Source organism: Halioglobus sp. D3-4 (assembly GCF_055809315.1).
Window position 1 is genome coordinate 1,038,089 of sequence record NZ_CM147907.1, and the last position, 461,373, is coordinate 1,499,461.

General features: G+C 55.3%; 410 protein-coding genes, 9 tRNA genes, 1 other RNA gene and 1 pseudogene (2 of these 421 only partly in view). 159 read left to right on the forward strand and 262 right to left on the reverse strand.

All coding sequences use genetic code 11. The features are described 5' to 3' along the window. The 4 genes from AC0L6S_RS04405 to AC0L6S_RS04420 form a co-directional block, all read right to left on the reverse strand. Positions 1–48, reverse strand: the beginning of a protein-coding gene (locus AC0L6S_RS04405; protein WP_473427209.1) for an MFS transporter. It extends 1,596 nt beyond the left edge of the window; the window shows 48 of its 1,644 coding nt (coding positions 1–48); it begins with the start codon at positions 46–48; its stop codon lies beyond the left edge, outside the window. 215 nt (positions 49–263) lie between these two features. Continuing rightward, positions 264–905, reverse strand: a complete 642-nt coding sequence (locus AC0L6S_RS04410; protein WP_473427210.1) for a TetR/AcrR family transcriptional regulator — start codon at positions 903–905, stop codon at positions 264–266. Further along, positions 902–4,054 (reverse strand): efflux RND transporter permease subunit, encoded by a 3,153-nt coding sequence (locus AC0L6S_RS04415; protein ID WP_473427211.1) that lies wholly within the window; start codon positions 4,052–4,054, stop codon positions 902–904. The genes AC0L6S_RS04410 and AC0L6S_RS04415 overlap by 4 nt, the downstream gene beginning before the upstream one ends. Position 4,055: 1 nt before the next feature. Continuing rightward, positions 4,056–5,141, reverse strand: a complete 1,086-nt coding sequence (locus AC0L6S_RS04420) for an efflux RND transporter periplasmic adaptor subunit (protein WP_473427212.1) — start codon at positions 5,139–5,141, stop codon at positions 4,056–4,058. A 208-nt stretch (positions 5,142–5,349) separates the two neighbouring features. Between AC0L6S_RS04420 and ffs the strand changes: the two genes are divergently transcribed. From ffs to AC0L6S_RS04470, 10 genes are all read left to right on the forward strand, one after another. Next, an RNA gene (ffs, locus tag AC0L6S_RS04425) (signal recognition particle sRNA small type) lies at positions 5,350–5,446 on the forward strand. 97 nt (positions 5,447–5,543) lie between these two features. After that, positions 5,544–7,328, forward strand: coding sequence for a DNA polymerase III subunit gamma/tau (gene dnaX / locus AC0L6S_RS04430; RefSeq protein WP_473427213.1), 1,785 nt, complete (start codon positions 5,544–5,546; stop codon positions 7,326–7,328). A 19-nt stretch (positions 7,329–7,347) separates the two neighbouring features. Beyond that, positions 7,348–7,671, forward strand: a complete 324-nt coding sequence (locus AC0L6S_RS04435) for a YbaB/EbfC family nucleoid-associated protein (protein ID WP_473427214.1) — start codon at positions 7,348–7,350, stop codon at positions 7,669–7,671. A gap of 33 nt (positions 7,672–7,704) precedes the next feature. Further along, positions 7,705–8,304 carry a recombination mediator RecR gene (gene recR / locus AC0L6S_RS04440; RefSeq protein ID WP_473427215.1) on the forward strand — a complete coding sequence of 200 codons (600 nt, stop codon included), beginning with the start codon at positions 7,705–7,707 and terminating at the stop codon, positions 8,302–8,304. Between the two features lie 3 nt (positions 8,305–8,307). Beyond that, positions 8,308–9,441 (forward strand): ribonuclease D, encoded by a 1,134-nt coding sequence (gene rnd / locus AC0L6S_RS04445; RefSeq protein WP_473427216.1) that lies wholly within the window; start codon positions 8,308–8,310, stop codon positions 9,439–9,441. Further along, on the forward strand, positions 9,438–9,710 hold the full coding sequence (locus AC0L6S_RS04450) for a YcgL domain-containing protein (protein WP_473427217.1): 273 nt from the start codon (positions 9,438–9,440) through the stop codon (positions 9,708–9,710). Before rnd ends, AC0L6S_RS04450 begins: the two co-directional genes overlap by 4 nt. Then, complete coding sequence (locus tag AC0L6S_RS04455; RefSeq protein ID WP_473427218.1) at positions 9,703–10,140, forward strand: YcgN family cysteine cluster protein; 438 nt, start codon at positions 9,703–9,705, stop codon at positions 10,138–10,140. Before AC0L6S_RS04450 ends, AC0L6S_RS04455 begins: the two co-directional genes overlap by 8 nt. A 10-nt stretch (positions 10,141–10,150) precedes the next feature. Further along, on the forward strand, positions 10,151–10,525 hold the full coding sequence (locus AC0L6S_RS04460; RefSeq protein ID WP_473427219.1) for a hypothetical protein: 375 nt from the start codon (positions 10,151–10,153) through the stop codon (positions 10,523–10,525). A gap of 114 nt (positions 10,526–10,639) precedes the next feature. Next, positions 10,640–11,485 carry an AAA family ATPase gene (locus AC0L6S_RS04465; RefSeq protein WP_473427220.1) on the forward strand — a complete coding sequence of 282 codons (846 nt, stop codon included), beginning with the start codon at positions 10,640–10,642 and terminating at the stop codon, positions 11,483–11,485. Between the two features lie 31 nt (positions 11,486–11,516). After that, positions 11,517–12,692: a vWA domain-containing protein gene (locus AC0L6S_RS04470; protein ID WP_473427221.1), complete on the forward strand. Its 1,176-nt coding sequence runs from the start codon at positions 11,517–11,519 to the stop codon at positions 12,690–12,692. On the opposite strand, the gene AC0L6S_RS04475 is transcribed toward AC0L6S_RS04470, so the two are convergent. Further along, positions 12,677–13,453, reverse strand: coding sequence for a TrmH family RNA methyltransferase (locus AC0L6S_RS04475; RefSeq protein WP_473427222.1), 777 nt, complete (start codon positions 13,451–13,453; stop codon positions 12,677–12,679). The two genes, AC0L6S_RS04470 and AC0L6S_RS04475, sit on opposite strands and share 16 nt — an antisense overlap. Positions 13,454–13,470: 17 nt before the next feature. Next, positions 13,471–14,376 (reverse strand): IclR family transcriptional regulator, encoded by a 906-nt coding sequence (locus AC0L6S_RS04480; protein WP_473427223.1) that lies wholly within the window; start codon positions 14,374–14,376, stop codon positions 13,471–13,473. 187 nt (positions 14,377–14,563) lie between these two features. On the opposite strand from AC0L6S_RS04480, the gene AC0L6S_RS04485 reads away from it, so the two are divergent. Further along, entirely contained in the window at positions 14,564–14,803 is a 240-nt protein-coding gene (locus AC0L6S_RS04485) for a glutaredoxin family protein (protein ID WP_473427224.1), read from the forward strand. 14 nt (positions 14,804–14,817) lie between these two features. Here the strand turns inward: AC0L6S_RS04485 and AC0L6S_RS04490 are convergent, their stop codons facing one another. Then, a complete protein-coding gene (locus AC0L6S_RS04490; protein WP_473427225.1) occupies positions 14,818–15,252 on the reverse strand; it encodes a universal stress protein in 435 nt (144 codons plus the stop codon). Positions 15,253–15,371: 119 nt separating this feature from the next. Between AC0L6S_RS04490 and AC0L6S_RS04495 the strand changes: the two genes are divergently transcribed. Together AC0L6S_RS04495 and topA are read left to right on the forward strand one after the other, a co-directional pair. Further along, entirely contained in the window at positions 15,372–15,818 is a 447-nt protein-coding gene (locus tag AC0L6S_RS04495; RefSeq protein ID WP_473427226.1) for a hypothetical protein, read from the forward strand. Between the two features lie 108 nt (positions 15,819–15,926). Then, positions 15,927–18,593 (forward strand): type I DNA topoisomerase, encoded by a 2,667-nt coding sequence (topA, locus tag AC0L6S_RS04500; protein ID WP_473428543.1) that lies wholly within the window; start codon positions 15,927–15,929, stop codon positions 18,591–18,593. A 92-nt stretch (positions 18,594–18,685) separates the two neighbouring features. Here the strand turns inward: topA and AC0L6S_RS04505 are convergent, their stop codons facing one another. Together AC0L6S_RS04505 and AC0L6S_RS04510 are read right to left on the reverse strand one after the other, a co-directional pair. Beyond that, complete coding sequence (locus tag AC0L6S_RS04505; RefSeq protein ID WP_473427227.1) at positions 18,686–19,459, reverse strand: SDR family NAD(P)-dependent oxidoreductase; 774 nt, start codon at positions 19,457–19,459, stop codon at positions 18,686–18,688. A gap of 44 nt (positions 19,460–19,503) precedes the next feature. Continuing rightward, on the reverse strand, positions 19,504–20,610 hold the full coding sequence (locus tag AC0L6S_RS04510) for a serine hydrolase domain-containing protein (protein WP_473427228.1): 1,107 nt from the start codon (positions 20,608–20,610) through the stop codon (positions 19,504–19,506). 301 nt (positions 20,611–20,911) lie between these two features. Here AC0L6S_RS04510 and AC0L6S_RS04515 point away from each other — a divergent pair, with 301 nt between their 5' ends. Beyond that, complete coding sequence (locus AC0L6S_RS04515; protein WP_473427229.1) at positions 20,912–21,166, forward strand: hypothetical protein; 255 nt, start codon at positions 20,912–20,914, stop codon at positions 21,164–21,166. 4 nt (positions 21,167–21,170) lie between these two features. Here the strand turns inward: AC0L6S_RS04515 and lexA are convergent, their stop codons facing one another. From lexA to AC0L6S_RS04535, 4 genes are all read right to left on the reverse strand, one after another. Continuing rightward, on the reverse strand, positions 21,171–21,773 hold the full coding sequence (lexA, locus tag AC0L6S_RS04520) for a transcriptional repressor LexA (RefSeq protein WP_473427230.1): 603 nt from the start codon (positions 21,771–21,773) through the stop codon (positions 21,171–21,173). Positions 21,774–21,954: 181 nt separating this feature from the next. Next, a complete protein-coding gene (locus AC0L6S_RS04525) occupies positions 21,955–22,176 on the reverse strand; it encodes a hypothetical protein (protein WP_473427231.1) in 222 nt (73 codons plus the stop codon). A 100-nt stretch (positions 22,177–22,276) separates the two neighbouring features. Continuing rightward, entirely contained in the window at positions 22,277–24,511 is a 2,235-nt protein-coding gene (locus AC0L6S_RS04530; protein WP_473427232.1) for a PQQ-dependent dehydrogenase, methanol/ethanol family, read from the reverse strand. Positions 24,512–24,648: 137 nt separating this feature from the next. Further along, positions 24,649–25,665, reverse strand: a complete 1,017-nt coding sequence (locus AC0L6S_RS04535; RefSeq protein WP_473427233.1) for an LLM class F420-dependent oxidoreductase — start codon at positions 25,663–25,665, stop codon at positions 24,649–24,651. A 164-nt stretch (positions 25,666–25,829) separates the two neighbouring features. Between AC0L6S_RS04535 and moaC the strand changes: the two genes are divergently transcribed. The 10 genes from moaC to AC0L6S_RS04585 all read left to right on the forward strand — a co-directional run bounded on the left by moaC (position 25,830) and on the right by AC0L6S_RS04585 (position 32,125). Continuing rightward, complete coding sequence (moaC, locus tag AC0L6S_RS04540; protein ID WP_473427234.1) at positions 25,830–26,327, forward strand: cyclic pyranopterin monophosphate synthase MoaC; 498 nt, start codon at positions 25,830–25,832, stop codon at positions 26,325–26,327. After that, a complete protein-coding gene (gene moaD / locus AC0L6S_RS04545) occupies positions 26,321–26,575 on the forward strand; it encodes a molybdopterin converting factor subunit 1 (RefSeq protein ID WP_473427235.1) in 255 nt (84 codons plus the stop codon). Before moaC ends, moaD begins: the two co-directional genes overlap by 7 nt. Positions 26,576–26,577: 2 nt before the next feature. Beyond that, the gene (locus AC0L6S_RS04550; protein WP_473427236.1) at positions 26,578–27,072 is read left to right on the forward strand and encodes a molybdenum cofactor biosynthesis protein MoaE; all 495 of its coding nucleotides are present in this window, start codon (positions 26,578–26,580) and stop codon (positions 27,070–27,072) included. Between the two features lie 129 nt (positions 27,073–27,201). Beyond that, positions 27,202–27,678, forward strand: a complete 477-nt coding sequence (locus AC0L6S_RS04555; RefSeq protein WP_473427237.1) for a flavin reductase family protein — start codon at positions 27,202–27,204, stop codon at positions 27,676–27,678. Positions 27,679–27,773: 95 nt separating this feature from the next. Continuing rightward, positions 27,774–28,316: an NUDIX hydrolase gene (locus tag AC0L6S_RS04560; protein ID WP_473427238.1), complete on the forward strand. Its 543-nt coding sequence runs from the start codon at positions 27,774–27,776 to the stop codon at positions 28,314–28,316. 27 nt (positions 28,317–28,343) lie between these two features. Next, positions 28,344–28,820, forward strand: a complete 477-nt coding sequence (gene bcp, locus AC0L6S_RS04565) for a thioredoxin-dependent thiol peroxidase (protein WP_473427239.1) — start codon at positions 28,344–28,346, stop codon at positions 28,818–28,820. 8 nt (positions 28,821–28,828) lie between these two features. Next, positions 28,829–29,920: an MBL fold metallo-hydrolase gene (locus tag AC0L6S_RS04570; RefSeq protein ID WP_473427240.1), complete on the forward strand. Its 1,092-nt coding sequence runs from the start codon at positions 28,829–28,831 to the stop codon at positions 29,918–29,920. Between the two features lie 94 nt (positions 29,921–30,014). Continuing rightward, positions 30,015–30,884, forward strand: coding sequence for an amidohydrolase family protein (locus AC0L6S_RS04575; RefSeq protein WP_473427241.1), 870 nt, complete (start codon positions 30,015–30,017; stop codon positions 30,882–30,884). A 9-nt stretch (positions 30,885–30,893) separates the two neighbouring features. Beyond that, positions 30,894–31,658, forward strand: coding sequence for a glutathione S-transferase family protein (locus tag AC0L6S_RS04580; RefSeq protein WP_473427242.1), 765 nt, complete (start codon positions 30,894–30,896; stop codon positions 31,656–31,658). A gap of 14 nt (positions 31,659–31,672) precedes the next feature. Continuing rightward, positions 31,673–32,125 carry a nuclear transport factor 2 family protein gene (locus AC0L6S_RS04585; RefSeq protein ID WP_473427243.1) on the forward strand — a complete coding sequence of 151 codons (453 nt, stop codon included), beginning with the start codon at positions 31,673–31,675 and terminating at the stop codon, positions 32,123–32,125. Here the strand turns inward: AC0L6S_RS04585 and AC0L6S_RS04590 are convergent. Then, positions 32,112–32,645: a MarR family winged helix-turn-helix transcriptional regulator gene (locus AC0L6S_RS04590; protein WP_473427244.1), complete on the reverse strand. Its 534-nt coding sequence runs from the start codon at positions 32,643–32,645 to the stop codon at positions 32,112–32,114. The genes AC0L6S_RS04585 and AC0L6S_RS04590 overlap by 14 nt on opposite strands. A gap of 158 nt (positions 32,646–32,803) precedes the next feature. Here AC0L6S_RS04590 and AC0L6S_RS04595 point away from each other — a divergent pair, with 158 nt between their 5' ends. The 7 genes from AC0L6S_RS04595 to thrH all read left to right on the forward strand — a co-directional run bounded on the left by AC0L6S_RS04595 (position 32,804) and on the right by thrH (position 39,249). Next, positions 32,804–33,586 carry an exodeoxyribonuclease III gene (locus tag AC0L6S_RS04595; protein ID WP_473427245.1) on the forward strand — a complete coding sequence of 261 codons (783 nt, stop codon included), beginning with the start codon at positions 32,804–32,806 and terminating at the stop codon, positions 33,584–33,586. A 222-nt stretch (positions 33,587–33,808) separates the two neighbouring features. Beyond that, the gene (gene yajC, locus AC0L6S_RS04600) at positions 33,809–34,141 is read left to right on the forward strand and encodes a preprotein translocase subunit YajC (protein ID WP_473427246.1); all 333 of its coding nucleotides are present in this window, start codon (positions 33,809–33,811) and stop codon (positions 34,139–34,141) included. Between the two features lie 2 nt (positions 34,142–34,143). Continuing rightward, positions 34,144–35,160: a 1-aminocyclopropane-1-carboxylate deaminase/D-cysteine desulfhydrase gene (locus AC0L6S_RS04605; RefSeq protein ID WP_473427247.1), complete on the forward strand. Its 1,017-nt coding sequence runs from the start codon at positions 34,144–34,146 to the stop codon at positions 35,158–35,160. A 22-nt stretch (positions 35,161–35,182) separates the two neighbouring features. Further along, on the forward strand, positions 35,183–36,520 hold the full coding sequence (locus tag AC0L6S_RS04610; protein ID WP_473427248.1) for an alanine/glycine:cation symporter family protein: 1,338 nt from the start codon (positions 35,183–35,185) through the stop codon (positions 36,518–36,520). A 13-nt stretch (positions 36,521–36,533) separates the two neighbouring features. After that, entirely contained in the window at positions 36,534–37,433 is a 900-nt protein-coding gene (locus AC0L6S_RS04615; protein WP_473427249.1) for a 5'-nucleotidase, read from the forward strand. A 117-nt stretch (positions 37,434–37,550) separates the two neighbouring features. After that, positions 37,551–38,525, forward strand: coding sequence for an HTH-type transcriptional regulator CysB (cysB, locus tag AC0L6S_RS04620; RefSeq protein WP_473427250.1), 975 nt, complete (start codon positions 37,551–37,553; stop codon positions 38,523–38,525). Positions 38,526–38,631: 106 nt separating this feature from the next. Further along, a complete protein-coding gene (gene thrH / locus AC0L6S_RS04625; protein ID WP_473427251.1) occupies positions 38,632–39,249 on the forward strand; it encodes a bifunctional phosphoserine phosphatase/homoserine phosphotransferase ThrH in 618 nt (205 codons plus the stop codon). A 13-nt stretch (positions 39,250–39,262) separates the two neighbouring features. On the opposite strand, the gene pabB is transcribed toward thrH, so the two are convergent. Further along, complete coding sequence (pabB, locus tag AC0L6S_RS04630) at positions 39,263–40,630, reverse strand: aminodeoxychorismate synthase component I (protein ID WP_473427252.1); 1,368 nt, start codon at positions 40,628–40,630, stop codon at positions 39,263–39,265. A gap of 338 nt (positions 40,631–40,968) precedes the next feature. Between pabB and AC0L6S_RS04635 the strand changes: the two genes are divergently transcribed. From AC0L6S_RS04635 to AC0L6S_RS04660, 6 genes are read left to right on the forward strand one after another with little or no spacing between them, the layout of a single operon-like run. After that, positions 40,969–42,702: an acyl-CoA carboxylase subunit beta gene (locus tag AC0L6S_RS04635; RefSeq protein WP_473427253.1), complete on the forward strand. Its 1,734-nt coding sequence runs from the start codon at positions 40,969–40,971 to the stop codon at positions 42,700–42,702. Positions 42,703–42,744: 42 nt separating this feature from the next. Next, on the forward strand, positions 42,745–45,561 hold the full coding sequence (locus tag AC0L6S_RS04640; protein ID WP_473427254.1) for an ATP-binding protein: 2,817 nt from the start codon (positions 42,745–42,747) through the stop codon (positions 45,559–45,561). A gap of 12 nt (positions 45,562–45,573) precedes the next feature. Beyond that, on the forward strand, positions 45,574–45,984 hold the full coding sequence (gene mce, locus AC0L6S_RS04645) for a methylmalonyl-CoA epimerase (protein ID WP_473427255.1): 411 nt from the start codon (positions 45,574–45,576) through the stop codon (positions 45,982–45,984). Between the two features lie 10 nt (positions 45,985–45,994). Further along, positions 45,995–48,151 carry a methylmalonyl-CoA mutase gene (gene scpA / locus AC0L6S_RS04650; RefSeq protein ID WP_473427256.1) on the forward strand — a complete coding sequence of 719 codons (2,157 nt, stop codon included), beginning with the start codon at positions 45,995–45,997 and terminating at the stop codon, positions 48,149–48,151. 46 nt (positions 48,152–48,197) lie between these two features. Next, positions 48,198–49,157: a methylmalonyl Co-A mutase-associated GTPase MeaB gene (meaB, locus tag AC0L6S_RS04655; protein WP_473427257.1), complete on the forward strand. Its 960-nt coding sequence runs from the start codon at positions 48,198–48,200 to the stop codon at positions 49,155–49,157. A gap of 12 nt (positions 49,158–49,169) precedes the next feature. After that, entirely contained in the window at positions 49,170–49,487 is a 318-nt protein-coding gene (locus AC0L6S_RS04660; RefSeq protein ID WP_473427258.1) for a Rieske (2Fe-2S) protein, read from the forward strand. Positions 49,488–49,657: 170 nt separating this feature from the next. Here AC0L6S_RS04660 and AC0L6S_RS04665 read toward each other — a convergent pair whose 3' ends face one another. Genes AC0L6S_RS04665 through AC0L6S_RS04685 form a run of 5 tightly spaced genes read right to left on the reverse strand, consistent with a single transcriptional unit; the run spans position 49,658 to position 56,616 of the window. After that, the gene (locus AC0L6S_RS04665; protein ID WP_473427259.1) at positions 49,658–50,707 is read right to left on the reverse strand and encodes an HpcH/HpaI aldolase/citrate lyase family protein; all 1,050 of its coding nucleotides are present in this window, start codon (positions 50,705–50,707) and stop codon (positions 49,658–49,660) included. Between the two features lie 2 nt (positions 50,708–50,709). Further along, complete coding sequence (meaB, locus tag AC0L6S_RS04670) at positions 50,710–51,720, reverse strand: methylmalonyl Co-A mutase-associated GTPase MeaB (protein ID WP_473427260.1); 1,011 nt, start codon at positions 51,718–51,720, stop codon at positions 50,710–50,712. Between the two features lie 11 nt (positions 51,721–51,731). After that, a complete protein-coding gene (locus AC0L6S_RS04675) occupies positions 51,732–53,732 on the reverse strand; it encodes a methylmalonyl-CoA mutase family protein (protein ID WP_473427261.1) in 2,001 nt (666 codons plus the stop codon). Between the two features lie 11 nt (positions 53,733–53,743). Further along, positions 53,744–54,916 (reverse strand): MaoC family dehydratase, encoded by a 1,173-nt coding sequence (locus AC0L6S_RS04680; protein ID WP_473427262.1) that lies wholly within the window; start codon positions 54,914–54,916, stop codon positions 53,744–53,746. A gap of 2 nt (positions 54,917–54,918) precedes the next feature. Next, a complete protein-coding gene (locus AC0L6S_RS04685) occupies positions 54,919–56,616 on the reverse strand; it encodes an acyl-CoA dehydrogenase family protein (protein WP_473427263.1) in 1,698 nt (565 codons plus the stop codon). 375 nt (positions 56,617–56,991) lie between these two features. Between AC0L6S_RS04685 and AC0L6S_RS04690 the strand changes: the two genes are divergently transcribed. Next, positions 56,992–57,861 carry an HpcH/HpaI aldolase/citrate lyase family protein gene (locus tag AC0L6S_RS04690; RefSeq protein WP_473427264.1) on the forward strand — a complete coding sequence of 290 codons (870 nt, stop codon included), beginning with the start codon at positions 56,992–56,994 and terminating at the stop codon, positions 57,859–57,861. A 5-nt stretch (positions 57,862–57,866) separates the two neighbouring features. Here AC0L6S_RS04690 and AC0L6S_RS04695 read toward each other — a convergent pair whose 3' ends face one another. Genes AC0L6S_RS04695 through AC0L6S_RS04725 form a run of 7 tightly spaced genes read right to left on the reverse strand, consistent with a single transcriptional unit; the run spans position 57,867 to position 63,691 of the window. Continuing rightward, entirely contained in the window at positions 57,867–58,367 is a 501-nt protein-coding gene (locus AC0L6S_RS04695; protein WP_473427265.1) for a DUF7931 domain-containing protein, read from the reverse strand. Next, positions 58,357–59,490, reverse strand: a complete 1,134-nt coding sequence (locus AC0L6S_RS04700) for a JmjC domain-containing protein (protein WP_473427266.1) — start codon at positions 59,488–59,490, stop codon at positions 58,357–58,359. Before AC0L6S_RS04700 ends, AC0L6S_RS04695 begins: the two co-directional genes overlap by 11 nt. Positions 59,491–59,498: 8 nt before the next feature. Further along, a complete protein-coding gene (gene purB, locus AC0L6S_RS04705; protein WP_473427267.1) occupies positions 59,499–60,869 on the reverse strand; it encodes an adenylosuccinate lyase in 1,371 nt (456 codons plus the stop codon). A 28-nt stretch (positions 60,870–60,897) separates the two neighbouring features. Further along, entirely contained in the window at positions 60,898–61,542 is a 645-nt protein-coding gene (gene hflD, locus AC0L6S_RS04710) for a high frequency lysogenization protein HflD (RefSeq protein ID WP_473427268.1), read from the reverse strand. Then, positions 61,539–62,633 (reverse strand): tRNA 2-thiouridine(34) synthase MnmA, encoded by a 1,095-nt coding sequence (gene mnmA, locus AC0L6S_RS04715; RefSeq protein ID WP_473427269.1) that lies wholly within the window; start codon positions 62,631–62,633, stop codon positions 61,539–61,541. The genes hflD and mnmA overlap by 4 nt, the downstream gene beginning before the upstream one ends. Continuing rightward, on the reverse strand, positions 62,630–63,082 hold the full coding sequence (locus tag AC0L6S_RS04720; protein WP_473427270.1) for an NUDIX hydrolase: 453 nt from the start codon (positions 63,080–63,082) through the stop codon (positions 62,630–62,632). Before AC0L6S_RS04720 ends, mnmA begins: the two co-directional genes overlap by 4 nt. Then, positions 63,083–63,691, reverse strand: coding sequence for a pseudouridine synthase (locus AC0L6S_RS04725; RefSeq protein WP_473427271.1), 609 nt, complete (start codon positions 63,689–63,691; stop codon positions 63,083–63,085). Positions 63,692–63,833: 142 nt separating this feature from the next. On the opposite strand from AC0L6S_RS04725, the gene icd reads away from it, so the two are divergent. From icd to clpA, 3 genes are all read left to right on the forward strand, one after another. Then, the gene (gene icd, locus AC0L6S_RS04730) at positions 63,834–65,087 is read left to right on the forward strand and encodes an NADP-dependent isocitrate dehydrogenase (RefSeq protein ID WP_473427273.1); all 1,254 of its coding nucleotides are present in this window, start codon (positions 63,834–63,836) and stop codon (positions 65,085–65,087) included. 287 nt (positions 65,088–65,374) lie between these two features. Next, positions 65,375–65,698 carry an ATP-dependent Clp protease adapter ClpS gene (clpS, locus tag AC0L6S_RS04735; protein WP_473428544.1) on the forward strand — a complete coding sequence of 108 codons (324 nt, stop codon included), beginning with the start codon at positions 65,375–65,377 and terminating at the stop codon, positions 65,696–65,698. 15 nt (positions 65,699–65,713) lie between these two features. Further along, a complete protein-coding gene (gene clpA, locus AC0L6S_RS04740) occupies positions 65,714–67,999 on the forward strand; it encodes an ATP-dependent Clp protease ATP-binding subunit ClpA (protein ID WP_473427274.1) in 2,286 nt (761 codons plus the stop codon). A gap of 7 nt (positions 68,000–68,006) precedes the next feature. On the opposite strand, the gene infA is transcribed toward clpA, so the two are convergent. The 4 genes from infA to trxB all read right to left on the reverse strand — a co-directional run bounded on the left by infA (position 68,007) and on the right by trxB (position 70,736). Next, positions 68,007–68,225 carry a translation initiation factor IF-1 gene (gene infA / locus AC0L6S_RS04745; RefSeq protein WP_159170739.1) on the reverse strand — a complete coding sequence of 73 codons (219 nt, stop codon included), beginning with the start codon at positions 68,223–68,225 and terminating at the stop codon, positions 68,007–68,009. A gap of 133 nt (positions 68,226–68,358) precedes the next feature. Continuing rightward, positions 68,359–69,069, reverse strand: a complete 711-nt coding sequence (locus AC0L6S_RS04750) for an arginyltransferase (RefSeq protein WP_473427276.1) — start codon at positions 69,067–69,069, stop codon at positions 68,359–68,361. Beyond that, entirely contained in the window at positions 69,066–69,779 is a 714-nt protein-coding gene (aat, locus tag AC0L6S_RS04755; protein ID WP_473427277.1) for a leucyl/phenylalanyl-tRNA--protein transferase, read from the reverse strand. Before aat ends, AC0L6S_RS04750 begins: the two co-directional genes overlap by 4 nt. Positions 69,780–69,788: 9 nt before the next feature. Further along, positions 69,789–70,736, reverse strand: a complete 948-nt coding sequence (gene trxB, locus AC0L6S_RS04760) for a thioredoxin-disulfide reductase (RefSeq protein WP_473427278.1) — start codon at positions 70,734–70,736, stop codon at positions 69,789–69,791. A 251-nt stretch (positions 70,737–70,987) separates the two neighbouring features. On the opposite strand from trxB, the gene AC0L6S_RS04765 reads away from it, so the two are divergent. The 6 genes from AC0L6S_RS04765 to cysG are packed head-to-tail and all read left to right on the forward strand — an operon-like array spanning position 70,988 to position 78,405. After that, positions 70,988–73,303, forward strand: a complete 2,316-nt coding sequence (locus AC0L6S_RS04765; protein WP_473427279.1) for a DNA translocase FtsK — start codon at positions 70,988–70,990, stop codon at positions 73,301–73,303. A gap of 19 nt (positions 73,304–73,322) precedes the next feature. Next, complete coding sequence (gene lolA, locus AC0L6S_RS04770) at positions 73,323–73,943, forward strand: outer membrane lipoprotein periplasmic chaperone LolA (RefSeq protein WP_473427280.1); 621 nt, start codon at positions 73,323–73,325, stop codon at positions 73,941–73,943. Next, on the forward strand, positions 73,933–75,273 hold the full coding sequence (locus AC0L6S_RS04775; protein WP_473427281.1) for a replication-associated recombination protein A: 1,341 nt from the start codon (positions 73,933–73,935) through the stop codon (positions 75,271–75,273). The genes lolA and AC0L6S_RS04775 overlap by 11 nt, the downstream gene beginning before the upstream one ends. A 15-nt stretch (positions 75,274–75,288) precedes the next feature. Then, positions 75,289–75,666, forward strand: a complete 378-nt coding sequence (gene crcB / locus AC0L6S_RS04780) for a fluoride efflux transporter CrcB (RefSeq protein WP_473427282.1) — start codon at positions 75,289–75,291, stop codon at positions 75,664–75,666. A 44-nt stretch (positions 75,667–75,710) separates the two neighbouring features. Continuing rightward, complete coding sequence (gene serS / locus AC0L6S_RS04785; RefSeq protein WP_473427283.1) at positions 75,711–77,009, forward strand: serine--tRNA ligase; 1,299 nt, start codon at positions 75,711–75,713, stop codon at positions 77,007–77,009. Between the two features lie 4 nt (positions 77,010–77,013). Further along, positions 77,014–78,405 carry a siroheme synthase CysG gene (cysG, locus tag AC0L6S_RS04790; RefSeq protein ID WP_473428545.1) on the forward strand — a complete coding sequence of 464 codons (1,392 nt, stop codon included), beginning with the start codon at positions 77,014–77,016 and terminating at the stop codon, positions 78,403–78,405. On the opposite strand, the gene AC0L6S_RS04795 is transcribed toward cysG, so the two are convergent. Beyond that, on the reverse strand, positions 78,406–80,532 hold the full coding sequence (locus AC0L6S_RS04795; protein WP_473427284.1) for a carboxy terminal-processing peptidase: 2,127 nt from the start codon (positions 80,530–80,532) through the stop codon (positions 78,406–78,408). Between the two features lie 349 nt (positions 80,533–80,881). On the opposite strand from AC0L6S_RS04795, the gene AC0L6S_RS04800 reads away from it, so the two are divergent. Further along, positions 80,882–82,000 (forward strand): glutathione S-transferase family protein, encoded by a 1,119-nt coding sequence (locus tag AC0L6S_RS04800; protein WP_473427285.1) that lies wholly within the window; start codon positions 80,882–80,884, stop codon positions 81,998–82,000. Between the two features lie 22 nt (positions 82,001–82,022). Beyond that, entirely contained in the window at positions 82,023–82,883 is an 861-nt protein-coding gene (locus tag AC0L6S_RS04805) for an LLM class F420-dependent oxidoreductase (protein ID WP_473427286.1), read from the forward strand. A gap of 11 nt (positions 82,884–82,894) precedes the next feature. Here the strand turns inward: AC0L6S_RS04805 and AC0L6S_RS04810 are convergent, their stop codons facing one another. Further along, positions 82,895–83,581, reverse strand: coding sequence for a crotonase/enoyl-CoA hydratase family protein (locus AC0L6S_RS04810; protein ID WP_473427287.1), 687 nt, complete (start codon positions 83,579–83,581; stop codon positions 82,895–82,897). Between the two features lie 150 nt (positions 83,582–83,731). Between AC0L6S_RS04810 and AC0L6S_RS04815 the strand changes: the two genes are divergently transcribed. The 4 genes from AC0L6S_RS04815 (at position 83,732) to AC0L6S_RS04830 (ending at position 87,373) form a co-directional block, all read left to right on the forward strand. Beyond that, positions 83,732–84,322 carry a TetR/AcrR family transcriptional regulator gene (locus AC0L6S_RS04815; protein ID WP_473427288.1) on the forward strand — a complete coding sequence of 197 codons (591 nt, stop codon included), beginning with the start codon at positions 83,732–83,734 and terminating at the stop codon, positions 84,320–84,322. A 27-nt stretch (positions 84,323–84,349) separates the two neighbouring features. Next, positions 84,350–85,033: a glutathione S-transferase family protein gene (locus AC0L6S_RS04820; protein ID WP_473427289.1), complete on the forward strand. Its 684-nt coding sequence runs from the start codon at positions 84,350–84,352 to the stop codon at positions 85,031–85,033. Between the two features lie 3 nt (positions 85,034–85,036). Beyond that, positions 85,037–86,419 carry a DsbA family protein gene (locus tag AC0L6S_RS04825; RefSeq protein ID WP_473427290.1) on the forward strand — a complete coding sequence of 461 codons (1,383 nt, stop codon included), beginning with the start codon at positions 85,037–85,039 and terminating at the stop codon, positions 86,417–86,419. 69 nt (positions 86,420–86,488) lie between these two features. Then, positions 86,489–87,373, forward strand: coding sequence for an alpha/beta fold hydrolase (locus tag AC0L6S_RS04830; protein ID WP_473427291.1), 885 nt, complete (start codon positions 86,489–86,491; stop codon positions 87,371–87,373). A gap of 67 nt (positions 87,374–87,440) precedes the next feature. Here the strand turns inward: AC0L6S_RS04830 and AC0L6S_RS04835 are convergent, their stop codons facing one another. The 3 genes from AC0L6S_RS04835 to fadB all read right to left on the reverse strand — a co-directional run bounded on the left by AC0L6S_RS04835 (position 87,441) and on the right by fadB (position 91,779). Next, positions 87,441–88,298 (reverse strand): hypothetical protein, encoded by an 858-nt coding sequence (locus AC0L6S_RS04835; RefSeq protein WP_473427292.1) that lies wholly within the window; start codon positions 88,296–88,298, stop codon positions 87,441–87,443. Positions 88,299–88,421: 123 nt separating this feature from the next. Next, positions 88,422–89,603: an acetyl-CoA C-acyltransferase FadA gene (fadA, locus tag AC0L6S_RS04840; protein WP_473427293.1), complete on the reverse strand. Its 1,182-nt coding sequence runs from the start codon at positions 89,601–89,603 to the stop codon at positions 88,422–88,424. 28 nt (positions 89,604–89,631) lie between these two features. Continuing rightward, positions 89,632–91,779 carry a fatty acid oxidation complex subunit alpha FadB gene (fadB, locus tag AC0L6S_RS04845; protein ID WP_473427294.1) on the reverse strand — a complete coding sequence of 716 codons (2,148 nt, stop codon included), beginning with the start codon at positions 91,777–91,779 and terminating at the stop codon, positions 89,632–89,634. A gap of 603 nt (positions 91,780–92,382) precedes the next feature. Here fadB and AC0L6S_RS04850 point away from each other — a divergent pair. From AC0L6S_RS04850 to AC0L6S_RS04880, 7 genes are all read left to right on the forward strand, one after another. Beyond that, complete coding sequence (locus AC0L6S_RS04850; protein ID WP_473427295.1) at positions 92,383–93,198, forward strand: hypothetical protein; 816 nt, start codon at positions 92,383–92,385, stop codon at positions 93,196–93,198. Then, positions 93,195–94,121 (forward strand): hypothetical protein, encoded by a 927-nt coding sequence (locus AC0L6S_RS04855; protein ID WP_473427296.1) that lies wholly within the window; start codon positions 93,195–93,197, stop codon positions 94,119–94,121. Before AC0L6S_RS04850 ends, AC0L6S_RS04855 begins: the two co-directional genes overlap by 4 nt. A 24-nt stretch (positions 94,122–94,145) precedes the next feature. Next, positions 94,146–94,988, forward strand: a complete 843-nt coding sequence (locus AC0L6S_RS04860) for a class I SAM-dependent methyltransferase (RefSeq protein WP_473427298.1) — start codon at positions 94,146–94,148, stop codon at positions 94,986–94,988. Continuing rightward, entirely contained in the window at positions 94,981–96,267 is a 1,287-nt protein-coding gene (locus AC0L6S_RS04865; RefSeq protein ID WP_473427299.1) for an aromatic ring-hydroxylating dioxygenase subunit alpha, read from the forward strand. Before AC0L6S_RS04860 ends, AC0L6S_RS04865 begins: the two co-directional genes overlap by 8 nt. 244 nt (positions 96,268–96,511) lie before the next feature. Continuing rightward, positions 96,512–97,690, forward strand: a complete 1,179-nt coding sequence (locus tag AC0L6S_RS04870) for an acyl-CoA dehydrogenase family protein (RefSeq protein ID WP_473427300.1) — start codon at positions 96,512–96,514, stop codon at positions 97,688–97,690. Between the two features lie 10 nt (positions 97,691–97,700). After that, on the forward strand, positions 97,701–98,870 hold the full coding sequence (locus AC0L6S_RS04875) for an acyl-CoA dehydrogenase family protein (RefSeq protein WP_473427301.1): 1,170 nt from the start codon (positions 97,701–97,703) through the stop codon (positions 98,868–98,870). Between the two features lie 108 nt (positions 98,871–98,978). Next, positions 98,979–99,284, forward strand: coding sequence for an antibiotic biosynthesis monooxygenase family protein (locus tag AC0L6S_RS04880; protein WP_473427302.1), 306 nt, complete (start codon positions 98,979–98,981; stop codon positions 99,282–99,284). Between the two features lie 63 nt (positions 99,285–99,347). Here AC0L6S_RS04880 and AC0L6S_RS04885 read toward each other — a convergent pair whose 3' ends face one another. The 3 genes from AC0L6S_RS04885 to AC0L6S_RS04895 form a co-directional block, all read right to left on the reverse strand. Next, positions 99,348–100,418 carry an MBL fold metallo-hydrolase gene (locus AC0L6S_RS04885; RefSeq protein WP_473427303.1) on the reverse strand — a complete coding sequence of 357 codons (1,071 nt, stop codon included), beginning with the start codon at positions 100,416–100,418 and terminating at the stop codon, positions 99,348–99,350. Between the two features lie 50 nt (positions 100,419–100,468). Continuing rightward, positions 100,469–101,248 carry an SDR family oxidoreductase gene (locus AC0L6S_RS04890; protein WP_473427304.1) on the reverse strand — a complete coding sequence of 260 codons (780 nt, stop codon included), beginning with the start codon at positions 101,246–101,248 and terminating at the stop codon, positions 100,469–100,471. A 117-nt stretch (positions 101,249–101,365) separates the two neighbouring features. Then, on the reverse strand, positions 101,366–102,409 hold the full coding sequence (locus tag AC0L6S_RS04895; RefSeq protein WP_473427305.1) for a glutathione S-transferase C-terminal domain-containing protein: 1,044 nt from the start codon (positions 102,407–102,409) through the stop codon (positions 101,366–101,368). 250 nt (positions 102,410–102,659) lie between these two features. On the opposite strand from AC0L6S_RS04895, the gene AC0L6S_RS04900 reads away from it, so the two are divergent. Beyond that, positions 102,660–103,760, forward strand: a complete 1,101-nt coding sequence (locus AC0L6S_RS04900; protein WP_473427306.1) for a DUF2855 family protein — start codon at positions 102,660–102,662, stop codon at positions 103,758–103,760. Between the two features lie 79 nt (positions 103,761–103,839). Here the strand turns inward: AC0L6S_RS04900 and AC0L6S_RS04905 are convergent, their stop codons facing one another. Then, complete coding sequence (locus tag AC0L6S_RS04905; protein ID WP_473427307.1) at positions 103,840–104,856, reverse strand: AraC family transcriptional regulator; 1,017 nt, start codon at positions 104,854–104,856, stop codon at positions 103,840–103,842. Between the two features lie 181 nt (positions 104,857–105,037). Here AC0L6S_RS04905 and AC0L6S_RS04910 point away from each other — a divergent pair, with 181 nt between their 5' ends. From AC0L6S_RS04910 to AC0L6S_RS04920, 3 genes are all read left to right on the forward strand, one after another. Next, entirely contained in the window at positions 105,038–105,922 is an 885-nt protein-coding gene (locus AC0L6S_RS04910) for a metal-dependent hydrolase (protein ID WP_473427308.1), read from the forward strand. Further along, positions 105,919–106,428, forward strand: a complete 510-nt coding sequence (locus AC0L6S_RS04915) for a styrene oxide isomerase (protein ID WP_473427310.1) — start codon at positions 105,919–105,921, stop codon at positions 106,426–106,428. Before AC0L6S_RS04910 ends, AC0L6S_RS04915 begins: the two co-directional genes overlap by 4 nt. 486 nt (positions 106,429–106,914) lie before the next feature. Further along, complete coding sequence (locus AC0L6S_RS04920; protein ID WP_473427311.1) at positions 106,915–109,077, forward strand: TonB-dependent receptor; 2,163 nt, start codon at positions 106,915–106,917, stop codon at positions 109,075–109,077. Positions 109,078–109,117: 40 nt separating this feature from the next. Here the strand turns inward: AC0L6S_RS04920 and AC0L6S_RS04925 are convergent, their stop codons facing one another. Both AC0L6S_RS04925 and AC0L6S_RS04930 read right to left on the reverse strand, forming a co-directional pair. Next, positions 109,118–110,146, reverse strand: a complete 1,029-nt coding sequence (locus AC0L6S_RS04925; protein ID WP_473427312.1) for an aldo/keto reductase — start codon at positions 110,144–110,146, stop codon at positions 109,118–109,120. A gap of 81 nt (positions 110,147–110,227) precedes the next feature. Further along, on the reverse strand, positions 110,228–111,838 hold the full coding sequence (locus AC0L6S_RS04930; protein ID WP_473427314.1) for an APC family permease: 1,611 nt from the start codon (positions 111,836–111,838) through the stop codon (positions 110,228–110,230). A gap of 317 nt (positions 111,839–112,155) precedes the next feature. Between AC0L6S_RS04930 and AC0L6S_RS04935 the strand changes: the two genes are divergently transcribed. The 7 genes from AC0L6S_RS04935 to AC0L6S_RS04965 all read left to right on the forward strand — a co-directional run bounded on the left by AC0L6S_RS04935 (position 112,156) and on the right by AC0L6S_RS04965 (position 120,491). Beyond that, positions 112,156–112,722, forward strand: coding sequence for a gamma carbonic anhydrase family protein (locus tag AC0L6S_RS04935; RefSeq protein ID WP_473427315.1), 567 nt, complete (start codon positions 112,156–112,158; stop codon positions 112,720–112,722). 76 nt (positions 112,723–112,798) lie between these two features. Further along, positions 112,799–114,259, forward strand: a complete 1,461-nt coding sequence (locus tag AC0L6S_RS04940) for an SLC13 family permease (RefSeq protein ID WP_473427316.1) — start codon at positions 112,799–112,801, stop codon at positions 114,257–114,259. 22 nt (positions 114,260–114,281) lie between these two features. Beyond that, the gene (locus tag AC0L6S_RS04945; RefSeq protein ID WP_473427317.1) at positions 114,282–115,058 is read left to right on the forward strand and encodes an SDR family NAD(P)-dependent oxidoreductase; all 777 of its coding nucleotides are present in this window, start codon (positions 114,282–114,284) and stop codon (positions 115,056–115,058) included. Position 115,059: 1 nt separating this feature from the next. Next, positions 115,060–115,962: a beta-keto acid cleavage family enzyme gene (locus tag AC0L6S_RS04950; RefSeq protein ID WP_473427318.1), complete on the forward strand. Its 903-nt coding sequence runs from the start codon at positions 115,060–115,062 to the stop codon at positions 115,960–115,962. Continuing rightward, positions 115,959–118,010 (forward strand): hydantoinase/oxoprolinase family protein, encoded by a 2,052-nt coding sequence (locus AC0L6S_RS04955; protein WP_473427319.1) that lies wholly within the window; start codon positions 115,959–115,961, stop codon positions 118,008–118,010. The genes AC0L6S_RS04950 and AC0L6S_RS04955 overlap by 4 nt, the downstream gene beginning before the upstream one ends. Next, positions 118,007–119,731, forward strand: a complete 1,725-nt coding sequence (locus AC0L6S_RS04960; RefSeq protein WP_473427320.1) for a hydantoinase B/oxoprolinase family protein — start codon at positions 118,007–118,009, stop codon at positions 119,729–119,731. Before AC0L6S_RS04955 ends, AC0L6S_RS04960 begins: the two co-directional genes overlap by 4 nt. Continuing rightward, the gene (locus AC0L6S_RS04965; protein ID WP_473428547.1) at positions 119,724–120,491 is read left to right on the forward strand and encodes an SDR family oxidoreductase; all 768 of its coding nucleotides are present in this window, start codon (positions 119,724–119,726) and stop codon (positions 120,489–120,491) included. The genes AC0L6S_RS04960 and AC0L6S_RS04965 overlap by 8 nt, the downstream gene beginning before the upstream one ends. 41 nt (positions 120,492–120,532) lie before the next feature. Here AC0L6S_RS04965 and AC0L6S_RS04970 read toward each other — a convergent pair whose 3' ends face one another. Genes AC0L6S_RS04970 through AC0L6S_RS04980 form a run of 3 tightly spaced genes read right to left on the reverse strand, consistent with a single transcriptional unit; the run spans position 120,533 to position 123,607 of the window. Continuing rightward, a complete protein-coding gene (locus tag AC0L6S_RS04970; RefSeq protein WP_473427321.1) occupies positions 120,533–122,209 on the reverse strand; it encodes a GMC oxidoreductase in 1,677 nt (558 codons plus the stop codon). Beyond that, entirely contained in the window at positions 122,199–122,744 is a 546-nt protein-coding gene (locus AC0L6S_RS04975) for a gluconate 2-dehydrogenase subunit 3 family protein (RefSeq protein WP_473427322.1), read from the reverse strand. Before AC0L6S_RS04975 ends, AC0L6S_RS04970 begins: the two co-directional genes overlap by 11 nt. Continuing rightward, a complete protein-coding gene (locus AC0L6S_RS04980) occupies positions 122,741–123,607 on the reverse strand; it encodes a sugar phosphate isomerase/epimerase family protein (protein WP_473427323.1) in 867 nt (288 codons plus the stop codon). The genes AC0L6S_RS04975 and AC0L6S_RS04980 overlap by 4 nt, the downstream gene beginning before the upstream one ends. A 194-nt stretch (positions 123,608–123,801) precedes the next feature. On the opposite strand from AC0L6S_RS04980, the gene AC0L6S_RS04985 reads away from it, so the two are divergent. The 3 genes from AC0L6S_RS04985 (at position 123,802) to AC0L6S_RS04995 (ending at position 128,417) form a co-directional block, all read left to right on the forward strand. Beyond that, the gene (locus AC0L6S_RS04985) at positions 123,802–125,037 is read left to right on the forward strand and encodes an alpha/beta hydrolase (protein ID WP_473427324.1); all 1,236 of its coding nucleotides are present in this window, start codon (positions 123,802–123,804) and stop codon (positions 125,035–125,037) included. 68 nt (positions 125,038–125,105) lie between these two features. Then, complete coding sequence (locus tag AC0L6S_RS04990; protein ID WP_473427325.1) at positions 125,106–127,361, forward strand: TonB-dependent receptor; 2,256 nt, start codon at positions 125,106–125,108, stop codon at positions 127,359–127,361. A 15-nt stretch (positions 127,362–127,376) separates the two neighbouring features. Then, positions 127,377–128,417, forward strand: coding sequence for an LLM class F420-dependent oxidoreductase (locus AC0L6S_RS04995; RefSeq protein WP_473427326.1), 1,041 nt, complete (start codon positions 127,377–127,379; stop codon positions 128,415–128,417). 11 nt (positions 128,418–128,428) lie between these two features. Here the strand turns inward: AC0L6S_RS04995 and AC0L6S_RS05000 are convergent, their stop codons facing one another. Then, on the reverse strand, positions 128,429–131,212 hold the full coding sequence (locus tag AC0L6S_RS05000) for a LuxR C-terminal-related transcriptional regulator (RefSeq protein WP_473427327.1): 2,784 nt from the start codon (positions 131,210–131,212) through the stop codon (positions 128,429–128,431). A gap of 124 nt (positions 131,213–131,336) precedes the next feature. Here AC0L6S_RS05000 and AC0L6S_RS05005 point away from each other — a divergent pair, with 124 nt between their 5' ends. Both AC0L6S_RS05005 and AC0L6S_RS05010 read left to right on the forward strand, forming a co-directional pair. Next, entirely contained in the window at positions 131,337–133,568 is a 2,232-nt protein-coding gene (locus AC0L6S_RS05005) for a CehA/McbA family metallohydrolase (protein ID WP_473427328.1), read from the forward strand. Next, positions 133,558–135,156 carry a CehA/McbA family metallohydrolase gene (locus tag AC0L6S_RS05010; protein ID WP_473427329.1) on the forward strand — a complete coding sequence of 533 codons (1,599 nt, stop codon included), beginning with the start codon at positions 133,558–133,560 and terminating at the stop codon, positions 135,154–135,156. The genes AC0L6S_RS05005 and AC0L6S_RS05010 overlap by 11 nt, the downstream gene beginning before the upstream one ends. A 31-nt stretch (positions 135,157–135,187) precedes the next feature. On the opposite strand, the gene AC0L6S_RS05015 is transcribed toward AC0L6S_RS05010, so the two are convergent. Further along, entirely contained in the window at positions 135,188–136,741 is a 1,554-nt protein-coding gene (locus tag AC0L6S_RS05015) for a long-chain-fatty-acid--CoA ligase (RefSeq protein ID WP_473427330.1), read from the reverse strand. A 299-nt stretch (positions 136,742–137,040) separates the two neighbouring features. Here AC0L6S_RS05015 and AC0L6S_RS05020 point away from each other — a divergent pair, with 299 nt between their 5' ends. From AC0L6S_RS05020 to AC0L6S_RS05030, 3 genes are all read left to right on the forward strand, one after another. Then, positions 137,041–138,039, forward strand: a complete 999-nt coding sequence (locus AC0L6S_RS05020; protein WP_473427331.1) for an LLM class flavin-dependent oxidoreductase — start codon at positions 137,041–137,043, stop codon at positions 138,037–138,039. 578 nt (positions 138,040–138,617) lie between these two features. Further along, on the forward strand, positions 138,618–141,389 hold the full coding sequence (locus AC0L6S_RS05025; RefSeq protein ID WP_473427332.1) for a hypothetical protein: 2,772 nt from the start codon (positions 138,618–138,620) through the stop codon (positions 141,387–141,389). A 79-nt stretch (positions 141,390–141,468) separates the two neighbouring features. After that, the gene (locus AC0L6S_RS05030; RefSeq protein WP_473427333.1) at positions 141,469–142,140 is read left to right on the forward strand and encodes a haloacid dehalogenase type II; all 672 of its coding nucleotides are present in this window, start codon (positions 141,469–141,471) and stop codon (positions 142,138–142,140) included. 1,306 nt (positions 142,141–143,446) lie between these two features. Here the strand turns inward: AC0L6S_RS05030 and AC0L6S_RS05035 are convergent. The 10 genes and pseudogenes from AC0L6S_RS05035 to ptsP form a co-directional block, all read right to left on the reverse strand. Next, on the reverse strand, positions 143,447–146,617 hold the full coding sequence (locus tag AC0L6S_RS05035) for an efflux RND transporter permease subunit (RefSeq protein ID WP_473427334.1): 3,171 nt from the start codon (positions 146,615–146,617) through the stop codon (positions 143,447–143,449). Next, positions 146,614–147,873 (reverse strand): efflux RND transporter periplasmic adaptor subunit, encoded by a 1,260-nt coding sequence (locus AC0L6S_RS05040; protein ID WP_473427335.1) that lies wholly within the window; start codon positions 147,871–147,873, stop codon positions 146,614–146,616. Before AC0L6S_RS05040 ends, AC0L6S_RS05035 begins: the two co-directional genes overlap by 4 nt. Beyond that, positions 147,866–149,122 (reverse strand): TolC family protein, encoded by a 1,257-nt coding sequence (locus AC0L6S_RS05045; RefSeq protein WP_473427336.1) that lies wholly within the window; start codon positions 149,120–149,122, stop codon positions 147,866–147,868. The genes AC0L6S_RS05040 and AC0L6S_RS05045 overlap by 8 nt, the downstream gene beginning before the upstream one ends. A gap of 225 nt (positions 149,123–149,347) precedes the next feature. After that, on the reverse strand, positions 149,348–149,749 hold the full coding sequence (locus tag AC0L6S_RS05050) for a hypothetical protein (protein ID WP_473427337.1): 402 nt from the start codon (positions 149,747–149,749) through the stop codon (positions 149,348–149,350). 207 nt (positions 149,750–149,956) lie between these two features. After that, entirely contained in the window at positions 149,957–150,250 is a 294-nt protein-coding gene (locus AC0L6S_RS05055) for a cation:proton antiporter regulatory subunit (protein WP_473428548.1), read from the reverse strand. Continuing rightward, positions 150,227–151,150 (reverse strand): annotated as a pseudogene (locus tag AC0L6S_RS05060) (ATP-grasp domain-containing protein); the annotation flags it as partial. The gene AC0L6S_RS05055 and the pseudogene AC0L6S_RS05060, both read right to left, overlap by 24 nt. A gap of 97 nt (positions 151,151–151,247) precedes the next feature. Then, entirely contained in the window at positions 151,248–152,225 is a 978-nt protein-coding gene (locus tag AC0L6S_RS05065) for a calcium/sodium antiporter (RefSeq protein ID WP_473427338.1), read from the reverse strand. Positions 152,226–152,268: 43 nt separating this feature from the next. Continuing rightward, positions 152,269–153,339, reverse strand: coding sequence for a succinylglutamate desuccinylase/aspartoacylase family protein (locus AC0L6S_RS05070; RefSeq protein ID WP_473427339.1), 1,071 nt, complete (start codon positions 153,337–153,339; stop codon positions 152,269–152,271). A gap of 7 nt (positions 153,340–153,346) precedes the next feature. Beyond that, positions 153,347–153,790 carry an ATP-dependent zinc protease family protein gene (locus AC0L6S_RS05075; protein WP_473427340.1) on the reverse strand — a complete coding sequence of 148 codons (444 nt, stop codon included), beginning with the start codon at positions 153,788–153,790 and terminating at the stop codon, positions 153,347–153,349. A gap of 34 nt (positions 153,791–153,824) precedes the next feature. Beyond that, positions 153,825–156,065 carry a phosphoenolpyruvate--protein phosphotransferase gene (gene ptsP / locus AC0L6S_RS05080; RefSeq protein ID WP_473427341.1) on the reverse strand — a complete coding sequence of 747 codons (2,241 nt, stop codon included), beginning with the start codon at positions 156,063–156,065 and terminating at the stop codon, positions 153,825–153,827. A gap of 234 nt (positions 156,066–156,299) precedes the next feature. On the opposite strand from ptsP, the gene AC0L6S_RS05085 reads away from it, so the two are divergent. Then, positions 156,300–157,268, forward strand: coding sequence for a magnesium transporter CorA family protein (locus AC0L6S_RS05085; protein ID WP_473427343.1), 969 nt, complete (start codon positions 156,300–156,302; stop codon positions 157,266–157,268). Between the two features lie 8 nt (positions 157,269–157,276). Here the strand turns inward: AC0L6S_RS05085 and AC0L6S_RS05090 are convergent, their stop codons facing one another. The 9 genes from AC0L6S_RS05090 to AC0L6S_RS05130 form a co-directional block, all read right to left on the reverse strand. Next, positions 157,277–158,443, reverse strand: a complete 1,167-nt coding sequence (locus AC0L6S_RS05090) for a sulfotransferase family protein (RefSeq protein ID WP_473427344.1) — start codon at positions 158,441–158,443, stop codon at positions 157,277–157,279. Continuing rightward, positions 158,440–159,543: a DUF1214 domain-containing protein gene (locus tag AC0L6S_RS05095; RefSeq protein ID WP_473427345.1), complete on the reverse strand. Its 1,104-nt coding sequence runs from the start codon at positions 159,541–159,543 to the stop codon at positions 158,440–158,442. Before AC0L6S_RS05095 ends, AC0L6S_RS05090 begins: the two co-directional genes overlap by 4 nt. Before the next feature lie 137 nt (positions 159,544–159,680). Next, positions 159,681–161,387: a GMC oxidoreductase gene (locus tag AC0L6S_RS05100; RefSeq protein ID WP_473427347.1), complete on the reverse strand. Its 1,707-nt coding sequence runs from the start codon at positions 161,385–161,387 to the stop codon at positions 159,681–159,683. A gap of 17 nt (positions 161,388–161,404) precedes the next feature. Next, positions 161,405–162,022: a gluconate 2-dehydrogenase subunit 3 family protein gene (locus AC0L6S_RS05105; protein WP_473427348.1), complete on the reverse strand. Its 618-nt coding sequence runs from the start codon at positions 162,020–162,022 to the stop codon at positions 161,405–161,407. A gap of 9 nt (positions 162,023–162,031) precedes the next feature. Further along, a complete protein-coding gene (locus tag AC0L6S_RS05110; protein WP_473427349.1) occupies positions 162,032–162,289 on the reverse strand; it encodes a hypothetical protein in 258 nt (85 codons plus the stop codon). A 52-nt stretch (positions 162,290–162,341) separates the two neighbouring features. After that, positions 162,342–163,184: a sugar phosphate isomerase/epimerase family protein gene (locus AC0L6S_RS05115; protein ID WP_473427350.1), complete on the reverse strand. Its 843-nt coding sequence runs from the start codon at positions 163,182–163,184 to the stop codon at positions 162,342–162,344. Positions 163,185–163,197: 13 nt separating this feature from the next. Next, the gene (locus tag AC0L6S_RS05120) at positions 163,198–164,526 is read right to left on the reverse strand and encodes an MFS transporter (RefSeq protein ID WP_473427352.1); all 1,329 of its coding nucleotides are present in this window, start codon (positions 164,524–164,526) and stop codon (positions 163,198–163,200) included. 54 nt (positions 164,527–164,580) lie between these two features. Beyond that, on the reverse strand, positions 164,581–165,636 hold the full coding sequence (locus tag AC0L6S_RS05125) for a sugar phosphate isomerase/epimerase family protein (RefSeq protein WP_473427353.1): 1,056 nt from the start codon (positions 165,634–165,636) through the stop codon (positions 164,581–164,583). Between the two features lie 39 nt (positions 165,637–165,675). Further along, complete coding sequence (locus AC0L6S_RS05130; protein ID WP_473427354.1) at positions 165,676–166,833, reverse strand: Gfo/Idh/MocA family protein; 1,158 nt, start codon at positions 166,831–166,833, stop codon at positions 165,676–165,678. 136 nt (positions 166,834–166,969) lie between these two features. On the opposite strand from AC0L6S_RS05130, the gene AC0L6S_RS05135 reads away from it, so the two are divergent. Beyond that, positions 166,970–167,707, forward strand: a complete 738-nt coding sequence (locus AC0L6S_RS05135; protein ID WP_473427355.1) for a helix-turn-helix domain-containing protein — start codon at positions 166,970–166,972, stop codon at positions 167,705–167,707. Here the strand turns inward: AC0L6S_RS05135 and AC0L6S_RS05140 are convergent. The 3 genes from AC0L6S_RS05140 to cysC are packed head-to-tail and all read right to left on the reverse strand — an operon-like array spanning position 167,695 to position 170,523. Then, positions 167,695–168,651 carry a DHH family phosphoesterase gene (locus AC0L6S_RS05140; protein ID WP_473427356.1) on the reverse strand — a complete coding sequence of 319 codons (957 nt, stop codon included), beginning with the start codon at positions 168,649–168,651 and terminating at the stop codon, positions 167,695–167,697. The two genes, AC0L6S_RS05135 and AC0L6S_RS05140, sit on opposite strands and share 13 nt — an antisense overlap. A 53-nt stretch (positions 168,652–168,704) precedes the next feature. Continuing rightward, positions 168,705–169,892, reverse strand: coding sequence for a sulfate adenylyltransferase (gene sat, locus AC0L6S_RS05145; protein ID WP_473427357.1), 1,188 nt, complete (start codon positions 169,890–169,892; stop codon positions 168,705–168,707). Between the two features lie 13 nt (positions 169,893–169,905). Beyond that, entirely contained in the window at positions 169,906–170,523 is a 618-nt protein-coding gene (cysC, locus tag AC0L6S_RS05150) for an adenylyl-sulfate kinase (RefSeq protein WP_159170797.1), read from the reverse strand. Positions 170,524–170,729: 206 nt separating this feature from the next. On the opposite strand from cysC, the gene AC0L6S_RS05155 reads away from it, so the two are divergent. Further along, positions 170,730–171,614, forward strand: a complete 885-nt coding sequence (locus tag AC0L6S_RS05155) for a LysR substrate-binding domain-containing protein (RefSeq protein ID WP_473427359.1) — start codon at positions 170,730–170,732, stop codon at positions 171,612–171,614. Between the two features lie 7 nt (positions 171,615–171,621). Here the strand turns inward: AC0L6S_RS05155 and sohB are convergent, their stop codons facing one another. Further along, positions 171,622–172,686 carry a protease SohB gene (gene sohB, locus AC0L6S_RS05160; protein WP_473427361.1) on the reverse strand — a complete coding sequence of 355 codons (1,065 nt, stop codon included), beginning with the start codon at positions 172,684–172,686 and terminating at the stop codon, positions 171,622–171,624. Positions 172,687–172,704: 18 nt separating this feature from the next. Then, positions 172,705–173,517 (reverse strand): NAD(+) diphosphatase, encoded by an 813-nt coding sequence (gene nudC, locus AC0L6S_RS05165; RefSeq protein ID WP_473427362.1) that lies wholly within the window; start codon positions 173,515–173,517, stop codon positions 172,705–172,707. 157 nt (positions 173,518–173,674) lie between these two features. Between nudC and nhaB the strand changes: the two genes are divergently transcribed. Further along, on the forward strand, positions 173,675–175,174 hold the full coding sequence (nhaB, locus tag AC0L6S_RS05170; RefSeq protein WP_473427363.1) for a sodium/proton antiporter NhaB: 1,500 nt from the start codon (positions 173,675–173,677) through the stop codon (positions 175,172–175,174). Here nhaB and dnaQ read toward each other — a convergent pair. The 3 genes from dnaQ to AC0L6S_RS05185 are packed head-to-tail and all read right to left on the reverse strand — an operon-like array spanning position 175,171 to position 177,284. Beyond that, positions 175,171–175,902, reverse strand: a complete 732-nt coding sequence (gene dnaQ / locus AC0L6S_RS05175; protein WP_473427364.1) for a DNA polymerase III subunit epsilon — start codon at positions 175,900–175,902, stop codon at positions 175,171–175,173. The genes nhaB and dnaQ overlap by 4 nt on opposite strands. 21 nt (positions 175,903–175,923) lie before the next feature. Continuing rightward, complete coding sequence (gene rnhA, locus AC0L6S_RS05180) at positions 175,924–176,373, reverse strand: ribonuclease HI (protein ID WP_473427365.1); 450 nt, start codon at positions 176,371–176,373, stop codon at positions 175,924–175,926. Next, positions 176,370–177,284 (reverse strand): class I SAM-dependent methyltransferase, encoded by a 915-nt coding sequence (locus AC0L6S_RS05185; protein ID WP_473427366.1) that lies wholly within the window; start codon positions 177,282–177,284, stop codon positions 176,370–176,372. The genes rnhA and AC0L6S_RS05185 overlap by 4 nt, the downstream gene beginning before the upstream one ends. A gap of 284 nt (positions 177,285–177,568) precedes the next feature. Between AC0L6S_RS05185 and AC0L6S_RS05190 the strand changes: the two genes are divergently transcribed. Next, a complete protein-coding gene (locus tag AC0L6S_RS05190; protein WP_473427367.1) occupies positions 177,569–178,870 on the forward strand; it encodes a LysM peptidoglycan-binding domain-containing protein in 1,302 nt (433 codons plus the stop codon). Positions 178,871–178,949: 79 nt separating this feature from the next. Beyond that, entirely contained in the window at positions 178,950–179,483 is a 534-nt protein-coding gene (locus AC0L6S_RS05195; protein ID WP_473427368.1) for a hypothetical protein, read from the forward strand. A 31-nt stretch (positions 179,484–179,514) separates the two neighbouring features. On the opposite strand, the gene AC0L6S_RS05200 is transcribed toward AC0L6S_RS05195, so the two are convergent. The 3 genes from AC0L6S_RS05200 to AC0L6S_RS05210 are packed head-to-tail and all read right to left on the reverse strand — an operon-like array spanning position 179,515 to position 186,351. Further along, positions 179,515–180,234, reverse strand: a complete 720-nt coding sequence (locus AC0L6S_RS05200) for an NAD-dependent deacylase (protein ID WP_473427369.1) — start codon at positions 180,232–180,234, stop codon at positions 179,515–179,517. Next, positions 180,206–183,628 carry a UvrD-helicase domain-containing protein gene (locus tag AC0L6S_RS05205; protein WP_473427370.1) on the reverse strand — a complete coding sequence of 1,141 codons (3,423 nt, stop codon included), beginning with the start codon at positions 183,626–183,628 and terminating at the stop codon, positions 180,206–180,208. Before AC0L6S_RS05205 ends, AC0L6S_RS05200 begins: the two co-directional genes overlap by 29 nt. After that, positions 183,625–186,351: a PD-(D/E)XK nuclease family protein gene (locus AC0L6S_RS05210; protein ID WP_473427371.1), complete on the reverse strand. Its 2,727-nt coding sequence runs from the start codon at positions 186,349–186,351 to the stop codon at positions 183,625–183,627. The genes AC0L6S_RS05205 and AC0L6S_RS05210 overlap by 4 nt, the downstream gene beginning before the upstream one ends. A gap of 155 nt (positions 186,352–186,506) precedes the next feature. On the opposite strand from AC0L6S_RS05210, the gene AC0L6S_RS05215 reads away from it, so the two are divergent. Continuing rightward, the gene (locus AC0L6S_RS05215) at positions 186,507–187,589 is read left to right on the forward strand and encodes a 3-deoxy-7-phosphoheptulonate synthase (RefSeq protein ID WP_473427372.1); all 1,083 of its coding nucleotides are present in this window, start codon (positions 186,507–186,509) and stop codon (positions 187,587–187,589) included. Between the two features lie 33 nt (positions 187,590–187,622). Here the strand turns inward: AC0L6S_RS05215 and nfuA are convergent, their stop codons facing one another. After that, positions 187,623–188,198, reverse strand: a complete 576-nt coding sequence (gene nfuA, locus AC0L6S_RS05220; protein ID WP_473427373.1) for a Fe-S biogenesis protein NfuA — start codon at positions 188,196–188,198, stop codon at positions 187,623–187,625. A gap of 206 nt (positions 188,199–188,404) precedes the next feature. Here nfuA and metH point away from each other — a divergent pair, with 206 nt between their 5' ends. Together metH and AC0L6S_RS05230 are read left to right on the forward strand one after the other, a co-directional pair. After that, the gene (gene metH, locus AC0L6S_RS05225; protein ID WP_473427374.1) at positions 188,405–192,094 is read left to right on the forward strand and encodes a methionine synthase; all 3,690 of its coding nucleotides are present in this window, start codon (positions 188,405–188,407) and stop codon (positions 192,092–192,094) included. Between the two features lie 13 nt (positions 192,095–192,107). Then, positions 192,108–192,350 carry a DUF2970 domain-containing protein gene (locus AC0L6S_RS05230; RefSeq protein WP_473427375.1) on the forward strand — a complete coding sequence of 81 codons (243 nt, stop codon included), beginning with the start codon at positions 192,108–192,110 and terminating at the stop codon, positions 192,348–192,350. Between the two features lie 29 nt (positions 192,351–192,379). On the opposite strand, the gene AC0L6S_RS05235 is transcribed toward AC0L6S_RS05230, so the two are convergent. Then, complete coding sequence (locus AC0L6S_RS05235; RefSeq protein WP_473427376.1) at positions 192,380–192,502, reverse strand: methionine synthase; 123 nt, start codon at positions 192,500–192,502, stop codon at positions 192,380–192,382. A gap of 218 nt (positions 192,503–192,720) precedes the next feature. On the opposite strand from AC0L6S_RS05235, the gene AC0L6S_RS05240 reads away from it, so the two are divergent. The 3 genes from AC0L6S_RS05240 to AC0L6S_RS05250 all read left to right on the forward strand — a co-directional run bounded on the left by AC0L6S_RS05240 (position 192,721) and on the right by AC0L6S_RS05250 (position 196,083). Beyond that, positions 192,721–194,385 (forward strand): nitrite/sulfite reductase, encoded by a 1,665-nt coding sequence (locus AC0L6S_RS05240; protein WP_473427377.1) that lies wholly within the window; start codon positions 192,721–192,723, stop codon positions 194,383–194,385. Next, the gene (locus AC0L6S_RS05245) at positions 194,369–194,836 is read left to right on the forward strand and encodes a DUF934 domain-containing protein (protein WP_473427378.1); all 468 of its coding nucleotides are present in this window, start codon (positions 194,369–194,371) and stop codon (positions 194,834–194,836) included. Before AC0L6S_RS05240 ends, AC0L6S_RS05245 begins: the two co-directional genes overlap by 17 nt. A gap of 71 nt (positions 194,837–194,907) precedes the next feature. Then, positions 194,908–196,083, forward strand: coding sequence for a cation:proton antiporter domain-containing protein (locus tag AC0L6S_RS05250; protein ID WP_473427379.1), 1,176 nt, complete (start codon positions 194,908–194,910; stop codon positions 196,081–196,083). A gap of 94 nt (positions 196,084–196,177) precedes the next feature. Here the strand turns inward: AC0L6S_RS05250 and AC0L6S_RS05255 are convergent, their stop codons facing one another. Further along, entirely contained in the window at positions 196,178–197,107 is a 930-nt protein-coding gene (locus tag AC0L6S_RS05255) for an electron transfer flavoprotein subunit alpha/FixB family protein (RefSeq protein ID WP_473427380.1), read from the reverse strand. Next, positions 197,104–197,856, reverse strand: a complete 753-nt coding sequence (locus tag AC0L6S_RS05260; RefSeq protein ID WP_473427381.1) for an electron transfer flavoprotein subunit beta/FixA family protein — start codon at positions 197,854–197,856, stop codon at positions 197,104–197,106. The genes AC0L6S_RS05255 and AC0L6S_RS05260 overlap by 4 nt, the downstream gene beginning before the upstream one ends. Positions 197,857–198,125: 269 nt before the next feature. Between AC0L6S_RS05260 and AC0L6S_RS05265 the strand changes: the two genes are divergently transcribed. Beyond that, positions 198,126–199,778: an electron transfer flavoprotein-ubiquinone oxidoreductase gene (locus tag AC0L6S_RS05265; protein ID WP_473427382.1), complete on the forward strand. Its 1,653-nt coding sequence runs from the start codon at positions 198,126–198,128 to the stop codon at positions 199,776–199,778. Between the two features lie 40 nt (positions 199,779–199,818). Here AC0L6S_RS05265 and AC0L6S_RS05270 read toward each other — a convergent pair whose 3' ends face one another. Further along, positions 199,819–200,355, reverse strand: coding sequence for a DUF1285 domain-containing protein (locus tag AC0L6S_RS05270; protein WP_473427383.1), 537 nt, complete (start codon positions 200,353–200,355; stop codon positions 199,819–199,821). 159 nt (positions 200,356–200,514) lie between these two features. Between AC0L6S_RS05270 and AC0L6S_RS05275 the strand changes: the two genes are divergently transcribed. Beyond that, positions 200,515–201,363, forward strand: coding sequence for a YiiX/YebB-like N1pC/P60 family cysteine hydrolase (locus tag AC0L6S_RS05275; RefSeq protein WP_473427384.1), 849 nt, complete (start codon positions 200,515–200,517; stop codon positions 201,361–201,363). A 45-nt stretch (positions 201,364–201,408) separates the two neighbouring features. Here the strand turns inward: AC0L6S_RS05275 and AC0L6S_RS05280 are convergent, their stop codons facing one another. The 20 genes from AC0L6S_RS05280 to AC0L6S_RS05375 form a co-directional block, all read right to left on the reverse strand. After that, complete coding sequence (locus AC0L6S_RS05280; RefSeq protein ID WP_473427385.1) at positions 201,409–202,593, reverse strand: phosphoglycerate dehydrogenase; 1,185 nt, start codon at positions 202,591–202,593, stop codon at positions 201,409–201,411. Between the two features lie 18 nt (positions 202,594–202,611). Further along, positions 202,612–204,483 carry a SurA N-terminal domain-containing protein gene (locus AC0L6S_RS05285; protein WP_473427386.1) on the reverse strand — a complete coding sequence of 624 codons (1,872 nt, stop codon included), beginning with the start codon at positions 204,481–204,483 and terminating at the stop codon, positions 202,612–202,614. Positions 204,484–204,614: 131 nt separating this feature from the next. Then, complete coding sequence (locus AC0L6S_RS05290) at positions 204,615–204,890, reverse strand: HU family DNA-binding protein (protein ID WP_159170824.1); 276 nt, start codon at positions 204,888–204,890, stop codon at positions 204,615–204,617. 207 nt (positions 204,891–205,097) lie between these two features. Further along, entirely contained in the window at positions 205,098–207,509 is a 2,412-nt protein-coding gene (gene lon, locus AC0L6S_RS05295; RefSeq protein ID WP_473427387.1) for an endopeptidase La, read from the reverse strand. Between the two features lie 131 nt (positions 207,510–207,640). Continuing rightward, positions 207,641–208,930 carry an ATP-dependent Clp protease ATP-binding subunit ClpX gene (gene clpX, locus AC0L6S_RS05300; protein ID WP_473427388.1) on the reverse strand — a complete coding sequence of 430 codons (1,290 nt, stop codon included), beginning with the start codon at positions 208,928–208,930 and terminating at the stop codon, positions 207,641–207,643. Positions 208,931–209,033: 103 nt separating this feature from the next. Beyond that, positions 209,034–209,696, reverse strand: coding sequence for an ATP-dependent Clp endopeptidase proteolytic subunit ClpP (gene clpP / locus AC0L6S_RS05305; protein ID WP_473427389.1), 663 nt, complete (start codon positions 209,694–209,696; stop codon positions 209,034–209,036). 33 nt (positions 209,697–209,729) lie between these two features. Then, positions 209,730–211,037, reverse strand: coding sequence for a trigger factor (tig, locus tag AC0L6S_RS05310; RefSeq protein ID WP_473427390.1), 1,308 nt, complete (start codon positions 211,035–211,037; stop codon positions 209,730–209,732). 101 nt (positions 211,038–211,138) lie between these two features. Then, positions 211,139–211,223, reverse strand: a tRNA-Leu gene (locus AC0L6S_RS05315). A 243-nt stretch (positions 211,224–211,466) separates the two neighbouring features. Then, positions 211,467–212,525 carry a beta-N-acetylglucosaminidase domain-containing protein gene (locus AC0L6S_RS05320; RefSeq protein ID WP_473427391.1) on the reverse strand — a complete coding sequence of 353 codons (1,059 nt, stop codon included), beginning with the start codon at positions 212,523–212,525 and terminating at the stop codon, positions 211,467–211,469. 308 nt (positions 212,526–212,833) lie between these two features. Then, entirely contained in the window at positions 212,834–213,187 is a 354-nt protein-coding gene (locus AC0L6S_RS05325) for a PilZ domain-containing protein (RefSeq protein WP_473427392.1), read from the reverse strand. Then, positions 213,184–214,197, reverse strand: a complete 1,014-nt coding sequence (locus AC0L6S_RS05330; RefSeq protein ID WP_473427393.1) for a DNA polymerase III subunit delta' — start codon at positions 214,195–214,197, stop codon at positions 213,184–213,186. The genes AC0L6S_RS05325 and AC0L6S_RS05330 overlap by 4 nt, the downstream gene beginning before the upstream one ends. Next, on the reverse strand, positions 214,194–214,847 hold the full coding sequence (gene tmk, locus AC0L6S_RS05335; protein WP_473427394.1) for a dTMP kinase: 654 nt from the start codon (positions 214,845–214,847) through the stop codon (positions 214,194–214,196). The genes AC0L6S_RS05330 and tmk overlap by 4 nt, the downstream gene beginning before the upstream one ends. A gap of 1 nt (position 214,848) precedes the next feature. Then, entirely contained in the window at positions 214,849–215,880 is a 1,032-nt protein-coding gene (gene mltG / locus AC0L6S_RS05340; protein WP_473427395.1) for an endolytic transglycosylase MltG, read from the reverse strand. After that, positions 215,877–216,713 carry an aminodeoxychorismate lyase gene (gene pabC, locus AC0L6S_RS05345; protein WP_473427396.1) on the reverse strand — a complete coding sequence of 279 codons (837 nt, stop codon included), beginning with the start codon at positions 216,711–216,713 and terminating at the stop codon, positions 215,877–215,879. The genes mltG and pabC overlap by 4 nt, the downstream gene beginning before the upstream one ends. Before the next feature lie 11 nt (positions 216,714–216,724). Continuing rightward, positions 216,725–217,966, reverse strand: coding sequence for a beta-ketoacyl-ACP synthase II (gene fabF, locus AC0L6S_RS05350; RefSeq protein WP_473427397.1), 1,242 nt, complete (start codon positions 217,964–217,966; stop codon positions 216,725–216,727). Positions 217,967–218,062: 96 nt separating this feature from the next. Beyond that, positions 218,063–218,299 carry an acyl carrier protein gene (acpP, locus tag AC0L6S_RS05355; RefSeq protein ID WP_159170836.1) on the reverse strand — a complete coding sequence of 79 codons (237 nt, stop codon included), beginning with the start codon at positions 218,297–218,299 and terminating at the stop codon, positions 218,063–218,065. 146 nt (positions 218,300–218,445) lie between these two features. Further along, on the reverse strand, positions 218,446–219,189 hold the full coding sequence (fabG, locus tag AC0L6S_RS05360) for a 3-oxoacyl-ACP reductase FabG (RefSeq protein ID WP_473427398.1): 744 nt from the start codon (positions 219,187–219,189) through the stop codon (positions 218,446–218,448). A 3-nt stretch (positions 219,190–219,192) separates the two neighbouring features. Beyond that, a complete protein-coding gene (gene fabD, locus AC0L6S_RS05365) occupies positions 219,193–220,155 on the reverse strand; it encodes an ACP S-malonyltransferase (RefSeq protein ID WP_473427399.1) in 963 nt (320 codons plus the stop codon). 285 nt (positions 220,156–220,440) lie between these two features. Further along, complete coding sequence (gene rpmF / locus AC0L6S_RS05370) at positions 220,441–220,623, reverse strand: 50S ribosomal protein L32 (RefSeq protein ID WP_473427400.1); 183 nt, start codon at positions 220,621–220,623, stop codon at positions 220,441–220,443. Between the two features lie 11 nt (positions 220,624–220,634). Next, positions 220,635–221,168 (reverse strand): YceD family protein, encoded by a 534-nt coding sequence (locus AC0L6S_RS05375; protein ID WP_473427401.1) that lies wholly within the window; start codon positions 221,166–221,168, stop codon positions 220,635–220,637. Positions 221,169–221,261: 93 nt separating this feature from the next. On the opposite strand from AC0L6S_RS05375, the gene AC0L6S_RS05380 reads away from it, so the two are divergent. Then, on the forward strand, positions 221,262–221,852 hold the full coding sequence (locus tag AC0L6S_RS05380) for a Maf family protein (protein WP_473427402.1): 591 nt from the start codon (positions 221,262–221,264) through the stop codon (positions 221,850–221,852). Between the two features lie 83 nt (positions 221,853–221,935). On the opposite strand, the gene rluC is transcribed toward AC0L6S_RS05380, so the two are convergent. Further along, the gene (rluC, locus tag AC0L6S_RS05385; protein WP_473427403.1) at positions 221,936–222,892 is read right to left on the reverse strand and encodes a 23S rRNA pseudouridine(955/2504/2580) synthase RluC; all 957 of its coding nucleotides are present in this window, start codon (positions 222,890–222,892) and stop codon (positions 221,936–221,938) included. Between the two features lie 565 nt (positions 222,893–223,457). Between rluC and rne the strand changes: the two genes are divergently transcribed. The 9 genes from rne (at position 223,458) to trmA (ending at position 230,898) form a co-directional block, all read left to right on the forward strand. Continuing rightward, positions 223,458–226,256 (forward strand): ribonuclease E, encoded by a 2,799-nt coding sequence (gene rne / locus AC0L6S_RS05390; RefSeq protein ID WP_473427404.1) that lies wholly within the window; start codon positions 223,458–223,460, stop codon positions 226,254–226,256. Positions 226,257–226,377: 121 nt separating this feature from the next. Then, a tRNA-Ser gene (locus tag AC0L6S_RS05395) sits at positions 226,378–226,467 on the forward strand. 172 nt (positions 226,468–226,639) lie between these two features. Beyond that, positions 226,640–227,314, forward strand: coding sequence for a Bax inhibitor-1/YccA family protein (locus tag AC0L6S_RS05400; RefSeq protein WP_473427405.1), 675 nt, complete (start codon positions 226,640–226,642; stop codon positions 227,312–227,314). A 66-nt stretch (positions 227,315–227,380) separates the two neighbouring features. After that, entirely contained in the window at positions 227,381–227,773 is a 393-nt protein-coding gene (gene tusD, locus AC0L6S_RS05405) for a sulfurtransferase complex subunit TusD (RefSeq protein ID WP_473427406.1), read from the forward strand. A 2-nt stretch (positions 227,774–227,775) separates the two neighbouring features. Further along, complete coding sequence (tusC, locus tag AC0L6S_RS05410; RefSeq protein WP_473427407.1) at positions 227,776–228,147, forward strand: sulfurtransferase complex subunit TusC; 372 nt, start codon at positions 227,776–227,778, stop codon at positions 228,145–228,147. A 2-nt stretch (positions 228,148–228,149) separates the two neighbouring features. Continuing rightward, the gene (tusB, locus tag AC0L6S_RS05415; RefSeq protein WP_473427408.1) at positions 228,150–228,440 is read left to right on the forward strand and encodes a sulfurtransferase complex subunit TusB; all 291 of its coding nucleotides are present in this window, start codon (positions 228,150–228,152) and stop codon (positions 228,438–228,440) included. Further along, a complete protein-coding gene (locus AC0L6S_RS05420; protein WP_473427409.1) occupies positions 228,440–228,763 on the forward strand; it encodes a TusE/DsrC/DsvC family sulfur relay protein in 324 nt (107 codons plus the stop codon). Before tusB ends, AC0L6S_RS05420 begins: the two co-directional genes overlap by 1 nt. A gap of 9 nt (positions 228,764–228,772) precedes the next feature. Continuing rightward, the gene (locus tag AC0L6S_RS05425) at positions 228,773–229,789 is read left to right on the forward strand and encodes a glycosyl transferase family protein (protein ID WP_473427410.1); all 1,017 of its coding nucleotides are present in this window, start codon (positions 228,773–228,775) and stop codon (positions 229,787–229,789) included. Then, the gene (gene trmA, locus AC0L6S_RS05430; RefSeq protein WP_473427411.1) at positions 229,789–230,898 is read left to right on the forward strand and encodes a tRNA (uridine(54)-C5)-methyltransferase TrmA; all 1,110 of its coding nucleotides are present in this window, start codon (positions 229,789–229,791) and stop codon (positions 230,896–230,898) included. The genes AC0L6S_RS05425 and trmA overlap by 1 nt, the downstream gene beginning before the upstream one ends. A gap of 15 nt (positions 230,899–230,913) precedes the next feature. Here trmA and AC0L6S_RS05435 read toward each other — a convergent pair whose 3' ends face one another. The 5 genes from AC0L6S_RS05435 to AC0L6S_RS05455 all read right to left on the reverse strand — a co-directional run bounded on the left by AC0L6S_RS05435 (position 230,914) and on the right by AC0L6S_RS05455 (position 234,109). Beyond that, positions 230,914–231,807 carry a hypothetical protein gene (locus AC0L6S_RS05435; protein ID WP_473427412.1) on the reverse strand — a complete coding sequence of 298 codons (894 nt, stop codon included), beginning with the start codon at positions 231,805–231,807 and terminating at the stop codon, positions 230,914–230,916. Between the two features lie 3 nt (positions 231,808–231,810). Beyond that, positions 231,811–232,440 (reverse strand): dUTP diphosphatase, encoded by a 630-nt coding sequence (locus AC0L6S_RS05440; protein WP_473427413.1) that lies wholly within the window; start codon positions 232,438–232,440, stop codon positions 231,811–231,813. 104 nt (positions 232,441–232,544) lie between these two features. After that, positions 232,545–233,009 carry an inorganic diphosphatase gene (locus tag AC0L6S_RS05445; protein WP_473427414.1) on the reverse strand — a complete coding sequence of 155 codons (465 nt, stop codon included), beginning with the start codon at positions 233,007–233,009 and terminating at the stop codon, positions 232,545–232,547. Between the two features lie 116 nt (positions 233,010–233,125). Continuing rightward, complete coding sequence (locus AC0L6S_RS05450) at positions 233,126–233,611, reverse strand: hypothetical protein (protein ID WP_473427415.1); 486 nt, start codon at positions 233,609–233,611, stop codon at positions 233,126–233,128. Positions 233,612–234,022: 411 nt separating this feature from the next. Beyond that, a tRNA-Leu gene (locus AC0L6S_RS05455) sits at positions 234,023–234,109 on the reverse strand. A 244-nt stretch (positions 234,110–234,353) separates the two neighbouring features. On the opposite strand from AC0L6S_RS05455, the gene AC0L6S_RS05460 reads away from it, so the two are divergent. Beyond that, entirely contained in the window at positions 234,354–235,706 is a 1,353-nt protein-coding gene (locus AC0L6S_RS05460) for a sodium-dependent transporter (protein WP_473427416.1), read from the forward strand. On the opposite strand, the gene AC0L6S_RS05465 is transcribed toward AC0L6S_RS05460, so the two are convergent. From AC0L6S_RS05465 to AC0L6S_RS05475, 3 genes are read right to left on the reverse strand one after another with little or no spacing between them, the layout of a single operon-like run. Continuing rightward, positions 235,703–236,164, reverse strand: coding sequence for an LEA/WHy family protein (locus AC0L6S_RS05465; protein WP_473427417.1), 462 nt, complete (start codon positions 236,162–236,164; stop codon positions 235,703–235,705). The two genes, AC0L6S_RS05460 and AC0L6S_RS05465, sit on opposite strands and share 4 nt — an antisense overlap. Continuing rightward, entirely contained in the window at positions 236,161–236,328 is a 168-nt protein-coding gene (locus AC0L6S_RS05470) for a hypothetical protein (RefSeq protein ID WP_473427418.1), read from the reverse strand. Before AC0L6S_RS05470 ends, AC0L6S_RS05465 begins: the two co-directional genes overlap by 4 nt. A gap of 58 nt (positions 236,329–236,386) precedes the next feature. Next, positions 236,387–237,400, reverse strand: a complete 1,014-nt coding sequence (locus tag AC0L6S_RS05475; RefSeq protein ID WP_473427419.1) for an alpha/beta hydrolase — start codon at positions 237,398–237,400, stop codon at positions 236,387–236,389. Positions 237,401–237,573: 173 nt separating this feature from the next. Here AC0L6S_RS05475 and AC0L6S_RS05480 point away from each other — a divergent pair, with 173 nt between their 5' ends. Continuing rightward, positions 237,574–238,605 (forward strand): SDR family NAD(P)-dependent oxidoreductase, encoded by a 1,032-nt coding sequence (locus AC0L6S_RS05480; protein WP_473427420.1) that lies wholly within the window; start codon positions 237,574–237,576, stop codon positions 238,603–238,605. A gap of 29 nt (positions 238,606–238,634) precedes the next feature. Here the strand turns inward: AC0L6S_RS05480 and AC0L6S_RS05485 are convergent, their stop codons facing one another. After that, on the reverse strand, positions 238,635–239,531 hold the full coding sequence (locus AC0L6S_RS05485; RefSeq protein ID WP_473427421.1) for a TauD/TfdA dioxygenase family protein: 897 nt from the start codon (positions 239,529–239,531) through the stop codon (positions 238,635–238,637). Between the two features lie 103 nt (positions 239,532–239,634). Beyond that, the gene (locus tag AC0L6S_RS05490) at positions 239,635–241,644 is read right to left on the reverse strand and encodes a hypothetical protein (RefSeq protein ID WP_473427422.1); all 2,010 of its coding nucleotides are present in this window, start codon (positions 241,642–241,644) and stop codon (positions 239,635–239,637) included. A 557-nt stretch (positions 241,645–242,201) separates the two neighbouring features. Here AC0L6S_RS05490 and AC0L6S_RS05495 point away from each other — a divergent pair. From AC0L6S_RS05495 to katG, 4 genes are all read left to right on the forward strand, one after another. Then, the gene (locus tag AC0L6S_RS05495) at positions 242,202–243,392 is read left to right on the forward strand and encodes an outer membrane protein assembly factor BamB family protein (protein ID WP_473427423.1); all 1,191 of its coding nucleotides are present in this window, start codon (positions 242,202–242,204) and stop codon (positions 243,390–243,392) included. Between the two features lie 150 nt (positions 243,393–243,542). After that, the gene (locus AC0L6S_RS05500; RefSeq protein ID WP_473427424.1) at positions 243,543–244,451 is read left to right on the forward strand and encodes an alpha/beta hydrolase; all 909 of its coding nucleotides are present in this window, start codon (positions 243,543–243,545) and stop codon (positions 244,449–244,451) included. Positions 244,452–244,511: 60 nt separating this feature from the next. Beyond that, positions 244,512–245,639 carry an endonuclease/exonuclease/phosphatase family protein gene (locus tag AC0L6S_RS05505; RefSeq protein ID WP_473427425.1) on the forward strand — a complete coding sequence of 376 codons (1,128 nt, stop codon included), beginning with the start codon at positions 244,512–244,514 and terminating at the stop codon, positions 245,637–245,639. Between the two features lie 422 nt (positions 245,640–246,061). Continuing rightward, positions 246,062–248,344: a catalase/peroxidase HPI gene (gene katG / locus AC0L6S_RS05510; protein WP_473427426.1), complete on the forward strand. Its 2,283-nt coding sequence runs from the start codon at positions 246,062–246,064 to the stop codon at positions 248,342–248,344. 162 nt (positions 248,345–248,506) lie between these two features. Here the strand turns inward: katG and AC0L6S_RS05515 are convergent, their stop codons facing one another. Next, positions 248,507–249,553 carry a phosphotransferase family protein gene (locus AC0L6S_RS05515; protein WP_473427427.1) on the reverse strand — a complete coding sequence of 349 codons (1,047 nt, stop codon included), beginning with the start codon at positions 249,551–249,553 and terminating at the stop codon, positions 248,507–248,509. Positions 249,554–249,578: 25 nt separating this feature from the next. Beyond that, a complete protein-coding gene (locus tag AC0L6S_RS05520; protein ID WP_473427428.1) occupies positions 249,579–250,736 on the reverse strand; it encodes an Rv3169 family protein in 1,158 nt (385 codons plus the stop codon). A 268-nt stretch (positions 250,737–251,004) separates the two neighbouring features. On the opposite strand from AC0L6S_RS05520, the gene AC0L6S_RS05525 reads away from it, so the two are divergent. The 3 genes from AC0L6S_RS05525 (at position 251,005) to AC0L6S_RS05535 (ending at position 254,626) form a co-directional block, all read left to right on the forward strand. After that, the gene (locus tag AC0L6S_RS05525) at positions 251,005–251,649 is read left to right on the forward strand and encodes a TetR/AcrR family transcriptional regulator (protein ID WP_473427429.1); all 645 of its coding nucleotides are present in this window, start codon (positions 251,005–251,007) and stop codon (positions 251,647–251,649) included. Positions 251,650–251,914: 265 nt separating this feature from the next. Further along, positions 251,915–252,766, forward strand: coding sequence for a hypothetical protein (locus AC0L6S_RS05530; protein WP_473427430.1), 852 nt, complete (start codon positions 251,915–251,917; stop codon positions 252,764–252,766). A 222-nt stretch (positions 252,767–252,988) separates the two neighbouring features. Continuing rightward, entirely contained in the window at positions 252,989–254,626 is a 1,638-nt protein-coding gene (locus tag AC0L6S_RS05535; protein WP_473427431.1) for a serine hydrolase, read from the forward strand. 137 nt (positions 254,627–254,763) lie between these two features. On the opposite strand, the gene AC0L6S_RS05540 is transcribed toward AC0L6S_RS05535, so the two are convergent. The 10 genes from AC0L6S_RS05540 to AC0L6S_RS05585 form a co-directional block, all read right to left on the reverse strand. Continuing rightward, a tRNA-Cys gene (locus AC0L6S_RS05540) sits at positions 254,764–254,837 on the reverse strand. A gap of 12 nt (positions 254,838–254,849) precedes the next feature. Then, a tRNA-Gly gene (locus tag AC0L6S_RS05545) sits at positions 254,850–254,925 on the reverse strand. A gap of 335 nt (positions 254,926–255,260) precedes the next feature. Beyond that, entirely contained in the window at positions 255,261–255,827 is a 567-nt protein-coding gene (pgsA, locus tag AC0L6S_RS05550; protein ID WP_473428549.1) for a CDP-diacylglycerol--glycerol-3-phosphate 3-phosphatidyltransferase, read from the reverse strand. A gap of 224 nt (positions 255,828–256,051) precedes the next feature. Beyond that, positions 256,052–257,875, reverse strand: coding sequence for an excinuclease ABC subunit UvrC (gene uvrC / locus AC0L6S_RS05555; RefSeq protein ID WP_473427432.1), 1,824 nt, complete (start codon positions 257,873–257,875; stop codon positions 256,052–256,054). Beyond that, positions 257,872–258,918, reverse strand: a complete 1,047-nt coding sequence (gene murB, locus AC0L6S_RS05560; RefSeq protein WP_473427433.1) for a UDP-N-acetylmuramate dehydrogenase — start codon at positions 258,916–258,918, stop codon at positions 257,872–257,874. The genes uvrC and murB overlap by 4 nt, the downstream gene beginning before the upstream one ends. Next, entirely contained in the window at positions 258,905–259,384 is a 480-nt protein-coding gene (locus AC0L6S_RS05565; RefSeq protein ID WP_473428551.1) for a low molecular weight protein-tyrosine-phosphatase, read from the reverse strand. Before AC0L6S_RS05565 ends, murB begins: the two co-directional genes overlap by 14 nt. Positions 259,385–259,395: 11 nt before the next feature. After that, positions 259,396–260,160 carry a 3-deoxy-manno-octulosonate cytidylyltransferase gene (gene kdsB / locus AC0L6S_RS05570; protein ID WP_473427434.1) on the reverse strand — a complete coding sequence of 255 codons (765 nt, stop codon included), beginning with the start codon at positions 260,158–260,160 and terminating at the stop codon, positions 259,396–259,398. A gap of 21 nt (positions 260,161–260,181) precedes the next feature. Further along, the gene (locus AC0L6S_RS05575; protein WP_473427435.1) at positions 260,182–260,613 is read right to left on the reverse strand and encodes an ExbD/TolR family protein; all 432 of its coding nucleotides are present in this window, start codon (positions 260,611–260,613) and stop codon (positions 260,182–260,184) included. After that, positions 260,610–261,233 carry a MotA/TolQ/ExbB proton channel family protein gene (locus AC0L6S_RS05580; protein WP_473427436.1) on the reverse strand — a complete coding sequence of 208 codons (624 nt, stop codon included), beginning with the start codon at positions 261,231–261,233 and terminating at the stop codon, positions 260,610–260,612. Before AC0L6S_RS05580 ends, AC0L6S_RS05575 begins: the two co-directional genes overlap by 4 nt. A 76-nt stretch (positions 261,234–261,309) precedes the next feature. Beyond that, entirely contained in the window at positions 261,310–263,625 is a 2,316-nt protein-coding gene (locus tag AC0L6S_RS05585) for a DNA internalization-related competence protein ComEC/Rec2 (protein ID WP_473427437.1), read from the reverse strand. Positions 263,626–263,951: 326 nt separating this feature from the next. Between AC0L6S_RS05585 and AC0L6S_RS05590 the strand changes: the two genes are divergently transcribed. After that, positions 263,952–264,428 (forward strand): DUF2062 domain-containing protein, encoded by a 477-nt coding sequence (locus AC0L6S_RS05590; RefSeq protein WP_473427438.1) that lies wholly within the window; start codon positions 263,952–263,954, stop codon positions 264,426–264,428. Here AC0L6S_RS05590 and AC0L6S_RS05595 read toward each other — a convergent pair. From AC0L6S_RS05595 to AC0L6S_RS05650, 12 genes are all read right to left on the reverse strand, one after another. Then, positions 264,412–265,656: a lipoprotein-releasing ABC transporter permease subunit gene (locus AC0L6S_RS05595; protein ID WP_473427439.1), complete on the reverse strand. Its 1,245-nt coding sequence runs from the start codon at positions 265,654–265,656 to the stop codon at positions 264,412–264,414. The genes AC0L6S_RS05590 and AC0L6S_RS05595 overlap by 17 nt on opposite strands. Beyond that, a complete protein-coding gene (locus AC0L6S_RS05600; protein WP_473427440.1) occupies positions 265,653–266,333 on the reverse strand; it encodes an ABC transporter ATP-binding protein in 681 nt (226 codons plus the stop codon). Before AC0L6S_RS05600 ends, AC0L6S_RS05595 begins: the two co-directional genes overlap by 4 nt. Next, positions 266,326–267,588, reverse strand: a complete 1,263-nt coding sequence (locus AC0L6S_RS05605) for a lipoprotein-releasing ABC transporter permease subunit (protein ID WP_473427441.1) — start codon at positions 267,586–267,588, stop codon at positions 266,326–266,328. Before AC0L6S_RS05605 ends, AC0L6S_RS05600 begins: the two co-directional genes overlap by 8 nt. A gap of 15 nt (positions 267,589–267,603) precedes the next feature. Then, positions 267,604–267,837, reverse strand: coding sequence for a (Na+)-NQR maturation NqrM (gene nqrM, locus AC0L6S_RS05610; protein ID WP_473427442.1), 234 nt, complete (start codon positions 267,835–267,837; stop codon positions 267,604–267,606). A gap of 27 nt (positions 267,838–267,864) precedes the next feature. Further along, on the reverse strand, positions 267,865–268,791 hold the full coding sequence (locus AC0L6S_RS05615) for an FAD:protein FMN transferase (protein WP_473427443.1): 927 nt from the start codon (positions 268,789–268,791) through the stop codon (positions 267,865–267,867). A gap of 118 nt (positions 268,792–268,909) precedes the next feature. Further along, positions 268,910–270,133 carry an NADH:ubiquinone reductase (Na(+)-transporting) subunit F gene (nqrF, locus tag AC0L6S_RS05620; protein WP_473427444.1) on the reverse strand — a complete coding sequence of 408 codons (1,224 nt, stop codon included), beginning with the start codon at positions 270,131–270,133 and terminating at the stop codon, positions 268,910–268,912. Positions 270,134–270,149: 16 nt separating this feature from the next. After that, positions 270,150–270,758 (reverse strand): NADH:ubiquinone reductase (Na(+)-transporting) subunit E, encoded by a 609-nt coding sequence (gene nqrE, locus AC0L6S_RS05625; RefSeq protein WP_473427445.1) that lies wholly within the window; start codon positions 270,756–270,758, stop codon positions 270,150–270,152. Beyond that, positions 270,759–271,421 carry an NADH:ubiquinone reductase (Na(+)-transporting) subunit D gene (locus tag AC0L6S_RS05630; RefSeq protein WP_473427446.1) on the reverse strand — a complete coding sequence of 221 codons (663 nt, stop codon included), beginning with the start codon at positions 271,419–271,421 and terminating at the stop codon, positions 270,759–270,761. It lies immediately after the preceding gene. Positions 271,422–271,423: 2 nt separating this feature from the next. Beyond that, positions 271,424–272,200 (reverse strand): Na(+)-translocating NADH-quinone reductase subunit C, encoded by a 777-nt coding sequence (locus AC0L6S_RS05635; protein WP_473427447.1) that lies wholly within the window; start codon positions 272,198–272,200, stop codon positions 271,424–271,426. Beyond that, the gene (locus AC0L6S_RS05640; protein WP_473427448.1) at positions 272,190–273,386 is read right to left on the reverse strand and encodes an NADH:ubiquinone reductase (Na(+)-transporting) subunit B; all 1,197 of its coding nucleotides are present in this window, start codon (positions 273,384–273,386) and stop codon (positions 272,190–272,192) included. The genes AC0L6S_RS05635 and AC0L6S_RS05640 overlap by 11 nt, the downstream gene beginning before the upstream one ends. A gap of 3 nt (positions 273,387–273,389) precedes the next feature. Beyond that, positions 273,390–274,727, reverse strand: a complete 1,338-nt coding sequence (locus AC0L6S_RS05645) for a Na(+)-translocating NADH-quinone reductase subunit A (RefSeq protein ID WP_473427449.1) — start codon at positions 274,725–274,727, stop codon at positions 273,390–273,392. Positions 274,728–275,009: 282 nt separating this feature from the next. Then, a complete protein-coding gene (locus AC0L6S_RS05650; protein WP_473427450.1) occupies positions 275,010–276,479 on the reverse strand; it encodes a glyceraldehyde-3-phosphate dehydrogenase in 1,470 nt (489 codons plus the stop codon). A gap of 185 nt (positions 276,480–276,664) precedes the next feature. Here AC0L6S_RS05650 and mfd point away from each other — a divergent pair, with 185 nt between their 5' ends. Both mfd and AC0L6S_RS05660 read left to right on the forward strand, forming a co-directional pair. Next, positions 276,665–280,135, forward strand: a complete 3,471-nt coding sequence (gene mfd / locus AC0L6S_RS05655; RefSeq protein WP_473427451.1) for a transcription-repair coupling factor — start codon at positions 276,665–276,667, stop codon at positions 280,133–280,135. Next, positions 280,128–281,015 carry a CsiV family protein gene (locus AC0L6S_RS05660; RefSeq protein ID WP_473427452.1) on the forward strand — a complete coding sequence of 296 codons (888 nt, stop codon included), beginning with the start codon at positions 280,128–280,130 and terminating at the stop codon, positions 281,013–281,015. Before mfd ends, AC0L6S_RS05660 begins: the two co-directional genes overlap by 8 nt. A 41-nt stretch (positions 281,016–281,056) precedes the next feature. On the opposite strand, the gene AC0L6S_RS05665 is transcribed toward AC0L6S_RS05660, so the two are convergent. Then, on the reverse strand, positions 281,057–281,800 hold the full coding sequence (locus AC0L6S_RS05665) for an S-methyl-5'-thioinosine phosphorylase (RefSeq protein WP_473427453.1): 744 nt from the start codon (positions 281,798–281,800) through the stop codon (positions 281,057–281,059). Positions 281,801–282,300: 500 nt separating this feature from the next. Between AC0L6S_RS05665 and AC0L6S_RS05670 the strand changes: the two genes are divergently transcribed. Both AC0L6S_RS05670 and AC0L6S_RS05675 read left to right on the forward strand, forming a co-directional pair. Further along, positions 282,301–282,618 carry a DUF6763 family protein gene (locus tag AC0L6S_RS05670; RefSeq protein ID WP_473427454.1) on the forward strand — a complete coding sequence of 106 codons (318 nt, stop codon included), beginning with the start codon at positions 282,301–282,303 and terminating at the stop codon, positions 282,616–282,618. Between the two features lie 150 nt (positions 282,619–282,768). Then, positions 282,769–283,299, forward strand: coding sequence for a hypothetical protein (locus AC0L6S_RS05675; RefSeq protein ID WP_473427455.1), 531 nt, complete (start codon positions 282,769–282,771; stop codon positions 283,297–283,299). A gap of 60 nt (positions 283,300–283,359) precedes the next feature. Here the strand turns inward: AC0L6S_RS05675 and AC0L6S_RS05680 are convergent, their stop codons facing one another. Continuing rightward, positions 283,360–286,536, reverse strand: a complete 3,177-nt coding sequence (locus AC0L6S_RS05680; RefSeq protein WP_473427456.1) for an efflux RND transporter permease subunit — start codon at positions 286,534–286,536, stop codon at positions 283,360–283,362. Between the two features lie 25 nt (positions 286,537–286,561). Then, the gene (locus tag AC0L6S_RS05685) at positions 286,562–287,650 is read right to left on the reverse strand and encodes an efflux RND transporter periplasmic adaptor subunit (protein WP_473427457.1); all 1,089 of its coding nucleotides are present in this window, start codon (positions 287,648–287,650) and stop codon (positions 286,562–286,564) included. A 403-nt stretch (positions 287,651–288,053) separates the two neighbouring features. Here AC0L6S_RS05685 and AC0L6S_RS05690 point away from each other — a divergent pair, with 403 nt between their 5' ends. Further along, complete coding sequence (locus tag AC0L6S_RS05690) at positions 288,054–288,641, forward strand: TetR/AcrR family transcriptional regulator (RefSeq protein WP_473427458.1); 588 nt, start codon at positions 288,054–288,056, stop codon at positions 288,639–288,641. 43 nt (positions 288,642–288,684) lie between these two features. Here the strand turns inward: AC0L6S_RS05690 and AC0L6S_RS05695 are convergent, their stop codons facing one another. The 4 genes from AC0L6S_RS05695 to AC0L6S_RS05710 all read right to left on the reverse strand — a co-directional run bounded on the left by AC0L6S_RS05695 (position 288,685) and on the right by AC0L6S_RS05710 (position 293,096). Next, positions 288,685–289,368, reverse strand: coding sequence for an SDR family NAD(P)-dependent oxidoreductase (locus AC0L6S_RS05695; RefSeq protein WP_473427459.1), 684 nt, complete (start codon positions 289,366–289,368; stop codon positions 288,685–288,687). A 158-nt stretch (positions 289,369–289,526) separates the two neighbouring features. Further along, positions 289,527–290,027 carry a CreA family protein gene (locus AC0L6S_RS05700; RefSeq protein WP_473427460.1) on the reverse strand — a complete coding sequence of 167 codons (501 nt, stop codon included), beginning with the start codon at positions 290,025–290,027 and terminating at the stop codon, positions 289,527–289,529. 100 nt (positions 290,028–290,127) lie between these two features. Continuing rightward, a complete protein-coding gene (locus AC0L6S_RS05705) occupies positions 290,128–292,185 on the reverse strand; it encodes an oxidoreductase (protein WP_473427461.1) in 2,058 nt (685 codons plus the stop codon). Then, positions 292,185–293,096, reverse strand: coding sequence for a TIGR03619 family F420-dependent LLM class oxidoreductase (locus AC0L6S_RS05710; protein ID WP_473427462.1), 912 nt, complete (start codon positions 293,094–293,096; stop codon positions 292,185–292,187). Before AC0L6S_RS05710 ends, AC0L6S_RS05705 begins: the two co-directional genes overlap by 1 nt. 297 nt (positions 293,097–293,393) lie before the next feature. On the opposite strand from AC0L6S_RS05710, the gene AC0L6S_RS05715 reads away from it, so the two are divergent. Continuing rightward, on the forward strand, positions 293,394–295,082 hold the full coding sequence (locus tag AC0L6S_RS05715) for an amidohydrolase (RefSeq protein ID WP_473427463.1): 1,689 nt from the start codon (positions 293,394–293,396) through the stop codon (positions 295,080–295,082). Between the two features lie 23 nt (positions 295,083–295,105). Here AC0L6S_RS05715 and AC0L6S_RS05720 read toward each other — a convergent pair whose 3' ends face one another. The 3 genes from AC0L6S_RS05720 to AC0L6S_RS05730 are packed head-to-tail and all read right to left on the reverse strand — an operon-like array spanning position 295,106 to position 298,109. Continuing rightward, a complete protein-coding gene (locus tag AC0L6S_RS05720) occupies positions 295,106–295,642 on the reverse strand; it encodes a HugZ family pyridoxamine 5'-phosphate oxidase (RefSeq protein WP_473427464.1) in 537 nt (178 codons plus the stop codon). 10 nt (positions 295,643–295,652) lie between these two features. After that, positions 295,653–296,054: a heme utilization cystosolic carrier protein HutX gene (gene hutX, locus AC0L6S_RS05725; RefSeq protein WP_473427465.1), complete on the reverse strand. Its 402-nt coding sequence runs from the start codon at positions 296,052–296,054 to the stop codon at positions 295,653–295,655. A 12-nt stretch (positions 296,055–296,066) separates the two neighbouring features. Beyond that, entirely contained in the window at positions 296,067–298,109 is a 2,043-nt protein-coding gene (locus tag AC0L6S_RS05730; protein ID WP_473427466.1) for a TonB-dependent hemoglobin/transferrin/lactoferrin family receptor, read from the reverse strand. Between the two features lie 176 nt (positions 298,110–298,285). On the opposite strand from AC0L6S_RS05730, the gene AC0L6S_RS05735 reads away from it, so the two are divergent. From AC0L6S_RS05735 to AC0L6S_RS05745, 3 genes are read left to right on the forward strand one after another with little or no spacing between them, the layout of a single operon-like run. After that, the gene (locus AC0L6S_RS05735) at positions 298,286–299,125 is read left to right on the forward strand and encodes a heme/hemin ABC transporter substrate-binding protein (protein WP_473427467.1); all 840 of its coding nucleotides are present in this window, start codon (positions 298,286–298,288) and stop codon (positions 299,123–299,125) included. Positions 299,126–299,136: 11 nt separating this feature from the next. Continuing rightward, positions 299,137–300,147, forward strand: coding sequence for a FecCD family ABC transporter permease (locus AC0L6S_RS05740; RefSeq protein WP_473427468.1), 1,011 nt, complete (start codon positions 299,137–299,139; stop codon positions 300,145–300,147). 4 nt (positions 300,148–300,151) lie between these two features. After that, the gene (locus AC0L6S_RS05745) at positions 300,152–300,910 is read left to right on the forward strand and encodes a heme ABC transporter ATP-binding protein (protein ID WP_473427469.1); all 759 of its coding nucleotides are present in this window, start codon (positions 300,152–300,154) and stop codon (positions 300,908–300,910) included. A gap of 96 nt (positions 300,911–301,006) precedes the next feature. Here AC0L6S_RS05745 and AC0L6S_RS05750 read toward each other — a convergent pair whose 3' ends face one another. Continuing rightward, positions 301,007–301,540, reverse strand: coding sequence for a VOC family protein (locus tag AC0L6S_RS05750; RefSeq protein ID WP_473427470.1), 534 nt, complete (start codon positions 301,538–301,540; stop codon positions 301,007–301,009). Positions 301,541–301,562: 22 nt separating this feature from the next. After that, positions 301,563–302,201 (reverse strand): carboxymuconolactone decarboxylase family protein, encoded by a 639-nt coding sequence (locus tag AC0L6S_RS05755; protein ID WP_473427471.1) that lies wholly within the window; start codon positions 302,199–302,201, stop codon positions 301,563–301,565. A 292-nt stretch (positions 302,202–302,493) separates the two neighbouring features. Here AC0L6S_RS05755 and AC0L6S_RS05760 point away from each other — a divergent pair, with 292 nt between their 5' ends. Further along, positions 302,494–303,138 carry a hypothetical protein gene (locus AC0L6S_RS05760; RefSeq protein ID WP_473427472.1) on the forward strand — a complete coding sequence of 215 codons (645 nt, stop codon included), beginning with the start codon at positions 302,494–302,496 and terminating at the stop codon, positions 303,136–303,138. Between the two features lie 53 nt (positions 303,139–303,191). Here AC0L6S_RS05760 and AC0L6S_RS05765 read toward each other — a convergent pair. The 5 genes from AC0L6S_RS05765 to AC0L6S_RS05785 form a co-directional block, all read right to left on the reverse strand. Next, positions 303,192–303,279, reverse strand: a tRNA-Ser gene (locus AC0L6S_RS05765). Between the two features lie 68 nt (positions 303,280–303,347). Next, the gene (locus AC0L6S_RS05770) at positions 303,348–304,538 is read right to left on the reverse strand and encodes a pectin acetylesterase-family hydrolase (RefSeq protein ID WP_473427473.1); all 1,191 of its coding nucleotides are present in this window, start codon (positions 304,536–304,538) and stop codon (positions 303,348–303,350) included. Between the two features lie 69 nt (positions 304,539–304,607). After that, positions 304,608–305,429, reverse strand: a complete 822-nt coding sequence (queF, locus tag AC0L6S_RS05775) for an NADPH-dependent 7-cyano-7-deazaguanine reductase QueF (protein ID WP_473427474.1) — start codon at positions 305,427–305,429, stop codon at positions 304,608–304,610. Positions 305,430–305,435: 6 nt separating this feature from the next. After that, positions 305,436–306,209, reverse strand: a complete 774-nt coding sequence (locus AC0L6S_RS05780) for an ABC transporter permease (protein WP_473427475.1) — start codon at positions 306,207–306,209, stop codon at positions 305,436–305,438. Continuing rightward, positions 306,206–307,123 carry an ABC transporter ATP-binding protein gene (locus AC0L6S_RS05785; RefSeq protein WP_473428553.1) on the reverse strand — a complete coding sequence of 306 codons (918 nt, stop codon included), beginning with the start codon at positions 307,121–307,123 and terminating at the stop codon, positions 306,206–306,208. Before AC0L6S_RS05785 ends, AC0L6S_RS05780 begins: the two co-directional genes overlap by 4 nt. 74 nt (positions 307,124–307,197) lie before the next feature. On the opposite strand from AC0L6S_RS05785, the gene AC0L6S_RS05790 reads away from it, so the two are divergent. From AC0L6S_RS05790 to AC0L6S_RS05800, 3 genes are all read left to right on the forward strand, one after another. Further along, positions 307,198–307,581: a PA2817 family protein gene (locus AC0L6S_RS05790; RefSeq protein WP_473427476.1), complete on the forward strand. Its 384-nt coding sequence runs from the start codon at positions 307,198–307,200 to the stop codon at positions 307,579–307,581. Between the two features lie 84 nt (positions 307,582–307,665). Beyond that, positions 307,666–307,741, forward strand: a tRNA-Glu gene (locus AC0L6S_RS05795). 123 nt (positions 307,742–307,864) lie between these two features. Next, positions 307,865–307,940, forward strand: a tRNA-Gly gene (locus AC0L6S_RS05800). Positions 307,941–308,069: 129 nt separating this feature from the next. Here the strand turns inward: AC0L6S_RS05800 and msrB are convergent. The 6 genes from msrB to AC0L6S_RS05830 form a co-directional block, all read right to left on the reverse strand. Further along, on the reverse strand, positions 308,070–308,462 hold the full coding sequence (gene msrB, locus AC0L6S_RS05805; RefSeq protein ID WP_473427477.1) for a peptide-methionine (R)-S-oxide reductase MsrB: 393 nt from the start codon (positions 308,460–308,462) through the stop codon (positions 308,070–308,072). A 130-nt stretch (positions 308,463–308,592) separates the two neighbouring features. Next, positions 308,593–309,741 (reverse strand): ATP-NAD kinase family protein, encoded by a 1,149-nt coding sequence (locus AC0L6S_RS05810; RefSeq protein WP_473427478.1) that lies wholly within the window; start codon positions 309,739–309,741, stop codon positions 308,593–308,595. 2 nt (positions 309,742–309,743) lie between these two features. Continuing rightward, entirely contained in the window at positions 309,744–310,895 is a 1,152-nt protein-coding gene (locus AC0L6S_RS05815) for a 4-phosphoerythronate dehydrogenase (protein WP_473427479.1), read from the reverse strand. Between the two features lie 28 nt (positions 310,896–310,923). Next, complete coding sequence (locus AC0L6S_RS05820; protein WP_473427480.1) at positions 310,924–311,508, reverse strand: elongation factor P hydroxylase; 585 nt, start codon at positions 311,506–311,508, stop codon at positions 310,924–310,926. Further along, positions 311,508–311,750 carry a sulfurtransferase TusA gene (gene tusA, locus AC0L6S_RS05825; RefSeq protein WP_473427481.1) on the reverse strand — a complete coding sequence of 81 codons (243 nt, stop codon included), beginning with the start codon at positions 311,748–311,750 and terminating at the stop codon, positions 311,508–311,510. Before tusA ends, AC0L6S_RS05820 begins: the two co-directional genes overlap by 1 nt. A gap of 12 nt (positions 311,751–311,762) precedes the next feature. Continuing rightward, positions 311,763–312,005, reverse strand: a complete 243-nt coding sequence (locus tag AC0L6S_RS05830) for a YheU family protein (RefSeq protein WP_473427482.1) — start codon at positions 312,003–312,005, stop codon at positions 311,763–311,765. Between the two features lie 78 nt (positions 312,006–312,083). On the opposite strand from AC0L6S_RS05830, the gene AC0L6S_RS05835 reads away from it, so the two are divergent. Then, positions 312,084–312,614 (forward strand): glycine cleavage system transcriptional repressor, encoded by a 531-nt coding sequence (locus AC0L6S_RS05835; protein WP_473427483.1) that lies wholly within the window; start codon positions 312,084–312,086, stop codon positions 312,612–312,614. Positions 312,615–312,626: 12 nt separating this feature from the next. Here AC0L6S_RS05835 and AC0L6S_RS05840 read toward each other — a convergent pair whose 3' ends face one another. From AC0L6S_RS05840 to prmB, 3 genes are read right to left on the reverse strand one after another with little or no spacing between them, the layout of a single operon-like run. Next, positions 312,627–312,860, reverse strand: coding sequence for a hypothetical protein (locus AC0L6S_RS05840; RefSeq protein WP_473427484.1), 234 nt, complete (start codon positions 312,858–312,860; stop codon positions 312,627–312,629). Between the two features lie 15 nt (positions 312,861–312,875). Further along, positions 312,876–313,991, reverse strand: a complete 1,116-nt coding sequence (gene aroC, locus AC0L6S_RS05845; protein ID WP_473427485.1) for a chorismate synthase — start codon at positions 313,989–313,991, stop codon at positions 312,876–312,878. A gap of 50 nt (positions 313,992–314,041) precedes the next feature. Further along, entirely contained in the window at positions 314,042–314,962 is a 921-nt protein-coding gene (gene prmB, locus AC0L6S_RS05850; RefSeq protein ID WP_473427486.1) for a 50S ribosomal protein L3 N(5)-glutamine methyltransferase, read from the reverse strand. A gap of 125 nt (positions 314,963–315,087) precedes the next feature. Here prmB and folE point away from each other — a divergent pair, with 125 nt between their 5' ends. Continuing rightward, complete coding sequence (gene folE / locus AC0L6S_RS05855) at positions 315,088–315,630, forward strand: GTP cyclohydrolase I FolE (RefSeq protein WP_473427487.1); 543 nt, start codon at positions 315,088–315,090, stop codon at positions 315,628–315,630. 33 nt (positions 315,631–315,663) lie between these two features. On the opposite strand, the gene AC0L6S_RS05860 is transcribed toward folE, so the two are convergent. From AC0L6S_RS05860 to sdhC, 13 genes are all read right to left on the reverse strand, one after another. Continuing rightward, positions 315,664–316,224 carry a DUF4892 domain-containing protein gene (locus tag AC0L6S_RS05860; RefSeq protein ID WP_473427488.1) on the reverse strand — a complete coding sequence of 187 codons (561 nt, stop codon included), beginning with the start codon at positions 316,222–316,224 and terminating at the stop codon, positions 315,664–315,666. Beyond that, on the reverse strand, positions 316,221–317,105 hold the full coding sequence (locus AC0L6S_RS05865; protein WP_473427489.1) for an alpha/beta fold hydrolase: 885 nt from the start codon (positions 317,103–317,105) through the stop codon (positions 316,221–316,223). Before AC0L6S_RS05865 ends, AC0L6S_RS05860 begins: the two co-directional genes overlap by 4 nt. Further along, positions 317,105–317,605 carry a SixA phosphatase family protein gene (locus AC0L6S_RS05870; RefSeq protein WP_473427490.1) on the reverse strand — a complete coding sequence of 167 codons (501 nt, stop codon included), beginning with the start codon at positions 317,603–317,605 and terminating at the stop codon, positions 317,105–317,107. Before AC0L6S_RS05870 ends, AC0L6S_RS05865 begins: the two co-directional genes overlap by 1 nt. A gap of 167 nt (positions 317,606–317,772) precedes the next feature. After that, positions 317,773–319,698: a molecular chaperone HtpG gene (htpG, locus tag AC0L6S_RS05875; RefSeq protein ID WP_473427491.1), complete on the reverse strand. Its 1,926-nt coding sequence runs from the start codon at positions 319,696–319,698 to the stop codon at positions 317,773–317,775. A 210-nt stretch (positions 319,699–319,908) separates the two neighbouring features. Next, positions 319,909–320,781 (reverse strand): succinate--CoA ligase subunit alpha, encoded by an 873-nt coding sequence (sucD, locus tag AC0L6S_RS05880; protein ID WP_473427492.1) that lies wholly within the window; start codon positions 320,779–320,781, stop codon positions 319,909–319,911. Beyond that, on the reverse strand, positions 320,781–321,950 hold the full coding sequence (sucC, locus tag AC0L6S_RS05885) for an ADP-forming succinate--CoA ligase subunit beta (RefSeq protein ID WP_473427493.1): 1,170 nt from the start codon (positions 321,948–321,950) through the stop codon (positions 320,781–320,783). The genes sucD and sucC overlap by 1 nt, the downstream gene beginning before the upstream one ends. A 132-nt stretch (positions 321,951–322,082) precedes the next feature. Continuing rightward, positions 322,083–323,519 (reverse strand): dihydrolipoyl dehydrogenase, encoded by a 1,437-nt coding sequence (gene lpdA, locus AC0L6S_RS05890; protein ID WP_473427494.1) that lies wholly within the window; start codon positions 323,517–323,519, stop codon positions 322,083–322,085. Between the two features lie 80 nt (positions 323,520–323,599). Beyond that, positions 323,600–324,853, reverse strand: coding sequence for a 2-oxoglutarate dehydrogenase complex dihydrolipoyllysine-residue succinyltransferase (gene odhB, locus AC0L6S_RS05895; protein WP_473427495.1), 1,254 nt, complete (start codon positions 324,851–324,853; stop codon positions 323,600–323,602). Positions 324,854–324,883: 30 nt separating this feature from the next. After that, positions 324,884–327,742, reverse strand: coding sequence for a 2-oxoglutarate dehydrogenase E1 component (locus AC0L6S_RS05900; RefSeq protein ID WP_473427496.1), 2,859 nt, complete (start codon positions 327,740–327,742; stop codon positions 324,884–324,886). 196 nt (positions 327,743–327,938) lie between these two features. Then, on the reverse strand, positions 327,939–328,643 hold the full coding sequence (locus AC0L6S_RS05905) for a succinate dehydrogenase iron-sulfur subunit (protein ID WP_473427497.1): 705 nt from the start codon (positions 328,641–328,643) through the stop codon (positions 327,939–327,941). A gap of 12 nt (positions 328,644–328,655) precedes the next feature. Continuing rightward, a complete protein-coding gene (gene sdhA, locus AC0L6S_RS05910) occupies positions 328,656–330,428 on the reverse strand; it encodes a succinate dehydrogenase flavoprotein subunit (RefSeq protein ID WP_473427498.1) in 1,773 nt (590 codons plus the stop codon). Between the two features lie 2 nt (positions 330,429–330,430). Beyond that, positions 330,431–330,793, reverse strand: a complete 363-nt coding sequence (gene sdhD, locus AC0L6S_RS05915) for a succinate dehydrogenase, hydrophobic membrane anchor protein (protein ID WP_473427499.1) — start codon at positions 330,791–330,793, stop codon at positions 330,431–330,433. Further along, complete coding sequence (sdhC, locus tag AC0L6S_RS05920) at positions 330,787–331,161, reverse strand: succinate dehydrogenase, cytochrome b556 subunit (RefSeq protein ID WP_473427500.1); 375 nt, start codon at positions 331,159–331,161, stop codon at positions 330,787–330,789. Before sdhC ends, sdhD begins: the two co-directional genes overlap by 7 nt. A 317-nt stretch (positions 331,162–331,478) precedes the next feature. Between sdhC and AC0L6S_RS05925 the strand changes: the two genes are divergently transcribed. Both AC0L6S_RS05925 and AC0L6S_RS05930 read left to right on the forward strand, forming a co-directional pair. Continuing rightward, a complete protein-coding gene (locus AC0L6S_RS05925; RefSeq protein ID WP_473427501.1) occupies positions 331,479–332,765 on the forward strand; it encodes a citrate synthase in 1,287 nt (428 codons plus the stop codon). Positions 332,766–332,854: 89 nt separating this feature from the next. After that, a complete protein-coding gene (locus AC0L6S_RS05930) occupies positions 332,855–333,976 on the forward strand; it encodes a beta-ketoacyl-ACP synthase III (RefSeq protein WP_473427502.1) in 1,122 nt (373 codons plus the stop codon). A 56-nt stretch (positions 333,977–334,032) separates the two neighbouring features. On the opposite strand, the gene hisC is transcribed toward AC0L6S_RS05930, so the two are convergent. The 3 genes from hisC to AC0L6S_RS05945 all read right to left on the reverse strand — a co-directional run bounded on the left by hisC (position 334,033) and on the right by AC0L6S_RS05945 (position 336,671). Then, a complete protein-coding gene (hisC, locus tag AC0L6S_RS05935; protein WP_473427503.1) occupies positions 334,033–335,091 on the reverse strand; it encodes a histidinol-phosphate transaminase in 1,059 nt (352 codons plus the stop codon). Positions 335,092–335,168: 77 nt separating this feature from the next. Continuing rightward, positions 335,169–335,244 (reverse strand) — tRNA-Glu (locus AC0L6S_RS05940). 161 nt (positions 335,245–335,405) lie between these two features. Beyond that, positions 335,406–336,671, reverse strand: a complete 1,266-nt coding sequence (locus AC0L6S_RS05945; RefSeq protein WP_473427504.1) for a putative porin — start codon at positions 336,669–336,671, stop codon at positions 335,406–335,408. Between the two features lie 499 nt (positions 336,672–337,170). Here AC0L6S_RS05945 and AC0L6S_RS05950 point away from each other — a divergent pair, with 499 nt between their 5' ends. Next, complete coding sequence (locus AC0L6S_RS05950) at positions 337,171–337,335, forward strand: YlcI/YnfO family protein (RefSeq protein ID WP_473427505.1); 165 nt, start codon at positions 337,171–337,173, stop codon at positions 337,333–337,335. Positions 337,336–337,358: 23 nt separating this feature from the next. Here AC0L6S_RS05950 and pstB read toward each other — a convergent pair whose 3' ends face one another. The 24 genes from pstB to ttcA all read right to left on the reverse strand — a co-directional run bounded on the left by pstB (position 337,359) and on the right by ttcA (position 365,308). After that, entirely contained in the window at positions 337,359–338,195 is an 837-nt protein-coding gene (gene pstB, locus AC0L6S_RS05955) for a phosphate ABC transporter ATP-binding protein PstB (protein ID WP_473427506.1), read from the reverse strand. Between the two features lie 95 nt (positions 338,196–338,290). Continuing rightward, entirely contained in the window at positions 338,291–339,580 is a 1,290-nt protein-coding gene (gene pstA, locus AC0L6S_RS05960; RefSeq protein ID WP_473427507.1) for a phosphate ABC transporter permease PstA, read from the reverse strand. Then, positions 339,573–340,961, reverse strand: a complete 1,389-nt coding sequence (gene pstC, locus AC0L6S_RS05965) for a phosphate ABC transporter permease subunit PstC (RefSeq protein WP_473427508.1) — start codon at positions 340,959–340,961, stop codon at positions 339,573–339,575. Before pstC ends, pstA begins: the two co-directional genes overlap by 8 nt. 122 nt (positions 340,962–341,083) lie before the next feature. Further along, positions 341,084–342,229 (reverse strand): substrate-binding domain-containing protein, encoded by a 1,146-nt coding sequence (locus tag AC0L6S_RS05970; protein WP_473427509.1) that lies wholly within the window; start codon positions 342,227–342,229, stop codon positions 341,084–341,086. 137 nt (positions 342,230–342,366) lie between these two features. After that, positions 342,367–343,083 carry a phosphate signaling complex protein PhoU gene (gene phoU, locus AC0L6S_RS05975; RefSeq protein WP_473427510.1) on the reverse strand — a complete coding sequence of 239 codons (717 nt, stop codon included), beginning with the start codon at positions 343,081–343,083 and terminating at the stop codon, positions 342,367–342,369. A gap of 12 nt (positions 343,084–343,095) precedes the next feature. Next, positions 343,096–344,379 (reverse strand): phosphate regulon sensor histidine kinase PhoR, encoded by a 1,284-nt coding sequence (gene phoR / locus AC0L6S_RS05980; RefSeq protein WP_473427511.1) that lies wholly within the window; start codon positions 344,377–344,379, stop codon positions 343,096–343,098. A gap of 19 nt (positions 344,380–344,398) precedes the next feature. Beyond that, on the reverse strand, positions 344,399–345,103 hold the full coding sequence (phoB, locus tag AC0L6S_RS05985; protein ID WP_473427512.1) for a phosphate regulon transcriptional regulator PhoB: 705 nt from the start codon (positions 345,101–345,103) through the stop codon (positions 344,399–344,401). A 148-nt stretch (positions 345,104–345,251) separates the two neighbouring features. Continuing rightward, complete coding sequence (locus tag AC0L6S_RS05990; protein WP_473427513.1) at positions 345,252–346,304, reverse strand: 2-oxoacid:ferredoxin oxidoreductase subunit beta; 1,053 nt, start codon at positions 346,302–346,304, stop codon at positions 345,252–345,254. After that, the gene (locus AC0L6S_RS05995; protein WP_473427514.1) at positions 346,301–348,163 is read right to left on the reverse strand and encodes a 2-oxoacid:acceptor oxidoreductase subunit alpha; all 1,863 of its coding nucleotides are present in this window, start codon (positions 348,161–348,163) and stop codon (positions 346,301–346,303) included. Before AC0L6S_RS05995 ends, AC0L6S_RS05990 begins: the two co-directional genes overlap by 4 nt. A 2-nt stretch (positions 348,164–348,165) precedes the next feature. Beyond that, complete coding sequence (locus AC0L6S_RS06000; RefSeq protein ID WP_473427515.1) at positions 348,166–349,938, reverse strand: FAD-dependent oxidoreductase; 1,773 nt, start codon at positions 349,936–349,938, stop codon at positions 348,166–348,168. A gap of 190 nt (positions 349,939–350,128) precedes the next feature. Continuing rightward, positions 350,129–350,746: a transglycosylase SLT domain-containing protein gene (locus AC0L6S_RS06005; RefSeq protein WP_473427516.1), complete on the reverse strand. Its 618-nt coding sequence runs from the start codon at positions 350,744–350,746 to the stop codon at positions 350,129–350,131. Beyond that, positions 350,743–352,776: an NAD-dependent DNA ligase LigA gene (gene ligA / locus AC0L6S_RS06010; RefSeq protein WP_473427517.1), complete on the reverse strand. Its 2,034-nt coding sequence runs from the start codon at positions 352,774–352,776 to the stop codon at positions 350,743–350,745. The genes AC0L6S_RS06005 and ligA overlap by 4 nt, the downstream gene beginning before the upstream one ends. An 8-nt stretch (positions 352,777–352,784) precedes the next feature. Then, positions 352,785–353,699, reverse strand: coding sequence for a cell division protein ZipA (gene zipA / locus AC0L6S_RS06015; protein WP_473427518.1), 915 nt, complete (start codon positions 353,697–353,699; stop codon positions 352,785–352,787). A 30-nt stretch (positions 353,700–353,729) separates the two neighbouring features. Beyond that, positions 353,730–357,227 (reverse strand): chromosome segregation protein SMC, encoded by a 3,498-nt coding sequence (smc, locus tag AC0L6S_RS06020; RefSeq protein ID WP_473427519.1) that lies wholly within the window; start codon positions 357,225–357,227, stop codon positions 353,730–353,732. 272 nt (positions 357,228–357,499) lie between these two features. Beyond that, positions 357,500–358,711: a c-type cytochrome biogenesis protein CcmI gene (gene ccmI, locus AC0L6S_RS06025; RefSeq protein ID WP_473427520.1), complete on the reverse strand. Its 1,212-nt coding sequence runs from the start codon at positions 358,709–358,711 to the stop codon at positions 357,500–357,502. Continuing rightward, positions 358,708–359,187 carry a cytochrome c-type biogenesis protein gene (locus AC0L6S_RS06030; protein ID WP_473427521.1) on the reverse strand — a complete coding sequence of 160 codons (480 nt, stop codon included), beginning with the start codon at positions 359,185–359,187 and terminating at the stop codon, positions 358,708–358,710. The genes ccmI and AC0L6S_RS06030 overlap by 4 nt, the downstream gene beginning before the upstream one ends. Continuing rightward, positions 359,184–359,726, reverse strand: a complete 543-nt coding sequence (locus AC0L6S_RS06035; RefSeq protein ID WP_473427522.1) for a DsbE family thiol:disulfide interchange protein — start codon at positions 359,724–359,726, stop codon at positions 359,184–359,186. Before AC0L6S_RS06035 ends, AC0L6S_RS06030 begins: the two co-directional genes overlap by 4 nt. Then, positions 359,716–361,692 carry a heme lyase CcmF/NrfE family subunit gene (locus AC0L6S_RS06040; protein WP_473427523.1) on the reverse strand — a complete coding sequence of 659 codons (1,977 nt, stop codon included), beginning with the start codon at positions 361,690–361,692 and terminating at the stop codon, positions 359,716–359,718. The genes AC0L6S_RS06035 and AC0L6S_RS06040 overlap by 11 nt, the downstream gene beginning before the upstream one ends. After that, positions 361,689–362,138, reverse strand: a complete 450-nt coding sequence (gene ccmE, locus AC0L6S_RS06045; RefSeq protein ID WP_473427524.1) for a cytochrome c maturation protein CcmE — start codon at positions 362,136–362,138, stop codon at positions 361,689–361,691. Before ccmE ends, AC0L6S_RS06040 begins: the two co-directional genes overlap by 4 nt. Further along, on the reverse strand, positions 362,138–362,341 hold the full coding sequence (ccmD, locus tag AC0L6S_RS06050; protein WP_473427525.1) for a heme exporter protein CcmD: 204 nt from the start codon (positions 362,339–362,341) through the stop codon (positions 362,138–362,140). The genes ccmE and ccmD overlap by 1 nt, the downstream gene beginning before the upstream one ends. Further along, entirely contained in the window at positions 362,341–363,087 is a 747-nt protein-coding gene (locus AC0L6S_RS06055; protein ID WP_473427526.1) for a heme ABC transporter permease, read from the reverse strand. The genes ccmD and AC0L6S_RS06055 overlap by 1 nt, the downstream gene beginning before the upstream one ends. Before the next feature lie 78 nt (positions 363,088–363,165). Further along, the gene (ccmB, locus tag AC0L6S_RS06060; RefSeq protein ID WP_473427527.1) at positions 363,166–363,852 is read right to left on the reverse strand and encodes a heme exporter protein CcmB; all 687 of its coding nucleotides are present in this window, start codon (positions 363,850–363,852) and stop codon (positions 363,166–363,168) included. After that, positions 363,849–364,466, reverse strand: coding sequence for a cytochrome c biogenesis heme-transporting ATPase CcmA (gene ccmA / locus AC0L6S_RS06065; RefSeq protein ID WP_473427528.1), 618 nt, complete (start codon positions 364,464–364,466; stop codon positions 363,849–363,851). Before ccmA ends, ccmB begins: the two co-directional genes overlap by 4 nt. Further along, positions 364,466–365,308, reverse strand: coding sequence for a tRNA 2-thiocytidine(32) synthetase TtcA (ttcA, locus tag AC0L6S_RS06070; RefSeq protein ID WP_473427529.1), 843 nt, complete (start codon positions 365,306–365,308; stop codon positions 364,466–364,468). The genes ccmA and ttcA overlap by 1 nt, the downstream gene beginning before the upstream one ends. A 306-nt stretch (positions 365,309–365,614) precedes the next feature. Between ttcA and AC0L6S_RS06075 the strand changes: the two genes are divergently transcribed. Both AC0L6S_RS06075 and AC0L6S_RS06080 read left to right on the forward strand, forming a co-directional pair. After that, a complete protein-coding gene (locus tag AC0L6S_RS06075; RefSeq protein ID WP_473427530.1) occupies positions 365,615–366,595 on the forward strand; it encodes a malate dehydrogenase in 981 nt (326 codons plus the stop codon). Positions 366,596–366,968: 373 nt separating this feature from the next. Further along, complete coding sequence (locus tag AC0L6S_RS06080; protein WP_473427531.1) at positions 366,969–367,595, forward strand: TetR/AcrR family transcriptional regulator; 627 nt, start codon at positions 366,969–366,971, stop codon at positions 367,593–367,595. Positions 367,596–367,649: 54 nt separating this feature from the next. On the opposite strand, the gene AC0L6S_RS06085 is transcribed toward AC0L6S_RS06080, so the two are convergent. Continuing rightward, a complete protein-coding gene (locus tag AC0L6S_RS06085) occupies positions 367,650–370,118 on the reverse strand; it encodes an ABC transporter permease (protein ID WP_473427532.1) in 2,469 nt (822 codons plus the stop codon). Positions 370,119–370,130: 12 nt separating this feature from the next. Beyond that, positions 370,131–370,793 carry an ABC transporter ATP-binding protein gene (locus AC0L6S_RS06090; RefSeq protein WP_473427533.1) on the reverse strand — a complete coding sequence of 221 codons (663 nt, stop codon included), beginning with the start codon at positions 370,791–370,793 and terminating at the stop codon, positions 370,131–370,133. Here AC0L6S_RS06090 and AC0L6S_RS06095 point away from each other — a divergent pair. Together AC0L6S_RS06095 and bioA are read left to right on the forward strand one after the other, a co-directional pair. Beyond that, complete coding sequence (locus AC0L6S_RS06095) at positions 370,792–371,451, forward strand: arylesterase (RefSeq protein WP_473428554.1); 660 nt, start codon at positions 370,792–370,794, stop codon at positions 371,449–371,451. The genes AC0L6S_RS06090 and AC0L6S_RS06095 overlap by 2 nt on opposite strands. Then, positions 371,448–372,737, forward strand: a complete 1,290-nt coding sequence (gene bioA, locus AC0L6S_RS06100) for an adenosylmethionine--8-amino-7-oxononanoate transaminase (protein WP_473427534.1) — start codon at positions 371,448–371,450, stop codon at positions 372,735–372,737. Before AC0L6S_RS06095 ends, bioA begins: the two co-directional genes overlap by 4 nt. A gap of 204 nt (positions 372,738–372,941) precedes the next feature. Here bioA and AC0L6S_RS06105 read toward each other — a convergent pair whose 3' ends face one another. Further along, positions 372,942–373,736 carry a PhzF family phenazine biosynthesis protein gene (locus tag AC0L6S_RS06105; protein ID WP_473427535.1) on the reverse strand — a complete coding sequence of 265 codons (795 nt, stop codon included), beginning with the start codon at positions 373,734–373,736 and terminating at the stop codon, positions 372,942–372,944. 101 nt (positions 373,737–373,837) lie between these two features. Between AC0L6S_RS06105 and AC0L6S_RS06110 the strand changes: the two genes are divergently transcribed. From AC0L6S_RS06110 to AC0L6S_RS06150, 9 genes are all read left to right on the forward strand, one after another. Beyond that, complete coding sequence (locus AC0L6S_RS06110) at positions 373,838–374,701, forward strand: ion transporter (RefSeq protein WP_473427536.1); 864 nt, start codon at positions 373,838–373,840, stop codon at positions 374,699–374,701. Positions 374,702–374,850: 149 nt separating this feature from the next. Next, positions 374,851–377,217: a TonB-dependent receptor gene (locus AC0L6S_RS06115; protein WP_473427537.1), complete on the forward strand. Its 2,367-nt coding sequence runs from the start codon at positions 374,851–374,853 to the stop codon at positions 377,215–377,217. Positions 377,218–377,295: 78 nt separating this feature from the next. Next, positions 377,296–379,428, forward strand: a complete 2,133-nt coding sequence (locus AC0L6S_RS06120) for a YgiQ family radical SAM protein (protein ID WP_473427538.1) — start codon at positions 377,296–377,298, stop codon at positions 379,426–379,428. 52 nt (positions 379,429–379,480) lie between these two features. Further along, positions 379,481–380,038 carry a YtfJ family protein gene (locus AC0L6S_RS06125; protein WP_473427539.1) on the forward strand — a complete coding sequence of 186 codons (558 nt, stop codon included), beginning with the start codon at positions 379,481–379,483 and terminating at the stop codon, positions 380,036–380,038. A 64-nt stretch (positions 380,039–380,102) separates the two neighbouring features. Then, positions 380,103–381,245: an efflux RND transporter periplasmic adaptor subunit gene (locus tag AC0L6S_RS06130; protein WP_473427540.1), complete on the forward strand. Its 1,143-nt coding sequence runs from the start codon at positions 380,103–380,105 to the stop codon at positions 381,243–381,245. 17 nt (positions 381,246–381,262) lie between these two features. Further along, positions 381,263–384,418: an efflux RND transporter permease subunit gene (locus AC0L6S_RS06135; protein WP_473427541.1), complete on the forward strand. Its 3,156-nt coding sequence runs from the start codon at positions 381,263–381,265 to the stop codon at positions 384,416–384,418. A gap of 157 nt (positions 384,419–384,575) precedes the next feature. After that, positions 384,576–384,995: a rubrerythrin family protein gene (locus AC0L6S_RS06140; protein WP_159168261.1), complete on the forward strand. Its 420-nt coding sequence runs from the start codon at positions 384,576–384,578 to the stop codon at positions 384,993–384,995. An 81-nt stretch (positions 384,996–385,076) separates the two neighbouring features. Beyond that, the gene (locus AC0L6S_RS06145) at positions 385,077–386,399 is read left to right on the forward strand and encodes a heterodisulfide reductase-related iron-sulfur binding cluster (protein ID WP_473427542.1); all 1,323 of its coding nucleotides are present in this window, start codon (positions 385,077–385,079) and stop codon (positions 386,397–386,399) included. Between the two features lie 15 nt (positions 386,400–386,414). Then, the gene (locus AC0L6S_RS06150; protein ID WP_473427543.1) at positions 386,415–387,014 is read left to right on the forward strand and encodes a DUF3501 family protein; all 600 of its coding nucleotides are present in this window, start codon (positions 386,415–386,417) and stop codon (positions 387,012–387,014) included. Here the strand turns inward: AC0L6S_RS06150 and hrpB are convergent. Further along, on the reverse strand, positions 387,011–389,578 hold the full coding sequence (gene hrpB, locus AC0L6S_RS06155; RefSeq protein ID WP_473427544.1) for an ATP-dependent helicase HrpB: 2,568 nt from the start codon (positions 389,576–389,578) through the stop codon (positions 387,011–387,013). The genes AC0L6S_RS06150 and hrpB overlap by 4 nt on opposite strands. A gap of 307 nt (positions 389,579–389,885) precedes the next feature. Between hrpB and AC0L6S_RS06160 the strand changes: the two genes are divergently transcribed. After that, the gene (locus AC0L6S_RS06160) at positions 389,886–390,446 is read left to right on the forward strand and encodes an NnrU family protein (protein WP_473427545.1); all 561 of its coding nucleotides are present in this window, start codon (positions 389,886–389,888) and stop codon (positions 390,444–390,446) included. A gap of 6 nt (positions 390,447–390,452) precedes the next feature. Here the strand turns inward: AC0L6S_RS06160 and AC0L6S_RS06165 are convergent, their stop codons facing one another. Then, complete coding sequence (locus AC0L6S_RS06165) at positions 390,453–391,415, reverse strand: transglutaminase-like domain-containing protein (RefSeq protein ID WP_473427546.1); 963 nt, start codon at positions 391,413–391,415, stop codon at positions 390,453–390,455. A 193-nt stretch (positions 391,416–391,608) separates the two neighbouring features. Between AC0L6S_RS06165 and AC0L6S_RS06170 the strand changes: the two genes are divergently transcribed. Next, a complete protein-coding gene (locus tag AC0L6S_RS06170) occupies positions 391,609–392,259 on the forward strand; it encodes a DUF998 domain-containing protein (RefSeq protein WP_473427547.1) in 651 nt (216 codons plus the stop codon). Between the two features lie 6 nt (positions 392,260–392,265). On the opposite strand, the gene AC0L6S_RS06175 is transcribed toward AC0L6S_RS06170, so the two are convergent. The 5 genes from AC0L6S_RS06175 to AC0L6S_RS06195 form a co-directional block, all read right to left on the reverse strand. After that, a complete protein-coding gene (locus tag AC0L6S_RS06175; RefSeq protein WP_473427548.1) occupies positions 392,266–392,862 on the reverse strand; it encodes a pentapeptide repeat-containing protein in 597 nt (198 codons plus the stop codon). A 71-nt stretch (positions 392,863–392,933) separates the two neighbouring features. After that, positions 392,934–394,343, reverse strand: a complete 1,410-nt coding sequence (locus tag AC0L6S_RS06180; RefSeq protein WP_473427549.1) for a DUF2130 domain-containing protein — start codon at positions 394,341–394,343, stop codon at positions 392,934–392,936. 32 nt (positions 394,344–394,375) lie between these two features. Then, positions 394,376–394,561 carry a hypothetical protein gene (locus tag AC0L6S_RS06185; RefSeq protein ID WP_473427550.1) on the reverse strand — a complete coding sequence of 62 codons (186 nt, stop codon included), beginning with the start codon at positions 394,559–394,561 and terminating at the stop codon, positions 394,376–394,378. Between the two features lie 19 nt (positions 394,562–394,580). Beyond that, entirely contained in the window at positions 394,581–396,071 is a 1,491-nt protein-coding gene (gene glpK / locus AC0L6S_RS06190; RefSeq protein WP_473427551.1) for a glycerol kinase GlpK, read from the reverse strand. 2 nt (positions 396,072–396,073) lie between these two features. Further along, a complete protein-coding gene (locus tag AC0L6S_RS06195) occupies positions 396,074–397,501 on the reverse strand; it encodes an aldehyde dehydrogenase family protein (RefSeq protein WP_473427552.1) in 1,428 nt (475 codons plus the stop codon). A 177-nt stretch (positions 397,502–397,678) separates the two neighbouring features. Here AC0L6S_RS06195 and AC0L6S_RS06200 point away from each other — a divergent pair, with 177 nt between their 5' ends. Next, complete coding sequence (locus tag AC0L6S_RS06200) at positions 397,679–398,815, forward strand: acyl-CoA dehydrogenase family protein (protein ID WP_473427553.1); 1,137 nt, start codon at positions 397,679–397,681, stop codon at positions 398,813–398,815. 7 nt (positions 398,816–398,822) lie between these two features. Here AC0L6S_RS06200 and AC0L6S_RS06205 read toward each other — a convergent pair whose 3' ends face one another. The 4 genes from AC0L6S_RS06205 to AC0L6S_RS06220 form a co-directional block, all read right to left on the reverse strand. Next, positions 398,823–399,605 (reverse strand): SDR family NAD(P)-dependent oxidoreductase, encoded by a 783-nt coding sequence (locus AC0L6S_RS06205; protein WP_473427554.1) that lies wholly within the window; start codon positions 399,603–399,605, stop codon positions 398,823–398,825. Positions 399,606–399,654: 49 nt separating this feature from the next. After that, positions 399,655–401,595 carry a flavin-containing monooxygenase gene (locus AC0L6S_RS06210; protein ID WP_473427555.1) on the reverse strand — a complete coding sequence of 647 codons (1,941 nt, stop codon included), beginning with the start codon at positions 401,593–401,595 and terminating at the stop codon, positions 399,655–399,657. A 34-nt stretch (positions 401,596–401,629) separates the two neighbouring features. Next, complete coding sequence (locus tag AC0L6S_RS06215; protein WP_473427556.1) at positions 401,630–402,484, reverse strand: SDR family NAD(P)-dependent oxidoreductase; 855 nt, start codon at positions 402,482–402,484, stop codon at positions 401,630–401,632. 79 nt (positions 402,485–402,563) lie between these two features. After that, positions 402,564–403,739: an acyl-CoA dehydrogenase family protein gene (locus AC0L6S_RS06220; RefSeq protein ID WP_473427557.1), complete on the reverse strand. Its 1,176-nt coding sequence runs from the start codon at positions 403,737–403,739 to the stop codon at positions 402,564–402,566. Positions 403,740–403,849: 110 nt separating this feature from the next. Between AC0L6S_RS06220 and AC0L6S_RS06225 the strand changes: the two genes are divergently transcribed. The 4 genes from AC0L6S_RS06225 (at position 403,850) to AC0L6S_RS06240 (ending at position 406,687) form a co-directional block, all read left to right on the forward strand. Further along, on the forward strand, positions 403,850–404,416 hold the full coding sequence (locus AC0L6S_RS06225; protein ID WP_473427558.1) for a TetR/AcrR family transcriptional regulator: 567 nt from the start codon (positions 403,850–403,852) through the stop codon (positions 404,414–404,416). Positions 404,417–404,524: 108 nt separating this feature from the next. Continuing rightward, positions 404,525–404,758, forward strand: coding sequence for a hypothetical protein (locus tag AC0L6S_RS06230; protein ID WP_473427559.1), 234 nt, complete (start codon positions 404,525–404,527; stop codon positions 404,756–404,758). A 57-nt stretch (positions 404,759–404,815) separates the two neighbouring features. After that, on the forward strand, positions 404,816–406,228 hold the full coding sequence (locus tag AC0L6S_RS06235) for a hypothetical protein (protein ID WP_473427560.1): 1,413 nt from the start codon (positions 404,816–404,818) through the stop codon (positions 406,226–406,228). A 75-nt stretch (positions 406,229–406,303) separates the two neighbouring features. After that, positions 406,304–406,687: a VOC family protein gene (locus AC0L6S_RS06240; RefSeq protein WP_473427561.1), complete on the forward strand. Its 384-nt coding sequence runs from the start codon at positions 406,304–406,306 to the stop codon at positions 406,685–406,687. A gap of 257 nt (positions 406,688–406,944) precedes the next feature. Here AC0L6S_RS06240 and AC0L6S_RS06245 read toward each other — a convergent pair whose 3' ends face one another. From AC0L6S_RS06245 to AC0L6S_RS06255, 3 genes are all read right to left on the reverse strand, one after another. Continuing rightward, positions 406,945–407,718, reverse strand: a complete 774-nt coding sequence (locus tag AC0L6S_RS06245) for a creatininase (RefSeq protein WP_473427562.1) — start codon at positions 407,716–407,718, stop codon at positions 406,945–406,947. 68 nt (positions 407,719–407,786) lie between these two features. Next, positions 407,787–408,551, reverse strand: a complete 765-nt coding sequence (locus AC0L6S_RS06250) for an SDR family NAD(P)-dependent oxidoreductase (RefSeq protein WP_473427563.1) — start codon at positions 408,549–408,551, stop codon at positions 407,787–407,789. Further along, on the reverse strand, positions 408,548–409,687 hold the full coding sequence (locus AC0L6S_RS06255; protein WP_473427564.1) for an aromatic ring-hydroxylating oxygenase subunit alpha: 1,140 nt from the start codon (positions 409,685–409,687) through the stop codon (positions 408,548–408,550). Before AC0L6S_RS06255 ends, AC0L6S_RS06250 begins: the two co-directional genes overlap by 4 nt. Before the next feature lie 179 nt (positions 409,688–409,866). On the opposite strand from AC0L6S_RS06255, the gene AC0L6S_RS06260 reads away from it, so the two are divergent. After that, on the forward strand, positions 409,867–410,229 hold the full coding sequence (locus AC0L6S_RS06260) for a hypothetical protein (RefSeq protein WP_473427565.1): 363 nt from the start codon (positions 409,867–409,869) through the stop codon (positions 410,227–410,229). On the opposite strand, the gene AC0L6S_RS06265 is transcribed toward AC0L6S_RS06260, so the two are convergent. The 3 genes from AC0L6S_RS06265 to AC0L6S_RS06275 form a co-directional block, all read right to left on the reverse strand. Next, positions 410,226–411,194 (reverse strand): AEC family transporter, encoded by a 969-nt coding sequence (locus AC0L6S_RS06265; protein WP_473427566.1) that lies wholly within the window; start codon positions 411,192–411,194, stop codon positions 410,226–410,228. The two genes, AC0L6S_RS06260 and AC0L6S_RS06265, sit on opposite strands and share 4 nt — an antisense overlap. Positions 411,195–411,251: 57 nt before the next feature. Then, positions 411,252–412,577: an omega-aminotransferase AptA gene (gene aptA / locus AC0L6S_RS06270; protein ID WP_473427567.1), complete on the reverse strand. Its 1,326-nt coding sequence runs from the start codon at positions 412,575–412,577 to the stop codon at positions 411,252–411,254. Between the two features lie 355 nt (positions 412,578–412,932). Further along, positions 412,933–414,645, reverse strand: a complete 1,713-nt coding sequence (locus tag AC0L6S_RS06275; protein ID WP_473427568.1) for an FAD-dependent oxidoreductase — start codon at positions 414,643–414,645, stop codon at positions 412,933–412,935. Positions 414,646–414,868: 223 nt separating this feature from the next. Between AC0L6S_RS06275 and AC0L6S_RS06280 the strand changes: the two genes are divergently transcribed. Further along, positions 414,869–415,351, forward strand: a complete 483-nt coding sequence (locus tag AC0L6S_RS06280; protein WP_473427569.1) for a c-type cytochrome — start codon at positions 414,869–414,871, stop codon at positions 415,349–415,351. Positions 415,352–415,385: 34 nt separating this feature from the next. Here AC0L6S_RS06280 and AC0L6S_RS06285 read toward each other — a convergent pair whose 3' ends face one another. From AC0L6S_RS06285 to AC0L6S_RS06325, 9 genes are all read right to left on the reverse strand, one after another. Further along, complete coding sequence (locus tag AC0L6S_RS06285) at positions 415,386–415,790, reverse strand: GFA family protein (RefSeq protein ID WP_473427570.1); 405 nt, start codon at positions 415,788–415,790, stop codon at positions 415,386–415,388. 29 nt (positions 415,791–415,819) lie between these two features. Beyond that, positions 415,820–416,809, reverse strand: a complete 990-nt coding sequence (locus AC0L6S_RS06290; protein WP_473427571.1) for a hypothetical protein — start codon at positions 416,807–416,809, stop codon at positions 415,820–415,822. Between the two features lie 296 nt (positions 416,810–417,105). Continuing rightward, positions 417,106–419,706 carry a M6 family metalloprotease domain-containing protein gene (locus AC0L6S_RS06295; RefSeq protein ID WP_473427572.1) on the reverse strand — a complete coding sequence of 867 codons (2,601 nt, stop codon included), beginning with the start codon at positions 419,704–419,706 and terminating at the stop codon, positions 417,106–417,108. 304 nt (positions 419,707–420,010) lie between these two features. Beyond that, entirely contained in the window at positions 420,011–420,682 is a 672-nt protein-coding gene (locus AC0L6S_RS06300) for a cytochrome b/b6 domain-containing protein (RefSeq protein WP_473427573.1), read from the reverse strand. Beyond that, positions 420,679–421,395: an NUDIX hydrolase gene (locus AC0L6S_RS06305; RefSeq protein WP_473427574.1), complete on the reverse strand. Its 717-nt coding sequence runs from the start codon at positions 421,393–421,395 to the stop codon at positions 420,679–420,681. Before AC0L6S_RS06305 ends, AC0L6S_RS06300 begins: the two co-directional genes overlap by 4 nt. Before the next feature lie 53 nt (positions 421,396–421,448). Then, a complete protein-coding gene (locus AC0L6S_RS06310) occupies positions 421,449–421,859 on the reverse strand; it encodes a protein tyrosine phosphatase family protein (RefSeq protein ID WP_473427575.1) in 411 nt (136 codons plus the stop codon). Positions 421,860–421,924: 65 nt separating this feature from the next. Continuing rightward, positions 421,925–422,731 (reverse strand): enoyl-CoA hydratase-related protein, encoded by an 807-nt coding sequence (locus AC0L6S_RS06315; protein ID WP_473427576.1) that lies wholly within the window; start codon positions 422,729–422,731, stop codon positions 421,925–421,927. Positions 422,732–422,757: 26 nt separating this feature from the next. Further along, complete coding sequence (locus tag AC0L6S_RS06320) at positions 422,758–423,510, reverse strand: sulfite exporter TauE/SafE family protein (protein ID WP_473427577.1); 753 nt, start codon at positions 423,508–423,510, stop codon at positions 422,758–422,760. Between the two features lie 8 nt (positions 423,511–423,518). Continuing rightward, positions 423,519–424,622 (reverse strand): phosphoribosylaminoimidazolesuccinocarboxamide synthase, encoded by a 1,104-nt coding sequence (locus AC0L6S_RS06325; protein ID WP_473427578.1) that lies wholly within the window; start codon positions 424,620–424,622, stop codon positions 423,519–423,521. Between the two features lie 283 nt (positions 424,623–424,905). Here AC0L6S_RS06325 and AC0L6S_RS06330 point away from each other — a divergent pair, with 283 nt between their 5' ends. Next, complete coding sequence (locus AC0L6S_RS06330) at positions 424,906–425,337, forward strand: group II truncated hemoglobin (RefSeq protein ID WP_473427579.1); 432 nt, start codon at positions 424,906–424,908, stop codon at positions 425,335–425,337. A gap of 104 nt (positions 425,338–425,441) precedes the next feature. Beyond that, a complete protein-coding gene (locus AC0L6S_RS06335; RefSeq protein ID WP_473427580.1) occupies positions 425,442–426,920 on the forward strand; it encodes an amidase in 1,479 nt (492 codons plus the stop codon). A gap of 40 nt (positions 426,921–426,960) precedes the next feature. On the opposite strand, the gene AC0L6S_RS06340 is transcribed toward AC0L6S_RS06335, so the two are convergent. Together AC0L6S_RS06340 and ypfJ are read right to left on the reverse strand one after the other, a co-directional pair. Beyond that, a complete protein-coding gene (locus tag AC0L6S_RS06340; RefSeq protein WP_473427581.1) occupies positions 426,961–427,215 on the reverse strand; it encodes a hypothetical protein in 255 nt (84 codons plus the stop codon). Positions 427,216–427,339: 124 nt separating this feature from the next. Then, positions 427,340–428,245: a KPN_02809 family neutral zinc metallopeptidase gene (ypfJ, locus tag AC0L6S_RS06345; RefSeq protein WP_473427582.1), complete on the reverse strand. Its 906-nt coding sequence runs from the start codon at positions 428,243–428,245 to the stop codon at positions 427,340–427,342. A gap of 96 nt (positions 428,246–428,341) precedes the next feature. Here ypfJ and AC0L6S_RS06350 point away from each other — a divergent pair, with 96 nt between their 5' ends. Beyond that, positions 428,342–429,808: a helicase HerA-like domain-containing protein gene (locus tag AC0L6S_RS06350; protein WP_473427583.1), complete on the forward strand. Its 1,467-nt coding sequence runs from the start codon at positions 428,342–428,344 to the stop codon at positions 429,806–429,808. A 17-nt stretch (positions 429,809–429,825) separates the two neighbouring features. On the opposite strand, the gene AC0L6S_RS06355 is transcribed toward AC0L6S_RS06350, so the two are convergent. The 8 genes from AC0L6S_RS06355 to pspA form a co-directional block, all read right to left on the reverse strand. After that, positions 429,826–430,767 (reverse strand): DUF808 domain-containing protein, encoded by a 942-nt coding sequence (locus AC0L6S_RS06355; RefSeq protein WP_473427584.1) that lies wholly within the window; start codon positions 430,765–430,767, stop codon positions 429,826–429,828. Between the two features lie 110 nt (positions 430,768–430,877). Then, positions 430,878–431,246: a VOC family protein gene (locus AC0L6S_RS06360; protein WP_473427585.1), complete on the reverse strand. Its 369-nt coding sequence runs from the start codon at positions 431,244–431,246 to the stop codon at positions 430,878–430,880. A gap of 104 nt (positions 431,247–431,350) precedes the next feature. Then, positions 431,351–433,495 carry a polyphosphate kinase 1 gene (ppk1, locus tag AC0L6S_RS06365; protein ID WP_473427586.1) on the reverse strand — a complete coding sequence of 715 codons (2,145 nt, stop codon included), beginning with the start codon at positions 433,493–433,495 and terminating at the stop codon, positions 431,351–431,353. A 438-nt stretch (positions 433,496–433,933) separates the two neighbouring features. Continuing rightward, complete coding sequence (locus tag AC0L6S_RS06370) at positions 433,934–434,803, reverse strand: universal stress protein (protein ID WP_473427587.1); 870 nt, start codon at positions 434,801–434,803, stop codon at positions 433,934–433,936. A gap of 183 nt (positions 434,804–434,986) precedes the next feature. After that, positions 434,987–435,781, reverse strand: coding sequence for an alpha/beta hydrolase (locus tag AC0L6S_RS06375; RefSeq protein ID WP_473427588.1), 795 nt, complete (start codon positions 435,779–435,781; stop codon positions 434,987–434,989). Between the two features lie 121 nt (positions 435,782–435,902). Continuing rightward, complete coding sequence (locus AC0L6S_RS06380; protein WP_473427589.1) at positions 435,903–436,463, reverse strand: PspC domain-containing protein; 561 nt, start codon at positions 436,461–436,463, stop codon at positions 435,903–435,905. Between the two features lie 3 nt (positions 436,464–436,466). After that, positions 436,467–436,736 (reverse strand): envelope stress response membrane protein PspB, encoded by a 270-nt coding sequence (gene pspB / locus AC0L6S_RS06385; protein WP_473427590.1) that lies wholly within the window; start codon positions 436,734–436,736, stop codon positions 436,467–436,469. Positions 436,737–436,821: 85 nt separating this feature from the next. Further along, the gene (pspA, locus tag AC0L6S_RS06390) at positions 436,822–437,499 is read right to left on the reverse strand and encodes a phage shock protein PspA (protein ID WP_473427591.1); all 678 of its coding nucleotides are present in this window, start codon (positions 437,497–437,499) and stop codon (positions 436,822–436,824) included. Positions 437,500–437,723: 224 nt separating this feature from the next. Between pspA and pspF the strand changes: the two genes are divergently transcribed. Beyond that, complete coding sequence (gene pspF, locus AC0L6S_RS06395; protein WP_473427592.1) at positions 437,724–438,752, forward strand: phage shock protein operon transcriptional activator; 1,029 nt, start codon at positions 437,724–437,726, stop codon at positions 438,750–438,752. Between the two features lie 63 nt (positions 438,753–438,815). Here the strand turns inward: pspF and AC0L6S_RS06400 are convergent, their stop codons facing one another. The 9 genes from AC0L6S_RS06400 to AC0L6S_RS06440 all read right to left on the reverse strand — a co-directional run bounded on the left by AC0L6S_RS06400 (position 438,816) and on the right by AC0L6S_RS06440 (position 448,654). Further along, the gene (locus tag AC0L6S_RS06400) at positions 438,816–440,306 is read right to left on the reverse strand and encodes a B12-binding domain-containing radical SAM protein (protein WP_473427593.1); all 1,491 of its coding nucleotides are present in this window, start codon (positions 440,304–440,306) and stop codon (positions 438,816–438,818) included. 314 nt (positions 440,307–440,620) lie between these two features. After that, a complete protein-coding gene (locus tag AC0L6S_RS06405; protein ID WP_473427594.1) occupies positions 440,621–441,397 on the reverse strand; it encodes an SDR family NAD(P)-dependent oxidoreductase in 777 nt (258 codons plus the stop codon). After that, positions 441,394–442,692 (reverse strand): FAD-binding oxidoreductase, encoded by a 1,299-nt coding sequence (locus tag AC0L6S_RS06410; RefSeq protein WP_473427595.1) that lies wholly within the window; start codon positions 442,690–442,692, stop codon positions 441,394–441,396. Before AC0L6S_RS06410 ends, AC0L6S_RS06405 begins: the two co-directional genes overlap by 4 nt. Next, a complete protein-coding gene (locus tag AC0L6S_RS06415; RefSeq protein WP_473428555.1) occupies positions 442,692–444,125 on the reverse strand; it encodes a UbiA family prenyltransferase in 1,434 nt (477 codons plus the stop codon). The genes AC0L6S_RS06410 and AC0L6S_RS06415 overlap by 1 nt, the downstream gene beginning before the upstream one ends. Positions 444,126–444,160: 35 nt before the next feature. Beyond that, the gene (locus AC0L6S_RS06420; RefSeq protein WP_473427596.1) at positions 444,161–444,838 is read right to left on the reverse strand and encodes a class I SAM-dependent methyltransferase; all 678 of its coding nucleotides are present in this window, start codon (positions 444,836–444,838) and stop codon (positions 444,161–444,163) included. A 40-nt stretch (positions 444,839–444,878) separates the two neighbouring features. Next, positions 444,879–445,316, reverse strand: coding sequence for a GtrA family protein (locus AC0L6S_RS06425; protein ID WP_473427597.1), 438 nt, complete (start codon positions 445,314–445,316; stop codon positions 444,879–444,881). Next, entirely contained in the window at positions 445,313–446,602 is a 1,290-nt protein-coding gene (locus AC0L6S_RS06430; protein ID WP_473427598.1) for an NAD(P)/FAD-dependent oxidoreductase, read from the reverse strand. Before AC0L6S_RS06430 ends, AC0L6S_RS06425 begins: the two co-directional genes overlap by 4 nt. A 2-nt stretch (positions 446,603–446,604) precedes the next feature. Further along, a complete protein-coding gene (locus AC0L6S_RS06435) occupies positions 446,605–447,561 on the reverse strand; it encodes an NAD-dependent epimerase/dehydratase family protein (RefSeq protein WP_473427599.1) in 957 nt (318 codons plus the stop codon). Between the two features lie 241 nt (positions 447,562–447,802). Next, positions 447,803–448,654: an SDR family NAD(P)-dependent oxidoreductase gene (locus AC0L6S_RS06440; RefSeq protein ID WP_473427600.1), complete on the reverse strand. Its 852-nt coding sequence runs from the start codon at positions 448,652–448,654 to the stop codon at positions 447,803–447,805. A gap of 140 nt (positions 448,655–448,794) precedes the next feature. Here AC0L6S_RS06440 and AC0L6S_RS06445 point away from each other — a divergent pair, with 140 nt between their 5' ends. Next, complete coding sequence (locus AC0L6S_RS06445) at positions 448,795–449,676, forward strand: lysophospholipid acyltransferase family protein (RefSeq protein ID WP_473427601.1); 882 nt, start codon at positions 448,795–448,797, stop codon at positions 449,674–449,676. Between the two features lie 14 nt (positions 449,677–449,690). Here AC0L6S_RS06445 and AC0L6S_RS06450 read toward each other — a convergent pair whose 3' ends face one another. From AC0L6S_RS06450 to tsaB, 10 genes are all read right to left on the reverse strand, one after another. Further along, entirely contained in the window at positions 449,691–451,058 is a 1,368-nt protein-coding gene (locus tag AC0L6S_RS06450) for an MATE family efflux transporter (RefSeq protein ID WP_473427602.1), read from the reverse strand. A 160-nt stretch (positions 451,059–451,218) separates the two neighbouring features. Then, on the reverse strand, positions 451,219–452,268 hold the full coding sequence (locus tag AC0L6S_RS06455; RefSeq protein WP_473427603.1) for a glycosyltransferase family 2 protein: 1,050 nt from the start codon (positions 452,266–452,268) through the stop codon (positions 451,219–451,221). 118 nt (positions 452,269–452,386) lie between these two features. After that, a complete protein-coding gene (locus AC0L6S_RS06460) occupies positions 452,387–453,871 on the reverse strand; it encodes an FAD-dependent oxidoreductase (protein ID WP_473427604.1) in 1,485 nt (494 codons plus the stop codon). A 10-nt stretch (positions 453,872–453,881) separates the two neighbouring features. Beyond that, positions 453,882–454,517: a hypothetical protein gene (locus tag AC0L6S_RS06465; RefSeq protein WP_473427605.1), complete on the reverse strand. Its 636-nt coding sequence runs from the start codon at positions 454,515–454,517 to the stop codon at positions 453,882–453,884. Positions 454,518–454,548: 31 nt separating this feature from the next. Then, a complete protein-coding gene (locus tag AC0L6S_RS06470) occupies positions 454,549–454,899 on the reverse strand; it encodes a hypothetical protein (RefSeq protein ID WP_473427606.1) in 351 nt (116 codons plus the stop codon). Between the two features lie 375 nt (positions 454,900–455,274). Then, positions 455,275–456,282, reverse strand: a complete 1,008-nt coding sequence (trpS, locus tag AC0L6S_RS06475; protein ID WP_473427607.1) for a tryptophan--tRNA ligase — start codon at positions 456,280–456,282, stop codon at positions 455,275–455,277. 48 nt (positions 456,283–456,330) lie between these two features. Further along, complete coding sequence (locus AC0L6S_RS06480) at positions 456,331–457,458, reverse strand: tRNA-queuosine alpha-mannosyltransferase domain-containing protein (RefSeq protein ID WP_473427608.1); 1,128 nt, start codon at positions 457,456–457,458, stop codon at positions 456,331–456,333. 9 nt (positions 457,459–457,467) lie between these two features. After that, entirely contained in the window at positions 457,468–458,775 is a 1,308-nt protein-coding gene (locus AC0L6S_RS06485) for a M18 family aminopeptidase (RefSeq protein ID WP_473427609.1), read from the reverse strand. Positions 458,776–458,814: 39 nt separating this feature from the next. After that, entirely contained in the window at positions 458,815–459,615 is an 801-nt protein-coding gene (locus AC0L6S_RS06490) for an undecaprenyl-diphosphate phosphatase (RefSeq protein WP_473428556.1), read from the reverse strand. Then, positions 459,615–460,322 (reverse strand): tRNA (adenosine(37)-N6)-threonylcarbamoyltransferase complex dimerization subunit type 1 TsaB, encoded by a 708-nt coding sequence (gene tsaB / locus AC0L6S_RS06495; RefSeq protein ID WP_473427610.1) that lies wholly within the window; start codon positions 460,320–460,322, stop codon positions 459,615–459,617. Before tsaB ends, AC0L6S_RS06490 begins: the two co-directional genes overlap by 1 nt. 215 nt (positions 460,323–460,537) lie before the next feature. Between tsaB and mobA the strand changes: the two genes are divergently transcribed. Next, entirely contained in the window at positions 460,538–461,086 is a 549-nt protein-coding gene (gene mobA / locus AC0L6S_RS06500) for a molybdenum cofactor guanylyltransferase MobA (protein ID WP_473428558.1), read from the forward strand. 109 nt (positions 461,087–461,195) lie between these two features. Here the strand turns inward: mobA and AC0L6S_RS06505 are convergent, their stop codons facing one another. Next, a protein-coding gene (locus AC0L6S_RS06505; protein ID WP_473427611.1) for a hypothetical protein crosses the window boundary here: on the reverse strand, positions 461,196–461,373 show its end. The gene runs 356 nt beyond the window's last position; 178 of the gene's 534 nt are visible here — the last part of the coding sequence; its start codon lies beyond the right edge, outside the window — the gene reads right to left on this strand; its stop codon occupies positions 461,196–461,198.

Below are 461,373 nucleotides of genomic sequence, written 5' to 3' on the forward strand. Positions count from 1 at the left end.
GAAGAACGTGGGCTCGCGTAGTGGAGCCAGCGCCGACCCTTCACTCATAGCCGACGCCCGCTACCCGGGCGTCGATGTTAATCCGATGCGCTAATGTGTCAATTATCATTGGTGTGCTTCTATGTTTCGCCGTGCAACACGTGAATCGTAAACATTTTATATCATTGACGCTATTGAGCGCACAGAAATTGCCCAGCTAATCTAGATAAATAGTTGGTGTTGCGAATGCCAGAGCAGGGGCATGCAGGTTGGCCTGTAGATCGCTAACCGTCTGCCGGACGCTTAAGTCCTTCAAGGAAAGTATGTGTACTGCTTTCCAGTAAACTGCAAACATCCACATCGGGCAGGACGTCTTCCAATTGGTGATTCATCGCCAGGCAGGCCAGGCCGTGCGCCATTGCCCACAACTTTACTGCGAGTTCCGGTGCGTCGTATTCGCTTAAGCGATTGTTGTCACACCACTGATGTACGGCGTTTACCAATACATTTAGGCCTGAGGTCTTCAACTCTTTATCAGCAGCCTCAAACGCGCGCAGTCCCATATCGCCCCACATCAGGTCGTAAAATGCTCGATGCTCGATGACAAAGTTGATGTAGGCTTTGCCCAAAGCCGTCATACCGACTTCGGAGCCTGTCGGGTGGAGTTTGCCAACTTCCTGGGTGTTCTCGGTCAAGCCCAGGAAGGCCAATTGACTAACGGCTTCGAGCAGCGCATCTTTGTCCTTGAAATGGCGGTAGGGCGCGGCGCTGCTGACGCCCGCCCGGCGAGAGGCATCTATCATCGCAAAATCGACAGAGGCATTTTTCTCAATCAGTTCCGCTGCCGCAATGATGAGCGCATCGCGCAGGTTGCCGTGGTGGTAGCGCTTCGTCTGTGTGTTTGATTTGTGTTTTTGGCCTGTCATGCCGCCACTTCCTTGATACCGGGATTGGTCTTATTGTTGTTCGTAGTGCTCGTGTCGGTGCGCCTTCTACCGATTCGGGTTGCCACCAGAAACAGCGGAGGGACGAGGTAGAATGAGATTACCGTGGACAGCAATACACCACCGGCGATAGCCATTGCAAACGGTGGCCAGAATTGGCTGCCTTCGAGAATCAGTGGTAGAAAACCTCCAAATGTTGTCACCGTTGTGGAGACGATGTGCCGGCTTGAGTCCATCACTACGTTGCGTATCGCAGGCAGTTCACCCTGCACGGCACCATTATCGCCCTGCAGCGCGGTGATAATGATAATCGCGGCGTTGATCGATACCCCGATTGAGCCAATCACTCCTATCATCGCCTGTATGCCAAAGGGATATTGAAAAATGGCCAGTGCCAGCAACGATAGTCCCAGAGAACACACGCAGACCAGCACCGCAACAGCTGATAATCGCCAGGAGTTGAACGTCATCATGATGGTGACCAGTAGCGCGGCCAACACCAGCCCCATCGGTGCCATTATTTTGTCCACAACCTTGGCGCGCTCGTCAGTATCGCCGCCAAATGCAAATGCGTAACCGTCCGGCAGCACAACCGGATTGCGCTCCAGATCATGTTGCAGTAATTTGAGCGCTTCTTCCGGCAGTACGCCGCGAATCAGGTAGCCCTGAACGGTGTTGGTTCTCTGGCCATCCTTGCGGGAGATCGCACTTTGGCTAGGCACCAGTGCCGGTTTGCCAAGGGCGTTCAACGGAATGCCGGCAATCAGTGCCTGTGTGCTGCCTATCTGCGGTGGCAGAGGAACGAGAATGTCGGCGATCTGCTCCGAAGCACTCCAGTTTTGCTCGTTCAGGCGCACCCGCACCGGTAAACGCTCAGTTCCTTCGAGCACCTCGCCGCCAACCTCGCCCAGCAGGCTGGAGTTGAGCGCTTGAGCAACGTCTGAGAGTTGCAGGTTGGCCAGGCGCAGTTTTTCTTCCTGTAGCTCGTACAGCAGTTTTGGCGCGCCCCCGGCAAGCCCGTTGGTGGTGTGGGTGACATACGCAATGGCGTCCATGCGCGCCCTGAACTTGTCGCCCAGATCGCGCAATACGGCGAGGTTGGGGCCGGTAATCTCGATTTCCAGCGGGGCTATGACTGGCGGACCCTGATCGATCCCCCTGACGATAATCTGTACATTGGGAAATTCCCTGTCGAGTTCAATTTGTAGCTGCCGAATCAGATCGTCGGTGAGGTTTTCATCGTGCGTTAGTACCAGCGCCTCTGCCCAGGAGGGGATACCTTCTTTAAAACGGTACATATTGTAGTAAAAGGCGGGAGCGCTTTCGCCGATGGTCCAGTCGACCCGACGAATCAGTGGGTGACTGCGTAACTTGTCATCAATGCCCCGGGCCGTTGCCGCAGTATCGTAAATAGATCGCCCATCGGCCGCCTTAACCTGAATATACAGCTGATCCCTGTCAGTGCCGGGAAAAAATTGTGCTGTCAGTGTGGGGAATGCCAGGAAGCCAGCTATCGGTAGCGATAGCGCCAGTGCGATTGCGGCACCCGGGTGCAGGAGGCTCCAGTCGAGCGAGCGCACCAGCGCGTCGCCTGCTTTGCCGCTGCTGGCCCCGCCAATCCACCAGTGAGATTCCCTGGCGGGTGTGCGCGGTAACAGCCAACTCGCCAGTACCGGAGTAATGGATAGCGCTAATACAGTGGAGGTGGCGAGCATAATAATCACAGACGTGGCGATGGCACCGACGAAATCGCCTGCAGGGCCGGGCAGAATGGCCATCGGCATGAACGCGAGTACAGTCGTCAGCGCCGAGGAAATGAGTGGGATACGCAGGCGACTCACTGAGCCACTGATTGCATCTATTGGACTCTGCCCCTTTAGCAGGCGCTTGCGCACCTCATCTGTCATCACAATGGATCCATCCACCAGCAGACCCAGCGCGACAATAAGCCCGCTGATCGACATCTGGTGCAGCGCCATACCCATGCGCTCCATCACTGTAATAGAGATCAGACCACACAGCGGCAGGATGCAGGCCACCACTACCGCTGCGCGCCAGCCCAGCGTGAACAGTAGGACGAGAACCACCAGCATGATGCCAATCGCCAGATTGGTGGTGACGTCGAACAGCCTGGTCATCGCATAGCCGTTCTGGTCGTAGGTAATTTCCAGCTTAAGCCCAGCCGGTGCGGTCGCGCGGTATTGCGCGACGAACTCGTTGAAGGCGTCACTCCAGATGTCCACCTGATTGCCCGGTTCCATCACGGCGCCCACGAGAATGGCCTGACGTCCCTGTGCCATCGCCATGGCCGGAGGCGGGCTCACTGCAGACTTGTAGACTCTTGCGATATCAGTAATGCGCGTGGCGCTGCCATTGCTGGAGGTGTTCACAATGACCTGGCGAATACGCTCCATAGAGTCGAAATCTCCCGCCAGTTCTATCAGCATATCTGTACCTGCACTGGAGGCGCGACCGGAGGCAATCTTTGCATCAGCGGCCTGTAATGCAGATGCCACCTGCTGCAAGCTGAGGCCGCGAGAGAGCAGGGCGGACTCGTTGATCTCGACGCGGATCTCTTCCACTGGTTCGCCAAACACTTCTACCAGTTTTGTGTCCGGGAGGTTTCTTGCCCGATCGGCAAAGTCCTGCGCCAGGCGGTTTAGCAGGGACAGTGGCATGTCGTCGTCAGTCGATGAGGACAGCGCCACGATGGTGGTGAAGGAGGTCAGTCTATCGTTGTCAAACACTGGCTCACCAACACCCTGCGGAAAGCGCAGGGCAGCATCAGCAAGCGCATCACGCACCTCGGCCCAGGCGCGCTCCAGCGCCTCGGGCGGGAGCGTGTCTATCAGCATAATGTTTAGGAAGGAGACGTTGCCGCTGGATGTCGACTGTATCTCGTCGATCTCCGATATTTCTCGTAACTCGTCCTCCAGGGGGCGAGTAACCAACGCCTCCACCCGATCCGGGGTGGCGCCCGGGTAGAACGTGGTCACGGTGCCGACAAAGTTCGTTAGCGAGGGGTCTTCCTGTCGTGCGATAGAGTTAAAGCTGGTGATTCCCACCGCTATTACGCAGAGGACAATCAGTGTGAAATAGCGCGCGTGCTTGTAGATATAACGGGCTAGCACCTCAGTTCAACTCCTGTGGGTCGATGAGTGCGCCGGCCCTAACACGGTGCGTGCCGTTCGCGACGACCCTGGTATCAGTTGCCAGGGTGCCGCGCACATAGGCGCGATCCCCGTTGACTTCCAGCACCTCGACCACCTCACTGACAGAGCGCATTTTCTCCCCCTCGGGTTCAAGTCTGAGCACTGTCCACATGCCTCGATTGCCCTCCAGTAGCGCAGCGATCGGCAGCCAGCCACCGGCTTCAGCGACTGTCTCCAGTAACTCGAGAGTCACTGCCTCGCCATCGAGAACCTGAATTTCCGGCGGTATTGCAAACACGGCTGTTGCCGTGCGCGTTACCGGGTCAACATCGGGGCGCACCGAAAGCAGCTTCGCCTGAAAGGTCTTGTCGCGCAATCGAACCGTATAGGTCCGGCCGCTCGTGAGTTCGGCCAGACGCTCAGCACTGACGCCGATATGTGCTTCCTGCACAGCTGTCTCAAGGAGTTTAAGCACCGGGACGCCCGGGTTGACGATGGCGCCCTCCTGTACGTAGCGGTCGGCCACTATGCCGTCATATGGCGCGATCAGTCGTGATTTTTCCAGTTCGATATCAAGCGTGGCCAACCGGGCGGAGTCTGCGTCCACACGCGATTGCAGAGCCTGCGCACGCAATCTGGTCTCATCATAGGCGTCCTTGGAAACCGCCCCTGTCTTTATCAGGTCGGCCTGGCGTCGTGCTCTCAACTGGGCCAACTCGAGTTCTACCTGCACCTGCTGCAGATCGGCCGCTGTCGCCCTGCGCCTTGCTTGCAGTGCCGTATCGTCGAGTTGCACAAGCGTATCCCCGCGTTGCACGGGTGTACCCGGGCGCGGCGGTGGTGTATTGATCTTGCCGGCAATTTCAAAGCCAAGATCTGTTTTTCTCCCAGCCACCACGAGCCCCAGATAGGACACCGTCCGTTCATACTCTGGTTGCACTGTGAACACCGTTGTCGATACGGGAACCGGTGGCCGTGTCTGATCATCAGCAGACAGCGCAAAGCGAAAGTGCAGAAGGCCGGTGAGTATGGCAACAATAGACACGGCTACACATAATCCGATCATGTTTGCCTTGCGAGACTTTGCCGGAGCTGGAGAGGTGTTGCTCATTTGATCGCTACAATGTAAGAGTGGTTAACATCAATGTTATAGGGTGTTACATTTAAGTCAAGCAGTATTCTTCGCCATTACTTGCAGCCACACGTCTATTGATGGAGAATACGCGGCCTCTGCGAAGTGATGTCGAAGCGCAACGCAGACGCTATGGTGATCCAGGCGGTCCCCTCGCAATGATAGGTAGTGAACCCCGCCAGGCCCGGAAGGGAGCAACGGTAGTTACCGACTCGTGTGCCGGGGTGCGGCTGTCTGGGTCGCCTCCAATTTCAAGTTCTGGCCGCCCGCTATTTCTGTGACTCTCGTGCTGGTGTATTCTGTTTTTCGTATCGGGCAAGTTAAGGCAATTCAGGGATGTCATATCAGGTTCTAGCGCGTAAGTGGCGACCCAGCTCCTTCCGGGAGATGGTTGGTCAGGAGCATGTGCTCCAGGCTCTGGTCAATGCACTGGATCGCGATCGGCTGCACCATGCCTATCTTTTTACTGGCACCCGGGGCGTTGGAAAAACCACTATTGCGCGTATCCTGGCGAAGTGTCTCAATTGTGAAGGCGGTGTCAGTTCCGAACCCTGTGGTACCTGCTCTTCCTGTCTGGAAATTGCTGAAGGCCGCAGTGTCGACTTGCTGGAAGTCGATGCCGCATCCCGTACCAAGGTGGAAGACACGCGCGAGCTATTGGACAACGTGCAGTACTCGCCGACCCGCTCGCGTTACAAGATCTATCTGATCGACGAAGTCCATATGTTGTCCTCGCACAGTTTTAACGCGCTGCTGAAAACACTTGAGGAGCCGCCACCACACGTCAAGTTTTTGCTGGCGACCACTGATCCACAGAAGCTGCCGGCCACCGTGCTGTCCCGCTGTCTGCAGTTCAATCTCAAGAATATGCCACCGGAACAGATCGTTGGGCACCTTGCCATGGTATTGGAAAAGGAAATGGTCAGTTTTGAGGAACCCGCGTTATGGCAGTTGGGCAGGGCCGCGTCCGGCAGTATGCGAGATGCGCTCAGCCTGACCGATCAGGCCATTGCGTTCGGTTCTGGGAAAGTCACTGACGCTGAAGTGCGCAGTATGCTCGGTACTGTCGATCTCGGTCATGTCTTCGAACTACTGGAAGCAGTGAGTGAGAGCGATCCAGCCAAAGTACTGGCTATCGTGCAAAAGATGTCAGAGTTCGCACCGGACTTTGAAGGCAGTCTGGATGAGTTGCTCTCGCTGATTCACCGCGTGGCCACCGCTCAGGTGGTGCCGGATGCGATCGACAATAGCTGGGGAGATGCCGAGCGGGTCGCGAAGATTGCCCGATCCCTTTGCGCAGAAGACGCGCAGTTGTTCTATCAGGTCGCTCTCAACGGCAAGCGCGATATCGCACTGTCGCCGGACCCACGCCGCGGCTTTGAAATGATTTTGTTGCGCATGCTCGCCTTTCGCCCGGCCGCCGTTATCGATGAAAGTGTGCGCCCTGAAGATTTACAGAGTGTGGAGTTGGCTCCCGTCGCTGGCGGGGAGGACAGCGCTCCCGTAAAAAAGTCCCCTGAGGCACCCCTTGCCCGTGTCGCTGAGCGCGTTGAGGTAGTCAGCACTCCCGCGCCCGCTGCAAAGACAGAGACGGTGCCCGTCGCCCATCAAGGAATAGACACGGCGTCGGCGAGCGCTGCACAGCGCGCCACATCGCCGATTGAAACTGCCTCGGAGGAGCGTGCAGGAGAGGAAGTAGCAGAGGACGCGGCAACTGATCTGTCGCTCGAGGATCTCGCACGGGAGAACTGGTGGCAGCTCCTCGACTTGCTCGGGCTGCGCGGCTTGATGTTCAACATCGCTTCTCATTGCGAGCTGCGAGCGCGCGAAGGGACTGATCTGGCATTTGTGCTGGACAGCGGTCATGCGGCACTATTCAACGATACGCACAGTGACAAGTTACGGCTTGCGCTGCAAAATTATTTCGGCTTCGAGCTGACGGTCACTGTAGAGCTGGGTGAGCCCCGCGGGGAAACGCCGGCGATGCGAATAAATCGATTGGCCGAAGAAAGGCAGGCGCAGGCGGTTGTCGCGATTGAAACAGATCCGCAGCTGCAGGCACTGATCGCCCGTTTTGATGGAGAACTGGATCATTCATCCATTCGACCCACGGATGTATGAGTAGGAGTGAGGACACGTTATGAAAGGTAGTATTTCAGACCTGATGCAACAGGCGCAGAGCATGCAGGCCGAATTTCAGAAAGCGCAGGAAGAGGCGGCCAAGGCCGAGGTAGTCGGTGAGTCAGGTGCTGGTCTGGTGTCTGTGGTGATGACCGGGCGGCATGATGTCAGGCGGGTGTCGATTGATGACGCGGTTTTTTCTGAGGAGAAGAGCGTGCTGGAAGATTTATTGGCTGCAGCGGTGAATGACGCTGTACGCAAGGTCGAGGCACATAACCGCGAAGCTATGGCAGGCATGGCATCGGGATTGAATCTTCCCGCCGGCTTCAAAATGCCGTTTTGATGCTAGTGCTTCTACGAGATATTGACTGCGCATATGAAGTTTAGCCCCTCTCTTGAGAACCTGATTGATGCGCTGCGCTGCCTGCCGAGTGTCGGCCCGAAATCCGCCCAGCGCATGACGCTGCACCTGCTAGAGCGCGATCGGGATGCGGCATTGCAGCTGGCCGCGGCGCTGCGCGATGCAGTTGAAAAAGTAGGTCATTGTAGTGTGTGTCGCAACTTCACCGAGTTGGAGGTGTGCGAAATCTGTGGCGATGCCCGGCGCGATAAAACCGTTGTCTGTGTGGTAGAGACGCCTGCCGACGTCCTCGCTATCGAGCAGAGTGCGGGCTTTCGTGGCCTGTATTTTGTGCTGATGGGACATTTATCACCGATAGACGGCATCGGCCCTGCGGAGATAGGGCTTGAGGCCTTCCAGCAAAGAGTGATAGATGAGGGTATTGAAGAGGTGATCCTGGCAACGAATCCGACCGTAGAGGGTGAGGCTACGGCCTATTATCTGACAGAGATGCTGTCTCCTGTCGGCGTACGGGTATCGCGCATAGCACACGGCATTCCGCTTGGCGGTGAACTGGAGTATGTCGACGGTTCCACGCTCGCACACGCCCTGTCCGGGCGGCGGCCGGTGGACTGAACGATGCAGTGGCAACTTATAGAATCCGATGACGCGATGCAGCGCATGTTGTCTCAGGCATCTGCCGCTGAAGTGGTAATTGTCGATACCGAATTTATGCGTCGCAATACTTTCTATCCGGAAGTCGCGCTGGTACAGCTGTGTTTCGAATCCGACGATGCCCTGTGTGAAATGGCCTGGCTCATAGATCCGCTGCAGATCAGTGACCCGGCACCGCTGGCCGCTTTGTTTACCGATCCCGCTGTACTCAAGGTCCTGCACTCTGCCAGTGAAGATCTCGAGGTGTTCCAGCGCTGGCTGGGTGTGCTACCCCAACCGCTGTTTGATACACAGCGAGCAGCGGGATTGCTCAATATCGGCTTCGGCATGGGGTATCGCGCTCTGGTGCAGGAGATATGTGATGTCGATCTGCCCAAGGGGGAGACACGCTCCGACTGGTTGCAGCGCCCCCTTACAGAATCGCAATGTGAGTATGCGGCGCTGGATGTGACGTGGTTGCTGCCGGTATGGCGGGAGCTACATACCCGCTGTGAGCAGGAGGGTAAACTGGAGTGGGTGCTGGCCGAAGGGCGGGATGCGACAGCAATACTAGGAACTGAAGGTTACGATTACCAGAAACGTATTAAATCCGCGTGGAAACTCGACAGGCGCCAGTTGGGTATTCTGGCTGCCGTTTGCCGTTGGCGCGAGGAAACAGCGAGAAGCCGCGATAAGCCGCGTGGTTGGATTATCGATGATCCGTGTTGTTTGCGACTCGCGCAGGAAGACCCCATATCGCTGGCCGAGCTTGAAAACATCACGGAAATACCGCAACAGGCGGTGCGCCGTTACGGTAAAGCTTTGCTGGAGCTGCTGGCGGTACAACGGGAGGTTCCAGATATTGAATTGCCAGCCCGGTTGCCGCCGCCGCTCAATGGGTCTCAGCGCGATCAGATCAAGCGCATGAAATCTCAGGTGCAGACTATCGCCGACAAAATGTCCGTTTCACCGCAGATGCTGGTAACTGCCAAGGATTATGAGATGCTGCTGCGAGAGGCCAGTGGCGAAACGTTTGAGCCGCCCGTGCACTGGCAGGGTTGGCGCGCGGAGGCTGTAATATCGCCATTGCGACTAGTACTAGCGGGGCAGGTGAAATGAAAGTGTTGTGTGAGATTTTCAAGAGTTCACGACAGCAGGAAATGTATCTCTATGTGGAAAAATCACGCGGTGTTGAAGATGTGCCGGGTGATTTGTTGCAGCGCTTCGGTGAGCTGGTCCCGGTGATGGTGCTGCCGCTCTCGCCGGAACGCAAACTGGCCAGGGCCGATGTGATGGAGGTGATTGCCAGTATTGAAAAGCAGGGTTTCTACCTGCAGATGCCGCCGACGATGGCCGAATTACAGGCGCGGGACAGCGGCCGTGGCTGATTGGTGGCATGAAAAGTCACTGGCTGAACTCGATGCCAGGGAATGGGAGGCGCTGTGTGACGGGTGCGCCAAGTGTTGCCTGCACAAACTGGAAGATGAGGATAACGGCGAGGTGTACTACACCAAGGTCCGCTGTCGATACCTGAATGAGCAAACCTGCAGTTGTTCCGACTACACAAGGCGTTCGATGTTAATGCCCAATTGTATTGATCTGCGCACCGCGGATTGGAGTAACATTGATTGGCTGCCGTCTACCTGCGCCTATCGTCTGCGATCTCACGGTCAGCCGCTGCCGCAGTGGCACCCGCTGGTCAGCGGCAGCCGGGAAACTGTTCACCTTGACGGCGTATCGATTCGCGGTCGCGCCATTTCGGATGAGTACGTTCACCCAGACGGATTCGAAGAACATATTGTGCATTGGGTAGAATAGGAGAGATGTTGTGTTAGACGAAACGTCCTACCTCACAGCCATTTATGTGTATGTCGCTGCGGCCACAATTATGTTGCTTTATCTGGCCTGGTGGTTGAGTCGCCACTGGCGAGCGGGCTGGGTGACGCTGGTCGTTCTGCTGGGGGCTGCGCTGTTGCTGACACCGGCCTACCCGAAGGCGGGCGTGAGTACTATGGCACCGGCACTCATTGTGGCTTTGTTCCAGATTATGACTCAGGACATTGAGTCCTCCAGGCACGCGTTGCGCCCGCTGATCTTCATGTCGGGTCTGGCGGTGGTGATTACACTACTACTGAATATGACGGTTTTCCGCTGGCGCCGTAACGGTAGAGCACGCCCTGACAAGCACCCTGCGCAGGGTTGATGGGCTGGGCGAGCGCAGTGGCGCACCCCCTGCAAGAACGCCCCCAGTATTGATATGGCCGCCGCCAATCTGTACCCTGTTCGGCTTTGAGAATACAACTGAGTGAAACCCAATATGAAATTTGAAGGTACCGAGCGATACGTCGCCACCGATGATTTACGCATGGCGGTCAATGCCGCAGTAGCGCTGGAGCGGCCGCTGTTGATCAAAGGTGAGCCTGGTACGGGCAAGACCATGCTGGCCGAGGAAGTGGCGAAGGGGCTGGGTAAACGGCTAATTCAGTGGCATATCAAGTCCACCACCAAGGCGCAACAGGGGCTGTACGAATACGATGCCGTGTCGCGTCTGCGCGACTCCCAACTCGGTGACGAGAAGGTTCACGATATCGGTAACTACATCAAGCGCGGTAAATTGTGGGAGGCGTTTGACGCCGACGAGCAGGTTGTACTGCTGATCGACGAGGTCGACAAGGCAGACATCGAGTTCCCTAACGATTTGCTGGTAGAACTGGATCGAATGGAGTTCTTTGTCTACGAGACAGGACAGACGATCAAGGCGAAGCACCGGCCCATTATTATCATTACCAGCAACAACGAGAAAGAACTGCCCGACGCCTTTCTGCGCCGCTGTTTCTTCCACTTCATCAACTTCCCGGACCGCGATACCATGCGCGAGATCGTCGATGTTCACTACCCCGATATCGCGAACAAGTTGGTGCAGGAGGCAATGGAGGTGTTTTTCGATGTGCGCTCCATTCCAGGCCTCAAGAAGAAGCCGTCGACCTCTGAGTTGATTGACTGGTTGAAGTTGTTGATGGCAGACGATATACCCGATGAGATTCTCACCAACCGTGATCCGAGCAAGGCGATTCCACCTTTGTACGGAGCTCTGCTGAAAAACGAGCAGGATGTCCACCTGCTGGAGCGGTTGGCGTTTATGCATCGTCGCGAGACGCGCTAACGGATCACTGCGAAAACGCATTGGAGTCTACATGCTGATCAACTTTTTTCACGGACTCAAGGATGCCGGTGTCCCCGTAACCACACGGGAGTTGCTCGACCTGATGGAAGGTCTGAAGCAGCATGTCGCATTCGCAGATATGGATGATTTTTACTATTTCAGCCGTACCTGTATGGTCAAGGATGAGAAGTACTTTGATCGTTTCGATCGTGCTTTCGGGCTGCATTTTCAGGAGCTTGAGGCGCTTGACGATATTATCGAGGCACTGATACCCGACGACTGGTTGCGCTCTGAGTTCATGAAGAACCTCAGTGAAGAGGAAAAGGCCCAGATTGAGTCACTCGGCGGACTCGAAAAACTGATCGAGGAATTCAAAAAGCGCCTCGAAGAGCAGAAGGAGCGGCACGAGGGCGGCAACAAGTGGGTGGGGACCGGAGGCACATCACCATTCGGCCAGGAGGGATACCATCCTGAGGGTATCCGCGTAGGCCCGAATGGGCGCAACAAAAAAGCGGTGAAGGTATGGGACAAGCGCGAGTTCAAGAATCTGGACGACAGCGTGCAGTTGGGTACCCGCAATATCAAGGTTGCAATGAGGCGCCTGCGCAAGTTCGCGCGAACCGGGGCGGCAGACGAACTCGATCTCGATGACACGATCAGTTCCACTGCCCGCAATGCCGGTCTGCTGGATATTAAAATGGTGCCCGAACGACACAACGCGGTGAAGGTGTTGCTGTTTCTCGATGTCGGTGGCTCGATGGACCCGCATGTAAAAGTGTGCGAAGAACTATTTTCGGCCGCGCGCTCAGAGTTCAAGCATCTGCAGAGCTTTTACTTCCATAACTTCCTGTATGAAAGTGTCTGGACTAACAACATTCGCCGTCACAACCAGCGTACCCAGTTACTGGATATCCTGCACAAATACAGCCACGATTACAAAGTGGTGTTTGTCGGCGATGCCTCAATGTCACCGTACGAAATTGTACAGCCGGGCGGCTCTGTGGAGCACTGGAATGAAGAGGCTGGAGAAGTCTGGATGCGGCGCCTTCAGGAAGTCTACGACAAGGTGATCTGGTTGAATCCGGTGCCGGAGGAAGACTGGCAGTATACCCAGTCAGTGGCCATTACCAATCAGTTGATGGAAGGGCATATGTACCCGCTGACGCTTGCGGGTATGGAAGAGGGTATGGCCTACCTTTCCAAATAAGTGCCGTAGGCGATCAGGCTTGCGGTCACTGCCACATTGAGCGACTCCACGCCGTTGCGCATCGGAATTGACAGCTGCATATCCGCTATATCGCTGACCTGTGCGCTGACACCCTCTGTTTCGTTCCCCAATACGTATATCGTGAACGCCGCCCCCTGGTGCTGGAACAGTGATTTCGTTGCACTGGCGTGCAGTGTGCACACCTGTGCGCCGTGTTGCTGGCACTGACGCAATGCCGCTGGCAGGCTGGCACAAAGCAGCAGGGGGGCGCGGTACAGTGTTCCGGCACTGGCCTTGATCACCAGGGGCCCCAGCGCCGCTGTGCCCTTGCGCGGCAGGATAATACCGTCCACGTCACCCGCGGCAGCTGAGCGGATAATCATACCGAGATTCTGTGGGTTGGTGATGCCGTCCAGCGCAAGTAACCTTTGTGGCTGTGCTGCGCACTCAGCAAGAAAAGTATCCAGATCGCGGAAGTCGGGACAAATCACATCCACCGCGACGCCCTGGTCCTGCCTGCCATTTTTCGATATCCGGGACAGCTCTTCGCGGCTGTGGGTTTTTACCGGCACACCCCGTTGCCTGGCACGTTGTCTGATGTCCGCGATGATCCCCGCCTCTCTGTTGCTGTGAGCAAGGTGGACAGCATGGCAATCCAGCGTGTCGTTCTGCAGGGTTTCCAGTACCGGCTTGCGGCCATAGACGGTGACGACTTTATCGAAAAAAGACTTCTTTTGGGCGTAATCGGTAGGTTCTGACATAGGTAGACTGAGCGGTCTCAGCTCACCTTATTTTTGCCGCTGGCGAGCGCGGTGACCCGGTCTGCAGACTCTTTCATGCGCGCTGCAATTTCCTCAACCTGTGTGCCGCTGATAGCTTTTTCAAATGACCCTGCCACAAAACACATGACCGGAAGTTCCTTGTAGGCGAATACCGGTACAGTAATGGTACTGACTTCATAACGCGCTTTGGGGTCGACCCGGTCCAGGTGGTAGTGTTCATCGCATAAATCGTGTTGGTACCTCCGCGCAGCCTCATCGAGTTCGAGCAGGCTCCAGGAGTTGTGTATTCGTGATAATTCGGCCCACAGGTTCGCTTCCGTCTGGGTTTTCAGACTGACCTCGAAGCCTCTTGCGCGAATCGCAATGAGTGAAACGCGCAGTTTCTGGTCCAGCTTTTCATTGTATCCCCCGCGTGATTCGTGTGCTCTGGTAAGCCATTCTTCCAGGTATTTGGCATCGGAAAACGCGGTGAAACAGGCTGCCACAGGTGCAGTATTCGGGAGCCGTAAACCCAGCTGAAAAGAATCGATCAACGGTGTTGCTCGACCGTACAGTGCAAGCAGCACCTGATGCAGTTTGGAGCGCCCGGTAACGGCGAAGCCGATGCCGAGGTCGTTCTGCAATGCTTCAAGTTCCGGTCGGGCATATTCCAGCACCGGGAATTGTGCAAACGCGGCGTTGCCGGCGGCTATAATGGAGGGGCCCAGGCGGTATGCTTTTGTTTTGGGGTGCTGAACGAGGAATCCGTAGTTTGCCATAGTGGTAAGAATTGCATGGCAAGTGGCCTTATTCAGGTTTAATCTGCGCGTCATCTCGGTCAGGCCGAATGCCTGATGTGGATTCGCCATTAGTAAATCCAGAATAGCCAGCGCTCGCGCGGTCGGTTGGGAAAAAAGTGCCACTTTTATGCTCCGGGTTCTCGTTCAGGGTGCTCTGGCCCGAGGGTGATATTGCGGTATATATTGTTGTACTTGGAGTGGCATGTTACCGCCAGCTGGTGCAGTAGTTCAAGTGTTACTGGCAACGCATGTGAGACTGCGCTGGCGCGATTGCCAGCTGCGGGGAAAAGTGCTGGAGGGAAGTATAAACGTGAAATTATTCAGGCTCTACGGAACGAGCGCATGCCATCTGTGTGAACAGGCACACGCTATGCTGATGGCACAGCTGAACACTCGGACAGACGCCGACTTTGAGCCCGTGGATATCGTTGACTCGGATGGGCTGTTCGAGCGGTACGGCCTGTTAATACCTGTCTTGCAACACCCCGACGGGCGAGAGTTGAACTGGCCGTTCGACCCAGAGCAATTACAGGCCTTTCTGGCGTCCTGAGTGCCGGGCGGATGTTACTTCCCGACACGAACAGCAAGTACGTCACAGCTGGCACCGTGTAATACGCCATTTGCTGTGGAGCCCATCAAAAGTGCAATACCGTGGCGACCATGGCTGCCGATAACAATCAAATCAGTGCCTAATTCCTTTGCCGCGCCGTGTATTTCCACTTCCGGTTTTCCCAATACGATGGTCTGATGCTCTATGTCGATACCGTGCTTTTCAGCAAAACGTCGCATCTGCTGTGTTGCTTGTTGGTGAATCTCTTCCTGTATACCGGAGAAGTCCATGGGTATATCGCCACCGTAGGCAAAGCTCAGCGGCTCGATAACATGGATAAAGTGCAGTGCTGCCCCATTGGCATCCGCCAGCGCACGCGCCCGCTCTGCCACCGGAGTTGACTCATCGCTGAGGTCAATTGCGACCAGTATGTTTGTGTATTGGGACATGTCTTTGCTCCGTCTCGTAAACTCTGCACCATTTATAGCATAGAATGCGCCCGGGGCAACCAGCCTGAGCGTGGGTTGTTGCGAAGATGCCTTTGGCTTGACCTGAATCAGGTATATAAATGCTGACTTTCCTGCTTATTCTTTTGGTGATCGCGGTTGCCCTGGCGCCACTTGTGCAATTTTTGCCCAGCAAGCGGCAGCGCGAAATCGCTGGGTTGCGGGAATATGCCGCGGTACATAACCTGTTTGTTGAGTTTCGCGACGCCCCCGTGCGTGTTGTGGCGACCGGGCAGGCCAGGAATGTCATTTACTATGGTAAGCGCCTACCTACCAGCCGTACCGACACGGTCGTTTCGGGCGTCTGGACCCGGGATGCCCAGGGTTGGCGAAGTGTCGGCCCGCGCCTTCCTGTACCCGCGCCATTGCTGGATTTGTCGGTCGAAGTAATCGCTGCCAGCGTCGATCAATTCAGCTGCGGTGTGTACTGGCGGGAGACGGAAGGGGAGGATGGTGTGGAGCAAATAAAGCAGGTTTTGGAGCGCTGGTGCGAATTGTTAATACAGTGAAGATTAGTATTTTTTCTTGACCCCAGCGACTTGGCGACATATATATGCCCCTTTTTTGCGCAGCTTGCGCGGGGAAATTGACCATTTTTGCAGGTTAGTAAGGAGTTTATGGGTAAATCACTGGTTATTGTCGAATCGCCGGCCAAGGCCAAGACCATCAACAAGTATCTCGGCCCCGACTTCATCGTAAAATCGAGTATCGGACATATCCGGGATCTTCCAACGTCCGGTAGTGGTGCGAATAAGGCGGACCCCAAAGAGCGTGCTGCGCAAGCCGCGCGCACGCGCAAAATGGCTCCCAAGCAGAAAGCCGAGTACAAGAAAAAGAACGCGCGTAAGCAATTGGTGCGACGCATGGGTATTGATCCAGACAGTGGTTGGTCGGCAAATTACCAGGTGCTGCCCGGCAAGGAAAAAGTGGTCAATGAGCTGACCAAGTTGGCGGCAAAATCCGATGCGATCTATCTCGCGACCGACCTGGACCGCGAGGGAGAGGCTATCGCCTGGCACTTGAAAGAGGCTATCGGTGGCGACCCGTCACGCTATCAGCGGGTTGTATTTAATGAGATTACCAAAAAGGCCATTACCGAGGCGTTCCAGGAGCCCTCAAAACTGGACATGGATCGCGTCAACGCCCAGCAGGCGCGTCGTTTTCTGGATCGGGTGGTCGGCTTCATGGTGTCGCCGTTGTTGTGGGCGAAGGTCGCCAGAGGGCTTTCAGCAGGGCGAGTTCAATCGGTCGCTGTGCGCCTGATTGTCGAGCGCGAACGCGAGATACGCGCGTTTGTCCCCGAGGAATACTGGGAAATCCATGCCGACCTCGCAACCCGAGCCGGGGAGGAAGTGCGCTTTCAGGTACGCAAACAGGACGGTAAGGAGTTTCGACCGGGTGAAGAGGCTGCAGCCATGGCGGCTGTGGCAGCGTTGCAGAAACTGCCCTATCTCGTCAGCAAGCGCGAAGACAAGCCGACCCGCTCCAAGGCGCCGGCGCCATTTATCACCTCCACTTTGCAGCAGGCGGCCAGCACCCGGCTCGGTTTCAGTGTCAAGAAAACCATGATGATGGCGCAGCGCCTGTACGAGGCGGGCTATATCACCTACATGCGTACCGATTCCACCAATTTGAGCGCCGATGCGGTGGAGGCCTGTCGCTCTTACATCACAAAGAACTTCCCGAAACAGTATCTGCTCGATCAACCACGATTGTTCGCATCCAAGGAGGGGGCACAGGAAGCACACGAGGCTATTCGACCTTCGGATGTCAACGTGCTGCAGAACTCATTAAAGGGTATGGAGCGTGATGCAGAGCGCCTCTACGAGCTGATCTGGCGCCAGTTTGTCGCCGGGCAGATGCCCGATGCGGAATACACCTCAACCGTGGTAACCGCCGCTGCGGGTGACTTCGAGCTGAGTGCCCGAGGCCGCATTATCCGCTTTGACGGTTACACCCGTGTACTGGCCCCGGCCGCTCGCAAGAAAGAGGATGCAGTGCTGCCCGATGTGAAAGAGGGCGAGCCACTCAACCTGTTGAAACTCGATCCCGCGCAGCACTTTACCAAGCCCGCATCCCGCTACGGTGAGGCGAGCCTGGTGAGAGAATTGGAAAAGCGCGGTATCGGCCGGCCATCGACCTACGCGGCCATTATTTCGACCATTCAGGAACGCGGCTATGTGCGGCTGGAGAACAAGCGTTTTTATGCAGAGAAGATGGGGGATATTGTCACCCAGCGCCTGCAGAACAGCTTTGCTGAGTTACTGGATTATGGTTTTACCGCGTCCATGGAGGAGCACCTCGATGAGGTAGCGCAGGGCAAGTTGGAGTGGCACAAGCTGCTGGATAATTTCTATGCTGAGTTCAGTGAACTTCTGGAAAAAGCGGAGGAACCTGAGCCTGACGGCATGCAGCCGAATCAGCCGACGATGACCGATATCGAATGCGCTACCTGTGGGCGGCCAATGCAGGTTAGAACGGCAAGCACCGGTGTCTTTCTGGGCTGTTCCGGGTACGCCTTGCCCCCCAAGGAGCGCTGCAAGACTACGATCAACCTGACACCGGGTGATGAGGCCATCAGAGAGGATGCCGATGACGAGGCTGAATCTCGCCTGTTGCGCAGCAAACATCGCTGTCCGCTGTGCAACACCGCTATGGACAGCTACCTGATCGATGAAAGCCGCAAGCTTCACGTGTGTGGCAATAACCCCGATTGCCCCGGCTTCGAGGTAGAGGAGGGTAAGTTCAAGATCAAGGGGTATGACGGGCCCACGTTGGAGTGCGATAAATGCGGTGCCGAGATGCAGCTCAAAACGGGGCGTTTTGGCAAGTATTTTGGCTGCACCGCCGAAGGCTGTAAAAACACGCGTAAATTACTGCGCAGCGGTGAGGCTGCACCTCCCAAAATGGATCCGGTGCCCATGCCGGAACTCGAGTGCCAAAAAGTCGAGGATCACTACATATTGCGTGATGGTGCAGCCGGATTGTTTCTGGCCGCCAGTCAGTTCCCGCGCAATCGCGAGACACGCGCGCCGCTGGTGAAGGAGTTATTGCCTCACAAGTCTGAGATCGATCCCAAGTACACGTTTTTGTTCAGTGCACCCACCGAGGATAATGATGGCAATCCGACACAAGTGCGCTTCAGTCGCAAAACCAAAGAGCAGTACGTAATGACAGAGGTGGATGGCAAAGCAACAGGTTGGAAAGCGTTCTATAGTAAGGGTAAATGGCAGGTTGATGCCGCACCGGCCAAGCGTACTGTGAAGAAAAAGTCGGGTAAATAAAGGTGTGTTTATTCCTGTTGCCGGACTAAAAGGTACGCACCACAACGCCGGCGGGCGGAAATCTTTTCTACATTGAAAGTAGCTGAGTACTCTTACCGTCCCGGCGCTCGAAATAACCGTCGCGTCAGCACGGATTGAAATAGAGGGTCTACCCAGCGATAGAGGCGGCCGGAAATACTAATTGGTTTACCTTTCTCAACAGCCTTGAGACCGTCGGTCACTACTGTAGAGGCTGGATACCACATCCATTCAGGCAAACGGTTTTTCATCTCCAGCATACCGGCTGCCTCGTGAAAATCGGTATGGGTAAAGCCTGGGCACAGGGCGCAGGCGTTAACTCCAGTACCCTTCAGTGTGGCATGCAGCGCTTCCGATAGCGCAATGACATACGCCTTGCTCGGTGCGTAGTTGCAGCCGTCTGCGCGCGGAACGCGACCGGCAACTGACGCGACATTGATCACTCGACCGAAGCCACGCTCGCGCATATCCGGGATAAATAGATGGCACAGGTGTGCGACAGAGGTCATCATCAGTTGATGGAAGTCTGCCTGTTCGGCCCAGTTGCGCTCCTCCAGTAGGTTCGGGCCCGCGCTGCCGGCATTGTTTACCAGATAATCGATGTGCAGGCCCATCACCCGGGTCGTTTCATACAATGCCGCCGGGGCCGCAGGATCGGCCAGATCGGCCGTGGCGATAGAACATGTAACGCCGTTATCAGCCTCGATAGCGGCCGCCAGTTGCTCCAGTTTTTCGCGTCTACGCGCCACCAGTAAGAGGTTGCATCCCTGCTCCGCGAGTTGCCTCGCAAATTCCGCGCCCAGTCCTGCTGATGCACCGGTAATCAATGCAGTGTGTCCCTTGCTCATACATTCTTCCTCTCGATGTAACAACGCATCAGCACGGGCGCACCTTATCTTGCCTCTGGCTGGTTATTAATGTGACCAATGATGTTAAGTACAACCGCTTCGGGCATAGCAGCGTGCCAATTGGCCAGGAGGACAACGGCCAGGTCCTTCTCGCGATTTAAACCAATGAGAGACTTGAACCCACCGGTCGCGCCACCCTTGAAGACAATCTGCTCGCCGTTAGGTCCCGTTTCTTTGACTCGCCAGGTCAACGCCTGAAAGTCAGGCTCTCCGGGCTCGATCCTGTATATCGGTTTATGGGTAAGTGTCATCGCAGCTATCAGGCTGCGAGGTGCATCGCCATGACCTAATTGCGCTGTAAGATAGTTCACCAGATCGTAGGTCGTCGAGCGCAGCGCGCCCGCTGCTGCCCAGGCGTACAGTGGCCAGACCGGCGCTGGCTCTCCGCCCCTCCAATAGCCTTGGGCCAGTCGGGCCCGTTGTCCCGGCGAAGGTTCCACAACCGTATCGGTCATTCCCAATGGACCAGTGATCTGTTCGCGGATTTGTTGCTCCCACCCCTCGATACTGCCAGCGAGAATGAGGCCGAGTAAACCCACCCCGGTATTGGAGTAGCGATATGGCGCAGGGAGTGATTCCTTGGGCGACCAGGCGGAGAGAAACTGATAGAAGTCTGCTAGCGTGTAGTGATCAATGCCTCGCAGGCGGATTTCGCGAGGTAGTCCCGGTGGGTCATCGGGCAAACCTGATGTGAAATCGGCGAGCTGTAAGGGAGTGATTTTTTGCGCCGCTGGCTGCAGGGTCAAGCCCTCAGGCAGATGATCGGCAATGCTTGATTCCAGCCCGATGCGGCCAGAGTTTGTTGCTTCACCCAGCAGGGCCGCGGTGAATGTTTTGGTCACTGAGCCGATCTCAAATAGGGTGTGTTCGTCTACGGGTTCACGTCTACCATTGCGCACCCCAAAATTGTAAAAAGAAACGTTTCCACGGTGATAGACACCAACGGCGACACCCGCGTATGCGGGTGCTTTGCCAGGCCTAAGCATCGGAGTAACAAACTGATTAACTGCCTCTGTGACGTTGAGCGCAAAAGCGGAGGTATTCCAGCATATAGCGACCAGCAGCGCGGATAGCGCGACCACACATTTCATTTAGACTCCCCGCCCAGTGGGTGTAATTCTCACAGATACACGGGCCCAAGCTTCAATTGAGCTATATAGGCTTTGCTACCACACAATTCGCTACCGTGGTCGCTACACAGATGCTAGTGCGGTCAATTTACCAGATCAAGTGAATTTGGCTCATTAATACGAGGTAGGGAGCGAGCGGTGGAGACGTTCAAATCGGTCAGCCAGTCGTAGGACGTATATCCCAGTTCGCGGATTGCGAATGGTCGCATCGCGCTGCAACTGGTAGACTGCTCACTGTGTTAAATGAATAGAGGCTAATTGAGTGAGTACATCCTTGCTGGAAATTGTTGATCGCGGCGATGGCGAAATCGTCCTGCAGCGTGCGGATAGTGATTCAGACCCCCTGCTTACTGTCAGTTTCTCTGACGAAGCGCGCATCTACATAATGGACAATAGCCTTGAGGTCGCCAAGGCGATGATACAGGCTGGTATTCAGGCAGCAGCAGCAATTTCTGAACGCGGTGAGGGCGACGGCGAGACTGACGAAGCACAAGAGACCCCACGCGTACTCCACTAGGCGGTTATACTCCTCTGCGCAGTACCCCTACGCTAAGGCCTTCAATCGCGAAGGCCTTCTCACGTAAATCGACAACAATGGGCTGGTAGTCGGGATTTTCCGGCAGTAAATGCAGCAGGTGTTTCTTGTTCGTATGCTGCAGGCGTTTGACGGTGACTTCGTCTTCGATGCGTGCGATCACGATATCGCCATTTTTGGCCACCGGCGTGCTGTGTACTGCCAGCAGGTCGTCATCGAAAATACCCACGTCGATCATGCTGTCGCCCTGAACCCGGAGGAAAAAATCGGCATGCGGCTTGAAGAAGTTCGCCGGGAGATCGCAGTATTCCTCGATGTGCGCTTCGGCCAGGATAGGGTTGCCCGCTGCGACGCGACCGATGATGGGTATGCCTGCACTCTCTGGTAGTCGTATGCCACGCGAGGCTCCGGCTATCATTTCTATCGCGCCCTTGCGCGCTAGCGCCTTGAGGTGTTCCTCTGCGGCATTGGCCGATTTGAAGCCAAGTTTTTGTGCAATATCGGCACGGGTAGGAGGATAGCCCGTCTCGTCGATGTGCTGGCGGACAATGTCGAGTACTTGCTGTTGCCGCTGCGTGAGCTTTTCCATCACGTGCATCCTCTGTGATTTTGTACAGTTACTGTGATTATATACAGCAAAGATGCGATTGCAATGACTGTGTGAGCAAACTCAGCGGCCAGGTTGGCATCTGGCGCGCCAATGCGCAAGGTTATCCGCCAGAGGGTCGCTCTTGGGCCTGAGTGTCTGGGTAACTTGCTAGGGGAAGGGGTTAGTGCTTTACCGGGCCGGTTTTCTGTTTGTAGATAATATAGGCGAGCAGTACTAAAGCGAGTTCAGCTCCGGCCAGCAGGAAAATACTCTGGCTATTGAATGCGGCTGCCAACGCCTGGCCACTGGCTGCGAAAAAATTAAGTACCAGGCCCATATTTAAAGCGGTGATTACCGCCATGATGACGACTACGACGACATTCAGTTGCTTCACACCAGCCATTTTCTGCCTCCGGATGTTTTCACCAAGCAGCTTTTTGTTGGACCCGTCGACCAACCCTACCACCAGAGCCTGAATACAGGCAAGTGATTCAGATCACCGGTCAATCGACTGTGTTCTCCTTTTCGGCCTGTTGCCGCAGAACCTGCCCGCGTTTTGCCTGCTCAATGACATAGGCGCGGATTGCCTCAGATTGCTCAGTGCTAAGGTTGTCAGCGAATGACGCCATGCCCCGGTCTTTTAACTGACCGCCGCGTACCACGGCCTCCCAGCCCTGGGCGTCCCACAGGAAGGCGGATCCGCGCAGATCCGGAACAAGTAGCCCGGAGACGGCGTTGAGGCCGTGGCAGCCCATGCAGACATCCTGATAGGTGGTGTGCCCGAGTTTGACAGTTTCTGCACTGGCCGTGGACTCGGGGGGATTGAACATCACGACCGGTTTCCACGACACCGGCGGCAGTTCCGCTTTTCCTCCCAGTTTGAACGTCAACACGCGGCTCACATTCGGTAGGCTTTCGGCCTGTACGTACTCGCCAAAGACCAGCGCGAAAGCGCCGCCCCAGCCGACATTGACGGAGATGTACTGCTCGCCGTCAACTTCATAGGTCATCGGCGGCGCTACCACCCCAGTCTGCGTGGGGAAGCTCCAGAGCACTTCACCGGTATCGGCGCGGTAGGCGACAAACTTGCCATCGGCTGTACCCTGAAGCACCAGGTTGCCGGCAGTAGCCAGTGTGCCACCGTTCCATGGCCCCCGGTATTCGACGCGCCAGGCCTCCTTCTGCGCAACCGGATCCCAGGCCAGCAAGCGGCCTTTTACCAGGGCGCCAATAGCATCGCGCTCGGCCTGGTCATCCGGTAGGCCAGCGATAACGCCATCCGTGCCGGTGTTGCCCACGCCGGGGTTGTACTCGAAGTTCTCCGGCTGGCCGTAGACGGCCGGAATATCCAGTACCGGAATATACACGAGTCCGGTATCGGGGCTGAAAGACATCGGGTGCCAGTTATGACCACCCAGGTAGGAGGGGAAGATGGTGAATGGGGTATCCTCGTAGCGCGCGCCCGGGACTTCCACAGGCCGTCCCGTTTCCATATCGACATGGGTTGCCCAGGTGATATCGATATAATTTTCCGCTGATATTAACTCGCCGGTCTGGCGATCCAGTACATAGAAAAACCCGTTTTTGGGCGCCTGCATCAGCACCTTTCTCTTCTCGCCATCCAGTTCTATGTCCGCCAGAATGATGCTCTGGGTAGCGGTGTAGTCCCAACTCTCGCCGGGCGTTGTCTGGTAGTGCCAGACATATTCACCGGTATCGGGTCGCACTGCGACGATGGACGATAGAAACAGGTTGTCACCGCCTCCGGGTGAACGAATTTCCCGGTTCCACGGTGTGCCGTTGCCAACGCCAAAATAGAGCAAATCCAGTTTCGGGTCGTAGGCCATGGAATCCCATACGGTGCCTCCGCCGCCACCGAGTTCCCACCACTGGCCATTCCAGGTCTCGGCCGCCATTTTCATGGCGTCATTCTCAAAGCCCAGAGCTGGGTCGCCAGGCACTGTATAGAATCGCCAGGCCAGTGACCCATCCTTGACATTATAGGCACTGAGGAAACCGCGAACTCCGAATTCCGCGCCGCCGTTGCCAATCAGCACCTTGCCTTTGACCACACGCGGTGCCCCTGTGATGGTGTAGGGCAGGGTGGGGTCTAAGGTGGCGATCTGCCAATTTACCTTGCCGCTAGCAGCGTCCAGAGCGAACAACCTGCCATCCAGTGCACCGAAAAATACCTGGCCTTTCCAGACAGCCACTCCGCGGTTCACTGGTCCGCAGCAGGTGTGTTTGATCTTGTCCTTGGCCACCTCGGGGTCAAACGTCCACAGCAGTTTGCCGGTGCGTGCATCGAGTGCGTGGACGATACTCCAGGAGGACGTTGTATACATGACACCGTCCACCACAATGGAGGTCGCCTCGATGCCGCGCTGTGTTTCGAGGTCGTACGACCAGGTCAAACCCAATTCAGCGATGTTCTCTGTGTTGATCTGTGCAAGTGGACTGAAGCGCTGCTCGCTATAGGTCCGCCCATAGGACATCCAGTTACCCGGTTCCTTGTCAGCCTGTAGCAGACGCCTGGTGTCGACCGAGGCAGGCTCAACAACCGGCGGCTCAGGTTCCGGGGCCGCTAGCGGTGCGGGTGGTGGCGCGGTGTCGGTGGGGGTCGATGCGACTGCTGCTTCGTCTGGCGCCGGGTCCTCCTGGTCGTTGCGATCGCACGCTGCCAGAAGCGCTGTGCAGAGCGTTAAAACGGAAAGAGTAAGCAGGTGCCTGGCCATCATAGGAATCGACCCTCAAAGCTGTGATTGTTGATACTTATACTAGTGCCCGCAGCTTATACCGTTGGACAGCGCTGATCCAGTGCCACAGAGCACTGTGGCAGGAGGTCACGTGTGTATGGTTGCAGATATAGCGGATACTAGAGCGCGATTTCAGCCATTTCGCGCAACAGTGTGACATCGCCATTGATCAGCAGTGATGTCACCGGTGAGTTCTCCCAGTCTTTGAGTTTCTCCCGAATTCGGTCTCGTGGACCGACCAGCGATACCTCATCGGCGAATTGGTCGGGTACTGCCGCAATCGCCTCGTCGCGCTTGCCCTCCATGAACAGCTTCTGTACCGCATCCGCTTCATCTGGAAAGCCCATGCGAGCCATCAATTCCTTGTGGAAGTTGCGCTTGGCCGCGCCCATGCCCCCGATATAAAAACCCAGCATGGCTTTGACCGGGTACAGGGCCTGCGCCATATCGTCGTTGATGTTCACCATCACCGTGGGCGCTATTTGGAAGTCGGGTTTGGCGTCTACCAGCTGATCTGCGTAAACGTCCTGCCGGTAGGGGGAGTAATAAAGAGGTAACCAGCCATCGGCGATCTGTGCCGTCTGTGTGACATTTTTGGGACCTTCAGCGCCTATGTAAATAGGCACGTCGGCACGCAGTGGATGGGTGATCGGTTTCAGGGGCTTGCCCATGCCCCATGCACCCGGACCCGTGTACGGGAGCGGGTAAAATTCACCGTCACTACGCACGGGTTCTTCCCGTGCGAGAACTTTGCGGATGATATCTACATATTCACGCGTGCGGGTTACCGGCTTGCTGTAGGGTTGTCCGTACCAGCCCTCCACGACCTGAGGCCCGGATACGCCGAGGCCGAGAATCATGCGCCCGCCGGAGAGGTGATCAAGTGCCAATGTGGCCATCGCACAAGCGGTGGGAGTACGTGCGGACAACTGTGCGACAGCGGTGCCAAGGCGAATGGTCGATGTGTGGGCGCCGACCCAGGCCAGCGGAGTAAAGCAGTCATTGCCCCAGGATTCCGCCATCCACACAGAATCGAAGCCAAGGCGCTCTGCTTCTTGTGCCATTTCGACGTGTGCGTTGCCCGGCGACAGCGCGCCCCAATAGCCCAGTTGCAGGCCCAGTGTCAGTTTTGCCATGATTAATCTCCTATTCTGGACGCGTAACTGTACGTCATCACCCGAGCCGACAGAAAGTGTTTTTCGGCCAATTTCGCTGACATCGGCGCTCACTGGTATTTTCATTCTCCATCCGCATTGGATAGACTCTGCCCTCCGCAATGGCAGTCACTAGAGAGCAAGCTATGAGTCAACTTACCCATCTCGACGAGCACGGCGCTGCCCGTATGGTCGACGTTGGCGACAAAGCCGAGACTGCGCGTACTGCAGTGGCGGAGGGATTTGTATCCATGCAGGGGGTGACTATGGCCCTACTGGAGCAGGGCGCGCACAAAAAGGGCGACGTGTTGGCGGTTGCGAGAATTGCCGGTATCCAGGCAGCTAAGAAAACTGCCGACCTGATACCGCTGTGTCATCCCCTGATGTTGACGTCTGTTGAAGTCAGCTTTGCGCTGGAGCCAGCGCAGCACCGTGTGAGGATCGAGGCGCGCTGCAAGGTTTCCGGTAAAACCGGGGTAGAAATGGAGGCACTGACCGCTGTGTCTGCTGCAGCGCTGACGATTTATGATATGTGCAAAGCCGTGGATCGGGGTATTGAAATCGGCGGCATCTGCCTGCTGCATAAAGAAGGCGGCAAGTCCGGTGAGTGGCGGCGTACGAAGGAGGGGGGGACGCCGTGTTGAAGGTGCTGTTTTTCGCGCGTATCCGCGAACAACTGGGCTGCGGGTCTCTGGATGTCACCTGGCCCGAAAAGGGGCTGGACCTGGATTCGCTGCAAGCGCAATTGTGCCGTGAGCACGGCGAGCAATGGCGCGAAGTGCTGATGCAGGACAATATGGTGAGAGCGGTTAATCACGAAGTCGTCGCGGGGAATCGTGCATTGTCCGATGGCGATGAAGTCGCATTCTTTCCACCGGTTACGGGTGGTTGACCGTGACCACCGCCAATAACAGGCAGCCTGACATCATAGTCCGTGTGCAGGAGGCAGATTTTGACGTGGCGCAGTTACAGCGGTCTCTACTGGCGGGTTCGGCAGCGGAGGGCGCGATCACCACATTCACTGGCTATGTGCGGCGTGACAATGAGAGCAGGCAAGTCGATGAACTGGAACTGGAACATTACCCCGGCATGACCGAGGCCAGCATCACTGCAATTGTCGAACAAGCCGCAGCGCGCTGGCCATTACTTGGAGCCCTCGTGGTACACCGCGTGGGAAAGATGGTTCCGGGCGATCAGATTGTTTGGGTCGGTATAGCCTCAGGGCACCGCGAAGCGGCTTTCAGTGCCTGCGAATTTGTCATGGATTTTCTCAAAACACAGGCGCCTTTCTGGAAAAAAGAGCAGAGTTGTGGCGGTGCGCACTGGGTAGAGCCGCGTGAAACTGATTCAAGCCGGTTAGCTCGCTGGCTTGAAGATGGTGCGCAATAGCCTGAATAGGGGTTGTGCAGGCCCCGTAGAATGGGGTCCAATGCGCATCACGTCAGGATATCGTGATAAACAAAATATCTAGTTCTGTATGTTGAATAACAATTATCTTAATCAAAAAGGGGAAGTTAGATGAGTCTAGAGGGTCGTGAATTAAGGGATGCCCTGGGGCGCTTTGCGACGGGCGTCTGTGTTATTACGGCGGTGTCGGGCGACAACAAAGCGGTTGGTATGACGGCCAACTCGTTTTCATCCGTGTCATTGGATCCGCCGCTGGTATTATGGTCGCTGCAGAAGAACTCGGATGTCTACGATATCTTTGCCTCGCCCCGCCATTTTGCCGTCAACATCCTAAGCAGCGAACAACAGGCTTACTCCAACCAGTATGCGAAGAAGTCCCAGCATGATCTGGATCCTGCGCACTACCGCCTGGGTAAATACGGCGCCCCAATTATTCGTCATGCCCTGGCGACGTTCGAGTGCGAGTTACACGCCACCCACGAGGGTGGGGATCATCTCATTATAGTCGGGAAGGTTACGGATATGCAGCAGCGGCCCACCGGAGAGCCCTTGCTGTTCTATTGCGGCCGCTACCACGAGCTGCATTAGTGCCAGCATCAGAACCCGGCGACAGGCGCAGGGGTAGTCTAAGTCAGGCGCAAGCCTTTATACTGAGCGGTTCGTAGCGCGAGAGTCCGTCCTTCATGAAATTTTGTACCCACTGCGGCAATACCGTCATCCTGCAGATTCCCGCTGGAGACGATCGCGAGCGATTTGTATGCAGCAGCTGTGAGTTTATCCACTATGTCAATCCGCGTGTTATCGTAGGTTGTGTCCCGGTGTACGAGGGCAGGGTGTTGTTGTGTAAACGCGCCATTGAACCCCGCAAGAACTACTGGACACTGCCGGCCGGGTTTATGGAAAACGGCGAAACGTCATTGCAGGGGGCCGCGCGCGAGACCTGGGAAGAGGCCAGGGCGAAGGTCAGTAATATCAATCTTTACCGCGTTTTTGATGTGCCGTATATCAGCCAGATTTACATGTTTTACCGGTGTGACCTGGATGGCGGTGAGCATGCCGCCGGCCCCGAAAGCCTGGAAACAGGACTTTTTGACGAGAGTGCTGTGCCTTGGGATAACATTGCCTTCCCGGTTGTTTCCCAAACGTTGAAAGAGTTTTTTTCAGACGCCGCCGCCGAAGAGTATCCAGTGCGGGTATCGGCGATAGAGCACCGGCCAAAGCGCTAGACATTTACCTTCAGGGAGCAATAACTTATGGCATTTCCGAAAATCGGCTTAATGGCTCCGGCCTTCACACTGCTGGATCAGGATGGCGAGAAAGTCAGTCTGAAGCAGTTCAGAGGCGAAAAAAATGTCGTTCTGTATTTCTACCCCAAGGCCATGACGCCGGGGTGTACCGTGCAGGCCTGCGGTATTCGTGACAGTAAGAATGCATTCGCAAGCCTCGATACGGTGGTGCTTGGTGTAAGTCCAGATCCAGTGGCCCGCCTCGGCCGCTTTATCGATAAACAGGATCTCAACTTCACGCTGTTGTCGGACGAGGATCACGCCATTACAGAAAAGTATGGCTGCTGGGGTTTGAAAAAATTTATGGGACGGGAGTTTATGGGGGTGTTGCGCACTACATTCATCATTGGCAAGGACGGGCGGTTGAAGCATGTCATGGATAAGGTAAAGACGAAAACGCACCACGATGATGTCATTGCTCTCGTCAAAGAACTGGGGCTCTAGCCCTCAGCATGCTGAACTACCTGTTTGATGATGTACCGGAACCCGGGCAGGCCAGGGAGATCGTGCCGGGTGTGCTGTGGCTGCGTATGCCGCTGCCGATGGCGCTGGATCACATCAACCTCTATTTGCTGGAAGACGTCGATGGCTGGTGGATTGTCGATACGGGTATAGCACTGGGCCCTACACAGGATCTGTGGGAGACAGTGTTTGATCAGCATCTCGGTGGCAAGCCGGTGAAAGCGGTGTTGTCAACGCATCACCACCCCGATCACACCGGCATGGCTGGTTGGTTGTGTGAGCGCTGGAAAGTGCCTTTTTACATCACCGAAGCTGAATATTTTACCGGGCTCTCATTCAGTCGCACGCTGCCTGAACATTTTAGTTGGTCAGTGGCGCAGCACATGGCGCGAGCGGGGTATACGCAGCAGCAGATCGAGGCATCGCGGGAGGAATTCAGTGGCTTCGGGAGTATTATTACGCCTATGCCGACTGCCTACCGGCGGCTCGTGGACGGCGCCTACCTGTCGATTAACGGCAACCGCTGGCAGGTGGTTGTGGGCAGGGGACATTGCCCGGAGCACGCCTGTCTTTACTCCAGCGCGTTGAATATTCTGATATCGGGCGATCAGGTGATTCCCAGGATTACGTCCAATATCAGCGTTTCGGCGGTTGAACCCGAGGGAAACCCTCTCAAGGAGTGGCTCAATTCACACGAGCACTTCCTAGAGCGGTTACCAGCGGATGCCCTGGTGCTGCCGGCACATAACACGCCTTTCTACGGTCTGCACGAACGGCTTCGCTACTTGATAGAGCATCACGAGGAGCACTTGTTGGCGCTGGAAGAGGCTTGCCTGAACTCCGCGTGCACCGCGATGGAACTGTTGCCGGTGCTGTTTAACAGACCACTGGACGGGCACAACCTCGGTCTGGCTATGGGGGAATGTATCGCACACCTGAACTACCTGCACCAGCGTGGGCAAATATCGCGCACAGTGGATGACGAGGGGTGTTACCGCTACCAGTCAGTCGACGATACGCTGCCAAAACGATTGCGCCAACAGCGCCATGCGGCCGAAGACTCCTCGCCAATGCAAGTATAAAATTATTTAAAAACAGATAATTAGGATAACATTCTAAAGTTAGAAATAGGGTTGTATTTCGGCCCTTACCAGCAAAAAAGAAGGAATACGCGCTATGTCAATGCCCACCGACCTCGGTGTTATCGACTTAATGTTGGCCATCCCCGGCGATGACAACAGCAGCTTCTATGATTGGATAAAGCCGCTGCTGCTGGACCGTGAAAGCCATGAGATGTTCAGTATGCCCGCGCAGTACATGTTCAAGGATATACCGCAGACGGGGAAGCAGGAGGATTACATCGCCTACACTCTGGAGCAGATGGATAAGCACGGTATAGAACGTGCCATGATCGGTCTGGGTTTCAGTGACCTGCAGGAGAAGGCTCTGCGCGCCCATCCAGATCGTTTTTTTGCATCCTACGAGGCGAATCCCAACAGGGGTATGGAGGAGGTGCGAAAGATAGTCGCCATGCACGAGGAGTTTGATATCAAGGCGGTGACGGCTGCTCCTGCGATGATCAGCCCGCCCGTGCCGGTCAATGATAAAAAGTGGTATCCAATCTACGCCAAGCTGGTGGAGCTGGATATTCCCTTCTGTCCCTGTATGGGGGTGCCCGGACCGCGCGTGCCCAGCGGGCCGCAGAAGGTAGAACTGCTGGATGAGGTGCTGTGGTTTTTCCCGGAACTGCGTGTTGTCACGCGCCACGGCTGTGAGCCGTGGACGGACATGGCGTGGAAACTGATGCTCAAATACCCGAATTTGTACTATATGACCAGTGCCTTCGCACCGAAGCACTATCCGCCGGATATTATCGATTTCGCCAACAAGCGCGGCTCCGACCAGGTGATGTACGCGGGTTATTTTCCGATGGGGCTGTCGTTGGATCGTATCTTCAGGGAGATGCCCGATGTGCCGTTCCGCGATGAGGTATGGCCGAAGTTCCTGCGTGAGAATGCGATAAAGGTCTTTAAACTCGACCAGTAGGGAATCCCAATGAAATATCTATCGGTAGAAGAGGCCGTCGAGGCACCCGGAATGCGTCTGGTATTGACGGCCGGCGTGCCGGGCCCCTGGGGCGAGGCGGCAAAATCCATGTTCGCTTACAAGGGTATTGAGTACACCCCGGTTTTTCAGGAAGGGGCCGGGGAGAATGAGGCGCTGCAGCGGTGGACTGGGCAGACATCCGCACCCGTTGCGGTATACGAAGACCTGCCACCGGCCTGCCATTGGTTCGATTTATTGATGCTGGCAGAGAGGATCGCCCCGGAAAAACCGCTGGTTCCGGTGAACAGCGCTGAGCGGGTTGATGTGCTCGGTCTGTCTGCCCTGGTTGCCGGGATGGATGGATTTGGCTGGCACCGCAGATTGCAACTGCTGGCGCCAATGATGCAAATGGATGAGCCGCCGCAGGCCATCGCCCGTATGGCCGGCAAGTATGGCTGGAGTAAGCAGGCCCACACAGCCGCTATCGGTCGCCTGCAGGCGATATCTGCGGAACTCGATAGCCGCCTGGCGCAGCAGCAAGCCCGCGGCAGTGACTATTTGGTCGGCGATACCGTGTCTGCCGCCGATTTTTACTGGGCCAATATGGCCGGGCTGATCAAGCCGCTTGGGCACGACGATAACCCCATGCCGGACTATATGCGCACGACCTACGAATCGGGTGACGCCGCCACACGAGCCTGTCTCACACCCCGTTTGGAAGCGCATCGCGACAGAATGTACCAGCGCCATATTGCGCTTCCGCTTGTCTTCTAACACGAGGAATTACTATGCTTTCACAACAGGAACTCTCCGACCGTTTCGAGATTCAGGACCTGGTTTTTCACTATGCCCACCTGATCGACAGCAAGGAAATCGAGCGCCTGCGCGATGACGTTTTCACTGTAGATGCGTTCATTGACTACAGCGCCTTCGGCGGCAGCGTGGGTGACCTGGAGGAAACATTGACGTTTCTCAAAGCTTCGTTGACCAGTGACTTGTTTCCCCACAGTCAACACCTCAACGCCAATGTTCAGGTGCAGCTTCAGGGCGACACGGCAACGGGCCGGGTGATGTGCTTCAACCCGATGGAGATGGCCATGCCTGATGGCCCGAACAACACATTTTTTCTCGGTTTGTGGTATCTGGACGAGTACCGCCGCACAGACAAAGGCTGGCGCATCGCGCGTCGCGAGGAAGTGAAGAGCTGGACTTTCAATACGCCGGATTTTATGGATTTCTAGCCGCTGACCAAGCACCCTCGGATACGGGTTCCGCCCAGGTCTTCGGCAGGTACTCCAGCTGGAGTTTCCGTACCGCGTTGCGCAGACTGGCCTCAAGTTCATCCAGTTGTGCGGCGCCGATTTTTAACTCGTAGTAGCTGCGCACCTGGTCAACTACCTCGAGGCTGTCGGCTGCCAGTGCCATACCGCGCTCGGTCAGGCGTATTTCCTTGGCCCGTTTGTCGCCGTCATCGATGTCCCTTACCACATATCCCATGCGCTCTAGTTCTTTGAGCATCTTTCCCATGGCCTGTTGCGTCACCTGCGCGCGTTCTGCTAACTCGGTCACGCGTACTGCGCCCATGCCCAGATTTGACAATACAGCGCTGTGTGACGGGCGGATGTCGGCGTAGCCGCGTGCGTGGATTCCCTGCCAGATACGGCGCTCAAAGTCTCGCGAAAATTCCCGCAGTAGACGCGACAAATTATTGGACAGACGGTAGGCAATGGCCTGGTTATTTTTAGCGGCAGTACTTGTCACGCAGTCACCTCCTGCACTGTTTCCGGATTCATACCTCCTTTAGTGTAGTCGGATAACGGTGTCTGTCACGCCGCGGGCGGTAACTTTCGCTCCACATTGTCCATTGCGAGGTGCATCCGTTACACTGCAGCGCTTTTTCAGGGAACAGGCAAGGGGAAATGGCGAAGATAATAACCTGCAATACCAATGGTATCCGGTCAGCAGCATCCAAGGGTTTTTTTGACTGGCTTGCCGCAGAGCAAGCCGACGTGGTCTGTATCCAGGAGACCAAGGCACAGGTCGAGCAGCTATCTGCTCCGGTATTCACGCCTGACGGGTACCACTGCTTTTACAACGATGCGATCAAAAAAGGTTACAGTGGCACCGCCGTTTACTCCAGAGTCAAACCCCAACGTGTGATCACTCGGCTGGGCTGGGACCCGCTCGACTCCGAGGGGCGTTACACACAGGCCGATTACAAGGGGCTCAGTGTGATCTCGCTGTACATGCCATCCGGCTCTAGCAGTGACGCGGCGCTGGAGAAAAAGCTCAAATTTATGGATGACTTTCTGGATCACCTGAAGACTCTACGCCGCGCGCGTCGCGAGGTGATCATCTGTGCTGACTGGAATATCTGTCACAAGGAAATAGACCTGAAGAACTGGCGGCCCAACCAGAAAAATTCCGGCTTCCTGCCCGAGGAGCGGGCGTGGCTTGATGTGCTGTACGACGAGGTCGGCTACACGGATTCCTTTCGCCTGGTTAACCAGCAGGCGGAGCAATACACGTGGTGGTCAAACCGTGGGCAGGCGAGAGCTAACAATGTAGGATGGCGACTCGACTATCAGGTGATTACGCCGAAGCTGGTCGATAAGGTTAAAGCCGCATCGATTTACACGGACGAACGCTTTTCCGACCATGCCCCACAAATTATGGAATACGATCTCGAGATATTAGTCTGAAGGCGCACAGATCCAGCGTTTGTCACGAGCTAGTGGCGCCGCTGCCATCAAGAAGTCATATGCCCCACGATTTCCAAACACCCGGAGTCCACGCCAACTGCTCCGAATTTGGGGCTGGAAGGCTGCCAACACCGGATGCCAATTGCGGGATAGGTTCAAACCCTGTAAATTAGCCCTCGCTTTCGACGCCAGTTCCCAACCCACGCACAAGAGAATGTATAGATGAGTCTGTTTATTGCCAGCGCCCACGCACAGGAAGCCGGAGCTCCCCCCGGTGGAGATATGTTCCAGATTCTGTTTTTGGTCGGTCTGTTTGTCCTGTTTTACTTCATAGCCATCCGTCCACAGCGAAAGCGCCAGAAGGAACATGCCGAAATGGTGTCCAAGCTGAGTAAGGGCGATGAGGTTGTGACCAGCTCCGGCATTCTGGGCAAAGTCACGAGTCTGGATGATAACTATATGGTATTGAATGTCGCTAATAACGTAGAGATGAAGTTCCAGCGTATTCACCTGCACGCGATACTCCCCAAGGGCACACTCAAGTCCATTGCCTGAGAATGGCGCTGCTCTACCCTCGACGAATTTCGCTGGCGCAAACGCCAACGCCCCTGCAGTACCTTGAACGCGCCTCCGAAAAATGGGGGGGCGGTCATCGCATCTGGGTTAAACGTGATGACCTGACCGGTTGTACCCTCAGCGGTAACAAGGTCCGCAAACTGGAGTTCATCCTGGCTCACGCCATCGATAACGGCTTCGATACCATACTCACCTGTGGCGGTGTTCAAAGTAATCACTGCCGGGCCACGGCACTGGCCGGAGCGCAGTTGGGGCTGGGGGTGCACCTGCTGTTGCGCGGTGATGCGCCGGAAGACATTGAGGGCAACCTGTTACTTGATCACCTCGCCGGTGCCGCAGTGAACTGCTATCCCTCGGCACAATTTGTCAGAGAAATTGATGCGCTTTTTCAGCAGTGGCAGGAACACTACGCGGCACTGGGGCGCAAAGCTATGGTCGTGCCCACGGGCGGCAGTGATGGAATTGGCGCCTGGGGCTATATCGCCGCCTGTGAAGAATTGGCCAGTGACTTTGACAGCCACAATATTGAAAACGCACACATTGTTGTCGCCACCGGCTCAGGCGGCACACAGACAGGCTTGACGCTGGGTGCTGCCCTGCAGCAATTGCCGGCTACCGTCTGGGGGGTAAATGTCTGCGACAATGCCGAGTACTTTCTCAATAAGGTCGCCAGTGATACCGCCGATTGGCAGCAACGTTATCCAGAGGCGCCCGCTGTCGAGATTCAGCCCCGGGTGCTCGACGGTTATGTCGGGCAGGGCTATGCAATGGCCTCGCCTGAAATTTTTGGCCTTATCGCAGAGCTGGGCCGGCTGGAGGGTCTGGTATTGGACCCGGTTTATACCGGTAAGGCTTTTGCCGGTATGTTGGCGGAAATATCCAGCGGACGATTTGAGGGGTGCCGCGACATTGTATTTGTTCACACCGGTGGAGTTTTCGGCGTGTTTCCGCAGCGCGCTGGTTTCGATCACGCGCTGACGCCATCTCCCACACTCTGACTTTCGGGAACCCCGGATGACCATGACAGGACTGATTAGCACCGTAAACAGTTGGGCCTGGGGCCCGCCAATGCTCATCCTCCTGCTGGGCACCGGTGTATTCCTCAGCGTTGGTTTGCGCTTTATGCCACTGCGCAAAATACCGATGGCGATCGGCTTATTGCTGAAGGGAGGCAAGAGCAGGGCTAGGGGAGATATCTCGCCCTTTGGCGCCCTGATGACTGCATTGTCGGCAACCGTAGGTACCGGAAATATCGCCGGTGTCGCCACCGCAATTGCGCTGGGCGGGCCTGGCGCGCTGTTCTGGATGTGGATGACGGCCCTGTTTGGGATGGCAACCAAATATGCCGAGGCCGTGTTGGCTGTACGTTTTCGCGAGCAGGATGAGAAGGGTAATTACAGCGGCGGCCCGATGTATTACATCAAGAATGGCCTGCACAAACGCTGGCACTGGCTCGGTATCGCATTCGCTATCTTCGGCAGCCTTGCCGGGTTTGGCATTGCCAATACCGTGCAATCCAACTCGGTGTCGCAGGTGCTGCAGGACACCTTTTCCGTACCGCCGCTGGCAACCGGCCTGGTGTTGATGGTGCTGGTGGGCGCTGTGGTGCTGGGTGGGGTCAGGCGCATTGCCGTAGTCGCCAGTTGGCTGGTGCCATTCATGGCCATAGGTTACACGCTGGCGGGGTTGTATGTGATTGCCACCAATGTCGCGCAAGTCCCGGATGCGATTGTTACGATTGTCACCTATGCGTTCACGCCTACAGCCGCCACCGGCGGTTTTGCCGGCGCGACGGTTTGGGCGGCGCTGCGTTTTGGAGTGGCCAGAGGCATTTTTTCCAATGAGGCGGGACTGGGCAGCGCCCCGATTGCCCATGCCGCAGCGCGCACCAACCAGCCGGTGCAGCAGGGTATGATTGCGATGCTCGGGACCTTTATCGACACCCTGTTCATCTGCACTGTTACGGGCTTGGTCATCGTGATCACCGATGTGTGGCCCAGCGGCGTCAGCGGAGCGAGCCTCACCTCCAGCGCCTTTGCCAGTGGCATATCCGGCGGAGAATACATAGTCGTGGCGGGCCTGTGCCTGTTCGCCTTTACCACGATGATCGGCTGGTCGTTTTACGGTGAGCGCTGCATAGTCTTTCTGTTTGGCGCTGGGGCCATAGTGCCGTTTCGCGTGGCGTGGGTGCTGGCGGTACCTGTGGGTACGGTGTTCCATCTGGATACCGTCTGGCTGCTTGCCGACACGCTCAACGCCCTGATGGCGTTGCCTAACCTTATTGCATTGCTGCTGCTGGGCCCGCTGGTATTCAGCATAACGCGCGAGTACTTTAATAGCGCAAGCGCTGAGCATTGAGTATGCTGTCAACATGCCAGATCCAGCCAACGACAAGTTAATCATCGCAATTTCATCGAGAGCCCTATTCAATCTCGACGAAAGTCATGAGGTATACGAAAAGGAAGGGCTGCGCGCCTATTCCCAGTACCAGGTTGAACGCGAAGATGAGCCGTTGCACCCCGGTGAGGCCTTTCCTTTGGTGCAGAAGCTGCTCAGGTTGAACGACAGTCTCGAGGAAGATGCCCAGGTTCAGGTTGTGTTGCTGTCGCGCAACAGCGCCGACACTGGTCTGCGCGTTTTCAACTCGATTCAGCACTACGAGCTGGATATTAGTCGGGCGGCATTTTGTGGTGGCGAGAGTCCGTGGCGCTATATCAATGCTTTTGGCTGCAAGCTGTTTCTTTCCAATGAAGCTCAGGATGTGCGGCATGCACTGGAATGCGGAGTCGCCGCCGCTACACTTGTCTCTCGTCGGGGAGGTGCGACGGATTCCGAGCAATTGCGTTTTGCCTTTGATGGTGATGCGGTGCTGTTTTCGGATGAGGCGGAGCAGGTATACAAGCGAGACGGCCTAGAGGCCTTCACCGCCAGTGAGAAAGCCGCTGCGCGTGAGCCGCTGGCCGGTGGCCCGTTCAAACCGTTTTTATCCGCACTGCATCATCTACAGCAGTCCTTCCCGCCAACGGAGGCGCCGATAAGAACCGCGCTGGTGACGGCGCGCTCTGCGCCCGCGCATGAGAGAGTGATTCGAACGCTAAGAGCCTGGAATATCCGCATCGATGAGTCCATTTTCCTTGGCGGTCTGGAGAAGACCGAGTTTCTGCGTGCCTACCAAGCAGACGTTTTTTTTGACGATCAGCAGACCCACTGCGTGTCTGCCAGCCCCCATGTGGCTACAGGGCATGTGCCGCACGGCGTGGCGAACCCCTGACAACCGCAGAGCACGTATATTTCTTATTTGCTTGGCAAACATCAACTTTAATGGCTATTCTGCATAACGAGGGGTGAATACAGTCCACGGATTGCCCCGTATCACTTGGAGGATGGGATGAAGCTTCAGCAGCTGCGTTATATCTGGGAGGTGGCACACCACGAACTCAATGTTTCGGCGACAGCTCAAAGTTTATATACCTCGCAGCCGGGTATTAGTAAGCAAATACGCTTGCTGGAAGATGAACTGGGCGTCGAGATTTTTGCGCGCAGTGGCAAGCACCTCACACATGTGACGCCAGCGGGCGAGGATATTATCAAGGCCGCTGAAGAAGTCCTGTTCAAGGTTAAGAGTATCCGTCAGGTGGCGGAGGAATATGCTGACGAGAAGAAGGGCAGCCTCTCCATCGCCACCACGCATACTCAGGCACGTTACGCACTGCCTCCCACAATCAGCTCATTTATTCAGCACTACCCCGATGTCGCGCTGCATATGCACCAGGGTACGCCGGTGCAGATTTCCGAGATGGCGTCGGACGGTACGGTTGATTTCGCGATTGCCACCGAGGCGCTGGAGCTGTTTTCCAATCTGATTATGATGCCCTGCTACCGTTGGAACCGTTGTATTCTGGTGCCCCGAGATCACCCGTTAGCACAGGTTTCAGAGGTGACGTTGGAGGACGTTGCGGCACAGCCCATCGTCACCTATGTCTTTGGTTTTACCGGGCGCTCCAAACTGGACGACGCCTTTCTGGCGAAGGGCCTAGTACCGCGAGTGGTATTCACTGCAACGGATGCGGATGTCATAAAGACCTATGTGCGCCTCGGGCTGGGCATCGGTATTATTGCAGCGATGGCCTACGATGAAGTTATTGACCACGATCTCGTGGCTCTCGATGCCAGCCACCTGTTTGCCAGCAGCGTTACCCAGATCGGCTGCCGCCGAGATACATTTTTGCGCGGCTACATGTATGAGTTCATCGAGGATTTCGCGCCGCACCTGTCGCGCGACCTGGTCGGCGATGCTTTCGGGTGCCATACCAAGGCGGAGTTGGCCGAGCTGTTTTCTCACATCGAACTACCTGTTTACTAACGTTCGGCGCGATGAATTTACCGGCGGGGCTTGAAACTGTCATAGTGCAGTGATTAGACTGTCGCGCTGAAACGCCATCGCCCCCCATTAATTAGGAGAATGACACGTGGAACTGGCCTGCCTGGACCTGGAAGGGGTGCTTGTACCGGAAATCTGGATAGCGTTCGCCGAACGCACCGGCATTGAGGAACTGCGCGCGACGACACGCGACATCCCCGATTACAACGTGCTGATGAAGCAGCGGCTGGCGATACTTGATCAACACGGTCTGAAGATCGGTGATATCCAGGAGGTGATAGCCACGCTGTCTCCGCTGCCTGGCGCTGTCGAGTTTGTCGACTGGCTGCGCGAGCGTTTCCAGGTGATCATTCTGTCTGATACGTTCTATGAATTCTCCCAGCCGCTGATGCGCCAGATGCATTGGCCGACCCTGTTCTGTCACCGCCTTGTTACTGATGAGGCCGGACGGGTAGTGGACTACAAACTGCGTCAGGAAGACCCCAAGCGGGCATCGGTAAAAGCCTTTCACGGCCTCAACTACCGTGTCCTTGCTGCTGGTGATTCGTACAACGACACTACAATGCTGTCCGAGGCGGATGTCGGGTTCCTGATACACGCACCGCAGAACGTGATCGATGAGTTCCCGCAGTTCAAGTCAGTGGATACGCTGGACGCGTTAAAGCTTGCATTTCTGGAGGCCAGTGAGCGCTCCCTTCAATTGTGACAGGTTGTTATAATCAATCGCTCAGCGACGCTTCCAACGCTGCCAGGAATTTGCTGATTTTGTCGTAGGATTCCTGGTATTCCTGCTGGCAGTTGGAATCTGCGACAATGCCACCGCCACCCCAGCAGCGCACAACGCCCTCATTGCAAAGCAGGCTGCGGATTGCGATATTGCTGTCCATCCGGCCATCGGCGCTGACATAAACAATGGAACCGCAGTAAATATCTCGCTCATGCGTTTCCAGTTCTTCGATAATCTCCATGGCGCGCCGTTTTGGTGCGCCGGTGATGGAACCGCCGGGAAAGCTGTCGCGCAGCAGCTCCCAGGCATCGCGCCCGCTTTGTAGCTCACCACTGATGGTACTCACCAGGTGGTGGACTGTCGGAAAGCTCTGTACATCGAACAGCCGGTCGACATGAATGCTGCCCGGTACGCAGCTGCGGCCGAGATCGTTACGCAACAAATCAACGATCATCAGGTTTTCTGCACGGTCCTTCTGCGAGTCGCGCAGTTCCTGTCGGGCTAACTCATCCTGCTGTGGGTTAGCATGGCGTGGCCTTGTACCCTTGATGGGAGAGGTCTCCACCCGGTGCCCGTGTAATGATATAAACCGCTCCGGGGAGAGGCACAGTAGCGTCGTGCCCTCCGCCAGTGACAGGTAGGCTGAAAAGGGTGCCGCCGCCAGTTTGCGCAGCGCCCGATAAGCGGCCCAGGAGTCGCCGCTGTATTGCGCACTGAAGCATCGGGTCAGGTTGACCTGGTAGCAATCCCCGTCCTGTATATAACCTTGAATGCGCTCAAAAGCCGTGCTGTATTGTTGCGGGCTGACGCTGGAGGTAAACCGGCTGCGCAATTCAAATTGGGCAGAGCTGCTGTGGGCTGGTTGGTCGAGTCTGGCCTTGATATCCCGGCGCTCCTGCGGCGCGACCCGGGGCTGAAATACCAGTGTGGCGCGCTGCAGGAGGTGATCCTGAATAATGCACCAGTCATATGCACATAATTGCACTGATTGAAGCTGCGTTGAATGCGTTGCGCCTGGGATGTCGTGCAGCCCCTTGCCGACGTTATAACCCAGATAACCGAGTATTCCGCCACAGAACGGAATGTCTGATGACACGGGTTGTATACCGCTGTAGTGCTCATTCTGGAACATCTGTAAATCACTGAAAAACTGTCGGGTTTCCTGCTCTCCGGCGCCTGGTCGCAGGCCGGGTACGTCGGTATTCCAAGGCTGCGCCGTCAGTATGTCGTAGCGGCCTGAACCGCCATGCGGGGCACTGCTGTCAAGGAATGCTGCGCGCGGCAGATCCCGAATGCGCTCGAACAGCTCGCAGCTGTCCGAAAAATAGGGAATTTCCTCGACATGTACTGATTTGCTCACACCGGTGCACCATTGATGGGGCAGGGCATCACCCCTGGAAGAATGTCGGCGGTGTCAGGGCAGTGCATAAGCGGTGCAATTCCGTGCGGTGAGCGCTGTGGATCAGGCCGGTGTAAAGTCGTAATTTGCATTGAAACGACTGACATCTACGGTGAAAAACCTTGAAATGTCGCCTCTGCTCAATTGACTTTGAAGGCCCGGCAAATTACTGTATCAGGCCGAATTTCAGGCTGCTCTGCATCCTATGCCTGACTGCCACGACTTGCAACCAGCGCGTCTTTTTGCAGGCGTTATTCGAGTACTCCATCACCCCGTGGGAAACCTTTGGACCAAGGATTATGACGACCAAGAATAGTAATACGCTTACCGCATCGCTGGATAATCCCTTTGCGAACAACTCTGAGCGGGAATTTCTGGTACCAGGCCAGATTGCTTCAGCACCGGGGCTCTACGAAGAATCCCTCAAAGCCGGGTGGGAGTTGCAGCAGCGGCCTTACCAGACCGCTGGCGTCAAGAATATACAGCGTCAACACCAGAAAAAACGCATGACGATCTGGGAACGTATACGCTACCTCAGCGATGAACCGCCAACAGTGCTTTATCAGAACTGGGGCCCGAACCTGGACGGCGCATCTCTGGTCACAGCCATAATCAAGGTCAATGGCAGGGATGTTGCGCTCTACGGTCACGATTTTACCGTGCGCGCCGGCTCTATGGACGCCACCAATGGTGCCAAACTTGCTCGCCTGTTTGAGCTCGCCGCCAAGCAGCGTATTCCCGTTGTTGGTATCAATGACAGTGCCGGTGCATTTATCCCCGCCGGCGTCGGAGGCCTCGACGGCTATGCCGAGGCTTTTGCAGCGCTGCGCCGTATCAGCGGCATCGTGCCCAGCGTAATGTGCATGTTCGGCTTCAACGCTGGCGGTGGTTCCTATTTGCCCCGGCAGGGCAGTTTCCTGATTCAACCCAATGATACCTTCTTCGGCTTGACTGGCCCGGGCGTCGTAAAGTCGGTGCTCGGTGAAGATGTTACACCCGATGAGCTCGGCGGGCCCGGCGTACACAGCCAGTCAGGCGTGACCGATTTTGTGGTCAAGGACGAAGTGGAGGCGCTGCGCAAAGTACGCGCGCTGCTCAACTATCTGCCCGGTCACAACGGTGAGCTGGCACCGTTTCAAGCCAGCTCTGATCCCGTCGACCGCAAGACATGGGATATCGATATCCTGTTGAAGAAAGCGCTGAATTCTCCTACTGGTTTCAATACCCCCATCGATATCAGCATTCTGATTCAACAGTTGTGCGACCACTCCGATTTCATGGAGGTCCAGGCAGACAGGGCCCGCAACACAGTGACAGCACTCGGACGAATGGGCGGTAATGTGGTGGGCTTCGTGGCGAACAACTCGGCCGTCGCTTCCGGACAGATCGATATCGATGCCGCTTACAAGAATGCGCGCTTCATCCGCTTCTGCAACCTTTACAACATCCCGGTCATCTTCCTCGAAGACACCACCGGGTTCCTGCCCGGCAAGGATCAGGAGAGCCGGGGTATCATTCAGGCCGGTCGCGCCATGCTGGATGCGATTGTCGATTTGCGCACACCGCGCTTTCTGGTACTGGTACGCAATGCCTTCGGCGGTGCGTATGCGGCCTTCAACAGCTTTCCGGTCGGTGCTGATTTTGTCGTGGCGTTGCCGACCACGCGTGTAGCCGTTATGGGGCCTGCGGGCGTTGAATACGTCTATAAAGATGAATTGCGCAAGATTCGCGGTTCGGTACCGGCGAAACTGGAAGCCGAGGCGAAAGCCCAGATGGACGCCGGGCTTTCCGAGTCGCAGGCCAGAGACGCCGCGCAGGAGCTGGTTAATGCCTGGGTCAAATCCGAGGAGGCCCTGCTGGCCGAGCGCTATGCGCAGGAGTTGATGAACCCCAATGAAGCGCTCAGCCTGGGCTCGATTTCCCAGATAGTCATGCCTTCGGACCTGCGTCAGGTGCTGACAGAAAACATGGCATTCTATTTGCGACGCTACCAGCCGACCCCGCTGCAGTCTGTGCAGCGTGAATTCCACTAAACCGATTTCTGGCAATCTTACTTACATTAAAGGAAGACAGGCGTGTCCAACGAATACTATTTGAATAATCCGCTTATTCACCGCGACCGTAAACTGGGGCAGAGAGCGAGCGAATGGGAGCGGCAGTTTGACTGCACCCATATTCGCCCGTTGATTATCTGTCGTGGACCGATTCGCAAAGAGGCGATGGACGTATTCACCGAGATGGGCATCACCCACTTTGGCATCCTGTTGTCGGAAAAGGACTCCATTGTCTACCGCAATGCCATCGCGCCTGAACTGCGCTCGCTGACTGACCCGGACCGGGTGCACCGCGTGCCGGATTACAGTGGTGCGGATAAGGAAGAGCGTGAACAGCGCATCGACCAGATTATCAACATTGCACGCGAAAACAATTACAACGCGATCTTCGCTGGCTACGGGTTTATGGCCGAGGATGAGTCCATGGTTGCGGCCATGGAGAATGCCGGGCTGAACTTTATCGGCCCCTGTTCGCGCACCGTACACGATGCCGGTTTGAAAGATGAAGCCAAGCGCACGGCACTGAAATGCGGCGTTTCCGTCACACCTGGCATCGACAACGGCACTGCGCTGACACTATTGAAGAAGCACAAGGATGTTGCCGCATTGCAGGCGCTGGTTGCAGAACACGGCCTGGATGTGGATGACGCCGCGCTCGCAGATGAATCAGTTACCCTGGAGGACAAAGCCGATATCGTGCTCGCTGCGTCCTACAAAAAGGGTATAGATCTGTACACCGTGGATGAACTGTGTGAGACATTGACCGAAGCTGTAACGAAGATGACGGCTGAGTATCCGCAGAACCGTGTGCGTCTGAAAGCGATCAGCGGTGGCGGTGGCAAGGGGCAGCGTATTCTGCCGGTCGGCGAATCTGCCCGCACCGCTGAACTGGTCCGGGAAATTCTCAATGAGGTGAAAACCACCGGCGTTGGTGATAACAAGAACGTGTTGGTTGAACTCAACATCGAAACTACCCGTCACCAGGAAATCCAGGTGATCGGCAACGGCACATGGTCGCTGTCCATGGGAGGGCGCGATTGTTCACTGCAAATGCACGAGCAGAAGCTGTTGGAAGTATCTGTCACCGTGGAGTCGCTGGAGCGGGCGTTGGCACAGGCCGAGGAAAGCGGTCAGGCCGAAGAAGCTAAGGTACTGAAACAAGACATAGCCACGCTTAAGGCGATGGAGCAGGAGGCTGAAAGCTTCGGCGAGGCCGTTGGGCTGGATTCGGTATCAACGTTCGAATGCATTGTGGATCGCGACAAGCATTTCTTTATGGAAATGAATACGCGTATTCAGGTGGAGCACCGGGTTACGGAACTGTGCTACGCGCTGAAGTTCACGAATCCGCAAAACGCCGCTGAGTCTTTTGTGGTGGAATCGCTGGTAGAGGCCATGGTGCTGCTGGCTGCTCACGGCGAGAAACTGCCGCGACCTGCACGTGTTGCGCGCATGAATGACAGCGTGGAGGCACGGTTGAACGCCACCAATCAGGCCCTGCAGCCCAACGCAGGAGGCGTTATCGAAGCCTGGAGTGATGCCATTCAGGGCGAGATACGCGACGACCAGGGCATTAGTTTGCACAACCCCGATACCGACGTGTTCATGAAGTACACACTTGCCGGGGCCTATGACTCCAATATCGCGCTGTTGTTAACGGTGGGTGACTCGCGTCTGGATACCTACCGCAAAATGGCGGAAACGATCCGTATGACCCGTATGCGCGGCCGTGATCTGGCGACCAACCTGGAGTTTCACTACGGGTTGGTAAACTGGTTCATCGGCCAGAATATCAATGCTCGGCCGACAACCCGTTTTATCGTGCCGTATCTGACAGCGGTCGGCGAACTCAAGCAGCAGGCCAATGATCTGGATCTGGCGCATGCCTACTCGGAGTTAGGCAAGACAGCGCTGGCGCAGGTGGAAGGTGATGCGCGCGCTGCACTGGCGGAGACGTTGCATCTGAAGGAAACCCTGTTGCTGCGCCCGTTGATGAATTTGCTGGACGAGCCGCATATTCTCAGCGGCTGGCTCAGTATCAACCGTGATTGCTATACCCTCATCGACGGCAAAATCTGCTGGAATGAGAACCCTATCGAACTGCTCGCTGAGACCTATCACTTCCTCAATATGGATTTCGTTGACGGCGATGCACCGCCGGCGGCATCGATGATCTGGGATCATGATGATGCCATCCTGCAGAACGCGCTGGCATTCTACGGCGAGCTCAGCGAGCGCCTGCCTGCACAAGACTGGATCGAGCTCTGCGCCGCTCTCGATGCGGATGAAGCGCCGGAAGGGTTTGATGTTGAACTCTGGAATAGCGTGCGCAGTGCCCATCAGGGTTATCAGGCCGGAGTGGATATTCTCGCTATCTTGCCCAGTATCGCCGAGGCCACCGGCTTTTATTCACTGACAGTCAATCCCGATCTCAGTATTGATATCCCTGAGAGACTCACCGATGAGTCACTGCAGGCGGCGATGGCAAAAGTACTGGTGCCACCGCCGATTGCGCGCTCTGATGAAATTCTTGCAGAGAGCGGCGGTATGTTCTATTCCCGCGAGACGCCAAATCACGATGTCTATGTGAAAGAGGGCGATCATTTTGAAGCCGGTGATCCGCTGTTTATCGTGGAAGTGATGAAAATGTTCAATAAAGTGTATGCGCCTTTCTCCGGCACCATTGAAAAAGTATTGGTGGAGACGGATGGCAGTATTATCAGCAAGGGACAACCCATCTTCAAAATTGTGCCTGATGAAGTCATTGTGGAAGTGTCTGCCGAAGATATCGCCGCGCGTCGCTCCGCCGCGACCGCCGCGTTTCTGGCGCAGTTGTAAAGAGGACAATATATGATTACCGCCCTGGATCACATCGCTATCGCTGTACCGGATCTTGAAAAAGCCATACAGCGTTTCGTCACCGATTTTGGACTGCCGCTAGGCGGCACTGAAGACGTCGAGGAAGCCAAAACCACGGCAGCGTTTTTACCGCTGCCTCCCACCAGTATCGAGCTGGTGTATCCGCTGCGCGGAGAGGGACCTGTAGCAACCTATCTCGAAAAGAAAGGCGGCGGGCTGCACCATTTGTGTTTCCGCTCTGATGATATCGATGCCGATGTCGCTCGCCTGCGGGAAAAAGGCTATCAGTTTCTGGCCGATGCGCCGACACCCGGTGCCCACGGATCGCGAGTTATTTTTATCCACCCGAAAAGTTGCGATGGCGTTCTGATTGAGATTAATCAGCCAGCAGAGGACCATTGAGGATTTGCCGATGAGTGACAAAATTTACGACAAGTCCAGCGCGACACCCACCAGTTGGAGAGAGTTGGCAGAAAAGCAGTTGAAGGGCAAAAGCCTGGACACGTTGGTCTGGCATACGGCAGAGGATATCGATGTAAAACCGCTGTACACAGCTGATGACATTGCATCGCTGTCTTACACTGACACCATGCCGGGTATGTCGCCTTACCTGCGTGGGCCGCAGGCGACAATGTACGCTGGCCGCCCCTGGACTATCCGGCAGTACGCCGGTTTTTCAACGGCAGAGGAGTCCAACGCATTTTACCGGCAGGCGCTGGCGGCGGGCGGGCAGGGTGTCTCTGTCGCGTTTGACCTCGCCACTCACCGCGGCTACGACTCCGATCACCCCCGCGTATCCGGCGATGTCGGCAAGGCGGGTGTGGCGATCGATTCAGTGGAAGACATGAAGATACTCTTTGACGGCATACCGCTGGAAAAGGTGTCGGTCTCGATGACGATGAACGGGGCGGTTCTGCCGGTTCTGGCCGGCTATATTGTTGCCGCGGAAGAACAGGGCGTGGCGCAGAAAGATCTCGCTGGCACTATCCAGAACGATATTCTCAAAGAGTTCATGGTACGCAATACCTACATTTACCCTCCGATTCCCAGCATGAAAATTATTGGCGATATCATCGCCTATTGCTCTGGCAACATGCCGCGTTTCAACACCATCTCCATTTCCGGATATCACATCCAGGAGGCCGGCGCTAACGCCGCGCTGGAGCTGGCCTATACGCTGGCAGACGGTAAGGAATACATCCGCACGGCCATCGCTGCTGGCCTGGGAATCGACGACTTCGCGCCGCGCCTGTCATTCTTCTGGGGCGTGGGCATGAACTTCTACATGGAGATTGCGAAGATGCGCGCCGCGCGTCTGCTGTGGGCCAAGATTGTCGCCGAGTTCGAACCGAACAATCCCAAGAGTTCCATGCTGCGCACACACAGCCAGACATCGGGCTGGTCGCTGACAGAGCAGGACCCCTACAACAACGTGGTGCGCACAACCATTGAAGCGATGGCCGCTGTATTCGGCGGTACACAATCCCTGCACACCAATGCATTGGATGAAGCCATAGCGCTGCCCACTGAGTTTTCCTCGCGCATAGCCCGTAACACGCAGCTGATCATTCAGGAGGAAACCGGGATTACCAACGTTGTAGATCCCTGGGGCGGCTCCTACATGATGGAGAGCCTGACACAGGACATCGCGGATAAAGCCTGGGAGCTGATTGAGGAAGTCGAGGCTGCGGGCGGGATGGCCAAGGCCATTGAAACCGGTATGCCAAAAATGCGTATCGAAGAAGCTGCCGCGAAGAAGCAGGCGCGTATTGATCGCGGTGAGGATGTCATCGTCGGTGTGAACAAATACCGCGTCAAGGAAGAGGGCAATGTCGATATCCTCGATATCGACAACGCTGCGGTTAGGAAATCCCAGTTAAGTCGCCTCGCCAAGATTCGCGAAAGCCGCGATGAGAGTGCGGTGGAAGCGGCACTTGAAAAGATCTATCAGTGCGCCGTCAGTGGCGAGGGTAATTTGCTGGAGCTGGCGATTGAGGCCACGCGTTGCCGCGCGACAGTGGGCGAGATTTCGTACGCGATGGAGCGTGAGTTTGGCCGCTTTAAAGCACAGGCACAGACGGTTTCCGGTGTCTACGGTGCAGCGTTCGAGGAAGACCAGACCTGGCGGGATATCAGTGTGGATATAGATGCGTTTGTAGAACAGTACGGCCGCAGGCCTCGAATGCTGGTGTGCAAAATGGGACAGGATGGTCACGACAGGGGAGCCAAGGTTGTCGCCACGGCCTTCGCCGATGTCGGTTTTGATATTGACCTGTCACCGATGTTCTCGACACCGGAAGAGGTTGCACGGCAGGCCATTGAGAATGATGTGCATGTCGTCGGCGCATCCTCGCTGGCCGCCGGGCACAAGACGCTGGTTCCGGAGCTGGTGGCGGAACTCAAGAAGCAGGGCGCGGAGGATATCGTAGTAATAGCAGGCGGTGTGATACCACGGCAGGATTACGATTTTCTGTACGATGCCGGTGTGAAGTGCATTTTTGGACCGGGAACGCCGATTCCGCAGTGTGCCCGCGAGGTCTTGGAAGCGGTGAAAGACGCCCAGGGTTGATGGTGTCCTACTTACAACACCACCGCGCCGATTGTCATACCATCCGGTGAGCAACTTTAACCTTGAGACCCTGCTCGACGGAAATCGGCGCGCGCTCGCGAAGGCCATAACCGTCATTGAAAGCTCGTTGGATGCCCACCGCGAGCAGGCACAGCGCATTCTGGAAGAAGTGCTTCCGCACAGTGGCAACAGTATCCGTATCGGAATTACCGGTGTGCCAGGTGTCGGCAAGTCCACATTTATCGAGGCCTTCGGTTTATACCTTATCGAGCAGGGAAAACGTGTGGCGGTGTTGGCCGTCGATCCCAGTTCGCCGATTGCCGGGGGCTCCATCCTCGGTGATAAGACGCGCATGGAAGAGCTGTCGCGCCGCGAGGAAGCCTTTATCCGTCCGACACCAGCTGCGGGTGCGCTCGGTGGTGTCGCACAGAAAACCCGTGAAACCATGCTGCTGTGCGAGGCGGCAGGCTACGATGTGATCCTGGTTGAGACCGTCGGCGTCGGTCAGTCCGAGTACCAGGTGGCCGCTATGGTGGACTTCTTTATGGTGCTGATGCTGCCAGGTGGTGGCGACGAATTGCAGGGCATCAAGAAGGGCATCATGGAACTGGCCGATGCGCTGATCATCAACAAGGCTGACGGCGACAGCGAAAAGCTCGCCGGCATGACCAAACGCCAGTACAGCAGCGCGATGAGCCTGCTGCGGCACAACAGTTTCTGGACACCGCGCGTAATGACGTGCTCCGCACTCACCTCGGGTAATATCGATGAAGTCTGGAATATGTTGGTTGAATACTATTTTGCTGCGCTCGAATGTGGCGCATTCACCGACAAGCGCAATCAGCAAAACCTCGATTGGATGGGGCAGCTGCTGAACGAAATGCTGCTGTTAAAACTCTCCCAGAATGACAAAGTGAACGCGATGCTGCCGGCACTTCAAAAGGCTGTAGAGCGACAGGAAACAACGGCTTTCGCCGCGGTCAGGCAAATCATGGATCAGTTGTAGAGCACGCCTGCAATGCGTTTCTATCCGCTCGACAAGCTGATAAACCTGTGTCACGGATATTCGCGACAATTCAAAATTGATAACCAGCAGTTATTGCTGTTGGAGCATCTCGGTGAACACTACATCCTCGAGGCCACATGCCCTCACCGTTCACACCCGCTCGCCGAAGCAGTAATCACCGGTGGCATCATCCGCTGCCCGCTGCACCAGTACGAGTTCAACCTGCAAGATGGACGCCTGATACATGCGACCGAGGAAACCTGTCGCGGTTTACGCATTTTTGACGTGGTTTACGAGGGCAATGAAATCGGGGTGATGCTGGAAGATTGAAACACAAGCCGATGTCACGGCAGCACGCCCCGGATGTCGGTGAGCTGGTGTGACGGTAGGCCAGTTGTCTTCAGCGACCAGTTCGCATCGCAGGAGGCTTTAGCCGCAGCCACTGTCGAAGGCGTAGGAGGCCGGCCTCCGACAGTGCTTCTGTTGAGTCGCGGCTCGACTTACAGTTCGTACAGCGCTTTCAGGTCGGGATCTTTTTCCGCGATCAAGCGGGCCAGGTCAACCATCACCTTGCACTGCTTCCACGAGGCGTCGTCCTGCATTTTGCCTTCCACCATTACCGCACCGCTGCCATCGGGCAGGGCTTCCAGTACGCGCTTGGCCCAGGCGACTTCGGCCGGTGGCGGGCTGAATACGCGCTTGGCGATATCGATCTGGCTGGGGTGCAGCGACCACGCGCCGACACAGCCCATCAGGAAAGCGTTGCGGAACTGGTCTTCGCAGGCCAGTGGATCGTCTATTGCACCAAACGGGCCATAGAAGGGCAGGGCACCGACAGCGACACAGGCATCGACCATGCGGCCCATGGTGTAGTGCCACAGATCCTGCTGGTGGGTGGCGCGCGCCGCATCGGGGTTGTTCTCGTCCGGGTCATCGCGCACCACATAGCCGGGATGGCCGCCGCCGATACGCGTTGTTTTCATGCGCCGTGACGCCGCGAGATCTGCGGGCCCGAGGCTCATGCCTTGAATGCGTGGACTGGCATTGGCGATTTCCTCGACGTTGGCCACGCCCAGTGCCGTTTCCAGCAGACAGTGAAGAAGAATGGGCTTCTGCAGACCGGCACGCGCTTCCAGTTGCGCGAGCAGCTGGTCGACATAGTGGATATCCCAGGCCCCCTGTATCTTCGGCAGCATGATGACATCGACCTTGTCACCGGCCTCGGTCACTATGCGTGTAATGTCATCGAGGAACCACGGACTGTCGAGGCTATTGATACGGGTCCATAACTGGGTGTCGCCGAAGTCGTTGTCTTTGGCGATCTGGATAAAGCCTTCCCGCGCTGCCTCTTTATTATCGATGGCGATGGCGTCTTCGAGATTGCCCAACAGGATATCAACCCGTTTGGCGATACCCGGTGCTTTTTCGACCATTTTGGGATTGCTGGGGTCGAAAAAATGAATCATGCGCGAGGGTCGCACGGGGATGTCGTGTAGGGGCTGCGGCGCACCCAGCGCCAGGGGTCGGAAAAAGTCACGGGGACTGCGCATGTTTACCTCCAGAGGTGTTGATCATTTATATGTGCTGTATAGCGATTGTACAAGCGTTGGCGCAGCGCATCATACTGCTTGTACAGATTCATATCCTGTGCCTGTAGCTGTGCCAGCAGTGCGTCCTCGCCACCGAGTTGATCGATGCCGAAATTGCCAAATTCTTCCAGCAACCGCTTGTGTATCCAATAGGCCTGGTAGCGCTTGCGTCGCAGCGCCAGCTGTCGTCCGCGTAGCAATTGGTAGTGCTCATCCAGGGTATCGGCGAGAGCCTCTATGCCCGTTCCATTGACGGCACTGGTGGCAAGAACTGGCACTTGCCAGTCGCCGTCGGGGTGAGTGCGCGCCAGTGCCGCTTCCAGTTCAGACAGAGTGCGGGTTGCCAGCTTGCCCATATCGGCTTTGTTTACGACCAGTATATGGGGCACTTCGAGTACGCCGGCTTTGATAAACTGCACACTGTCACCCGAACCGGGCTGCGCCACATAGCAGGTGGTATCACACAAACGGGCGATATCCACTTCGCGCTGTCCCACGCCGACGGTCTCAATCAGTACGATATCAAAGCCCGCGAGCATTACGACACTCATCGGCCAGACCTCGGCGCTGAGACCACCGAATTGCCCCCGGCTGGACAGCGAGCGAACAAACACGCCGTCGTCCTCGGTACTGGTCTGCATACGCAGGCGGTCACCGAGCAGGGCGCCGCCGCTGATTGGGCTGGACGGATCGACGGCCAGTACGGCGACACGAAGCCCACGCGCTCGCCAGGCACGGATCAATGCGGCACTCAAAGTTGATTTACCCGCGCCCGGCGGACCGGTGATACCAATGAGCTGCCCGCTGGGATTGTCCTGATCTTTCTGTAAATGGGCAAGGAGGGCCGTGGCCTGCTGTCGGGCGTGATCGCGCCTGTCATCGAGCAGGTTGAGTACGTGAGCAATGGCTGCGCGATTACCCGCGGCGATTGCCGCCGCGAGTGCCGCGGGGTCGTCTGCTTGAGGCAAACTCATAGTGCTGCCACTCAGGCTGCGGGCTCCAGTCCGTTCGCCTCGCGGATGATGGTGACCATGGTGTTCATGATCGTATTCATATCGGCATCCTTGGGCGTAAATACGGCTTTCAGGCCCTGCTCCTGCAGCATGCGTGCATCCTCTTCAGGAATAATGCCCCCGATGATAAGCGGTATATCGCTCACGCCGATCTCCTGCATTTCCCGTGTGATGTCCTGCACCAATTCCAGGTGGCTGCCGGACAGTACTGAGAGACCGATCAGGTGCACACCTTCTTCCTGTGCCGCGCGCGCGATCTGCGCGGGCGTCAGTCGAATGCCTTCGTAGACAATCTCAAAGCCGGCGTCGCGGCCTTTTACCGCGACCTGCTCGGCACCGTTGCTGTGGCCATCCAGCCCGGGTTTGCCGATCAGCAGGCGCAGTGGCCGCCCGAGTTCTTCACTGGTCTTGCTGACACGTCGCCGTACACCTTCCAGCGCGTCGGAGCCGCTGTTTTCCACCGGTGAAATATCGATGCCGGTCGGTGCGCGGAACTCACCGAACACCTCGCGCAGTACCTCACTCCACTCGCCGGTGGTGACGCCTGCGCGCGCGCACTCAATGGAGGCGGGCATTATATTGCTGCCGTCGTTGGCACTGGTACGCAACTGTTGCAGCGCCGCTTCGACTTTGCTGTTGTCACGGGATGCGCGGAAGGCTTGTAGCGATTCGATCTGTTCGCGTTCGACCCGCTCATCCACTTTCATAATGCCGGATTCGTCGCCCGCAGTCAGCGGTGACTCAGCCGATTCCTGGTAGCAGTTGACACCAACAATCTTCAGTTCGCCGCTCTCAATGCTGCGCAGGCGTCGGGTATGGCTCTGCACCAGTTCGCGTTTTACGTAGCCATTGTCGATACAGGCAACCATGCCGCCGTGTGCTTCGACACGCGCCATTTCCTCGTGCGCGCCGTCGATCAACTCCTGTACCTTGGCCTCTACCACGGGAGAGCCGTCCAGCAGGTCACCGTACTCCAGCAGGTCAGTTTCCAGCGCCAGCACTTGTTGCATGCGCAGCGCCCACTGTTGATCCCAGGGGCGGGGTAGGCCCAATGCCTCGTTCCACGCGGGCAGTTGTATCGCTCTGGCCCGGGCGCCTTTTGACAATGTGACCGATAGCATCTCCAGTACGATGCGCTGCACATTGTTTTCCGGCTGTGATTCAGTCAGGCCCAGTGAGTTTACCTGTACACCATATCGGAAGCGGCGCTGCTTGGCGTCAGTAACACCATAGCGTTCACGGGCCAGTGTATCCCACATACGCCCGAATGCGCGGAGCTTGCAGGTTTCCTCCACAAAGCGGATGCCGGCATTGACGAAGAATGAAATTCGCCCGACAACATCGCCAAAACGGTCCGGTGAAACCTGGCCGCTGGCTTTTACCGCATCGAGAATTGCGGTGGCGGTGGACAGGGCGTAGGCCAGTTCCTGGGTAGGCGTGGCGCCGGCCTCCTGCAGGTGGTAGCTGCAGATATTGGTGGGATTCCACTTGGGAATATTGTCTACGGTGTAGGTGATGAGATCCGTGGTCAGGCGCACCGAGGGCTCTGGCGGGAAAATATAGGTGCCCCGCGACAGGTACTCCTTGAGGACATCGTTCTGGGTGGTGCCCTGCAGTTGAGCCGGGTCAACGCCCTGGCGCTCTGCAGCCGCCACGTACAGTGCCAACAGCCAGGGCGCAGTGGCATTGATGGTCATGGAAGTATTCATTTGTCCAAGCGGAATATCGTGGAACAGTACTTCCATGTCTCCGATATGGTTGACCGGTACGCCGACCTTGCCGACTTCGCCGCGCGCCAGGGGATGGTCCGAGTCGTAGCCGGTCTGGGTGGGGAGATCAAATGCCACTGATAGCCCGGTTTGGCCACGGCTCAAATTGGTTCGATACAGTTCGTTGGAAGCCTTCGCTGACGAATGTCCGGAGTAAGTGCGCATCAACCAGGGGCGGTCACGTTTTACTGTTTCCTGAGTCACAGGGTAGGTCCTCAGCGGGGGCGGCGCTTGATGAGAAGGCGCCGCTCAATTTCAAAAATTTTATCGGCGATTTTGTCTTTGCCGATCGCGCGTTTGCTGTCTTCCTTGATAAACAGGTCCTCGCCGTATGTCTCCAGTGCCGCCGCAGCGCGTATATTCTTCACGCCAATCAACTGCATAGTGACTATGCCGTAACCGGGTGCATCGGCAACATCCTCTACCGCGAGCACCCGCGACAGTGCGCCGACGGTATCGCCGGCAAAGGCTGGCTGCGTGTGATAGCCCTCGGTAAAACCCAGCTCCCAGACGGCGTGTTCGCTGACATCGCGACTGGCCAGTCCGTCCAGCCAGGCGAATACCAGGCCGCCGTAGACAATGGGCTCGCCGCTCATTTTACCCGACAACGAGCTGGAGAACTCGCGATCAAAATGTAGCGGGTGGCTGTTGCCAACCATATAGGTCAGCGCCATATGTTCCTCGGTGATGGTGCGTCCGTTGGCGTGGACGATGATATCGCCGGGCGCAAAATCTTCAAAATACGTGTTCGGGCCGGTGAGACCAGCAGTGCCCGGTGCATCCTGCAAAGGAAGTTGTAGCACGGGTGAGTATTCGCCTGGAAATGCCGTTGTCACTTCTGGTGCCGGTGTGGTCGGTGGTCTGTCACCGCGCCATCCGACAAAGATTTTACGCTCGTACTGCAGTACAACCGCATCGTCCTGATTGATCGCCACCGTGCGAATGCGGGTAATGCCCGGTTTATCCGGGCCGCGGTCCTTGCGTTCCAGTACCTTGGTGAAGCTGCGCAGGGTATCTCCTGGATAGACCGGCTTGAGAAACTGCACCTGGTAGTAACCGAGGTTGGCGATAGCTTTTTCCGAGTCGTTCTGTACACCCAGTGACAGTGTGACATTGAACACCATCTGCGGGCTGGCGAGCAGATCGGCAAAACCGTGTGCGCGGGCGTAAGAGGTGTTGAGGTACAGTGGGTTGGACTGCATATAGGTGCGGGCAAAATCCAGCATATTGCTGGCGGTGAAGGTGAAGCCTCGCGGATGTTCGAACACCTGGCCGGGCTCCAGTTCATCCAGATAGCGTCCGTACTGGGGTTGCCGCGCCTTACGCAAGTCCACAGCGACATCGGCTGCGATTTCCGACTGCGACGACAGTGGCAAAGTAAGCGTCATAATCAGGCCTCTCCCTTTGCGTTTTCCACCAGCGAACGTGCGATGACCTTCAGAGCCAGTGTTTCTTCCGCCCCCTCAAAAATAGACAGGACCCGGGCATCGGCGAAATAACGGCTCACAGGTGTTTCCTCAGCATAGCCCATGCCGCCGTGAATCTGCAGAGCCTCACGCGTGAACCACTCCGCCGTCTTGCTGGCGAATAGTTTGGCTGCGCTGGCTTCCATGTCACCTGCGCCGGTGTCCATGAGTTCCGCAACATCGTAGGTAATCTGGCGGCAGGCCAGCAGCAGTGCTGCCATACGCGCGAGTTTGACCTGGGTGAGTTGATAATCTGCGATCGGGTGCGCGAACACCACGCGCTCCTTGGAGTAGGAGATCGCCCGCTCGAATGCGGCGCGCATCACCCCGACAGCGCGTGCAGCTGTCTGTATGCGACCGCCGGCAAACCCCGCCATCGCGTAGTAGAAGCCTTTTCCTTCGCCCTCTGATTCACCCAACATGTTGTCAGCGGGAACAAAGAAATCATCGAAAAACAGCTCGAAGGAGTGCATGCCCCGATAGCCCATGGTTGCAATTGCCCGGCCGGTTAATTTGCCACCTTTCTCAGGTGTCACTTCAAACTCGTGTCCGTCACTGCTGGGCTTCTCGACAAGAAACATCGACAGTCCCCGGTGGCCCATTGCCATGTCGGTATTGGTGCGCGCCAGCACCAGCAACACACCCGCCTTGCCGCCAAATGTGCACCACGTCTTGGCTCCATTGAGCAGCCAGCCGCCTTCAGTGGCGGTAGCGCGCAGTTTTACGCCGGCGACATCGGAGCCGTAATTGGGTTCGGTAACGGCCACCGCACACAGCGGTTCACCGACGGCGATCTGTGGTAGCCAGTGCTGTTTCTGTTTTTCGCTGCCGCCCTTGAGCAGTGCGCGCGAGAGAATTTCCGGGCGTGTGATCAGGCTGCCGGCACCACCGAGTGAGCCGCGTGATAGCTCCTCAGTAACGACAATCATACCCAGCGTGTCTTCCTTGTCATCCTCCTGCAAACCGCCATAGCTGGCAGGAATGGACAGGCCGAACATACCCATCTCTTTCAATGGCTCGAGTATTTCGTCGGGAATGATCAGGTCCTGGCGGTGGATTTCTTCGGCCAGTGGTGCCACCACATCATCGGAAAATCGGCGGAACGTATCGCGCATCATCGTGTGGTGTTCGCTGAGCAGGTCCGGCCCGAGATCGCCATCCCTGTCGAGGACGCTTTGGCCGATGGCAGCAATATTCTGCGCTGCGAGCTGTTGCTCAAGGAAGGCTGCAGCACCCGGTTCTGTTTCAATTGCGGCGATAGCCTTCAGGGTCAACCCGAAGTCTTTGACCCGTGTGCGCAGTCTATTCAGTGTATTGGAGACAGCTTCGGCGCAGAACAGGTTGGCCAGCCGGGTGGTGAAATCATTGCTCGCTGAGGATTCAGCGTTGAGGCGTTGCGCGTGATTTACCAGAAATTTTGCCGCAGTGCACTCTGACCAACTGACCGATAATTCATAGCTGGCTAACTGATGCTCATCCAGGCGGGCTGGCACCACACGGCCGCCTTCACTGGTGCGTGCTTTTAACGCGCTAAGGGACTTGTCTATGAGCTGTGTTGTCGCAGAAAGCACGGCAACGGCCTGTTCGAGCTGCTGCCCGTCATTCAGGGTTACGTCTGACATGATTGATCCTGATCTCTGAGTTTACGTGTACCACCCCGGGTCATGACAGGAACCTGAGAGCCTCGAAGCGGTTTAATCATTCAAACCGCGAATTTTATAGGTTCGGACCCGAATAGACAACTGTCTGCAACCCAGAAGGCGGCGCTGTGTCGAGCGACTAGCGCAGGAGCACCTGTATCCCTGTTGTGCCGATACGGGCCGTTTTACAATGAGAGACGCCTGCCAGGTGTCATCCCGCCCCTGCTTTGTGTCGTACAGGGTATACGCGATGGCCGATACATGGATCACTTGTATCCGGCTTGCTCCGGTACCGCACCCTTGGGTATCCTTGGCGGCTGCCATTTGGCCTACCCGTATTTTCAGAGGAATCTCTTCATGTCTATCAAGCCACGTCGTTCACTACTGTATATGCCGGGTTCCAACCCCCGGGCGCTGGATAAAGCGCGCTCGCTGCCCGCTGACGGCCTGATTCTCGATATGGAGGACTCCGTAGCACCGGATGCCAAGTCGCTGGCACGCGAGCAGATCGGCGCGGCGTTGGCAGAGGGCGGCTATGGTCACCGGGAACTGATTGTGCGCATCAATGCCCTGTCAACCGAATGGGGCGCCGCTGATATAGCGGCCATCTGCAATTTCCCCACACCACCGGACGCTGTCCTGATCCCCAAAATCGATACCGCCGCGGATGTAGTCGAGGCGATAGAAGCTTTCGAAAAGGCCGGTTGCCCGGACAGCGTGGACATTTGGATCATGGCTGAAACGCCGCTTTGTATATTGAACATTGCTGAGGTCGCCGGCGCCCATCCCAGGCTCGCCGGTATGGTGATGGGTACATCGGACCTCTCCAAGGACACGGGTGTGCGGCATACGCGTGATCGCCTGGGGTTTATTACTGCCCTCAATCTGTGCGTATACGCCAGTCGCGCCCACGGCCTGACCATTATTGACGGTGTACAACTCGATCTGCAGGATGAAGAGTTGTTGCGTTACTCCTGTGAACAGGGTCGTGACCTTGGCTTTGACGGCAAGAGCCTGATTCACCCGAAACAGGTAGATGCTGCCAATGCCGCGTTTGCCCCGGACGAGAAAGAACTTGAAGCAGCGCGCGAAATTATCGCCGGGTTTGAGGAAGCGATGTCGCTCGGCAAAGGTGTGGTCGTGGTCAATGGCCGGCTGGTGGAAAACCTGCACGTCGAGGAGGCCAAGCGCAAGCTGGCCTTGGCTGAGGCTATTGCCGCACTGTAGCTGAGCTACAGGTGCAGTGAGCGCAACTCCGGGTCTTCAACACTGTAGCGCCAGAGGTCATCGAACACTTCGAGGTGGCGCGCAGTCGATGCGCGCGAATTCGGCTCGAAAAATGCGTCGTGGTCGCTGCCACCGGGTTTGTAGAGCACGCCGTCCCTGTCGCGTATCACAATGGTTTCGTTATTCCATTGCGGGTGCTCTGCGAGCTTTCGCAGCTTGACGACGCTGGGCAGACGGCGCGCCAATTGCAGTAGCTGGTGGTTGCGCCCGACCAGCGCGCGCGAGTTACTGATCAGTATTCTGACCTGGGCCTGCCGAGTACTGCGGGCCAGTGCGCTCAGTGCAGATGCAAGATCGGCACTGTCGAAGGCGTTGTAGTCCAGTTGCGGGCTCTGGATGCACAGATGGCGCGAGGCGCTTTGCGCCAGTGCAACGGCATAGCGATCAAACGGAGTAGGGTAGGAGACCCCGGTGATGAAGTCGCTGCTCAATTCGCTATTCGACATGTAGACACCCGTTCTGTACAAGACGCTCAAGCATATCGGCAGTATCGGAGTCACCCAGCGCTTTGTCCAGCGCATCACCCTCAAGGTTTTCCCTGTTGCAAAGACTCATAAGCCCCCTCAGGGCCGACTCTCCGCAACAGAAGCTTTCACCGTTGGCGAACACGGTTAATCCGTCCTCGTCTTCCTGCCACGCCAGTTTCGCGGTGGGCTGCAGTGATACGCGTTTAGCACCGCTGTGCAGCAGCGCGGCTGCCTGTTCCAGTTCGTCTTGATCGGGTTCTATGTCGTAGCGCGGTTCCGTTAGCAACTCTCCAAACCATTGGTTGTCCACGTTTTGTGCCAGCGCGTTGCGCAGTTGCGCGAGTGCGCGTTGCAGATCGACCGCGGCTATCTCGCCAGCACGTGTGCTCACGGCGCGTCCGGCATCGCTGTAAAAACTTTCGCCGTCAGACTGCAGCAACAGTTGGTCGGTCCAGCGTGAGACGAGGTCGTTGACGGTGGGAGCCCTGAAGCCTATGGAGAACGTGGTGCACTCGCCCACGGCAATGCCCCAGTGCGCCACTTTGGGTGGTACATAGAGTATATCTCCGGGACCGAGCAGGAATTCCTCGCGTGTTTCAAAGTGCTGTAGAAGTCGCATGTCCTGGTGGGGCAGAAGTGCAGTGTCGCTATCGCAGTGCTGGCCGATGCGCCACAACCGCTGGCCCTCGCCCTGTAACAGGAAGACATCGTAATTGTCGTAGTGCGGGCCGGCGCTGCCGCCGTCCACTGCATAGCTGACCATCACGTCGTCCATGCGCCAGCTGGGGATGAAGTCGAACAGCTTCTGCAGCGCGGCGACTTCCTCAAAGTAGTGATCCACAGCCTGTACCAGCAAGGTCCACGGGTACTCGCGGGTGAAATCGGCAGTGCAGAACGGACCGTGCAGTTGTTGCCAACAATCGTTACGCTGTTCGATCAGGCGTGATTCGACGTGCTCCTCAAGTGCCAGGCCCGCGAGGCGGTCGCTGCTTAGCGGCGGCGAAAAATTGGCCGCGCCGTTTCTGATCAACAGCGGCTTGCGCTGCCAATATTTATCGAGGAAGGCGGCGGGATCGAGATTGAGCTGCCAGTTGCCGCTCATGACAGCGCCTACTTGATGGCCTTGGCCTGGTCTACCGCGTTGCCGGTATAGTTCGCCGGGGTCAACGCCAGTAATTGTTCGCGGGCCTCCTCCGGCAAATCCAGTGTCGCGACAAAGGCCTGTATCACCTCGCGACTCATATCCTGTCCCCGCGTAAGCTCTTTCAGCTTCTCGTAGGGTTTTTCTATGCCGTAGCGCCGCATCACGGTTTGTATAGGTTCCGCCAGCACCTCCCAGCTGTTATCGAGATCCTCGGCCAGGCGCGCCTCGTTGATTTTCAACTTGCCAATGCCTTTCAAGCTTGACTGATAGGCAATCAGGCTGTAGCCAAAACCCACACCCATGTTGCGCAGTACTGTGCTGTCAGTAAGATCCCGTTGCCAGCGGCTGATAGGCAGCTTGGCGGCGAGGTGACCAAACACAGCATTTGCCAGGCCAAGGTTGCCCTCCGAGTTCTCAAAATCGATCGGGTTGACCTTGTGCGGCATGGTGGAGGAACCGACTTCACCAGCGACAGTCTGCTGCTTGAAATAGCCCAGCGAAATATAGCCCCAGATGTCGCGATCGAAGTCGATCAGTACTGTATTGAAGCGCGCGATGCCATCAAACAGTTCCGCCATGTAGTCATGCGGTTCAATCTGTGTGGTGTAGGGGTTCCAGGTCAGGCCCAGGCTCTCGACAAACTGCGCGGCATTGGCCTGCCAGTCGAGGTCCGGGTAAGCCGAGAGGTGCGCATTGTAATTGCCTACAGCGCCGTTGATTTTGCCCAGGAAGGGCACGTCCTGAAGCTGCGACAGTTGCCGTTGCAGCCTGGCAACGACATTGGCCAGCTCCTTGCCCATGGTGGTTGGGCTCGCAGTCTGGCCGTGGGTGCGCGACAGCATCGGCGTGCCGGCAGTGGCCTGAGCCAGCGATGTCAGAGCGGTTATGATCTGTTCCATGTCCGGCAGCAGCGCAGACTGCACGCCATCGCGCAACATGAGCGCGTGTGACAGGTTATTGATATCCTCCGACGTGCAGGCAAAGTGGACAAATTCTGCACTGGCCTCGAGTTCACTGTGTCCGGCAAAGCGTTCCTTGATGAAGTACTCGACGGCCTTGACGTCGTGGTTGGTCGTTCGCTCTATCTCCTTGATGCGGGCAGCATCGGCCTCGGCAAAGTTTTCGACAATGGCTTCCAGCTGGCTGTTCGCCGCAGCGGAAAGTGCCGGTACTTCTGTAATGCCCGGGTGCGCAGCCAGGCACTGCAGCCAGCGAACCTCGACCAGTACGCGGCGTGCGATGAGCCCGTACTCACTGAAAATTCCCCGCAGAACCGAGGTTTTACTGCCGTAGCGCCCATCGATAGGCGAGACGGCGGTGAGTGCTGATAAATCCATGCTTTTCTCCAATTGTGGGGGCGCGATTTTACACCACGCCCAGACCGCGTGACAGGTTCTGCGAAGCCTGTAGCAACTTTTTGCGCTGGAAGAGCAGACGCCAGCGGTGACCGCCGAGCTGGCGCCACAGGAATGCAGCGCGTATTCCCGCCAGCAACAGCGCGCGGATGATGTCGGCGTTCTGGGTATTCTGCAGGTGCTGTGCGCTGCCGGTGACCTTGATGCGGAACTTTTCGCGGCTGAGGGTATCCTGGTAAATACCCGAGATACTGTGGCAGAGCTCATTGACATTATTGGAGAAGTGTTCTGCCCGGAAACTGGTGTGTTCCAGTCGCGAGCGCACCACTGCCATCATATCCGGATTGGCGACAAACTTGCGTTCCAGATAGATCATGCTGAACACATAGCGCACCAAATCGTGGTTCTCGCGGGCGTTCTTGTCAGCCAGCAGGTTACTCAGGTTCTGCAGCCCTAGTCGCACGCCGGATATACCACCATAAATGCCAGCGGCATCATCCGGCTCAAATACAAACACACTGTTGATCGAGGGCTGCAGGAACTCCATCGGATAACTGCCAGTCTTGGATACCTGGTCAACTATCCGAGCTGCCTGGGTGACGCCGGCAAGCGCGACAACCTGCTGCTCCAGGCGGGAAAGATTGGTATCACTCATCGACTTTGCTCAATTACGCCGCCACCGAGGCAGCGGTCGGACTGGTAAAATACCACGGATTGACCGGGGGTTATCGCGCGTTGGGGGGCATCGAAATCGACCTGATAACCGTGTTCTGCTGACAGCGACAGAGTACAGCGCTGGTCACTCTGGCGGTACCGGACCTTGGCCATGCACTGCAGGGGCAGAGCTGGTGGCTCGCCTGCTACCCAGAAGATGTCCCGCGTGTAGAGCTGTGACTTAAACAGTGCCGGGTGATCATTGCCCTGTGCGACCAACAGCACATTGTTGGTGAGATCTTTTTCTACCACGTACCAGGGCGCCTCGGTGTGCTGTGCACTGCCGCCGATTCCCAGGCCCTGGCGCTGCCCTATCGTGTGGTACATCAGGCCCTGGTGTGTCCCCAGCACTTCGCCGTCGAGGCTGTGGATTTTGCCCGGCTGTGCCGGCAGATACTGCTGCAGAAAGTCCTTGAAGCGGCGTTCGCCAATGAAGCAGATGCCGGTGGAATCCTTTTTTCTGGCGGTTGCCAATCCGTGCTCCAGCGCCAGTTGACGCACCCGGGGCTTTTCGATTTCGCCCACTGGAAACAGCGTTTTTTCGAGCTCGGCGTAGCCGACCGCGTGCAGAAAGTAGCTCTGGTCCTTGTTAGGGTCCAGTCCCTTCAGCAGGGTAGCGCGCCCATCCGCTTCTCCGAGCCTGGTGTAATGGCCGGTAGCGATATAATCCGCGTCCAGCATTAGGGCATATTCCAGAAACGCTTTAAACTTGATCTCCCGGTTACAGAGAATGTCGGGGTTGGGTGTGCGGCCCGCTTTGTATTCCGCCAGGAAATGCTCAAACACATTGTCCCAGTATTCAGCGGCAAAATTTGCGCCGTGCAGGTGAATGCCCAGTTTATCGGCCACCGCCTGGGCGTCCGCGAAATCTTCTTTGGCAGTGCAGTATTCCGTGCCGTCGTCTTCCTCCCAGTTTTTCATGAACAGACCCTCGACGCGGTACCCCTGTTGCTGTAACAGCAGGGCAGCGACAGAGGAGTCAACGCCACCGGACATACCGACGATGACTTTTTGCGAGGCGTTCTGGTTCATGTACCGAGTATCAGATCCAACGGGTGAAAAATGCCCAAGCGGTGTTGTTCGATAACGGCCAGGGCTACGGGGCTGCGCATTCTAGCAGACTTGGCGAGAATTTCCTCGTAGTCCAGCCAGTGCACGGCGTGGATATCCGGGTCGATCACAGCGTTTTCGTCACACTGTATCGGCGTTGCCAGGAAGGTTGTACGAAAATAGGTGTTGTTGTTGCTGGGCGCCCGGTGCAGGGCGATACCGATCACGCCCGTCAGCTCAACATGCCAGCCGGTTTCCTCCAATGTTTCACGCAGCGCCGCTTCGGTGATGGATTCGCCATCCTCGAGGTGGCCGGCAGGCTGATTGAAGACCAGTTTACCGTTGAATTTGTCGCGTTCTTCGACCATCAGGTATTTGCCATCCTTTTCGATGACGCAGGCTACGGTGACATGCGGGGACCAGCGTTCCATCTAGTGTTTCCTTCTTGTCGTCCTTCGGGGTGTTGACGATTTTTTTGCCCTGATATTACTCGCGGGCATATGGACTGTAATCTCACGGTACTGCCCCGGCTGCAGGTCATCAAGTGCCCACTCGCCTATCCTCGTGCGCACCAGGCGTAGGGTAGGGAAGCCAACAGCTGCTGTCATGCGCCGTACCTGGCGGTTTCGCCCCTCTGTAATAGACAGTTCCAACCAGCTGTCGAACACGGTCTTGCGCGCGCGTACCGGGGGCTCCCTGGCCCATAACGGTGGCGGGGGTAATTGTCTTGCCCTGGCGGGTCTCGTCGGACCGTCTTTCAGTACCAGGCCATCAGCCAGTTGTGCCACAGCAGCATCGTCCAGTTGGCCCTCGACCTGTGCCAGGTAGGTTTTCCATTTATTGTACTGTGGGTTAGCTATCTGCTGTTGCAGGCGACCGTCGTCAGTGAGCAGCAATAGTCCTTCAGAGTCGAAATCAAGGCGCCCGGCCACGCGGCAGCCCGGCGCTGTCAGAAAATCGGCCAGTGTCGCCCGGCCCCGGTCATCAGTGAACTGGCTGAGTACATTGAAAGGTTTGTTAAACAGGATGAGTCTGGCCATTTGAAAGTGTCATCGGTATAAATATTTTTGAGGCGGAGCGAGAGCGCAGGCGGGTTGGCGTGCTACAATCCGTGCGCTTTCTCAGGAGGCAGAGCATAACATCCTCCTGAGTTCCACGAACCCCGAAGCAACGGAGCATACTATGGGCTACAAGCATATTCAGGTTCCTTCACAAGGTGACAAAATCACCGTCAATGAAGATTTCAGCCTGAACGTCCCAAACAATCCAATCATTCCCTATATCGAGGGAGACGGAATCGGAATTGATATTACCCCGGTCATGATCGATGTGGTTAATGCCGCGATCGACAAGGCCTACGGCGGTAACAAGAAGATTTCCTGGATGGAAATTTACACCGGCGAGAAAGCCGCAGAAATGTACGACGGCGATTGGTTTCCCGAGGAAACACTGGAGGCGATCAAAGAGTACCTCGTTGGCATCAAAGGGCCGCTGACCACCCCTGTTGGCGGCGGTTTCCGCTCGCTGAACGTGGCTCTGCGCCAGGAGCTGGATCTGTATACCTGCCTGCGCCCTGTGCGCTGGTTCGAGGGCGTGCCATCGCCGGTCAAGGCTCCCGGCGACTGTAATATGGTGATTTTCCGGGAGAACTCCGAAGATATCTACGCCGGTATCGAGTATCAGCCGGGCAGTCCCGAAGCACAGAAGGTCGTTGATTTTCTGATTGAGGAGATGGGGGCAACCAAGATCCGCTTCCCACAGAACGTGGGTATCGGTATCAAGCCTGTTTCCGAAGAGGGTACCAAGCGCCTGGTGCGCAAGGCCATTCAGTATGCCATAGACCAGGATCTGCCTTCAGTCACTTTGGTGCACAAAGGCAATATCATGAAGTTCACCGAAGGTGCCTTCCGCGACTGGGGTTATGAGCTGGCGCAGCAGGAGTTCGGCGGCGAACTGCTCGACGGCGGGCCCTGGGTATCGCTGAAAAACCCCAACACCGGCAAGGAAATCGTAATCAAGGATGTCATCGCCGATGCAATGCTGCAGCAGATACTGACTCGGCCGAAGGAATACAGTGTAGTCGCCACCCTGAACTTGAACGGTGACTACCTGTCCGATGCTCTCGCCGCACAGGTGGGCGGTATCGGTATTGCACCGGGTGCCAACCTGTCCGATACCATCGCGCTGTTCGAAGCCACACACGGTACGGCACCCAAGTACGCGGGTCAGGATAAAGTGAACCCCGGTTCCCTGATTCTTTCGGCAGAAATGATGCTGCGTCACTTAGGCTGGAACGAGGCGGCGGATCTCATTATCGACGGCATGAACGGTGCCATCCAGAAGCGCACTGTCACTTATGATTTCGAGCGATTGATGGAGGGTGCGACACTCCTGAGTTGTTCCGAGTTTGGGAAAGCGATAATCGATTCCATGTAGTATCCAGCGAGTTGCGAAAAGGGCTCGTGGAGACACGGGCCCTTTTTTTTCGGCAATAATTTTATCGTGCCATCGGACAAACACGCGGGCGTGCAAGCGGCACTGGCTGGCAGCATTTCGGGCGCGCATTATTCAAAAAATGCGTATCCGATAGCAAGACTCATTTTTGTTCTTTGTTTCCCAACGCTTGAAAAATCGTATAATGGCAGCCATACATAGGTATTGATGCAATGATTGGCAACAAGAGTGTGCAAGTGAAAGTGATCCACCTGTCAGGTCAATGGCGTATGAGCAAGGAGAAAGATGATTCTTCCAATGGATTGGCTCTGGATGAATCAAAGCCGGAACTAAAGCGGCCGTCGCTGTTCAAAGTAGTATTGATAAATGATGACTACACACCCATGGAATTTGTCGTGGAGGTGCTCGAAGTATTCTTTCGAATGAACCGGGAGCAGGCCACTCATGTTATGCTGACAGTGCACACCCAAGGCAAGGGTGTTTGTGGTATCTACACTCAGGATATCGCCGAGACCAAAGCCGCCCAGGTGAACCAGTATGCCCGGGAGAACGAACACCCATTGTTATGTGAAATTGAAGTCGTTGAGGGATAGCCCCGGAGCGTCACTATGTTGAATAAAGACCTGGAACACACGCTGAACGAAGCCTTCAGAGGCGCCAGGGCAAAGCGTCACGAGTTCATGACGGTCGAGCATCTTCTATTGGCGCTGCTGGATAACAACGAAGCGATACGCGTTCTCAAAGCCTGCGGTGCCGATATAGGTAGTATGCGCGGTGATCTCGTGGAGTTCGTCGACGCAACAACGCCGCTGATTCCCGAAGACGAGGAGCAGCGCGACACCCAGCCGACGCTGGGGTTCCAACGCGTTTTGCAGCGCGCCGTTTTCCACGTGCAGTCTTCCGGTAAAAGCGAAGTCACCGGTGCCAATGTGCTGGTGGCTATTTTTAGTGAGCAGGAAAGCCAGGCAGTGTTTTTCTTGAAAACGCAGAATGTGGCGCGTCTGGATGTGGTCAATTATATGACCCACGGTATCTCCAAGGTGTCCAATGAGGGTGAGTCTTCTGAGCCGGGCCAACTCGGCAGTGACGAGCATCGCGAGGAGGAGGGCGAAAGCAATCCTCTGGACAGCTTCAGCACCAACCTCAATGATGAAGCCAAGGCCGGCCATATCGACCCCTTGATCGGCCGCCTAGATGAGGTGGAGCGCGTGGCGCAGATACTGGCTCGTCGCCGCAAGAACAACCCGCTGCTGGTGGGTGAGTCCGGCGTTGGAAAAACCGCCATTGTTGAGGGGTTGGCGAAGAAGATCGTCGATGGCGATGTGCCTGATATCCTAAAAGATAGCGTGGTGTATTCGCTGGATCTGGGTTCATTGTTGGCGGGAACCAAGTACCGCGGAGATTTCGAGAAGCGCTTCAAGGGCCTGTTGTCCGAACTGAAAAAGCGCGACAACGCGATCCTTTTTATTGACGAGGTACATACGATAATTGGTGCCGGTGCTGCGTCCGGCGGTGTTATGGACGCCAGTAACCTGCTCAAACCGCTGCTCAGTTCGGGCAAACTGCGCTGTATTGGTTCCACTACATTCAATGAATACCGCGGTATTTTTGACAAGGACAAGGCACTTAGCCGTAGGTTCCAGAAAATCGATGTGCTTGAACCGAGTGCCGATGACGCCTACAAAATCCTCAAAGGGCTCAAGTCCCGGTTCGAAGAGCACCACGGCCTGCGCTACACCGACAAGGCGCTGCGGGTGGCCACAGACCTCAGTGATCGCTACATAACAGATCGCTTCCTGCCGGACAAAGCTATCGACGTGATTGACGAGGCTGGCGCGTTTCAGCAGCTGTTGTCGGCCTCCAAACGCAAGAAAGTTGTCGGCGTGGGTGACATCGAAGCGGTGATCGCCAAGATAGCGCGTATTCCGACCAAGGCAGTCAGTAGCGACGACAAGGAAACACTGCAGCGGCTGGAGAAGAACCTGCAGATGGTGGTGTTCGGACAGGACGAGGCGATTACCAGCCTGGCGACGTCCATCAAACTGGCGCGTGCCGGGCTGCGTGCAGGCGAGAAACCTATCGGCTCCTTTCTGCTGGCCGGGCCGACCGGTGTGGGCAAAACAGAGGTGACACGGCAACTGGCGCGATTGCTCGGTCTGGAGTTGGTTCGGTTTGATATGTCGGAATACATGGAACGGCACACCGTGTCGCGACTCATCGGTGCCCCTCCGGGTTATGTCGGCTTCGATCAGGGCGGACTGCTGACAGACGCTGTCACTCAGCATCCGCATGCCGTGGTGTTGCTCGACGAGATTGAGAAGGCCCACCCGGATGTTTTTAATCTGTTGCTACAGGTTATGGACCACGGGACGCTGACCGACAATAACGGCCGCAAAACCGATTTTCGCCATGTCATTCTGGTGATGACAACCAATGCGGGTGCGGAGAGTATCAGTCGTCGTACTATCGGTTTTACCAATCAGGATCACAGCACTGATGGGATGGAAGCTATCAATAAAATGTTTACCCCCGAGTTTCGCAACCGGCTGGACACGATCGTACAGTTCCAGCCGCTGGCGGAGGATGTCATTCTAACGGTCGTGGATAAATTCCTCACAGAACTGCAGTGTCAGCTCGATGAGAAGCGGGTAACGCTGGATGTGGATGTCGAGGCGCGTCTATGGCTGGTGGAAAAGGGCTACGATATCCATATGGGCGCCAGACCCATGGAGAGGGTTATCCAGGAGCATATCAAGAAGCCGCTGGCCGAGATGGTGTTGTTCGGCGCGTTGTCACAATCCGGCGGCACTGCACTGGTGCGACTGAACAAAGCCGAAAACAAGCTGGATGTGACGGTACAAGAAGAGGAGTCGGAGGAACTCCAGAAAAGCTAGCGGAGTGTTAGCGCTCGCGATATGTGATGCGTCCCTTGGTCAGGTCGTAGGGTGTTAATTCCACACGGACCTTGTCGCCGGTAAGAATGCGGATGTAGTTTTTGCGCATCTTTCCTGAAATGTGGGCCGTCACAACGTGATCGTTTTCCAGTTTTACCCTGAATGTGGTATTTGGCAGGGTATCTATAACCTCGCCTTCCATTTCAATTTGGTCTTCTTTTGCCATTAGGCGGCAACCCTCAGTTTATAAAGAGCGCGCATTTTGCCTGAATCTTGCCGTCAGTGCTAGCGTAATATCGCGCGTGGCGAAGGGCTGTGAGCGTCAAATTGTACCACTGGCCGAGAATGCCCTCGTATATTCAGATCAGGGTCGACCAGTGGCTGTTCTGGTATATCTCGAGTGGGCGGTAATCGGACTTGTAGGACATCTTCTGGCATTCGCGGATCCAGTAACCCAGATAGACATAGTCCAGGCCCATGTTGCGCGCCTGTTCCACCTGCCACAGGATTGCGTAGACCCCGAGGCTGCGCTTGTTCGCATGCGGGTCAAAAAAGGTGTAGATGGCGGACAAGCCATCTTCCAGCTTGTCGACGACGGCCACTGCATTCAGTTTGCCCTGATCATAGAATCGGAAGTAGCGGGTACAGCCCCACACGTTGTTGAGGAAGGCTTCATACTGCTCGCGTTCGGGTGGGTACATGTCGCCATCAGCATGGCGCAAGCTGATGTACCGATGGTAGAGGTCAAATGCTTCATCGTCCGTGATGTCGTGGGTAGATACCATGCGCAGATCGCGGTTGCGCTGCCATATACGACTCTGGTTACGCCTCGGCTTAAACGCCGCCACCGGGATGCGTGCGGGAACACAGGCATTGCACTGTGCGCAGTGGGGGCGATAGATGTGATTGCCGCTGCGGCGAAAGCCCAGCACCGAAAGTTTGCTGTACAGTTTCTGGTCGACCGGTTGCCGGGGATCGACAAACAGCGTGGTGGCCTCCTGGTCATCCAGGTAGCTGCAGCTGTGGGGGTAGGTGGTGTACACCTTTAGATCCCGCAGGGATGAGGTCACAGCAAATCTCCACAAGTGGCAGGTAAATGCCAAATATCACGTTCGGGCGCGACCTCTATATTCTGCGCAAGACGCTGTTCGAAGTCCAGTCTGTTGATATTGCAGGCACCCAATGAATTTAAATGATCGTTCTCCACCTGGCAGTCGATCATGTGGAACCCGCCTCGTTTGATGATAGACACCAGCCCGACGAGGGCAACCTTGGAGGCATCGTTGGCTCGGCTGAACATGGATTCACCAAAAAAGACACGTCCCAGCGAAACGCCGTATAAGCCGCCTACCAGTGCTCCGGTATCATCAGAGACCTCCACTGAGTGGGCAAAGCCCAACGCATGCAGGCGCTCGTATGCCACCAGCATGTCTTCATCAATCCATGTGCCGGCGCCGTCCCTACGCAAACCGGCGCACGCTCGCATCACTGCAGTAAACTGCCGATCGACGGCCAGGTGAAACGTGTTGGCACGCAGGGTTTTGCGCAGCGAGCGCGAGATATGCAGGTTCCCGGGGAAGAGTACGGAGCGCGGGTCGGGTGTCCACCACAGCACCGGTTGCGGCGCCTCATACCACGGAAAAATACCGTGGCGATAGGCCTGCAGGAGACGTTCAGTGGAGAGGCTTCCACCCACTGCCAACAGCCCGTTGGGGCTTTCCAGCGCCTCTACCGTCGGTGGAAAGCCATCGTGCTGGCCTAATTCCGGGAGCCGTCGCATGCCGAGCGTTTACTGGGCGTCCAGATATTTCTCCGCATCCAGCGCTGCCATACAACCAAACCCCGCTGAAGTCACTGCCTGACGGTAGATATGATCGGCTACATCGCCAGCGGCAAAGACGCCGGGGATGCTGGTGGCGGTGGCATTGCCATGTGTGCCGCTGTGAATAGTGAGGTAACCGTCTTTCATATCCAGTTGGCCGGCAAATATGTCGGTATTCGGCTTGTGGCCGATAGCGATAAACACACCCGCAAGATCCACATCACTAATGCTACCATCCTCTACCGACTTGACGCGCATGCCGGTGACCCCCGTGTCATCGCCGACGATCTCATCGAGTGTGTGGTTCCACATGATTTTGACTTTGCCCTCTTTTTCTCGGGCGAAGAGTCTGTCCTGCAGGACTTTTTCCGAGCGCAGGGCATCGCGGCGGTGGACCAGCACAACCTCGGATGCAATATTGGCCAGATACAATGCCTCTTCAACTGCAGTGTTTCCGCCACCGATTACGGCCACTTTCTGGTTGCGGTAAAAGAAACCATCGCAGGTGGCACAGGCACTTACACCCTTGCCGGCAAATGCCTCTTCGCTGGGCAGCCCCAGATACTGCGCGGAGGCGCCGGTGGCGATGATCAGCGCATCGCAACTGTAGTTGGATGTGCCCTTGAGTTGGAAAGGCCGCGTGTTGAGATCCACAGAATCGATGTGGTCGAAGACCACTTGGGCATCAAAGCGCTCCACATGCTCCTGCATTTGCTGCATCAATTGCGGACCCTGCAAGTCTGCGCTGCCGCCGGGCCAATTCTCGACCTCGGTGGTGGTGGTCAATTGCCCGCCCTGTTGTATGCCAGTGATCACCACTGGTTTCAGGTTGGCGCGGGCGGCGTAGACGGCGGCTGTATAGCCGGCGGGGCCGCTACCGAGGATTATCAGACGGTGGTGTTTCGTGTCACTCATGGAGTTACTTCCTGCTCATTGTGGTCAATCTGTAGTCGCCGAGTAGGCGGCCAATTCGTTCTGTATTGGGGCGGACTATGTTACTTTAAAGGTCGGCTCCGGACAAAGATCAGGGGCATTTTAAATAAACCGTATAAGCTTTTGAAATAAAACATAAATGAGTGCACAATTACTTCTTGCTATGAGCTTGATAGCGGTGTGGTACACCGAGAATTCAGCGCTCTACACACACCGCAAGGACGAACAAGGCCGTGCCCGATACCTCTAACACAGACAGCCACCTCGGCTCGCGATTTCGTGAAGGCGCGTTTATCGGCGTGACGGCCGTGTGTGTTTACCTGTTGATGGCCCTGTTTACCTACAGTGTCCGCGATCCTGGTTGGTCTGCCACCGGCAGTGGTGCCCCCATCCACAATCTGGGCGGTCCCACGGGTGCGTGGCTGGCAGATGTATTCTTTTCGCTGGTAGGGTATGCCGCCTACCTGTTCCCACTACTGCTCGCCTACCGTGCGCTGGTGCTCTTGCTACAGCGCCAACCACAGCAAACCTTTGATTGGACCACCTTCGGTATCAGGGCACTCGGACTGGTGCTGGTTATGATCGCCGGAACGTCTCTTGCCGCGTTGAATGACACCGGTTCGTCAGCGCTGCCCCAGGGTGCAGGCGGGATTTTGGGTCAGTCCATCAGCAGTGGCTTTACCGTTGCCTTCAGTGGTGTCGGGAGCCGCCTGATACTGCTGGCGATATTTCTCTTCGGGATGACCATTTTCACCGATCTTAGCTGGCTGGCGCTGCTGGAAAAACTGGGGGGTTGGAGTATTGCTGCTTACGGTGTGATGCGCGCACGTGTGCAAACCTGGTATGCCAATTTCAACGATGCCCGCAAGCGGGAAAAGGCGGTGGAGGCGCGCAAAATAGTCATCACTGAGCACGTGGAAAAAACCAAGCAGCGCAAGCCGCCCAAAATCAAGTCGCTCAAAGCGCCCGTTGAGAAAAGCGATCGTATAGAGCGAGAGAAACAGCAGACCCTTTTTGAGGCACCGGCTACTGGTGATTTGCCGCACCTGGAGCTTCTGGACGAATCAGTGAAAGACCCTGACAAGGGTTTCTCCAAAGAGGCGCTGGAAGGCCTGTCCAAATTGCTGGAACTGAAGTTGCTGGATTTCGGGATATCGGCCGAAGTGGTGGCGGTGTACCCCGGGCCGGTGGTCACTCGGTTTGAACTACAGCCCGCGCCCGGCGTCAAGGTGTCGCGTATTTCAAATCTGGCCAAGGATCTGGCGCGCTCACTGGCTGTCATCAGTGTGCGGGTGGTCGAGGTTATTCCCGGTAAATCGGTGGTGGGTATCGAAATACCCAACGAGGACCGAGAGATCGTGAATTTCCGGGAGGTGCTGGCGTCCAAGACGTTCGAGCAGTCCAAGTCCCCTCTGACACTGGCCCTTGGTCACGATATCTCCGGACAGCCGGTGGTGGCTGATCTGGCGAAGATGCCCCATCTGCTGGTCGCCGGTACCACCGGTTCGGGTAAGTCCGTCGGTGTGAATTCCATGCTGCTGAGTCTGCTGTTCAAGTCGGGTCCGGCCGATGTACGCCTGATTCTGGTTGATCCAAAGATGCTTGAATTGTCCGTTTACGATGGCATTCCGCATCTGCTGACACCGGTGATCACCGACATGAAGGACGCCGCCAACGGCTTGCGCTGGTGTGTCGCCGAGATGGAGCGCCGCTATAAACTGATGGCTGCGCTGGGTGTTCGTAACCTGGCAGGTTATAACCGGAAAGTCGAGGATGCTATTAAGGCGGGCACACCACTGCCTGATCCCACCTGGAAGCCCGATCCCATGTTTGCAGAAACGGATGAGGAGCAGACCCCGCCCGACCTTGAAAAGCTGCCCAACATCGTGGTGGTGATAGACGAATTTGCCGATATGATGATGGTGGTCGGTAAGAAGGTGGAACAATTGATCGCCCGCATCGCGCAGAAAGCTCGCGCCGCCGGTATCCATCTGGTACTGGCTACACAGCGACCTTCGGTGGATGTTATCACCGGTTTGATCAAGGCCAATGTGCCCACGCGTATTGCGTTCCAGGTCTCCTCAAAAATTGATTCACGCACCATTCTGGATCAGGGCGGCGCAGAGCAGCTACTGGGCCACGGGGATATGCTATACCTGCCTCCGGGAAGCGGCGTCCCCAACCGTGTGCACGGTGCGTTCTGCAGTGACGACGAGGTTCACCGTGTCGTGGCTGACTGGAAGCGCCGCGGAGAGCCGCTGTACATTGACGGTCTGCTTGATGAGGGCAGCAACACGGCGGTTACGCCCGGTGAACTGCAATCGGAAAATGCCGATCAGGATGACGAAAGCGATGCCTTGTACGACGAAGCTGTCTATTACGTGACAGAAAGTCGCCGAGCGTCGATATCTTCCGTACAGCGCAAGCTGCGAATCGGCTACAATCGTGCAGCTCGCCTGATTGAGGCGATGGAAGCGGCCGGTGTAGTCTCCGAAATGGGCAGCAATGGCCAGCGCGAAGTGCTGGCACCACCGCCGCGCGAATCCTGAGTCCGAGACTGGAACGACGATGACAAAATACCCGCTGGTCTTTTTTCTACTGCTACTGTTGCCGCTGACTGCGAACGCCCAGTCAGACAACGGCGTGGACCAATTGATCGCAGCCCTGGAGCCGGTCAAACGCTTGCAGGGGAGCTTCACTCAGCGACAGTACGCACAGGATGACTCTCTGTTGGCGGAGTCCAGTGGTACGTTTCGCTTGCTGCGCCCGGGGTACTTTGCCTGGGAAATCGTCAGTCCTGACGAGCAGGTTATTATTGCTGGCCCCGAATTTATCTGGCATCACGATCGCGACCTTGAGACGGTCACACGGCGCCCTGTGACCACCAACGCTGACATGACCCCGCTGCAGATTCTGGGGGGGGACGAGACCGCCCTGCGAGAAAAGTTTCAGGTCGTGCGCACGGCAGATGGCGCATTCGAGCTCACGCCGCTTGCCACCGATGTCGGCTTCAGGCAACTTACGCTGCGACTCGACGGCGCGCAGATAACCGGGATGGTGATAGTGGATAATCTGGATCAGCGCATCGAAATTCTATTCTCAGACCTCGACAGCGAGAGCGAAATCACCAGTGCGGATTTTGCGTTCACGCCGCCCCCGGACGCCGATCTCTTCTACTATGACGAATGATCTGTTTGGCGAGCCGTCAACTGCTGTAGATACCCCCGCAGGCGCCAGCGGTTACCAGCCGCTTGCCGCCCGCTTGAGACCTCACACACTGTCTGCCTATGCCGGTCAGGGTCATCTTCTCGGGGCCGGGAAGCCGCTGCGTCAGGCTATAGATTCCAGTCAGCTACATTCAATGATTTTCTGGGGCCCGCCCGGCGTTGGTAAAACGACACTGGCAAGAATAGCCGCGGGGCATGCCAACGCGCATTTCATTCAGCTGTCGGCCGTGTTGAGCGGTGTAAAGGACATTCGTGAGGCGATCACTCAGGCCCGGCTCTACAAAGCGCAGGGCAGGGATACCGTACTGTTCGTCGATGAGGTGCACCGGTTCAACAAGTCGCAGCAGGATGCCTTCTTGCCTTATGTGGAGGACGGCACGGTTATATTTATTGGGGCGACGACGGAAAACCCGTCGTTCGAACTGAATAACGCGCTGTTGTCGCGGGCACGGGTGTACAAACTGCGCCAGCTTGAGTCGGTGGAACTGGAGGAGGTGCTGGCGCGCGGTGTGGCTGAACTGGATCACGGCGTGACTGTGCAAGAGGGGTGTCTGGCGCTGATCGCCGCGCAGGCCGATGGCGATGCACGAAAAGCACTGAATTTGCTCGAGCTCGCTGCAGATCTGGCCGAGGACGGACAGATTACCGAGAAAACGCTGGAGGAAGTACTACAGGCGTCACTGCGACGCTTTGATAAAGGGGGCGATCTGTTCTATGACCAGATCAGTGCGCTGCATAAAGCTGTGCGTGGCAGCTCCCCCGATGCGGCGCTGTACTGGTTCTGCCGCATGTTGGACGGTGGATGTGACCCCTTGTATATCGCTCGTCGCGTCGTTCGTATGGCCAGTGAAGATATCGGTAATGCCGACCCGAGAGCGCTGACACTGGCGCTTGAGGCCTGGCAGGTGCAGGAGCGCTTGGGCAGTCCGGAGGGCGAGTTAACCATTGCCCAGGCGATCATTTATCTGGCTTGCGCAGCCAAAAGCAACGCCGTCTATACCGCGTACAAGGCCGCCAGGGCCGATGTAGAACAAGCCGGAACAGACGAAGTGCCACTGCACTTGCGCAACGCGCCGACCGCACTGCTCAAAGGCATGGAACACGGAGCGGAATATCGCTATGCCCACGATGAAGCAGAGGGCTATGCCGCCGGTGAAAACTACTTCCCTGAGGCACTGCGCGACCGTCAGTACTATCACCCGGTGGACCGGGGGTTGGAGCTGAAGATCCGGGAAAAGCTCAAATACCTGCGAGAGCGGGACAAAACCAGTACAATACGCCGCTACGTTTAAGCCGGCAATGCACGCATGAAGTACCTTTTGTTTGTTGCACTGGGAGGAGCCTGTGGGGCAGTGTCGCGCTATTTGCTCGCGACCTGGTTGTATAGCCTGTGGGAGGGGCGTTTTCCCATCGGCACGCTGATGGTGAATATGCTGGGCTCTTTTGCCATCGGTATTTTGTACGTGTTGCTGGTTGAAAAGCAGCTGATGCATGCGAACTGGCAGGGCGTATTGATGGTCGGGTTTCTGGGAGCATTTACCACGTTCTCGACCTTCTCTCTGGAGGCCATTACGCTGTTTCAAAGTGGTCATTTGGGGCAGGCGGCGGGGTATATGATCGGCAGTGCGATAATCTGCGTGCTTATGGCAGGCCTCGCGATTCAGTTGACCCGGGCGCTGGTATAAACTGGCCCTATTTTTTTGTTGAAAACTGGTACAGGAACTTCAGGATGTTGGATATCAAGGCGGTCAGACAAGATCCGCAACGCGTCGCCGAGGCGCTACAGATGCGTGGTTTTCAGTTTGATGTAGCGCAGTTCAAAGCACTGGATGCACGGCGTAAGCAGGCGGACGTCGATAGCCAGAACCTGCTGGCCGAGCGTAAAAGCGCGTCCAAAAAAATTGGTGTCCTGGTGGGGCAGGGTGTCAGTGTCGAAGACGCCAAGGCCGAGGTGAACGCCACGCTTGAAAAAATCGCGCAACAGTTGGACGCACTGACCGAGGAGGCGAAACAAGCGCAGGCAGAAATAGAGGAACTGCTGCTGGGTGTGCCCAATGTCCCTGTAGAGGAAGTGCCGGCCGGCGCCAGTGAAGAGGATAACCTGGAAGTTCTGCGCTGGGGTGAGCCGGTAACATTCGACTTCCCGGTGAAGGATCACGTCGAACTGGGCGAGGGGCTGCAACTTCTTGACAGCGAAATGGCGGGAAAAATTACCGGCTCGCGCTTTACCGTGATGTACGGTGTACTGGCCAGAATGCATCGCGCCCTGACCCAGTTTATGCTAGACCTGCATATACAGGAGCACGGCTACCAGGAAGTCTATGTGCCGTATATCGTCAACAGGGAGTCTTTGCTCGGCACCGGTAACCTGCCCAAATTTGAGGCGGATTTGTTTAAACTGCGCGCCGATCACGATCTCTACCTGATTCCGACCGCTGAAGTCCCGGTGACCAATATAGCGCGGGACAGGATATTTGAGGATGCCGAACTCGGTTCCGACGGTATCCGGTTTGCCTGTCACACACCCTGCTTTCGCAGTGAAGCGGGCAGTTATGGTCGCGATACTCGGGGTATGATTCGCCAGCATCAGTTTGAAAAAGTGGAGCTCGTGCAGTTTGTGCGTCCGCAGCAGTCCATGCAGGCGCTGGAGCAACTTGTCGGTCATGCGGAAACCGTATTGCAACGCCTGGAGTTACCTTATCGCAAGGTGATTCTCTGCGCCGGTGACCTCGGCTTTTCGTCACAGAAAACCTATGATCTGGAGGTGTGGCTGCCGGCCCAGGATACCTACCGCGAAATTTCCTCCTGCAGCAGTTTCGGCGACTACCAGGCGCGCAGAATGCAGGCGCGCTGGCGCAATCCTGCAACCGGTAAGCCAGAGTTGTTGCACACCCTGAATGGGTCTGGCCTCGCAGTAGGCCGAACCCTGGTAGCCATTCTTGAAAATTTCCAGCGCGCTGATGGCAGTATTGCTGTTCCCGACGCGCTCCAACCCTATATGGGTGGCGTCAGCGAACTGGGGGGGTAGTCGACTGGAATTCCTACCTGTTTGTCTGCGACTGCGGGATGCGCCCGTCCTGCTTGTCGGTGGTGGAGCGGTGGCGACCCGCAAAGCACGGTTGTTGCTGCGCGCAGGGTCGAAGCTGACTGTAGTATCGCCTGACATCTGTGGCGAACTGCAAGCGCTTTTGAGCGAACACAATGGCCGCTGGCAGCGCGGGCGCTATCAAGAAGCCGATCTGCACAGTGCGCACATTGTTGTCGCAGCGACGCCCGACTCAGTCGTCAATGAACAGGTTTATCGCGATGCCATACGCCTGTCGAAGCAGGTAAACGTGGTCGACGCACCACAGCTTTGCACCTTTATCTTCCCGGCTATCGTGGACCGCGACCCACTGTTGATTGCGATTAGCAGTAGCGGGGCGAGCCCGGTGCTCACCAGAATCCTGCGGCGAAAAATTGAAGCCCTGGTGCCCGCTGCATACGGGCGATTGGCAAGTTTTGCCGCGCGTTTTCGCCAACGGGTAAAGGATACAATAGTCGCCGACACTCCGCGTCGACTGTTCTGGGAGCAGACACTGGAGGGTACTATCGCAGAGCATGTGCTTGCGGGGCGTGATGCCGAGGCCGAACAGCAATTGTATACGAGGCTTAGCGATACGGATGCACTTTACAATGGTGAAGTCTATCTCGTTGGCGCGGGTCCGGGAGATCCGGATCTGCTCACGTTCAAAGCGGCCAGACTATTGCAGAGTGCAGATGTCGTGCTCTACGACCGGCTTGTCGCGCCCGCGATTGTCGATATGGCACGGCGCGACGCCGAGCGCATCTATGTCGGTAAGCGTCGCGCCGACCACAGTGTGCCCCAGACAGAGATCAATCAGTTGCTGGTAAATCTGGCGCAGCAGGGGAAACGCGTAGTGCGTCTGAAAGGCGGCGATCCCTTTGTCTTCGGTCGTGGCGGGGAAGAGATTGAATTACTGGCGAAGCACCGCATTCCCTTTCAGGTCGTCCCGGGTATCACTGCAGCCAATGGCGCTGCCTGTTATGCCGGTATCCCGCTAACACACCGTGATTATGCGCAGTCAGTGCGATTTGTCGCGGGCTATCTCAAGAACGATACAGTGGAGCACGACTGGGCATCGTTCAGCTCGACCACTGAGACACTGGTCTTCTATATGGGGTTGATGGGGCTGCCTGTCATCTGTGCACAGTTACAGGCGCATGGGCGCGCCTCCGATACACCAGTGGCACTGGTGGAGCGCGGTACGACACTGGAACAAAAAGTATTACTGGGTACGTTGGCAAATATGGAAGAGAAAGTCGCACAAGCGCAGCCAGCGGCCCCTACACTGATTATCGTTGGGGACGTTGTGCGCCTGCACGAGAGCCTGTCCTGGTTTGGCGAGGCCGTAAGCGAATAATCAGGGGGCGCTTTTCTTTCCCTGGTTCAGCGCCAGGCTTTGCTGGCTCAGCAGCAGGGCATCGATAAGCACATGGCCAGCTTCCTCGAGTAGGACGTCATCTTCTTCCTCCTCGTCTTTTTCCTCATCCTGCGCATCGATTCCGGCGAGCTCGTCTTCATCCGAGCCTTCCTCCTCGTCGTCTTCCAGCGATGTCAGTGGTTCCTCGCCGTTGGCTTTGCGCCGTTTGTTCTCAATGCTAAGAGCCTTGGCTTCCTGGCTGTCGCGCAGCGCGATTCGCTCGGACTCCTTCAGCGGCAGCTCCTTGATTTCGCGAGTCTGCTGGGCGAGCGCCACCTGATCTTCGAGGTAGATGAAATCCGGGTTGTGACCGCTGCGCTCATCAAACTGTGACTGGATGGCAGGGAGGAGGGCGGACAGATCGCCGTAATCGCTGTGTCGGATCGGGCTGATATTGTCCCAGCTCAATGCGTGGTCCAGCGAGCTTTCACCGATTTCTTCCGTGTCATAGAGAGACGGGAAGACAATGTCCGGCACCACGCCTCGGTGCTGCGTGCTCTCGCCTGAGATTCGGTAGAACTTGCTTTCGGTTATTTTCAGTTGGCCTTCTGTCAGCGGGATAAGTGTCTGCACCGTGCCTTTGCCGAAGGAGCGGTCCCCGACGATGATGGCGCGTTGGTAATCCTGCATGGCGCCAGCAAAAATTTCGGACGCAGATGCGCTGAGGCGATTGACCAGTACCACCAGTGGTCCTTGATAGTAGGGGCTCTTCAGGCGCTTGCCGTCGCGCCAGACCCGTCGCGATGAGTGACGGATCTGCACTGTGGGGCCGTACTCAATAAACAGCCCGGTCAGTTCATTGGCTTCCTGCAGGGAGCCGCCGCCATTGTTGCGCAGATCGATGACGATGCCATCCACGCCTTCCTCCTCAAGCTCCTGCAGTAACACTTTCACATCCCTGGTAGTGCTTTTGTAGTCCTTCTCGTTGCGTCGCATCGCGTCGAAATCGATATAAAACGCCGGAATATCAATCACACCTACTTTGACGATGCCGTCGCCATTGGGTATTTCGAGAATCTTCTTCTGCGCAGACTGCTCCTCCAACTTGACCTTGTTACGCACAATGGTGATGACTTTGCGCTCATCGGTGGACTTGGATTTCGCCGGAATCACCTCAAGGCGCACCACGGTATCTTTTTTACCACGGATCAATTCCACCACTTCATCCAGGCGCCAGCCGATCACGTCTTCCAGTGGCCCCTCATCGCCTTGTCCGACGGCGACGATACGGTCCGCCGGTTGCAATTCCCCCTGCTTGTCCGCGGGGCCCTTGGCGACCAGGCTGCTCACTTTGGTGTATTCATCTTCCATCTGCAGGACGGCGCCAATGCCTTCCAGCGACAGACTCATATTGATGTTGAAGTTTTCGGTAGACCGGGGCGACAGGTAGTTGGTGTGCGGATCGTACAACTCGGTCAGGGCATTGGCATAAATCTGGAACACATCCTGATTGTTGTACTGCGTTACACTTTTTAACTGGCGCTTGTAGCGTTTTTCCAGCGTAGGAACAATTTCGTCCTCGGGCTTGTCAGCCAGTTTCAGGCTGAGAACCTGGTTTTTCAGTTGTTTGCGCCAGCGATCATCCAGTTCCGTCTGGTTTTTGGCCCACTGGCGATTTTCAGCATCCAGAGAGATTGTCTCATCGACAGAAAAGTCCATTGAGGCCACGGCTTCTGGAAGGGTGTCGATCGTGTCAGTCAGGCGATCCTGTAGGCGCTGGTGAAACCGGTTGAATATCGCGAATCCGGCGTCCAGTTTGCCTTCTTTCACTTCATCATCCATCACCGTGCGGTATTGCTCAAATTCTTCGATATCGGAGGCGAGGAAAAACATTTTCCCGCTGTCCAGACTGTCGATGTAGCTGTCCAGGTGCTCTGAGGACAGCTCGTCATCGTAGTCGAGCTTGGCGTAGTGGCGCTCCTGTAGCTGCTCCACGAGTTCTACGACGGTATCCCGTTGAGACTCTGAATACTCGATTAGGCTCCATGCGGGCAGAGCCAAAGTACTGAGGAAAAATGCGGCGACGGCGACGCCGAATGCGCTCTGTTTGTAACGTAAAGGATTCAAAATAAACGTACCTGATCTGGGCGCTGCGGGTATTTCAAGCATCGCTCCTTGCGGGTGGAATATACAAAACTATTGAGTGCGTATTTCGCATAAAGTTCAATCGGCTCAAGCCTGGATTTTATTGACGAGACCACGCTATAACACTTACACATCAAGAGCTTGTCAAGTATAGGTTATCGCTAATACCAAATATATAGCCAGAGCGCTGTTTGAAAAACCAGAAATCCGTCACAGATGCAGGGACTGGTTGCTTGAAATCGCATCTTATGACAGCATAAGTGTCAATAGATATAGGTAATTTCCCTTCACTTCTAGCCGCGTCAGTTCGACCTGTACCGGAGACCCCTCAATGGATATTGATTACATTATGTACGGCAGTGAACATTCGCTGTTCTCGGGCAAGGCGCGAGCCTATCTGCGCTACAAAGGCTTGAACTGGGAGGAGAAGGCCGCTACCCGCGAAGTCTACCTGAAGACAATAGTGCCGAATATTGGTGCGCCAATTATCCCGATACTGGAAACCGCCGACGGAGAGTTCGTACAGGACACCACTGATATTATCGATTTTCTCGAGGCGCTGCACCCGCAGGCCCCTGTGTATCCGAGCACGCCAGTGCAGCGGCTGGTCGCGCTTCTGCTGGAAATGTACGGCGACGAGTGGCTTGTCATTCCTGCGATGCACTACCGCTGGAGTGTGTTGGATCAGCAGCACGATTTCATCATGTCTGAATTTGGCAAGCTCAGTGCACCCACGGCGAGCTATGAGGAACAGATTGCCATAGGTGAGAAAACTTCCAGGGCGTTCAGTGGCATGGTGCCCGCACTGGGTATCACCGAGGAGACCATTGCCGGCATCGAGGAGGCTTACCACACCTTTCTCGCACAACTGGACAGCCATTTTTCCCGCTTCGACTTCCTGTTGGGCTCACGCCCGAGTATCGGTGATTTCGGGTTTATCGGGCCACTTTACGCACACCTCGGGCGCGACCCGGTTCCCAGGGCATTGATGGAGCGTGAGGCGCCGCATGTGTACGCCTGGGTTCAGCGGATGAACAACCCGCAGCCGTTGGCCGGAGAGTTTCTCGCGAACGATGCCATCCCCGATACCCTGGTACCGATTCTGGCCACGCTGTGCAAGGATCAATTTCCGGATGTACTTGATGTTATCGAACACAACAGTGCGTGGCTCGAGGCGAATCCTGGGGGTAGCATCCCGCGCTTTCACGGCATGCATCGATTCACTTCAGGGGCAGCTATCGGAGAGCGCTGCATAAGCAGCTATGTACAGTGGTTGTTCCAGCGTGCGTGGCACCACTATCAATCGCTCAAGGGTGACGACAGGGTAGCGGCGGATAGATTGCTGGAGAGCGTGGGCGGACTGGCCGCGCTGAATGTGCCACTTCGACACTGGGTCGAGCGTCGACCCGGGCAGCTGGAACTTGTACAGGGGCAGATGCCCTCTCTGTAGCAGTAATACAGGAGAATTAAATATGAAATTTGGTCTTATACCTGTGAACGTTGGTGTCAAGAGCATTGAGCAGACGATTGGTTTGGCGCAGTTAGCAGAGTCTGTCGGCTTCGAGTCGGTGTGGACATTCGAGCATGTTATGGTGCCTGAAAACTATGCTTCCAAGTACCCATACAATGCAGACGGCAAGATGGGTGCAAAACCGGAGACTAATTTTGTCGATCCGCTAATTGCATTGACCGCGATAGCAGCCAATACCAGCACCCTGAAACTGGGTACCGGCGTCAATATTGTATCCCAGTCAAACCCGCTTCTACTGGCTAAGCAGGCGGCCAGCCTGGACTTTGTATCGGGCGGGCGCTTTATGCTGGGGGCAGGTATCGGCTGGTTGCGCGAGGAATTCGATGCCATGGGTGTGCCATTTGAACGCCGCGGCGCGCGCTTCGATGACTATATGGTCGCGATGAAAAAAGTCTGGTCGGGCGGAGTGGTAGAACACCAAAGCGACTTTCTCAATTGGTCGGGGTTCAAGAGTTACCCCATACCTCGTGGGGAAGGTGGTATCCCGATCGTGATTGGCGGTGTCAAAGGCAAAATCTATGAGCGCGTGGCAGCGCACGGCGACGGTTGGTTCCTGCCTGTCGATAATGCCGCCGCGCTAGCCCAGAAGCTGGAACCGTTGGCCGCGGCATGTGCAGCGGTAGGTAGGGATCCGGACAGCGTTGAAATCTCCTGCATGTGGGACATGCAGGGAGGGCTGGATGCCGTCAAGGCATTTGAAGATACGGGGGCATCCCGTGTCATCGTACCTCTGCTGGCGCTGGGCAAGGATCCCCTTGCAGGTATTTCACGATTCGCTGACGACGTTATCGGCAAGCTCTGAGACTAGCCTGATTATCGATTCGCGGCGATCGCCCTGTCGTATTCTTCGTTCATGGCTGCCAGCGCATGCCTGCGCGCAGCCAATTTGTTGGCGGCATACACGGTTTGTGGCAGTTGTGACAGTTTTTCAGCGACTTCAAACGCCCTCACCATCAATTCGGGTGACTCGACAACCTCATCCAGCAGGCCTACCGCAGTCGCCTGGTCGGGATCAAACACTTCCGCCTGTATGGCGACACGGGTAATGTGCTGTGGCGGCACTCGAGATGCGGTGAGCTCCAGCATCGTGAGGGGCACCTCCATACCTATTGCTGTTTCAGGCAGGGTGATCTTATAGCTGCCGCGGGTGCCAATACGGTTGTCGCAGGCCATGATCACAAATGCGCCCATTGCGATACCGTGGCCGGTACACGCTGCCACAACTGGCAGCGGAAAGCTGTACAGCCGAATCAGCAGTTGCATGCCATTGGCAACCATGGCCATGCCCGCTTCCGGGCCTTTTTTGAACTCGCCTAGATCGAAGCCCGCAGAAAACATGCCGTCGCGGCCACGCAGTATAACTGCACCGGGTTTTTCTTTTTCAGCGCGGTCAAGCGCTTCATTGATGCTCTCGAGAAACGTCGGACCGACCACATTGGCCTTACCGTCATCGATAGTGATAACTGCGATATTGTTCTGTATTTCGTAATTCAAAGTCATGGCCTCTTTTGTGCGAAGATGAAATCAAACAGGGTTTGGCAGTGCTTTGCCTGCTGCAGTCTTGCAAACAAATGGCATATATGGTGTCATTAAAGCGGCGGTCGCGCAAGCGCACGGCAACCGGGAGACAACCACAATGAAACCGGAACTATGACCGACGAAGATGTGAAAAAAGTACCCGATGGGCGTCGTCTACGCAGCGAGCGCAGTCGCCAGGCGATAATCGACGCCATGATCGAACTTGTCGAAGAGGGCATGCTTGTTCCCACCGCGCAGCAGGTGTCGGAACGGGCAGGCGTCGGCATCCGTTCAGTATTCAGGCATTTTTCTGATATGGAAAGCCTGTTCGCCTCGGCCGACGTTATTATCAGGGATCAATACCAGGGGCTATTCGGTGGCGGCGATCGCGCGGGTACACTCGAGGAGCGTGTGTTGCACGCGGTGGAGCAGCACTCTCTGGCCTATGAGGCCGTCGGCAAACATTTTCTAACCACTAAAGCGCAGTTGTGGCGCTATCCCATATTGCGTGAACAGTATGCCAGGGCGCAGCGTCAACTGCGTAAGGATCTGGATGACTGGTTGCCCGAATTGCAAGACATGCCCGCAGATGAACGCGAACTCGTCGACGCGATCGCATCGTTTGAGCACTGGAACAGACTGCGCGAACATCAGGGTCTGAGCAAGAAAACCTGTGTCCGCCTGACGACCAAATTGATGAACAAAATTATTCTCAGCAACTGAGCGCACAATAAGCACGAGGATTGACGCATGATCGAATTGTATACTGCCGCTACGCCAAACGGCCATAAAGCGTCCTGCACACTGGAAGAGCTCAACATCCCCTATGAAGTGCACGCCATCGATTTATCCAGTGGTGAGCAGCGCAGCGATACTTATCTTACGATCAATCCAAACGGTCGCATCCCCGCAATTGTGGACAGGTCTGCGAACGACCTCGCCATCTTTGAGTCCGGCGCCATTATGATATATCTGGCAGAAAAAGCGGGCCGGTTACTACCCGGCGATGGCGCAGGGCGTGCCCGGGTGATGCAGTGGCTGATGTTCCAGATGGGGGGAATCGGGCCAATGATGGGGCAGGCCAATGTGTTTTATCGCTACTTTCCGGAAAAAATCCAGCCTGCCATCGATCGCTACCAGAACGAAACCCGGCGCCTTTTTGAGGTGCTCGACAGGCGCTTGGGAGAAAGTGAGTGGCTGGCGGATGATTATTCTATAGCCGATATCGCCAACTGGTGCTGGGTGCGTACCTACAAATGGTCGGGAGTATCCCGTGACGGTCTGGACAATCTCGATCGCTGGCTGTCTGCAATGAAAGAAAAGCCCGGGCTGCGCCGGGGTATCGAAGTGCCGGTGAAGGTAGACAGTATCCTCGAAGATGACAAGGCCGCCAGTGCGTTTGTAGAGCAGGCTGAAAAAATGGTTCAGCGCTAGCCCATGGCTGATCAGTTTAAGGAGCAGGGTGGCGCCGCCACCATGGATCCCAACGCGTTGCTGCGCTGGGCTACCTCGTTTCTGATGACCAAATTGTGTCGCATAGAACGGCTCACCAAGCGTCGCGCCAGTGCCGAGAAAGCGCGAGTCAGGGCCGGCAGAGCGCATGTCGTTGAGTACTTTCATCAGGTCGAAGATGGTTACAGCCACCTCGCAGCACAGACGCTCAAGTCTCTGTCAGAGCGTTACGGTATTGAGTTCGTGTGTCATCTGGTGCCCGGGCCCCAGGGTGACAATGTCGCCGAGCCGGAACTCCTGTTACAACTGTCTCGCTATGACGCCTTCCATGTGGCGGGCGAATATGGTCTGGACTTTCCCCGCCGGGACAATGCCTTGCCGCCCGAGCTGGTGACTCTGGCCACGGGTATTCTGGCCGCACAGGATAGTCGGGGTTTTATCGAGCGTGCCGCCGAGACAGGCCGTGCCCTGTGGGCGGGGGATGTAGCCACGCTGCGTCGGCTTGCAGATGAGTACGGGTGCGCAGCAGATGCGATAGTAAACCAGAAACTTGGCGCCGGCCTGGCGCGTCGGGATGCGCTAAAACATTACTCCGGTGCGATGTTTTACTATGGCGGTGAATGGTACTGGGGAGTTGATCGCCTCTATCATCTCGAACAACGGTTGGCGGCACTGGGCATAGACAAAACACCGGGAGTGCCGCCGCTGGTAGCAAGGCCCGAGATAGATGCGCCACTGTTAAAGGATGACGGCAGCCTGACGCTGGAAGTCTACCCATCCCTGCGCAGCCCCTACACAGCGATCAGTTTTGACAGGGCCGTTCAACTGGCACACGACACAGGTGTTAATCTCGAGGTACGCCCCGTACTGCCGATGGTCATGCGCGGTGTACCCGCGACCCGCCAGAAGGGCATGTATATATTCTGGGATACGGCGCGCGAGGCGCGTGCGGCGGGTGTGCCGTTCGGTAATTTTTACGACCCTATCGGAAACCCTGCGCGCAACGGCTACTCTTTGTATTCATGGGCGCATGAGCAGGGCAGGGGTATCGAGTACATCAGCGCTTTTTTGCGCTGTGCATTTGTTGAGGGCATTAACATTAACAGGCCCAAGGGCTTGCGCACCGTGGTTGAGCAGGCGGGCCTGGACTGGAGCGAAGCGGAACATAGAGTGGGTCAATCCGGTTGGGAAGACATGCTGGAAGCCAATCGCGTATCCATGTACAACGCCGGCTTGTGGGGCGTGCCGAGTTTTCGCCTGCTGAATGAGGCCGGTGAGCAGCTACTGGCATTGTGGGGGCAGGACAGGCTGTGGCTGTTTGCCCGGGAAATCCAGCGACAACTTTCGACGCGCCAATCAACACAGTAACTGCACCGGTGTGTATGCCGGGCAGTGCCTGTTTCATGCGCCTCTATCTTCACCCTCCAGGGAAGCCCAATGTCAGAACGTTATGTCCATGCCAACGGAATCAGGTTGGCCTACGAGGAGTTCGGCCGGCCCGATCAACCGGTCATTCTACTGATAATGGGTCTTGGTACCCAGATGATCGCCTGGCCAGAAGCCTTTTGTCACGGCCTCGCGATGCGCGGTTTCCGTGTAATACGTTTTGATAACAGAGATATTGGGCTGTCTGAGAAAGTGCAGGCGGGGCGGCTGCCCAATATGCTTAAAATGGCAGCATTTTCACGCTTCGATCTCCCTTTTAACGTGCCTTACAGACTACAGGATATGGCACAGGATACGATCGGTTTGATGGACGCTCTGGATATCGATGCGGCGCATGTCGTGGGCGCTTCAATGGGCGGTATGATCGCACAGTTGGTGGCCGGCCACTTTCCGTTCAGAGTGCTTTCACTTACATCCATTATGTCCACAAGTGGTCGCAAATCGCTGCCCGGCGCAAAGCGTGAGGTCGCGATGCATATGCTGCGCAGGCCGCGCAGTTCTGATCCAGCGGCCTTGCAGGCACATGCCGTCCGAACCTGGCGGTTGATCGGTAGTCCGGCTTATCAACCCAGCGATGAGGTGTTGCGGGAAAAACTGGCCCGCAGCTTTCAGCGCTCCCACCACCCTGCGGGCCACTCCCGTCATATGGCAGCTATTATGGCCAGCGGCGACCGTATCAATATACTGAAAAAGGTTGTGGCACCCACACTGGTGATACACGGAAATGACGATCCGCTAGTGCCTGTCGCCGGTGGTATTGATACCGCCGGCCTGGTGCGTGGCGCACGCCTGGAATTGTTTGAGGGGATGGGACACGATCTGCCCGAGCCACTGCTGCCGCAGTTTGTTGACCTGATCTGTGAGACGGCTGGGTAGGCTGGGTAGGGATTGGGGTGTAGGCGTGCACCCAATGCTGTGCTGCTTGGCACATTGCCTTAAGCCGTTACAAATACTGATACCCGGCCCAGAGTTTGCCAGTGTCAAAGCGGTCCGCGCAGAATTGATAGGTTTCCCGATAATAGTGTGAGATATCAGCCGCAAGTTCATCGCTCAATGTCTCATGCTGTTTTTTCGAGACATGCACTTTCTCAGTGACGTTCGGCGCGAAGTCCGGCAGCTTCAGGAAGTCCTGCAATTGTAGTAGGGTCGATTGTTCGAAAAGCGTCTCGTAAAAGCCATAGTAGATCTCGCTGGGAGCGAACACCTGCTCCAGATTGCGTACCGTCCATTCATATCTGGTGCGCAGTTCGCACTGGCGGCCATTATAATGCCGGGCAAGGGCCTCGTGCTCCTGTACCAATGTGGCTGCCGGGTTGCGTTGCTGCAGGTCTTCCCGGTGCATTCTGAGCATTGACCAGCAGCGCTCAACCGGGTCTCTCATAATGAAAATTGGTTTCACGGAAAAGCCTCGGCTTTCCAGGCCCTCCCTTATAGCCCTGAACCCCTCGACAGGTAGTGCACAGTAGGTTGGTGTGAAATCACATACGGCAATCGTTTTGTCGCTGTGGCTCCACAGAAGGTCAAAATAATCAAAATAGCTTTCCGGGTTACGGCAAAATTCGACCAGTTTGAGCAGGTCGTCCTGACAACGCATCAGTACGCCTTTGTTGATCTGCTGCCCGATTTTCTCGATCTTCCGAGTCAGAAAATAGGAGAGCTCTTCGACGTACAGGGCATCAAAGATATGGTATTCCTTGTGAAAACCCTCGCGCATAAACTGACTGCGACTTAACTGGGAGTGCAGCCAGGTCGTGCCACCCTTCTGGCAGCCAACGCCCAGATAAAACAACTTTTCCTTCATGGGTTCTTGGATCGAGCTATTCCTCGATAAGCTCTATCGAGGAATAGCATACGCTCCTCACAGCGCAGCGGTTGATTCTCAGTAGATTGTCGAATCTCTGCGAAAGAGGAGGTCATCCGTCGTCTATACGCGTTCGATTACCGTGGTAATACCCTGGCCAAGACCGATGCACATGGTAGAGACGCCGAGGGTGAGCCCGCGGTCTTCCATGACATTCAGCAGTGAGCCGGTAATCCGTGTACCTGAGCAGCCGAAGGGGTGACCCAGTGCGATGGCGCCGCCGTGAACGTTGACCTTCTCGTCCATTTTGTCCAGCAGCCCCAGGTCTTTCAGTACCGGCAAGGCCTGCGCCGCGAAGGCCTCGTTCAACTCTACCATCTCGATATCATCTATCGTCAGGCCGAGCTTGTTGAGTGCTTTCTGTGTGGAGGGCACTGGACCGTAGCCCATAATGGAGGGATCTACGCCAGCCAGTGACATGCCTTTTATCCGGGCGATCGGCGTCAGGCCAAGCGATTGTGCTCGTTCAGCGGACATCATCAACATCGCCGAAGCACCGTCGGATATCTGCGAGGACTGGCCAGCCGTTACCGTGCCGCCCTGTGGGTTGAAAGAGGGCTTGAGCGCTGCCAGATCCTCCAGGGTCGTCTCGGGGCGAATGGTCTCATCGGCAGTGACCGATATCAGGGCACCATTTTCGTCATGCCCGTCAATGGCAATTATCTCGCGGTCGAATTTACCTTCAATTGTGGCCTTATGGGCTAGTTGGTGAGAACGCAGGCCTAATTTGTCCTGATCCTCCCGGCTGATACCGTGTATCAGCGCGAGCATTTCTGCTGTCATGCCCATCATGCCAGCCGCTTTTGCTACGGAGCGACCCATGCGCGGGTTAATGTCAATATTGGCTTCGTCCATCATCGGCAGGTGCCCCAGATGCTCCACTCCGCCCACCAGATAAACATCGCCTACACCAGCCATGATATTGGCGGCCGCCGTATGCAGGGCTGACATAGAGGAGCCGCAAAGGCGATTGACTGTCTGCGCCGGGATTGTATGGGGCAGTTCTGCATTCAGCACAATAAGGCGCGCCAGATTCATACCCTGTTCACCGCGCTGGATGACACAGCCCCAGATAAGATCATCGATTTCAGCTGGGTCCAGCGCCTCGTTGCGCGCCAGCATGCCCTTGATCACGGCAGCCGACAGATCATCCGCGCGTACGTTGCGAAAACACCCATTTTTGGAACGCCCCATTGCCGAACGGGCGTAATCCACTATCACTGCATCTCTTGGATTCAAACTCACAGTATTTCTCCTTTAATTAGCCCGTAACTCAGTAGTAGGTTTCGCCGTTGGCGAGCATTTCCTGCATGCGTTCAGTCAGCTCATAGGCTTTGCCCAGATGAGCGAACCTGGCGGATGCCTCGGCGAGGTGGGCTAATCCCACAGTGTCCATCCAGCGGAAGATACCGCCGCGGAAAGGCGGAAAGCCGACGCCAAACAGCAGTGCGAGATCGGCCTCTGCCGGTGTACCGACAATACCTTCTTCCACACAGCGGGCCATCTCGATAGCCATTGGCAGCATCATGCGCGCGACGATGTCTTCACGGTCGAATTCGATGCGGTCTGCAACCACATCGCCAATCATGTTGTACACCTCTTCGTTGACACTTTTTACCGGTTTTCCACGTTTGTCTTCATTGTATTCAAAGAAGCCCTTGCCGTTCTTCTGTCCATAGCGACCCAATTCGAACATTACCTCAGTCGCACTTTTGAAATCGGGTGCCATGCGATCCGGGAAGCCCTCGGCCATTACATTGGCCGCGTGCACGCCGGTGTCTATGCCCACAACATCCATCAGATAGGCCGGGCCCATAGGCCAGCCCCAGCGCTCCATAACCTTGTCGACTGCCTGGAAGTCAGCGCCGTCACGCAGCAACATATTGAAGCCACCGAAGTACGGAAACAGTACGCGGTTGACAAGGAAGCCGGGGCAGTCGTTAACCACTACCGCTTTCTTACCCATCTTGTTGGCGTACGCGACGGTCCGGGCTACCGCTGTATCAGAAGTCTTCTCACCGCGAATGACTTCCACCAGCGGCATGGCGTGCACCGGATTGAAAAAGTGCATGCCGCAGAAGTTTTCCGGGCGTTTCAGGTTTTTTGCCAGCCGTGTGATAGAAATGGTCGAGGTGTTGGAAGCCAGCACGGTATCCTCGCTGATCTCCTGTTCCACTTCTGCGAGAACGATGCCTTTTACTTTCTCGTTCTCTACAACGGCCTCTACGACGATATCGACATCGTCAAAACCGGCATAGGACAAAGTGGGGTCAATACTGTTGAGGATATCGCCCATCTGGGCTGCAGTCATACGGCCGCGATCGACCCGTTTGGCGAGTAGTTTGGAGGCTTCGGATAAGCCCAGGTCCAGCCCCTCTTGCGCGATATCTTTCATTTTGATTGGCGTGCCTTTATAGGCGCTCTGGTAGGCGATGCCACCACCCATGATGCCGGCACCGAGAACGGCGGCTCGATCAATCTTTTTGTCGGCCTGCTTCTCCCAGCCTTTGGCTTTTTTACTTAACAACTGGTCATTCAGGAATACGCCGACCAGGGCTGCGGCGACAGGTGTGGTGGCCAGTTCCGCGAATGCGTCTGCTTCTACCTCCAGTGCGTCGTCGAGGCTCATACTGCGCGCCGCTTCGATGACGTCTACTACCTTGACAGGTGCGGGGTAGTTTTTGCCAGCCTGTTGCGCGACCATTGCCTTGATAGTGAAAAACGACATCATGGCTTCTGTATCATTCAGCGGCAGGGGACCGTGCTTGCGTGCGCGGCGCAGAGCGTAATCGAGCTTGCCGTCAATGGCGCCCTGCAGGGTCGCCAAAGTCACGGAGCGAAGCTCGTCAGGGTCTGCCAGAGCGTCTACTGCGCCTGCTTTCAGGGCATCAGCGGGGCGTTTTTCAGCGCCGGTTGCCATCCACATTACCGCCTCGTCTACACCGATGATACGCGGCAGGCGCACAGTGCCGCCCCAGGCAGGGAGGATGCCCAGTTTGGTTTCCGGCAAGCCGATTTTCGCAGCGTTACTCATCACCCTGAAATCACAGGCCAAGCAACATTCAAGCCCACCACCCATGGCGAAACCGTTGATGGCGGCGGCACTGGGGTAGGGGAGACTGGCTATACGGTTGAAGTTTTTGTTGTTGCTGGCGACGAAAGGCTTGATGTCCTCTTTGCTCGCGCCGAACAGGCTGGTGAACTCAGTAATATCCGCGCCGACGATGAATACCGGCTTGGCGCTGGTGACCAGCAGGCCCTTGATGCCGCCTTCTGCCTCCAGTGCATCCAGGCCTACAGTGAGGCTGGAGACAGTCGCATTATCGAATTTGTTGACCGATTCGCCCTGCAAATCGAAGTTGAGCTCGGCGATATCGCCGTCCAGACGTTTTATCGTGAGCTGGTCACTCTGGTAGATCATATCGGTGTCCTGTGTCAGATGGAGGGGTAAAGACGCGCGCGATTATACCTAATATTACGATCGAATGCCCAAAGTTGTGTCCTTCGTGTTTTCCGGTGTGGCCTGTCGCTCAGACCGGTTGGGCTGCCTTCAACCCGCCACTTATCCAGATAAAAGTCTCATTGGCTGGCAGAACTTGTGACATAGGTTGAAAACGCGATGTTGCCTTCGCTTTGTTGCAGGTTATACTCAGTTAAAATGGACAAGTGACCTATCTTCCTTCGGGTGCGCGGGTTGCCAGGATAGCGGCTGCGGCCAGTTGACGTCGGAGCAAAGTATTTTCATACGGAGATGTATACGTGAAAAAGCTTGGCAGAATACTAAAAAATTACCAGAGCTTTCTGAAATCGCTACTAAAAAAGCGCAAGAATAAGAAAGACAACGATAATGACGATGACCCCTTCATTTATCCATTATTCTAGTTTACTTCAGATATTTAGCGTCCATGGTTAACGATTGATGCCTCGCCCGGCGGAGCAATCAAAACCGTCGAAGGTTTACGGCCTACGGCACGATTCGTTCCCGCGCGCGCCTGAAAGGCTCGATATTCACAGGCATTGGTGTATGACGGACTCCAGAAAAGCCTGGCGAAAGCGGCCGCATCCCCTGTTTGGCAAGCGGTCTGTTACCTATGCACTGAATCGTGCCGGCTATCGGTGCCCCGACTTCGACCGTGATATCGTGGCTGATCCGTCGTGTTTCAAACTGGTGGTGATTGGAGGCTCTGAAACCTTTGGCGTCGGGTTGCCCGCCGATAAGCTCTACGCCAACCTGCTGGCCTCGCGGCTGGAGCGTGTGGTTGGTAAGCAGGTAGTTGTCTGGAATCTCGGGCTCCCACTAGCGGGTTCGGGTTTTATCTCACGCATGCTGTACCCCATCATCCACATGTTGTCACCGGATTTTCTGTTCCTGAATTTTCCGGAACACTCGGGGTATCGGGAGTACTTCAATGACAACGATGAAATATTCTTCTGCGAGCCGGATGGTATTGCGCATCGTCGCAAGATAAGCCGCTGGTGGGACCCCGAAGCCTCGAGAATGGACCGGGCTCATCTGGCCCTCGCATCCAGTTTTAACAATACGATGAGCTTTTGGAACGATTATTACTACTGTGAGTTTTTGTGTGATTACCACGGTATCGATTGGCTTTATAGCGCGCCTGATATCGGAGCCGTCAGTCCGGGGGCAGAGAACTCAGCGGCGCACAGGCGCGTAGCCAGTATTATCCATCAATTCATGCAGTCTTCAGAACAAAGCGAACCGGAAGAGTACATGCTGGCTCGGGATTTCATTCATCCGGGTGTATTGCCGAATCAGGCACACGCCGATGTCGTTTGCGATGCCTACGTTGCGCGCCGCGCAGCGCGGTACCCGGTATGACTTCGCCGCAAGTCACAGTGCTCGCTCCGGCAGAATTGATGCCATTGTTCAGCGCTACGGCGATCCCTTATACAGGACACAGGGAGGCGGGCACATGCAAGTGGTTTCGCAGTGACAATGAGCAGCATTATTTTGAAAACCCGCATCCGGAGATTGGCCCGGATGACATTGAGTATTCATTCAACCGGCACGGCTATCGGTGTATCGAGTTTGATACACGAGAGAGATTTGACAAGAATCATCTGCACATTCTTACGTTGGGCGAGAGTCATGCGTTTGGCATGGGGTTGCCTCTGGAGCGCACTTACGGCCACCTGGTCGCACAAAAGTTACAGGCCCATACCGGGCGAGCGGTGCAACATTGGAATTTGAGCCAGGGTGGCATTAGCGTAGAGTTTATAGCGCGCGTGTTGCCGTCTGCGTTAGCTGTGCTGAGGCCCGATTTCGTGATTCTGAATTTTCCGAACAAGAACAGGCGCGAGTATATCTTTGAGGATGGCAACTACCTGACATGCTTTGGCGGTGATCAACTAGCCGGTAGCCGCTATACACTGGACAGGCATGAGTCTGTCTTGAAAGCACATCAGCAACACGCCCATGAGGTGTCCAATACCTTCAATCAGTGGAAGCTGTTTATCGTGTGTCAAAGGCACTTGCAGGCGCGCAACGTGATGTGGGTTGCGCAGGCTGGATTTGGCTTGCCACAACGATTCAACCAGTACATTGCAACGCAAAATATCGCGCCCACGCACATCATGGAGGTCGGGAAGGATACATTTAAGGATAAACCGGGTTTGCGGTTGGCAAGAGATGGAAAACACGCGGGGATAGGCCCACATGCTGGTCTTGCCGATGATATTTATCGCCTGTTTGCCAGGGAGTACCATCGGGAATTACAGCAGTTAATGATAGGTCATGCATAGTGGAAAGGGTGGTGGATTGACGTGATGCTCTCCGATTATGCAAAACCTGAGGTGCTCGAGTTCTACCGCACATTACCCTTTAATGTTCACGGTGATGAACAGCAGAACATTAACGCGATACGTTCAAATAATTCCGTCGCGAACTACCCTTGTCTGGTTCCGCTGCTGGGCAAGGGAACCCGCGTGTTGGAGGTTGGCTGCGGTGCGGGATGGATGAGCAATTGCATGGCGCATTATTACGGTGCGGATGTAACTGCCATCGATTTCAATAGTGGGGTGATCGAATACGCACAGAGAATATCTGCAGCCATGGGGCTGGGCACACGCTTTTTCACGTCGGATTTGTTTCTCTACTCGCCTGAAGAACGCTATGACGTCGCCGTATCGCTGGGTGTACTTCACCATACAGGTGATGTCGTAAGGGCGATGCGCCGAATCAGTCAGGATTTTGTAAAACCGGGCGGGCACTTCTTGCTTGGGTTGTATCACCTTTTCGGTCGGCGGCCCTTTTTACAGCACTTTGAGGACATGCGCTCAGCGGGAGCTGATGACGACGTGCTATTTGCAGAGTACAGGCGACTGCACTCCAATTTGAAGGATGATACCCATCTGCGATCCTGGTTTCGTGACCAGGTGTTACATCCGCATGAAACCCAGCATACCCTGCAGGAAGTCAGCGAGGTGCTGGCATCTGTCAATATGGAGATTGTCTCTACCTCCATCAACCGGTTTCAGGATATCGACAACCTGGATGCGTTATTCGAGCAGGAGAAGCAACTGGAAAAAACTTCCAGGGACAGACTGGCATCCGGTTCATACTTCCCAGGTTTCTTCGTGGTACTGGCCAAAAGGTCTGAAAATGGTTGAAGGTTTCGATTTCAGGAACTGTTGGTATCCTGTCGCCTTCGAGCGCGACATTGCGAAAGAATCGATAACGCCGTTCTCGGTATACGACGAGGGGTTTATTCTGTTGCGTAACGGCGACGGTGCGATTACCTGTCTCCGGGACAGGTGCCCGCATAGGGCAGCCAAACTTTCAACAGGAAGACTGGGGCAGGGCATCATCGAATGTCAGTATCATGGGTGGCAGTTCGACCTGAACGGGCAGTGTGTCAAGATTCCCCAACTGGCGTCGGAACACGACATTCCAGAGCACACTTGTGTCGAGAGTTTCGATGTGGCGGTTGTGCAGGGCCTGGTCTGGTTCTGGTATGGTGACGGTGAGCGGGCGGATCCACAGGCTATACCGACTGTCCCTGAAATAGGGCAGAGTGACACCTATACTGTTGATTACGTGGTAGATCTTCCTTATGACCAGAGCTACCTGATAGAGAATGTGATCGACGTGGCACACATACATATTGCCCATCACGGCATAAGAGGCGGTGGTAATCGGGAACTCGCGCTGCCGCTTGAATTCACAATAGAGCAGAATTCAGTCCAGGGAATATCGGCTCAATTCAAGAGTATTGGCCTACCCGGTAACGCCGTGAGCCCACTCAAGGCGGCGCGTGTTCAGTTTGTAGCCCCCAATCTGGTGCATTATATTTCGGAGTACAAGGATGCTCGGTTGAGCTCCGGATTGGCGCTGTACTCACTGCCCCTGGGACAGAAACGCTGTCGTCTGCTGTACAGAAAATACAGCAATTTCTTTTCCCGGCGCGAGCGGCGCAAGCCGCGCTGGCTGGAACACTGCATCCAGAATACTATTCTGCAACAGGATATGGCGATAATCATTGGTCAACACAAGTCAGTCGAGTCGTCGAATCTGGAATTGAATGAATTGTGGCGGCCGATAAAAACGTGTGATCAGTTGGTTCTCGCCTATCGCCGTTGGCTTGATGATTACGGCCAGACCCTGCCGCTTTACCGGGGTTATAGAAGCTCTCGCAGCGCTGTGCAGGCAGACGATGTGGCGTATCCCAGTGACGCTTTTCAGATACATACGCGTCTATGCAGCGATTGCAGTCGAGTGCACGCGCGCGCTTCGAACGTCCAGACGTATTTGACCTGGCTGCTGGTGATGCTGGTGCTGATTGGCATCTATGTGGAATCGGCGGTCCTCAAGAATATATCGCTACTCATGATTGTGCTATCTGGCGCAGCGGTGCTGGGTCTATCGAAGTTCAAGAAGCTATTTGAATAGATAGTGATCAGTAGTTGATGGCTGAAATTCTGCCCAGACTTCCCTCCGGTAACATGGTGCAAGCCCGTATTCGTGGTTTGTCACTTCCTGTGTTTGTCGTGACAAATTCTATGGCATACAATATGCCAAAAGGATGGCGGCGCTGAACTCAGGTGTATTCCAAAGAGGCTGCCTGTGCCGCGTTCCGGTGGCGATAAACCCCAGGCGGCGAACAAACGAACACTATCACGAGGAGTAGGTACAGATGCATACGCGATTGAGTGAAGAGGACCTGGCCTTCCAGGCCGAGGTGAGAGACTTCCTGAGTGAGGCCTGGACAGAGGAACTGGCGGCAACCTGTGCCAACAAGGCGACTATGAAAGAGGGGGCCGTCGAATGGCAGCGACGGCTATATAAGAAGGGCTGGATGGCACCACACTGGCCTGTCGAGTATGGCGGTACGGACTGGACGGTTACCCAATCCTTTATATACAACCAGGAACGCGCCTCCGCAGGCGCGCCTGAGGCGGTACCCTTTGGCGTGACGATGGTGGCCTCCGTTATTATCGGCTATGGGAACGAGGAGCAAAAAGCAAAATTTCTGCCGCGTATACTCAACAGCGAAGACTGGTGGTGTCAGGGATATTCCGAGCCCGGTGCGGGCTCAGATCTGGCAGCGCTGAAATGCCGCGCTGACCTGGAGGGCGATGAATACGTTATCAACGGCAGTAAAATCTGGACAACCTACGCCCAGCATGCGGACTGGATATTCTGTCTGGTGCGCACCGACAGTTCAGGTCGCAAGCAGGAGGGCATTACGTTCCTGTTGATCGATATGAAGAGCCCCGGGATCACCGTTCGGCCCATTGATACCATCGATAACTTCCATCACCTGAATGAAGTCCACTTCGACAATGTGCGGGTTCCGGTAGAAAACCGCATCGGCGAAGAAGGGAAGGGCTGGACATACGCTAAATCCCTGCTGGTTCAGGAGCGGCTTTCCATTGCCGAGGTGGCCGATTCCAAACGCGCGCTTGGACGATTAAGGGAAGAAGCCCGGGCCGAGGTCAATGGCGGGCAATCGCTGCTGGCAGACCCACTTTTTGCAAAGCGGCTGACGGATATTGAGATTGACCTGATGGCGTTGGAGTTCACCGAGCTGCGCGCCCTGGCCTCAATTGCAGAGGGCAAGGAGCCGGGGCCGGAATCCTCGCTACTTAAACTCCAGGGCACAGAGATCCAGCAGGTCATCCAGGAACTGCGTATGGATGTTGCGGCCTATTACAGCGGTACATTGCAGGGAGATTTAAGCGCTGCAGAACTGGGGCACGACTATGCCGATAGCGCGCAGAAAAACTTCTTCAGGGGGCGGGCATCCTCCATCTATGGTGGCTCCAACGAAGTCCAGAAAAACATCACAGCCAAATATGTGCTTGGTCTGTAGGAGATAGATAATGAATTTTAATTTGAGTGAAGAACAGAGCCAGATCCGCGACAGTATTGCACGTTTCGTGCAGGAAAATTATTCCTTTGAACAGCGCAATGCCGTGGTGGCGCAGGAGCATGGCTTCAGTGCGCAACACTGGCAACAATTTGCTGACCTGGGTTGGCTGTCCATACCCTTTGCCGAGGAGTTTGATGGTTTTGGTGGTGGTCCTGTCGATACCATGGTGCTGATGCAGGAGTTCGGGCGCGGGCTCGTTGCCGAGCCTTATCTGGCAACGGTATTGCTGTTCGGCGGTCTACTGCAAGCGGGTGCGAGCGAGTCCATAAAGAGTAACTACATTCCGGGCATTATCGCGGGTGAGTTACACGGTGCGTTTGCCTACCTCGAGCGCCAGAGTCGTTATGTTATGACCGATATGACCACTCGTGCAGAAAAGAGTGGTGAGCAATGGGTTTTGAATGGACACAAGACAGTAGTGCTCAACGGTGGCGCGGCCGACAAACTGATTGTTGCAGCACGCACTGCGGGTGAGCAGGCCGACGAGGGCGGTATTACCCTGTTTCTGGTCGACGCAGCCGCTGACGGTGTAGCGCGCACACTCTACCGAATGACAGATGGCCAGGAAGCGGCAAATATCAGCTTTAACAACGTCAGCGCCGAATCGGTTATCGGCACCGTGGGTGAGGGTTATGAGTTGATGAGCCCGGTGGTAGATGACGCTCGTCTTGCCGTATCTGCAAATGCCCTTGGCGTCATGGAATCGCTCAACGCACAGACGCTTGAGTACTGTAAGACCCGTGAACAGTTTGGCGTGGCTATCGGGTCATTCCAGGCCTTGCAACACCGTATGGTGGATACCTTCGGCGCTTGTGAAAATGTGAAGTCACTGTTGTACCGTGCTGTTTGTGCTGCCCAGGATAACGACGAAGACGCTCTTCGTAGTCTGCTGGCGCTGAAAGTGATGGTCGGACGCGCGGGCAAATTGATCGGCGGTGAAGCGATTCAGTTGCACGGCGGCATGGGCATGACCGATGAATTGTCAGTGGGTTTCTACGTGAAGAGACTAATGATCATTAATACACTGTTTGGCGATGCTGATTACCACCAGCAGTTGTTCGCTGACCTGGTAAATGCACCTGTTGGCGCAGAAGCAGCGAACACATCTGAGGCCGCCTGAGTCAGCACAGGCGGGCGTACGCGACCGTGGCTATACACTGGTGAGGACCGGTGAGGGGCTGTTTGGTGAGAGCCCCTGTGCCGGGCGCAATTGCATGGCGAACGTATCATGATTCTTGAAGTGGCCTTTCTCTATGTGAAAAGCGGGCAGGCGTTGCCGTTCGAGGCAGCTTTCGAAAAGGCCCAGCACATTATCAGCAGTATGCCCGGTTATGTGTCACATCAACTGCAACGATGTATGGAGCAGGAGGGGCGCTACCTCCTGCTCGTCAACTGGGAAAGGTTGGAAGACCACACCGAGGGCTTCAGGACGTCGCCGCAGTACCAACAGTGGCGAAAGTTACTCCATCATTTCTACGATCCGTTTCCCGACGTGGAGCACTATGCGCTGCTCCCTGGGTGCAGCGCAGGGTAGCTGGACTGCCCGGGCACGTGCTGAGCTCCGGGCCAATGGCACACTGTCTGATGAAGGGCTGAACTACAGTGCGTTTCCGGTCTCGATGATGTCTGTAGAACCCGCCGGTAGGGAGAAGGACGTTCCGTCTTCACCCAAGGTAAAGTTTGGGTATACCTCTTCAACCCCCTCGAGGAACGCCGCATCCATCCCCGGCAGAATGAGCGGCGGCACGATATGGTAATAGAGCAGGTGGCCGACGCCCGCGTCTCTGGCAGTCTCTGCCGCTTCAACCGGCGAGGCGTGATAATTCTGAATATCCAGCGTGATCTTCGCAAGCTCGGTGGAGCCGGTCTCTGTCGCGGCATCGTGCATCACGCCGACAAGGTTTCGTGCGAGCGCCTCGTGCAACAGCAAATCGACCCCTTGGGCAAATTGTTCAATATTGGCTGACTTGGACGTGTCACCGCTGATCAGTACCGAACGATCCTTATAGTTGAAGAGATAGCCAACCGCCGGCTTTACCGGCCCGTGATCGACCAGAAGTGCCTGAATTGTAACATCCCCCTGCTCATAGACGGTTTCAAGCTCACCCTCGGGAGGAACCGGAAATGGTTTGGCCACCATGCCAAATCCGGACAGTGGCGCCACAGTGTCGCCGTGATGGCCGTGGCGGCCGATCGAATCCTGCTGGTAGGCCTGGTTGAAACCGTTGACGATTTTTTGCACACCCTGCGGCCCTATCACAGGCAGCGGTTTACTGTTGGCGGCGTTGACCCAGCGAATGGTAGCCATTTCACCCAATCCGTCGATGTGGTCAGAGTGAAAGTGTGTCAGCAGTACCGCTTCTATATCGCCGACGGGGTAGCGCATCCTGACCAGGTTGCGCAGGCCATTTGTCCCGGCATCGACAATGAACAATTGTTTGCCGGCGACTACTGCGATACACGGGCCTGAGCGTTTGGGGTCGGGAAGTGGGCCGCCAGCGCCACACAAGGTCACGTGTAGCCCGTCTTCCATACGGTCCACTGTGCTTTCCGTCATCGCCGATTTGGCACCGGCGGACATAAGGCGCATCGCGATGTCGGCGCGTTGTGAATAGGCAACCACGCAAGCTACCGCAATAACCACAAGGATGATTAAGGGTTTCTTCATAATTTATCTCCCAAAAGCGTAATGAGCTTCAGTTGTCAGTTTTGTGGTCATCAGGACCGCCCGGTGAGTCTTTGCAGCAATCGGTTCATGCCGCCGATCCAGCGATCGTAGTCCGACGTTTTGCGCTGCATGTAAACTTTCACCTCGTCATGCGTGAGAATCAGGAACGTTTCCTGTTGCAGGTGATCGACCACAATGTCGGCCAGCGCATCGGGCTCCATCATGCCGTCGTTACTCGCCGCTTTGGTGGCATCGTCATCGCTGTCTGCCGTCATTGCGGTGCGCACTGCCTGCGGACACAACAGTGACACCTTAATACCTTCGTGTGCATAGGTCAGTGCCAGCCATTCCGCGAATCCTACAGCGGCATGCTTGGTTGTGCCATATGCGGCGCCGCCGATCTGGTTCAGCAGGCCAGCTGCTGATGCGGTATTGAGAAAGTAGCCGCCGCCGCGTTGAATCATACGCGGTACGAGATGCCTGGCAGCATAGACATGGGACATTACGTTGACCTCCCAGATAAGCTGCCACTCTTCATTGGGAGACTGCTCGCTGGCGCCGACGGCGATACCGGCGTTACTGCAGAACAGGTCGATAGGTCCGATATCCCGTTCGGTGTCTTCGATAATGCGAATGATATCGTTCTCGTTGGTCACATCGGCGGACATCGCTACGCAGCCCAGTTCCGCAGCGGTCTGTTCGGCGGTGTCGACATTGATATCTACCGCAACAACCTCTCGGGCGCCTTCGGCCATGAATTTTTGTACCAGCGCTTTGCCGATACCACTACCGGCACCTGTTACTACTGCGATTTTGTCTTTCAATTGCACGGTTGTATCTCCTGCGCGTTGGTTATGCGGTTGAAATGTCCGTTTGCCTAAAGGCGGTATCCACCGGAAGAGCGAGCCGGCCTCGTGGCTATAGCACTGTTTCGTTCACGGCTTGTGTTAGTCCAGATAGTGCTCCAGTATACCCCGCCCCTGAAATAGCGTTTTTAGGGCACTATTGTCCGCAGCGCCGCACTGCTGTAATTCATTACGCACATGAAGGCGCGCGATATTCAGGCGCTTTTGTGTGCGCGCCCTTGTCGGACCAAAGCCGTAGTCATATTCGTAGTATTTTTCGCCGGCCAGCCCTGCGCTGATATTGGCGCTGGCGAATTTGAAGTAGCTGCTCTGTGCATAATCCAGAATCGAATCCAGAGATAGCGGTAGCTGATCGTCAGGCATCCAGTTGCGTGATGTGTAGTCAGTATCACCAAACAGTCTGTCTGTGTACGCAAACAGCATATCGCGGTATTCCCCCAGCCAACTCAGTGGCGTCGGATCGGTGATGAAGTGTGCTTTGCAGGCCCCGGCCAATGCGAAATCAGCAAGGCAGGGGCGCGCTCCCAGCAAGAAGTCATGTGTCGCGAAATGCGTGTCCAATACAGCGAGCATTCGGGTGAAATCGGCGCGAACAGGCGCTTGCTGGTCCGGGCCTACGCCATTGAACTGACAGACATTTTTGCCGAAACCGTCGTACATCATCTCGCCTATAGGCGATAGATCGCGTAATTCCTGTTCAGTGAAAGGAATCTCAATCGAACGATCCAGTACCGTGTTGGCACCAAAGCGGGGGCCAACCCAGGCCACGTTATCCGGATAGCACCAACGCGTGTGGACACAGACACGTCCCAGCCAGTGATTGAACACATCTTCGAGGATAAAGCAGCACGTGCGCTGCGCCGGGGAGGAGGGGATTACAGGTGCTGGATGAAAGCGGTCGTTGAGCAGGGGGCCAAGCGCGATGGTGTCATGTATTATCCATTTTTCCGGGGTGATTAGCGCAGGTATGAAATGCGTGCCGGTGCGCGCCTCAATCTCTGCAGTGCGCTCCTGCGTCTTGAAATGCCAATACCAGGGGATGTTCTGAAAGCGCAATTGTGCTTCCAGCTTGCGCGAGAACATGCTCAGTTCTATTCCCACCAGGCCGTAATCACCTTGGTACATATTGGTGCCCCCTCCGCGGGTATAGGCGTGTTTTGTGGATAAAAGCAGTTTCGGCTACCGCCTGTTGAAGTGAGCGTGAGAGTGTCATGCTGGCATAGGATATGTCAATATAGTGAGAGTTGGTGCACCGGATGTGTATCGGAGCGAGGTGCTCTCGCTATCTCATCTGCCTGGGCGATCGCAGCAGCACGCGTTCAGGTCTATAGTGCCAATTACTGCGATCCATTAACTGAAGAGAAGGGCGGTCATCATGGGCGATAGTCTGACAGTAAAAACCCTGGAAGTGCGCAGGGACAAGTGGCGTGAAACCCGCGTCGTGGAAGAGTCCGTGTCGACGGACCTGGGTGAGAAAGAAGCGCTGCTGCGCGTTGATCGATTTGCGCTGACAGCCAATAACATCTCCTACGCCGGCGCCGGGGACCTGCTCGGCTACTGGGGCTTCTTCCCGGCAGAAGAGGGTTGGGGGCGAATTCCCGCAATGGGCTGGGCAGAGGTTATAGCGTCCACTCATCCCGACGTCGCCGTCGGTGAGCGCGTGTGGGGTTTCTTTCCCTTTAGCACGCACCTGAAGATTCTGGTGGGCAATGTCCACGAGGACCACTTTCAGGATGTCTCTGCGCACCGAGCGGAATATGCACCGGTCTATTCTCGCTTTGATCGTGCGGCGGCCAACCCCATCTATGACATTGACAGGGAAGATCATGACAGTTTGTTACGCGGCCTGTTTATGACGTCATGGCTAGTGGAAGACTTTATGCATATGAATGGGTCTTTTGGCGCGCATTCCTGTCTGATCACCAGCGCCTCCAGTAAAACCAGTATTGCTCTGGCGCATTGCGTGAAGAAACGTGGTGAGATGCAAAGTGTCGGTCTGACCTCGCCGGGGAACGTCGCATTCTGTGAAAGCCTGGGTTATTACGACAGGGTATTGACCTACGATGCGATTTCATCGCTGGATGCTTCGCAGCCTGCCGTGATCGTTGATATGGCCGGCAGCGCCACGGTGTTGAGTGATGTCCACCATCATTTCGGTGACAATCTAAAGCACTCCTGCCAGATTGGGGCGACGCATTATGAGGAGATGGGGCCGGTGGACAACCTGCCTGGTGCTAAACCGGAGTTCTTTTTCGCGCCATCGCATATACAGACTCGCAGTGCCGACTTGGGTGCCGCGCAGTTGATGCTGAACATGGGCACAGAATATGTTGCCTTTCGTGCGGCCAGCGATAACTGGCTGACAATGGCACATAGCCGTGGCGTGGAGGCCGTCGAAGCGACGTATCAGGCAGTGCTTGCGGGTAGGGCAGATGCGAAGAGCGGGCAGATTGTGTCCATGTGGCCAGCACGATAGGCGGCGATCTGCGCACTGGTTCAAGCAATGCTAGCAGTTATCAGTGTCGGGTTACTGTCTGCAGATAGCGACATCGCCCTCAGTCGTTGCGGCGGAACTCTGCCGGGCTCTGGCCACGCCAGCGCCGGAATGCCTTGCGAAACGCCGCGGTGTCACAATAACCCAATAGAGCCGCGACGGATTCTACTGTTTGATCGGACTCGCGTAGATGCGCGACGGCCATCTCGCAGCGCAGCTTCTCTGTGATGTCCCGGTAGCTTGTGCCCTCTCGATCGAGGCGCCTTTGTAAAGTGCGTTTGGTGATAAACATCGCGCGGGCGACATCGGTTGCAGTAAGGTCGCCCATGGGAGCAGATAGCAATATTTTTTTGACGCCCGCTGCAGCGGAGCGCTCTGTGGTCGGTATAGTCTCCAGTAGTTTTCGGCAGAGGCTTTGCGCGGAAAGGTAGGCTTCGAAATTGCCGGATGCATTTGGAACCTGGGCCACGCTGGCAGGTATACGAAAAACACTGCGTTCCTGTAAGAAATGGACGCCGGAGTGCAAATAGTTCTCGTAGCTGTGATGGTAGTCCGGCGTTGGGTATGCCAGCTCAATCACAGCATCACGCATTTCTCGTCCCATCACCGATTCCACAACCGCTTGAATCATCATCGCGAAACACTCGTTCAAAATTCGCAGAATCTCTGGTTCTACGTCAATTTTAAGTTCCAGTGAGCAGTTCAACCAGTTTTCATCCACCGTGATGTGAACACGTGAAAAAGGTAGCCGCACCGGCAGAAAGTCCGCAAATGATACCAGCGCGGTCATCACGTCGGGGCTGCTTAACACGAGATAGCCCATTGGGCCATGGGAGGAGGGTTGTAGCCTTTGACCCAGGCGCAAACCAATATTGGGAGCGCCAGCCATATGCCGCGCATTCTCCAGTATACGCATCTGTTGTGACGTGCTGATGTAGCTGTCCTCCGCCGATAGCAGCAGGCTTTTTGTCAGACCGGTACCGCCAAGCAGTTTCCCCAGCTCGCGTTCTTGTAAATCCAGTTCACGGGCTATCAGGCGCGTATAGTTGCACGGTACTCGTGAAATATTCGTATTCATGTTTGTGGGTTCACTCCGGCTTGTCTCTCCCGCAATTCGACAAGCTATCTGTCATCTAATAACCCTATAGTGACACTATATAACCTCGTTGTAACGTATTCTGTCCCCAATAATGCGTCGGTACACGACAATCAGGTCATCTCAATGGATTGTTGCGATGCCAAATCTGGAGAGACACGAGATGCATAATCACAACTTCAACGCCAGTGAATGTTCCAGTCCAAGTATGATCGTCCGAAAAATGCCCTTTGTGTTTCCCGAAAGTATCGCGGCTCATTGGAACGCCCAACGGCCTGAATGGAGTCATATGGCCAGTGGTGCGTCGCTAGCCATGCCTTTTCTCGAGCCCTACCTGATTCGCACTATGCGCAAGGCCTGCGGGGTGATTGAGTCCGAGGAGTTGAAAAATGAGGTGAAGCTGTACATGGGGCAGGAGGCCCAGCACTTCCAGCAACACCGCAGGTTCAATGATATCCTGATCAGCCATTACCCCGGTTTGGCCGCAGTTGAAGCGCAGATGCAGGCCGAATTTGAGGACCTCGACCGAAAGCGTTCACTCAAATTCAATATGGCCTATGCCTGTGGCTTCGAAACGATGGCACTGGGGATAGGGCACTGGTTAGTGCGAGACAGGGAATTTCTTTTTTCCGGTTCAGATACACGCGTGGCATCGTTGATTCTCTGGCACTTCATCGAGGAGATTGAACACAAAAGTGTCGCGTTTGACGCTTATCAGGCGGTTTACGGCAATTATTTCTACAGGGTGTTTGGCACAATGTACTCCACATTCCATGTCATGAAGTTCAGTCATATGGCCTACAAAGTGATGCTCAAAAAAGATGGCTTATGGGGCAATCTTCGGTCCCGCTGGAATCTCCTGAAAATGATTACACGCTTTTTCATTAATATGGTGCCAGCAACGATGGTCGCCTGCCTGCCCGGACACCACCCCACTGATATTGCCGACCCGCAGTGGTATATCGACTGGGTGGAGGCCTACCAGAACGGTGATGCACCGCTGGCGGCATTGGACACTGATACACTCACTACGGGAGTGGTCTCATGAATACCAGTCAGGCAGTGACCCTCGCTACACCCAGCGAGGTAAAGAGGAGCCAGCGGCTATTAATCGGGCACGGCGCCCTCGTGCTGTTGTTCGGCTTTGTGATGGGTTTTGGTTTTCTGTTTTTCCTGATTGGTGAGATCAGCTTATGGCCGATTCCGGGTAAAATTGACTATCAGATGCCCGGAACTTATGACGCCTGGCGGATGGCACATATGGAAGGTATTACAAACGGTTTGATGCTGTGGATACTGGCGGCTGTGCTGCCGGTTTTGTCAGAGATAGTGAGAAAGATTTACTGGGTGGCAGTAACAATGGTTGTAGTTGCCTGGACCATTGTTCTCGCCTCCGCGATTGACCCCTTTTTTCCGCAGGCCCGGGGGCTGTCGTTTACACCACAGTCGAATTTTGCGAGTGATGTGGCATTCTTCCTTTTTTATGTCGGGATTGTTGCCGTCTGCGTGGTCATGGTTATTGTAGCGTTCAAGGCGTTTCGAAGCTCTGACTGACAATACCCACAAGCGTGGTTAGTCGAGGATATTCGCAACTCATATCCGCTGACTGCGGCGACTCCGTTTTGCTTAAGTCGGAAGAAGGTATGGCTTACCGTGCGCGAACATGGCTATAATGCCGGCCAAATCCATCTCTGTAGCCGCGAATGTCATACAGTAGTCCAACACGTTCTCGACGCTCTGCCCGTTTTTGGGTTGGCTTGGCGTTGTTGTTCATGCTGGGGGCGCAGTCGCTAGAGACTTCACACCATCACCCCGCCAATGAGTCGCTCTCCACCTGTGTGTTGTGGCATAGCGGTACCGGTGTAGCACTTCCCTCAACCATCCCGACTACTCCTGTTATCGCGGCAATTGGCATCGTGCTGATATTGCTGCATGTACAAGGGGTTTTGCCTCCTTCGCTGGTGGCTTACTCTCCACGAGGCCCACCGCGCAACTCCTGAACCCGGACAATACCGTCTAATTCAAATTCAGGAGTTACCTATGAAGCGCTATATACCGCTCTCGCTGGCTGTGGCCGTGGCGAGCACTGCGGCAGATGATCTGCCCATGGAACATGTACTGGTGACAGTACCCCTTCACAAACAGGAGGCAGAAACTGCTCTACCCGTCACTGTACTCAGCGGTGACGAATTACGCAGGGTTGCCGCAACCACTATTGGCGATACGTTGGAAGGCAATCCCGGGCTAGCCAATGCCTCATTCGGCCCCGGTGTTGGCAGGCCCGTAATTCGCGGCCAACAGGGCGCGCGCGTTATGGTGCTAAATAACAGTACATCCAGCGCTGATGTCTCGGGATTGAGTGCAGACCACGCGGTATCCGTGGAACCGATGCTGGCAGAGAGTATAGAAGTTTTGCGAGGGCCTTCAACCCTGCTGTATGGCGGGGGAGCGATCGGCGGCGTGATCAATGTCATTGACGACCGCATACCCCGCGAGGTGCCGGAGGAAACCACCGGTGGAGTAGAGTATCGCTATGACAGTGCGGCAGAGTTGAACGGTGGCGTCGTCAAATTGGACGGTGGCGTTGGCAACTGGGCATTCCATGTGGATGGTATGTACCGCGACTGGGATGATCTCAATATTCCTGGACGCGCAGTCAACGAGGCCGATGAAGACTCATCCGATGGGAAGATAGAAAATACAGGTGGTCACACGAGTAATTTCAGTTTCGGTGGAAGTTTTGTGTTTACTGACGGTTATGCCGGTTTCTCGGTGAGCCAGTTGGATAACAAGTATGGCATCCCCCCAGGAGCCCACAGTCATGGGCATGACGACGATCATGACGACGATCATGATGACGACCATGACGACGACCATGACGATGACCATGACGACGACCATGACGACGACCATGACGACGACCATGACGACGACCATGACGACGACCATGACGACGATCACGACGACGATCACGACGACGATCACGACGATGAACACGGCGACGACGTTACGATCAAAGTTGAACACACTCGCTACAATGCGATTCTGCAGCTGGATAACCCGGTAGAGATTCTGGATACCGTGCGCAGCTTTCTTACATACAACGACTATTCCCACAAAGAGATAGAGGGGAACGGGGAAGTAGGAACACGCTTTGACCGCGATACCTGGGAGGGTAGGGTAGAAGCAGTGCACCGCCCGATTGGCGGGTTTCACGGGGTCTTCGGCCTACAGGCGGTCAGCGATGATTTCAGTGCCATTGGCGAAGAGGGTTTTATTCCCACCACCGACAGTAAGGCGGTCGGCGTCTTTTTGGTAGAGGATCGCCATGTCGGAGACTGGATATTTGAAGGCGGCTTGCGCTACGACTGGACCGAACGGGATCCCGACACAACAGTGACCGGCTCGCAAGATTTTGATGCTTTCAGCGCATCTGTTTCCGCGCTATGGCAATTTGCGGAGCAGTGGCAGGCCGGATTGGCGCTGTCCAGCTCTGAACGGGCACCAACTGATGAGGAGCTATACTCGAATATCGATGCCAGCAGCCCGCACGATTATGTTATTCATGCGGCGACCAACTCGATTGAGTTGGGCGATGTCAACCTCGATACCGAGTCTTCAAATAATGCGGATTTGTCACTGCGCTGGTCGGATGGCAATAATTTTGTCCAGCTCAACGCATTCTATAACGACTTCAACGACTACATTAATTTGCGCAATACCGGTCTTGAAGAAGATGAGGTTCCGATCTATGCGTATGTGCAGGACGATGCCGAGTTCTATGGTGGTGAATTTGACAGCGAGTTCGGGCTGACGACATTCGCCGGCGGTGACTTGCGACTGGGCGTGTTCGGTGATGTTATCTACGGGCAGTTGGACGAGGGCGGTGATGTTCCGAGGTTGCCCCCGGCCCGAATCGGCAGTCGCCTGTCCTGGAGTGCGGATCGTATGGAACTCTGGACCCGTCTGCAGTATGCCGATGATCAGGACAAACCCGGCGACTTCGAACGCTCAACCCAGAGCTATACACGCTGGGATATAGGTGGCGAGTACCGCTTCCCGATCAATGACAATGAACTGATTGCGTTCTTTAAGGTGGAGAATATCGCCGATGAAGAGATACGGCTCAGCACGTCATTCCTCAGGGATGTCGCGCCAGAAGCCGGAATCTCGGTTGAACTGGGGCTTCGCTACCTGTTCTGATCCGGCGACCGATAGTCGCTGGCATGTCTGAGCGTTAAGCTCATGACATGCCCAGCGACAACAAGTTCTCTAGCGGTTGGTACAACTCTTCGAGATAGTCGATATCCTCCTGTTCCAGCCCAATGTCCGTGGCGGCCATCAGGTTCTCAAGTTGTGTGACTTTTGACACCCCCACGACTGGCGCGGTGACCGCCGGCTTGCTTAGAAGCCAGGCAATGGCGATTTGTGCGGGAGTATTTCCGTACTTCGCTGCCGTCTCAACCAGTCTATCGGCAATCAGGAAGTTGTTGTCGCCGCGATACAAGTTCTCCGTACGTTCGCGATCTGACCCGGTAGAGCGATTCGTGCTGCCCTTGTCAAAGCCACCCTGATAGGCGCCAGCCAGAATACCCCGTGCCAGTGGGGACCATGGTGTGACCCCGACACCGCTTTGCTGGCAGTACGGATTCATTTCACGTTCTTCTTCACGATAGATGAGATTGTAGTGATTCTGCATCGAAATGAAACGCGCCCAGCCGTGGCGTTCAGCGGTCATCTGCAGTTCAGTGAACTGCCAGGCAAACATACTCGAGGCGCCCAGATAAAGAACCTTGCCGGCTTTGACAAGATCGTTTAACGCTTCCAGCGTTTCCTCAATCGGTACCGGGACATGCCAGGGCAACCCATGCGGGTGTCGGTGAATGATTAACTGATCTACATGATCGAGGCCCAGCCTCTGCAGGCTGTTGTCCATACCCTCGATAATATGTTTGCGCGACAGGCCGCTCATATTTGGATTGCGACCCATGGGCATTGCCACTTTAGTGCTCAGTACGTATTCGTCACGGGGCAGCATTTCCCGCAATAGGCTCCCTACAATTTCCTCACATGCACCCAGGCCGTAGTAATCAGCACAGTCGAAATAGTAGAGACCTCCGTCTATGGCTGCCCGGAAAATTTCCTGGGACTGGTTCTTGTCCAATGTCCAGTCACCCTGATGCCCCTGTCCGGGGATGCCAAAATTCATTGTTCCCAGACAGAGACGGGAAACCTGCAGACCGCTGTTGCCTAACTGTAACGATTTGAGCATAAATGCTTCCGCTTTCAGAATCTTGTGAATATGTTCCGAGTATACCGTAGCCGCGATAATGAAGAAGCCGCAGCGGGACCATTACGTTTCTTCTACTCCCGGTGGCGGCTTATGCGCATCCCGATAGATGCGTGCTTTGTCGTTCTTTAATCCACACCAGTTGGCGATCTCAAAATTCACCAGTGTACAGAGTGTAATCAGTGCCATGTCCCAGCCAAAGGGAATTAACCCTGAACCGCCGAAGTTACCGAGCCAGGATATCAGCGTCAGGCTGGCCAGAAACGGAATCAGCCACAGCGCTTCGCGCGTATCGAATGTGTCCAGTGCTTTTCGCTCGATGACTACCCGCTTCACGAACAGCGTGACCAGGGCTGTGCACACTATCAGCAGCAGCAGCTTCATGCTGGTCCAGCCGCTCCAGTAGACTATCAGCGCTGACACGATAAAACCCAGTACTGCGATAAGGCGCGGGGCGGGGATATTGAAGCGCTGAGGTGGGTTGGGAATCTGCCTGCGCAGTGCGATCACCGCGACCGGCCCGATCGAAAAGGACACTACAATCGCTGCGGAATTAATTGCTACTATTTGCTCGAACTGCAAAGACAATAATAGCGCGAAACCGAGTACGAAGTTTAATGCCAGCGCATAGACTGGAACACTTCGCGATGAAAGGCGCTCAATGATTCTTGGAAGAAAATGGTTGCGCGACAGTGCATAGGCTAGTCGCGCATTAGACCCGGTAGCCACCAGCGCACCACCAGCGGGCCCGATCAGAGCCCCACCGAAAATAGCGGCAGTAAGCCAACTCATCCCCAGTGCCATGGATACTGCCGCCAGCGGGCCCAGCCCATGTGCTGCCTCTACATTCGCCCAACCGTTTGCCAAATCCTCCGTGGAGAGCACGCCGATGAACGAAACCTGCAGCGCCAGATAAATAAACAGCGGGATCAGTAAACCGAAAATCAATGCGAGCGGTACATTTCTGCGCGGGTTACGCGTTTCCCCGGCCATGTCTATTGCATGGCGAAACCCGATCAAAGCAAAAATAATGCCGCCGGTCGATACCGCGGACAGTATCCCGTGCCAGCCGTACGGAGCGAAGCCCGCGTTTGATGAAAAGTTCCCGGTATCGAATCGACTGGCAATAAATGTCGTTGCAATGATGATGGGTATAGCGAACTTCAACCAGGTAACTGCCGAGTTGGCACGGGCGAAAGCGGCCGCGCCTCGGGCGTTTATCACGACAAAAATTACCAGTAGCAACCCGGCAATTGAAAACCCGAGGCCGCTTAGCGAACCTGTTTTCGTATCGACTACCAGGGCGGGCCAACTGCTGGCCGCATAGCGCAGTACGACAGCAACTTCGATCGGTGCCTGGGTGCAGTAGCCGACCCAGGCGGTCCAGCCGATTACGGCAGCGGTAATGTCACCGTGTGTGTATCTGGGGATACGAGCAATGCCACCGGCAACCGGGAGGACGCTGGCAATTTCTGCGAAACTGAAGGCCAACAGCAACATTGCAATTGCGCCAATAACCCACGCTATCATGGATGCGGGACCGGCTAACTGCGCCGTCAGCAGCGGTGAAAACAACCAGCCAGATCCCAGAATACCGCCTGCAGCAATCAGCGTCAGTGGCACCAGCCCCACGGTGCGCTGCAATTCGGTTGCTTTCGAGTTGGATTCAGGCATTTGAATTACCCTATGAGTTTTCTTGTGTCTGGCTATAACCAGCGCGTCAGGCGTACACCCCTATAGTATCTAATCCAGCGGATAGTTGTACCGGTCCAGCCTATGAGTAAGTCATTCGTCAATGACCCCGGTTGATCCCGAGCCATGAAACCTTGTCAGGGGAGTCACGGCATTATCGGTCACTTCCCTAACTTACGGGGGGGCCGTGTCGTTGTGCAAAAGTGTTTAATCAGATGCGAGTATATAGCGTGTGGGTATCAAAAATTGCCCGCATCTCGTTTGACGCAAAACAATCCTCTGTCAGGAGTGAGTACTGAATGACGGCATCAAGTGAAGGTTCTGGAAGGACATTTGCCGGGAATTCTCCCAAAATTGGCAAACGTGTTTGGGTTCATAACAGCGCAGTCATCCTCGGAGATCTGACACTGGGGGATGATGTGTCCATCTGGCCCCAGGTGTCTATACGTGCAGATGTACACAGCGTACGAGTAGGTGCACGGACCAATATTCAGGATGGTTGTATTCTTCATGTCAGCCATAAAGGCGAGCAGAACCCTGAGGGCTGGCCTCTGGATATCGGCGAGGACGTGACGGTTGGCCACAATGCAGTGGTGCATGGCTGTACTGTGTCTGATCGCGTTCTGATCGGCATGGGCGCGATTTTGATGGATGGGGTAGTTGTCGAAACTGAGGTAGTCATCGCGGCGGGAGCCCTGGTGACACCCGGAAAGCTTCTTCGTTCACATTACCTGTACGCCGGGAGTCCAGCACGGGAAGTGCGCCCATTGAAGGACTCTGAGATAGCCCACTTCCGCGACAGTGCTGCTCACTACAAAGAATTGAAAGATCGATACCTCGCCGATAGCGGACAGCAAAATTCGTAGGTTCTACAAGGCAGAACTGATTTTACCCTCCCCTTAGGGTGGTTTCAATTGTTGGCAAATCGCTGAGCATGACCTTATGTACAAACACTACGCAAAGCCGCACAAGGTCTCCCGCGCACTGAATGTCGTTCGTATCGGGCAGTTTGCCGGTCCTCTGATATTTCTATTGGTGATGGTGTTGCCGGTGCCGCAGGGCTTAAGCTCAGAAGGCGTTAAGGTCGCAGCAGCGTTATTGTGGGTCGTTATCTGGTGGGGTACTGCTGCCGTGCCAATTGCAATGACGTCCCTTTTGCCGCTGATCCTTTTCCCGCTTATGTCCATCGACAGTCTGTCGACTGTCGCGCAGCGCTATGCAAGCCCAATTATTTTCCTGTTGATTGGTGGATTCATTCTGGCGCTTGCTCTGGAAAAGGCCCAGCTCCATCGCAGACTGGCGCTAATTGTGCTGCGCAAATTTACAGGATCTGCTGCATCCATTATTGGTGGTTTTATGGTTGCCACGGCAACCATGAGTATGTGGATCAGCAATACGGCGTCCACACTCATTATGTTGCCGATAGCCCTCTCTGTCGTCGCTGAGGCGAGCAGCGGCTCAACAGAACGAGGCGCAAGGCGATTTGAAGTTGCCCTGCTATTGGGAGTGGCTTTTTCCGCTAGTGTTGGCGGATTGGGAACCCTCGTGGGTTCGCCGCCAAACTTGTTGATGGCAGGTTACCTGCAGAGTGAATTCGGGATTGAAATCAGTTTCTTTGGCTGGCTGCAGTTTGGCCTGCCCATTGTGGTGATACTGCTACCTGTTATTTGGCTGTCGTTGACCCGGCTCAGTTTCCCCATCGCTGAAAGAGATCTTAATATCACTGCTGCGCGTTCAAATATCGATGAGAGCTACCGCGGTTTGGGAGAAATGGCATCCCGTGAAAAACGCGTTGCCCTTGTGTTCGGTGCAGTCGCACTTTGCTGGATTACGCGCCCGTTTCTGCAAGAGATCCCCGGCCTGACACAGCTAAGCGATACGGCCATCGCCCTCATAGGTGCCATAGTTCTTTTCATTGTGCCCTGCGGGCAGGGTGGCCGTTTAATGGATTGGCCCACAGCTGAGAAGCTGCCGTGGAACGTTATATTACTTTATGGCGGAGGTATGGCGTTGGCGGGGGCTATGACCAGCAGTGGGTTGACGAGCTGGCTGGTAGCCCAGGTTGTCGAATCGGGCAACTGGCAGCTCTTCCCCCTGTTGCTATGTGTGACTGCCTTTACCCTGGTGTTGACTGAGTTGACAAATAACTCCGCCGCGCTGGCAACCCTTCTACCGGTACTGGCCGCTGTCACACTCGCGCAGGACTATCCGCTACTGACACTGATCATTCCTGCCACACTGGCGACGAGTTGCGCTTTCATGCTGCCCATTGCCACTCCGCCGAATGCGATAGTGTTTGCTACAGGGAAGATTAGCATTGCTCAAATGGCCTCCGCAGGACTCCTGCTCAATTTCCTGAGTGTATGGATCATCGGAGTACTTTCGTTCTACCTATTGTCTTGATATTAGAAAAGGATTAACACCAATGACAGAAATGCCGCTTAACAATAAGGTCGCGCTTGTTACCGGAGGGTCATCTGGAATTGGCGCAGCGACAGCGCGGTTACTCGCCAGAGAGGGAGCCACTGTGGCCGTGGTGGCGAGTGCTGATCGTTCCAAGGCACAGGCTGTGGTGGATGAGATATCTGACCGGGGAGGACGCGCGCATGCCTTCACTTGCGATGTGGCGTCTATAGCGGAGATCGAAGCGCTGGTTGGCGATATCCAGAACGCTCTGGGAGGAATCGATATCCTGGTGAACTGTGCCGGTGTGTTTCACCCCACCGCACTAGGTAAAACCACGGAGTCAGAATTTGACCAGATGGTAGCCATCAATCTGAAGGGACTGTTTTTTATGATTGATCGCGTTGCGCCGATAATGATCGCGAAGCAGGAGGGCAAGATCATCAACCTTTCCTCTGTCGCAGCTTATGTGGGGTCCGCGCAGTATGGCTTGTATAGCGCAGTTAAAGCCGGCGTAGTTGCATTGACCAAATCTTTTGCCCTGCAGTTGGCGCCACACAATATCAACGTCAATGCCGTAGCACCGGGTAATACGGCCACACCTATTAACGCAGATATTCGCAGCGAGCCGGAGTTTGCCGAGCGGCGGGCTATGATCGAACGAACAACGCCGAGCCAGCGACTTTTTTCCGAGCCGGAGGATATCGCGGAAACAGTTTTGTTTCTGGCTACTGCGCGCAGTCGTGCGATGCACGGCAGTACCCTACTAGCGGACGAAGGCAGATCGGCAGGCTTGTAATATGAATTTTACTGATAAAGTTATCCTCACATGTGCCGTCACCGGCGGAATGTCCTTCAACAGAGCTCACCCCCATGTTCCGATTACGCCTGAGGAGATTGCAAACAGTGCCCTGGGTGCAGCAAAGGCGGGAGCCAGCGTCGTGCATATACACGTACGTGACCCCGAAACAGGAGAAGGAAGTCAGGATCCGAAACTCTACAAGGAGGTTGTAGACAGAATTCGTGATAGCAGTATAGACGTTGTGATAAACCTCACCTGTGGAGGCAACGCGAGGTTCTATCCAGACCCCGCCGATGAGAGCCGGGCGGGGCCCGGCACCAATGTGAAGAATGTTGAGCAACGCACTATCCATATCGTTGAGAACCGCCCCGAGTTGGCCTCCTTGGATGTCACCACAGCAAACCAGGGTGATGGTGATGAGGAGTTCGTGTATCTCAATACAACCCGTACCTTGCGTACCATGGCTAGTGTATTCCGCGATGCCGGCGTCAAGCCGGAGATGGAGGCCTTCCAGGCGGGAGATATCCTGTTTGCGAATTCGATGGTTGACGACGGCTTGATCGAAGGTATACCGCTTTACCAGTTTGTTCTCGGTGTGAAATGGGGCGCTCCCTGTGACACAGAAACGATGCTATACATGCGCAACCTTTTGCCCACAGGTGCCAGTTGGGCGGGGTTTGGGATCGCTCGTATGCAGATGCCTATGGTCGCACAAGCGATTTTACTGGGAGGCAATGTCAGGGTAGGTCTGGAAGACAACCTGTATCTCAGTCGAGGTGTCTTTGCGACCAATGAACAGTTGGTGCAACGCGCCGTGGATATTATCCATGCGTTGGGTAAGAGCGTTGCAACCCCGCAGGAGTGCCGTGATCAGTTTGGATTAAGGAAGTTGCCGGCGTGAGGTTTGCAACTGACACAGGAGGCACGTTTACAGATCTGGTGGTCGAGGGAGCTTCAGGACGGTTAACAATCCACAAGGTGTTAACCAACTATCAGGACCCGGTAGCAGGCATTCTCCTGGCTCTACAGCAGGCGGCTGATGCACGCCAGCAGACGCTTGAATCCTTGCTTGAAGAGGGCGAGGTATTTATTCACGGCACTACACATGCTCTGAATGCATTGATTACCGGCAACGCCGCCAAAACGGCTTTACTTACAACTGCCGGTCATCCCGATATTTTGACGCTGAGAGAGGGCGGAAGAGAGGACCCATTTGATCACGCCACAGCCTATCCGTTACCGCTGGTACCCCGCGCTCTCACTCTGGAGGTAAACGAACGAGTCTCGGCGTCTGGTGAGGTGCTGGTAGCACTGCAGGACAGCGAAATTCTGTCGTTGATTGAAAATCTCAAGACACTGAAAGTCGAGGCGGTTGCCGTTTGCCTTCTCTGGTCAATAAGCAATGCAGCGCATGAACGCAGGATAGGCGAACTTTTAGCCGAGCATCTGCCTGATATACCGTTCACACTGTCGCATGAGCTCAACCCCGTCGTACGCGAGTACCGGCGTGCATCATCTGCTTGTATTGATGCGTCGCTCAAGCCGCTGGTCGCTTCGTACCTTGGGAACCTGGAAATTCGACTGAAACAGGCAGGGTTCCGGGGCAGGGTGCTTATCATCAGTTCCCAGGGAGGCCTGCTCGACGTGAAGGATGTGGCCAATGCCCCCATCCACGTTTTGAACTCGGGTCCTTCAATGGCACCAATCGCAGGGCGCTCTGTGTCCGGCGAAGCCAACGTGATTATTGCAGATACCGGCGGTACCACTTTCGATATCAGTATTGTCAGGGACGGCCAGATTCCACTGTCCAGGGAGATGTGGATTGGTAAACCCTACACTGGCCATATGACGGGTTTTCCCTCCGTTGATATAAAGAGTATCGGCTCAGGTGGCGGCAGTATTGCCTATGTAGATTCAGGTGGAGTGCTGCATGTGGGGCCGCAGAGTCAGGGGTCTGAACCTGGCCCGGCCTGTTATGCCAAAGGAGGCGCTGAAGCTACATTTACAGATGCCTGCCTGGTTCTCGGATATCTGGATGCGGACAACTTTCTTGGTGGCAATATCAAGCTCGATCTGAGTGCCGCCCGTGATGCAATCGACAAAAAAGTTGCTACCCCATTGGGTATCTCTGTTGTTGAAGCGGCCGTTGCAATTTGCGAAGTCTCGACCGAAAAGATGTGCCAGGCAATCTATGACTTTGCCAGTGGCTACGGAGTAGACCCGCTCAACGCAGTGTTGATTGGTGGTGGCGGCGCGGCAGGGTTGAACGCAGCTGCAGTGGGGAAGCGCTTGGGATGTACAAAGGTCATCATCCCTGAGGTGGGCGCGACAATGAGTGCGGCTGGAGCGTTGGTGACTGACATCAGTCGTGAGTTTCGCGTGGCGCTGGCAGCGAGCACAGCGCAGTTCAGTATTGAGCGAGTCAATGCCGTACTGCTCGATTTGGCTGAACGTTGTTGGGAGTTCGTCGCCAGAGTTGGCAGTCCCGAAACAAGTTCACGCGTATCAATGCATATAGAGGCACACTATGAGAATCAGGCTTGGGATATTGAGGTGCCATTGCCCTGTTCGAACTTCCAGAACCAAAGCGATGTGAACGCACTGATTGAGGCTTTTCACTGTGAACATAAACGCCTGTTTCAGTACAGTGATTATCGCTCCAGTATCGAGATCAGCAACTGGATCGGGCGGGTTGAATGTGGCGTTGCCGCAGATAGCCTGGGACCTCTTGAATCCAGAGCCAACGGAGTTGTTGAACCGACCACCCGTACCTGCATCTTCAGCACCCTTGGCGCCGTGCAGGCTAACATTCATGCTTGGGACACACTGCAGGCAGACACCGTCTGGCACGGGCCCGCGGTTGTCGAATCAGCTTTTACATCTGTAGTGATTGGTCCTGAAGATTCGTTTTCCCGCAATGCCAGCGGTCATCTGGAGGTGTGGTCGTGAATAGCTGTGTAGAAAGTCCTACGCTCAATGGTGCCAGGCTTGCGGTGATTAATGCGCGACTCGAGGGCGTTGTGCGGAATATGGCCAGTACGTTGTTGCGTACCGGGCGCTCTGGAGTACTCAACCGAGCGAGAGACTTTTCCTGTTGCATTGTAACGCATCGCAATGAGTTGCTCTGTGCCGCTGAAAGTTTGCCAATTCATGTTTTGCGTGGTCCGGATATGATGGCCGCCAGCATGGTTGATTATCACCCCGAGTTACGGCCCGGTGATGCCTTCCTTCACAACTGCCCCTACCACGGTTGCTCTCATCCCGCTGATCACACCATTTTGGTGCCAGTATTTGATAGTAATGCGACACATCGATATACCGTGGTGGTAAAGGCACACCAGGCGGACATAGGAAACTCGCAACCGACGACGTATTTTGGTGAGGCGCGCGACGTCTATGAAGAGGGGGCCCTGATATTTCCTGCGGTTCAGGTACAGCGAAACTATCGAGACATCGACGATATTGTGCGTATGTGCATGACACGTATTCGTGTTCCCGAACAGTGGCGAGGCGACTTCATGGCCATGTTGGGAGCGGCTCGTACCGGTGAGAAGGCCTTGATGGCGCTAGGTGAGGAGTACGGCTGGGATGTTCTGGAGTCATTCAATACCCAATGGTTTGACTACTCTGAACAATGCATGGAGCAGGCAATCTTGAAGCTGCCAGCTGGCAGTGCGAGAGCGACCAGTACTCACGATGCTATTCCCGGTGTGTGTGAAAAAGCGATCACGGTGGCCGCAGAAGTTCGTATCGACAATGACATGGGACAGGTAAGCGTCGATCTGACGGACAATGTGGATTGCCAGCCAAACGGGCTAAATGTATCAGAAGCCTGTGTCCACACCTCTGCGATGATCGGCATATTTAATTGTATAGATTCTACTGTACCCAAAAATGCGGGTTCATTTCGGCGCATTCACCTCGTCCTGCGCCAGGGCTGTATTGTCGGTATACCGACGCACCCGCATAGTTGTTCTGCTGCTACAACCAATATTGCAGATCGTATTGCCAATGCGGTACAGCTTGGGATTTCAGAAATCGGGGAAAATGTTGGTATGGCGGAAATAGGCGCAAACCTTCCCGCCTGTCGCGGTGTGTTCTCCGGGCGCGACCCGAACACAGGAAAAGACTTTGTTAACCAGGTGTTTCTCGGGAGTTCAGGGGGAGCGGGTACACCCTGTGCCGACGGTTGGCTGCACTATTCGCATGCGGGAAATGGCGGTATGGGCTACCTTGATAGTATTGAGCAGGCAGAACAGTATCAGCCGCTGTTGGTTCGAAGCCGTTATCTCATTCAAGACAGTGAAGGAGCGGGCAAGCACCGAGGTGCTCCTGGCAAGTATATCGAGTTCGAAACGACAGCTCCCGAGTTGCAGATCGCCTATCTCACGGATGGCCTTCAGAACCCGCCGCAGGGTGTAAATGGCGGGCTTGGTGCACGCGCCGGGCGCCAGTGCATCAGGCACGCTGACGGCCGGGAGGAGGCCCTGCCACAGTACGGCATACTGTCGTTGCGTCCGGGTCAGGCTCTGGTCTCTATTACCAGTGGCGGAGGTGGTTATGGCGATCCTGCCAGTAGAGAACGCGCCAAGACTATAGCCGATGTGAGGGAAGGGGTAATTTCAAGGCAACGCGCGATAGACGTGTATGGAGTCGACTGTGATGAATAGCACGCTCAAGGTGATAGTGACAGCAGGCGCTTCCGGTATCGGGCGTGCGATAGCCCAGATCTTCCATCACGCTGGACATCACGTTTTCATATGCGATATCGACAAAGTTGCTCTACACGCTACATTGGGCGAGTTTAGCGGTATGCAAGGTAGTGAAACCAATGTGGGGAATTCACACGAAGTCAATGCGATGTTTGATCAGGTGATAGCGTTGTACGGCGGAGTGGATGTTCTGGTCAATAATGCCGGGCTGGGTGGTCCACGCGCGCCGCTCGATGAAATCAGTGACGACGCATGGCAGCAGACACTCGACGTTAACCTCAATGGTACGTTTTACTGCATGCGCGCCGCAGCCCGAGTGATGAAACCACAGGGCAGCGGCTGCATTGTCAATATTTCCAGTGCATCGGCCAGAACCGGTTTGCCTTTGCGCGCTGCCTACGTGACTTCCAAACAGGCTGTTCAAGGTCTAACCTCGAACTGCGCGCGTGAGCTAGGTCCTTACAATATCAGCTGCAACGCAATTCTCCCCGGGGCGATAGACAACGAACGCGGTCACGCGCTGGTTCGATCCCGAGCACAGGAACAGGGGATTTCAATGGAGCAAGCGGAGCAACAGCGATTGATGTACATCTCTATGCGGCGGCGAATAGATCCGCGTGAAATCGGTGAGACAGCGCTCTTTCTTGCAACAAATGGGCGCAGTATCAGTGGGCAAATGATCGGCGTCTGCGGGAATTCAGAATGGGAGGCCCCTTAGTTAGCGATGAGCTCGGGATTCTACCGGGAGGTGGGGCGTCATCAAATTCTCGAGTTGCGCAGTAGTCCTATCGCAAAGTGTGCGGCCCTGGCCGTGAGGGCCATATATGTAAGGCTGGGGTTCTGATTTCCGGAGGAGGTCATACAGGCACCATCTGTTACGAACAAATTAGGTATGTCGTGCGATTGATTGTAGCCGTTTAAAACCGATGTGTTCGCATCCCTGCCCATTCTCGCGCCACCCATCTCATGGATATACTTGCCGGGCGCCTGCAGATCATTGTAGGCCTTGATGTCCTTGAATTTCGCCGCTTCCAGCATTTCAGCGGCGCAGTTCATGATATCGACGCGCATCTTAATCTCATTCTCACCGAATCTGACATCGAATCGCGGCACGGGGATGCCCCATGCGTCTTTCACATTGGGGTCAAGGGTCATTCGGTTGTTCACGTTTGGCAGTGTTTCGCCGGCGCCGGTCAGGCGAATTTTCCACGGCCCTGGTTGGCTTATTTCCTGCTTGAAGTCGACGCCGACACCCGACTGTGCAAAGCCCCGAGGCCAGCCTATCTGGCTGGCCCTGCCGCCCATCTGGAACCCGCGAACGTAATCGCTGCGCTGGGTACTGATGTTTCGAAAACGAGGCACCACAAAGCCGCAGGGCCGTGAGCCGCTAAAGTTTTTGCTTGGAACATCATCAATCTGTGCCTTCGCACCTACACCAAAATGGTGATCCATCAGATACCGCCCCAGTGTACCGCTGGAGTTTGCAAGGCCCTCCTTTCCGGCACCGGAGTTCAGCAATAGGCGCACTGATTCAAACGCCGATGCACACAGGAATACAATCTTCGCGCGATATTCATTCTCTTCCCTGGTGAATGCATCAATAACTTTAACGCCGCGAATCCGGTTGCTGGTTTCATCATAGATAAGTTGATGCACGATACTGTCCGTGCGCAAGGTAAGATTGCCCGTGGCTCGCGCTGCGGGCAATGTGGTACTTTGTGTACTGAAGTAGGCGCCCACGGAACAACCCCTGGCACAGGGGCCACACAAATGGCAGGCTGCCCGATGTCCTTTTGGTCTTGTCAACACGGCTACCCGCGCAACCGAGAGGGGGCGTCCCGGGAAGTGCTTGAGGTTGGAGGCTCTCAAACGCAGTTCCGGGTCGTTCAGTGGCAGTGGCGGCATCAGCTCGCCGTGCGGAATTTGCGGACTCACATTGGCTTCGCCGCTGATGCCGGCGAACCGCTCTACATGGTCATACCAGGGGGCGAGGTCGGGGTAGCGAATGGGCCAGTCAATGCCAATTCCATCCTCTAAATTGGCCGTAAAGTCTCTCTCTGTCATACGATAGCATTGCCGCGACCACGTCAGGGAGCGACCTCCCAACTGGTTCCCCCTGATCCAGGTAAACTCTGTTCCATCGGCCGTCGTGTAAGGGTTCAGGCGGTCGTTGATAAAGAATTGTGACGTAGCTTCATTGAACTGGCCTGTTTGGCTTTGTATGGCATAGTCCGTTTCAACCAGTTGTCGATCACCCTTACCTCTGAACCGCAAATCGTAGGCACTCAGGTGTTCTGTTGGATAGTCACCATGCTCTACGGACCTGCCTTTCTCCAGCATCAGGACTGAAAGTCCCGCTTCACAGAACTCCTTGGCGGCCCAGCCACCGGTGATACCGGAACCGACTACAATGACGTCGTATGTTTTAGTATCCAATTGGGCCTCCGGGCGGTCCAGAAGGCGCGAACGAATGCTGACCAACCGGCCCGTGTGTATGCAGGCTGTCTAACATTCCGCGCTGTGAAGTGAAATAACCAACCAGCACAAGTTCCTTGGCTACACGGTAGAACTCAAGCTGCTCGGCTAAACTACCTGTGTTGCTGTCCGTGCCGGCAAAAGCCTGCCTGTCGAGGTCTGCGACAACAGCCTGCGATAGCGCGCCTGTAACGCTTTCCCGGCAACTATCCAGTCCATTGAGAAACTGCACCGTTTCCGGCGCGCTGTACCAATGCGTCACCATAGTGTCGATAAACGCCACAACACCTGTCTCACTGGCAGCTGGCGTATCTGTAGCGGGTAGAATGTGATCAGCGAGTTCTGCCATAAAAGTGGCCTGAGCGACAGAGAGCGTTTCAAAATCAGTTGGCTGCGCAGTGCTCAGCACAGTTTGTGCCAGCGCGCAGGATGGGGGAAGTGACGCAAGGCTGCCAAGCGCGACCATCTGGTAGAGAAACGCCCTGCGAGAGTTCATATAGCGGAGGCCTCTCTACCGGTCTTTTCCAATAGCGCTTTTGTCAGCAGGACGCCCTCTAAAGGAGACTTTTTACAGCCCTCCCACTCAATTCCGATATAACCCTGGTAGCCGCTGTCGTATACGATCTTCATCATGCGGTGGTAGTCGATGTATTTCTCCTGCCCTGTGGGTGTGAAATCCAGGCTCTTGGCACTGACTGATCGCGCACTGGGCAGCATTATGGCAACACTTGAATAAGGGTCGTCGTAGCGGAAGTTGTTGAAATCAGGGAGTGTGCCGCAGCGCGGGTGATCAACCTTCTTCACAACCTCCATGATAAACTGTGCGTTGTAGGAATACGGGCTGCCCCAGAGGTTCTCGATAACAATATCGACGCCCAGCGGCTCTGAGAATTCACACAGTTGTCGAATAGATTCGCTTATCAGGGACAACTGTGTTTCACGCGGCCCCTCTGAGCGGGCGTTGACCCGAATCATTGAACAGCCCATAGCGTGGGCTGCTTCGATCCAGTACTGGTGATCCTCCAGTATTCGCTTTCGTTCTGTCGGATTGACGTGAGCGACATCGCCGACTTTGTGCAGCATGATCATAATATTTTCGATGCCCCAGTCTTTCGCTCGCTGTTTCATTCGGGACATCGCAGCCAGGTCACGGTAGGAATCGAGCCAGAAATCACTGAGATAGTCGATTCCACCTAGCCCCAGTTGTGAGCGTGTAAATTCAGGTAGCGCCGCATTGCTCATTTCGCCACTGTAGAACGCATCCTTGAATGACCATTGAGCCAGCGAGATTTTGAACCAATCGGGTTTGTGTGGAGCCGCCGAGAATGAAGAAAGAGGCATCAAATGGTTCGCTGTCATAGCCGCAAGGCCATACAGAACTTGCCTTCGTGATAATGTGCGGTGCATTTACATGGCTTCCCTGAATCGCTTTATGGTCATACTAACTTGAGTGTTTGGCTAATTGCCCTACCCGAAGGAGGGGTAGGAATGGCGATCAATTGTGTTAATTTTTGAAAAAGTCGGATACATCACCCACCAAGAGAGGCAAGTACATGTCGTTTACTAGAACTTTGGCGTCGGCCCTGATAGGAGCGTTAGCGCTGGCAAATGGGGTATGGGCACCGGTAGTTGAGGCCCAGGTCATTAGTGATTCAGGTGAACTGGTGATTGCAGGTGGACGCAACCAGTCGCTGGGGCGGCATCTTGGTGACCAGGCATTGGTTGATGAGACCGCGAGTAGGATCAATTCTATTTCAGGTGATGGCCCGGGCGTATGGGCATATGAGTGGAGGTTGCTTGGTGAGCAGTACGAAAAGCGCGGCGATAAACTGGCTGCTGAAGGCAAGCCAGAGGAAGCATTTGAAGCCTATGGCCAGGCGATGAGCTTGTATCGGCACGGCTATCTTCCGGATAACTTCACTCCCGCTGAACGAAGATCGTATGAGCGCTTTCGAGACATGAAACTGAAGATGAATGAGTATCTGGAGACGCCGTTTGAGGTTGTCAGGGTACCTTTTGAAGGACATGAAATTGTAGTCCACCTATACCTGCCCCATGGCGTAGAGAAGCCACCACTTGTTATCTACACCGGTGGCGTCGATGGATCGAAGGAGGGGGCTGAGCCCATGAGTCAGCTGCTCCCGGAGGCCGGTATCGCCATGGCCGCTTTTGATTTGGCCGGTACCGGGGAAAGTATGGATTGGTTGGCCCGCCCGGATTCTCACAAGCTACATAAGCGTTTGATCGATTACTTCGCGGAGACGGGAAAATTTGACACCACTCGGATTGGACTTTGGGGTGGGAGCTTTGGCGGCTATTACGCAATACGTATGGCGGCAGATGATCCACGCTTGAAGGCGGTTGTGAATTATTGTGGACTTGTACATTCCGCCTTTCAGGTCCCGCCCCAAGCAATGAAGGCCGCATTGAAATCGGAAACCGGCCCGCTATTGCGCTCTTCATTAAGGCGTATGGGATTCGACCCGGATAACTTTGACGTCGACGAGTTTATGGAATTTGTGAATGCCGATCCGTTCTCCCTGTTGGACGCAGGCGTGGTCGGAACGGGTAAGGCAACGATTGATGTTCCGATGCTGATCGTTAACGGAGGTCGTGATGCTGTGGTGTCGATGGATGATATGAAGCTGGTAGAGGCAGAGGCGAGCCAGAGTGAAATGTGGGTATTAGGATTAGACCCGCACTGTGCCCCACGTTATTCGCAGATTGCACAGCCACAGGCGGTAACCTGGCTGGTAGAGCAGCTAATGGCTGCCGACCCCAGCCAATAGGGAGGGTGTTTTCGGTTTGCAACTGGTTAATCTGATATTTCTGAACACAAAACGTATGAGGAACTGCCATGAACAATAATTTTAAGAAGCGCATACCTGGGGTGTTGATTACCTGTGCAATGAGTTCAGCGCTTCCTGCTATCGCTCAGCACCAGCAACTTGTGCTGGAAGAGGTGCGGGTTACGGCTACCCACAGAGATATGGCTGCTCAGGATGTCGCTTCGTCGTTATCGGTGTTAGGTGAAACCCAGATAGAGAGTTTGCGCATACGCAATGCGGCTGATCTACAAAACTATGTACCGGGGTTGACGATCAAGTCCCAAAGTATCGGTACTGCGAAATACAATATTCGCGGTGTCGGCCAGGCGGTGGATGATATTTCAGTGGAATCGGGTGTGGGTGTCTATCTCGACGGCATCTACATCCCCCGTGCTGGTGCTGCTGGCGCAACACTGTTTGATCTGGAGCGGGTGGAGGTATTACGCGGACCGCAAGGAACACTCTATGGTCGCAACAGTGCCGGTGGCGCGATCAAGTACATCACACGTGAAGCCGACCCGGAACTCGGTGGCGAAGTGAGCATTGAGGGAGCGGAGCACGGTACCTACAATGCCAAGGGCTACGTAACTGGCCCCATCATCGACGACAAGCTGCTTGCCAAGTTGTCTCTGGTTTCGCTGAATTCCGACGGCTATATGAAGAACATCTACGACGGCAGCGATGGCAGTGGCGTCGATACTCAGGCCGCTCGCCTGGGCTTCAAGTACATCATATCTGACGATGTGGAATTCACCCTCACAGGTGACTACCAGAAGAATGATCCCAATCCCCGATTTTTTACACTGGTAGAGCCCGGATTTCAGTCGGTTATTCATGAACTTGGGGGGCTGCCACCGGAGCCCGCATCCTCAGGTTTCTACGAAGTCGATGTCGATAATACCGGCTACGAAAAAATGGATACCGGTGGTGTGATGGCGCGCCTCAACATGGCGCATGACAATATGGACAGTGTATACCTGTTTGGTTTGCGGACTTCGGAAACGCGTTTTGATGTGGACAGAGACCATTCACCAGTGAATCTTTTCAATGAAGCACACGATGAGAATTCAGACTGGGGTAGTGCAGAAATTCAATTCATCTCCAATCGTGACGGTGATTGGTCATTCGACGGCAAAGCTGACTGGTTGCTCGGATTCTATTATTTTGCCGAAGATGGTAAGCGGGACGTCGATTTCTATTCGAACGTATTTGACGAAGTATTTTTCCCGGGAGAATTACCATACCCGACGGCTGAGCTGATGTTCCATCAGCAAATCGAGACGGAGGCATTCGCTGTTTTTGGTGAGTTTACCTATGACCTGACCGAAGCCTTGCGGGCGACGGCAGGTGCCAGATACACCGATGAGAAGAAAACCTTCAAGGGCCGCACGCAGATTAATGATCCGACGGTGGATTACTTTTTTCCCGGATTTCCCGGGTTGGTTGGCCCCGGAGATAATGGTGGCCTCATAGATGAAATTTACGAAACCAAAGATACTACCTCGTGGAGCGACCCTACCTATAAGTTCTCTCTGGAATACGATTTCGGTGAGGAATCCATGGCTTATATGTTGTTCAGCCAGGGTTTTAAAAGCGGCGGTTATCAGGGAACTGCGGCGACTGCAGCTGCTGCGACAACCCCATTCGACCCAGAAAACGTCGACAACTATGAGATGGGCCTTAAGGGTGTTTTTCTGGATCAGCGCCTACAGACCAACATGGCAGTCTATTATATGGACTATACCGACCTGCAGAACGGTATTGTGACAGACTCAGGCACCCCGGAGACTATCAACGCAGACGCTGAAATCAAGGGCTTTGAAATTGACCTTACCGTTCTGCCTATTGAGGGACTTCGGCTTGGTGGCAGTTTCGGGTATATAGACTCGGAGTATAAAAACTTTGACGGTTCTCCGGAACGCGAGGGCAGCCAGGTCAACGGCGTTCCAAAGTATAAGTACGCCCTGATAGGCGACTACTTTTTCCCGCTGATGGGTGGCGAAGTCACCTTGCATGCCGATTATGTGTGGGAAGACGACACGACTGATGCGCTGGGCGCCTCCAATATCCCGCAATGGGACAGGTTGAACCTTTCCGTCACCTATCTGAGCAGTGAGGGTCACTGGGAGCTTATAGGCTGGGTACAGAACGCCACAGACGAAGAATACTGGCTGGAGAATAGTATCGGCACCGCTGCGACGCCACCAGATGCGCTGCCACGGCTGGTAGCTGCGCCGCGAACCTACGGTGCAACACTGAACTATCGCTTCGGCTCACAACTTTAGAAAGGGGTTAACACCATGAAACTGGGTCTTCTGCTCGGCTATTCGGGCAAGCAACTCACCATCCCTATGGAATTGATTCGGCACGCTGAGAACTTGGGGTACGATTCGGTCTGGACCGCAGAGGCCTATGGCTCAGATGCGGTTTCACCCGCCGCCTGGATATTGGCCCAGACTTCGAAAATCCGCGTTGGTACGGCTATTATGCAGATGCCGGCCCGCAGTCCTGCGATGGCGGCTATGACAGCGATGAGTCTGGCACAGTTGTCGGATAACCGCTTTATCGTTGGTCTGGGAGCCTCCGGCCCACAGGTTGTAGAGGGGTGGCATGGCGTTCCCTACGGCAAGCCGGTTACCCGAACGCGCGAATATATCCAGATCATGCGATTAATTATGGCTCGCCAGGGTCCGGTAGAATTTGATGGCAAACAGTACCAACTGCCACTGAAGGCGGATGGTGCAACGGGACTGGGAAAGTCTCTGAAAACTATTTTGGAACCGAACCCGGCTATCCCGATTTATACCGCATCGATCACTCCGGCCGGTTTAAAATGTGCTGCACAAGTCGCAGACGGTGTGTTTCCTGTGTGGATGGATCCCGACAAATACAGTGTATTCGCGTCAGACCTGGAGGCAGGTTTCGAGCTGGCGGGGAATGGAAAGTCGCTCAAGGATTTTGATGTAGCACCTTTTGTGTCCGTCAGTGTCAACGATGATGTCGGTGCTGCCTTTGATGCGCTTCGCCCCTGGTTGGCGCTATATATCGGTGGGATGGGTGCAAAGGGGAAGAACTTTTATTGCGATTATGCGACGCGCCTTGGTTATGGCGATGCGGCCAACACCATTCAGGATCTCTATCTGGCTGGCCGCAAGCAGGAGGCTGAAGCGGCGGTTCCCGATGCGCTGATCGATGCCGTGGCACTGGTCGGCCCTAAAGGGCGCATTAGAGAGAGGTTGTCTGCGTGGAAAGCGGCTGATAGTCGCGGAGAGGTGAGCAGCATGCTGTTAGGTGTGACGGATCCTGACACGCTGGAATTTCTTGCCGGTGAAATGCTGTAGTCTGACGCCCCCTAAATTGTCAGGCCAATCGCTCTGGCCTTGGAGATTGCCTGGGTTCTGCTGCTAACGCCCAGTTTCAGGAAGATGTTCTTGAGGTGCCATTTAACGGTACCTACAGAAATAATCAGCTCCCCTGCAATCATTTTGTTGGAGTGTCCCTCACTTACCAGCACGAGTAACTCCAGTTCACGTGGCGTCAGCCCCGCGTCATTTTGAACGGCGTCTGCCTGGGTGGATAGCCCGGGCAGTGCCTTATCGTCAGCCCCCATTGGTTCCGGTGGTTCTTTGCCGGGTTCGAGAAGCAGCGTCAACAGATTTCCTGCAGGCCTGTGTTCCCCGGCGGAGTCACTGGGAGTTTGTGTAGCGCATAGCTTTTTCACCAGTTGCAGTATTCGATCACCTCCTTCGAGGAGAGGTTGAACTACCCCGGTACGTTCTGCCAGAAGCAGCATCTCCCTGACTGAGCGCAGTGTTCTGCTGTCGTCATTACAGCCGTCGTGAGCAAGCACAAGCAATACTGAAATTTCGACACTCCAGACCAATTCATCTGCTGACTTTGCCTGATTGAACAGTTTAGTTAGCCAGGCTGAAGCAGTCGAATAAGAACCGGTTTTAATCAGATAAAGACAAAAATTGAGATAGAGGTTCTCTTCAGAGCGTTTGCAGTAAAATGTGGGGCTGGGTCCACGTGAACCCAGTGGGGTACCCAGCCGCTGCAACAATGTCTCAGCCTGATCAAACCGGCCAGCCAGTACTTCATACTTTACCTGTTCTGCGCGTAGCTGGTTACAGTTTGACTCGAAACCATGCTCTGCGAGATTACCTATCGCTTCTTCGAGAACGTGTAATGCGCTGTTGGCGCCGGAACTGGTATTTGCCAGCCTGGCGCGTTGCAGTGTTGAATCCTTGAGGTAATGAGTGGCTCGGTATATACGAAACATTTCCTGAGCCTCGTAAAAACGTTGCTCTGCTTCGGGGATTTGATTCTTGTCATAAAAGATACGACTCATCAGTAGAAGTGGAATGCCTGAAAGTAACGAGAACTGCCCGGGGACCAGCCTTGCCAGATCGATTGCTTCGGTACACTGGTGCATGGCATCCTGCAGCTGACCCTGGATATATCGGATCTCGGCCATCCGCACTGTTGTTGAAACCATGGTAATGGGCGTGTGATTTAGCACCGCCAGGCGTTTGGACTCGTAAAATGCTGTATAGGCTTCACTGAACTTCTTGCACCTGAAATACGCGGAACCCAGAGAGAGTTCAATCTGCTCCTGCAGAAAGTCCTCTGCGCTGCCACGCTTTTTCTTCAATTTTAGCCAGACGGCAGGGTCGGCCCAGTCACTGTCCAGTGCCTGTTTGATACGGTACTCGATAACCTTCAGGTCTTCCTCTGACGGCATAAGCGGAACTTCGCTGCGATCGACAACACCGGACTCAAGTCGCTGTTGAAGTTCTGTAAGGTGGGGGCCGGCTTCCTTGAACCGCTGTGTAATTACCAACATCCACAAATACGGCCAGAGGAAATAGGGGTGTTGTTCAAGTATGTGCTGCGGGATCTCGCTGACGAATTTCTCGATAAGTGCAGCGTCTCCAGCAACAACGAGATCGCGCGCATGGTTAGCGTAGACGACCACGGCACGTTCATAATCCGACGCTTGCAATGCATGATAGAGACTGGCATCTGGTAGCCCAAATTCCATATACCAGTCACTGGCCTTGCAATGGCGTTCCGCTAACGTTCTGGCATCCTCCTTTTCCAGTTGCCATCGAAGGAAGTTTCTCAGTAGCGGAGGGTAGGCATACCACTTCTCTGCATAGTTGTTCCCCTCGAGAATACCTTGCTCCAAAAGCGCGTCCAGTTGTTCATCGGCGTTGTCAGTACCTACGATGTGATTGCATAAATCGGCGCGAAGTCGTTGCAGGTGAGCGGTTGCAAATACGAAACCCTTTAATGGTTCGGGCAGGTCGGCGATAACATTGCGATCGAGGTATTCGCGTAGGAGAGGAGATTTGCCTTGAAGTACCCTGGATTTATCACCGGGCGTGACGACGGATTGTAATGTCATGCTGAGAAGCTTCAACGCGGCCGGCCAGCCTCGTGTGACATCAGACAATGTGAGAAGGTCTTCCTCAGTAAGCGACTGGTGCCCTTCCAGTCGCATAAACTGTTCCAGTTCCGGGGTAGAAAACATTAGAGTTTCCCGAGCCAGAATTTGTAGGGGTTCACTGAGCTGGAGCTTTGGTGTCAACCATTGAGGAGGCACTGTACTGGCGACGACCCTGTGAATTGTGGGAGGCAATCGCAGCAGGAATTGGCTGATCCCCTCCAGTGCAGCGCTCTCATTTAGCGCTTCGTACTGATCGACAAACAAAATCAGGTTTTCGCCGAACTCACCTAACATATTGCCCAGGTGATGCAGGTCGTTTACGTCGAAGTGTTCAGGCGTGAGCGGCGGGTCAACGTCCTCGCGGGGGAGAACAGTGTAGCAGGCCTCGCGTATTGCGCAGGCAAGCTTTGTAGTATCGTTGTGGGTGCTGTCCAGCGTTATCCAAATCGGTTTGATACCCGATTCGATAAGTGCGGCATACCAGGCGCTCATGATAAGGCTTTTACCATAGCCCTGCGGCGCTACCAGCAGCGTATAACTGTACTGCTGCAGTTCGATATAACGTTTTTCAAGCGTGGGCCGAACAAGATACTGCGCGCACACAGGGCGCGGCGCCAGCGAGGCTGACAGACTGTGACGAGGGGGCTGTGCACGTGTTGTAGTCGCCGCTTTCGAGCGCATCATTCCAGAGCTTTTCCGTCGGTATTTTGGGTGAGTATTTCACGTCTTGGGGCCTTATCATACCCCCACATAAGAGAGGTAGCTATGTGCTTCAAATAGACGAAAATACCTCCCTATGAACCTCATAATGCGCATAATTCTGGCTGTTTTGGCACCGTATACCTGTGTTGCGAATGCGGAGATTCTCGCAGAGATTGAACTTGAGGCCTCATCCGTTGTGCAGATCACGCCATTGTTGGACAGGGCGGAGCTACAGCAGGCTGGATGGCGAACTTTTCAGCTAATTATTCGAAATCCCGCTGGGCTAGCTGGGACCCTGACCATTGCCAGCCCGAATGCGCAACCCCTTTTTAGCAAATCCAACGGCGGTGAACGCGCCTTGCCGGAAAATGAGATACCTTCGCAGCAGGTGCTGCACAGTACCATCGAGTTGTTGGCAGAGCCCGGCCAGCAGCTGTCGCGTGCCCTAAGTGGAGAGCCGGTAGAGACGCGAGATATACAAATTTATACACGTCATCAGGAAAAGCTGGAGGTAGAACTTGTCGTCAGTTTTGTCCCAGAGAATACCGAAAAGCCGCATAGCGGGCATGCTGTCATCCCCTTTGATATCCTGCCGGCCTCACGCGTGCAGTTGGTGATCAGGGATGAATTGGATAATCCTGCTGTTGCAGCGATTACCATCACCGATGGTGTTAACCGCCTGGTGCTGGATCCCGCTGACAATCCACTCCCGGAGAACTACCGGTATCGCTTTGCGATGAGACGACCGTGGGAACGGGTTTGGGAGGAGGGAGCCTATCAAACCAGTGCGAGCCCAGAGACACATCTCACTGGAATTTACCCCTTTCCAGCGCGTCGACTGCCGCAACTGGATCCGTTTCCGGACCTCTATTTCCAGGCGCAGATATACCGCGGCGATGGGGAGTATGTCTACCTGCCACCCGGTCGCTACCGAGTCGACTACAACGGCGGCCCGGAGACCATCAGCCGTAGCCGCGAGGTGATCATTGCGGCACAACCGGCGCAGCTGCTGCGATTGGATATCGAACCCTGGATTAGCATGGAACAATTGGGTTGGTTCAGCGGTGACCTGCATGTTCATGCCAGCGGATGTAAACACATCGAATCGCCGCGGCAGGGCGTGGTGCCAGAACTGATACTGAGACAGGCAAAAGGCGAGGGCTTGAATATAGTATCCGTACTCAATTGGGTGCCCGGTTGGCAGGAACAGTTACAGTACTTCGGCAAGACTTATCGAAGCGGTAACACCCTGTTGCACCATGATATGGAAGTGTCCAATTTTCCATCGAATGAGATGGGGCATCTCGGGCTGTGGAACTTGCCGTCGCCGAACTACCCCGATACGGCGCGGATCAGTGACTGGCCGAGCTGGAACCTCCCCATTTTGCGCTGGGCCCGCGACAAGCTTGCCACTACCGGCTACCTCCATGCCGGTTGGGGCATGCAGCCGCATGGACCTGAAGCAGATTTGCCAAACCTTGCACTCGCTCCTATGTCGGGAATTGGTGCCAACGATTATGTGGTTGCCCTAAACGAGGACCTGGTAGATTTACTGGGTGTCGGCGATACACCTCCCACCCAGGAACTCAACCTGTGGTACCACACACTCAACAGTGGCTACCGTACCCCCATCATGGGCGAAAGCGACTTTCCCTGTATCTACCACGAAAAAATGGGTATCGCACGCAGTTACGCAAAGTTGGAGGAGGAACTGGGGTTCGACGCCTATTTGCGTGCGCTGCGGGCGGGTCGCAGCTATGTGAGTGATGGCAAATCGCATCTGATTGATTTTACCGTGAATGGAAAGGAACTGGGGGTATCCGGCAGCCAGGTACAGGTGCGTTCCGGAGAGGTGCTGAATGTCAGGGCGAGAGCGGCGGCCTGGCTAGCAGAGTCGCCTTCAGATGTTGAGATGTATATCGCGCAAAGCGATGAGCAGCGACAGCCGGCCTGGGATATCGCCCGCGCCCGTATACCAGGCTCGAGAAATGTTAGAGTGGAACTTGTGATGAATGGCGAGGCCGTCGCATCCCAGTCCATCAAAGCTGACGGCAATTGGACGGATATAGGTTTTGATATTCCTGTCACCGAATCCAGCTGGTTGGCGCTGCGCATTTTTCCAAGCTCGCACAGCAACCCAATATTTGTGCAGGTGGACGATAAACCGGTGCGCGCTTCTGCGGCCAGCGCCACATGGTTGGCAAAGGCAGTGGAGCACCTGTGGCAAACCAAATCGCGCTTGATTCACACCGACGAAAGAGAAGCGGCGGAAACAGCGTATGACAGGGCCAAAGCAGAATACCTGCATCGAGCACAGGAGGCAGAGGATGATGGCTAGAGTTCTGCTGTTAATGGTGTGCCTTGGCAGCGCCTGTGCAGCGCTTGCGCATCAGGCTATTCCACGCAGCGAAAGAGGCGAGGTTGAACAGGCATTCCCGCTTACTGAGTCGCTCGACCAGCGTGAGACGGCGCCTGTCGTTGTTCATTTTTTGGATGAGCACGGCAATCTGACCCCCGCAATGCTCTCACTTGCGAATACCAACGGCTGGCGGGAGGTGCCACTGGCGCAACCATTCCTGCCCAATGAGCTTCACCCGGGGCGAACATCGAGTCGACGTCAATGGCGCGGAAAATTTCCCATTCATAGCAATGGGGAAACGGTACTGTATCTGCCGGATGGACAGTACACACTCACCGCGGGAAAAGGCCTGGAATACCAGCGGGAAAAAATCAGTTTTGAGGTGAAAGCAGGCGGCAGTGTGAGCCTGAGCGTGAAGCTTCGACGATGGATTGACCTGCCCTCACAAGGTTGGTGGTCCGGGGATCCCCATGTGCATGTGGCGAGGGATGGCCCACAGCGAGACATGGATATTTTGACGGCGGCAATGGCAGAGGATATTCATGTCACCAGCACGCTACAGATGGGGGATGCCAATGAGCTATATTTCCCGGCCCGACAAACTGGCAAGGCTGCGAATCTACACATAGGCAACTATTGGCTAGCCTCTGGACAGGAGGACCCGAGAACGCCAGAGCTGGGACATGCCATTATGCTCAATACCGAGACCTTATACCGCGATACCGACAACTATTACCTGTATGGCGATATTTTTACACGGGCCCGTGCCGAGGGCGCGGTTACCGGGCTGGCACACTACTTCCAGGCCAAGTTCCACACCTATAGAGCGGGCGCGCTACTGTTTCCAGATGGTCTGGTCGATTTTGTGGAACTGCTGGACAACAGTGATATCTTCCGGCCCGAGCTCTATTACGATGCGCTAAACCTCGGGTTTCGCATCCCCGTATCGGCAGGTTCGGATTATCCCTGGGGCGATCATATTGGCGACCAGCGCACCTATGTAAAGCTACTCCCAAAGCAAACTCTGAGCCCCCAGTCCTGGTACGAGGGGCTAAAAGCGGGGCGCACCTATGTCACACAGGGCCCGATTATCCAGTTTAGTATCAATGATCAGGACATTGGTAGCGTCTTACAGGTGGAAGAAGGTGAGGAGTTAATTATTCGAGCCGCTGCGCAGGGGCCGCCGTATGTCGGTTCTCCCCAGCGGCTCTGGCTGGTCAGTATGGGGCTAGAGATTGCACAGGTGTCGAGGAACGAGCGCGACGATATGGCCTTAACGCTTCTCCACACCGACATCGTTGAAGGTAGTCGCTGGTATGTTGTGGTTGCTCAGGCGCACAATGGGGCTTTGGCCCACAGCTCTCCAATTTATGTTATCGCAGATGGCCAGCCTGCACAGCTGCGCGGTAAAGCGTTGCAAGCGTTGGTCGACAAACAGCTCAAGGTGTTGCACATGGAGGGGCGCGATGCCATTCCACCAGAGCAGCGGACGGAGGCGTACCTGTCATGGCTGAAACGAATAGAGGCATACTACGACAGCATCACACCGCATACAGGCGAGCAATAGGGCTCCGTCTGACTCGGTTGAGTCCGCCGCGCTACCCGATGCCTCTTTCTACACCATCCCAGTAGGGCTCACGCAGTACTTTCTTGAGAATCTTTCCTGAAGGGTTACGCGGCAGTTCATCGACAATCTGAAGTTGGCGCGGAATCTTGTATCCGGCGATCTTGTCCCGGCAGAAGTCCATCAATTCCTCGAGGGTGAGACTCATACCTGGCTTGGTGACAACAAACGCCAGTAGCGCCTCACCGAATTTCTCATTGGGCACGCCAATCACAGCCACATCTGCCACAGCATCAAGTTTGGCCAGCGCATTCTCGACTTCAACGGGGTAGATATTCTCACCGCCGCTGACAACCATGTCCTTGATACGATCCTTGAGGTAGAGATAGCCTTCCTCGTCGAGGTAACCGGCGTCACCGGTATGAATCCAGCCGTCGGTCAGGTTGGCCGCGGTGGCCTCGGGCAGATTGTAGTAACACAGCATATTGGTATCGGATTTAACCCAGATTTCACCCACCTCACCGGTGTCGACCTCAACACCGTCGGTATTCATAATTTTGATGTCTACACCCACGGAAGGGCGACCGCAGGACCGTAACAGCTCCGGCTTGCCGGCCAGCGCGCGACGGTGGTCATCCGGGGTGAGATTGACCACGGTACCGGTGGTTTCGGTCATACCGTACATCTGGACAAATTCGCACTGGAAGACTTCGATGGCCCGGCGCAGCACGGTTTCCGAGATAGGGGAGGCGCCGTAGAACATCGTTTCCAGCTTGCTGAAGTCACGCTGCTCTATCCCCGGGATTTGTAATACGGCCATGATCATGGCTGGCACCATGAATATACTGGTAACGGGATAGGCCTCCATGTCGTCCAGTATCTTCATCGGATCGAACACCCGGTGCAATATCGTGTGTTGCCCGTTATAGATACCCGCGATAGCCGACCCCGCGCCCCCGATGTGGAACAGTGGTGCGCAAATGATACCCGCTGTGCCGATAGCCGGCCGGTGTGGCGTGGCAATCACATTCATCATGGTCAATTGCAGCATGTTGTAATGGGAGGTCACCACGCCTTTAGGATTTCCTGTGGTGCCACTGGTGTAGAGTTGGATAAACGGGTCATCCCGGCCCACTACCACTGAGGGGCTGGTGGCGGGGAAGCCGGCGAGCCAGTCCTTCCAGTGTAGGGTATCGGGTTGGTTGGCGGTAACAATGGAAATGTCGGGCGATAATTGTGGCCGCAATGCATCCAACGCAGCTTCCATTCCATCCAGTACTAGCAGTACACGGGTATTGGAATCTGAGATTATGAAAGCCAGCTCTGCCGACGCCAGCCGGTAGTTCAGCGGTACCGAAACGGCGCCCACCTTGCTCGCGGCCATGAATAACAGGCAGTGCTCCACGCTGTTCTCGCCGAGAATTGCAACCCGTTGCTCTTTCTGTACACCCAACTCCAGAAAGCCGTTGCCAAGCTGATTGGCAATAGCATTGACCTCGCTATAGCTCAATGATGAATCGTGATGTGTGAAGCAGGGGGCGTCAGGTGTATTTCTGGCGTAATATTCCAGATAGTTGTGAACGAGCATGCCAATTCTCTCTTCTTATGCTGGTAAGTTGTCAGTAGCCGCAATGCTGGTGAACGCTGAATCACGCCTTGTGTAAGGCGCCCGAAACGGTAGAGATCGGTTATCGCCGGAGTCTGTGAAATCCTCATCTCGATCAGCGAGCGCGTATAACGAACACGGTGGCAATGATAGTACAATCTGTGCACAGGTTCGATGGCTATCATGCAGGTTGTGGCGGCCGGAATAAGGCAGCAAAATTGTCGGCACTATTGTGAACGATCCTGGACGATCAAACATTCGGGTAAAATGAGGTTCAGACTATGACACTTGAAAAGCGTATCGCCGTAACACTGCCCGCTGGTCCGAAACTGGAGCAGACTGTGGAACTGATCAATTGGGCAGAAGAGAATGGCATTACTGATGGCTGGTTTGCAGATGCCGGTGCGCCCGACTCACTCACGCAGGTCGCGGCTATTGCGCATCACACGCGCCAAATGCGGATAGGGGTGGCGGTGACTCCGGTCTATACACGCACGCCGGCAGTGCTGGCCGCGACCGCAGACGTTATCAGTCAGGTGCTACCCGGGCGCTTCATAATGGGATTGGGCTCCTCCAGCGAAACCATTATGGGTGGATGGCACGGTATCCCTCTCGATAGACCCCTCACTCGAGTGAAAGAAACAACAATAATGGTCAAGAGCATGCTCAGGGGAGAGAAATCGGATTTCTCCCTCGATACACTTCATAGTAAAGGCTACAGGCAGCTCCCCTGCGATAACCCTCCACCAATCTACCTCGCAGGGCTGCGCGGGAACATGCTGGAAACTGCGGCGGAGGTGGGCGATGGCGTCATTATAAACCTGTGGCCCCAGGGAGCACTGCCAAAAATGCTGGAGCACATAAGAATCGGGGCAGAGCGCGCCGGTAAACGCGCTGAGGATGTAGAGGTCGTCAACCGGGCGATGGTACTGGTCACGGATGACAAAGCATTGGGGCGCGACATATTCAGGCTCGCCTTCGGTGCGTATTATGCCACTCCGGTCTATAACAAGTTCCTGGCCTGGGCAGGCTATGAGGGTGCGGCCGCCGCAATTCGCGAGGGCTGGGCGGCCAAGGATCGGCAAAAGACAGCTAGCGCAATGAGTGACGAAATGATCGACGAGATTGCCGTTATAGGCAATGCGGAGGAGGTGCGAGAACGCATTCGTGCCGATGCTCATACTGGTGTGCATACGCAAATAATTGCGCCCATGGCAGCCACTCCAGAGGATGCGATGCGCACGTTCAATGCGTTCACTGCCAGCAATTTTTCGTTTTAGCACTTTAGTCTGCTTTCGCCATACCCCTTTCAAAGCGAGAGCGAGTAGGGCGCATACAGTCGCTGGTTGCGGGCTTGCCCAGGCAACTCGCCGTGTTAGATGTGAGTATAAATCACAATTCGATTGAGTCGTGCCAGTTTTCCCTTGTATAGTTTTGCCCTATATTCTGGTGGCGCATTTTGCACACGCCAGGATGGAGCTCACTTGTTATTAGTGGCGAATAATAAATTTTTGGAACACAGTAACTCTCTGTGTTCCGGTTGAGGCTAAGGGGCTCCAAAATGTTGTTAAGAGACCAATGTGCGAGTGTGCTCGCGATACTGGCCGTGTGTGCTATAAGCGCGTGCAGTGATTCATCCAACAGCAATAGTGAGCAGCCCAGCCCAGTTGAGCCGGCCGGTGAGCTGCCAGCAAATGTCAGTGAATGGGTTTGTGGAAGTAACCCTGAGCCAGTAAGCGAGCAGCAGATAGCCGCATGGTGTGCTGACAATTCGGGGAGCGGGGTACCTTTGCCGGATGCTTTGCGCGCACCTCCGCTGCTGTCGGATCTATCAGATAAAAATAGCTATGATGAGCGTATGGAAGCTTTCTTGCGCGCGAAAACCTACGATGAAGAACTGAATTGGACGACGGACAAGCAATGGCGCTTGACCGGCCCTTACGTCGGTGACATTGGTAGCGGTGACAACTACGGTTCCCATCCCGCGGTAAAAATCTCCTATTCTCCAGAAGTTGTCGATTGGATCTGTGGCGACCGCAGTACTCCAATCCCCGACGGGGCAATGATTGTAAAGTCCATGCACAGTATTGACGCCGACCTGGGTATCGAACTCGAAGACAATGCCTGCATGGTCATCACCGAGGACCCCGAGCCGGGTAGTTGGACTGTCATGGTCAAAAATTCTGAGGCGACAACGGACGGTTGGTATTGGGCCTACTACAGTGCCTCGGGCAGCAGTGACGAGGGTAACCCACCCATACTGGGTTTAGCGGCCGTTACCTCTGAGGCGGGATTACGGGCGCTTGAGGAAAGCACGCAACGAGATCCTGCTATTTACCCAACCGGTGATAACAGTACAGCGATTCCCAACGTGGTTTACCCCAACGCGGGGTATGGGGCGTATTGCATCAACTGTCACGGATCAGCAAAGAGAGAGTCGACGTTTTCGTCGTTGGATAACGTCCTGACAAGCGGTTTGCGTTATCGACAGTTCAGCAGTAGTCCCGATAGGGATTTAACAGATCAGTTGGGACTGGACCCCTTTGTCGGCAAACATCACAGCAGCCTACAAAGCAGCGGTGATACAACTACTAATCTCTTTCCTACACCGTTGTCTGTGCCAAATGATAGTTTTCTGGATTTTTACGATCAGATGGGACCGGTCACATATACCCAGGCGATGGCTTTGAGTATGCCTGCCGAAACCTACGACCACGCAGTGGCAGGGAGCAAGCAGAACCCGCATGGTGCGACGAAATTTGTCACATCAGACCAATGTGCAGGTTGCCATGACGCAGCATCGATGTCGGCCGCAACCTCGAACATGATATTTTTCGATGAGTCAGGCGACGAAGCCAAGGCGCTGAACCTTTCTCCCTACGCAGAGTGGCGTGCATCCCCGATGGGACTTGCCGGTAGAGATCCGATTTTCTTCGCTCAATTGGAAAGCGAAACCAATCATTTGCCTCAGCTAACGACGTGTATCGAGCAGACGTGCCTGCGCTGTCATGGTGTTATGGGCTCTCGACAGCTCGCCATTGATACTCCCGGGGAGGGCGTTGATAACTGTGAATCACTGTATGCGATTGAACCCCCAGAGGGAGTCCCATTTGGCAAGGAGTTTACGCGGGATGTCGTCAATCAGTGGCCGCATTCTGAGCAGAATGACGAGCAAAACTATGCCGCTCTAGCACGTGATGGTATTTCCTGCACGGTGTGTCACCGTGTAGCGCCAGATTCACTGGGTGATGAAGATTCGTTTACGGGCAACTTTGTAACCGGGCCAGATTCCGAGTTGTATGGCCCCTATGCCGATGACACGATCGTCACTGCGCCAATGGAGAATTCTGTTGCGATTACTCCCAAATTTGGCGAGCAATTGACGTCTGCCGATATGTGCGGGACCTGCCATAATATTCTGTTGCCGGTGTACGATAACGAAGGGGTAAAACACGGCGCCAGCTACGAACAGTCTACGCACCTGGAGTGGACTAACAGTGTCTATGGACGTGAGGGAGATGCGGCGCGCGGCTGTAACTCCTGTCACATGTCTACGCATTACAAGGGCACCAAACTGCATACCAAGATCGCGAATATAGAATCGAATGATTTTGCACCCACCACCGAGCGTCTCCCCGATGAAGAGATAACTTTGACGGAACGTAGTGAATTCGCTCGACATCAATTGCACGGCTTGAATGTCTTCCTGAACCAGATGTTTCAACAGTTCCCGCTGGTGCTGGGGGTTCGCCAGATAGACGGTCTTACAGCCAGCGATGTGACGCCACCATTACTGACAGGCATGAACTCGATGATGAATATGGCGCGAACAGAAACCGCTAACATAGACATTACCAGCGTGGAGACGTTACCCGGGAATCAAGTCCTTGCTCGCGTGAAAGTGACCAATAAGGCTGGCCACTATCTGCCATCGGGCGTAGGCTTTCGCCGTGTATTCCTCGAAGTATTGATTCGCGATAAGGCCGACAACCTGATCTGGGCCTCCGGGCGTACCAACGAGCTGGGCGCGATCGTTGATGGGATAACTGATAACGTGCTCGATACTGAACAGCCTGGAGATTTTCCTGGCAGCCTGCCACAGCCGCACTACCAGCGCATAACGCGCGGCGACCAAGTGCAGATATACCAGGAGGTGTACGCTGATTCGGCCGGTGATATCACTACCAGCTTCCTGAGGCGGATGACAAACCTTAAAGACAACAGAATAAAACCGCTGGGTTATGACGCTGCTGTCTTTACTTCATCGCCCTCACAGTACATTCGCGAACTGGCATTACTGCCGGGTGCAGAGGCATCTGATCCCTATTACACCGACCCTGCATTAACCGGTGCCGATACCATTGAGTATGTCGCTACGTTGACGCCAACGCAAATGGCCGAGCTTGGCTCAATAGAAGTTAACCTCTATAACCAGTCGATACCGCCGTCCTATTTGCAGGAGCGATTTGCTGATGCCGGTGTCGGACCTATGGCTATGGATGACACTCAGCGTCTCTACTATCTGACGAGTCACCTTAATACCAAGTCTGTTAACACGGAGTTTGGATCGAACGTCATCGATTCGTGGAAGCTCTACCTGGCAGGGGATAGTCAGGAGATTACACCTTAAGCACGATTGGATAAGTAGGAGCGGGTATTTCTGCATGGATCGGCCGTATTGTAGTATGTAGTTGAAGCGGGAGATAAGCGTGGGGCACACCCTGGCGTTCGATGTTTACGGGACCTTGATAGATACGCATGGGGTGATGCAGGCCCTGCAGGAAGTCATCGGTGACAGGGCAGGGGCCTTTTCCCAGGACTGGCGGGACAAGCAGCTCGAATACTCCTTCCGGCGCGGATTGATGGGGGCATACCAGGATTTTGGCGTCTGTACTGCTCAGGCCCTGGATCACACGTGTGCCGTGCATTCTATAGCGCTGTCCGAAGCCCAAAAGGCATTGGTGCTGGACAGTTACAGTACGCTACCTGCATTTGACGACGTAAAAGAAGGGCTCACGAGCTTGCGAGTAAAAGGTTCAAGTTTGTTCGCGTTCTCCAACGGGCGACGTGCGGCAGTACAGACACTACTGGCAAACGCGGGAATCCGTGACTTCTTTGCGGGTGTTGTGAGCTGTGATGATGTCCAGACATTCAAACCCAATCCTGGTGTTTATGATCATTTTATCGCCGAGACAGGCTCTGACCCACAGAGTACCTGGCTGATTTCCAGCAACCCTTTTGATGTGATCGGCGCCGTAGCCGCCGGCTGGAAGTCAGCCTGGGTACGCAGGTCTGATGCAGCGATATTTGATCCTTGGGAGTTTGCGCCAACGACAGTTGTTAAGAACCTTGGTCAACTCACTGAAAAACTGATGCTGTAAAACCGTTTGGCGTCAGACGCCTCGCTATCAACGATGAGCGAAGCTCCCAGTAATATCCAGTTAATCCTCCGACAGTAATCTCAGCCAGGGTGAACTGGGCATATTCCGCATAGCAGGGCGCTCGAAGCGGCACCTGATCCTTATGGACACTATGGTCGCTTTGTCCCGAAAAGTGACCAATAACTGCACAAATCTACCGGCCCTGACGCCAGCAGAAAAGCCTTTGTGGAATTTTGTCTGGAACCTGGAATATCTGGCACCGGACGTCCAGCGACTGTATCCATATTGTCACAGCAAACAAATCTCCTACTAGACCTGTTATTCAACAAGTTCTTAACCCAGCAAGCCTTAGATAGATAGCGCATTTCATTTCACGGTTAACACAGGTGAGATACGGATGTTTCTACGCATTGACCAATAGTTACCGTCCGACGACCAAGGTCGTTGTGATGTCTCTCTCCATCACAGCCAGGTAGCAGGGAAGTAGGCCTGATGTATTTCTTTCGATTCCCGATGCCGCATTATTCAACCTGTGGACAATTGTGTGTCCTAATACTATATTTAACATAATATATATTATGCGCATATATAATAAGTCAGGCGCGCCTGTGGATATGTGGCTTGGAATCTGTATTTATAGGGGATTTTGCGGTTTGACGGGCTTCCCGTGCGGGTTCGATCGCTGCCAGATTGTCAGTGTGTTCTTGTCATGGGGTATCTCACTGGTGGATAACGCCGCCATTGGGATACATTATTCTTGAGCTTTTGAGATGCTGAATGCTTCGGGCCAGGGAAAATTGTGTTTCAGTGCGCGACTCACATTCGTAGACGAGTTTCTGCGTGATAGTTTCCTTGGCCCCTATGCAGACGAACCTGCTGTATAGAGTGACAGAATGCCAATCAGCGAGTGTTCTGATATTTCACCTACTGACACCGACCGCATCACTGGTAGGCGCTCAAGCTGCTTTACTGCTTGCCCGTTGTCCATTTCAATCTATGATCTCGGGTGTTCGAGAGCCATTCCCGCCAAGATCGCCTGGTCAGCTTTAAACAGCAGGATCAGCGATGATTTGGACACCTCCGCCTCAAGGGTTTGGCAGCCACTCTTTGTCTTATACAAGACATATACTCGTGGCTGTGGTGTTTCTATTACTGCTGGGCCATCCAATCTACTGATCGATCGCCTGCTTTATATACCCCTCTCGAACACAAATTCGCTATTTATAATATTATTATGTTAAATAAAGCTGAGTACGCCACTTATGCATGAAGTTGCAAGGTTACTGTGCGCTACTTCTACACCGCATTATTCGATAACGCGGCGCCCAAGTTCCCTTCTGCGTTCTCTATACTGCAGCACGACTGTGTATACCACCGGTAGTACCAACAGGTTCAGTATCAACACGGTGAACATCCCGCCCAGCATGGGCGCTACAATTCTCTGGGTAACGTCTGATCCGGTGCCTGTACTCAACGCAATGGGCACCAGGCCCGCTATGGTCGATACCGCTGTCATCAGGACTGCGCGCGCGCGCTTCGATGTCGCCGATTGCGCCGCCTCTTTGATGGCCTGCACGCTGAGTCGTTGGTTCGTGCCTGTCCCCTGCTCTCTTATCGAGCGAATTTCCTGATCGATAAAGCTCAGTACCAATACGCCGATTTCTGCTGCCAGCCCCGCCAGTGCTATAAAACCCACTGCCACGGCAACAGACAGATTGTAACCATTGATATAAATGAGCCAGATGCCACCGATCAGCCCAAAAGGGATAGATAACATCACTACCAAGGGCTCTACGGCGCTCCTGAAGTGCAAATACAGCAGTACAAAAATGACGAACAGTGTTGCGGGAGCGACTATTTGCAAGCGTGCGGCAGCTCGCTCCATATGCTCAAACTGGCCAGACCAGCGCACGGTATAACCCGCTGGCAGCTCCACATCTCGGGAAACAGTTTTCTTCGCGCGCGCCACATAGCCGCCGATATCGGTTGTGGAAATGTCGACATAAATCCAGGCATTAGGACGCGCATCTTCCGATTTAATCATCGGTGCACCGCGTACATAGTCAATATCAGCGACCATCGCCAGCGCGATCGGTGTCCCTCCCGGTGTCGGTATCAACAGCCTATCCAGTGCCTCCCGGTCTGATCGCAGTGCCCTGGGTAGGCGGATATTCAGCGGATAGCGCTCAATACCCTGAACGACCTCCGTAACGTTCATGCCTCCGATAGCGCTCATAATCACATCCTGTACGTGCCCTACCGTCAGGCCATACCGAGCCGCCGAGTCTCGTTGGATATTGATATCAAGATAGTAGCCACCGGCAGATCTGTCGGCGAACGCGGAGAGCGTCTCCGGCAGTGTGTTAAGCGCCTGCGCTATATTGCCAGCGATCTCTTGCAGGGTTTCCAGATCGGGCCCGGATACCTTGATCCCAACAGGTGTCTTAATACCCGTCGCGAGCATATCAATGCGCGTCTTGATCGGCATCGTCCAGGTATTAGCCAGGCCGGGAAACTGGATGGCCGCATCCATTTCGTTCATGAGTTCCCGTGTCGTTTTAGTCGGGTCAGGCCAGTCTGCTTTTGGCTTCAGCCTCACCGTGGTTTCCAGCATTGACAGTGGTGCAGGGTCGGTAGCCGTTTCAGCACGCCCCGCTTTACCGAATACCGATTGCACCTCGGGAAACGTTGTTAGAATACGATCGGTTTGCTGCATTAATTCCTTGGCCTTAGTGATGGAAATACCTGGCAAGGTCGTTGGCATATAGAGAATATCGCCCTCGTCCAGCGGCGGCATAAACTCACTGCCTAGTTGGCTATACGGGTAGGCAGTTAAGGCTAGCAGGAACACTGCGCACACTATGGTCAGGCCCCGAAAACGCATCAGCAGAGCGAGTATGGGGGTATGAACCCGATTGACGATGCGGCTGATGGGATTGCGCTCCTCGGACAGGATTTTGCCGCGCAGGAAGTAACCCATAAGAACGGGTACCAGCGTAATGGAGAGAATTGCCGCCGCCGCCATTGAGTAGGTCTTGGTAAAAGCCAATGGGCTGAAAAGCCTGCCCTCCTGCGACTGGAGTGTAAAGATGGGCACGAAAGAGACCGTTATGACCAGCAGTGAGAAAAACAGCGCCGGCCCCACTTGCCGACACGCCAGTTCGATCGCTGCCCAACGTTCGCGATTGCTCAGGGCGTTTCCTTTGGCAGCCGTCGCCAGAGCGAGCTGCTTGTGCCCGTTCTCAATCATTACGATCGCTCCATCGACCATTGTGCCTATCGCGATAGCGATACCCCCCAGCGACATGATGTTGGCATTCAAGCCCTGAATACGCATCACGATAAACGCAAGCAGGATGCCCAGCGGTAGTGTAATGATTGCGACGAATGCCGAGCGTGCATGCAGCAGAAACAGAATGACCACGAGGCTAACGATCAGCAGTTCCTCCATCAGCGATATGCCAAGGCTTGCTGATGCTCTTTTGATCAGGTCACTGCGATCATATACCGTTACGATTTCAACACCCTCGGGCAAGCCGGGCTTGAGTTCCTCCAACTTTGCTTTCACCGCTTCGATGGTGGCCAGTGCATTTTCGCCAAAGCGCATGACGACAATACCACCGGCCACCTCGCCCTCGCCGTTCAGGTCAACGACACCGCGACGCAATTCCGGGCCTGTTTGAACGTGTGCGATATCCTGGATACGCACAGGCGTGCCCGAGCCATCATCGCCGATGGGAATACTGTTGATATCGTCAATTGACGCAATGTACCCGGGTGCTCTCACCATATACTCGGTTTCAGCCAGCTCTATCAGCCGCCCGCCGACATCGTTATTGGAACGCTGCACCGCTTTTTTGACCTGGTTCAGAGTGATGTTGTAGTGCTGCAGTGCATTGGGGTCGATCTCGATCTGGTACTGGCGCACATATCCCCCCACTGATGCCACTTCGGCAACGCCCGGAACCGTCTGCAGCGGGTAGCGCAAAAACCAGTCCTGCAGGGATCGGAGATCGGCGAGATCGTGTCGCCCCGTCCTGTCCACCAGTGCGTATTCGAATATCCAGCCCACACCCGTGGCATCGGGGCCAAGCGTGGGTGTAACGCCTGCGGGGAGACGACTGCTGGCAGCATTGAGTGCTTCCAATACGCGCGAGCGCGCCCAGTACATGTCCACATTGTCATTGAATATGACATAGACAAAAGACACGCCAAAGAAGGAATAGCCGCGCACGACCTTGGTATCGGGCACAGACAACATGGCGGTCGTCAGCGGGTAGGTTACCTGATCCTCCACGACCTGGGGTGACTGCCCCGGGTGCTTTGCCAGCACAATCACCTGTACGTCGGATAAGTCGGGGATCGCATCCAGCGGTGTGCTGATATAGGCAAAGACGCCGACGATCGCAAGTATGAATGCCGCCAGTAGAACAAAAACCCGTTCTTTTATCGCAGCACTGATGATAGCCCTGATCATTCGCTGCCCCCCTCTGCCTGCTCCATCATTTTTGCAGATGCCTCCTGCAGTTTCGATTCAGAGTCGATCAGGAACTGCGCAGATACCACTACGCGTTCGCCCGCGGCAACACCGTCCAGAATCGCCACCGTGCCCTCTGACTCAATACCCAGCGTAACGGGCCGGGGTTCGAACGTACCGTTATCGGTGACGACAAACACCTGATCAAAGCTACCCGAGCGCACAACAGCCTCTGCCGGGATGACAACCTCCTCTCTCGCCTGCGAATGGATGCGCACATCCACAAAGGTCTCAGGCCGCAGTAGTAACTCCGTATTATCAAACTCAATACGGACTTTGGTGGTTCTGGTTGTCGCTTGCGAATAGGGGTAGATATACGCAACAGTCCCCCTGAGAATCTCGCCGGGGAGGCTCTTCAGCGTCAGGTCCACTGCGTCGCCCTCTTTAACCCAGGGCAGTTCGTATTCGTAGATATCGGCATAGACCCACACCGTCCCCAGATCGACAATCTCGAACAGCTCTGTTTGCGGCGTTACATACTGTCCTTGCCGAGCGCCGATGCGGGTGACAATGCCAGCCGAGGGGGCATGGATATGTAGGGTTTCCTGAATGCTATGAGTCTCCTCCAAATCCCTGATCTGGTGCTGTGGCACGTCCAGAAGTGTCAGGCGTGCACGGGAACTATCTACCAGAGCGGTCGCGCCGCGGCGAATATCCGTAAATGGGCTATCCTTTAGCGCAGTGTAGTTGTTCAGCGCAAGCAGGTATTCCTGCTGTGTGGAAACCAGCTTCGGTGAATAGATGTCCAGCAGTATTTCGTCATCATCAACCGCTTGCCCTGTTTTATCGATGCGAAGATCCCTGATCCATCCTTCGACCTTTGGGTGTAGAGTGACGATCTTGTCTTCTGCATAATCAACACGACCGGCGGCGCGAATCGTACGTGATAGCGATTGGATCTCCGCGGGGGCAGTGCGCAAGCCGATATTGTTTTGCACGACAGGGTTAATGCTGACAGTGCCTTTTTGTTGCTCCTGTTCCTGTTCGAAAACGGGGATATAGTCCATCCCCATTGAGTCTTTTGTCGGCACCGGTGAAGTGACAGCCGGGTTCATCGGGTTTCTATAAAACAGCGGTTCGCGCTCGGCAGGTTTACCGGTAGGTTGCTCTACGACCTGCCCGTCTACTGCGAAATAGCCGATACCGATTCCCAGTGCCAGACAAACTAGGCCGACCGCTACATGCCCCTTATTCATAGATATTCTCCTCGCCGACCGCTGCAAAGAGCCTGGCTATAGACTGTTGCGCTTCGGAATACGATTTCCAGTACAGTAACTCTGAGTTAAAAAGTGTGGCCTGGCTGCGAGCCACACTGAGAAAGTCCACCTCATTCACCTGGTATCCCGCCAGCATGGATTCAACGGTTTGCCTTGCCTGAGGCACAATACCGCTGCCGTAGAGCGCCAGCTGCTCTGTGGCCTGCTGATAGGCTGTAGTAGCATCGGCAATACTCATATAGACCTGGTTCTTCTGGTCCAGCAGCGAATAGCGCGAGCGCGCAAGTTCGCGCGTGCGCTGCTTTACTGATTGCGATTGCCTGCTACCGGCATAAAGCGGCACATTCACGCTAAGCATGACGGAGACAAAGTCCTGTCTGGATTGCCCCAGTTCATCCTTCTCGCGATTGCCGTAAGCCAGCCCTACTTTAAAATCCGGGTAATATTCCTTTTTGGCCAGCGCCAAGCGTGAACTCGATGCATCGATCGATGCCTGTTCAAGCTGTAGCAAAGGCCGCGCGCTTTCGGCGCGCTGGTAGAGGACGGCTTGGGTGGCGATAGCCCTGGACATTTCAGGTGTTTGGGTTGGCAGCGTGACAGGTGAATCCGGCGAGGTGCCCATCAGCACATTCAAACGAATGACATGTTGCCGGCGCATGGCGTTCAACTGAATTTCGGTGTCGAGTAGTTTGGACAGTTCCAACTGCGCAAGCAGGACATCCTGTTGCAGCCCCTGCCCCACTTCGTATTTTTTAGTGGCGACCTCCACCAGTTGACGAGTGACTGTCTGGTTTTTCGTCACCGTTTCAATGGCACGATCGAGATAGAAGACCTCCCACCAGGCCACTGTCACATTCATATCGAGATTTAGACGCATCTCATCGACGGAAAATGCTGCTGCCTCTGCTTCAAACAGGGCGATGTCCTCGTTGAGTGCGAGCTTGCCTGGAAACGGAAACACCTGGCTTATACCGACCTGAACCTGAGTCATGGCTTCCTGATTCATATCAAAGTTATCCCAGGGCAGGTTCATCGCGTTTAAACTGACTACCGGGTCCGGCAGGATCGCCACTTGAGGCGCGATATGTAACAGCGCAAGATACCGTTCTCGCATCGCATCGAGGCCGGGGTTCTCGCTTGCGGCGCGATTGCGCGCCTCCGCGAGCTGCAGCCCCCTCGCATTTTCTACATGGGCGGCGTCAGCTATCACAGTAGAACTGATTAACATTGACGCGCACAGGCATAACGCTATCAGTGCGAAATGTGGTTTAGCGCCTGGCATGCCAATCGCTGAGTTGCGTCTACGTATTGCAACACAGTCAAATATAAAGTTTTTCAAAATACGTCACCTGGTCCCAATAACCACGGCAGTCAAAGCGCGGATAGCACAGGCCTGCGCGGCGAAAATCGAAATGGAATTACTGAGAGTGCGACCGAAAAAAGTCGCGTAATGCTAGCTTAGCCTGGGAGGCCGATAGAGCTCGAACGGTGACGGCGGGATAATTACTGGGGTGATAATGGCGTAATTTACGTCGGGTCGTACGGCGATCGCACTGTAGTAGTCGCAGGTGAGTGACGATGACATCACGGAACAGGCTGTTGCGCAGCTGAGCCCGCCGTTGCAGGATTTACAGCTATCGGGTTCGACAGGTTCCGGCTTTGCTTCCTCATGGCAGGACGGGGACATACTCTTCAACGGTTGATCGGGGCCGGCATTGTCGGTGTGGTTGGGGTCCATGGATACAGCCGAACTCTGTGCCGCATCACCGCTCATTACGCAGGCGGACGCTAGTGATGCTACCGGTTGCAGCAGCATCAGGAGAATCATCAAGCTGTTGACAATACGATGTCGCATACGGGTCAAGTCTGTTCGTGTCCAAACCAAGTATAGGCCTGTTGGTACCTTATCACAATTGTGGGGTGGCTCAGTTTGAACTCCTCCCCAATCTCTGCGAATTTCAAACTTAGCTACTACCGATATGCTGGTAGACCCGACAGCCCAAGTATGTTCTTGTTAGATGCAGCTTGTCCTGGAGCAGCAAACAGGTAGCGTAACGCCGGATCAATTATGGTCCGGCAACACCTCAAGTTCCTGTACTTCCGGACGCCGCCTACGTCGGGTTCTCGCGGGAATCATGCTGCGCATGGCTTCCATCTTGCCAAAGCACAACAGCTTGTCGCCCGCTTCCAATAATCGGTCGGCGCGTGGATTCGGGATGACTTTGGCGCCTCGGTACAGCGTAAGGACGTTTACATCACTTTCAGCCAGTCCGGTTTCTCTTATCTTCTGGCCGACGAATTTGGAACCCTCGGGGACATAGATTTCACTGACGCCATAACCCTTGCTAACAGTCAGCCGCTGCCTGACATCTATCTCCGGAAAATCTACCTGCGCTGCGATGTATTCAATTACGGCACCGGCTACATCCAGTCCGGTGGCCGCTTCAATGCCCTCAAGCCCCGGTGAGGAATTGACCTCCATCACCTGTGGCCCATCCTTGCCCTCAAGCATATCGACGCCGGCAACCTGCAAACCGAGGATCTGCGTGCACCGAACAGCCGTCTGTATATACTCTTCGTCCAGTTCCACCGGCTCAGCGATGCCGCCGCGGTGCACATTACTGCGAAACTCCTGCCCCTGCGCGACGCGTCTCATCGCGGCTACCACTCGATCACCGACCACAAAGGCACGAATATCACGCCCTTTGCTTTCGGCGACAAACTTCTGGATGAGTACATTCTGCTTTTGGCTCTGTAATAGTTCGACAATACCCTCTGCGGTTTTTACGGATTCAGCCAGCAATACACCAATGCCCTGGGTACCCTCAATAAGCTTGATTACGACAGGTGCACCCCCTACTCGCTCTATCGCGGGTAGCACGTCCTTGCGGTCGCGGACAAACGTAGTACGCGGAATCCCCACATGGTGTCGACTGAGGATTTGCAGGCTGCGCAATTTGTCGCGCGAATTAGTAATACCGTGCGCGGTATTTGCGCAGAATATGTCCATTTCCTGAAACTGGCGCACTACCGCTGTGCCGTAATAGGTGATTGAAGCGCCGATGCGTGGTAGCGCCGCATCATACTGCGCGAGCGGCTTTTGCCGGTAGTATAGGTCCGGTGAACCCCGTTCGAGGTCAATCGCAAATTTCAGCGTGTTGAGCACATCGGCCTGGTGTCCACGTGCCAATGCAGCCTCCTTCAACCGGCGAGTGCTGTAGGCATCGGGCGAACAGGAAAGGATGGCAAGTTTCATTGTGAACTCCTATGGGCTGATATTAGGACATTAAGCAAGTTGGAGAGATACTTTCTCTGCCGGTAAGAACCGTGCCAGGGCAGAGATTGAAGCATATTCAGGTGAAAGCGCGTAAGCCCATATACCCAATATAGCTGGCGACCAGTGCGGACGCGACCATTCGATTCATCGTTGCGCGACCGTAGAAAAATACCACCAGCAGAACCGTTGTGAAAGCCAGTGTCAGCAGTATATCAAAAACCCCGCCCGCAGGAATGGGCACAGGTCTTATCAGGGCGCTGATAGGAAGAACAAACAGGCAGTTGAAAATATTGGAGCCGATGACATTGCCCACACAGAGGTCGGACTCGTCCTTAAACGCCGCGATTATTGAAGTGACAAGCTCCGGTAAACTGGTGCCTATGGCCACCACCAGCATGCCAATCACCACCGGGGAAACGCCCAGCGCAGATGCCAGTTCCGAGCCCTGGGAAATTGTCAGCTGGCCGCCACCGGCGAGTGCCGCTATTCCGAACCCGACGTAGATCCAGTCGACACGCAGGCCCAGTGGCAATTTTGGCGGCAGCATTGTCTTCATCTGGTTCATATTGGCGATCAGGGGATCTTCGCGTTGCTGCATGACGTCACTGATAGTGAGATAGAGAAATATGCTGAAAAGCAGGAGCAGAATAATGCCATCGGATCGCGAGATCATCGCGATACTACCGACTAGTGGCGCATCGAGTGTCATCACCAACAACACGGTTGACCCAAGTAACAGCAGCGGTAACTCGCGTCGCACAATCTGACCCTGGATTTTCATCGGTTTGATCAGTGCAGCCACGCAAAGCACCAGACCGAGGTTGGCAAGGTTGGAGCCGACCACATTCCCGAATGCCAACTCAGTCTCATTGCTGATTGCACCGATGACGTTTACGACAAGTTCTGGTGCACTGGTGCCGAATGCAACCACCGTGAGACCGACAAGCAGCGGTGATACGCCGTGATCGCTGGCGATTCCTGATGCCCCGCGGACCAACGCCGTGCCTCCCAGAAGCAAAAACATCAACCCCAGGACCAATAGGAAAAATGACACTAAACCTTTACCTTAAAACTGCGATGCTTCAATAGTAACAAGTTTAGATAATAGGTGCATTGCTTGCATCGCCCGGGGGTAAGGAGAAATCGCTGGGTTGCAGTTGTTCCTGAAACTGTTCGACCTCCTTTTCTACGGCTGTAACATGTCTCCCATACAGTGCGATGTGAAAGGCAGCATCACCTTCGTAGACAAGTGGTAAATTGGTTCGACCAATTACAATGCCGTCATTGGGGGCTGTCATCGGCGTTTCGCTCGAGCCCAGCGGGTCTGCCACCATTGCAATGACCTGGCCGCTTGTGACTTTGGCGCCCAGCGGCACGAGGGTTCGTAATACGCCGCTTTCTGGCGCGCGCAACCAACTGGTCTGGTAGCTGATCACAGGAGGGGCAGGCTCTCTCTTGCGCAGCGAGGCCCTCAGCATGCCAATGCTGCGCATAACGTTGATGATACCTTTCAGTCCTGCTCGTATATAGAGCTCTTCGAACCTCAGGGATTCACCTGCCTCATAGAGAATGACCGGAATACCGGCGTCCTGCGCACAGCCGCGCAATGAGCCATCGCGCAATTTTGCATCGATAGCCAGCGGTACACCGAATGCCTTTGTCATCGCGAGAATCTCGGGGTTATCCAGGTCTGCTCGAATCTGCGGGAAATTCGAACGGTGACGCGAACCGGTGTGCAGATCTATCCCATGTGTGGATTTCAGGACAATCTCCTTGAGAAAGGTATGTGCAACGCGGCCGGTCAGCGAACCTTTGGGGGAACCCGGAAACGAACGGTTGAGATCGCGTCCATCGGGTAGGTATCGCGTATGGTTTACAAAGCCATAAACATTGACAATCGGTATCGCGAGCAGGGTCCCGCGCATATTCTTTAGCGCCTTGTTTCCCAATAGCCTGCGAATAATCTCCACGCCATTGATCTCATCGCCATGAATGGCAGCACTGATGAACAGTATCGGCCCAGGCTGCTTGCCGCGAATCACCTGTACGGACATTGCCAGATCATCGTTGGTATACATGGGGGCTACCGGAATATCGACAACGGTGCTTTCACCGGGAGCGATACTGACTCCGCCGATAACGAGATCTGGGTGCGATGTTTTTGCCATGCTGAAGTCAGGCCCCATGTAGTGTTTTACTTTGGACGTAGGATTTTCCCGGATGGACCACGTAGCTTGCCCTGAGCGCGGTGCGCCCCAGCAACACGCGAAACAACATACTGTCGCGATCGGTCAGCGTGACCTCAGCCTGAATAATGTCTTCACCAATGCTGATGGCCGTTTCTATGACATAGCGTAATTCCTCATGGCCGCCAGAGTCACGTACGACGCGCTGGTCTTTCACCGGCGCCTCGGATTCGACGATGTTCTCTGTATCGCCCTGCTCGGGGTGAATGGCAAAACGTACCCACTGCCTGTCACCGCGCATAAAGGGTTGTACCCTGAAGGCATGTAGGGCGCTGGTGCGCGCGCCGGTATCAATCTTGGCTTTTATTCTGGGTATATTCAGATCGGGAAAACCTATCCACTCTCGCCATCCGATTGGCTTCTTGCTACTCATCGGAAATCGCTCCTGTTTGAGTTTTGTAGGGCCGTCACCAGAGGATTTCGCCGGCGCCCAGTACATACAGTCTGTCTGCCACCAGCTTTCGAATTTGCATGGCATCATTCAGGAGAAGCGCTTCTTCGACAATTGATCGGGCATCGTCGATGCTGATCTGCCGAAGTAGCCACTTGATTTTGGGCAATTGTGCCGCGCTCATACTCAGTGTGCGCCCTCCAAGACCGAGCAGCAGCACGACTGCGATCGGGTCGGAAGACATCTCTCCGCACACGCTGAACGGTAGGTCGGTGCTCCGGGCTATTTCTATCACGCGTGCAATCTCGTGCAGCACGGCGGGATGAACATGATCATAGGAGCGGGCCACTCTGGGGTTGTTGCGATCCAGCGCGAGCAGGTATTGGCTCAGGTCATTTGAGCCTATGGAAATAAAATCGAGCAGATGTCGCCAGGAGCGCAGCTGTGAAATTGCTGAGGGTACTTCGACCATAATGCCTACCGGGGGTCTGCGCACTGTAATTCCCTCCTCTGACAGCTGCGCGATGGCGTCGTCCAGCAAAGTATGGAACTCAATGATCTCGGAGGTGTTGCCCACCATGGGCAACATGATGCGCAGGTTTTCCCGCCCTTCCGATGCGCGCAGCATCGCTCTAATCTGACTCATGAACAGTGAACTGTTGTCGAGACAAAAGCGAATTCCGCGCCAGCCGAGTGCCGGGTTCTCTTCGCGGATCGGAAAATACGGTAACGGCTTATCGCCGCCTATGTCCAGTACGCGCATGTGAACGGGTTTGTTATCGTACGCTTGGAGTATCTGCCGGTAGACTGCCAGTTGCTCCTCCTCCGATGGAAACGTCTCGCTCACCATGAAGGGAATCTCAGTTCGGTAGAGCCCCAGGCCTTCTGCACCGGCCTGCAATCCGGGAGAGATATCTGCCAGCAGACCGCTGTTGGCGTAGAGACAGATTTTCGTGCCATCAACCGTTTGTGCTGGCAGGTCGCGCAAGTTCTGCAACTCTCCCTTGAGTTGCTGTTCAGCCGTCAGTATCTGCTCATATTCGGCCAGTAACGACGGTGTAGGCCTGACGAACACCCTTGCAGTGTTGCCGTCGACCACCAGCTCATCCCGATTGAAGATTCCCCTTATTTCGCCCACTCCCATGACAGCGGGGACACCCAGTGCATTGGCGAGTACCGCAGTATGAGAGAGGTTGGAGCCCTGAAAGCAGACAATGCCGGCGAGATATGCCAAAGGAATTCGCGCAATATCGGAGACGCTTACCTGTGAGCCCACCAGCACTGTCCGGGTAGCCGGGAGTGCTTCGCTCTCGGGCGCCTGCAGGCCACGCCAAGCGCTGTAGAGTTTATTACCCAGATGCCGAATGTCTTCATGTCGCGCGCGCAGATACGGATCATCCATGGCCAAAAATACATCGGCATGCTGGTGAATCACTTTTTTCAGGGCGCCGGGAAGATGCACGCCGTCCCGTATCAGCTGGGCCACGCCATTGACTAGCGAGGGGTCCGACAAAAGCAGGCAGTAGGCGTCAAACACAGCGGCAACTTCCTGCGACAATACCTCGCTCAAGCCCGCCTGTTCGCGTTTTACGTCCGCGAGCACTGTTTTGACAAGCGCCTGCCACTCCTCGAGTGTGGCCTCGACATCGTCGCTGTGTCCGTCGGGAACGGAATACAGATCAACTTCGTCGCACAGCCTGACCTGGCCGATGCCAATGCCCGGAGCGCCCTTGATGCCTGATAGTACGGGCGCGGAACTCTGGTTGATCTCCTGCCAGATAGATTCCGTGGAAACCACTAGCGCCAGTTGACTACCCAGCGTCACCAGCACGGCTGATTCTTCGGCAGAAAGTTCGCGCGCTTCCTTGCTCTGTGTTACCAGTACCCCGATGACAACCCCTCCCCTGACGATCGGTACGCCAAAAAAGCTGCTGTAACGCTCCTCTTTTGTCTCCCTGATACTGTAAAAGGCCGGGTGTTTGGCAGCGTCGGCAATATTGATCGGGTGTCTGGACTGTGCAACCAGTCCTACCAGCCCTTTTCCCGCCGGTATGCGGATGCCGCCCACCGAGCCCAGATTGAGCCCGTGGCTGGCCAGCAAAGCCATATCACCTCTTTCATCGGCGAGGTACAAGCTGCAAACGTCCAGGCCCAGGTATTGCTGGATGGAATCGACTATTACGGAGACCTGCGCCGAGGGTGATTCGGCCTCGGCTGCGGCCTGCACGATGCGTGTTAAATCCAGAATTACCGACATTTCCCTGCCCTTACCCTGCCTCTACCCTGTGCTGCCTATTGCCAGGGCGTCCGCGCTCGTTTTGTTGCTGACTGAGTACGCGAATAAGTCTCACGCAAATTTCTCCCGGCACCTGCCGGTACAACCCTGGACTCTTTTCTTGCGTGTCTCCTGCCAAGTAACTAGGCTTGGCAGGGAGTCGCTGTTCAATTCAAAGCAATGTTACCCACAACTGTTCTCGGGAGAATATACCACATGATGAGGGCGCTATTACTATCTGCAGACGGTAACTACTGTGAAGGTGACGAGCAGCTGGTGGAATCGTGGCGGGAGCAACCCGGCGGAACACTGTGGCTCGACATACAGGACGAGATCACCCCCGACATTCGCCAGCTGTTGCAGAGTTTTGAGTGTAATGAGCTGGCCATCAACGATGCTGCGCGAACGCGCCACCCGCCAAAGGTCGAGAATTTCAACGACAACAGCTTCATCCTGTTTCGCGGTATCAGTGAACTCGATGATGCGCTCACACATGTGCCGCAGCAGTTGGCGATATGGGTGGGTAAGGATTACCTCATCACTGTCCATCGCGGCCACTCCGTTAGTGTTGAGCAGCTGCTGGGGCAGGCTGTATCCGACAATCTCCTGCAGTCACCGGCGGTGCTGGTACTGGGACTTCTTCATTACGCTGGGGGGCGCTATTTGGCGAAACTGATGGCGGCGGAAGAGCGTATCGGTGATCTGGAAGACCAACTGCTGGGTGAGTGCCCGAATGATGCATTGAAAGAACTGGTCGCATACCGCACTCGCCTGCGAAAACTGCGACGGACATTCAATTACCACCAGCGTGTTGCCGAGACTATCCTGAACGATGGCTGTCCATTGCTGGGAGTTGGCGAGGACAGTGTCTATCATGAGAGGCGCGACCTCTATGATCGCTGCGAGCGCTTGTCGAGTCTGTGTACGCTGTACTATGAGCTGTGTGGAGATCTCGTGGACGGCTATATTTCGCTCAGTTCACACCAGCTCAACAACACGATGAAGATACTGACGATTATCACGGCAATATTTGTTCCGATAACATTCATCGCGGGGCTGTATGGGATGAATTTCGATAATATGCCCGAGCTGCACTTTGAATACGGTTACTTCTTTGTGTTGGGTATTATCCTCGCGGTCGCCGTGGCAATGATTGTGCTGTTCAAGAAGATACGCTGGCTTTGACCTAATGCTCAATCAGATATGGGCCAGCGCTCGTCCTCTGTGTAGAACGTAAAACGCTCCTCGATGATGTCCTGCGTCAGGCCATACTCTGCGAGATCATACTCGTGTTTGCCGTGCTTGCCCTTCGGGTTGGCATCAATGTGCGCCTGCATCGCCGCGCGGGATTCATCGCTTAATGGCAGATCGAAAGCTCGGTACACTTTCTCCACCATTGTCATGGGTTGATCCACAAACTCGCGCTGAGAGCAGTCCACAAAAAGTTCCGGTGGCAGTTGCGCGCGCTGCGCCAGACCCTTCTCCAGCGACATGGCGTACCACTCCATTACTGCCCTGCCCGTCTGCGCAGCGTCGAGGTGGCTGATATCCCCCATGTACATACCCATTACGACCTTGTTCATGCTGTTGATACTGGGTACAACACGCTGTGGATCGCGGTGGCACCAGATAAAACGCGCATCCGGGAAGACCTTGCGAATCGCGTCGATTCCCCACATATGCGCCGGTGCCTTCAACATCCACTGTTTGCCGGGGTTGCGCCAGTTCAGCAATTGCATCTGCCGTTTCTGGTAGGCGTACATCGGCTCCAGATCGCGTTGCAGTAACCAGCTCCGGTAGGGCTCCAGCATGATCTCGAAACCCAGCTGCACCCCATCAAATGCGTAGGCGTGCAGCAGCACACACTCCTCGGGCGTGTCTGCGTCGATATAGTGAATTTTGGCGAATTCCGAGTTTCGCGACTCTTCCAGTGCCTTCACCAGATACGGGTAACGCGGATCTTCCTGTCCTGGCTCGCTATCCGGCCAGGGGTCGGGAAACTGTACTTCCCACTGCAGCAGGCCTCGGTTGTCTGGTGCGGCCACCAACAGATTCAGCAGTGCCGACGTGCCGGAACGGGGCAAACCGGTTACGAATATGGGGGCAATGATCTCCTGCTCGGCAATCTCCGGGATGGCCTTGAAGGCGTTTTCGCATTTCAGGCGAGTGGCAAGTTGCATCACCACCCTGTCACGGCAGCGCTTGCGACCCTCGGGGTCCTTTACATTACGATCGTAAGTTTCCAGCAGTACTTCAAGGCCCTCGCGAAAGGGCAGCTCACCAAAATCATCAAACCCGGTCTGGCTCCTGGCTTCTGCGATCAATTCATCGGCGTCGTAGCTCACATTTTCGTCGGTCATTTCAGGTCCGCCAGTTTTACAACGCGTGTTTTGAGCTCGGGGTGGTGTTTCGCGCCAATCCAACGCCAGCACATCGTACCCATATTGTGTCCGGCTGTTTCGATCCAGTTGGGCACGCCGGGGTCAGTGTGCGATACCACCACCCGAACACTGCCGTCGCTGTTGTAGTGGGCGGTGTGTTTATTGACATGGATCGTGTGATGCCGATAGTCCAGCGACTCCATCCACCAGTTATCCAACTGGAAGTTCCAGGTCTGGCACTCGGGAATTTCTGGCGCATCGATGATGAAGACTTCGTCATCGGCGAGTTGCCAGGCACTGTGGAAATAGAAGATATTCGGGTCGCCGCCGATCAACTGGCAGTACGCCTGATCCGCAGGCGGTAGCTCGTTCAGGGTCGGTAGAAAACTCTCGGACCAGTTTTCAAACAGGGTGGCCGATCCCTTTACAAAGCCCACTGCACCCTTCAGGCCCCGGTCAAGTTTTTCGGCAGAGAATGCTTCGGGTCGCTCTTCATTGGCGCCGATCCGCTCAATTTTTAAATCGGCCGCCTTTTCATTGATGCGATCCTGAAAAGTCTGGCGGACGGTAATGGAGTTGGTCTCTGGCCCCATAGGCAACCAGTTACCGGGATGTTCATTCTGACTGACAATAAGCTCCAGTTCGCCGTTCGGGCCGATCTCCATATCCCGTGTATCGATATGGCCTGTCACCTCCATCGTGCCACCGGAGGCATATTTGTTGATGATGGTACTGAATCCCAGGTAATCCACAGTGCCGCGACTACCGGTGATACGATAGTCGTGATTGGGGCTAAGCGGTGCGCTCTCGTAGCGGTTGTCAGGGTTATCCGCACCGAGTTTGATCGTCTCATGAGCGCCGCAGCGCAGTTGTGGGAACAGTGGGTCGCGAAATTCAAGGAAGCTCTCGAGGCCGCCGCGCAGCAGCCGAGCAAGATAGCGGTATCCCTCTGCCTGATTGAACGCGTCCTGTGGCGCGGCCGGGCTGCGGATGATATTTCCCGCCTCTTTCAGCGCATCACAAAATTCATCCCAGGTGGTTCCCTCAAGCACTCTTTTTTCGGCATCGCTGTTCGACATAGGTTCTCTCTTATTCGATGGGGTTACAGTGGCTGCGATAGTGATAGCAAAGGCTTTGTTGCGAAGCAAGTGCTACTCCCGATGCAGCCTCTGGAGTGCTGAAGGAGTCTATGCCTTTGAACCAGAGGGCGTGTCGCCTACAACACGCCCTGTGCGAACTGTCTTGCCGCGTAATCGCAGGCGCGGGCGGTAAAGGCCATATAGGTGAGTGAAGGATTGACACAGGACGCCGAAGTCATGAAGGAGCCGTCCGTGATGAACAGATTGGGCACATCGTGTGACTGGTTGTGCGCATTCAACACAGATTCTGTCGGATTGGCGCCCATGCGGGCTGTTCCCATCTCGTGAATACCTTCACCGGGCATGGACATGTCGTCATTGCCCAGTAGGGAGATAACCGCACCAGCGGCCTTCAGGAGACGGTCAGCTTGCCGCTTGGCATCGCGGCGCAGCTTCACTTCGTTCTCCCCCCACTCAAAATCGAACACCACCTGGGGAATACCGTAGCGATCAACTTTATCCTTACTCAGATACATGCGGTTCTTTTCGTTGGGCAGGCATTCGGTAAATCCGGCGAGTGCAAATATCCATGGGCCGGGTTTGCGCAGTGATTCCTTTAGCGAGGCGCCGAAACCCTTGTTGTTCATTCCGGTTTGCCAGTCCACTCGCAACGTGGCTGTCTGATAGCCGTAACCGCGGACAAAATCGGCATCCTCATCCTGCCCGTTGAGGTTCCTGAATCTCGGAATATAGAGTCCGGTGGGACGGTTGCCATGATAGTAGCTGTCCATATTGTCGAGGAACACACCGGCCCCGCTCAGGCCAAGTGTGTGATCCATCATGTAATGCCCCAGCGTGCCACTGCTGTTGGCCAGCCCATTGGGAAAGGCCTCACTGGCGGAGTTCATCAGAATCTGTGTACTGCCGACGGTGGAAGCGCAGAGAAAGAAAATCCGTGCGCTGAAGCTCATACGCTCTTTACTGATCGCATCAATGACGTGCACGCGGGAGATCTTGCCAGAATCGTTATCATATTCCAGACGCTCTACAACGGAGTTTGCGCGCAGGGTCAGATTGCCTGTCGCTTGAGCCGCTGGCAGCGTTGAACTCTGGGAACTGAAGTAACTGCCGGTAGAGCAACCGCGCGCGCAGGGCCCGCAGTAGTGACAGGCGCTGCGACCGGGTAGATCCTCGGTTAGTATGGCTACGCGGCCATTGGTGAGTGTGACATCCGGCGCCTTTTTCTTCAGCCGCTCGTTGATCGTCTCTTCCAGCGCGAACCAGGGCATGGGCTTCTGGAATTCGCTGTCCGGCAATTGCGGCAAGCCCTCTTTTTTACCGTTGATACCAACAAACTTCTCAACATAGCTGTACCACGGAGCAATATCTTCATAGCCAACGGGCCAGGGTATGCCATGGCCATCGATTTCATTGGCCTTGAAATCCATTTCGCTGAAGCGGTAGGTCTGACGGCCCCAGATAAGAGAGCGCCCGCCGACGACATCCGCGCGCGCCCACATAAAGGGTTTGCCTTCATCCATCGCGTACGGGTTTTGCTTGTCGTTGTTCCAGAACTGCCGCGTGGCTTCATTGAAGGAGTGCGTGACCTTGCTCTGTACCGGATAGTCCTCGGCATAGAGTTCGCGCGGCTTTTTACCCTGAAAGGGAAATTTCCAGTTTGGTGCGTGTTCGCCCAGATATCCGCTGCCCGCCGCCAGTGGTTTGCCGCGCTCCAGCACCAGTACCTTCAGGCCCTTTTCTGTCAGTTCCTTGGCCGCCCAGCCGCCGGAAATACCGGACCCAACCACGATGGCGTCGAAATCATACTGCTTGGCTTCAATCATAGTTATGTACCACCGCGTTACAGGGGAGAGGACCAGGAGCTATCGTTTTTACCGAGTGGGATATCGCCGTTGAAATACATTGGCATGGGGTCGTACCGCAGGACCTGGGAGCCGCCCTCCTCCGATGTGAAGAATCCCCAGATAGTGAGTTCCTTGATCTGGCAGATAAACGGCGCATCGCTGATAAATTCGCGCAGGGTGTTGCCGAATTCATACCACTCGGAGGCCGAGGCCTCATCTTCCAGTGCTTCCAGGATTTCCAGTTGCTGCGCAGCACTTAACTGGTCGAATGACGCGCCGTACTCCTGCGGGATGCGCGTTTCAATATCCGTCATCCCGGCATTAAAAATCGCCAGTTCCTCTTCGTTAAGCCAGTTCGCAACCATCAGCTCAATATATTTTGGCACGCCGGCATCAATGGCCCCGGGAGTATCCGTACGCGGGATAATGGTCTCAGCCATTGCCGCAACAATTTTCCGCTGCGCGGGCGTGAAATAATCCACAGCCGTTGTATTGTAGTCGGGTGCCTTGGCCAGATAGGTGGTCTGTTCAGCACTGAGGGAAAATCCCAATTGGCTGGCGCTGACACCCGATATCAGGATGGCGGTACATTGCAGGAACTCGCGTCGATTCATACGTGCCTCTCAGCGTCTACGAATAAGTTTGAATAGAGCAGGAATAACAAGAATGGCCGCTGCCACCGACAGACAGACCAGCACCCGGTGTTCATAGACCCCGAGATAGTATCCGGCGGCCTTGAACCCTGAGTAACCCCAATAGATCGCATCAATCCCGGTGAGGTGGTGTAACTCATAGAACATATCCGCTGTCGCGGGCAACAAAAAATACAGATAAAGTGCTGCCAGAATGGCAATGATCCACTGTCGTCTCGAGATTGGCATTACAGTTTTCTCATCGTTATTGTTGTGAATTCAGGCCAACGGTTATCGGACCCTAAAGCCGGGCGCGGATAAATTCAATGCCTGAGCGATACACCTCCTCGCGGGAGGTGAATGCATTGCGCCAGACATTGGCTGCTGCCGCGAGATTGGGGTCCTCCGTGCCAAAGGACTCTATCACCAGCCAGCCAGTGTAATTGATTTCATGCAATGCGGCGAAGGTCGCCTCCCAGTCGACCTGCCCCGTGCCCAGTGTGCCGCGGTGGCTCTCACTGAGGTGCACGTGGTTGGTCACCTCTTTGATATTGAGCAGGGCTTGCCGGGGGTCGGGGTCTTCGATATTGGCATGGTGGGTATCGTAATGCACACCGACGTTCGCCAGCCCGACCTGCTCTACCATGCGCTTACATTCCGCGGAGGTAGTAATCAAAAACACCTCAAAGCGGTTGAGGAACTCCAGCCCGAGACGCACGCCCGCTTGCTGGGCATACTCACCACAGATGCGCAGGTAGTCTGCAGACCAATCCCATTCCTGTTGTGTTGCCCCGCTACCGGTAAAGTATTTGTGCGCCTGGTAGATCCCGCCAATCAGGATGTCGCTGCCGATAATGTGGGAGTTATCAATACTTCGCTTCAGGTTGTCGATAGCGGCGGCGCGCACTGCCGGGTTTTGGGAGATGGGGTTGGTATCCTCTGTGACGAAGGCCGAACTGGTACGCGCGAGCCCGAGATCGTCACAGGCAGCGGCCATCGCTTTCAGTTCAGGAACAGTCTGGTCCACCACAGGGATCTCGACACCATCGTAGCCCGCCGCCGCCAGGGCCTCAAACACGGGTATATGCGAGGGGCCAATTTCAGTGCCCCACAACAGCATATTCATGCCAATTTTTACATTCATCAAGCGCGCCCCATCAGTGCTGGTGGGTGCTGCCCGCGGCGCCCATTGTCTCTATCTGTTGGCCACCCTTTTTGCGGTCAAACAGCCATATCACCCCGAATACAGGTAACAGAAGCAGCGGCACGTACGCGACCGCCTGGAATGACTCCACCGACGCATAGCGCACGACTTCCTGCATAGCCTCAGGCGAAAGTCCCGCCAGCTTGTCGGCGCCGCCAGCAGCCTGCGCCTTGGCGGAATCGAAGATTGCCCCCATCTTCGGGAGCACAAACTGGATCGACATACCGCCGGCAAACCCCATCAGGCCCATCGCCATCGCACCTCCGCGCGGGAACCGCTCTGCGACAATGGCCAGCATGGTCGGCCACAGGTAGCACACGCCGATGCCCCATACAGTCGCGGCTGCGAAGGCCAGAACAGGCGAAGTCGCAAGGCTGAGCAGGTACAGGCCGATTCCTGCAAACAGGCAACTGACAAACATCAGGCCGACGGAGGATATACGGGCCACAATCGGTCCTGCAAAATGCCGCATCACAAACATCAACGCACTGACGTAAACCAACAGCAAAATGCCCTGCATCCCGACAATGTTGGACAGCGAGATATTCACCCACTGTCCCGGTGCGAGTTCAGCTGCTGCCGTCAGGTACATGCACACCCAGAACACCCAGAACAGCGGGCGCTTGAGCAGTTCCGCAAACATCTCCCCATAGCCGACACCGGCCGCTACACGCTCGGTGACGGGAAACGTCGAGGTGGCGACCATCCACGCCAGCACCAATGCCGGTAACATGAGAACCAGCATATTCAGTTCCCAGGGCAAGCCCATACCGGTAATCGCCACACCCAGCAAGCCGCCCACGACAATCCCAGCAGGCCACCACGCGTGTAGAATATTCAGGCGGTGCGCTTTTTCTTCGGGATACAGCGCCGCCACCATTGGGTTGGATGCGGCCTCCACCGCGCCCCAACCCAGGCCGGTGAGCAACAGGCTGATCAACACGACGGTTTCCACCATGGAGTCTACCGGCATGGTGGTAGCGAGCAGCAGCCCTGCCGCGCCAGCGACGTAACCAAGTGCCGATAGCAGCAGCATACGCTTCATGCCAATCAGGTCCACCAGCGCACTGCCGAACAGCAGTGTCAGTGCAAACCCGGTAAACGTGGCGCCCAGTGCCTCACCGACCAGCGCGGCAGAATTGGCCAGATCGATCTGGTTATAGATATCATCCTGCAGGTTGGGTGCAATATTGGCGCGGACGGCAAACCCCAGCCCGATCATAAAAATGGACAGGTTGCCCACGTAGTACAGGCGCTTACGATTCAGCGGTTGCCCGGTCATACTTTACTCCCTTATTTTATGTTGTCTGGAAATCGGTTGCCGTTGTCCTGAAATTCAATCCAGTCCGAGTATGCGACGGTTGCTGGCATCATCTGATTCGCCGCCGGCAAAATCATCGAACGCGCGCTCAGTGGTGCGGATAATATGGTGATTGATGAAGTCTACCCCCTCTCTGGCCCCGTCTTCCGGGTGTTTCAGGCAGCACTCCCACTCCAGTACGGCCCAGCCCTCAAAGCCGTAGCGGGCAAACTGACTGAAGATGCCGCTGAAGTCCACCTGACCATCTCCCAGTGAGCGAAACCGTCCGGCGCGATCAGCCCATCCCTGATAGCCGCCATATACACCGCTGCGACCATTGGGATTGAATTCCGCATCCTTTACATGGAACATCTTGATGCGGTCGTGGTAGAAGTCAATAAACTGGATGTAATCCAGTTGCTGCAGCATGAAGTGACTGGGGTCGTAGAGAATATTGCAGCGTGTATGATTGCCGGTGGCCTCCAGAAAACGCTCAAAGGTTACACCGTCGTGTAAATCCTCACCGGGGTGTATTTCATAGCAGAGGTCTATCCCGGCGTCGTCGAATGCATTGAGGATCGGCAACCAGCGATCGGCCAACTCCTTAAAACCCGCTTCGACCAGCCCCGGCGGTCGCTGCGGCCAGGGATAGAACGTGTGCCACAAAAGCGCACCGGAGAACGTCGCATGCGCATTGAGGCCGAGGTTTTGGCTGGCCCGTGCCGCCAGCATAAGCTGCTGCACCGCCCACGCCTGCCGCGCTTTTGGGTTGCCGTGCACAGACGCCGGCGCAAAGCCGTCAAACTGCTCATCGTATGCCGGGTGCACTGCCACCAGCTGTCCCTGCAAGTGCGTGGACAGTTCGGTAATTTCTATGCCGTTGCCGGCGCAGATGCCCTTTATTTCATCGCAGTAATCCTTACTTTCGGCGGCCTTTTCCAGATCGATCAGGCCGGCTTCCCAACTGGGAATCTGGACGCCCTTGTATCCCAGCTCCGAGGCCCACCGGGTAATACTGTCCAGTGAGTTGAACGGCGCTTCCGCACTGGCGAACTGTGCGAGAAATATCGCGGGGCCTTTCATTTGAGACATGGTGTTCCCTCTATTTAACCGGTGTGTTTATACAGAGTATTAGTGTCGGTCAAACGCGTGCCATTTGACATCGCTGGCACTGGCAGCGACGGCCAGTTCGATAAATATCATGCCGCGTATCGCGGCGTCGATATCGGGACAGTCCGCAGCGCGCTGATCTGGCTCCCGGCCTTCGTCACGTGCGCGGACCTGTGCGGCAAAGGCCTGGTAGATATTGGCAAAGGCTTCCAGATAGCCTTCGGGATGTCCCATCGGCGTACGCGTATTCGCCGCTGCCAGATCACCCAGATAAGGCCCACCGGCGCGCAGCATTTCGGTCGGGCGATCCGCCCATTTCAGCCACAGCGTATTGGGCTCCTGTTGCCGCCACTCGAGCCCGCCCCGATCACCGTAGACGCTGATTTTGAGCGCGTTTTCCTCGCCGACACAGATCTGGCTGGCGTGCAGGATGCCGCGCGCACCATTTTCAAAGCGCAACAGTACCGCGCCGTCGTCGTCCAGCGTTCGTCCCGGTACAAAGGCGGTGAGGTCTGAACAAATCTCACTGATGGCTTCCCCGCTGACATACTCGGCGAGGTTCGCTGCATGGACACCGATATCACCCATACAACTGCTGATGCCGGCCTGGGCGGGATCAAGCCGCCACGCCGCCTGTTTATTGTCGGTGTCTTCTTCTCTGGTGGCCAGCCAGCCCTGTGGATACTCAACGACCACCTTGCGGACCGTGCCGAGTTCTCCGGCCGCCACCCGCGCGCGGGCCTCCTTTACCAGGGGATAGCCGGTGTAGGTGTGGGTCAAACCGTAGAGCAGCCCTGTTTCGCTGACTATGTCGCGCAGCCTTATGGCCTCGTCGAGGTTCAGGGTGGCCGGCTTGTCGGACAAGACATGAAAGCCGCTGCGCAACGCCGCTTCCGCAACAGGGAAATGCTGGTGATTGGGGGTGACTATCGCGACAAACTGCATGCGTTGATCCGCTGGCAGTGCCGCCTCGGCGGACATCATTGTGTGAAAATCGTCGTAGACCCGCTCCGGCGGGAGGTAGAGGGCGGCGCCGGAGCGCCTGGAGCGGTCGGCATCACTGCTGAACGCGCCGCACACCAGTTCGATTTCGCCATCCAGCGCGGCTGCCATGCGGTGGACCGCGCCAATGAATGCGCCCTCCCCGCCGCCTACCATGCCCATTCTTATTTTTGTCATAACTGCCTCTTTACTGCTACTGAGCGCCACTGTGCACTCCTGTATGCAACTACGCCGGGATAGTCCCACCAATAGCCGGGGAAGTCTTGCACATATTCCTCTATAATTAGAATAAATTCAGCAAGAGCGCCATAAATTGACAAAGCTGGTTTACCCGAATCTGGACGGGGCGCCGCAAAATTTTGCGATGCTGGACCTCATCCCCGATACCCATGCGTGGATAAAGGATGTAGAAGGGTATTTTGTGTACGGCAACCGCCTGTTCTTTGAACGTTTCGGATTTCGTTCCCTAGAGGGTCTGTTGGGCAAAACGGACTACGATCTCGCCCCCGCGGCGCTAGCGGAGAAATATTGCAGTGACGATGCGCGTGTACTCATGGGACATTCGGTGAATGAAAGGCTGGAGCTGATGACCGCAGAGGGCCAGGCTGGCGACTGGTTTCTCACGTCTAAATGGCCGATCTACGATTTACAAGGGCAGGTTATTGGCAGTTTTGGTATTAGTCGCCATCTCAACAAGACGGAAGGCAGGACAATCCCGTTTCGCGAACTGCGCACACCGATCACCTATATCAACCAGCATTTTTCCAGCAATATTTCAGTAGAATCGCTGGCTGGAGCCTGTGGCATTTCGGTAAGTGCACTGGAGCGCCGCTTCAAAAAGCACCTTAACAGAACACCCCACCAGTACATCGTCGATGTGCGACTGGATAACGCCCGCCGCATGCTCAGGGAAACCGACAAACCCATTGGCACGATAGCGCTGGAAACGGGCTTTGCCGACCACAGTCATTTCACGCGGGCATTTTCGCGGAAGTTCGGGCTCGCGCCGAGCAGAGACCGGCGCGAACAGGGGAGCAATCAGCCGGGGTAGGCCCGCTCAAATGCGTCGATGAAATCCTGCAGACTGTCCAGCGGTAAGTCGTTGATGCCTGCTGCTCCGGCGCGACCGCCACCCGTTGGGAACTGCATGCACAAGTCAGCTGCGCCCTGCTTGTTGTCCATCGGCGCGCGCACGCTGATCAGGTAATTGCCCTTGGCATTGATGGTCAGGACGGCATGTGCTCGAGAGGGGTTGTTGCTCGCCAGATCGTTGCTGTAAACACCGCTGACACGCCGTGCCCAAGGCTCATCCGGCAACAGAAAAACGGCTGAACCCGGCTTCGCCTGCAATGGTTGCAGCGCTTCTGCGTTAGCCATATCTTCGCGGTAACCAGTGCTGAGTTTTTCAAAGTCCGGTGAGTTGTGCACGAAATCCAGAGGACCTTCTGCCTCATACAGACGCAGGTAGAGCTCTTGTGGGTCGAAGTGCAAATCTTCAATGGCCGGACCGTAACCGTTGTAGTTGATATAGGTACCGAGGTTTTCCAGTGAGGTCAGATCCTGCGGTGAGATATCCAGTCCTTTTGCCAGCGTTCTGGCGGTATTGTGGAGATTGTCGCCAAATGCACCTGTTACCGCCCAGTCGAGGTGGCTGCCCTCTAGATAGCCGTTGACCAGCGCTGCGGTGCACACCTCGGGGGACTCATTGACGATCGCCGTGAGGTTTGCGTGGTCGGGAATATCACCGGGAAAATGGTGGTCTACATAAAACACCGAGGCGCCCTGTCCAAGCACTTTATCCAGTGCGCTGCGGTTTTTGTCCATGGAAACATCCAGCACGGTGATAAGATCGCCGGCGTTTGCATCCACTTTCGCCAGTAGATTGATGTCCCGTTTGACGCCTGTTACCAGTGTTGCCTCGCGCGGCTCAGCCTTGCGTAACTGCAGCAGCGCGCAGATGCCATCAGCATCTCCGTTGAAAAGGTCGTAATTCATAGTGTCACCAAATGGATGGGCACCGGCGAGTGATCGCCGGCGCCGGGTTGGATTTAGTTGTCCAGTGTCTGGTAGTAATCCGACAGGATTTTCGCTACTTCAGGGCGGGAAAACTCGGGCGGTGGCGCGATGCCCTTGCCCAGCATTTCACGCACGGCAGTCCCGGACAGCAGAACGAAATCCTCCTTGGTGTGATCCGGCACATCGCGCATCATCACGACCTTGTTCAGTTTTTTGCTGTACGCAGTGTGATCCGCGCTGAAGATTTCCAGTTCTAACGCGCCCTCGGGAACCTCTTCATCAAATATGGTCTGGGCGTCAAAACCGCCGTAATAGTCCCCTACTCCGGCGTGATCGCGCCCCACAATCAGGTGGGTGCAGCCGCAATTCTGGCGGAACACAGCGTGCAGCACCGCCTCGCGCGGCCCGGCGTACAACATGTCAAAGCCGTAACCGGTGACCATTACCGTGTTTGCCGGGAAGTAAACTTCAACCATCTTACGAATGGCGGCATCGCGCACATCAGCAGGTATATCACCGGGCTTCAGTTTGCCCAGCAACATGTGAATCAACACGCCGTCTGCATTCAATTGCTCCATCGCCATGCGACACAGTTCTTCATGAGCTCTGTGCATGGGGTTACGGGTCTGGAACGCAACGACTTTCTGCCAGCCGTGTTCAGCGATTTCATTGCGGATTTCAACCGCTGTGCGGAAGGTGTCTGGGAAGTCGGTCTGGAAGTAGGAGAAGTTCAGTACCTGGATAGGCCCGGACAACATGGTGCGCCCGAGGCTGTCAAAGGTTGCCACACCGGGGTGTTTGGGGTCTGTGGTGCGGAAAATCTTTTCCGACATAAAGGCTATTTGCTCATCTGTGACGGCCTCCACGGCCTCGACATCCATCACCGCAAGTACTGGATTACCCTTTACATTGGGGTCTCGCAGGGCGATGCGGCTACCGGCTTTTACGTCGGCATCCGAAGTCAGATTGACAATGGGGACAGGGAAGAACAGGCCGTCAACTGTATGCATTTTGTCGGCCACGCTGAGTGAGTCAGCGAGGTTCATATATCCGGTTAGTGGGTTGAAATAACCGCCGCCCAACATGACAGCGTTAGCTGCAGCTGCTGAGTTCAGCAGCAGCGAGGGCAGTGCTTCGGCCTCTGTCTGCAGCGCTTCACGTTCAGCGCTGTCATAGACGAAAAGCGGATTGAGTTCGTCAGAGCCGTGTGGCTTGATCATCGTGTTCTCCTGGTTACTTGCTGATGATGCCGCGCTCACGCAGCGTGTTGAGGATAATTTCCACTTCTTCCTGTAGCGTCTGCTTGTCAGAGTGCAGGTGGATCTCTGGTTTGAACGGTGCCTCGTAAGGATCGTCAATGCCGGTAAAGTTTTTGATTTCGCCGGCGCGGGCTTTTTTGTACAGGCCCTTGGGGTCGCGTTCTTCAGCCGCCTCCAGTGCGCAATCCACAAAGACTTCGATAAAATCCATGCCGGCCTCTTCGTGCAGCGCGCGGACTTGATCCCGGTCGGCTTTATACGGGCTGATGAAACTGCTCAGGGCAACTACGCCACTGTCGACAAACAACTTGGCGACCTCGCCGATACGGCGAATATTCTCGGTGCGGTCTTCTGCTGAAAACCCCAGATTCTTGTTGATACCCATGCGCACGTTATCGCCGTCGAGACGGTAGGACAGCACACCCATTTCGTTAAGCGTACCTTCGAGTTCTACGGCCACCGTGCTCTTGCCGCTGCCAGAGAGCCCGGTGAACCATAGTGTCGCACCCTTGTGTCCGAGCAGCTTGCTGCGGTGCTCGCGGGTGATATCACCCTCGTGCCAGTGTACGTTGGTTGCTTTTTGATCCGCCATATTTGAACTCTCCGTGAATGTAGTGGCCCGCCTGCTGCGGTTGTATGGATTTCGTCGGCGCGTAAGGGTAATGCCATATCCTCCACATGTAAAACAGGATATTATGGATCAATCTACCGGAATTTCCGGTAGCCGGTAATTTCAGGCAACGGCGTATTGCTGGGAGGCTTAGCGCCCTCCCTCGCCACCGCTGTTATAGGATTCCCATGAAGTTCACCCTCCGACAGTTGCAGATTTTCCTTGCCGTGGCGAAGCACCAGAATATATCAAAGGCGGCCCATAGCCTGCATATGTCGCAATCTGCCGCCAGTGAAGCCCTGCAGAATCTGGAACACACCTACGAAGTCAGTCTGTTTGACCGTGTCAGTAACAAGCTGGCGCTCAATGCCATCGGACACACACTGCGCAAGGAGGCAGAAAACCTGCTCGCCCACTGCACAAGTTTTGAACAGACGCTGCTGGATCACACTGAAGTGGGCCATATCAAGGTGGGGGCAAGTTTCACAATAGGTAACCACCTGGCGACACGCTATCTGGCAGGTTATCTCGCCAGATACCCCGAGGCTGATGTTCAGCTGGATATCGCCAATACGCCCGATGTTGTGGCCAAGGTGCTTAATTTCGATGTCGATATCGGCATGGTCGAAGGTGATGTACACCATCGAGATCTGGAGTTGATTCCCTGGCGGGATGATGAACTCATCGTGTTCTGCGCCGCAGATCACCCGCTGGCGGTAAAGAAATCCCTGACCAACAAGGATATCAGGGAGGCCTTATGGATATTGCGCGAACCCGACTCCGGTGCCAGACAAACCTTCGATCGCGCATTGGCAGGCCTGCTGCCGGACATCAATATCTATCTGGAACTGAAACACAATGAGGCGATAAAGAATGCCGTTGAGTCCGGCCTGGGAATCGGTTGCCTTTCAAGGATTGTATTGCAGAAAAATTTTGCCAACGGTGACCTCGTGCCGCTGACACTGCCGCGCCGCAACATGCGGCGAACCTTTTACTTTGCGCTGCCCAGAGACCGCTTCCGATTGGAATCGGTCGAATTCTGGATGCGCACCTGCCGCGAAATGGATGGATGAACGTCGTTTAATAGTCCCTTCTGCCCAGCGAACGCTGCCAGATCTTCAAAAAACTCCGCTCGATCGCGCCTTCAGCCGCTAGGCCAAATTTTTCCTGCCAGTTCTTTTTGTGAACAAAACGCACGTCGTATACATCCCAGTCTTTCAGTCGCTCCTGGATAAAGGCATCGCTGGTCTGCAATTCATCGACCAGTCCTTCCTGTAACGCATTCTGGCCATACCAGACCTCCCCTGTTGCTACTTTGGAGATATCCAGTGATGGTCGGTTGGTGCTGACAAAGCTCTTGAAAAGGGAGTGAGTCTCCTCCAGCTCCTCGACGAATTTCTCCCTGCCCCTGTCGGTATTTTCTCCGAACATGGTCAGAGTGCGCTTGTATTCGCCTGCTGTGAGGAGTTCAAAGTCAATGTTGTTTTTTTGCAACAGGCGGTGGAAATTCGGCAATTGTGCCAGTACGCCTATGGAGCCCAACACGGCGAATGGAGCGGCAATGATGCGGTCTGCCACGCAGGCCATCATGTAACCGCCACTGGCGGCAACTTTATCGACAGCAACAATCAGCGGCACACCCGCAGCCTTGATTCTCTGCAGCTGGCTGGAGGCCAAGCCGTAGCTGTGAACCAATCCGCCGGGGCTCTCAAGGTTTACCAACACTTCGTCGCCTTCCTTGACCTGGGGAAGAATCGCTGAGATCTCCTCGCGCAAATTGTCGGTGGCACTGGCGCGCATATCACCCTCAAAATTTATTATATACAGCCGTTTTTTACGCGCTTCTGTTGGTGCCTTCTCGCCCTTCTTAAGCTTCTTTTTGGCGGCTTTGGCTTTGGTCTTTTCATCCTTTTTTTCCGCCTTGCGCTGAATTTTAAGAACCTCAGCGTCATCGACGACATCACACACGGTATCGCTGATATGCCGGTATTTCTCGTTCAGATCGCGGACCTCGATATGGCCCTCGTGCTGGTCCGCGCGTTGGCGCTGCCCAATCGATACCAGACTCGCGACAAGTATCAAAATGGCGGCAACCAGGGTAATTGCCTGGGCAAGGAAGAGCCCATACTCATAAATGAATTCCAAAGGTCTACTCCAGTGTGTCTATTTTAAGGTTTCGATGTAGTGTTGAATCAGTTGTCCGGAGATGGAGGACGCCGGCGGAATCATAGGTAATTCGCTGTAATGGAACCAGCCCGCATCGGCTATTTCCGAGGGCTGACAGACGATATCACCGCCCGCGTAATCGGCAAAGAATCCTAGCATAAGCTGGTTTGGAAAGGGCCATGATTGCGATTGGAAATAGCGCAGATTGGTGACTTCAACACCGACCTCCTCGCGTACTTCGCGATGCAATGTCTCCTCAGCAGTCTCCCCCGCTTCTATAAAGCCTGCCAGCGTACTGTACATCGGCTGGGGAAAATTAGCATTGCGCGCCAGCAGCATCTCCTCGCCGCGTGTGACCAGAACAATTATGCAGGGTGATATGCGCGGATAATTTATGATGCGACAGGGATCGCAGCGCATGGCGCGCTCCTTGATATCGACAACCATTTTGTCGCCGCATCGACCGCAGTAGCGATGGTCACGCTCCCAGTCCAGCAATTGTGATGCTCTGCCGGCGAGCGCGAAAAGCTGTTCATCGACCCGCCCCAGAATATGGTAGAGGCTGCCCTTCTGGTACTGCAGGGGGTCGGGCTGATCTACGGTATCAATTTCCAGTACATAGCAGGGTTGCTCGCCCCAGTAGCCCAGAAACTGACGCCGAATTTCAGTCCAGCCACTTCTCTGTACCTGCTCACGGGCGATTAGACACCCGGTTTGAGAGCGCATATCGCTGAGCAACTGGCCTCCCTGAAACACGATATGCAGTTCATAATCGCTGGAATCGGGTGGCATATTATCGGGCCGGAACATCTGACCTCCTAGGGTACGGGGAAACAAGACCGGCTATAGTATGACCGCATGCGCACGGGAGCAAGGTTACCTGAGCTGGCTTATCTCCCAAATTTTGGCAAGAACCGCAGAATACCGTAGAATGCGCGCCCCCAACTCGTGAAGAGTCTCGTACATCATGCAATTGCCAACTGCTCTCTGGAAAAACTTTCTCGGCCAAGCTCCCGAGTGGTACAAACGGACAATAGTGGCATTTTTGCTGATCAACCCCCTGATTTTATGGACTTTGGACAGTTTTGTTACCGGTTGGGTGTTGATTGCGGAGTTTATCTTTACGCTGGCACTGGCGCTGCGCTGCTATCCGTTGCAGCCGGGTGGACTGCTCGCGATTGAGGCCGTATTACTGGGTATGACGTCGCCAGAGATGGTCTACCACGAAACCGTCGCTAACTTCGAAGTGATTCTGCTGCTGATGTTTATGGTGGCTGGCATTTTCTTTATGAAAGACCTGCTTCTGTTCATGTTTACCAAAATCCTGTTAAACGTGCGGTCCAAGGTGCAGCTCTCCCTGATGTTCTCGCTGGTTGCGGCATTTCTTTCGGCCTTTCTGGATGCACTGACTGTCACTGCGGTATTGATCAGCGTGGGCGTAGGTTTTTTCTCTGTCTATCACAAGGTGGCTTCAGGGCAGAAGTTCAATGACGATGCGCACGATAGCTCGTCAGATGACACCGTGGGAGAATTGCACCGGGAGGATTTGGAGCAGTTCAGGGCTTTTTTGCGTAGCTTACTGATGCACGGTGCGGTGGGTACGGCGCTGGGTGGTGTGTGTACCATGGTCGGTGAGCCGCAAAATCTCTTGATTGCGACTGTCGCCGAGTGGGATTTCATCGAGTTTGCGACGATTATGGCGCCCGTCAGTGTGCCGGTGCTGTTTGCCGGCTTATTGACCTGCGCGGGTCTGGAAATGACAGGCGCCTTTGGTTACGGCGCGAAGCTTTCAGACAATGTGCGGGGCGTCCTGATGGAATATCAGGCCAACGAAGAGACCAAGCGCACTACTCGCAGCAATGCGCGCCTGCTGGTACAGGCTATCGTCGCAGTTATCCTGATTCTGGGCCTCGCCATGCACTGGGCTGCCGTCGGCTTGATCGGCCTGATGGTTATCGTGCTGCTGACAGCATTTAATGGTGTTATCGAAGAACACCAACTGGGCAAGGCCTTTGAGGAAGCGTTGCCGTTCACCGCGCTGCTGGTGGTGTTTTTCGCCATCGTTGCTGTCATCCACGATCAGCACCTGTTTACGCCGGTGATCGACAGCGTATTGCATATGAGTTCGGATGTAAGGCCCACTATGTTTTTCCTGGCTAACGGTATTTTGTCGATGATCAGCGACAATGTATTCGTGGCTACTGTGTATATCAACGAGGTGAAGGGCGCGCTGGATGCCGGTACTATCTCGCGTCAGGAGTTTGATCATCTGGCCGTGGCTATCAATACCGGGACCAACCTCCCCAGTGTCGCAACACCCAATGGTCAGGCGGCGTTCCTGTTCTTGCTCACCTCTGCCCTGGCACCGTTGATCCGCCTGTCCTATGGACGCATGGTGATTATGGCACTGCCCTACACGGTGATAATGGGGGGGGTTGGCCTGGCGTGTGTGGCGCTCTTTATCTAGGTCTCTTCACGCAGCGCAGCACCACGCCACAGCACTTTGCCACCGCTGGCCGAGGCGATATCCTGCAAATAGGCTTCATGGGCCAGAATTTCTTCCGGGGTCGCTTTGATGACGGGCAGAGGTTCCCGCTGCGCCGTCAGTCGCACAATCCTCTCCGACAGTGACTGGCCGTCGTTGTCCGTACCGGAATCGGATAGCTGCAGTGCAGTCTGGCCACCCGTCATAGCCAGATACACATCGGCCAGAATCTCCGCATCCAGCAGTGCGCCGTGCAAATCTCGCTGTGAATTATCAACAGTATAGCGCTGGCACAGTGCATCCAGGCTGTTGCGTTGCCCTGGGTGTTTGGCGCGTGCCATCACCAGTGTATCAGTGACGCTACACAGTTCGTCGAGTCGCGGCGAGGCATCTGAAGCGCGCTGCATTTCAGCGTTCAGAAACCCGATATCGAAAGGCGCGTTGTGGATGACCAACTCCGCGCCCTGCACGAACTCCAGAAATCCTGGCAGCGCGACCTCAAACGAGGGTTTATCGGCCAGAAAATCGTTGGTGATACCGTGCACCTCTATCGCGCCCTGATCGATTTCGCGGTGAGGGTTTATATACTGGTGATAGTGGTTCCCGGTGAGTTTACGGTTAACCAGCTCTACGCATCCGATTTCAATAATGCGATGACCCTGGGATACCTCGAGTCCAGTTGTCTCCGTGTCGAGTACGATTTGTCTCATGTCTGTGAAATTCCTCTGGCGTTACCGGACTGTGCGCGTCGACAGTTCATCGATGCCCCTGTTGGCCAACTGGTCCGCGCGTTCGTTCTCGGTATGTCCACTATGCCCTTTGACCCAGTGCCACCGCACCTCGTGGCGCTGATTTTGTGCATCGAGTAACTGCCAGAGGTCAACATTTTTGACCGGCTTGCGCGCCGAGGTTTTCCAGCCCTTTTTTTTCCAGTTTTCAAGCCAGGTCGTAATACCGTTTTTCACATACACCGAATCGGTGGTGAGATCGACAATACAAGGTACAGAAAGCGCTGCAAGCGCTTCGATAGCGGCCATCAACTCCATGCGATTATTGGTTGTTTCCGGCTCGCCACCGTATAACTCTTTCTCCACTTCCCCATAGCGCAAAAGTGCGCCCCAGCCGCCGGGCCCGGGATTGCCGCGGCAGGCGCCATCAGTAAATATTTCAACTTTTTTCAAGCGGCAAGATTTCCCTGTTGATGTGATATCGCAGTTTGCAGGCATCCACTGCGGGGCGAAGGTGTAGGGACTGGCGCGGGGTTTGGAACGAGTCCTATCAGCCGCTTTTTACTAGCAAGTAACGGGCGCCGAGGACGATTCAACCCGGCGGTCTGCTTGGTTGCGTGCAGGATATAGACCCCGCCCACGGGCAAGTTGTATTGGGCAAACCAGCGATCACATTGGGCCACGACACGACGCAGTCGTTCTGGCCCCGCCTGGGGTAGCGCATACAGCCTGCGCGTCCCTAGCACTTCGCAACCCAGCAGATGCAGCCAATCCGTGAGACGGTGTTCGCTTACGGGTCGGTGTCGGGACCACAGCGGGTCGCGTAGGACACTGCGCACAAGTGTGCTGCATCCGAACAGGCTGTAGGGATTGAACCCTACTACCAACAGCCGCCCCTGCGGCGTTAGCACGCGCTGTATCTCTCGTAATACCTGGTGGGGGTTGTTGGCAAACTCCAGGCAGTGATGCGCAATAATTGTATCTATACTGTCGCTTTCCAACGGCAACTCTTCGGGCGCTGCAACCAGCGCAACACCCTCGCCGCTGTGCTGTGCGCAAATTAACTGATGGTTGATAGGACTTTCACTGCACAATGGTCGCTCGCCGCCGATGCCCAACTGAAGTATGTGGTAACCGAAAGAAGTATCGAGTAATGCTTGAACTGCGACGTGCGTCTCCTCCAGCAGATATTGGCCACTTTGAAGGGCATACCAGCATTCCAGTTGGGTTAAAATCTCGTTACAATCGCGCTGCATCAGATAATTGGTTTCCCGCGACTGGTGCCGCAGGTTGCTCCGCTCTTTCGGCTGTTTTGAAGAGGGACTTATACTACTGTATTTTACCCTGATTGGAACGTAACTCATGTTTAACTTCCTGAGTCCATTTGTGCCTACAAGCGATGTTATCGCAATGCTGCCATGCACTCGTTTCATTGAATCCACGGCAATTCTCTATGCCGTTGTCCAGTCGATACGTTGAACATGGGTCTGGCTGGAGCTTGTCCGTTGCCCGTTCCATCGCTTTTACCCGTGCTAACCCAGCCCCGGGATAGCTAATAAGAATGACGAAAAAAACTATATTTATCAGAAGTATATGCCGCTATTCTACACTGGTTTCTGGGGTTTTTTTTCTGGCAGCCTGCCAGACTTTGACTGTTCCCGCTCCGCCGCCTACTGCGCTGGCGCTTCCGACAGAGGTGGCACCCTCTGTCGCTGATCAGCCAGCAGCAGACCCTGCGATATCCGCCGCGGAGGGATCTGTCGATGCGCCTGCCAATACGCCGAGCGCAGAGGCCGTGGCCGAAGAAACGCCCGAGGATGTCTGGCAGCGCATGCGCGACAATATGCGCTGGCAGCAGACAGATGATATCCGTATCGATAAAGCCCGCGAGGGGTATCTGCGCCACGTCAACCATATCCCTCTGGTAGCGGGTAAGGCGGATAACTACCTATACTACGTGCTGGAGGAAGTTCAGAAACGCAACATGCCCGTGGAGTTGGCGTTAATCCCCATGGTGGAGAGCGACTGGGATCCCTTTGCAGCCTCTTACTCCGGCGCCGCTGGCTTGTGGCAGATAATGCCGGCAACCGGGACTCATCTCGGGCTGGAGCAGAATTCCTGGTATGACGGACGTATGTCTGTGCGGGACTCCACCAAAGTGGCGCTGGACTACCTTGAGACGCTGTATCAGCAGTTCGATCAGGACTGGTTTCTCGCGCTCGCAGCCTACAACAGTGGTTCAGGCAATATCGCGCGCGCGCGCAAGGCCAATGAGGCCCAGGGGCTCAGCACGGATTACTGGTCGTTGAAGCTGCGACGCCAAGCGAGCAACTATGTGCCCAAGGTGATAGCCCTGGCCCAGATTGTGGCCGAGCCGGAGCGCTATGAGGTGGAGCTGCCCACAGTGGAGAACGCGCCTTCCTTTGAAGTTGTTGAAATCGGCATACCGCTGCAGATGTCAAAGGCTGCTGAACTGGCTGGCATTGACGTAGAGACCCTGCGCGCCCTGAATCCCGGGCAATTGCGGGAGACGCTCTCCCCCGGTCAGCCGTTTGAGCTCTTGATACCCATCGAAAATGCCACACACTTCGAAGCGAATATTGCCACGCTAAGTCCTGAGGAGCTGGTGCAGTGGCGCACGTACAAAATTAAACCGGGCGATAGTCTGAGCCGGATTGCAAATCAGTTTGATATAGACATTGAATTACTGCAGGACATCAACAGCCTGGAAGGCAGTATGATACGAGCAGGTGACGTGATCAAAATTCCCGGCGACAGTGAACAGGTTCCGCCGCCGCAGGGGTACTTGGTGCGCGCCGGTGATTCTCTTTCGCGTATTGCCGGAAAGTTCAACGTTTCCGTTGAAGAGTTGGTCAACTGGAATTCATTAGATCCCAGTGCTTATCTGAAACCTGGCCAGGAGCTCAAGCTCTACGTGAAGGGAGGCTAGCGTCATCAGCGCCGTGATCATACTGCTGAACTCAGGCTTGAAATGCGTTTCCGCCCTGCTCCTGAGCTTGAGCCTGTTGATGCCTATGCCCGCGGCAGCACAGGGAACGCCGGGGACGCCCGAGTCGCTGGGGCGTATCATTGGTCCCGAGATTGAAACGGTGGTCACTCGTATTGATCAGCGGGCCCGCGAGATTAGCGTGGCACAGGGTTCAGCCATTATTTATACCGTTTACGTGCCCGAACAGCTGGTCAACATTTCGGGCGTCAAGGTCGGTGATCGAGTGTTAGGCACCTATTCTGCTTCGGTGGAAGGCGATATCCGTGAGCCCACGAGGGAGGATATGGCAACGCCCTGGCGGGTACTGGAAGAAGGCGTACTCAGTGAGCGCAACGGGGTTGTGCAGATAGAGCAACCCCGCGTCATCCAAGCCGTTGTCACCGTGGGAGGCGTAGACCAATCGGGCGGTGTACTCATCGCCTGGGATTACCGGCGTATGCCGTACTTCATCGCGCATGTGGAAGCGGAAAAGCTAGCCGAGCTATCGGTGGATCAACGGGTGGTTGTCGTATTCTCGGAGGCGATGGCGACATCATTCCGGAAGCTTCACTGAGACCGGTGTTGTGACGGGCGGCGCGCTGCGTTCAATCGTCCAGCAGTTCCTCCACCAACGCGGCCACTTCGCGACTGGCCGCTCCACAGCGTTGCTGGTGAAAGAACCCCGTCACCTCGCTCACTTCCCTATTGATTTCAATAGTCTGCGCACCGGCTGCACGCGCCTCTTGGACAAAACCTGCTGCGGGATAGACTACACCAGAGGTCCCCGCGGCAATAAACAGATCGCAACTGCGCAGCATGGCAGCGATAGTATCCATCTGATAGGGTATTTCGCCGAACCAGACGATATCCGGACGCAGCCTGCCTGCCACCTGGCAACGCGGACAGCGGCTGCTGCCGTCGTAGTCTTCAGCAGCCGGTTGGGCCACGGAGCAGGCCTGGCACAGCATGCTGTTCAACTGGCCGTGCATATGGCAGACCTGCTCGCTACCGCCCCGCTCATGCAGGTCATCGACATTCTGGGTCACCAGAAATACTTCTCCATCAAACTGCGATTGCAGTCGCGCAAACGCCCGGTGGGCCTCGTTGGGTTGAACATCGCGGAGCTGTTTTCTGCGAGCGTTATAGAAGCGATACACCAGTCCAGGGTCGCGCTCAAAGGCTTCTGGCGTCGCTATTTCCATGGGATCGTGCTTTTCCCATAGGCCGTCTGAGTCGCGAAAGGTCGCCAGCCCCGACTCCGCTGATACACCGGCTCCCGTCAGTATCACGATCTGGTTAAAGTGGCGTCCGTTTACCTGTGTCATCAATTGGCTCCGCGTTAGTCGGGTCGGTGTCACACTGTACTGCCGGCAGATCCAGCTCTTCGATGATATGCAATTGTCCCAGTGCTGTAAAAAACAGGGCACAGCGCACCGGCTGTGGGCCCAGTTCGCGTACTGCATCCCGATAACCCCGCAGCTGCTCACAGTAGGCAGCACTTTCGCGGATAAAAAAGACCTCGTCCGATTCACCGGTTGCCGGAGCACTACTCTTGTAGTCGATCACCCAGCGCACGCCGGTGTCGGCATCAATGAAGCTTCTGTCGACAATAATGTCACGGATGCGCTGCTGCGAGTCGACAGCGGTAAGTGCCCATTCGCTATGTGCATCGCGGTGTTTGCCCGAGAGCACCCAGCGCCCTGCTCCTCCGGGATGCAGTGCGTTGTCAATAGCACGTCGCACCGACTGCAGCGCCTGGTGAAGCGTCTCGTCGCGCAGGCCCTCGCGCTGTAATGAGATTCGCCATTGCAGGATATCCTTATCGCTGGCTGCAGTCGGCAGTATGGCCCGTTGAGATAGCGATTCCATTGCACTGTGAATAACATTGCCGATGCTTCTGTCGATAGCACTTGCGATAAAGGGGGTGGCGTAGTCGCCAGTTTCTCGCAGCCCCGCGAGGTCGGGGTCAACCGCTGATGGGAGCGCGACGCGCGCCAGACGCATCAGCGGGATTGTTTGCCGCACGGCAGTGGTTGCGGGCGGTTGGTCGGCTGCCGAGTCCAGTTGCATTTGTTGAGCGAACGTCGGCCATATCGGGCTTAACAGGCTGAGTTTGGCGGGCGTTGCGGAGACTCCTGTCGCCGTATCCGTTTTGATCACCGCGGTTAACAGCAGTTGCCCGATAGCTCTGGTCGTGCCGACATACAGTAGTCGCGTGGCCTCCAATAGGAGTTTCTTTTGTCGTTGCAGGCGGAGGTAGTTGTACAGTGTGGGCACATCGGGCTTGCTGTGATCGTCGGCCGCCAGCAGGAAGGACCATTCGCCGTCGGCATTGCGGTACTCGTCCCATAGTAGCAGCTCACGGCTATCGCTGCGGGGCGAGCCGTCCAGATGTGGAATGATAACCCGGTCAAACTCCAGCCCTTTGGCTTTATGCAATGTCAGTAGATGGATCTTGCTGTCAGGATCACGGGCAATCATAAAACGTTTTTCCACACTTTGTGTCAGCCAGTCAAGGTCAAACCCCACCCCTTCGGCCTCGGCTATTTCCAGTAGCTGAAAAAAATTCTCGACGTCGAGCAGTCTGTCCTCGTTTACTGCGCACTGTGGGCCACCGATTTCTACCCATGCCTGTTCCACCCAGATACGCAGGCTGAGTCTGTCGCGCTTCTCCCGAGCCTTGCGCAATGCTGCAATGACGTGGCGCAAACGATATCGGCCGTCCTCGCTGATTGCTTCTAGCGTCACGGGTTGCTGAATAATCGACCAGATCGGCGTGTAGGGCGCACTCGCATCCATGCGCGCAATTGTTAGTAGATCCTCCAGCCTGAGACCGCACCACGGGGCGCGCAGCAGTGCCATCCACGATAGCCTGTCGGCATCGCTGGACAGAGCCCGACACAGGGTCAGCAAGTCGGCTACCACGGGGGATTGCGCCAGGCTGTCCATATCCGGCGCATTGTATGGAATCCCGAGATGCTTCAATTGCCGGACTATCGGCTGCAGGTGGCTGCGCGTGCGCCCCAGAACCGCTACGGTTTCTTCACCGCTGGCGAGGCTGTCTGCAATACTCTCGCAGACAAACTGCACTTCGCGCTGGCGCGCGTCACCACCTGAAAAGGCCTGCATCGTCACTGCCGGTTCTATTCGGCCGGGCCTTACCGCGGTAGCCCGACTGAAGCGCACCTGAGCGCGGCCTGCGTCATTGGTGCTGGGGAACGCAGATTCAAAGGTGTCATTGATCCAGTCCACCACGCCCTTATCCGAGCGGAAATTGCAACGCAGCTTCAGGTATTGTGGTACGACCCCGTTGAAACCTTCACTGTGCGCCTTCAGAAACAGGCCTACATTGGCTCCACGGAAGCCATAGATTGACTGCATACCGTCGCCGACGATCATCAAGGTTCGCGGTGCAGCGGGGTTCTGCTCATTGTATTCACCCCAGCCCCGGGTCAGTTTTTGCATTAGCTCGTATTGTGTAACCGCTGTATCCTGGAATTCGTCCACCAGAATGTGGTCTATCCGGTAGTCCAGGCGCAACGCGAGTTCTGTGGGAGCATCATCTTCACCCAGCGCCACAAGCGCGGACTGCGCCACCTGAGTGTGGTCCACCACACCTTGTCGCTGAAAGACCAGCAGCAACTGCGCTGCCAATGTGGGCAACAGCCGTGACAGGTGCAGCACCAGGCGCCATGACTCACTGTCGGCCTCCTGTGCAGGAAGTGACTGCACCGTGGCAAGCGCCTCCTGCAAGCCATCGATGGCTTGCAGTTCAAGCAGCAATGACTGCCACTGCTTTTTACGTTGCTCTGGTTCGCCTTTACCGCTGGGAAACCCCTCCGTTTTGGTGATTTTCCTGCGCCACTCGCCTTTTTTTGTCAGCACCAGATTGCGCAAACTGCGCCACAGTGGAAGTTCCTCGGCAACAGGCAGTGGAAAGTGTGAGGGCACTGTCTGATGAAGATTCATTGCTGAGAACTGCATTATCTCCAGTAACTCGCCGCACAAGGCTGCCAATTTTTGGCTGACCTCTCCCAGCTCATGGCTGATCATTGCGGCCACTGTTTCGATTAGGTAGTTTTCAGCCTCGTGAGGAGCGTGGTGAAGCCCGACGTAGTCGCGCCATTGCTCGCGACGTGCCAGCATCGATACCAGCAGTGCCTGTAGGCGCTGCCAGTCGTTATCAAAGTGTTGTAGCAGCGCGGTCAGGTCGTCGGAGACCGGGTGATCCGCACCCAGCAGCTTATACAGTTCCTGCACCGCCTCTTCATACAGGGCAGTCACATCATCCTTGATGCGCGCTGGGCCGCCAAACTGGCTGAGCACCGGCATCTGTCGCGTTAACCCGGCGCAGAAACTGTCGATGGTTTTAATGTTGAAGCGGGAAATATGTCCCAGCAGCTGCCATTCACCGCGCGCATCGGCGGCCAGCGCCTGCTCCGCCAGCGTGCGGGTGACGCGCTGATGCGAATTGTCGCAGGGCGTGTTTTCCCGTGCATTGTGCAGAGATTCCAGCACCCGCTCGCGCATTTCAGCAGCCGCTTTGCGGGTAAATGTGATCGCCAGTATCTGCTCGGGACGCTGCACTCTGGCCAGCAGATTGAGATAGCGCTGTATCAGTAACTCAGTCTTGCCCGAGCCGGCCGGTGCACTGACACAGACGCTGCGTAGCGGATCTATCGCCGCCACGCGCTCAGCGGAGTCTGCAAGTTCGCTCAACCTGTATGCTCCCAATCTGTGCGCTCAAATTCCTCGTGCTGTTGATCCGCGCTTTGCACATTTACGGTATCAATTCGGCACAGCGCCTGCCTTTTGCACCATGTGCAGCTCGATGTCGACAATGGATCGACCTGCGCGGCTCCCGAGACATATGCATTGGCGAGGCGTTCGAGCGTATGGCGCCAGGACGCGCTCAGCGCTGCCCAGTCCTTTACCTCCATTAAGGATGCGCTTCCTCGAGACCGCGTGGTGGCGACACCGGGCGCTGCCGCCGTTGTCCCCAGCCCCGTGAAGCCACATTCGCGCGGGCGCACAGTGGCAAATGCCAGGCCAGTGACGGTCTCTGGTTCCGCAATGCTGTAGAGTAACAGCTGTGGGCGGGCCGGCCTGTCGCCCATCCAGTCCCCGACGCTACTCCGACTGGATTTGTAGTCGATAATGACGCGCCCCCCGTCGGACAATTCATCGATCCGGTCGACGCGCAGTTGTATCTGTATGCCAGACAGCTCAATTGCCATGCCCTGTTCTCGCGCCGCAACCGTGAACTTACTGCGATGGCGTTCCACCTCAAGCCACTCCTGCAGCAACGTGGTTAATCGTGCCTCTTCCAACTGCCAAAAGGCTGCGCTGAGCCTGCGCTGCCGACGGCCCGGGATGCCTGCGATGGCTGTTTGGACCGCATGTTTGACAGTTTGTCGTTGTCGCTCGTCATCCAGCTGCTGCAGTGTCGTTGAGTCTCGCAGATCACCCCATAGAGTATGCAGCGCGGCGTGTAACAAGGAACCTCGATCAGCGCTAGATAACCCCACATAAAACTCAGGGATTGGCTCAACCTTGAGGCGGTGTTGCGCGAAAGCTCTAAAGGGACACTGGGACTGGTGTTCCAGCAGTGCACTGCCGCCCTTGATAGTGGTATTTGGCTCGGGTTGCAGCTGCGGCGCGCGATTATCGTCAAGCGCCTCCAGCTGTGCAGTGTTGAGCGACGCTCGCCAGCTGTCGGCGACCGGATCGGGAGTGGTTATCGGTTGCTCGGTAAATTCCTTTAGCAGTGAACTAGGAAGATCGGGTACACCGTCAACCTGCCGACAATAGCTCCCGTGCAAAACCCGACTTGTGCGCGCATATTGCCGCAACAGTGCAGCGGAGAAAGCCCATTCCCGCTCCGGACTGGCATGCGGCATCTGCAGACGGGTCTGCAGCGCGATTGGAATAAATGCGTTGGGGCGCGGCGATGCCGGCCAACTCGCCCCCTGCATACCGCACAGCCAAAGGTGATCAAAACTCAGGCCGGCCGCCTCCAGTGGGCCCAGTATCTGAATGGGGCTGTCGGCTGTCTGTGGCTGCGACATCTGCCTTGAGCAACAATTTCGCAGCAATGCAAGCGCTTCATTGAACGGCAACGGCTCGGTGACGGTATCGAATGTGGCGAACTCATCGAGCGTACGCTGCCATAGCGCCAATTGCTGGAATTCCAGTGAGTCCAGCGGTTGTTTGCCGGGCCAGCCCCAGATACTCAGCATTGCACCGAAACGCACCAGCCACTCTGATGGCCGTGCGGGGTGACGCAGCCCGGGGGTGGCCCGCAGGGCGTCCAGCTGCTGCACCAGTGGCAGTGCTTTTTCCGCTCGCGCCTGAACGGCATTGGCCTCGTTGCGTACCTCGGTAATCGGAAGAACCGCCCTGCCCTGCGTATACAATTCGCGGATGAACTTCTGTGTGAGCGCGCTGTTTGCATCGGGTATGTGCAAGAAGCGAGAATGCAGCAACCCCTCGATTGCCGCTATGCTCGTTTCCTGCAGGCCTAGCGCTAAAACTGCCAGTGCATCGCGAACCAGCGGCGCGCTATCGAGGGGGATACCGGTCGAAAAATTAACCGGCAGGCTGGCATAGGTCTGCCCCAGGCAATCGAACTCTCGCCGCAGCAGGTATTCCAGTGGCACGCGATCGGCTGCCATATCGCTGAGTACGATACCGATGGTGGTGTTCGGTTCAGCGCGGTGTAACTCCGCCGCCCAGTGCGCAACGCACTGCAGTTCCGAGCGTTTGTCACTGCATGGATGCAACAGGCTTTCGGCAGTAGTGGCACCATGGTCAACCTCCCTGACCTCTGCACACAGCGCCTCAAGTGCTGCTCTCAGCGCGGGGGCGAGGGTATCAAATTCGACAAGAGCGACTCTGGTAGCTCCGTTTTTACCGCCGAGCGTCGGCAACTGCACCAGGCAGTCAGCCGCGGTGCACAGCGAATCCTGTTGCAACCGCCGCTCAAACAGATCTACCCATTGCAAAAATGTGCAACAGTCGCCATCCAGTTCGAATTGTTGCCTGATTTCGGGGCGTTTCCAGTCCACTTGCCAGCGCAACAGGGTATCGCGTGCCTGGGCCGCGATTTCAGCTGCGCCTGAGGGCCTTAAGAGTTGCAGGTCTGGCGACTGCTGCTGTTGAAGACTGATGATCTGTCGCCATACTTCGACGGCTTGCGCCGCCGTTATCACAACTTGCGGTGGCAGAATTCCTTCGTTGACCGCGACTTGCCACTGCGCTTCCAGCCAAGTCTCCAATGGCTGTACAGACAGCGGTTCCCATACACGTAATCCCGCGGCCATCTGGCGCGCATCCCATTGGGCCTTGATGCGCCGTGCCAGTCGGAAATTGGGCGTCAGCAGTGTATAGCCCTGCCTGATCAGAGGCTCAAGCGCAGTGATGTCGTAAAGGCCGGGGGCCAAGGTTCTTCTCCTGGATAGGGAATGGTACCGCGCAGGCGCCTACACAAAGGTCGGCGACTACTATAGAATTCTGCGCCCCCGTTGCTGTCCATGTGGACACTTTAGGCATTGTAGCCTCCGGGTTCGATCAGAAAAGACTTTATCAGGTAGTGACGATGAGCAACACCAAAGTACACAATGTGAATGTCGCCTCGCAGGACATATTGATTACGCCCGAGCAATTGAAGTCCGCTCTGCCGATGTCCGAGACTGTTGAAAACACACTCACACAGAGCCGCCAGATCATTGAGAACATTCTGGATGGGCGCGACCCCCGTATCTTTGTGGTGGTTGGCCCCTGCTCCATACACGACCCGAACGCGGCTCTGGAGTACGCCAGACGCCTGAAAGCACTGGCAGATGAGCTCGACGATACCCTGTACATCGTGATGCGAGTGTACTTTGAGAAGCCGCGCACAACCGTTGGCTGGAAGGGGCTGGTTAACGATCCCTTCCTGGATGACTCATTCAATATCGAAGAGGGCCTGCACATTGCCCGCAAGCTGTTGCTGGACATTCTGGAGATCGGCCTCCCCACGTCCACGGAAGCGCTCGACCCCATCTCGCCGCAATACCTGCAGGATCTGGTGAGTTGGACCGCTATTGGCGCACGCACCACAGAGTCACAGACGCACCGGGAGATGGCCAGCGGGCTGTCCAGTGCCGTGGGTTTCAAAAACGGTACAGATGGCGGCCTCACAGTCGCTACCAATGCGCTGAATTCGGTGGCCAACCCACACCGATTCCTGGGCATCAATGGTCAAGGCCAGGTGTCTGTATTTACTACCAAGGGCAATCGCTACGGTCATATCGTCCTGCGCGGCGGTGCAACCGGCCCGAACTATGATTCGGTGCATATCAAGCTCTGTGAAGACGCACTGGCCAAGGCCGGTGTCTCCGGCAATATTATGGTTGACTGCAGTCATGCCAACTCCAACAAGCAGCCGGAGTTGCAGCCGCTGGTAGTAGAAAACGTGGCCAACCAGATACTTGAGGGCAACACCTCGATTATCGGGCTGATGATAGAAAGTAATTTACACGCTGGGAACCAGGCTATTCCCACTGACCTGAGCAAGTTGGAGTACGGAGTATCCGTCACGGATGGGTGTATCGATTGGGAGACTACCGAAAGCTGCCTGCGAACGATGCGCGAGCGCATCAAGGATACGTTGGTATCCCGCAACCGCCCGGCTGCCTGACGGGCCGGTGCGGCGTTGAGCGGTCGCTACTCCTTAATAATAGGCTTGGGATGTATCGCTGTGGTCAGTTGTATCGGCCACCCCGGTGAGTTGCGGAATCTGCTCCAACAGCGTCTTTTCCACACCGCCCTTGAGCGTTTGATCTACCGCACTGCACCCCTGGCAGCCGCCGCCAAACTGTAGAACCGCGACAGATTTTTCGGTGATTTCCACCAAGCTGACCTCACCGCCGTGTGCTGCCAGCGCAGGGTTGACCTCGTTGTAGAGGACATAATTGACGCGGTCTTCCAGCGAACTGTTTTCGTCCACTCTGGGCAGTTTGGCATTGGGCGCCTTGATCGTCAGCTGACCGCCCATGCGATCCTTGGCGTAGTCCACCAGAGCGTCCTCCAGGAAGGGCAGGCTCTTTTCTTCATACCACACCTTGAATTTGGGCAATTCTACCTGTTGATCCGCCTCGTGCACGTCATCCTTGCGACAGTAGGCGATACAGGTTTCAGCGCGGGGTGTGCCGGGCTGATTGATGAAGATACGAACGCCCAGAGCATCTTCCTGCTTGGACAACAATTCAGCCAGGTAGTCCTGTGCCGATTCAGTGATTGTGACCATTGCGCGATCCATTCCGAGTAAAATACTCGGGTATTGTAACAAACTTGCCTGCCAAGTGTGAATGATGCAGGCAACCGATCTCCAATGAGGCTTACAATCTGTTAAGATTGGCGTCCTTTTTGGGGACGGGAATGCCACTGGTTGCCCCTTCCTGGGGCACTTTTGAGTTCAGATATATTTCGGGCACGTTTAAGGCACTATTTATTATGGCAACGGTGAAGGACAACTCGGGGCTTGAGGAAGCTCTAAAGCAGCGCATTCTTATAATTGACGGCGCCATGGGGACGATGATTCAGGCAGAAGGCCTCACTGAAGCCGACTTTCGGGGTGAGCGCTTCGCCGATCATGGCTCCGACCTCAAGGGCAACAATGAATTGCTCAGCCTTACCCGGCCGGACATTATCTCCAAGATCCATCGCGCCTTTCTCGAGGCCGGTGCCGACATCATAGAAACCAATACGTTTGGCAGTTCAGCGGTAGCGCAGGCCGATTACGACCTGAGCGAGCTCGCCGAGGAGCAGAATCTGGCGGCAGCTAAACTTGCCCGGCAGGTGGCCGATGAGTACACAGCGAAGACCCCGGAAAAACCGCGCTTTGTCGCTGGGGTACTGGGGCCTACACCCAAAACGGCGTCTATCTCACCCGATGTCAACGATCCCGGTGCGCGCAGCATCAGCTTTGATACATTGCGCGAAGATTACGCCAGAGCGACGCGAGCGCTGATTGCCGGCGGTGTTGATCTGATAATGATCGAAACCATTTTCGACACACTTAACGCCAAGGCGGCGATCTTTGCGGTCAAAGAAGTGTTCGAAGAGTTGGGTCAGGAACTGCCGATCATGATCTCAGTGACGTTCCCGGATATCAGCGGGCGGGTACTGTCGGGCCAGAACCCGGAAGCTTTCTGGAATGCGGTAGCCCATGCCAAGCCATTGATAGTGGGAAGTAACTGCGGTCGCCCCTACCGCGAGATCCGCCCATTTGTGGAGGAGCTGTCAAAAGCCTGTGATTGCTATTTCAGCGCACATCTCAATGCTGGCCTGCCCAACGCGTTTGGTGAATTCGACGAGACACCCGATATCATGGAGCAGGATTTCCGGGAGTTCTCCTCCCGCGGTTTCCTCAATCTGGCCGGCGGGTGCTGCGGCACCACACCGGCGCACATTCGCGCGATTGCGGACGCTTGCAAAGACGCCACTCCCCGCCCGCTGCCGACACATGAGCCGGCATGCCGCCTGAGCGGGCTGGAGGCCTTCAACATCACTGCCGACAGCCTGTTTGTCAACGTCGGAGAGCGCTGCAATGTGACGGGTTCCGCCAAGTTCAAGCGCCTGATTATGGACGGCCGCTTTGATGAGGCACTGGACGTCGCTCGCAACCAGGTTGAGGACGGCGCACAGGTGATCGACGTCAATATGGATGAGGGCATGCTGGATTCTGAGGCGGCGATGGACACCTTCCTCAACCTGATTGCCTCTGAACCGGACATCAGCCGTGTCCCCATCATGGTGGATTCCTCGAAATGGAATGTGATTGAAGCCGGCCTCAAGTGTATCCAGGGCAAGGCAATCGTGAACTCCATCAGCCTGAAAGCGGGAGAGGAAGAATTCCTTGCGCAGGCCCATCTCTGCCAGCGCTATGGCGCAGCGGTTGTCGTCATGGCTTTTGACGAAGAGGGTCAGGCCGACAACCTGCAGCGGCGCAAGGACATCTGCAAACGTTGCTACGACCTACTGGTGGACGAGCTGGATTTCAACCCCAACGATATAATCTTCGACCCGAATATCTTCGCCATTGCCACCGGTATTGCAGAGCATAACAACTACGCGGTGGAGTTCATTGAAGCGACCCGCTATATCAAGGCTGAACTTCCAGGCGCTCTGGTATCGGGGGGTGTATCCAATGTCTCATTCTCCTTCCGCGGCAATAATGCCGTGCGCGAGGCGATTCACTCTGTATTCCTGTACCACGCGATCAAGGCTGGCATGGATATGGGTATTGTTAACGCGGGCCAGCTGGCTGTTTACGACGAGTTGCCCGCAGAGTTGCGCGACGTGGTCGAGGACGTGATTCTCAATCGTACGGAAGATGGCTCTGAGCGTCTTTTGGAACTGGCCGAAAGATACCGGGATTCCGGTGGTACTGAGGCGCGCGTCGAGGATCTCAGCTGGCGAGAGGAAGATGTGGAGAAACGCCTCGCGCACGCATTGGTCAAGGGTATCAATACCTGGATTGTCGAGGACGCTGAGGAAGCGAGGCTGAAACTTGACCGCCCAATCCAGGTCATTGAAGGGCCGCTGATGGACGGCATGAATATCGTCGGTGAGCTGTTTGGCACCGGCAAGATGTTTCTGCCCCAGGTGGTCAAGAGTGCCCGCGTGATGAAGCAGGCTGTGGCGCATTTGCAACCGTATATAGAAATGGACAAGGTTGGCGGCAACTCAACCAACGGCAAAATCCTGATGGCGACTGTCAAGGGCGACGTACACGATATCGGCAAGAATATTGTGGGCATCGTGTTGCAGTGTAACAACTTCGAGGTCATCGACCTCGGTGTCATGGTGCACTGTGAAAAGATACTTGAGGTCGCGCGCGAGGAAAACGTCGACGTTATCGGTCTTAGCGGGCTGATCACCCCCTCGCTGGATGAAATGGCGCATGTCGCCGCTGAAATGCAGCGACTGGATTTCAATATCCCGCTGATGATAGGCGGCGCAACCACATCCAAGGCGCACACCGCAGTGAAAATTGATCCCCAGTACAGCGGTGATGTGGTGGTCTATGTCCCCGATGCGTCCCGCAGCGTTTCCGTGGTCACGCAGCTTGTCGGTCAGGGTAAAGAGAAGTTCGTCAACGACTTGCGCAATGAATATATCACCGTGCGCGAGAGAGTGGCCAATCGCAAGCCGCGTGAGAAAGAACTCACTTATGAGCGGGCCGTCGCGAATGCAATACAGCTTGACTGGGACAACTACCAGCCACCGCGCCCTTCGTTTATTGGCACCCGTGTGTTCGACGATTTTCCGCTGGCAGATCTGGTCGACACGATCGACTGGACACCCTTCTTCATCACCTGGGAACTGTCCGGCAAGTTTCCCAGGATACTCGAAGACGAGGTGGTTGGCCCTCAGGCGCAGGAGCTGTATCGCGATGCCCAGGCGATGTTGAAACGCATCGTCGATGAAAAACTGTTCACCGCGAAAGCGGTAGTGGGCTTTTGGCCGGCGGCGCGCAAAGGCGCTGACGATATCGAGGTTTACGCCGATGAATCGCGCGATGCGCCTATTGCCACCCTGCATCACCTGCGGCAGCAGACCGAGAAACCCGATGGTAAGCCAAATGCCAGTCTGGCAGATTTTATCGCACCGGCCGATAGCGGAGTCAGTGATTATATCGGCGGGTTCTGTGTTACCACGGGCCACGGTGTCGAGGAGTTGGCCGCACAATATGCTGCCCAACACGATGATTACAATGGCATTCTGTTAAAATCGCTGGCCGACCGCCTGGCGGAATCTTTCGCCGAGTATCTGCATCGTCTGGTTCGCAAGGAGTTGTGGGGCTACGACGCGGATGAAGCGCTGAGCGTCGATGAGCTGATCCGCGAGGACTATCGGGGCATACGGCCCGCTCCCGGCTATCCGGCCTGTCCCGACCACACAGAAAAGACCGCGCTGTTCAGCTTACTTGATGCCAGCGAGGCCGCCGGTGTCCAGCTGACGGAAAGTTTCGCAATGACACCGCCCTCTTCCGTCAGCGGCTTCTATTTTTCACACCCCGAGTCCCGCTACTTTGCAGTGGGTAAAGTCGGTCGCGACCAGATCGAGGATCAGGCACGGCGCAAGGGAGAGCCCGTGGAAGAACTTGAGCGCTGGCTGCGTCCCAATTTGAGCTATTGAGGGAGAAATTTACTTGAACGACTCAGTTGACAGAACGCCTGACTCCCAGGAGCCACCCCGCAAATTGAACCCTTTGCAGATCATAGCCAGCGTGTTTGCGGCAGGCCTGGGTGTGCAGAGCAGCAAGAATCGGGAAAGGGATTTTAAACAGGGCCGTATCGGCGTATTTATCGCGGCAGGCATTATTTTTACCCTGCTGTTTATAGCCACGGTGATGTTCGTGGTACAGACAGTAATAGAAAATGCCGGACAATGACGTTGTGAGGTGTCATTCCGGCATAGTCATCAGGAAGGCATACCTGATAACCAGATGTACATAGTGGTCACCACGATCGTGATAATCGCCACCGCGGCGATGGCATCAGCGGCGCCGTCAGCGTCGCGCTCACTGTTCGTTTGATCGGTCATTCTTTTCTCCAGATATGAAGTTGTAAGGGCGCCGCATTATAGCAATATTTTGCGCAATCAAAAGAGCTGACAACAAGGTGTGAAGAATTGCCGAAAACTGGCTCGTTCATTCTAAGCTTATGAAAATTATGACTATTTGTTCGCACACATTTTCTGGTATGGTAGCGCCCTTTTCTTCACCAGAGCGCTTTGGCCATGGGCCGGAGCAGGACGAGTAAATGTACGTTTACGACCAGTATGACCAGAAAATCATCGATGAGCGCGTCGCTCAGTTTCGCGACCAGACGGCGCGTTTTCTCGACGGAAAGATCTCTGAAACTGAGTTCCTGCCGTTGCGATTGCAGAATGGTCTGTACCTGCAGCGGCAGGCACCGATGCTTCGCATTGCCGTGCCCTACGGGTTGTTGAACAGCAAGCAGCTGCGTAAGTTGGCCGATATCACTCGCCGCTATGACAAGGGTTATGCCCATATCAGCACACGGCAGAATATACAGCTGAACTGGCCAGCGCTGACCGATGTCCCTGACATCCTCGCAGAGCTCGCCACTGTGCAGATGCACGCTATACAGACCAGCGGCAACTGTGTGCGCAACACCACCACCGACCAATTCGCCGGTGTGGCCCGCGACGAACTCGAGGACCCACGCCCTTACTGTGAAATTATTCGGCAGTGGTCGACGCTACACCCGGAATTTGCGTTCCTGCCACGCAAGTTCAAGATCGCGGTCTGTGGCTCCACCGAAGACCGCGCTGCAATACACCATCACGATATAGGGCTGGAATTACTGGCCAACGAACGGGGCGAGATCGGCCTGAAGGTTCTTGTGGGCGGCGGCCTGGGGCGGACACCCGCGATCGGCTCTGTGATCTGCGAGTGGCTCGAGAAGGAGCACTTGCTGACTTATCTGGAGGCCATCCTGCGTGTGTATAACAAACACGGGCGGCGCGACAACAAGTTCAAGGCGCGCATCAAGATACTGGTGCGGGCGATGGGCGTAGAGGCGTTCAGAGAGGCTGTAGAGAAGGAATGGGCGAACCTCAAGGATGGCCCCACGACCCTGACAGAGGAGGAGCTGGAGCGGGCTCGTTCGTTCTTTGACGCTCCTGACTACGCCGTTCTAGATGGGGCACGGGCTGCAACAGAGTTGCAAACGGCATGCGATGGCGATGCCATTTTCGGCAACTGGGTGCAACGCAATACGCTGGAGCACCGGGTACCGGGCTACCGTATCGTGACCGTCTCGCTAAAATCTACGGGCTATGCCCCCGGTGATGTAACCGCGGAACAACTCGAACTGATCGCGGCACTGGCTGACCAGTATTCATTTGGTGAAATCCGCAGCACGCACGAACAGAACATGGTGCTCGGTGATGTGCCCATGTCGCAGTTGTATGCATTGTGGCAGAGCCTGCAGGCTGCTGGATTGGCGACCCCCAATATCGGTTACCTCACCGATATTATCTGCTGTCCCGGTGGTGATTACTGCTCGCTGGCCAATGCGAAGTCCCTGCCAGTGGCAGAAGCCATCCAGGCGCGCTTTGATGACCTGGACTATGTCTATGATCTGGGGCCGCTAGAACTCAATATCAGCGGCTGTATGAACGCCTGTGGACACCACCACATTGGTCATATCGGCATACTAGGTGTGGACAAGAAAGGTCAGGAGTACTACCAGGTCTGCCTCGGAGGCAGCCAGTCCAAAGAAGCATCAATTGGCAAAATACTCGGCCCGTCGTTCAAGCAGGAAGACATGCCGGATGTCATCGATACCATCCTCTCCACCTATGTGGCACTGCGCCAGGAAGAGGAAAGCTTTCTCGACACCTATCGACGCGTCGGGAACGAGCCCTTTAAGGAGCGCGTATATGCCCCGACTCATTAAAAATGGCAAGGTCGTCGACGACATTTGGGCGGCCCTCGACCATACGGCCAGTGCTGTGCCGGCCGGACAGATATGCACGCTGGAGCAGTGGTTGCAATTGCCGGACAAGAAAGGCAGCGGTGTGCAGCTCGAACCAGGCGAGGAGCCCGATGTGCTGTTTGATTACCTGCAGGACATAGAACTGGTTGTCATCAACTTTCCGGTGTTCACAGATGGCCGCGGGTTTACCTATGCCAGGCGACTGCGCGAACAGGGCTATCACGGCGAATTGCGCGCCGGTGGTCACTTTATCCGCGATCAACTTACCTACCTGCGACGCTGTGGCTTTGACGCATTTCAGATGAGTAAGGAATGCGAATTGGAGTCAGCTCTGAATAGTCTCAGTGACTTTACCGAATTCTATCAGGCTGCCGACGACCAACCGCTACCCCTGTTTCGCAGAAGGGTCTGACTCCCCGGCTGATTTCCTATCCGGCCGAGCTTTGTTTACACTCGTAGCCGGCAGGCACGTAAGAGCGGCACATGGAACTCAGCAGTATCACCTTTTCGTTTTTTCTGATTTTCAGCGGGGCAGCTGTGTTTGCCTCTATCGCGCTCTACACACGTCAGCCCCTGATCATTGCGTATATTGCGCTCGGTGCCTGCATCGGACCCTACGGTCTGTCGATGGTGACAGATCTCAAATTACTCTCTGACATCGGTCACGTCGGCATCATTTTCCTGCTGTTCCTGCTCGGTCTGGACATGCAGCCCCAGGCACTGTGGTCCACGCTGCGCAAATCGACGGTGGTCGCCGTTTTCAGCTCGGCCATCTTCCTGGCTATGGGTTCTGCCGTGCCGATGCTGTTTGGCTATTCATTGCAGGACAGTCTCGTCGTCGGTGCGGCCATGATGTTTTCCTCGACGATTATCGGAATTAAGCTACTGCCGACAACGGTGTTACATCACCGCCATATCGGCGAGCTGATGATCGGCCTGCTGTTGTTACAGGATCTGCTCGCTATCGTCGTACTGATGGTGCTGCTCAGTGCTGCCGCCGGTGGCGACAATAGTATGGGCGGTGAACTGGTGATGTCACTGCTCAGCCTTCCCCTTCTCGCAGGCGCCGCTGTGCTGGTTGTGCGATATGCCCTGCTCCCCCTGATCACCCGCTATGACCGTTTTCACGAGTATATATTCTTGCTCGCGCTGGGTTGGTGCCTCGGCATGGCGGAGGCTGCCCACGCGCTGGGTTTATCGGCAGAAATTGGCGCCTTTATAGCGGGGATCAGTATCGCTACCAGCCCGATATCGCAGTATATTGCGGTCAACCTGAAGCCGCTGCGGGATTTCTTCCTGATCCTGTTTTTCTTCTCTGTGGGCGCGCGTTTCGATCTCGCGGTACTCAATCAGGTACTGCTGCCTACCCTGTTTTTGGCTGTACTGGTTCTGGGTATCAAGCCTGTTGTCTACCGGTTTCTGCTGAAAGGGGTCAGCGAAAAGCGCACGCTGGGCTGGGATTTGGGTTTTCGCTTGGGACAGGCCAGTGAGTTCTCGTTGTTGATTGCTTACGTCGCTGCAGCGGGGGCACTGATTTCAGAGCAGGCCTCACTGTTGATACAGGCCACCACCATTCTTACGCTACTAGCCTCCTCCTACATCGTCGTACTCAACTATCCTACGCCTATTGCCATTTCGGAACGTTTGCGCAGGGACTGATCCAGTCGGTAATTTGCGCAGTGGTAGTTCAGTCTGTCAAAAGCGGGCGAAAAAAAACCGGCCATGAAGACCGGTTTCTTTAACATCAATACCTTTACAGGCTGGATTCGAGTTCCGGAAGTGCATCAAACAGATCCGCGACAAGCCCGTAGTCTGCGACCTGGAAGATAGGTGCGTCCTCGTCCTTGTTGATGGCGACAATGACTTTGGAATCCTTCATGCCAGCCAGATGCTGAATCGCGCCGGAGATACCCACAGCGATGTACAGGTCGGGCGCGACGATTTTGCCGGTCTGGCCTACTTGCATATCGTTGGGCACAAAGCCGGCATCTACTGCGGCGCGGGAAGCACCGATTGCTGCACCGAGTTTGTCTGCGATGCCATCAAGCAGCTTGAAGTTCTCGCCGTTCTGCATACCTCGGCCGCCTGAAATTACCACAGATGCGGATGTCAATTCGGGGCGCTCAGAGACAGCCACCTCCTCGCTTACAAACGCAGAGATACCTGCATCGTGAACGGCGTCCAGTGCTTCAACCGTCGCAGAGCCGCCGGTGGCAGGAGCGGCGTCATAAGCCGTGGTGCGCACAGTGATCACCTTTTTTGCATCAGCGCTCTGTACGGTGGCAATAACGTTGCCAGCGTAAATTGGTCGCTGGAAGGTATCTGCTGACTCGACTGCGGTGACGTCCGATATCTGCGCGACGTCTAGCAGGGCTGCAACACGCGGCAGGAAGTTTTTACAGTTGGCAGTTGCCGGCGCAAGAATATTGTCGTAACCGGCTGCCACTTCAGCAACCAGCAGGCTGACGTTTTCAGGCAACTGGTGTGCATACACCGCGTTATCCGCTACCAGAACCTTGTTGATGCCCGGAATAGCTGCTGCCGCTTCAGACACTGCGCCACAATCGGCACCGGCTATCAGTATATCGATATCGCCACCAATCGCTTGGGCGGCAGCAACCGTGTTCAGCGTGGCAGTTTTCAGGCTGCTGTTGTCGTGTTCCGCTATAACCAGAGTACTCATGATATTACCTTTGCTTCGTTCTTCAGTTTATCAACCAACTCCTGTACATCACTGACCTTGATGCCGGCCTGACGCGCTGCAGGGGGAGCTACTTTTACCTGCGTGAGGTGTGAGGTGACAGCCACGCCCAACTCGTCGGGTGTGAGTACGTCCAAAGGCTTCTTCTTGGCCTTCATAATATTGGGCAGTGAAGCGTAACGCGGCTCATTGAGGCGCAAATCGGTAGTCACAATGGCGGGAAGGCTCAGGCTGACTGTCTGCATACCACCGTCAATTTCACGTGTGACGTTCACCTTGTCGCCATCTACAACCACTTCGGAGGCAAAAGTGCCCTGGCCCATGTTAGCGAGTGCTCCAAGCATTTGGCCTGTCTGGTTATTGTCACCGTCAATGGACTGTTTACCCAGAATAACCAGTTGTGGCTGTTCCTTGTCAACGACAGCTTTGAGGAGCTTGGCGACGACCAGCGGTTCCACCTTGCCATCCACATCGACCTGAATACCGCGGTCAGCACCCAGTGCCAGAGCGGTACGGATCTGCTCCTGACAGGCTTTCTCGCCAACCGATACGACAACAACTTCAGTCGCAACGCCAGCTTCCTTCAGGCGCACTGCTTCCTCGACGGCTATTTCACAAAAGGGATTGATGGACATTTTGACGTTGTTCAGATCGACATCACTGCCATCGGCTTTGGCGCGTACTTTCACGTTGTAATCAACGACGCGCTTTACAGCAACAAGAACCTTCATGGATTCTCCATAGAATTTTCAGGTGGGTTAAAGGCGGCTGCAACGGTAAAATTTCATTGCAAGCCATTGAACTAGGCGGCGTATGTTGCCCATAAATGACGGTGGGGTCAAGGGCCACGCGGCCTGCCCGGGACCCGCCCCGTCGGTGGTCGCAGGATAATCTGTTCCCAACTTTATAGTTTTTAATCGTTGAAAATTATATACTTGTGGCCTTTTCAGAGATCGGATCGAGCGTCCGAGCCAGTAAACCAACCCAAGAGGACAGCGCAGTGGAACGTGAATCTATGGAATTTGATGTTGTGATCGTAGGCGCCGGTCCGTCCGGGCTGTCCGCCGCGTGTCGCATCATGCAACTGGCTCAGGAGAAAGGGCAGGAAATCACTGTTTGTGTAGTGGAAAAAGGTTCCGAGGTCGGGGCTCATATACTTTCAGGTGCTGTGCTTGAGCCACGCGCACTTAACGAGCTGTTCCCCAACTGGAAAGAACTCGAAGCACCCGTCAAGACAGAAGTCAAAGGTGACAGGTTCTTCTTTTACCTCAGCCAAACCAGTGCGATAAAACTGCCTAACTTCATGATTCCCAAGCCTACACACAATGAAGGCAACTATATCGTCTCCATGGGTAATGTGTGTCGCTGGTTGTCCGAGCAGGCTGAGGGCATGGGCGTAGAGGTTTATCCGGGCTTTGCAGCTGCCGAAATTCTGTACCATGAGGATGGGCGCGTCAAAGGTATCGCAACCGGCGATATGGGTGTGGGCGCCAACGGTGAACACAAGGACAGCTACATGCCCGGCATGGAGCTGCATGCAAAATACACCCTGTTTGCCGAGGGCTGCCGGGGCCACCTCGGTAAACAACTGATCGAGAAGTTCTCACTGGCAGAAGGTAAAGATCCACAGCACTACGGGATCGGGATCAAGGAGATCTGGGAGATCCCCCCCGAAAAGCATGAGGAAGGGCTTGTGATACACGGCCTGGGCTGGCCTCTCAGCGAGAGTAATTCCGGTGGTGGGGCATTCATGTACCACGCCGAGAACAACCAGGTTTACATCGGCCTGATAGCAGACCTGAACTACAGCAACCCCCATATGAGCCCGTTCGAAGAGTTTCAGCGGTGGAAGCACCACAGCGAGACTGTAAAGTATCTCGAGGGTGGCACACGCATTGTCTATGGCGCGCGCGCGATCACCAAGGGTGGCTTTAACTCACTGCCGAAGATGCACTTCCCCGGCGGCCTGCTCATTGGCTGCGATGCCGGCACCCTGAACAGCGTGAAAATCAAGGGTAACCACACCGCAATGAAGAGCGGTATGCTGGCGGCGGAAGCCGTGGTAGAAGCACTTGCACAGGGTGATGCCGCCCCGGCTGACCTCGACACCTTTGCGACTAAACTGCAATCTTCCTGGCTGCACGAGGAGTTGTACAGCACGCGAAACTTCTCCGGTTTCATGCACAAGTTTGGCATTCTTGTCGGCTCCGCGATGGTCTGGATCGATCAGAATATCTTCAGGGGCAAACTGCCTTTCACCCTGAACGACAGTAAGCCGGATTTTGCCGCGCTCAAACCGGCGGCTGACTGCAAAAAGCTGGACTACCCGAAGCCCGACAACACTATCAGCTTTGACCGGCTTTCATCGGTGTTCCTGTCCAATACCAACCACGAGGAAGACCAGCCGTGTCACCTCACCCTGCTCGATCCCAGCATACCGCTGGACAAGAACCTGCCCATGTACGACGAGCCCGCACAGCGTTACTGCCCGGCGGGTGTCTACGAAATTGTCGAGGATGAGGCAGGCCAGCGCTTTCAGATCAATGCGCAGAACTGTGTGCACTGCAAGACCTGCGATATCAAGGACCCGGCGCAGAACATCACCTGGGTGACACCCGAAGGCTTCGGCGGACCAAACTACCCCAATATGTAATGGTATTGCGCGAACGGCCGCCGGCTTGAGACTTTGGGTTTTAAGTCGGCATAGAAAACTCGTAATCACCCGAGGTGAGCACGGCCTGGTCACCGCGCATTTCAGCCAACTCAACCAGACGGTACCACGCGGCCCGGGTGCACAGCGCTGTCAGGCCGTGAGGCAGGTTCATCGCTGCGATACCGCCGACCGCCTGATCCAGAAACAGAGAGCATTGTTGGTCTATCTGAACCCGCCTACCGGTATTCAATGTCGCCGCCAATACCCGGCTGTCCCCTTCTTCTACGGCTTCCACATCCGTAACCAGTAGAGCGTGGCTCTCTACATGTATCCGCCATTTCTCGGCTGGCGTGACCAGGTAATACTCGCCGTCGTCCTCCCGCCGCAAGATGCTGGCGAACAGGCGGACCAGGGACTCCCGCTCTATTTTGCCGTCGTCGTGATACCACTCACCCTGAGTGTTGATTACTATCGGGATATCCCCGGACAGTGCGGGATGCCATAAGTGCAGCGGCGGTGTGTCATAGTCTCGGGGTGAACCGATTTTTTCTGTCAGAGATTCCAATGAATCAGCCATGAACTGTTACCCCTCAGTTGGATGTGATTATCAGCAGCGATATGAACTGCGGGCGTTCAGTATCGCCAAATTGTGCGCCACTGCCTACTCTGCCTCTGGTGTCTGTGTGCCGACTGCGATATAACAACATCTATATCACTTCCAAGCGTTAAAAATCCAATGATTAGCTGGATACGCACAATTGTCATCAACTGGCTGAAACGCAAGAAACCGCTGCCCCAATCTCCACTCAGCGACTTCGAACGTATACGGCACGAACTCAAGACGTGTGACGTTCTGCTTGTGGAAGGCCGCACCAGGGCCAGTGAAGTCATCAAGCTGGTGACGCAAAGCAGTTGGTCACATGCAGCACTGTACATTGGCCGCCTGCATGACATCGAAGATCCCCAACTGAGGGAACGCGTCGGTAAATTCTACCCGGGAACGGCGGACAAGCAGTTAATCATTGAAAGTGAACTCGGCCTGGGGACGGTGGTTCGTGGGCTCACTGAGTACGAGCGCGAGCATATCCGTATTTGTCGCCCCAGAGGTCTGTCATACAAGGATAGCCAGAAGGTCATTGCGTATGCGATCGGCCGCCTAGGTACAACCTACGATGTGCGCCAGATATTCGATCTGGCGCGATTCCTGTTTCCCTGGGCAATCCTGCCCCGCCGCTGGCGTTCAACGCTGTTCAGTGTGCACCCTGGGAAAAGTACGCAGACAGTCTGTTCGACCATGATTGCGGAGTCATTCGGGTGCATTCAATTTCCCATATTGCCGCTGGTTAAGCGGGTGGATGCAGACCGGGTACAGTTGTTTCTGCGCAACCCCAAGCTCTGCATTCCCAAACACTTCGACTATTCACCCTACTTCGACATCATCAAATACCCGTTCCTCGATTTTCAATTGCACGCCGACCAACGGCTGCTTCCCTGGCAGGGTCACGCCCGCTTAAGTGCAGAAGAAAAAGGGATGTATATGACGGACAATCAGGAACTGGCGCCACTGAATGACGATATCCAGTAGCGCCCTATCTGGAACTGTAGGTTTCTGGCTTGTAAGCGACTGGCCTTAGGCGCAATCGCCTATCAGGCGAACGTTAATGACGCCCTCTATACCTTGCATTTTTTCCAGCACCGCCGGTGATGGCTGGGTACCGATATCGATCAGGTTGTAGGCAATATCGTCGCGACTCTTGTTGAGCATATCGATAACGTTGATATTTTCATCCGCCAGGATCGACAGGACATTTCCGAGAATTTTGGGCACATTGTCATTGGCCACCGACAGGCGACAGCCACTGACACGGTCCAGCGTCAGCGTGGGGAAATTAACAGAATTGCGTATGTTGCCGTTTTCGAGAAAATCTCGCAGTTGGTCTGCGGCCATAATCGCACAATTATCTTCAGCCTCATCAGTACTCGCACCGATGTGCGGCATCAAAATAACGTCGGGACGACCGATGAGCTCCGGAGTCGGAAAATCAGCGATGTACTTGCGAAACTGTTTGCGGTCCAGCGCTTGTATCAATGCCTGCTGGTCAACGATTTCCTGACGTGCAAAATTGAGCAGACAGCTGTTAGCGGGCATTACCTGCAGCAATTCCTCATTGATCAGGCCGCGAGTTGAATCCAGCACTGGGAGATGGAGGCTCACGTAGTCACACTTCGCGAAAAGTGACGACAGATTTTCGGCGCGGCGCACCTGGCTGGATAAACGCCATGCCGCCTCAACTGACAGCGCGGGATCAAAGCCTATGACTTCCATGCCAAGTGTCAAAGCCATTTCGGCGACCAGTGAACCGATGGCGCCAAGGCCGACGACCCCCAGTGTCTTGCCCACCAGTTCACTACCCTTAAACTGCTTCTTCTGGGCCTCTAGTGTTTTATTAAGCTCGCCTGCATCCTTGATATCTTTCAGTGTGTGTACATAATTCATTCCTTCTACCACGCCGCGCGAGCCGAGCAACATACCAGTTGCTACCAGCTCCTTTACAGCGTTGGCGTTGGCGCCGGGAGAATTGAATACCGGTATACCGCGAGCGGTGCAGCTCGCCACGGGAATGTTATTCACACCGGCACCTGCGCGCGCAACAGCGAGGACAGAGGAAGGAATGTCTTCTTCGCCCAATTTATAGCTGCGCAACAGGATGGCATCCGGTTGCGAAAATTCGCTTGCGATCTCGTAACAGTCGCGGGGCAAGCGCTCCAGCCCCTGCAGCGATATCTGGTTCAGCGTTAGTATGCGTTTAGCCATTTCTGCCTCAAATAAAAATTACAGGATAATAATGTCTGCGCGATTGCGCAGTCCGCTCTGGTACTCCGTGTCGACCAAAGCACCGATCTCACGAGTCAACACCTGCTCCAGTTGCGATTGCTCTGTATCTGCAAGCGATGTGTATTCCCCACGATTTACCTGCAGGAGTTCCAAGACGACTACATCACCATTGGGCATCATCACAAAGTCGGCTGACAGTTCATCGCCAACCGGTGGCGGAAGTTCAAACACTCGTCTTAACGCCTCGGGAGGCACCGCAGTATTGCGTCGATCGGCCGCCAGTTCCAGTTGCACATCGTAGCCTTTGGCCTCGGCCAACTGCTCCATCGAAACGCCTGCCCGCAATTGCGCAAGCGCCTGCGAAGCCTGGGCCGCAACAGCCGCTCTGGCAGACTCTTCAGCGACGGCCGCGATGACGTCTTCGCGCACTTCTGCCAGGGGTTTAACGCGCGGCTGATTGTGCTTGCGTACACTCAACACGACAAACCTGTTGTCAGCAAGTTCGATCACCTCACTGTTATTCCCGGCCTCCAGCACATCTTCCGAGAAGGCTGACTCGATCAGCACGGTATTTGAAAACAATCCTTCGTTCTGTATTCGTGTGACAGAGTCAGCTTTTTCAACGGTCAAACCGAGTTCTCTGGCGGGGTAATCAAGGTTCTCAGCATTGAATGACAAATCTCTGAGGGATTCGACAGTGCGCAGCAGTTCAACGCGTGCTTCTTCGGCCTGAATAGACTCACGCAACTCATCCTGCATTTCCTCGAGGCTGGCGGTCTCGCCGGCTTTGCGTTCAGTTACCAGAATCAGGTGTGTACCCGCATCGGTTTCCACAGGAGCTGACACAACACCGGGCTCCAGCTTAGCGATAACGGCCTCCATTGGCTCCGGGAAGGTTTCTCCACTGGTATATCCAAGATCGCCACCCCTGTCCGAAGAGCCGATATCGTCAGAGAGTGCTTGTGCAACTTCGGCAAAGGATTCGCCGTTGTCGAGTCGCTCTTGCGCCTGTGCTAAACGTGCCTCAATATCGCCCTCAGCATCAGCCTCAAACAAAATATGGGATACCCTACTCTGATTCTGAAACTGAAGATCCATTTTGGCAATTTCGTACGCCTCTCTAACTGCATCCTCATCTACGGGTTGGCGGAAATCGTCCAGTGTCAGTTCGAGATAGTCCAGGTCTACTGACTCGGGCGTACGGAAGTAGTCCTGATGCTCATTGTAGTAGCTTTCTATCTGGGTATCGGTGACATCCGGCATATCAGAGAAACTTTCGCGCTGGATACTGAAATAACGCAGGTCGCGCTGCTCTGCAATCACCTGAGTGTTGAGTTCTAGCTCGGCGGGCGTTACAAACTCGGTGCCCGCCAAACCGCTGCGCAGCTGGCCCATCAACATGTCATCTGCGAGGCTTTGCTTGAAAAACGCCGGGGTATATCCCGCGCCGGACAGCACACCTTTGTAGAGCTCAGGTGAAAACACGCCATCAACCTGAAATTCTTCCATGTTCGCAACCAGCGCGCCGATTTCAGTGTCCGAAATCACCAGCCCTTTCTCATCCGCTGCCTGCATCAACAGCTGGCGGTTGATCAATGCCTCCAGCGCCTGAGGCCCCAATCGCTCGTCGTCTAGCAACGTCGGATCAAAGTTATCTCCCATCATGGAAATAAGGCGGCGTTTCTGGGTGTTCAGTGCCTGCTGTAGCTGTTGTGGATAGATCGGATCACCGTTTACTTCGGCGATTTCGTTGCCACCTCCGCCGACCAGGATCGATTCAATTCCGAAGAATGCAAACGAGATGACAATCAACCCCACGACGATCTTTGCAGCGGTTCCCTGTACATTTTTTCGTATATCTTGAAGCATGAATATTACTCGCGAAAACTAAAAAAAAAGCGCACGGGAGTGTGCGCCTTTTAAACTGAATTCTCAAATGGCCCGTAGGTCGAGTCCAGATGATTACGCAACCTGTGGGCTACGTTTGAATCCTGCGTTTGTCAGGAGTTAACGGCGTCCTTCAACGCTTTACCCGCTTTAAAGCTGGCCACTTTGGAAGCTTTGATTTCGATTGTAGCGCCAGTCTGCGGATTGCGACCGCTGCGCGCATTGCGATTCTTGACAGAGAAAGTGCCAAAGCCGACCAGGGCAACCTGCTCTCCCATCTTTAATTCGTTTGTAATGCTATCAAGTACGGCATCCAATGCCCGCCCAGCAGATGCTTTTGGTAGATCAGCTGCTGTAGCAATCGCGTCAATCAGTTCAGTTTTGTTCACAATTTTTCCCTCGGAAGTTATAGCTGTGGAAGTTGTATGTTACCGCTAAGTAACGTGGAGCGCGATGATAAATCTAACCTTGGCTCCCAATCTCCAGTTATAGCCGCATGTTTATTAGTGAAGTTATCGGCTCAAAAACATCATCATGCAGTTAGACGCATGACTGTATACCAGAGCAGGAATGCTGGTCAATAATCTTAGCGCCTGCTAGTGTGTATTTATCCTATTTTTTTCGTCGCCTTCGCCGTCAGAGCTGGTTGATATGGAGTCTGCTAGAAACTCCTCATCGCTCAGTGGTTCTGGCATTGATTCAAGGGCGAGTGCAAGTACCTCATCAATCCATTTTACTGGGCATATGTTGATATGCTCCTTAATATTATCGGGCACTTCTTTCAAGTCGCGCTCATTCTCTTTGGGAATGATGACAGTCTTGATGCCACCCCTTCTAGCGGCCAACAATTTTTCTTTCAGACCGCCAATAGGGAGTACTTCACCTCGCAGTGTAATTTCCCCGGTCATAGCGACATCTGATCGAACAGGAATAGAAGTCAGGACTGAAACCAGCGCTGTGCACATCGCAACACCTGCACTCGGTCCATCTTTGGGTGTAGCCCCTTCCGGTACGTGGATATGCACATCATGGCTCTCGTGGAAATTGGCGGGTATACCCAGCATCTGACCGCGGCTACGAACGACAGTCGTGGCAGCCTGTATCGATTCCTGCATGACGTCGCCGAGCGAACCAGTCTGCACATGGCGCCCTTTACCGACCACTGAAACCGCTTCAATAGTCAGCAGCTCACCACCGACAGACGTCCAGGCCAGCCCGGTTACCTGGCCAATTTTATTGGTTTCTTCAGCTATGCCGTAGTTGTATTTTCTTACACCCAGCAGGTCGGAGAGCATCTCCGGAGTGACGACGACGCCTGGGGACATCTCGCCCAGAGTTAACGCTTTAACGATCTTGCGGCACACTTTGGCAATCTCTCGCTCTAGAGAGCGCACGCCGGCTTCGCGGGTATAGTAGCGAATCACGTCTGTAACGGTATCGGATGCTATCGACAACTCTTCCAGTTTCAAGCCGTTCAATTTAACCTGTTTTGGAATCAGGTAGCGCTCGGCGATATTCAGTTTCTCATCCTCGGTGTAACCCGGTATACGAATCACCTCCATACGATCGAGCAGCGGCGCCGGAATATTCATCGTGTTGGACGTGCATATGAACATCACGTCCGACAGGTCGTAGTCGACCTCCAGATAGTGATCATTGAAAGCATGATTTTGCTCTGGGTCCAGTACTTCCAGCATCGCAGAAGCGGGGTCGCCACGGTGATCCATACCCATCTTGTCAATTTCGTCGAGCAAGAAGAGCGGGTTCTTGACCCCCGCCTTGGACATTTTTTGTAATAGCTTACCTGGCATTGAACCAATATATGTCCGGCGATGCCCGCGTATTTCCGCTTCATCACGCACACCGCCAAGTGCCATGCGAACAAATTTACGGTTGGTCGCTCGCGCGAGTGATTCACCGAGTGATGTTTTGCCGACACCAGGGGGCCCGACCAGGCACAACACTGGCCCCTTGACCTTGCGCACACGTTTTTGGACGGCCAGATATTCGATAATACGGTCTTTGACCTCTTCGAGGCCGTAGTGATCTTCATCCAGAATTGCGGACGCTCGCTTGAGATCGTGTTTGACCTTGCTGCGCTTCGACCAGGGAACATTCACCATCCAGTCGATATAACTGCGCACAACAGATGCCTCCGCCGACATGGGCGACATCATTTTCAATTTGCTCAATTCAGACTGCGCCTTTTCCTGAGCCTCGACCGGCATCTTGGCGTTGTCTATACGCGCCTGCAGCTCATCCAGTTCGTTGGGAGCTTCATCCATATCTCCCAGTTCACGCTGAATCGCTTTCATCTGCTCATTCAGGTAATACTCGCGCTGGCTTTTTTCCATCTGCTTCTTGACGCGCCCGCGAATGCGCTTCTCGACTTGAAAGAGGTCAATTTCGGCATCCATCAGGCCCATCAGGTGTTCCAGTCGCGCCCGTATTCCCGACATCTCGAGAATGTTTTGTTTTTCCTCAAGGGGGACGCTCATATGCGCCGCGATAGTGTCAGCGAGGCGGCCCGGCTCATCGATACCGGTAAGAGATGTGAGCACTTCTGCGGGCACTTTTTTGCTCAGGTTTACATACTTTTCAAACTGGGCGATGGTGGTGCGTAGCAGCGGATCGACGTCGTGTTCTGGAATATCTTCGCTGAGAATCTCTCGCACACCCGCCCTACTGAAGTTGCCCTCATCGTCCACGCTGTCAATGGCACAGCGATAACTGCCTTCTACCAGGACTTTGATGGTCCCGTCTGGTAATTTGAGCAACTGGAGGATATTGGACACAGTGCCGACCTGGTAAATACCGTCAGCTGTGGGATTGTCATCAGCGGCATTGCGCTGAGCCACCAGAAGCACCTGCTTGTCATTGGCCATGGCGTCTTCAAGGGCTTCGATGGAGCGCTCTCTTCCCACAAAGAGTGGGAGCACCATGTGCGGATATACAACGACATCTCTCAGTGGCAACAAAGGCAGGACGATGACAGAGGACGAACCCATAAAAATCTCCGGGTTTTAAAGAAATTTAGAAACTGTAGAGCTTATATGTGGGGACATAATCCCGAAAAACAAGCTCGTAGTCCCGAACCAGCCCCACTCTCTCGATAGCCGCTGTGCGCGGCGTGTTGTACCTAGTCGTCGGTAGACGCCGCCCGAGCGGCCGGCTCGCTGTGTTGATAGACCAGCAGGGGTTCGGAATCTCCCCTGATAACCGACTCGTCAATGACGACCTTGCTTACATCGTCAAGGGAAGGGATGTTGTACATGGAATCCAGTAGGACGCCCTCCAGTATGGAGCGCAATCCACGTGCACCGGTTTTACGTTCCATGCCTTTCTCGGCGATGGCGCGAAGACCGTCCTCGCGGAAATCCACCTCGACACCCTCCATATCAAACAGCTTGCTATACTGCTTGGTCAGGGAGTTTTTAGGCTCGGTGAGTATTTTTACCAGCGCGTCAACGTCCAGTTCTTCCAGGGTGGCGATAACGGGAAGGCGACCGACGAACTCGGGGATTAGCCCGTAATGAACCAGGTCTTCCGGCTCCAGCCGGGACAGCAATTCACCGACATTGCTTGTTTCATCCTTGCTTTTCACTTCCGCGCCAAACCCGATACCGCCTTTTTCGGACCGGTTGCGTATCACTTTCTCAAGGCCGGCAAATGCACCACCACAGATAAACAGGATGTTGGATGTGTCAACTTGCAGAAATTCCTGCTGCGGATGCTTGCGTCCACCCTGGGGTGGCACTGAGGCAACGGTGCCTTCTATCAGCTTCAGCAGCGCCTGCTGAACGCCCTCTCCCGATACGTCACGGGTGATAGAGGGGTTGTCTGACTTGCGTGAAATTTTATCGATCTCATCGATGTAGACAATGCCTACCTGGGCTTTCTCTACATCGTAATCACATTTTTGCAGCAGCTTCTGAATGATGTTTTCTACATCCTCACCGACATATCCGGCCTCGGTCAGTGTCGTGGCATCGGCAATCGTGAAGGGTACATCGAGGAGGCGCGCCAGTGTTTCCGCCAGCAGTGTTTTACCGCTGCCGGTGGGACCGACCAGCAAAATATTGCTTTTGCCCAGTTCGACGTCCTCGCGATTCTTGCCGTGGCGCAGCCGCTTGTAATGGTTGTACACAGCAACGGCCAGCACTTTTTTCGCCCGCTGCTGACCGATAACATAATCATCGAGGATGGTTTTGATTTCCTGCGGCACTGGCAGATGGTCCTGCTTGGCCCCGGCATTGTTTTCCTGTACCTCTTCACGAATGATGTCGTTGCAAAGATCAACGCATTCATCGCAAATAAACACAGACGGGCCCGCAATCAGTTTGCGAACCTCGTGTTGGCTTTTGCCACAGAAGGAGCAGTACAGCAGTTTGCTGCCATCGTCACCCATTTTCGTGGTTTTGTCGCTCATCCGGCCATCCTACGCGGTTAAGTGTGCCCGTTTACGTCATCTGACCATTCCACGATGATGTTTTTCGGGATTTTTTGCAAGTCCCCAAAGGAACTAAATCACGTTATTCAGACTTATTATCGTCGGTTTTTCCAGCACTGGCACGGCTGGGAACCACCTCGTCAACAAGCCCATACGCCTTGCTCTGCTCAGCATCCATAAAGCGGTCGCGCTCTGTGTCACGCTCGATAACTTCCAGGCTCTGCCCTGTATGCTGTGCCATCAATTTGTTCAGGCGCTCGCGAATAATAAGTATCTCACGGGCCTGAATGTCGATATCTGTCGCCTGTCCCTGTGCGCCACCACTGGGTTGGTGGATCATTGTGCGGGCATTGGGAAGACAAAACCGTTTGCCGGGCGCCCCGCCGCACAGGAGAAATGCGCCCATTGAGGCAGCCTGCCCTATGCACATGGTGCTCACATCGGGTTTGATAAACTGCATGGTGTCATAGATAGACAGTCCTGCCGTGACGGACCCCCCCGGTGAATTGATATACAGGTGAATGTCCTTGTCGGGATTTTCCGACTCCAGGAAGAGCAACTGCGCGACAATCAGATTGGCCATGTGATCTTCTACCGCGCCCACAGCGAAAATAACCCGTTCTTTCAGCAGTCTGGAGTAAATGTCATAGGAGCGCTCACCGCGCGCCGTCTGCTCCACAACCATGGGAACAAGCCCCAGATTGTCGACTCTGTGCCTGTCTTGCCCGTCGAACTGAATTGGCATGTTTACTGTCCCCAGATTATTGTCTTGTAACGGCTACGATTTAATGGCGTCCTGATAGCCACATTCCTTATCTACTATATTGGCACTCTCAAGAAGCTTTTCAACCACCTGATCCTCCAATACTTTCGATTCTACCGCAGATAGTTGCTGCTGGTTGGAGTAGTAATAATCAATCACTTCCTGCGGATCCTCATAGGTTGATGCCATATCTTCAATGACTTCACGCACCTTTGCGCTATCGGCTTTCAGTTCGTGCTTTTCGATGTACTCGGCCAGTACCAGGCCCAGTTTCACTCGGCGCTCGGCATTTTCGGTAAACATAGAGTCTGGCAGGAGTGACTCAAGATCTAAATCCTGATTTTGCATACCACCGTATTGTTGGAACATCTGGTTACGCATTGCGGATACTTCCTGATCAACGAGCGCTTTGGGTATATCCAGAGCGCTGTGCGCTTCCAGTACGGCGTCCATCACCTGTTGCTTGATCTTCGCTTCCGTACTGTTTTTCAGTTCCCGGGCCATGTTCTCCGCGATTTCCTTGCGAAACTGTGCTTCACCACCTTCCTCTACGCCATACTCGGCAAAAAACTCATCGTTCATTTCCGCCGGCACCTGCTCTTTTACAGAGTTCAGGGTGATTTTGAACTCCACTGCCGCACCTTTGAGCTCTTCATTGTGGTAGTCATCGGGGAAGCTCAACTGCAGGGTGCGCTCCTCGCCTGCGGACATGCCGACAATGCCGTCCTCGAATCCTGGAATCATACGCCCAGAACCCAGTTCCAGATCACTTCCCTCGGCACTGCCGCCGTCAAATGCCTCGCCATCTCGGGTTCCGGCATAGTCGATATTGACGGTATCACCCAGCGCTGCAGCGCGCTCTACGGCTTCCTGTGTCCCTTTCTGCTTGCGCAGTTCCGCTATCATGTTATCGATATCGGTTTCTGTGACCTCGGCCACCGGCTTCTCCACCGGGAAGTCCTTCATGTCGGCCAGTTCCACTTCCGGGAATACTTCGAAAGTCGCTACATACTGCAGCTCTTTGCCCGCTTCGAGATTTTTGGGCTCGATGCTGGGCTGACCAGCGGGGCGTAACTTCTCCTGAATAATCGCTTCACGGAACGATTCGTTGACAACCTCACCAACGACCTCCTGACGTATGCCGGCACCGTAGCGCTGGCGCATCACTTTCATCGGCACCTTGCCGGGACGAAAGCCCGGGAGGCGGGCATTCTGTGACGCTTTCTGCAGGCGGTTGTCCACTTCCACATCGACGCGTTCGGCGGGCACGCCCACGGTTAAGCGACGCTCCAGATTCGAGGTCGTTTCAATAGATACCCGCATAGTCTTTCCTCATCATTCGATAGCTATCGGACACTTCGGGTGCCCGCACATTGGGCAGCATCACCATATTTGGAAACATGGTGATGCTGCCCTCGTAAGTTTGGTGCGGAAGGAGAGACTCGAACTCTCACACCTTGCGGCACTGGAACCTAAATCCAGCGCGTATACCAATTTCGCCACTTCCGCGTAGAAAACATCGGTTAACTGGATAGAATCAACCACACTAAACCCAGTTAACGCTTTGATTAAACCTGATTTTTCGTATCTAACCGCCGAAAATGATCCGGCCGGTTCAAGGGCGGTGATTCTGCCATAAAGGTCTACCGGATTCAACCGCCGCAAGGCCGTCGGCCACAGCAGTAAAAGGGACTGCAGCGCACGCGACAACTGCGACACAGCCAGCGCTCTGGCGCAATACGGCGCATCGGATTACAGGGTCAGGCACGCCGGGTCAAAACGGTATTCTCCGCGCAGCCACTGGGTGATTTCCATTGCCGCGCACCCGGGCAATCCAGCGTACTCATCGGCCAACGCCTTACGGCGCGCCTCCCCCAGCCCACTGAGCCCCTCGTGCTCGAATGCATGACCGTCGCGACACAAACGCTCCCAGGTTGCCGGCCCTAACATCCGGGACAAGTCAGCATCCTCAAACTCGCCGTTGCCATACAAGCGAGCAAGGCCGCTCAGCGCTGGCAGTGACAGAAGACCCTGGTTCATAGGGTTGCACAAATGGCCGCTGAGCTGTGGCCGCATTGTCGGGTCTCGGTCTGACAGGCAGCTGGTATAAAGAAAGTTGCTCCGCACCGCACCGTCATTGACGGGGTAGTTGTCCCACAGGATGACGGGCCTGCCTAATTGTTGGACAATTGAGTCGATATCCTGCGCCGTAATTGACGCCGAACACACTTTGTTCCCGGTCCAGAAGATATCAGCTACAGCGGGCAGTTCACGACCGAGCTGTGCCCAGTAGCCCAGTGGCATAGCACCGAAATGCTGCTCCAATACCGGATCGAACGAATAGTAAGTCGGGCAAACCAATGTGCGTACGCCGGGCAGCCATTGGCAGACATCAGCGACAATCTCTGCCTGTCGGCTCGCCAATTCATCCAGATCGCCGGGCATATCATCAAACAAAATGGCGATTACCGGCGCGTCCAGTTCCCCGAGTCGCTCCACTTTGCGCCTGAATTTGTCTCGTTGGCGCTCCCCATAGTTGCGGTAAAGTTCAACCGGGGAGAGCCCGACGCCCCAGTGCAGCCCGCGCTGCTTGTAAGCCGCGCAAAGCTGCAGTAACGCCTGCCACTCGTTATCGGGCCAAGCTTCTGGCCATCGGCTGCGCAGGTACAAATCTCCTTTGGGGCAGTAGATACAGGTGTTCAGTCCCGCCTCGGCCAGGTAGTCAGCGTAAGCTAATCGTGTCTCCAGCGACCATTCACGCCCGTAGAAACCTTCGATGATGCCGGCAAGAAACTCGGTCGATTGGGCCATTGATGTGCGCTGTAATTACCAAATTGAATTGAATGATAGGTTTTTAATAACTAAATACGCTAAAAATCGTGCCAAGTATTGTGGAAAATTGCCAATTATAGGCGATACTTAGAGCGTGGTCGCCTATCCCCTAGAAACAACCGGGTGGCTACAAGAGAGCGCTCTTCTGCTCTTTTTAGGAAGCAATTCCTTTATGTTTCACTCCTAATGGTCTTGGTGGGTCCCTTTCGGGGCCCATTTTTTTATCAAAAAACCATGTTTTTCAATGCCTTATTGCTGCACTTAACTGTAGCACTTTATGTCTTGGACTACATAGTGTGCGTGGGGCGGTCGGATGATAAAGAGCCCGCAAGGTGATTCTCGATTTTGGCATTGGCGGCGGCATCCTGTTCGCTGAATTGAACTCCGATACCCGCGGTGCGGTTGCCCTGAGCACCACGCGGGGTTACCCAGACCACCTTGCCGGAAATGGGAATTTTCTCTGATTCATCCATCAGCGTTAAGAGCATGAAGACCTCATCGCCGATATCATAAGCTTTGTTGGTGGGTACAAAAAGTCCGCCATTGTCGAGAAAAGGCATGTAGGCAGAATACAGGACAGCTTTATCCTTGATCGTCAGCGACAATATTCCGTTTCGGCTGTTTGGCTTGTCGTCACTCATGTGCGGGGATCTCCAGGTTGCGCATGGATACTATCACCTAGAAGGTCTGCCCCCAAACGTCTCTGTGCTTTTGAAAGCAGTGCCTCTACCAATAATTCTTTGCTGGGGTTGGCGCCGGCATCGACAGCCAGCCGCAGACGGGATACCTCATCAAGTAGCTTGAACAACTGCTGGCCCTGTCTACTGCGCAGTCGATCCAGCGGCAGCGAGCCCAGCAGCCGTTGGATATCGCCGGTAAGATGCTCCAAAAATTCACCCAGATCGAGGTCTCCCCACAGTGAACGCGCCTGTTTAACGGTAATACGGCCAGCAATAACGCCCTGCAGTGCTACCCGCCTGGCGACAATCTCATCGACGGCATCGTCACAGTACAAGTCCCGAGCCAGCAATGGCAGGCCATCTGCAATTGACAACAGTTCCTGGCTTCGCTCTCTCTGCCCTGTTGCGAGGTCGAGCCAATCCAGTGCGGAAGCGGTGGCGGGTGTTGGCAATTGCTTGATATGACAGCGCGAGCGGATGGTCGCCGGAACCCCATACATGTGATCGCACACCAGTATCAGATAGGTGCCGCTGGCAGGCTCTTCCAGTGATTTCAGCAGCGCGTTGAATGCGTTGACATTCATTGTCTCAGCCGGAGCCAGCACGATGACCTTGCGCGTGCCAAAACCGGCTGTTTTAGCCGTGAAGCGCACGACTTCGCGCACCTGGTCGATTTTTATAACGCGGCTCTTCTCGGACGGAGTCACCCACAAAAAGTCACCGTGACCACCAGTGGCGCTCAATTCGCAGGCATGACACTCGCCACAATTCAGAGTGCCGCGCGGCTGTGCGCACAGCAGCAACCTTGCCAATGCCATAGCCAGTTGGGATTTTCCGGTATGCTGCCTGCCGACCAGCATCAGCGCATGTGGCAACTGTTCGGCCTGCAGTTGCTGGTTCAGCTGAGACCACTCCTCCTCATGCCAGGGCAGCGGTGTGCTGACGGCGGGCAAGTCCAGCGGGTTTATCACGGTCCAGTCCTACGCGAGGCCCAGTGCCTGAGCGCCTCATTGCCGAATGCAGTTAACTCTGCTTGAACACCGAGCAGCGGTTGGCTGGCATCGATAACCCGATACCGCTCGGGTTGTGTTTGTGTCTGTTCAAGATAGCCCCGACGCACGCGTTCGAAAAACGCCAGGGTCTCCTGCTCGATACGATCGAGTTCACCGCGATTGCGGGCCCGTGTCATGCCAACATCGACAGGCGCGTCCAGTAGCAGTGTGTAGTCCGGGCGCAGGCTACCCTGCACCAGAGTTTCCAGTTGCGCTACTGCGGCACGATCAACGCCCCTGCCACCGCACTGGTAGGCATAGGTTGCATCCGTAAATCGATCACTCAGGACCCATTTTCCGGCGGCCAACGCCGGTTCAATAAGCTCGGCAATATGTTGCGCGCGCGCCGCAAACAGTAGCAAGAGTTCCGTCATTGCGTTAACCGTTTCATCTCCCACGCGTAGCAGTAACTCGCGTATGTCTTCAGCGAGCCGGGTGCCACCGGGTTCTCTGGTCGTGACAACGTCGATGCCGTTATCGATCAGAAAGCGCTCGAGAAAAACAAGATTGGTGGACTTACCCACGCCCTCGCCTCCCTCTATCGTGATGAAAAGACCTTTGACACTCATACTAGGGCGACTTCTCCGGCGCTGATCGATAGTTCTGACGGCGCTGCAACTGATATTGCCGCACGGCACGATTATGCTCTTTCAGTGTGTCGCTGAACACATGGCCGCCATCACCACGCGCGACAAAATAGAGAGCACTGCCCTCCTCTGGGTGCAGTGCGGCGTGAATGGCCGCCCTGCCCGGCAGTGCAATCGGCGTTGGCGGCAACCCTGAAATTCGATAGGTATTGTAGGGATTACCGTCCTCGGTAAGATGACTGCGCTTCAGGTTGCCATCAAACGATTCTCCCAGCCCATAGATCACCGTAGGATCAGTTTGTAACAACATTCCCAGTTTCAGCCGCCGTGCGAAAACGCCAGAAATTTGCCCCCGCTCCTGAGCCATCCCTGTTTCCCGCTCAATGATGGAGGCCATAATTAACGCTTCATAGGGCGTGTTGTACAGCAGGCCTTCGGCGCGCAGAGACCACTCCTCTTCCAGCGTGGCCAGCATGGCGGCATGGGCCCGCTCCAGTATGCTTAAGTCTGTATCGCCGCGCGAATAGTGATAAGTATCTGGGAAAAACAGGCCTTCGGGGTGCGACTCGGGCTGAATTATCTCGAGAATTCTATCGTCATCCGTGCCGGACAGCGTAGCTTCCAGCTGCTCCTGGTCCGCCAGTATCTCCAGCGCCCGGTGCAGTGTTATCCCCTCTGGTAGTGTGACCTGATACTGAATGACCTCACCGCGTTGCAGCAACATCAGCAGTGACTCAGGAGTCGTACCTTGTGGCAGTAGATACTCGCCTGGCTTGATCTGCTGGTCGAGGCCGGTCCATCTTCCATACAGTGCTATGGGCTGTGGAAAGGATAGAACGCCAGCTTGATGTAGGCGATTTGCCGCTCTGCGCAGGGAGTCACCCTTTTCTACAATGAGCGTAAAACCGTCCGGCGAAATATACAATGGTGTTGCCCACTGCTTTCGCAACTCGCCAACACTGCCGGCCACAAGCACCAGCACAGCGAGAACCAAAACGACAAGCTTCTCTTTCATGCCATCACCTCGCGGGAGACATTGAAGAGCGCCTCACAGACACTGTGGTCGCGCCAACTTCTGTCGCCCGCTGTAGCTATCGGTCTCACCGTGTGCAGGCTGTTGCTGTAGAAAACTTCGTCAGCATGTTGCAGGTCGTCAAGCGTCAGCCTGGCTTCTCGGACTTTGAGGCCAATAGACGGTGCCCAGTTGTCGATGATCAAGCTGCGCCGTGTACCAGCGACTCCGCAGTGATCCAACACGGGTGTTAAAACCTCACCCCGAGTAACCAGGAATATATTGCCAGCAATGACGGAGACAAGGTGATCCATCTGATCCAACATCAGGCACTCGTCGACATTCTCTGCTTGTGCTTGTGTCGCTGCAAGTATCTGCTCCAGCCGATTCAGGTGTTTGATCCGCGCCAGTGCCGGCTGTGTTGCCAGGCGTATCTCAGCCACATTCAAGCGTGCCGGTGCAGATAACTTTGCACAATCGCGCTCCAGCGCAGTGACACTGATCAGGATGCGCGGAGCCAAACCTTGCGCGGGTGCGTAGCCGCGAGGCCCAGGACTTCTGAGCACGCTCAATCGCAGAGCCGCCCAACGCCAGCCAGTTTCAATCGCATTGCAGACCAGCTGGATTTGTTGTTGCGCTGCCACCAGGCAATCAGGAAGTGCGAGTGTTTTCAGCCCCAAAGATAATCGCGCCATATGCAAATCCAGCAATACGGGCCGGCCGCTGTGCAGCAGGATGGTCTCAAACAGACCATCGCCGAAATCGACTCCACGGTCCGGTAGAGGCAACCCGCTAGTGGGTGTGCCATCAAGCCAGGACGCGGATTGCGGGGACACAGGGGGTTCGATCAGTTGGCTTTGCTGAACAGCAGTGAACCGTTGGTTCCGCCAAACCCAAAAGAGTTGGTAAGAACGCTGTGAATGGCGCGTTCCTGTGCAGTGTTGGGCACGTAATTCAGATTGCACCCCTCGTCGGGATTTTCAAGGTTGATAGTAGGAGGCGCAACCTGGTCGCGCAGTGCCAGCACAGAAAAAATAGCCTCCACTGCCCCTGCTGCTCCCAACAAATGTCCAATCATGGATTTTGTAGAGCTCACCGCTACTTGTGCGGCAGCGTTGCCCAACACCGACTCTACAGCTCGGCTTTCAGCGAGGTCGCCTGCCAGAGTGGACGTACCGTGCGCATTGATGTAGTTGATGTTCTCAAGTTCAACACCGGCATCCCTGATTGCATTGCGCATGGACATCGCAGCACCTCTTCCGTCTTCCGGTGGCAGCGTCATGTGATATGCATCGCCACTCATGCCAAAACCGCGAAGTTCCGCATATATTTTCGCGCCGCGCGCTTTTGCCGATTCGTACTCTTCCAGCATAATGACGCCAGCACCGTCGCCCAACACAAAACCGTCACGATCACTGTCCCAGGGGCGAGACGCACTGGTCGGATCATCATTGCGTGTTGAAAGCGCACGAGCAGCCGCGAAACCACCGAGCCCAACAGGCGTTGTCGCCATCTCTGCACCGCCGACCAGCATGGCATCTGCATCACCCAGAGCGATCAGTCTTGCACCCAGCCCTATGTTGTGTGTGCCCGAGGTGCAGGCTGTTACAACGGCGAGATTGGGGCCCTGCAGATTGTATTTCACCGAGAGGTTTCCGGAGATCATATTGATGATGGAGCCCGGTACGAAAAAAGGTGATATTTTTCGTGGGCCTGATTCCCTGATGATCTCGCTGTTCTTCTCGATCTGTCCGATACCGCCAATGCCAGAGCCGATAGAGCAGCCGATACGAGGTGCATTTTCTTCTGTAACTTCCAGCCCGCTGTCCTGCATGGCCTGAATGCCTGCAACCATACCGTACTGCACGAAGACATCCTGCTTGCGCGATTCCTTCGGCGGCAGATACTGGGATACATCGAAATCTTTGACACTGGCACTGAACTGCGTGGAATAGGCCGAAACGTCGAAGCTGTCGATCAGGGCAGCGCCGCTTTTCCCCGCAAGGATATTTTTCCAGGACTCCTCTACAGTGAGTCCCACGGGAGTCACCATGCCCAGGCCTGTTACGACAACTCTTCTGCCAATCAAAAAGCTAACTCCCTTGCAGCTTGCAAACTATGACATTCTATAAAAGAAAAGCCGCCCTATAGAGATAGAAACGGCTCCTCGTAATGGAATGGCGAATCAGGCGAGATTACTATTGATGTACTCAATCGCCAGCGCCACAGTGGTAATTTTCTCGGCTTCTTCGTCGGGAATTTCTGTTTCAAACTCCTCTTCAAGCGCCATTACCAGTTCGACCGTATCGAGAGAATCAGCGCCCAGGTCCTCCACGAAGGATGCTCCTGTTTGCACTTCTTCTTCTTTGACGCCAAGTTGCTCAGCTACGATCTTCTTAACGCGTTCTTCAATGCTGCTCATTTTATCTGCTACTCCTGAGGTTTTTACTGCTGTTTGGTATCCGATTAAACGGTCTGAGCGCGCAGTTTACTCTGTTTTTCCAACGAGTAATAAATTTTTTTTGGCGCGCTGCGCACCGCGCTAGTTAATCTATATTTATCAAATATTTAGGCCATATGCATACCACCATTAATATGAACTGTTTCACCGGTTATGTAAGCGGCATTATCGCTGCACAAAAAACTGACCAGGGCGGCAATTTCTGCCGGAGCGCCGAGTCGGCCAACGGGAATTTGTCCCAGCAGTAATTCGCGCTGTTCATCGGGCAATGAACGAGTCATATCGGTATCGATAAAACCCGGTGCGATACAGTTGACGGTGATGGAGCGCGAACCGAGTTCGCGAGCGAGTGCACGTGAGAAACCCTCGGCGCCCGCTTTCGTCGCTGCGTAATTGCTCTGGCCGATATTGCCCATCGAGCCGACCACCGAGGTGATGTTCACAATTCGACCCCAGCGAGCTTTCGTCATACCGCGCACACAGGCTTTACTCATCCGGTAGAGTGAGCTCAGGTTCGTGTCTACAACTTGCTGCCACTCATCTTCCTTCATGCGCATTAAAATATTGTCTTTGGTGATACCCGCGTTATTCACCAGCACCAGCGGCGCTCCAAACTTCTCAGCAATCTGTTTCACGACCGCAGACACGCTGTCCTGATCCGCAACATTCAGTGCCATTCCCTGCCCAGTGAAATTTGCTGCAGAGAGATATGCAGATATCGATTCCGCTCCCTTGCTGCTCGTCGCAGTGCCAACCACTATATAGCCATCAGCACCCAATGATTCAGCGATCGCCCTGCCAATGCCGCGGCTTGCACCGGTCACCAGTGCCACTTTTGGTTCTATTGACATATGCTATTCTCCTGCGGGTTCATTCAGTTGTTGCACGGTGTTTATCAAGCCTTCGGGATCCTCAATGGAATAACTCTGCAACGATTTATCAATACGCCTGTTCAAGCCGCTGAGTACCTTCCCGGGACCACACTCTACGATACCGCGTACGCCGGATTCTATGACGGTGGCAATACAACTCGTCCAGCGTACCGGGCTATAGATCTGCTCAATTAGCAACTGACGTATCTTCTCCGGATCACTCTCCGTTGCGCCGTGAACATTATGCACCACTGGAACCTGTGGAGAAGTAATAGTGATGGTGTCGAGGACTTCTGCGAGCTTCTCCCCAGCGGGCTTCATCAGTACAGTGTGGAAAGGCGCACTGACAGGCAGTGGCAAAGCGCGTTTGGCGCCGGCGTCTTTCAATGCGGTAATCGCTGCGTCAACCGATGCTTTGTGGCCGGCGATAACCACCTGTCCCGGCGAATTGAAGTTGACGGCCGCTACCACAGCATCGTCGCCGCTTGTGATGTCACCGCATATATCATCGATAACACTGTCGTCCAGGCCGATAATAGCGGCCATTGAGCCCTGGCCCACAGGCACAGCGGTCTGCATGAACTCGCCGCGCTTGCGCACCAGGTTTACTGCGTCCTCGAATGATAGTGCCCCGGCGCATACCAGAGCTGAGAACTCTCCCAGGCTGTGGCCGGCCATTATGTCTGGCCGAGCGCCGCCTTCGGACTGCCACGCGCGCCACAGTGCTACACTCGATGTCAAAAGCACCGGCTGGGTAGTTTCCGTGAGGTTTAAAGCGTCCTGCGGGCCATCCTGCACCAGCGCCCACATATCGTATCCGAGGGTTTGCGAGGCTTCTGAGAAGGTGTCTCGCACGGACGGGAATTGTTCATATGCCGCGGCCAGCATGCCTACCTGCTGTGAGCCCTGCCCGGGAAAAACAAATGCATTGGAACTGTCTGACATTCTCTGGTTGTCCTTCGTCGTTACATAAAGTAGGTTGGGCGACAGCTAGCAGCACGCCATTGAAGCAGCACAGGGAAATGCATGCGCCATCGCATATTCAGAGGAGTTGGAATGTTGTTGCGAGCGGTAGAAGAGGTGCTTTGAAGGCTGGGGCGGTAGAGTGTAATCACCGCTCACATTGAGGGCTGTGAGCGGCGTTGCGAAGACGCGGTCTTCGCGTATTGGATAAACTCCCTGAGCCGTGTGGCTCACAACGCCGGCAGTCTTCCGATCAGGTCACTGAACTCAGTCGTCGTTACCTGTATCGACGACTTTTCTGCCACGATAAAAACCGTCGGCAGTTACGTGGTGCCTGAGATGAGTCTCACCTGACGTCTCATCGACAGACAGGGTGGGCCCGCGTAGCGCATCGTGTGAACGACGCATGCCCCGACGAGAACGGGTCTTCTTACTTTTCTGAACAGCCATGGCTTAAACTCCTAGTGCTTATTGCCGGGCTTTAATTGCGCCAGCACGTTAAACGGGTTGGGCTTTTCTTCTCCTGTGTCCCCTGTTGGGGCCGGGTCCGAATAGGCCGCAGTCTTCATCCTACATTCATCTGTATCGTGGTAGCTGAATGGCGGCATCGCCAGTATCAGCTCTTCCTCGACCACATCCCACAAGTTGCTGGGAGGTTCCATCACAATCAGCGGCTCGAACTGCCGGGGTACATGCGCGGCCTCTTCATCTGTCCATACGATAGCCAATGTGCTTTCGCTGGACAGCTGCTGTGGCATCGCTTCGAGACAGCGCTGGCACGTCACCACGATATCTGCCGTCACTGTAACTCGCATCACATACCTGCGCTCGTCGTCGCGGGAGAAGTCAAATTCTGCCACGATAGCGCCCTCATCAGCAGCCAAAAGCTGCCGGAAACGCTGTAAATCAAGCGGTTTCAGGGCTCCGCTGACTGTGACGCCACGCACCGCTGCCTGGCGTACATCCAGCATATTCGGTAGAGTCTCGGTCAACATAGGCGCGCATCATAGGTGCGGTCTGCCCCTTTGTCAAAAAAATCTTTACAATACAAATAGTTCTAGCTGCTACTTACAAATCTGGCCCAACTGATGAATATTATCCTCGCGTCGACTTCGCCCTACCGCAGGGCGCTGCTTGAACGCCTCCAACTGCGCTTTTCCTGCATCCCACCCGATGTGGACGAAGAACCGCGTCCCGGTGAGGCGCCGCAGGCGCTCGCTGAACGACTGTCGAGGGTCAAGGCCTGCGCTGTGGCCGATCTTCACCGGGACGCACTGGTCATAGGCAGCGACCAGGTTGCGTCTATTGGTGAGCGTATTATGGGCAAACCGGGCAATCATGAGAATGCTAAGGCGCAGCTCAGGATGAGCGCCAATAATGAAGTTACCTTTTATACCGGGGTTGCGCTGGTGTCGCGGGCCCGGCACTTTGAACGCGTTCATGTGGAACCGTTCAGTGTAAGGTTTCGCGCGCTCGACGACACCCATATAGAAGACTATCTCCAGCGCGAACAGCCCTACGACTGCGCGGGCAGTTTTAAGGCAGAGGGACTGGGTATCGCACTGTTTGAACAGCTCACGGGGAGCGACCCTACCAGCCTTGAAGGGTTGCCACTGATCACATTAACCTCGCTGTTAGCTGCGGCAGGCGTAGATGTTCTGAGGAGTACTGACAGGTAGGGCCGTACGCAGATAGCACTTCACAATGACGCCGGCTATCAGCCGATACCATACGAATTACATTGAATAATTATTTTTTACAACTACTTACGGAGCTTTTCTAATATAATTTCAAGAGTCACGTCCAGCGGCGCCTGCAGCATAAGTTCACCACTGTCCGGGAGCGAAAACTGTAGCGAAGCGGCATGCAGGAATAAGCGCTTCAGGCCGATCTGGCGCGCAAAGGCCGCCGTCCGGTCGTCGCTGTACTTGTCGTCGCCGAGCAACGGAAAACCCGCCTGCTGGGCGTGTACCCGTATCTGGTGCGTCCGCCCGGTAATGGGCCTTGCTTCTATTAACGTGGCACCGGCAAACCGCTCCACCACACTGAACTCGGTGACTGCCCTCTTCCCCTCTCGGTTCACGCGTACCATGCGCTCTCCGGATTGCAGTACGTTCTTCTGTAGCGGTGCATCCACCACACGCACAGATCTGGGCCATTTGCCGGCGACCAGGGCCAGATAGCGCTTCTCGATGTGTTTTTCACGCAACTGTCGATGCAGTTCGCGGAGGATCGGTGCACGTTTGGCAATCAGGATAACGCCTGACGTATCGCGGTCCAGACGGTGTACCAACTCAAGATAGCGCGCATCGGGGCGCAGCTGCCGCAGGCACTCGATCAAGCCAAAGCTGAGCCCGCTGCCACCGTGCACGGCCAGGCCGGAGGGCTTGTCGATCGCCAGCAAATCATCGTCCTCGTAGATGATCTGCCGCTCCAGTTGCGCTGTTTGTTGTCGTGGTATACGCGGCTCTGCCGAGGGCTCCGGCTGGTGCAGCGGGGGTATCCGCACCACATCGCCTATGACCAGTCGGTAATCGGCGCGCACCCTGCCCTTGTTCACTCGCACCTCACCCTTGCGCAGCGCGCGGTACAGTCGAGTGCGGGGAATACCCTTCATTTCGCGCAACAGGAAGTTATCGAGGCGCTGGCCTGCTGCATTGTCATCCACTGTCACCAGACGCGCCCGGCCGGATGCAGGGGTTTGGGGGCTAGCGGACACGGGCTGTACGAATCATGTCAATTGTTTCCATATACTGTTATAGTGCGCGCTGTGGTTGCACCCGCCTGAGTTTTGAAGCTAGGTTCGGTGATGGAAAAGCCCTGGCGAACGTTTGGGCCGGCACATGAGATGCGCGGTTCCGCCAGATCAACCACACAAACTTAATGGATGTCGGCATTCCCACACGGTGTATGCGAATAATGACACGCACACTTGTGTCGCTATGCCGACAATGAAATGAACCGAGCAGCAAGCACTGCCGGGACACCGAATCAGTTATAAAGAATGATCAGCGTCGTCGCAGGCCTCAGGTGGTGCGACACTAGCAAAAAGGCAGGTTCAGTACCACACTATTTACTGCCTGACGCTGTAATGACCACGTAATTTCAGTGGTTAAGGTTAACACGACACCCGGGTGTCGAAGTTAGTTTCGATACTAACAACACCCTGTAAGCAGCTGAAATTACTAAGATATTTTAGCTGACTACTAATGTTAACCGGCCTTGAGCCGGCTTTATATTTGATCCCCTGCCCCGCCAGGCCTGCGTCAAAAGGCAATGGCACTATGAAAAAAATGTTAATCAATGCAACTCAACCCGAAGAGTTGCGTGTAGCTATGGTCGACGGGCAACGCCTGTACGATCTCGATATCGAAAACAGAACCCGCGTGCAGAAGAAGGCGAGTATCTACAAGGGGAAAATCACCCGCGTAGAGCCCAGCCTGGAAGCTGCATTTGTCGATTTTGGCGCCGAGCGCCACGGATTTTTGCCGTTGAAAGAAATCGCACGCGAGTACTTTTACCGTAAACCATCCGGCGACGGACGCCTCAAGATCAAGGATATCGTCAAGGAAGGCACTGAAGTTATTGTACAGGTCGATAAGGAAGAGCGCGGCAACAAAGGCGCCGCCCTGACGACATTTATCAGCCTGGCGGGGCGTTACATGGTGCTGATGCCTAATAACCCCCGCGCTGGCGGCATATCCCGCCGCATTGAAGGCGATGACCGCTCGCAACTGAAAGAAGCGCTGAGTGCGCTGGAAATTCCGGAGGGCATGGGCGTTATCATCCGCACCGCCGGCGTGGGCAGAGAAGTGGAAGAGCTGCAGTGGGACTTGAACTATCTACTGCAACTCTGGGATTCCATCTCCTCCGCTGCAGAAAAAGCCAAACCCAAGGATCTCCTGTTCCGCGAAAGCAATGTCATCATCCGCGCTGTGCGTGACTATCTGCGTGATGATATCGGCCAGGTACTGATTGATGGCGAAGAGGCATTCAAGCAGGCCCATGATTTTGTGTCACAGGTGATGCCCAAATACTCGTCCAGGATTCAGCGTTACGAGGACAATATCCCACTTTTCAACCGCTTCCAGATTGAAAGCCAGATCGAGACGGCATTTCAACGCGAAGTCCGACTGCCCTCCGGGGGCTCGATCGTTATCGACCCCACCGAGGCACTGATATCCATCGATATTAACTCTGCCCGTGCCACACGCGGCAGCGATATCGAGGAAACAGCACTCAACACCAACCTCGAAGCAGCGGATGAAATTGCCCGGCAGCTGCGGTTGCGCGACATGGGCGGTCTGGTCGTCATCGATTTCATCGACATGTTGGCTGCACGCAATCAGCGCGCCGTCGAAAATCGCATGCGTGATGCACTCGAGATCGATCGCGCCCGCGTGCAGGTCGGCCGTATCTCCCGTTTCGGGTTGCTGGAGATGTCCCGTCAGCGCCTGCGTCCTTCACTGGGGGAAACCAGCGCGATCGTATGCCCGCGTTGTACCGGACAGGGTAGCATCCGCGATACCAAATCGCTGGCGCTCTCCATTCTCCGCCTGTTGGAAGAGGAAGCCATCAAAGACCGCAGTGCTGAGGTCCGCGCGATTGTGCCGGTCGACGTGGCTGCGTATCTGCTCAACGAAAAACGCTCCGCACTGGGTGAAATCGAGCAGGACACCAAAGCGCGGGTACTGGTAGTTCCTAACCCCAACCTGGAAACACCGCATTTTGAAGTTCAGCGCCTGCGCACCGACGAAGTCGATGGCGGGCATGAAGTCAGCTATGCCGTCGATATCACCGTGCCGGAGGCAGAGGCCATCAGTGATGTACACACCCCCGTTGCGCCATTGCAGCAGGCCGCGGTAGAAGGCGTCAAGCAGTCGCAGGCCCCGGTGGTGAACAACGAGAAGAAAGCGCCCGCAGTACCTCAGGCCCAGCAACAACCCGCTCCGCCAGCACAGCCGGCACCCAAGCAGGGGATTTTTGCGCGTATGGTAAGCGCACTGGTGGGCCCCAAACCCGCCGAACCCGTGGTTGAAAGCACGCAGGTCCAGGCCGAGAGCGAGTCGCAGCAAACGCCGCGTCGGGCCTCTCAGGGCTCATCTTCCAGTGGCAATACCAATGCCAACAGTAATAGAAGCCGCAACCGCCGGCGTGGTTCCGGAGGACGCCAGCAGAACCGTAACAGGGATACCGCTGGCAATGCTGAGACTGAGGCTAACGGCGACAATACGGAGAAACGCACTCAGTCACGCAATGAGCGCTCGAGCGAATCCAGCGGTGGACGCAGCGATGGTCGGCGTAATAACCGCGGTAACAGGCGCCGCACCCAGACTGAAACGCAATCCGCTGCGGCCGAAAACGAAGAGTCGCAGGTTCAGGATGCAGGCAGCCAGCAGGACAAACCGCGCAAGCGTCCCAGTGATATGAAACGCTCGGAGCCGCAGCGCCGTCGTCGCAACCGCGGACGTAAACCACAGACCGAAGAAAGTACTGAAGGCGAAATCAAGGCAGTTGTTGCTAAAGCGCCAGATACCGCGGTGCAGGAACAGCCCACCGCTAGCCCCGCAGCTCCAGTTGAGGCCCCCGTTGGTACCCCGGAAACAGACACCGGCCACACCGAGAATCCGCACAGCGAGCAGCTTGAGGCCCTCGGTGCCGATGCTGGATGGGAGCAGGTGCCCGAGCAAAAAGAGCCGGTTGCCGTCGAGCCTGTGTCTACAGCATCGGAAGTCGCTGAAGCGCAAGAAACGGCCCCGGTCGCAGAACCTGAAGTCCAAGCGGTTGCCAAACCCGCAGCCCAAGCCGTTGTGGAAGCTGTCACAGAGGTGAAAAAAGCAGCAGAGCCCGAGAAAGTGGTCTCTACTGCGGGTATCACTGCCGAAGGGCGGGCCATTAATGACCCGCGTGTCGAAGCTCGGCCGGTGGGCGTCGTGGAATGCAGCACGTCACACAGGGCGTTGTTCAGTGAGGCTGTACAGCCCCCTGCGAAAGGCAGTGATCGTATGGTACCCCGCGCTAGTAACGATCCCCGCGGCCCTCGAACGGAGCAGGCTCCGGCGCAGGCAGCAGCGCAGTCCTGATCGTAAGTCGAAACTCAGGACACAAGTAGTCAACCAGCTCTTGTGTCCTGTTTTCATCGCTGTATAATCTCGCTCGCTCCGCGCTACCCAGTAGCGAGCGTGTGAGCTATCAAAAGTTTCCGGTGGGCTGGCTGAGTGGTCGAAAGCGGCGGTCTTGAAAACCGTTGAGGGTTTATCCCCTCCTAAGGTTCAAATCCTTAGCCCACCGCCATTTCCCCGCACCACAAGAAACACAGGCAACACCCCATCTCGCTCACCACGCAATCACGCTCCCCAGACAAGTCCAAAATATGCCGACTTTGACTTGGATTTTGAACTTTTCACCCTTATTATCTGTCTTAAGACCAGTCGCACAGTCTGTGCGCCACAATACGGAGTAAGTCATGCAAGACAACGGTGTATACAGTGTAGGCTCACCAGCAATCGAGTCTGTTCTTAGTACTAACAAAGTTTTGAAAAATACCTACATGCTTTTGAGCATGACGCTGGTATTCAGCGCGGTGTGCGCTGGCATAGCGATGGCCATGGGCCTGGGACAGGGTGCGGCCCTGGTTCTTAGCCTGGTGGGCTTCGGATTGCTCTTCGTGGTTCATAAAATGGCCGATACCAGCAAGGGTCTGGTTGCCATTTTCGCGTTTACCGGCGTGATGGGTGCATCCATCGGCCCGATGTTGAATTACTACCTGGCGATGGCCAATGGCCCTGCACTGGTAATGCAGGCACTGGGCGGCACCGCAGTCGTCTTTTTCGGCCTCTCGGCTTATGCCCTGACCACACGTAAGGATTTCTCTTACATGGGTGGCTTCCTGCTGGTTGGGCTGTTGGTTGCGGTGGTAGCGATGATCGCCAATATCTTCCTGGCGATTCCCGCGCTGTCTCTGACGATCTCGGCAGCGATTGTGATGATCATGTCCGGCTTGATCCTGTTTGACACCAGCCGCATTATCAACGGTGGTGAGACCAATTACATCCGCGCAACAGTCGCGCTGTACCTCGACATCTACAACCTGTTCATCCACCTGCTGAGCCTGCTGTCGGCTTTCAGCGGCGATGACTGACACAACACCTGCAGTAACAGAACCCCGGTGCCTGCCGGGGTTTTTTGTTTATGGGGGTCGCAGCTTGTGATCTATTCCCTGCTCGTTCTGTCATCCGCTGTTTCAGGCCACGGTTCACGCCTGGGCGCCGAGTTTGCGCGCAGTGCGATTGCGCGGGGACACAGTATTCGCCGTGTTTTCTTTCTCGACGCAGGCACCACTGCCAGTTCATGCAATAGTGTCGTCCCGCAGGACGAAATTAACCCCGTTCAGGCATGGGAAGCACTGTATCAGGAACATGCAGTGGAGCTGGTGATCTGTATTTCCTCGGCATTGAAGTACGGGATGCTCGATGATACCGAGGCGGCTCGCCATGAGCGCTCTGGGGCATCCGTCGGCCCCGCGTTCACTGTTTCCGGATTGGGACAGCTGGTCGACGCCTGCGCCAGCTCCGATCGACTGATCACTTTCGGTGGATAACGATGAGCGGCTCTGACAAACGTTCTGTGCTTGTCGTAATGAGGCACAGCCCTTACGGCTCCAGCCTGGCCAAAGCCGCTGTGGATGCCGTCCTGGCCGCCGCGGCATTTGATCAGCCTGTTGATGTCCTTTTTAGCGGAGACGGTGTGCTGCAGTTGTTGCCTGATCAGGACAGCCGAGCGCTGGGCAAGAAAAACATCGGTCGCCAGTTGGCTTCTCTACCCCTGTACGATATCAATCAGGTATATGTCGATGGTGAGGCGGCTGCAGCCTATAACCTCGATATTGCCGCCTGCCCTGTAGAGGCTCAACAGTTGAACCCGGGTGAGATGCATCAGTTGATGGTAGCATACGACCACCTGTTGGGGCTCTAGGCATGATTCTGCATACACTAAACGCCGCGCCCTCCAGTGCAGCCTTCAGTGATTGCCTCAAGGTACTGCAGGCCGGTGACGCATTGGTACTGCTCGGTGACGGCGTCTACGCAGCGTTGGAAGGCACAGCGGCTTGCGGCGAGCTGAGCTTAACTCAGGTCGAACTTTATATACTCGACAGCGATGCCCACCTCGCCGGAATTACCAGCACTACAGATAGCATCCGCTGGGTGGACATGGACGGCCTGGTGGCGTTAACAGAGCGCTTCGAGCGCCAGTTGGCCTGGTACTGATGACTGGGCTGGCCCCGAGTGCCTTTGACAGCGAAGGTTTCCTGCGTGACCTCTCGCAGTGGGATGCTGATGTCGCACAGCAAATAGCCGCGGCAGAGAACCTTGAGTTGACACCCGCACACTGGGAGATCCTGAATCTGTTGCGAGCCTACTACCACGAGTTCGACAGCTCTCCAGCGATGCGCCCACTGGTCAAGTACTGTGCGATAAAACTGGGCGCGGAAAAAGGCAAAAGTATCTATCTGATGTCATTGTTTCCTGGCTCACCGGCAAAGATCGGCAGTAAAATTGCCGGCCTGCCAAAACCCGACAACTGTCTGTGATAAAACACCGTGAATGATTCCAGCGTATCGCCCTCCTCTTCCGAACACCCTTTTGCACCCTATCTGAGAATTCTCGGCAAGGGGAAGACCGGCACACGCTCGCTGTCGCGCGAAGAAGCCCGAACAGCGTTTTCCATGATATTGCAGGGCCATGCCGAACCGCTGCAGATTGGTGCGTTTTTAATGCTGTTGCGGGTTAAGGAAGAGACCCCGCAGGAGCTGGCGGGTTTTGTAGAGGCTTGCCGCGAGACGATGACGGCAGCGCCCACAGCCTTGCATGTGGATCTCGACTGGTCCTGCTATGCCGGGAAAAAGCATCAACACCCGTGGTTTATCCTGTCGATGCTGTTGCTCGCCGAGGCGGGATACCGGGTATTCATTCACGGCACCAGGGGACATACCCCCGGCAGACTCTATGCTGAAGATGCAATACGTCAATTGCAGTTGCCGGTTGCTGCCAACTGGGATGAGGTGTCGCAGCAGCTCGATGGCGAGCGCCTGAGCTATCTTCCGCTGGAACACTTTTGCGCGCCGCTGCAGGAGCTGATGCAACTGCGCCCTCTACTAGGGCTGCGCTCGCCCGTGAATACCTTGAGCCGCCTGATCAATCCCCTGCGTGCGGACGCCAGTTTACAGAGCGTGTTTCACCCCGCCTATGCCCGCCTGCATCAGGAGGCTGACGAAATCCTAGGGCAACCGAGCGCATTGGTATTCAAAGGTGACAGTGGCGAGGTTGAAATCAAGCCTCAGGCAGATACGCGTATCGCACAATTGCACCGGGGGCGTCACGACAGCTGGGTATTGCCTCGGGTGGTAAGTGAGCGCGTCGACAGTGTCTCCGAGCCCGGTGTGGAACCACTGCGGGCATTGTGGCGCAATAACACTGACGACGGCTACGGGCTGCACGCAACCCTTGCAACGACAGCTGTGGCACTGATGGTGCTCGATTCGGAAACAGATCCGGCCAGCGCACAGCAGCGAGCGCGTCAGCTGTGGGACCAGCGTAATATAGCGAGATTGCACTAATGCCGATGTCTGCTGTCGAGCCGGAAAACTATGCGGCCCTGCTGGCCGGGAAAGTCAGCCGAGTAAGTCGTGTGCTGGCACCCTTCTCACCGCCGACCCCACAAGTGTATCCCTCGCCTCCTACGGGTTTCCGCCTGCGCGCCGAGTTTCGCATGTGGCACGACGGCGATACAGTGAACTATGTGATGTTCAGGCGGGAGGATCCGAGAACACCCGTCGTCGTCACCGATTTTCCAATTGCAGACCCCTGTATTCAAGCAGCGATGCCGGTACTGCATAAGGTAGTTAACGACAGCGACACCCTGCGTCGCAAGTTGTTTCAGGTGGAATTCCTGGCCGGGCTGTCGGGTGAGTTGCTGGTCACACTGATCTATCACCGCAAGCTGGACTGCGACTGGGAATCTGCGATTGAGGCGCTGATCAGTGAACTGCTGCCGATAGCGCCGGCGCTGTCGATTATCGGCCGCAGTCGCAAGCAAAAACTGGTGATCGGCAGGGACTTTATTCAGGAAGTCTTGCCGGTTGGTGCCAGGGAGTTCCGCTACCGTCAGTACGAACAGGCTTTCAGCCAGCCCAATGGCCGGGTGAATATCCGGATGATTGAATGGGCCTGTAACAATGCCCGAGCGCTCACTGGCGATTTGCTGGAGTTGTACTGTGGCAACGGCAACTTCACCCTGCCCCTGTCCGAGCACTTTGACCATGTGATCGCCACCGAACTCTCAAAAGTCTCTATCCGTGCTGCACGAGCCAATCTCGCCGAAAACACCATCAGTAATGTACACCTGCTGCGCATGTCTGCAGAAGAAGTGACGCAGGCGATGAATGCAGAGCGCGTATTTCGCCGGGTCAGCGAACTACCCAAGCCGCTGCAGCAGTTTGAGTTAAACACGCTGTTTGTCGACCCTCCCCGTGCCGGCCTGGATGAATACACTGTCGCGATGGCGAGCGGATTCCAGACGATTATCTATATTTCGTGCAATCCGCTATCACTGGCAGAGAACATGCGTGTGCTCGATGCCACCCATCGCATAAAACATTTTGCGCTGTTCGACCAGTTCCCTTACACGGATCACATGGAGTGTGGTGTTTTTCTGACGCGCAGGTAGATACGGGTTGATGCTTTAACAGCGGATGCCAAACGCCAGTAAACCGCGGCCCAGAATCTCGTCCAGTCTATCGCTGTCCTCGGCATTGATTTCCAGATGGCGCAACTGAAATTCCTTGTACAGCGCCCGTTTGCGAAATTTACCGGACATTTCGCCAGCCGGAACATCGGTATCCCAGCAATCGATATAGATATTCCCCGCGGGCACATAAAAATCCGCGTACACCAATTCCTCAGTGGGCAGTGCACGGTGGCAGGCATGGGCCAACTGTGCCAGATACAACCAGTTGCAGACTCCGGTCTGTAACGCCGACTGCAAGACATGCCCGTCGATACCCTGATGGTGGTCTACAGGCGCATTTGATGTCGCAAACATATCCGGTTCCAACTCACCGGGAACTACAGGTGTTGGAATCTGGTCTGACTGCAGGCTTAACTCGCGGTGGATAACCGGGTTATCGATAATCTCATATGGCCAGGTGACATAGAAGGCACCACTGCTATTGCTTTCTTCCTGTAATCCGCCCCAGGCCTTTCCGAGTGGCGTCAATTCCCAGCCGAGTATGCTGTGGTGCTGCAGGCCAAGTTCAGCCAATGCGCGATTGATCTGTCGGGCATGCAGATGGGGGTAATAGCGCGACATTGAAGCGGCTGTGATGCGCTGATTTGACTCAATGGCCTGCAATAACGGGTGCTGCTCAAGTTGTTCGGGCCAAACGATATAGGACCCGTAGCGCTTGCTGGTGTGATAGCTGCCGCCCTCGTATTCACCCTTGGGGGTTAGTGCCCAGTTATCCTTCTTGCGCTCTATCCAGCCATAGTCTTTAAGTATGCCAAAGAGTTGCTGAACCGGCAGGTTCAGCATCTTCGCCAGCGCCGTGGTGGAGAGTTTGTTCTCTTCCGTTGGCATGGATCAGGCTTCCGGGACCAGTTCCCGATAGCGTGTCTGCAGAGCGCGGTAAACCTGATCGGCAAAATCCTCAGCGCTCTTATCCAGCGGCGCAACCAGTTCCACCAGGTGCTCGTTGTCTTCCCGGCCAGCCCAGTTCTTTACATAGCTGCCGGCCTTATAGCCGTTATCCTGGCGGAAAAAGTTCAGTACATTCTTGCCGACATAGGCACTGTAGAGTGTGTCAAAGTCCAGCCCCGCAGCAAGCATCAGCTCCCAAAACCGGGACGGTGAGAAGCTTTTTGTCTGCAGGCAGTGCAACGCCAGCGCTTCGGTCGCTTCGCGCACACCCAGCCCAGAAGGCTCAAAGCGCCCTATCTCAGACTCAATTTCCGCTGCGATGTGTTCTATGCTCTTTTCGTCCCGAAACAGGGCCGATAGCCCGAAGTGCCAGATATCGATGATTTCGAGCCGAACCTGCTCGATATCGGCATCCTGTTTTTTCCACCACTTATAGCCATAGTGTTCTATCAACTCTCCGCATTCGATCCAGGCCGCCCTGTACCATTCAAAATCCTGTTCGATCCAGCGCTCATGCACGCGGCTATTCATCCTGTCCTGCATGGTCAGCATATTGATCAGTGCTTGCTTCAAGTGGTCACCTCATAGCGGGTTTTGCGTTGAGCGGGAGAATAACAGTCAACGGATTTAAAAAACAGACAATGGCCCGGGGCGCGACCCGCCAACTGGAACAGCGCCTATAGGGACACCGGCACTGCGCGTGCGATGGCTGCTTGTGCATCCCCCCAGCCTTCACAGCGGGAGAGACCTCCCCGCCCCCGCAAGCCGTTGAGAACACCTTTGAAAGCGGCGTACAAGCGGAAAAATATCAGGACATTACGCCTGTCGCTGGCGCTGATGGGCTGTGACGCGCAGATCAGTTTATCGTCGTACAGCGCGCGTTCAGATAAACCGACGGCCCCATAGGCATTCACCCTCACTCTAGTGCCGATAGGAAGCCGGGGGCCAAGAACAACAGCATCGAGGTAATCGCCCTCGCCGCCGATATACGCACGCACTGAGCCATAGTTGTAAGGACAGGGTACGGGAGATACAAAATCTATCTCGCCACTGCCGTCCCGCTTGAGGAAGCTGCCGCGAGAAATCTCGATGACAACCTCTACGCTGGGTACATCATTCTGCGAAGTGGGTGAATCTTCCATACCCCGCAATTTACCGTCTGCAGTGCACACTGGCAACACGTGCCGGGCTCTGGGCCTTCACGCCTCACTCATAACCTACGACATACTAGCCATCGCAAGCCAACGATGACGCTGGTTTAGCCCGGCAGTCTGCGACGAGTGAGGACGATGATAGCGAGACCCAAGCCGACTATGGGAAGGGTTGCAGGGGTGGGTACAGCGGTGGGTGGAGACACAGGCTCACCAGACAAAACCAGGCGGGGTGAACTCAGCAGCTCCACCCCACCCAACAGGGCGCCTAATCGATTGTCGTACAAACCAAGACCCCACAAGCCATTGGCTGCGTTGATTTGGCCAAGTGCAGTACCGTTGAGTTCAATACCTACCACGCCGTCGGGGCCAATGACAGGAGGAGCCAGGCTTGTGCCACTGCGTAAATCTGCAGCAATAGCAACAGCCAGGCTCACCTGGGGGGTATCAAGATTGCCGGTGGGCAACGCTACAAGATCAGCAGAGGTGTAGGTATCCAGTCCCCACAGCTCTAAAGGCCCTGGACCTGCCAAATGACTGAGAGTGTCGCTTACGTTTAGAAACAGCGTGGCGGACTGCGCCCCAAAGGCCATGTTCGACGTATCAAAGATCAGGTAAGAGGCGCGTAATTTATGCTTTGAGCCATCGCCGCCTAGTAACCCCGTATTGACCTCAGCGGCCGGGAATGCGTGGCGCCAGATGCAGGTAACGAGGTAATAAGTACACCAGATGTTTCGGGACTGAGTTCAATAAGTGCAGCACGCGCGGAGCTTGCATATCCTGTCCACCCTAGCGCCAGCACTACCAGGAACCTGCCAATAAACTTAGACATACTCTCTTCCTTTAGAGTTTTTATAGGTTGGCAGTAGACAACGAGGGTACGGGTCAAGTCAATCGGTTGAGAGTGCTGACCCACTGCGGGTGGGACGGTATTATCAAGCGGGTACGGATGAATGCTCATCCCCCGTTAACTGCGTAGAGCCGCTGATAAGCGTACTGTTTGATGGTGCGAGTGGCGGGACTTGAACCCGCATAGCCGTAAAGCCGTCAGATTTTAAGTCTGATGTGTATACCGATTCCACCACACTCGCATAGGTCATACTTGTCCACCCATCGGTATCACTGTCGATACCAGCCTGATCCGCGTGAGGAAATATGACTTCGGGTTGCGCTCCCGCATTTGGAGCGGGCGCAATAATAGCATAGATTTTCCGCAGTGAAACAATAGTCCTCCAGTGCAGCAATATAGCGGATTCCGGCACCTGCAAACGCCCTGCCGCACGCGCCGGTCATGTTACACTGGCCGAAAAATCAATCGACAATCAGGAATGTTGCATGGCGGGCAGTCGAGGGGAATTCAGCTCACGCTTCGGGTTTGTGATGGCGGCTTCTGGCAGTGCCGTGGGCCTTGGAAACATCTGGGGGTTTCCTACCCAGGCCGCCAGCAATGGCGGCGCCGCATTCTTACTGGTGTATTTGCTGCTTGCCTTCCTGCTGGCGTATCCGGCATTGATGGCGGAATTGATTCTGGGCAGGCATGCACATTCAAACTCCGTTGCCGCACTGCGCCGGGTTTCCGGCCAACGGCTGACCGCTTCAATTGGAGCGGTCACAGGTGTTACAGGTTTGATAGTGGCAGGTTTGATTCTCAGTTTTTACGCGATTGTCGCCGGATGGATGATCGCTTTCTTCCTATCAGCACTTGTAACACTGGCTGGTAACGCGGCGCTATCCGATTGGTTGACCTCCTTCGGACTATGGCGAAATGTCCTGTTCCTAATCGTGTTCATGGCTTTGACGATAGGCATTGTTTCTGCCGGTGTCCACGATGGTATCGAACGCTGGTCACGCAGGCTTATGCCCGCCCTGCTAATTACGCTGGTGGTACTGGTGCTCTACGTGTTGACGCTAGACGGTGCGATTGAGGGTCTGAAAGTGTATCTGATGCCCGATTTTTCTCGGGTGCTGTCCCCTCACCTCGTGCTGGATGCTCTGGGCGCAGCTTTTTTCTCACTGTCGCTTGGCGTCGGTACGATGTTGATCTACGGCTCCTACATCAGCGACGATGAAAATCTGCCCCTGCTTGGAGGCATTGTCACGCTGGTGGACGTGTGTATTGCCGTGCTGGCCGGTTTCCTGGTGCTGCCTGCGATGTATGTTGCCCTGCACAATGGTGTCGAAATATTTACAGCTAGCGGTGCGCTGATATCAGAAGACACGCTGATTTTTACTGTTCTCCCCGAACTGTTCGCCACGATGGGGTTGCCCGGCGTGCTGGTCGCGTTGGTCTTCTTTTTTCTGATGAGCATAGCGGCACTCACCTCCTCCATTTCAATGCTGGAAGCGCCGGTCGCCTATGTCACTGAGGAGTATGATAGCGGCCGCAGGGTGACCGCCTGGATGATCGGTGGCCTTATTGCCTGTGTCAGCTGCATTATTTTGCTAAATTTTGAAACACTGTTCGGTTTTATCATTGCGCTTACCACAAGGTACAGCCAACCACTGCTAGGTTTCATGTTCTGCGTTTACGCGGGATGGGTTTGGCGCAGGGACTCCCTGCTGCAGGAACTGCGCAAGGGCTATCCGGAATTACAGCAAGGGCTGTTCTGGAAAATCTGGCCGTGGTACGTAAAAGTGGTTTGCCCACTGATCATCCTGGCCATCTTTGCACAGTCACTTCTGGCTTAGTTAAGCATGATTTCGCCGCTCTCTTCGATGCGCTGGGTTGGAATAAAACCATTGAAATCAATCTTTGCCGAGAAGCGGTAATCAAGTGGTTCTGAGCCTGAAGAGCCCAAGCCGGCCATCAGTCGCAGCAATTCGAGTAATTGCAAACCGGCTTCCAGCGTGACAATACCTTCGGAATAACCCTCGATCGGTGCGACATCCTTGGCGACACCAGTGATCAGCTCCTTGCCGAGTAATTCGACCGAATAACTGATGCCGGCAATATCCAATGTCTGTTTATTGGGGTTAATCACGCTGAGTGTGATCTCAAAGCGCGGTGTACCGGAATGTCCGGGCAGGCTGTTAAAACTGACCAGACTGACTTTGGGAGGATCAATTTGCGGCGTCAGGTTGGCGCATCCGGCCATCAACAGCATTAGGAGAAACAGTAACGCGCAACGAGCTGAAGCTCCGATCACGGGGCATTCCTTTTATAGTGCAGCAGAAAGAAGATAAAGTAACCCAGACTGCCCAGCGCGAACAGTGCCGCCACCCAGTCACCTGTCTGCAGATAAATGTACACACTGAAGATGAACATCCCCAGTGCAGCGAGTAAACCCAGCGTTCTTTGAATTGTAAACATAGCGGCAGAATACTAACACTGTCAGAGCGGCGCCCACTAGCGGGCTGTGTGAGTGGGCCTAGCGGCTTTTCGCCAGATGTTGTTGCATGAATTTTGCCATATCATCACGCGCCGCGATGGCCTCTGGAAAAATACCCGCAAACAGCGGAAAGGCATGTGGCAGCACCGGCCAGATATGACAGGTAGTATCAATGCCTGCCGCGTTGGTTCGTCGCGCCAGATAGACCGTGTCATCCATTAATATTTCATTGGAACTGGCCAAAAAGAACAGCGGTGGCAGCCCATTACAGTCCATGTATAGCGGGGAGATTTCCGGATCGGTCGTATCGCGGGCGCCGGCGTATTCACTGCACATACGCTGCATTGCCGATACCGGCAGCAGTGGATCGCTCTTGCTGATTTTATGACGCGAAGGCAGCCCATGCACGCGACTTAACTCTGTAACAGGTGAAACCGGCACCGCACACGCCGGCATGGGCAAATCCGCTCTGCGGATGCGCTGCAACAAGGCCATCAGCAGGTTCCCTCCGGCGGAATCCCCTCCCATCGCAATGTCCGAGCCCTTGTAGCCCCGTGCCAGCAACTCGCGGTAGGCCTGTTCACAGTCGTCCAGCCCTGCCGGGAAGGGGCTGGCAGGAGTGAGCCTGTAGTCCGGCATAAAGGCATCGGCATCCAGCTGCCTGCATAGATTTGCCACCAGGCGCAAATGCATGTCAGGTGCGGCAGGCAGGCTGAACGCACCGCCGTGTAACCACAGTATCACGGGCCTGTCCGTATTACCCAGCGAACCGAACACATGGCCGGGTTGTCTGCCAATGATGTCATAGCGAATGGGGATGCCCGAGTTGTCCTTGCAGTCCATGGAAGCGGTTCTGACCTGCATTTTGGTGAGCCGCTCGGCTGAGAATCGGCCCATCATGGCCAATAAGCGCTTGGCAAAAACCCGCATGAACCAGAGGATCACGGTGGTCCGCCTGGAGACCGTCATGTCGCGGTAGATGATGATATCCGGGGAATCGCCGCTGTGAGTTTCCGAAGAGTTCGTAGCTAAAGTCGATTGGTGTGTGTTCATCGCAGGTTTCGCAGGTATGGTATGGAAAGTCTGGTAAGTAATGGCCGAGCGAATGAGAATACCTGACAAACCCGGTAACCGGAAGCGCACTGAGTCGCGGTACCCAGCGCTCGCGGTTTGTGGGACACTGCAGCCCTGACAACCGATATCGAACGAAATCGCTGGAGGCAGCCATGGCCCTGAACCGCAGACAATTTCTCCAGACCTCCACCGTGACATTGGCCTCTGCGTCTCTGGTGGCCTGCAGCGGTGAAGAACCGGTAGAGATCGACACAAGCCTCCCCGTCGGGCCGTTTAACGCCTACTCCACCGCAGAAGAAGTCACTCGTGGCATAGACCTTAGTGGCAAGACAGCTCTCGTCACCGGCTGCAATTCCGGCATAGGCTACGAATCGATGCGTGTATTGGCACTGCGCGGCGCCCATGTGTTTGGTACCGGCCGCACATTGGAGAAAGCACAAAAAGCCTGTGACAGCGTGCCGGGCAAAACCACCCCGTTGGTACTTGAATTATCCGATTTCGATTCCTGCGTTGCCTGTGCGCAAACCGTTGCCGCGCAGACCGACTCTCTGGACATCCTCATGCCCAACGCCGGTATCGGTAGCTTCAGCGACTTTGAGTTGATCAATGGTATCGAGAAGATCTTCGTGGTGAACTACCTCGGTCACGTGGTGCTCACGATGAACCTGTTACCACTGGTGCAGGCTGCCCAGCACGGTCGTATAGTGCACGTCGGCAGCCAGATGGGATACAAGAGCGCTCCAGAGGGCGGCATAGATTTTGGCAATTTGCGCGGCGAGGCCGAGTTCGATGCCTTTGCAGCCTATGGGCGCTCCAAACTGGCCAATGCGCTCTTTTCTCTGAAACTCTCCAAAATGCTCGATGCGGGCAAAACCACCTCAAATGTCGTGCACCCCGGCTTTGTCGATTCAAATATTGGGCGCAACGCTGATGGCATAGTCGGGTTTCTCTACAATACCGTGGCCGACCTGATCAAAAAAGATGTGGCAGAAGGCGCTGCCACACAGGTTTATGTTGCGACGAACCCGCTGCTGGATGGGGTCAGCGGAGCGTACTTCGAAGACTGTAATCCAGTGCGGATCAATGTTCCGAATCACGTATTCGATATGGCACTGGCCAACCGACTATGGCGTGAAACACAGGAGATGGTGGGCAGTTATTACAGTGTTCCTGTGCAGGCCTGAGACACCGCTCTCCCGCGCTTGTCCACTGTCTAGACCGGCCGGTCACCGATAATCGTAACGCGATCCATCTGCCTACGCTGCGGCCAGTAATCATTGGCGGCGTAGTGCTGCACCACCCGGTTGTCCCAGAACGCGATACTATTCTCGCGCCAACGGAAGCGACACTGATATTCGGGAACGCGCGCTTCGAGGAACAGGCGACCCAACAATTCATCACTTTCAGCACGATCCATACCGACAATGTGGCTGGTGAATACGCCGTTCGCGTACAGGGCTTTCTCACCGGTATCAGGGCTGGTGCGCACCAGCGGGTGATCGACAGCGGGAAATTTCTTCTGCTGTTCTGCCAGTTCTTCCGGGCTGAGCATCATGCCGAAGCTCTGCGTGAAATCATTGACAGCACGCTTGCCTGTTATCAGCTGCCTGGTTTCCTCGTCCAGGCATTCATAGGCAGCAACCATATCGGCAAACAACGTGTCACCGCCAACCTCCGGTACGATCCGTGCACGCAATATCGATCCCAGCGAGGGAATCTCACGCCAGCTGACATCGCTGTGCCATAGATTTTCTACCCCCACCATCTTCTCGTCCTTGTCAAAACGCACAACCTCTCTATCCGGTGCGTCCGAAGGAATGAAAGGATGTTCCTCTAACTCACCGAAGCGCTGGGCAAAGGCCATTTGTTGCTCTGATGAAATATCCTGATCGCGAAAGAAGATGACACGGTAGGCCAGCAACGCTGCACGAATCTCATCGTACGTTTCGGCATCGAGCGGATAGCGCAGATCGACGCCGCTTATCTCAGCTCCAATACAGGGACTGATACGTTCCGCCGCGATGCGCCTCCACTGCAACTGACTGAGTTTCTCGTGCCGCTCTTTGAGGTAGGGGCGCGGACCCGGCGTGATATTGTGTTGAAGCTTCATGTACTCGCTCTCCTGCACCCGTCCGGCACGTATGCGACGCCCGTCGGAATATTATTATGAACTCAGGCAGATCATACACCAGCGCACGGCTTGCGCCAGTGCGTCACATGACTTTCAGCACATCAATATTCAAGTAAGTATCATTTTTCATCGGGCCGGCGAACTGCGGGGTTACGCTGGTGTTATCCGGCGGGTTGCCGTCCTTGTCAAACTTGTCCCCGGGCTTCCATTTTTTCTCATCATACGCCCAGCCGTAGGCATCGCAGCGTCCCTTCTTGTTGTTCTGCAGATAGTTGAGCCAGCCCTTGCCAACGGTGTTGGTTGCCCACCATATATGGTAAGCCTCCTTGGGCGCGGCAAGGCCGCTGGCTGCTGCACACATTTGCAAGCCATCCGGTGAGCCCGCGTTCGTCCAGATGGTGGCGTAGTTCGAAGACACCTTTTCTGTATCGAACGACGTGTTGCCAACCACCCAGCTGGGCCGATCACCAGCCGTTATCTGAGAGGGATAGTGTTTTGGGTTCGGGCAGGTTCTGGCGCCGGCTACCTCCATTATATGGGGGCATCCGTCGTTATTGTCTTTGTATGGCGCGATATTAGTCATCAGCCTTCTGGGCATACTTACACCCGTACCACAGTCCGGGTTACTACAGCCGGGGCCGGCCCATGTCATCGTGGCATTTGAATTGAGCCCATCGACAGCGCTGATGTCGGCCCACAGCGTCTGTTGTGCGTAGTCCAGATTATATTCGAACAAATTTACCTGCATCGGCGCGGGCATGTCCACACCGGGTCGGGTGACCCAGCCTGTGACCCCGGCAGTCTGCACCGTGCCGCCGGTGCTGTAGTACCACTGCGGATTATTGTCTGCTCCCAGTGGCGGTACAATGCGCAGAGTCTGACCCCTGTCCAGATGAATCCGGTTGGTCACCTCTATTTCCCGGGTTCGTTTCGTTTTCTTATCGTGCAGATAGAAACGCGTCCCGGATTTCTTGAACGACTCTTTCAAATTCTTCCAATCACTTGTGTAGTGATCGGGCACCGCGCCAACGACGCAGTTCACAGCTTCGGTTTTGGAACACGGCGGCTGTGCGCCATTGAGCCAGACGGTGATGGAGTCAGCCGTGTTATTCCGGTACTGAATCGAAAAGTGGTTCTCTGCAGCGGTCGGGAAAGCGTGCTCCACTGCACCGTCTATTGCCAGTGTTGGATGGTTAACCGACATGCCCGCCCCTATTGGGGTGGTCCCGTGGAGCGATCTGGCCGTGAATTGCATTACGTCGCGGTCGCTATCATAGACGGGGTTCGTTAGCTCCAGCACTTGTACGCCGGCCTCGGCGTTCCTCGGTGCGCTGTAGGATAGGCTGGCGCTGGGTCGGCTGCCCTCGTCTCCGGCCTCCCAACGACTGATCAGATCATCTGAGGTCATGGGCAGAGAATTGCGATGTGGCGCGGCAGCGGTGGCAAAAATAGCATCGTTAAGCCCGTTTATTGTCAGCACATATTCGTCGGCGTTGCCCGTCTCATCCAGAACGGCGGACTCTCCATTTAAAATAGTGGACCACTGTGCGGAATGAAGATCCTGCGCATTTTTGGTGATGATGATTTTCACATTCTCTAAGTCCTCACCTTCGACGGGGCGTACGCCCTCGAGGTAGTTGACCGAGAATTTGAGCAGGCCAGTGGATTCGTCGTAGGTCGGATTGCTGAGAACGCAGGACAGGTCATGGAACTCCCCTCCCAAAGAATATTGAACAATGGCATTGGGACCGATTGTTGCATACTCTGTGGGCCAGATACTGTTTACAAGGTTGCTTACCGGGTCAGAGCCCGCTTCCAACACACCCTGGTTGGTAAAAAACAGTGGCTCACTCACCTCACTCAGGGTGAGTTCAAAAGCGTTGTCATCCCCACTTTCAGCAGCGGCAACAAAGCTGCCCTCCTGCGCCGTCAGTTCATAGTTCCTGAGCGACTGAGGTCCCTTTGTCTGTTGAAATTCTTCAGTAAAAGCCGGGTTGTTGTTCCCTCCCCCGCTACAGCCGGCAAGGCAGCCCAGCATAAAAAGCCCGGCGATCCTGGAGGTATTATTGAACCGACGCATTGTAGATTTCACAGTTTGCCCCTCTCATATATTGTTAGTGCGCGCTGGCGAGATGACTGCATGGTATGCAATTTCCCAAAGTGCTCAAACGGGAAACCCGGGTTTTTGCTGGTTAGTCGGCAATTCGGCGCGGATATCTCTACTTTTTTCGAAAAATGCGCTTTACAGAGTACGCAGGGTTCTCTCGTCCGGCGATAGAACAGTCAGGCAACCATGTGGAAACAGCCGCTGTGATAGCTAGAACCTATTGTCCTGGCATTAGAGGCGTTTTCTGTAGTGACATCTGAAGTTGATTTCACTGGAAGTCGGACTGAAATCGCTCTACGATCAACCGGTAGACCATTTGTGACAACGCAAAAGTGTTTGGCAGTTGCTCTGCCATTCAGTTCCTGGCACCGAGTCCTGGGAAGAGGGATACTGCATTGAACAGCGTTTCCAGAAGCCTGCCTCTGCTGCTACTTGTCGTAGTATTTTCCTCGACTGCCCAGGAAGGTTCAATTAAGTGGACTTTTGCTACCGGCTCACCCGTCTATTGGTCTCCGACTATTGGCGTAGACGGGACTATCCATGTGGGATCCAACAAACTGCATGCTCTGACACCCCAGGGTACGCCTGTGTGGCACTTTGCCCCCGGGCACCCTATGACGTTCTCTCCCGCAGTATCGCCGCAGGGCACTATCTATATAGGCCAGGGTGATGTTTATGCGGTGAGTTCAACAGGCAAGCTGCAATGGGTATATCGCATAGCTGATTCGGTACATGTGGAGCCCGCGCTGGCCGCCGACGGCACAGTGTATATCGGGGCTGATGCGCTGTATGCGATCAACCCCAACGGCACGTTAAAATGGCGCAAGGCCGTGGAAACCCGCTTCAATTCCGCCGCGACAGTAGCGGCCGATGGCAAGATCTATATTGGAGCGGGGTTTAATCTATTCGCTTTTGACAGCAGTGGCACTGAGATTTGGCGCACCGCGGTCGACAGCCTTATCGAAGCGCCGCCAACCATCGCCGCTGACGGATCAATCTACGTCACCACTTCCATTTATCAGGGCAGAAGAATCTACGCCTTCCACCCCAGCGGACAGTACCTGTGGCACTATGACACTGCCGGCTGGGTAACAGCTGCCGTCAGCGTGGCCGCAGACGGTACGCTCTACGTAGGATCCTGGGACGGGAACCTCTATGCATTGAACCCTGATGGTTCAGAAAAATGGCGATTTAAAACAGCCGGAATAATCATGTCGACAGCAGCTATTGATGCCAATGGCACCATCTATGTGGGCTCCGCTGATACCTACCTGTATGCCATCAACCCTGACGGCAGCGAGAGATGGCGGGTGCAGACCGGAGGTGCGGTACATTCCTCGCCTGTCTTTGACCTCTCGGGGACACTGTATTTTGGTTCTGCCGATGGTGCGCTCTACGCTGTCGAAACGAATAGTGTTCTCGCCGACACGCCATCACCGATGTTTCGGCGCAACGCTAAACATACTGGTAGAGGCAGTGATTTCAGCAATGTTGGCATTGTTAAAGGCAGAGTAAGCGACTTGACCGGAACGCCGCTGCCATTGGCGCTGGTTATCAGTCTTCGACCAGGCAGTTTTAATGCGGCCCTCAGCGATAGTAACGGCTTGTTCGAATTTCGGGATGAAAACAGCGGCGAAGCTCAGATCATCACGTTTAAATCAGGTTTTTCTGCTGTCTACCAGACGGTGACGATAAGAGCCGGGGCTATCACCATTAGCGATGTTCAGATGTAGTTATTGCCCCCGACCTCCGCCCGCTACTGTGTTGGCCGCACGCTCGTATCATACCCACTTGCAGAATCTGGATTTTGAGATAGGTTTAATAACATCTGGTTTATAGCCGAGCGCCAGCGACTGGCAGTGTCACGATGGAGGTATACGAACATGGCAGTTCGAAAAAAGTGGTCAGCCTACTACGACGAGTTTGGGACGTATTTCAGTCCTCGAAAAATTCGTCCCGGGTGTGAACCCGTGATGCGTGCGAGAAGCGACGCACAGGGTTCCATCGTCCTGGTTCACGGCTTGAGTGACTCACCGCGATATATGTGGGATCTGGAAGAGTTTTTCTATTCTGAGTTACGCTACAACACCTTCCTGCCCCTACTCCATTGTCACGGCCTGAAAAACCCGGCCGGAATGGAGGACGTTGAACTCGAAGAATGGAAGCGCAACGTCGCCTTCGCCGTCGACTGTGCGCATAAGAAAACACCGCATAAAGTGTCGATAGGTGGCCTCTCTACGGGCGGTGCGCTCAGCTATCACGCAGCGTGTACTTCACCCAAGGTAACTGGCGATCTGTATCTTTTTTCCGCAGCATTGGAACTGCTGGCCTGGCGCTCGGGTTTGCTGGGTAAAGTTGTTCCCTACCTGTTGTCCTCGCGCGGCCTCAACGACTTTCTGGATGCCCGCGATAGAGATAAGCCCCTTGTTGGCGATAACCCATTCAAGTATGACTATGTCGATAAAGACGGTGCGCGGGAACTGGCTCGGCTGATCAAGGAATTGAAGGTGATCACGTCCGGCTTCAGTCGTACGGCGCCATTCCCCAAGCGCGTGTTTGCCGCGCATTCCCACTGTGATGACACGGCCAGTATCGATGGCGTAAAGAACTTGCAGAAGCGGTGTATTGCCGGCCGGTTTAACTCATTCTATATCCCGGCGAGATATGAAGTCTCCCATGGAGGCTTACCACTGAAATCCAACATACAGGGTTTTAGCGGCGAAGTGTGCACCTACGGGAATCAGCGCTACGAGGCAATGACCCGAAAAATTGCACAATTCCTCGAGGAATAGACGGTCACCTACCTTTGAACTAACCCAACACCTTTCAATAGTTAGCAATGGATCAGGACTATGCCTACGTATAACGATCTTCGGCCCAACGACGACCTTGATAAGAAAGGTTACGAACTGGTCTTTCCCGAGCTACGAGAGCAGACTGAGACAAAAATACGAATCATCGCAAAGCTTTTGGCGCTGAAGAATGGCTTGGAAAAAGAAGTAGCAATGCGCCGCGCCGAAGAAAACCTGATCATTGCCAGCTGGAATATCAAGGAGTTTGGCCACACCACGCAACGCCAGCCCGAGGCCTTTTTCTATATGGCCGAAATCCTGTCCCGTTTTGATCTTATCGCTGTTCAGGAAATCAAGTCGGGGCTGCAGGATCTTCACATCCTCCTTCGCTTACTGGGTGATGACTGGGGGTATATGGTCAACGACATTACCGAGGGCGCAGCCGGCAACTCAGAGAGGAGCTGCTATATATTCAACAAGACGCGCGTACAACTTGCCGGTTTAGCCGGAGAGCTTGTGCTCTGGGATGCCATTACAGCCGACTCAGACATGAAACAACTAAAGCGCACTCCTTACCTCACTGGGTTCACCTCGGGCTGGAAGACTTTCGCGCTACTTAACCTGCACCTGCATCCCAGCCCAGGTGACGATGATATTGCGATTCGTAAGGAGGAGGTCTCGCTACTGCTGAAAGCGCTGGAGCATAAACGCAATGGAAGTCGGCTATGGAGTGAAGACATTATAATCGTCGGTGACTTCAATTTTTACGCAGGCGAGGACAAGGACGACTCGACAGTCAGGTTGATCCATGACGCAGGCTATCGGGAAGTCGAGACTTTGGTTGGCAGAAATACCAACGCCTCCCGTACAGAAGTCTACGATCGAATGTTCCTCACCGGGGGCGAGTATTTTACGCTTGGCCAGAACCAACAGGGCCAGGAGAATGCGGGAGTATTTAACCCATTCGACTATGTTTTCAAGGACGGGGAATTCACTACTTACAGCGACACCATGCAAAGGCAGTATGGGGGCTCACGCGATATGAACGTTCCAGCGAACCTACTCGCCTACTACAAGCATCCGTGGCGCAAGAACCAGCTATCAGACCACTTCCCGATTTGGATCGAGCTTGTAACGGACTCTTCACAGGTATTTTTGGAGCGAAACCTGCAGAGTCTTTCTGGCTGATTTACGGCGTGATGTACTCCATTGCACCTTAAAATCACCTATCCAGCCCGGACGCAATTGCAAGCGCTACAATAATGAGCAAGAAGCCTGGCCCTTTGAATGCAAGCAATCTTACCTGTTGATCGCAGTCTGAGCCTTTAATTTCAAGGAGTCCGGCCCTTCGACGTATTTCTTTGGATTCACCCCGCGCCACATCGGGGCGCAGCATCGTCCCCGCGCACCAATTTTAGGCAAAACCTATCGAGTCCATTGAATTATACGATTTTCACAATCAAGGCCATGAAACTATAGTCATTTCAGAGGAATCGCCAGTCTGCAGTCAGGGCTATTCTTTTGTTTGTAACGGAGGTCTCAATACCTCAAACCAAATCTCAGTGTTCAAATTGGGCTGCAATGCGGCCAATTGCAAAGGGAGAGTCAACATGAAGCAACGCAATAATATTCTGTCTACCGCCATAGCAGGTGTTCTGGCACTGTCTATAGTCCCGGCAGCAGCCATTGGCGATACATCTACCAAGCCTGCCGGAGCATCCGGTAGCGATATCGCTGCAGACGGCCAGCCGAGGAGCAATAATTTCTGGTGGCCCGACCAACTGGAACTGGCACCTCTTCGGGACCACGATGCGCGTTCAAATCCACTCGGTGAAGACTTCGATTACACCGCTGCGTTCAATGCACTCGACCTCGATGCTGTCAAAAGTGACATCGACGCCGTGCTGACGACATCGCAGGACTGGTGGCCAGCCGACTTCGGCAACTATGGGCCGTTCTTCATTCGTATGGCATGGCATAGCGCGGGTACCTACCGCACACTGGATGGCCGTGGCGGTGCGGACGGAGGCCAGCAGCGCTTCGATCCACTGAATAGTTGGCCGGACAACGCCAGCCTCGATAAAGCGCGGAGGCTGCTGTGGCCGGTGAAACAAAAATACGGTGCCGCCCTGTCCTGGGCAGATTTGATGGTGCTTGCCGGTAACGTTTCACTGGAGAATATGGGCTTTGAAACCTATGGCTTCGCCGGTGGACGGACTGACGATTGGGAACCGGACCTCGTCTACTGGGGGCCGGAAGTGAAAATGCTCGCCAGCGACCGCACGGAAAAAAATGGCCAACTGGAGCGTCCTCTCGGGGCGACACATATGGGCCTGATCTATGTGAACCCGGAAGGCCCGATGGGCAAGCCCGACCCTGCTGGCTCTGCCAAGAACATTCGTGTGGCATTCGGCCGCATGGCGATGAACGATGAGGAAACAGTAGCGCTGATCGCAGGCGGGCATACCTTTGGCAAAATGCACGGCGCGCACAAGCCCGCTGATTGTGTCGGCCCGGAACCCGCAGCAGCCAGTATCGAAGATCAGGGACTCGGCTGGAAAAACAAATGCGGCAAGGGGCACTCAGAAGACACGGTTACCAGTGGCCTGGAGGGTGCATGGACACAGGCCCCGACACAGTGGACAACGCTGTACCTGCAAAACCTGTTGAACCTTGAGTGGGAGCAAACACGCAGCCCGGCCGGTGCCATTCAGTGGAAGCCCACTGACACGTCCATGAGCAATTCCGTTCCGGATGCGCATATAGAGGGCAAGTTCCACGCACCAGTAATGACAACGGCCGACTTGGCAATCAAGTTCGACCCGCAATACAAAGCGATAGCGGAACGCTTCCTCGCCAATCCGGACGAATACCAGCTGGCATTTGCCAAGGCGTGGTACAAGCTCACCCATCGCGACATGGGCCCGAGCAGTCGCTATCTGGGAGACGCTGTACCGGATGAGGAACTGATCTGGCAGGACCCCATTCCAGCAGTGGACTACAAACTGGTGGATGCCAGTGACATCAAAGCGCTGAAGCAGGATATCCTTGATTCCGGCTTGACCGTACCGGAGTTGGTACGCACGGCGTGGGCATCTGCTGCAACCTACCGCGACAGCGACATGCGCGGTGGTGCCAACGGCGCGCGCATAGCCCTTGAACCGCAGAAGGACTGGGCGGTAAACAATCCGCAGGAACTGGCTCGTGTGCTCGCTAAACTGCAGGAGATCCAGAGCACGTTCAACGACACCAACGCGCAGGGCAGCAAGATATCAATGGCTGACATGATCGTGCTGGGCGGCGCCGCTGCAATCGAGAAGGCTGCAAAAGCCGGCGGCGTCACTATCGAGGTACCTTTCACACCCGGTCGAACCGATGCAAGCCAAGCCCAAACTGATGTCGCCTCGTTTGCATTGCTTGAACCAACGGCTGATGCTTTCCGCAACTACTTTGATGTGGAGCAGAGCTATCGTTCACCGACCGAGATGTTGGTCGACAAGGCCGATCAACTCGACCTGTCGGTACCTGAGATGACTGTACTCATCGGAGGTATGCGCTCTCTCGATGCCAACGCTGGCGGATCGGACCACGGTGTCCTCACAGACAAGCCGGGCACTTTGACCAACGATTTCTTTGTCAATTTGCTGGATATGTCCACGCGCTGGCAGAAGGCAGATGAGGTAGGCGTGTTCGAAGGGCTCAATCGCGACACGGGCGAAGTGGAGTACACCGCGACATCAGTTGATCTGATCTTCGGTTCGAACTCCGAACTGCGCGCGATTGCCGAGGTGTATGCCTACAACGATTCACAGCAGCGCTTCGTCGATGACTTTGTCAAAGCTTGGACGAAAGTGATGCAACTGGATCGCTTCGATCTGCTTAGCAAAGGCTAGCAGACTTGTCCCACGGTTGCGGGAGTTAGCGCTGCCGCAACCGCCCTTCCCTTTCTCCGCTTCCAAAGCAGGGAATCAGAGTGCTCAAAGACGTGACTTGCCTCATAATGAAGTACTACCTGCAGCCCCTATCAGGCTGCAGCATTCCAAACTCCATTGGATTCATCTAGCACCGAGCTTCTCAAGTTGTTGCTCTACAATGGGTATGCAAAAATTATCGATCGTTCCAAGACCCGCGCTCTCCATCGCGACGAACTTTTTCTCAAGAATAATGCCGTAGCGTACCAGCGCGAATAGATCATAGTAATCGGAGTGCTCCGTGGAGAACCCCGTTAAAGCGTGCCAGCTATTATAGAGCTCAGGCAGTGAAGGCAACCCTTCCAGGCGCTCCGCGCCTAAGCCAACACTGTTTACGTAGTCGATCCAGTACCACCAACTAACTTCCTGTACCGGGTCGCCGATATTGACCATCTCCCAGTCGATTACCGCAGCGGGCTTGCAGTCCTTCCAAATGATATTTCCGACCCGTGAGTCACCCCAGCAAAAGTGACGATCGCCGTCTGGCGGAGCGTTGGCGTTCACATAGTCAACAGCAAGACTAAAGCTGGCTGGCATTCTTTTACGGATATCATCGCTAAACATGGCGTTGTATTTATCCAGCTCACACTGGGCTGGAGAGTCACTTTCACGAGACACCGGTATACCGCTGATATCGAGGCTCGCCAGGTCGATCTGGTGGATTATCGCCAGCGTCTCCAGACCGTTTTGCCACATAGTGGCGCGCTGTTCTGCGGTCAATTCGGTGACCCAGCTACCGAAAGCATAGGGCGGATTATCTGTGGGAACCTGCCCATCGACAAACCCCATAATATAGAACGGACTGCCCAACAGACTGGGATCTTCTTCCAGTCCCAGCAAGGGAGGGACCGGAACCCCGTTTTGCCCGGCCATTTGCATCATCCGGTACTGCAGTGACATATTGTGCTCCGCGAATACCTCGCTGTTGGGAGGCTCCATGCGGCAGATAAAACCCAGGTGTTCGCCACGATTTTTCGCCCGTAGAATCAGGGTGACACTGCTTTCACCACTTTCTTCCGGAAAATTCAAGTCTCCCAGTACTAGATTCTCGGCATCACCTAGATTTTCGCGCAGCCAATTTTCGAGTTTCAGGCGTATCGGCTCCAAGTCGCCCAGATCATGTTTTCCCATTCACTATTTCTCCTGACTTTTAGTGCTAGATAAATTCTGCTTCTGTGATCAGGCCATGATCTTCCCATACGCCGTTGATCACTGTCTGAATATTGCCATGGCCTACGGCATCACCGTCTGTGACTCTGACAATACAATCGCGTATCTGATGTAGCCGTTTCAGCGCCTCGATATCCGTACAGTCATCAAATCTCTCACCCTCTATATGAAGTTCCCCGCGCCATTGCCCGTGATGGTGGCCGTCGAACCCAAAGTACATACCCGCGCCAAGATGCACTCCGGTATCGGAGACGACCTCAAGATGGAGTGTTTTTTTCTCGCCGGATTTAAGAGTGAGATGAATATCCCCGCCCTGTAGACGACGGGTATCGGGGTGATAGCTCAGTTCCGAATCGATATCAACAAACTCATCCCGACTGCCATCAGCATACTCAATACCGCCTTGAATGATCTTCGGTACCCCGGGTATAGGGATATTTAGATAGAAATGGTGTATGCCATAGATACTGCCATCAGGTCGCACCAGTCGCATCGGACTCCAGTGGAAGTTCATTGGAAACTTGGTGCCGTCCAGACCCGGTTGAACATCTGTCGGCGTTTCACCCACACCATAGCGTACACCCCAAGAGTGATCTCGCGTGCAGAAAAATGTATCGGGCGTAAGTTCGTAAGTTTTCCCGTCCACTTTAATCCAGCCCGAGGCAACCCCAGATTGATGATAGCGAACCAGATCTGTATCAACGCGATAAGCACCCAACTGACGCCGAAATTCATGCTCTTCCAGAAAAGGCGGGATATCCTGGCATTCCAGCATCACATCGAAGGACATCGGCTGGACATCATTTTCGTCCAGTCTTACGCGTATGCGCTTGAAAGGTTCCACTATTTCATAATGCAATGGACCGACACTGTAGATATCCGTCTCCGGCGACAGTTGTCGGCTGGCACGCACTGTTATCTGTTCAACGCCGCGAGACACCGCGCCGTAGGAATCCATAACATTGCGGTTGATGTATTTACCAAGGCCAAAGCCCAGCGAAATACTGCCGTCTTTGGCGGCGACGCACAGGCAAATCTTTTCAGTCCAGCTGCGGTCGGATTGCTGCACCGACGCAAACGTTTCAGCAATCTGATGGTTCATGTATTCATCCATCGGAACCAGTACAGAATCGACTCTTGCCATGGTTATCCCTCATATTGTAGGTCAAATTGTACCGATCGGACGCTGCCCGCAGCATGCGGAATAGCCGCCTGGTCGGTCATTGTGGTGCGTTCTGCTGCAGTAGGAAATTAGCAAGTGTGATCATCGGCATCAACTTGGTTTTTATCCGGATATCCACACGTATCCGACTGATATTTATAGAAATATTCGGAGCGCATCGCTTAAACTTGGTTTTCGATAGGATACACTACTGCCCGTTTGCTCCACGTTCGTTCAGGTGAAAGTACTTGTGAATAGCAATAATGATGTGCCTCCGAGGCCCACTGTACCGAAGCAGGCGAGATCACACCGTACAATAGCGGCCATTGTTAGCGCCTGTTACACAATATTATTGCATGAAGGCGTAGAGTCTCTGACCACCAATAGAATAGCCGAAGTGGCGGGTGTCAATATCTCAACCCTCTATCGATGGTTTTCAAACAAAGAAGAAATCATGCATGAAGTATTTTCCATCGCTGCCGAGCAGGAGGTCGCGATTCTGGAAGCGCTTTATCACAACGAAACCATAGAGGGTGATATTTCAGTTGAGAAAGCAATCGGCTATCTCATTGACCCGTTAATTCTCAGGCAGAAAAGGTTTCTTTCAATCCACGCAATCTTTTATCAGGAGAACCAGAACGATTTCGATATCAGTAAAAGGCGCTTTTTCTCTCAGGATGTTACCTGGATGCAGGGCTATACTGAATGGCTCGAAAGCATTATCGCGCGGCATCGCCCAGACTGCTCTCCAGCACAAATACAAATGAAAGCTTTCATTGTTCCCAGGGCAATACAGGCTATCTGCATGGAGTCAGCCCGAGATGAGCCCGGCTACCTGGATGAAAAAGCCTTTCGCGCAGAGCTACTTGAGTTGGCCCTTAACTACCTTGCATAGTCTTTCGAGCGCTCCAGCGATAAAGTTGCCGGAACATTACCGCAAAGCTCCTTTCTGATAGCGCTTGGCTTCTGCATTACCACGGTAGTGACTGCAACACGAACCTACTGAAATAGGTTCAACATGGTTTTTTACTCTAGCGCAAACGAATATTCCTTATAACCTAAGCGGGCTCGCGACGATTGATTTTTATAGCTGCATTGAATTTCGCATTGGCCAATGTTGATCTAGACTAAGGTATCAGCACAGTTCTGCCGAGCCGCCCATGAGACTATCATTGCGAAAGCTGGCACTGGCCTGCCTAATGTTTCCACTGGCTGGCTGCAAGCTCACGCTTATCGCCACCTCTGGTGGTGATGTTCAATCGGCTTCCGCGACTCGCGATTGCGAGTCGGGGCATATTTGCGAATTTTCGATTGCATCGGATGACTTCGATGAAGTATTCACGGCCATCCCGCGCGCAGGCTATGTATTCACACAGTGGGCGACGGGCCCCGGATTTCTCTGTGGGGGCTCAACCAATCCCACCTGCGTTGTTTCCAATGTTGGGCTGGGTGCATTTAATGGCGTATTGGATATGATAGCCAGTGACCACATCAACCATGCCATACCATTGTTCGACTTCGTCGGCACTGATACCGACGGGGATCTTGTACAAGACCACCTCGATGAAGACGATGACAATGACGGTGTTTACGATATTGATGACCTCTACCCGTTCGATCCGACATTGACCTGCCCCGCAGCGTACGCCCTTAGAACGCCCTCCCAGGTACTGTCTTCACTGCGCAACGCAACATCTACACAAAACTGGGATGACGTGGCCTGTCATTACAGGCCCAATGCAGTTGTGCTTGATGATCAGGGAATCCTCGTAGGGCACTCGGACATTATCACCGCAACAAAAAGCCTCAGCGATCTGTTCAACGGTGTGTCTGCGTACATCGTTCAGGAGGATGTATTTGGCAACACCGCCCGAGTCCTCTACACGCTCGATGTAGGCTGGGTAGAGATCGAGGACGGCGTAAACAGCTATGTCATAGAGAACGGCGTAATCACCGCACAAACAGCCCATGGAAGCATCACCTTCAACGGGCCACCGCCCGATCAGAATTGACATCCAATTCCTGTAATCAAAAGTGATTAAAATCGCTTATGATTCTCTACCGCTATATAAACCAACAGATTTTTCGGCAAACCTGATTCCACCGCTGATCGCGTTGCACGATATTTATAGATCGCCGGATCGCGAAGCACCCATCTGCGCTCGCAATACGCGGTTTATCCGGCTTATACTTGGCCTTTCTCGTTACCAACTCAGTATACCGATGGACATTCTGTGAAGATCACCGCTTACCTTTTCCCCACACACCATTTCACGTTTAGACAGATTATGCGCTTCACCTTGGGCGCAGTCGGCCTGGGCGCACTTCTCGCTATTGCTGCCTGCAACAGCACCTCCAGAGCGGGTACATCACATAGCGACACAACGGATGCAAACCCTGAGGGTAAACCGCCCCCCCTCTTCGCTGCCTGGGAAGTTCCACCTGAGCGAATTGAGGAGGCGATCGATGCTCTGCCTGACATAGTAAATCGGGCTATGGTCGACACCGGCATCCCGGGAATGGCCGTTGCCGTGGTGCACAACGGCAATACGGTGTTCGCCGAAGGTTTTGGTACCGCTGACGTGGATACCGGCGCGCCCGTCAATGCCGACACCGCTTTTCAGCTGGCTTCACTATCAAAGTCGATAAGCGCCTCTGTCATCAGCGCAAAAGTCACCGCTGGCACTATCGCCTGGGGCGACCCCATCGTCGAACACCTGCCTGATTTCCAGCTGTCGGACCACTATGTCACCGCGCATGTCAGCTATGCCGATATGTACTCACACCGCAGTGGATTGCCCGGTCATATCGGAGACTTGCTGGAAGACCTCGGATACGACCGGGACCACATCCTCCATCAACTCAGGTACGCCCCAATAAGCGACTTCCGCGCCAAGAACGACTATACGAACTTCGGCATTACCGCAGCCGCACAGGCAGTAGCGAACGCCAGCGGAATGACCTGGGACAATCTGTCCCGCACAGAGCTTTATAAACCACTCGGAATGACCCGCACCACGTCGAGCTACCAGGAGTTTCTTACCCAGCATAACAGGGCGCTATTGCACGTTCCTACCGATAACGGCTGGCGGCCACTACACACTCGCGATCCCGATGCCCAGTCTCCCGCTGGTGGCGTGAGTTCGTCGGCGAATGATTTTGCCAAATGGATGAATTTCATCCTCGCAGGTGGTGAGCATGATGGCGAACAGCTCATCAATACCGCGACCATGGCAGAGATGCTGTCACCGCACTCCAATAAACAGGCACCCGGCGCCATCGACTTCCGCGCAGGCACCGACGATCTCGGCTTCAATGCCAGCGTCAGTTCCACCGCCCGCCAGACCTTCAATCACTCGGGAGCATTCAATATGGGCGCTGGTACGACCTATACCCTCGTGCCTGCTGAGAACCTCGGCATCGTCGTTCTCACCAATGGTTTCCCACTCGGCGCAGCCGAGGCTATCGCAGCCGAATTCCTCGACCTCGCACTGGTCGGTGGCAACACCCAACCGTGGCTGAAAATGTACAGAGAGGCATTTGTTAATGTGACGGCTATCCCCGGTGCCATCACAGAGCCCGCGCCCCTGAACCCGACCCCTGCCAAGCCACTCTCGAGCTACGCTGGCCAATGGTCGAACGATTATGTCGGGCGCGCTGGGGTGACCGTCAAAGGCGAGGCACTCATCCTTGAAATAGGACCAAACGGCGACACCTATCCTGTCACGCACTGGGATGGCGACAAGTTCTTCTGGATCGCACCGGGTGAAAACGGTGGAGAGCCCACCTTCATCACATTCGATTTGGTAGCGGACACAATGACGATTGCCTCGCTGAACCAGACTCCACCGCTGGGAGTTTTTACTCGCTGATCAGAACAAGGGGTCAGAGTACTTGAAGGGACTAGACGAAGAGACGGTCAAGATGCCCAATATCCAGAAGACATTTTGGCATGGACGCCAAAACACATCGTTGGGTAATCCAATCGTGGGGACAACAAGAGAAAAAATGGAGGCTCGGGTCGGAATCGAACCGGCGTACACGGAGTTGCAGTCCGCTGCATGACCACTCTGCCACCGAGCCTACATGGGGGATTGGAGCGGGAAACCGGGTTCGAACCGGCGACCTCAACCTTGGCAAGGTTGCGCTCTACCAACTGAGCTATTCCCGCACACAAAAACGTTTATCCACCGCCGTGGTCGCCGGAACCGACGAGGCTAGGCGCCCCCCCTCAACCTTATCAAGGTTGCGCTCTACCAACTGAGCTATTCCCGCACACAAAAGCGTTTATCCACCGCCGTGGTCGCCGGAACCGACGAGGCTAGGCGCCCCCCCTCAACCTTATCAAGGTTGCGCTCTACCAACTGAGCTATTCCCGCACACAAAAACGTTTATCCACCGCCGTGGTAGCCCGAATTGAACTGCTTATCTTCGAGTGGCGCTTATTGTATGCACCGAGTCTGTGGAGTCAAGCAGAATACAAGATATTTCGCGCAAGCATTTGAATTAGAAAGAGTTATCTTGCTCTTTAAGTACTGCCCAGGCGGCTTTAAGATAAATCATCATCGACCAGAGAGTCAGAACGGCTGCGGTATAGAGAACCACGTAACACAATATCAGCTGCCAATTGGGGTCGGAAGCGGGATTTATTGCCAGCAAACCGGTAATCGCGAGCATCTGGAACGCGGTTTTTACCTTGCCGATATAGGACACGGCGACAGATGTGCGCTGCCCCAACTCCGCCATCCACTCGCGCAGCGCTGACACGACGATTTCGCGCCCGACGATAACGCAGGCTGCCAATGTAAACAGCAGGGTATCGTGTCGCTCCACCAGCAGTACAAGGGCCACTGCGACCATCAGTTTGTCAGCCACAGGGTCGAGAAAGGCGCCGAACGCCGTCATTTGGCCGAGTTTCCGGGCCAGATAGCCGTCGACCCAATCGGTTGCAGCGGCCAGCGCAAAAATAACCGCCGCCAGTGGGAAATGGTTTTTCAGAGGCAGGTAGAAAGCCACGACCAGGACGGGAATCAGCAAAATTCTCAGAATGGTGAGTATATTGGGGATGGTAATAGGCAAAGATTCGAATCTCGTTTTGGTTGTCTCAACAGACCCTGTGGCTACGCCAGAGGCCGCGCCGCCGAGTTGGTCATTATTGCGCCTATACTACGGTATACAAGCCCCTATTGGGTGTGAGTTGTTGAATTAATGCGGATATTTTTGAACTGGGCACCCCTACCCCGCGATGAGTGCCATGTTAAACCGTCTACCCTAGAGTTGGCCGGGCTGTCTGCACGTCACTTTCCGGCATGTAAATGATCGTAAATCTGCTGCGCCATCGCGGCGTGGATGCCAGGAATTTTCTTCAGCTCCTCGACGTTGGCATTCTCCACGCCCTGTGCACTGCCAAAATGTCGCAGCAATACACGCCTGCGCTTGCTGCCCACACCGGGAATATCCTCCAATTTGGAACGCTGGCGGGCTTTGTCGCGGCGGGCCCGGTGCCCGGTGATCGCAAAGCGGTGGGCTTCATCGCGAATCTGCTGGATCAGGTGCAGCGCGCCGTGGTCGGGGGGCAACTGGCGCTCTTCACCTGTGGCGCCTTTTATGAGCGTCTCGAACCCCGCTTTGCGGGTTGTCCCCTTGGCGACACCGATCACCTCGATGCCCGAGACCTGTAATTCTTCCAGTACCGCCATAGCCTGCGCGACCTGCCCCTTGCCGCCGTCGATAAACAGCACATCCGGCATTGCCGCATCGGCCTTTTTGAGGCGCTTGTAGCGCCGCTCCAGCGCCTGGTGCATCGCGGCGTAGTCATCGCCTGCGACGATGCCTTCGATATTGAACTTGCGGTAGTCGGTTTTGCGCGGCCCCTGCTGGTCAAAAACCACGCAGGATGCGACTGTCGCCTCACCAGAGCTGTGGCTGATATCGAAACACTCCATGCGTTCGGGCAACTCGGGCAGTTCCAGAAGATCCTGCAGCGCCTGCAGACGTCGCAATACTGTCTGGCGGCCGGTGAGATGGGACGCCAGATTGGTCTCCGCCGTCTGCTGCGCCAGTTGCAACCACTGGGCACGGGAGTCTCGCACACGGCTGCGGATCTTTACCGCGCGCCCCGCCTGTGCGGACAGCGCATCCGCCAGAATTTCAGCGCTTTCGGGTGGCGCATTGACGATGATCTCAGCGGGAATTGCCCGCGCAGCACCCAGATAGAACTGCGGGATAAACGCCGCCAGTACCATCGCTACTGTCTCTTGCAGTTTCAGGGGTGGGTAATAGGTCTTGCTACCCAGCACCCGCGCACCGCGCACAAACAGCACCTGCACACAGGCGCGGCCGTTCGATACCGCTGCGGCGAGAATATCGAGGTCGCCGCTTACCCCTTCGATACCCTGGCTGGCCTGCACTTGCTGTAGCTGGACGATCTGATCGCGATAGACTGCGGCCTTTTCATAGGCGAGCTCGGCAGCCGCTTTCTCCATATCATCTGCCAACCGCTCCATCAGTTGCGAGGATTTACCGCGCAGGAACAAACTGGTGCTGGCAACCTGTTCGGCGTAGTCCTCCTCGCTGACCAGCCCTACACAGGGGCCGCTACACCGATCGATCTGATACTGCAGGCAGGGCCGTGAGCGGTTGCGGAAATAGCTGTCTTCACAGGGCCGCATCTTGAACACTTTCTGCAGAAACTGCAGCGATTCTCGCACCGCACCGGCGCTTGGGTACGGCCCGAAGTATTCACCCTTGCGTCGCTTTGTCCCGCGATGCAAGGCGATACGCGGGAACTTTTCCTGTGTGGAGACAAAGATATACGGGTAGGATTTATCGTCGCGCAGCAGGATGTTATACGGTGGCCGCTCCGTCTTGATCAGGTTGTGCTCGAGCAGCAGCGCATCAACCTCGGTACTGGTCACTGTCACTTGTATGTCGTGGATGCGGGCGACCAGCGCCATGGTTTTATCGGTGAGGCCACTGGCTCGAAAGTAACTGCCGACGCGGTTTTTCAGGTTCTTGGCTTTGCCGACATAGAGCAGGTCACCGCTGGCATCGTACATCTGGTAGACGCCGGGACGGGTGGTCAGTGTTTTCACAAACGCCTTGTGATCGAACTCGGTCATACCCGTTCACCGTATATCCGCGGTTCGATTTCCAATTGTACGCCAAACGTTTTTTCCACGGATTGCGCAATGTCGTCGGCGAGCTGTAACAGCGTCGCACCTCGCTGACCGCCATAGTTGACCAGCACGAGGGCATGGCCGGCATGCACTCCCACGTTGTCGCGCCGAAACCCCTTCCAGCCGCAGTGGTCGATCATCCAGGCGGCAGAGACTTTGACCCTACCATCGTCTTGTGGAAAACGCGGCAACTCGGGGTGTATCGCCGCTAGCGCTGCAGCCGACACTTCGGAAATCACCGGGTTTTTAAAAAAGCTGCCGGCATTGGGGATGACAGCGGGATCCGGTAGCTTGCTGCGCCGGATATCGACAACCGCAGCAAATACCGCTTCTGGCGTTGCGTCTATCTCCGGGTGTTCATCAAAGTACCCGACGAGTGCGGGATACGAGGTTTTGACAGCATTGTGTAGTGACAGCTGCAGATCAACAGCCGTGATGACCAGTTGATCTTTGAGATCATTTTTAAAAATACTGTCGCGGTAGCCAAACTCGCACTCGTGGTTAGAGAGCTCAACAGGCAAGTCATCGGCAATATTACGGGCATGTACCCTCATTACGCTGGAGCACAGCTCGACGCCGTAGGCACCGATATTCTGTATGGGCGCCGCGCCGACAGTACCGGGAATCAGGGCGAGGTTTTCGAGCCCGTAGTACCCCTGTTGCAGGGTCCATCGTACAAACGCATGCCAGTTTTCACCGGCGGCGACGCGCAGTGTAACGGTGTCGATATCCTTGTCTAATACTTCGATGCCGCGCATTTGCTGGCGCAACACCAATGCGTTGACATCACCGGCCAACACAATGTTGCTCCCCTCCCCCAACGCTACCACGGGTAACTGCCATGCTCTCGCTTGCGCCAGCGCCTGCAGTAGCTGCTGATCGCTGTTGACGGTGACGAGAGCTTGCGCGCGTGCTTGCAGCGCGAGCGAATTATAAGCTTGCAACGCCTCTCCCCGCGCAATGGTCATGGCGTCAGGAACGCCCACCAGCGATCCGCTGTAGCAGGCCTGCGCTGGCCGATTCGATGAGATCCAGCACGTGGACAAAACCTTCGTCGCCCTTGTAGTAAGGGTCCGGTACGTTGGTCAATGCTGTGCCCTTGGCAAATTCAAGGAACAACCCCAGATGTCCGCGGTAGTGCTCCGGGCGCAGTGCGTCCAGTTCATCGAGGTTGTCTTCATCCATCGCCAGTATGTAATCATAGCGCTCGAAGTCGCTGGCATCGACCTGTCGCCCGCGCAGTTGACTGATGTCATAGCCCCGTTCTGCCGCCGCTGCGGTGGCGCGTGAATCCGGTGGCCTGCCGATGTGCCAGTCGCTGGTACCACAGGAGTCAACGTGGATCGTCTCTTGTAAGCCTTCCCGTGCTGCTAGTGCGGTGAACACGCCTTCTGCGGTTGGCGAACGGCAGATATTCCCGAGGCAAACAAAAAGCACACTGGTCGGGTTCACGGCGGGCACGATCAGTTACCTCCGCTCAATACGTCGCGAACCGCTGCCAGATCATCCTGCGTGTCGACACCGGCTGGCACCCGCTGGCACACCTCGTCGACATGAATACCCACACCGTGGTGCAGCGCTCGCAACTGCTCCAGACATTCCAATTGCTCCTGCGGCGCGGGCGCCCAGTTCACATAGCGGTGCAGGAAACCGGTGCGGTAGGCGTAGATACCGATATGTCGATACCATTTGCCGCTGGCAGGCATCTCACTTTGATCCGCCAGAAATGCATCGCGCGGATACGGCACGGGCGCGCGGCTAAAATACAGCGCCAATCCGCTGGCATCCCTGACGACCTTTACCACATTGGGGCTGATCAGTTCGGCAATGGCAGTGATTTCCTCACACAAGGTCGCGATACCGGCCTGTGTATGTTGCTGCAGGTTCGCCGCCACCTGATCAATGACCTGTGGCGGTATCAGGGGCTCATCGCCCTGCACGTTGACCACAATATGATCATCGGGCAACCCCAGCTCCTCGACCACCTGTTGCAAGCGGTCGGTACCCGAGGGGTGTTCAGGGCGCGTCATACACACCTCCGCGCCGAAAGCTTGGGCGGCGGACACGATACGGTCATCGTCAGTGGCAATCACCACACGCTCGGCAGCACTCGACTGCGCCTGCTCCCAGACACGTTGCACCATGGCTTTACCGAGAATATCCAGCAGCGGTTTACCCGGCAGGCGCGTCGAGCCGTAGCGCGCGGGTATAACGACGGTGTAGGCCATAGAACGCTCCCAGCGATCCGGTTAAGGTGCAGCCGGCTCGCTGGCCGGCTGTACGGTGGTGATACTCAGATGTACGAAACCCATCTGTCCCGCGGCATCCATCGCCTTTACAACATCCTCGTGCGCAGCCTGCGCATCGGCTGAGATCATCATCGGCATAGTGGTATCGCCGGCCGATATCTTATAGATCGCGGCTTGTAATGTACGCAGGCGCGTATCCACCAATGCTTCACCGTTGACACGGTAATTGCCCTGCTCATCTACCAGCACTTCAATCTGTTGCTCCGCCGTTTCCACGGGCTTCCCCTGGGCTTCCGGCAGGTCAATACTCAACTGCGTTTCCCTGGTGAACGACGTAGAGACCATAAAGAAAATCAACAGCAGAAAGACAACGTCAATAAGCGGCGTCAGGTTGACCGAGGTTTCTTCACGACGCTGGCGCCTGAATTTCACGGTGCGGCTTCCGTGTTCTCTTCACTGTGCAGGGCATCCACCAGTTTGATGGTTTCCTGTTCAAGCTCCACCACGATAGCGTCGATTTTGCCCAGAAAATAGCGGTGCATCACCAGTGCAGGAATCGCTACTGTGAGGCCAGCTGCTGTGGTAATCAGCGCCTGAGAAATACCGCCGGCGAGGGCACTGGCATTACCGGAGCCCTGCACCATGATCTCAGCAAACACCTCGATCATTCCGAACACCGTACCGAGCAGGCCCAGCAACGGAGTCACTGCGGCAACCGTTCCCAAAGTATTGAGATACCGCTCTAGGTCGTGCACCACATGTGCCGCCGCCTCCTCGATGCTCTCTTTCATCACATCGCGCCCGTGGTAGGCGTTGGCCAATCCGGCCGCGAGAATGCGACCCAGAGGCGAGGATTGGCGCAGGGTACGGAGTTTGCCAGCGTCCAACTCACCGTGCTTGAGCTGTTTCCAGACGGTGGCTAGCAGGTGAGGTGGCGCGATTTTCTTTGGATTGAGTGTGTAAAAGCGCTCGATACAGATGGCCAGCATCAGTATGGAGCACAACACTATGGGCACCATTAGCCATCCGCCAGCCATCAACAATTCAAGCACATTTACGCCCCGTCCAGAGAAATTTATGGACGCATTATACGCATAGCACCGCAGATGGGTGAAGCCGCAGCAGCACTCACATCCAATACCGGCGAACGACCCGGCGATATGCCCAGACCTCGAGATCTTCGCCCGGCCTGATCGTGAATTCCAGCCCCCCGGATATCGCCGTGGACAGGACAGTCGCCTCATGCCTGCCCAATCTGGCGATAATAGCGGGGTGCGGGTGACCGAAGCGGTTGGCATAACCGGCGCTGATCACCACCAGCTGGGGACGCACTGTTTTGAGAAATGCCGTGGATGTAGAGGTTTTGCTACCATGGTGCGCAGCGGCCAGCCAATCGCTTACGAGGCTGTCGCTCCAGTAGCGTACCAGCATCTTTTCGCGACTGGATTCGATGTCGCCGGGCAGCAGCAGGCGGTACTCCCCCACCTGTATCTGCAGCACACAGGAACTGTCATTGCGACGACGCGGCACCTCTTGTGCTGGCGATAAAAACTGGAAGGTCTGTCCCCCTGGCCATCGCCACGCCTCACCGGCGATACAGGGTCGCCCCGCCGACAAACCGTCGTATGCATGCTCCTCGACACCACCATAGCGAAACCGATCGACAGTCAGCACATCCCTGATGGCTGCGGTACCGGCACTGTGGTCGAGGTCCGGGTGACTGATGACAAGCGTATCGAGCGCGTTAATACCCTCGCGCTGCATGTAAGGTAACACAGCGAGCGTCGCCATATTGACACCGTTGGGGTCCCCGCCACCAGTATCATACAGCAGGGCCATATCACCGGATCGCACCACCACGGCGGTGCCCTGCCCCACGTCTATGACGGAGACCTTCGTGTCAGCTACCGCCGCATCAGGGGATGGCTGCACGGGCAGGATCATGGGCAGGGCCATCATAGCGGCCAGGATTTTTAATGTCCTGCCCCCAGGCAACACACACAGGGCGACGGCCAGCACACTCAGCAGGGCCAGTTCGATGTCTGCGTTTAACGGGACATACAGCCAGTTGCCCCCGTGTTCGGTGAGGCTGGCACCAAGCGGCAGCAGGTAGTCCAACGGCCACGCGGCCAGATACCACAACGATGACGCCATCTCCCAGCCGCAGAGAAAACACAGCGCAGCCAGTAGCGTCAGGGGCACCACCAGCCAACCGACTAGAGGAATCATCAGCAGATTGGCGAATACTGCAATCAAGCTGCCTCCGCCAAAAAACAGTGCGCCCAACGGCAGCATAAATAGCGAGATGGCGGCTTGCGTCTGCACAGCGAGGCGCAGTGGCCCAACACCGCGCTGCCACACGCCAAACCACAACAGTGCAGCCACGGCACCGAAAGACAGCCAGAACCCGCTGCCCACGGCTGCGAGGGGGCTTAGCAGCAACACACAGGCGGCAGCCAGTAACAGGCTGTTACCCGCAATGGCTTTACGGCCGGCTATGCTTGCCAACACAAAACATGCCAGCATACACAGTGCGCGTTGCACTGGCAGTGACATCCCGGCTAGCGCGCCGTACAGGGCTGCCACACACAGCGCAACAACTGGCGGCAGCCAACGACCGCCAGCATACACGGGCGACAACAGACGTAGCAAAAGGCCTCCCAAAAGCATACCAACAGCCGCCACCATGCCCACATGCAGGCCGGAAATCACCAGCAGATGATTGATGCCGAATTGCTGGAACAGTGACCACAGAGATGCACCAATACCGCTGCTGTCTGCCACTGATATGGCCTGCAACACTGCGGCCACATCCGGTCGTAGCCCCAGCTCACTGATACGCTTACTGATGCGTTGTCGCATCCGGTCAGGTAATGCAGAAAACCCGGTAGCGTGCCCTATCAACCTGGGCAACTGCCCACTCTCGCGCACACTGCCAATGGCATCTATACCATTGCGTGTAAACCACGCCTGCATGTTATACAGACCCCGGTTCCCCAATCCCCATACTGACTTGAGTCTGGCTTCAAACTGCCATAAATCGCCGGGTTCTATCTCATGGTCTCCGTAGTACGATAACTGCAGCGTTTGTGGGCCGGCACAGTGCAGAGGCTTCAACGTTTTGACGGCGAACTCAAAACGTTGGCGTGGCACTGCTCCGCGTATCAGGCTGGTTCTGGGCAGAGAGCTGACACTTCCGCTTACTGTAAGGGGGATGCCAACACAGTCTTCTGCGATACGCGACTGCAACAGCAGTGTACCGTGAACACAACCGACAAGGCAGCCAAGCCCGAGCCCTGCGAGAAAGGCAATGAATGGAGTGCGTCGCAATAGAACGCCCAGCCCTGCGGTGGCAAACAAACCATACGCCGGCCACGGCGGCAGTGCTGGCCAGAAACCGACACTGACAATGCCCGACACCAGTCCAATCATCCATGATTGCATACGGTGTTTCCTGCACAGTAGATCTAGCGCAGCGCAATGGTGTGTTCACAGGGATGACAGAACCAGCACTGCGTCTAAGCGCAGGAGGCAGTACAAACTGCAAACGGTGTCACATCCTGCCACGCAAAATCCGGTTTAAAAACAGACACTGATCACGCATAATGCCATGCCTTGTCTAATGCCCCTGCGAGTCCACAGTGTCGAGCGTGGGAGTCAAACACAAAGAGTTGTAAGTTGGCAGCTCACATTCGACCACGCCGGATATGCCCAAAAAAATCCTCAGACGCATTGTTCCCAGTCCTGTAAGAGTCCGCAGGATCAAGGCGTTGGGAGTTCTTGGCGATTGGGTCTACGCCAGCAACCTCTGGCACTTGAATCGCTATTCCGCATCCATGGCTTTCTTCGTCGGTCTGTTTGTGGCGTTTATGCCCATACCCGGGCAGACTGTGCTGGCGGCCGTACTGGCGGTGTGGGTGCGCTGCAATCTCCCACTGGCGGTTACCTTGGTATTCATCACCAACCCACTGACCATGGCCCCCATCTTTTTCCTGGCTTATGAGATCGGTGCATTGATTATCGATGTACCGGTCAAGGATGTTGAGATGGCGCTGAGTTTTCACTGGTTGGCCAATAGTCTGGCCGCCATATGGAAACCGTTTCTATTGGGGTGCCTGCTGTGCGGATTATTCTTTGGCAGCGTAGGCTACGTTGTGATCAGCCTGTTTTGGCGATGGCATGTCGTCAGACAGTGGCAGGCGCGTAAACGTGCACGGGAAGCTAGAAAGCTCAGTGATCCTGATTGAGAATCATTGCAGGGGCCATTCTGGCAGCGCGTCTGGCCGGATAAATAGCCGCGATCACACACATACCCAGTGCTATGCCGCCTACCGTAAAGATGTCACTGGCTAACAGATCCACCGGCAGGAAAGACACGGGGTACACATCAGTATTGAGGAACTGTATACCCAGCATATCCTCCAGTTGACTCACCAGCGCCGGCACAGCCAGGCTTCCCAGCGCACCGACAACACTCCCCAATACCACGCCTACAAGACCTATCATTGCGCCCTGCAATACGAATATCCACGCGATATCAGGCCCAGTGGCGCCGAGAGTCCGCAATATCGCGATGTTGCCCTGCTTGTCCAGCACCACCAGTACCAGTGACGACACCACGTTAAACGCGGCTACCGCAATGATCGAAAACAGCAGAATCGACACCATATCGCGCGACAGCTGAATAGCGGCGTAGAGGTTGCCGTGCGTTAGCATCCAGTTGCTGCTGTAGAAACCAGGCGGCAGTATCTCCTGCAGTTCCCAGCCGATCTGTTGTACGTCAAAAAGCCGATTTGTGGATACCCTGAAACCGCTAACGCGTCCATTGAGCCCCGCTAACTCTGATGCCAGATCCAGATGTACCAGAGCGACACTCTGGTCCAGCTCCGTGCCGGTGTTAAGAATGGCGCTGAGTTGCACCGTTTGAAAACGTGCGGGCCCCATCGCACCGGCCTGTCCGGACCCCGGCACAATCAGGTTCAATCGCTCCCCAATTCCGACACCCAGACTCTGTGCAACGCCTGAACCCAGTATGAGCCCGTTGGCCTGCTGCTGAAAATCGGCGGCATCGCTTTTCTTCAAATAGGCAGCGATCGACTGGAATGCATCGGATTCGTCCAGGCCAAGCCCGATGCCCCTTACCGTTTCTATATCGGTACCGCGCGTCACAAGCGCATCAAACTGCGCGAAGGGTGTCACCTCTTCAACCGCAGGGTGACTTTTGATCACCGCCATCGCCTGCGCCTCGTTATCGATGGGCATCGCCGAGTATACCGTCAGGTGTGGGACCAGCGAGAGGATGCGTTCGCGCATTTCCTTGTCGAATCCATTCATCACCGACAGCACAATGATGAGCAGGCTGATCGCAAGTACCAGTCCCAGCATGGAGAGCGAGGATAAAAATGCGGACAAATGCCCCTGGCCAAACGCAAAGGTATAGCGCACCGCGATACGCAAGCGTTCCAGACGGGTCATCGCAACTCCTGCAGCACACCGTCGCGCAATTCCAGCGTGCGGTTCATATGAGCGGCTATGGCCGGATCATGCGTTACCACGACGAAGGATGCTAGATCCTGCCCGAGTTCGTCGATCAGGGCTAACACTTGCGATGCTGAGCGCGGGTCCAGGTTGCCCGTGGGCTCATCGAGCAGCACACAATCGGGGCGCGTGACAAGCGCCCTGGCAATCGCGACTCTCTGCCGCTCGCCACCGGACAACTGCGCAGGACGATGTGACAGGCGATGCCCCATACCGACACGCTCCAGCATTGCCTGAGCGGCCTGCCACGCGACCTTGCGAGTGTCGCCACCGATCAGTAAGGGCATCGCCACGTTCTCCTGAGCATCGAATTCTGGTAACAAATGATGAAACTGATAAACAAAGCCCAGCTGTTCATTGCGCAGCCGGCACAATGCGGCTTCGTTCAGTTGCGTGAGATCCCTGCCGCGCATCAGCACCTTGCCACTGCTGGGATTATCGAGGCCTCCCAGCAGGTTCAACAGGGTCGATTTACCCGAACCGGAGCCACCGATGATAGCGATTTTCTCGCCCGCCTGCAGTGTCAGATCCACACTCCGCAGCACTGTGACAGATTTGTCACCGTCATCGTACACACGACACAATGCCTCGCACTGCAGTACCACATCATTCATAACGCAACACCTCAGCTGGCGCGATACTGGCGGCTCGCCATGCGGGATAAAGAGTCGCCAACAAACTCAAGATGAAGGAGGCCATCACCACCATGGCCACGTCCATTGTTTGCAAATCGGCGGGAAGCTCACTGATAAAGTAAACGGTAGGATCAAACAGTTTCATGCCCAGTACATTCTCTACGGTCGCAGTGATGGCCGCGATATTCGTTGCAAGCAACGCACCGAGCAACGCACCAACGGTTATGCCAACGCCGGCCAGTACCAGCCCGTGCGCGACAAAGATTGCCATAATACCACTGGCGCGCGCGCCCATGGTTCGCAGTACAGCGATATCACGACGCTTTTCCGCAACCGACATCACCAACGTGGAAACAATATTGAAGGCCGCTACCGCGACTACGCTGAGCAGCAGCAGGCTGACCATGATCTTTTCCAGCTTGACGGCACGGAACAGTGAGCCCTGGGTCTGGCTCCAGTCTTTCACCACGTAACTTGCTGGCAGGTCAGCCGCCACTGTCCGCATGATGTCCGGTGCGGCGAACAGATCCCGTGTTTTGACCTGTAGGCCATCTACCCTGCCCTTGCTGCCAAGCAGTTTTTGACCGGTAGATAACGAAATATATGCCTGATAGGCATCTGGCTGAGCACCAATCTGGAAAAGCCCAGTAACTTTCAGCCTTTTCGAGCGAGGAAACAAGCCGAGAGGCGTAACCGTCAGGCGTGGCACGGTAACCTCAACGTAATCGCCTGGAACAACGCGTAGCATACTCGCCAGTGTTGCGCCGAGTATCACATTGAAGCCGCCGCTCTCCAAACTGTCCAGCTCACCAGAGATTATTGCGGACGGCAGATCGGATACTCCACTTTCCAACTTCGGGTCTACCGCTGTAATTACCACGGCGCGGCGATTGCCACTATTGCCGATGATGGCTTTCTCAGAGATATACGGTGCCACAGCCACAATATCGGGAACCGCTGCAATCTGCTGCTGCAACTGGGGCCACTGCGCGATTCCTGCGCTGTCACTTTCGACATACCCATGCGGTACCAGCGACAGAATACGGCCACGTAGTTCTCCGGCAAATCCGTTCATTATCGAAAGTACGACGATCAGACTAGCGACGCCTAGTACCATTCCCAGCATGGACACCGTGGCGATAACAGAAGTGAAGCGGTTGCGTTTGCGGCTGAAACTGTAGCGCACACCGATAAAGGGCGCGTAATTCGCAATGGTGGTGCCAGAAGCGCTCACGTCGGCTATCCGTTGTTATTCGTCAGCCTGGTAGTAGAGGTCTGCTTTTTTCTTCGACGTATCACCACTGCGTGACTCTTCTTCACAGCGCTGGGGATTGCCGCCACACAATTCACAGGCGGTATCAACGCCCAGTGCGCCCATGCCGCCACAAGACCCTTTGATCGGCGATCTCCCGGCAATAACGCCAACGGCCATCGCCCCTATAACCAGGCCGAATACCAGAACTGTGATTACAAAAAGTGCCATTTGCCTACTCTTCCTTTAGGGAACGCCTTACAACGTTTGCTGGTCGAGATAGCGCGAAAACTGCGCTGTGTGACTGTGTTTAAAGTCGTCATTAACCCTACGTATGAAATATACCGCCAACCCCTGTGCTTTCGCTACTGCCATCGCACGCTTGTGACCAAGCACGATAAGCGCCGTCGCCCATGCATCTGCTACCATACAGCTTTGATGCACCACCGTCACCGACACAAGATCGTGTTCCACCGGGTAGCCGGAGCGCGGATCAATCGAATGCGAATAGCGGTGCCCCTCAGACTCAAAATAGTTGCGGTAGTCGCCTGAGGTGGCCAGTGCTACATCGGTCAGGCTTATCGCAGTGGCAACCGAACGCTCGCTGCTATCGGGTTGTTCAATTGCGATTCTCCATGGGTCATCCCGCGCGCTGAGGCCTGACAGTCGCATTTCACCGCCTACCTCGAGCATAAAACGGGAGATACCTTGAGACAGCAACCAGGCAGCCACCTGATCGACGGCATAGCCCTTAGCCAGAGATGAAAAGTCGACTGCAAGCATACTGCTTTTGCGCACGCGGTACTGTATTGGGTCCAGCTCAATCTTCTCTTGCCCAACCAGCCTCATCGTTTGCGCGACTTCAGAGTCCGATGGGGGAATACCCGCAACACCATTTGGGCCAAAACCCCATAAATCCACAAGCGGCGACACTGTTACATCGTAGGCACCTTCACTGCGCTCTCCAATATCCAGCGCTGTCTTCATCACTTCGATGAAATCTCCCGATGGTTTGAACCATTTCCCGGGCCCAGACGTATTAAAGTAGCTGATCTCCGAGTCACGACGGTAGGTGGACATACTGCGATCCACACGCTCCAGCGCTGACTCGATACCCACCAGTAGTTCGTTTTCATCAGGCCCATTTTCAACCGCAATATAACTCAAGTGCCACACTGTACCCATCGTGGCGCCGGACAGCTTGGTCGGTTCATTTTTCCCCGCACAAGCTGTCAAAAGTACCAGAGCCGTAAAACAAAAAAGCCACTCACGCGAGTGGCTTTGAATGAGGGCAGACAATTTCTTAACCACCGAAATCGTCGAGCATGATGTTTTCCGGCTCCACACCGAGCGACGTTAACATCTGGATCACGGCGGAGTTCATCATCGGCGGTCCACACATATAGTACTCACAGTCCTCGGGGGCCGGGTGATCTTTGAGATACTCTTCAAACAGCACATTGTGAATGAAACCGGTATAACCTTCCCAGTTGTCTTCGGGTTGCGGATCAGACAGCGCCACATGCCATTCAAAATTGTCGTTCTCGGCCGCGAGTTGGTCGTATTCATCCTCGTAGAACATTTCACGCAGCGAACGCGCACCGTACCAAAAGCTGATTTTACGCTTGCTATGCAGGCGCTTGAGTTGGTCGAACAGGTGCGAACGCATTGGCGCCATGCCCGCACCACCACCGATAAAGACCATCTCGGCATCGGTATCCTTGGCAAAAAACTCACCAAAAGGACCGTAGACCTTCACTTTGTCACCGGGCTTGAGGCCGAATACCCAGGATGACATCTGACCGCAGGGAATACCCTCGCTACCTGGAGGCGGTGTTGCGATCCGGATATTGAATTTCACCAGACCTTTTTCTTCAGGATAGTTTGCCATCGAGTAAGCACGGATAACCGTTTCTTCTACCACGGATTCGAGTTTGAAGAATCCAAAGCGCTCCCAGTCACCGCGATACTCTTCTTCAATGTCGAAATCAGAATACTTCACATGGTGCGGTGGGCACTCCAACTGGACATAACCACCGGCGCGGAAATCCACGTTCTCGCCCTCGGGTAGCTTAAGTGTGAGCTCCTTGATAAACGTGGCGACATTTGGGTTGGACTCAACGGTACATTCCCACTGCTTAACGCCGAACACCTCATCGGGGACACGAATTTCCATGTCCTGTTTGACGGAGGCCTGACAACTCAGCCGCCAACCTTCAGCCGCTTCCCGACGGTTAAAATGAGCTTGCTCTGTGGGCAACATAGAGCCGCCGCCCTCAGTGATAATGCATTTGCACTGTGCACAGGTTCCACCACCACCGCAGGCTGAGGGCAGAAACAGGTCGGCTTCTGATAGCGTCTGCAGTAACTTGCCTCCGGCGGGAACGGTAATGGTTTTTTCTCCATTGATGAGAATATTCACCGCACCGCTGCTCACCAGGCGTGAACGAGCCAGTAAGATTATGGCTACCAGCAGCAGCACGATTACCGTGAACATGCCGACGCCAAATACAATTGTCATTTCCATATCTGCTAAACCCTGCCTAGATATCGATGCCGCCGAAGGACATAAAGCCCAGTGCCATCAGGCCGGCGGTAATGAAAGTGATACCCAGCCCCTGCAGCCCCTGGGGCACATCAGAGTATTTGAGCTTCTCACGAATGCCTGCGAGTGCGACCACGGCCAGTGCCCAGCCCACACCCGATCCAATGCCAAACACGACACTCTCGGCAAAATCATAGTCGCGCTCCACCATGAACAGTGCCGCACCGAGAATGGCGCAGTTAACTGTAATCAGAGGCAGAAACACACCCAGTGCGTTGTACAGTGAGGGAATGAACTTATCGAGGAACATTTCCAGTATCTGCACAATCGCAGCGATCACACCGATGTATGACAACAGGCCGAGGAAACTCAAATCCATGTCGGGATAACCCGCCCAGGCAAGTGCGCCATCAGCCAACAGGTAGTTATAGATCAGGTTGTTAACCGGGACCGTGATACCCAATACAACGATTACTGCTATCCCCAGGCCTATCGCGGCGTCCACCTTTTTAGAAATCGCGAGGAAGGTACACATGCCCAGGAAAAAGGCGAGAGCCATATTTTCGATAAATATGGAGCGAACAAATAAACTGAGTAAGGCTTCCATCTACACGCCCTCCCCGACCGGTGTGTGTTTGGCAAGTTTGAACTCGGGTTCCTCGACCTGTTCAGTACGCACACTGCGCAGCACCCAGATAAATCCGCCGATCAGGAAGAATGCGCTCGGTGGCAGCAACAGCATGCCGTTGGGAACGTACCAACCGCCTTCTGTGACCAGCGGCAGGATTTCAAAGCCCATTAGCTTGCCGGAGCCGAACAATTCGCGAACCACTGCTACGGCGATCAGTACCACGCTGTAACCAAGGCCATTTCCTACACCGTCCATAAAACTAGCCAGTGGCGGATTTTTCATCGCAAAGGCCTCGGCGCGTCCCATCACAATACAGTTGGTGATGATCAGGCCCACAAAGACCGACAATTGCTTACTGATAGTGAATGCATAGGCCTTGAGGAACTGATCCACCACAATCACCAGTGATGCGATGATTACCATTTGCACGATGATCCGAATACTGCCGGGTATATGGTTGCGTATCGATGAGATAAACATACCCGAGAAAGCGGTGACTACGGTTAGCGCGACACACATCACCAGTGTCACCTGCAACGAGGAGGTAACGGCCAGTGCCGAACAGATACCCAGGATCTGCAATGCGATCGGGTTGTTCTTAAATATAGGCCCGGTAAGGGTTTCTTTGATGGCTGTCATAATCAGGCCTCCCCTGCTCGTAGATTGTTCAGGAACGGCTCAAAACCGTCCTCACCAAGCCAGAAATGGACAAGGTTGGTGATGCCCTTACTCGTGAGTGTTGCTCCGGCAAGGCCGTCGATCTCCCAGTTGGCGGTTGCAGCGTCAGGGTCTACAGCCCCTTTGACCAGCCCAATTTCGACGTCCCCGTCCCGGTAGACCAGTTTGCCCGGCCAGGATGCTTTCCAGCGCGGATTGTCGACTTCACCACCCAGCCCAGGTGTTTCGCCGTGCTCATAGAAACCCAGGCCGGCGATGGTGTTAGCGTCTGATTCCAGCGCGATGAACCCGTGCAGTGTCGACCACAGGCCATAGCCGCGAATCGGCAGAATGATTTTCTCAATATCACCTTGCGAGTTCTGCACGATATAAATTAGCGCATAATGCTCACGCCGCGAAATCTTGGCCAAATCCTCATCCGGCGTCAGTTCCTCTGACCGACCCGGATCCTTGGCTGCTTTGCGCTGATCGTACTTCTCAATATTCACAGCATCATCCGCGAATTTACCGGTCGTCAGGTCGACGACGCGGGTCTTGATCTGAGCGAACTGCTCATCAATCGATTCGCCCTCAACCAACATACCTGCCGCAGCGAGGATGTTGCGCTTGCGATCAAGGGTCTTGTTGACTTCCTGTATCGGCTTGAGCACCACCACCGCAGTAGAGACGATGACAGAGCACACAATGCACAGCGCAAAGGCAACAATCAGTGTTTTCTTGATACTGTCGTTACTGGACACGGGCAAGCCTCCGTTTGACATTGGCCTGCACCACAAAGTGGTCCATTAACGGCGCAAACAGGTTGGAGAACAGGATCGCCAGCATGATTCCCTCCGGAAAAGCCGGGTTAACGACGCGGATCAGGACGGTCATCACGCCAATCAGAATACCAAATGCCCACTTGCCACCATTTGTCATCGCGGCAGACACCGGGTCGGTCGCCATAAAGACCATACCGAAGGCAAAACCACCGGTAACCAGATGCCAATACCAGGGCATACCGAAGGCAGGGTTGGTGTCGGAGCCGACGGTGTTAAGCAGTGTAGAGAACGCTACCATACCGAGGAATACACCCAGCATGATACGCCAGGACGCGATGCGGGTTATTAACAACAACACCATGCCCAGCAGGATAGCGAGTGTCGAGGTCTCGCCGATGGAGCCGGGTATGGAACCGATAAAGGCTTCCATCCAGGTCCACGACTGCGTCAACGCATCCATACCGCCAGATGCGACAACCGACAGGGGTGTGGCACCGGTGTGGCCGTCTACTGCAACCCATACTGCGTCTCCCGACATTTGCGCGGGATAGGCGAAGTACAAAAACGCCCGGCCAACCAGCGCCGGATTGAGGAAGTTCTTCCCGGTACCGCCAAATACTTCCTTGCCGATGACCACACCAAAACTGATGCCTAACGCGACCTGCCAGAGAGGAATATCCGGCGGGCATGTCAGCGCAAACAATATCGACGTGACAAAAAAACCTTCATTCACTTCGTGTCCACGTTTCACCGCGAACAATATTTCCCAGGCGATACCCACCAGAAACGTCACAATATAGATGGGCAGAAAAAACACCGCACCGTACCAGAAACAATCCCAGATACTGCTGGCGTCATAGCCGCCGACCAGTTCGATCAGCCAGCCCCGCCAACCTTCAACGCCGGCACCAGCGGCCATCACGTCATTTGCCTGAAATCCGAGGTTGTACATGCCGTAGAACATCGCGGGAAAAGCTGCGAGCCAAACGGTGATCATAATCCGCTTCAGGTCTATCCCGTCACGCACGTGGGCGGTAGATTTTGTGACAGAGTCCGGCGCGTAGAGGAAGGTGTCGAACACCTCGTAGAGGGCATACCATTTTTGGAATCGGCCACCTTCCTGAAAGTGGTGTTCCATATTGTCTAGAATTTTTCTCAATCCCACGGCTTAACCCTCCTTCTCGATGCGCGTGAGGTTATCCCGCAGAATAGGCCCGTATTCGTATTTCCCCGGGCAGACATAGCTGCACAGAGCTAAATCTTCCTCTTCCAACTCCAGAGCGCCCAATGCCTGGGCCATCTCGGTGTCGCCCACTATCAACGCACGCAGAAGCTGTGTTGGCAGGATATCCAGCGGCATGATTTTCTCATAACTGCCCACCGGTACCATTGCACGCTCGCTCCCATTGGTGGTCGTGGTCATTGGCAGAGGCTTGGTGCCAAGGAGACTGGTGACGTATATACCGAGATTGGAGTGCTTTTTAAAGCCGGGAGACAGCCAGCCCATGAATTCCCGGTGACGCCCCTCCAACAAGACCGACACCTGGTTGTGGTAGCGGCCCAGATAAGCCGTGCCACCCTGAACACCCCGCCCACCGAGCACCGAGCCGGACACAATACGGCTTTCGCCGGCGTTGACCTGGCCGGCACACAAGGCCTGCAAGTCCGCTCCAAGACGTGTTCGAACGAGCCGCGGATCTTCAACTTGTGGACCTGCCAGCGCGACGACACGGCTGGTGTACAGCCGACCATCGAAAAACAGCCGCCCTATCGCAATAACATCCTGATAACCGATGGTCCAAACTGATTTATTCGCATTGACACCTTCAAGGAAGTGCACGTGGGTGCCGGCGAGACCGGCCGGATGGGGGCCGTCAAATTGTGCCAGTTCGATATTGGAGGCTGCGCCCTTGGGTATATTCGTTCCGGCAGCGGTGCAAAGGTAGAGCTTGCCCTGTGTGAGACGCGCCAGCAGATCCTGCCCAAGGCTAAACGCCTCTGCCTGCTCTGCAATGATCACCGCCGGGTCGGCCGCCAGTGGATGCGTGTCTATTGCCGTAACAAAAATGGCAGCCGCTTCGGATTCCGGTGCAGGCACCTTACTGAAGGGCCGGGTTCGCAGTGCCGTCCACTGCCCGCTGCGCACCAATTGCTCTCTAATAACATTAGCTTCGGGCAGCGAGGTGGCGGTACAGGTTGGAAAAACCTCGGCATCATCACCATCGATATCGATGACCACAGACTGCAACACACGCCGGGCACCGCGATTAATGGCCGCTACAACGCCTGCTGCGGGTGCGGTATAGACCACACCATCCGTTTTTTTATCGCTGAACAGTTCCTGGCCCAGCTTGACGCGGTCGCCTTCACGCACCGCCATCGTGGGTTTCATCCCGACATAATCGAATCCCACCAGTGCTACAGCACGAACAGGGGGTGCGTCTTCAATAACTTGCCGGGGAGCTCCCTGAATCGGAATATTCAAGCCCCGCTTGATCTTGATCATACGATCTGCCTACAGCTTCAAAACAATTGTGAGTGAACTGAAAATTACCGCAGAGACTCCCTGCTGATGGCCGGAATCCGCCCCGAAAAACGTCGAGCCCTGGCACTGGTCTGTCACTGGAATTCAAGCCGCGCGCATTATACCGGATAGGGTCCCTAAAAAACCACTCTGGTAGACGCTGAAGTCTGAATCTTAAGGAAATTTATAGTGCCCCGTGATCCCGATCAATTCAAGCACCCGGTAAAAGTGCCGCAATACCACCCTGCGTTGCCCGCAATCCGATCAGGACTTCGGATAGACTGGGTATTCGAGACCCGCCATCTGCTCCAGAATACGGTACACCTGACAACTGTAGCCAAATTCATTGTCATACCACAGATATACCACTGCCTGCTTGCCGTTCACGATCGTAGCCTTGGCATCGAAAATACAGGCGTGACGAGAGCCGACAAAATCGCTGGAGACAACTTCGGGGGATGCTGAGTAGTCTATTTGATTGCGTAGTGGTGAATGCAGCGCCTGATAGCGCATAAACTCGTTCAGTTCCTCGACAGACGTCTCACGGCTGAGTGTAAGATTGAGAATCGCCATGGAAACGTTGGGTGTCGGCACACGGATGGCATTTCCAGTCAGTTTCCCTGCCAACTGCGGCAAAACCTTGGCAGCTGCCACCGCCGCACCGGTTTCGGTGATCACCATGTTAAGAGGTGCCGCGCGCCCGCGACGGGACGCGCTATGGTAATTGTCGATCAGGTTCTGGTCGTTGGTAAACGCGTGGACAGTCTCTACATGACCGGCGACGATACCAAACTCATCATCGATCGCCTTCAGCGGCGGCGCAATCGCATTGGTGGTACAGGAAGCGGCGGAGATAATCGTATCTGCGGGATCGATTATGTCATTGTTGATACCGGCAACCACATTTTTCAGAGAGCCTTTGCCCGGTGCAGTGAGTAGCACTTTACTGACACCCTTGCTATTGAGGTGCTTGGAGAGGCCGGCTTCGTCGCGCCAGACGCCGGTATTGTCAATAATAATGGCGTTATTGATACCGTACTGCGTGTAATCGATATTGTCCGGCGCGTCGGCGTAAATAACCTTGATTTCATTGCCGTTTGCGACAAAAGACTGGCGTTCTTCATCCATCCGGATGGTGCCATCGAAAGCGCCGTGAACAGAATCGCGGCGCAATAGACTGGCGCGTTTTTCCAGATCGTTCGCCGCCTTGCCCTTGCGCACCACAATGGCCTTCAGGCGCAGGGTATCGCCGCCATTGGTCTGGTCGATCAGAATGCGTGCCATCAGGCGTCCGATACGGCCAAACCCGTAAAGCACCACATCCTGCGGCTGTTCTAGCGGTTTCCCCTTGAAGCCGACCAGTTCACCTAGCTCGCGGTCGAGGTACTGCTCAAGGCTGAGGCCTTCGGCTACGCCCTGCACAGAATAACCGACAGCGAGTCGACCTACATCTATATGGGCTGGCCCGAGATCCATCTGGCTCAGCCAATTAAATACAGGGAAGGTTTCCTTTTCGGAGAGCTCATTGCCCTCCACCTGGCGCACATACCGGTGATCTTTCATGATTTCCAGCACAGAACGGTTTACCAAAGGCTTGCCGTAGATGTAACACTCTACGTTTTTCTCACGGCACAACCGACCCACCAGAGGGATCATACCCTCGGCCAGGGCCTCGCGCTGTTTCCAGTCTTTGAAGTAGTCGTCGGGACGCGTACGCTTGCGATTGTTCGCCATTGGATACCTTAATTTTGCGCAAGAAAGTTCAGGGCGCGTATTATTATCCGTGGAGATATAGGGCGCAAGCAGCTATCTGGCAAATTCACGGTCTGATCACACTTTGGGCTGGCGATCGCCCTCACCTTCGCTATAATTGCGCAGCTTTGCCCCCACCCGGACTCACCGAAAAACGGCTACAACCTATGTTCAGCAAGCTGGTCGAAAAGACGCCCTGGCCACATCAGGCCGCATCACGCACGTCTATTGGGCCGTTCAGCGGCAGCGCCGACGCGCGTTGCATTGCCGAGCTGTCCGATCCAGGGAAATTGCTGGTGGTGATTACCTCCGACACCAGCGCCTCACTCGCGCTGGAGCGTGAACTGCCGTTTTTTTTGGATCAACCACGTGAAATACTAATATTCCCCGACTGGGAAACCCTGCCCTACGATAATTTCTCGCCGCACCAGGACATTATTTCAGAGCGATTGAACACGCTCTACCGGTTGCCGGCTATGACAGAGGGTATTCTGATCGTGCCGGTGCCAACACTGATGCACCGCCTCGCGCCTGCAGAGTATATCGCCGGTTCCAGCCTGGTTCTGCAACAGGGACAAACTCTCGACGTGGAACGTTTTCGCAGCAACTTGCAACGCAGCGGCTATGTCAATGTGGAAACCGTCTATGAACATGGCGAATTTGCACTGCGCGGCTCTCTGGTCGATGTCTACCCAATGGGTAGTGAGCTGCCCTTTCGTATCGACCTACTGGATGATGAGATCGATACCCTGCGTACCTTTGAGCCAGAAAGCCAGCGCACTGTCGCCAAAGTAGACGGTATCAATCTGCTGCCAGCGCGCGAATACCCGTTGGAACAGAGCGCTGTGCGCCGCTTCCAGATGAACTGGTATGACAGCTTTGACGTGGACCACGACCAGTGCCCAACCTACGTCGAGGTGAGTGCCGGGCGCAGTCCCGGCGGCTGCGAGTATTATCTGCCGCTATTTTTCGACGAATGTGCGACGTTGTTTGATTATTTGCCTCAGGACAGCGCGATCGTTACTACAGGCGATCACCACGGCGCCGCCCAGCACTTCTGGGAAGAGGTAAATACCCGCTACGACGAGTATGGCATAGATCCGCGGCACCCCTTCCTGCCACCGAACCGGTGCTTCACACCCGTCGAGGAGCTGTACCGACTGCTGAAGCAGTTTTCGGTGCTGGAACTGCGCTACAATCCCGAGGCCGCCGTACACCACAAAACCACAGTTCTGCCGCCGCCGGACCTCAGCGCTGAGCACCATACGGAGTCTCCCTCCGAGAACCTCGTGCGCTTTCTCAACACGCACAATGGGCCAGTACTACTGTGTGCCGAATCGGCCGGGCGCCGAGAAGTTCTGCTGGAGTCACTGCGCGACCACCACCTGACACCGCCTGCGGTGGCGAACTGGCATGAATTTATTGCCTCAGGGCTGGATTTTGCTATCGCCACTGCACCATTAGACCGCGGACTGTATTTCGGGCCGGGACAGCCGACCCTGGTGTGTGAGGCGCAGCTGTTCGGCAACCGCGTTGCTCAGCGGCGCCGCCGCAAGAGCACCACAGATGACATCCAGACCAATGCCTTCAAAGCACTGAATGAACTTCGTGAGGGCGTACCTGTGGTCCATTTGGAACACGGTGTAGGCCGCTACATCGGCCTGCAAAAGCTCGACGTGGATGGCCAGGAGTTCGAGTTTCTGGCGCTGGAGTACTTTCAGGGCGCCAAGCTGTATGTGCCGGTCGCATCCCTCCACTTAATCAGCCGCTACAGCGGCAGCGATCCAGAGCTGGCACCACTGCATAAACTGGGCTCAGACCAGTGGGAAAAGGCACGGCGTAAAGCGAGTGAGAAAGCCAGTGACATCGCCTCCCAACTGCTGGAGGTGTATGCTCGGCGAGAGGCGCGTCAGGGGTTCACTTTCGAGGCGCAGGACCAGGGCTATGCGCAATTTGCCGCCGCCTTTCCGTTCGAGGAAACCGCCGATCAGGCAGCCACGATCCGCGCCGTGCTCGATGACATGCACAGCCCGAAAGTCATGGACAGACTCATTTGCGGCGATGTTGGCTTTGGAAAAACCGAGGTTGCGCTGCGCGCGGCATTTGTCGCCAGCAGCAATCAAAAACAGGTTGCAGTGCTGGTGCCGACAACCTTACTGGCACAACAGCATTACAGCTCGTTCAGCGATCGATTCGCCGATTGGCCCGTTTCCGTAGAGGTGGTATCGCGCTTTAAATCCACCAAGGAAACCAGTGAGATCATGCGCCGCGCGAAAAACGGCGATATCGATATCCTTGTCGGCACCCACAAACTCCTGCAGAGTGATTTCCGCTTCAAGGACCTGGGCCTTTTGATCATTGATGAAGAACACCGTTTCGGCGTCAAACAGAAAGAAGCCATCAAGGCACTGCGCTCGGAAGTCGATATTCTGACGCTCACCGCCACACCGATCCCCCGCACACTCAATATGGCACTCGGCGGCATGCGGGACCTGTCCATTATTGCCACACCGCCCGCGCGCCGTTTATCGATTAAGACCTTTGTTCGTGAACACAATATAGCGCTTGTCAAAGAGGCGATTCTGCGTGAAACCTCGCGCGGCGGCCAGGTCTACTACCTGCACAACGAAGTGAAAACCATTGAGGAGACCGGCCGCAAATTACGCGAGTTGTTGCCGGGTCTGAGTATCGCCGTTGCGCATGGGCAGATGCGCGAAACCGAACTCGAGCAGGTCATGTCGAGTTTTTACCACCGACATCACCATGTACTCCTGTGTACCACCATCATTGAGACGGGCATCGACATCCCCAATGCCAACACCATAATTATCGATCGAGCCGATAAATTTGGCCTTGCGCAGTTGCACCAATTACGCGGTCGCGTGGGCCGCTCGCATCACCAGGCCTATGCCTACCTGTTGACACCGCCGCAGTCCGCTATCACATCCGACGCCGGTAAACGCCTGGAGGCTATCGAGGCTGCAGGCGATCTGGGAGCCGGCTATTTGTTGGCAACCCACGATCTGGAGATACGCGGCGCGGGTGAACTGCTCGGCGATGAGCAGAGTGGCCAAATCCACAGCGTCGGATTTTCCATGTACATGGACATGCTGGAGCGCGCGGTTGAGTCCCTGCGACGCGGAGAGATTCCCGATGTCGATGCCCCTCTCGATCAGGGTACAGAAGTGAATCTACATGCGCCTGCGCTGATTCCAGATGACTACCTACCCGATGTGAACAGCCGCCTGGTGATGTACAAGCGCATTGCCGCAGCCGTCGACAACTCAGAGATACGCGAACTGCAGGTAGAGATGATAGACCGCTTTGGCCTGCTGCCACCGCAGATAGACAACCTCTTCCAGGTGTCAAAATTGCGTCTGCGCGCCCAACAGTTGGGGATTCGAACTATTGAAGCCGGGCCAGAGGGTGGTAGTATCGATTTCAAGAGTACGACACCGGTCAACCCGCTGAGTCTGGTGGAGCTGGTGCAGTCAGACCCACGTAGCTACAAACTCGCCGGCGCCACGCGTCTGCGATTCGAAAAAGAATTGGCTGATCTCCAGGCGCGTTATCAGTTTCTGGAGAAACTCATGGATTCACTCGCCACAACGCCCGGGGACCCTTCCACCCATGCCTGACCACTCGATGACAACCCTCACACGGATACTGCTTGCAGCGATATTGCTGCAGCCCATTTACACGCAGGCGCAAAACGATCAATGGTACAAGGTTGAATTGCTCGTATTCAGCCGGCCGGCTGGGGCGACTGCCGAGCGCTGGGATCCGATCCCGAACCTCAACTACCCGACAAGACACCAGTTTCTGAGCTATCCTGGCGAGGCGCAAACACCGCTGTCAGGTACTTCTATACCCGTCAGTAGTGCAGGCAGCAGCGCGAGCAATAGCGCGTCCGAAACTGACAACGCGCAGCCATCACCAGCGCTACCCAAAGCTTTTGTTACCTTGCCCGCTGCGCAGCGACAGTTTTCCGGCAAAGCCGCAGCAATGCAGCGCAGTGGTCGCTACCGCATCCTGTTTCACGAGGCGTGGATACAACCGATGCGTGCAAAGGCGCAGGCACTGCCGATCATTTTGGACCGCTCTGGTGACGGCGGCCCGTGGCCGGCGCTGCAGGGATCCATCAAACTGTACTTGTCGCGTTTTTTTTACCTCGATACCGATTTATGGCTGAACACACAGGGGGAATATCTTCCGGGGGAATGGAGCATGCCCGCGCCGCCGCTGGCTCCCCCGTCCACACCACAGCAGGTAACCGTGTATTCCAGATCCGATCAGCCAGGAGCCACGTCGAGAGCCGAACCGGTCAACCGCACTGCGGCGGAGTCGGATGAGCGGGTTGAACCCGGCATGAACCCGGAGGAAACGCAGTACCCGTTTCGCCACGCGGTACTGCTTGATCAGACTCGGCGTATGCGCAGTGGTGATATCGTCTATATCGACCACCCGCTATTGGGCGTCCTTGTCACAATCACCCCACTGGCCCCTTCCGAGGGCTAGCGCAAAAAAGGTCGATAGAGCGGATTAGCTGCGAAGCCGTATCACTCGTAGTTTTTTAGCAGTTCGCTAAGCAGTTTTCGCACTACGGCTGCTTCACTCGCGAGGATTTCACGCATCATCGCCAGTGTTAATGGCAAGTCGCCGAGCCCGGCGGCGGGATTTACCACCATGCATATTGATGCATAGGGCAGGTCTGATTCCCGCGCTAGCGCCGCCTCTGGCATGCCTGTCATCCCTACTACGTCGCAGCCATCGCGTCCCAGTCGCTGGATTTCAGCAGCCGTCTCCAGGCGCGGCCCCTGAGTTACACCGTGTACTCCACGATCCTCGTGTGGGATGCCTGCAGCTATTGCGGCGCGGAGCAGCGCTTCTCGCAGCGCTCTGTCATACGGTTCGGTAAAGTCGATATGCATGAGCGCCCCCTCCTCGCCTTCATCAAAGGTGTGCTCGCGGCCCCAGGTGTAATCAATCACCTGATCGGGAATTAACAGCCGGCCCGGTCTCATCGCCGGTGTGATGCCACCAACAGAATTAATTGCCACGATACCGGCAACACCCAGCGACTTGAGTGCCCAGATATTGGCCCGGTAGTTGATTCGGTGTGGAGGAATAGCGCCTGGACTGCCATGTCGTTGTAGAAAGTACAGGGTCGTATCACCCAGACGCCCCTCCTGAACGGGCCGGGAGGGCTCGCCAAACGGCGTGTCGATACGGTGATCCCGAAGGACTTCCAATCCCTCCAATTCATCGATCCCTGTTCCGCCTATAATCGCTAGCGGCTTCATGCGAGGTGCACCCCTGACACCATCAGCCTGCAGTCACTGCTCGCTCGTTGTGCCGCCTTATCGACAAAGGTGTGATGAGATTTCAGGTTGTTCAATTTGTTCTCCTCGTGATATTGCTCAGGTGGCATTTTTCAATGCGATTAGCGGAACCAGATATGCCACTCCCCGGACACTGACGGCATTGTATCGGAACAGTCAGCTGACAGCTTCAGGGATAACGTTTGTTGCCTTCCGGTCAATCAAATTAGCATCGTTTTTAGACGGAATTATTATGTTGGTAACCAATATGAAATAGCAAAGGCTATATAAAAGCCACTGTTGACCGAAGTCAACTCTCGAAAGCAACTGCAAGCGTTTGATCTTCCTTTAAAAACCTTCGAACTCCCCAATTCACCACTGATATGTCAGTGTGGACTAATGGAAAATATGTCTGGTAGACATGCCTATTCATCGTGATATGTTGGGGCTCTTAAGTGAACGCTGGCAATGGGGGAAGCCGAATGAAAATGTTAAGCCCTGTGGTAGGTGCTTGGTACAAGGATTTACAAACGCAGGAGCTCTTTGAGGTTATAGACTGGGATCCCGGTAACTTCACGATAGAAACTCAATATCTGGGTGGCGAAGTCTCTGAATACGATCTGGATGCATGGCGGGAGATGCACCTGGAGCATGCAGAAGCACCCGAAGATTGGCGCGCTGCATTCGAGCTGGATGACGATGATCTGGTAGATCCCGACTTACCAATGCACCCCGAAGACTGGGGCAATCCCGTCAGCTCCATCGAACCCGATGCAATGGTCGGTGTCGAAGATTACTGAGTTCGCCGCACGGCACAGAACCACACGCTTCTACCTACAGCAGCGGAGTGCTTGCTGCATGTAGAATGTAATACGTAGTTGTTGTCTTTTGTAATACATTTATTTACCGTGCTTCCCATTGAAACCAATCTGCTTCGATGGAGCAATGCCATGCCCGATACAGCGAAGCGCCGCGGACGAAAGCGCGGCCAGACCAAGGATCGCGTGCTACAGGCGCGCATACCAGAGCAACTCGACGAGGAGATACGCGGCCGCGCCGAACAATTGGGCCTGTCTGTATCCACCATTGTTCGCAACGTATTACTGAATACGTTCGATTTGGTCGAGGGCGTGGTCAGCGACAGCTCGCAAATTGCTCGAGCGCTGTCGGGAAACATGGAGGCCTCTCATGCCGATAGGACCCTGCAAAGCACCGCAGGCGAGCACGCATCCCCGGATTCTGTCATCGGCTGGCAGCCGATTATCTTGAACAAGAATGGCGTCTGTGAGCAGTGCAATACCATATTGCACATCGGCGAAAATGCTGCAATGGGCGTACCTACCGGGGCACGTGCCCTACTCCTTTGCACTGATTGCCTGGCCCAACGCACCTCTGAAGCTACAGCCCCTGCAAGCACGGCGAAATCACGTGCCAGAAAGCGCAGCACGTCATCCCACGAGCCTGGAAAAACCAAAGGCTGAAATTCCTTGCTAAAGGCAGCCTGGAACGCCACTGGCAGGTGTGCAATGCGTCAGACCAGCTTACTCCACAGCCAAGGGAGAATCAGCGGCGGCACTGTTTGCCGGTTTGCGATGCAAGCGGTCGTCCAGCGCTCGCGACACCAGGTAGAACCCCGGCGTGAATATCAATCCGAAGAAGGTGACGCCGAGCATACCGGAGAAAACCGCTGTTCCCAGTGACGCGCGCATTTCGTAGCCAGCGCCACTGGCCAGCATCAGGGGCACCACGCCGAGGATAAAGGCAACCGACGTCATAATAATGGGACGAAGGCGCAGTCGCGCGGCTTGCACAGCTGCGTCGACACGCCCAGCGCCGCGCGCTTCTGCCTGTCGGGCAAATTCGATAATCAGGATGGCATTTTTTGCCGCTAGCCCGATAAGCACAACAAACCCAATCTGCACCAGAATATTCATATCAAGGCCGCGGAGCATCACCCCGGTGAGCGACGCCAACAGTGACATCGGCACAATCAGGATAACCGCCAGTGGTAAGGTGAGGCTTTCGTACTGGGCCGCGAGTAACAGAAAAACGAACACTACAGCGAGCGAAAAAGCAATTGCGGCAGTTCCGGATGCATTGCGTTCCTGCAGTGCCAGTTCTGTCCACTCGAAACTCATGCCGGGCACCATTGTGTCATTTGCCAGCGCTTCCACAGTGTCCAGCGCATCGCCGGTTGAAAACCCATCGACAACGTTGCCCTGCACTGCGGCTGCGGGATAGAGGTTATAGCGGGCAACGCGGCTGGGGCCGGTAATGTCCCTGAACGTGGCAATCGTGCCTATTGGCACCATATTGCCATCGCTGTTTCGTGTACGCAGCCGCCCGATGTCGGCCGCCGACTTACGGTACTCATCCTCAGCCTGGGCGGTGACACGAAACGTGCGCCCGAATGCATTGAAATCATTCACGTAAACCGACCCGAGATACACCTCTAGAGTGGCAAATAGATCCTCCATATTTACGCCAAGTTGCTCGGCCTTTTCGCGATCAATATCGGTAAACAGTTGTGGTGTTTGGGTATCGAAGGTCGAAAATACCGAGGTCGCTGCGTCAGAACTGTTGGCAGCAGCGGCCAAAGCCTGCGCCTGAGCCTCAAGCGCGGCGAAACCCAGCCCGGCGCGATCCTGTACATACCCCTTGAAACCACCCGCATTGCCGATGCCCTGCACCGAGGGTGGGGGTATCACCATCACACGCGCATCCTGATAGCGGCCAAACAACTCTCGTAGGTCATCTACAATACGATTGCGATCATACCCCTGCTTTACGCGTGGACCGATGTCGGACAGGGTGAGGAAGACTGTAGCGCTATTGGAAGATGTCGTCCTCGTCGCGCCGTTGAGTCCAGCGAAGGCAGCGGCATGCTCGACATGCTCGAGGGCCAGAGCGTCTGCGATAACACGGTCCATCACTCGTTCAGTGCGCGACAGTGAGGCGCCGGGTGGCAGCTGCACGACGGTTATCAGATAGTTTTGGTCGACTGCGGGTACGAATCCGCGCGAAACCTGATTGAACTGGAAACCCGCCAGTGCGATCAGGCCGACATAGACGATCATCATCGCCACAGTGATTCGCGCCAACTTTCGTACCAGAGCCGCGTATTTGTTGGCTGTTGCATCAAAACCGGCGTTGAAACGATTGAACAGCCTATCGAGGGGGCGCTGCCATGCCTTTCTACTGGCAGTTGAGTCCGCAGGTTTCAACAACAGGGCCGCCAGTGCGGGGGACAATGTCAGCGATACACCCGCTGAAATGATGGTGGCCGAAGCAATGGTGATCGCAAACTGTCGATAGAATTCCCCGGAAATTCCATCCAGAAAAGCGGTGGGAATGAAAATGGCCGACAGAACCAATGCAATCGCCACAAGGGCACCGCCGACTTCATCCATTGTCGCGTGCGCAGCCGCTACCGGAGTTAAACCGTCATGAATTTTACGCTCAACGTTTTCTACCACGACTATCGCATCGTCAACCACGATGCCAATGGCCAGCACCAACCCGAACAGCGAGAGGTTGTTGAGGGAAAAGCCGAACACCTGCATAACGGCAAATGTGCCGACCAGCGATATAGGAATCGCCAATATGGGTATCAACGAGGCACGCAGGCTCTGGAGGAACAGAAATACGACCAGGGCCACGAGTATAATGGCCTCAAATATGGTCTTTTCCACTTCATCGATTGTTTCTTCGACGAATTTCGTTGGATTCCAGATGACGGTATAGGCCAGGCCTTCGGGAAAATCCAGAGACATCTCATCAAGGGTTTCGAGTAGTCTCTCGGCGGTTTCCAGTGCGTTGGAGCCCGGTCGCTGGGTGATCCGCATTCCCAATGCCGGGGACTGGTCCAGTTTGGCATTGGTATTGTAATCACGCGCCCCAAGCTCGACGCGGGCTACATCGCGTAAGCGGACCTTGCGACCGTCCTGCCCCGTTTTGACGACTATGTTTTCAAAGGCCTCGCGCTCAGTGAAGCGCCCCAGCGTCTGCACGCTCACTTCGAAGGCTCCCTGGGCATCGCTGGGCGGTGCATCCAGCACACCACCGGCTACCTCAACATTGTTGCGGCGCAGTGCATTGACAATGTCGCTGCCCGTTAAACCGAGGCTTGCTGATCGCTCCGGGTCGATCCACACGCGCATGGACAGTTCACGAAAGCCAAACGACAGAATTTGTCCGATCCCCTCAATACGTTGTAGGCGGTCGCGCATCTGCAGCCGCATGTAATTGGATATGTAGAGCTGATCGCGACTTTCATCTGGCGAATACAGGTGCACCACCATCAGTGCCTCCGGGTTGGATTTCACCGTTGAGATACCCAGTCGGCGAACCGCTTCTGGCAAGCGGGGCTCGGCCAGAGCAACACGGTTCTGTACCAGTACTTGCGCAGTGTCCAGGTCGGTACCAGGCTGGAATGCCACCGTAATTGTCGCCGTTCCGGCGGCCGTCGACTCAGAGTTGATGTACAACATACCCTCAACGCCGTTTATTTCCTCCTCGATTGTCGCAGCGACCGTCTCACTAATGGTTTCCGCCGAGGCTCCCGGGTAGGAGGCACTGACCTGTATCGTTGGCGGTGCAATATCTGGATACTGACCGACCGGCAGTCCTGTATAGGCAATCGCTCCTATCAGGACCACCAGCACCCATATAACACTTGCGAAGATAGGCCGACGGATAAAAAAATGTGGGAATTGCATTTGCTGCTCCTGATACGGTGTCGATTCAGCGCAGTGAGAGCAGCGCGGATGGTTCGGCGGGAATGGGTGTGACAGGCATTTGTTCACGTACAAATTGCGTACCGCCTACAATCACGCGATCCTCCGCGCCAAGGCCGGAACGCACAATACGCTGGCCATCTTTTACTGGCCCAAGTTCTACCGGGCGGCGCTCGGCAATATCATGCGCGGCCACAACCCAGACGAACTTTTGTGCCTGGTCTGTTTGAACGGCTGTATCCGGTATCAGTACAACATCGTGTTTTCCAGAGCCCAGCAACTGTAAGCGACCAAACATGCCCGGAGAGAAAAGGTCATCCGGGTTCTTCAGCGTCGCACGACCGCGCATTGTGCCGGTGGAGCGATCCAGTTGATTATCGACAAACGTGAGTTGACCGGCATGCGCGAATTCCTGTTCATCCATGAGCTTTACCCGTACGGGGTGCTGGGTATAGCGACCACTGATCCGGCTGCCCTGCTGTGCCAATCGAAGATACTTGAGATAATCGGCCTCACTGGCGGTAAACTCGAAGTAGATCGGGTCGGTGGATACCTGTGTGGTCAGCAGTGTACCGCCATCAGCACCACCGACAATCAAGTTGCCGACGCTCACAAAATTATCCGACACCCTGCCAGTGATGGGCGCCCGCACTTCGGTAAATTCCAGATCGAGCTCTGCCCGGGTAACACGGGCCAGGGCGGCTGCTCGATCAGCGGCCGCTTGCTGTACTGCCTGCTCTCGCTTGTCGCCTTCTTCCTGACTTAGCGCACGCTGCGCAACCAGCTGCTTACCGCGTTCCGCCTCAGACTTGGCGTAACGGTAAGCCGCCGTAGCGTGGTCGAGAGCCGCATTGGCAGCCGCCAGCTCAGCGGCGAACGGGCGAGGATCTATGCGGAACAACAACTCGCCCGCCTCAACGATCTCGCCGGAGGTGAATGCAACCTCGGTGAGGTAACCCGACACCCGGGCGCGAACCTCAACATCATCAACTGCCTCGAAACGGCCTGTGTATTCGTCCCACTCAACGATTCTCTCAATGGTGGGATTGGCAACTGTAACCGCCTGGCTGAATGTCTTCCCAGCTTGGTCAGCCATGGCAGGAGTACTGTTCAATCGGCTGAGCGCAATGAAGCCCAGCCCCAAGAGAGCAATAACGCCAGTTAAAACGGACGTCCTGAGTGATTTGCGAAGCCGACCAGACATGATGTGTTCTCCAGAATGGGCCTGCGCGAGGGCCGCACAGATAAACCTGTTGCGTCGTGCGCGCGTTTGTACCAGTTGATATAGACTACGGGCTATCAGAACGTTCAGTCAAGACTTTTAACAAATAAGGCCAAGCTGGAAAATTTGGGATTCGATCTATTTAGTAGGCTTAAACTCGTTATATCTCTATACCAATACAATGCCTTGCAACTCAGGCTGAATTTTTTGTTTGTATCGCTCGGTTTATACATGCTATATTCCGTCCATCTAAAGATAACAGAGAGGCGCCACCGAGATGCCCTGGGAAAAATCGTTTGACGAAGAAGCCACGCTGGAAAAAGCCATGCACGTTTTCTGGGAGAAAGGCTTCGATTCAGCCTCTATAACTGACCTTCTCGATGGTACCGGTATCAATCGAGGCAGCCTCTACAATGCGTTTGGGGGTAAACAGCAACTGTTTGTCAGAACACTGCTGAAATACGATCAGGACAAGCGTCGCAGGGCGTTGGCAGACCTTGAGGCGCTGGATGATCCACAGCGGGCAATCGGCGAGTTTTTCGACACTATGGTCGCCGTGACGGTTGATGACCCAAAACGCAAAGGCTGCTTCCTGTTCAATACTGTGCTGGAGTGCCCATCACACGAACCGGAAGTCAACGATATCGTGGCTAATGGGCTGAGAGAGATTGAAGCCTTTTTCTGTCGCTGCATAGAAGTCGCCCAGGTCCGCGGCGATATTCCCGCTAGCGTGAACCCAAAAGCCAAGGCCAAAGCGCTACTGGCGCTAGCACTGGCGATTCGGGTGCTCGGGCGCAGCCCTTACTGTGATGAAGGTCTGCAGACCATTGCCGACGAGGCAAAATCGCTGATTTCAGGCCGGTGAGCAACCGGCCCGAAATGTGCGCAAAATGTCGGCCATTCCACCGCTAGCCCCCGCGAGAAACCGGAATCAACGCGCCGGAAATAGAGCGAGCCGCGGGGGATGCCAGAAATAGAATCACTTCTGCTATCGCCTCAGGCTTAACCCAGTTGCTGGTGTCTGCGTCCGGCATATCGGAACGGTTGGTCGGCGTGTCGATGATACTCGGAAGAATCGCGTTGGCTGTCACTGTCGTTCCTTCGAGCTCTGCAGCCAGCGCTTCGGTCAATTTGTGAACACCGGATTTAGATGCTGCATAAGCGCCAAGACCCGCACCCGCGTGTATCGCACCGCCGGCACCAATATTGATAATCCTTCCTGCAGCACTGCCCCGCAGTGCGCCCAACGCCGCCTTGGTGATTGTGGCAGCGGTAACAACGTTCATTGTGAACATACGCTGCCAGGTGTCGAGACTACCGCCCTCTAGCGTCTCCCACGCAAAACCACCGGCGATATTCACTAATACGTCTACACCACCGGCACTGGCACTGATATCTGCCAGTACTTTGTCGCAGGCCGCTGCATCGGCGAGGTCAACACCCGGATAATCTCGCCCTCCGCGGTTATCGTCCGGTGCCGACGGAGCAAAATCAACTCTTGAAACTGTACGCCCCTGATCGACAAACGCTTTGGATACGGCTCGCCCCAGCGCTCCGAAACCCCCAGTTACTACAATGCTTCGACTATCCATCCATAACCTCCGGTGTGTTTTTATACCTGTGTTGCCCAGCGTTGGGTCAAGCCCGGCAATTTCCGTTCGCCATGATAATGCACAGACCTGTCGGTATCGACAAAAACTCCCGCAGGAATCGATAGAAGTCGCTGCATATCACATCACGTCGATTGTGTTTAGTCCTTATAGCGGCACTGGGCCAGTGACTGTGAGGACTCAGAACCGGCCCAACGGGTGATAGGGACGGCCGACACCGAATTCTTCGGTGAGCCTTCAACCACTTTATCGCTGTACACCAGATACACAATGGCATTGCGTTTGGGGTCGCAGTAACGCAGGACTTTGAGACTTTTGAAAATAAAAGAGCGCCGCTCCCTGAACACCCGCTCACCCATTTCGAGTGGCTCCTTGATCACGATCGGGCCAACCTGCTGACAATCCAGCGAGGCATCAGAGGTATCCTCCGCAAGCCCCATGGCTCCGCTATAGCCGCCTATTTGCGCTCTACTCAAATAGCAGGCAACACCCTCTACCTTGTCATCGTCAAACACAGACAGGGTGATTGAATCATCCGGTGAGAGCGCTCGCCATTTGGTATCGACACTACCCAGCTCCTCTGCCAACGTGAATGATGACGAGGACAGCAGAAAAGAAAGTATCAGCGGGTACAGTTTCATCGTTATCTCACCTGTGAGGAATTTGGAGCTTACAAAATGCTATAGAAGCGATCGCCAGTCAAAGTGCACTCGCATTGGTTAGACCGGCATGACTGCATCACTATATTGAACAGGCGACCTGCATACCCTCTTCGGTTGCCTTGCGGATCAATCCCAGATTGGTGCTGTCGCCGATTGCATAGACCTGTGGCGCCAATCCCTGAACGCTGTCATGCAATGTGGTTGATGCCATCGGCTCGCCAGCCAAAATAACTGAATCCGCTGACATGGTGCGCAGTACTCCCTGCGTGGTGCGGTAGTTCACCTCGCCCGCTTGAATGCGTTCACAAACGACTTCGGTATTGATACTCACCCCCAGTCGATCGAGGCGATCCATATGTTCGGCCCGCCGTTTGGGGCCAATCTCTGTGGCGATTCGCTTGCCCTGCTCCAGCACACTGACCTGGCGGCCGCGCCTGGCCAGAAACTCAGCGAGTTCGATTGCTGCGAGATCGGCACCGACGATCACGATACGCTTGCCCAGAGGCATCCACAGCCGTGTAGCCTGTCGCAATAGCTGGGGCGTCAGATATGAACTGACAAAGCGCATGCCGAATTCCGCGACCCTGCGCAGCGCAGCCGGCAGAAATGTGAAGTCGTCGCGCTGTGCGCGTCCTTCTATGATCCGGCGCATCTGTGCACCACTGATCACATGGGGTGCTTGCGCGCCGGGAATCGAAGGGGTTGCAACCCTGGCGCCGGTGGCCACGACAATGACATCCGGTTTAAGGCTGCTTATCAGTGCCGGCGTGGCTTCCACGCCGAGGCGTATATCCGTCTCGGATGCGCGCAGCTCTCGCTGTAACCAATGAAAGAATGGTTCGTTGTCAGAATGAACCGTGGCCGCCAGCAGCATCGATCCACCGAGCCGCCTTTGGCGCTCGAGCAGAATGACATCGTGACCGCGCAACGCCGCCACACGGGCCGTCTCCATCCCGGCGGGCCCTCCCCCTACGATGACCACACGTTTGCTCTGAGTGGCCGGTGTTATCGTGCGGGACTGCTCGCGCCCCGTCGCGGCATTGACCGCACAACTCAGATTCTGATGCGTCATCATGGAGTCGATACAGGTTTCGCATGAGATACACCGCCGAATATCCTCACTGCGCCCGGTCTGTGCTTTTGCAGGCCACTGCGGGTCGGCCAAAAAGGGGCGACCCATCGCAATGAGATCGGCACTGCCCTCCTGCAAAATCTGCTCGGCCAGTTCCGGCGTGTGAATGCGGCCGACCACGATAACCGGCACTTCGACAACCTGCTTAATCGCTCTCGCTGCAGTGACATTCGCGCCATCGGGGTAATCACTGCCCATCACCATCTGACTGACCAGACCGTCGGTGCTACCGCCGCTGATTCGGAACGCATCTGCCCCGGCATCTACCAGCAGCTGGGCCAGCGCCTGGGACTCATTGATTTCACGACCACCGGGCGATCGCTCATAGCCCGACAGACTCACCGTCACAGGAAAATCAGGCCCCACCGCAGAGCGCACCGCAGCAAGTGTCTCCAACAACAGACGCGCTCTGCCAGCCAATCGTTTGCCGCCGTAATCGTCGGAGCGGGCATTGCGCAATGGAGACAGAAACGAACCCAGCAGCATGTAGACATGCGCTGCATGGAGTTCCATACCATCGTACCCCGCCTTTTTTGCGCGCACGGCGGCGTGCGCATATTGCGCTATAACGCCCGGGATCTCATCCAGTTCCAGTGGACGGGAGGTCTGAAATGCTGCCGGATTCACATTGATGCTGGGACCGAACCCCGGCTTGCCTTCAAAAAACGGCGCAAGGGATTCCGGGCCCGGGTGGGTGATCTGGGGCTGGATTTTTACCCCGCACTGATGAGCCAGATCGGTGATTTGTCTGTGCAATGGGATAAATCGGTCTTCAGCGAGACTCAGTGAATGCGGCTGGTAACGGTGATCCAGTGCCACCGAACACACCTCCAGTGTGATCAGCCCGACACCGCCCTGCGCCCTCGCTTTGAGATACGCGAGCAAGCGCTGCGACGGTTCCTGTTCAGCTGTCCCGTAGTTGGTGGTCATCGGCGACATCACAATACGATTCGCCAGCTGCATAGAGCCGATACTGATCGGCGCAAACAGCCTGTTAAACGCCATCAGGCGTTCTCCCACAGACCGAAGCTTTCCATCATCGCCTTGAATCGTTCCATCGAGCGAATCTTGACTTGAAGCTGTGTGTGATCCTCGCCCTCTTCCACCCAGAACGCTCGCCCCCACGGGGATGGCGTCCACGGCAGGACACTGGCGTGATAGGTTCCAGCTGGGTCCAGCGTGTCGATGAACTCAGGGGTGTACATTTCCATTGCGCTGATGAGCACATCGAAAGGCTTGTCATAGCTGCCATTTTTCTTGCGCAGTTCAAACAGCGAATCGATCACCGCTTTCATCGCCTCGTTACCCAATGGCACACCCAACCAACCATCATTCTCAGCGGCCCTGCGCAGCGCAGCCTTGCTCTTTCCGCCGACCCAAACCGGCACTGGTTCACTCGGCACGGGGGACATGATCACATCCTTGAATTCAAAAAATTCCCCGCTATAACTCACGACTTCACCCGTATTGAGTACGCGCATTGCAGCGATCACTTCGTCGAGACGCCGCCCGCGCGAGGAAAAGTCGACACCCGCCAGGTCGAACTCCTCTTTTAACCAGCCGGCGGACACCCCACAGGCCACACGGTTGTCGGTCAAAACAGCCGCGGCACTGGTCGCCCGGGACACCGTGAACGGATCGCGCAGTGCGGCGAGGTAGATGTTGGTCGCCATACGCAACCGTGTCGTTGCCACGCCCATTGCCGTCAGCGTTATCCACGGATCCATCCAGGGATTGCTATTGGGCCACCAGACCTTGCCATCGTCTGTATAGGGGTACGGGGTTTCCGGCGCGGCGGGATAGGCAAGGTGATCCGGCATTGTGATGCCTTCGTAGCCCAGTTCCTCCGCTTTCTGCGCAATGGCGACAAACTGCTCAACCTCGACAGTATTGACCAGCGAAATCCAGTATTTCATAGCAAGCTCCTATCGGCATATTCGATTGTGTGAGAGTCGCACCCCAGGCAATACGCAACCGTCACCACCGAGCGGCGTTTGGTGATCAGTGCGATCCGTGAAAACATACTGCCCATATAAGTTCGGTGACCATTGTTATTGTCTGTGGCAGAGCACCTGTTGCTCTTCATGGTATGCCTTTGCCATGATACTGGGAAGGTCAGCCAATGCGCAGTACCACTTTTCCTCGCGTTCTGGTTACTATGTTAGCCTACCGCGAAAAAACCATTGCTCCATTGATCTCTGAGGCCGTTAATCATGGGCGTGTGTCCAGCTACCGTTAGCCGTTGTTTTCACCTGTTGGTACTTTGCATCGCGCTCGGCGCCTGCTCAGCAAAAGGCCCTGACCTGATATTTTTCGGCGGGCCGGTGCTGACGGTAGACAGCAAAAACCGCGTGGCCAATGCACTTGCAGTAAAGGATGGCTTGATACTGGCCGTCGGCAGTGACAGCGAGATTCTTGCACTACAATCCGATCATACAGACGTGATAGACCTGCGCGGCAGGACGCTGATGCCGGGCTTCATAGGTGCCCATGAGCACCCCACGCTCACCGCTGTGTTTGCAGGCGCCACCGATCTCTCCGGCTTCACGCACAAAAACAATGATCAGGTCTGGAATGCCCTGAGCGTGGCTGTGCGCGATGTCGACGCGGAAGAATGGATCTACGCTGGCGGACTCGATCCCATTCTCACCCGCGACCTGGAAATGCCCACACGTCAGATGCTCGATGAAATCGCTCCCGAGAACCCTCTGGTCATCGTATCCCAGACACTGCATTCGTTCTGGGCCAACTCGGCGGCGTTTGCAGCGGCCGGGATCGATAACTCCACGCCAGACCCTGGCCCCGGAGCGTACTATGAACGTGACAGTACAGGCGAGCTAACCGGCTTTGTCGCTGAAAGTCTGGCGGCCACGCCCCTGCTGAAAGAACTCAAATCACCCTGGCCGCTGCTCGGCCGTTACGAAGCTGCGCTCGATCAACTGCTGGCAAACGGATTTACCAGCGTCGCATCGCTCGGCCACAACGTCCCCCCCCTGATGGCGCGGTTTGCGTCCCTGAAGAATATGCAGCCGCGCATTCGGCAGTTTTTCTATCTGGTAGAGGACGAACTCGATTACCTGCCCGACTCACCCGACACCGAGAATGCGTACTTCCGGATACTGGGTATCAAACTGTGGCACGACGGCTCACCCTATACAGGTAGTATGTACACCTCTGCCCCGTATCTCGACAGCACGTTGAATAAAACACTGGGCATTCGCGCCGGCAGCCACGGCGCAGCAATGTTCACTGCCAAAGCACTGCAGGCAAAGATACAAGAGTACGGCAACGCCGGCTGGCAGCTCGCCATACACAGCCAGGGAGATGCATCACTGCGCGACGTCATTCAGTCACTTGAGGTTGTCGGTGAATTGAAAGGAAAACTACCGGTAGTGCGCATTGAGCACGCCGTAGAGTTACCGGTGCTACAAATACCTGCGCTGGCTGAGCAGAACACGACAGTATCGTTTCATATCAACCATATCCTGTACTACGGCAACGCATTGCAGAACTCGATAATTGGCGAGCAGATGGCGCAGCGCCTGCTACCCTTGCGCTCAGCATTTGCCCAGGGACTGCACCCGACACTACACGCCGACAGCCCGATGTTTCCGGCAGAACCTTTCAGCCTAATGCAAACATCCGTGACCCGGGCTACAAGTTCAGGCCTGCGTTTAAACCCGGGTGAAGCGATTAACATTAAGCAGGCCGTGCGCGCGATGACCATCAACGGCGCGAGGCAACTGCGCATCGCGAACGAAGCCGGTAGCCTGGAACCCGGCAAATGGGCGGATCTGTTGATTGTTGACCGCAATCCCTACAAGACACCTGCTGCTGAACTCGCTCGCATCGAGGTACTGGCGGTACTGCTCCATGGGCGCCTACAATTTGGCTCGCTCTGAACGCGGCGAATCCAGCGCTTTCCTCAGGCGTTGCCCAACGCTGGAGTGCGGGGTTTATGACCATCTGTCAGGTGCGAGAGAATCTCACCGGCCAGGGTATCGCCCGCCAGTGAGTAGGCGCGACCAAACCCTTTCACATAGCGCCCGCCTTGGGGCACAAGCCGAAACATCTTGAAATCCTCCAACTTGCTAAGGTTGGCAGGGCGCGGCCCCAGACGCGCAGTCAGGCACTGCAGAGCGACCCGCCACTCATCTGAGTTGTACTCCAGCAACTCAGCCCGCACCGAATAGTTCACACGGATGCGGGCAAACAGTTCATCTGCCGTACCCTCGTCTTCTGCCACCAGTACAGATGCCCGTGCATCGCACTGTAAGTTGGAGCCGTGTGTGGCGATCTCACTGAGCAATACATATAGGCAGTCTTCGCCGATAGCAAATGGTGCATACGAGGCGAAAGGCGCACCATCGGCACCAAGCGTTGCCAGATGCAGGCTTTTTCGCGATTGGATAAATTCCATAACCTCATCACTGAGGCGGGTTTGTAGTGCTTTGTTTTTCACAATCTGATCCTTATATAACGTTTACCGACAATCCGTCGCGAATGGCGTGAAATTTTTCCAGTTGGTCGGGGAATACCAGGCCCTCGCTGTCGCGACCGAGAAACACCTTGAACAGCACTGCTTGTGCGGCATCCTCAAACACGAAGGCATAACTGTCGCGGCCGCGGTGCTGCCGTTCCTGAAACGCGATTCGCTCGATGGCGTCGAGGCGGATATGCCCATGAAAACCCGGGGTCGCACCGGCGAGGTTGTAATAGCCCTCACCGACCGCGCCGGGGGGAAAAGGCCCCTTGAATTCGAACACGCAACCGCCGTGTTGCACGATGGTTGTCGTCGGCCCCCACTGCGCCAGTGCGCGTAGCAGAGCTTCTGCCTCACTACCTGCCAGAACGTCTTTTGCTTCTACAGTCATTGGTATCCCCCCTTAAAATTGGTAACGCGCAGAGACAATCACTTCACGACCGGCTTCATAGAGCTCTTCCCAGGCCCTGCGGTAATACTTGTCTTCAAGGTTGTTCACGTTCAGATCGAAACGCAGATTAGACATAAATTTGGGCGTCCAACTGGCATACAGATCGGTGACGCCGTAACTGTCGTAGCTGGTGTCGTTGGTATTCTCTTCATAATTTGTCCGATTCTGGTTGTCGGCGTATGTGTAGCGCACCCCGGTCACCACGTTGAAGTCAGAGAAGTTGTAAGCGAGATCCAGCTTCAGCGTATCCGCCGGGATATTGGTAATGTCCTCGTTGGTGTTGTCATCTTCACCGCGCACCAGGCCGTAACTCGTTCTGAATGACAAGCCACCGCGCACGTAGGAGGCGGATACTTCTCCGCCTTTTATGGTGGCCTCATCGACGTTAACCCAGGTGGTATAGCCGCCATCCATCACCGGGACGAAAAATGGCCCGACCACAATCTGCTCAATAAAGTTATCTACCTTGTTTTCAAATGCCGACATCTCAACATGAATGACATCGGCCCCCGCAATATCGGCAAAAGCCATTTTGGCGCTCAACTCGATATTGGACGCTTTTTCCGGTTCGAGATCGGGGTTTGGCTGGAATTGATTGCAGAAGCTCGGAGAAATACAGAAATGATAACCCGTGCTGTACAACTCCTCAGCACCCGGCGCACGGAAAGCACGGTCATATCGCAGACTCAGCATCAACCAGTCAGATGCATCCCATACAATGGCCGCAGAAGGCGAGGTCGCGCTATCGCTGGTGTTGGAATTGAGATCGCTGGCATCCGTTTCGAAATCGTCATAGCGTACGCCCAGTTCCAGATTCCAGTCTGTCGCCAGTGGCATTGACGCCAATACGTATGCGCCCCAGGCTGTACTCTCGGCATCCGGCGGTACCGGCCTGTTATCCCCGCCCCGATCAGCGTTGAATTTCTCACGGTAGCTGTCGACACCGTACATCAGTTGTAGCTTGCCAAACTCGGAGAGGTTTGAGAGGTTGAAACCAATGACATCCAGCTTGGTGGAATCATCACGACCATCGGACTTTCGAGTTTCATCCAACTCCACGCGGTTGGCATATGCCAGCGCCTCCACGTTCAGCAGGTCGGAGTCGCCGTCAAAGCTGTAAGCCAGGTTTACATTGTCTGTCGTCTGTTTACGGTCGATCAGGAAGTTGCTGCTGTCATCAATCTCCGCAGAGGCATTGGTCGGTACCGAACCGTCCCAATCAGCATGCCGATAGATTAACTCAACGGCCTGTTTGTCGGTCATCTCCCAGTTAACTTTGACCATACCACCGTGTGAATCGGAGCCTGACCCGAGTAATTTGTCGCCATTGCCCAGTTGGATGTCATCGCTGTCGCGGTAGTACGCGCTGACAAGCCCACTGACTGAACCGGATGCGCCGGCGATTGCCCCTGTTGAAGTGCTTCCGTCGTTGTTGTCATCGTACCCTGTCTTGATAAAACCACCGAGGTTTTCCTCGTCGGTCAGCAGATCTCCCGCTGTAATCGTGTTCTGTGCCACCATCCCCCCAACGGCACCCGAACCCCAGAGACTACTTGATGGGCCGCGAACCGCTTCCACACTTCGCAACAATTCCGGGTCGAGGAAATAGCTCGGACGGTGACCGGATTCAAAACTCTGACGCGCCCCATCTACTGTCTGAAGTATCTTGTTGCCCTGCAGGCCCCTGATATTAACGGCCTGCGTGGATGCCCGGGGACCACCTGACACAGTGATATTCGGCTCAAAAGCCAGCACCTGTGGCACAGATTGCGGTTGAATACTCTCAATCTCATCGCGCCCCACAACCGCAATGCTTCTCCCGACCTCACTGAGCGGTTTTTCAAGACGCGTCGCTGTGACGATCACCGTTTCGATGGTTTTCTTTTTTTCCACTGCCTCCGATTCTTCTGTCCACCCCGCCGGAGCCACTGTCGTCAGCATCAGGGTAGATGCCAATACGATTTCCCTGCCATAGCCTTCACCCGATTTTCGCACGCTGTGTTCTCCCCTCATGGTGTATTACACGTTCAAGGAGGCGAACTCTAACAACCAAAATCTTAAATGTAAATGATATTGATTCTTATTGTGTTTACGTTTTGCGAGATATATGATGCCGCACCAGCAATACAGAATCCCTGTACGCCAATCCTGCGAAGTGGAGAACAAACACCATGCAACGCGTGAAAACACTGGTACTGACGGTAGGTTCAGTACTTTGCTTACTCAGCCTCCCTGCCCTGTCCGAGAGCCGAATAGTCAGCACGGATGCCGCTGTTACCCAGATACTCTTTGCGTTGGACATGGATGATGACCTGGTAGGCGTGGACGTCACCAGCACATTGCCCGATGGATACCGGGAATTGCCTGTGGTGGGCTACCACCGTGCCCTGCCTGCTGAGGGGCTACTAGGGCTCAACCCGACTCTGGTCATCGGCTCTGAACACCTGGGCCCACCCAAGGTGTTAACAACGCTGGAATCAGCGGGTGTCCCCGTAGTGCAATTACCCAGTGCCAACACCGTCTCCGAGTTACAGCAAAATATCGCCAGTATTGCCAAGGCATTGGGAGACGCCGAAGAAGCTGAGCCCACTCTGGCAGCGTTAGAGCAACAGAAAGCCCTGCTGGAAGGCTCCCCCCTGCCAGAAGAACGCATTGCATTTGTGCTCGCCGTGGAGCCGGGCAAGATGCGAATTGCCGGGAACGATACCTCCGGTGATGCCTTTATCAAACTGCTGGGGGCAACGAATATCGCCGACTTCGATGCCTATCGCACGCTATCGGCCGAAGCTATTCTGGAGTTGGCCCCCACGGTCATTCTTGTGGCGGGACACGAGGGGGCGACACCCCAACGGCTGTTAGAGCTCAATAGCATAGTACGGCACGGCGAGGCAGCGAAAGCCGGACGCATTCTGCCGGTGAACGCAGCCAATCTCGTTGCGGGGCTCAGTCCCAATGCGGTGACAGATGCCGTCGCACTCTCCCAGACAATTGCGGGCAAATCGGCGAACTGAGTATGCGGGCAATGTCTATATCCAGTGCCGTTACCCTGGGCGTGCTACTTTTCGTTGTCGCGCTGACGTCTCTGACACAGGGCGCGATGACGATCCCCCTGCGTGACAGCCTGCTGGCACTGACAGATGCCGTGTTCGGCCGCAGTGCAGCTGAGTTGGCAGACTACCAACGCGCGGTAATACTGGAACTGCGCCTACCCCGTACGCTGCTGGCAATTCTAATTGGCGCGATTCTGGCCCAAAGTGGCGCGGCAATGCAGGGTTTATTCCGTAATCCGCTGGCGGATCCAGGTATTATCGGCGTCTCGGCGGGTGCGGCAGTGGGTGCTGTGTTAGCAATTTATCTCTCCACTCCGGATCAAAGCTGGTGGGCCGTTCCACTGGGCGCATTTGCCGCAGGCCTGGGAACAAGCCTCCTCATCTACAAATTGGCACAGGGAGCGAATGGTACCTCGGTCTTTATTCTGCTGCTGGCAGGTATCGCGATCTCGGCCATGGCCGGTGCTTTAATTGGCTTTGTCACCTACCTCTCAGACGACACCCGCCTGCGAGATCTCAGCCTGTGGCAAATGGGTTCGCTGGCATCAGCAGACAGCACCCGTGTGTGGGTAGCCGCTGCCGCATTTGCGCTGTTAGCGCTGCGGCTTCAGAAGCACGCAGCGGCACTGAATACACTGCTATTGGGCGAACCGGAGGCACGCCACCTCGGTATTGATGTGGAGGCACTAAAGCGTGAGCTCATAGTGCTCGTTGCGCTCGGCGTGGGCCTGGCGGTATCTGCCGCCGGTATTATCGGCTTCGTCGGATTGGTTGTACCACATTTCATCCGCATGTTGGCGGGCCCCAGCCACCACAGCTTGTTGCCGCTGTCGGCACTGTGCGGCGGACTGCTATTGTTGGTGGCTGACATCGGTGCACGCCTATTACTGGCACCGGCTGAACTTCCGGTGGGGATACTGACGGCATTGCTGGGCGGCCCATTTTTCGTACTGTTGCTGGTACAACAAAGGCAGAGGGCATGACGCAATGCTGACAGTAAAGGCCTTGCAGTTACAGCGTGGGACTGATTTCGCGCTGGATATTCCGCACTGGCAGGCCTTGCCGGGTGAAGTCCACGCGGTACTGGGTACTAACGGCGCGGGCAAATCCACCCTGCTAAAACTATTGAGCGGGGAAGAAGCAAGCAGTGGGAAGGTGTTGTTGCACGACAGGCCGCTGGAAAACTGGCCTTCGATGGCTCGAGCTCGCCACCTCGGCGTGCTGCCACAGTCGAATAACCTGAACTTTGGCTTCAGCGCTGAAGAAGTGGTTTCGCTCGGGTTGACACCGCTGACTCTGGGGTGGCGCCAAGGCAGGCAAATCGTACAGGCCATGATGCGCGCAACCAACTGTGCCCACCTCAGCGAAACCAAGTACCCTGCCCTCTCAGGCGGTGAACAGCAGCGCATACACCTCGCCAGGGTACTGGTGCAATTGCGTCAGGCGGAACGGGAACCGGTCCTGCTTCTGGACGAACCAACGTCCGCACAGGACCTTGGGCAACAGCACAGGCTGATGGAGCTGGCCTGCGAGTACGCTCGCTCGCAGCACTATTGCATTGTGGCGATATTGCACGACCTCAACCTCGCCCTGCGCTATGCAGACCAATGTGTGCTGCTCGATCAGGGACAAGCCGTAGCCGCGGGAACGCCTAACGAGGTAGTGAACGGCGTCAATATCGAGCGGTACTGGGGGTACTCCCCGCAGATACTGACATCGGATTGCGGCAGAACCGTGATCGCATAAATCGTCAAACTTTAGGACTGGCTAATCAATGCGCGACGTCAACAGGCTGAAGCAACTGCACAGCCAGCTCTTGTGTGCGGCGGTAGACGGAAGGGGCTAGTCGGCAACTTCCGGCGGATAGAATTCAATTTTTGCCGGGGCCGGTGACGGTTTGAATTCTGTTTCGTCCAGCATCGCCAATGCACTAGCGCGATCTTCCTCTGCAAAGGCGCCTGTCGTCCGGCAAAACTCTACCGTATTGCCATTCGGGTCCTGTGTGTAAACAGAATGGCACCAGTTATGATCGATCTCCAATACCTCCAGTCCTGCCGCGTGCCATCGTCCCCTCCAGGCATCGAGTTCCTCGACTGTCTCAACGCTGAAAGAGTAGTGATTGGTACCACCCGGCATATTGGCTGCTTCGTTTAAATCATAAATATGGTTTTCCTGACCGGGTACATCCCGCAGTTCCCAGAACGCGATAAACTTCGAGTCATCGCCATCAATACGGTAGAAGAAATGTTTGCCCCAGCCGCCGCCGGGAATTGGAGCGACTTCAACTTTCACCAGTTCGAAGCCCATAATGTCTTCGTAAAAATGGTGAGTAGCCTTCATATCTTTTGCCGCCAATGCGAGGTGATGGTAGCCCATTGTCAGTTTCCTGTATTGGATATCACTTGTCCGTATCGACCATCGACATTACATCGGTGGAGTTGTCCTGGCTTGCTGGAATTTCGACACAGGGATCATCCCTGTCATCATATTCAAGGCGCAGCGCCTTGCTCATAACAGCGTGCATCATGTAAGTACAGGTGATGTAGGTGAACTCCAGAATTTCTTCATCCGACAAATACTGTTTAAGCTCATCAAACAGTGACTGTGGAACTCGACCGCGCTCTAGCACCAGGCAATCGGTATAGGCCAGTAACGCCCGTTCAACAGCGCCAAAACAGGTAGCGATGGACCAGTTGGGAATTGCCTCAATCTGCTCCTCCGTCATGCCCACATCTCGGCAGGCCTTGCAGTGCTGGGAGAAGACAAACTGCGACCCGACCGTATAACCAGCCCGAATCTGCCCTAGTTCCCTGAGCAGTGGATCTATCTTGCGGGCGGGATCTCGATAAAAGCGAAAGCCATCGGTAGTGTGGTTGAAAGCATCGGGGACAATATTAAACACGGTCCACCAATTGCCCGGTGTACCTGTCTCGGTTCCCGGATCCGTCAATGGGTCACGATCACCAAATAGCATATCGAAAATTGCATTGGCGTACGGATTGCCCGCCTCGCGGCCAGCTTGTTTTAAACGTGGCATTTAGCCTACCTCTAGTCACAGAACTTTTTTGCTTTTATTTTTTGATCATCGGCGAAATGCATGGACACAGTCAAGGCATAGCGAGAAACATACTGGTAGCCGCATCCAGTGCGAATTTCGAATTAAAAGTGCTGCAGGCCCCATTCTGAATCAGCTATGACTTCTGGGGCCCCATTGGCCTGAAATGATGTTTTATTCTCCCTGCCTCATGGACGAGTAGTCGCTATACTTGAGGCGTATCGCGCTTTCCGAGGCCGTCAGTATGGTTGCTACGCAGGAAAGGAATTCCGGTGTGGACGGACTGAACCCCTTTAGAAAAGCAGGGTTTGCACTGATTGCTGTCGGCTTGCTCGATATCGGCGTTATGATTTACGCGGTCATGAACCGGTTGAACTACTCTTCCAGCCTCAACATTCTTGCCGTAATTGCCGGCATATTTCTCTTGAAAGGCGGCGTGAAAACAGCGCAGGCAGTCCGCTGGTTATCCGCAATGATATTCATTGCATCTGCAGGCGTGATTCTTTTTACACCTTTTCTGACACCCATCGGATTGCTCCTGACAAAATTCCAGATCAATCCCCTGCAAACAGTTGGTTCCAGCCTGATTGCGGTATTATCTATAGCCTTCTTGGCATGGGTATACCTGCAACTATCCAAGCCCGCTTCGCTGCACATACTGAAAAAGGCGGGCTGCAACGTAAGCAAACCCAAATCTGCATACTTCGCGGGCGCCTTTCTGGCGGTTGGGATAGTGGGTATTACATTAAGCATGAAGAATAGCCCACACGCTGACAGGGCCAGATCACTGGCCGCTGAGCAGCTTGGCGGTGACTATCATTACAAGGTTACCCGAATATCGATATCCGGGGATTCAGGAAAGGCAGCTGTGACGGCTTATAATGAGCAGGAGATCAAGGAAGTTGAAGTGGCGTGGTGAATTACCGGGTGGAATCACCCAGTGGTTGTTGTGGATAAAAGTTGTAAGAAATATGGCGGTGAGGGAGGGATTTGAACCCTCGAACGGTTACCCGTTACACACTTTCCAGGCGTGCGCCTTCGACCACTCGGCCACCTCACCATGAGGGCGCGCATCATACCACAAGATGGTGAGCTTGCCAGTCCTGACGGCGCGTTTTAAAGAACCCGCTAATCGATACGCGATGTCCACTCGGCAGTGTCATCCAACATGGCTGTCACCCAATCCAGTACCGTTATACCGTCCACCTCTGCCGCCGTCTTGGCGATAAGGAAGGTATGGTCGCTGCCATCAGCGATCAGACTGCGCACGCGATCCGGGCTGGCCGCTTCCACTTCGCCCATTTCGCGGATCAACTCTGTCTCCCAGGCCGCGCCACCTACACCGAAGAAAAATGTGGCGATGGTGGAATCCTGTTTGTGGCTGAGGAGGCTGATGCGCAGATTTTCGTCCTGTGCCAGACCCCAGTTATGCACGCCAGTACCGTGCCCGTCATCGCCGATACACTGCGGACAACTGGCGGGCAGGAAGGAGTCGGAAATATTCCAGTAGCTCAGCAGTGATTTGAAGAACTCCGGCTCATTGGGCCTGCCCACCGAGACGCCGGAATCGTTGACAACATCGATGGGGACATCTGGATAAAGGGTGCGTACCAGTGGCAGGGCAAAAATAGTACCGAAGCCGCCGCCACTGACGCCCATCAGCACGATGCGACGCGGCGCCGGGAACGCCTGGACGGTAACATCCAGTGCCGCTGACATATTGTGTAAACCATGGTGGAACTGATCGGTGGTACCGGGCTCGATACTGCCGTTGCCGTCAATATCATACTCTGCGTCAGAGGCATGGACACCGCCGTCACAGTAAGGGAGATAAGCCATGTTCATATCGGCAATAGGGTTGCCGGGAAGATCATTGTCGAGAATACCGGCCTTGGGAATGCCAGCACCAGCGGTCTCTGTTGCCGCGCACAAGGTATCCCAACAGCCGCCACCGCCCTGCAGAAAGATAACCAGATCCTCAGATCCCTGATCGCGGGTAGACATCACATACTCGCCCCCGCGCAGACACATCGGGCCGTCGCTGGCACTGAAGCGGTGGGAAACGATATCGCCCTCGGTCTCTGAGAGCATAGGCGTATAGGCGCCCAGATAACGCGTAACGCCCTGATCTACCAGTTCCTGGAATGGGTTGACATCCTCGACCGGCTGATCCGTTTCATCATCACTCTGTCCTGTCGTGAGATTTAAGTTATTGCCGTTTCCACCGGAGCAAGCGGCAAGCGCGGCCGCCAGGGTGGTTCCAATAATTAGTCGCAGGAATCTTTGCAGTGGGCTCGGGCACGTATTCAGCGTTTTCATAATTATTCTGCACCTTTTTGTCAGTTGACAATTTTATTGTATATTGCGGCCCTAGCCTATCGTGACTCGTTACTGACGATCAAGTCTGGGAAACGCGCGCGCTTTTGCGTCCGTACTGCGAAAAGGATTAATATCCATACCACCACGGCGCGTATAGAAAGCTTGGATATGCAGGAATTCGGGAGCGCACCTCGAACTTATATCACAGAACATCCGCTCGACGCACTGCTCGTGGAATTCCTGATGCTGACGGTAGGCGACAATGTACTGCAGCAGGGAACTACGCTTAATCTCGAAACCTCGGTAATGCAGCCACACAGTCGCCCAATCCGGCTGCCCGGTAACAGGACACAACGAGCGCAGCAAATGACTGTAGACGGCTTCCTCTACCAGTAATCCGGACTGCAACTGCAATTGTGCAGCCTGTGGCTCACCCTCCCACGGCGCGAGTGGTTGATCGTCCAGCAAATCCCCACTGAGTGGCGCACCCGCCAGCGCGGGGTCACCAACGTGGAACAGCGACAACGTCACATCGGCCCCCGCCACCGCGCTGACATCGGCCACAATGGTGGACTGCGCCACTTCATCACTGGCAAACCGCGTGCTGTTCAGTGAATTCAGGTACAACTTGAACGATTTGGACTCGACAATATTCGGTGAATTAGCCGGCACCTGAAACCGCCCGACTCTCACCACCGGCTTGCCGCCATCATCCAACCACGACATCTCGTAGGCGTGCCATTGGTCAACACCATAAAACGGCAGTTGCTCGTTCAGACCGAGATCCCGTCGCGCGGTGATACGTGGGATGGGGTGAAGTAACTGTGGCGAGTACCGCTGAACGACCGGCGTATGCTGACCGAGTAACATTCCGCTATCACTGTGGTTCACGACACCCTACTGCCTGAGTCGTTTGCCGGAGTTGAGCAGATGCATGCTGAAGCCAAAGGCCAGTGCAGTGAAAAACATAATCATGCCGAAAGCTACCGTCAGGCTGACATCGGAAACACCCAGAACACCGTAGCGAAACGCATTTACAACGTATACCAGCGGGTTCAGTCGGGACACATTGGCCCAGAATTCGGGCAGCAGATCCATAGAGTAGAACACGCCGCCCAGATAGATCAGCGGCGTCAGCACAAAGGTCGGCACGATGGAGATATCATCGAAGCTGTTGGCGTACACCGCATTGATAAAGCCGGCCAGCGAAAACAGTGTCGATGTCATCAGCACCACAGTGATCACGATAAAATAGCTGTGAATCTGCAGCCGGGTGAAAAACAGCGAAACCATTGTCACGACCACAGCCACCAGCAACCCGCGAGTGACCCCGCCAACGACATAACCCATCAGGATCACGACGTTGGAAACGGGCGATACCAAGAGCTCTTCAACTGCGTGACTGAACTTTGAGCCAAAAAAGGACGACACCACATTGGCATAGGAGTTTGTCACAATCGCCATCATGATCAGGCCGGGCACGACAAATTCCATATAGGTAAAGCCGCCCATCTCACCGATACGCGAGCCGATCAGTGAACCAAAAATAACGAAATACAACGACATGGTGATTGCAGACGGCAGCAAGGTCTGGGTCCAGATACGGAGGTAGCGCTTGATCTCCTTCCGCAGGATAGTCATGAACGCTACCCATTGCTCACGCATACTCATGCTGCACCCTCGACCAGATTCACAAACATTTCCTCGAGCCGATTGGCGCGATTCCGCATACTGCTGACATGAATATCCTCTGCTTCCAGCGCTGAAAAAACGGCGTTCAAATGTTGCCCCTTTTGCACTTCGACCTCCAGTGAGTGATTGTCGACCCGGCGCACAATAAAGCCGTCTATCGCAACCTCCTCGGGTAATTCCTCAACACAATCGAGAATAAACACTTCCCGGCTGAGTTGGCGCAACAGGGATTTGATGGAGGTATTTTCAACAATGTTTCCGTGGTTAATAATAGCGATGTGTCGACACAGCGCTTCGGCCTCCTCCAGATAATGCGTGGTCAGAATGATTGTCGTTCCCTGTTCGTTTATCCGCTTCAGGAACGTCCACATCGACCGCCGCATCTCAATATCGACTCCTGCGCTAGGCTCATCGAGAATAAGTAGACGGGGCTCGTGAATCAGTGAGCGCGCGATCATCAAGCGCCGCTTCATGCCCCCCGACAGCATGCGCGCCGGCACATCGCGCTGGTCCCATATTCCGAGTTCGCGCAAATACTTTTCGGCTCGCTCCCGGGCCAACGCTGGCGGCAGACCATAATACCCCGCCTGGTTGACGACGATGTCCAGTGCTTTCTCAAACTGATTGAAATTGAATTCCTGCGGCACAATACCGATATGCCGTTTGGCAGCGGGAAAATTGTCATCGATATCGACATCGAAAATACGCACGCGGCCGCCCGATTTGGCCACCAGCGAACAAATGATCCCGATGGTGGTGGATTTCCCGGCACCATTAGGACCGAGCAGCGCGAAGAAATCACCCTGCTCCACTTGAAAGCTGATGCCCTTGAGGGCCTCAAAACCGTTGTCGTAGACCTTGCTGAGGTTTTCGATTGTCAGTGCTGGTATCATTGTCGGCAGGCAGTTCGCTTCAGTGGACAGGCGCGCAATTGTACCCGTATTTTGCCAGGTAGACGACATTAGCCATGAATGACCAACAATACCTCGATCACTGTCGCGCTATGCTGGCCGAATTTTCCGGCGAGCTGACGACAAGAACCGCTCAGTTGCCAGACGATCACCCGCTGCGTGAACTGGCCGGCCGCTTCTCGGCGTTGACCGACAACAATGCCGAACTGTACGAGCGTGGCCCGGCGCTGGTGGCACGCCTGTTCGATACCTACCCGGAGTTTGCCCCGACCTTTCCCAGACAGTTGCTATGGTTTCTGGGCGGAGACTGCCTACACTACATGGCGGACGAGGAAATCGAGCAACACCAGCAACTGGAAGAGCTGCGTCTGGCCGCCGCCAGCCGTGGCGAGACCTTCAATTTCAACGACGCCAGAGCTAAGCTGCTGAACTTGCAGTGAAATACACCCGATTTTGCGTCCCGTTGGGCTTGACGCAAACGCCCTGTCTCCATACAATGCGCGCCTCTTGATGAAGAGCATTGCGTCCCCTTCGTCTAGTGGCCTAGGACACTGCCCTTTCACGGCGGTAACAGGGGTTCGAACCCCCTAGGGGACGCCATTCATCAAGTGCCAGATTCGCGGGAATAGCTCAGTTGGTAGAGCGCAACCTTGCCAAGGTTGAGGGGGGGCGCCTAGCCTCGTCGGTTCCGGCGACCACGGCGGTGGATAAACGCTTTTGTGTGCGGGAATAGCTCAGTTGGTAGAGCGCAACCTTGCCAAGGTTGAGGTCGCCGGTTCGAACCCGGTTTCCCGCTCCAATGTATGCTTCTATACGATTACTATGCTACTACTCCGGACAAGCAACCTTGACAAGGTTGTTGCGGGACGCGCAGTCCGGGACGCGCAGTCCGGGACGCGCAGCCTCGCCAGTTCAGACCCGGTTTCCGCTAATCCTTGTTAGCCTTGGGCTCCAACTTCACCGACAGGCTATTAATACAATATCGCAATCCGGTAGGCGCCGGTCCGTCTTCAAAAACGTGGCCGAGGTGAGCGCCGCAGGCTTTGCACATCACCTCAGTACGTATCATTCCGTGGGTAGTATCTCGCTCCTCCTCAATACCATCAGTGTCCGCCGGCTGGAAAAAGCTGGGCCAGCCACAGCCCGAATCATATTTGCTGTCTGACAGGAACAAGGGCTCACCACAGCACCGGCAGTTGTAGACCCCTTCCTCCTTGCAATCCCAGTACTCTCCTGTGAACGCACGCTCCGTCCCCTTCTCGCGGCAGACGTGGAATTCCTCGGGCGTCAATTTACCGCGCCAGACTTCGTCATCATGCATAGTCGTACTCTCACTGTCTAAACGTTTATCACTAGCGTACACCAGCAGGCCGCTACAGACTACGAGCTAGGCTAGTCCCCGACAATTACAGCATTTCACACGCTGCAGCGCTGCGAGGAATCTGTCTGCGCTAAACCGCGCTGACGCGGTACAACAGGTGATCATCGTAGCCGGTATTGATCATGCGGTAACCGCAGAGCGCCTGATCCAGTTCAGCATCATTGGTATCCACCAGTAAAGGGCGGCCCTCCAGCGCAGTAATTTTCGATTTGGCCGCCACTACCGTAATATTTTCCAGTCCCACCAGACGAATCACTGCGGGTGAAAATTGCTGGTTTCCGCGCCCGAATAGATGCCCCTGGCCACCGATAGCGGTGGCAATCAGCTCTGCCGGACCAGATGCTTCACCCAGCAACTGCAACAGCCGCGTTTCATCAGCGTCATTCGCCAACACATTTCCACCGCAAATCACATCCACGCCGAGCAGTGTATTCGGCAGCCCCAGCTCAGCCATTATCGCCGCTGTGGTAGAGCCCGGTCCTACCAAATAGGTCACATCCGGCTGCATGATTTCCGCCTGCCACGCCGCAATGTCAGCGATAGCGAGATCGGGGTCCTCACGCCCACCGACCTTGGTGTGCTGCAGGTAGTGACCTTCACTGGGCACCATCATCTCGCCGTAGAAGCGACTGCGCACCTGACCGCGCCGGAAAGCCTGTTCGTCGATGTCGCGCACCTCCTGCGTATGCACCCCGACCATCCCACCTTCCGCCAGGCGTTGCAGCAATTCCCCTGCAGCTTCCGGTGAGACGGCAAAAACTGCCGAGTGCATCTTGACGCCAGCGGGGATGCCCAGCACCGGACAGCGAGTTCCGATAACGTCGAAGATATCGCGGGCGGTGCCATCACCGCCGGCGAAGAGGATGAGATCGACACCGGCAGCATACAGGCTCGAGGCGGCCTCACGGGTGTCGCTGGCGCTGGTGAGTTCGCCAGCCGCCGTACCCAATACCTGGCATTCAAAATCGAGACCCTCCAGTGCGCGCTCCCCCATGTCGCCGGCCCAGCAGCTAAACCGCACTGTATAGGGAGCACCTTCCAGCAATTGCAGAGCGCGCACTGCCCGCTGCAACGCCCGATTGCGGCTTTGCCGGGGCATCTGTGCGATGCGTTCACGCATCTCGGGGCCATCACTCCCTTTTAGGGCCAGGCTGCCACCCAACCCGGCTAGTGGATTAATCAGTAAACCGATATGCAGTGCAGCTTGCCCGATGCTCATAACTACTCGCTCTCTCTTTCAATGACACAGCCGAGCGCACGCGCCAGAGCAATATGTTGTGGCGAACGCAAACCCCGTATCGGGGAACCCGCCAGTTCACGGCGTTTGCGATAGGTCTTACGCAGCAAATCAAACCCGGCCCCACCGTCCGGTTGGTGCTGCGAACGTGCCACTACCTCGCGCAACAAGCTGTCATCGCGCAGAATCTCGTAGCGCGCTTGTATCAAAAAACGCAGCAGGTTCGCCTGCGACAGATCACCGGTTACGTCTATGGGCGCCACATCGACCGCCTGAGCGCCCTGATCCCCCTGCGGTAAATGCAGGAAGCGGGCCGCAGCGTCACTTAACATGCGGGTGGCCTGTAATTTACCATCCCAACTGTATCCGGCGATATGCGCGGAACCGAGCGTCACCTGTTCAAGCAGGGCAGCACAAGGCTCGGGTTCGTTCTCCCACACATCCATTACAACAAGCGTCTCGGGCTGTACCCGTAAAAAATCTGCCAACGCCGCATTATCAATGACCGAACCCCGACTGGCATTGATCAACAGGGCACCTGCACGCAGTTTCTGCAGCTCACTGCTTCCCAGCAAGTGATGGCTGGGCCAGGGTGCGTCGTTGGTCAGCTGCGCGTGCAGCGTCACCACATCGCAATCCAGTACCGTATCCAGCTCGCACGCATTGGGGATGGTGCTCTGCTCAAGCCAGGGGTCGCATATGCGACATCGCACTCCCAGCGCAGTAAAGCGCGCGGCAACGGCCTTTCCAATCACACCATAGCCGACGATGCCAAGTGTCCCGCCCGCCAACACTTGCTCCAACTTCTCGCCAGTGGCCGCGATGGCTGCCAATACATACTCAACGACCGAATTGGCATTGGAGCCCGGGGCGTGGGCGAACCCGATACCCCGACGCGCGAGGTAGTCACGGTCGATATGATCAAAGCCACTGGTCGCAGTGCCGACGAATTTTATCGCTGATTCATGCAGCAGCGCTTTATCGACACGGGTGACCGATCGCACCAACAAAATATCCACGCCGTTGAGATCCGTGCGAGCCACGGCGCGGCCATTGATACGCCGAACGCGCGCGTGCGGCCCGAAGTATTCTTCCACTGCGGGAATGTTCTCATCCGCCAGTACTGAGAGGTTCACCGGGGAAAGCACGCTGCATCGTCGCGCCTCATCGCTGTACTGCCATTGTGAAGTGCAGTTGCGAAGCGGGCACACTGGTTCCGAATTCAACACATAACGCGCGATAAAACACATCAGCCCTGGGCGGCAGGCCCTCTCGCTGCCAACTGAGTGCCTGCTCCAGTACCGCCTGTTCAAAGGCGCTCACATCGTGTGTGCCGGCGTTAGTCAGATCGATATTGTCGGCACTGACCCGGAAGCGGTAGTTGCAGGCTTGGGAGAAATACCATTCCAGCGCCTGCGGTTTGCGCTCAACCGCCTCAAAGGCCTGTTGCTCTTCAACACCGCGCCCCTCAGGGGCATACCAGTATCCGAAATCAAGCTCACGCCTGCGCTGCTCACCGGCAATGCACCAGTGCGAGACCTCGTGCAAAGCACTGGCGAAATAGTCATGCCGATAGAAAAGCCTGCTGTAGTCAACGGCACCGCTTGCCGGCTGATAGATCGGTTCATCGGCACCACCGCACAGGCGGGTATTGTATTCGCGACTAAAACAGGCATTGAACACATGCTCCAGGCGTTTAGACAGGAACGGCTCCTCAGCAATTGCGCTGACGCGCTCAATCGAGCCCACTACGCCGATTCCTGTTTCCGCAGCAGATAGCGATACTGCCCTTCGAGCTCGTCATGCTGCAGTAACTCATGGCCCAGAAAAACACAGAACTTGGGGATATCGCGCTGGGTAGATGGGTCTGTCGCCAGCACCTGTAAGGTTTCCCCGACCGCGATGTCGCGAATACGGTTGTGTAATAACATCACCGGTTCAGGACAATACAGCCCGGTGGCATCGAGAATGTGATCAGGTTTATCAATCATCGGGGGATTTTATCAGCTGTTGAGCAACACTTCTGCCTGCGCGCGCGGCAGCAGGTCCCACTGCTCGCTGTCCGCATCATAGAGAAGCTGCAGGTCAGCGCTGAGTAGCTGGCTACAAAGTTGCTCGACCTTTTGTGCAAGTGGCGTCTCCCGCTCGCCGTAATCTGTGCCATCGCGGGAGGCAAACTCCTCCAGTAGCGCCTGCAGCACTTCGGCTTGTAAACGTTGCGGTGGAACCAGCACAAAATCTGCCATGATCTTGCTGTTCTCCTTCTGGTGGCGGCGTTAGCGCGCTAATATACGGTCTGTGCCAACGAATGTGGAGTCAAAACTGTGCAAACTTCTTTTATCGTTACTTTCATCGGTGACGACCGACCCGGGCTGGTGGAAAAACTCTCTGCCATCATTGAGAAAAACCAGGGTAACTGGCATGAAAGTAAGCTCTCGCAACTCGGTGGAAAATTCGCCGGCCTTATTCTGGTGTCCCTGCCACAGGATGGCGGACCGGCGCTGGAAGCAGACCTCGCCACACTGGCCGCCAGCGGTATCAGCGTCCGCGTTACCCCGATGGACACGAGTGCGACGCCCGAAAGTGCACCGCCCACCGCAGGACGTGACATCACGCTGACGGTAATCGGGCCGGACCGCCGCGGCATTGTGCGGGAAGTCTCTGCGGCACTGGCACAGCGCAATATCAATGTGCTGGAGTTGGATACCAATGTACAGAGCGCGCCTATGAGTGCCGAGCCGATCTTTGATGCCCGCATCGCAGCGTGGATTCCGGAAGAGACCAATATGGATGACCTGCAAGCCAGCCTGGACGAGATCGCCGACAATATGACACTGGAGATTGATCTGGCGTAGTACTTGCCTGCCCTAGGTCTGGCTGTCATCGCCGCGCCCGAGCAGTTTGCGTATCCCTAGCCAGGATCCCACGCCCAGTGCGGCCAAAACGATGATACCCACGGCAATCATGAGCGTGCCGAACAGCAGATCGAGCATGACCTCTCGGGCTATACCGAATTGGTCGACAGCCGCCCAGACCAGAGTGCCCAGCGCGACCAGCCCGAGCAGCAAGGTACGATAAAATCGTCGGCTGGCCTTACTCATCGCGCAATTCGCATTTCAGGGGGCATTGCCACCCGGCTTTGAGGCGGGAAGAACCGGCGTATCGCACTGCACGTCCATATTCTGGGCGCGATGACGCAGCACATGATCCATGAGTACAATCGCCAGCATCGCCTCGGCGATCGGTGTTGCGCGAATGCCCACACAGGGGTCGTGACGACCGTGCGTAGCCATCTCTATAGCCTCTCCGCTGACATTAATACTGGCTCCGGGTTGGCGTATACTGGAAGTGGGCTTGAGCGCCAGGCTCACAGTAATGTCTTGTCCGCTGCTGATGCCACCGAGCACACCACCGGCGTTGTTGCCGATGAATCCCTCAGGGGTCAATAGATCCCGGTGTTCGCTGCCGTGCTGTTCCACCGCATCAAACCCCGCGCCAATTTCGACCCCTTTGACGGCGTTAATCCCCATCATGGCACTGGCGATGTCGGCATCCAGCCTGTCGAACACCGGTTCACCGAGGCCCGGCATCACACCACTGGCGACGACATTGATGCGCGCGCCGATGGAATCACCACTTTTGATCAGTGCCGCCATAAAGGCCTCCATATCGGCCAGTTTGTCCGGGTCTGGGCAAAAGAAGGGATTTGACTCAACCACCGACCAATCAACCTGCTTGACGCTGATAGGCCCCAGCTGCGCGAGGTAGCCGCGAATGTCGATGCCGTAACGCGATGACAGGTATTTCTTGGCTACTGCGCCGGCGGCAACCCGCATCGCCGTCTCACGCGCAGAGGAGCGACCGCCACCGCGATAATCCCTGAAACCGTACTTTTGGTTGTAGGTATAATCGGCGTGAGCGGGACGGAAGGTATCCTTGATATTGGAGTAATCCTTGGAGCGCTGATCGGTGTTTTCTATCAGCAGGCCGATCGGCGTTCCTGTGGTTAGCCCCTCGAACACGCCTGAGAGAATACGGACTTCGTCGGCCTCGCGCCGCTGCGTGGTAAACCTCGATGTACCGGGCTTACGCCGATCGAGGTCACGCTGCAAATCGGCGGCATCCAGCGGCAACCCCGGCGGGCAGCCGTCAATAATACAGCCCAGCGCCGGACCGTGACTCTCCCCGAAACTGGTCACCGTGAAGAGTTTCCCAATCGAATTACCCGCCATAATATCTGCTGTTCCCGACTACCATTCCGATAAAGCGGCGTATTATAGGCCTATTCGCGCTCACTTGCCCTGAAATCTCGCAACTCATCAGCTGTTAACGCAAAAACACCTTCCCCGCCGTGCTCGAACTCAATCCAGGTGAAAGGTACCTTGGGATAGGTCTCTTCCAGCGCTGGCCAGCTATTGCCCACCTCGACAATCAGCAGGCCGCTATCCCGGAGGTAGCGGCCTGCTGAGCGCAATATACGCCGCGTCAGATCCAGTCCGTCCGCGCCTGAACCGAGTGCGAGTTCGGGCTCGTGGTGGTACTCGGCCGGCATACTGGCCAGATCCGCTGCATCGACATAGGGTGGATTGCTCAGGATAAGGTCATAGCGAACATCACCCAGCGCGTCAAACAGGTCGGACTGGCAGATACTGACACGATCCTCCACGCCCAACAGTGCGGCATTTTCTCGCGCCAACGCCAATGCATCAGCATCCAGATCGAGCAGGTCTACATGGACGTCGGGAAAGTAGTGTGCCACCGCCAATCCAATACAGCCTCCCCCACAGCACAGGTCCAGTATACGTGTTGGCGCAGGACCGCCATACCAGGGCTGGAATTCACCGGCGATGAGTTCGGCAATCGGGGAACGGGGAATAATCGCGCGCTGGTCGCAGTGAAACTGCAGCCCGGCAAACCAGGCTCGCCCCGTCAGGTAAGGCAGGGGAAGCTGCTCGGTGACGCGCCGATCCAGCAGTGATAACAAGCGGCTGACAACAGTATCGTCAAGCCGCTGTGGCAGCACGGCGTCACTGCTGTCCGCTGGCAAATCGGCGGCGTATAGCACCATTTCCACGGCTTCATCCCACGCATTATCGGTTCCGTGCCCGAAAAAAACCTCACCACGTTGCAAGGCGTCACTGCAGTACTGCAGGGCTTCACCGACTGTCGTGGGTCGATTATCTCTGTGTTTATCTTGATTCATCGCGCAAGTGTAACCGATTCTTTACAGGCTGTTATCTGAAATGACCGCCACGCATCAGAATTGCCTTGCTGTAGGCGGGTTGCTACTATCAGTCCCCTTCTCGCGACCACTGTGGAGACAATCTGTTGGAAGATCACTGGGCAAAAATAATTGAATCGATAGGCGAAGACCTGAGTCGGCCCGGCCTGGTGGATACGCCCAAGCGCGCCGCCAAAGCCTTTGCATTTTTAACACAGGGCTACAGTCAGTCGGTCGACGAAGTCGTCAACGACGCACTCTTCCCATCCGCCTCCAGCGAGATGATTCTGGTACAGGATATTGAGCTGTACTCACTCTGCGAACACCATGTACTCCCCTTTATTGGCAAGTGCCATGTGGCCTATATCCCAACAGGCAAGGTGCTCGGTTTATCCAAGGTCGCTCGCATCGTTGACGTATTCGCAAGGCGCCTGCAGATTCAGGAGGCGCTGACAGCACAAATTGCAGAAACAGTCATGGAAGTAACTAACGCTGAAGGTGTGGGCGTCATTATCGAAGCACAGCATATGTGTATGATGATGCGCGGCGTGGAAAAGCAGAATTCGCTGATGAAAACGTCCTCAATGCTGGGCACATTCCGCAGCGAACACAAAACGCGAGAAGAGTTTCTGTCCCTGCTACAGATGTAAATTCCGCCCTCGCTACACAGTTACGTCTACACGCTAGGGTGACATCACCAGCCACTCCACGTGCAGGTATTGGCGGTCTGCGGTGCGTTCAGCGCTATAGGTAAGAAGACGGGCTTGCGGTGCTCCCTCGAAGCTGTACACCCGGTAGCGCTGCAAATCTTCCCTACCGAACAAAACGCGTTGCTTGAACACACGATTCGCCCATTGCACTGCCCGGCCGCAGGCCCTGCCCTCGCAGGCAAACAACTCACTGGCACCATTGATGTTTGCTACCGAGTCCAACAGCTGCGCCATCAACTCGGCAGCGCTAAATCCCGTGTCCAGCAACCAGGTATAGCTGATTAATGTACCACTGAGTCGCTCGCTGTCCTTGAAGTGCCACTCGCCGCGAATCTTCTGTATAGCTCCCAGCCCAACCTCGTAATCGATGACCTTGCGCTGCGAGAATTCGATCTGCTGTGTATGTGGGTAGGCGTCAACCTCCTGCAGCAGTGCCGCTAGATCGGGCGGCTGCGCGGTAACAGCTGTGCTAAACAAAAGACTGGCAAACAGCCCGGTACAGTACAGCACTATGGCGCGATAACTGAGCATCATGCGGGTTCACACTCTGCGGGCGATGAGAAAAATTGATGCATGCGTTGCGCTACCTCAGTTGCCTTGTCTTCCATATGAAAATGGTGCCCCCCTTCGATAGTGTCCAGCGTCAGGTATGTAATATGTCGCTCTGCGTAATCCGCTAATGTGCGGGCATTCCCGGCGTTGTGCGCCAGCAGTAGTAAAGTCGGCATATCCAGCGCTGCTAACACTGCCTGCAGGTGCGCTTCACTGAGCTTGACGGCGGAAGCACCGTGCAGTCTTGGATCAGTGGTCCAGGTCAAACCCTCTGGACACTCACACAGATTGCGCTCCACCAGCACCCTGGCAGCAGCCGCTGACAAGCCGCGTTCCATCCTCGGAGCAATAGCATCCTCAGCGCTGGAGAACACCCGATTGGCGCGGCTCAGCAAGCGCGCTTTGTCTTCCAACGCCCTGCGTATTTGCGCCGGAAATTCGCTCTCGGCAATGGCCGCTGGCACAACCGCGTCGAGCAGCACAAGACGATGGATTCGCTGTGGAAACGCGCTGGCCAGCAACGTCGAAATAATGGCTCCACGGGAATGCCCGACGAGGTCAAACGTTTCCCAGCCCAGGGCATCGACCACACCGAGGATTTCCGGCAGATCATCCCAAATCTGATAACTGGCATCCGCGGAGCGCCGGTCACTTTGGCCATGTCCGGTCAGGTCCAGTGCAACGACATGGTAACCTGTCAGCAGCGGCGCCAAAAACGTGAAACTCGCTGCATTATCCAACCATCCGTGGAGCGCAAGCAGCGGTTTCTCGCCTTGTTCACCCCAGGATAATCCCGCTAGTTGTAATTGGTTTACCTGCCATTGCAGTGGCTTCGGTTGACGTTGAATTGCTTGCTCCGGCATTACATACCCACTTCATATTCGGGCGGAAACGCCCAGAACAGCAGCCTCGCGCAGCCCGCCGCCACCACATCCAGCGACAGAGACACCAAGCCACCCGGAGGAAGCGATGGCACGGTGCCTGCTTCACCGAGGTAGCTGTCCACTAGATTCGACACCATAGGTTGATGGGAGACGAGGACGATATGTTGCTGTATATCGCTCTTCATGTGGCTGGACAAGAGCGTGTCGACTCCGGCCAGAGTGCCCCCGGGTCGCAGCGCGTCTGCGGAAACGATTGTTGGCGTGTGAAGTGCAATCGCGATAATTTGTGCCGTCTGCGTGGTCCGTACCCACGGGCTGTGCAGCAAAGCAGTCACAGGCACTATATTGCGCAGCAGACAGGCCTGGCGAAACTGAGCGCTGCCGAACCCGAGGTCCTCGCGCCCCCCTGTCGTCAATTCTCGCAGGCGATCATTGCTGGCATACTCCGCGGTTCCGTGTCGCCAGATTGTCAATATCATCGTATCCCCGGCTCCGTTTGCAGGCCTGTTCGACGGACATCATAGCATCATACGACAGCAGTGCCCGGCGCTGAACCTGTGAATATCCGTTGAGACGCGACGTGTCCCGAATGCGGGGCACAGGATGACACGCTAGCGCCCCAAAGAACATGCTAGCGTGAGATAGGTTACGCCTTGCTGAGTTCCACCAGCAGCGAGTTCAGCCTGGACACGTACTCGGCAGGATCATCCAGATGACCGCCCTCAGCAAGGGCGGCCTGGTCAAAGATGATATGCGCAAGATTCGCAAACCGGTCTTCGTCAGCTTCCCCATCCAGCAGGAGCGCTAAAGGATGACTCGGGTTGATCTCCAGAATGGGCTTAGTCTCCGGCACCGCCTGACCGGCTGCCTCCATGATGCGACGCATCTGGGCACCCATGTCGTTTTCACCGACCACCAGACAGGCTACCGAGTCTGTCAAACGGGCAGTAGCACGAACTTCACTCACTTTGGCTTCCAGTACCGCGGATATCCGTTCTATCAGTGCCTCAGATTCCTTGGCCAGTGACTCCTGCTCGGCCTTTTCGTCGTCGGAATCGCTGGACAGGTCCAGTGCACCGCGTGCGACATCCTGCAGTTGTTTTCCGTCAAATTCGCGCAAGTGGTTCATCAGCCAATCGTCGACGCGATCCGAAAGCAATAGTACTTCGATGCCTTTCTTGCGGAACACTTCCAGATGGGGGCTCTTGCGAGCGGTATTGAAATTCTCCGCAACAACGTAGTAGATCTTGTCCTGTGTCTCCTGCATACGGGACACGTAATCTTCAAGTGATTGATCCTGCTTTTCGGAATCGGTATGCGTAGTGCTGAAGCGCAACAGCTTGGCGATTTTTTCCTGGTTCGCCATATCCTCTGCCGGACCTTCCTTGAGCACGGTGCCGAACTGTTTCCAAAAATTGGCGTAGTCTTCGCTGTCCTTGTCTTTGGCCATTTTACCCAGCATGTCCAACACACGCTTGGTCAGGGCGTTGCGCATACTCTCAACAGCAGGGTCCTGCTGCAGGATCTCCCGGGATACATTCAGGGACAGATCGTTGGAATCAACCACACCTTTGACAAACCGCAGGTACATTGGCAGAAACTGTTCAGCTTCGTCCATGATGAATGTGCGCTGGACATAGAGTTTGAGGCCGCGCGACATCTCGCGGTTCCACATATCAAACGGTGCTCGGGCCGGCAGATACAACAAGCTGGTGTACTCCAGTTTGCCCTCTACCTTGTTGTGGCTCCAGGTCAGCGGATCTTCAAAATCGTGCGAAATGTGCTTGTAGAAAGCCTTATATTCGTCGTCAGAGACTTCGCTACGGGGGCGCGTCCACAGCGCGGTCGCTTCATTGATGGCCTCAAACTCTGCGGGCTCCTCTTCCCCTGCTTGGTCCTCTTCACCTTCCGCGGGGGGCGCTGGCGGCCTGGCCATCATCACAGGCACAGAGATGTGATCGGAGTATTTCTTGATTACGCTGCGCACGCGCCAATCGTCTGCAAATTCCTTGCAGTCATCCTTAAGGAATAAGGTGATGCTTGTACCGCGTGCATCCCGGGATTTCGCCTCGATGGAAAACTCTGCTTCACCATGAGATTCCCACAGTACACCTGCGTCGGCGGGCTCACCTGCTTTTCTCGTGTGCACTTCAACACGGTCCGCCACAATAAACGCCGAGTAGAAGCCGACACCGAACTGACCGATCAGTTGCGAGTCCTTGCGCGCATCGCCCGTGAGGCTTTCGAGGAAAGATGCAGTGCCCGACTTGGCAATCGTACCGAGATTTTCGATAACATCTTCCCGGTTCATACCGATACCGTTGTCGCTTAGCGTGATGGTATTGTTGTCTTTGTCGACCTCAACACGTATCTGAAACTCGGAATCCCCCTCTAGGAGTGATTCATTTTCCAGTGTGGCAAAACGCAGTTTGTCGATGGCATCACTTGAGTTGGAGATCAGCTCACGCAGGAAGATTTCCTTGTTGCTATACAGGGAATGGATCATTAGGTGAAGCAGTTGTTTCGCTTCAGTCTGGAAGCCCAGGGTCTCTTTCTTTACATCAGCGGTCATGTCAACCTCATTATATGTCATTGAATTTACGGGAGTTAATTCCTTACGATGATATTGGGGTGGCCGTCGTTTTTTTCAAGGGAGGACGTGGAATTTATGGCTGTACGAGCATTTTTTAGGCTTTAACCACGATTCGCTGAGCGCAAATTCGATGCAAAAAAAAGACCCGTACAGTGACGGGCCTTATCTTTGATCGAGTGTAGAGGGAAATTACCAGCCAGTAACCTCAGACAATGCAGTACCAATCTCGGCGAGACTGCGGACTGTCTTCACACCTGCATCTTCCAGCGCGGCAAACTTCTCGTCGGCCGTTCCCTTGCCACCGGAGATAATGGCTCCGGCGTGACCCATGCGCTTACCTTTGGGCGCGGTGACGCCAGCGATATAGGACACCACCGGCTTGGTCACATTGGCCTTAATATAGGCCGCAGCCTCCTCTTCCGCCGTTCCGCCAATCTCGCCGATCATTACAATCGCCTCTGTGGCAGGGTCGTCCTGGAACATCCGCAAAATATCGATAAAGTTGGAACCGGGAATAGGATCACCGCCAATCCCGACACAAGTGGATTGACCAAACCCTGCATCTGTTGTCTGCTTGACCGCTTCATAGGTCAGCGTGCCAGAGCGAGACACAATACCAACCTTACCTGGTAGGTGGATATGACCGGGCATGATACCGATCTTGCACTCGCCGGGCGTGATCACGCCGGGACAGTTGGGGCCGATCAGTCGTACGCCAAGTTCGTCGCACTTCACTTTTGCGTCGAGCATATCCAGCGTGGGGATACCTTCAGTGATACACACGATCAGTTTAATACCACCGTTGGCTGCTTCCAGTATCGAGTCTTTGCAAAATGGCGCCGGCACATAGATCACCGAAGCCTCTGCACCGGTAGCTTCAACCGCCTCTGACACCGTATTGAACACGGGCAAGCCGAGGTGTTCCTGGCCGCCTTTGCCGGGTGTGACACCACCTACCATTTTCGTGCCGTATTCGATGGCCTGTTCTGAGTGGAACGTACCCTGCGAACCGGTGAAGCCCTGGCAGATCACTTTGGTGTTTTTGTCGATTAGAATACTCATTATGCGGCTCCTCCCGCTGCTTTCACTGCCTGCTGGGCAGCATCGGTAAGGCTGGTGGCAGCGATAATATTCAAACCGCTCTCAGCCAGGACCTTCTGGCCCAGTTCGGCATTGTTGCCTTCCAGACGCACAACCACCGGCACTTCAACGCCTATCTCTTCTACGGCTCCGATGACACCTTCTGCAATCAGGTCACAGCGCACAATACCGCCGAAGATATTGATAAGTACGGCTTTTACCTTGTCATCTGACAGAATGATTTTGAACGCTTCTGACACACGTTCTTTTGTGGCACCGCCGCCCACATCCAGGAAATTGGCGGGGAAGCCGCCGTGAAGTGCAACGATATCCATTGTGCCCATAGCAAGGCCGGCGCCGTTCACCATGCAGCCAATGTTGCCATCGAGCGCCACATAATTGAGCTCCCAGCGAGCAGCGTGTGATTCACGCTCGTCTTCCTGACTGGGGTCGTGCATCTCCTGAAGCTGTTTCTGACGATAGAGCGCATTGCTATCGACACCGATTTTGGCATCCAGGCAATGCAGGTTGCCCTCGTCAGTAATAACCAGCGGGTTGATTTCGATCAGCGCCAGGTCTTTCTCGGCAAACATCTGCGCCAGTCCCATGAAGATCTTCACGAATTGTTTGATCTGCTCACCTGAAAGGCCGAGTTTGAAAGCCAGCTCACGGCCCTGATAAGGCTGTGGCCCCACCAAAGGATCGATAGTCGCACGAAGAATTTTCTCAGGAGTCTCTTCCGCGACTTTCTCAATTTCCACACCACCCTCTGTAGAAGCCATGAAAACGATACGTCGGGAAGAACGATCCACCACCGCTCCCAGGTACAGCTCTTCAGCGATATCAGTGCAAGTCTCTACCAGAATTTTGCTGACCGGTTGGCCGCCTTCATCGGTCTGATACGTTACCAGACGTTGACCCAACCATTTTGCTGCAAAGTCCTTGATCTCGTCCTTGGTTTTAACCAGCTTGACACCGCCCGCCTTACCGCGACCACCGGCGTGAACCTGGGCTTTAACCACCCACATGTCACCGCCAATTTTGTCCGCTGCAGCCGCTGCATCCTCTGGGGTGTCAACAGCAAACCCCTTGGAGACAGGCAAACCATACTCAGCGAACAGTTGCTTACCCTGATACTCATGAAGATTCATGTTCTATCCTGTTATCTAGTAAAAACTGTCAATAATAAAGGCCGTTCGGCAGTAAAGCCTTTGCCAAACGGGCCCATGAATATCCCGGCGCGTCTACAATTTATGCTGCTGTACACACCTGGAAGAGTGTCACTACCGCTTTTTTCTATTGGCAATATGAATGGCATGGCCATCCACCGCCAGCGCGGCTTCGTGTACTGCTTCAGACAGCGTAGGATGTCCAAACACTGTTAAAGCAAGATCTTCTGCACTGGAACCGAACTCCATCGCTATCACAACCTGCTGCACCAGATCTGCCGCCGAAGCGCCCAGAATATGGCAGCCCAGTATGCGGTCGGTCTCAGCATGGGCGATCAACTTTACCATGCCCTGTGGATCATTTGCCGCCAGCGCTCGCCCGCTTGCGGAAAAAGGGAATACGCCGGTTTTATATTCAATACCGTCCGCTTTAAGTTCCTGCTCGGTTTTTCCGACTGCAGCTATTTCCGGGTGGGTGTAAATGACAGAGGGTATGCAATCATAGTTCATCTGCGCCTGCTCGCCGACGATACGTTCGACGACCATGACCCCCTCTTCCGAACCCTTGTGAGCGAGCATCGGGCCCCGCACTATATCGCCGACAGCGTACACATGGGGCGCTTCTGTTTCACAGAAATCATTGACATAGATAAAGCCGCGCTCGTCCAGTGTGACACCGCTGTCGGAGGAAAATAGCCCTTCTGAATTGGGTTTGCGACCCACTGCCACGATGAGCTTATCGAAACTTTCGGTGTGCTCGCCATCGGCTGTTGAATAGGTCACAACTACGCTGCCATCCTTGACTTCGGCATTGGTAACACGCGCACCGAGACGTATATCCAGTCCCTGTTTCTTGAAAACCTTGGCCGCTTCCTTGCTGATCTGCAAATCCATCATCGGCAGGAAATCATCCAACGCTTCGAGCATAACCACTTCGGCGCCCAGCCTGCGCCACACACTACCGAGCTCAAGGCCGATGACGCCAGCTCCGATAACACCAAGCCTTTTTGGCACTTCGGTTAGCGCCAGTGCGCCGGTGGAATCGATGATATAGTCATTGTCGATAGGCGCTGGCGGAATGTTTACAGGCAGGGACCCGGCTGCGATTATGATGTTGTCCGCCTGCAGTTCCGTCACATCGCCCTTGGCATCGGTCACCTCAACCTTGGTGCCGAATAACACCCTAGCCTTACCTGCTATCGCTGTAACGCCGTTGTGCTTGAACAATCCCGCTATTCCGCCGGTGAGCTGTGTGACAATCTTGTCCTTGCGAGCCAGCATGGCGGGCACATCAAACTTTGGCTCCTTGACGGATATGCCATGCACAGACAGATCATCACGCACCTCGGTAAACTTGTAACTACTGTCCAGCAGCGCCTTGGAGGGAATGCAGCCTACATTGAGGCAGGTGCCCCCGAGTTGAACCTTGTCCCTGTCATCCAGCCACATCTCAACACAGGCCGTTTTTAAACCCAGTTGCGCCGCTTTGATGGCAGCCACATATCCAGCGGGACCTGATCCTATAACCACCAAATCATATTTATCTGACATCGTCATTCCCAATTTAGAGTCGTTTTACTATTGAATGCTTGCACTATCGCAACGGACAGCTTGAGAAACCCACAACAGTCTTAAAGCTGTAAAAGAATCCTGGCCGGATCCTCAATTAAATCCTTCACTGCCACCAAAAACTGGACCGCTGTTTTACCATCGATCAGGCGGTGATCATAAGTCAGTGCCAGATACATCATTGGCAGGATAACCACTTCCCCGTTCACGGCCATGGGGCGGTCCTGAATCTTGTGCATCCCGAGTATCCCGGTCTGCGGGGGATTCAGGATGGGCGTAGACAACAACGAGCCAAAAACACCACCATTAGTGACGGTGAACGTGCCACCTGTCATGTCCTCAATAGTCAGCTTGCTATCCTTGGCGCGCTTTCCAAGGTCGGTAATAGCCGCCTCGACGTCGGCCAAACTCATAAAGTCGGCATCGCGCATGACCGGCACAACCAGTCCACCCTTGGTCGATACGGCCACGCCGATATCCTGATAGCCATGGTAGACAATATCATTGCCATCAATGGAGGCATTAACGGCTGGAAAACGTTTCAGCGCCTCACACGCGGCTTTGACAAAAAAGCCCATAAAACCGAGCCGTGTGCCATTGTGCGTTTTCTCGAACTGTTCCTTGTACTTGGCGCGCAATGCCATCACCGGGGCCATATTGACCTCGTTGAACGTGCTCAGCATCGCAGTCTGCTGCGAGGCGTCCAACAGGCGCTCGGCGATTTTTGCTCGCATACGGGTCATCGGCACGCGGCGCTCAATCCGCTCGCTGGACACCCGCGCCTCCGGCTGGCCCTCCGCTGTGCTGGCGGTAGGCGCTGGCACTGGCGCTGCCGGCGTTGGCGCTGCCTCGGTGGCTTCATCCTGTGATTTCATAAATTTCAGGATATCTTCCTTTAGTATGCGGCCACCTTTTCCGGTGCCCGTAATCGCGCTGATATCCAGTTTGTGTTTTTCCACCAGTTGCCTGGCCGCGGGCCCCAACAAGTCGGTCGAAGGCGTGTCGCTGGCGGCTGGTTGCACAGCGGAGGACTCTGGTGTCTGCTCCGCCCCTGACGAGGCACCGGCCGCTGCGACCTGCCCCTCTTCCAGAGTTGCCAGCAACTGCTGCCCCTCAACCGTTTCCCCTACTTGTGCGTGGATTTTCGAGATCACACCATCGGCGGGAGCCACGACTTCCAGTACCACCTTGTCCGTTTCAATTTCGACAATCAGTTCGTCGCGGGCGACAGCCTCGCCTTCTGATTTGTGCCAGGCGGCCACCTCCCCATCAGCGATGGACTCAGGAAACACAGGAGCCTTGATTTCGATAGACATTTCTATTCCTTTATAACCATCAGGTTGTTGCTAACTGCCCCAGGGCATCTCACCCAGGGCTTCATCAATAAATTGCTTCATCTGCTCCAGATGAAGGGCCATATAGCCGGCCGCAGGCGCGGCTGACGCCTCCCGCCCAACGTAACGCAGGTAGACATCTACCTTGTGGCGCTGTATCACACGCCGCATATGATGCTGACTGGCGTACCACGCACCCTGGTTCATTGGTTCTTCCTGACACCAGATTGCATCGACGATATTCGGGTAGGACTTGGCCAGGATTTCCTGCAGTTCATCCTCTGGAAAGGGGTACAGCTGCTCTAATCGCAATATAGCGATATGCTCCAGTCCGCGCTCTCGCCGAGCCGCACGAAGATCGTAAAACACCTTGCCACTGCAGATAATAATACGCTCGACCTTGGATGTGTCGAGATCATCGGTCTCATCCAGTACATTGTGGAAGTGCCCATCGGCGAGCTCATCGATGGTTGAGATCGCCTCTTTATGACGCAGCAAACTCTTTGGCGACATCACCACCAGCGGTTTGCGAAGCGGGCGTATTGCCTGGCGCCTAAGCATATGAAACACCTGCGCTGGTGTCGTCGGCGCACACACCTGTATATTGTGTTCAGCTGAAAGCTGCATGAAACGTTCCAGACGCGCCGAAGAGTGCTCAGGACCCTGGCCTTCATATCCGTGCGGCAGCAGCATGGTCAGGCCGCACAGACGCGCCCATTTGTGCTCCCCACTGGTAATAAACTGATCGATGACAACCTGTGCACCGTTGGCGAAATCGCCAAACTGAGCTTCCCATATCACCAGCCCCTGCGGCAATGTGGTGGCATAGCCGTATTCGAACGCCAGCACGGCCTCCTCAGACAGCAGTGAATCGTGAATCACAAACTTGGCTTGCTCTTCACCGATATGTTGCAACGGGATGTACGAGCTGCCATCGGACTGGTTGTGCAAGACAGCGTGGCGATGAGAGAACGTGCCACGGCCGACATCCTGCCCGGTCAGGCGAACGGGGTACCCTGCATCCAGCAACGAGGCGTAGGCTAGGTTTTCCGCAAACCCCCAGTTTATCGGCATAGCGCCGGCGCCCATTTTGCGGCGATCCTCAAGTATCTTTGATACCTGGCGCTGCAGCGGAAAGCCATCCGGCGCCAGATTGGTGCTGTGCGCCAGCGCCTGCAATGTCTGCATATCGACCCGGGTGTCGCACTCCAGCGTCCAGTCGTGACCCAGATAAGGAGACCAGTCGACGAACAGGGCTTTGTTGGGTTCAGTGACCAGGCTGCTGACCAGTGGCGCACCACGGTCCAGCGCATCTCGATAGCGATCTACCAGCGCCTGCACCTCGGTTTCTGCGATGACCCCTTCGTTGATGAGCTTTTCAGCGTAAATCTCCTGCGTGGTCTTATGGCTGGATATTTGCGCATACATCAGCGGCTGTGTTACCGAGGGTTCGTCCGCTTCATTGTGGCCGCGGCGCCGATAACAGATCAGGTCAATAACTACATCCTTCTTGAATTCCGTGCGGTAATCGATAGCCAACTGCGTGACAAACAACACGGCTTCAGGGTCATCCGCATTAACGTGAAAAATCGGGGCTTGCACCATTTTTGCGATATCGGTGCAGTATTCAGTGGAGCGCGCATCCTCTCGCTTGTGCGTGGTGAACCCCACCTGATTGTTGAGCACGATGTGAATAGTGCCACCGGTTTTGTAGGCGCGGGTTTGTGACATCTGGAACGTCTCCATCACCACGCCCTGACCGGCAAACGCCGCGTCACCGTGAATGACGATGGGTACTACAAGGTCACCGGTGGCATCGTTGCGGCGTTCCTGACGCGCGCGAACCGAGCCCTCCACCACGGGCGCCACAATCTCCAGGTGGGACGGGTTAAATGACAGCGCCAGATGCACTTCGCCGCCAGCAGTCATCACATTAGAGGAAAAACCCTGGTGATATTTAACATCACCGGAACTGGAGTACTGTGCCCTGCCCTCAAACTCCGCGAACAACTCAGAGGGGTTTTTGCCGAGTATATTGATTAACACATTCAACCGACCGCGGTGGGCCATGCCGATAACAATCTCTTTCGCACTGAGTGCACCGCAACGCTGCACCATCTCCGACAGCATAGGTACCAGGCTTTCACCGCCTTCCAGGCCAAATCGTTTGGTACCGGGGTACTTCGAGGCCAGTGACTTTTCCAGCCCCTCAGCGTTGATTAATTGCGTGAGCAATTGCCGGCGAACCTCTGTCCCGTAGTCCGGCGCGGAGCGCACAGACTCCATGCGCTGCATTATCCAGTGCCTTTGCGAGGTATCGACAATATGCATGAACTCGGCACCAATCGTATTACAGTAGGTACGATTGAGCGCTTCGTAGATTTCGCCCAGCGTAGCATCGGCCTTGCCGATGTGCAGCGTGCCGGTCTGGAATACAGTGTCGAAGTCCGCTTTGGACAGCTGGTGAAAACTGAGGTTTAAGTCAGCGACCTGCTCGCGCTCGGCCAACCCCAGCGGGTCGAGGTTGGCCTTCTGGTGCCCGCGCTGACGATAGGCCGATATGAGTTGAACAACACACACCTGCTTGCGTTCGTACTCTGTCGCCTGCGAGTCGTGTTGCACGGTCGCTTCTGTGCGCACGCGCATCTTGCTGATCTGTGCGAAACGCTTTCGAATGACAGAGTGGGGGACATCCTCCACCTGAACGACTTCTGACGCCACGGTCGGGAGCTTGTCAAAATAGTCGCGCCACTGTTCAGGCACGCCATTGGGGTCTTTCAGGTAGGACTCGTATAGATTCTCAACATAAGTCGCATTGCCGCCCGCAATGTGGGAGCTCTGCCACAGTAATTCCATGGTGCTATTTTGCATCTGTACCCCTCCCGGGGCGCGGTTGACCTGTTCTGCGTCGCCACATGCCGAAAGCGCGCTCGATGCGTATACAGGGCGGGTTAATACCGCACGGCTGCCCTCCCAGTGGAAAGACAGCACCTAACAGAGCCTTACATGCGGACAATTTTCTCTGTTTTAACCTGTATATTCAATAAGTTACAAGTAGAAATTAAAGCTAGGTAGCACGTGTAAGCAACATGTTTCGTATGTGGCCGATGGCCCGTGTGGGGTTGAGCCCCTTGGGACATACATTGACACAATTCTGAATACCATGGCAACGAAAAACGCTGAAGGGATCATCCAGTTTCGATAAACGCTCCTCGGTTGCGGTATCGCGGGAGTCCGCCAGAAAGCGATAGGACTGCAATAGTCCAGCCGGGCCGATGAACCTGTCCGGGTTCCACCAGAACGAAGGACAGGAGGTTGAGCAACAGGCGCACAGAATACACTCGTACAAACCGTCCAGTTTTTCCCGGGCTTCAGGAGATTGCAGTCGTTCGATCGCCGGCGCGGGCGTATCGTTTTGGAGGTAAGGTTGCACTTTCTCATACTGCGCATAAAAAAGGCTCATATCCACAATAAGATCGCGGATCACCGGCAGACCGGGCAGCGGACGCAGCACCAGCTTGTTGTTTTTCACAACCTTGGATAGAGCGGTGACACAGGCCAGACCATTCACGCCGTTCATATTGACGCCATCAGACCCACACACGCCTTCACGGCAGGATCGGCGGTAGGTCACCGTGGTGTCCTGCGCCTTGATCATCTCCATCACATCCAGGACCATTAGGTCCTTGCCGCCGGTGTCGACCTGTACATCCTGCATGTAGGGCTCTGAATCGAGTTCCGGATTGTAGCGATATATACTGACTTGCAACATGATTCAGGCCCCTTAGTAAACACGCGCTTTCGGCTGAAAGGTATCAACCGTTTTCGGCTCAAAATTAACCTTCCGCTTACCTACACGTTTGTCGGTGGGAAAGTACAGAGAGTGACACAACCAGTTCTCATCATCACGCGAATCGTAATCGTTTCGCGCATGAGCACCCCTGCTCTCGGTACGCGCCTCGGCGGTGATAGCGGTCGCTTCAGCCACTTCGAATAAATTGTGCAGTTCCAGCGCTTCTATACGTGCCGTATTGAAGGCCATACTCTTATCGGCAAGCTGTGCGTTTTCTATTCGTCCGCGCAACTCGGCCAATTTATCGATACCCTCCTGCATAAATGGACCATCGCGGAACACACCAAAGTGATTCTGCATCGTGTTCTGCAATTCCTTGCGCAACTCAGCGACGTTTTCACCGCCACTGGAGTTATTCAACTTTTCGAGGCGTGACATTGCATGTTCGACATCGCTTTCAGACGCCTCGCGCAGATCGATACCCTCACGCAGGGATTTTTCAATAAACAGACCTGAAGCACGCCCAAATACCACGAGATCCAACAGTGAATTCCCGCCCAACCGGTTGGCGCCGTGCACCGACACACAGGCAACCTCACCACAGGCAAACAATCCGGGGATAACTGAATCGGCACCATCGGGGCCAACGCTCAACGCCTGGCCGTGCACATTGGTTGGAATCCCGCCCATCATGTAGTGACAGGTCGGCACCACTGGCACTGGCTCTTTCACCGGATCGGCATGGGCAAATGTGCGCGACAGCTCGCAGATACCCGGAAGTCGGCTTTCCAGCACTTCCTCCCCAAGGTGATCCAGCTTCAGGAACACGTGGTCACCCTCGGGCCCGCAACCTCTTCCCTCGAGTATTTCCATTACCATGGAACGAGCGACAACATCGCGGCCGGCAAGGTCCTTGGCATTTGGCGCATAGCGCTCCATAAAGCGCTCACCGTCTTTATTGATGAGGTAACCACCCTCACCTCGACAGCCCTCAGTGACCAGTACGCCGGCACCGGCGATACCCGTCGGGTGGAACTGCCACATTTCGATATCCTGTACCGGGAAGCCCGCCCGCAGCACCATGCCAATACCGTCACCAGTGTTGATGTGTGCATTGGTAGTGGAGGCGTAAATCCGCCCCGCGCCACCGGTGGCTAGAACAGTTGCCTTGGACTTGATATGGACGACCTCGCCTGTTTCCATGCAGATCGCGATCACGCCGACAACAGCACCGTCCTGGTTCTTTACCAGATCAGTAGCATACCACTCATTGAAAAACACGGTTTCGTGCTTCAGGTTGCCCTGATAGAGGGTGTGCAACAGGGCGTGACCCGTACGGTCTGCCGCAGCACAGGTTCGAGCGGCCTGACCGCCCTCACCGTAATTTTTTGACTGCCCGCCAAAGGGGCGTTGATAAATACGCCCTTCCTCGGTACGCGAGAACGGCAGACCCATATGCTCGAGTTCGTACACCGCTTCGGGGCCAACACTGCACATGTATTCGATGGCGTCCTGGTCACCGATGTAATCGGAGCCCTTCACGGTGTCGTACATATGCCAGCGCCAATCGTCATGCGGATCTGCAGATGCGATGGCGCAGGTTATGCCGCCTTGTGCAGATACCGTATGAGAGCGCGTTGGAAAGACTTTGGATATTACTGCCGTTTTGAAACCGGACTGCGCCAGTTGCAGTGCAGCGCGCATTCCAGCGCCACCGCCACCGACGATAACGCCGTCAAATGTAATAGTACGAAGAGCAGCCATTGTTACAAACCCCACAGAATCTGGATGCCCCAGACTAGATACGTGAACATGACGAGGCCGCTGACGAACTGTGCGACCAGGCGAATAACATTGCCGGCACTGCCCATCATGCGCTCGGTGAAATAATCAGTGAATACGGCCCACAGCCCTACCCAGGCGTGAACACCCAGAGAGATGAGCGCAAGCAAACTGAAAACGCGCATCCAGGTCTGGGAGAACAGATCGCTCCATGCGGCATAGTCAACACCGCTGACAACCACCAAACCTACATAGAGAAAATAAGCCAACAGAATCACAGCCGTTACCCGCTGCATCAGCCAATCGTAGAGCCCCGAACGGCCCATGCTGGTTACTGCCGTTACCATAGCCAAATCCCCGCTGCCAAAATAAGTACCACGGAAAGAGAAACCACGATGCGCACACCGCGAATGCCGCCCTCCATGGTTTCGCCAATCCCCATATCCATAATCAAATGCTTTATACCGGCCAATGCGTGGTATATGAGGCCGGCCATTATCGCCCATATCACCAGCTTCAACAGCGGATTGCCCAAAGACTCCTGCAATGACGCGAAGCTTTCCGGGCTGGCCAGGCTGGCATCAAGGGCCCACAACAATACGGCCATACCGGCAAAAATGAACACGCCGGAGGCGCGGTGAGTAATGGACGCCCATGCGGTGATGGGAAGCCGCATGGACCCTATGTCCAGGTTAACGGGGCGCTTATCTTTCACAATAGAGTACCGTCTGTATGACGCCCGGAGGGCAATTAATCGGAATGTCGCGTCGCCGAAAACTGCATCGGCCACTGCTTTGGCATACTTGCAAAACGCGCAAGATTATAGGCATTTGCGACATTAAATACAATCCACGTTACCATGTGCGCTGCAATGACTTCTTCCCAGGCAAAGACGTTAGGCTGTGTTGAATCAGTTTGTCACAAATCCCTGCATAGCGGGTTATTCATGGGTTTGAGGGGCACTCCAATTGACAAAAACCCACGAAACTTTATAGTAACTCCCTTTCGATCGAATACTTCCCAGGACCTTTTATGAGCGACAAAAAAGCCACTCTCAAGATTGATGGCATCGAAGAATCAATTGATCTGCCGATTTACTCTGGCACCCTGGGGCCAGATGTGCTGGATGTCGGAGGCCTCACCGGCAAGGGGATGTTCACTTTTGATCCCGGCTTTGTCTCTACTGCGGCATGCGAATCACAGATTACCTTTATAGACGGCGGCAAGGGCATCCTCCTGCACCGAGGCTACCCCATCGAGCAATTGGCCGAACAGTCTGACTACCTCGAAACCTGCTATCTGCTGCTCTATGGCGAACTCCCCACCAAAGAGCAGAAAGCCCAGTTTGTCGGTACCGTACACAGACACACCATGGTGCATGAACAGATCCGTACCTTTTTCAACGGTTTCCGACGCGACGCACACCCGATGGCGATCATGTGTGGCGTGGTAGGCGCCCTCTCCGCTTTCTACCACGATTCACTGGAGATATCCGACGAACACCACCGGCAGATTGCCGCGTTCCGGCTTATCGCAAAAATGCCCACTATCGCAGCCATGAGTTACAAGTTCTCCACCGGGCAACCGTTCATGTACCCTGACAACAGCCTGAACTACGCAGAGAACTTCCTACACATGATGTTCGGCAACCCCTGTGAACCCAGTAATATCAGTCCGGTGCTGGCAACGGCAATGGATCGCATCTTCCTGCTCCACGCCGATCACGAGCAGAATGCGTCCACGTCGACTGTGCGTTTGGCTGGCTCTTCCGGCGCCAACCCGTTCGCCTGTATCGCTGCGGGCATCGCCGCACTGTGGGGGCCATCACACGGTGGCGCCAACGAGGCGGTATTGGAGATGCTGCAGGAAATTGGTGATGTATCCAGAATCGACGAGTTTGTCGCTCGCGCCAAAGACAAAAACGACCCGTTCCGGCTCATGGGTTTTGGCCACAGGGTCTACAAGAACTTCGATCCTCGCGCCAAGGTAATGAAAGAAGCAGCCGATGAAGTGCTGGCAGAGCTCGGTATCGATGATCCCCTGCTTGAGATCGCCAAGCGGCTGGAAGAAATCGCACTCTCTGATGAGTACTTCATCGAGAAAAAGCTCTACCCAAATGTCGACTTCTACTCCGGCATTATTCTCAAAGCCATGGGCATTCCGACCAGTATGTTTACCGTCATTTTTGCGGTGGGCCGCACGGTTGGCTGGATCGCCCACTGGAACGAGATGATCAGTGGCAGCTATCGCATTGGGCGCCCGAGACAGCTGTATACAGGTTACACACAGCGAGATTTCGTCCCGCTGGACAAGCGTTAAACCACGCTTGATGGTATAAAAAATCCTGCAGCTCCCGGAATCGCTTAGCGACAGGGCGCTGCACTTTTTAATTTCTGGGAACTTCTACCATGCCCGATATCGTTATCAGTGGAACTGGCCTGTACACCCCGTCAGAATCCATCAGCAATGCAGAGCTGGTAGATTCCTTCAATGCCTATGTTGAAATCTTCAATAGCGAACATGCCAACGAAATTGCGGCGGGTGAAATCGCGCCCCTGCAACCGTCTTCTGCAGAATTTGTCGAAAAGGCCTCTGGCATAAAATCACGCTACGTCATGAACAAGGACGGCATTGTGGATCCGCACCGCATGACACCTAATATTCCCGACAGGCCAAATGAAGAACAGTCTGTTCAGTGTGAAATGGGCGTGGCCGCAGCGCGCGAAGCGATGGAACAGGCCGGAAAGTCGGCCGCAGATATCGATTGTGTCATCGTCGCCGCATCTAACATGCAGCGCGCCTACCCCGCTATGGCTGTTGAGATTCAGAATGCCCTGGGTGTCAAGGGTTACGGCTTTGATATGAATGTGGCCTGCTCCTCTGCGACCTTCGGCATTCAGCAGGCCCGCGACGCAGTACGCAATGACAGCGCCCGCTGTGTATTGATGCTCAACCCGGAGATCTGTAGCGGGCACCTAAACTTTCGGGATCGCGATTCCCATTTTATTTTTGGTGACGTGTGTACCGCGGTGATCATCGAAAGAGCCGAGACTGCAACCAGCAGTGAAAAGTTTGCCATCATGGACAGCAAACTGCAGACTATTTACTCCAACAATATTCGCAACAATTTCGGCTTTCTCAATAGGGCGGATGAAAACTGCGTGGGCACACCGGACAAGCTGTTTGTGCAGGAAGGCAGAAAAGTATTCAAGGAAGTCTGCCCCGCCGTGGCAACGCAGATTTCAACGCAACTGGATAACAACGGAATCTCACCATCGCAGATAAAACGCCTCTGGCTACACCAGGCAAACCTCAGCATGAACCAGCTAATATCGCGACGTGTACTAGGCAGGGAGGCGACCACCGAAGAAGCGCCCACAATCCTGGACGAATATGCCAATACCAGTTCGGCGGGTTCCGTCATTGCCTTCCACAAGCATCGCGCGGACCTGGTGCCTGGAGACATTGGCGTACTGTGTTCGTTCGGGGCCGGCTACAGCATAGGCAGTGTATTGCTGAAGAAGCTGTAAGCGGGCATTACCCAGATAACAACAACTTCTGCCAGTTCATAGGGCAGGCGGGCCTGTCAGCCGAGTAATTCCTGAAGCGCACTGAGCAGCGCTGTGTTGTCTTCTTCTGTACCGATGCTGATACGTAAGTAGTTATCGATTCGTGGCTTATCAAAATATCTCACTACAATGCCCTGCGCGCGCAATTGAGCAAACAAATCGCTGGCGGGATACTCGGCGTGTGTTGCAAACACAAAATTGGCACCCGAAGGCAACACAGTAAACCCGAGCTTAGCCAGTTCGCCACACAGAGCCTGCCGTGAGTCGATCACGCGCTGACAGTTTTCCAGGAAATACTCCTCGTCCTGTATCGAAGCCAGGGCTGCACGCTGGGAAACGATATCCAGCGGGTAGGAATTAAACGAATTCTTTACCCGCCCCAGGGCTTCAATGAGCACTTGATTCCCCATCGCAAAGCCCACCCTCATGCCGGCTAGAGCACGGGATTTCGACAGCGTCTGTACTACCAGCAGGTTGTCAAACTCGTCGATCAGTGACACGGCAGACTCGCCGCCAAAATCAATGTAGGCCTCGTCTATCACTACAACTGAGCCAGCACTTTTTTCCAGGAGTGCGCGAATAGCATCAAGGCTCATCAATATCCCGGTGGGGGCATTTGGGTTGGGAATAATGATCCCGCCGTTTTCGGCCGGGTAGGCCTCCGCCGAGATATTGAAGTTATCTGCGACCGGCGCCCGAACATAGTCAATGCCGAACAACTCTGCCCACACTGGATAGAAGCTGTAACTGATGTCGGGGAAGTATAAAGGCTGGCTGTGTTTTAACAGTGCCATAAAGACCAGCGCAATCACTTCGTCGGAGCCATTACCGACGAATACCTGCTCCGGCTGTATACCATTACGGACGGCGATGGCCTGCCCAAGTTCAACAGATTCAGGGTCAGGGTATAAACGAAGCGCATCCGCACTAACCGAACTGATAGCCTGCAACACCCGTGGCGAGGGGGGATAGGGGCTTTCGTTGGTATTGAGTTTGACCAGTTTCCCGGCCTTGGGCTGCTCTCCCGGCACGTAGGGTGTCAGCGTACTGACCACATCACTCCAATAACGACTCATGTGTTTCCCTGCCATTGCACCGGACCCATCGGTACCCAAAAGCAAAAGCCCGGAACGGAACCGGGCTTTAATAATAATGGCGTCCCCTAGGGGGTTCGAACCCCTGTTACCGCCGTGAAAGGGCAGTGTCCTGGACCACTAGACGAAGGGGACAGCAAAACGCTCTATGTTCCTCTGAAAAGCCGCGCCATTGTACCGAAGCGTTCGATTGAAGCAAGTGTCACATCCACCAGAAGTGCTTCTTTTTCACACGCGGACACTCTGGGCGGTAATCGCAGCAACTTCACACTCTCACACACTTACCCTCGCCCAGACTAATACTTAAAGCCTGTATCGAGCTGAAAGCGTTTGTAGTCGGCATCGTCGCCCAGTTCAAAACCTCTTTTGCTGTCGAAGAAGTAGGTAGTACCCACGTACCACCTGTCGTCGATGGCATACTTGGCAGAGAAGATACTGCCTTTCCCGTCCGTGCCACCACCGGCAAAGTCGGAATTAGTGACGACTCCAAGGGTGGCGTTGGCATCAAGCTTTTCATATGCGTAACTCACTTGCCATTCGCCTTTCTTCTTGGCACTGCCTAGCTTAATACCGGCAAGATAGCCCGAGTCGAGATCGTTGACTTCGCGGTTCTCGACATAATCAGCGTAGATATTTAGCGGCAGGTCAAATACTGTGAGACCGAAATCTACCGACGCTGTTATCAACTTATAGTCATACTCATAAAGCTCGACACCATCCACTACGACAAAAGTGTTGCCATAAAAATCACCCTCGTAGATCGCCTCCTCGCCTTCCGTGGGAATATCGATATACCCTACAGATAGAGTCAGCTTTGTACTTTCAAACGGTGCGAGAATGGTACCCACCTGTGCCGCCCAAACCCCGTAATTGTCCGAATTACTCGCATTGCTGTCGCTCTCAATAAAATTAAACGATGTGTGAGCGAAGAACATGTCGTTCGCCCAATTCACCGCTACACCTTCGGGGCGAAAGTCACTGTCGAACAACAGCTGGCTTTTTTGCACGGTGTAATATGGGTTAGCGTATTTACCGGCCGTAATTGTAGTACCTTCAAGCCCGGTCCATGTTGCGTAGGCCAGATCCAGATTGATGTCCTTCGAATTGCTTCCACCGCCCAACGTCTGGTTACTCGACACAGGGTCATCGCTACCTGTGGCGAGGCCGAAGCCCACCTGGACAGTATCACTGACTTTGGCGACCAACGCCGGACGCGCGCGTATTCGGTAGCGATCGCGGCCATCCCTACCCTCTTCGTCGATATCTTCATAGCGGAAGCGGTAATCGCCCTTCCATGCAACCCGGTCCGTCCATGAAGAATCAGAAGCCTGCTGTTTCAGCGTATCGACTTCTTTATTGGTCGCGGCGAGGTCTTCCACCTTGATGGTGCGCTTGCTGGCTTCACGCAACTGCTGATTTTCAATTTCCAGCGCTTTAACACGCTCGCTCATCTCTGCAAACTGCGCCTTGAATGCTTCCCATTCTGCTGTCGGTACCTGGGCATTAGCCCCGGAAACGCCCAGCGCTGTACTGATCACTGCTACCGCTGCCAGTTGCTTCATATCTGACTCCACGCCAATTCTTTGTCAACAACAACTCATTGAATACATTGCACCCGTACACTGCAATGCGAGAGTAAAGGAGAAACATGACAGTTATGTTACGTCCGTGGCTTACAGGGCGGATTAGAAGAAGTTTTTATGTCGTTTTATTGACGTTTATATGACGCTGTCGCGAAAAATGAGCGCGCACACTGCGATTTATGACAAAAAAGGCGCGCAATATTACACGATGGTGCAGGGGAAAAGGGAGACAAACAAAACCAATCAGGCAAAAATCCCCACCAGCAACCAACCGGCGGAAACAACCACAAGAACCTCAAGCGCGAGCAGTGGCACTGTCACAGCCGGGGATCTGCCTCGCAATTCTTTTTGTGCTGCACGTAAGTTCATTTTGACCTCTATACATTTGTATATACATAAAATACACAATTGAAATAAAAATCACAATGTGTATACATGTGATAAACTCACGTTTTTGTCACAGAGTCCGTCGTTTTACATGTCCAAAACCAAATTACTGAATATCAGGATCGAGCCAGAACTAAAGAAAAAGGCGAAAAAACTCGCTGAGGCGGATGGTCGCTCCCTGTCAAACTGGGTAACGAAACTGATTGCGAACAAAGTGGAAAACGCCGAAAAGGAGGATTCGACGAAAAAAAATTGATGCGGTCCGGTAAGGCTCTCAGTTCAACCAAACCGCCCAGTAATGTAGTTTTCGGTTAACTGGTGCTTGGGAAAGGTAAATATTTCCTTAGTTTCACCCACTTCGATCAATTTTCCCAAATGAAAATACGCAGTGCGCTGGGAAACCCGAGCAGCCTGCTGCATCGAGTGCGTCACAATAGCAATCGTATATTTTTCTTTCAGGTCGTCGATCAATTCCTCTATCCGGGCTGTGGCAATGGGGTCAAGTGCCGAACAAGGCTCATCCATCAGGATGACCTCTGGGCTCACCGCTATAGCGCGCGCAATACAAAGACGCTGTTGCTGACCGCCGGACAGGCCAGTACCTGGCTTATCCAGCTGATCTTTCACTTCATCAAACAAACTGGCTCGGCGCAGGCTTTGTTCGACGATCTCATCCATCTCAGCCTTGGAGTGTGCGAGCCCGTGGATTCGCGGGCCGTAGGCGACATTCTCGTAAATTGATTTCGGGAAGGGGTTCGGCTTCTGGAAGACCATGCCCACCCGCGCGCGCAGCATTACAGTATCCTGATCACTCTTGTAGATATCCTCACCATCCAGCGTGATATCGCCATGCACCTGACAGATAGGGATAATGTCATTCATGCGGTTAAGCGTGCGCAAGAACGTCGATTTACCGCAGCCGGAAGGTCCAATCATCGCGAGTACTTCGTTGCGCCCAATATCCAGCGATACATCGAGTATGGCCTGTTTTTCGCCATAGAACACATTCACATTGCGCGCAGACATTTTCGCATTGGCGACCCTCGGCGTACCGATGGTCTCATACGAATCTGAAGTGGACTGGCTTTCTATATCGAGTGCCGAGCGTTTGTCCATGGGCACCTTTCCCTCAATATTTTGTGTCTTGATGTCAGTTACTGTGGCGCTTGCGCTCATGGTGCAGGGCCCTCTCGTGCCCGGTGCCTCTCAGCTTACTTCAATTCAAACCGCTTGCGTAGGTACACCGCCAAGCCATTCATCAAAATCAGGAAACCCATCAGCACCATAATCGCTGCCGATGTTTTCTCCGTAAATCCACGCTCAGGGCTGTCAGCCCAAAGATAGATCTGTACTGGTAGAACCGTAGATGGGTCTGTTACGCCACCGGGAACATCCATGATAAAAGCAACCATACCGATCATCAGCAGTGGAGCAGTCTCACCCAGGGCCTGCGCCATACCAATGATGGACCCTGTTAACACTCCGGGCATTGCAACAGGCAGCACGTGGTGGAATACCGTCTGCAGCTTGGAAGCTCCCACACCCATCGCCGCTTCCTGAATGGAGGGCGGCACAGCCTGTATCGCTGCACGTGAAGTAATAATAATTGTCGGCAGCGTCATCAGTGCCAACACAATCCCCCCCACCAGCGGCGCTGACCTGGGGAGCTCGAAGAAATTGATAAAAACGGCGAGACCAAGCAAGCCAAAGACGATTGAGGGCACGGCCGCAAGGTTATTGATGTTAATCTCAATAAGGTCTGTCAGGCGGTTGCGCGGCGCAAATTCTTCGAGATAAATCGCAGACAATACACCAATGGGAAAAGCGAGGCAGAAGGTCACCAGCAAGGTGAACAGAGAGCCGTACAAGGCCGCTTTGATACCCGCCAGTTCCGGCTCCCGTGAATCACCGGAGAGGAAAAACGTTGAATTGAAACGTGACTCGGTTCTACCCTCCACTGCCAGTGTATCCAACCAGGCAATCTGGATATCCTTTACCTTGCGATCGGATTCCGCAGTGCTGGAGTCGACCTGCCCTTTCAGGTAACTGCCTGCTTCTGAATGGGCGAGCAACCATACTTCTTTCGTCGTGCCTATCAGTGCCGGGTTTTCCAGCACCATATCGCGCAGCGTGTATTCCGCCCGTATGCTGATCAAACCGTACAGCGCTTTCTTCTCTTTACGCCCGCTGACATCAGGAAACATCGTACGCAGACTATTCTTGACCACAGCCAAAAAGTCTGCGGACGATATTTCATCGGCTGTGGCGTTCTCATCGATCCCCAGAACTTCACTGGAAAAATCGATGTTGAGCTTGATGAAATGTTGGCTAAATGCTGGAGAGCCTTTAACCACGATATCCGCTAGCAAGATGAACAGAAAGATAAAGCCGGTGAGGACTGCAAGCCGTCCATACCACTGAAATCTCCGCTCCCGTGCATACCGCTTCTTCAGCGAAGCGGCGATGACGGCAGTTGTATTGGAACGATTGGATTCAGTCATACTGCTCACGGTATTTTCTCACCACATGCAATGCGATGAAGTTCAGTAATAGGGTCACGAAAAACAACACCAGCCCCAGTGCGAAAGCAGCCAGTGTCTTGGGGTTGTCAAACTCCTGATCGCCGACCAGAAGTGTCACAATTTGTACGGTAATTGTGGTTACCGCTTCCAGCGGGTTGATCGTAAGTTTGGCTGACAACCCGGCAGCCATCACGACAATCATGGTCTCCCCGATTGCGCGCGACGCGGCCAATAATATGCCGCCTACGATCCCGGGCAATGCGGCGGGCAGGATAACCTTGCGAATAGTTTCATTCATGGTGGCGCCCATGCCCAGTGAAGCCTCGCGTAAACTGACCGGAACGGCGTTGATAATGTCGTCTGACAGCGACATTACAAATGGGATAATCATAATGCCCATTACCAGGCCCGCGGCCAGAGCACTCTCGGAGGCGACGTTCAGGCCGACGGATTCACCGAGTTCCCGAATGAATGGCGCGACAGTGAGCGCAGCGAAAAAACCGTAGACCACTGTCGGCACGCCAGCAAGAATCTCCAGTACCGGCTTGGTGACCGCGCGAAACTTCCGTGAAGCGTATTCAGATAGGTAAATAGCAGACATCAGGCCGATAGGCACCGCTATCAACAAAGCCACGGCGGAGATCAGCAGCGTACCTACCAACAGGGGAACAAAGCCGAAAGACCCAGAAGCGGCCACCTGGTTAGCGCGTATCGCCATCTGCGGACTCCACTGGAGGCCGAACAGAAAGTCCTGCACTGGGATTATCTGGAAAAAACGAATTGCCTCAAACATCACCGACAGCACGATGCCGAGAGTGGTCAGAACAGCGACGAATGAGCTGCTGAATAGCACCCACTCAAAGATCTTCTCGACATGATTGCGCGCTCGAAATAGAGGCGTCACCCGACGTAACGCCAGCAGCGCGCCAATAACAGCGACGACAAATACCAGCGCCGCTTTCATCTGGCTGAACAGGTTTATCTTGTCGATGTAGTATTGAGCAGCCCTAATCTGGGTTTCATCCAACTGTGAGGAATCAATCGACCCTCGAGCGAACCCCTGTACCTGGTTGTAGTAAAGGCCCAGTTCATCAGGCGGCAATTGCTGGATGTGCTGGGGCATTTGCCCCACTACCAAAGCATGCAGAACGCTGGACTCAAACCCCATCCATAGCAGCAATACAAACAACGCCGGAAGCGCCGCCCATACTGCAGCCATATAGCCGTAATGGTTGGGAAGAGAGTGTAGCGAGTCAAGACCACCATGTTGCATTGCAACAATTTGTGATCGTTTGCGCCCCGTATAAAAACTGATAGCACAGAGAGCGATCAGGATCAGGAAGACTGTAGTTGTCTGCATTGCTAGTTTGCCGTATTCGATCGCATTGTTGCAGCGAAATGTTTCCGGCACATCTCCGCTAAAAATGATTGAACCCTGGGCTCGCCACAGCAGCGCGGCGAGCTTTCATAAGTCAGGTTCCGCTACTGCATTTCAAGGTAATTGAGGTCTTTGACATTCGTTTGAATCTCAAGAAGTTCTTCTCCACTTAAGGGGATCAGGCCCCGGTCAGTCAGGTAGCCGTCCTCACCCATTGCCTTGTTAGAGGTAAACTCAATAGCATACTCCTGGATACCCGGGATTTTGCCGACGTGCGCACCCTTAATATAGAAGTACAATGGCCGTGACACAGCGTATTCTCCACTGGCAATAGTGTCGAAGTCGGGGGCAACGCCATCGACAATTGCTCCCTGGACTTTGTCGCCATTCTCCTCGAGAAAGCTGTAGCCGAACACTCCGACCGCGTCGGGGTTTGCTTCCAGCTTCTGCACGATCAGGTTGTCGTTCTCACCCGCTTCGATATAAGCACCGTCTTCCCGCATCGCGTAGGCTACCGTAACAAAGATGTCGCTACCCTTGGGCGCCTTGCCCTTCTTCGCGGCAAGCCCATCGTAGAGGCCGGCCGGAATACCGAGCTTTTCCATCATCGCTTTGATTTCATCAACCTGATCAGCGCCCATTTCCGACAACGCCTTGAGATCAGGCAGTCCCTCAGCGCCCCCCGCCATTGCCAACTCGGCAAAGGCATCCCGCGTTCCGGAGGTTGGTGGCGGGCCCAGAACTTCAATCCGGGTAGCCGGCAGTGCCGAGTTGACATCCTTCCACGTCTTGTTCGGATTGGGGATCAGTTTCCCGTCGGGTCCGGGAATATCCTTGGCCAGCGCAAGATAGACATCGGTGAGGCTCAGCTCCAGAGTAGGCGCGGTACTGGAATTTGCTATCGCAATGCCATCATATCCAACGAGAACTTCAACGATATCGGTTACGCCATTTTCCTGACAGTCATCGTATTCGCTCTGCTTGATGCGTCGGGACGCATTGGTAATATCGGGCGTACCGGCACCCACACCGCTGCAAAAGAGCTTCAAGCCGCCACCAGTACCAGTCGATTCAATCTTGGGCGATTTGAAACCGGTAGAGCGTCCAAAGCGCTCTGCCACCACGGTCGCAAATGGATATACGGTCGATGAACCAACAATGCTTACGATATCGCGGGTTGCGGCCTGAGCAGAACCGATGACCCCGACAGCACCTATTAAAGCAACTACTCCAGCTATGTGACTTTTCACGGTGAGTACTCCATATGATTGATTCGGTGAGGTATTGGGCTTTTCCCAACAGTTGCCGTGCAGTCTATGTATAGAATGTTACGGATTTGTTACAGAGCCTGATATTCAGGCTAAAACCCGAAAATTGATGGCTGTCATCAATTCAGGCCCTCGTCGTTCAACTCGCTGATCCCACCATGGCGAACATCCAGACCCCGGACAAGATAAATCACATGTTCAGCAATATTGCAGGCGTGGTCGCCAATGCGCTCCAGACTGCGCAACGCCCACATCTCGTTCAGGATTACACCGATATTGCGCGGGTCCTCCACCATGAAGGTGATAAGGCTGCGCATGGCACTGCCGTACTCCTTGTCGACCTTGTCATCACCTTTAACCACTTCAACTGCCTGGTCAACATCCAGCCGGGCAAACGCATCCAGCGCCTGACGCAACATAACGCCAACCATCGCTCCAATGTGCTTGATTTCAACGAAGTTGCTGGGTGATCTGCCATCCTCCGACATCCGCACAGCCTGTTTGGCCACCTTGGCAGCCTCATCCCCGATGCGTTCCAGGTCGCGGTTGACCTTAATAATGGCTATAACCAAGCGTAGGTCACTGGCGGTGGGCTGTCGCCTCGCGATGATGGTGGCACATTCGTCGTCGATGGCCATCTCCATCTGATTGACCTCACTGTCGCGGCGCACGATGAGCTCCGCCTCACCGCTGTCCATCTTCATCACGGCATCCAGTGCAGTGACAAGTTGCTGTTCCACCTTACCTCCCATAGACAGCATATGGTTGCGCAGGGACTCCAGCTCCGAATTAAATTTCGCGGAGATATGTTGTTGGTAATCTTCTTTCTTCAACATGACCTTTACCTCTTATGGCTTATTTGAGGCGTTGTTCGGAAACACCAGGGTAAATGTACTCCCTTCGCCCAATTTACTCTCGATTGTCAGATTCGCACCGTGTGCGGCGGCAACGTGTTTAACAATGGCCAACCCCAGGCCAGTACCACCCGTCTCTGAATTACGGCTGTCATCCACACGATAGAAGCGTTCTGTCAGCCTTGGGATATGGGTCGAATCGATACCGATACCCTTGTCACATATCTGTAACAATAGATTACTGCCTTTCGATATCCAGTTAATTGTTACAGGGCTTCCCGCTGTGCTGTATTTGATCGCGTTAATCACCAGATTGGAAACGGCGCTGTAGATCTGTCGGTAATCGCCGTAAACCTTGTCCTCTGCCTCTATGTTCAACTCGATTGCACCGGCAGTATACCCCTCCGCCAGCTCATCCCTAAGTTCCTGCAACAGCGCCCTGATATCCACTTGCTCGCGTTCATCATCGCGCTTTTCGCTCTCAATACGCGACAGCCACAACAGGTCCTTTAGCAGGCTCTCCATTCGCTGGGCCTGTTGGTCCATCTGCTGTAATGGCCGTACATAGCGCTTGGGCAACTCTTCGGAGTTATCCAGTATGGTGCTGAGGTAGCCACTTATCACTGTTAGAGGGGTACGTAATTCATGTGACACATTTGCGACAAAATCCCTACGCATATTTTCCAGGCGTACCTGAGCACTTATGTCGCGAATAAACAGCAATCGCTCACCCTCGCCAAAATGCGTAACATCGACACGCAGATAACAGGAGCGATTGTCACCAACGGCAAGGTATTGCAGAGGTTTTCGGTAGTCACGTGCCAGAAAGTACTGATTGAACTCGGGCGCGCGTACCAGATTGGTCAACGTCTGCCCGGTATCCTCGGGGTAACGCAGGCCTAACAGTGGCTCTACAGCTCGGTTCAGCCACTGGATTGCGCCGTGCTGATCGACCATAATCACACCGTCGCGCATCGCTGCAAACGAATCCTGTAAATACTCAACGGTTGACTGCAATTGGGCATTCTCCTTCGAGTTTTTTCTCTGCTGAGAATAGATTCGGGCGTAAATTTCGTCCCAGATACCGAAAGCGTCCGGTGGTGGCTTGTCTGAATTTTTCAGCCATAACTGCAGGCGTTGCATCTGATACAGCCAGACCCCAATCCACATCAGGAGCACGAAAATAACGCTCTCCCGCGGATAGCCGTATATCCATCCCAGCCCTGCCGACAAGGCGATCAGTAAAACAAGCCGGCTTGCCGTCGTAATCCAACTCATCTAAAACCGGAAAAGTGCTTCAAGAAACACCCCGCGAAGAGAAGCGGTAACCGGTGCCGCGAACTGTCTGGATTAAATTACTGTAATCACCGGAGGTGGATTGCAGCGCTTTGCGCAGGCGTCTGATATGTACATCCACGGTGCGCTCTTCAACGTACACGTTTGCTCCCCACACCTGATCCAGTAACTGGCCGCGGGTGTAAGCGCGTTCGGGGTGAGACATGAAGAACTGCAAGAGATTAAATTCCGTTGGTCCCATTTCTAGCGGCTGGTCAGCGATAAAAACCCGCTTGCTTTCGCCATCCAACAGCAGCTCGCCAACCTGAATTTTTTCACTTTGCGCAGTGCCGCCGGCCCGGCGTAACAAGGCCTTGATGCGCGCAAGCAGTTCGCGTGGAGCAAAGGGCTTGGTCATATAATCGTCGGCGCCGACATCCAGCCCCTGAATGACGTTGTCTTCCGCTGTTTTAGCAGTCAGCATAATAACCGGCATTTCGCGGGTGAGTTCTTCGCGCTTGAGGCGCCGCATCAGCTCGAGCCCGCTGCCGCCAGGCAACATCCAGTCAAGCAGCACGATGGCCGGTCTTTCATCGACTATCAGTTGGTAGGCGCGCTGAATATCTTCAGCCTCGATACATTGATAACCGGCCATTTCCAACGCCATCCGCAGCATGTCCCTGATAGCGAACTCGTCATCAACAATTAATACCGTATCTGTGCTCATCGACTCTCAAACCGTGGTTATACTCAAGAATGGGTATTAAAAGTCTCAAGTATGACAATTACATGACAAGCAAAGGGAAAATTGCAACAAATCTGTACTAAAACGTCCCTCGGTACTCGAGCAGGGGCGAAGTTACGCATGGTTTACGCTAGCGTAGGCTCGCGTTAATATTCAGTAACATCTTGTTGCCCGGACACAAATCGCTCTCATCCAATGAATTCAGCGGCCGCCGCGAAGTCTCCAGGACTTCGTGTAAATCACGTGAATCCAGATTCATATAGATAAGGCCTGTCAAGATATTGCCTGAGTATCGATGCTCTTCCAGCACATTTACCGCTGAGCGACGGTCGAAGGGATTGAGCGATTCATCCATTTTAAACAGGCGGATCGAAGATCCATCGTGCATGGTGACTTCATGTGCGTGACCTGGTTGGTACTCGGTGGTGATCTCATTGTGCATTGGCACAAAATCGATGGTACCAGTCGCCTCTGCGTGCTCACGCACAAACTCATAGCTCTTGGTCGACTTGGTGTTGTTGTTGAATGTTACACAGGGCGAGACGACATCAATCAACGCAAACCCCCGGTGGGAAATGGCCGCTTTGATCAGCGGTACAAGCTGTTCTTTGTCGCCAGAAAAGCTGCGCGCTACAAAAGTGGCGCCCATCTGCAGCGCTGTGCCACACAGATCGATTGCGCTGTAGATATTTGGATCCCCCTTCTTGCTGGCAGAACCTCTGTCGGCGGTCGCAGAATCCTGTCCCTTGGTGAGCCCGTAACAACCGTTATTCATAACGATGTACACCATATTAAGATTGCGTCTGGCCACGTGTGCAAACTGACCCATGCCGATCGATGCGGTATCGCCATCACCGGACACGCCCATGTACAGGAGATCGCGGTTGGCCAACGCCGCACCCGTCACCACGGAGGGCATACGGCCATGTACCGAGTTGAATCCATGGGAATTTCCCAAAAAATAGGTCGGCGCCTTGGATGAGCAACCTATTCCCGACAGTTTGGCAATCTTGTGCGGCTCTATCGACAACTCGTGGCAGGCCCGGACAATGGCACCACTGATAGAGTCGTGGCCGCAACCTGCGCACAGGGTTGAGATTGCACCCTCGTAATCCGCGCGGGTGTAACCGAGGTCATTGACCGGCAGTTCGGGGTGTCTGAATTTCGGCAATTGGTAACTCATGAGCGTTCTCCGGTACGTAGCAGCGCGGTGTCACGGTGTAATGGCAATACATTGTCGCTGTTGAGGTGTTTCTTTATCTGCTTGCGAATATTGCGCGCACTGATGGGCGTACCATCGAAACACAGCACTGACTTAAGCTTGTCGGGGCCGAACTCGAACTCCGCCATCAACAAGGTACGCAGCTGGGCATCGCGGTTCTGCTCGATCACAAACACCTCTTTGTGCCGCTCGATAAATGCCTGTACATCTTTATTGAACGGAAACGCTCGAACGCGCATGGCATTGAGGTGAATGCCGTCCTCCGCCAGATGATCCAGCGCCTCGCGGGAAGCCTCCTCGCTGGTACCGAAATACAGTACTGCAGTATCAGTGTCTCTGCCGCACTCGATCTTTATGGGCGCGGGAACGTACTCATTGATCGTGTCCCATTTTCGCAGCAGACGCAGCATATTCGCTTCATACTCTTCACCCTTCTCGGTATATACAGCGTATTCGTTACGCGAGGTGCCGCGGGTAAAAAAGGCTCCCTTGGTAGGATGAGTCCCGGGATAAGTGCGATAGCAAATGGCATCACCATCGACATCGAGGTACCGACCAAACTCTACCCCGTCCTCAAGTTGTTCAGCAGTGAGCACCTTGCCGCGGTCATATTTGTGGTCGTCATCCCAGGCCAGGGGCTCTGACATATTGTCGTTCATACCGAGATCGAGATCGGTCATCAGGATGATAGGTGTCTGCAGGCGCTCCGCCAGGTCAAAAGACAATGCGCCGAAATCGAAACATTCCTTGGGCGTTGAAGGAAACAACAGGACCTGCTTGGTGTCGCCGTGCGAGGCATATGCGCACGAAAGTATATCGGACTGCTGGGTGCGAGTAGGCATCCCGGTGGAGGGCCCGGCTCGCTGCACATTGAACAACACCGTGGGTATCTCGGCGAAATACGCCAGCCCGAGAAATTCGCTCATCAGCGACACACCCGGTCCGGAGGTGGCCGTAAAAGAACGCGCACCATTCCAACTGGCGCCAATGGCCATACCAATGGCTGCCAACTCATCTTCAGCCTGTACGATGGCATAGTTGCGCTGGCCGGTACCCGGATCAATCCGTACGCGTTTGGCATATTTCTCAAAGGCATCAACCACCGAGGTGGATGGCGTGATCGGGTACCACGCAGCAACGGTGGCACCGCCGTAAAGCGCACCCAAACCTAGCGCGGTGTTGCCGTCTAGCAGGATCTTATCCCCTACCTTGTCACTCTTTTGTACGCGTATGCCTATCGGGCAATCCAGATTGTTACGGGCGTATTGATACCCTAATTCCAGCGCGTGAATGTTGGGCAGAACCAGGTTTTTTTTGCCTTTGAATTGATCCTCAACGAGACCTGTCAGCACCTTGAAATCCATATCCAGCAGAGCCGCAAGCGCACCGACGTAGATCACGTTCTTGAACAGTTGCCGCTGTCTGGGATCCTCGTATTGCTCATTGCAGATTCGGGTAAGCGGCACACCGATGATGGTGATGTCATCGCGGTGCAAACGCAAATCCAGCAGCTTGGTATTATCATAGACAAAATACCCGCCCGGCAGCACCTCGCGAATGTCCTGCGCCATACTTTGCGGGTTCACAGACAATGCGATATCGATTCCGCCCCGGCGCCCCAGATAACCATCTTCATTCACCCGCACTTCGTACCAGGTGGGCAGGCCCTGAATATTGGAGGGGAAAATATTCTTCGGCGATACCGGCAGCCCCATGCGGAACAGGGCTTTGGCGAATAAATTATTGGCACTGGCAGAGCCCGTGCCATTGACGTTGGCAAACTTAATGACGAAGTCGTTGACCGATTCAATACGCTTCACAATCACGCCCCCGCCTTGCTGACATTGTAGAGAAATTTCTGCATATCCCATGCAGTGGTTGGACAGCGCTCCGCACACAAACCACAGTGCAAGCAGACATTCTCATCCTTGACCATTACCCGCATGGTAGGTAAATCGGCCGATATATACAGATCCTGGGCAAGGTTACTGGCCGGCGCTTCAAGGCGTTGCCGCAGCTCCTCCTCCGTACCATTGTTGGTAAACGTAATGCAGTCCGTTGGGCAGATATCGACGCAGGCGTCACATTCAATACAGCGCAATTCGTCGAATACAGTCTGAACATCGCAGTTGAGGCAGCGCTCCGCTTCCTTGTACCCCGTCTCAATATCGAACCCCAACTCGACTTCCACTTTGCGGTTTTTCAAGGTTTTGGCCAGCGGTGCATGCGGTACGGCGTAGCGTAAATCGTTGGCTACAGCGTTGTCGTAACTCCATTCATGTACGCCCATCTTCTGGCTGGACATGGAGACAGCGGGCGGCGGACGCTTGTGCACATCCTCACCGCGACAGAACAGGTCGATACTCACCGCAGCCTGATGGCCGTGGGCCACGGCAGTGATGATATTTTCCGGACCGAAGGCGGAATCACCACCGAAAAACACCTTTTCATTGGTGGACTGGAATGTCACTTCATCCACCACGGGCATCTCCCATTTATCGAAATCAATGCCGAGATCACGCTCAATCCAGGGGAATGAGTTTTCCTGTCCGATCGCCATCAGTACATCATCGGCTTCCATGAACACCAGATCCTCGCCGGTTGGCACCAGGGTTCGCTTGCCGTCCTCGTCATAATGCGCCTCGACCTTTTCAAAGTGCATGCCCTTGAGTTTTCCATCCTCAACCACGAATTCCTTGGGTACATGGTTGTTGTAGATAGGGATACCTTCGCTGGCGGCATCCTCCTTCTCCCACGGCGAAGCCTTCATCTCTTCAAAGGGACTGCGCACAACAACCCGCACATCCTCTCCACCCATGCGGCGGGAGGTGCGACAACAGTCCATAGCGGTGTTACCGCCGCCGAGCACCAGCACGCGCTTACCGATAGACTTGGTGTGTTCAAACGCCACGCTGGCCAACCAATCAATGCCGAGGTGCACATTGGGCATAGCATCTTCCAGCCCCGGCAGATTCAGACCTTTACCACGCGGAGCGCCGGTGCCTACGAACACTGCATCGTAGTCCTTTTTCAAAATCTCTTTGAGGCTCTCAACCTGTACATCAAACGTTGCATGCACACCCATATCGAGGATGTAGTTGACCTCTTCATCGAGTACTTCAATGGGAAGGCGGAATGACGGTATCTGGCTGCGCATCATTCCACCACCGGCAAACTGGTTGTCGTAGATGTCGATGCTATAACCCAGGGGTGCCAGTCCACGCGCGACAGTCAGGGACGCCGGACCCGCACCGATGAGCGCTACGCGCTTGCCGTTTTTTGTCGTCGGGATCTCGGGAAGTCGATCGGTGATGTCGGCCTTGTTGTCTGCAGCAACACGCTTGAGCCGGCAGATCGCCACCGGTTCCTCCTCTACGCGCACGCGGCGACACGCCGGCTCGCAGGGTCTGTCGCAGGTACGCCCCAGAATTCCCGGGAAGACATTGGATTGCCAGTTAACCATATAGGCATCGGTGTAGCGCTCTGCGGCAATAAGGCGGATATATTCGGGGACCGGAGTATGCGCCGGGCACGCATATTGGCAATCCACTACCTTGTGAAAATACTCAGGATTCTTGGTGTCAGTTGGTTTCACTGGCCCTGCTCTTTATTGGTATGGCTATAAAAAAGGTGCGCAACAGAGCGCATTAGAAGCCCTTCGATTGTGGCACATGTCAACGGGGTTTTCATCAGGGTGAACAACTGAATAGTGTTACTTTTCCGACACTTAGCCTACAAGAGTGAGACTGGTGTCTCATCTTGAACTGGCTTGCGCCTGGTACCGCTTAAAACCAGCCGAAAAAACCGCCGCCGCTTTTTAAGGATTCCTCGCAGGTGACCAGTTGTGACTGATAGGTATTTGCTCTGGCCTCAACCTTGCGCGCCACCGCCATCAGCCAAGGTTTTTGTTTGTAGGTTGCGCGGTTAAATCCACCGTGCCCCTCGTGATAGGCAAGATAGAGCCCATAAGTGTTCTGCGGAGATATACCGCTACGTTGACGCGATTTATAGTTGTACCAACCGATAAAATCTATCGCGTCGGCAAAATCGTCCCGGTCGGCACCGAAACTCCCACCATCGTCCTTATACTCCTCCCACGTCGTGTCTTTGGCCTGCGGGTAACCGTAGGCGGACGATGGCCGAAACCATGGAATAAACCCCAGTAGTTTGCGCCTCGGCGGCTTGGCATCGGCTTGAAAGCGAGACTCTTGATACATGATCGCCATCATCACCGGAATCGGACTACCCCATTCATCGCGGGCATCTGCCGCGTCGTCATACCAATCGTCTTTCTCTTCAAAGATCGCACAGAGATTGTTGACGTTGCGCGGGGGACTGGTTGTGCAGGCGCTGACAAGCAGCAACACCGCGAGTGCGGCGAGCGCTTGCGCGACTCGACTCAAACGTCGACTCCGTGGGTTGCCAGCAGCGCCAGCAGCGCAGCCTCATCGATAACGTCTACACCCAATTCGTTCGCTTTGGTCAGTTTGGACCCCGCGCCGGGACCCGCTACCAGCGCCGTGGTTTTGGCTGACACACTGCCGGCAACCTTGGCGCCCAACGACTGCAGCCGGGCTTTGGCCTCATCGCGGCTCAATGCTTCCAGCTTACCGGTAACCACCCAGACCTGTCGGGTGAGTGGCAGATCCTGCTGCGCCGTACGCTGGATATCGGGCCAATACACACCTGCGTCCTGCAGCGCTCTGACCACAGCCATACTCGCGTCAGAATCAAAAAACTGACGCAAGTGATCCGCAACGATCGGCCCCACATCATCGACACGCAATAATTGCTCTTCAGAGGCTGATACCAACGCTGGCCAGCTGCCGAAATGCCGCGCCAGATTGAGAGCTGTAGCCTCGCCTACCTCGCGAATACCCAGTGCAAATATAAACCTCGGCAGCGTGGTCGCTTTACTTGCCTCCAGCGCCGCCAGCAGCTTGTCTGCCGATTTGTCGCCCATCCTTTCCAGGTTGAGCAGTTGTTCTTTAGAAAGCGAGTACAACCCGGCAACGTTCTCGACCAACCCTTCCTCGACCAACTGCTCCACCAGCTTGTCACCGAGGCCATCAATGTCCATAGCGCGCCGGGAGACAAAGTGTTTGATGGCTGCTTTTTGCTGGGCGCCACAGACGAGCCCCCCCATGCAGCGCCACGCAGCCTCGCCCTCCTCTCTCTCTATAGCAGACTGACAGACTGGACACTGTGTTGGGAACTGTATCTTGCGCGAATCGCCCGGGCGCTTTTCAAGCACCACGGACACCACCTGCGGAATCACATCGCCGGCGCGACGCACGATAACAGTATCCCCTATCTCTATACCCAGGCGATCGATTTCATCACTGTTGTGCAAGGTAGCATTACTGACGGTGACGCCGCCGACAAACACCGGCTCCAGTCTCGCCACCGGCGTGATGGCCCCGGTGCGCCCGACCTGAAACTCTACATCGAGCAGGCGCGTCATTTCTTCCTGTGCCGGGAATTTTCGGGCGATCGCCCAGCGCGGTGCTCTGGAGACGAACCCCAAGCGTTCCTGCAGGGCAAACTCGTTGACCTTGAAGACGATGCCATCGATATCGTATGCGAGACTGTTGCGCCTCTGCGCCAGCGCATCAAAATAGTCATTGCAGCCCTGTATACCCTGTACGACTGTGGATTCCGAATTAATCCTGAAGCCCCATTCGCTTAGTCGGTCAAGCATAGCGGCCTGACGGTCGGGCAGATCTCCGCCCTCTACCAGACCCACACTGTAGCAGCACATCTCGAGTGCACGCTGCGCCGTGATGCGGGCATCGAGTTGCCGCAGGCTGCCGGCGGCGGCATTGCGCGGATTCACAAACGTTTTATCCCCGCCCTCCCGCGCGCGCTGATTGAGTTGCTCAAAGCCGGCCTTTGGCATATAAATCTCGCCGCGCACCTCAAGCAAATGTGGCACACCCTCGCCGCGCAGGCGCAGTGGTATCGAGCGGATGGTGCGAACATTGTGCGTAATATCTTCACCGGTGGCGCCATCGCCGCGGGTCGCTCCGCGTTCCAGCACGCCATCCCGATACAATAAACTGACGGCAATACCATCGAGCTTGGGTTCACAGGCAAATTCCAGCGGCGCGGCGTCTTCACCCAGTCTGTCCAATAAACGCCGGTTAAAATTCAACATGTCGTCTTCGCTAAAGGCGTTCTCGAGAGATAACATGGGCACTTCGTGTGCCACCTGACTGAACTGCTGCAGCGGTATTGCGCCAACGCGCTGCGTGGGTGAATCCGGGCGCTGATATTCAGGAAACTGCTGTTCCAACTGCTGCAAGCGCACCATGCAGCGGTCGTATTCGACATCGGGCACACTCGGGTCATCCAGCACATAGTACTGGTGATTCCAAACGTCCAGTTGCTCTCGCAGGTCTTCGATTTCCTGCAAAGGATCTGCCGGGGGCATAGTGGGTATCAGCGCGTATTGGCCAGCATTCGCCGCTCCAGCTCGCGAATTTGCTGGCGGCTATGTTCCATTGTCTGCCGGGTCAGTACACTGCGCGACTCATCGAGTACATCGGCGCCGAGATTACGCGCGACTGCCTGTGCCGTCTCCAGCATGTAATCATAGGCCTGCATCATGTTCTCTGGTCCGGGCAGCGTCAAAAAGAAAACCAGACCGGGTGTAGTCATATCCGACATGGTATCAATGTCAAACACACCGGGCTGCATCATGTCAGCCACACTGAATTGAATGGCACCGCGCCCGGCTTCAAACTCGTGCCGGTGAAAAAAGTTCATATCGCCAAAACGCAGATCGCAGGCCAGCAATATCTGCAGTATGTCATCGCCGCGGAATCCATCCTCACTGCGTGCCAGCACATTGAGCATAAAGACTTCGGGTTCTACGCCGCGCGGCAACTTACCGGGGGGCGGCGCCGCCTTGGCGCTGTCAGCTGCCGAATCATCGGCAACAAGCCCGTCCAGCCAATCAAGGTTTTGTGCATCATCACTCTCAGTAGAGACCGACGCGATGCCAGTTACCAGCTCCTCGTCATCGTCGGCCGCTCTTGCTGCAGCCGCTTTACGCGATGACTTTTGCTCTGAATCTGCGGCGCTCGCCTCAGACTTCTGGCCGGGCGGATACCCTGCTGCCCGCAGGATATCGCCCCTCTCGACCACGCGTGCACCGCCGTTCGGCAACTCACCGAACTTGCCGATATCATCGGGCTCCTCGGGTGGCAGCTCATCAGGGTCCACCAGCTTCATCCTTACCCTGGAGAGCCTGTCGCGACGTATACGACGCCACGCATCCAGTAACACAGCCACTATCAGCAATACGCCGACTATGACCATCCAATCCCGTATCGTTAAATCCGTCAGTCCCACTCGCTACATCCGTTTTTCCGATTCGCCCGATTAACTGGCCGCCAGTGCTGCGGCCTCCTCCACATCGACAGACACCAATCTTGATACACCCGGCTCGTGCATGGTGACACCCATCAGCTGATCGGCGAACTCCATCGAGATCTTATTGTGCGTAATATAAATGAATTGCACCTTGTCGGACATCTCTTTAACCAACCGTGCATAGCGTCCCGTATTGGCGTCGTCCAATGGCGCATCTACTTCATCGAGAATACAGAATGGTGCAGGATTCAGCTGAAAGATCGAGAATACCAGTGCAATTGCGGTCAGCGCTTTTTCTCCACCTGACAATAGATGGATGGTCGCGTTTTTCTTACCGGGGGGGCGGGCCATAATAGTGATGCCGGTATCGAGTAGATCGTCGCCGGTCATTTCAAGATACGCGCTGCCACCGCCAAATACGCGAGGGAACAATGCCTGCAGGCCCGAATTAACCTTCTCAAACGTTTCACGGAAACGGTTGCGCGTCTCCTTGTCGATCTTGCGGATGGCGGCCTCAAGTGTCTCCAAAGCCGTTACCAGATCCTCATTCTGGGCGTCGAGGTAATTTTTGCGTTCAGACTGCAGGTTGTATTCATCAATAGCCGCCAGGTTTATTGGCCCGAGGCGCGTGATCCTGTTGGCCACGCGTTCCAGCGAATTCTGCCATTCTGGCTCGTTGGCACCCTCTGGCATGCTGCCCAATACGGCCTCGAGATCATGTTGTTCATCCTGCAACTGTTTGAATATCGTATTGCGCTGCACCTGCAGGGTCTGATGACTGATCCGCTGACGCTCCAGTTCAGCGCGCACTGTCTCTGCACGCTGCTCTATCGCCGCCCGCTTCTGCTCCGCCTCGCGCAACTGGTGCTCTATATCGGCCACCAATTGGCGTGCCGCACTGAGTTCACCTTCTGACTCCAAACGCATCTCCAGTTGCTGCTCCAACTCCTCACGCAAGCCCGTGAGCGGGTCGTCGCTCTCGCGCAGTGACGCGGTTAGACTCTCCTGCCGCTCATGCAACTGCGATACCTGCTTGAGTGTGCGCTCGATAGTTTCACGCACAGCGTTTAGCTGGGTATCCAGTGATTGATATCGCATTGCTACCTGGTGTGCGCCGTCCTTGTCTTCACGCGCTTTTTGCCGCGCGCTATCCAGAGTGCCACGAATCTGATCGCGGTTAGCCAGCAACTCCTCACGTCGTTGGGAGTCTCCCTCCATGCGTTCGATACACTCAGCCAACACCGTTCTCGCCTCGGCGACGGCCTCCTGCTCCTGTTGGAACTGCCCCCGGGCCTCATCGATTTCGGTGTTAATCCGTTCGTGGCGTAGCTTGATCTGTTCGGATTTGGCCTCATAAGCAGAGACACGCGCACTGGTTTCGGCATGCTGTCGCGTGCTCAGCTGCAACTCGCGTTGACATTCCTGCCGTTCATCTTCCAGTGTTTTCAGTGCTTCCTCACTTTCCTGCAACTGCTCGGCGAGCTCTAACTCCCTCGCTTGCTGCACCTCCAATCTTTCGGCCATCGTGTCCAGCTCTTCCTGCCGCTGGATGACACCGCCATCGCTGTCAGACACGCGCGCCACGCGCACCCAGTTGCGGCCCATCCAGATACCGTCACGCGTGATCACCGACTCATGGGGTGCCAGCGACGCCCGCAGCTGCAGCGCCTGAGCCAGATCATCTGCGGCGCGGATACCGGCCAGCAAACCGTCTGCGCGCCCGCCACTTTGCACCATGCTCGCCAGATAGCCCGGTGCAGGGGTATCACCGGTCGCCGGCTCAACCAGCAACAGATTACCGTGCTCGAAACTCTCCCAAAAATTGCCCAGCGAGCCGATTTCGTCCACACACACGGCCTGCAGATAGTCACCGAGAACCGTCTCCACCGCCAACTGCCAGCCGTCATCGACCTGCATCGTCTCCAGCAATCGGGACTTGTCCTCTAGCTGGTGCGCCTCCAGCCAGGCCCCAACGCTTTGGCTGCTGTCCTGCAATGCGGCCTGTTGCAGTGCTTCCAATGAGGCCATGCGACCGCGCATCTGCTGCAGTGCGGAGCGCACCTGATTGAGTTCAGCCGACAGATTGGTACGGGCGTCGCGTGTCGAGGCCAGTTGTTCGACAAGTGTTTCACTGCGCCGTTCATGCTCGGCCATGGTCAGCTCTACTTCAGCGAGCAGTTCTCCCAATTCATCGGCCTCAGTGTCAGCCGGGCCTGCTGCAAGCCCCTGCTTCTCTTCCTCGAGCTGCCGGGTACGCCCCTGCAGGCGCTGCAACACCTGCTCCAAATGCTGTATGCGCGACTGCTGTACTTCTGCTTGCTGGCGCGGTTCAGCTGCGTGCTGGTTAAATTCATCCCACTGATGCTGCCACTCGTGCATGGCCTCCTCGGCCTGCAACAGCGCCTCGGCCGATTCGGCTTCGAGTGCCTGCAGCCGCTCCATATCGGGAGCCAGGACTTCTACCTCGGCCTCCCAACTGGCCAGCTTGCTGCGATCTTCTCCCAGATGACTTTCCGCCTCGACCAGATTCGACGCTGTCTGCGCGAGATCTTCCTGCAACTGTCGTCCCCGTTCCTGCTGGTGCTTGATCGTCTGCTCTATTCGCGCAACTTCGGAGCCCAGCTGATAATAGGTCGCCTGCACTTTGTTGAAATCGTCAGTGCGGTCCGTATGGTCCACACGGTGCTGTTCGATGGCGGTATCCACGTGCTGGTGTTCCGAGTGAATCCCCTCGAGTTTGACCTCCAGCTCACCCACAGTCTGCGTCGCGGTTTTGATCTGCTCGTCCAGCGCCTGACATTGCAACGCCAGCAATTGCGCCTTGAGTTCACGCTCCTCAGCCTTGAACTCGGTGTACTTCTCCGCCGCCTGCGCCTGCCGTTCCAGGTGCTGTAACTGGCGCGCCAGCTCATCGCGCAAGTCGGTCAGGCGGTCGAGGTTTTCCAGCGTGCGCCGCATGCGGCTTTCCGTTTCCTTGCGCCGCTCCTTGTATTTGGAAATGCCAGCGGCCTCTTCCAGAAATACGCGCAACTCCTCCGGCTTGGATTCGATCAGGCGACTGATCATTCCCTGCTCGATAATTGCGTAACTGCGCGGACCCAGGCCGGTACCGAGAAATATATCGGTTATATCGCGGCGCCGGCACTTGGTACCATTGAGGAAGTAGTCTGATTGCCCGTCACGGGTGACCTGTCGCCGCGTGGAAATCTCGGCGTAACTGGCATATTCACCGCCGACACGGCCTTCGCTGTTGTCGAACACAAGTTCGATAGAGGCCTGCCCAACTGGCTGCCGATTGACTGAGCCATTGAAGATGACATCCGCCATGGACTCGCCGCGGAGGTTTTTCGCGGAACTCTCCCCCATCACCCAACGCACGGCGTCAATAACATTGGATTTACCGCAGCCATTGGGGCCTACAACAGCACACATATTACTGGGGAAATTCACCGACGTGGGATCCACGAACGACTTGAATCCTGCCAGTTTGATAGACTTTAGTCGCATATCACCTTAAGTACATTGCACAACTAATTGTTTTTTATACATTTATTTCTGCCAAGCAAAAGATATCGCTGGCGTTGAAACACAAGATGTAGTGTATATACTTTATTCGAACAACACTATGCCTGAACAGGGGAAATACAGAAATTCGCTTTTAGGCCCGCCGGAGCCGCCACAATAGAGCGCAAAACCCGCGCTACACGCATGTCATAAAGTGGTAATCTGCGTCGCTGCCGGTGCCGGTGTTCGCCCCCAGCGAGGCGCTCCTACGGCCCCTAACCAGCGGGCTCAGTATTGCGTTGCAATACAATTTTTTGCGGCTCGGCATCATCGGAAGGCGGGATAGGCCCCACCTGCCCTAACCATGAGGCATTTGCCTCTCCCGGCTGACCGCTCGCAGAGACCTGCACGGCAACGATAACCGATGCAGTTTGCGAAAGTTTCTGACCCGCCATGGAATTGCCATCGTCCAGGCGCAGTGTGACCGGTAGGTCTGCGCCGCTGAGGCGCTGCACAGCGATCGGCATGCGGCTGTCAGAATCTGCGTTGCGCGCCAAAATGAACACAGTGTCCGTCGCAGCAATGTCTGCCCCGGCAGGCGCGGTAACTGTCACTGTCACGCCGGTGCTGGACGTCTGTCCCCGCTGCTGCGGCACCTCAGCAACGCTCGCCGACGGATCGTCCTGTGCCAGTTGCTGCCGCGCCGTGACAATGACCTGTTGGATCATTTGCGCACTCTCGGAGCCGGGAGGCTCCATCGCTACAAGCCGCTGCCAATACTCAATCGCAGCACGGTATTGCCCCTGTTCGAAAGAGGCCATACCGAGCAGCCCGAGTGCGGTGCGCTGATGCGGATCGGCCGCCAGCGCCTGTTCTGCGCGCAACCGGGCGCGATCACCCAGAGCACGGTCATTAGCCAGATATTCGGCTTGCGCTGCATAGGCGAGCGCCTGGGCATCTCCGGGTACTGCCGCAGCGAGAATGTCGTAGGTTCTGGCAGCCTGGCTGTAGTCTTCCTGCGCCATATAAAACCGTCCAAGCATCGCCAGATAATGCAAATTATCGGGGCGTTTCGCAGACCGGGCTTCCACATCACTGATAAGCGCGCGCATCTCCTCGGGCGATGTGTCCGACTGCATAGCTTGCAGGCGTTGGGAAATCAGCACATCGGGAGCCGCGCCCAGAGAGTAGTACATGGCGCTGGCAAGCAGCGCCACTAGCGGCAGCAGAATCCAGACCGGAAACGACTGGACCGCAGCTGCCTGCTGCTCCTTGCGCTCGCGCTGTTCTTCCAGCAGTCGGATCCGCGCATCTTCGCGCAGTTCGCTGTCTCCTTCCAGTTCCAGTTCTTTTTCACGCTGGCGGAACCACTCCAGGTTCGCCCTGTCGAGGTCGGCCTCTGCCGCCCCTGAGCGCATTTTGGGAAACAGGTAAAAAGCGCCGCTGAGTAAAACTAATCCGACGCAGGCGAGAATGAATGTGGTCAAGAGTCCTGCTCCGTTTTGTCCAGCAGCCGCTGAACGTGCGCCTGCTCCTGCTCAGTGAGTGCCGAGCCTTCACCGTTGCCACCACCGGAACGCGAGCGCAGTGATACCAGCAGCACACCGATAGCTGCCACCAACAGCAGTAGAGGTGCCAACCAGAGAAACACCGTGGCCCCTCCAAAGCGCGGACGATAGCGCACGAACTCGCCATATCGGTCCGACATGTAGTCTAGTATTTCATCGTCGCTGGCACCGGCTTCCAACTGCTGGTGCAGCAGTCCGCGCAAATCCTGCGCAATAGGCGCGTTGGAATCGGCGATGTTCTGGTTCTGGCACTTGGGACAGCGCAGCTCTTCACTCAATTGCTGATAGCGCGCCTCCAACTCGGGACTGCTGAATTCATAGGTTTCGATTAGCGCCAGCGCTTGACCGGCCAGCGCCATGCAGACGCAGGCAAACAATGTTTGTATTAGCTTCACGGCGCAACCTTCCCTTGTTTCAACTGCAGATACATGGGTTCGAGAATCGTCTGCCACACCTCCTCGTTGACCACGCCAACGTGGCGGTAACGCACCACACCATCGGCGTCCAGCAAATACGTTTCCGGTGCACCATAGACACCCAGATCCAGGCCGAGCGTGCCATCGCGATCGGCGATATTCAGGCGGTACGGATCGCCCAACTGCTCAAGCCAGCGCAGCGCAGCACTGTCGCTGTCCTTGTAGTTCAGGCCGTAAATGGGAATACCCGAATCGGCCAACTGCTGCAAATAGGGATGCTCGACGCGACAGGACACACACCAGGTGGCCCAGACATTGAGCAACGCTACCTCGCCAGTGACATCACCGCGCGACAATTGCGGCTCCCCGCCCAACGCTGGCAGGTCGAATGCCGGCAGCGGTCTGTCGATCAGAGCCGAGGGCATTTCACTCGGGTCAAGAAACAAGCCACGGAACAGCACAAGCGCCAACAGCGCAAAGAGAAACAGCGGCAAAAAGAGCTTGAGCCTAGGCGCCATGCAACACGGCCTCATCTGCTGCAGGCAGGACTATTCGCTGACGGCGGTAGCGCTTGTCAGCCGCCGCAGTGAATGCGCCTATTGCCATCAGTATCGCTCCCAGCCACATCCAGCGCACCATGGGTTTATAGTGCAGGCGCATCGCCCAGGCACCATCGTCACCCACCGGCTCACCCATCGCAACGTAGAGATCGCGGAAGAAGCCGGCATCGATGGCCGCCTCAGTCATTACAGAACCACTGGCCAGATACCGGCGTTTCTGCGGATTCATATTGGCAACAGGCTCGCCATCTCGCGTCACCTCAAAGCGCGCCTCTTCGGCCACAAAGTTCGGACCGCGAACCTCGGCGACTTCGATGAAACGGAAATCATAACCGGCCAGTTCCCGCGAATCGCCCGGATCCATTTTAAGATCGTGCTCAATCGAGAACTGGCTGGTTGCGACAATACCGATCACGCAGGCGGCGAACCCCAGGTGGGCAATAACCATGCCGCAGTAGCCCGGCGTCAGACGCCGCAAGCCTGCCGCTGTGGTTGCTGCACCGCGCACGCGCTGCCAGACATCTTTGGCCAGACCCAGCACCAACCAACTCGACAGCAGTACCGCCAGTGCCACCCATATATTGTAGGGGGCGTGCAATGCGGGCAGCGTAAAGCCACAGACTACCGCCACGATTGTCGGAATCAGCAGTTCGTTCCGCCAGCGACTCAAATTGTCGCGCTTCCAGCGCGATGCAGGCCCAAGCCCCATCACCGGCACCAACAACGCCATCAGCGGCACAAAGACCGCATTGAAATACGGCGGGCCGACCGAGACTTTACCCATACCGAGCGCATCCACAATCAGCGGAAACATAGTGCCAAAGAGGACGGTAAGGGCCGCGACGAGAAACACAACGTTATTGCACAGCAGTAGGCTCTCGCGCGAGACCCAGGCGAAACTGACACGGCTGCTGACTGCGGGCGCACGCAGCGCGTACAGCGTCAGCGATCCTCCCACTACGAGTGCGAGGAACACCAGAATAAACATGCCGCGCTCAGGGTCGACGGCGAATGCGTGTACTGACGTCAACACCCCGGATCGGACCAAAAAGGTACCCAGCAGACTCAGGGAAAATGCGAAAATCGCCAGCAAAACCGTCCAGCTCTTGAACAGCCCCCGTTTTTCCGTGGCCGCCAGAGAGTGCACCAGCGCCGTGCCCGCCAACCACGGCATGAAGGAAGCATTCTCCACGGGATCCCAGAACCACCAGCCGCCCCAGCCCAGTTCGTAATAGGCCCACCAGCTGCCGAGCATGATGCCCAGTGTGAGGAACGCCCACGCTGTATTCGTCCAGGGTCGAGACCAACGGGCCCACGAGGCATCGAGTCGCCCGCCCAGCAGTGCAGCAATGGCAAAGGCAAAAGCCACGGAGAACCCGACATAGCCCATGTAAAGCAGCGGCGGATGAATGATCAGCCCCGGGTCCTGCAACAACGGGTTTAGATCTGCGCCATCCGCCGGGGTGCCAGGCAAGATCCGTGCAAAGGGGTTTGAGGTGATCAGGGAAAAGGACAGAAAGCCCACTGAAATGGCCCCCATCACCGACAGAACGCGGGATAAGACCAACAGCGGTAATTGCGAACTGAACAGTGCGACTGCCGCTGTCCAGAATGCCAGAATCAACGCCCACAGCACCAGAGAGCCTTCGTGGTTACCCCAGACAGCGGAAAACTTGTAGATAGGAGGCAGTAGTGAATTGCTGTGGGAGGCAACCAGTTGCACCGAAAAATCGTCCTGCAAAAAGGCTGCGGCCAGGCAGCCGAAACTGATACCCACGAATACCAGTATTCCCACCGCGAGGCTGGGTGCAAGAGACATCGCCACGCTGTTGCCCCGCCAGGCTCCCCAGGCCGGCACGGTGGCCAACAGGAGTGCCAGGCAGAGCGCCAGAATAAGCGCAAAGTGGCCGAATTCAGGAATCATTTGACGTTGCCTTTCTCATCGTAACCGGAGTTTTCCAGTGCATGTGTCACCTCTGGCGGCATATAGTTTTCATCGTGCTTGGCGAGTATCTCGGTGGCTTCGAGGGCCCCGTTATCATTCAACACGCCGGAGGCCACTGCACCCTGCCCTTCGGCAAACAGATCGGGCAGGATTCCGACATAGACAACATCGACATTGGCCTCGTAGTCAGTGAGCTGGAATCGAATCGCCAGGCTGTCCTCAGCGCGCTGTATGCTGCCCTCACGCACCATCCCGCCGACACGAATAGGCTGCCCCGTGGGCGCCAGGCCGGCAGCGACTTCGGCAGGTGGGTAAAACAGATTGATATTACCCCGCAGCGCATACACCACAAGGCCAACAGCGATGCTGGAAAACAACGCAATAAATAGCACGAGGTAAAGCCGTTGTTTTCGCGCTGGATGCATCAATTCTCTCTCCTGGCGCTGACCGCTGTCGCGCCCTGTGTGCGCTTGATCTGCGCAGCCAGTTGCCGTAAAAAGCGCCTCCGCCTGAGCACAGGTGCTATTAATGTTGCCGTTAACGTCACGATAGTCACCGCGTAGGATGCCCACACGTAAAACCCGTGGCCGTCCATGTGCAGCGCCGCCTGCAGACTGTCAAAGTACATTAATTGACCACATCTTTGTCGATAAGTTTTCGCACCCATTGCGTGCGTTGCTCGCGCTGCACCAATTCCGCTCGCATATTGAGCAACAGACAACAGGTAAAAAGTGCGTAGAAAGCAGCTATCATCAGCAATAAAGGATACAACATGCTACTGTGGATACTGGTCTCACCGGTGAACTTGATAGACGCTCCCTGATGCAGTGAGTACCACCAGTCCACAGACTTGTAGATAATCGGGATGTTAACCATCCCCACCAGGCTGAGGACAGCGCAGGCCTTACCCGCGGCCTCCTTGTTGTCGAATGCTTCGTACAGCGCCACCACGCCGAGGTACAAGAACAGCAACACCAGCATGGAGGTAATCCGCGCATCCCACACCCACCATGTGCCCCAGGTAGGCTTGCCCCAGACAGCGCCGGTGAACAGTGCGATAAAGGTAAAAGCCGCCCCCACAGGCGCCGCCGCTTTCATCGCCACATCGGCCATTTTCATCCGCCAGATCAGGCTGACAGCACCGGCCAACGCCATCACATAGTAGCCGGCGAGCGCCACCACCGCAGCGGGTACATGAATATAAATGATGCGATAGCTATTTCCCTGCACGTTTTCAGGTGGAGTAAACAGCAGGCCCCAAATCGCGCCGGTTATAAGTGCCAACAACGTGATGGGCAACAGCCAACGCAAGATGGCTCCTGACATGGAGTATAACCAGGGAGGGGATCCGAACTTATGAAAAATTGGCCACATTGCGGCGGCAATTATACAGAGCGTGCCGCGCCGGACAACCAAATGTCGGCAACGGCAGGGTTCAACGGTAAAAGATTGTCACGCATCAATACTTATCCTCAGTCCTGCAGCCATCGCCACCGGCGCCAGCGCGATGGCCAGACACAGCATGGCCCCCAAAATGGCCAGGTACGGTCCAGCGGGAAATCCGGTGACGGCCGCCTGCACTGCGGCACTGCCGAAAATCAGCACGGGCATATACAGCGGCAGGATCAACAGCGATATCAACATCCCACCGCGCTTGAGACCGACAGTAAGTGCAGCGCCGATCCCGCCGATCAGGCTGAGCAGCGCGGTGCCGATTAACAGGCTGGCCATCAATGTGAGAATGCCCTGCGCAGGCAGGTTCAGCATCAGGGCGAACAGCGGGGATACCGCGGCCAGTAACACCCCGGTAGTGATCCAGTGCGCACCAATGTAGGCCAACACCGACAGGTACAGAGGTTGTGACGCCAGCAACAACTGCTCCAAGCTACCGTCATCGAAATCGCTACGAAACACGGCATCGGACGTCAGCAGGCTGGATAGCAATGCGGTGATCCACAAAATTCCGGGGGCAAACCCGGCAAGTGTATCGGGCGAGGGGCCCAGCCCCAACGGAAACAGGGATACCACCATCGCAAAAAAAAGCAGGGGATTCCCGATCTCCAACGGACGCCGGACCGCCAGTAGCAGTTGCCGCCGCAGCAGCCTCATGCAGAACTGTGCAGCCCCCGGCGATGTCACGCGACCACTCCGGTACTGAGGTTCAGAAAACGGACATCACAGTCCACATCCAGCTTCTGATGCGAGGTCATAACGACCGAGCCGCCCGCCGCCACCTGTGACACCAGCAGAGCTTGCAACTCCTCCACACCCGTTTTGTCGATCGCGGTGAACGGCTCATCGAGCAGCCACAGAGGCGCATCGGACAACAGCAACCGCGCCAGATTGACTCGCCTGTGCTGACCGGCTGACAGGGTATGACTGGCGACGTCTTCGTAGCCGTACAGGCCGACGCGTGCCAGCGCCGATTCGATTCTGTCATCCTCATAGCGGCTGTCACCGCTGACATGCAAAGCGAGGTTTTCGCGCGGTGTCAGCAGTGCCTTCAACGCACTCTGGTGCCCCAGATAGAGTAGCGGTACACTGCGCTCCACCCGACCCTCAAAGCCATAGCGGGACAATCCACACAAGATACGCAACAGGCTGGTTTTGCCCGCGCCGTTGGCACCCTCTATCTGCCATAACTCGCCGGCACCAATGTCGAATGACAGATCTTGAAATAATTCGCGTCCGCCGCGCTCCAGGCACAAGGAGCGGGCCACCAGCACCGGTGTCCCTGCGCGGCCCTCTGGCACTAGAGGTTAACCACCCGGATCGCAGGTACGTGCAACTCGGCATCCCGCTCTATGCGCAGGTTCTCGAAATCGAACAGCTTGCGATCACCCAGCTGCGACGGTGAGATATGGCAGATGCTGCGAAAAATGGACTCGGTACGCCCCGGGTACTCCCGCTCCCACTGCTCCAGCATCGCCTTGACCTGCACACGCTGCAGGTGTTCCTGTGAACCACAAAGATTGCAGGGGATAATCGGAAACTCCCTGTACTGCGCATAGCGCGCCAGATCCTTTTCCTTACAGTACGCCAGCGGCCGGATAACGACATTCTGCTTGTCATCACTGAGTAGCTTCGGCGGCATGGCCTTGAGCTTGCCGTTGAAGAACATGTTCAGAAAGAGGGTTTCGACAATATCGTCGCGGTGGTGACCCAGCGCGATTTTGGTAGCGCCTATATCCTGGGCAAACCCGTAAAGGCTGCCACGACGCAAGCGCGAGCACAGGCCACAGGTGGTTTTCCCTTCAGGCACCACTTCCTTGACGATACTGTAGGTATCCTTTTCCAGAATGTAATAGGGAACATCCAACTCAGAGAGGTAGGCCGGCAAGACTTCCTCGGGAAAACCGGGTTGTTTCTGGTCCATGTTGACTGCTATCAGTTCAAAGTCGACCGGCGCGCTCTGGCGCAGGTTAACCAGCACATCAAGCATGCCGTAGGAATCCTTGCCACCGGACACGCAGACCATGACTTTGTCACCGTCCTCGATCATGTTGTAGTCCGCAATGGCTTTACCGACGTTGCGGCGCAAGCGCTTTTGCAGCTTGTTGAATTCGAGTTTGTCTTTGCGGGTAAGTTCGCGCACAGTGATTGCCGTTAGTGCTTGATTTGGCGGGCATTTTACTTGCTAGTGCTCACTCGCGTCCAGCTGCATGCCGGTCAATTCCCAAACTATTGGCTCTCGCGGCTAAAATCGGGCCGCTAAGCCCACCCCTGCTCGATATTTTCGCATCCAAATACCGGGAAGGCCTCAGGGCCGCGAGCCTCACGAGTATCGCGTTGCACTTCAGTGTTCCAGCCCCGGCTGCCGTCAACTTGTAATTTCACCGGTTTGCCACGACAATGTCGCCGCTCATTTCCGCATCAATTCATTTATGAGGATCACCCCCCCATGAAACAACCTGTTCGTGTGACTGTAACCGGCGCTGCTGGCCAGATTGGCTACGCGCTCGTTTTCCGTATTGCCTCCGGCGCCATGCTGGGTGATGACCAACCTGTGATTCTGCAACTGCTGGATATTACACCGGCGATGGAAGCGCTCGACGGCGTTAAAATGGAGTTGGAAGACTGCGCATTTCCACTACTGGCAGGCATCGTATGTACCGATGATCCAAATATAGGCTTCAAGGATTCTGATTACGCACTGCTGGTTGGCGCGCGTCCTCGCGGCCCCGGCATGGAGCGCAAGGATCTACTGGAAGCCAACGCTGCAATCTTCTCTGTGCAAGGTAAAGCGATCAACGACCATGCCAGTCGCAACATCAAGGTACTGGTAGTCGGCAACCCCGCCAACACCAATGCACTGATCACACAGCGTAACGCTCCAGACATCAACCCGCGTAACTTTACAGCGATGACACGGCTTGACCACAACCGGGCGAAAACGCAGATAGCCCTGAAAACTGGGAAAACGGTCAACGACGTGACCAATATGACGATCTGGGGCAACCACTCTGCCACGCAGTATCCCGATCTGTTCAATGCGAAGGTAGACGGTGAAGCGGCGATCAACCTGGTTGACCAGGAATGGTATGAGAGCGAGTTCATTCCGGTTGTGCAACAGCGTGGCGCGGCAATCATCAAGGCTCGCGGTGCATCCTCGGCTGCCTCGGCCGCCAACGCCGCTATCGGTCACGTACGCTCCTGGGCGCTGGGCACTGAGGGCGATGACTGGGTATCTATGGGCGTCCAGTCCGATGGCTCTTACGGTATTCAGGAAGGCCTGATTTACTCCTTCCCCTGCCACTGTAAAGATGGCGAGTGGACTATCGTACAGAGTGCCGAGATCAGTGACTTCAGCCGCGAGAAGATGACGGCCACTGAGCAGGAATTGGCTGAAGAGCGCGACGCAGTTAAGCATTTGCTGCCGTAAGCTTTGGTATTTGGGGCTGATCGGTGGTCGATCAGCCCTCTCTATCGCAGTGGTAATCCGGCGAGCAGCGGTGACAGCACCCTGCTTGCTCAACTAAAACGGCCATTCACCGCAGTGTGCTGTCACCGCTGCTCGCCTTGCATCGCGATGCCGAAGTGCGTTTTGGGCCTCGGATGCCGCCAGGTGGTTTTGGGGTTTGATGACTGACGCTGGATTCGCAGTAGAATAAAAATCCGTCGCGTTAGAGCCTGAGATTTGGCTTCAGTCCACTACAATTTATCGCGTGATTGACAGGTTCTGTCGTCTGGGTTCGCAGGATGGCTCTCAACTACTCTATTTCCAGCACTCACTCAATTTGGGTTAAGCTATCGCCATGACGGATACCGCAATCGCTAAAAGCTATCACCACGGCAACCTCCGGGCCGAATTGCTCAGTACGGCTATCGAGCAGTTACAGAGCCACGGTGTCGACGACCTGAGTCTGCGCGCACTGGCGCGGGAAATCGGCGTGTCTCAAACCGCGCCCTATCGCCACTTCTCTGACAAGAGCGAGTTATTAGCGGCGATGGCAAGCCATGGCTATCGCAATCTGCTCGACGCCCTGCGCGCGGCTGCCGCCACTACCGGCGATTGTCCACAGGAGCAGCTTCAGGCGTTTGCCGAGACCTACGTGGATTATGCCGCGCAAAACCCGCAGCTGTTCAAATTGATGTTTGGACCTGCGGTACAACCTACCGGGAAGTACCCGGAATTGCGCAAAGCCAGCCGGGACACCCTGCAACTGGTACAGGACATCATGCAACATGGCGTACAAAGCGGCGTGTTTCGCCAGGTCGATGACATCGCCTACATGGCAAATGCGGCCTGGTCCAGCATCTATGGGCTGTCGACGTTGCTGGTCGATGCGCCACAACTATTTGAGCGGCATATCGATTTGCAGCGGCAGGTGAGGCTTGGTGTACAGATTTTTCTGGACGGCGTCAGCTACCCTCCTTCCTGAGCCAGCACTGGCTCGTCCAGGATGCTGCCACCGTAACCCCTAGTCGCCCTCCCGCTACAACTCGCGCAACACCCGCACCGGCGGCGTAGACACCACCCGACGACAACTGAATACGCCGAGACCGCCAATCACCAGCGCTCCACTGAAGATACCTACGGGCCACAACCACGGTGTGGGCGTGTAATCCATTTCCATGACCATGGTTTGCAGAATAAACACCGACAACTCCGCGGCGAGAGTTGCGAGGGTGCCAGCAAACAGGCCGAGCGTGGCAAACTCGATCAATAATCCACCCAGAATCAGGCGCCTGGCGGCCCCCAACGCGCGCAGGATTGCGCTCTCGTGTACACGGGCATCAACACTGGCCTGCACACCGGCGACCAGCACCAGTGCGCCGGCGGCCAGGATCACCACCAGCACCAGATTAATCGCCGCCGACACCTGGTTAATGATGGTGCGAATCTGCTCGACGACAATGTCCATTTCGATCACGGTGACCGTAGGGAAGCTCCTGATAAATCGGTTGAGAAAGCCTTTATCGGCTTCATCGAGATGGAAGCTCGTCATAAAAGTTGCTGGGAAATCCACTAGCAAACGCGGCGGAAAGACCAGGAAAAAATTGGGTCGCATGGACTGCCACTGTAACTGGCGAATACTGGCTACGCGTGCCTCAAGCGGTGCTGAGCCGACTAGAAAACTGACAGTGTCTCCCACTGACAGGCCCATGCGATCAGCGAATTCCTCTTCCAGCGATACCAGCGCCTCTTCAGTTCCCGGCTCCCACCACTGGCCTGCGACCAGCCGGTTCTCATTGGGCAGCGTATCGGACCAGGTGAAGTTGATCTCGCGCTGACGGCGCCCCTCTTCTACATCGTCGGTGACGGGCAATTCCTTCCCCTCGATGGCCATAATGCGTCCACGAATCATCGGATAGAATGGCTCGCTGGTGATGTTTTCTGACCGCAGCGTCTGTTCGATTTCCTGCACATCCTCCGGGCCGATGTTAATCATAAAGTGATTGGGCGCATCGCTAGGCAATTGTGCCTGCCACTCGTCTATCAGCGAGGTACGCACTAGCAGCAGCACCAACAACATCATGATGGCCATCGCAAAGATAACGACCTGCAGGGCATTGGCAGTACCCCTGCGCTGCAGCCCCGCCAGTGCAAGGCGCCAGATGCTACCGGCACTCATGCCTACCAGGCGCCCGCCGCGCAGCAGTGTCAGCGCCAGACCAAAACCCAGACTGGCGGTCAGTCCAAGACCTGCCAACACCGCCAGCGTCAGCTTCCAATCCTGGCTGTACCACCACATCAACAGAGTTACGGCGACCAGCCCCAACGCGTAGTCGTAAACCGCGCGCCGATTCTCCATCGGCAGATCACGCCGCAACACACGCAGTGGACTGGCAAAGGCCAGGCGACGCAGCGGTGGCCAAGCGAAACAGAACAGGCAGGTCAGTGACGTCACGGCGCCAATAGCATATGGCCGAACACCACTGGGCCCGGGTTGTATCGGTAATTGCTCGGCAAAGAGCGAAAAAAATAGTGCCTGAATACCCCAGCCCAGCCCGCATCCGAGCAGGGTCGCGATGGCGCCGAGCAACAGCAGGCTGCTGCCGTAGAGCCGATTAACGGTGCCGGAGGTTGCCCCGAGGCTCTTGATGATGGCCACATAGTCGTGGTGGCGCTCGCTGAAACGGCGCGCGGCAAGTGCAACGGCGACCCCCGCCAGAACGACGGCGAGACTGCCGGCTAACAACAGAAAACTCTCGGCCCGATCCAGCGCGCTGCCGATACGCGGTTGCCCCTCGTCAACGGTGACGGCGCGCTGCCCCTCTTGCAGCTGCGGTTCCAGCCACTGCTGAAATTCACCGATGGCGCCGCTGTTACCGGCGTACAGTTGCCGGTATTCCACGCGACTGCCGGGTTGCACCACCCCGGTGGCGGGAATGTCGTCGTAGTGCATCAACACCCGCGGGCCATAACCGTAAAAAGATGCCGCCTGATCCGGTTCAGTGCGCGCAGCCGCTGCCACGGTAAAGTCAGCATCGCCGACCGTCACCTCATCGCCAACCGCCACATCAAGCAATGCGAACAAGCGGGAGTCCAGCCAGACTTCCCCCCTACGCGGGCCTGTGGCCGCCGTGAGCACCTCACCGAAAGGTTCTGTACTATAGGTAATCTCGCCGCGTAGTGGATAGTCTTCAGTCACGGCCTTCACCGACGCCAGGGCCATGCTCTCTTCCCCTACATAGACCATGGAGGGGAACTGCAACGTCAGTGCGTGCTGTAACCCGGCATCAGTTCCTGACTGGCGCCACTGCGTGGGCAGTTCGCGCCCGCTGGTGACCACCAGATCGGCGGCCAGGAACCTGTGGCTTTCCTGCTCCAGCGCATTCTGCAGGCGTGTGGTGAACGCGCTAATGCCGGATACAACGCCCACCGCCAGCACGAGGGCCATCACCAGCACACCCAATTCGCCGCCGCGCCAGTCGCGTGCCAGCATTTTTGTCGCAGTCATCGACACCGGATTCTACTCCTGCACCAACGCGCCGCCATCGAGGCGCAGCCGACGCTGGCAGAGATCGGCCAGCACCTGATCGTGGGTCACCAGTACCAGTGTTGTGCCCTCTTCCCGATTCAGTTCGAACAACAGGTCTATAATGTGCTCGCCGGTGGTGGTATCGAGGTTGCCGGTGGGTTCATCAGCGAACAGGATGGCTGGCTTGGAGGCAAATGCGCGCGCCAGCGCCACGCGCTGCTGCTCACCGCCGGACAATTGCAACGGATAGTGCCCCGTCCTGTCCTGCAGTCCTACCCGGTTGAGATAGTCGCGCGCCTGCTCCTCGACCTGGTTCTGCCCCTGCAACTCCAGCGGCAACATTACGTTCTCCAGTGCCGTGAGCGCCGGCAGCAGTTGAAAGGACTGAAAGACAAAGCCGATGTGCTGACCGCGAAACCGCGCGCGATCGTCTTCGCTCAACGCACCGAGATCCGTGCCGTCTATCTCAACGCGGCCATCAGTTGCCTCATCGAGACCGGCCAACAGTCCGAGCAGTGTTGATTTACCGGAGCCGGACGCCCCAACTATGGCAACGGATTCTCCCGACTTGATTTCCAGCGTAATCCCTTTCAGTATCGCAAGCTCTGCGCCAGCCATTGGAACCCGTTTCTGGAGATTGTCACATTTGATCATGCATCGTGCCCTTTACAGCGTTATACGCAATACGCTCTTGTTTGGTTGTCTGCTCGCTGCGCTGGCGACAAATGCACAGACCAGCGAACAGGACATACCGTCGGTTCAAAAAATTCTGGTGTTGGGAGATAGTATCAGTGCGGCCTATGGTATGTCTCTTGAACAGGGCTGGGTTGCGCAACTTGCCGAAAAATTGCGGGCACAATACCCTCAGTTGTCTGTGGTCAATGCCAGCATCAGCGGCGAAACGACATCAGGCGGGCTACGGCGACTGCCGGCGCTACTGGACGAACACAATCCCACTGTCGTTGTTATCGAACTCGGCGGCAATGATGGCTTGCGCGGCTTCCCGCTGCAGACATTACAGGAAAATCTCACTGCGATGGTGACGCTGGCACAGGACAGCGGTGCTCGGGTCGTGGTATTGCCGATGGAAATTCCTCCCAACTATGGTGCGCGTTATACCACGGGGTTTCGCGAGAGCTTTCCCGCGGTGACAGAAGCAACCGGCAGCGTACTGGCGCCCTTCCCTTTGGACGGTGTGGCAGGAAACCCTGAGTTAATACAGCCCGATGGCTTGCATCCCACCGTCGAAGCACAGCCGCTGATCATGGCCAATGTATTGCCCACACTCACCCAGTTGGTAGCAGAGCTATGACACAAGCCTCATGGGACGACATGCAACGCGCCGACAACACCGTTATCTGGCATCCATACGCGCCCGCAACCGGCGGCGCCGGCGTGTTTCCGGTGGTAAGCGCCAGCGGCGTGCGCCTGAAACTCGCCGATGGGCGCGAGTTGATCGATGGCATGGCCTCCTGGTGGTGTGCCATACACGGCTATAACCATCCAGTGCTTAATCTCGCGGTCGAATCACAACTGCAGGACATGTCTCACGTCATGTTTGGAGGGCTCACGCACGCACCCGCAGTGCAGTTGGCGCGGCGGCTGGTAGATCTTACACCAGCGGCGCTGGAGCGGGTATTTTTCAGCGACTCCGGTTCGGTGTCTGTGGAAGTCGCGATGAAGATGGCTATCCAGTATTGGTACAGTACCGGCAAACCACGAAAGCAGAAGCTGCTGGCACTGCGCAATGGCTATCACGGCGACACCTTCGGCGCGATGTCGCTATGCGACCCGGTAACGGGTATGCACCACCTTTTTGGCACCGCACTATCGCAGCAGCTATTTGCACCGGCGCCGACCTGCGCATTCAACGCCGATTGCGAAGACCGGGACATCGAGGCAATGGAACGCCTGCTAAGCGAACACCGCGAAGAACTGGCCGCCGTTATCGTAGAACCGGTGGTGCAGGGTGCTGGCGGTATGCGGTTTTATTCACCGCAGTACCTGGTGCGGCTACGCGCCTTGTGCGATGAACACGATGTACTGCTTATTTTCGATGAGATTGCCACAGGGTTTGGCCGCACCGGCAAGCTGTTCGCACTGGAGCACGCCGCGGTGGTACCGGATATCCTGTGTCTCGGCAAAGCGCTCACCGGCGGCTATATGACGCTCGCGGCAACACTGTGCACTGCACGCATTTGCGCAGGCATCACCAATTCAGAGGCCGGTGCCTTTATGCATGGCCCGACGTTTATGGCCAATCCGCTGGCCTGTGCGACGGCACTGGCCAGCATCGAGTTACTGCTGTCACAGCCGTGGCAAAACACGGTCGAGCGATTGCACGGTGAACTGAGTGCTGGGCTGGCCCCGGCCCGCGAATTGCCCCATGTCGCGGATGTTCGCACGCTGGGCGCAATCGGTGTGATCGAGCTGCACGAAGCCGTCGATTTACGCGAGGTGCAACCGATGTTTGTCGACCGCGGGGTCTGGGTGCGGCCCTTTGGCAAGCTGGTGTATACGATGCCACCCTATGTGATGGAAACAGCGGATGTCGCTCGCTTGACTGCGGCCATGATCGATGTGGTGGCGCAGCTTTAGGTTCTGTTCAGGGCGATTACAGGGGGTGAGCTCGCGCCTGAATGTCTGTGCTGCGCAGTGCGGCTTTTGGGTGTGCGCATGCCGCGCTTGCTCAGCAGAAAAGGCCATTCGCCGCGCAACATGCGCGCTCCCAAAGACCTCAGTGCTTCCGTAACTCTGCAGCCGCTGGTCAATGCCACTTTGATGGGTAGATAGCTACATTCTTCATATGCAGTCTACGGTTCCCTGCATGAAGGTTACGGCTGACCCGGTGATAAAGACCCGCCTCTCTCTTAGTTCACAATCCAGGTTTCCGCCGCGTGCGGATATCTGCCGGCACTGCAACTGCTGCTTGCGCAGCCGAGCGGCCCAGTAAGGCACCAGGCTGCAGTGGGCTGAGCCGGTCACTGGATCTTCGTTGATGCCGACGCCGGGGCCAAAAAATCGTGAGACGACATCGCACTCGTCACCCGGTGCCGCGACGATTACGCTGTGCACACCGGCAGCCAGCAATGCGGTGAAATCCGGTTCTAGTTTCGCTATATCTTCCTCAAACTCATAGACGTAAAGGTGCGCGCCAGAGCCTGCTGACGGTGCCAGTGCTTCACTGGCTATACCACCCAGAGCATTACAAACGTCTAGATCGACATCGACAGAGACGAGGTCCGTCACCGGAAAATCCAGGGTCATTCGGCCCCCTGACCTGCGCACCCTCAATTCACCGCTGCGTGTGTGAAAAAGGATTTCGTCGCCGTCAAAGCCGATGTGCTCGAACAGCACATGAGCGGCAGCCAGGGTCGCGTGGCCGCACAAATCGACTTCCACCTGCGGCGTGAACCAGCGCAGGTCGTAGCCGGCTTCCACCGGCACGATGTAGGCTGTCTCGGACAGATTGTTCTCCATAGCGATGACTTGCAGCAACTCGTCGTCAAGCCAGGCCTGCAATGGCATGACTGCGGCGGGATTACCGGCAAAAACTTTGTCGGCAAAGGCATCAACCTGGTATATAGCGAGGGACATGGCATCCTCCAGTCGTATGATTGTGACCTGTTGTACAAACTGCACGACGTTTAATATAGTGACTGCACCGCACAGTGGCCAGCACCCGGTTGAATAACCCAATGTCAAAGCGTCAACAAACGCCGCTCCAGCAAAAATATTATCAGGTCATCTTTGGCACCGAGACCCCTGCCGGGAAATGGTTTGATATAGCCCTGATCGTGGTTATTCTCGCCAGCGTGACCGTAATCATGCTCGACTCGGTCCATAAACTGGACGCCGAGTACGGCAATTTTTACCTCAAGTTAGAGTGGATTTTCACGGCGATTTTCACCGTGGAGTACCTTGTTCGCATCTGGTGCGCGCCCAACCGCAAGGGCTATATCCTCAGTATCTATGGCGTAGTTGACCTGCTGGCGCTGCTGCCCACCTATTTGTCTCTTTTCGTGCCTCAAACAGCGCCGTTGCTAATCATCCGCTTACTGCGCATCCTGCGTATCTTTCGTGTGCTGCGATTGCTTGAGCTTCTGGCCGAGGCCAACTTTCTGGCCGGAGCACTGCACCGTTCAGCACGCAAGGTCTTCGTGTTTTTTACACTGATGCTAATCCTGACAACAATATTCGGATGTCTGGTCTATGTGGCGGAGGGCGGCAAAAATGGCTTCGACAATATACCCGTCAGTATCTACTGGGCAATAGTTACGATCACCACCGTCGGCTATGGTGATGTGGTGCCGCACTCTGTTATCGGACGCATTTTTGCTGCTGCAGGTATGTTGATCGGCTACGCTGTGATAGCAGTCCCAACCGGCATCATCACTGCCGAATTGACCGCCGCTCAGCAGGCAAACCGGAACAGGGAGACACGCGATTCGCGAAATTGCAGCAATTGCGCCTCCGTGGAGCGCGATCCAACGGCTCACTACTGTAGGAATTGTGGTTCGCCGCTGCCGCAACCTGGCCATACCGGACCCTCGGACGCGTAGTATGAACTGTTACAGGTAAAGGGCCGAGACACGAAAAAAAGTGGGATTATTGCGGAGAATATTTTTCCCGCCTAGCCTAACATACCATTGGTGTCGGCCCAGTCAGCGCGAGGCACCAGACTCAAAATAACTCTAACGAGGCTCTCGATATGAAGCACCCACAACGTCATTCTCTGGCCATTGCAATCAGTGCCGCCGTACTTGCCAGCACAACGACTCCCGCGCTCGCTGAGGGAGCACTCGAAGAGGTTGTGGTTACCGCGCAGAAACGCTCCCAGAATCTGCAGGATGTGCCGGTCGCGGTGACGGCATTTACCGGCGAAATGCTGCGGGAATCCGGAGTTCGCGATATGTTCGAGCTGTCCGCTATCGCACCCAGCCTGACTGTAGACCAGACGCAGACATCCTCCAACACCAGCTTTGGTATCCGCGGTATTTTCACCAGCACACAGAATTTTGGTTTGGAATCCTCGGTAGGCTTGTACGTAGATGGCGTGTACCGTTCGCGACAGGGTTCAATGATCAACAATATGGTGGATATCGCCTCCATCGAAGTACTGCGCGGGCCACAGGGCACACTATTCGGCCGCAATACTCCAGCCGGCGCCATCCTTATAGACAGTGTCGCACCTGATTTTGAAGGCTCGGGCTACATCGAGGGCAGTGCCGGTGATTACGGACTGTTGGACATCAATGCCGCCAAGTCCGTGACGGTGATTGAAGACGTATTGGCCTTGCGATTCACCGGTTTCAATATGGATCGCGACGGCACCGTGGATGCAATCGGCAATGTTATTCAACAGGATAACGCCATCAACGACAGAAATCGTTGGGGACTGCGCTTCCAGGCACTCTATACACCCAATGATGATCTCACGTTGCGCTTTATCGGCGATCACTCGGAAGTAGATGAAAAGTGCTGTGCCGTAGGTAACTGGGAAAACAATTTCTACGCCCAAAACCCGCCTCCACCGCAGAAACCGGGAACCGACCTCACCGTACAGGATCAACTGGGGGGCACTGTGCCCCTCGGCAGCGACTTTTACGACTACAAAGTCAGTACCAGTTTTAAACCGGAATCCGAGAATACTGACGAGGGTGTATCCCTGCAGGCTGACTGGCAGACAGACTATTTCCTGGTCACCAGCATCTCGGCCTATCGCAAACACGATGCCAAGGACAGAATTGATGCCGATTTCTATGACATCGACGCATTGATAAGAACCAACGACCTGCAGCAGGAACAGTACTCGCAGGAATTACGTATTAGCGGCGATCTGTTTGATGACAAATTAAACTATGTTACCGGCCTGTACTACTTCTATCAGACCCTGGATTCAGAGACAGAAACCATTTTGGGTGAGGATACCTATATCCTTGGCAGCGCCTTTCTCGGCATTGATCCCCCACTGCCCCAGTCCTTTCTTCCCCCGGGTAGCCTGGCGCGAAATGTCGCAGACCAGACGCACTACAGCTCCGCCATTTTTGGTCAGGCCGATTACCACATCACTGACCAGCTTGTCCTTACAGCCGGCTTGCGCTGGACATTTGAGAATAAGGATATGAACAATACCTTCACCGAAGACCCTACACCCGCACCACCGGGGTTCATCGGATTGACCGAATTGGCGCCGCGACCCAACGTCGATGAGAACTTTGACGAAAGCAAGACCACTGGCACGCTCAAGATCAGTTGGTTTATGAATGACCAGACGATGTTCTACGCCTCTTACGGTACTGGCTATAAGGCGGGCGGTATCAATACGGATCGCACTCCACTCACAGTCAATACCGTGTTTGAGCCGGAAACTGCAGAATCCTATGAAGTCGGCATGAAAGCCGAGTTCCCCGACCAGGCGCTGCGTGTAAATGTCGCCCTGCATAAAACTGATACCGATGATCTACAGACGATTTCCTTCCAGGGCGGGGGTTTTGCACTGGACAATGCCGGTACTGCTGAGACCTATGGCGGAGAACTCGATCTGCTGTGGATGCCGACAGAGAACACGACTATCACACTCGGCTATGCCTACAACCACGCGGAATATTCCGATTTCGAGAATGGTCCATGCTGGAGTGGAACGCCCTGGCAAACCAGCACTCCCGACCCTGATACCAATTACGATGAAAATGGCGTCCCGACCGGCTCTTGTGACCGCAGCGGCGGCATGGTGTCCGGCAACCCAGAGAACGTCGTCGCGATCACCGCAAACCAGCAATTTCGCATCACCGACGCGATTGGTGGGTTCGTACACGGCGAATACATCTGGACCGATGAACGCATGACAGACGTGAACAACGATCCGGAGAAACTCGACGGCTCCTATGACGTGGTGAACCTTCGCGCCGGTATGGTGTACGAACCGTGGAATACCACCCTGACTTTCTGGGGCCGCAATGTATTCGACGCCGAAGCCACGACGACAATCGCCGATGCGGTAGCACAGACTGGCCGCTTTATCGCCTACTACAAAGAACCTGCTACCTGGGGAGCCACACTGCGCTGGGACTTCTAAAATCCCGTGAATAACGTGCCTGCCACGACGGCAGGCGCGTGCTATAATCCCCGCGGATTTTTCCAAGACGCGGTTCTCATGCCTACACCTCTGTTCTCCTATCGCAAGTTCTGGGCGGAATGCTTCGGCCCCGCTCCGGAGCTGCCTATGTCCCGCGCCGAGATGGATGCGCTGGGTTGGGATAGCTGCGACATCATCATTGTCACCGGTGACGCCTACGTCGATCACCCCAGCTTCGGTATGGCCGTGATCGGCCGTTTGCTGGAAGCTCAGGGCTTCAGGGTCGGCATCATTGCGCAACCGAACTGGACCTCCACCGCTGATTTCGAAGCGCTGGGCGCGCCCAATCTGTTCTTCGGTGTGGCCGCGGGCAATATGGATTCCATGATCAACCGCTATACCGCCGACAAAAAACGGCGCAATGACGACGCCTATACACCCGGGAATACCGGAGACAAACGCCCCGACCGTGCGGTGATTGTCTACAGTCAGCGGCTGCGCGAGGCCTATCGGCAGGTACCACTTGTCATCGGCAGCATAGAAGCCAGCCTGCGGCGCATCGCCCACTACGATTACTGGAGCGACAAGGTCCGTCGCTCCATCCTTATTGACAGCAGCGCAGACCTCCTTCTGTATGGCAATGCGGAACGCGCCATTGTTGCACTGGCACACCGACTGGCTGCCGGCGAACCCATCCACACCATTCGCGACCTGCGGGGTACCGCCTTTGTACGCAAGCGCATACCCGATGAATGGCGGGTGATCGACTCTACCCGTATCGATGTGGTCGGCCCTGTGTCAGAACCCGCCAACCCCTATATCGATACCGCCACCACGCAATGTGCCAGCAAGTCCGGTGAGGTAGAGACAGCAGAGCCCGTCACACTCGTGGGCCACATCAGTGAGCGGGACAGACAGGCCGTTATACGTATACCTTCATTCGAGGCGGTGCGCAGTGACCCCGCCCTGTATGCACATGCCTCACGGGTGCTGCACAAGGAAACCAACCCGTACAACGCCAGGCCACTGGTGCAGGCGCACGGTGACAGGGAACTCTGGCTCAACGCCCCCCCTATTCCGCTGGAAACCGACGAGTTGGACCAGGTATTCGAGCTTCCGTATACCCGCGTGCCCCATAGCGTCTACGGCGATGCCCGTATCGTTGCGTATGAAATGATCCGCCACTCGGTGAACATCATGCGCGGCTGCTTTGGCGGCTGCACATTCTGTTCGATTACCGAGCACGAGGGGCGCATCATCCAGAATCGCTCTGAAGATTCCATCATCCGCGAGATCGAACAGATACGTGATAAATCACCAGCGTTTACCGGGGTGATCTCCGATCTGGGCGGCCCCACCGCCAACATGTGGCGGCTCGCCTGTAACAGCAAGGAAGTGGAGGCCAAGTGCCGCAAACTGAGCTGCGTCTTTCCGGGAATCTGCAAGAACCTGGATACCAATCAGAAACCGCTGATCGACCTCTACCGCAGGGCACGCGAAGTACAAGGTGTCAAAAAAGTCCTGATCGCCTCCGGCCTGCGCTACGATATCGCGGTGCAAAGCCCCGAATATGTCGAGGAACTTGTCACCCACCATGTCGGCGGCTACCTGAAAATCGCACCGGAACATACCGAGGATGCACCGCTGTCGAAGATGATGAAGCCGGGCATCGGTGCCTACGAACAGTTTAAAGCGATGTTCGAGAAGTACTCCAGCGCCGCCGGCAAAAAGCAGTACCTGATACCCTATTTCATCGCCGCACATCCCGGCACCTCCGACAAGGATATGATGCAGCTGGCGCTGTGGCTCAAGCAGAACAAATACCGCGCCGACCAAGTGCAGACCTTTTACCCATCTCCGATGGCCAGTGCCACAGCGATGTACCACAGCGGGAAGAATCCGCTGAAGCGCGTGACACATAAAAGCGACAGCATGCCGACGGTAAAGGGTTTGCCACAGCGTCGCCTTCACAAGGCCTTTCTACGCTATCACGATCCGGACAACTGGCCGATGTTGCGCCAGGCCCTGAAGAAAATGGGCCGCTCAGACCTGATTGGCAGTGGCAGCAAACACCTGGTGCCGGCTCGGCAACCGGCGAAGCAACACCCTGTAGTTAAACCAGGCGCCGTAGCCGGCAGCCGCCCCTTCGCCACCCAGCACAATGGTGTGGTCAACGTTCCGGGGCGACGCAAACGCACCACCCGGCGCTAAGCCCCGTTCACTAATGTATACACGAGTAACCATAACCAACCGGAGAATAACCATGACAATATCGCGCCTGATGGCCACCCTGGTATTTGCGCTGTTCTGCAGCGGTAGTTTTGCCGCTGCACCCACGGTCAATACACCGCTCTCGACATTGACGATCGAGGAGCGCGGTGAACTGACCCTCTCCGGGGATGATTTCAAGTTCATTCCCTGGAACTCCGACAAACACCTCGGTCAGGTCCAGGTTATCCAGTATTTCGGCGCCACCATGGGTGATAGCAAGATCTTCGAGCCGTTTACCGATCTGCTGCAGAAAAGCCTTGAACCGGGCACGGTACACGTCACTACCGTACTGAATATGGACGCCGCCATGTGGGGCACGTCGGGTTTTGTGATTTCCGAGCTCGAGAAAAACAAGCGCGTACATCTCGATTCGACCATGGTCGTAGATGACAATGGCACGGGCGTCAGCGAATGGGAACTCGGCGAGGCGGGCAGTGGGCTGATCATCGTCGATGCCAAGGGTATCGTAAAGTTCTTTACCTTGAAGGCAATGAGTGAAGACGAGATGGCCACCGCACTGGCACTGATCAAGTCAAACGCAAAAAGTTAACCCCCGAAAACCTGGACAACGCTCAGCGCCGGGGCATTGACCTGGCCTGTCGCGGCAAATCGTTATGGATAAAAAAATTCTGTACCCTGTGGTGGTATTGGTCGTCGGTCTGATTGTCGCCATCCTGCTCGCCGTGAACAAACCAGAGCTGGTGCCAGAACCCTACGAACACGTCACCCCGGCAGTGCGCGTAGTACACGCGCAGGCCACCGAAGAGTATCTCAGCGTCAGCTCTCAGGGAACTGTACAGCCGCGGACCCAGAGCGAACTCATCCCGGAAGTTACCGGGCGGGTCATGTGGATCTCTCCGTCACTGGTAAACGGGGGGGGCTTTGCAGAGGGCGATGTGCTGCTGCGCATCGACGACGCCGACTACCTGACACTGGTGGCGCGCGGTGAGGCGGCTCTGATGCGCTCCGAGTCCGAGTACAGCCACGCCAGCGACGAACTGGAGCGTCTCGTCAGCTTGAACAAACAAAAGTTGGCCAGCGAGCAACAGCTGGACAATGCGCGGCAGATCGCCCAGGTCAAAAAGGCAAACCTGATAGAAGCACAGGCGAATCTCGCTCAGGCACGTCGCGACCTGTCGCGCACTGAGCTGCGGGCACCATTCGATGGCCTGGTGCGCAGCGAGCATGTCGATGTCGGTCAGTTTGTTACCCGTGGACAGGAAATCGGTACTGTTTACGCCACCGACTATGTCGAAGTCAGGTTGCCAATTTCTGCCGACCAACTCGGTTATCTCGGGTTGCCGTTGTCAATTCGCGGACAAATACCCGGCCCGCAGCGACCGCCGGTCACCGTATGGGCGGATTTTGGTGCAACCCGGGTATTGTGGGAAGGAGAACTGGTGCGGATGGAAGCCCAGATCGATGAAGAATCACGTATGGTCTATGGCGTGGCGCGCCTCCACCTGGAGATCGATGACGACAGCCCCGTGTTACCTGTCGGCATGTTTGTACAGGCGGATATTCGCGGGCGTAAGGTGGACGATGTGATCCGCCTGCCCCGCTCCGCGATGCGTGACGACAACCAGGTACTAGTGGTGGATGCCGACAACCGGTTGCACTTTCGCCAGGTCTCGCTGCTGCGCCTGGAGCACGATGACATTTTGGTCAGCAGTGGCGTCACCAACGGCGAGCTGGTATGCATCTCGCCGATGCAAACGGTTGTCGACGGTATGCTCGTCGAGCCCATCATCGAGTAGGCTGAGCATACACTCCCATGCATAAGATTATCGCCTGGTTTGTGCACAACTCGGTCGCCGCCAATCTGCTGATGATGATTCTGGTCGCCGGGGGGCTGCTGGCACTACCACTGATCCACCAGGAAGAATTCCCGACGCTCGACGTCGACGCGGTGCAGATACGGGTACCCTATCTCGGCGCGGCTCCAGAAGAGGTCGAATCGGCCGTTTGCATACGCGTGGAAGAAGCCATAGAAGGCACCGAAGGCATCGATAAAGTCACTTCCCAGGCCTCAGAGGGCTTCTGCTCCGTCAGCGTGGAGCTGGTCGCCGGGGTGGACAAGACCAAGGTAGCCAACGATATCAAGAGTAAAGTCGATGCCATCGATGCCTTTCCGGCAGAGACCGAGCAACCGATTACCGCTGAAGTCAGTATCATCGCCACCGTGTTCGAGATCGCGATCTCCGGGCCCGCCGATGAACGCACGCTAAAGCTGATAGGCCAGAGGATGCGCGATGATTTGGCGGCGCTGCCCGGCGTGTCCAAAGTCGAGCTGGAGTTTTCCCGCCCGTATGAGATATCGATCGAAGTGTCAGAGCAAACACTAAGGCGGCACGGCCTGACCCTTGCGGCCATCGGCCAGGCCATCCAGCGCTCCTCGCTGGACATTCCTGGAGGATCTATTAAAACAGACGGCGGAGAAATCCTGCTGCGTACCACCGGACAGGCGTATCACGGCCAGGAATTTGAAGACATCATCGTCCTGACCCGCTCCGATGGCACCGCCATCACACTGGGCGAAATCGCCAGGGTTGTCGACGGTTTCGAGGAAAGTGATCTGCAGGCTCGCTTCGATGGCCACCCGGCAGTGTCATTGAAAGTCTCGCGTGTTGGCGAAGAGGATATTGTACTGATCGCCGAGCGTGTAAAGGCCTATCTCGAACAGGCCCGTTCGGAGGTGCCAGAGGGAATCGACATCACGATATGGCAAGACGAATCACAGGATCTGGTAGACCGACTCGATGCACTGTCCAGCAATGCCCGCAGTGGTTTGTTGATGGTGCTGCTGGTGTTGACGCTGTTTCTGCGTTTCCGGCTGGCGCTGTGGGTGGCCGCCGGGGTGCCTGTCGCGTTACTGGGTACAATCGCTATCTTCCCGGTAGTGGGTCTGTCGATCAGCACCGTTTCGGTGATGGGCTTCATTCTGGTTCTGGGGATACTCGTGGACGATGCAATTGTCGTCGGCGAACGCGTCTACGCGCTGGAGCAGAGCGGCAGTCCACCGATGGAGGCCGCACGCCTCGGCGCACAGGATGTCTCACTCCCGGTCATTTTCGGCGTGCTCACGACCATGGCCACCTTCATTCCCATTCTCAGCATTCCGGGACCGATGGGCGGCTTTTACAAGCCATTGGCCTATACCGTGATTGCCGCACTGATATTCAGCCTTATCGAGTCGCAGCTGATACTGCCCTCCCACCTCGCACACCGCTCGATAAAACGAACATCCGGCAAAAACTGGCTGCAAACACGATGGCTGACATTGCAGGATCGCATCTCCAATTCACTGACACATGTCGCCACTGACTACTACCAACCCGCGGTTAACCGCGCGCTGGAGTGGCGCTATATGACCATAGCACTGGGCATCGTCGTCCTCGCCCTGACCCTGTCGCTGTTTGCCAGCGGCCGGATGCAGTTTCAGTTTTTCCCACCCGTCGAGGGCACTCATCTGTACGCGACGCTGACCATGCCGGAGGGAACACCTATCGAGAGCACGGCGCGCGCCGTGGAGCAGATCGAGGTCGCCGGGGAGCAGCTGCGTGAGGAGCTTGATCGCGATCTCGCAGAGGGTGAGAGCAGCAAGATTGCACATGTGATCAGCAGTATCGGTTCCTTTATTGCCAAGGGCAGTATCAGCAGCACCGTGGCCGGCAGCAACCTGGCGGAGGTGGGTATCGAACTGAATCTACCACGCAACTACTCCGGCATTTCCACCAGCACCTACGCAAACCGTTGGCGTGAACTGACCGGGAGTATTCCCGATGCAATAGAGCTTGGCTTCACCTCAGAGTCATTTGGGTTCGGCAAGGCGGTGTCGCTGGAACTTTACGGCAAAAACTTCGAGCATTTGCGCGACGCCGCGGCAGAATTGCGCGTGGCACTGCAAACCTACAATGGCGTGATGGATGTCTCTGACTCATTCCGCGGTGGTAAACAGGAAGTACAATTGGGACTGCTGCCCGGGGCGCGCAACCTTGGCCTGACCCTGGCGGATCTTGGCCAACAGGTCAGGCAGGCCTTCTATGGCTACGAGGCACAGCGCATCCAGCGCGGCAAGGACGATATTCGTGTAATGGTGCGCTATCCTGAAGAAGAGCGACGTTCAATGGGCGATCTGGAGGACATGCGGATTCGCACGCCGACCGGTGTCGAGGTGCCCTTCAGCAGTGTGGCCAGTGCCAGACTCGCGCGCGGGTATACCACGATACGCCGTGTCGATGGCCAGCGCGTGGTAACGGTCACGGCCGATGTGGATCGGACTGTCGCAGCGCCGGAATCGATTATCAATGCCATTCAGGAAGACGTGATGCCTGACATCCAGAGCCGCTACCCGGGTATCACGTTCGGTTTATCCGGCGAAGCCGAAGAGCGCACGGAATCCATGGGCGCTCTGCTCAGCAGTGCGACACTGGCGCTGCTGGTGATCTACGCATTGCTCGCGATACCTCTGCAATCCTATCTGCAACCGCTCATTATCATGAGCGTGATCCCGTTCGGCGTGGTAGGTGCGATCATGGGCCACCTGATATTGGACATGGATCTGGTATTCTTCTCCCTACTGGGAATTGTCGCCCTGTCCGGTGTTGTGGTGAACTCCAGTCTGGTGCTGGTCGATCATATCAATAAGCAGAAAAGCAATAACCCCGATCTACACATGGTTGTCGGCCATGCCGGTAGCGTGCGTTTTCGACCCATCGTGCTTACCAGCATCACCACTTTCGTAGGGTTGATCCCGATGATGCTGGACACCACGATATCCACATCACTGTTCAAACCCATGGCGGTATCGCTGGGTTTCGGCGTCCTTTTCGGCACCCTCATTACGCTGTTCCTGGTGCCCTGCCTGATTGTTGTACTTGACGATTTCTCCCGCCTGTTCAGGCGCCCTGAAACATCGCCTGCACGCTAGTGCGCCCCTCCTGCTGGAGCCATCTGCAGCATCTCTTTTCCATAGTAAAAATAAATCAAGAAATTAGGCGCAATTGATTTGTCAGGTAAGCACACCTGTACTAGTTTTATTTTGACACCTGATCGGGTGTTGAAGCGATTGACCAAGGAGATGCTGTATGTCACTAAAAAATAGTAAGACTGAACAGAACCTGAAAGACGCTTTTGCCGGAGAATCACAGGCCAACCGTCGCTACCTCTACTTTGCCAACAAGGCCGATGTAGAAGGCTACAACGATGTTTCCGCAGTTTTCCGTTCCACTGCCGAAGGTGAAACCGGGCACGCCCACGGTCACCTGGAATACCTTGAGGAAACCGGTGATCCCGCTACCGGCCTGCCAATTGGCGGTACCGCAGACAACCTGAAAGCCGCCATTGCTGGCGAGACCCACGAGTACACTGATATGTACCCGGGCATGGCCAAAACCGCGCGCGACGAAGGCTTCGATGAAATTGCCGACTGGATGGAAACGCTGGCCAAGGCCGAGCGCAGCCACGCCAATCGCTTTCAGAAAGCGCTGGATACGCTGAACGACTGACACCAACGGTGGTTCAACCGCCGGTTGATCCACCGGTATCTCCCCAATTATCAACCTTGTTTTCGCCTGAGGGGGTAAACCGTGAGAGAAGGAAACCTTGAGGCACCGACGCGCCACCCCATCGAGTGGACGTCTGAGAGTTACTGGGACAAGGCGGGGCTGGAGCAGGAACTGGAGCGGGTATACGACATCTGCCATGGCTGTCGCCGCTGCGTGAGTCTGTGCGACGCCTTCCCGACCCTGTTTGATCTGATAGACGAATCACCCACACTGGAAGTCGATGGCATCGATAAGGCCGACTACGGCAAGGTGGTCGATCAATGCTACCTCTGCGACCTGTGCTATATGACCAAGTGCCCCTATGTGCCTCCGCACGAGTGGAACGTGGATTTCCCCCATCTGATGTTGCGAGCCAAGGCCGTCAAATTCAGAGAAGAAGGGGCGAAACTGCGCGACAGGGTGCTTACCAGTACCGATACCGTATTTGGGCTTACGTCCATCCCGCTGGTTGATATTACGGTGAATTCGCTCAACGGAAACGCCTCCTTCCGCAAGGTGCTGGAGTCCACCGCTGATATACACCGCGATGCACCCATTCCAAAATTCCACAGCAAGACGATGGGCAAACAGGTAAAGCCTATGCTGCGCGCTCTGGAGCACAAACCGGTGGGCGAAACCACTGGCAAGCTCGCGCTCTATGCCACCTGCTACGGCAATTACAACAGTCCGCACATCGGCGTGGACTTCATCAAGGTGTTCCAGCACAACGGCGTGCATATCGATCTGGTGCAGAAAGAGAAGTGCTGCGGCATGCCCAAACTGGAGCTGGGCGACCTGGACTCGGTCGCCCGCCTGAAGGAGGCCAATATTCCGGTGCTGGCCAAGTTGGTGGATGAAGGCTATGACCTGACAGCCCCCATCCCCTCCTGTGTGTTGATGTATAAGCAGGAGTTGCCGCTGCTCTATCCCGACGACGCAGATGTAAAAAAGGTACAGGCTGCCTTTTTTGATCCGTTCGAATATTTGTGGCTGCGCCATAAAGGCGGCGCCCTCAATACCGAGTTCCGCAACGCGCTGGGCGCTATCGCCTATCAGGTGGCCTGCCACCAGCGTGTACAGAATATCGGCCTGAAAACCCGGGATGTCCTCAGCCTTGTGCAGGAAACCTCCGTTACTGCTTATGAGCGCTGCTCCGGCCACGACGGCACCTATGCGGTCAAAAAAGAAACCCGCGACAAATCGGTCAAAATCGCACGCCCGGTGGTACGCAAGGTCGACCAGCAGGTACCTGATCACTTTATGAGTGACTGTCCCATGGCGGCCACCCATATTGCCAATCTGTCGGAAACCATTGATACCGCCGAACACCCCATGACGCTGTTGCGCATGGCCTACGGCCTCTAGTTACAGGAGACTGGCATGCCTACCCTGTCGCGCGCTGATTTATGGTCACTGGAAGAATACGCGGAAAAGCGCCCCGCTTTCCGCGCACAGGTAATGGCGCATAAAAAAAACCGGCAGGTCGCGCTTGGTGAACACACCAGGCTGTACTTCGAGGATGCGCTGACCATACGCTACCAGATCCAGGAAATGCTGCGCATCGAGAAGGTTTTCGAAGCACACGCGATCAACGAGGAACTGGAGGCCTACTCGCCGCTGATCCCCGATGGCCACAACTGGAAGGCCACGTTTATGATCGAGTATGACGATCCCGATGAGCGCGAGCTGCAGTTGTCCCGAATGATTGGCATTGAAGACAAGGTATGGGTTCAGGTCGAGGACTGTGAGCGCGTCTATCCCATTGCGGACGAGGATCTGCCGCGAGAAAACGAGGACAAGACATCCTCAGTACATTTCCTGCGTTTTGAATTGTCGCCGCAAATGATTGCCGCCGCGAACGCCGGCAGCGCAGTGTTTGCCGGCATCGACCACCCCGCTTATACCGTGGACAAAGTACAACTGCCGTCGGGCGTCCGTGATTCCCTGGCCAATGACCTGCAGCCCAGTGTGCTGAATTAGGTGCCCGAGCGATGCCGGGTATGGCGAGTGGCCACCGCACTCAGCGGGTTGTCCGGCCAGGGGTGCTTGGGGTATCGCCCCTTCATCTCACTTTTCACCTGTTGGTAACCGTCGGCCCAGAACGTGGCGAGATCCTGCGTCACTTGTAGCGGTCGCCCCGCTGGCGATAACAGATGTAATAACAGGGATACGCGTCCATCGGCTATTGTCGGTGTTTCCGTGCAGCCAAACATTTCCTGCAATTTCACGGCCAGAACCGGCGGGTCCTGCGAGTAGTCGATGGCAACGTTGGAGCCGGAGGGCACGACCCACACTTCCGGCGCCATACGCTCCAGTTCAAGCGGTAATGGCCACGGCAGCAGAGCGCGCAATATGGTCTTGAGATCCAGGTTTTGAAAGTCCTCAATCCGGCGTACCGGGGCCAGATAGGGCAGCAGCCAATGTTCCAGCGTATTCAGTAGGGCCTGGTCGGAGAGATTGGGCCAGGGGTTCTTGTCGCTACTGGCCCCAGTGCGGTGCAACAGCATAATTCTAGCGCGCCACTGCTGCAGGTTTTTCGTCCATGGCAGTATCGAGATGCCCTTCTTGCGTACAACGCCGAGCAAAGCCTCTTCCCTGGCCAGCTCCGGCACCTCATCCATGGGTGCCGATGAATACAGAATACTGCCTATAAGGCCGCGGCGCTCAGCCACGAAGCGCTCTTTGCGATAATCCCACTCGACATGCTCGACTTCGCTGACCAGCGGCGAGAGCACATCGGCGAACGCATCCGGGTTAAGAGTGCTGGCACTGTAGATACGGTCTGCGGACTCACCCACCTGCCCACCCAGTTCCACCACAGCCAGCCACGGTGTTCTGGCGAGGCCGTCATCCTGTGGCAATACCGCACTGCGCCCACTGCTCAACTGGTATTGGCAGCCATCGCCGTCCTTACGCAACCGGCCGATGCGATCCGGGTAGGCGCTGGCCAGTAAAACGCCCAACACATCATCGGGCGATACACTGACAGAGAACTTGCGAGGCTTGTGCAGATTACTCGCCATGCGGGCATAGCGACGCGCCTGTTGCCAGACACGTTTAAACCAACCCTGTAGTTCCGGAGGGCAGCGGCCGCGCCCCATCAGCACCGCGACAGTCGACTCAATATCAACCCCACGCGCGCCCAACGGGTAGCGTTCAGACAGTATTGCGGCGAGCAGGCAAGCCGTTTCAACAGCGTGGATATCGCAGCCGACCAGCAGCATATGAGCCAGCCGTGGGTGCAGTGGCATCTGCGCCAGCCGCACACCGTGTGGTGTGAGCTGGAACTTTCCGGACTGGTTGCGAAAAGCGGCGCCGCAACGTTCAAGTATTGAGATGGCCTGTGCATAGGAGCCTTCCGGCGGCTCATCCAGCCAGGGTAGCTCTCTGGGATGCTCAACCCCCCAGGACAGTAACTGCAACGCCATGGGCGCAAGATCAGATTGCAGGATTTCCGGTGTGGCATCCGCCACTAAGCGCCCCTGCTGCTGCTCTGTCCAGAGCCGGTAGCAGTATCCGGGCGCCTGACGTCCCGCCCGGCCCTGACGCTGCTCTGCGGATGCACGCGAGATACGCCGTGTGGCGAGGCGAGTCAGCCCAGTGGGAGGGTCGAATATGGCCTCCCGCACAAGACCTGAATCGACTACAACCGTGATGCCCTCAATAGTCAGGCTGGTTTCAGCGACGTTGGTAGACAACACCACTTTACGCATCCCGTCTGGCGCCGGTCGCAACGCCAGTTGTTGCCGCTCCAGCGACAAACCGCCGTACAGCGGCGCGATCTGTACCGATTCGTCACCGAGTACCTTGAGCGCGTCGGACAAGTTACGCGAAACTGCGCTGATTTCGCGTTGCCCCGGCAGGAACACCAGAATACTGCCGGTTCGCTCACGAAGCGCCAGCAACACCATATTGACAGTTGGCTCTACAATGGAGTTGCGCAGTTGATAGGGCTCACCATAGCGTGTTTCGACGGGGAACTGCCGACCACTGGAGGTGACGATAGGTGCGTTGCCCAGTAATTCAGAAACGGCTTCACCATCGAGCGTCGCCGACATCACCAGTAGTTTCAGCGGGGGGCCTTCGCGGTACATTTCCCGGCCGTGCTGAGCCAGCACCAAGCAAAGGTCGGAGTCGAGATTGCGCTCATGAAACTCATCAAAAATCACCAGAGCGACACCCTCCAGCCCCGGCTCGCGCTGTAACTGGTGGGTGAGGATACCCTCGGTGATCACCTCTATACGGGTGCGCTCGCCGACACAGCTGTCCATGCGGATACGGTAGCCCACCGTCTCGCCCACGGGCTCACCCAGCAACTCCGCCATCCTTGCTGCCGCGGCGCGCGCTGCCATGCGGCGCGGCTCCAGCATCAGAATCTTGCCCTCTCTCAACCACGCCTGATCGAGCAACGCCAACGGCACAATCGTGGTTTTCCCCGCGCCCGGAGGTGCCTGAAGCACCACCTCATCATGTTCCCTCAAACCGGCTTTCAGTTGCTCGAGAACGTCGCTGATAGGAAGGTCATTAATAGCGTCTGGATTCATCGGCCAATATTACCGGAGCAGCGGCTTGCAGGCTATGAAATCCGCTGACCTCAGCGGGTCAGTTGCTTGCAGGGAGATACCTGTTGTAGTCCCCCTCTTTCCCAGACTGACCTGCAGGCGGCGCATTCAGACTCAGGACGTATAAGTCGTGTTCGCTTTCTCGCCTAGCCTTCCGATTGTTACCTACCAGCTTGCGCGCTGTGGCCAGCTATCAATGGAACCACCACAGGCCCTGTCAGCCGCGTGGATTTCCCCTCGTGGACTGTTATGATCCACATTAGGTCTCAGCCATTTGAGGATTTCAGCGATGCTTCTACTGACGCTCGGCGCTGTGCTGTTCGCATTCGTTCACTTTATCCCCTCCCTTGCGCCTGCAATCAAGCATAATGCTCTCAATCGACTGGGAGAAGCCGGCTACAAAGGCATCTTCTCATTGCTGCTGCTGGTCTCATTTGGCCTGATGATATTTGGCTGGCGCAGCACAGATCCCGCCATTATCTACCACCCGCCCATCGCATTGCATAAAATTGCACTAGCTCTACTGGCATTCGCGTTCCTGTTGATGGTGGTAAGTTCGCGCAATTCACGACTGCGGCTGATCATTCGGCACCCACAACTCACTGGCGTTGCCCTGTGGGGCTTCGCTCACCTGTTATTGAATGGAGACAATCGTTCCCTCGTGCTGTTCGGTGGCATGCTGCTGTGGGCGGTGATAGAAATTATTGCAATCAATAAACGGGAGGGTGTGTGGATTAAAACACCGCCTCCGTCCTGGGGATCAGAAGTGCTTACAGTAGTAATTGCAGCAATTGCCGTCGCGGTGATTGTCTACGTCCACCCCTGGCTGAGCGGCATGCCGGTCTGGTAACACGCCTCAGGATGCGGGCACCTCCACATAGGAAAAGCGGGTTGCCACTTTTCCCGGCCAGGGCTTACCGCCAACTTCAATATAGGGATAGATAAAATAATTCAGCGGCGCCCCGGCACTTGCCGGGGTCAATACCAGATCGCGACCGGTACTGAAGTGAATACGATCGGCCGGATAGCCCCCGTACAGGGATTCCCGAAGCTCCGGGTGCTTGGCTGCCTCTGAGGCATCAATCGGCACCCAGCCGCGCTCTGGCAAATAGAACTGCACCCAGCAGTGATAACCGCCTATTTCGCCCTCGCTGCGTTCCTGGGGAACGGGAAAACCCATCTCAAAACGGGCAGGAATCCCCTCGGTGCGCGCCAGCGCAATGAACAGTGAGTGAAAATCAGTGCAATTCCCGTAGCGCTCATTGCAGGCCCAAAACGTATCGCCGTTACCCCAGCCGGTTCCGACTTTCTTATATTCCACATTATCGACAACCCAGTCATAGATGGCCCGCGCGGTCGCCGCCTGGGTATCATCCTCGCGCATCGCGTGAATCTCAGCCAGAATCGGATCGAGCATCTCATGCCCCACAGGTACCAGCGCGTCGGGCGCGAGAAACGATGCGCGCTCCTCGGCAGACAGGGTCTCGCCGGTAGCGCCTACCGCATCGCGTGAAACAGTCCAGGACAGCGTTGCACTCACGGGGACAGAACTGTCCACCGGACGGTGCAGGTGATAATAGGTATTACCACCAACCTGCTCCACTCCGCTCTGGCCCGGAACGGAGGACTGCAGCGCCTGCACCAACACTTTCTGACCGGCGTAGTCAGCCGGCATCGGGATATAGATATCGACGGCCTCACCACCAGGAAAATCGGTTTCCTGCAATTCATAAGTAAACTGGAAAACCCGCGGATCGGGTGACGCCGCCAGCGTGGGCACAGTGATGAGGCACAACGCCAAAAGCATTAATACGCGCAAGGGAGGTTCCTCTTATCCAGCCTGTGATGCCGGGTATTGTGACAAAAGACAGGGAGCTGTCACAGCACTATTTTGACCTGTTGACCAGCAGATAGAGAAAGCGGATTTTTATGCTATGGTTTCAGGCAACTGGCGAAAACTCGCTGGCCGATGCCAACACACTAGATTTACACACCCTCATGGGAGCCCCGCCTTGCGCCTGTCTCAACGTATCCTGTGCAGCTTCGGATTAATCGCTCCAGTATGGATGCTGATCGGGGTCGGCTACTCTGCGACAATCTATCCTGGTTACAGCCACGTGCATCAGGTAATGAGTGAGCTGCATGCAACGGGAAGTCCCATTGCAGCGATTGCCCCGTTTATCAACCACTACCCACTGGCAATCCTGTTCAGCGGATTCGGTTATTTCGTGACAACAGTCTTCGACCACTGGCTGGCAAGGCTTACTGGTTTACTCATCATTGTTCACGGCGTGGCGACGTTTACGGCAGGCTACTTCCCCTGTGACACAGGCTGTAACCCGGATGAGCCGTCAACCAGCCAACTGCTGCACGGCTTTTCAGGCCTCGGCATTCTGCTCACATTGCTGATCGCACCGGCTATATGGTGTTTCATTTCCAAGCGTGAATTACAGCAGCGTTGGTTCGGGTGGCTTTCGGCGTGTGTAGTTGTGGGACAACTGTTGCTGATGTTCCCAACATATCAAGCCCTCAACAGCGGTGAGTATGTTGGCCTGTATCAACGTCTGGCGTACAGCATGCCGCTTCTGTGGATATTGGTTTTTGCAGTGGTGCTGCTTTGCAAAAGCCGCGAAGCACGCTTTGGACGCCTAACTATCAGGTAACGGGTATCAATCGACCAGTTCTATATCCAGGCTCTCAAGCAAGCGGACGGCCTCATAGCGGCTGAACCTGGCGTTCTCTATCCGATTCTGGTAGATATCGATGTCGTAGTTGGTTGCCTCTGAAAAATCGGCCCCCGACAGATTGGTTGAGGAGAATAAACACCCGGCGAGATCGGTATACGTGAAATTGCCCTTGCTGAAATCGCCATCGCGGAAGTCAACATTGTGTGCCTTACACTCTTCCAGCACCAGTTCCTGCAGCGATAGCCCGTGAAACGAGCAATCGTTCAGTATGGACTTGTAGAACTTGACCGGCGAACTGAATATCATTCCGGGCCAGGTCGCTTTGGTCCAGTTGATACCGATTAGCTTGGAGTCCCGAAAACAGACATCCGAGAATTTGCTGTATTCGATTTTGACGTTGCTCAGGTTGCAATTGATAAATTCACACTCGACGAAATTACAGTGTTTGAACGTCGCCTCACTGAAATCGCAGCCTTCAAATGTGCAGCCATCAAATTCCTTCGTCGCGATTTCAACTCCGGGAAATTCCTGCTTCGCAAACTGCCGCGACCAGTACTCATTTTCTTCGTCAAGGTTCAACTGATCTCTCCGCTGTGCTGGATGCCACATCAGCCGACCTCAAATAGTGGCCGACCGCTGATTTGTCTACGTCACTCAGATTCCGGTGAGTCCTGATCAGCCAGTTCTTGAAACCGGGCTGCCATCGTGGGATTGCGCCGTGTTAACTTCTTGATGGTGACGTCCTGAGCCTTGTCATTGGCAAGGCGCAAATTTCTATCAGTGCCCAACAGCGCATCCTTGGTTTTCTGCAGGTGGTCGATCGATTTATCGATTTCAGCGATTGCCGTTTGAAACTTCCGCGAGGCAAGATCGTAATTTTTCGCGAACGCCGTTTTAAACGTATCGAGATCGTTTTCAAAGTTGGTAATGTCGACGTTCTGTGCCTTGACCAGTGCCAGTTCGGTTTTGTACTCCAGCGACTTCATGGCCGCGTTACGCAGCAGTGTGATGATTGGAATAAAGAACTGCGGTCGCACGATATACATCTTCGGGTAGCGGTGAAAGACATCGACTATGCCAGAGTTATAGAGCTCACTGTCGGGCTCCAGCAATGATACCAGCACCGCGTACTCACACCCTTTTTCATTGCGATCCTTGTCGAGTTCCTTGAGAAAATCCTCATTCTTCTTTTTGGTCGCCGTGGTATCGTTTTCGTTTTTCATCTCGAACATGATGGATACGATCTCGGTACCTGCCTCATCGGAATCACGAAAGATATAATCGCCCTTGCTGCCGGTGCTGGCGTCATTGTCCTTCTCGAAGTACGCCCGGGGAAACGCGGTTGAGCGAATGCGGTTGAACTCGGTCTCACAGTGCTGCTCCAGCGTTTCGCCCACCATCTTGGTAGACAGGCGGGCCTTCATATCGCGGAGCCGTTCAATGGCGTCATCGCGATCCTTGATCTGTGTTTCATATTTCTCTTTGAGAGCGGTTTCAGCGACCGTTTTCTCCAGCTTGACCTCATTGAGGTGGCTCTTCAGTTCGTCGCGCTCCTTCTCGATCGCTCTGACGGCCTCCGTCACCGCCAGCATCTGCGCAGTCTCGCGCGACTCCAGCTTCGCTTTAAGCGCCTGTATCTCGGCATCTTTCCTGGCTGCGGTGTCGCGCAGGTCGGCAGCGAGTTTTGCCTCCGCCAGTTGCGAGGCAGCAAGGCTGTCGCTCCTGGCTTTCTCCAGTTCATTGGCCAGCTTGTCGCGTTCTCGTTGCACTTCACTCAGGGCCTCGGAGACAGCGAGTTGCTGCGCTGCAGCTCCGGCATCGAGTTTCGCTTTCAGCGCTTGAATCTCTGTGTCCTTGGCGAAGGACGCTTTCTGCATTTCACTGACGACCTCGCTTTTGGCGAGCTCAACCGCATTGCGTTTTTCTTTCTCAGCGAGTTCCAGCCGCTGGTGCAGTTGCTGTTCAAACTCGGTGTCGCGAACCTGCTTCAGAATATCCGCATAGCCGGCCTCATCTATTTTGAAGGCCGTATTACAGTGCGGGCAGATAATGTCATGCATGGGGTTTCTCTCGCTGATTGTCCAAGCCCGGATCAGTGCGACGTGACTTTTTTCTCGCCGCAACGGACACAGTGGTAAACCGTCACCAGTTTGCCGGCTTTCACATCAAACTGCTTTTTGGTGTCCACCGACCATTTGTGGTGGCCGTGACGGCACAGGTTCTTTCCCTTGTGTTTTTCTTTCGGGGAAGGTTTTCGAAACGGGATGACCTCTGCCATGTCTGCTGACCGGAAGTACTTATAGAAGCGTGCGGTGTAGCGCGGCATTCCACGAGGACTGGCGTTTACGACGAGCGACAGTCGTCATATTGACCGCAAATTCGCGCTCTGCCTGCCAGATATGTTTTAACTCGGTGGGGCTCTGCCAGAGACCGATACCCAGACCAGCCAGATAGCAGGCGCCTGCCACTGTGGTTTCAATAACCTGCGGCCGGATTAGTCGCCGGCCCAACACATCGGCTTGAATCTGCATCAGCAGGTCGTTGGCAGCGGCGCCGCCATCCACCCGCAATGGCCGCATACGCTTGCCGAGATCGCTCTCCATCGCCCGCAGGATATCGGCATTCTGCAATGCCATCGCATCCAGCGTGGCGCGTGCGATATGCCCGCGCTCGGTTCCCCGGGTCACGCCACAGATCAGGCCGCGCGCATCGGGCGCCCAGTGCGGTGCCCCGAGGCCGGTCAATGCGGGTACGAATTCAACGCCGCCGTGGTCCTCCACCTGCAGTGCAAGTTTTTCAATATCCGGCGCGCGTTTTATCATTTTCAGCCCGTCGCGCAGCCATTGGACGGCAGCGCCACAGACGAACGCCCCACCTTCGAGCGCATACACCGGTTTACCTTTCTCACCCAGTTGCCAGGCCACGGTGGTGAGCAGCCCTGCATTGGAGTGCAGGATTTCGGAACCGGTATTCATCAGGATAAAGGAACCGGTGCCAAACGTGCATTTGGCGTCGCCCACGGCAAAACACGCCTGCCCGAACAGCGCCGCGTGCTGGTCACCTGCGACACCGGACACGGGTATCCCGTCGGGCAAACCCGGCACGCCCTTGGTATGGCCCAGTACCGCGCTGGAGGGCGCGATGCTGGGCAGAATATCCCTGGGCACCTCAAACAGATCCAGCAGATGTTGATCCCAGCGGCCGCTTTTCAGGTTCATCAGCGAAGTGCGCGAGGCATTGGAGATATCCGTGACGTGAGCCGCCCCGCCAGTCAATCGCCAGATGAGGAAACTGTCGATGGTGCCCGCCGCTACACGGTTGCTCTTCAGCGCGCGGGAGATCCCCGGTGTGTTTTTCAGTAACCAGCAGTATTTGCTGGCGGAAAAATACGGATCGAGCACCAGGCCCGATTTGCGCCGAACAGATTTCTCGTGCCCTGCGGCGCGCAGGGATTCACAGAATTGTGTGGTACGCCGACACTGCCAGACAATCGCATTGTTGAGCGGCTCGCCGCTGTGTTTGTCCCACAACAGCGCGGTCTCGCGCTGGTTGGTAATACCGATGCAGGCAATCTCACTGGCTTTGCAAATCTTTTTGCGCAGGATTGCGCGAATCCCCTTACCGACCGAGGACCAGATATCCTCAGGTCGGTGCTCAACCCAGCCGGGTTGGGGGTATATCTGTGGGAATTCGTAATTGACGCTCGCACGCAGTTTGCCGTGCGAATCCATCAGGGCCACGGTACTACCCGTCGTACCCTGATCGATTGCCAGTACGAAATCGCCCATGGCTATTGGCCGAAGCCCTGAACCGCTTTGATTTCAAGGAAATCGGTGAAACCGTGACTGCCCCACTCGCGGCCGTTACCGGACTGCTTGTAGCCACCGAAAGGCACATTGAACCCGGCGGCGGAACCGTTGATAGATACGTTACCCGCGCGAATCCTGGAGGCCACCTGCCGGGCGTGATCGATATCGCCGCTCTGCACATAACCTGCCAACCCGTAGGGCGTTTCATTGGCGATCCGGATAGCCTCTTCCTCGGTATCATAGGGAATCATCGTCAACACGGGCCCGAAAATCTCCTCCCGCGCGATGGTCATATCGTTATTGGCCTCGGAAAACACCGTCGGGCGGACAAAATAGCCTTTGTTGACCCCCTCTGGCAGTCCTGGCCCACCCGTGACAAGCTTCGCGCCCTCGTCGATACCTTTTTGTATCAGGCCCTGGATCTTGTCGAATTGTACCTTGGACACCACGGGGCCCATCGTTGTTGTTTCCGCCTCGGGGTCGCCCACGACCACGGACTCTGTGACTTTCGCGGCGATTGCCTCGGCTTCGGCCAATTTTGCCCTTGGTACCAGCATACGTGAGGGCGCATTACAGGACTGCCCGGTATTGTTGTACATATGCATCACACCACCGGTCACGGCCGCTTCGAGGTCGGCATCTTCCAGCACGATATTGGGGGATTTGCCACCGAGTTCCTGCGTGACCCGTTTTACTGTCGGCGCGGCGTTCTGTGCCACCAGTGAACCGGCGCGCGTGGAACCGGTGAACGACATCATGCTGACATCGGGGTGCTTGGACAGCGCGGTGCCCACGGTGGGACCATCGCCATTCACCAGGTTAAACACGCCGGCAGGTACACCGGCCTCATCCATTACCCGGGCGAAGATATACGCAGAGAGCGGCGCTACCTCACTGGGCTTGAGCACCATCGTACAACCCACCGCCAACGCAGGTGCGACCTTGCAGGATATCTGGTTTACCGGCCAGTTCCACGGTGTGATCAGGCCACAGACACCGATCGGCTCCTTGAACAGGCGGTGGTCACCCAGTTGCTCCTCGAATTCAAACGTTCTCAGGACCCTGAGTGCTTCCTCCAGGTGGCCCTGCCCGGTGTAGGCCTGAGCGGTGCTCGCCAGGCTCTGCGGGGCACCCATCTCCTCTCGGATCGCATTGGCGATATCCATGTAGTGCTTCTTATAGGTTTCAACACAGGATTCCAGCAGTTCAATACGCTCTTCGCGGCTGGTGCGGCTGTAACTCTCAAAGGCGACTTTGGCAGCCTCAACAGCAGCGTTCACGTCGGCTTCCGAACCCAGTGAAATCGTGCCGCAGACCTCTTCCGTCGCGGGGTTGATAACATCACATTCCTTGGGGGTGGCCGGATCGACCCACTTGCCATTGATATAAAACTGTTTGTAATCGCGCATCATTATTCTCCAGTTGGACGGTGCAAAGGAGCATAAGTGTAAGCACTCTGGCCGCCACTGACCAGTACTTGCTCACCTCGGACGCGGTTTTTACATTTAGTTGGCCCCGGGCGTTGTTTCGGGGAAAATAATCGCGCAAAATTACGCCTTCCTACCCCCTCCCAGAGACCAGATACCATGGACAATGAAGAATTGACCCTGTTTCGCGATATGACACGACGCGCACTCGAACAGGAAATATCCCCCAATATTGAAGAGTGGGAAGCACAGCATATGGTGCCCCGCGAACTGTGGAATACGCTGGGTCAGGCCGGCCTGCTCTGCCCGGATCTGCCGGAAGAGTTCGGCGCGGCCGGCACTACGCCGCAGGTCACTTTCGCCATCATTGAGGAGATGGCGCGTATGGGCTTCGGCGGCATCGCCTCTGGCTATGGCATTCACAGCAATATCGTGGCGCCGTATATCGAGCACTTCGGCACCGAGGAGCAAAAAGCCCAGTGGCTGCCAAAAATGGTCACCGGCGAAGTACTGGGCGCACTGGCGATGACCGAACCCGGTGCCGGCTCCGATGTACAGAGCATTCGCACCAACGCCGTCAAGGATGGTGACGAATGGGTGCTTAACGGCTCCAAGATCTTTATCACCAACGGCATGCTGGCCGACCTCGTCATCGTCGCAGCGATAACAGACCCCGGCAAGGGCGCCAAAGGCACCTCGCTGTTCCTGGTAGATGCGTCACTGCCGGGGTTTGAGCGCGGCAAGAAGATTGAAAAAATGGGTCAGCACACCTCGGATACCGCCGAACTGTTCTTCCAGGATGTCCGCCTGCCCGCCTCGGCACTGCTGGGCGAATTGAACAAGGGCTTCGTCATCATGATGACAGAGCTGCCGCGTGAGCGCCTGGGCATTGCCGCACAGGCCGTTGCCTCCGCTGAGGGCGCGCTGGATATCACGGTGGACTACGTGCTGGAGCGCAAGGCGTTTGGGCAGACCATTGCCAGCTTCCAGAATACCCGCTTCACCCTCGCCGATGTCAAAATCGAAATCGCCGTCAACCGCGCCTTCTATGAGAAATGCGCCGAGGCCTATGCGCAGGACAAGCTGTCATCAGAGGAAGCGGCGATGCTGAAATATGCCAGCACTGAGATGCAATGCAAAACCATTGACCAGTGTCTGCAGATGTTCGGCGGCTACGGCTATACGATTGAGTACCCGATCTCACGTTTCTATACCGACGCGCGGATTCAGCGTATCTACGGCGGCACGTCTGAGATCATGAAGGAACTGGTGGCTCGTTCCATCCTCGGCCGCTAGGGCGGCGCTACACCAGCCCCATTAACTGCACAAGACCGTGACTGTGGCCGGCGGTATAACCGCCGTCCACAACCATGGTATGGCCTGTGACATAACTGGCGTCATCTGAGGCCAGGAAATAGGCCGCACCGGCGATCTCCTCCGGCTTCCCCAGACGCCCTACTTTTGTTTCACGTATCACGTCTGCCTTGAATTCCGGCATCTGCCCCATCACGTCGTTCAGCATGGGTGTTTCGATAAAACCGGGACAGATCACATTACAGCGTATGCCCATGCGCCCGTAATCCATCGCGACATTCTTGCTCAGCAACACCACACCACCTTTAGACGCGTTATACGCACTGCCACCTTCGGTGCCGTTGAGCCCCTCCACGCTGGCGATAGTGACGATACTGCCACTGCGCTGCGCGGACATCGTATCGAGCACCGCCTTGATCGACAGGAAGGTGCCTTTGAGGTTGATATCGATGATGCGATCCCAGTCGGCTTCCTCCAGCATCCCTACCGGGCCACCGGCACCCACGCCTGCGGCGGTGAGCAGTATGTCGATACGACCAAAATCGCGCACAGTAACCTCAACAGCAGACCGTTGCGCGGCGGCGTCGGTAACATCCAACTGGTGAAAGCGGCTCTGCGGAGCTGCGGCTTCCACTTCACTCCACTCCGGCGATGCCTTGAGATCCAGCCCCACCACAATGGCGCCCTCAGCGGCGTAGCGCTGTGCGCAGGCGAGTCCGATACCGGAGGCTGCTCCGGTGACAATAGCTACTCTGTTTTCAAGATTGGGCATAGGGCTCTCTCGCTATTGATTACATATTGTGTGAAAAGGTGTCAGATATTCAGCTGCCAAAGAGATAATCATCCGTGTTCACCTCCTTGGTCCAGCGCCACATATCCAGAATTTTCCAGGGCCACAGCAATGTCACCTTGCCCTCGGCGTTTTGGTAAAAACTGTGCTTGATCGAGTCGTGTTCCCAGATCAGCTTCGCATGTAATTCGCGAAACCGCTTTTGATAGGCGGCGTGAACCGGCTCCTTGCATTCGATACGCTGTGCATCGGATTGCATCAGCGCCTTGAGGCATTCCATGATGTAGCGAATCTGGCACTCGCCATTAAAAATCAGGCTACCACCGAAAGCGAGGTTGGTGCCCGGCCCGTACATGCAGTAGAAATTCGGGAAATTGGGTACGGTTATACCGAGGTAGGCCGAAGGTTCCAAGCCCCACTGCTCGGACAACAACTGCCCGCCCCTGCCCTTGATATCCATCGGCCACAGGAAGCGGTCGGTTTCAAAACCCGTGGCATACAAAATAATATCTGCCGGATAAAACGTGCCGTCCTCGGCGAACACACCCGTCTCACTGACACGGGCCACCCCTTGCGTCACCAGTTCGACATTGTCGCGTTTAAGGGCAGCCAACCAACTGCCATTGTCCTGCAGTGTGCGCTTACCCATCGGCGCATAGTCGGGAATAACTTTTTCTAGCAGTTCCTCATCATCGCCAACCTGCCCTTTGATGTATTCGGAAAACATCTGGTAGACGAAGTCATTCATCTCGTTAACAGAGCGCTCCTGGTGCGGCCAATCCGGATCGACAAAGACGGTGTCATACGCGCCATCACAAGCTGGCCAGAATATAAGGAAACGAAACCAACGGGTGTAGTAAGGCAAATGCTGTAAACACCATTTGGTGCCCTCTGGCACCTCGTTGTGATAGATCGGGTTTTCAAACATCCAGGGCGCCGAGCGCTGGAATACGGTGAGATGTTCAACATCACCGGCGATGGTCGGCACCAACTGGAAAGCACTGGCGCCTGAACCCACTACGAGAACTCTTTTCCCCTTGCAATCGATATCGGGATCCCAGGCCGCCGAGTGGCACCACTGCCCGGCAAAGGTATCGATGCCGGGAATGTCTGGCAGAATCGGGCGATTCAGCTGACCGACAGCGCTGATTACACTGTTAGCCGTGAACTGCTCCCGATCGCCATCCTTGCTCACGGTATCGACGACCCACAGGTCGCGCGCCTCATCAAAAGTGGCGGCAGTCACCTCGGTGTTGAATCGGAAGTGATCATGCAACGCATGATTCTGGACAACGCCTTCAAAATACTCCTGCAGCTCATTTTGCTGCGAAAAGTACTGGCTCCAGTGGTGCGCGGGCTCAAACGAATAACTGTACAGATGATTGCCAACATCAACGCGAGCACCGGGATAACGGTTTTCAAACCAGGTGCCGCCCACCGACGCATTCTTCTCGATAACAACAAACGGGATACCCGCCTCCCGCAGCCGGTAGGCTGCCAGCACACCGGACATGCCGCCGCCTATCACCAGCACCTTATGTTGCTCACGCCTGTCTACCGGCACTTCACTGCCCCAGGCATCGCTGCGTTGATCTCTCCCGTCGAGCTCCATCTCTTCGAGCATCATCGGGACATAGTCTTCTGGCACATCACTGGCCACGAAGAAGTTCATCATGCGGTGAATAGTCTGTGCGCTGGGCGGTGGCGGCAATTGACAGCCGCCGTCGCGAAACGCTTTGATGACATCGAGCGCCTGCGCCCGCACAGCCGCCTTATCCTCTTCAGACATATAGCCCTGATATTCATTGATATAGACACCGGCTGGGCGAATCGGGCCATCGAGCAGGCTGGCATCACCGGTCATGTGGATCATGCTCATCATCAGTGTTGGAATACTGGCGTCGAGCAGTGATCGCTCAATCAGCGTGTCATCGTCGGGTATGAAAAATTCGGGCTGTGTTGTGCCTGACATCTGTGGGATCTCCCAATTAGGTGTTACGGCGGAATTACCTCGCGACAGGGGGCGCGAATGAAGGATTGCGGCCGAGTCGGACATCTTCAAGGCGCACGTTTGCCGACTCCCGCCACGCTTCTTCTGACAAGATGTAAAAACGCTCATCGACAATGGCGTCCAGCACGCGCTGCGCCATCACCTCGGGACCGATACCACCGGCGACACTGTCGGCAAGCGCCTGCGACACCAGCGCGCGTGCATCGGACTCAACAATATCGCCTGCCCTGCTAAACTCACTCGGACGATTGCGCTCCGAGGCGGCAATACCGGTATTGATGGCCTCTGGGCAGAGCACAGAAACTTTGACGTTGGGTACATGAAATGACAGCTCATGATAAAGCGATTCAGACATCGCCAGGACCGCGTGCTTGGTCATGTGATAGATCCCGGAATACGGCATCGCTGTTACTGCTGCCATTGACGCTGTATTGACGATATGGCACTCACTGTCCTGCGCGGCCATTATCGGCACGAAGGTGCGGATGCCGTGTATCACGCCCCAGACATTGACATCCAACTGCCACTGGAAATCTGCGACACTCTGCTCCCACAAAAGCCCACCGGCAAACACCCCGGCATTGTTACAGGCAATATGAATGGCGCCGAATTCAGCCACGGCTGCGTCCGCGAGCTTCTGTACATCCTCGCCTTTGGAAACATCAGTGAGCACACCTATACACTTGCCGCCATCAGCGGAGAGGTCCCCTACCGTCGCATCCAACGCCTGTTGTTCGATGTCTGCAAGCACTACGTTCATACCTCGGGACAGAAACAGCTCTCCCAAAGCGCGGCCGATACCGCTGGCACCGCCGGTAATGACAGCCGTTTTGTTGTCGAAATCTCTCATGGTTTACATCCTGGATTATTATTTGTCGGATCGATAATAATTAGTGCACCCTAGGCGCTAAGGCCGGACCGACCACCCGCTACAACGCAGGGCTGTCATCGGCTAATCCCAGCAGGACCTTACCCGCCTCAATGTAGGTATTTTCACTGATAAATGCATGTTGTGTACCCGTGTACATATCCCGGAATGCACGCTCCAGGCGATTGCCCTCACGGATGGATGTTGTGCCCGCGGCGAGATGTGCCCACTGCACAACCTCACGACAGGCCTCTGTGGCATAGGTGGCGGCAAGACGCATATCACAACGCATTTGCGGCGACACTTCCGCCCCGGCAGCCACCTGCGCTTCGATCTCTGTGAACGTGTCCACGACGAGCCGGTGGGCGGCCCGCCACATCCCTTCATGGTGTGCCAGATTGCGCTGGAATGTCGGGCGGTGAGCCAGCGAGCTACTCTCGCCCATGCGTGTTTTCGATATTGCCAGTTCTCGCACATCGTCGATCGCACTGCGCGCTACGCCCAGTGCCCACGCAGCGTGACCACAGGCGGTCAGCGGCAGCACCCCGAACCGGTAGAGATGTCCGCCGCGTCGCGGCTCACGCGACATCAGCGGATAGGTATGGTTGTCCGGTACAAATACGTCCTGCAAATTGTAGTCATAGCTACCGGTGCCCTTGAGACCCTGCACATTCCAGCCATCGGTGAACGTGACCTGCTCGCGCGGCACGACGGCCACAGTCATCAACGGCATCTCCTCGTTGAGCATAACCATCTGTCCGTTATCCATCGGCAGGAAACCAGCGCAGACATATTCAGAGTGGCCGGTGCCGCTGCCAAACTGCCACGCCCCACTCACCTTGTATCCACCGTCGACTTTCTCTCCGGTACCATTGGGGAAAAACTGTCCACCCATGGTGATGCGGTTGTTATGCGCGGTAAATATCTCGGCAAATCCATCGTCCGGCAAGTAGGCGGCGGCAAAACATGATGAAGGTATATTTGCGATGCCGATCCAGCCCAGCGAGCCGTCCTGACGGGCCATTTCAATCCAGGTTTCTATCAGTTCCGCAAAACCAGGCTCGTGGCCACCGGCAACGCTTGGGTTCATAAACTGCATCAGGCCACTGTCCCATAAGGCTTCTACCAGCGGTTGTGTCAGTGTACGATTTTTTTCAGAAGGTCCCGCCTCCGCCAGAGCCAGGGACTCGATGGAGCGGGCCATGCGCAGCCCTTCACTTTCTACCGACGCGTTCATGCTTGTTTCCTCATTTAGCCATCGGGGGATGGCGGTTTTATTGCTCTATGATAGATCATTGAGTTACTGGTTAATAACCGTTAACCTAACGTCAAACGGGAGCACAGTCAATGGCCGCTGCAGAAACACCGATACACACCAGGGACCTAATCCTCGACGCGGCAGAAACGCTGTTCGCCAGTCAGGGATACCAGTCGACGACGATAAAAAATGTGGCGGATGAAGTGGGTGTGCAGGGGCCTGCGCTTTACAAACACTTCGCCAGCAAGCGCGCCCTGTTTGAAGAAGTGCTGCAGCGGTTGTTTACCCCCTTCACCACCTTGATCGATAGTGAAAGCACCCCTGCCGGGAGCCAGCTCGACATCATGCAACTGCACCTCAAGCATCCCAATATCTCACGCATCGTCGCGCATGCCACCTTGTCGGGCGGGGAAGATCTGGCACTGCTGGTCGAGCGGTGGTATCGGCCGTTTTTCAGCCGCACCCGTGCTGAGATCAACGCCGGCACGCCCGGGTTTACGCCGGCTTCAGTGATGGCGTTCCACAGCATGTTGCTGGGCTACCTGACACTGGCGCCATTGCACCAGGCAATATTCGACATCGATCCGCTGACGCAGACCGCGCTGGATGAATTACTCGGACTGCAGGAGACGCTAGCCGGGGCGATACGTCAGTAACTCCTCGGGGATTCCCAAGGCGCAATTGCCCCGAAGATACGTGAGGCTTTCTGTACATAGAGTGACCACTTCGCTATTCTACGCGACTTACCTATTCAAGGACTCGATATGGCTAAGTACCTTCTGAGCGCGCTATTTGCGATTTCCTTATCGGCACCTGCCGCAGCCTATCTGGACCCCGGTACGGGAAGTATGATCCTGCAGGGGATCATCGCAGGGATAGCCGTTGCCGGTTTAACGATAAAGAATTATTGGTATAAAATTCGCGCGTTCTTTGGCAAGGAGGCGCCAACCAGCCTGTTGGATGACGACGACCTTCCCAAGAAACCCGAAGATTCATAGTCCATTCCGCCCGCTTGCGGAATATTCGTAGCCGATAACTCCAGCACCGGATGCAATATGGATGCTCTGCCCTCATCATTCAGGGATAACAGCGGGTTCGTCTTCTCGCACTCTGGCTGTATCTACAGACAAGTCAATGCATGCTATGCAGAACGCTACGAGCAGTTTATGTCCAGTGGGCTCTACCAGAAGTTGGTGGAAAAATGCTGGTTGGTTTCGCATGAAGAACTGACGGATGGTAGCGTCCCTGGGACAACGGACTCTTATAAGATCCTGAAACCACAGCAGATCCCGTATATCTCCTACCCCTATGAATGGAGCTTCAGTCAACTGAAGGATGCCGCGATACTGACGCTGCGAATACAACACCAGGCATTAAAACATGGCTTCGTTTTAAAGGATGCCTCGGCCTTTAATGTGCAATTCCTGGATGCCAGACCCATCTTTATCGATACGCTGTCCTTCGAGCCGTATGTGGAAGGCCGGCCTTGGGTCGCCTATAAGCAGTTCTGCCAACACTTTCTGGCCCCGCTGGCGCTGATGTCCTACCGTGATGCAGAATTGTCCAAGTTGATGATCAGCCACATCGATGGTATCCCGCTGCCACTGGCAAGCAAGTTACTGCCTATTCGAACACGCTTTCACTATGCACTGGCCGCGCATATTCACTTCCACTCCAAACTGCAGCAAGATCACGCCGACGATGCAGGCACTGGAGCTGACGCGCGCGCCGCGGCGGTGACCATTTCCCAAAAAGGCCTGAACGCAGTCATTGAGAGCCTGGCCAAGGTGATTGAAAAGCTGCGCTGGAAAATGCCCGATACTGAGTGGGGCGATTACTACCAGAATACCAATTACTCCAGCCGGGCAGACGCTGAAAAACATGCACTGGTGGATGCGTTCCTGCAAAGTATTCCCGATACCTTAGATACGATCCAGGACCTCGGTGCCAACACCGGTGAATACAGCCAGATCGCTGCTGGTCATTGCAAGTTGGTGATATCACAAGATATTGATCCCGTGGCCGTCGAGCTGAATTACCGGCAACGGAAAAATGATGGCCCGACCAATATTCTGCCGCTGGTGCAGAATCTTGTCGCGCCCTCCCCCGCGATCGGCTGGGGTAACGCAGAGCGCTCGTCATTCATGGAAAGAGCACGCTGTGATGCACTGCTGGCCCTGGCCCTGATACACCATCTGGCCCTTAGCAACAATGTGCCGCTGGAGGGCATAGCAGGTCAGTTCGCAGCGTTGACCAGGTGGCTGGTCATCGAGTTTGTACCAAAGTCTGACTCACAGGTAGTGCGCTTGCTCGCTACCCGAGAGGATATCTTTCCCGCTTACACGCAGCAGGGTTTTGAGCTGGCTTTTTCGCAATATTTCCGGATAGAGAAGGCAGTTGCGGTCCCTGATAGCAAGAGAGTGCTGTACCTGATGAATAATCGACAGACAGACCACACGGCTCTTTAAATTACCGTTCAACGCCGTGTGTAGAGTTGATCTATACTGAATATCTTATTTCGGCACAATTGCAAGGACATCACTATGCGAGTCGGCTATGTAACACTGGGCACCAACAACCTTGAAACAGCCTGCGCTTTTTACGACGCATTAATGGGTACGATCGGCTTCAGCAGGATCTGGGATGATGGCAAGCTTGTTATCTGGGGTAAATCGCTCGAAGAGGCTGCGGTTGGGGTTACTCCGCCCTTCGACGAGGGCGCTGCCACCGTCGGCAATGGTGTGATGGTCGCGATGCAGATGGATAGCGAGGAACAGGTGCAGGCGTTTTATAACAAGGCCATCGAACTGGGCGCAGCGGATGAAGGCGCGCCAGGCCAACGTATCGACAACTTCTACGCCGGTTACTTCCGCGATCCCGATGGCAACAAGCTCAATGCCTTTTGTTTTAACGAGGCAACTATTTAGGGCTATTGTCCGGGCCGATGCCCGCAGCGCCGCCTACCCCATTCCCAACAACCAGGTTGCACCCGTACTTGCCCGCTGCGTAAGAGCATCCTCAGGCATTGACGCTAGCTCCGGCGTTCCAACTGAGGTTTTACTCCCTCCAGAACACGTCCGTATAGGGACTACCTGACGGGGTGGCACCAACGGCTTTCATGAGCTAAGCAGTGCGCTTTATGAAAATCGGGGGAAACTGCTGGAACGTCGCGAAACAGACCCGATCAATCTCGGCGATCCCCGTTGAATTCTTCCGCCAGGGACTGTGTGATAGCGGCGATGGTAGCGTCAATAATCAGCTGCCCTTTGGCGGCACTTGCGCCTCTGGCGGGCGCCAGCACACCGGACGCCGGTACGCCCCTACCATCCTGGGGGTAGTGGTCAAATTTCTCGAAGTACGCAAGATCATCTTGCGGGATGGCTGTAACTCTTACCAACTCCGGCTGCCAATACAGCATCATCGATGTTTCTATCAATGCCGCATGCTCGAGGTCATAGCCTGGAAATTTGCCCTCAAAGACAGTATCCAGCACCGTTTGCGGACAAAAATCCCAGTACTCGGTGCGCACTATTTCCATGCTTCCACCGGTGGATTTCAGTTCCCGTTGTGCCAGTTCGATGCCTTCCGTGAGGAACCACTGATTTTCATAGTGGCCATCGAGTATCACCAGCCGACGTACACCATGGCGCGCAAGTTCGCGAATGATGTCCTGTGTCATCGTAATTAGTGTCTGCCCATCCAGACTGATGGTGCCGGCGAAGGTTTGTCCCCCGCCAGATCGGGCTTGTGACTTGTAGCCGTAGCTGAGCGTCGGCAGCACCAGTCCGTGCAAATTATCGGCAATAGCCTCGGCCATTTTCGTCGCAAGAATGGCATCGGTGCCCATGGGAAGGTGTGGCCCATGCTGTTCATGGGCACCCACGGGCAGGAAAACCATCGGTACCTCTTCCAGCTTTTGGACATACTCTGTCCATGTCAGTCGATCGGTTCTGTGCATCGGTACGTCTCTACAATATGCTGTGGAATATCCGGTGACTCGCGTGGCCGGAATATGTGTTTTACCCGCTAGCGCATCAGTGATCCGCCATTGGGACTTAGTACTTCTCCGCAGTAGTAATTGGAGAAGCCTGAGGCGAGGAAGACGGCTGTCATCGCTATTTCCTCCGGTCGAGCTACCCGGCGCATAGGCAGGTCAATTTCCTTTTCCCATTGCTCAGGCGTATTGATTTCACCGCGCAGCATATCGGTATCACAAGGGCCGGGAGCTATGCCATTGACCTTGATTGTCGGCGCAAACTCTCTGGCCAATGATCTCGTCAATGAGAGAATGGCGCCCTTCGACGCGGTATACGGGGCGAACTGGGCCCGCCCCAGATAAGCGAGCTCGGAGGCGATATTCACAATGCAGCCGCTGCCCTTGAGTAACATCTGCGGCAGCACCGCCTGGCAGCAGTGAAAGACTGACTTTACGTTGATCGCAAACATCGCATCCCACTCCGCTTCCGTCAGTTCCAGAAACGGTTTTACCGCGCTTATACCTGTGTTATTCACCAGGATGTCGATGCCTTGGATAGTGTTTGCCAGACAAAACTCTGCGAGTGCAGCGCGCACCGCTTTACCGTCACTCGTATCCGTCTGGCTGTAAGTTATGGAACGCTGTTGCTGTCGGGCATGGTCGATCAGTGACAGCGTTTCGTCGGGCATCACCACATCGAGTACGAGCACATCTGCACCGGCGTCGAGAAACGCTTTGGCGATGGCGCGACCAATGCCCTTACTGCCGCCAGTCACGAGGGCCTGTTGCCCAGTCAGGTCGATGGTAGTGCTCATTTAGTATGCCCCAACTGGCGCTGTATATAGTCGTCAAATTCCTTGATGTGAATCTCCAGTGGCGCATGCAGTATGCCGGCTTGTTCAGCGCCAAACATGGAGCCGCTCTGCATTCGCTCGACCATTTCCTTGTCTTCAGCAGTCGCGGTACGCAGCAGGTTCACGGTCTCCTGGACGAATTTTTCCGGATCGGGAATACGCGCCATTGCCTCGGGCAAAAACGACACGCCCCAGCGGGAATTAGTCTTGTTTTCAGCAATCGGCTCCAACGCCATCCACCAGACAAAATTGGGCTCTATCGCGATCAAGCCGTTGGGGAATACACCCATCACATAAAAACGCGTCTTCTCCGCATCATCGAGGTGGGTATTGAATACATCGGGAAAGTGCTTCTGAGTATAGGAGTTGCTATGCACTGTGTAGTAAGGGTTTCCCACCGGGCCGTATTCGGCAGCTTTCGTCGGGTTTGTCGGGCCGATCGACTTTTTGTGTGTATAGGTGACGTGATAACTTTCGATAAAGTTGTGACAGATCAGTTTCCAGTTGGCATGCCATGTGTCCTGATGCTCGACAAAACGGTCTTCATAACGCTCCAAGCCGAAGTTCGACAACACCTCTGCCAGCCCGGCGAGCCGCGTAGCAACCGGTGTCAGGTCGCGTTTCAGGGAGACAAAGACGTAGCCCATAAAGACCTCACAGGCCAGTGAATCCAGTTCCTTCCCATTGAGGTCTTCGGGACAGAACCCCTGCCGGTTGGGCACCCCTTCCAATTGTCCATCCAGGCTATAAGACCAGTAGTGATAGGGACACACGATATGTTTGGTCGAGCCACAGTCTTTGAGCAACTGGGTATAGCGGTGCAGGCAATAGTTGCCCATAGCCTTGATACTCATATCCTTCTGCCGCATCACGATGATCGGACGCTTGCCCAGCCGGGCCGTGAAAAAGTCACCGGGGGCCGGTATCGATCCGGCCCGCCCCATCATCACCCAGTCATTATCAAACACCGCCGATATCTCGCAGTCAAATCGTTCCCTGTCGGTGAAACTGTCCTGCGTGGGGGCCAGCATTCTGACAGGAATATGATCAGGTAGGGGCTGATCAATGGTGTACTTGAATTTGCTTGATATTGCCACGGCTACCACCACTTTGCTGTTGCAACGCACGTCGCTGCGCTGTGAATCTGATGAGATGTTGGATAATCTATCATTTTAATGTTATTTTTACTAGTATTTTTAATTGTAGTTATGGCGATAAACTCTCCTTATAATCTGGCCCCGCAATACGGACTGTGACAACAAGGACAATAGAGACAATGGCGACACAGCGTAGGCGAAAAAAATTCGTCCTGACACTGAACAGAATGGACGCCGAATGGGTGTCATTTCTACAGGATAAAGATTTTTACGACATCAACTATTCGGATCTGTTTACCGGCTTGTGGCTCAGTGAAACGCCTGTGAGAAAGCAGGAAGCAGTGCTGTTTATGCGCCACCTCGGCGTACAGACCGCGAAGAAATATCTGGATCGGGCAATAGAAAAAGGTCTGATCGAGGAAATTCCTGACCCGGAAGACGGCAGGGCAAAACGCATCCAGTTATCCGACGCTCTAAAACTGGGTCTGGAACAATTTTTTGATCGCGCGATCAAGTTGTTCGATGAAGGGCTGCGGGACTAGCGCAAGGTGCCTGTCAGTGAGAACAGTGACAACAGGAAAAAACCGCAGGTGATAGTCGCCATCGATAGCATGGTCGTCAGCACCACTATATTGGCCGCCAGCGTCCCATCCCCGCGCGCGGCAACCACCATCACGTGACTGGAGGCAGCGACAGGTGTCGCGAGCAACAGAAACATCACGCCCAACTGCTCATCGCGCACGCCCATCAACCACGCCAGCAACACACCCAGAAGCGGCGCGATACACAGTCGCCACAGTGTCGCCTCCCAGGTCAGCGCTTCTGCCTTATAAAGGCGCGAGAAGTTCATGGAAGCGCCAATACACACCAGTACCAGCGGCAGGAAAAACGTCGATAAGCCAGATCCAATTGGCCGTAATACCGAAGGTACCGGCAGTCCGGAAACCGACAGACACACACCCGCGCTGATACCGATGATCAGTGGGTTGCGCACAATACCAGCTAGTACACTGCGTATTGTCGTACGCGAGCCCAACGTCGTATTGAGCACCAGTACGGCCAGAATGTTGTACAGCACAGTCATCAGTGCAATGGGCATGGCAGCCAGTTCTGTACCGCGTTCACCGTAGGCTGAATACGTCAGTGCAACTCCCACAATCGCAAGATTGGAGCGAAAGGCGGACTGTACAAAGATTCCGCTCAAAGCCAGCGGATGACGGCGCCAGCGGGAATAGAATGCACTCAGCACTACCGTTAGCAGCGTAGCGAGGACACCTGCCAACAGATAAAGCGCGCTACCCAGCCCGGAGTAATCGACTTGTGCGGCACCGGCAAACAACATCAGCGGCAGACCAAACATAAACGCAAAGCGCGACAGCTTTTCGTTCAGGGCTTGCGATAGCAGGCCACACCACTTCAGCAGTACGCCTAGCACTACCCACGCAAACGTGGGCAATGACACAGCCAAAGCAGCGTAGAACAGCGCGCTGGCGTCAGTAAAACTCATTGTTCAAACCACTGCATAGAGAAAATGTGCTGCGCCCGCCATAAACAACGCAGCCACTCAGGCCAACTCAACCAAGGTCTCATTCAGGGCGCTGAGTAAACTGTCAATTTGCGCGTTTTCGATCACAAATGGCAGACCCAGTGATATCACATCTGCGCCATAGCGCACATAGAAGCCCTTCTCCCACATCCGCATAGCGACCTCAAACGGGCGCCGCGCCGGCTCGCCCGGAAAGGCTTCCAATTGTACTGCACCGGCAAACCCAAAATTGCGGATATCGCTGACATGGGGCGCACCCTCGAGTTGATGCAGGGCATCTTCAAAATACGGCGCCATCGCGGCGACGCGTTGCGGTAATTCCTCGCTCTGCAACAGTGACAGTGCCGCGCTTGCGGCGGCACAGGCTACAGGGTGGCCGGAATAGGTGTAGCCGTGCGGGAACTCCAGCATATAATCCGGGCCGCCCTGCGCCATAAAAGTCTGGTAAATGTCGCCCTTGGCAACTACCGCGCCCATGGGTATCGCACCATTGGTCAGTTGTTTGGCCAGTGTCAGGATATCGGGTACCACACCGAATACGCCGGCCGCCGTCAGACCGCCACAGCGTCCGAGGCCGGTAATCACCTCATCGAAGATCAGCAGAATATCGTTGCCCGTACAAATCTCGCGAAGACGCTGAAGGTAGCCCTGTGGCGGGGGAATGACCCCGCCGGACCCCACTACCGGTTCAACAATTACCGCAGCGATATTGGACGCGTCGTGCAGTGTGATCATATCGACCAGTTCATCTGCCAGCGCCGCGCCGGTCGAGGGCATACCTCGGCTGAACACGTTCTCCGGCAGCAAGGTGTGTGACAGGTGGACGGCGTCGATGCCCTGCCCAAAGAGCTTTCGATTGGCGGCTATTCCACCCACTGATATCCCGCCGAAATTGACGCCGTGATACCCCCTGCCCCGCCCGATAAACCGCGTCTTGCCCGGCATACCCTTCTGGCGCCAGTATGCGCGCGCCATTTTCATGGCGGTCTCTACGCACTCCGAGCCCGAGTTGGTAAAAAATACATAATCCAGCGACTCCGGCATCAGCGACGCTATCGTATTGGCGAGTTCGAACGCACCGGGGTGGCCAAACTGAAATGAGGGCGCGTAGTCCAGCACCTGCATCTGCGCATGCACCGCCTCAGTAATTTCCCGCCGATTGTGCCCGGCGCCGCAGCACCACAGCCCGGACAGTCCATCGAGAATCCTGCGCCCGCTATCATCGATCAGATGCACTCCCTCAGCGGCGACAATCATTCGCGGATCGCGCTTGAACTGACGGTTGCCGGTGTAGGGCATCCAGTAGGCTTCGAGTTGCTCGCGGGTGAGCGCTTTGGTGGTCATTCCTTTATCCCCCGGTATTGAAGCGGATATTTTAGGGCCATAACCCATCCGTATAAATCAATATCTTTGGATATGGCGCCAATGCTGCTTACCGGATCAAGAGCTGATGCGCCGACTGGCGGCGCGCTCGGGGAATCGCAGGCGCGGCAGGTATCAACTTGTCGACGGCTGCGATTGCACGGCGAGATGGCATACGGGTCAAACTGCTGATATGCGCAAGAAGTCGACTTTCGACAATAGCGCGCATTTTACCGGACGGACCAGAGTTGGGGGGAGCTGCTCTGGCCGCGGGCTAGGGCGTTTTAGTACCAAATCTGAACTAGCCTGTTGGTAAATTGCTCCCGGCTAAGCTGTCCTAATCCTTATAGCCGGTAATTGCCTTGGCCGCCTGATAGGCAAATGTCATTGCCGGGCCGAGCGTGGAGCCCGGACCGGGATAGCAAGGCAGCGTCGGTGCACTGCAGTTACCAATCGCATACAGCCCCTTGATGACACTGCCATCTTCATGCATTACCTGCGCGTCGGCATTGATCACCATACCGCCCTGGGTGCCAAAATCACCCGGGTCAACTTTCATCGCATAGTAGGGTGGCTTGTCGATGGGCCCCAGACAAGGGTTGGGTGTAACGCGCGGGTCACCGTAGTAGCGATCATAGGCCGATTCACCACGATGGCAATCAGGGTCGTTGCCATTGCGCGCATACTCATTCATCTTCTGCACCGTGTCCTGCAGTCCTTTGGCATCCACATCGATCTTGCGTGCCAGCTCAGCGATCGTATCCGCTTTGGCAAAGAACCCCTCCTCCTCGTAGCGCTTGGGCACTGCCCAGTCCGGCAAGAACTTGCTGTTGTACAGGGGGCCGACGAAGTAGGTAGCGCGGAAGTTCGCGTCAAATATTTGCCAGCTCGGATTAAGCGGGTTTTCCTCCGTATGCTTGGCAAAAGTCTCCTGTTGGAACGCCATATAGTTTTGCGATTCATTGCTGAAGCGCTGCCCCGCAGGGTTCACCATAATAGAGCCAGGGTATGACTTTTCCATAATACTCAGGCGGGGAATTTCCTCACCCGGCACGGATATCGTGTTACACCACCAAGCCTCGTTCATGCGATGCATTTGAGCACCCAGTCGAATACCTTCGCGTATCGCATCGCCGGTATTATCTCGTGTGCCAGCACTCCAGCGGTGATCAGTGGGTTGTGGTAAGTACTGCTCGCGCATTTCCTGATTGTGTTCAAACCCGCCTGCGGCAAGTACAACCGCCTTGCGCGCCTGAATACGCAGGGGCTTGCCATCGCGGATCACCTCAATACCGACAACCTTGCCGTTGACATCCACGACTTTGGTCATTGCCGTATTCAACCACAACGGAATATCGCGGTCCTGCATGGAGGCGCGCAAACGCGCCACACCAGCGCAACCGGTGGCAAGTCGCCGGTGAAACTTGTCCTTGAGGCGCCAGGGAATATCGAGCAGGTAATCTGCCACAAGCTTCAGTGCCGTTTTCCACCAACCGGGCTGCTGGCCCACCAGCAACGCTGCTTCTACCTGTGTGAAACCGATGACACCAGCCAGATGCATCATTGGGTGAGTGCGACGCAGGCGCCGCCACTCCTCGCCCAATTCGTCCGCATTGAAGGTTTCCGGCTCCATCGAACGATGACCGTGCATGGCGCCTTCGAGATTGGTGTAGTAATCCGGGTAGTGTTCCAGCGATTCGTAGCGCATACGGGTGCGCTGGTGCATGAAATCGACCATTTTGGGACCGTTCTCGAGGTAGGCATCCAGCTGATAATCCGGTACCTCCTCCTCGGTGATCAGCTGCCGCAGGTAGGTTTTGGCATTCTCGATGGAATCCTCGGCGCCGGCCGCCTTGGCATACCGGTTACAGGGTATCCAGACACCGCCACCGGAGATCGAGCTGGTGCCGCCGTACAGATTGGACTTTTCGACCACCACGACGTCCTTCATTCCCATCTCATAACTACAGAGCGCAGCAGTCATCCCTCCGTTGCCAGAGCCGACCACCACCACGTCAAAACTGTAATCCCACTTCTGCCTTGCTGCCATTACTCTCACTCCTTGAATACAGCCGCCATGTTAGCGCAAACCTCGCGCAATGCCGCCCCGCCACTGCGTTAACAGCCCACAGGTTTAAGAAATTGGTCGCCCTCAGCCCAGGGGAAACGGCAATCCCGGAAAAATTTTCCTTGTCAGGCAGGCAAACCGATTTATACACTGTTCTCAAGCTGCACTCCCGCAGGCAATACTCATTCTCAACAAGGAACTTGGTATGCAACGTTCTCAGCGCAATACACTTCTGGCAGTTATTGTCCTCTCGGGCCTGATAATCTCGCCTTTCGCTGTTTCCCATTACGACGACAAGGAACCCGCTCAATCCTACCGCCAATCATGGTTTGCGATGATGGCGGCAAACTTCGGCCCTATGGTGGGCATGGTAAAAGGTGAAATTCCCTGGGAGGAGGACCAGATGGCCTCCTATGCTGACCAGTTGGCGGCGCTGGTGACACTGGATGTGATGCGCGGCTTCGCCGATGGCACAGATAAAGGCACCACGCGGGCCAAGCCTGAGATATGGGAGAACAAACCGGATTTCCAGGCCAAGATGGACGATTTGACCAAAACCGTCAATGCGCTACAGACGGTCGCCAATCAGGGGACCGACCGCAAAGCAATTGCGGAAGCCGTGGGCGCTACTGGGAAGGCCTGTAAAGCGTGCCACGATGATTACAAATCGAAGGATTACCTGTACTAGGACGCATTGGAAAACTGCGGCGAGGGCTAGGGATTCAGGAGGAACCGAAGCCCTCGCCATGCTGCAGCGTCTCGTTATCCAGAATATCCCAGGCTGCCCGGGAATCCACATGAATATGCTGCTTGAGACGGATGCCGGGGTCAGAATCCAGTAAGCCTGCCGGCACCCAGTACAACTGATGCTCAGCCAGGAATTGCGGCACGATGGAACCACAATTCGGGCAAAAACGGCGTTTGAATCCGCTGTCACATTGATACTCCCGCACTGATTCCTCGCCCTGCAACCAGTTGAAGTTATCACTGCCGGCTAGTGCTGCCGCACTGGCAGCCCCGCCAAATGCCTTGCGGCACTTGGAACAATGGCATTTGAAAATGGCGGAGCTAAATTCCTCAACAGCGAAATGCACAGCGCCGCAAAGGCAACTACCGGAGATACTCATTGCGCACCCGTCTGCCGCAGACTACTCACCTAGAGGTCGATAGAGTGCGTCAAAACCGGCGTCACACCGGGAATCACAGCACCGTTCAGGTCAATGTAATAGCTGTTGAACGTATCGATACTGAAATTAGACTTGGCGATTGCGCGATCCAAATCGGCCTCGCCCCCAAAATAGTTCAGGCGCAGTGTCAGGTCTGCGAGGTATGACGAATTGGCGTCCGCGATAGCCACGTTTTTGAATCCCGCAGGATTGAGTAAGGTCACCAGTATCTTGCCGGTGCCGTCGCCATTGGGCACGAGATTGTAATTTACCTGCACGTACGGATTATGATTGGCAGGCACCACCACGGGTTCTAGCCCACCCTGGAAAAAGCTATCGTCGTTATAGTTAATGGTGAAGAACGCGCCACCGACTTCACTGATGCCTGTAAGGTCATTGGGCGTTACCACGAAGCTCTCCTGAGTGGTGAGGTAGCCACTGAACTGCCGTATGAAATCGACATCTTCCGGCGAGGTACCGGCGATGATCTCTATTGGGATTGCGCTAAGATCGCCCTCGACCACCGAAGCGGTATTAAGGAGTTTTGGCGATGTCACTGATATCGTTGCGGCTCCCACTGCTAGCGGTAATGGATTGTTATAGTCATTCGGCGGCGTCAATGGTGCGACCACCATCCAGCCCCCATCATAGGGGACCATCCCTACCAGTCCCAATCCGGCGCTCGTTCCGTTGAAGGTGAATGTATTCACCTGGGCGCTATAGTCCGCAAACGTTTTGAAAATGAGTCTGGGCTGCAGATTGAAGTCCGTACCATTGGCATCCGTCAAGGTAATGGTCAGGTCGCCCTGGCTGAGCACGGCCTCACCACCCGCGTTGCGAACAATACCGCCAAGTCCGATAACGACGTGATCACCGGCGCGTGCATAGCCGGGTGTCGTCTTAGTTTGAACACAACCACTGAGCCAAAATAAGAGGATGCACGCGTACGCAACTTTACTGAAACTCGCTCGGGTGAACATAGTTGTATCCCTTCAATAACTCATATCAATAATGTACTCAATGAGATAATACCGCGACAGTCACCTCCGGCCTACCGCTATCTCGCGGAATAGCGAACTGTATACACTTTCAGCGCCCCGACGATGGCATCGAACCTCATCCCCCAACTCTCATTCACCACGGTGATTCGAACCCAGTCCAACACGACGTAAAACTACTAGTTATACTATATAATTCATACACTTATAACGCATATCTTACCGATCACTTTATGGCAGACAACAATGCACTTAGCTGGCTCGCTTCGCCAGGTCTGTTACTGCGCCTGATGGTCCAGCCAGGCCCTCAACACGACCAGGTCCCCGGCATCGAGATCACCATCGCCGTCTACATCCGCCAGGGCCAATTCTATTTCATTGGGCTGGCTGAGCCCGCTAAGAAAGCGCATCAGTACTATCTGGTCACCGATATCGATGACGTTGTTCGGGCTGCCACGCGGCGCCAGATCGCCAGTATTGGACGCCGCAGGGTCCGTACCGAAATCAGCCTCGCCGTCGATAAACTCATCTCCATCGGCGTCAATACCCGCAGGATAGTCGGTCGACAGGACGAGTCCGCCTGCACCATCCACAAGGCCGTCGCCATCACTGTCGACACTGTGAGGATCCGTGCCCAGCAATACTTCTTCATCGTCACTGAGACCGTCACCATCAGAGTCCACAGCGCCGGGTGAAAAAACAACACTGTCCAGCCAGGCGGCATCCTCACCAACCGCTACCGACGCATTTTTACTGTACGTCCAGCGCAGTGTATGAAGTCCTGCAGGAATGGGTATCGTGCGCTGTTGCCAACCGGAATCACCAGAGATTGCCGGCACAGCCGGATACTGCACATCGTTTCGGTAGAAACTGAGAAAATCCCCATTGGGCTCGGAGGATACTTTCCACCAGAAGCTAACACTGCCCGGCCCAGTGACAGCAGCTGATACCGAAGCTTGCTGTGAATCCCCAACGGGATAGTGCGTTGCCTGGTCCACGCCATCCTGCGCGGCTGCGGACAACTCCCCAAACCAGCTACCGGGAGTAAACGTCAACCCATCCTCATCCCACTGTAAATCCACTGCATCCGCGGCCTCACCCATCGATACCTGAACCACATCACTGAAAAACTGAAGGTGCATAGTGGGAGTCCCCGCTGGATTGAGTACCTGCAGGCGGACACCCGAGTCAGACCCATCCCACCAGTTGGCATTGGGTGTCGTGCTGTCGTTGAACACTGCGAAGGAATCAAATAAATCCTGGGCATCCCCCCTATCGCGGTTTGCCTCAAGGTCGAATAGGCCATCTGCCTGTTCCAACGACAGTTCATAGTGTTGCGAGGCTGTCATCTGCTGGCGCATATTCTCGGTAGTAACAGCCTCATCTACATGCCAGATCACGATACCTTTGTCCGGCGCATGGCTGGCCCATTGGTCATCGTCGCTGCGATTCTCGATCAGAAAGTACTCGCTATTGGTTCCCGACTTGCGCAGACGGTAGCCGTGACCACCGGCGGTTAACGACTGCTGCGTAGCGATGTTCAGCGTGAGATCTGTAATAGTCGCCCAGCCGGAGTAGTCTTTCAGGTAGAGGTCAATCGGCGCCGGTGTCCTGCCCCCGTTCAGGTAATTGCCCGACCCCATCAGGCTGTGCTCACCGACCCCTTCCGAAGCACCGTCCGAAAAATCCGTATCATAAAAGTCCGGATAGGACAGCAGCAGGTGTCCGAGTTCATGACACATCGTACCAATCACCGGCGCGGCATTGGGAACATTGGTTATCTGGTAGGCGTAAATGTAGCGAGGCTCACCAGGTACGCCTACATCGATGTATGAGGGCATGGTCCACGCATGAGGCCATAAACCCTGTGCCCAGACACCCGAGAGGTTTCCGGCAAACATCAGGCTCGTGGCCAACACGCGATCGTACGCGTCGACAGAAACCGTGGAAAAGTCAAAGCCGTTAGCCTTGAGCTCCGTCACAGCATCTGCAACCAACATCCGCCCTGCAGTACCCATCAAATTGTAAGAGGTGTTTGCTGGGTAGTCGGCGAAATTGTAGTAGTTGCGCGGATGCGGCAGCGTGACAATCATCGACACAACCTGGGTAAAGTCGAGAGCGCCGGACGACTGGTCGGTATAGTAATCGCGGATGGAACCCGTGTTGCCATTGTCCGTGTATCCGATTTCATTACTGTAGCGATCCATTGCGGATTGCGTGGTCGGGAAATTAGTGGGGTCAACACCTCCGGTTGCCGGGTCATCCGGAAACTGTACGAGTATCATCAGCCCGACTCTGGTGCCGCTGACGGCCTGCGCTTTGGCAAATAACTCGGAGACCGGGACGGATTCTTCTGCGCGCGGAGCAACGCCCAAACCTGACGTTGCCGGCTCGGCACTACTGCGTTGCTGCAACACGGCTTCTTTCCGCGCTTTCCACTTCGCTGCGCGATCCGGCGCATAACGCTGAATATTCGACGCGCGAATAGCAGACACAACATCACGGGGTTCTTTCAGATGCTTACCCAGACCCGCAGGGGGAGGCAAGGTGGCCCTTGTACGGGAACGACGCAGGCCCCGTCCGTTGGTTTCGGGCTGGGCATAGTAGTAGGTATTATCGATTGCGCTGAACAACACGGTGTAACCTTCCGCCGTCTCGGTTCGCGCATAAAACTCGTCACCGTACATTTTTAGCTGCAGGACCGTGCCGTCCGGCTGCACCCACTCTGAAGACAGCCCCTGTCGCGGATACGGTGCAGACACAGCCAAATCTGCAGCTAAAACCAGCATTGCCAGACACAATATCCACTGCCGCACTACGCCACAACGCGGTAGCGTGGATCGATCATCGACAATAGTGTGCAACGAGCGCGTTCTCATTATTCTACCGGCGTCGTGTTATCCATTACTGACAGTGGGCCTGCTACCCACTACCTTTACCTTGGCGGCCAACGCCCTCTTCTTCTGCGCTACTCGCCAGGTAGGCACCCGATGACGTTTATTGCGCAAAATGGCCTATCCAGAGTACCCGATATCCTCTACTTCTGGAATAGACTGGAAAACCTGGGCGGACAGTGTCTGAGCCTAATGTAGTAATACCGTGCACATAGAGCGCTGCAAAAGCGAGAAAAAGGCGAACTGTTTTGCTCGACCATCCCAGTGCATTCAAACAATCAAACTGCCTTCAAAACACATATGATGGCTTGGGCGCCTGGCCCAGCCCCCACCAAAGGGCCAGTGCAAGTATTGCCAGCACAACCACCGCCCACCACCATGCTACTGGGCGTGCTTCGCCCCGGCGTCCCTCGGCGGTGCCAAATACCATCGCCTGCAGCAGTTTTTCTTTCAACCGGAACTGGTGATAAGCCACAGCGAGAATATGCAGGCCCACCAGTGCCAACAGCGCATTGAAAGCAACATCGTGAACAACCCCCATAGTGTCGCGAAAACTGCTGTCGGCCCAGTAGTACAATGGGCCAGAAAACAATACGTCATCGCTGTTGAACAACCCACTCACGGCTTGCAACAGCAACAGCGACAACAGCAGGATTACAGACCAACCACCCAGTGGGTTGTGCCCTGCAGAGGCGCTGCGACCGCCGCGCAAATAAGACAGTACCCCACGTGGTCCCACGAGGAAGTCGGTGAACCGCGAATGGCGACTACCGATGAACCCCCACACCACACGAGTAACCACCAGCACCAGTACGCTGTAGCCAACCCATTCATGCAGGTCGTAGCGCTCCTCTTCAGCACTCCACCAGGCGAGCGGCACGCAGACCACGATTAACCAGTGGAAAGTACGCGTAGGAATATCCCACAGGGGTTGTTTATCAGGTGGAGTTGGATGCGTCATAACTCTGGCTCCATCAACGGCGGATAAGCGGGATCCACATCGCGATACTGGTAGCACCAGCGATCACCGTGCAATACCGCGCGATGACGTGGCCCCAGCTGTGTAGCGTCGGTACTGTCATACCCGGCATCGCCGCGAAACATCACCACAACCTGATCACCGGAACTGGCAAAAACCGGCCACACTTCCGGCGCGGGAGAATGGCGCTCCGCGGCGATCAACTGCGCCAAACTGTCATAACCAGACAGGCGCTGCAATGTGATATAGGTGGGAGGCAACATATTGAGCCGACCCGCCTCATGCTCGCTGGCAGCTTCGCGAACACCCAACCATTTGTGATCGTGGATCTCGCTGCCATCTATGACCACATCGATATCGGCGGCCAGCGGCGCAGCATATATCCAGGTGGAAAACCGCCGTGGCTCGCCCACCGGTGTGGTCCAATGACTCAACAGAACCATATCGTCCAGGTGTGGCGACAAACCGGACTCCTCCTCGGCCTCTCGCGCAGCGGCGATGCGCGAGGCCGCAACGAGATCACCGTTACCCGCTTCGATGTCTTCCGGATCCAGCGCGCCACCGGGAAACACCCAGGCGCCACCGGCAAAAATAAGCGCCTTGTTGCGTTTAAGCATCAGTGTTTGCAGCCCTTCGGGCGTGTCGCGCAGCAATACCACGGTGCTAGCGGGTCGAATCTCAGGAATTTCAGGCATAGTGTTTTCCATAGCAGGGGCTTACGCGAATCGATAGCAGAACGGGGTCGCGATTAGCGCCCCATAAATTTTGTCGCCATACCGAGATCGTATCCACGCTGCCCGGCTTCAGCGATCGCCGCTTCGCGATCATCCTCGTCCCGGCTGGCCACCCACAGATTCGCGCAGCGCGTGCCGGTGCGGCAAAAGGCGAGCACTGGTCGATCCGGGTCATCCAGTAAATCGCTCATGGCGTCAAAATGAGGCCCGGGGAAACTACCGGCAGTGACCGGTATATGGTGGTACTCCATACCTGCCGCGTTCGCTGCTGCGGCAATCTCTGCACTGCTGGGCTGATCACCCTCTTCGCTGTCCGGGCGATTATTGATAAGGACCTTATAACCCGCAGCGGCGATCTCAGCGACATCATCCGGGTCAATCTGTGCTGATACGCCAACGCTGTCTGTCAATTTTACGATGTTCATAGTGGTCTCCTCGATCAACTTCTTTTCAGCGAAGCCGTTATAGCTTGTAAAGTGCCGCGGGAAATTTACTCACCGCGAAACTGCGGTTGACGCTTCTCCTTAAATGCACGCGGACCCTCCCGTGCATCTTTACTCATCATAACTGCCGCGGCCTGCTCCATCTCAAATCGAAAGGCATCAGACCAGGGCGAGGTATGTGTCTCCAGTGCTGTGCGCTTGATGGCCTGTAACGCCAGTGGTGCTTGCCGGCAGATGTTCTCCGCGTAGTACTGTGCGCGCGACTGCAGCTCCCCCAAAGGCACTACCTCGGAGATAAGGCCCATCGCCAATGCTTCATGCGCGTGTACCGGTTCTCCGCCAAGCAGAATTTTCATCGCATGCGCCCATGGCAACTGACGCGTAAGTCGCACCATCGAACCGGCGCCGGGTACTACGCCAACCTTTGGTTCGGGCAGCGCAAACGTTGCGTGCTGTGCCGCAATACGAATATCCGTGGCTTGCAACAGTTCAGTGCCCCCACCCAGCGCGCGGCCGTTAACCGCCGCTATCACCGGCTTATACAATGGCTCAGCCTTCAGCATAACCTTATCCGCAATCATTGGGTCGGCGAGCAGCCTCTCCTCAGCGGGCGTCTGGGCCTGCCTGGCACCGGTCCACAGCGGAATCACTTCCGACAAGTCACCGCCACAGCAAAAATCTTCTTCCCCGGCTGCGGTTATCACCGCGACCCGAACGTCATCGTCCGCGCGGACTTCCTGCCAGGCGTCAGCCAGTTCCACAAACATATCGCCGTTAATCATATTCTTGGCAGCGGGACGATTGAGCGTAATCCAGGCCTGCTGATCACGCTTCTCAAATACTATTGTTGCCATACCGATTCCTCATAGCCGAAGTGCTATTACCACAGCGCGCTGGCGCCATCCCACAACAGTTTCGCGCCTATCATCACCAGACAAACGCTTACCACCTGATAGTAAAAGCGTGCTGTAGAGCGTTTTACCAGATAGTGCCCCAACATCACACCCAGTGGTGCCAGCGGCACCAGCACCAAGGAATAGAGCAGGTTCGCGCTGGTAAACTGACCGAGCATAAAATAGGGGGGTACTTTGACCAAATTGACTACCGCGAAAAAGATACCGGCTGTTCCGGCAAAAAGGAGTGGAGAAAGTTGTTTCGGCATCAAGTACATGGTCAGTGGTGGCCCACCCGCGTGGATACTGAAGCTGGTAAAACCGGCGAGCGTACCAAACAGGCCGCCACTGACCGCGTTGTGCTCACTACTGGAAAAGCCTTTTAATCCTAATAGATTCTGCAGGCCAAAGACCAGTGAAAGTACGCCGATCAGAACCCGCATATAGTGTTCGTTCATGGCCTCAGCAGAAAAGTAGCCCACTGTTACCCCCAACATCGCACCGGGCAGCAGGAGTAAGAGTGCGCGCCGGTCAAAGACACCCCAATAGGTTTTCACCACCAGCATGTCCATCACCACCAGAATGGGCAGGAGAATCGCCGCGGCTTGCGTGGGCGGCATGACCAGCGCCATCATGGGGACTGATATGATCGCCAGCGCGCCGCCAAAACCTCCCTTGGCGATACCATACAACAACACTGCTGGCACGCTGCAAAGGTAGAACCATGGATCAGTAAGCAAACCCGGGCTCAGTCGACAAGGGAGAACTCATTGCGCAGCACGTCGATGATCTCCGCCTTGGGATTTTCGGCCAATTGCAAGCTTGTGCCGATGATCTTCTCCGCTATTCCGACATAGGTGTCGGAAATCGCCATCAACACATCGGTGGGCAGCGCGTTGTCGCGGGCCAGCGCCTGACGCTCTGACATTCGGGACTTGTTCAGCAAAATGTCCGGGTCCGGAAAGTGCTGCAGCAGCAGTTGGCGGAAATCTTCCTTGGAGTTTTCTACCACCCTGCCCTCGCGAAGCGCTGCGCCGTCCCAGATACGCGAGGAATCCGGTGTGCCGACTTCATCCATGTAAATCAGTTTGTCATTACCGGCTTTGTCGGTGACATAGCCAAACTCAAATTTGGTATCGACAAACACCTGATCCAGGCGGGCCAATTCGGCACTGATCACATCGAACCCTTCGCGCAGCAGCGTTTCATAGCGATCGATGTCGTCAATACTGAGAAAATTGAATGCCGCATAGTTCTTTTCGATATCGGATCGGGTGATATTCACATCGTCAACTGCGGGAACACCGGGAATACCCTCCAGAATACCCTTGCTCGACGGGGTAATCAGCAGCTCGGGTAATTTCTGATCACGTTGCAGACCATCCGGGATTTTAATCCCACAGAACTCGCGCTCGCCCTTTTCGTATGAACGCCACATGGAGCCAGTGATGTACTGTCGCGCAATGGCCTCTATCATCACCGGGCGCGCCTTCTGTACAATCCAGACCAGCGGGTGGGGAATCTCCAAAATATGACTGTCGGCCAAGCCGCGCTCGCGGAACAGGCGAAACCAGTGATTGGAGATCGCATTCAGTGCGGCCCCCTTGCCAGGCACGCCGCGCATGCCGCCCTCGCCGTGCCAGATGCAGTCGAAAGCAGAAATGCGATCTGAGATAACCATAATTGCCAGCGGCGCATCGGCCGCCACGTCATAGCCGCGTTCAGCGATCAGCCGCGCACTGTCAGCGGCAGTCAGCCAATACACGGAGCGTACTTTGCCACTGTGTACGGGTGCATCGGTGCGGATGGGCAGATCGTCGTTAACGGCCAATACCTTGTCGGCAAGACTCATAATGAATGTCCTGTAGTAATGTGCTGGGAAACCCCGTGGGCTGACAGCGCCACAATGCTATAACGCAATGGCGAAAAAACGCGATTCTAGCAGAGGAAGTGCCATCAGGCACCCCCGCCTCAGGCGACTACACGCTGCCAGGGGGGCAGCGCTTGATCAACGCCCGCCAACAATGTCGATACTTACAATCTGCCGGGGCTGCCGACTATAATGGCCTTCGGCATCAAAGCATCAGTGCGGAACAGTGAGACCGTATGGGCATACAGATCGAGGTCAGACCGACATGAGCGACACCCCGCAGACCCCCTACCAGATACTGGGTGAGGACGGTATACGACAATTATGCCGTGCGTTCTATGACATTATGGATACGCAGCCCGAGGCCGCCGGCCTGCGCGCGATGCACGCGGCAGATTTGTCCCCGATGAAAGATAAATTGGCGGACTATCTCACCGGCTGGATGGGCGGGCCACCAAGGTACGCCGACAAATACGGTACCGTCTGTATGACAACACCACATGAGCACTATCACATTGGACCAGAAGAGCGTGACCAATGGCTGTTGTGCATGGACAAAGCGTTGCAGCAGATTGGCGCTAGCGATGAACTGGTGGATATGCTGAAGGTACCGCTTTTTCGCATCGCTGATGCTGTCCGCAATAAGGAGGGGCCGAGCAGCGCAGCAAATGACCCCAATATAATCGCCGCCAGCTGAAGCCACTGCGATGTAAAGCCAGTCAGGGCTTGAATGACTGGACTTATCGCTCTACTGTGCCAGTGTTAGGATGCGAAGCTTCGCGCCAGACAGGGAATAACGATATGAATAAACACAGTACCTCAAACGACGAGTTTGCAGCACTGGATGCCACCGCCCAGGCAGAACTTGTCCGCAGCGGGCAGGTTAGCGCTCTGGAATTGGTCGACGCCGCTATCGCACGCATCGAGCGGGGCAATGATGCTCTGAACGCCGTCATACACCAACGCTTCGAGCAGGCCAGGGAGGAAGCCAAAGGCACATTGCCCGACGGACCTTTTCGTGGCGTCCCATTTTTGTTGAAGGATCTCGACGGTGTTTCTGCGGGTGATCCCTACCACGGCGGCAACCGCGCGCTGGCCGAGGCCGGCTACATAGCGCCTGTGGACAGCTACCTCACCGGCAAGTTTCGCGAAGCCGGGCTGGTGATCCTGGGGCGCACCAATACACCCGAATTCGGCCTGATGCCAACCACCGAGCCACTGGCAAAGGGACCGACTCGTAATCCCTGGAATCTCAATCACTCCACCGGCGGATCAAGTGGCGGCTCAGCTGCCTCCGTCGCTGCAGGGTTTGTTTCCATGGCCCATGCCGGCGACGGCGGTGGTTCCATTCGTATACCCGCTTCATCCTGTGGCCTGGTGGGACTCAAGCCGACACGCGGACGCCATTCACTGGGCCCGGAAGCCGGCGAAGCCTGGGGTGGGCTGGTCGCAAGGATGGCCCTGACTCGCACCGTGAGGGACTGCGCCGCCATTTTACAGGCTGTGCAGGGAGCTATGCCGGGAGATCCTTACACCGCACCTCCCCCGCTGCGGCCATATCCGGAAGAATTGCTGGCTCCGGGGCGACGCTTGCGGATCGGGTACACCACCATACCCAGCGACCCGTCCTGCACCACCGCACCCGAGTGTGTGCGCGCTGTAGACGAAACGGTCAGACAACTGGAGTCTCTGGGCCATTACATTGAAGAGGCAAGACCCGCTGTCTGGAAAACGCCTGAATTTTTCGAGTCGACACTGTCACATTTTATGGTGGCTTACGGTGTGTGGACAGCTGCAGAACTGGATCGTGTCGCCGCGATGATCGGGCGCCCGGTGACGGAAGCCGACGTCGAACCGGGCACCTGGCTGATCGCCGAACCGGGGCGCTCGGTGACAGGCCTTGCCTACCTAGCTGCTATGGAGGCGTTCCAGAATGGATCGCGTGAGATGGCTAAATTCTGGTCCGAAGAGGGATACGACCTGTTACTCACACCTACCGTGCCTGAGCCGCCGCCACCTTTGGGGCAGTTCCACGATGACAACAATCCGCTTGCAGGCCTGACACGCTCATCGCAAATCATCCCGTTTGTGGCGCCGTTCAACATCACTGGACAACCGGCCATTTCATTGCCTGTGCATGTCAGCGAAGCCGGCCTACCTGTCGGCGTACAACTGGTGGCAGCCTCCAATCGCGAAGACCTGTTGCTGCGTACCGCAGGGGAGCTGGAAACCGCTATACCCTGGTCCACCGCGCCGGTGGTGCCACGCAGCGGTGCCTGACGGCGTCGCTACCCAAATATCCAGCCCCCAACTCGCCGGCTCAGCGCAGCGTGATGACCGTGGTGGCGGCAACGGCCACCCACAACAACTCTTCCAGGTGACTGCCCACCAACAGCAGGCCGGTGGTAACCGCGAGAACACCGATCACCCGGTCTGCCCACGGGGTGAAATCCGCGGCGACACTTGCGCGTTGCCCGCCACGCTGGGACACCACGGCGAGCTTTTCACTGTCCGCCTCCCTGCGCTGCAGGAGTTGCTGTGTGATCTGGTGCTCCATCCGCTTTAAAGCTGCCATGGTCTGACTCCCTGAATCGTCTGATTATCTGGGAGTCATGATCGCCGGCGTGAACATCGAACACCATCTGTCCTCTTTTCAGCCTGATTGAAAACGCGACATAGCAAATCCCCATGTGGGGGCCTTAACCCAAGTCGGTGGCGGCAAATGTATCGCAATCGGCAAATTGACCGGACTCGAAACCGGTTCGGAACCATTTAACTCGCTGTGCGGAGGTACCGTGCGTAAAGCTGTCGGGCACGACTTCGCGTCCGGCTTCGCGCTGTAAGCGGTCATCACCAATGGCCGTAGCCGCCTGCAACGCTTCCTCCAGGTCACCGGGGTCGAGTAATTGACGATCGACATTAGCAGCGTGACCCCAAAGGCCGGCAAAGCAATCGGCCTGCAATTCCTGACGCACAGACAGCGCGTTCACCTGTGCGGCACTCGCCCCTCGGCCCGCGGCCCGCACTTTGTCGCTGATACCCAGCAGTGTTTGTACATGGTGGCCGACTTCATGGGCGACGACATAGGCCTGGGCAAAGTCTCCGGGAGCGCCGTGTCGGTCGCGCAGGTCCCGAAAGAAGGAGAGGTCTATATACAGTTTTTGATCGCCGGGACAGTAAAAAGGTCCCACCGCAGCACTGGCTCTGCCACAGGCAGAGTTGACTGCCCCAGTAAACAATACCAGCGTCGGCTCGCGGTACTGCCGACCTAACGCCTGAAAATTCGCATGCCAGGTATCTTCAGTATCAGCCAAAACCACTGAGACAAATTCGGCGTTTTGCTGCTGCGCTTCACTGAGCGGTGCACCAGACCGGCTGGAACTGGCGGCACCTCCGGCCAACAGAGATAGCACATCAATGCCCATCAACTGCCCGCCGACTACAACAACGACCCCAAGCGCGAGAAGAATACGCCCGACCTTGGTCCGGATCATTATCGGCAACAGCCGCATCACCAGTGGTGCGGCACCGGCTGCACCGCTCGCGGGACCTTGTCCGCGCCTGTCCTCCACATTACTACTTCGCCTGCCGCCCTTCCAACGCATGGTATATTCCTGTCGATAGCCGCATGGGGCCTGTTACTTTATTATACTGCTCAATAGCGGGCAGTGCAGTCCACCTCGAAAAGGATAGATAAATAGATGAACGATGGCATTCTGATTGGCCGCTCCCCGGCGGGCCAGATATTTCTCAACCCGCGCTACGCCAACCGCCACGGGCTGGTCGCCGGCGCCACTGGCACCGGCAAAACGGTCACTCTGCAGTGTCTGGCAGAGGGCTTTTCCGACCTCGGGGTCCCGGTATTTCTGGCCGATATAAAAGGCGATATCTCCGGGATCAGCCAGAGCGGCTCGCCTCACCCAAAGGTGGACGAACGGATACAGAAAATCGGTATCGAGCACTATCAGCAACGCGGCTATCCGGTCGCGTTCTGGGATTTGTTCGGCAAACAGGGTACGCCGATCCGCTCCACAATTTCAGAAATGGGGCCGCAGTTGATCTCGCGCCTGCTGGATCTCAATGAAACACAGGAGAGTGTGATCACACTGGTATTCGAGTTTGCCGACAACGAGGGGATGTTACTCGTCGATCTCAAGGACCTGCGCACCACCCTTGAATACCTCGGCAATAACAGCAGGGAACTGGGCACCGGCTACGGTGTATCGAAGGCCTCAGTGAATGCGATTCTGCGTCGCCTACTGATGTTGGAACGCGAGGGCGGTGAGCAGTTTTTCGGTGAACCGGCACTTCAGCTTCAGGACTTCATGCGCACCGGCCTCGATGGACGGGGCACCATCAACATACTGGCCGCCGACACGCTGATTATGAACCCAAGGCTCTACTCCACCTTCCTGCTGTGGTTGCTATCCGAATTGTTTGAGGAGCTCCCTGAACTGGGTGATCCGGAAAAGCCGGTGCTGGTATTTTTCTTCGATGAGGCACATCTGCTGTTCCGTGACACACCTAAAGCACTGCTGGAGAAAATTGAGCAGGTAGTGCGCCTGATCCGCTCCAAGGGTGTCGGTATCTATTTCATTTCGCAGAGCCCGGGAGATATACCGGACAGTGTGCTGGCACAACTGGGCAACCGCGTACAACACGCACTGCGTGCCTACACGCCAAAAGAGCAAAAAGCGGTGAAGGTCGCAGCGCAGTCCTTTCGCAGCAACCCCGAACTGGATACCGTCACCGCAATCACTGAATTGGGTGTCGGGGAAGCCCTGGTTTCAATGTTACAGGAAAAGGGTGTTCCCGCCCCCGTGCAACGCGTGTTGGTGCGGCCACCCCACTCCAGAATGGGGCCGGCCACTCCCGAAGAGCGCCAGGCTGTGCTGTCGAGAGACCTGAACCAACAACGCTACGTCACCCCCATTGACCCTCGCTCGGCACATGAGGTGTTGCTGGAGCGCACTGCAGCGCGACAAAAGAAGGCGCAGGAGGCAGAACTCGCCGAACGTGCTGCTGCGGCAGAAAAGCGCAAACCGAAAGCCCGCTCCAGCAATCGCCAGAGTGCAGGAGAGGCCTTTCTGAAAAGTGTTGCACGCGCCGCTGGCAGCAGCCTGGGAAGGAAGCTATTTCGCGGGATTCTCGGCTCATTGCTGAAGTAAGGCCTCTTAGCTGTGACTCACTCCCGGCGCAATCTCTGCACTAGCACAACCACGGCAGTGACCACCGCCCCGGCGATCAACCCGACAACAATCCCAGCGAGGGTGGGTGTGACAGCGGCCAGAACCGGCCCGATGGACGCCACACCCGAGACCGATGACACAAGCACCGCAATGCCCTCATCAAGAGTGTGAAAGCCGTGTACGAGTATACCGCCGCCCACCATAAACATCGCGATGGTGCCCACCACGGCCAGAAACTTCATCAGCCAAGGGGCAAAACGTACCAAAGCAGAGCCAAACCAGCGCAACATCGCCGGCCAGCTGCCCTGCCCTTCGCGCTCCAGTAGAAACAATCCGGCGTCATCCAGCTTTACAATAGCGGCCACCAGCCCGTATACACCGATCGTCATCGCCAGCGCAATGACCGACACCACCAGCACCTGAGTAATAAAAGTCATTTCGGCGACAATACCTAAGGTGAGTACGATAATTTCTGCAGAGAGAATGAAATCAGTGCGTATCGCGCCCTTTATCTTCTGTTGCTCGTAGGCCACGAGATCAACCGAGGGATCTCGCAGGCTTTTTAGCAACTGCTCATGATGGGCAGCGTCTTCGCTTTCGGAATGCAGAAATTTGTGGGCTACTTTTTCAAAGCCCTCGTAGCAAAGGAAAAGGCCGCCTAGTATCAGTACCGGCGTAATCAACCATGGAGCAATAAACGAGATCGCCAGTGCAGCCGGGACCAGAATGCACTTGTTGCGCATAGACCCTTTGGCAACAGCCCAGACAACAGGCAGCTCGCGGTCAGCGCGCACACCCGTCACCTGCTCCGCGTTAACTGCCAGATCATCGCCGAGCACACCAGCAGATTTTTTGGCGGCGATTTTTGTCATCAGCGCGACATCGTCGAGTACTGCCGCGATATCATCCAGCAGAACAAGCAAACTACTTCCCGCCACTAAAAAAGCCTCCTGTACCTGCCGTCAGGGAATACCCCCGTCATTGCGGGGGTCGGAAAACAGTTGCAATCAGTCAGGAGGCACTGCACATGCAAGCCCTCGCAATTGTCTTATCCGAAGTGACAGAAACAGATTTTATTGCCATCGAGATCGCGGAAATAGGCACCGTAGAAGCCGTCCATCCTCTGCCCGGGTGCACCTTCGTCTGCCGCACCCAGCTCCAGCGCTCTGGCGTATAGTTTATCGACAAGCTCTGTCGAACCGGGTGCAATAGAAACCATGTTGCCGTTGCCCGGACTGGCAGCTTCGCCGTTGTACGGTGTGCATACCGCGAGCATCGCGCCGCCGTTGGGTGTACCCAGGGCAGCGAGCCGCCCCAAATCCATCATCACAGTGCCGCCAATATCGGACAGAACATCGAGGTAAAAGGCCTTGGCTTTCTCAATATCGGCGGTTCCAATTGTGGTATACGCAATCATTAGCTATCTCCGAAGCAATCTGTGAACTTTCAAGCGGGATGCACCGCGCAGCCCGTCGACCTGGCAGCCCAGTGTACACGCACCGCGCTGCGTGCAACAGCCGGTCAGAGTGCCTTCTTCCGCCTGCGTTTGGCGGGTTCATTCATCCGCGATTTGGGATAGCGAGGTAGTTTTCCCGTGGCAAGATAGCGGTGAATGCTCTCTTGCGAGCGAATCTTGGTGGCCTTTTTCTTGCTGGGCACCATCCGGTTAATCTGGTTTTGATCCAGCACCCGCGCCCTGACGTTATCGTGCCATTGCTGGTCCAGCGTATCCTGGATAATGCGCTGCGCGTCTTGATCAAAAATGGGACAGAGAACCTCCACCCGGTAATCCAGATTACGCGTCATTAAATCCGCTGAACCGATCAGGTAGCGCGGCTCACCGCGATTATAAAACACGTAGGCGCGGGTATGCTCAAGATACCTGTCGACAATACTGATGGCCTGGATATTCTCCGAAATTTCTTTTACTCCAGGCAGTAGCGAGCACATACCTCGAACGATCAGCCGTATCTCTACACCAGCCTGGCTGGCCTCGTAGAGTTTCAATACCAGATCCTTATCCACCAGGTTGTTGCACTTGAGCGTCATCGCCGCGCGGTAGCCAGCCCTGGCATTGGCAATTTCGCATTCGATTAATTCCATTAGCCCGCTGCGCGCAGAGTGCGGCGCGACCAGCAATAGACGATAGTTGGGACGCTGGTAGTTGAACTGCAGGAATTCGAACACACTGTGCACATCCTTGCCGACATTCTGGTCGTAGGTAATCAATGAAAAATCGGTGTACAGTCGGGCCGTTTTCTCATTGAAGTTACCGGTGCCGATATGGCTGTAGTAGCGTGAGGCGTGACCATCTCGACGCTCAATCAACAATAGTTTGCTGTGAACCTTAAGCCCGGGAATGCCGAAAATAACCTGGATACCGCAATCGGTTAAGCGCTGTGCCCAGTTGATATTTGCCTGTTCATCGAAACGCGCGGCCAATTCGACCACAGCCAGTACCTGTTTGCCATTTTGTACGGCATTGACCAGTGCATCGATAACCCTGGAGTCACGTGCTACGCGATACAGGCAAATCTTTATTTTGGTGACCTGCGGATCCAACGCCGCTGTCTTAAGCAAGTCAATCGCATAGTCGAAGGGATGATAGGGATAGTACAGAAAGATATCTTTCTCACGAATACTGTCGAATATACAGGCCTGCTCATCGAGCCGACTGATGCGTATCGGCGGTAGCGGCTTGAACTCGAGGTGCCGCCGCCCGACATTGGGGAAGCTCATGAAATCCTTTGAGTTGTGGTAGCGGCCACCGGAGATCAGGCTGTCGTATTTGCCAAAGCCAAATCGGTTGCACAGGTGATCGAGCAGGCGCTGCGGCATTTCACCGTCATATACCATGCGCACAGTATCCGCCTTCATGCGCTGCTTTAGGCTCGAGGCCATTTTGTCAATCAGGCTCTGTGTGATGCCGGTATCTATCGCCAGCTCCGCATCACGGGAGAACTTGAAACAATACGCCTGTGCTGCATCTATTGGAATAACCCCTCGGAACATCTCTGGCAGGCACAGGCGCATTATATTATCCAGCACAATGTACACCGTACCACCCCTGCCTTTTTTTCGAGGAATCTGCACAAATCGGGCCAGCCTGTCAGTGGGAACGCCCACTACAGCGGAGTGATAACTGTCTCCCGATTGGATATCTACTGCGAGATAAATCGACTCGTCGGTAAGTGCTGGAATGGCCTGCCCTTCGCGCAGCAGAATGGGCTCAAGCTCTGGTAACACTGTGCTGGTGAAATACGATCTTACAAACTCAACCTGTCGCTCATCCAGCTGTTCCTCATTGACGAGGTATATTCGCTGGTCCGCGAGCGCGCGCATAATCTCGCGGTAGATACGGTCGAACTCATGTTGCAGTTCGACCACGCGTTTCTGGATGGCACCAAGGAGGTCTTTTGACTGCTGTTTGTTGGCGCCGGAAGAAACAGAAATCAGGCGCCTGACCTCCGCCACTCTCACGCGGAAGAATTCATCTGAATTATTGGAAAAAATGCCGAGGTAGCGCAACCGCTCGATAACCGGCACGGACTCGTCCGCTGCCTCCTGCAATACGCGCGCATTGAAAGATAGCCAACTGAGCTCGCGCGGCATGAAAAGATCATAATCGAGAAGATCCGCGAGGCGTTGCTTGATCGGGCTGGCCATACTGTCTCCAAACAGACCCTGGTTTCAGTAAACGAAAGTAGACGGAAAAGCAGTTCGATAGTGCGAGGCCAAAGCGTACCCGCAAGATATTACGCGCTGAGCCTACCCCGCCAATGTTACAGCGAAATGACATCGCCGATATCAGAGACCGGATTCAACCCGGCTGGGATCGCAACGCCATGAATCAGTAAATCCCGCATGACGTCCCATCGAGGTATGCGCCTCCGTCTACTTTAGAAAGTACATTAACTTAGATTGGCAATCAATTGACAAAAATAAAAAAGCCCGCATTTCATGAAATGAAAGCGGGCTAAAATAGCCGTATGCTTCGGGGCAGAAACATCGGCCAGGGGACGTGTCAGCACTCGCAAGGAATGCGAAGTGCTGTAGACAAAATAGTCCCTATTGACCAGATTTCAAGGTAAAAACGGAAAATAATTACAACTTTATCGTCAAGACATCTGTCTTCAAATGGAGCAGCACTTGCTCTGCTGTATTACCCAGCAATCGTGCTCTCACTCCCTTCCTGCCGACTGTGCCCAGCACCACCAACTGTGCCCGAACCTTGGCTGCGCGACTGGCCACGACTTTTTCTGCCGCACCGCGCTTGCACTGAAACGCGGATTCGGGGACACCGCAGGTTCTGGCCAGCCGCGAGATCTGTGGCTGCATCGACGCCCTGGCATTGCGCGCGTAGCTCTGTGGATCGACCAGATCCAACTCCGCCAGAACAGCGGGCACCTGAATCGCAGAAATAATCTCCAGCTCCACACCTAGCGTCTCTGCCAACCCCTTTGCCGCCAGCAGTAGCTTCTGGTTCAGTGATTGCTTGGCGGCCTTGGTGCTGGCCAGATCGAGCGCAACCAAAACGGGTTCGACCCTGTGCCATTTTTTCTTCGCTACCAGTAACACCGGGGCCGGGCACTCTCTCAACAACTGCCAGTCCGTAGAGGTGTGGACCAGCGACTCGGAACGATTGCCTGTCTTAATGACCATGTCATAGCGGCCACCCGCGCAGCGCCTATTCAGCCAGCGGTGGATATCCTTTTCCCACACGACCTTCAGATCGGCATGCTGACCAGACACCAGATGCCTGTCAATTCGACCCTGTACCGCGCGTTCGCGGTCTGCCAGCAGGCGATTCTGGATGCTCTCGCGCTGCGCTGCACTGACGTCCAGCGCCGACAGGTCCACATGCACAAATGCGACCACATCGGCCACAACGCCGAGTTTAGCGGCTAGCTCAAGCCCTCTGGGGGTCGCATAACACTGCTGCTCAAGATCAGCAACGATCAGAATTCTTGCCATCTGCCTGTCCTGAATTTATATACGTTGAACGCGCAGTATAAACCGCGAGATAGCGAACAACACCAATCTGGATCAATCGATTCGGTCAGGCATGGTGGCGGACGCACTTTATGCAAAGATCGACTGACGATGCCAGGTGAGCAGAGCAATCGATATAAACCGAAGGAACGGTGCAACTAAACCTTAAGGCTCAGCGGGCTCCGTACTCAACTGCACATCGGGGTAGACAAGTCTGCGCCAACTGCCGCGCTCAAACGGCTGCCAGTGATCGGGGTCATTGGCCAGACACTCCGCCACCAATAACCACACGGCGGGATTGAATGTCATGCCGCAGTGACTGCTCCTGACCTCAATGCTCTGGGTCAGGGCGTGTCCGCGCTGTTGATTGGTGGTCCGCCAGTTCACGATACCGTCATACTTTGAGTAGATCGCCGTAGTGGGGACCGGTGGTGCATGCGAGAGCACATCCTGGTCTATCGGAAGTTCATCGGGCGGGTTTAGCGCTGTAAACAGGCGCGCCGGTATCGAGGCAGTCATTCTCCCCTCACCAAACGGACTTCCCAATGAAATCACCTGTCGAACCTTGTCAGGATACATACGCGCCAACTCACGCGCGAAAATACCGCCAAGACTGTGTCCGACCAGTGACACTGGCCCTTCGTAGCGTTCTACCAGATCATGCAGCCTGCGTTGAAGCGCTTCCAGTACCCCATCGCGCGGACCGAGATTGCGCCCCTGCCCCCAGCCGTGCACAGCATAATCAAGGCCGCCAAGGAAACGCCGGAAAGCCCTATTGTAACCATCACCGCCCATAAACCCCGGCAGTATCATCACCGCATGCCCATCTCCACGGGGGGCGATTTTAACGAGTGTACGTCGCGAAACACCCAACAGCACGATTTCCAGCGCTGCTCGATGTGCTTCGCTCAATGCCAGCAGAATACTGGGAGGTGGTACATACGGTTCCTGGGTTGTCATTAATCACGCCGCTGATAAAAATGAGTCGCTACACAGAGGGTAGCGAACATTAATATCCGGAGATAGCCTGAAACACCGCACGCTCCGTCACTGCTGATGCAGATTGAGACGCGGTTCACAGTCAGAGGCGGGAGAATTCCTTGTTCAATTCATACTGGCGGGACGTGACATATGACTCCATGCCTTCGACGCGGCGCAGCGCTGCATCGAGGCGCTCTCGTGCACGCTTCAGGCGCACGGATGTGCTCTCACTGTAACGGAACACCTTGCGGGGTCGGTAGTCATGGTGGCGCTCATCGTACTCCATCTCGACTTCGGCCGCCTCATACTCCAACTCATCTGACGGGCGCCCTTGTGCATCCTGGCGCGACGGTCGCTTCGCCATCAACAACCACGCACCTATATACAGCCACAGTGCGAGTGTGCCAGTAAACAGGAAGGCGCCTATCCACATCAACCGCACAACCCACGGTGCGATATCCCAGTGATCTGCGAATCCGGCGGCAACCCCAGCGATCTTACCGTCGCGCGTATTCCGGTATAGATTCATACCCCAACCGCTCTTGCGCCGCATATCAAACTCCCGTTTGCTCTTAAGAAAACCGCCGCGGTTCGCACCCTGGCCTCTGCCATGGTTGTCCCGATGTCTGTCACGAAACTGCCTGTCATCATGTTCGGTCATAACTTACTCCCTGAGATTGTCTTCGCCGCGTTCCTGGCGCCTTACCTGATCACGCCACTGTGGATGATCCGCATCCAGAATCGACTCCAGTGTGGCGATACGATCCGTTAGCTTATCCACGGTCTCCAGCATATGCTCCAACGACTCCCGATCCTCCAGATTGAGACTACGGGTAGACCTGTTCACGCTACGATAATGCATGGTGATCCACATCGGCGCCACAATCACCATAAACAGAATCGTGGGGACAGACATGAACTTCAAAAATTCCATTGCTTCTATTCCTCGAAGGCAAGCAGTGAACCTGCACTGTCGCCCGATTGATTGAAAATGTCATGGTTTAATGCACGCATGGTATCTATTCAGGCTTCTTGTCGACCATACCGGCTTTCAGGCGCTCCAATTCATCGCTAATTCTGTCGTCCTCCTGCAGCGCCGAAATTTGCGCGGCGAGATCAGGTGGCACCTCGCGACCCAAATCCATCGATTCAAGCTGACTTTCCAGGGTATCCATGCGCCGTTCAAAGCGCTCGAAACGATGAAACGCATCATCCAGCGCATCCCGTTGTATCTGTCGTTTGACCTTGATCCGCGACTCTACCGTCTGGCTGCGCATCGTCAGGGCTTTCTGTCGCGCGCGGGCATCGTCCAACTTCTGCTGTAACTGCCCCACCTCGTTATTGAGTTGCGCGATGTGTTCATCTATCGCGACCAGCTCCGCCTCCACCAGTGCGACCTCCTCCTCTATAGCACGCTTCTCCTGAAGTGCGGCACGTGCCAGATCCTCGCGATTCTTCTCAATTGCCAAGCGCGCCTTATCCTCCCACCCCGCCGCCTCACTGCTCACCTGTTCCAGGCGCCGCGCTGCGTCCTTGCGATCAGCCAGCACTCGAGCAGAGGAACTGCGCACCTCTACCAACGTGTCCTCCATCTCCTGGATAATCAGGCGCACCATCTTCTCCGGATCCTCTGCCTGATCCAGCATTGCGTTGATGTTGGAATTGATGATGTCGGTCATGCGTGAAAATATGCCCATGGGGTTTCTCCTGTGATCCATTCTGGCAGTACCTGTGCGATACCGCCCATCGCTGTAAAGACAAACTATGTGTTACACGATGCATGCCACATCGGCTACCCTATTGTTTTAAAAGGTATTTTTTCATTATCTGTGCGAAACCCATCTTCTAAATATGGCATATATTAGTATTTTTGGCCGATATATAGGTTAAATATACCTTCTATTAAGGTATATTTAACCTTATGCGTATTCAGGAAAGTATTATTGGCCATTCTTCAGCGCTGGCGACGGCACTGGAGCAGCTTTCTCATCTGGCCGTTATAAATCGTCCGGTCCTGTTAGTAGGTGAGCGAGGCACCGGCAAGGAGTTGGCCGCACAACGCCTGCATTTCCTCTCACCCCGCTGGCAGGCGCCGTTGGTCAAAGTCAATTGCGCTGCGCTGGCTGACAGCTTGCTGGAATCCGAGTTGTTCGGGCACGAGTCAGGTGCGTTTACCGGCGCTACCCGGGCACAACAGGGGCGCTTTGAACGCGCTGACGGCGGTACCCTGTTCCTCGATGAACTGGGTACAATGTCGATGCGGCTGCAGGAAAAGTTATTACGGCTGATTGAATACGGTGAGTTTGAACGCCTCGGCGGACAGCACACCCTGCAGGTAGATGTACGAGTTGTCGCAGCGACGAACAGCGACCTGCGTGCATTGGTCGCACAGAACCAGTTTCGGGCAGACCTTCTGGATCGTCTCAGTTTTGATGTCGTCCACCTGCCCCCGCTGCGACACCGCAGAGAGGATATTCTCGAACTGGCGCAACATTTTGCGGTGGGGATGTGCACAGAACTGGGATGGAGTCTGTTTGCGGGGTTTTCCGATACGGCGCTGAACACACTGCAACATTACCACTGGCCCGGCAATATAAGAGAACTAAAAAACGTCGTAGAGCGATCATTGTTTCGCTGGAATGATCCGGACACGCCGGTGGCCAACATCGTGATCGACCCGTTCATATCGCCGTTCGAAGATGTGCCCCGCGCACCTGCGGGGACCAATGAGACAGAAGATGGCACACCGTCTGAAACGGAAAGCATAGATTTCCAAACACAGATAAAACAACTGGAAGTAGAATTGCTTTCAGCGGCGCTGAAGAAAAACGGCTACAACCAGCGACGCACTGCCCGCGATCTGGGTCTCAGCTATGACCAGATGCGAGGGCTGGTGCGCAAGCACCAGCTTGCCAACCCAAACCGAACGAGCCAGAACCGAGGCGACTAACTCGCGCGTGACGGCTGCATCACTTCCCTACAGTACGGCGTCGCACTCTCTCTGAAGAAAACATCAGGCAGATTGACGAACCCTTTTGGGCACAGGGTCGGTAAAATTCATGATCGGCTTGTGATCGAAAAACTCGGCCATCAGCGAAGGGTTTTCCCGATATTTCGGATCGTTGCGCATTTCCCGAATTTTGTTTACCGGCAGCGTTGAGCGCGATAACAGGTAGAGGTGATGATAGAAATCGTAGTCCTCATCTGTCGGCCTATTCAATATACCTTTGCCCTCCGCAGCGATCACATTTTCACTGTACTCATAGGTCGGATAGCTGGTCATATTGGGCAGCATGAAGGTATTCATCTCAAGTGGGAACCTGAGTAGGAACTCAAAGGTTTCCTCCAGATCGTCAACCGTCTCGAAATCAACGCGGGTGATCAGATCATAGAAACCGGTGATACCAGCTGCCACGATCTCTTCGGCGGCCTCGACAACCCTGTCCGTTTTTGTGGGCCTGTTGAAATGCTCCTTGAGCACCCGTTCACTGCCCGACTGCACGCCCATGGTGATAGCGACACAGCCGGCATCCTTGAGTTTGTCGAGCAACGGCCGATCGTGCGTTGTTGGATAGGAGTAACACCAGAATGGCAGGCCGATTTCCGCTTTATAGCGCGGTAAAAATTCATCTAGCCAGCGCGGGTGTACCGTGAACACGTCATCGTAGAACATCACTTTCTTGATTTTCAGCGTCTCTTTCGCCCAGAGAAGCTCTTTTATAATGCTGTCTACCGATTTGCGCCGCAGGGAGTTCTTACGGCCAAACATATCCTGGTACTTGCTCTCAATACAGAAATGACAGGAGAACGGACATCCTCGCTGCGTCATAATTGAGTAGGATCTGCCGCCCTCGGGGTAGTAGTTGCGCTCGACCGTATCCTCGTTGATGAGGCAATAGATATCGCGGGACCAGTCGGGTTGCGCGATATTATCGAGCGGCATCAGGGGCCGATTTTCGTTTTTGACGACGTCCTCACCCCGCTTACACCAAGTGCCGAGAATATTCGAGTAGTCCTCGCCGGCATCGAGTCGGTCAGCCAGTTCAACAATGACCTCCTCCCCTTCATTGATGCACAAAAGATCAGCGAAGCCGATGCATTTCTCAGGCTCAAGCGTCGGTCCGGGACCACCCCAGATAACCGGGCAATCAAAATGCTCGCGCAGGCTATCGGTCACTTCACCACAGACCCGGATGAGGCCGGAAAAAACGGTAAACCCAATCAGGTCGGGTTCAAATGCGTTGAGTTCTTCAACCAGTAACCGCTCTTCGCTTTCGCAAACTGGCTTGTACAGGTCCACCGAGTATTGCTTGCCGTTGGCTAGAAACCCCACGCCGGGATAATCAAATTCGAGATATCCCTCGGACTCATCCGTAGGCAGCGCCACGGTTTCCTTGAAGTAAATAATCTTCACTTCGTGGCCCGCATCGCGCAACTGCCCGGCTAACTGGGCCGGTGCCAGATTTAAGCCATTGAATAATTTTACAATTGCTATTTTTGCCATTACCGCGCTCTCTGGAACGTGTTGTTCAATCAAAGTCCTCGCCAAAAATCCCTTAGAGGCCATTCTTCCATCAATTTAATGACCAATAAACCCTGACAATGTATGGTCTTTTTAATACCTGAGTTCAGCGGCACAGTATGCCAGATAATCAGGATGTCGTCCGAAAACCAAACTGAATAAGCGACAAATCTGCCGGTGGTCGCCGAGAATGCCAGCGCTCCCTACCAATAACGTGAACCCTGTCACAAGAACGCCCGCATCACTCTTTCACGCGTCCCAGCAACCTTTCCTCACCGCTGTTTAGCAGTGCAGGCCTATATCGGCAGCCGTGCCAATAACGCGGTAGGCAATGTGCGGATGATGAGCATGATCACGCGCCAGTAGCCGGGCACATAGCAGACTCTGCGCCCACGCGTTATCGCGCTTTGAATGGCAGGGGCGATGTCTGCCGCTGTGGCCCAGATAGCGCCGTGCTGCATGTGGGCGGTCATCGGTGATATGACCATGCCCGGTTTGATATTTACGACCTTCACAGCGCTGCCGGCGAATCTGCCCTGCAACCCCTGCAACAGAGCGTCAATTCCAGCCTTCGCGGCGCCATAGGCATAATTGCTTTTGCGTCCGCGGTCACCTGCTACGGATGAGATAACCGCCAGAGTACCGCGGCCCTGCCTGGAAAACTGCTTTGCGCAGGCCTCTGTGACAATGGCCGCACTGGTAAAATTGTCGTCCATACACGCTTTTAACGCGGCGCTGGACGACTCGCATTCTGCCTGTTCAGGAAGGGACCCATGGGCAACGATAGCGATATCAATTTCGCCCAGACTCTGCACCCCTATACGCACAGCGCCCTCGTGTTGCTGCCAGTCATTGAAATCGTAGCAATGCGTTGCTGCAACTCTAGCGCCACGCGCTTCCAGATCATCGGCAATCGCAGCTATTTTTTCGCTATTTCTGGCCACCAGCACAAATGACGCACCCTGCGCCGCATAGAGTTTCAGTATCTCATGGCAGATAGCGGAGGTGGCACCGAACACCAGAATACGTTTGTCACTCCCCGCTGCCGCACCCTGCTCTGCTGAATTGTTCATCTCTGAATCCTGCGCCAAAACGTCGAAGAAAATTTCGGGTCCATCTCGGGTACAAACTCCCTCAATCTGGGAAAGCCAGAACGGAATAATGTCGCCGGCATGCGAGCATCCTTGGCCGGATAAATCGCGCCGCCAGCGGTCTGCACAATCTCATCAAACGACGACAGTAAACGTATTGTTTGCTCGCCACGGTTGGGAAAGTCGATAGCCAGAGTCAAACCCGGTCGAGGAAAGGACAGCATTCCCGGTGAGCGTTGCTCGCCAAACTCTTTTAGCACGGTTAGAAAAGATGCTGCTCCACTGCGATTAACTTCGCGCAGCAGCGCTTCGATGGCCGCTTCACCACCCTCCCTGGGTACCACACATTGATATTGGTAGAACCCCTTGCTGCCATAGACGCGGTTCCAGCAAGCGATGCCGTCCAGCGGAAAGAAATAGGGTTGATAGTGTATACGCTGCAGCCCAGTACTCTGTTTGCGGCGTGCAAAGTATGCGCGATTGAAAATATCAACCGTCCACTTGTTAACCAACGATACGGGGGGTGTCAACGGTACCGTAATACGCGGAGGACGACCGGGCTTGAGCGTTCCGCTGCCGCTGGCGTGCCTGGCGCGCGAGAAGATTCCTCGGCCCACCTGTCCATTGCGCGCAACGGTATCAATCCAGGAGACACTGTATTCCCAATCGGCACTATCTCGACTCAGTTGTCCAAATTCCTCAACGCAGGAAAATGTCACATCCTCGACCTCCATCTGATCACAACCTAGCGGGACAAGCTGTATCTCGGCACTAACAATGAGACCAGTCAGCCCAAGACCGCCAATGGTAGCCGCAAAAAGTGTCGCATTCTCGCTCGGGCAGCAGCGATAGCGCTCTCCATCGCTACGCAACAGCGTCAGGGACCGCACATGACAGCCAAACGAACCAGCGTGATGATGGTTCTTGCCGTGTACGTCATTGGCGACAGCACCGCCGACGGTAATGAAACGGGTACCGGGTAGTACGGGCAAAAACCAGCCTCGGGGTACCACAACTTGCAGAACCTCATCCAGGGTCATGCCCGCTTCACAATGCAAAACGCCCTGCTCTACATCAAACCGTATCAGCCGGTTGAGTCGCCGGGTACTGATCTGCGTAGCACAGCTATTGATGCAGCTGTCACCGTAGCTGCGCCCGTTCCCAAACGGCAGAACCGAGTCAGTTGCCCCCAGCTCCGGCAGCGGTTCGAATCGCCAATCCAGCTCGACAATGCGTTCAGCACTGGCAATAGGGAGGCCGCCCCAACTACCATTCATCAGCGGGCAGCCAGAAGTGTTAGTAAACCAATGACGAATACGACGTAACTGATTTTGTCCCGGGTCGCGAACACGACAGGATCCTGATGAAGTTCTCCGCGACTGGCAAGCAACCAGATTCTGCCAATCCAGTACATCAACAGCAGACACAGTAGCCACATCACGCGCTGGTTGTGATAAATATCTGCCACATCGGAGCTGTCGATATAAAGTGCCATTACCAGCGTAGAAATGTAACCCGAGGCCACGCCAAATTGCGCGATAATCGGCAGATCGGTTACCCGGTAATCACGGCCACTGGCAGGTTCACCAGCCTCAAGCTCCAGTGATTTGAGCTCTGCGTAACGTTTGGCCATAGCCAAGCTGGTAAAAAGAAACATCGAAAATGACACCAGCCAGACTGAGGGCATCTCTCCTGCAACCGCAGCTCCCGCCAGAATACGCAGAGTGTAAAGCACTGCAAGTGTCAGAACATCCAGCAGCGCCAGGCGCTTAAAGTAGAAGGAATAGGATAGCGTGATCACAAAGTAACAAAACAAAACGCCAAAAAACATTGGCCCCGCAACCAGTGCAATAATGGTTGACAGTAGTAACAGCACCGGAATTGCCGATATCCCCAGCAGCAGCGATACCTGCCCACTTGCAAAGGGTCTATAGCGCTTTTCACTGTGCTTACGGTCCGCCGGCAGATCCAGCAGGTCGTTAATCAGGTAAACGGACGAAGAGCACAGGCAGAACGCAACAAACGCCAGTACTGTGGCAACGAGCAGGTCAACCTCGTTGTAGCGTTGCGCAATCATAATACTGACGAACACCAGTAAGTTCTTGCTCCACTGGTGTGGCCGCATCGCACTAAAAATTGCCCTCCACGGGCTCACTGTCGCGGGAAAGCTCTCTTCAACCTCGGCGACTGTGGCAGCAGCGGTCGCCACTGCGGGGCTGGCATTTACCACCACCGCACGGCGACAGTTCGCCCATACCATCAGGTCATCACGGCTATTGCCCACGTAATCATAATCACCCTTGCCGAATAGCGAATCCAACTTATCTCGCTTGTTGCCTGCTGACATATTATTGGCATCGCTGCTGGCAATCACCTGAGAAAAGATGTCCAGATGTGCTGCCACCGCATTGGCTATACGCTCGTTTGCGGCAGTTACCAATACCAGTTCGCGATCCGCCTCGCTCTGTTCCTTCAGCCAATCGAGCAAGGACTGGTTATACGGGAGGGTAGTCACATCCAATGTTGTTCGGGCGGCAATCATCTGCTTGAGACAGGCCTTGCCGCGCAGCAGCCAGAGCAGCATCAAAAAAACGGTGAGTGGGTTTACCTTGATCAACAGAATAGCTGATTCAACAAGCGTATCAGTATTGACCAGCGTTCCGTCGAGATCGACACAAAGTGGAATCCGGGATTTCGCATTTTCTGACATGTGGGACACGATAGATAGCCTGATATGTGTCTACTTTAAGCGCCGGCACGCGCCACAACAAGGAACTGTTTACCAAACAGTTTCCAGAATATGCGAAACCTGATATACAACTTTACCAGCAGCAAATTCGGTTGTTTTCCATCTGACATGGTGTAGGGCAGGAACGCGGCTTCTTGTTCTGTCACCTCAAACCCATTCATGCCAAGCAATTCAGCGAGGGAGCGATCAGAGATATGGACATGGTGATCCCAGAAATCCCAATAGGCGCCGGGTAACAGTCGCACGTTGGGACCTATTGCGATCATCCGACCGCCGGGTTTGAGACAGCGCTTTATCTCTGTGATGGTCGCTTCAACATGCGTTTTGTCGGGTAAGTGTTCAAGAAAGTTGCTGGTAAAGACGACGTCCAGACTGTCATTTGCCAACGGCCATGGCTTGGAGCAATCCTGCGAAAACAGCTCGACATCCTCATTCAATCGCGCTGCCGCATCCGGATTCATATCCATCGCATATTTCTTGCGCGCTGAAATATTATTGCTGAATTCCCCCCAACCACAGCCGAGATCAAGCACTATCGACTGCCGATCGATATAGCGCTGGAAGAAATCGCTACAAAGCACAGACCATAGAGCATTCCGATAGTCAGTAGCCTGCGAAAATCGCTGCCGATACTGGAGCTGGACGACCTCTTCCCTGCTCATCTCACTACCCATTCACTGCACCCTCGATACGTTATTATCCGCGAATTGTAAGCTATTCCCTGAACGTAAGGTACTTGTGTCCTATATAACTGGTAAACACAGGCAACAGGATACCCGCAGCGTGCGCAAGTGCGGCAACCATAGCGCCACCTCCGGGGGTGTCTGTGCCGATATATTCCGGCAGCAGCTGTACCAGATAGACACTTAATCCCCACGTCTGCGCCAGAGCCAACAGATTAATAATCACAAACCAACTGACTTCCTGGGCAACAGAGTTTCCACTAGTGGTAAACACATAGCGTTTATTAAGGAGATAACCCGTGGTCAACCCGGTGATAAACGCCAGCACGACCGCTGTGCTGAAATCGACAAATAGGTTGTAGAAAAAGCGGCTGCCGAAATTGACAACTGCGGCCAAACCCCCTGCCAACAAAAACCGTATGAATCTCGTGCTCCCTACCGCCCCGGAAATATTTCGGAGCCTGCTCAATCCTGACCACCAGCCATCGTTGCCAGAGTCCTGCCAAGCTTGACGCTCTCGGATATTGACCTGTCCTCTGGATAGTAATAACAGGTATCGGCGATGTACAAGCCCTCCACCCCGGGACTGATCGGCGGCAGTCGTTTCGAAAACTCCGGCTCACAAATGGGCTGGGCATAACGGTACCTGCCGGCCGCTATTTTCAAAATATCTGACTCCACCAGGTCCGGTTTTACTGCAACCAGGTAGCGGCGTACCTTCTCGATGAAAAACGCATCATCTTTCTGGTAATCGGGGTGCTCACCCGGTATGTAAAATGGCGCATACACGATGTGTCCGCCCAGTGGGTTGAGATTGCTGTACTCGATGAGGCCCGGAATATCGATTTCTGGATCGCTGATGTTTAACCAAAAATAGGGTGTCAACGCCTCACTCAGATGCACCAGTACACAGACCACCGCAATATTATTCACGGAGTCGTACTTGGCCAGAATCGCCGGTGGTAATGCTGGCACCATAGCGGAAACATAGGGCATGGGGATGGTGCTGACCACTCGATCAAACTCGAAATGCCCGGCCTGCGTACGAACCCCGGACAATTCTCCATTCTCAATGACTACTTCCTGCACAGATTCTTTGAGACGGATGTCTCCGTTCATTGCTTCAATACGCGCCGCTATAGCGTCGAGAAAGGTGTCCGACCCGCCCTGCAGATACCCCAACTCTTCCTGCAGAAGGTTCTTACGGGAGGTGCCGACCCGCTTTAAACGGGACCAGATCCACGCCGCCGAGAGATTCGGAGTATAGTGATAGAACTTCAACTCGAACAACGGTCGCCACAGGATGTCGTAGGCGCTCGGCCCTACCCATCGCTTCAACCAGCTCACCGCATCGACACCATCCAGCTTTGTCCAGTCACTGCGTTTCGTCGATATAAATGCCAGCAAGCCATAGCGAATTTTGCTGATCAGGCCCAGACCCGGAAATTTTAGCAAGGCAACGGGATCGCCCCAATTCTGAAGTCGCCCCTTGTAGTAATAACCCATTCGCGTTTGTGCCCAACGCAAGGTGTTGTCGATATCCAGCTCAGCCAGCAGCTCGAACAGCGGATCGTCAGACTTACAGATAAAGTGGTAATAGCGTTCAATCCGGATACCATCAAACTCAAACGATGCGCTCATACCGCCCAGCGTCATATCCGCTTCGAAGAGTGTCACCTGATGACCTTGCTTGAGTAGATGGTATGCTGTTGCGAGGCCCATGGGCCCGCCGCCAACGACCGCAATCTTCGCCATAGCTAGAATTTCAACCTGATTTTACTGTATGTGGGGTGTGCAAAGGTTTCGTGAATTGCACGGTCGAGCGGCGTTGCTGTGACTTCAAAAATATGTTCCCAGTCGATCTCCTCGAACACTTCATCCAACACCAGCGCCTGCAGTTGCGTTGTTGTAAACGGCGGGTCCCGATCGAATAGCGCATAAACCTTTAGCAGGAAATAGAATAGCGAATACGGAATCTTAATAAGTAGGCATGCACTGCGCTTGGCTGATTTGATTCTGCGGATGATATCGATGTAGGAGATTTTTTCCTTGCCCGAAATATTATAGCAACCGGAGCCCGGGCGATTCTCGATGCACGACATGATAATGTCGGTAAAGTCACCAGCGTAAAGTGGTTGACGTATATAGTAGCCATTTCCAGGGATAGGAAATACCGGCGAGGCGGACATAAACTGCGACAGCCAGCCCAGGTGCTTTCGATCAAACCAGCCAAACATCAGAGTGGGCCGCAAGACGGTGTAGGGCAGCCCGGAGTTTACAACCAGCTCTTCCTGTATGGCTTTGGTATTACTGTAATCATCGTTCGCAGCCGACTCAGTAACAGAAGAACTGACATGCACGATGTAGGCGCTACGCGGCACTGCATCCAGAACATTTTTAGTGGCAGTCACATTGTTGCGCTGAAATGCATCCGGCTCAATTCCACCGATCTGCGCATGCAGTAAAACTACAACATCCGCTTCCGCCAATGAGCCCTGCCAAGGACCTGTTTCAGACAGATCGGCCTCACTGAACGTCACACCCTCATGCAACTGGGCGGCTATGGCGAGATTGGAACTGGACTTATCGATGACATGCAGGTCCCTACAGCCATTGGCGAGCAGCTTGATAATGAGGTTCTGGCCTACCAGACCAGCACCACCGGTTATCACTACTTTGGTATTCTGCGATGTTCCGGGGTTCGAATCACCCATGTAAATTCTCGATTATTGTCAGTTACCCGGGTTTACCCAAAAAACGTTTTCATTTCCCAGATAGTTCTACTCTGGATGGCTTCCTGCCTCGCAGGGTCACTGACATTATGATATTCCAATCCGGGCGTCCACTTCCAAGCGCGTCTTTTGGGACATATGCCTCAATAACGAAATCGGATACATCAACATAGGATGGGCGTGTACCACGCAGTTCTGCAACGGAGCTGTCCGATTGCTCAAACTAGACAGGGAAAGCGTATTGGAGACAATCCTCTGTGTAGCGCCACAGGCGATCTGCCTCAGCATCATCGCGCGCCCACGGTTTGGGTTTTCGCACCTTGCAATCGACGAAATATTCGCCAGTGATACCGGCGACATCATCACTGCTGCACAGGAAGATCGAGGTCGCCGCGCCCTGCTGCGGTGTTCGGAAAAAGGGCTTTAACAACAGCGGCAACAGCTTGCCGAGAAGCCCGTTATTCTGCGTGCCCAGAGAGGTCGACACAGCCCCAGGATGCAGGCAGTTTACAGTGATATCCTGCCCCGATAATTGTCCGGCAAGGCGCCGCGTGAAAAGTATATTGGCAAGTTTTGAGCGACCGTACTCACGAAACGTCTTGTAGCTCTGAGTGGCCTGCATATCGTCAAAACCCATGTTCTTCACAAAACTGTGTGCGTCGGAGGCGACATTGACAATACGTGCCTCACTGGCCTGTTGCAGCAAAGGCAACAACAGCCCTGTCAGGAGAAATGGGGCAAAGTGGTTTACCGCCAGCGTCTCCTCAAAGCCATCCACAGTCTCCTTGCGGGAGGTATTAATCAAACCGGCGTTATTCAGCAGTACATCCAGGGGCTTGCCCCGCGCTGCCAGTGTGTCACCAGCGGCCCGTACACTGTCCAAACTGGCCATATCCAAGATCACTATATCAGGCGGAAGTCCTCCCTGCGCGATGATGTCCTGTGCCAGCAGCTCCGCTTTGTCCTCGCTGCGACACAATAACGTCAACTGAGCACCCTGCCGGGTGAGCTCGAGACTCGTGGTACGTCCGATTCCTGCCGTCGGGCCAGTAATAGCCACATGCTTGCCCTTCATAAATACACCCTCGCCACGATCAAAGAACTGTCTGCACTCTAGCCCAAATCTGTCGACATCGAAAGCTGCCGACCTTAAATCTCTCTAGGCTGAAACAGTTTGCATCGGTATACTTTCAGGATTTCACAGGCTACCCAACCATGTCCCTTTTTGACAAAGACAGCGATCCGCTGGGCGACGAGGATGCACTGCACCGACACATACGCAAAGCTCTCAAGGTGGAACCGCCGCGCGGGCTGACCATGGAAGTGACTTACCGCGTCATCAAGCAACTGTTCAACCCCATGATCATCGGCGCCGAGAAGATCCCCCAAGAGCCCTGTCTGTTCGTCGGCAACCACTCGCTGTTTGCGCTAGATGGCGCGATTCTCTCCCCGCTGTTTCTGAAGGATTTGAATCGGTTTCCCCGCGGCATGGGGGACAAATTTCTGTTCGGAAACAAAAGTTTGGCTGATTTTCTGCTCGCCAACGGGCTGGTGATGGGACATCCGCAGGTGTGCACCGCCCTGATGGAGGACAAGCAGGATTTACTGGTTTTTCCCGGCGGCGCCTATGAAGCGGTCAAGCCCACTTCAAAACTCTACGAACTGCAGTGGAAGGAGCGGTACGGATTTGTGAAACTGGCTGCCATGCACGGCTACACTATAATGCCCTTCGCCCTGGTCGGGCCGGATGAATTCTATGACCACCTCCTCGAAGGAGAGGATCTGCCTGAATCAGCACTTGGTAAAGTGCTGACAAGGCTGGGCCTGTTGCATGAGGACATTCGTAAGGACATACTTCCCCCCATTCCAACCGGCAGCCTCGGCACCCTCTTTCCAAAACCACAGCGCTGCTTCCTTGGCTTCGGCAAGCCGTTAGACCTCACACGTTACAAGGGAAAAACGCCAGCGCAGAAAACACTGAAGACCCTGCGTTCAAAAGTATCGTCAGAGATCGAGAATGAACTGGCGCAGTTACTGGTAACGCGCGAACAGCACAAGGGTTCAGATAGCCTACTGCGCCGCTTTCTCACACTATAAGAAGGCGTTTCAACTCATTCATACATCACACGTGCCAATCGGGCTGGTTCGCGCCAGGCAGCACCAAACAGGCGTATGAGATAGAGCAAGGCGAGCGATATCAGCATTGCTACGAACACCCACCACGATACGCGCGGACCGTAATCACATACCACAATCACAAAATATTGCGCCAACAGCATCAGCCAGTGTAACGAGATCGAAGTAATCATGATCCAGCGCGTATCACCGGCACCGCGAAGAGTTCCGCCAGCGACCAGAATGCAGGCATCAGCAACCACATAACTGACCAGGCCAATCATCATATAGGTGGCCAACTCTCGAATTTCCGAGAACTCATCACCCTGCGTCGCAAATACATTGACCAGTTCAGTTCGGAACACTAAAAACAGCACTGCCAGCAACATAGAGTAGCCCAGCGCGGCAATCAGACCCGACGAGATAATCTGGTTTGCTCGCGTCATATTCCCGGCACCCACGGACCTGCCGATAAGGCTCATCACGCCGATACTCAATCCTGTCATGGGTATAAATGACAGCATATCCCAGTTGAACACAATGGAAATCGCGGCACCCTCGATCACGCCATAGGTTTGAAACAATAGCAGGAACAGGTTGAAACTGGAGACGTTCATGAAAGTCTCCAGACCCGAGGGCATACCAAGGCGCAAATATCTGCGCATAATTGCCGCATCGTAGCGGAAAGAGGCAGCCACGTGGAACTGGTGCTGGTGCTCCTTTGCGAGGTAAAAAAGGAGGTAGATGCCAATAGTGAAAACTGTCGCAATGATCGTTCCCAGGGCGGCACCGGCGATCCCCAGTTCGGGAAGGCCAAATTTTCCAAAGATCAACATCCACGAAAGCGGGATATTCAGGGCGGCACCCAACAAGTCTGTAACCATTACTATCCGGGTACGGCCAATGCCGGAGAAATAGCTGGCCAGGCTTGCCTTGATCAACGTAAAGACACTGCCCGCCATTAATATCTGGAAGTAGATTTGTTCCAGCGGCACCTGTCGTGGATCGTGCCCGATCATGCCGAAGACCTCGCCACCGAAATACGCAATCAGCAACAGCACGGGTGTACTGCATAGCGCTATCAGGACACCCTGCGACATCGCGAGCGAGCATTTTTCAGTGCTTCCCGCTCCGTAGTACTGGGCGACCAGTGCATTGCCATAGCTGATCAGGCCGATGAACAGCGAAAAGCAGAAATACGATGCCACACCCCCTCCCAAAGCTGCGGCGATATGCGCAGCGTCGATATAGGACATGAATAGGCGGTCGGTAAACACCATGACCGCGAACGCACCCTGCGACACAACAATGGGCAGCGACAACGCGAGCAGTTCGCGCAGAGTTGTCAGGGAGAGCACTTTCATCGGGGGGGACAATAGCCTGCAGTTTTCAGGCCGCATACTCTAGCAGAGTCTGCACAGAGAATATTACTAGAAATTCATGCTTATTGCAGGTTTCGCCTGATAGCATGAACCGGCGCGATGGCATCAGTTCCCCAGGGGGTAAGGGTGATCAGGAACGGCTTTACCCGGCGGAGATGCGTCTGAGCACATTCTGCTCAAGGTATACCCAGGCAAATGCCGAGGCGCTGTATAAATAGTACACCTGATGATATAGCAGCGCGCCACAGGCGAACAGCGCACCACCATTTCTATAGAAAAACTGCAGGATTTCCCAGTTGGCATACAACACCAGCAATGCTATTAAGAGTGGAGCCGAAAGCCCAACAATCCCAGCCAGGTAAGCAAGTACTGAAAGAAACAGGAAGCCGGCAATACCGGCGCGAACCTGCTCCGACATCCCCACGTTGAGATCATTGGGTATGCCTGATCCGGAACCCAGTATCAACCGGGACCAGGGTATAGCGCGCCTGAATATTTCGGTGTGTACGAGGTTTCCAAATCGCCAGACCTTCAGGTGTGTACATTGGACGTCACGCAGTAATCTCACCCTACCCCCCGCCTCAATCAGTCGATGCCCAAGCTCAATGTCTTCTATCGAGGGGTACTGATAGCGCTCTACATCAAATCCACCGGAAGCCAGGAATACGTCACGCCTGACGGCGCCGCAGCCGGACCAGAACGTCTGAGCTTCATCGTTAGCATGTTGATGGTAGTAGTGATGGACGAGGTTTTTGTATCTGGAAAAGAAATTTCGCGCCGGCGGGTTGCTGTCATAGGAACCAAAGACAGCGACGATCTGCTCATTAGTGAATCCTCTGACAAGACACTCTGCAGCATCCGCATGCACTACAACATCGGCATCGACAAACCAGAGATACTCACCCTTAGCCACCTCTGCTGCCTGATTGCGCGCTGCGCCCGGCCCCACACGCCCCCCGGAAGAGAGCACCAATGCGCCGAGCGCCTTAGCGATCTGCGGGCTGCGATCGGTAGAGCCGTCATCTACCACTATGACTTCCAGAATTTCACCGCGCTGCTGCATGTCCAGCAGGGGCGGCAAACTCTGGACGATAAACTCCGCGCCGTTGTAAACAGGCATAACGGCACTGATACGAAGGGCCTTGTCAGGTATCTGTCCTACGGGATTTCCGACTGTTCCGATGTCACTCATCGCTGTATTCACAAATGGTCAACCCTCAGCGATGCCAATAACAGGAACAATGACCACCTCATCCATCGGGGTTATCTTTTCGATTGTGGGAATGTTTACTGAAACCATGAAGCGGAACTCAGTTGCACTCTTCCTCAATGACATAGTAATCGCGTTTGAGATCTCTGGATGTCTTTATCTCATGGTACTCAGCTTCAGTGTTCACTTCCATATGATCAACTTCGTACCCGAGAATCTTTCGACCCAGCAAAAGCCCCATCTCAATGGAGTGATCGGCATTATTGTAGCGGTGCGTACCGCCGCGACCGACGATATGCAGGCCCTCAAAGCCGGAAAGGAAGTTGTTGATAGTGGCGATTTTATCCGCGTACTCCAGGTCGTATACCGGATAAGCCTGCAGTGTTCTGACGCAGGTGAAGTCGATCACCTCTGAACTGTCGATAAACTTGAGCTTCTGCTCCAGATCCTCAACACAGCGCTGGCCGATTTCTTCATCAGTCATGCTCCAGATGTGATCATCCTTGGTACAGAAACATTCCAGCACCAGAGAAGTTGTCGATTGATCCGGAACCATTGCCGGGCTCCAGTTTTTCGGCTCATGTAATCGACCGAAGAGGATGTCCTCGTCCTGGATATAAAGCCAGGTATCGATGGATACACGCTCTTTTTTCAGTATCACATTCACAGTGATGAGAGCCCTGAACGAAAGCCCCTGGGCGGCGTCGATGACTGCCTGATCACAGGCGGGTTCAAGAATCCGGGGCAATACACCCAGTGGTATGGTTGACACAACGGAGGTTGCGGGCACCGAGGTTTCCACACCATCCTTGTCGGAATATATGACCTCAAAGTCATTTGGACCATGGTACTTGATTTTGGTGACTGTCGACTCGAGCCTGACAGAATCCTTACCATTTTTCGCGACGATGTCTTCGGCCATGCGTTCCGGTATCCGCACGTAGCCGTCGCGCGGGTACATAAACTCTTCAATCAGGCTTTCATTATCAGATTTGGTTTTGAGAAGCGACTCCTGGATCACAGTCCAGATTGACAGACCCGCACTGCGCTGCGACACCCAATCGGAAGAAAGCTTTTCACAGGGCAGCCCCCAAACTTTCTCGCTGTAGCGTCGGAAGAACATGTCGTAGAGCTTGCCCCCGAACTGCGCCACATAGGCGTCCTTCATGTTCTTTATCTGCTTGTTAAAGACTGAATACTGCAACGCGGAAACCAGATAGGTTACACCGGCGTAAATTATAGTGGGGATACCGGTGTTCTTGATAACGTTCAAAATACTGATCGGATAGCTGTAGTAACCACCGTCGTAGTAGATTCGGCTAATGCGCTCGACCCAGACAATTTCACTGCCCATCAAGCGGCGAAACCAATTATTCAGATCCTCATTTTTGGTAAACCAGCGGTGCCCACCCAGGTCAAACTTGTAACCCTTGTAAACATTGGTGTTGCACAACCCGCCAACAAAGTCATTGCGATCCAGCACGGATACCTTGACACCGCTGACACTCAACTCGTGTCCGGTAGCAAGCCCCGCCGGACCGGCGCCCAGTATTACTACATGTTCTTTTTTATTTATCGTAGCCATGTCATTGATACTATTGATGTCGTGTTTCCACTATTTTGTTGTACACACTCGCCAGCAGAAGACAGGCGACGAAAACCATTACAAACAGTTCCACAGCGCCCAGTAACGCACCGGGGATACTCACGCTGTATCCAGGTATATAGTTCGAAAATAGTGCCGCGTGTACACTCTCGTCGGCCGTACCGCGAACCACCAGCCAGGTCGTTGAGAAAAACAGGCTAAGCCCCGCCATTACCCCGATGGCCGCGCCCAGACTGACACCATGCAATCGCAATACAGAGGGTTTCAGTACCGGGTTTTCAGTGGGGGTGGAGCTGAGTAAAATATCTGAAATACGTGTACCAAGAACGCGTCCATACAACCTGTAGCTCAGCGCACTGAAAGTGCCCGCATAGACAAAGGCCCAGAACGCACCGACCCATGCGCCGCTGTCCGACACCGAATAACCGGGAAAGAATATCGCTAGCAACCCCAGGTAGTTCCCGGAGTGATCCCCCCATTTCGCAAGCGAGATCATCGTCGCGAAATAGACAATCACAGCAGCCAGTGTTCCCGCGGTAAAACCCAGCATCAGCGCATTGAACCTGATAGCCGCATTCAGCAAGGTTAGATTCACACCGTGTACATTTTGATTTGCGGCCTGCATATTCTGGTAGTTCCCCATTTGTGCTGCGGCCTCAATCTGCCAATTCAGCAGAACTGATAAGCATTACCCCAAGGGCGACATAGTGCGTCAAGTTCCAGTAAACAGCTGTAACGAAACCACCGATAGCACCAATCAAAAAACCGTATAGGGCGCCGTAAACAGAACCGCGCCACGTCACCTCATAGCCGGGAAGATACTCACCCAACGCGCCGAGGTGCGGGCCTACCGGGTAACCTTCGGGTACTGTCTGCAAAAGTAGGACAGCGGTGGCGAGAAACAGCAATAGCGAACAGAGGACACCCGCTGCAACCGTCATAGCGGGCACATCCATTTTGGCAAAGACAGCCGACAGAATCTCATGATCTTGTACTGGACGATTCACTGCTTCACTTGCCTCCACTTTTACTATATTCCCGACGGACCTGAACTCTCAAGTGAAGCCGTTGAGCTACCCTTCCCCACTGCTGTAATTCGTTATCAGGCTGTATATTCACGTGATCGACAATGACATACTAGCATTCGAAAAAGAAGTTTTTGCTGCACATATGTAAGGTTTATAGCAACAATCTCTAGTGATTTGTGAATCACGTCACGATCGCTTTACTCACGTGGACTCACAGGCACTTTTTACCGCACCCGGTACACAAGGTGAGTCGGCAGGCGGGATGCCACCCAGGCCGGAGCCGACCTAAGTCACCGGTGCTACAGACGTGAGCCTCCAACAATGCCGGAGAGGCCGGCATTGTGAGCGACTTCGCTAGCGAATGGCACCTATTCCGACAGCCTCGCGAACCTTGCTCATAAGAGGCGCACTGTGTTCCCGCGCTCGTTCAGCCCCCTTGAGAAGAATACTCTCTATATAGCCGGGATCCTCTATCAGACGGTTGTAGGTGTCTCTTGCCTCGGCCAATTCACCGTTTATCAGTTCAAACAGCTGCTTTTTGGCTTCTCCCCAGGCGATCCCATTGGCGAACTCGCTGCGCATACGCGCGGTCTCATCCGGCGTAGCAAACGCTTCCCATATCTGGAAAACAGTAGAATCGTCAGGATTTTTCGGCTCCCCGGGTTCCAGCAGATTGGTTTTTATTTTATTGATAGATTTTTTCAACGCTTTTTCGGGCAAGAATAGAGGAATTGTATTGTTATAGCTTTTACTCATCTTGCGACCATCCAGTCCACGCAATATAGCCACGTCCTCTCCGACCACGGCCTCCGGTATGGTAAACAGCTCGGTGAAGTTGTGATTGAAACGCTGGGCGATATCCCTGGCCATTTCTATATGCTGGATCTGATCGCGGCCAACCGGAATTCTGGCTGCGTTGAACATCAGGATATCTGCTGCCATCAGCACCGGGTAACTGAAAAGGCCCATCGTGACACCAAAATCAGCATCCTCTTTGGCCTCCTCATTCACCTGTACCGCCGCTTTGTAAGCGTGCGCGCGATTCATCAGCCCCTTGGCTGCATTACAACTCAGCACCCAGGTGAGCTCAGGAATCTCGTGAATATCAGACTGACGATAGAAAACAGCCTTGTCGGTATTCAGCCCCAGCGCCAGCCAGGTAGCGGCGATCTGTTTGCTGGATTCGCGGATCAGTTCGGGATCGCTACATTTTATCAGTGCGTGGTAATCTGCCATAAAGAAAAAAGACTCGACAGAGTCATCTTCAGAAGCGGCAATCGCCGGGCGAATGGCCCCGACATAATTGCCCAGATGCGGCGTGCCCGTCGTCGTTATACCGGTTAGTACGCGTTGCTTGTTCATGATTTTCCAACTGCCCACAAAAGGCAGCAATGATACTGGCATTCCCCGCTAGTGGCTATCCTGAACCCCGACGGTATCAGCAAACAGCTCCTCATACCGCGGAGCCAGCGCACACACGCTGTAGCAGGCCATATCAGGCTTGGCTGCGTCCCACGCTTCCATATGACGCGCTGCTGCGACTATCGAGGCGGCTGCCGCCCCCGCTTCTCGCTCGGGGTCATCCGGACATGATGCATAACAACACTCGGCGGGATAAATTTCTGGATATACCAGTCTATCGGGCACGACCGGTCGTGCCCCGGCTGCCACTGCCTCCATCACCGCCAGACCCTGAAATTCATGCATTGCCGTCGACAGAACGACATCAGCAGCCCGCAGCAATGCCCGGTAGCGGGCTGGGGTTTGCAGGTAGCCGAAGTGCACCAACCGATGCCCAAACGCGGCCTGTATATCAAAAAATACCGCTGGGGTTTGACGGAACTGCTGCCCTACCATCGCCAGCTCATAGTCCAGCCCCTGTTTCTCTAGCACGGTCAGTATACGCAACAGTCCGTCGGGGCCCTTGTCGTGCTCAAATCGCCCAACCCACAGCACCCGCAGGGGTCGCCCGATAGTCCGTTCAGCAGGCCAGACAGGTACCGTCTTTTCAAAGCACGCATCGTAGAGTGGGACGGGAAGGACGACTGATGTCGAACTCAGCTGCGGCACTACAGCAGGTGGAACACAGTCAGGTAGCTTCCGCAAGAGTGCGCTACACCCCGCCAAAAAGGAATCGCGATTATAGTGGGAGTTGAATACAACCCGATCGGCGGCCAGCGCGGAATAGAGACTGGTTATCTGGGCTTCCACCAAGGTGTGCTGCTGGTTGGCCTGCGGATAGGCAAACTGATTTTCATGGAAATACAATACACTGGGCACTTGTGCCAGCGCAGGTACCAGGCCTCTCAATGTCGCCAGGTCCACCATCGAGGTCGCAACCAGCAGATCGTAGCCATCCTCCAGGGTATCTCGCTCGGCCATGGACCAGAATAGTGCATTGCCTCTGATGCGCCAGCTGAAATGACGCGGCGGCATCGTGAGCACACGCCAATGCCAATCTGTGAACATCGCCTGCAGCATGTCCTGCCAGTGCCGGTGACTGCGCGCCGCGTAGGCCGACAACAGAAGTACTTTCACTGCCCGCAATCAGGTCGCACACAGCGCGCCGCTGTGATTATAGAATCGGCGTAGAACTCGGCTGAGATCGCAGGCGTCCCGGCTGCCGGCCAACTCCCTAATGGAATGCATACCGAGCGTGGGCACACCGATATCCAGAGTACGAATACCGGTGGCTCCGGCTGAAATCGGACCAATCGTGCTGCCGCAGCCCATGTCGCTGCGCACGACAAAGGACTGTACAGGCACACCTTCCTGCTCCGCCAATAAACGGAACAAGCCGCTGGTTTCGCTATTGGTGGCATAGCGCTGACTTGCATTGACCTTAATCACCGGGCCATGATTGAGCTGCGGACCGTGATTTTCATCATGCCGGTCAGCAAAATTTGGATGTATTGCGTGGGCATTGTCTGCGGAGATCATCATCGAACGCTCTGCCAGCAGCGCGTATCCTGCGCTGTCACCCGCCAGACGATTAAGCACCGATGTCAGCAGCGGGCCATTCGCACCTGAAGTAGACACACTGCCCACCTCTTCGTGGTCATTGCAGATCAAAAGGCCGCTAACCTTACCGTCGCTCTGTAGTAAGCCCTGCAGAGCGGTAAAGCAACTGAGCAAGTTATCAAGGCGTGCGGAGGCGATGAACTCCCGCTGCAAACCGACCAGTGCCGGTGCCTGCGTATCATAGAAGGACAGTTCATAATCGAGAATTTTTTCGACGGATTTTTCCGGATACTCCTGCTGTAAGCGTTGTTGCAGCAGTTCTCGAAAGTTCATCGTATGGTCTGCGTCTGCCTGGCAGAGCACAGGGACAATGGCCGTCTGCGGATTAACCTCACGGTTTTTATTGGCCTCCCTATCCAGATGAATTGCGAGGCTCGGTATTGTAGCAATCGCGTCCCTGAAATCCACCAGAGCAACGCGCAATTGACCGTCAGCATCGAGAAAGCTCACTCGTCCGGCAAGCGAAAGATCGCGATCAAACCAGGGGTTCAACAATGCTCCGCCATACACCTGAACACCCAGCTGAAACAAACCCTGCGAATGGATCTCAGGCTGGGGTTTAACCATCAGGCAGGGGCTGTCGGTGTGGGCACCAACCATTCGCATACCCTGAGTTGCAGGGCTCTCGCTGCCGATCACGAACGCCACTATCGAGCTATCGTTGCGGGTCAAAAAATATCGACCACCGGACTCGATCTTCCATTGCGCATCGTCTGTTAGTCGAGTAAAACCCGCTGTAGACAGCTGAGACACCATCTGCGCAACGGCGTGAAAGGGAGTAGTGGAAGCCGCCAGAAAACGAGCCAATTGTTGGTTGAAGTCATCCTGATTCATGCAGAGGCCTATGGTAGGTAAAACAGTAATAGTGAGTATTCAAACAAGCCAGACCAAGTATAGCGCGAGCGCCAGACCTATGCGGTAATAGACAAAGGGCATAAAACCCACTTTATCGAGCAGGCGAAGGAATGCTGCGATGCAGGCATAGGCCGATACCCCGGACACCAAAACACCCAGCCCCAGTATCAACCAGTCGACCCTGACTCCGCTATTCACCAGTTCCCAGGCTTTCAATAAACCGGCACTGGCTATAATGGGGATAGACAACAGGAATGAAAAGCGGGCTGCTGACTGCCGCTGTAAGCCCAGCAGGAGTGCCGCTGTCATCGTGATGCCGGAGCGCGATACACCAGGCACCGGCGCCAGCGCCTGAGCAAGACCGATGAGTAGAGCGACCGGTAAGTTGAGAGAGCGCTCCGGACCGGAGTGGCTCGCCCGGCGATCCGCCACACCCAGCAGCAGACCAAAGACCAGCGTAGTTGTAGCGATAACCACAAGCGTGCGTAAGTGAGACTCAATAAAGTCGCCCATAAAAAGGCCTACCAGCCCGGCGGGCACTGTGGCCAAACCCAAATACCAGACCATACGGCTGTCGTCATTGGTCGGCGCACCACCCAGAGATTGCAGCCAGCGTGTGGCCATACGCAACAGATCTTCGCGGTAGTACAGCAATACCGCCGAAAGGGTACCCACGTGCACCGCGACATCGAAGGCGAGGCCTTGATCATTCCAGCCCAGTAGCAGAGAAGGAAACAATAAGTGAGCTGAACTGGACACAGGCAGGAACTCGGTGAGGCCCTGCACCAGCGCCAGGACGACCGCTTGATACCACTCAATCATGGACGCTTTCCCTGCTCAGCGAGCTTCTTCCAGGAAATTTCATCGCGCAGGTAAACTGGCTGGACATTGCGCGCCTGCTGGCAATCTCCATTCCTGTATTTCTCCAGCGCCAAAGGAATCAGATCTTGCGCATCTGGCAACACCGAGGGATTGCAGGATCGAATTCGTGCCTGTAGAGACGGGGCAAACTGCTGAATAAAACTGCCACCACTGCCGACTACCTGCAGGGGCTCTTCCCCTGCCGGCGCCAGCTCACCCGGCGCACATACCCAGGGGCCATCGCGCAGTATCGCCCGATTCTCCACGAACACGTAGACGGCGCTATAAACCTCGTTTATGCGGGCATCCAGGATGCACAACACAGGGTCACCCACACGAACAACACCCAACCTCAAGGCCGTCTGCGCCACAACCGACAGCGTCGAGACTGCCACCACCGGCAGCTTGCTGCTGTATGCCAGCCCCTGTACTGCACTGGCAGCGATACGCAACCCGGTAAAAGACCCGGGACCACAGCCATATGCCAGCACTTCCACACCTTGGTCACGCAGATTACCGCCCTGTAATAACTCACCCAGCATGGAAAAAATCAGCTGGCTGTGTTGACGCGGCGCGACTTGATGACGAGTAGTACACACACCATCACGTGCAAACGCAACGGAACACGCATCCGTGGCAGTCTCTATGGCCAATATTCCTGTCATTGTGCTCTCGATAGCATGATGAAACCCTGTACCCTTCGCAAAACCAAACTGTTACTGTAGACGCGTGCGATTATCACACAGCAAGCTTCAAACACGCACTACCTTGAAGCCAAAAACCACGCGGCCTCTCTGTACTGAAGAGGAGCTGCAGACCATGTCACCGTGTATATAGGTACCCTGCCATTTCTTCGGTAAACGACAACATCACAGCCCTGATTCTAGCCGGAGGTGCAGGCAGGCGAGTCGCACATCGTGACAAAGGCTTGATCAACTGGCAGGGAAAGCCTTTTGTCGCGCACGTGAGCGAAAGACTGACAACCCAGGTGGCTGAAATCGTAATCAGTTGCAATCGAAATTTCTCACTCTACTCGGAATACGGCTCGCGCACAGTCGCCGACACACGCAGGGATTTCCAGGGTCCGTTGGCGGGAATGGAAGCTGCTGCGTCGATTGTTCGAACAGAGCTGTTAGTGGTCGTAAGCTGCGACACGCCAGATTTGCCCGCAGATCTGGTGACGCGCCTGATCGCACCACTGTCAGAAAGCACTGCTACGGACATCAGTTATGCGTTTGACGGAGTGAGGGCACAGTACCTCTGCGCCGCATTGCGCAGTGCCTGTCTGGAATCTCTACCGGCCTTTCTGGATAAAGGCCAACGCGCCGTAAAGGATTGGTATAGAAGTCGCAATGCTGTTGCCGTCGACTTTGCCGACCAGCAGTCGAGCTTTCAGAACTACAACACTCTGGCACAAAACGACATATAGCGGTGTAGCGAGGCATCACGCTCCGCCCATGATCAGAACTTCTGCCGCACCTTAAACGAGAAAACCCGCTGAAATCGCTTCCAACGGGTCATTTTCCAGTATCGGCAGCCTACCTTCTCTTCGCTGGCGCCTTGCGCTTGGCTCTTGCCTTGGGCTTAGCTTTCGCTTTTGGCTTAGCTTTAGCCTTTGGCTTAGCTTTAGCCTTTGGCTTGGCTTTCGCTTTAGGCTTGGCTTTCGCTTTAGGCTTGGCTTTCGCTTTAGGCTTGGCTTTCGCTTTAGGCTTGGCT

Excerpts from the sequence above, each read along its gene's own strand:
- AC0L6S_RS04605 (WP_473427247.1), top strand. The coding sequence starts at position 34,144 with ATGGCGCTGCTCTACCCTCGACGAATTTCGCTGGCGCAAACGCCAACG.
- AC0L6S_RS05240 (WP_473427377.1), top strand. The coding sequence starts at position 192,721 with ATGTACGTTTACGACCAGTATGACCAGAAAATCATCGATGAGCGCGTC.
- AC0L6S_RS04475 (WP_473427222.1), bottom strand. The coding sequence starts at position 13,453 with ATGTCAGAACCTACCGATTACGCCCAAAAGAAGTCTTTTTTCGATAAA.
- mltG (WP_473427395.1), bottom strand. The coding sequence starts at position 215,880 with ATGAAAGAGAAGCTTGTCGTTTTGGTTCTCGCTGTGCTGGTGCTTGTG.
- icd (WP_473427273.1), top strand. The coding sequence starts at position 63,834 with ATGGGCTACAAGCATATTCAGGTTCCTTCACAAGGTGACAAAATCACC.
- AC0L6S_RS05090 (WP_473427344.1), bottom strand. The coding sequence starts at position 158,443 with ATGACCGACGAAAATGTGAGCTACGACGCCGATGAATTGATCGCAGAA.
- AC0L6S_RS05070 (WP_473427339.1), bottom strand. The coding sequence starts at position 153,339 with ATGGCAAAAACATCGCACCCAGATCTCGTTATCGGCGGAGTCAGTATC.
- AC0L6S_RS04510 (WP_473427228.1), bottom strand. The coding sequence starts at position 20,610 with ATGAAATGTGTGGTCGCGCTATCCGCGCTGCTGGTCGCTATATGCTGG.
- AC0L6S_RS05615 (WP_473427443.1), bottom strand. The coding sequence starts at position 268,791 with ATGGGTACAGTGTGGCACTTGAGTTATATTGCGGTTGAAAATGGGCCT.
- recR (WP_473427215.1), top strand. The coding sequence starts at position 7,705 with ATGAAGTTTAGCCCCTCTCTTGAGAACCTGATTGATGCGCTGCGCTGC.
- AC0L6S_RS04850 (WP_473427295.1), top strand. The coding sequence starts at position 92,383 with ATGACGGACTCCAGAAAAGCCTGGCGAAAGCGGCCGCATCCCCTGTTT.
- AC0L6S_RS06240 (WP_473427561.1), top strand. The coding sequence starts at position 406,304 with ATGCGAGTCGGCTATGTAACACTGGGCACCAACAACCTTGAAACAGCC.
- AC0L6S_RS05865 (WP_473427489.1), bottom strand. The coding sequence starts at position 317,105 with ATGCCGGAGCAAGCAATTCAACGTCAACCGAAGCCACTGCAATGGCAG.
- AC0L6S_RS06205 (WP_473427554.1), bottom strand. The coding sequence starts at position 399,605 with ATGCCCAATCTTGAAAACAGAGTAGCTATTGTCACCGGAGCAGCCTCC.
- AC0L6S_RS05020 (WP_473427331.1), top strand. The coding sequence starts at position 137,041 with ATGACACTTGAAAAGCGTATCGCCGTAACACTGCCCGCTGGTCCGAAA.
- AC0L6S_RS04900 (WP_473427306.1), top strand. The coding sequence starts at position 102,660 with ATGGGCGATAGTCTGACAGTAAAAACCCTGGAAGTGCGCAGGGACAAG.
- AC0L6S_RS05000 (WP_473427327.1), bottom strand. The coding sequence starts at position 131,212 with ATGATGCGCTCGAAAGCGGCGACTACAACACGTGCACAGCCCCCTCGT.
- serS (WP_473427283.1), top strand. The coding sequence starts at position 75,711 with ATGTTGGATATCAAGGCGGTCAGACAAGATCCGCAACGCGTCGCCGAG.
- AC0L6S_RS06095 (WP_473428554.1), top strand. The coding sequence starts at position 370,792 with ATGCATCGTGCCCTTTACAGCGTTATACGCAATACGCTCTTGTTTGGT.
- AC0L6S_RS05050 (WP_473427337.1), bottom strand. The coding sequence starts at position 149,749 with ATGCGACATCGTATTGTCAACAGCTTGATGATTCTCCTGATGCTGCTG.
- AC0L6S_RS05460 (WP_473427416.1), top strand. The coding sequence starts at position 234,354 with ATGGCGGGCAGTCGAGGGGAATTCAGCTCACGCTTCGGGTTTGTGATG.
- AC0L6S_RS05325 (WP_473427392.1), bottom strand. The coding sequence starts at position 213,187 with ATGAGTGACGACAAGCCAAACAGCCGAAACGGAATATTGTCGCTGACG.
- tmk (WP_473427394.1), bottom strand. The coding sequence starts at position 214,847 with ATGAGTGTCAAAGGTCTTTTCATCACGATAGAGGGAGGCGAGGGCGTG.
- AC0L6S_RS05280 (WP_473427385.1), bottom strand. The coding sequence starts at position 202,593 with ATGGCTAAACGCATACTAACGCTGAACCAGATATCGCTGCAGGGGCTG.
- AC0L6S_RS06040 (WP_473427523.1), bottom strand. The coding sequence starts at position 361,692 with ATGATTCCTGAATTCGGCCACTTTGCGCTTATTCTGGCGCTCTGCCTG.
- ypfJ (WP_473427582.1), bottom strand. The coding sequence starts at position 428,245 with ATGCGTTGGAAGGGCGGCAGGCGAAGTAGTAATGTGGAGGACAGGCGC.
- AC0L6S_RS05275 (WP_473427384.1), top strand. The coding sequence starts at position 200,515 with ATGATTAGCTGGATACGCACAATTGTCATCAACTGGCTGAAACGCAAG.
- clpP (WP_473427389.1), bottom strand. The coding sequence starts at position 209,696 with ATGCCAATTCAGTTCGACGGGCAAGACAGGCACAGAGTCGACAATCTG.
- AC0L6S_RS05585 (WP_473427437.1), bottom strand. The coding sequence starts at position 263,625 with ATGCAATCATGGATGATTGGACTGGTGTCGGGCATTGTCAGTGTCGGT.
- hflD (WP_473427268.1), bottom strand. The coding sequence starts at position 61,542 with ATGAGTGATACCAATCTTTCCCGCCTGGAGCAGCAGGTTGTCGCGCTT.
- AC0L6S_RS06230 (WP_473427559.1), top strand. The coding sequence starts at position 404,525 with ATGGCTAAGTACCTTCTGAGCGCGCTATTTGCGATTTCCTTATCGGCA.
- AC0L6S_RS05735 (WP_473427467.1), top strand. The coding sequence starts at position 298,286 with ATGCAACGCGTGAAAACACTGGTACTGACGGTAGGTTCAGTACTTTGC.
- hrpB (WP_473427544.1), bottom strand. The coding sequence starts at position 389,578 with ATGAATCCAGACGCTATTAATGACCTTCCTATCAGCGACGTTCTCGAG.
- AC0L6S_RS04615 (WP_473427249.1), top strand. The coding sequence starts at position 36,534 with ATGCCAGATCCAGCCAACGACAAGTTAATCATCGCAATTTCATCGAGA.
- AC0L6S_RS05025 (WP_473427332.1), top strand. The coding sequence starts at position 138,618 with ATGGAAGCTTTCTTGCGCGCGAAAACCTACGATGAAGAACTGAATTGG.
- AC0L6S_RS05645 (WP_473427449.1), bottom strand. The coding sequence starts at position 274,727 with ATGATCAAGATCAAGCGGGGCTTGAATATTCCGATTCAGGGAGCTCCC.
- cysB (WP_473427250.1), top strand. The coding sequence starts at position 37,551 with ATGAAGCTTCAGCAGCTGCGTTATATCTGGGAGGTGGCACACCACGAA.
- scpA (WP_473427256.1), top strand. The coding sequence starts at position 45,995 with ATGAGTGACAAAATTTACGACAAGTCCAGCGCGACACCCACCAGTTGG.
- AC0L6S_RS04915 (WP_473427310.1), top strand. The coding sequence starts at position 105,919 with ATGAATACCAGTCAGGCAGTGACCCTCGCTACACCCAGCGAGGTAAAG.
- uvrC (WP_473427432.1), bottom strand. The coding sequence starts at position 257,875 with ATGACCGAGTTCGATCACAAGGCGTTTGTGAAAACACTGACCACCCGT.
- AC0L6S_RS06250 (WP_473427563.1), bottom strand. The coding sequence starts at position 408,551 with ATGAGCACTACCATCGACCTGACTGGGCAACAGGCCCTCGTGACTGGC.
- AC0L6S_RS06090 (WP_473427533.1), bottom strand. The coding sequence starts at position 370,793 with ATGATCAAATGTGACAATCTCCAGAAACGGGTTCCAATGGCTGGCGCA.
- AC0L6S_RS06260 (WP_473427565.1), top strand. The coding sequence starts at position 409,867 with ATGGCGACACAGCGTAGGCGAAAAAAATTCGTCCTGACACTGAACAGA.
- AC0L6S_RS04725 (WP_473427271.1), bottom strand. The coding sequence starts at position 63,691 with ATGGCCAGACTCATCCTGTTTAACAAACCTTTCAATGTACTCAGCCAG.
- AC0L6S_RS05095 (WP_473427345.1), bottom strand. The coding sequence starts at position 159,543 with ATGTCGAACAGCGATGCCGAAAAAAGAGTGCTTGAGGGAACCACCTGG.
- AC0L6S_RS06080 (WP_473427531.1), top strand. The coding sequence starts at position 366,969 with ATGACGGATACCGCAATCGCTAAAAGCTATCACCACGGCAACCTCCGG.
- nudC (WP_473427362.1), bottom strand. The coding sequence starts at position 173,517 with ATGTTCCGGCCCGATAATATGCCACCCGATTCCAGCGATTATGAACTG.
- katG (WP_473427426.1), top strand. The coding sequence starts at position 246,062 with ATGAAGCAACGCAATAATATTCTGTCTACCGCCATAGCAGGTGTTCTG.
- AC0L6S_RS04935 (WP_473427315.1), top strand. The coding sequence starts at position 112,156 with ATGACGGCATCAAGTGAAGGTTCTGGAAGGACATTTGCCGGGAATTCT.
- AC0L6S_RS04465 (WP_473427220.1), top strand. The coding sequence starts at position 10,640 with ATGAAATTTGAAGGTACCGAGCGATACGTCGCCACCGATGATTTACGC.
- AC0L6S_RS06075 (WP_473427530.1), top strand. The coding sequence starts at position 365,615 with ATGAAACAACCTGTTCGTGTGACTGTAACCGGCGCTGCTGGCCAGATT.
- AC0L6S_RS06460 (WP_473427604.1), bottom strand. The coding sequence starts at position 453,871 with ATGGCTACGATAAATAAAAAAGAACATGTAGTAATACTGGGCGCCGGT.
- AC0L6S_RS04910 (WP_473427308.1), top strand. The coding sequence starts at position 105,038 with ATGCATAATCACAACTTCAACGCCAGTGAATGTTCCAGTCCAAGTATG.
- AC0L6S_RS04450 (WP_473427217.1), top strand. The coding sequence starts at position 9,438 with ATGAAAGTGTTGTGTGAGATTTTCAAGAGTTCACGACAGCAGGAAATG.
- AC0L6S_RS04660 (WP_473427258.1), top strand. The coding sequence starts at position 49,170 with ATGCGTTTCTATCCGCTCGACAAGCTGATAAACCTGTGTCACGGATAT.
- AC0L6S_RS05445 (WP_473427414.1), bottom strand. The coding sequence starts at position 233,009 with ATGGAAGATTCACCCACTTCGCAGAATGATGTACCCAGCGTAGAGGTT.
- clpS (WP_473428544.1), top strand. The coding sequence starts at position 65,375 with ATGAGCAAGGAGAAAGATGATTCTTCCAATGGATTGGCTCTGGATGAA.
- AC0L6S_RS05755 (WP_473427471.1), bottom strand. The coding sequence starts at position 302,201 with ATGCCACGTTTAAAACAAGCTGGCCGCGAGGCGGGCAATCCGTACGCC.
- sat (WP_473427357.1), bottom strand. The coding sequence starts at position 169,892 with ATGATCAAGCCACACGGCTCTGACGAACTCAATCCGCTTTTCGTCTAT.
- tsaB (WP_473427610.1), bottom strand. The coding sequence starts at position 460,322 with ATGACAGGAATATTGGCCATAGAGACTGCCACGGATGCGTGTTCCGTT.
- AC0L6S_RS04870 (WP_473427300.1), top strand. The coding sequence starts at position 96,512 with ATGCATACGCGATTGAGTGAAGAGGACCTGGCCTTCCAGGCCGAGGTG.
- sucD (WP_473427492.1), bottom strand. The coding sequence starts at position 320,781 with ATGAGTATTCTAATCGACAAAAACACCAAAGTGATCTGCCAGGGCTTC.
- AC0L6S_RS06415 (WP_473428555.1), bottom strand. The coding sequence starts at position 444,125 with ATGTCAGAAAATGCGAAATCCCGGATTCCACTTTGTGTCGATCTCGAC.
- AC0L6S_RS05375 (WP_473427401.1), bottom strand. The coding sequence starts at position 221,168 with ATGTTGACCGAGACTCTACCGAATATGCTGGATGTACGCCAGGCAGCG.
- crcB (WP_473427282.1), top strand. The coding sequence starts at position 75,289 with ATGAAGTACCTTTTGTTTGTTGCACTGGGAGGAGCCTGTGGGGCAGTG.
- purB (WP_473427267.1), bottom strand. The coding sequence starts at position 60,869 with ATGGATTTATCAGCACTCACCGCCGTCTCGCCTATCGATGGGCGCTAC.
- moaC (WP_473427234.1), top strand. The coding sequence starts at position 25,830 with ATGAGTCAACTTACCCATCTCGACGAGCACGGCGCTGCCCGTATGGTC.
- bcp (WP_473427239.1), top strand. The coding sequence starts at position 28,344 with ATGGCATTTCCGAAAATCGGCTTAATGGCTCCGGCCTTCACACTGCTG.
- AC0L6S_RS06430 (WP_473427598.1), bottom strand. The coding sequence starts at position 446,602 with ATGGCGAAGATTGCGGTCGTTGGCGGCGGGCCCATGGGCCTCGCAACA.
- AC0L6S_RS05200 (WP_473427369.1), bottom strand. The coding sequence starts at position 180,234 with ATGACACAGGTAAACGGACGCCACTTTAACCAGATCGTGATACTGACG.
- AC0L6S_RS05075 (WP_473427340.1), bottom strand. The coding sequence starts at position 153,790 with ATGAGTAGCAAGAAGCCAATCGGATGGCGAGAGTGGATAGGTTTTCCC.
- AC0L6S_RS04980 (WP_473427323.1), bottom strand. The coding sequence starts at position 123,607 with ATGACAGCGAACCATTTGATGCCTCTTTCTTCATTCTCGGCGGCTCCA.
- AC0L6S_RS04860 (WP_473427298.1), top strand. The coding sequence starts at position 94,146 with ATGCTCTCCGATTATGCAAAACCTGAGGTGCTCGAGTTCTACCGCACA.
- AC0L6S_RS06180 (WP_473427549.1), bottom strand. The coding sequence starts at position 394,343 with ATGCATGACATTATCTGCCCGCACTGTAATACGGCCTTCAAAATAGAT.
- AC0L6S_RS04815 (WP_473427288.1), top strand. The coding sequence starts at position 83,732 with ATGACCGACGAAGATGTGAAAAAAGTACCCGATGGGCGTCGTCTACGC.
- AC0L6S_RS06465 (WP_473427605.1), bottom strand. The coding sequence starts at position 454,517 with ATGCAGGCCGCAAATCAAAATGTACACGGTGTGAATCTAACCTTGCTG.
- AC0L6S_RS05185 (WP_473427366.1), bottom strand. The coding sequence starts at position 177,284 with ATGAGTTACGTTCCAATCAGGGTAAAATACAGTAGTATAAGTCCCTCT.
- hutX (WP_473427465.1), bottom strand. The coding sequence starts at position 296,054 with ATGACTGTAGAAGCAAAAGACGTTCTGGCAGGTAGTGAGGCAGAAGCT.
- AC0L6S_RS04930 (WP_473427314.1), bottom strand. The coding sequence starts at position 111,838 with ATGCCTGAATCCAACTCGAAAGCAACCGAATTGCAGCGCACCGTGGGG.
- AC0L6S_RS05400 (WP_473427405.1), top strand. The coding sequence starts at position 226,640 with ATGCAAGACAACGGTGTATACAGTGTAGGCTCACCAGCAATCGAGTCT.
- AC0L6S_RS06370 (WP_473427587.1), bottom strand. The coding sequence starts at position 434,803 with ATGGCAAGAATTCTGATCGTTGCTGATCTTGAGCAGCAGTGTTATGCG.
- AC0L6S_RS04570 (WP_473427240.1), top strand. The coding sequence starts at position 28,829 with ATGCTGAACTACCTGTTTGATGATGTACCGGAACCCGGGCAGGCCAGG.
- AC0L6S_RS04830 (WP_473427291.1), top strand. The coding sequence starts at position 86,489 with ATGTCAGAACGTTATGTCCATGCCAACGGAATCAGGTTGGCCTACGAG.
- AC0L6S_RS06440 (WP_473427600.1), bottom strand. The coding sequence starts at position 448,654 with ATGAAGGGCAAGCATGTGGCTATTACTGGCCCGACGGCAGGAATCGGA.
- trpS (WP_473427607.1), bottom strand. The coding sequence starts at position 456,282 with ATGAACAAGCAACGCGTACTAACCGGTATAACGACGACGGGCACGCCG.
- AC0L6S_RS05685 (WP_473427457.1), bottom strand. The coding sequence starts at position 287,650 with ATGGCTGACCAAGCTGGGAAGACATTCAGCCAGGCGGTTACAGTTGCC.
- AC0L6S_RS05990 (WP_473427513.1), bottom strand. The coding sequence starts at position 346,304 with ATGAGTTACCAATTGCCGAAATTCAGACACCCCGAACTGCCGGTCAAT.
- tusB (WP_473427408.1), top strand. The coding sequence starts at position 228,150 with ATGATTCTGCATACACTAAACGCCGCGCCCTCCAGTGCAGCCTTCAGT.
- AC0L6S_RS04805 (WP_473427286.1), top strand. The coding sequence starts at position 82,023 with ATGAAATTTGGTCTTATACCTGTGAACGTTGGTGTCAAGAGCATTGAG.
- AC0L6S_RS06280 (WP_473427569.1), top strand. The coding sequence starts at position 414,869 with ATGCAACGTTCTCAGCGCAATACACTTCTGGCAGTTATTGTCCTCTCG.
- mfd (WP_473427451.1), top strand. The coding sequence starts at position 276,665 with ATGTTCAGCAAGCTGGTCGAAAAGACGCCCTGGCCACATCAGGCCGCA.
- rne (WP_473427404.1), top strand. The coding sequence starts at position 223,458 with ATGAAAAAAATGTTAATCAATGCAACTCAACCCGAAGAGTTGCGTGTA.
- AC0L6S_RS05670 (WP_473427454.1), top strand. The coding sequence starts at position 282,301 with ATGAAAATGTTAAGCCCTGTGGTAGGTGCTTGGTACAAGGATTTACAA.
- AC0L6S_RS05945 (WP_473427504.1), bottom strand. The coding sequence starts at position 336,671 with ATGAAGCAACTGGCAGCGGTAGCAGTGATCAGTACAGCGCTGGGCGTT.
- lpdA (WP_473427494.1), bottom strand. The coding sequence starts at position 323,519 with ATGTCAGATAAATATGATTTGGTGGTTATAGGATCAGGTCCCGCTGGA.
- AC0L6S_RS05650 (WP_473427450.1), bottom strand. The coding sequence starts at position 276,479 with ATGGCGAACAATCGCAAGCGTACGCGTCCCGACGACTACTTCAAAGAC.
- AC0L6S_RS05245 (WP_473427378.1), top strand. The coding sequence starts at position 194,369 with ATGCCCCGACTCATTAAAAATGGCAAGGTCGTCGACGACATTTGGGCG.
- fabG (WP_473427398.1), bottom strand. The coding sequence starts at position 219,189 with ATGTCAATAGAACCAAAAGTGGCACTGGTGACCGGTGCAAGCCGCGGC.
- ccmE (WP_473427524.1), bottom strand. The coding sequence starts at position 362,138 with ATGCATCCAGCGCGAAAACAACGGCTTTACCTCGTGCTATTTATTGCG.
- msrB (WP_473427477.1), bottom strand. The coding sequence starts at position 308,462 with ATGCATGATGACGAAGTCTGGCGCGGTAAATTGACGCCCGAGGAATTC.
- AC0L6S_RS05250 (WP_473427379.1), top strand. The coding sequence starts at position 194,908 with ATGGAACTCAGCAGTATCACCTTTTCGTTTTTTCTGATTTTCAGCGGG.
- nhaB (WP_473427363.1), top strand. The coding sequence starts at position 173,675 with ATGCAATTGCCAACTGCTCTCTGGAAAAACTTTCTCGGCCAAGCTCCC.
- AC0L6S_RS05680 (WP_473427456.1), bottom strand. The coding sequence starts at position 286,536 with ATGCAATTCCCACATTTTTTTATCCGTCGGCCTATCTTCGCAAGTGTT.
- AC0L6S_RS05035 (WP_473427334.1), bottom strand. The coding sequence starts at position 146,617 with ATGATCAGGGCTATCATCAGTGCTGCGATAAAAGAACGGGTTTTTGTT.
- nfuA (WP_473427373.1), bottom strand. The coding sequence starts at position 188,198 with ATGGTCACAATCACTGAATCGGCACAGGACTACCTGGCTGAATTGTTG.
- AC0L6S_RS05780 (WP_473427475.1), bottom strand. The coding sequence starts at position 306,209 with ATGAGTATGCGTGAGCAATGGGTAGCGTTCATGACTATCCTGCGGAAG.
- AC0L6S_RS06085 (WP_473427532.1), bottom strand. The coding sequence starts at position 370,118 with ATGACTGCGACAAAAATGCTGGCACGCGACTGGCGCGGCGGCGAATTG.
- phoU (WP_473427510.1), bottom strand. The coding sequence starts at position 343,083 with ATGTTGAAGAAAGAAGATTACCAACAACATATCTCCGCGAAATTTAAT.
- AC0L6S_RS04410 (WP_473427210.1), bottom strand. The coding sequence starts at position 905 with ATGACAGGCCAAAAACACAAATCAAACACACAGACGAAGCGCTACCAC.
- AC0L6S_RS06105 (WP_473427535.1), bottom strand. The coding sequence starts at position 373,736 with ATGTCCCTCGCTATATACCAGGTTGATGCCTTTGCCGACAAAGTTTTT.
- nqrE (WP_473427445.1), bottom strand. The coding sequence starts at position 270,758 with ATGGAAGCCTTACTCAGTTTATTTGTTCGCTCCATATTTATCGAAAAT.
- AC0L6S_RS06295 (WP_473427572.1), bottom strand. The coding sequence starts at position 419,706 with ATGAGAACGCGCTCGTTGCACACTATTGTCGATGATCGATCCACGCTA.
- AC0L6S_RS05015 (WP_473427330.1), bottom strand. The coding sequence starts at position 136,741 with ATGCTCGTTCACAACTATCTGGAATATTACGCCAGAAATACACCTGAC.
- mce (WP_473427255.1), top strand. The coding sequence starts at position 45,574 with ATGATTACCGCCCTGGATCACATCGCTATCGCTGTACCGGATCTTGAA.
- fabD (WP_473427399.1), bottom strand. The coding sequence starts at position 220,155 with ATGTCAGACAGTTCCAATGCATTTGTTTTTCCCGGGCAGGGCTCACAG.
- AC0L6S_RS05860 (WP_473427488.1), bottom strand. The coding sequence starts at position 316,224 with ATGATGCTCAGTTATCGCGCCATAGTGCTGTACTGTACCGGGCTGTTT.
- AC0L6S_RS06400 (WP_473427593.1), bottom strand. The coding sequence starts at position 440,306 with ATGGCAAAAATAGCAATTGTAAAATTATTCAATGGCTTAAATCTGGCA.
- AC0L6S_RS05435 (WP_473427412.1), bottom strand. The coding sequence starts at position 231,807 with ATGCCAACGGAAGAGAACAAACTCTCCACCACGGCGCTGGCGAAGATG.
- AC0L6S_RS04810 (WP_473427287.1), bottom strand. The coding sequence starts at position 83,581 with ATGACTTTGAATTACGAAATACAGAACAATATCGCAGTTATCACTATC.
- AC0L6S_RS04800 (WP_473427285.1), top strand. The coding sequence starts at position 80,882 with ATGGATATTGATTACATTATGTACGGCAGTGAACATTCGCTGTTCTCG.
- AC0L6S_RS04990 (WP_473427325.1), top strand. The coding sequence starts at position 125,106 with ATGAACAATAATTTTAAGAAGCGCATACCTGGGGTGTTGATTACCTGT.
- AC0L6S_RS05750 (WP_473427470.1), bottom strand. The coding sequence starts at position 301,540 with ATGGGCTACCATCACCTCGCATTGGCGGCAAAAGATATGAAGGCTACT.
- AC0L6S_RS04905 (WP_473427307.1), bottom strand. The coding sequence starts at position 104,856 with ATGAATACGAATATTTCACGAGTACCGTGCAACTATACGCGCCTGATA.
- tusA (WP_473427481.1), bottom strand. The coding sequence starts at position 311,750 with ATGATTGATAAACCTGATCACATTCTCGATGCCACCGGGCTGTATTGT.
- AC0L6S_RS04880 (WP_473427302.1), top strand. The coding sequence starts at position 98,979 with ATGATTCTTGAAGTGGCCTTTCTCTATGTGAAAAGCGGGCAGGCGTTG.
- rnd (WP_473427216.1), top strand. The coding sequence starts at position 8,308 with ATGCAGTGGCAACTTATAGAATCCGATGACGCGATGCAGCGCATGTTG.
- AC0L6S_RS04470 (WP_473427221.1), top strand. The coding sequence starts at position 11,517 with ATGCTGATCAACTTTTTTCACGGACTCAAGGATGCCGGTGTCCCCGTA.
- AC0L6S_RS05320 (WP_473427391.1), bottom strand. The coding sequence starts at position 212,525 with ATGGCCCAATCGACCGAGTTTCTTGCCGGCATCATCGAAGGTTTCTAC.
- AC0L6S_RS04775 (WP_473427281.1), top strand. The coding sequence starts at position 73,933 with ATGACGAATGATCTGTTTGGCGAGCCGTCAACTGCTGTAGATACCCCC.
- AC0L6S_RS06285 (WP_473427570.1), bottom strand. The coding sequence starts at position 415,790 with ATGAGTATCTCCGGTAGTTGCCTTTGCGGCGCTGTGCATTTCGCTGTT.
- AC0L6S_RS05005 (WP_473427328.1), top strand. The coding sequence starts at position 131,337 with ATGCGCATAATTCTGGCTGTTTTGGCACCGTATACCTGTGTTGCGAAT.
- AC0L6S_RS06485 (WP_473427609.1), bottom strand. The coding sequence starts at position 458,775 with ATGAATCAGGATGACTTCAACCAACAATTGGCTCGTTTTCTGGCGGCT.
- clpA (WP_473427274.1), top strand. The coding sequence starts at position 65,714 with ATGTTGAATAAAGACCTGGAACACACGCTGAACGAAGCCTTCAGAGGC.
- AC0L6S_RS05120 (WP_473427352.1), bottom strand. The coding sequence starts at position 164,526 with ATGACCGGGCAACCGCTGAATCGTAAGCGCCTGTACTACGTGGGCAAC.
- AC0L6S_RS06120 (WP_473427538.1), top strand. The coding sequence starts at position 377,296 with ATGCCTACACCTCTGTTCTCCTATCGCAAGTTCTGGGCGGAATGCTTC.
- AC0L6S_RS05215 (WP_473427372.1), top strand. The coding sequence starts at position 186,507 with ATGAGCAACACCAAAGTACACAATGTGAATGTCGCCTCGCAGGACATA.
- AC0L6S_RS06445 (WP_473427601.1), top strand. The coding sequence starts at position 448,795 with ATGTCCCTTTTTGACAAAGACAGCGATCCGCTGGGCGACGAGGATGCA.
- AC0L6S_RS05010 (WP_473427329.1), top strand. The coding sequence starts at position 133,558 with ATGATGGCTAGAGTTCTGCTGTTAATGGTGTGCCTTGGCAGCGCCTGT.
- AC0L6S_RS06380 (WP_473427589.1), bottom strand. The coding sequence starts at position 436,463 with ATGACCGAACATGATGACAGGCAGTTTCGTGACAGACATCGGGACAAC.
- ptsP (WP_473427341.1), bottom strand. The coding sequence starts at position 156,065 with ATGTCGGTAATTCTGGATTTAACACGCATCGTGCAGGCCGCAGCCGAG.
- AC0L6S_RS05270 (WP_473427383.1), bottom strand. The coding sequence starts at position 200,355 with ATGGCTGATTCATTGGAATCTCTGACAGAAAAAATCGGTTCACCCCGA.
- AC0L6S_RS06350 (WP_473427583.1), top strand. The coding sequence starts at position 428,342 with ATGAACGATGGCATTCTGATTGGCCGCTCCCCGGCGGGCCAGATATTT.
- nqrM (WP_473427442.1), bottom strand. The coding sequence starts at position 267,837 with ATGGCACTTTTTGTAATCACAGTTCTGGTATTCGGCCTGGTTATAGGG.
- AC0L6S_RS04555 (WP_473427237.1), top strand. The coding sequence starts at position 27,202 with ATGAGTCTAGAGGGTCGTGAATTAAGGGATGCCCTGGGGCGCTTTGCG.
- AC0L6S_RS05470 (WP_473427418.1), bottom strand. The coding sequence starts at position 236,328 with ATGTTTACAATTCAAAGAACGCTGGGTTTACTCGCTGCACTGGGGATG.
- AC0L6S_RS05830 (WP_473427482.1), bottom strand. The coding sequence starts at position 312,005 with ATGGCAGATTTTGTGCTGGTTCCACCGCAACGTTTACAAGCCGAAGTG.
- prmB (WP_473427486.1), bottom strand. The coding sequence starts at position 314,962 with ATGAATCAAGATAAACACAGAGATAATCGACCCACGACAGTCGGTGAA.
- rpmF (WP_473427400.1), bottom strand. The coding sequence starts at position 220,623 with ATGGCTGTTCAGAAAAGTAAGAAGACCCGTTCTCGTCGGGGCATGCGT.
- AC0L6S_RS05740 (WP_473427468.1), top strand. The coding sequence starts at position 299,137 with ATGTCTATATCCAGTGCCGTTACCCTGGGCGTGCTACTTTTCGTTGTC.
- AC0L6S_RS05115 (WP_473427350.1), bottom strand. The coding sequence starts at position 163,184 with ATGAATGTAAAAATTGGCATGAATATGCTGTTGTGGGGCACTGAAATT.
- AC0L6S_RS05195 (WP_473427368.1), top strand. The coding sequence starts at position 178,950 with ATGCCTATGCCCGCGGCAGCACAGGGAACGCCGGGGACGCCCGAGTCG.
- AC0L6S_RS04535 (WP_473427233.1), bottom strand. The coding sequence starts at position 25,665 with ATGGCAAAACTGACACTGGGCCTGCAACTGGGCTATTGGGGCGCGCTG.
- AC0L6S_RS05450 (WP_473427415.1), bottom strand. The coding sequence starts at position 233,611 with ATGGCCTTTGGGGCGCAGTCCGCCACGCTGTTTCTAAACGTAAGCGAC.
- AC0L6S_RS04560 (WP_473427238.1), top strand. The coding sequence starts at position 27,774 with ATGAAATTTTGTACCCACTGCGGCAATACCGTCATCCTGCAGATTCCC.
- AC0L6S_RS04665 (WP_473427259.1), bottom strand. The coding sequence starts at position 50,707 with ATGCGCAGTCCCCGTGACTTTTTCCGACCCCTGGCGCTGGGTGCGCCG.
- AC0L6S_RS06220 (WP_473427557.1), bottom strand. The coding sequence starts at position 403,739 with ATGAACGCGTCGGTAGAAAGTGAAGGGCTGCGCATGGCCCGCTCCATC.
- AC0L6S_RS05255 (WP_473427380.1), bottom strand. The coding sequence starts at position 197,107 with ATGAGTACTCTGGTTATAGCGGAACACGACAACAGCAGCCTGAAAACT.
- AC0L6S_RS06110 (WP_473427536.1), top strand. The coding sequence starts at position 373,838 with ATGTCAAAGCGTCAACAAACGCCGCTCCAGCAAAAATATTATCAGGTC.
- AC0L6S_RS05040 (WP_473427335.1), bottom strand. The coding sequence starts at position 147,873 with ATGAATAAGGGGCATGTAGCGGTCGGCCTAGTTTGTCTGGCACTGGGA.
- AC0L6S_RS05420 (WP_473427409.1), top strand. The coding sequence starts at position 228,440 with ATGACTGGGCTGGCCCCGAGTGCCTTTGACAGCGAAGGTTTCCTGCGT.
- AC0L6S_RS06115 (WP_473427537.1), top strand. The coding sequence starts at position 374,851 with ATGAAGCACCCACAACGTCATTCTCTGGCCATTGCAATCAGTGCCGCC.
- ligA (WP_473427517.1), bottom strand. The coding sequence starts at position 352,776 with ATGCCCCCGGCAGATCCTTTGCAGGAAATCGAAGACCTGCGAGAGCAA.
- AC0L6S_RS04595 (WP_473427245.1), top strand. The coding sequence starts at position 32,804 with ATGGCGAAGATAATAACCTGCAATACCAATGGTATCCGGTCAGCAGCA.
- AC0L6S_RS05870 (WP_473427490.1), bottom strand. The coding sequence starts at position 317,605 with ATGATATTGACAATCTGGCGACACGGAACCGCGGAGTATGCCAGCAAT.
- trmA (WP_473427411.1), top strand. The coding sequence starts at position 229,789 with ATGCCGATGTCTGCTGTCGAGCCGGAAAACTATGCGGCCCTGCTGGCC.
- AC0L6S_RS04945 (WP_473427317.1), top strand. The coding sequence starts at position 114,282 with ATGACAGAAATGCCGCTTAACAATAAGGTCGCGCTTGTTACCGGAGGG.
- AC0L6S_RS05715 (WP_473427463.1), top strand. The coding sequence starts at position 293,394 with ATGGGCGTGTGTCCAGCTACCGTTAGCCGTTGTTTTCACCTGTTGGTA.
- AC0L6S_RS04695 (WP_473427265.1), bottom strand. The coding sequence starts at position 58,367 with ATGTCGAATAGCGAATTGAGCAGCGACTTCATCACCGGGGTCTCCTAC.
- ppk1 (WP_473427586.1), bottom strand. The coding sequence starts at position 433,495 with ATGGCCAGCCCGATCAAGCAACGCCTCGCGGATCTTCTCGATTATGAT.
- AC0L6S_RS05505 (WP_473427425.1), top strand. The coding sequence starts at position 244,512 with ATGCCTACGTATAACGATCTTCGGCCCAACGACGACCTTGATAAGAAA.
- meaB (WP_473427260.1), bottom strand. The coding sequence starts at position 51,720 with ATGAGTTTGCCTCAAGCAGACGACCCCGCGGCACTCGCGGCGGCAATC.
- AC0L6S_RS04835 (WP_473427292.1), bottom strand. The coding sequence starts at position 88,298 with ATGAAGGAAAAGTTGTTTTATCTGGGCGTTGGCTGCCAGAAGGGTGGC.
- AC0L6S_RS06200 (WP_473427553.1), top strand. The coding sequence starts at position 397,679 with ATGGACAATGAAGAATTGACCCTGTTTCGCGATATGACACGACGCGCA.
- AC0L6S_RS06410 (WP_473427595.1), bottom strand. The coding sequence starts at position 442,692 with ATGAATGGTAGTTGGGGCGGCCTCCCTATTGCCAGTGCTGAACGCATT.
- AC0L6S_RS05485 (WP_473427421.1), bottom strand. The coding sequence starts at position 239,531 with ATGAAGCTTCAACACAATATCACGCCGGGTCCGCGCCCCTACCTCAAA.
- AC0L6S_RS05475 (WP_473427419.1), bottom strand. The coding sequence starts at position 237,400 with ATGAACACACACCAATCGACTTTAGCTACGAACTCTTCGGAAACTCAC.
- AC0L6S_RS05260 (WP_473427381.1), bottom strand. The coding sequence starts at position 197,856 with ATGAAGGTTCTTGTTGCTGTAAAGCGCGTCGTTGATTACAACGTGAAA.
- tig (WP_473427390.1), bottom strand. The coding sequence starts at position 211,037 with ATGCGGGTATCTATTGAAACGACCTCGAATCTGGAGCGTCGCTTAACC.
- AC0L6S_RS06125 (WP_473427539.1), top strand. The coding sequence starts at position 379,481 with ATGACAATATCGCGCCTGATGGCCACCCTGGTATTTGCGCTGTTCTGC.
- AC0L6S_RS06235 (WP_473427560.1), top strand. The coding sequence starts at position 404,816 with ATGGATGCTCTGCCCTCATCATTCAGGGATAACAGCGGGTTCGTCTTC.
- AC0L6S_RS04985 (WP_473427324.1), top strand. The coding sequence starts at position 123,802 with ATGTCGTTTACTAGAACTTTGGCGTCGGCCCTGATAGGAGCGTTAGCG.
- AC0L6S_RS06135 (WP_473427541.1), top strand. The coding sequence starts at position 381,263 with ATGCATAAGATTATCGCCTGGTTTGTGCACAACTCGGTCGCCGCCAAT.
- AC0L6S_RS06335 (WP_473427580.1), top strand. The coding sequence starts at position 425,442 with ATGAATAAACACAGTACCTCAAACGACGAGTTTGCAGCACTGGATGCC.
- AC0L6S_RS05695 (WP_473427459.1), bottom strand. The coding sequence starts at position 289,368 with ATGGATAGTCGAAGCATTGTAGTAACTGGGGGTTTCGGAGCGCTGGGG.
- AC0L6S_RS05770 (WP_473427473.1), bottom strand. The coding sequence starts at position 304,538 with ATGAAAACGCTGAATACGTGCCCGAGCCCACTGCAAAGATTCCTGCGA.
- AC0L6S_RS05500 (WP_473427424.1), top strand. The coding sequence starts at position 243,543 with ATGGCAGTTCGAAAAAAGTGGTCAGCCTACTACGACGAGTTTGGGACG.
- AC0L6S_RS04585 (WP_473427243.1), top strand. The coding sequence starts at position 31,673 with ATGCTTTCACAACAGGAACTCTCCGACCGTTTCGAGATTCAGGACCTG.
- AC0L6S_RS04950 (WP_473427318.1), top strand. The coding sequence starts at position 115,060 with ATGAATTTTACTGATAAAGTTATCCTCACATGTGCCGTCACCGGCGGA.
- acpP (WP_159170836.1), bottom strand. The coding sequence starts at position 218,299 with ATGAGCAGCATTGAAGAACGCGTTAAGAAGATCGTAGCTGAGCAACTT.
- lon (WP_473427387.1), bottom strand. The coding sequence starts at position 207,509 with ATGGGTTCGTCCTCTGTCATCGTCCTGCCTTTGTTGCCACTGAGAGAT.
- smc (WP_473427519.1), bottom strand. The coding sequence starts at position 357,227 with ATGCGACTAAAGTCTATCAAACTGGCAGGATTCAAGTCGTTCGTGGAT.
- AC0L6S_RS05285 (WP_473427386.1), bottom strand. The coding sequence starts at position 204,483 with ATGCTTCAAGATATACGAAAAAATGTACAGGGAACCGCTGCAAAGATC.
- pstC (WP_473427508.1), bottom strand. The coding sequence starts at position 340,961 with ATGCAGACAACTACAGTCTTCCTGATCCTGATCGCTCTCTGTGCTATC.
- AC0L6S_RS05125 (WP_473427353.1), bottom strand. The coding sequence starts at position 165,636 with ATGTCTCAAATGAAAGGCCCCGCGATATTTCTCGCACAGTTCGCCAGT.
- AC0L6S_RS04685 (WP_473427263.1), bottom strand. The coding sequence starts at position 56,616 with ATGTCAGACGTAACCCTGAATGACGGGCAGCAGCTCGAACAGGCCGTT.
- AC0L6S_RS05665 (WP_473427453.1), bottom strand. The coding sequence starts at position 281,800 with ATGAAGCCGCTAGCGATTATAGGCGGAACAGGGATCGATGAATTGGAG.
- AC0L6S_RS05130 (WP_473427354.1), bottom strand. The coding sequence starts at position 166,833 with ATGACAAAAATAAGAATGGGCATGGTAGGCGGCGGGGAGGGCGCATTC.
- AC0L6S_RS05675 (WP_473427455.1), top strand. The coding sequence starts at position 282,769 with ATGCCCGATACAGCGAAGCGCCGCGGACGAAAGCGCGGCCAGACCAAG.
- AC0L6S_RS04690 (WP_473427264.1), top strand. The coding sequence starts at position 56,992 with ATGTCTATCAAGCCACGTCGTTCACTACTGTATATGCCGGGTTCCAAC.
- AC0L6S_RS04490 (WP_473427225.1), bottom strand. The coding sequence starts at position 15,252 with ATGTCCCAATACACAAACATACTGGTCGCAATTGACCTCAGCGATGAG.
- AC0L6S_RS05515 (WP_473427427.1), bottom strand. The coding sequence starts at position 249,553 with ATGGGAAAACATGATCTGGGCGACTTGGAGCCGATACGCCTGAAACTC.
- AC0L6S_RS04965 (WP_473428547.1), top strand. The coding sequence starts at position 119,724 with ATGAATAGCACGCTCAAGGTGATAGTGACAGCAGGCGCTTCCGGTATC.
- AC0L6S_RS04530 (WP_473427232.1), bottom strand. The coding sequence starts at position 24,511 with ATGATGGCCAGGCACCTGCTTACTCTTTCCGTTTTAACGCTCTGCACA.
- pspB (WP_473427590.1), bottom strand. The coding sequence starts at position 436,736 with ATGGAATTTTTGAAGTTCATGTCTGTCCCCACGATTCTGTTTATGGTG.
- AC0L6S_RS05785 (WP_473428553.1), bottom strand. The coding sequence starts at position 307,123 with ATGATACCAGCACTGACAATCGAAAACCTCAGCAAGGTCTACGACAAC.
- AC0L6S_RS04920 (WP_473427311.1), top strand. The coding sequence starts at position 106,915 with ATGAAGCGCTATATACCGCTCTCGCTGGCTGTGGCCGTGGCGAGCACT.
- lexA (WP_473427230.1), bottom strand. The coding sequence starts at position 21,773 with ATGGAAAAGCTCACGCAGCGGCAACAGCAAGTACTCGACATTGTCCGC.
- dnaX (WP_473427213.1), top strand. The coding sequence starts at position 5,544 with ATGTCATATCAGGTTCTAGCGCGTAAGTGGCGACCCAGCTCCTTCCGG.
- AC0L6S_RS04925 (WP_473427312.1), bottom strand. The coding sequence starts at position 110,146 with ATGCTCAAATCGTTACAGTTAGGCAACAGCGGTCTGCAGGTTTCCCGT.
- AC0L6S_RS05840 (WP_473427484.1), bottom strand. The coding sequence starts at position 312,860 with ATGAGTAAGGCCAGCCGACGATTTTATCGTACCTTGCTGCTCGGGCTG.
- lolA (WP_473427280.1), top strand. The coding sequence starts at position 73,323 with ATGACAAAATACCCGCTGGTCTTTTTTCTACTGCTACTGTTGCCGCTG.
- AC0L6S_RS06275 (WP_473427568.1), bottom strand. The coding sequence starts at position 414,645 with ATGGCAGCAAGGCAGAAGTGGGATTACAGTTTTGACGTGGTGGTGGTC.
- AC0L6S_RS06215 (WP_473427556.1), bottom strand. The coding sequence starts at position 402,484 with ATGAGAGATTTCGACAACAAAACGGCTGTCATTACCGGCGGTGCCAGC.
- AC0L6S_RS05380 (WP_473427402.1), top strand. The coding sequence starts at position 221,262 with ATGAATATTATCCTCGCGTCGACTTCGCCCTACCGCAGGGCGCTGCTT.
- AC0L6S_RS04435 (WP_473427214.1), top strand. The coding sequence starts at position 7,348 with ATGAAAGGTAGTATTTCAGACCTGATGCAACAGGCGCAGAGCATGCAG.
- AC0L6S_RS06160 (WP_473427545.1), top strand. The coding sequence starts at position 389,886 with ATGCTTCTACTGACGCTCGGCGCTGTGCTGTTCGCATTCGTTCACTTT.
- AC0L6S_RS05930 (WP_473427502.1), top strand. The coding sequence starts at position 332,855 with ATGCCCGATATCGTTATCAGTGGAACTGGCCTGTACACCCCGTCAGAA.
- AC0L6S_RS05925 (WP_473427501.1), top strand. The coding sequence starts at position 331,479 with ATGAGCGACAAAAAAGCCACTCTCAAGATTGATGGCATCGAAGAATCA.
- topA (WP_473428543.1), top strand. The coding sequence starts at position 15,927 with ATGGGTAAATCACTGGTTATTGTCGAATCGCCGGCCAAGGCCAAGACC.
- AC0L6S_RS05600 (WP_473427440.1), bottom strand. The coding sequence starts at position 266,333 with ATGAATGATGTGGTACTGCAGTGCGAGGCATTGTGTCGTGTGTACGAT.
- AC0L6S_RS05140 (WP_473427356.1), bottom strand. The coding sequence starts at position 168,651 with ATGAATTACGACCTTTTCAACGGAGATGCTGATGGCATCTGCGCGCTG.
- AC0L6S_RS06305 (WP_473427574.1), bottom strand. The coding sequence starts at position 421,395 with ATGCCTGAAATTCCTGAGATTCGACCCGCTAGCACCGTGGTATTGCTG.
- hisC (WP_473427503.1), bottom strand. The coding sequence starts at position 335,091 with ATGAGTCGTTATTGGAGTGATGTGGTCAGTACGCTGACACCCTACGTG.
- tusC (WP_473427407.1), top strand. The coding sequence starts at position 227,776 with ATGAGCGGCTCTGACAAACGTTCTGTGCTTGTCGTAATGAGGCACAGC.
- AC0L6S_RS05810 (WP_473427478.1), bottom strand. The coding sequence starts at position 309,741 with ATGAGCATCGGGCAAGCTGCACTGCATATCGGTTTACTGATTAATCCA.
- AC0L6S_RS04700 (WP_473427266.1), bottom strand. The coding sequence starts at position 59,490 with ATGAGCGGCAACTGGCAGCTCAATCTCGATCCCGCCGCCTTCCTCGAT.
- AC0L6S_RS06455 (WP_473427603.1), bottom strand. The coding sequence starts at position 452,268 with ATGAGTGACATCGGAACAGTCGGAAATCCCGTAGGACAGATACCTGAC.
- AC0L6S_RS05595 (WP_473427439.1), bottom strand. The coding sequence starts at position 265,656 with ATGACCCGTCTGGAACGCTTGCGTATCGCGGTGCGCTATACCTTTGCG.
- AC0L6S_RS06360 (WP_473427585.1), bottom strand. The coding sequence starts at position 431,246 with ATGATTGCGTATACCACAATTGGAACCGCCGATATTGAGAAAGCCAAG.
- AC0L6S_RS05745 (WP_473427469.1), top strand. The coding sequence starts at position 300,152 with ATGCTGACAGTAAAGGCCTTGCAGTTACAGCGTGGGACTGATTTCGCG.
- AC0L6S_RS04975 (WP_473427322.1), bottom strand. The coding sequence starts at position 122,744 with ATGAACTCTCGCAGGGCGTTTCTCTACCAGATGGTCGCGCTTGGCAGC.
- bioA (WP_473427534.1), top strand. The coding sequence starts at position 371,448 with ATGACACAAGCCTCATGGGACGACATGCAACGCGCCGACAACACCGTT.
- AC0L6S_RS06310 (WP_473427575.1), bottom strand. The coding sequence starts at position 421,859 with ATGAACATCGTAAAATTGACAGACAGCGTTGGCGTATCAGCACAGATT.
- AC0L6S_RS06265 (WP_473427566.1), bottom strand. The coding sequence starts at position 411,194 with ATGAGTTTTACTGACGCCAGCGCGCTGTTCTACGCTGCTTTGGCTGTG.
- aptA (WP_473427567.1), bottom strand. The coding sequence starts at position 412,577 with ATGACCACCAAAGCGCTCACCCGCGAGCAACTCGAAGCCTACTGGATG.
- AC0L6S_RS05480 (WP_473427420.1), top strand. The coding sequence starts at position 237,574 with ATGGCCCTGAACCGCAGACAATTTCTCCAGACCTCCACCGTGACATTG.
- AC0L6S_RS05705 (WP_473427461.1), bottom strand. The coding sequence starts at position 292,185 with ATGGCGTTTAACAGGCTGTTTGCGCCGATCAGTATCGGCTCTATGCAG.
- AC0L6S_RS04895 (WP_473427305.1), bottom strand. The coding sequence starts at position 102,409 with ATGTACCAAGGTGATTACGGCCTGGTGGGAATAGAACTGAGCATGTTC.
- sdhD (WP_473427499.1), bottom strand. The coding sequence starts at position 330,793 with ATGGTAACGGCAGTAACCAGCATGGGCCGTTCGGGGCTCTACGATTGG.
- aroC (WP_473427485.1), bottom strand. The coding sequence starts at position 313,991 with ATGGCGGGTAATTCGATTGGGAAACTCTTCACGGTGACCAGTTTCGGG.
- AC0L6S_RS04580 (WP_473427242.1), top strand. The coding sequence starts at position 30,894 with ATGAAATATCTATCGGTAGAAGAGGCCGTCGAGGCACCCGGAATGCGT.
- yajC (WP_473427246.1), top strand. The coding sequence starts at position 33,809 with ATGAGTCTGTTTATTGCCAGCGCCCACGCACAGGAAGCCGGAGCTCCC.
- AC0L6S_RS06195 (WP_473427552.1), bottom strand. The coding sequence starts at position 397,501 with ATGCGCGATTACAAACAGTTTTATATCAATGGCAAGTGGGTCGATCCG.
- AC0L6S_RS05690 (WP_473427458.1), top strand. The coding sequence starts at position 288,054 with ATGCCCTGGGAAAAATCGTTTGACGAAGAAGCCACGCTGGAAAAAGCC.
- odhB (WP_473427495.1), bottom strand. The coding sequence starts at position 324,853 with ATGTCTATCGAAATCAAGGCTCCTGTGTTTCCTGAGTCCATCGCTGAT.
- AC0L6S_RS04420 (WP_473427212.1), bottom strand. The coding sequence starts at position 5,141 with ATGATCGGATTATGTGTAGCCGTGTCTATTGTTGCCATACTCACCGGC.
- AC0L6S_RS06330 (WP_473427579.1), top strand. The coding sequence starts at position 424,906 with ATGAGCGACACCCCGCAGACCCCCTACCAGATACTGGGTGAGGACGGT.
- AC0L6S_RS06210 (WP_473427555.1), bottom strand. The coding sequence starts at position 401,595 with ATGTCAGGCACAACACAGCCCGAATTTTTCATACCCGACGATGACACG.
- AC0L6S_RS06300 (WP_473427573.1), bottom strand. The coding sequence starts at position 420,682 with ATGACGCATCCAACTCCACCTGATAAACAACCCCTGTGGGATATTCCT.
- AC0L6S_RS05085 (WP_473427343.1), top strand. The coding sequence starts at position 156,300 with ATGATGAGGGCGCTATTACTATCTGCAGACGGTAACTACTGTGAAGGT.
- mnmA (WP_473427269.1), bottom strand. The coding sequence starts at position 62,633 with ATGAACCAGAACGCCTCGCAAAAAGTCATCGTCGGTATGTCCGGTGGC.
- AC0L6S_RS05530 (WP_473427430.1), top strand. The coding sequence starts at position 251,915 with ATGAGACTATCATTGCGAAAGCTGGCACTGGCCTGCCTAATGTTTCCA.
- glpK (WP_473427551.1), bottom strand. The coding sequence starts at position 396,071 with ATGGGCGATTTCGTACTGGCAATCGATCAGGGTACGACGGGTAGTACC.
- AC0L6S_RS06315 (WP_473427576.1), bottom strand. The coding sequence starts at position 422,731 with ATGGCAACAATAGTATTTGAGAAGCGTGATCAGCAGGCCTGGATTACG.
- AC0L6S_RS04610 (WP_473427248.1), top strand. The coding sequence starts at position 35,183 with ATGACAGGACTGATTAGCACCGTAAACAGTTGGGCCTGGGGCCCGCCA.
- AC0L6S_RS06290 (WP_473427571.1), bottom strand. The coding sequence starts at position 416,809 with ATGTTCACCCGAGCGAGTTTCAGTAAAGTTGCGTACGCGTGCATCCTC.
- AC0L6S_RS06340 (WP_473427581.1), bottom strand. The coding sequence starts at position 427,215 with ATGGCAGCTTTAAAGCGGATGGAGCACCAGATCACACAGCAACTCCTG.
- AC0L6S_RS06035 (WP_473427522.1), bottom strand. The coding sequence starts at position 359,726 with ATGGCGCCTAGGCTCAAGCTCTTTTTGCCGCTGTTTCTCTTTGCGCTG.
- AC0L6S_RS05700 (WP_473427460.1), bottom strand. The coding sequence starts at position 290,027 with ATGAAACTGTACCCGCTGATACTTTCTTTTCTGCTGTCCTCGTCATCA.
- phoB (WP_473427512.1), bottom strand. The coding sequence starts at position 345,103 with ATGAGCACAGATACGGTATTAATTGTTGATGACGAGTTCGCTATCAGG.
- nqrF (WP_473427444.1), bottom strand. The coding sequence starts at position 270,133 with ATGGAAATGACAATTGTATTTGGCGTCGGCATGTTCACGGTAATCGTG.
- AC0L6S_RS06185 (WP_473427550.1), bottom strand. The coding sequence starts at position 394,561 with ATGGCAGAGGTCATCCCGTTTCGAAAACCTTCCCCGAAAGAAAAACAC.
- AC0L6S_RS05660 (WP_473427452.1), top strand. The coding sequence starts at position 280,128 with ATGCCTGACCACTCGATGACAACCCTCACACGGATACTGCTTGCAGCG.
- AC0L6S_RS06450 (WP_473427602.1), bottom strand. The coding sequence starts at position 451,058 with ATGAAAGTGCTCTCCCTGACAACTCTGCGCGAACTGCTCGCGTTGTCG.
- AC0L6S_RS05110 (WP_473427349.1), bottom strand. The coding sequence starts at position 162,289 with ATGCCAATCTCGAGACGACAGTGGATCATTGCCATTCTGGCAGCACTT.
- metH (WP_473427374.1), top strand. The coding sequence starts at position 188,405 with ATGGCAACGGTGAAGGACAACTCGGGGCTTGAGGAAGCTCTAAAGCAG.
- AC0L6S_RS06325 (WP_473427578.1), bottom strand. The coding sequence starts at position 424,622 with ATGAGTCTTGCCGACAAGGTATTGGCCGTTAACGACGATCTGCCCATC.
- AC0L6S_RS04495 (WP_473427226.1), top strand. The coding sequence starts at position 15,372 with ATGCTGACTTTCCTGCTTATTCTTTTGGTGATCGCGGTTGCCCTGGCG.
- ccmD (WP_473427525.1), bottom strand. The coding sequence starts at position 362,341 with ATGTACTTTGACAGTCTGCAGGCGGCGCTGCACATGGACGGCCACGGG.
- infA (WP_159170739.1), bottom strand. The coding sequence starts at position 68,225 with ATGGCAAAAGAAGACCAAATTGAAATGGAAGGCGAGGTTATAGATACC.
- aat (WP_473427277.1), bottom strand. The coding sequence starts at position 69,779 with ATGCGACGGCTCCCGGAATTAGGCCAGCACGATGGCTTTCCACCGACG.
- AC0L6S_RS05235 (WP_473427376.1), bottom strand. The coding sequence starts at position 192,502 with ATGACCGATCAAACGAACAGTGAGCGCGACGCTGACGGCGCCGCTGAT.
- htpG (WP_473427491.1), bottom strand. The coding sequence starts at position 319,698 with ATGACCGCTGATGTAAAGAAAGAGACCCTGGGCTTCCAGACTGAAGCG.
- AC0L6S_RS06245 (WP_473427562.1), bottom strand. The coding sequence starts at position 407,718 with ATGCACAGAACCGATCGACTGACATGGACAGAGTATGTCCAAAAGCTG.
- AC0L6S_RS05950 (WP_473427505.1), top strand. The coding sequence starts at position 337,171 with ATGTCCAAAACCAAATTACTGAATATCAGGATCGAGCCAGAACTAAAG.
- pspA (WP_473427591.1), bottom strand. The coding sequence starts at position 437,499 with ATGGGCATATTTTCACGCATGACCGACATCATCAATTCCAACATCAAC.
- AC0L6S_RS06435 (WP_473427599.1), bottom strand. The coding sequence starts at position 447,561 with ATGGGTGATTCGAACCCCGGAACATCGCAGAATACCAAAGTAGTGATA.
- AC0L6S_RS06140 (WP_159168261.1), top strand. The coding sequence starts at position 384,576 with ATGTCACTAAAAAATAGTAAGACTGAACAGAACCTGAAAGACGCTTTT.
- clpX (WP_473427388.1), bottom strand. The coding sequence starts at position 208,930 with ATGAGCGACAAAACCACGAAAATGGGTGACGATGGCAGCAAACTGCTG.
- AC0L6S_RS04875 (WP_473427301.1), top strand. The coding sequence starts at position 97,701 with ATGAATTTTAATTTGAGTGAAGAACAGAGCCAGATCCGCGACAGTATT.
- AC0L6S_RS06150 (WP_473427543.1), top strand. The coding sequence starts at position 386,415 with ATGCCTACCCTGTCGCGCGCTGATTTATGGTCACTGGAAGAATACGCG.
- AC0L6S_RS05155 (WP_473427359.1), top strand. The coding sequence starts at position 170,730 with ATGAAGTTCACCCTCCGACAGTTGCAGATTTTCCTTGCCGTGGCGAAG.
- AC0L6S_RS05045 (WP_473427336.1), bottom strand. The coding sequence starts at position 149,122 with ATGTTAATCAGTTCTACTGTGATAGCTGACGCCGCCCATGTAGAAAAT.
- AC0L6S_RS05790 (WP_473427476.1), top strand. The coding sequence starts at position 307,198 with ATGAATGACCAACAATACCTCGATCACTGTCGCGCTATGCTGGCCGAA.
- AC0L6S_RS06225 (WP_473427558.1), top strand. The coding sequence starts at position 403,850 with ATGGCCGCTGCAGAAACACCGATACACACCAGGGACCTAATCCTCGAC.
- cysC (WP_159170797.1), bottom strand. The coding sequence starts at position 170,523 with ATGGCGGATCAAAAAGCAACCAACGTACACTGGCACGAGGGTGATATC.
- AC0L6S_RS06375 (WP_473427588.1), bottom strand. The coding sequence starts at position 435,781 with ATGACAACCCAGGAACCGTATGTACCACCTCCCAGTATTCTGCTGGCA.
- AC0L6S_RS05520 (WP_473427428.1), bottom strand. The coding sequence starts at position 250,736 with ATGGCAAGAGTCGATTCTGTACTGGTTCCGATGGATGAATACATGAAC.
- AC0L6S_RS06055 (WP_473427526.1), bottom strand. The coding sequence starts at position 363,087 with ATGTGGCCAATTTTTCATAAGTTCGGATCCCCTCCCTGGTTATACTCC.
- AC0L6S_RS04635 (WP_473427253.1), top strand. The coding sequence starts at position 40,969 with ATGACGACCAAGAATAGTAATACGCTTACCGCATCGCTGGATAATCCC.
- AC0L6S_RS06405 (WP_473427594.1), bottom strand. The coding sequence starts at position 441,397 with ATGAACAATTCAGCAGAGCAGGGTGCGGCAGCGGGGAGTGACAAACGT.
- AC0L6S_RS04575 (WP_473427241.1), top strand. The coding sequence starts at position 30,015 with ATGTCAATGCCCACCGACCTCGGTGTTATCGACTTAATGTTGGCCATC.
- AC0L6S_RS04885 (WP_473427303.1), bottom strand. The coding sequence starts at position 100,418 with ATGAAGAAACCCTTAATCATCCTTGTGGTTATTGCGGTAGCTTGCGTG.
- AC0L6S_RS05105 (WP_473427348.1), bottom strand. The coding sequence starts at position 162,022 with ATGAATCGACGCGAGTTCCTGCAATGTACCGCCATCCTGATATCGGGT.
- AC0L6S_RS04680 (WP_473427262.1), bottom strand. The coding sequence starts at position 54,916 with ATGACGCTTACTTTGCCACTGTCGTCGCAGTCGGAAATCGCAGCCGAT.
- AC0L6S_RS05630 (WP_473427446.1), bottom strand. The coding sequence starts at position 271,421 with ATGACAGCCATCAAAGAAACCCTTACCGGGCCTATATTTAAGAACAAC.
- pstB (WP_473427506.1), bottom strand. The coding sequence starts at position 338,195 with ATGGACAAACGCTCGGCACTCGATATAGAAAGCCAGTCCACTTCAGAT.
- phoR (WP_473427511.1), bottom strand. The coding sequence starts at position 344,379 with ATGAGTTGGATTACGACGGCAAGCCGGCTTGTTTTACTGATCGCCTTG.
- AC0L6S_RS04995 (WP_473427326.1), top strand. The coding sequence starts at position 127,377 with ATGAAACTGGGTCTTCTGCTCGGCTATTCGGGCAAGCAACTCACCATC.
- AC0L6S_RS06420 (WP_473427596.1), bottom strand. The coding sequence starts at position 444,838 with ATGGGTAGTGAGATGAGCAGGGAAGAGGTCGTCCAGCTCCAGTATCGG.
- trxB (WP_473427278.1), bottom strand. The coding sequence starts at position 70,736 with ATGAGTGACACGAAACACCACCGTCTGATAATCCTCGGTAGCGGCCCC.
- AC0L6S_RS04865 (WP_473427299.1), top strand. The coding sequence starts at position 94,981 with ATGGTTGAAGGTTTCGATTTCAGGAACTGTTGGTATCCTGTCGCCTTC.
- sdhA (WP_473427498.1), bottom strand. The coding sequence starts at position 330,428 with ATGGCTGCTCTTCGTACTATTACATTTGACGGCGTTATCGTCGGTGGC.
- AC0L6S_RS05710 (WP_473427462.1), bottom strand. The coding sequence starts at position 293,096 with ATGAAATACTGGATTTCGCTGGTCAATACTGTCGAGGTTGAGCAGTTT.
- AC0L6S_RS04525 (WP_473427231.1), bottom strand. The coding sequence starts at position 22,176 with ATGGCTGGTGTGAAGCAACTGAATGTCGTCGTAGTCGTCATCATGGCG.
- AC0L6S_RS04720 (WP_473427270.1), bottom strand. The coding sequence starts at position 63,082 with ATGGAACGCTGGTCCCCGCATGTCACCGTAGCCTGCGTCATCGAAAAG.
- AC0L6S_RS05100 (WP_473427347.1), bottom strand. The coding sequence starts at position 161,387 with ATGATTGAAGCCAAGCAGTATGATTTCGACGCCATCGTGGTTGGGTCC.
- AC0L6S_RS04855 (WP_473427296.1), top strand. The coding sequence starts at position 93,195 with ATGACTTCGCCGCAAGTCACAGTGCTCGCTCCGGCAGAATTGATGCCA.
- AC0L6S_RS05905 (WP_473427497.1), bottom strand. The coding sequence starts at position 328,643 with ATGTTGCAAGTCAGTATATATCGCTACAATCCGGAACTCGATTCAGAG.
- AC0L6S_RS05900 (WP_473427496.1), bottom strand. The coding sequence starts at position 327,742 with ATGCAAAATAGCACCATGGAATTACTGTGGCAGAGCTCCCACATTGCG.
- dnaQ (WP_473427364.1), bottom strand. The coding sequence starts at position 175,902 with ATGAGACAAATCGTACTCGACACGGAGACAACTGGACTCGAGGTATCC.
- sucC (WP_473427493.1), bottom strand. The coding sequence starts at position 321,950 with ATGAATCTTCATGAGTATCAGGGTAAGCAACTGTTCGCTGAGTATGGT.
- pstA (WP_473427507.1), bottom strand. The coding sequence starts at position 339,580 with ATGACTGAATCCAATCGTTCCAATACAACTGCCGTCATCGCCGCTTCG.
- kdsB (WP_473427434.1), bottom strand. The coding sequence starts at position 260,160 with ATGGCCTACACCGTCGTTATACCCGCGCGCTACGGCTCGACGCGCCTG.
- AC0L6S_RS04505 (WP_473427227.1), bottom strand. The coding sequence starts at position 19,459 with ATGAGCAAGGGACACACTGCATTGATTACCGGTGCATCAGCAGGACTG.
- AC0L6S_RS04940 (WP_473427316.1), top strand. The coding sequence starts at position 112,799 with ATGTACAAACACTACGCAAAGCCGCACAAGGTCTCCCGCGCACTGAAT.
- AC0L6S_RS06130 (WP_473427540.1), top strand. The coding sequence starts at position 380,103 with ATGGATAAAAAAATTCTGTACCCTGTGGTGGTATTGGTCGTCGGTCTG.
- fadB (WP_473427294.1), bottom strand. The coding sequence starts at position 91,779 with ATGATCTACCAGAGTGACCAGCTCACGATAAAACGTCTGGACGGCGAT.
- AC0L6S_RS04825 (WP_473427290.1), top strand. The coding sequence starts at position 85,037 with ATGGCTGATCAGTTTAAGGAGCAGGGTGGCGCCGCCACCATGGATCCC.
- pspF (WP_473427592.1), top strand. The coding sequence starts at position 437,724 with ATGCGTATTCAGGAAAGTATTATTGGCCATTCTTCAGCGCTGGCGACG.
- AC0L6S_RS04820 (WP_473427289.1), top strand. The coding sequence starts at position 84,350 with ATGATCGAATTGTATACTGCCGCTACGCCAAACGGCCATAAAGCGTCC.